Raw genomic sequence first — 455,431 nt, 5'->3', positions numbered from 1 at the left:
GTCAAGCTGTCGACCCCGCGGCGGGGCTGCTCTGGCCTCGCCTATTCCGTCGACTACGTCACGGAAGAAGCCAGGTTTGATGAGAAGATCGAAACGCCCGGCGGCGTTTTCTACATCGATGGCGCAAGCGTGCTCTATCTGGTCGGCTCAATCATGGATTGGGTCGAGGACGATTTCACCGCTGGCTTCGTATTCGAAAACCCCAATGCCAAGGGCGCATGCGGCTGCGGCGAAAGTTTTATGGTCTGAGTTGCGCCAGATGGCGTCCCTCAACCCTCTTCGATGATCCGGGATAGCAGCGCACGTTCCAGATCATCGACTTCGCCATCGGCATCGACCATCTTTTCCAGCCAAACCTGCTCGAAATCGTCCACTAGATTGCCCGCAGCGGCCGCTTCGGTGTAATCTACGCCTGCGGGTTTTTTGCCGAACGCCAATACGAGGTTCCGGCGAAAGTTCGGCGCTTCGCGGGCCATTTCTGCCATGAAACGACCGACCCGCACTTCATTGTCTGCGCAGCGCACGTACACAGGCTGCACGATCGACATTGCGCCCATCACTCGCGCGGCGCGCCTCCACGTGGGCCGCAGTGGGCGTGGCGCCAGGCCTGTCAGGGTAGAGAAACACGTCGAGCACACAGGCTTCGCCAGCAAACTGCAGCTTGCGCGAATCGCCTTCGCGCACGTCGAGCTGCGGGTTGCCGAATTGACGCTGCAACTGCGCTGCGCCTGCGCCAATCACACCTTCCAGCCCCGCTCTACTCAAGGCCTGTGGTGCACTCGGAATTGTGGCCTCGGTAGCGGGCGTGCCTGGCGGGTTGCGCTGGCTTTGCGATGCAGGTTCGGGCCGCGATGATGTGCGATCGTGCACGATGATCGGGCCACCTCCTGTAGAGACGCATGCTGAAAGCGGCGCCACAGCAGCTAGGAAGGTCAAAAAAGTGCGAATTGGCGACATGAAAAGCCTTTATGGTAATCTTTTGATAAAACTTTGCACCAAATGGGTTCCTGACGCGGCGTCGATTACGGGGGCAAGTAAATTTGCAAACGAAACAGTCATCAGCCCGGCAATTGCCCCCGAAGCAGAAGGTGCTCGAAGCTGCCAACAGGCGTGGCTGCATCCCGTGTTGGCTTGTGCCCGAGCCACCACCTCATATCGTTAAGCTCGCGGCCGAACAGGACAGCGTTGATAAACAAGAACACCACCGCAGGCCCAATAGCCGTGAAAAACAGGATCAATGCGATAGGAAGCCCGTGCGCGTTGAACAGCAGGGCGCGGCCGGCTCCGCGGAGGCTGTTTGACAAATCCTCACGAAACGGCAGCTCGAGCGCTGTGGCAGCGCATTCGGGATAATGGCATTGCTCGAACGCCAGAACGACTTCGCCAGTAAAGAACTGTATCACCGCCAGTGCGACTATGCGAAAAAGAAACCAGACGGCAGCTACTGATATGACCCACGACAGCACGACATAAGTGTCACCCTCTGCCTCGAGATAATAACTCAATAACCGCGGCAGGCTTTCGGCCAAGGAAAATCCGAAAACGACGAGCACTATAATCGTGATTGTGAGACTTTTCGCGAGCACCTTCAGGATCGCCCCATCCGAAAATTCTCCAACCGCAACGACCATCGATTTTGCAACAGCGCTCATTGCTGCCATTTCCATTGCTCGCGCCGCCAAGTCAACGCTGACTGAAGAATGACAAGCCATTCTGTCCTTGGCCTGCGCTGACTTGCACGCTAGGCGGCGCGTCGTAAGTTGCTCATTGTAGTTTTAGGAATTTCCGTGACTGAACCCCGCTATGACGTGATCGCCATCGGCAATGCTATCGTAGATATTATCGCATCGTGCTCTGAAGAACTGATCGATGAGCTCCAGCTCAATCGTGGTGGGATGACGCTGCTTGATGAGGCGCGCGCAGAAGAATTGTATGCGGCTATGCCGCCCGCACGCGAAATCTCTGGCGGATCGGCGGCCAATACGCTCGCCGGTCTCTCGACGCTTGGCTTGCAATGCGCCTTTATCGGCCAGGTAGCCAATGACCGGCTGGGCAAGGTGTTTGCGCATGACATGCGCGCCACTGGCATCGATTTCGACACGCCGATGCGCGAAGGTGAACCCGCAACCGGGCGTTGTCTGATCTTCGTGACGCCTGATGGCGAGCGCACGATGAACACCTTCCTTGGCGCCGGGCAATTCCTGCCAGCTGAATCGCTTAGTGAAGACTTGATCGCGTCGAGCGCAATCCTCTATCTCGAAGGCTATCTGTGGGACCCGGAAGAACCGCGCAAGGCTATGCGACGCGCGATCGAAGTTGCGCGACGCGGAGGCCGCAAGGTCGCCTTTACTGCCAGCGAAAGCTTTGTGATTGAACGCCACGGCGATGATTTCCGCCAGATGCTCGATGATGGCGTGATCGACATTCTGTTCGTAAACGAGCATGAGCTCGCGACGCTGACTGGTCTGAATGACTTTGAAGCCGGAGTGGCAGCGGTTGCTGCTAAAGTTCCGGTTCTGGTCGCAACCCGCAGCGAGAAGGGCGCCATAGCCATCGCGCACGGCGAACGCGCTGAAGTCAAGGCAGAACCGGTCGACAAAGTGATAGATACAACCGGGGCAGGTGACCAGTTTGCGGCAGGATTCCTCTCAGGATTTGCCAAAGGCGAGCCACTTGATAAATGTCTCAAGCGCGGCGCAATCACGGCTGCCGAGGTTATCAGCCACTATGGACCGCGGCCCGAAGCGGACCTGAAGGCCCTGATCGCTGAGCAACTTGGCTAAGCCTTACCAGTCCATGGCCCCCGCATAATCGTCACTACGCAGTGTGAGGATATAGTCTGCGATATCCTCGACTTGTAGTGGATCGAGATCGAAGTCCATTATCTCAGGATAATTGTGCGCATCGGTAAGCCAATCGAGAAACAGGATCTCTTCATAGCGCTTTCCTTCAAACAAGACGTATTAAATAAAGCGTGGCTAGCGCCCGCGCACAATGATCTAGATCAATTTTGCGCCTCGCGCTCCACTTCGCGCCAGCCAATGTCGCGGCGGCAGAACCCGCTGGGAAAATCGATTGCATCGACCGCTGCATAGGCGGCTGCCTGCGCTTCGGTTGCATTCGCGCCAGTTGCTGTCACATTGAGCACACGCCCGCCATTTGCGACCAGCTGACCATCGCGCATTGCGGTGCCCGCGTGGAACACCTTCGCACCGCTGGCCTCCGCATCACCTAGGCTGATTGCGCCACCCTTAGCCGGCGTGTCGGGATAGCCCCTCGCTGCCATCACAACGGTCATCGCGGTTTGCGACGAGAACTCGCCCGACGTGCCCTGCAGCGAGCCATTCGCACAGGCAAGCATGATCGCCGCCAGATCGCTTTCGAGCCGCGTCATCAAAACCTGACATTCCGGATCGCCGAAACGGCAATTGTATTCGATCAGTTTGGGGCCAGCCTCTGTCAACATTAGCCCGGCATAGAGCACCCCTGAATAGGGCATGCCTTCCTCACGCATCGTGCGCACGGTTGGCTCGATGATTTCAGCCATCACGCGCGCTTGCAGTTGCTCTGTAAGAACTGGCGCTGGCGAATACGCGCCCATACCGCCGGTATTGGGGCCGACATCGCCATCGCCCACTCGCTTGTGGTCTTGCGCTGTGCCGAAAGGGATGATCGCGGTGCCATCAGTGAGTGCGAAGAAACTTGCCTCCTCGCCGGTCATGAACTCTTCGATCACCACCCCTGCGCCTGCTTCACCGAACTGCCCGCCGAACATGTCAGCCAGCGCAGCTTCAGCGTCCGAGCGGTTCTCCGCGATGACCACGCCTTTGCCTGCGGCCAACCCGTCCGCCTTCAAGACATAGGGCGGTTCAAAACGATCGAGCGCTGCCTTGGCGTCATCCAATGAAGTTGTTCGCACGTATCCCGCGGTAGGGATGCGGGCACGTTCGCACAGATCCTTGGTAAAGCCCTTGCTTCCTTCGAGCTGCGCGGCAGCTTTGCTGGGGCCGAATACAGGAATGTCGAAATCGCGCAGACTGTCTGCCAAACCGTCAACCAGTGGTGCCTCCGGCCCGATCACAACCAGGCCGACGTTGTGCGCTTCGCAAAAATCGACGACCGCGGCGTGACTGCTTGCGTTGAGGCCAACCAGCTCGGCCTCTTCGGCGATCCCGGGATTGCCAGGTGCTGCGAACAATTTGGTGCATGTGGGGGATTGCGCCAGCTTCCACGCCAGCGCATGTTCGCGCCCACCTGAACCGAGCAAAAGGATATTCATGGCCGCTTCGTCCCCTGATGATGGCAATAAAGGGCTGGTAGCGCGCGAGCGGCAAGGCGACAACGCCGAGCCTCTCTCGATCACCGAGATTTCTGCTGCGCTCAAGCGAACGGTTGAGGATCTTTTCGGTTTTGTGCGTTTGCGCGGGGAATTGTCAGGCGTGAAACGCGCCGCGTCTGGCCACCTTTACCTTGCGCTGAAAGACGAGAATGCTGTGTTGGATGGCGTGATGTGGCGCGGCAATGCCCAGCGTCTCGCTTTCGTCCCGGAAGACGGGATTGAAGTGACCGCCAGCGGAAAACTTACCACTTATCCCGGGCGCTCCAAATACCAGATCGTGATCGACAGTCTGGAGATCGCAGGCGAGGGAGCACTGCTCGCGCTGCTGGAGAAGACCAGGCAGAAGCTAGAAGCCGAAGGGCTGTTCGCGCGCGAACGCAAGCAGGCTTTGCCCTTCCTGCCTAAAGTGATTGGCGTTGTGACGTCGCCCACGGGTTCGGTCATCCGCGATATCCTGCACCGATTGGCGGACCGCTTCCCCAGCCAGGTGCTGGTATGGCCGGTATTGGTGCAAGGGCAGGGCGCAGCCGAGCAAGTTGCCGGCGCTATACGTGGATTCGCCGCGCTTGATGCGGATGGCCCGGTTCCTCGCCCCGATGTTGTGATCGTTGCGCGCGGGGGTGGCTCGATCGAAGACCTGTGGAGCTTCAACGAAGAAGTGGTGGTGCGCGCCATCGCCGATTGTCCGATCCCGGTCATCTCTGCGGTCGGCCATGAAACCGACACAACACTGGCTGACTATGCTGCGGACCGCCGCGCACCCACGCCCACTGCCGCAGCCGAGATGGTGGTTCCTGTGCGCGCGGACTTGATCGCGACCGTCGCCGATCTGGCCAATCGTCAGCGCCGCGCAGTGCTTCGCCCGGTCGAACTTGGGCGTGAACGGCTGGAGGCGCGGGTGCGCCGTATGCCTAAGCTGGAGGCGCTGTTTCAGCCGCATGCCCAGCGTCTGGACGAGCTGTCTGAACGTTTGCGGCGCGGATTGCGTGACCGGGCAGGGCAGGGGCGAGAGAGACTGGCGGGCACCTCAGCCCGGCTGTCGCCGACGCTGCTCAAACGCAGCATGGAAGATGCAAGTCGCCAGCTGGCACGGGTTCGTTTGACACCCGATCTTGTCCGGCGTCCGATGATGCAAAAGCAGGACGCGCTCATCGCGCTGGCGCGGCTGGCGCAGCAATTCCACCCGGAAGAGCCGTTGAAGCGCGGTTATGCGATTGTGCGCGATGGCAAGGACAAAGCGCTGACTTCGCGCGAGATGGCCGCCAAGGAGGCAGCGTTGGTGCTGCAGTTCGCAGATGGCCGTTTGGAAGTCTCTCAAGGCGATGATTCGTCGCTCAAGAGACCGGCAAAGCCGGCACGCAAGAAACCATCAGTGCCGCCGAAACAAGACGACCTGTTCGGTTAATTGTCGGTTCGGCATTGGCTTGCTAAAGGAGCTGTCATGTTGATGAATTCCGGAAATGGCGAAGCCAAACTTCACTACGGTGCCAGCGCCTTTAGAGTGGTGCGCGGAGGCAATTTTGTGCGTTGCGCGGTCAGCGGCGAAGCAATCCAGCTCGAAGAGCTGCGGTATTGGAGCGCTGAGTATCAGGAAGCCTATGCGACCTGCGAAATCGCGACCAAGCGGTTGACCGCCGAACCATGAGGTCTGCCCTCGCCGGTGTTGGACTGCTGGCGCTTGCAGCCTGCGAGAATGCGCCGCGCGACAATGCACCGAATCCGCTGCTGCCGACCTTGGCTGTCGCATCGGCTGTTCCCAACGATAATGCCGAGATTTCGACCGGCCGCGACGCGATTGAACTCGCCGGGGAACTGACTCAAGGCGGCTGGGTCAAAGGTCTGGTGCCGCGTGGGACAGAATTGGCCACGCTTGGCGATACGCGGCTAAGCGTTGAAACGGATGGCCGTTTCTTTGCAGCATTTGATCGCGATGCGACCGGCCCGGCAATCCTTCGGGCCACGCTTGAAGACGGCCGCGTGATCGAACGCCAGATCGATGTGGCTCCGCGGGCGTGGAATATCGAGCATGTCAACGTTGCCAAGCGCAGCGGTGGCAGCAGCGAGGCGTGGTGGAAGAAGCGCGAGCCCGAATGGCTGGCAATCAAAGTTGCGCGCGAGAAAGTCACCGGCGCAACCGGCTGGCAGCAGGATTTTATCTGGCCGGTCAAGGGCCGTATCTCCGGGCGTTTCGGTTCGCAGCGCATCTATCGCGGCGAACCGGGCAGCTATCATTCCGGCCTCGATATTGCCCCGGGCGCGGGCACGCCCTTCGTTGCACCTGCTGATGGGGTTGTGGTTCTGGCGGCGGACAATTTCTCGCTGGAAGGCAATCTGTTGATCATCGATCACGGGCACGGATTGAACAGCGCGTTTCTGCATGCCTCGCGCCTGATGGTGCGCGAAGGTGACCAAGTGACACAAGGCCAGCATATCGGAAATGTCGGCGCGTCAGGTCGCGCAACCGGCCCGCATCTGCATTGGAGCCTGAAATGGCACGATGCGCGGCTAGACCCACTGCTGTTTGTAGCCCCCGAGGCATAGCCCAAAGCCGGCAACAAAAAAGCGCGCAGATTTCTCTGCGCGCCCTTTGACCAACTTGCGCCCCTTGCGGGACCAGTGGATTATGCAGCTTCTTTAGCTGCCTTCTTGAGCTCGCGCTTCACCTTGACGGCGCGCGCAGAAAGCTTCTCGTCCTTGGTCTTCAAGAGCCAGTTGTCCAAACCGCCATTGTGCTCAACCGAACGCAGACCGTTGGTTGATACGCGGAACTTGAAGCTGCGGCCCAGCTTCTCGCTCAGCAGCGTAACGTTCTGCAGGTTTGGCAGGAACACCCGCTTGGTCTTGTTGTTAGCGTGGCTAACGTTGTTACCTACCTGGCGACCTTTGCCGGTCAGTTCGCAAATGCGCGACATGATATCTCTCGTTCGTTTTCTATGGTTGGCCTTGGATGCGAATCGGCAGGCCATCAAAAATTCGGTCTGAAACCACTGGTTTCCCGCGAAGGCGGGCGCATAGCGGGGGCTTCCCGAATCGTCAAGCAAAGTTGCGGCCTGACGCGCATACGGCTAGCGCGCTTGATATGACCAAGTGGCCCATTCCTCACCCAATGCAGCTCGCGCTGGATGCCGCGCGTGCGGCCGGGGCGCAAGGCGAAGTGCCTATTGGCGCGGTAGTTATGAAGGGCGATGAAGTGCTCAGCGTGGCTGCCAATCGCACGCGCACCCCGCCTGACCCGACTGGCCATGCAGAGATTGTTGCCTTGCGCGAAGCCGCGGTGAAGCTGGGCAGCGAACGGCTGACAGACTGCGATCTTTATGTCACGCTGGAGCCTTGCGCGATGTGTGCGGGTGCGATCAGCCATGCTCGCATTGGCAAGCTCTACTACGCTGCGAGCGATCCCAAAGGTGGAGCCGTGGAACACGGCGCGCGCGTGTTCGAACATCCGCAAGCGCTACATAGACCAGAGGTCTATTCGGGTATGGGCGAAACAGAAGCTGCTGAAATATTACGCGATTTCTTCAAGGCGCGGCGGTGATCGTCAGCCCTCTTGCCGCGCGATCAGCTGGGCCGAGGGCGTCATGCACATATTCTTGCGTGCCTCAGCCTGACTGATGACCCGCTGCGTGGGGCACCACTGCGGTCAGGTGCTGCATCCATCGGGCCACAAGCCGCGCACGATAAGGCCAAAGCGGCCATTGCGACCCGAACACTGCGTGCGCTGGCGCGCATCCGTCTTGCGCCCCTTGCAGAACTCGGGGCTCCAGCTCAGCGCGAGTGTGTAGCCAGTGACGGAGACCGTGCGTGTTGGCCCATCCGCGCGCATCTGAGGCACGCTGACCCATTGCGGCATGCGGCATTGATAGGCCTGAGTGATTGTTTGTGTGGGCAGGCCGAGCAATGCAACGGCAGGCCAAAGTCACTTCTTCATAACGGCGTGAAATCGAGCCCGATATCGGCGGCAGGCGCACTTTGGGTTAGGCGGCCGACAGAAACATAGTTCACGCCCGTTGCCGCCTTGGCCTTGATTGTATCAAGATTAATCCCGCCGCTTGCCTCGGTTGGAACGCGGCCAGCAACCAGCGCTACTGCTTCGCGTAGTGTAGATGGCTCCATATTGTCGAGCAGAAGGCGGGTGGCGCCAGCTTCCAAAGCGGGCTCGATCTGGTCGATCCGATCAACTTCGCAGATGATCTCTTTCACGCCAGCTGCGACTGCGCGGCGCACCGCTTCGCCGACCTTGCCAGCGACCAGCACATGGTTGTCCTTGATCATGGCTGCATCCCACAGCCCCATGCGGTGGTTGCTGCCACCACCCATGCGCACCGCGTATTTCTCAAGGTAACGCAGGCCGGGGATTGTCTTGCGAGTATCCAGCAAAGTGCAATCGGGGTTGTCCATTGTGACCACATATTCGTGCACCATAGTGGCGATGCCGGACAAATGCTGCACAGTGTTGAGTGCGCTGCGCTCTGCAGTCAGCATGGCACGCGCATTACCGGAAAGGCGCATCAGATCGGTGCCGGGTTCAACCGCATCACCATCCTGCACCAACAGCTCGATCTCCATCCCGGGATCCAGTGCCAGGAAAAATGCCTCGGCAATCGGCAGGCCTGCAACGATGATTGCATCGCGGCTATCCATCGCGCCGGAAAAGCGCGCGTCTGCCGGGATCACGCTTTCCGAAGTGACGTCGCGCCCGCCGTCAGGAAGGCCCTCGCCAAGGTCTTCGGCCAAAGTCTCGCGCACGAATGCGTCGAGATCAAAACCCTCGAGTTCAAACGCCATCAGTGAACGAAACGCGCCACGACGTCGCGATAGGAACGCGAGACTTTCACCTCGGCGCCGGATTCCAGCACCAGGAAGCATTCACCGTTCGTGTGCGGCTTCACCTGGCGCACTTGATCGAGATTGACGATCCAGCTGCGGTGCACGCGCTGGAAGGTGCGGGGATCCAGCCGGCGCTCAAGATCCTTCATCGTCTCGCGCAGGATCCGAGAATTCTCTGCGGTATAGATCACCATATAGTCGCCAGCCGCCTCGATCCGCTCGATTGTATCGACTTCAACGCGGAAAATGCGGCCCTGATCTTTCACATTGATCAGCTTCTCGAAGCGGTCGCTTGTTTCAGTCTCGCCTTCGTCCATGGCTTGCGCCTGATCCGGAGCCACCTGTGCGAGGACATTCTTGAGCTTGTCAGCTTCCTCGGCAGATTTTTTCTCGGCTAAACGCTGGCGCACGCGCTCAACCGTGTCCGCAAGCTTGTCGGGATCGACCGGCTTCATCAGATAGTTGACGGCATTGGCTTCGAATGCACGAATAGCATGCTCTTCATAGGCTGTGACAAACACGAACAATGGCGGCTCGATCTCCATCACACCCTTGACCACGCCGAAGCCGTCAAAGCCGGGCATTTGTATGTCCAGAAACACAAGATCGGGCTTCTCGGTCTTGATCCTGCGAATCGCTTCACGCCCGTTGGCGCAAGTTGCGATCACTTCGATGTCCGCGAATGGTTCCAGCCTCAGCCGGAGGCCTTGAATGGCAAGCTTCTCATCATCGACAAGCATTGTGCGAATAGTCATGCGTTGGATTCCAATGGGCGCCCGGGGGCAAAGGGCGCGGTGGTTGATTGCTGTGCCGGACTTGCCAGCTGTGCGGGGGCTGATTCTTGAGCGGTTTCGGCCGCCTCCTCTTCAGCGGTTTCAAACGGGATATCGATCGTGACAATAAATCCGCCACCTGAACCGGAGCTGGTCCGGAACTGGTGATTGTCGCCATAGGCCTGCATCAAGCGATTGCGGATGTTCGCCAGCCCAACCCCGGTGGACGTGGTTTGCTGGGCGTTTTGTTTTGCAAGCTCGAGCAGACTGCCTTGGCGCGGCCCATTCACGCCGGGCCCGGTGTCTGAGACTTCGATCTTGAGCCGCCCGTTACTTACCTTGGCAGTCAGATCGATCCGCGCGCCTTCTTCTTGCGGAGAGACGGCATATTTGACGGCGTTTTCTACCAATGGCTGCAGCAACATCGAAGGCAAAAGGGCGCCATTTGCTTCGTCATCGATTGTGAATTCCGTACGCAGCCTGTCTTCGAAGCGCATGCGTTCGATGTCGAGGTAGAGCTGTAAGGTTTCCATCTCTTGCGCCAGAGTCACAATGCTGCCCGGTTCCATGATCAACGTGTGCCGCAGAAATGCGGATAGGCGGGATAGCATCGCATTGGCAGGCTCGGTTTGTTTAAGAAGAACCAGCGTGCTGATCGAATTCAGTGTGTTGAACAGAAAGTGCGGATTAAGCTGGTAGCGCAGCATGGCTAGCTGCGCACTGGTGGCCTGCGCTTCCAGGCGCTCCAAACGGTCGGCTTGTTCTTCGACCGTCAAAAAATAGTTCATTGCGAAATAAAGCGCAGTCCAACCGCCCAGCAACGTTGCGGGAATGTAGACGAAGCCGATAAACCGCTGCGCGAATGTGCTTTCGACAATGCCTGCACTGTAAATGCCGTGCACCCATGTTTCCATCGAAGCGTAAAGCGCAACCCCCAAAAGCAGCGCGATCATCGTCAAACCCCATGTGACGAAGGGCTGCTTGCTGATCAATTGCCGGTAGACCACGGACAGGATCAGACTGATCGAAAATCCGGTGATCGTGGTCACAATTATCACGGCTAAAAGATCGAGTGGTTGGCCGTTGGCAATTGCCGCGGCTGCGCGCAGCAAAAATGCGCCGCCCCAGCCTGCAAGCTGAAGGTTCCAGAACGCCTTGTTCTTATTGGCAAAGAACGGCGTGGGTTGGAAGGGTAGCACCGACATACCTCTCCCTCTTAGCCGATTTGATAGGCAAGGTGCCATTTGTTTTGCCGCTTGCCGTCGCGCGCGCTACACTGCTGGACGGCAAGGAGAGGAATCATGGCAACTGTTGAGCATCCGGACGCAGCCAGTCACGAGCGCGCCAAATTCAGCGAGATGAAGCAAGGTACAACTGAAGACTGGGCGATTATCGGCGGTGAGTATCGCAAATTCGCGAAGGGCGTGGCCGATCGTGTGCTCGATCATCTGAAACTGCTCAAAGGTGATTTTGGCGGATTTCCGATCTGCCGGCTGGAGCATTCCTTGCAGACCGCGACGCGCGCGCATCGTGACGGGCGGGATGAGCGCTACGTTGTAATGGCATTGCTGCATGACATTGGCGATACACTCGGCACCTATAACCATCCTGATGTTGCCGCAGCGATTCTGAAACCGTTCGTTTCCGAGCGGGACCACTGGATTTGCGAAAAGCACGGTGCCTTCCAGGGCTATTTCTATTTCCACCACGTCGGCATGGATCAGAATATCCGTGAGCAATATCGCGGGAATCCGCATTTTGAAGCATGCGCAGAGTTTTGCGAGAAGTACGATCAGGCAGCGTTTGACGCGAATTATGAAAGCGCGCCGCTGGACTTCTTTGAACCAATGGTCCGCCGGGTCATGGAGAGGCCGATCAACTCTATGTACGCCAAGGTGATCGACGATTGAGTGCAGTTTGGCCGGGATTGCGCGCTGAGCGAGGAGCTTGTCCTGCTCGTTAAAGCGTCGTGATCTCGCGTGTGAAATGCCTGCGCCAGTCGACACCCTCTTCTTGCTGCAACCCCTCAATTAGCGCGCGTTCTGCTTCGATGAACTCGACCCGCTCATCCCAGCCATCATGCGTGCGTTTGCGGAAGATGCCGCCGTCGTGGATCGGTCCCCAACGCTTCATGAAACGCGTTGCAGCAGCGGGATCATAGCCTGCATTGGCTAGCAACCACGGCATCAAACGGTCAGCTTCGCGTTCTGTCAGCCGGACATTGCTGCGGCTTCTGCCGTTTGCGTCCAGCCAATCGCGATGGTGCAAAACGTTGTGCGCCAATTCATGCGCTATGGCCGCTGCCAACTCTTCTTCGGGATAGGCGAAGCCGGGGAAATGATACCCCAGGATCACGCGGCTTCCCTCGGCCATTGCGCCCTTGTTTTCGCCGCTCAACTCGAACCGGGACGCACAGGCGAGCACAGGTTCAAGCGTAACATCTTTGCCCTCAGCAAGCGTCAGAGTGACTGATCCATCTTCCTTAACGCGCTGATCAATCCAATCGTGCATCCGCTTGGTCCGCTGCCAATCGCTTCTAGCCTCGCTTAGCCATGTATGCGGATCAACCCCGGCGATAGCTGTGACATGCTGATTGGCCGTGAGACCTGCTTGCGCAGACGGCGAGCCTGCAGCTGCCGTCAGAACCGCGATATCGCCGCTGATGCCGAGCAGCTCCCGCACTGCGTCAGGCCGTCCATAACTGGCCATATCGTGCAACTGCAGGCCGATTGATGGTATTGAATTGGCGCAAAATTTCGCATTACCCGAAACCAGCTTCCAGCCAATATCTTGCAGCTTTTGATCCTGCTCGAGCCTTTGCTGGAAAACGGATTGGGCGGCGCGCCTTTGCGGGCCATCGTCGGCATCATCGGCAATGGCGGGCTGCGGAAGAAATACGCAGGCGAAGACTGTTAATCCAAGGCAAGTGCGCGAAACCAATGCTTATGTACCTGCGTTATCGACCGCATCTTTGAGCGCGGCATAGCCAACTGCGCCTTCGAAAGCCGAGTTGCTGGTGACCCAGCTGGGCGTACCGCCAAAGCCAAGCTGCGCAGCGAGCGCATTGTTCTTGGCAATCTCGGTTGAAATATCTTCGCCGGCCATGTCCACGCGCGCCCGCTCGATATCCATTCCGGCTTGGGTGGCAGCTTGTTCGACGCTTTCCGGTGTCGCCGGCGCTAGCTCGAACATGGCGTCGTGGAATTCTGCAAATTTGCCTTGCTTGGCTGCCGCCAGACCCATTCGCGAAGCGACCTCGCTGCCGCGGAAAATTGGCCATTCGCGGATGACAACTTTTAGCTCGGGATCTTCGGCAATCAGTCGGTCAATGTCAGGCCGGCTGGCGCCGCAGAACCCGCAATTGTAGTCTGTGAATTTGACCAGAACCTTTGACCCCTCCGGGTTTCCAAGCACCGCTCCGGGGAAGTTGCCCATCACCTGTTCAGCGATGCCGGCCAAGCGTCGCTCTGCCTCCTGCCGCTGATATGCCTCCGCCATCTGCGGGAGAATCTCCGGGTTCGAAAGCAGGTATTCCTTGGTTCGCTCATCACCCAGGCCAGTGGCATTGAAGGCCGCCGATCCGGCAAAGCCGAATATCAATGCGATCGCCGCGGTGATCAAAAAAGAGGAAGTTCGCGATTCCATTTTCATTTCCCGAAATTGAGCCCTTGGCCTGGCGACTTATCGATCCCGAAGTCGCTCAAGCTCGGCCCTGGCTTGCAGCGAAATGTCTTGCGCTCGAATCCAGTCTGGCGTTCCGGGCTCAAGCCCGGCTTCTGCTGCTTGCGCGCTTCGCAGCGCTTCCGGATAGTTGCGGCGCATGACTTGTTGCTCTGCACTTGCAAGGCGCGCGCGCGGCATATCTCCTCGCGCCGCATAAACTACGCCCAATTGATACCAAGCGAATGGATTAAACCGATCACGCGCTACGGCTGCGCGCAGCACGCGTTCGGCTTCGTTGAAGTTCTCCTGATTCTCGGTCGCGATCAACGCGTGCCCGAATATCGAGGCAATGAGCGGCTCGTTGCGGCTGAGACTGGTCGCGCTACGCAGATAGGTCAGCGCTTCATCTGGCTTGCCGGATTCAAGCAGGACCTGCCCTTTCAGTTCATAGAAATATGGGTTCTGGGGATCACTCTCCAGCAGAGCATTGGTTTCCGCGAGCGCTTTGTCGACGAACGCGCTCTTGTGATAGGCATAGGCGCGAGCATAGCGCGCAGGCACGCTGGTATCGTATTCGGGGAACGATCGCAGTGTTCGCTCTGGCGTCGAAAGATAGCCATATAGCTTTGCCTTGACCCGCATGAAACGCTGCTGAATTTCCTCGTCGTCGGGCGCGTCCCACGCCGGATCACGCTGATAAACCTCGCGCAGGCGAGCGATACGATCGCCGGACAAAGGGTGAGTGCGGGTGAAAGCGGCCTCATCGTCCTGACGTCGATAGTAACGAAATTCCTGATTAAGCAGCTTGCCAAAGAATGCGAGCGACCCGCGCCCTGAAAGGCCTGCGTCTGACAGATATTGCGCACCAGCAGCGTCTGCGGATGCTTCTTGCACACGGTTGAAGGCCAGAAACTTGCCCAGTGCCGCGCGTTGACCCGCTTGCATGATGCCGATGCCGGCTTCTCCGGCGCCCGCTAATGCCGCACCAACGCCCAGCAACAGGCTCAGGATCGAGATATTCCCGGCCGCCGACATGCCTTCTTCAAAACGGTTGATGTGGCCGCCGGTAATATGGCCCAGCTCGTGCGCAATCACGCCTTGCACTTCATTGGCGGTATCAGCCGCATTGATTAGCCCGGTATGTATGTAGACGGCTTGGCCGCCTGCTACGAAAGCGTTGATCGACGGGTCATTGATCAGGACAATATCGACATTGCCCGGTGCAAGCCCGGCCGCGTCAACCAGCGGCGCAGCCATGTCATTAAGCAACGCCTCTGTTTCGGCATCGCGCAGGACGGATTGCGCCGAAACCGGCTGGATTGCCCAGGTAAGCGCGGCGATGAGGGCCGCAAAATGGCAGAATAAACGCATCGTGCCGTGCTAACGCATTTCGTCCTGAACTGGAACTGAAGCGTGTGCATCGCGGGCAAATTCTACAAACGCGCGAAAAACCTCGGAATTGCCCCTCCATGGGCTCGCCAGCGCCAATAGCGGCTGGTTGTGATCGGCATCTTTGAGGTAGAGCGTTTCGACCTTGGCCCCTGCGTTCTCCAAACGCTTTGCCAGTTCGCGCGAATTGCGCGGTTTGACGAGCGTGTCTGCCTCGCCGTGGACCAACAGCTTTGGTGGCGCGTCATCGCGCACATGCGTGACCGGCTGCGTGACTTCGCCTTGCGCGACATGGCCGAATGATGCCCGGGTGGAATCGCTATCGAACGGATAGAAGTCATAGGGGCCGGCAAGGCCTACAACCCCTGCGATCTGGTCTGCGCTCCCGCCTGCCTCGGCCAGCCAGCGCGCCTCCAGTGCTGTCATGGCGACGTTATACGCGCCCGCCGAATGACCAGAGATGATAATGCGTGAAGGGTCACCGCCGTGTTTGGCGATATTGGCCTGTGTCCAGGCAATCGCGGCCGCTGTGTCCTCGATCATAGCCGGATAGACCGCTTCGGGATGCAGGCGATAGGCGGCCAGCACAACCACAAAACCTTCGGGTGCGAATGCACGCCCGATAAAGCCGTAGTTTTCAGGGTCGCCTTTGTTCCAGCTGCCTCCATGCACGAAAACGATGACGGGCAAAGGCTCGGCCACTGGATCCTTGGGCGTGTAAACCGATAGATACTGTTTGTCGCTTGGTCCATAGCTCACGCGCTCGGCCAGAACCGCCCCGCGGGCGCCGCCGGTAATCCGGTCAACCGCATCGAGTACGGCCGGGCCATTGCGCCATATCGCAATCTGCAGCGCCAAGCCTGCCGCAATCAGCAACGCTATCGAAACACCAAGAAATGTCAGCAATTTGGGCCGCCTTCGCACGCGCACATCATTGTTCATGCGCGCGCTCTAACGCGCTCTACCTAGTTAGGCCAGCGAGATTTGATCTGATCGGGCGCGATCCAGGCTTGTGATTAGCCCAGCAGTTTGCGCGCTGCGCGTTCGATCAGCGGGATATCCTGCTCGATCTCGCCCAGCACAACGACGTCGCCATCTTCCGTGCGGCGGATCATCACCAAACCGAACTCGCCGACATTGCTATCGATGTCGCTCAGATCTTGCGGATCCAGGCTTCGCAGCTTCTTGGCCAGCGAACTGCGAAATTCAATGTAAGGCTCGACATCTTTGCCGGCCTTGCTAGCCCGCGGCCATCATGGCGGAGTGACGCCACATCGGGTCAGAGCATGTAGCGCATGCGAATTGTTAGCGCAGCGTCGGTGCCGTCAAAATCGAACACTGCATCGTCAAAGCTGGGTGGGCCCATGCGCACCCTTGCATCGCGAGAGAAGCCGAACCCTTCTTTCGGCATCATGCCCAGTGTACGATCAGCTTTGCCGTTGTCGTTCTCGTCATGCAGCAGAGCGATCGCATATGCGCCGGCTTCTACACCGGTAAAGGTCAGGGGCACACTTTCACCGGCATCGACAACCTTGCGCATCGCAGCCGGATCCTTGCGGCAGTTGGGAAAGGTGTTGCGGTCCTTTGTGATGCATGCACGCACTACGCCTTCGGATGAGCGCATATTGGTGATGCTGACGGTTATGTCGCCTTTGGGCGGTGCACTCATCCCGCTTAGCGCAATCGCGCTAGCGGCCAGAAGCAATGCCTGGGCAGCGTCTCGGCTCATGCGAACTTTTGAGTCAGTCCGCGGTCTGTGCCGCACAACTTGTCCCAAAACCGGAAATAAAGGCCGTAATTGCATCGATACTCTTCATGATGACGTTCGTGATGACTGGCAGTTATCACCCAATTGCCAAACCTAGAGTGAACAAACCAGCGCGGAAACATTTCCCACCCCATGTGATTGGTGACACCCATCACTGTCATGATCGCCAGAACAAGTCCAAGCATGCCCATGTGGATAGGCACCAGAAAGATCAGCGTTGGAATAACGACGGCACCAGTGACCGCTTCGATCGGGTGGAAGCTCATGGCAGTCCATGCGGTTGGCGGCCGGCTGTCATGATGTACAGAATGCGCCAGTCGGAACAGCGGCGGCCAATGCATTGCGCGATGCGTCCAGTAGAACCACGTGTCGTGCACAAACAGACAAATCATTGCCGAGAGGGGCAGATACCACAAGGGGTACTCGAGCGGATCGAGATACATTTGCGTCCAGCCCAAGTGGCGCCAACTCCAGAAGGCCAGCCCGGCTGGTATTCCATAAATTGCAGCTGATGCCAGCGACCATCTGATCTCGCGGAGGATCTGAGGCTCTAGTCCGTCATACTGGCCGGGGCGAAGCCTGCGCGTCAGCCATGCAAATAAACCGCTGCTTGCCAGATTGCGTAGCGCAACGATCAATGTCATCGACGTGGCGGCAAACAGCAAACCCCAAAGCATGCGGGCATCGTAGCCGCGCAGAGAGCCCTTGGCGACAGGTAACTGGTGTTTAGCGGTCGGGGAACAGCTCTGCGCAGCGCGGATCGATCAGCCCGGTGTGCCGGCGAAGTGCGGTTCTTGCGAGACGCTCGATCTCTTTCTTGCGCCGCGGGGCGGCCAGCGGATGTAGTGGGGCGGGGCGCACGATCTCTGCATCGTAGCCGTCCGCCACAATAACGCCGCAGCATTCGGGTTGGTAGTCCGCGCTGTCGAGCGGGCTGCGATCCAGCCCCGGCGCCAAAGCCCAATAGAACCGGTCGCAGAAATCCAGATAGTCAGGCCATTTGCCATCACCAAGCAGATCGCTGCGCGCCACTTTGATCTCGACGATGATGATCTGACCCTTTGCATCAACCCCCATCAGATCGGCACGGCGGCTATTACGCAGCGGCATTTCGGACAGACACCAGATATCATTGCGGGCAAACAGGCGCATGACACCGCGCGCGACATCAGATGCACTTACCTTTGCTGCCTCTAAGCTCGCGTCATTTGCCGAATCAGTGGATTGGGTTGCGTCTGTTGCCATGACCCTTGGCTGGAACATAATGCGAACAAGGTCAAGCGGGCATTCGCGTGTTGGTGTTACGCTGGAACAGCAACCTATGCTGTTTGTGTGTTGCCCACCAGCGCAAGCAACGCATTGCGAGAAGCATGGAACTCGCGCCACAAGGCGATGGCGGGCGCAGTTGTGTCCTGCCCGCGAGCTGCAATTGCGCGCAATGCGGCAAGGCCGGGTTGCAGCATCGCATCAATGTCGCCGATCGTTTCGCGCGCCAGCAAGAGACGTGTGCCCCCGGCTGTCTCGATCGCGTTCGGAAACTCCATTAAACTGCCATCAAGCTTTTCCGGGGCAAGCGTTGCAAACCGGCCGATCTCTTGACCTGCCTCATTGATAGCAGTCCAACGGGCTTCAATGCCCGGACTGCCAAGTGCTTCTGGGTTTGTGGTTGTCATCAGCCCCATGATTCGCGAGGCTAAGAGCGGGTCCTTGCCAAATCACTAACGTTAACCTCCTGAGCCCAGACTTGTGGGGTTGAAGATTAGCGGCGATTTTCGCTGGCGACGCCTTTGTGGCTTTGCTAAGCGCGCGCTAGCCTGTCGCGAACAGCGCCACGCACCCGTAGCTCAGCTGGATAGAGCGCTGCCCTCCGAAGGCAGAGGTCACAGGTTCGAATCCTGTCGGGTGCGCCATGTTTTCAATGACTTAGCTAAACAGTTCTCTCAATCCATGAACTTTCCATGAATTATTGGGGGTGTAAACTCACCCCTTTTACCCCCGGGGCACCCTGTGGCTTTTTATAGCCCCACCCCCCTTAAAGATCTGACAGGGTATTAATTGCAAGGGGGTACCCCCCGAATCTCAGAAATGGGACCCACGCTTCCTCTTACTTACTATTTTGCGTGTTCGATGAGCTGGATTTGAGTTGCAGGTTGAACTCGTATGCGATGTGGACGACCAGTACTGGGCCGTTTGCGGACTGTCCGGTTTGGTTTCCTCAGCTTCCGAAACCGACATCCCACCGACCCCCTTGCGGTTCTGTGAACTGAGGAGGCTGATGTCTGATAGGAAGGAGTGAGGCAAAGTGTTTCCGCGGGATTGGGGCAGATGTCCCGCATATCATTTAATAGCGCTAGCCAGGTGGGCATCGAGCGATCGAGTCAATCGCATGAGAAGGTCATGATCCGCAACAGCGCCCTGCGCCCAACGCATCACGATCGAATACTGGGCTAATACGATGTCTTCTGCGAGCAGCTCTATGTCGGTCTCAGGTGCTAACTGCTCACCCTTTTTGAGCTCAATCAGCGCCTTCGCAAACTGCCGTTGGGGTTCATCGAGTAGTATCTGTCCGATTCCGTCGACCCGCTGAGGAGTTGGACGGAAAATCACCGCGACCATGCTCTTCGCGAAGGCTGGTAGCCGGAGAATCTCTTCTACCACTGAAGAAAGCCTATGATGGAGGCGATCCTGCACGGATTTACCCTTCGTCTCTTCCCACGCAACCAACCGCTCCCGAAACACAACGGCAACAGCCTCCGCTGCTAAGGCATCCTGCCCTCCGAACCGATTATAGAGCGTCCCCAGGGCAACACCGCTTCGCTCAGCCAGCTCGCGCATCCGGATAGTTCCGCCGCCCTCACTAAGCATCTGCCTAGCTGTCGCCAGGATCGTCTCATGGCGTTCCGACATGCGCTCACTCGCATACTCGATCCGTTTGGGTTGGGCTGTCATGTCTCTAGCCTATCAAAAATAGAACTTGTTGTAAAATTGATTCTCTGTCAGCTTGCTCATTGGATGAGAGGAGAACCGACGTGACGGTCGATTTCGATTTTTACGAGGACGATTTCCAGAATGCTCCGCACGAGAAGTATCGTGAGATGCAGGACAAATGTCCTTTCCATAAAGAGCCAGATCTGGGTTGGTATGCCGTCTTTAAGCACGCGGATATCATGGATATCGTGCGTGATAACAAGCAGTTCTCCGTCCGCACCGGACCTGGAACAAACTACGCGGACGAGAATACCGCGCCGGTTCTCGTGGCCGCCGACCCACCGCTTCATACCAAGCAGAAGAAGGCCATCGCACCTGCGTTCAACCCGAAGATTATCGCAGCGATGGATGGTCCGATTCGTGACTTTGTGGCCGGACGCCTCGATGAAATGGCAACGCTCGACAATCTCGATATGATGGAAGAACTGGCGGATCAGGTGCCGATGTTTGTCATCTGTGAACTGCTGGACTTACCATTCGAAGACTATCCGATGCTGCGAGGATGGGTCGACGTCCTCGCTGGCTCGACACTCCAAAAAGCCCAAACGATGGAAGCTGAGCGGATGGAGAAAATCCAGCTCATCATGGGCTATTTCCTTCCGCGGATCGAAGCCAAGATTGCGCAGGACGAAGCGGGCGAAGAATTGGGCGATGACATGGTCTCGCTACTGGTGAAGGGCCGGATCGATGGCGAACGTATCCCCACGATGCATATTCTCAGCTTCGCGCAGTTTCTGCTGGTCGCGGGCGCAGCAACGACCACGGTTTTTATCGGGAGCTTCTTCGACCTGATGATGGATCACCCTGACCAGTGGGCAAAGTTGAAGGCCAATCCCGCTCTACTGGATCAAGCACTCGAAGAAACGCTGAGGATTGAGTCGCCGGTCCACGGTCTTTTCCGGACCAACAATGATCAGATGGAGCTTGGAGGTTTTGACCTTGAGCGCGACACCAAGATCGGACTGATGTGGTTTTCTGGTAACCTTGACCCCGATGTTTTCGAGGACCCGCTTACGTTCAATATCGAACGCGAGCCCAAGGTACTCAGGAAACACCTGTCTTTCGGACATGGATTGCACACTTGCATTGGTGGCCCGCTTGCGAGGCTTGAAGCAAAGGTCGTGGTCGAGGAATTTCTCAAGCGGTTCGATGGTTTGGAACGAGCGGGTGAGAAAACACCCTACCCCTATCCAACACTCAATGGGCCTTACAAACTGCCAGTGAAGTTAATCCCGAAAGCGACATAGATCGAAGGGACAAGGAGAGGACAATGGATATTCGAGGTAAGGTTGCGATCGTTTCTGGATCGGCAGCAGGTATTGGGCGCGCAACGGCTGTGGCTTTGGCTGCTGCAGGTGCCAAAGGGGTCGCTCTGATCGATATCGATGAGGTCGGAAACGGCGAAACGGCTGACCTGGTCAAAATGGAAGGGGCTGGGGCCTTCTCTCTTTCGATCGATGTTACCGAGGCGAGCGAGCTTGAGCGTCTCTACGACGAGGTTGATGCGAAGTGGGGTCAGATTGACATCGTCTTCAACAACGCTGGGATTGTATCAGGACCACCCCCCTTTCCCGACAGTGATCTCGCGCGGATCAAGCTGGTCATCGATATTGATCTGACCGCCGTAATCCAGTCTTCGGCGCTTGCCATTCGATACATGCGTGAACGAGGCGGTGGCGTGATCATTAACACTGCCTCAACAGGTGCTCTCAATCCATTGCCAAGCGATGCACAATATGCGGCCGCCAAAGCCGGCGTGGTGCACTTTGGCTCGAGCTGTGAGGCTTTCTCTGAACAGTACGGCGTACGCGTCAATTCGATTTGCCCTGGCGTAACCGAAACCGCGATCTTGGAGAAGACCGGAGGAGGTGTCAGGCCTGATTGGCTGGGCCCAATCCTCGAGAACATCGAAGTTCTGACGCCAGAGGAGATCGCGGAAACCGTTCTTACCATCGTCCGCGATGACAACATGGCAGGGCAACACATTGTCATCGCCAATCGCGAGAAGGCTGGCGTCGCATGAGCGTGCTTGCTCGCCAAGTGGTCATGGATCGTCGGCCTGAAGGAGCGCCGGTTGCTGCGGATTGTCGCATTGAAGAGGTTGCGCTCGGCGAGCCTTCCGAAGGCGAGCTGCTTGTTCGCAACCTCTGGTTGTCGCTCGACCCCTATATGCGGTTATTCATGACCACTCAGGATGGCCTGCACGAATCTGTCCCAGTAGGTGCCCCTATGCCGGGCGGCGCTGTCGGTGAGGTAATTGCCAGCAATGCAGAGAGCCTTCCTGTCGGGACACTGGTTGTCTCAATGGGACATGGCTGGCGTGATCACTACATTGCGCCGGCCGAGGCTGTTCAGCCCATTAGCCCTGATGCTGGGCCCATACAGCGGTTCTTGGGACTCTATGGCCTGACAGGCGTGACCGCTTGGGGTGGAATAAATGGGGTGCTCAAGCCCAAGCCGGGCGAAACTCTGTACGTCAATGGAGCAGCAGGAGCCGTGGGTTCGCTGGTTGTGCAGCTGGCCAAGCATGCGGGCGCTACGGTCATCGCCTCCGCAGGATCAGAAACGAAGGGGCATTGGTTGACCGAAACTCTCGGTGCAGACCATTTCATCAACTACAAGAGCCAAGATGTCCGTGAGCGTCTCGCTGAAGTCGCGCCTGATGGGATCGAGTTGTTCTTCGACAATGTCGGCGGAGATCAGTTCGAGATCGCGATTGATGCGATGAAGCCTAAAGGCCGAGCTGCACTATGTGGGGCTATCGCACTTTATGACGGGGACAATTATCGCGCTGGCCCGCGCAATCTGTTCGCCATTATCGAGAAGCACGTGAGCGTCACGGGCTTCAACGCCGGGTTCTATTACGAGATGGCGCCGCAGATTATCGCCGAATATGCAGAGCTCGAGGCGACTGGGAAGCTGATCTACGAAGAAACCGTGATCGATGGTCTCGAAGCGATGCCGCAAGGCTTCGTCGACATGCTTTCAGGCGCCAACACGGGCAAAATGCTGGTTCGGCTTTGACAATGGAGCTCGACGACTTGATTGCCGAGTCATCGATACGTCGGTCGATCTATCGTTATTGTCGTGGGGTCGATCGCGGCGATATCGATATGATCGCCAGCGCCTATCACGATGATGCCGACGAAAACCACGGCGCGTTCAAAGGCACCGGGCGGGAGTTCGCGGAGTATCTGGTCCCGCTGATGGACATTGCGCCGGAATCGAGTGGCCACCACGTCACCAATATCCTGATCGATCGCGATGGCGATGTGGCCCATGTCGAAAGCTACTTCATAGCATTTCATGCTCAGGATGAAGGTGGCCGAGCGTTTGTCACGGGCCGCTATCTTGATCGTTTCGCGCTTCGGAATGGTGATTGGAAGATCGATCAACGCCAAGTGATCATCGATTCCGACAGTCCTGCAACCATGAGTATGGATTTGTCAGCCTACCCGAGGGGCGCGCGCCGCTCGGACGACCTTTCGCACGGATGGATACGATAAATGGCCCTAAAAGAAGTCTTCGAGCCGATCAAAATTGCGGGATGCACTGTTCCCAATCGTGTCGTTCGAACTGCGCATGCAACCAGCATTGGCGGCGGAGTTATGAATGATGAGCTGATCGCTTATCACGAGCGCCGTGCCCGAGGCGGCTGCGGTCTGACGATCCTGGAAATCCTCGGCGTGCATGCAACAAGCCTTGCGCCGCTCAACATGATCGATCCGACGCTCGACGAAGGATACGCCAAGCTAATGGAGGCGGTTGAGCCGCACGGAATGGCGGTCTTCCAACAGGTCTGGCATGCGGGACACAACGGCCGGACGCTCGATGGCAGTCCGCCCTGGGGGCCCTCCACCGTGCCCAATCCGCTCGGCGCTGACGTACCAGTGCCGATGAGCAAGGGTATGATTGATGAGATCATTGAGGCCTATGCCGCAGCCTGTGCGCGGTGCGAAAAAGCTGGGCTGCATGGCGCCGAGATCCACGGCGCACACGGCTATTTGATCCAACAGTTCCTCTCGCCCAACACCAACAAGCGCGAAGACGAATACGGCGGCAGCTTTGAAAACCGCATGAGATTCCTGATCGAAGTCATGCAGGCTTCGCAAGACGCAACGAGCAAGGACTTCGCAGTGGGTGTTCGCTTGGCCCCCGATCTCACGGTGGGTGGGGTTGGAGTCGAGGACAACATCAAAGTCGTGGAGGCACTCGAAGCGCAGGGTCTGGTCGATTTCGTCAATGTTAGCCTCGGGAACTACAATTCCTTCCCCAAGATGATCGGTGGGATGCACGAACCCGTCGGCTACGAAGTACCAACTGCGGTTCCGATTACCGAAAGGGTGAAGGTCCCAACCATCATCACGGGTCGGTTCCGCACTCTGGAGGAGGTCGACCAATCGATCCGAAATGGAGAAGCGGATCTGATCGGGATGACCCGAGCGCATATTGCTGACCCAGACATCGTCAGGAAGACCAAAGCAGGCAAGATCGAGCAAATCCGTCCCTGCATCGCTTGCAATCAGGGCTGTGTCGGTGGCCTATTCGACAATCAGCGGCTTGGGTGCGCAGTCAACGTCGAAACCGGAAACGAGCTGCATCTCGATCAGGACCAGATTGGTACCGCCCATACCGCTCGGAAGGTGGTTGTGGTCGGCGGCGGTCTCGCTGGAATGGAAGCCGCTCGGGTCGCAGCTTTGCGCGGACATTCCGTTGTTTTGTTTGAGGCAGCTCCAGACCTCGGTGGTGCGCTCAATCTCGCGGCGAAATTGCCCAAGCGCTATGGGATTGCCGATATCGCGACTTGGTTAGAGCAAGAGATCTACCGGCTCGGTGTAGACGTGCGGCTTTCAACCTATGTTGATGCGGAGGACGTGATGGCAGAGCAGCCGGACGCGGTGATCGTCGCAACGGGCTCAATGCCGCGAATGGACGGAATTCAGAATTCCAATCCGGGCGAGCCGATCTCGGGCATCGACGCGCCTCATGTCCTTTCCAGCCAGGATTTCCTTGCCGAGAACCGAAATTGGCGGGGTACAAGCGCAGTGGTGCTTGATGACAATGGCCATTACGAAGCAATTGGTATTGCCGAGCAACTTGTCGAGGACGGGGCCGATGTGACGTTCGTCACCCCCTTCAAGCAGCCCGCCTTCAAGGTCGAGAACGCTCTGATGGTGGAACCCGCTCTTGAAAGGATTGTTGCGGCCGAGGGCAAGTTCTCTGACCTGACACGCTATCGCATCCGGTCGATCGATCAGGACACTGTCACGGTCAGCCCAACTTATGCTGGGCCGGACCAGACCATTGCTGGTGAGACGGTCGTACTTGTTACTCCAAACGAGCCGCTGCGTGAGCTCTACAACGAGCTCAACGGTAAGGTTGGTCATCTTGCGATCGTGGGGGATGCGAACTCTCCGCGTAATCTGCAAAAGGCGATCTTCGAAGGGCATACCGCGGCGAGATCTCTGTAGTCTTCCCTCAACGGAACTCCCATCAAACGAGATGCGAAAATTGAGCTGTCAGTCTGTTGTCCGTCCTTCAGCATCCAACATCATTGATGAAGGTCTGCCGCGCGAAAAAAGACATCGCCGACTTCTGTATTCATTCCCACTAGCGGACGCCGGCCATCTCGTGGCTGGCGCCCCACAGCAGTCAGATCTCCGTCTTCTCGGCAAGAGTGAGAGCATCTTCTATGTCCACACCGAGGTACCGCACCGTGTTCTCGATCTTGGTATGACCAAGTAGGATCTGGATTGCCCGGATGTTGCCTGTGGCTTTGTAGATGATCGAGGCCTTCGTCCGTCGAAGCGAATGTGTCCCATATTCTTCCGGTCGCAGACCGATTGCCGCGACCCACTCATCAACAAGCCGAGCGTATTGTCGTGTGCTCAAGTGACGATGGCGATCAACACGGCTTGGGAAAACGAAGTCCTCGACGTCACCACCTCTGAGTTCCAGCCAGGCGAGAAGACTTGCACGCGCGTCTGCTGCAATCTCAAACTGAACGGGGCGACCTGTTTTGCGTTGCGTGATTGTCGCTCGCGTGACTATCCAAGGACTGCTCGTAGAGCCGGTGCAGAAGGTACGGTGGGCTTCCAACTCGATATAGACCGCCAAGGACGGGTATTTAGGTGCCGCGTAACATCGAGTAGTGGAAGTGATGTTTTAGATGAAGCTACTTGTGAGGCGCTTAAGAGACGAGCTGAACTCTACCCGGCTGAGGATTCTGTAGGTCAACCAGTAGCTGGCACTTATTCCAGTCAGATAAGCTTTAATTTAGATTAAACTCTGGGTTTTCTTCCCCTCGTCCGTGGGGATCCCGGCGCTACCATATTCAGTGCGAACATCAGGTCCTCCACCTCATGGAAGAATACAGACATCGCGTGCCGCTCAGCCTTGGCCTCGAGCGTTTCTTGTCCATGTCTATACTGCGGATGGCTTGCACACTTCCTGATCGTCTCTGGCTTTCTAGCCCCGTGGTACCTGCACACGGTCATGCCGTAGGCTGCTGGGTTGCGGCATCGGCCACCCCTCGCTTTGCATTTGGCCTTGCAGCGCTCCGCTGATCGAGGATGGATCGGTCACGTCGAATGCAACAACTTTGGTGAACCTCGGCGGATACTGGGACATCGGCCCCCTGACCTTGGGCGCGGAGTTGTTCAATGTGTTTGACACCAAAGACGCCGACATCACTTATTTCTACGAATCCCGTCTTGCAGGTGAGGCAGCAGGAATGGAGGACTTGCACATCCACCCCGTGGAGCCTCGCCAGCTGCGAGTAAGCGTCCGCTATAACTTCTAGGGTCGAATGTCAGCTTTCGGGACCTAAGATCTCGGAAGGTTATGTCTTGGATTGGGGCGCAAGACGGACATTTGCGCGCTCAATCGCCGCGCGGCTCCCTCACCATTGAGGTTTTCCAGATTGGCGCAACCGAAGGATCTGCAGACAATTGGCAAACTACGCGCAATTCGAAATCTGGCGAGCACACCCTACCCCGCGATTTCGGGAAGTAAGTTTATGTTTTTCAGATGAAATAGTGTTTTGGGCGGAATTCTATGCGCGCAGCGCCGGCATGACGCTGGGTCGGATGGTTTCCATCAGCGACGCTTGCAAGTGTGGCGGGAGCGGGCGGCCTAAAGCAAGGAGAGCTGGGCGCTCGACAACGCGCATATCACCATGCACCTTTCGGGCCGCGCACAATACAAGATGTTCATCCGCAGTGCGACGCGGTTCCTTGAAAATCTCGCCAGATATCGCGCCGGAGAGCCGGTTGCTCCGATCTTCGACCCGAAACTGGGCTATTGATTTCGATCTATTGCGCTCCGCGCTTGGATTCTGACGGATTCCTGCAATACTCGCATCCGCAAGGCTGGCATCGCTGCTCAAGCAATGGGGCTGTAACGTCTGTCGGCGAAGTTGCGAATAGCGGTTCATCTACAGACCCGCGCCAACCGCCCTTGGGGGCGGGCTTGCATGGTGGGTGCAAACAAGGGGGGAAATTCACGTGAGCGATACCAAAAAAGCGTCGGACGTTTTTATCGAGTGCCTTGAGGCTGAAGGCTGCGAGTACATCTTTGGCGTACCGGGAGAGGAAAACCTGGATTTCCTCGATTCGCTTGGCAAGTCGGACAAGATCAAGCTGATCCTCACCCGCCATGAACAAGGTGCGGGATTCATGGCGGCAACCTATGGCCGCCATACCGGCAAGACTGGCGTGTGCGTCGCAACGCTTGGGCCGGGCGCGACCAATTTCGTTACATCCGCAGCCTATGCACAGCTTGGCGGAATGCCGATGCTGATGATCACGGGCCAGAAACCGATCAAGAAATCGAAGCAGGGCCGCTTTCAGATCGTCGATATCGTGTCGTTGATGGAGCCGGTGACGAAGTATTCGATCCAGATTGCAGCGGGTGACAACATCCCCAGCCGCGTACGCGAAGCCTATCGGCTGGCCGAGGAAGAGAAGCCCGGCGCAACGTTGATCGAATTGCCCGAAGATATCGCCGAAGAGCCGACCACCGATTGGAAGCCTCTACCCAAAAGCGTCGCACGCCGTCCGTCGGCAGAGCCGAAAGCTGTGCGCGCTGCGGTCGAAGCAATCGAAAAAGCCAAGAGCCCGATCATCGTCATCGGCGCGGGCGCAAACCGCAAGATGGCTGGTCGCATGCTTGAACAACTGGTCGAAAAGACCGGTATCCCGTTCCTCACCACGCAGATGGGCAAGGGCGTTATCGATGAACGTCACCCCAAGTTCGTAGGCTGTGCGGCGCTGTCCGCTGGTGACTTTGTCCACCGCGCGGTTGAGGCGTCCGACTGCATTATCAATGTGGGTCATGACGTGATCGAAAAGCCGCCCTTCTTCATGCAGGATAACGGCGTCACGGTTATCCATGTCTCTACCAAGACTGCTGAGGTTGATCCGGTCTATTTCCCGCAGATTGAAGTGATCGGCGATATCGGCAATGCGATCTGGCAGATCAAGGAAGACCTCTCGCCCAACCGCGACTGGAACTTTGACCATATCCTTGCCTATCACCAGGCCGAACTGGAACACACGGGCAAGCTGGCAGACGATGCACGTTTCCCGATCTTCCCGCCGCATCTGGTGAAGCAAGTGCGCGAATGCATGCCACGCGATGGCATCATCTGTCTGGATAACGGGGTTTACAAGATCTGGTTCGCGCGGGGCTACACCGCTTATCTGCCCAACACCGTGCTGCTCGACAATGCGCTCGCCACGATGGGTGCAGGGCTGCCATCGGCGATGATGAGCGCGATGCTATATCCTGACCGCAAGGTGATGGCGATCTGCGGCGATGGCGGGTTCATGATGAACAGCCAGGAGATGGAAACCGCGGTGCGCCTCGGCCTCAATCTCACCGTGCTGATCTTGCGCGATGATGCGTACGGCATGATCCGCTGGAAGCAGGCCAATATGGGCTTTGCGGACTTTGGCCTGACCTATGGCAACCCGGACTATGTGAAATACGCCGAAAGCTATGGCGCGCACGGGCACCGGGTTGAATCCTCTGAACACCTGACTGAGCTGCTCGCGCACTGCCGTGACACGCCGGGCGTTCACCTGATCGATTGCCCGGTTGATTACAGCGAGAACGACCAGATCCTGAACATCGACATCAAAAAGCTCAGCGCTGAACTCTGATCGTAGCTGAGCTGGTAAGGACAATGACGATGAAGACAGTGGTCAATCCGTTCGACCTTTCGGAAATCGGCAGCGTGCCCACCGCGGAATGGGACGAGATCGATGCGTTCCTGACGCGTGCGCATGAGCTTTCCGAGGACCGTTCGGCCTGGATGAAGGCGCATGAACGCGCTGCAATCCTTCACCGGGCAATGGAGATCATGAAGGAACGGCGCGATCACCTCGCCTTCCAGATTGCCAATGAAGGCGGTAAACCGTTGATCGATGCGCGGGTCGAAGCCGATCGTGCGATCAACGGGATGGAACTGTGCATCCACGAGATCGGCGGGCTCAAAGGCACTGAGATCCCCATGGGGCTGACATCGGCAGGGGACGGACGGCTGGCCTGGACCACGCGTGAGCCGATTGGACCGGTTGTGGCGGTCTCAGCCTTCAACCACCCGCTTAACCTGATCGTGCATCAGGTTGCGCCAGCAGTCGCCGTAGGATGCCCGGTGATTGTCAAACCGGCGAGCGATACGCCGCTGTCATGCTTTGAATTCATCGACATTCTGCATGAGGCCGGCTTGCCGAAAGAATGGGCCAAGGCGGTTGCTCCGTCGCGCGACGCGTCTGAGAAGATGGTGACTGATCCGCGGGTCGCTTTCTTCACCTTTATTGGTTCCGCCGGGGTGGGGTGGTCGCTGCGGTCCAAGCTTTCGCCCGGCACGCGCTGCGCCTTGGAGCATGGCGGAGTGGCTCCGGTAATCGTCGATCAAACCGCCGATCTCGAAGCGGCTGTACCCAGTCTGGCCAAAGGCGGATTTTATCATTCCGGCCAGGTGTGTGTGTCGGTTCAGAGAGTTTTCGCGCACTCCTCGATAGTTGATGAACTGGCGGGCAAGCTTGCCGATGCGGCCAAGGCCCTTAAAGTCGGCAATGCGATTGAAGAAGACGTCGAATGCGGCCCGCTGATCCGGCCGGCTGAAGTCGACCGGGTGGCTCAATGGGTAGAAGAAGCGCGCGATGGCGGCGCAACCGTGCTGTGCGGTGGGGAAAGGCTCTCTGAGACGACTTACGCGCCCACAGTGCTGCTGAACCCGCCAGCTGACGCCACCATTTCGCGCAAAGAGGTGTTCGGACCGGTGGTGTGCGTCTATTCCTATGATGATGTTGATGATGCGATAGCTCGTGCCAATTCGCTTGACGTATCGTTTCAGGCGGCGGTCTTCACCAATGATCTGAACGCCGCGATGCATACCTATCGCAACATCAACGCCTCAGCTGTCATGGTAAACGACCACACCGCCTTCCGCACCGACTGGATGCCATTTACCGGGCTTAAGACTTCGGGGCACGGAACCGGCGGCATTCCCTACACTTGCCATGAAATGACGATTGAGAAGATGATCGTCATCAAGGGGTAATGGCGCGGCGATCGTTAGCTCTCCTCCAGCAACAGCAGCACTGCCGTTACCACCATCCGTGCATTAGGCACCTTCTGCGACGGTGCTGTCAGTCTAGCAGGAACTCGTCTCCGATTGACGGAACTCGCCCCTCCCCCTCCAGCTTAGTTTTCAATCAGGTGCGTTTGCTTTGACAGCACCGCCTAGTGTACTAAGGTGTGAACCCTAGTATCCCCTTACCGCTTGTTCACAGAGCTGTTGAGTTCGACCAGATCTTAATTGTTCTAGGGCGCTTTTGGGGTCCCGATACGCGCTGCGGATGGCGCTGACTAAAAAGCGATATAGGCTCCGGTTCGTATCGAATGCTGAGTCAGCCATGTCTGTTGCATTTTCAAGCGGGATCCCAGAGTTTCTGAATGAAATAGCCTGTTCAATCACTGGCATATACGCTTGACACATTGATTTCGAAATATCTGCTCGGGCGGGTGACGATACACCCAATACTAGGAAGAATAGAATGGCCGTAATAGTTGTTTTCTGCATCTTATGAAATCCCCACACTCTCAGAAATTTTTAGTAATCATCAAATCATCATCTCGCAGCGGCGAGCAAGTCTTTGGCTTCGATCCACAAGCACAGTCTAGCAGCTATCTTGACCAGAACGGATTATTTTGTACGCAGGAACTATTCTGTCAAGTATAGTAGGGTGGGAATGTGACCAAATTTGGACAAAATTCTAGGATCAAATTTATTGTCACTTTTTGTCTAGTGCTATCATTCGTAATGGCAATGACAGTAACGACTTCCGCCACGCAGGCCCAAGCTCCGGCAGGGGTGTACACACCCCAGAGAGGTAATCCTGAGCGGAGAGCAATTTTAGATGCTGTGAGGCCAATTGCCGAGAGAGATCTCGGCGTGCCAGTCGAATTTGTGGTTGCCGAATTTAACGTGTCTGGAGACTGGGCTTTCGTAGCTTTAAATTCACAACGTCCAGGTGGACGTCCTATTGATCCCAACTCGACCCCCTTTGTTCAAAGAGAAGGTGAAGAGGCCATTGAAATGTTTGATTGCTGCCATGTTGAGGCGATCTTGCGAAGGTCGCAGGGCTCCTGGCAAGTTATCCAAGCGGGAGTTGGTGCCACCGATCTTTGGTTTATGGATTGGTGCCAGAAGACGCCCCCAGGCCTTATCGAAATCTGTTAATTCATTTTTAGAGGATTCCAAAAGTGGTTCGTAATTTTACTATCATTATGGCCGCGCTGGCTAGTTCATTATTCCCTGCTGTGGCCCAAGCGAAGCCTGCTCAATGCAGCATTTCATGGTTCGGCGCCTCATATCAAGGTCCCTGCGAATTCGAGTCCTGGGAAGGTGGATCTTTCGAGTTGTCGCTGCCGAGCGATTCTTATGACAACTATGAGATCCCGCCTTACATCGTGGTAGACGTTTTTGCGGTTGGTAGAGCGCGTGTCGGCTGGTTGACGCCGACTGGACGGACACAGGAACCGGTAGAGCCGGTTGAGCGCGATGCTGATGAACGGGCGTGCTGGGTAGGAGAAGAAATTCGTATCTGCGCTTACTGAAATCACTTAGACTTTGTTTCAAAGTGATTTTTCGGCGACCTTCCCCGCCAGCGCGAAGTTCCTTTTGGCATTAGCCCGTATGCAAATGATAGTGCCTCAATCGCGCGCAGTTTTACAAGGGCCTTGCCCTTAATAGTTGGAACGCTACTTTAGAAACATTTCTAGTGACAGCTTGATGAAATAAATGGCGGCCCAAGTACCGACCATATCGCCAGCAAAAACAACCAGATGCATGAAGATGTCCGAATGCCCACCCACTCCGGCATAATTAAGCCCCAGATGATAGAAGACGGCATTGCCCGCTGAACAGAACGCAGAAAGCAAAAGAAGGCGCATAGGCGTCAAATTGGAGAGAGACGGCTGCAGACCAGACAGTTTTGCGGCGATAAAGGCCCCCAGCGGACCGCCAACAGCAATGAAGGCAGAAACTACAACTTTGCCGCCTAGACCCAACCCAAGATCAACGCAAAAAAGGCCCGCCACAAACAAAGCGGGGATCACCCAATATCCAAGTAGCAAGAATCCCAGTAATCGGATAAACGCCGGCAAGAAAATTATGCCCGCCGTGCCTCTGAATGCTTCGGTGCCGACGATCCAGTCCGACAGATCGTAAAGAGCAACGTAGAGAAATACGAGGGCTGCGCCGGTTAAAGCAGTGTGCGGCAGAGACTTTTCCATAAATCAACGCATCGCTGCGAAAAGAGATTCCGACACCTTCGTGAAGCTCACGTCACGTCGGCGCTTGTCCCCTTCAGCAACAGACACATCGAGAAGACCCTTATCTCCCAAAGCAATAAGCTGGCGATATGAGGTCGATGCAGATTGATTGCTGCCCAAATCATAGACGTCGGCTACAGACAAGCTGCCTTTCTCCTCCCACAATGCCCGCAGTTCAAAAAGCATGCGCTCTTCATCCCCGGATATCTCGGACAAGGGCGGCAAACGTCTAAGGCTTGTTATGAAATTGATTAAGCGAAGCATCACTCTGTGGATACCTCCATGCCGTTTATCTAGCAACAAAATACTAAGCGCCAAGAGGCGCTGGGCAGTGCGCTAAGAGATTGGCGTGAAACAAAACCCCTCGGGTCGCTCCAGATACCAAGCCTTTGGAGCACGACCGTAAATACAATTTGAAACATGAAATAATCAAACCAACTCAACAACTCGCTTTCTCGCTTAGCTGCCGCCTTCGATGTACCGCTGGGCGGCCTGAAGCGATGAGCAACCGATTAGGCCTAGATCTCGATACCGGCGTTGAAACAGACTCACAACAGCCTGAGCGGGATCATCGACAGGCCCTCCCTTCCCATTTTGATATAATTTCTGATGTGTCGGGATTTGTGCTGTTTCACTTTTCGGGTTAGCTTAAGTTTGGCATTTATAAGGATGAAAATGTGGCCTCCGATCTAGACCTCGCAATCAGAAATACCGATTTGGTGGAGCCTTTGTGTCAGCCAGTCGATGATCCAGAGGCGTTGCTTCAACCCGCTATAGAAGAGACTAAATTCACCAACTTTGCGGGGGTGAGCGCTCTCGCCTTGGCCACGGCTGCCTGCGGGGGCGGAGATAGTTCTACTAGTGCGGTCGCTGGTCCTGGTGCCGGTCCGGTCGTTGAGGTTAGGGCCCCTACTTCCGATGCAGAAGCGGCACGTTTCCTTTTGCAAGCCTCCTTTGCAGCATCTCAGCGTGCGATTGAGCAATTGAAACGGGATGGTTATGAGCCCTGGCTTGACGGTCAGATGGATCAGGCCAACAGCCAGACAGCAAAGTCTTTTTTTGCGGATCGTGGCTTCGATCGGGTCGATGAAAACGACTACTTTAACAGCGATCGCATTGCCGATCAGATGATTTGGTCTCAACTCCTATCTGGTGGGAGTAGCGTTCGCAAAAGGGTGGCGTTGGCCCTTTCAGAATTTTTCGTTGTCTCAATCAACAATTTAGCGGTTGAGTGGCCCGGACCCGCGATTGGTGAATATTGGGACATCCTCAATCGCAACGCCTTTGGCAGTTTCCGCGAGCTGATTGAGGAGATTACCCTTAACCCCGCCATGGGCGTTTTCCTAAACACTAGGGGGAACCAAAAGGCAGATCCCAATAGCGGCCGGGTTCCCGATGAAAACTATGGCCGTGAGATTATGCAGCTCATGTCTATAGGTCTATTTGAGCTCAATATAGATGGTTCTTTGAAACTTTCTGGCGGTGAGCCTATCGAAACCTACACCAATGATGATGTCACCGGCATCGCTAAGGTATTTACTGGCTATGAGTTCGATTTCACTAATATCGGCACCACTACAGTCCAAGGAAACTTTGAACTTGCTGATCCGGACTGGGTCCGCAATCCCATGACTTCGGATGTGACCCGTTGGCGTTGGAAGCCTTGGCCTTGGAATCCGACTGGGGATGCTTTCCATTCTGAGACAGAAAAGAGTTTCTTGGGTCTAACAATTCCGGCGGGCACTAATGCAGCAGATAGCCTGGCAATGGCCCTCGATCATCTGGTTGCACACCCTAATGTTGGGCCATTCTTTGGTAAGCAAATGATCCAGCGTTTAGTCACCAGTAATCCCTCTCCTTCTTATGTTCAGCGGGTTGCTGAAGTCTTTGAAAATAATGGTGAAGGAGTGAGGGGTGATTTACGGGCTGTTTTCAAAGCAATTTTGCTAGATGAAGAGGCCCTATCATCTCAGAGCTTAGAGGACCCTACTTTTGGCAAGTTGAGGGAACCGATGCTTCGTTTTGTTCAGCTTGGCCGTACATTTAATATGCGGTCGGTTAGCGGAGATTGGGACTTGGGTGATGCATCAAACCCATCTTGGGCGTTAGCCCAGTCGCCGCTGCGAGCGCCCTCAGTTTTTAATTTTTTCCGCCCTGGATATTTTAGGGCTGGCTCGCAGTCGGCCGACCAAGATTTACTCGCCCCTGAATTCCAGCTGGTTAATGAAACCTCGGTGGCTGGCTATGTTAACTTCATGCATGCGGCAGTTCAGGCAGAATTTTGGCCCTTCGAGGACGTGGAGTTGGATTACTCAACTGAGATGGCTCTCGCAGAAGATAGTGCCAGTTTACTGGCACACTTAGAATTGTTGCTAACGGCCAACCAGCTGACCGATGACGTTCGGGCCACCATACTTAGCGCCTTGGATGATCAGCCCATTTCAGCAACAAGTAGCCAGAACCAGCGGATTACTAAGGTCAGAACGGCGGTATTGCTGATCATGACTTCCAGTGATTACTTGGTTCAGAGATAGGAGCGCCTAATGTTCATCGGTAAGAGCATAGATTTGTCACGGCGTGCCTTTATTCGTCGCTCGAGCCAATTAGCCGTTATGGGCGCCGCCTCATCGTATGCGTTGGGTTTGGCGAGTATCGGAGAGGCTGCTGCCTTTTCAACGAGCGGAGATTACAAGGCTTTAGTCTGCCTGTTTCTTTATGGCGGCAACGACCATAGCAATACATTAATCCCTTTTGATGCCACAAATTACGCTCGGTACTCTGCCATCCGAGGTGGTGATGGCGAAGGCGGTGGAGGTATAGCATTACCCCGTGCCTCTCTCGCGCAGACTGTGCTTAATCCCCGCGATGACCAGGTTCTAACTGACGACCAAGCCTTGGCCTTGGCGCCAACCATGCCCCGCCTCAAACAGAGATTTGATGAGGGCAGACTGGCACCGTTGCTCAATGTGGGGCCATTAATTGCTCCAACGACCCTATCCCAGTTCGAAAATGAGACAGTGCCATTGCCCCCTAAGCTCTTCTCGCACAATGATCAGCAGTCTGTCTGGCAAAGCTCTCAAACTGAGGGCGCTCCGACCGGCTGGGGGGGGCGAATAAGCGATCTGGCACTTTCTTCGAACACCAATTCGATGTTCACTGCGATCAATGCTTTTGGCAATTCAGTTTTCTTAAGTGGCCAAGATGCCGTTCCCTACCAAGTCGCACCTCACGGAGCGACTCTCTTTCAGCCGATTAGCGGCAATCCGGGGTTTTTACCTCAAAGCTCTGTTCAAGCACTCGAAACGATATTGCGGTCAGGAGCAGGACATTTTTTCAAGGCTGACTACGCCCATGTAAATGCTCGCTCTATTGAATACGGCAACTTCGTAAACAACGCACTGAACAACTCAAATTTAAGAACTGAATTTCCCGAAGGCAATTTCCTGGCCGCACAACTGCAAGTCGTAGCAAGGCTTATAGCTGCACGAAATCGGCTGGGTGTTACGCGGCAGGTCTTCATGGTTGGTATGGGTGGTTATGACACTCATGACGGATTGATAGGGCAGCACGAAGGACTTCTCGAACAAGTTGATGAGGCATTGGACGCCTTCTATCGCTCAACGGTGGAAATTGGGATCTCAGATAAAGTAACGACTTTCACAGCTTCCGATTTCGGTCGAACTCTTGCCTCTAACGGCGATGGCTCAGACCACGGTTGGGGTAGCCATCATTTCATCTTGGGCGGCGATGTTGATGGAGGACGATTTTATGGGCGCGCGCCGCATATTTCGGTCGACACCGATGACCAGGTGGGTCAGGGAAGGTTACTACCAGACATATCAGTAGACCAGTACTCCGCCACTCTTGCCCGTTGGTTTGGAGTTTCGTCATCCGAAATGACATCAGTAGCTCCCAACATCGGTCGTTTTGCTTCTTCAGATCTCGGCTTTATGAAAGAGGGCGCCATTTAATTTTTTCTGGGCGACGGCCATTCGTGGAGGGTGGAACGCTGGCCGACTATCCACTGTCAACCACGGTCGATTCCGCGTCGGTTGTGGCTCGCTCAGCACCACCGCTCCATAGAGGCTAAACGCCAACAGTACCAAGAAAACGATCTATAGACCAAGTCATCGGAGGCATTCGTTTCTGAGCGAAACCGGAGATTGCTGAATTGCACTCCAGAGCTTTGCTATACCAAGAGAAATCAGAAATGGTGGTAGCGCCTCGCCCAAGACTTTGGCCGAAAAATAAAAGGCTATCGCCTGCCCGGCTGGTCGCCCCCTCTGCCTTGAGAACAGGGCCTCCCAATTTGACTGGCCCCTTTGGCATTTGGTTGCTGCTTGAATGCCAGAGCGTCTAGCCACCCCAGTCCGGCGGCCAGCATTTTCTCACCTCTAGCCGTCGAGCGGCGGGCCTGGCATAAGGTTTGTGATTACTTTTGCCATCCGGGAGCAAACTGGGGTTGCTAAATGTGAGGTTTGCCAACGCAATGTTTTGAAGATGCTTGTAGGTGGAACTACTGTTGCATGCGCCAGCGGCTAGATCGCGGGAGCCGGGCAGTAGCGCTTCAGATAGTCTTCATGTCCCGGCATGTGCTGAACCACGAAACGGATTGATTTCTCCATCTCATCCATCTCGCTTTTGGTTGCAGGCAGATCGAAAGTGTCTGCAACCGGATTGTGGCCGCCCATCACAATTCGCTGCCCCATCATAACAGCGGCCCAGCTTGTTTCGGTGAACAGTTCGTCTTCCTCGCGGAATATTTGTCCGTTCGTTTTGAACAGCTCGACTTTCTCGGTGAGAGTGTCTGGAACGCTCATTGTTCGGCAATAATTCCAAAAGTCTGAGTCGGTTCGCTCCGTTGCGTTGTAATGCAGAATTAGAAAATCGCGGATCCGAGCGTATTCCTTAGCGGTCAGACGATTGAAGGCCTCAACTTGGGCAGGATTTATCCCCTCTAATGTAAGCAGTGCGACAAGTTTATTGACGCCTGTATTCACCAAGTGGATTGAGGTTGATTCGAGCGGCTCCATAAAACCTGCCGACAAACCTAGTGCCACCACATTCTTGTTCCAAAATTTCTTTCTGCGACCGGTCACGAAGCGCAAATGGTTCGGTTCCGCGGTTGGCTTTCCTGCAATATTGTCGACCAAGATTTCGTGTGCTTCGTCGGCTGACATATATGCGTCGCAATAAACGTGCCCGTTACCGTTGCGGTGCTGCAGGGGTACTTGCCATTGCCATCCTGCTGAATGCGCGGTGGCCTTCGTGAAGGGCGGTGGCGGACTGCCGTCATCACGATCGCATGGCAAGGCGACTGCGCGATTGCAGGGCAACCAGTGCGTCCAGTCTTCGTACCCTGTGCCAAGTGCCTGCTCTATCAGCAGGCCTCGAAAACCAGAGCAGTCGACAAAGAGGTCTCCCGAGATTGCCTTGCCGCTTTCTAGTTTTAATGAAGCGACGAAGCCGGTTTCATCCGCAAGTGTTGTATGACTGATCCGGCCCTCCTGTCGGATCACCCCGCGAGCTTCGGCATATTTACGCAAAAATGCAGCATAGCGGCCTGCATCTAAATGGTAGGCATAATTGACCGGAGGTAAATCTTCTTGCGCATAATCTTCTGTGCGGGCAAACTTTCCAAAGTATGCCGCCATGGTCTCAAGGTTGAAGGCTTGGATTGGTCGTTTATCGCCAGCCTGCTGCATTCGCCGCCAGATCTGATGAAAAGAAATTCCACCCATGTGATATCCATATGCGCCAAACGGGTGTATATAACTATCACCTAATTGGCCCCAGTTCTGGAACTGAATGCCAAGCTTGAAGCTGCCTTGGACTTCGGAAAGCAGCTCGCGCTCATCTATTTCCAAGAGCTGATTGAATTCAACAAATGGAGGGATCGTCGCTTCGCCCACACCGACCGTGCCTATCTCTTCCGATTCGATTAGCGTAATGTCCAGCGTGCGCCCCTTTTTTAGTCGGGAAAGGACTGCCGCTGCCATCCAGCCAGCGGTTCCGCCGCCAACAATTACGATGTGCTTTATGGGATTGCCATAGTTCATTCTGCTTTAAATTCCCTTATTTAGCGCCATCCGCCTTATAGCAGCTGTTGCAAGAATGCCATGGTTTGGCAATGAGTGGAAGAGTAAAATGTGAACGTTCATTTAATCCTTGTGAACGCTCACATACTCGTTTAAAAAGCTCGATGTTAAATGGGGTATATTTTATAAATTTCGGGGGAGATTAATCTTGTCTCAACAAAAAAAGGTCCGCGCTGTCTCTTCGAGGCGCTTTTTCGCTCTAAGCACCGCTTCGAGCATCGCCCTATCAGCGATGATAGCGGCTCCCGCCATGGCGCAAGATGTGGAATCGGATGATGAAGAGGCTGTGGTCGAAGCCGATAACGCCATTGTCGTTACTGGCTTTCGCGCAGCACTAGAAAGTGCGCAGAATATTAAGCGGGATGCGGACACATTTGTCGATGCAATTACTGCCGAGGATATCGGTGCCCTGCCGGATCGATCCGTTTCAGAGGCTCTTCAGCGTGTCCCTGGCGTCAATATCGGGCGTTTTGAGAAGCCTTCTGATCCCGACCGGTTTTCGGTAGAGGGGACTGGGGTTATCGTACGCGGCCTGCCTTTCGTGCGTTCTGAGCTGAATGGTAGAGATATTTTTTCAGCAACTGGCGGGCGCGTACTCAGTTTCAACGATGTATCGCCAGAGCTTCTCGGTCGCGTTGAGGTTTTCAAGAACGTAACCGCGGACATGGTTGACGGCGGCGTCGCTGGTACAGTTAACCTAGTGACGCGGAAACCTCTCGATTCTGTTGGCCTGAAAGTAGCGGGCACTGTCGGCACTACCTATGGCGATCTTCGCGAGGAGTGGACGCCCGAGTTTTCAGGCCTCATTTCCAACTCTTGGGTTACTGGTGCGGGTACATTCGGTCTGCAGCTTGGCTATGCGTACTCCGAATTGAAAAGCCGAACCGATGCGTCTCAGGTGACGGATCCGTGCTATCGGTTGGGGACAACAGGAAACGATGCGTGCCTACGCGCACTGACGGTTATCGATGGCGGCTTTGATGGAGAGCCGAACTTCAGCGCCGATAATTTTCCTCCCGAGGGCGCACTCCTAATTCCAAAGGGCGCCGGAGTCCGATCCACTACACTCGATAGAGAGCGTCAGGCGTTTTCTGCTGTCGCACAGTTCGAAAGTAGTGATGAGCGGCTATTGATTACAGCCGAGTATCTGCGAGCAGATACAGAGTTTTTCACTGATGAATATGCTCTACTCGCCCAGGTGAACAATGATGGGGAAACCCCAGAGCCGGCGGCTGGGTCTACTTGGACATTCGATGAGAATGGCGTCTTTGAAAGTGGCGTTCTAACTCTCAGTAATTTTGGTGGCTATGCGAGCTTATATGGCGGTCTCCGTCAAGAGACGCTCAATTTTCAGCGCAATACCGAAGCAGATACGGAAGATTTTTCGATCGATATCGATTTCGCGGCGACCGACCGTCTTCGCTTTAATTTTGAATACCAGCACATTAAATCTGACAAGCGCCTCGATGCTGTAATTGGGGCAATGAACACATGGTCAGATTTGGCACTCGACCTTACGGGCAAGGTACCGAGCGTACAATTCTTAGCTCCAGGCGGTGCTGCGACTGGCACCCGCGCTGGTGAAATCGCTCCTTCAAATTATTATGATTTGAACACCTACTATTGGTTCTTGCTCGATAGTGCTGAGCAGAACGATGGCGAGCTTGATAGCGCCCGTTTTGATGTCGAATACGACATCAGCGACGATGGCTTCTTCAAGTCGGCCCGTTTCGGTGCTCGTTGGTCGGATCGTGATCGCACAACGCGCGACACTGCTTTTAGCACTTGGGGCAACTTGTCGGCGCCTTGGGCGGGCCGTGCGGGCTGCGCACCATGGGGCGGGCAGCCAGGTTGCTACACGGGCGACGGCCCATTTGTTCCAGATTGGGCTGGGTTCACACCTGGGCGTCTTTACACAGGCCTGCCGGGTCAAGACCAAGCGACTGGCGGTGGCGCATTTACGGACGAATTCCCGCAATATTCACGCCAACGTGATATATTTGGAAATGGCTTCATGCGTGGGAATGTTGGCCAGCCAATCCCTGATGGCGCGGCCTACTTCTTCGGTGGTAGCGATGATTTGCTTGGTGAATATCTATCGGGTATATCTGAGCAAGCAGCTGCTGAAATCAACGCTTTCTCACAAACTCCAAACCCTTTCTTCGGGGTTAACGGACGTACAGCTCAAGTCTTGGGTCAAACAGACCCGGTTGCGTGCGCTCCCTTCTGTCCCGCAGAAATCAATGCAGTGGGCGAAGAAACAAAGGCTCTCTACGGCCGCGTAGATTTTGGCACCGAGTTTCCCGGCGGCACAATCATGGAGGGCAACTTTGGCCTTCGCTACATTCACACGACTGTAAAGACAGAGGGACTTCTCGCATTTCCGAGCCCTGATTTTATTGATCAGGGGCCGCAGGGCAACCAAGATGGCGTCCTGACCCTCGCAGAACTACAGGCCGCATGTGTCGGGCCCGGTCAGCCTGGTGTTGTACGGGGCTACTGTGACTTGTCCACGGCTCGTCAGCAGGAATTCGTCGCCGCTCACACCGGTGAAATTCTAGTCGACAACCGGGACATTAAGTACGATCACTTACTGCCAAGTTTCAACGTGAAGTTTGATTTCGGTGACGGCTTACTTCTTCGTGCGGCTGTATCGAAGGGAATCTCTAGGCCAGACCTCACACTTTATCGCGCTGGAGGCACGATCGGTGATAATACAGCCGATCTGCTGGCGGGCGGCACTCTCGGATCAGGGCCATTATTCCAGCTCTTTACGGGAAATAGAAACCTCCGCCCGATCGACTCTTGGAACTACGATCTCTCCTTGGAATGGTACTTTGCTGACGTTGGGTCGCTCACGGGCAACGTTTTTGTCAAAGATATCTCTGGAATTGTAAATTCAGGCGTCGAACTCGTTGAATATACAAGCCCAACTGGCATCACAGCGCCGGTTGAGGTTAATGGTCCTGACGATAACACGAGTGGAACGCTGAAAGGTTTCGAACTCACCTATCAGCAAACTTATGACTTTCTGCCTGGCCTTCTAAGCGGCCTTGGTACGCAGTTTACCTATACCTATGTGGATGGCGGAGCATTTGGTAACTCTGATATCAACGGCAGCAACGGTATTTTCTCCGCTCTCCAGCCTTTGGCGGGCATTTCAGAGCACACCATCAACGCAACCGTCTTTTATGAAAAAGGCCCACTTGCAATGCGAGCAGCCTATAACTGGAGAGACGATTTCCTAATCACCGCTCGTGATGACATATGGCCCTATTCGCCAATCTGGCAGGAATCGACAGGGCAGCTTGATGCGTCAATTTTCTATGCAGTTACCGATGAAATCAAAATCGGTATTCAAGGAGTGAACCTACTCGACGAGGTAACTCAAACATCGCAGGTGGTGAACTTTGAGGGTGATCGCATCACTCGATCTGCGTTCAGAAATGATCGTCGCTTCAGCTTCATGGCGCGATTCGACTTTTAGTCAGAGTCTTGGGGATCTGCTGCAATTGGGCCTCTGCGCTTTCCGTGCGCAGGGGCCCTTTGTGCCAGTAGGCCAGGGCCTCCATTTGATCAGGCGCCACGAATTGAAGCTAACTTACGCTTTCTGCTGGATTAGCTCTCGGCATCAGCTACTCCTAAAAAATAAAAACCAAATGGACGTGGCGAGATCAAAATGTCAGTGACCGAGCTCTTGATACTGATTGAAATTTTATCAAAATACGGAACCTGAATTAAGATGGGACGTCGGCGGCAAGCGGTAACAATTCGTCACGTAGCGGACGACGCAGGAGTTTCTCTGCAAACCGTAAGCCGTGTTATTAACAAACAGCCGAACGTACGCCCAGAAATGAAAGAAAAGGTCCAAGCGTCAATAGACAAACTTGGATATGTTCCCTCAATCGCAGCTCAGCAAATGAGCGGCTCGCGCTCATATCTAATCCTGGCACTTAATGACCGTGAGCGTACGATTGAAGACTGGCGATCGCGACAGGGGACAGACTGGGTTGATCAGATGCTCCTTGGCGGCATGTTAACATGTGGGGAGCACGGCTATCGAATGATGGTTGAGCTAGTGGACACGCGCAGTGATCACGTTGAGCGCGAACTGAGCGGTGCGATCGCTGCTCTCCAACCGGATGGCGTGATCTTGACACCACCCCATTCCGAAAATTCGCTTATCACAGGTTTGTTGGCTCAGCATAACATTCCCTTCGCACGCATCGGATCACGCGATCCAGGGCCGGGCATTTGCCTCACAATGGATGACGAACGTTCTGCCAGGCTGGCGACCGACAAACTGATAGAGCTGGGCCATCGCCGGATCGGATTTATTGCAGGCTCGAGCGAATATAGCCTCAGCGGGTGGCGTGTGGCCGGATGGCAAGCGGCTATGGCAAATGCCGGATTGCAGACCGAAGGCCTCTGTGAGCAAGGCGATTTCGGTTATGAATCAGGAGAAGCAGCTGCGCACAAGCTGCTGTCGCTGCCTAACCAGCCAAGTGCAATCATCGCTTCTAGCGATCAGATGGCGCTGGCTACACTGGAGGTGGCTCGGGAGATGAATCTCTCCGTGCCGGAAGATCTTTCTGTGATCAGTTTCGACAACACGCCCATTGTTCGCTTCACTAACCCGCCGCTCACCGCGGTTGACCAACCAATTGCACAAACAATCTCGCGTGCGGTTGAGCTGCTGATTAATGCGGCCAAAGTGCCGTTGCCGAACAAGCCGATCAACATCGAAGGCAAATTGGAAATGCGTGGTTCGATCGGCCCGGCGCGCGGCGCCAATGATCTCTGAAGAATCAGGCGAGGAACGACAGCCGCTCTGGTTTCTGGTCGCGCTCGCCTTCGCCGCTGCTGGGGGCGCGGTCGCATACGTCCCGTTTCTAACCGTACTGCTGCCGCTCAAGGTCAATGAGCTGGCAGCATCTGAAAATATCGAAGCGCTATCTTACATCACTTTTGCCGGAGCGATTTTCGCTAGCCTGGCGAACATCGGCTTCGGCTGGGTGAGCGACAGATGGGGCGGGCGGCGAAGTTGGATCGCACTGGGGCTGGTGCTCTCGTGCCTCCTTCTCATCGTGATGGGTGAGGCGCGCAGCGTCAGCGGATTGATTGTGCTGGTAATCGCGTGGCAGCTGGCTCTCAATATGATGCTGGCACCGCTTATAGCATGGGCGGGCGATTGTGTGCCCGATAGGCAAAAAGGGCTGCTTGGCGGCTTGTTTGCCTTGGCACCCGCATTGGGCGCTCTGGCGGGCACTTTGGTGACATTCCCCGGTTTGGCGGTCGGCGCAGAGCGACTATGGTTGGTGTCCGGCCTGGTCGCCTTGCTGGTTGCGCCGGCGCTGGTTCTGGGCGGCGGTCGACAAATGGAAGAATTGATGCGGCCTGTAGAAGGGCCGGTCCCGAGCGAACTTGGCAGCTTCAAGTCACGCCCCGCAATCGTGCGAATGTGGAGTGCCCGCTTGTTGGTTCAAATTGCCGAAGCCGCATTGTTCGCATTTCTGTTATTCTGGCTCCGCACACTTTCACCCGATATTGGCGAGAACAGCGTCGCAAACCTTTTCAGCTTAGTTCTATGTGTGGCTGTGCCTATCGCGTTATTTGCTGGAAGATGGTCTGACAAAGCACGGCGGCCGATGTTACCGTTGGCGCTCTGCGCCAGCCTTTCGGCACTCGGCCTGATAACTATGTCGCTTGCGCAAAATGTTCAGACCGCGATTGCTGGCTATACCTTCTTTGGATTGGCTTCGATGACATTTCTGTCGCTCCATAATGGGCAGGCCTTGCGTGTGCTGCCTAGGCCACAAAATCGCGGCCGGGATATGGGCTTTTTCAACCTCACCAACACCGTCCCATCACTGATCATTCCTTGGATGACCCTTGCGATGGTCCCCAAATTTGGTTTTAGCGGACTGTTCCTGGTTCTGGCCGGTTTGGTTGCGCTCGCCGCTATCTTGCTTGCGCAGATGAGTTACCGCCGATAGGCGCTTGATTTTTGATGTCGGACATGTCACTCCTCTGAGATTGGGAACGTTCACAATGCGCGTAATTCCGCATTGGACGGGGGAGAAGAATTCCGATGCGTTATATTGCGCTTGCGCTAGCTACCGGCTTGGGCCTTTCGGCGTGTGCAACTGTACCGTCAGCAGTGCCTGCTCAGACATCACCTGTTGCCTCAGCTGAAGATCTCGCCGAAGCCGAGATCGCGGATATTGTTTCGCGCATGTCGTTGGAGCGCAAGATCGGACAGCTGATTCAGCCGCAGATCAATTCCTTCACACCGGAAGACATGGAGCGTTATCGTTTTGGCAGCTACCTGAATGGCGGCAATGGCGGACCTTATGGCGATGAATTTGCCCCGGCTTCCGAATGGCTGCGCTATGCGGACGAAATGTATGATGCCTCGGTCAAACCGCTTCCCGATGGCGAACCGGTAATACCGACTATGTGGGGCACCGACGCGGTACACGGGCATTCCAACATAGTTGGTGCGACCATATTCCCGCACAATATCGCGCTTGGCGCGACAGGAGACGCCGAACTTGTGCAAAGGATCGGGCACGCAACGGCGATCGAAATCGAAGTAACGGGCATTGACTGGAACTTCTCGCCCACGGTTGCGGTTGCGCGCGATGATCGTTGGGGGCGTACGTATGAGAGTTATTCAGAAGACCCTGATCTGGTCGCGAAACTGGGTGCTGCATTGATTGTCGGGCAGCAAGGCTCGCCCGGCAGCGAAGACTTCCTGGGAGATGGCCGTGTTTTTGTGACGGCCAAGCACTTCTTCGGCGACGGCGGGACCGAGCGAGGCGTCGATCAAGGCGATGTCAATGGCGACATCAACGCGCTGCTTGATCTGCACGGCCGCCCTTATCCGGCGGCGATCGACGCTGGCGTACAGGCCGTGATGGCAAGCTTCAACTCGATCAATGGCCGCAAGATGCACGGCAACAAAGAACTACTGACCGATGTCCTACGCGGCCAAATGGGCTTTGATGGGCTCGTAGTCGGAGACTGGAATGGCCACGGCCAGATCAAGGGCTGCACAGTAACAGATTGCCCGCAATCATTGATGGCGGGACTCGATATCTACATGGTGCCTGACGACTGGAAGGTTTTGATGGAAACGCTCATCGCGCAGGTCAAAGATGGAACTATTCCCATGGCGCGGGTGGACGAAGCGGTCACACGGGTCCTTCGGGTAAAGCAACGCGCTGGGCTGCTAGGCGAAAACGCCAAGCGTCCATCTGAACGCGGTGTCGCGGGGCAGTATGACCTTCTCGCATCGCCGGAGCATCGCGCTTTGGCGCGCGAAGCTGTGGCGAAGTCACAAGTCTTGCTCAAGAATGACGGCGTGCTCCCCCTGAAGGCAGGCGCAAATGTCTTGGTTGCTGGCTCTGCGGCCGATGATGTGGGCCAACAGTCGGGCGGTTGGACCCTTGAATGGCAGGGTGGCCGCAAGGACACCTTGCCCAGAGATTACTTTCCCAAGGCAACCTCAATCTGGGATGGCATCAAAGAGAACGTTACCGCCGAAGGTGGCAGCGCGACGTTGTCAGAGGATGGATCCTTCGAGGCACGCCCCGACATTGCGATTGTCGTATTCGGCGAGCATCCCTATGCCGAATTCGCGGGCGATCAGCGCAATCTGGTTTTCCGTGACGAAGAAGGGTTGACGCTGCTTCGCCAGTTTGATGAGCAGGATATTCCGACCGTCGCCGTGTTCCTTTCAGGCCGCGCGATGTGGATGAACCGTGAAATTAACGCGGCTGACGCTTTTGTGGCATCATGGCTGCCAGGTAGTGAAGGCGCTGGCGTCGCTGATGTTCTAACTGGTAAGCGCGAGGCTACCGGACGCTTGTCATTCTCTTGGCCTGCAAGTTGCGAAGGGCAGCCGGTCAACTCGCCCGAAGGCGCCCTTTTTGCATTTGGCTATGGCCGTACACTTAGTGACAACTCACCGCTTGCTACGCTTAACGAAGACTGCGGCGCCCTGTCAGTGGTCGAGGGGTCAGAACTCTTCGGTTCGGGCCGGTTAGGGTCAGGGGTCAGCGCATTCGTCGGTCGTTTGGACGGCGCTGGATTTGAAGAGCTGATGCCGCAAATGCGCGGAGACATGAATGGCTCTGGCGTGCTGGTGCGCGGTTTTGACCGCGATGCACAAGAGGATTCTCGCGAAATCACAATGCGTGCCGGGTCCTATTTCGGCCTGGAACAATCAAACAATACGGGCGGCGTGTACCGCATCGCCTATGAAGTGGTTACACGCCCGGCGGGTACGATCCGCTTGCGTTCAGGCAATGCGGTGCTCGATGTCACCGCGCAATTTGAGCTCGCGACGGCCAAGGGTTTTCGCGAAATGGTGGTAACTGAAAGTTGCCTTGCGGGCCTTGGCAAACGCATCGCTTTTGAATCCGATGGCGATGTCACTTTCCGCATTTCCAGTGTCAAACGCGAGGAAGTGGCGGAAGGAACCGAATGCTCGTTCTGATTGGAATGCGCGAATGACAACGTATGCGGCTGGACAGGCGATAAAGCGCCGCTAGTCTGCAAAAACAAGGGTTCTGCGGCTGGAAAATCCGGTCGCGAGGGGGAGGAAAATCCGGTGACGTTAGAGACGATCGATATCGTTATTATCGCTGGCTATGCGATTGCACTGCTGGGGATCGCGCTGTTTGTCAGTCGTGAACCCAAGGGGCATGATAAAAACACAGAGGATTACTTCCTCGCCGGGCGTGCATTGCCCTGGTGGGCCATCGGTGCCTCGCTGATCGCGTCGAACATTTCAGCTGAACAGATCATTGGCCAATCGGGCCAGGGCTATGCCGTGGGCATCGCGATTGCGGCTTATGAATGGCAGGCTGCGATTGTCCTGATCATCGTGGCGAAATACTTCCTGCCGATCTTCCTCAAGCGCAAGATCTACACCATGCCGCAGTTTCTGGATCAGCGGTACGGACATGGCGTGAAGACGCTGATGAGCTTCTTCTGGGTTGCGCTCTACACGGCTGTAAACCTCACCACAGTGCTGTGGCTGGGCGGTCTGGCGGTCACGTCGCTCACCGGTTGGAGCGTGATGACAGCAATGGCGGCGCTGGCCGGTTTTGCTGCGCTCTATTCGCTCTATGGCGGGCTGAAAGCGGTTGCGCTGACGGACATTATTCAGGTCGTGATCCTGATCCTGGGCGGATTTGCGATCACCTGGATCGCATTGGACGCGTTGCCAGCCAAAGGCGCGCTGGGCGGGCTTGGCCTGCTTTGGCAAGAAATGCCGGGTCATTTCGAGATGATCCTTGATGAGAGCAATCCGGCCTATTCCGACCTACCGGGCATCTGGACACTGCTGGGCGGCTTGTGGGTACTCCACTTCAGCTATTGGGGTTTCAACCAGTATATCATCCAGCGTGCGCTCGGTGCGGAGAATCTGGGCGAAGCGCAAAGGGGCTTGGCCTTTGCAGCTTTCCTCAAGATCCTCGTACCGTTCATTGTGGTTATTCCCGGCATCGCCGCTGTCATTCTGGCGCAGCAAGGCATGCTGGATGGCACGGCATTGGCGGAAAAATCTGATCGTACCTATGGCGAACTGATGAGCTTTGCCCCGGCTGGTCTGCGTGGTCTGGTGTTTGCTGCGCTTATCGCCGCTGTGGTGAGTTCGCTTGCATCCATGATGAACTCGATCTCGACCATCTTTACGATGGACCTTTATCGAAGCTGGAAGCCAGATATGGGCGAACATCACTATGTGACAGTTGGTCGTGTTTCAGCATTCAGCGCCATGATCGTCGCGCTCTTCCTCGCGCGCCCTTTTATCGGCGGCTTTGAAAGCGGCTTCCAGACGGTTCAGGAATACACTGGTTTCATCGCGCCGGGCATCGTGGTGGTTTTCCTGCTCGGCTTCTTCGACAAGAAGATGAACGCGGTGGGCGCATTCACAGCGCTGCTCGGCTCGTTGGCGGTCAATGTGATGTTGAAGTTCGGCATGCCTGACGTACCCTTCATCATCCGCATCTGGGGCGTGTTCATGCTTTCGATTGTCGCTGCCGCGGTTGTTTCACGCATGACAACGCCGCCGGAAGAAGAGCAGACCGTCAAGCTGGGCGATATCGCCTTTGCCACGACCATGCTGTTCAATACGCTGGCAATGTTGACGGTTGCAATTCTTATCGGACTCTATGTAATTCTCTGGTAAGGATTTTCCAGCTGGCGCTCTGGGGGGAGCGCTAGCCATCTAACACCGGAGCCGCTGGGGGGTGGCTCCGGTGTTTTTTATTGGTCCGCGAAACCCTCAGCCAGAAACTTCAGCGCGCATCCAGCCAGCATCGCCGTGCCTTTGGGCAAGGCGTTCTCGTCAACATGCATGCGCGGTGAGTGGATCGCGCAGCAGCTGCGCCAGTCCTCGCCTTCATTGGCCACGCCCAGGAAAAACATCGCACCGGGCACTTTTTCCAGCAGGTAAGAAAAATCCTCGGCGCCCATGATCGGGTCTGCGAGATCGCGCCACCCCTCCGCACCACCAATCTCTGTGGCAACTGCCCGGCCCAGATCAACCGCCCGCGGATCGCAAATCGTGACGGGAAAGCCCTCTACGATCTCAACATTGGCGGACAGGCCATGTGCTGCGGCGACATGACTGGCCATATCGGTCAGCAATTCGCGCGCTTTCAGCCGATGCTCTTTGCTGAGCGTCCGGATAGTGCCGTTGATTGTGGCTTCATCGGGTATGACGTTAAATGCAGTTCCCGCGTGGATCTGCGTGACTGTCACGACCACCGCGCTGGCGGCATTGAAGCGGCGCGTCACCATCGCCTGGATCGCGCTGACCAGAGCAGCAGTACCGGGCAATGGATCGACGCAATCATGCGGCATTGAGGCATGCCCGCCCTGCCCGGTTAAGGTGATTGTAAATGCGTCCGCAGCTGCCATCAGCGGTCCGGGTCTGCCCGCCAGCACGCCAAACGGCGCATTGGGCATGATATGCAGCGCGAAGGCGGCGTCAGGCAGTGGGTCGATCAGGCGGTCTTCCAGCATGAAACGCGCGCCGTGATAGCCTTCCTCGCCCGGCTGGAACATGAAGTCGATCGTGCCGGCAATCTGTTCGCGCTTGGCACATAGCAGCCGCGCCGCGCCCGCCAGCATGGCAGTATGCGTGTCATGTCCGCATGCGTGCATCCGGCCTGGAACTGTCGAGGCGAATTCCAGATCGGTCTTCTCATCCATCGGCAAGGCGTCCATATCGCCGCGCAGCAGCACGCGCCGACTTTGCCCTTTAGCCGGTATGCCGCCTTCCAATGTGGCCACCTGGCCGGTGGTCGAGGTGCCTTCGCGCCATGTTAGCGGTAGATCGGCGAGCGCTGCGCGCACCTTGGCCATGGTTTTGGGCGTGTGCAGCCCCAATTCTGGCTCGGCATGGATGGCGCGGCGTAAAGAGACGATATCCCCGCTCAGCTCGCGGGCGGATTCGATAAGGTTTTCTGTCAGCATGGATGCAATCTAGCGCAAATGTTGCGCATAGGAAGCGGCATTGTAACCAAGCCACGTTTGGCCACGAATTTGAGTTGCACTGCAAAATCACCTAGTGAACGCACATGGTTTCCGACTAAGGAACGATGATTATGGCTGGCCCGATCCATGAATTTTCGCATTTGCCGCGACCCAAAGCTAATGTGAAATCGGCTTGGCGTGTGAGACGCGACGCGCGTGCAGAGGGTGACCCTCCAATTGTCGGACTGATCTATAATCCGCGCAGCCACCACAATCGGGGGCAGGACCTCACCAGCAAAATTTCGCCGGATGTCTTTGTGGCGCAACCGGGAAACCGCGATCAATTGCCAGAGGCGCTCGCGCGCCTTGCCGAACGCGGGATCGATTTGTTGGTCATCAATGGCGGTGACGGTACAGTGCGCGATGTGCTGACTTGTGGGGAGCCCATTTTTGGCGATGACTGGCCTGTTGTGGCGGTGTTGCCCAAGGGCAAGACCAATGCGCTGGCGGTTGATCTTGGCGGCCCGAGTGACTGGACATTGCAATGCGCGGTTGACGCGTATGAAAATGGGAAGCGGGTCAAGCGCAGCCCGATGGCGATTACGCCGCTTGATCAGCCTGATGCGCGGGTGCTGGGGTTCATTCTGGGTGCTGGCGCGTTTACGCTAGGCACCAAGGCAGGCCAAAGCGCGCACAAACTCGGTGCGTTCAACTCATTGGCAGTAGGCGTTACGACCTTCTGGGGCATTTTGCAGGCGGTTTTCGGAACGCGCGCCAATCCGTGGCGTCGCGGAGCAAAGATGGATTTGCGTTTGGCGCCTAGTGGAGTGCCGTTGGAGCATAGCGGGCTGGGCGAACCAGAGCGCAGGCTTATCCTGCTGGCATCAACGCTTGAGCGCTTTCCTGGGGGGATCAAGCCCTTCGGATCATTGGGTAAGGGTTTGAAGCTGGCTGCACTTGATCAGATCAGCCGCTGGATGACATTGATGCTGCCCGCGATCCTGTTTGAATTTGGCCCCAAGAATTTGCGTAAGCGCGGCTTTCACCAACTGGTCGCGCAGTCTTTCGAGATGGAGCTGGATGACCAATTCATTCTCGACGGCGAAGCTTTTCCTGCTGGCCGATACAGGGTCGAAACCGGACCCGAGATCGATTTCGTTGCGCCCTGAATGACGCCGCCATGAGCGCTTTGGCAGAACGAATCTCAGCAAAATCTGCGGTCGCAATGCATCCCGCCATTGCTGAATTTGCCGCGCGGCTTGCAATTGAAGCGGGGGCGCTGGCGGTTCTATTCTACGGCTCCAATCTGCGGACCGGATTGCTTGAAGGCGTGCTCGACTATTACGTGTTGCTTCCGGGCGAGGAGCAGGAGAAGATATGGCCGCGTGTCAGCTATCGCGAATGGGACAATCAAGGCGAGACGCTGCGCGCCAAGATCGCCACTATGTCGCTCGCGCAGTTTGCCAAGGCCGCATCGGGCCAATCGCGCGACACCACTATCTGGGCGCGGTTCGTGCAGCCGTCTGCTTTGGTTTGGGCCCGCGATGGCGATGCGACGGCGCAGACACTTGATGCGCTTGGTGATGCTGCAAAAACTGCGGCGCGGCTGGCTGCGGCGCTCGGCCCGCCAAGCGGCACCGCCGATGACTATTGGCGCGCATTGTTCCGCGCCACCTACAAGGCGGAGTTTCGGGTAGAGAAAGCAGGCAGGGAAGATAGTATCTTGTCAGTCAACGTGGCGCATTTTGACGGGCTATTGCCTCTGGCGCTCGACGCACAAGGCATTGCGTTTGATGAAGCAGGCGGTCGCCTGACACTCAAGCTGACGGACAATGCTCGACGCGAAACACTATCGTGGTGGAGCCGCCGCCAACGGCTAGGCAGGCCGCTCAACATTCTCCGCCTGCTGAAAGCCAGCACTACGTTTGACGGTGCGGCGCGCTATGCCGCGTGGAAGGTGCAGCGCCACACGGGTGTGCCGATTGAAGTGACGCCATGGCGCGAAAAACACCCTGTGCTCGCGGCACCGGGTGTCTTGTTCAAAGTCTGGCGAGAGCAGAAAAAGCAGCGGAGCTGAGCCTGCTTGTCTCTTACATGTAGCGCATATTGATGCGGATCGACGTTACACCTTCGCCCACTTCAAATGCTGTCTTGCGGTAGCTCGGCTTGCCGAGGTTGAAAATATTGATCGAGGGATTGTTGGACATCGCGCCGCCATCCTCGCTGACTTCGGTTTGTCCATTGCCGTTAACATCATGGCGAACAGCGATGCCATAAGTGCCCGCGCGCGGAACCGGCATGCAAAACACCATCGTCCCTTCGCGGGCAGAGGTTTCGATCCGGTTGATCCATTTGCCCCGTTCTAGCCAATCCGATTTGACCCCGCGATAGCTTTGCACGCGGATCCGACCCCCGGATGATTTGATACCGGCAACGGTCACGCGCACCGCAGGCCCGCCGCCGGGCGCGCATTGGCGCATATTGTTGGAAATTTCCTGACGATAGGTCACGGAGGGAGCGCCTTGCGCCCAAGCGGCTGCAGCCACCGGAGCAAGCGTCGCTGCGGTCAGTGCAAATCCGGCTGTGATCAGTCTTGATCGCATCTTCTCGCGTGTCCTTCAGTCGTTAAAACGCTGCTGCGCCAAAGGGGCAAGCGTAGCAGCGCGATAGGGCATTTCGCCCTAATTCGAAAACCTTATGCTGCAAAGTGGCTGAATTGCGGCTGAATTTGACGAACGGATATCCTTAATCTTCGCGCTACTGTGTGTGGAAAAGGCCACGCGCCTGCTTGTCGGCGAGTCTTCCCCGGCGTTACTGCGAGGAAACGCGGACTTTTGCGAAAGCACACCATGGCCACACCGCTCATTTCACCTTCCATTTTGTCAGCTGACTTTGCGCGGCTGGGCGAAGAAGTGCGCGCGGTGGATCAAGCAGGTGCGGACTGGATCCATATCGATGTGATGGATGGGCATTTTGTGCCTAACCTCACGATCGGGCCTGACGTGGTCAAAGCGCTGAGACCCCATTCGGACAAGACCTTTGACGTGCATCTGATGATTTCACCGGTCGATCCGTATCTGGAAGCTTTTGCAGAGGCCGGCGCGGATATCATCACCGTCCATCCAGAGGCGGGCCCCCATGTACACCGCACGCTGCAAGCGATCCGTGCCTTGGGCAAGAAGGCCGGGGTGGTACTGAATCCAGGCACGCCCGTCGAAGTGCTCGACAATCTGATGGACCTGGTTGACCTGATCCTGGTGATGAGCGTCAATCCGGGCTTTGGGGGGCAGAGCTTCATCCATTCGCAGCTCGACAAAGTGCGCGCGATCCGCGGGATGATTGAAAGGGCAGGGCGAGATATCCACCTGGAGGTCGATGGCGGCGTCAATCCTGAAACCGCGAAGCTTTGCGTTGATGCCGGCGCGGACGTGCTGGTTGCAGGTTCTGCAACCTTCAAGGGCGGCCCGTCCCAATATGCCGCCAATATTGCCGCGCTGAAGGGCGAAGTCTGATGGAAGCGTTGCTGTCCGGCTCGAGCGACACCAAACAGAGTGAAGATCTGTTTGGCGAGATCGAGGAAGATCGCTCTGCGCTGCCTCTGGCGGCGGCGGGCGATGTGCAGCCTGTCATTGACGGCGAAAGCGAAATTCCGCTGACTGAAGCGCGCACGCTTGTGTTGAGCGACTTTGTACCGCCCAAAGCCGATTTGACCGAAAAGCTGGTGCGGGTTGCCTATCGTCTTGGGATCAGTGGCGCAACGCTGACCGCGCCCTTCCGCAAGCCCGCGCGCCCGCGCTTGCTGGCAACGGTCAAACCGGCGCTGGCAGGCGACCGGGTGGCAGGGATGGCGCTGCGAGCGGGCCACTTCATGATCAACGGCATGAAGGCGCCGATTTCCGAAGTTGAATATCAAAGTTCGTCGCGCGCAACGCCGCCGTTCGAGCGGATGATCCATGGTTTTGCTTGGCTACGCGATCTCAGCGCAGCTGGCCAGCGCGAACAATGCGTCGAAACGGCTGAGCGGATTGCAGGGCTTTGGCTTAAAGCCAATCCAAAGCCGGGCAAATGTGCGGCTTGGTACGTCGACTATGTTTCAATGCGACTGATGGCGTGGCTCGTCCATGCGCCGCTTTTGCTGTCAGGCAAGGATGAAGCCTTGCGTCCGCAAATGCTGGCTACGATTGATGAAACGGCGCGCTGGCTCGATCGTGAAGTGCGCCGTACGCCAGATCCGCTCGGTGCAGTCCTGGGTTGGGGTGCCTTGATCGCTGCGGGCTTGTTGCTTCCACAAGGTAAGCCGCGGCGGCTCTATGCCGAAGCCGGGCTGGTCGCGGCATTGGGCGATTTTGTCGGCGAAGATGGTGGCGCTTTGTCACGCAGCGCGATCGCACAGATGGATGTGATCGCCATGCTGGTGGATCTGGAGGCTTGCTATAGAGCGGTTGACCGCGATCTGCCGCAAGCGTTGTGCCTGATGCGCGAGCTGCTTGTGCCGCCCATTCTGGCGTTGCGACATGGCGATGGTGCCTTGGGCAATTGGCAAGGCATAGGGGCCATGCGGGCGGATCGGCTTGCTGCGCTGATCGATGCTAGTACCGTGCGCACACGCCCGCTGAAGGATGTGAAGCACTGGGGCTTCCATCGTCTGACCGGTGGGAAGACCATTATCCAGATGGATGCAGCCCCGCCGCCCCGCTCGAAGCATTCGCGTTCGGGCTGTGCATCGACGCTGGCCTTCGAAATGTCCGACGGACTCAGTCGCCTGATCGTCAATTGCGGCGGCGCGGCGCTGGCCGGTGGGCTTGTTCCGGCGCGGATCGAGCAGGGGCTGCGAGCCACCGCGGCACATTCCACGCTGATACTTGACGATGTAAACTCGACCTCGGTGCTGCTTGGCGGAAAGCTGGGCAAGGGGGTCGAGAAGGTCGAGATTGAGCGTAGTGAGATTGCACGCGGAACGGCCAGTGCGCAGCGCATCGAAGCGAGCCACGATGGTTATGCCGCACGGTTCGGCCTGATCCACCGCCGTATCCTGTTGCTGCGCAGCGATGGTTGCGAGTTGCGCGGCGAGGATGTGCTGGCGCCATCCACCCGCAAGGGGCAGCGCGGCAAGATCAAATTCGCAATCCGGTTCCACCTGGGTCGGGGAGTAGAGGCGCGCCTCTCCGAAGACAGGCTAGGCGCCAGTCTGTTGTTGCCCGACGGCGGCTTGTGGCAATTCCGTCTTGGGGGGAATGATGCGGGTGCGGACTTGGCGCTCGAAGAAAGCATGTGGGTCGATGGCGACGGGCATCCGCATGGCGTTGACCAATTGGTGGTGCAGGGAATGATATCGCGCGGCGGGGGGCAATTCTCCTGGCTGCTAAAGAAAATGGGGTGATTTCCTAAGTGACGGATGTGACAATCAAGCGGGCACTGCTGTCAGTGTCCGACAAAACCGGATTGGCTGAACTGGGCCAGGCCTTGGCTGCGCGCGGTGTGGAGCTGGTTTCGACTGGGGGAACGGCAAAGGCGCTGCGCGATGCGGGGCTTGAAGTTCGCGACATCTCTGAACTCACCGGCTTTCCTGAAATGATGGATGGGCGGGTCAAGACGCTGCACCCCAAGGTGCACGGCGGCTTGCTGGCAGTGCGCGACAATCCGGAGCATGCCGACGCAATGGAAGAGCATGCAATTGATGCGATCGATCTTGTCGTGGTCAATCTCTACCCCTTCGAAGCGACTGTCCTGCGCGGCGCCGAACGTGACGAGATCATCGAGAATATCGACATTGGCGGTCCGTCAATGGTTCGTAGCTCGGCGAAAAATCATGCCTTTGTGACGATCGTGACAGACTCAGCGGACTATGAAGAATTGCTGGGCGAACTGGATGAAAGTAACGGGGCAACCTCGCTTGCATTTCGAAAGAGGTGTGCCGCCAAGGCCTTTGCCGCCACCGCTGCCTATGACAGCATGATTAGCCAATGGTTCGCCTTTGCTGACCAGCAGCAGCAGTTCCCCGATTTCCTGGCGGTCAATGGCAAGGCGCCGACCGTCCTGCGCTACGGCGAAAACCCGCATCAGCAGGCGGCACTTTATACCCCTTCGGGTCCGCATGGCTCAGGCATTGCGCAGGCCGAACAGCTGCAGGGCAAGGAGCTGTCCTACAACAACTACAATGATGCCGATGCGGCGCTGGAATTATGCGCTGAATTCGGTGGCCAGGATCCTGCAGTTGTCATCGTCAAGCACGCCAATCCTTGCGGTGTGGCGCAGGCGGGCAGCCTGGTCGATGCATGGGAAGCGGCGCTGCAATGCGATAGCGTTTCGGCGTTTGGCGGGATCGTTGCAGTCAACCAGGAGCTGGACGGTGCCACAGCCGAGCAGATCGCGAAGATATTTACCGAAGTTGTGATCGCGCCCAGCGTTAGCGATGAAGCGCGCGAAATCTTCGCGACGAAGAAGAACCTGCGTTTGCTCACGGTTGGCGATTTGCCTGATCCGCGCCGTGGCGGTCTGATGGTCAAGCTGATCACTGGCGGCTTGCTGGTGCAGAGCCGAGACGGTGGCGCGATCTCAGAAAATGATCTGAAAGTTGTCACCAAGCGCGAGCCGACAAGCCAAGAGCTGAAGGATTGCATGTTCGCATGGACCGTCGCCCGGCATGTGAAATCGAACGCGATTGTTTATGCCAAGGATGGCGCGACAGCCGGGATTGGCGCTGGCCAGATGAACCGCCGTGATAGCTCGCGCATTGCTGCGATGAAGGCGGCAGAAGCAGCAGAAACCTATGGCTGGGATACGCCGCGAACCACAGGCAGCGCCGTTGCCTCTGATGCATTCTTCCCGTTCGCGGATGGATTGCTGGCCGCAGCTGAAGCTGGGGCGACTGCGGTGATCCAGCCGGGCGGTTCAATCCGCGATGATGAGGTGATTTCAGCCGCGGATGAGGCAGGCCTCGCGATGGTATTCACCGGAATGCGGCATTTCCGGCATTAAATCCGCCACCACCGCCTGTGCCTCAAAATCTCGTGCGCACAGTTGTGGCCCGGTGCGCCGGTCACTCCGCCGCCAGGATGCGCGCCTGAGCCGCATAGCCAGAGCCCCTTGATTGGCATCTTGTGGCTTCCTGCACCCAGCACAGGCCGGGCGGCCCATAACTGGTCCAGGCTCATACGGCCGTGGAAGATATCCCCGCGCCACAGGCCGAATTTTGCTTCGAGAGCACGGGGTGTGTGCACTTGGCGGTGCAGTACCAGTTCCCGGAAGCCCGGTGCATGATGCTCGATTACATCGAATACAGCATTGACCGCTTCGTCTTCGCGATCCTCGGGAAGATCAGGGTCAACATGCTGGCAAAACAGGCTGGCGACATGCTGCCCTTTCGGGGCGAGGCTATCATCCACCATGCTCGGGATCAGCATCTCTACGATTGGCTGGGCGCTGAATCCGTTCGCGCGCGCGCTGTGATAGGCTTGGTCCATATAATCGAGCGATGGTGCCATAATGATCCCGCTGCGCAAATGCGCATCACTTTCCGGCGCATGGCGGAATTTCGGCAGATCCGATAGCGCGACATTCATGCGCAAGCTGCCAGAGCCGCCGCGATAGCCATCCATGGCGCGGGCAAAATCATCCGGGATAGCCTCGCGCGGGACGAGGCGATCGAACAGTGGCTTTGGCCCCAGATTGGAGATGACCCGCTTTGCGCGCAGGACCTCTCCGTCCGCCAGTTCCACGCCTACTGCCACCTCGTCATCAACTATGACGCGCGTGATGCGGGCATTGGTACGGATCTCGACGTCTTGCTCGCTGCACGCCTCGGCCATCATTTGCGTGATTGCACCCATCCCGCCAATGACATGACCCCATGCGCCCTTGTTGCCGTTCACTTCTCCAAAGACATGGTGTAGCAACACATAGGCGCTGCCCGGTTCATCGGGCGACGCATAGTGGCCGACGCAGGCGTCGAAACCGAACGCAGCCTTGACTGGATCGCTTTCGAACCAGTCGTCGAGCACTTCGCGCGCGGAACGCGTGAAGATTTGCAGCACCTGCCGCTGCCGCTCGGTTGAAAGCTTGCACAAGCCGCGACCCTGCATTGCGACATCAACAAGCGAGCGCAATCCGCCTTTGGGATCCGGCGGAACTTTCAACGCCAATCCGCGCAACACCTCGGCGGCATCTTCCAGCATGTCGAAATACTCAGGCAAGCGTTCTGCATCGGTTTTGGAAAACCGTGCCGACTGTGCCTGGCTCGCTTCGAGCCCACCGCCCATCATTATGAAGTCACTTTCGAGTGGCAGGTAGTTCGACACCGGCCGCTCAATCACGCGATAGCCGCGCGCGACCAGCCCCATGTCTGCGATTACTTTGGGTTGCAGCAGGCTCACGGTGTAGCTTGCGGTCGAATTACGAAAGCTGGGGGCAAACTCTTCGGTCACCGCGGCGCCTCCCACCACGTGCCGCGCTTCGCATACAGTCACATTCATACCTGCGCGCGCCAGATAGAAGGCGCAAGTTAGCCCGTTATGACCACCGCCTATGATGATTGCATCCAGCATTGAACTCCGTCCGTAACTTTTTTATGCCGCTGTGCGGATAGATAATCGATGACAGCATCGTTCACCGTCTGGAAACCAAACAAGGTTAATGAGGCCATGAACACAAACATTGAGCCTAACAACGAGAACACTGCGCATGGGCATTCTGAAGTCGGACATCTCCCGCAATTTTGGCATTGGCTTCATTGTCGGCGCGTTCATGGTGGGTGCGATGTCGGTTCAGACATGGGATACGCAAATTGCCAGCCCGGCAATGGCCACGACAGCGGACGCCGAAGCCTCTATCACTCGATAATGCAAGCGCGCAACGCTTTGCTGGCGGCGGTAGGTGCTTTTGCGCTTAGCGGTTGCGGTGTTGCGGCGAGTGCAGCCGAAAGGTTTGTAGAAGCACCGGTGGCTGCTTTGCAGGCCGAAGAGCCTGAAGGCTTGCAAGTTGCGATATTTGCTGGCGGCTGCTTCTGGGGCGTTGAAGGCGTCTTCAGTCACGTTAGAGGCGTGAAATCATCCGTTTCCGGCTTTCACGGCGGAAGCGAAAGTACTGCAACCTATGGCCAGATAGTGACCGGTCTGACCGACCACGCCGAGGCGGTGCGCGTGGTCTATGACCCTAAGGTCGTGCGCTATGACGAGTTGTTGCAGATCCTGTTTTCTGTTGTGACGGACCCTACCTTGCTCAACCGTCAAGGCCCGGACGTTGGTTCGCATTACCGTAGCGCGATTGTGCCGATGAACAATGAGCAAGCTCGCGTTGCTCGCGCCTATCTTGCCCAGCTTGATGATTCAGGGGTTTGGGGCGCGCCGGTGGTGACCAGGATCGAACGCTACAAGAAGTTCTACGAGGCCGAGCAATACCATCAGGACTTCATAGCGAAAAACCCGCGTCACGGGTACATTGTCCGCTGGGACGCGCCAAAGGTCCGTGCGCTGGCAGACATGTATCCCGAGCACTACACCAGCACATTTCTGCGCGATGGAAGCTGATCTGGCGTAACGGCGCTGAGCGCACTATATGTGCGCGCATGGCTAGCCATTCACACGCACACAAAGAACACTCAGGCACAGGTCTGATAGAGGCCGCACGCGACTCTCTGATCGCATCCGGCGAACAATGGACCGGAATGCGCGAAGCTGTTTTTGCCGAGCTCGCAAAGCATGAACGGCCGGTTTCCGCCTATGATATCGCGGACAACCTGTCGCGCGCGCGCGGCAAGCGTGTCGCACCGAATAGCATCTACCGAATCCTAGATCTGTTCGTGGCGAACAACCTTGCATTGCGAGTTGAAAGCGCCAACGCGTTTCTCGCTAACACCCACCCTGGCTGCCAGCATGATTGCATCTTCATGGTTTGCGATGAGTGTGGCGAGGCGACTCACATCGATGACGATCAGACATCCCGCCGTATTCGCGATCTTGCCGCTGGATGCGGCTTCAGCGCGCGCCGGCCGGTGATCGAGCTTCGCGGCCTTTGCAAAGCCTGCAAAGGCTGAATCAATGCAGAATAGAGGCAATCCGTGCATTTTCAGCGATAAAGCGTTCATCGACAGTTCTGATTTTCGAGTGTAAGTGTTTGGCTTATGAGTCACGCACCGCAAACACCGTTGCTGGATAGGGTTCAATCTCCGGCTGATCTGCGCAAGCTCGACAAGTCGGAGCTGCGCCAGTTTTCCGACGAGCTTCGCGCCGAAATGATTGATGCTGTCAGCACGTCTGGCGGGCACCTCGGATCGGGCTTGGGTGTGGTAGAGCTTACCACCGCGATACACTATGTCTTCAACACGCCCGAAGACAGGCTGGTGTGGGACGTTGGCCACCAATGCTATCCGCACAAGATCATCACCGGCCGTCGTGACCGGATCCGCACCCTGCGGCAGGGCGGCGGGCTTTCCGGCTTCACCAAGCGTGCTGAAAGTGAATATGACCCGTTCGGCGCCGCGCACAGCTCGACTTCTATCTCGGCGGCATTGGGCTTTGCTATGGCGAACAAGCTTAATGACAAGACCGGGCGCGGCATCGCAGTGATTGGTGACGGCTCAATGAGCGCGGGCATGGCTTATGAAGCGATGAACAATGCCGAGCAGGCGGGCAATCGCCTGGTTGTGATCCTGAATGACAATGACATGTCGATCGCACCGCCCGTGGGCGGTCTGTCCGCTTACCTTGCGCGGATGGTGTCTTCCTCCGAATATCTCGGCTTACGTTCGCTTGCATCCAAAGTGACACGCAAGTTTTCTCGCCGTGTGCACAAAGCACTCGACAAGGCTGAGGAATTCACCCGTGGCATGGTAACTGGCGGGACGCTGTTCGAAGAGCTGGGCTTCTATTACGTCGGACCGATTGATGGCCATAATCTGGATCACCTGATCCCTGTGCTCGAGAATGTTCGCGATAGCGACCAAGGGCCAGTGTTGATCCATGTCGTGACGCAAAAGGGCAAGGGTTATGCGCCGGCTGAAAACAGCGCTGACAAGTATCATGGGGTGCCCAAGTTCGATGTGGTAACGGGTGAGAAAGCCAAGTCTGCTGCCGGTCCGCCAGCCTATCAGAACGTCTTCGGTGATACACTCGCCAAGCTGGCTGAGACTGACAAGCGCATTTGCGCGATCACTGCCGCAATGCCTTCCGGTACGGGCGTTGACCGTTTTGCTGAGGCGCATCCCGAACGCGCCTTTGATGTTGGCATCGCGGAACAGCATGGCGTGACCTTTGCAGCCGGGCTTGCCGCGCAAGGCATGCGACCGTTCGCGGCGATTTATTCAACATTCCTGCAGCGCGCCTATGATCAGGTGGTCCACGATGTGGCGATCCAGAACCTGCCGGTCCGTTTCGCGATTGACCGCGCAGGGCTTGTGGGGGCGGATGGCTGTACTCATGCAGGATCATTCGACATCACTTATCTTGCGACGCTGCCGAACTTCGTCGTGATGGCGGCTGCTGACGAGGCCGAACTGGTCCATATGACCTATACCGCGGCGGAATATGATGAAGGCCCGATTGCCTTCCGCTATCCGCGTGGCAACGGCGTGGGGGTTGAGTTGCCCGAGGTCCCGCAGAAGCTGGAAATTGGCAAAGGCCGGATCGTTCGCGAAGGTAGTAAGGTCGCGATCTTGTCCCTGGGCGCACGCCTCGCTGAGGCAAAGAAAGCGGCGGAAACTTTGGAGGCTAAAGGTCTCTCGACCACTGTCGCGGACCTACGCTTTGCAAAACCGCTCGACAAGGACATGATCGAGAAACTGATGCGCGCTCATGAAGTGGTCGTGACAATTGAGGAAGGCGCGATTGGTGGGCTCGGCGCGCATGTGTTGACCTTTGCCAGCGATGAAGGCCTGACAGATAATGGTCTGAAAGTGCGCACCATGCGCTTGCCCGATGTTTTTCAGGACCACGACGATCCGCACAAGCAGTATGATGAAGCTGGCCTCAATGCGCCTGACATTGTCGCGACTGTGCTGCGCGCTTTTCGGCACAATTCAGCAGGCGTTGAAGAAGCGCGGGTGTAAGCGCGAAGACAGCAGGTGCGCATAGCTGTTCAATTTCTGGAGGCGCTTGATGCTGATAATTGACAATACCGATCACATCGCGACGCTCACCATTGATCGCGCAGAGACAATGAACCCGTTGGGGGCGCCGGGTGATGGAGACATCTTTGCCAAGGCTTGCGATGACATCAACCGCGATATGAACGTGCGCTGCGTCATCCTGACGGGCGCGGGCCGGGCGTTTAGCGCTGGCGGCAATATCAAGGCGATGAAGTCACGCAGTGGCACCTTCGGCGGTAGCGCGCCGGCTATTTCTGACGGGTACCGTGACAATATCCACCGCATGCTGCGCGCACTCTATGGCTTGCGCGTGCCGGTGATCTCTGCCGTCAACGGCCCTGCGATTGGCTTGGGTTGTGACGTCGCGTGCCTCGGCGATATCCGTATCGCGTCGGAGAAAGCGAAGTTCGGTGTGACTTTCCTGAAGCTCGGGATCATTCCGGGCGACGGTGGCACTTGGATCCTGCCGCGCATCATCGGCGAAGCGCGTGCGGCCGAGTTGTTCTACACCGGAGACGTGATCGACGCGGTAACCGCGCGGGAATGGGGCTTGGTCAGCCGCGTAGTGACTCACGAGGCTCTGCTCGATGAAGCAAATGCGCTTGCCGACAAAATCGCCGCCATGCCGCCACATGCCTTGCGCCATGCCAAGAACCTGATGCGGCAAGGTCGCGATGTGTCATACGACACCGCGCTGGAATTGGCAGCGAATACGCAGGCTATGGTCCATTTGACGCAAGATCACATAGAAGGTGTTAATGCCTTGATCGAAAAGCGGGCGCCGAATTTCAAAGGCGAATAGCGCTAGCGGTAGTCGGCAGGCAGCGGCTGGACCACTTCCTCGCTGACATAAATGATCGCAGGACGTTCGAGCTCCGGTTCGACCGCCATCGCCTCGCCAGTCGATGCATCCTCAAGCGTGTCCTGCGGTATCAGAGATTGCGCATGTTCCGGGCCGCGCATGATCGCTTCGATGCTGCAATTGCGAGGTGGGGGCTGATTCTTAAGTGTGGCAATATCCGCCTCCCGGTTGCACAGATAGCTTTCGCGCAGCGCATAGTAAGGGTCATCACTATCTTTGATCTGGCCGATCCGCTCGTCAAACTCGATCCGGAATTCCAGCGAATTCACTGTATACGCGGGGATTGCGTAATAGGGTGTATTGAGCGGCTTGCCGACCGCGAACGGCAGGATTGACTGGTCGATCCCGCTGCCAAGCAGATCGCGCAGCGTTGTTGAGCCCACCAGCGGCAGCACCAGAAACGGCCCCGGGCCAACCCCGTAATAACCCAGAGTGTTGGCAAAACCATTGCGACGGTAGGGCAGGTTGATTGGTTCCTTCTTGGCAACGTCGAACAGCCCAGCCACGCCCACGGTCGTGTTGATCGCGAAGCGTCCGACCGTTTCCAGCGCCTTGTCTGGTTTCAGTTGCAGCAAGTAGTTGAGCGCGTTCACCGGCTCCATCAGATTGCGCAGAAAATTTCTCAGGCCCTTGCGGATCGGGCTCGGCAAATCCTCTCCATAAACATCCGCAATCGGTTCGACGAAAGCCCTGTCGATATCGCGTGTCAGCTTATAAGCCTGAATATTGACGTTCTCGAGCGGGTCCTTCAACGGATCGGCACCCTCTCCGGTCACGACAATAACGTTGCGATTGTCCGTCGGTGGTGCTTCCTCGGCCTGTTCCAACACCTGCGTCTCTTGCGGTGCCGAGCTTTGTACCAAAACAACTGCTTGCGGCTGCATCATTACGGCAATTGGGGAGCTTGAAACGAGGAATACAGAAGATGCCAGCGATATCGCCATGCTTTACCTTTCTTACCCCGCGGCCGTGTTGTGGCACAAAGTGAAGCTTCAAGACAAACAAAAGCTTACCGGCAATGGACCAATTGCGACTTTGTGTCGACGATCCGATCTAGAACCAGCGCCAGATGCCTGCAGGTATCCCGCCTAAGGGCATATGTGCCCAACTGAGCGCAAGCCAGGCCGCCAGCCCGATCGCCCAATAGATCAGACCTACGGAAAAGATATTGCCCCAGCACGGCCAATAGCTTGTTCGGCTGGACCATTCGGCCCAGACATCACCCATCAGCGCTGCTTTCTTGCGGTCCTGTAGTTTAGCGCCGACCAGCGCGAGAATGCCAATTGCGAATGCAATGATGACGCTTCGGAGGTTCGCCCAAAGGATAATGTGCGAGAGCGCCCAGAGGGCAAAGCCCCACATCATTGGATGGCGGGTAACGCGGAACATGCCCTTCGGCTTAGCGCGCGCCTGTTCGGCGGCCTTGGGAGTCGGCATGGCTGGGTTTCCAGCGAATGAGCCCGCCCAAAAGACCAATGCAATTAGGGCGAGGGCCGATGCGACAATCCATCCGATTTCGCCCGATCCGGGAAGGTCGTCCGACGGCGCGGCTTTGTAGGCTAGGTAGACCCAGAACAAGGTGGCGACGCTTACTAGCGAATAGACTGCGCTGAAGCCGCCTTCCTTGAGCACCCCGACAAGCGGTCCGCGCAACGGATGCGACATCGCGAAATGCGTGCCAACAAATGCGATATTCGCCGCGACCAATTGAACCAGTGCGTCACTCATGCCCTATCTCCCCACCGTCTGTGACGGAATTGGCCACAACAAGACAGAATTGGCAAGCGGGCGCGGGGAAAAACTACCAGTCGTAGGCCTTGGGTAAATCGCTTTCATCCAGATTGCGATAGCGTTCGCGCAAGCGGGTCTGATGGCTTTCAAGCGGAGCTTCGACGCCATCGATGAATACGCGAATGGCTGCGCTGGAAACTTCCAGCGGATCACCATCCCACACCACGACATCGCCCACAGCACCCGGCTTCAGCACACCCATCTGGCCGCCCATGCCCATCGCTTCCGCAGGAGCTGAGCTGATCGAAGCGAACGCCTCGCCCCAGGTCAACCCGCTTGCTCCTGGCATGCGCGATAGCGCGACCAAATTGCCGGCATACTGCGTGTACATGTGGGTGAAGCGTGCAGAAGACGCATTGAACGCCACCGCAACGCCAGCGGCATGCATGCGGCCGATGTTGCTTTGGGTGGAAGCCAATTGTTCGAAGCGTTCTGGCAAATCCTGCAAGCTTTCAGCAATCACTGGAATGCCCGCTGCTGCGATCTCGGATGCCACGGTCCAACCCTCGGTTGCGCTGACAAGCACAAGGTCAAGTCGCGGAAATTCTTTCGAAAGCGCGATCACAGCTCGAATGTCCGAAGCCCGATCAGCAGCGACAAGCAGCGGTTGGCGACCCGAAATAACCGAACCCAGAGCCTCTGCATCGGCGCGTGTCAGCAGATTGTCGTCACCGCTCCATCGCCCTGCCGCGAAATCGCGGGCTTCCCGCAAAGCGTTGCGCAATTCGACATGGCTAGCGGTGCGGCTGCCCCCGGCACGGCGTGCACCGTCCTCGCCCAGAGTCACCATCTGGAATGCACGCGGCTTCATCACAACATCGCTGTTGCCAGACGTATCGATCACCGCGCCCTGCCCGGCAAAGATCGAATTGGATGGATCAGGGGCAACAAACGCGCGGGTAATACCATTGGTGCGCGCGACCAGAATGTGCTGAGAGGTCGGATTGATCGCAGGGGTTACATCGAGCGCAGCGTTGAAACGCGAACTGCCGGCGCTCACATCATTGCTCGACTGCACGCCGCTGACGTCAACCAGGCCAAGGTCAGTCACGGCTGCGACCAGGCCAGGTGTCACCCAAGCCTCGTTCACATCTATGATCTGACCGGTTGCGTAAGATTGTCCGGCTGCAGGCCCGGCATAGGTGACGCGGCCGCGTTCGACCACGACGACACCGTCTTCGAAGGGTTCGCTGCTATCGCCTAATACCAGCGTGGCATTGACGATGATGAAATCCTGCGCTGCGGCTGGAGCGGCAAAGACCAGCGCGGCAACCGCGCCAAGAAGTGATGCTCGGATCATCATTTCACATCTCCTTCGCCGGGTTGACCAAGCTCGAAATCGCTAACCGGCCGACGCTTGCGGTCGTTTGCATCGAACAGCAAGGCGCCATCGATCCAGACCTTTTCTGGCCGTGAATAGACGCTCAGCGGGTCACCATTCCATAGCACGACATCAGCCATCTTGCCCGGTTCCAGGCTGCCGGTCATTTCCTCAATGCCCATCGCGGTGGCGGCATTCAGAGTGATCCAGCGGATCACTTCACCATCGGGAATTTCAATCCCAATGCGCGCGCCAGCCGCCTGCGCCTTGGCGGCTTCCTGGTTCAAACGCTGGATATCCTGATCGCTGTCAGAATGGATCACCACGCATGCGCCCGCTTGATACAGCAATGCGCCGTTTTCAGGGATCGCGTCATAACTTTCCATCTTGAAGCCGTACCAATCGGCCCAGATTGCACTACACACACCGTTCTCGCGCAGCAGATCGCCGATCTTGTAGCTTTCGACCGCGTGGTGAAAAGCGGAAACGCGGTATCCCATTTCCTTCGCCATGCTCATCACCAGCGCCATTTCATCGGCGCGGTAGCAGTGATTGTGAACCAGAATTTCCCCATCAAGCACGCCGGCCATGGTTTCCTTGCCCAGATCACGCTTGCGATCATCCTTGTCCGCCCAGGCAATCACATCAAGCCAGGTCTGGCGATTGACCGCGAAATTGCCCATGCGGGTGGAAGGCTGGCGGTTGCGACCGCCATAGACCCGCTTGGGGTTCTCTCCACAAGCCATCTTCATGCCGTAAGGCGCGCCGGGAAACTTCATGCCCTGAACGGTGCGCGAATACACATTCTTCAATGTGACACTGCGCCCGCCGACCAGATTGGCTGATCCCGGCAGGATTTGCAGCGATGTAACACCACCATTGGCAAGTGCGCGACTGAAACCCGGGTCCTGTGGCCAGACCGAATGCTCGGCCCAGACATCAGGCGTAGTAGGCGAAGTTGCTTCGTTGCCGTCCGAATGCGCGGGGACCGACGGAGATGGGTAGTCCCCCAAATGGCTGTGAATATCGATGATGCCCGGCGTCACATATTTGCCTGAGCCATCAATCACGGTGTAGCCGGTCGTGTCGAGTCCGCTTCCGACCGCTTCAACTTTGCCATCGCGGAACAATACGGTGGTGTCAGCGAATTCGCGGCCTGTGCCGTCAAAAACTTTCGCACCAACCAAGGCGGTGGGTATTCCCGGGTAGGGTTGATAGGTGCTGGGGTAAGGGTCTTTGTTGAATGCGGGAGAAGTCTCAACCGCTGTGCTGCTGCTGTCACCATTATCGGCCAAAGCCTCCCGGCTGTCAGTGGTTGCGCAGGCGGCCAGCGCCATGGCGCTTCCCATTCCCACGATTACGCGCATTACGCTAGCCATGCGTATCCCCTTATTTTCGGGGTCCCAGCGTGTGCCGAGGCCCTGATTTGCTAAATTTGTTTAGTTCGAAGCCGGATAGACGCCACCAACCTGTGGTTTGCCCAGTTCGGCACCGCCGAGCAGTTAGTCGTCATCCTTCAGGGTGTCGAGATGCATCAGCTTCTTGATCAGCGGGCTGATCACAATAACCGCGACACCAACGCCAACTGTGATCCCGCCGATCTGGCTATAGACCGCAAGCACGGTTTCCTTGGCCGCACCTTCCCCGGATGCAGCTTCCGAGCCGGTCGCGGCCGAGATGAGCCCGGCAACAAAGTTACCGGTGGCCGAGGCAAAGAACCAAGTACCCATGATGAGCGACGCCATATGCGCAGGCGCAAGCCGGTTCATGGCCGACAGGCCAACCGGGCTAAGGCAGAGCTCACCCGTGGTGTGCAGCAGATAGATGAGGAAGATAAAGATGACCGGTGTCATATTCTCCATCCCTACCACGCTCGCACCGAACACCAGCACAAGGAAACCAGCACCCAACTGGATCAGCGCGAGGCCGAATTTGGCCGGTGTTGAAGGTTCAACCCCTTTCTTTGCGAGCCAAGTCCATAGCCCTGCAAAAAGCGGTGCGAGCATGATGATGTAGATCGGATTGATCGATTGGAAGATCGATGCTGAAACACCCTGCCTGTCGACATAGCGATCGGTAAACAGGTTCAGCGATGAACCAGCCTGTTCGAACAACGCCCAGAACAAGACCGAACCGATAATCAGGAACATTGCTGCAAAGATGCGGTCTCGGTCTTCACCGCCGATCTTGATGGCTTCCCACACGACAAAGGCCACAAGCGCCAAGCCAAATACGCCCAGGATGGATCCTACGACTGCCTGATTTTGCACCAGCCACCATGTTACAGCGACAGCCGCAAAGCCGACGATGTAAAGTAACCACTCGAACTTGATGCCCATGATTGGCGCTTCGAGTTTCTCTGGAACTGTGCTTTCGCCTTTGCCTAGCAGCAGCGGCTTAAACACGATGAAGACGATAAGGCCAAGCAGCATACCAATGCCGGCGGCGCCGAAGCCGTAGGCCCAGCCATAGGTCTGACCGAGATAACCGGCGATAATCGTGCCGACAGCCGCGCCTACGTTAATGCCCATATAGAAGATGGTGTAAGCACCATCGCGGCGGATGTCCGTACGCGGATAGAGCTGCCCCACAATCACGGATATGTTGGCCTTCAGGAAGCCGGAGCCGACAATAATGAAGGCTAATGCCGCCCAGAAGACATCAATCATCGGGTTGGCTTCGTGTCCGACTGCTTCCTGGCCTTCGAATGCCATTAGGAAGTGACCGATGGTCAACAGGACAGCGCCGAACAACACCGCCTTGCGCTGACCGAGATACTTATCGGCCAGATAGCCGCCCAGGACCGGTGCGATATACACAAGCGCGGTATAAGCGCCGTAGATAACCGAGGCCTTCTCGTCATTATAAAGCCAGTGTTGGGTAAGATAGAAAATGAGCAGTGCGCGCATGCCGTAGTAGGAGAAGCGCTCCCACATCTCGGCGAAGAACAGAACAAACAGCCCTTTGGGGTGTCCCGCAAATTCGTCATTCTTCGAAGTTACGATGGTTGCACCGCCTATCAGCAGCAGAACCAGAAACGTTGCAGCGATGGCAACGATGATTTCTTCAAGTGTCACGAACGACCCTCCCCGTGTATTCCATTATCTGATCCGCGATGCCTACGGACGAAAAGCAGCGCACACTAACGCGTTAATCAGGCAAGTGAAGCATTTGTTTCAAACGATACTGCTTTTATTGCTCCGCGGGCCGGGAACTTGACGCGCATGACTGTGTTATGGCAGCGACGCACTATTCGCGAGGGAAAACATGAGCCAAAACCGACCAGTCTATCTAAAGCTGCGTGACCAGATCGCAGCAGCCATCATCGAAGGCCGCTATGCCGAAGGTGATATGCTCCCGTCTGTACGTGCATTGGCGGCAGAAGAAGGCGCGAACCCGCTGACAGTGGCTAAGGCCTATCAGCAATTCCAGAATGATGGTCTGGTGGAGGTACAGCGCGGCGTGGGCATGTATGTGGTTGAAGGCGCTGCCGATCAATTGCGGAGCCGGGAACGACAAAATTTCTTGCAAGATGAATGGCCAGAAATTCGTCAGCGTATGAATCGACTAGGTATTGACCTGTCGGAACTCGTTGAAGAAGCGTGATTTTTTAAAAACTGGGCTAGCGTGGTGCAAGTGGTGGCAAAACACAGTATGCTAGCTTGCGAATTCCGCGTTTTTCTGTAACTTCTATGTCACGGGAAATGGATTGCCTCCCGGGTCGACGTGGTCACTTTGATGGGCGTGGTCCCCTTGGCCTTCGATTGCGCCAAAAAAAGCGGTCGGGAGAAAAAAATGATCAGATCCGAATTGCTGCAAGCACTTCATCAAGACAACCCTGAATTGCGTTCGGTCGAAATCGAACAAGTGGTCGATATTTTCTTCGATGAAATATCGGAGCAGCTGGCTGAAGGCGGCCGGGTTGAACTGCGCGGCTTTGGCGCTTTTTCAACGCGGGAGCGCGAAGCGCGAACCGGGCGCAATCCGCGTACCGGTGAAGCAGTGGACGTTCCAGCCAAGCGCGTACCCTATTTCAAGCCAGGCAAGAAAATGCGCCGTCGCCTAAACGACGAATAGGCCCTAACAAAACCCGCCTTTACAAATTCGGTTCAAATCCATTGCCGCGCGTTGGCGCGCTCGCTATGCGCTGCTCGCATTGTTCGCGTTGGCGAGCAGGAATGCGGGTGTGGCGGAATGGTAGACGCCGGGGACTTAAAATCCCCTGACCTTTGGTCGTGCTGGTTCGAGTCCAGTCACCCGCACCACCTACTCTCAAAATCGCCAGACATTGAGCGGGTTCGCGCGCTGGCGCCTGCGTAGCCAGCATTTCCGCGCGCTTTTGCGAGTGCATCGTTTTGAGTGAGGTCGGGAGACTGGCGGACCAGGTCGTTCATGCGGGATTTCTGGCCACAGTCTCAGGAGGCCGTTTTATAGACCTCACTTACCGTGAGTGCCAGACGCCCAAGACCGCCTTCTGATCCGACCAGTCCAACGGCAGATCGGCTCTGAGCAGCGACCTGCTCGAGCTGCGCAACTTCAGCCCGCTGCGGAGGCGACGATCCGCCGCAATGGCTTGAGCGGGTTAATCTGGGTGGTCCAGACGAGTTTAGTGTTTGGCGCGTAATCCGCGATTAGAACGAGGCCAGCTCAGGCCGGCTTAAAGTCCATCGCGACACCATTGATGCAATGTCGCTTGCCGGTCGGTCGGGGCCCGTCATCGAAGATATGCCCAAGGTGACCGCCGCAATCGGCGCAATGCACTTCGGTGCGCGGAATGCCAATTTTGTAATCAACCGATGTACCGACAGCGCTTGCTTCGGCACGCCAGAATGCGGGCCAGCCGGTGCCGCTTTCATACTTTGTTTCGGAAGAATAGATCAGATTGCCGCATCCGGCACAGTGATATGTCCCTTCGCGCTTCTCGTCATTGAGCGGTGAGGTAAAGCTGCGCTCCGTGCCTGCTTCGCGCAGGATGTAGAATTCCTGACTAGATAGCTTCCGCCGCCACTCGGCTTCGCTGAGTTTGATTGGAAAATCTTTCGCCTGGGCGGGCGATGACCCGCAACCCGTCAGAATCGGCATGGTCACACTGGCACCCAAGCCTGCGAGAACTTTGCGGCGGTTTGTCATAAATCCGGCCATAAATTCTGTCCCATCTTTTGCTTCTACACCCATGTATACCGGAGAAACGGCCGATTGGTTTCAGCTCATGGCCGAAGAATTGTCAAAACTCGGTGATTTCGACTTCGAGCTTGCGGAAGCCATGCACGAAATTCGCGCGGACTCGCTCGATATCACCCGCAACACGCACGCGCATCCGGCGCTTGTGCAGTTCCTCCAACAACACACGCAATTGCAGTTCTGCCAACCTCGCGCCGACGCAACGATGGATGCCATAGCCGAAGGAGATATGGCGCCGCGCATTCTCCCGCTCGATGTCGAGCTTGTCAGAATTCTCGAAAACTTCCTCGTCGCGATTGGCAGAAAGATACCAAAGCACGACCTTGTCGCCTTTCTTGATCTGCTGTCCGAACACTTCTGTGTCTTCGGTGCAGGTGCGGCGCATGTGTGCGAGTGGGGTCTGCATCCGCAGGATTTCCTGCACTGCGTTGGGGATCAATTCCGGCTTCTGCTCGAAAAGTTTACGCTGGTCAGGATTCTTGTCGAGCTGATAAATGATCCCGCTCATTGAATTGCGGGTCGTGTCATTGCCGCCAACGATCAGCAACACCAGATTGCCCATGAATTCCTCCGGGCTCATCTGGTTCATCGCTTCGGAATGGATCATCATTGAGATCAGATCGTTGCCGGGTTCCTTATCATGCGTGCGCTCGATCCATAGCGACTGAAAATAGGCGCCCATCTCTTGAAGGATGCTCCAGCGCAGTTCGTCAAGCTCACGAACCGTGGCCAGTTCCGTATCACCAGACCAATCGGACCAGTAGGTCAACAGTCGGCGATCTTTCCAAGGGAAACCAAACAGAATTGCAAGCATGCCTGTCGTGAGCTCAATCGAGACCTTGTCGACCCAATCGAACACCTCGCCGCGCGGGAGGGTGTCAAGCAACTCCCCAGTGCGCTGACGGATTTCGCCCTCCATCTCGGCCATACCGCTGGGAGTGAACTTGGGCGCTACTGTGCGGCGTTGGCCGGTGTGCTGAGGCCTGTCCATCGCTATAAACATCGGCAGCTCGCGGCGTTCTTCGATGCCACGCGCGGCCATTTCTTCATCACTCAACCGTTCGAGGATCGTGATCCCGCCATGCTCCCAGCTTGAAGAGAATGTTTCCGGCAGTGCTTCGATGTGCTGGATCGCCTTGTGGCCGACCACCGCCCAATAGGGGCCGAACCGGCTTTCAGGAATGTAATGCAGCGGGCCTGCATCACGCATTTCCTTGAAAATCGGCTGCCACCTATTCTCGACGTAGATATCGCTGCGGCTCACATCCCATTTGTGGGTATGCTCCAGCGCGTCTTCCGGATGCTCGGCAAGGTGCTTTTTCAGCGCCTCATAGGCTGTTGGCGAACTGCGCACCTCTGGGCGCTTCGGGGCGATCGTGGCCATAATTCTCTCCATCGCAAGCGACTCGTTTGGCCGCCTGTCATTGCATGTTTCATCCTGGCCTTATTGACAGCAATGTCAATAGTCAGTTGCGAATTGCGACCTATCGTGCATCTTTAAATGATCAGCCGGCCTTTGCGAAACGGGCTTTGAACCGTTGGTTCAAGCTGATCTTATTCGCACCACCAAAGCCCGACATCATACCGTCTGTCATGCCCGAATACGCGGCGCAAGCCTTCATCGGGATCAATAATGCCAAGCAGCATGCGCAAAGTGGTAGTCTAGTCCGCACCATTGGGCCCTAGAATGCCGTAGATCGCTCCTTGCGGTGCGGAGATATAGACCCCGTCCACCGCCAGTGTGCCGTCAAATCGCTTGACGAGACCTCGAGCTTCTATGGCCAGCGGTACGCCGCTGACTTCTGCTATCGCTGCATTGCCCGCAGGGGCGTGATCGCTTACCGACATTTCCATGGAAGCCCTGTTAACTGTCAGGGCCAAACGGGAGCAACCCCAAGCGTGGTTAACACCGCTGCAAATTTAAGGCTGAAAGCGCGCATCGCGGAGCAAGCGAAGAGTTTGGGCTTTGCTGCGTTCGGTGTAACGACTGCTCAAGATGACCCGATCCGGGCGGACCGGCTGGAGCAATGGCTGGGGGAAGGCCATCACGGCTCGATGGAATGGATGGAAGCACGCAGCGATGTGCGGCGCGGCCCGCAATCGCTGTGGCCAGAGGCGAAGAGCGTGATCGCGCTAGGCATGAGCTACGTACCTGCTGATGATCCGTTAGCGTTAGAGGCGCATCCCGAGAAAGCGCGGATTTCTGTATATGCGCGGGGCAAGGATTATCACGACACGGTCAAGAAGCGGCTTAAAGCGCTGGCGCGCTGGATGGTGGAGCAAGAGCCGGAAAGCGAGCTTAAGGTCTTTGTCGACACCGCGCCGGTGATGGAAAAGCCGTTAGGCGAAGCTGCGGGGATTGGCTGGCAGGGCAAGCACACCAATCTGGTGAGCCGTGACCATGGCAATTGGCTGTTCCTCGGCGCGATCTACACGACTTTGGAGCTGGAGCCCGACGCGCCGCATGAAAATCGCTGCGGCTCTTGCAATGCGTGTCAGACTGCTTGTCCGACCGATGCGTTTCCTGCGCCTTACACACTCGATGCGCGTCGCTGCATTTCCTATCTCACAATCGAGCACAAAGGGCCGATTGCAGAGGAGTTTCGCGAAGCTTTGGGCAATCGCATCTATGGCTGCGACGATTGCCTGGCAGTGTGCCCATGGAACAAGTTTGCTGAAACCGCCGCTACGCACCGGGATTTTCTGCCGCGCGCGGAGCTGGTTGCCCCCCGTCTCGCCGAATTGCTCGCGCTTGATGACGCGGGATTTTGCCGGTTGTTTGCAGGATCACCGATCAAACGTATCGGGCGGGACCGGTTTGTCAGAAACTGCCTTTATGCTGCGGGGAATAGCGGTGATGCGTCATTGATAGCCCGCATTGGTTCGCTGCGAAACGATCCCGATCCAGCGGTGGCAGAGGCTGCCGATTGGGCTACAGAGAAGCTTACAACAGCTCTTTGAGCGGGGTTTCAGGATCAGCCAGCAGCTCCAGGTCGACATCATCGATGTCACTCTCGATCAGCTTGCGTCCCTGGACGTAGTCCTTGGTGTTATTGACGCAATCAATTGCGATCGGTTTGCCCTCTTTCAGATAGACCACGCTGAATTTGCGGCTTTCCGGATCACCGCGCACCAATGTCTGATCGTAGTCGATTGACAGGCCAGCGGTCTGGAGCTTCAAGTCATACTGGTTGGACCAGAACCATGGCAGCGCGTGATAGGGCTGTTTATCGCCCATTATTGCGCGGGCAGCCGTGTTCGCCATATCATTGGCATTCTGCACGGATTCGAGCCGGATGATGGCCTGATCAGCGAAGGGATTCGCATGCGCGGCGCAATCACCGATTGCGTAGATGTCATCCAATGTGGTGCGGCAAAACTCGTCAACATCAACCCCGTTTGACACAGCCGCCCCGGCTGTGATCAGCGGGCCGACCGCCGGTACAATGCCGATGCCCACAATCACCGCGTCGCACGGGATCACTTCGCCATCTGCCAATCTGACACCCGTCACATGCCCGTCTTCACCTTCAATGGCTTCGACTGCGGTTTCCAGTCGTACATCCACGCCGTGCGCACGGTGTTCGGCTTCGATAAAGCGTGACAATTCCTCGCCAGCCACTCGCGCAAGCACGCGCGGCAAAGCTTCCAGCAGCGTCACTTCGCAATCGAGCTTGCGCAGCACAGCGGCGGCTTCCAACCCGATGTAGCCCCCACCGATGACGACAAAGCGTTTCGCGCCGTTTTGTAGCTGCGCCATTATCGCGTCGACATCGCGCCGGTCGCGCACGGCATGCACAGCTTTCAGCCTCGCACCTGGACAGGACAACCTGCGCGGATCGCCTCCGCCTGCCCAGATCAGCTTGCGATAGGCGATACGTGTGCCGTCACCCAGAACGACCTGGTGGTCCATCCAGTCGACCTCACTGACCATCGCGCCAAGCTTGATGTCGATATTCTTGTCAGACCAGAATTTTTCCGGACGGATCATGATCCGTTCAAACGGTTTGTCGCCTGCGAGATACTCTTTCGATAGCGGCGGGCGTTCATAGGGTGGGTACGCATCGCGCCCCAGCATCAGGATCGAATCTTCGTGCCCCTGCTGGCGCAAGGCGATTGCCGCCTGTGCCCCACCGTGACCCGTCCCCACAATGACAATGTCTGCACTATCCATGGGGTGCAGGGCTTGCCGCAAATTGCCGCTAGGTCAAGACCCGCAATTCGGTGTGCCGCCTACCGTTCGAGCAGATTACGCGCCTGAATGGCGATTTGGGCGAGCACGGCCGGGGCAACCGGCGTGTGCAATTGCGCCCGCCCGATCATCGAACGAAATTGCGAGACTGAAGCTTCGCGTGAGCTGAGCCAATGCTCCACCGCCGCTACCGGGTCTGCCTTGCGATTGGCGCGGCGACGCAGGAAATCGAGCCGCATATGCTGGAAATCGCGCGCCAGCCCATTGACCAGCAAGCGTTCCCACGGGTCGGATGGCGCCATGTCCTCTGCGGTTTGCTGCGCCCAGTCCAAGCCCAGCTTGGAACCAAGCTGATTAAATGCTTCGGTCAGGACTTCCGGTGAAATCCCGCTGTCGCGGGCCAGCCCTGCAAGCCCGATTGAGCCATCAACTTCAAACAGATGCACGACTTTACCGGCGGCGGCCTTCGGCGCACCCAGTTCGACAAATTGCTGGCAAAGTTCGGCCGAGCGTTCGCGCGCCGTTTCCGTAAGCAGATCGCCCGAATGCTTTTCAAGCTGACCGATTACTCTCGTCAGGGACTTGATAACCTCACTCGGAGCGAAACCGGTGCCGCCGTGGCGCAAGAGGTCTGCCATGTGCGAACTCATTGCTGCCGCAGTACGCTCTAGCAGCTTGAGGCGCGCGGTCTCCGGCATATCGCCGCTCTCGATCGCCTGCCAAACCTGGTCCATCTCCAGCAATTCTTCGATGACAACGAAGCTTGCGGCGATTTGGGCCAGGTTCACGCCTTCCTCCTCGGCCAGTTCGAACGGATGGATCAAGCCGAGGCGATTGATCATGCGGTTGGCAAGTTTGGTCGCGATGAGTTCATTGCGTAATTGGTGGGTCAGGATCTGCTTGTGGAAATCCTTTTGTAGAGCCACCGGGAAGGCTTCTATTAACATTGGTTCCAGCGCCTTGTCGCTGATCCAGTCGGCTGCCTCAATCGCGTCTTGCAGAACCAGCTTGGCCGAAGACAGCAGCACCGCCAGCTCTGGCCGGGTCAGGCCTTTGCCCTCGCTGGCGCGGCGCGAATAGGTCTCTTGGTCGGCCAATCTTTCGGTCTTGCGATCCAGTGCGTCCATTTCTTCAAGCTTTTCGATCAGCCGCACATGCGAAGCCGTGGCTTTGACTCCGCCCATCTCTGCAATCGATAGTGCCAGCGCCTGCAAGCGGTTGTCTTCGAGAACAATCCCAGACACTTCGTCGGTCATTCGCTCGAGCAGATTGTTGCGTTTCTTCGGAGTCAATCTGCCGCTCTGCTGAGCGGCCGCAAGCGCGATCTTGATATTCACTTCATTGTCGGAGCAATCGACCCCGGCCGAATTGTCGATGAAGTCTGTGTTGATGCGCCCGCCGTTCAAAGCAAATGCGATACGGCCAGCTTGTGTCGTGCCAAGGTTTGCGCCTTCTCCGATCACTTTGGCGCGCACCTCGGCGGCATTCACACGCAGCGCATCATTGGCCGGATCACCGACCTGCACGTTATTCTCAGATTCGGCCTTGATGTAAGTCCCTATACCGCCGAACCAGATTAGATCAGCCGGGCTCTTCAAGATCGCACTTATCAATGCCTCTGGATCGAGTTCGTTTTCTTCAATGCCCAGTACTTCGCGCGCCTGCTTCGACAGCTTGATGGTTTTGGCGCTTCGCGGGAAAACGCCGCCACCCTTGGAAATCAGGTCCGCACTATAGTCTTCCCAGCTAGAGCTTGGCAGATCGTAGATCCGCTTGCGCTCTTTCCAGCTCGCACCTGAGTCTGGGTCAGGATCGATGAAGATATGGCGGTGATCGAATGCCGCAATCAGCTTGATTGCTTTCGACAGCAGCATGCCATTACCGAACACATCGCCGGACATATCGCCGCATCCGACCACGCGAACCGGATCCTTCTGAACATCCACGCCCATTTCAAGGAAGTGACGCTGAACGGAAACCCATGCGCCCTTGGCGGTAATGCCCATCGCCTTGTGATCATAGCCATTCGATCCGCCGCTGGCGAATGCATCGCCGAGCCAGAAATCGCGCGCTTCCGCTATGCCGTTTGCAATGTCGGAGAAGCGCGCGGTGCCCTTGTCAGCTGCGACTACGAAATACGGGTCTTCGCCGTCGAGAATGCGCACGCTTTCGGGATGGACGACTTTGTTATTCTTGAGGTTGTCCGAGATCGACAGGAGCGTGCGGATGAATACCTCATAGCTCGCCTGCCCCTCGCCTGCCCAGCCTTCGTGATCCTTTTGCGGAGACGGCAGTTGCTTGGGATAGAATCCGCCCTTCGCGCCAGAAGGTACGATTACCGCATTCTTCACCTTCTGTGCTTTCATCAGGCCAAGGATCTCAGTGCGGAAGTCATCGCGCCGATCGGACCAGCGCAGACCGCCGCGTGCAATCGGGCCAGCGCGCAAGTGAATGCCTTCGACCCGACGCGAATATACGAAAATCTCGCGCCATGGCACCGGCTTGGGCAAATTCGGGATCAGAGAAGAATCGATCTTGAACGCAAGCGCTTCTTCGCTTGCGGGCGCAAACGCATTGGTGCGCAGGATTGCTTCGACCAAGGCGTGATACAGGCGCAGCAAGCGGTCATCGTTGATCGCTGCGACTTTAGAGAGACCTTTGCGGATCGCATCACGCGCCTGCCTCGCTGAATAGTCCCTTTGATTTCCGAAGTTGGGATCATGTTGTGCGCGGAACAGAGTAATCAGTTGGCGGGTCACTTGTGCGGCGCGATCCAGAGCATCGACCACCGTATAGATCGTAAAGCTCATACCCGCCTGTCGCAGATAACGGTAAAATGCGCGCAGCCAGTCGACTTCATTGGCGAACAGTCCGGTCCTGATAACCAGCCGGTTGAACGGATCGTCTTCATTCTGCCCACTCAGAACCGTTGCGATCGCATCCTCGATGATATCGGCGCGATCGAGCAAAAACCCGGTTTCGCCACCATCTTTCAGCGCCAGCGTGAAATCGTGGATCGTGCCAAGCTCTCCGTCTTCCAACGGAGTCGGCATTTCGGTCAGTACGCGAAAGCCGAAGTTCTCCAGTGCAGGCACGGCATCGGACAGCGGCAAGGCGCCCACTTCCTGATAGACTTTCAGCCTCAACCTGTCGCTTTCGTCGCCTGGCAATCGGCAGAGCCGCGCATCACGCGCGCGCGCATCATTGGCGCCGAGCTTGCGCAGCCGTTGAATATCGATTGATGCTTCAAGAGCCCCGTAGTGGTTGCGGTAACCCACCGGGAATGCGGGGGCATAGCGGCTCGCAATAGCTGCGGCACGCGATGGGTCTTCGCTCTCAGCCAGATTGCGCTCAACTGCTTCGCCCCAGCCGCGCAGCATGTCCTCCAAACGCGATTCGAGCGCAGCCTGATCCATTGGCTGTTTCGCACTGCGGATATCCAGCACGAAGCGCAGCATGGCGAGGTTGCCGCCTTCGACCTCTAGGCTCCAGTCAAGCATTTCGGTGCCGTCGATCTCGGTCAGCATGGCCTGAATTTGTTCGCGTACCTTCGTCGAGTGCAGGTCGCGCGGAAACCATACGAAGGCGAATACGTGGCGTTCAAGCGGAGCCTGCACCAATGCGAGGCGTGGTCGCGGTCGGTCCACCAAGCTCATCATGGTAGTGACAACCCGTTCTGAATCCGCAAGTTCGAAGCCGACCAGCAGATCGTGGGGCAGGGCGGTGAAGGCGTGGATCAGGGCCTTGTCCGCATGACCGCCCGGGTGGAAGCCCAGTCGCTTGGACATTTCGCTCATTGCCTGGCGCAGGCGTGGCACTTTTTGCGGCGGGCTGGCTAGCGCAGCGCTGGTCCATACGCCTGCATGGATGGATATTGCGGTCAGTTTACCGTTCTCGCGCACGGGCACCATGAACAGATCAAGTGGCACGCGGCGATGCACGTTGGCGACGCGGTTGGCCTTTACGATCAGGATGTCGCATGACCGGCCAGCATGGCCTTCGTTCTCGAACCATTTGAAGGCGCGCTCATATGAACCCTCTGCAAGCAGCTGGCGCGCACTTTTGCGACAAATGCCAAGTATGTTGGAGTGGCTTCCATCGCGTTTGCGCGTGATATGCCCCAACTGTGTCAGCATGCCCGAGTTGAACCACTCAAGCAGCGCGACATTTTCATTGTCGCCCAAGCGCTTCGCATCTTCTGCCATGGCCGCTTGAAGCTTTGGCCAATCTTCCACCGCGGCACGGACATCGCCCAGCGTGGTGCGCAATCTGCGTTCCAGCTCGCGGCGTTGCCGCGCATCGACGCGCTCTGTCTCGATGTAGATCATCGATTCGCGCGTCGAGTTGTCATCTTCCTTTCCGCGCGGCAATCCAGTTAGAATACCAGATTTGTTGCGCTTCACCGGAATAATCGGGTGGACCAGCCGATCAATAGACAAGCCTTGGTCGGAGATCGTGGCTGCGATCGAATCGACTAGGAACGGCATGTCATCATTGATGATTGCTATACGCAAGAAGCGGCGCTCGCCCGAGATGGACACCATTCCGAGCGCGCTGTGCTTCTCTTCACGCTCACGCGCCGTGTCGAACACGAATTGAGCGGCCTTCTTCAGCGAGGAGGGCTTGAACGGCGTATCGCCGGGAAGGATCGAATCGCGCATGCGGCGCGCGATTTCTTTTACCATGTCGTCAGCTGCAGATTCACTGCCCGAGCCGTAACTCGTCTTGGCCGCCATAGTCCTGCTTTCCCTGCACGCGCTATTTTCTATTGTTCGCGTTTATCAATGATGCGCCGTTAGGCTTGTCACTGCGCCCCCGCAAGCGAAGAAACGTTCACATTTCAAAGCCGCAAGTGCAGACACGGCTTTACATTAGAATTTTGCGCCACGCACAGTTTTTCCGCTACGGAATTATGCGCGAGGCTTATCCGTTCACGGCCTGCATGGTGAGATCAAGCGACCGCACGCGAGCCTCGGGATCATATGTCGCACCGCATACGATGATTTCATCGGCTTGCGTCCGGTCGACAAAGGCCGAGATACTATCTTTGATTTGGGCCGGAGTCCCTACGGCGGCTGCCTGGCTCAGATGCGCCAGCATCGCCTGTGCAGGCGCGGGCAGAGTGCTGCTGTAATCCGCAATTGGTGGCGGCAACTTGCCTGGGTTGCCACTGCGCAGACGGACGAAACTTTGTTGCTGGCTAGAGGCGAGCAGCTGTGCTTCGTCTTCGGTGTCGGCCGCAAACACATTCATCGCGACCATGACATGCGGCTGGGCGAACTGCTCGGATGGCTGAAAGTCGCGGCGATAAAGCGCCAACGCTGCATCCAGATGGTCTGGCGCGAAATGCGCTGCAAAGGCATAGGGCATGCCCAATTGCGCGGCGAGCTGCGCCCCGAACAGGCTTGATCCGAGCATCCAGAATTCGATCTGTGCTCCGCGTCCGGGCGTTGCATGGATCGGCAACTCGACATCGCCCGTGATCAGCGCCCGCAACTCCATCACGTCTTGCGGAAACATTTCGGCTGCCTGATGCAGGTTTTTGCGCAGTGCGCGTTGCAATTCTGGTCCGGCACCGGGCGCGCGCCCTAGCCCCAAATCAATGCGTCCGGGAAACAGCGCGTCCAGCGTGCCGAATTGCTCAGCGATCTGAAATGGCGTGTGATTTGGCAGCATGATTCCGCCCGAACCGATACGGATATGACTGGTGGCATTGCCGATATGCGCCAGCACCACTGATGTGGCCCCGCCAGCAATCCCTTCCATCGCGTGATGTTCAGCGACCCAGAAACGGTCATAGCCATATTGTTCGGCAGACCTGGCCAGCTCGGTCGCATCGTTCAGCGCTTCGCTTACGTTTCCGCCTTCGCGCACCGGCACAAGGTCCAGAACAGAAAGTCTAGTCATTGTTCGGTCGGCCCCAGTTGATCGAGATAGCTCTGCGCGCTTGTTGCGAACTCGGTTCCCGGCGACAAATCAATGACCGATTGCCAACTGCTTCGCGCGGCCTCTTCGCGGCCATCCAGAATTGCAATAACTCCAGCCTCCAGCCCGATCGCAGGCGCTGTCGGATCGAGCCGCGCTGCCTCTTCGACTTGCTCTTGTGCATCGGCGAGCTTCCCCATTCGCCGAAGCAGTGTGGCTGAAAGCAGACGCGTCTCGGCATCATCTGGTTGAAACATGCGCGCTTCAGCCAAGGCTGCTTCGGCTGCGTCCAATTGTTCGAGCCCTACCAGCACACGGGCGCTGTCGAGCGCGATCAAGCCCGGCATCCCGCCAGCCTGCGCCGCCAGGGCATCCGCCCGGGCCGCATCGAGCAGCGCCAATGCGCCGGGCAGATCACCGGTCACAAGCGCGGCATTTCCAGCCATAGCACCAAAACGCGCGCGCAAGCGGGTTTCCTCCGCAGGTGTTTCTTGCCGCGCGGCGGTAAAGGCTGCACGGGCTTCTTCCCAACGGCCCAGTTCGGTGGAAGCCAGACCAAGACAGTGGTTAGCTAATACGCGGTCTTCCCCATTGGTTGTATCGCGGCGGATCTGCGCCTGTACGTGCGCACGCGTGGGCTCATCTTCCAGTTGATCGAGACACTGGGCCAGCCAGCTCGTGGGTTGCGGCGCGTCGATGATCGAAAGTTCGCGCGGAGGGCGGTCCTGTATGTCGGCCGAGTAGTCAGGCACACCGCCTCGGGTTGGATCGAGCCCGGCCTGAAGCATCAAAGGTAGCAAAGTGGCAGTCAAAAACATTTGGCGTCCCTAATCCAGAAGGCTCCACACCTGGCGGTGCAGCAAGGCAATATCCTGCTCTCGCGACAGGCGGTGATCGCCGTCTTTGACCAAGGCAATCTGTATATCGTCCGAACGAAGTCTTTCAGCCAGCTGCATACTTACTTGCCACGGCACGTCTGCATCGCATTGGCCATGAAGCAGGCGCACGGGCGCGGCGATGTCGATCGGTCCGGTCAAGCGGATATGCGTCATTGCATCCTGCCAGAACTTCGCATGGGTTGGCGTTGGTTCCGGGCCGTAAAGATTGTCTTCATAGATCGTCACGCCAGACGCGAGCTGCGACTTCTGGTCGTCTGAATAGCCCCAATCGGCAAAGTCCGGTGCAGCGGCAATGCCGACCACTCCGGCCAGTCGATTCCCCAGCGCTTCTGCCACCAGCAACATCAGCCAACCGCCCATCGACGAGCCAATGATGACAACTTGACCGTCAATGCAGGCATCGATCAATGCGAGAACATCATCGCGCCATATGCTGAGCGATCCGTCAGCGAATTCCCCCGATGATTGCCCGCAGCCCGAATAATCGAGCAGCAGGCAGGCGCGCCGCTCTTCTTGTGCGGCGGCAAAGATCGAGGTCGCCTTGCCGCCATCCATGTCGGACATATAGCCGGGCAGAAAGACCAGCGCCGGCCCTTTGCCTTCAGCGTAACGATAGGCGATTCGCTGTCCGTCCGCCATTTCATGAAATTGCACATCGCTCATGGCGCTGCTTCATGCCCGCGCAAGCATCACCAGTGCAAGTGTCTGCCCACATCAATCATCTTGTCATTTTGCTGAGACAAGCGCAGCTTAGGCCATGACCATGTTCAAGAACGACCCACTCGCTGGCACCGCGCCCGCGCCCGCTGGGCCCGTCGCACTGTCCCGCCGCAACCTGTTCAAGCTTGGCGGACTTGCCGCCGCCAGTGTTAGCACGCCTGCGATTGCGCGTGGCTTTGGCACTGGGTTCACCCATGGCGTGGCAAGCGGAGAACCGGGCCAGACCCGTGTCATGCTGTGGAGCCGATTTGTGGCTAAACAAGACACCACACTTGAATGGGAAGTCAGCCAGAGTCTGGATTTCGCGCAGATTGTATCTGCCGGCAGCGTGATCGCCACTCCATCGCGAGACTGGTGTGTGAAGACATGGGCCAATGGCCTGACGCCGGGCCAATGGTACTATTATCGCTTTACCGCACCAGATGGATCGCAATCTGAAGTGGGCCGCACGCGCAGTTTGCCTGAGGGCGCCGTGCCGCGCTTTCGCATGGCGGTATTCAGCTGCTCCAACTACGGTTTCGGCTATTTCAACGCCTATGCCCATGCCGCCGAAGCCAATGATGTCGACATCGCGCTTCATCTGGGTGACTATATTTACGAATATAATGCCGGATCCTATCCGTCAGAGCGCGAAGCGGTTGTCGAGCGCGTGTTGTTCCCAAGCGAAGAGATCGTTGCTCTGGCATACTATCGCCTGCGTTATGCGACCTATCGCAGCGATCCCGATTTGCGCCGTATCCACCAGCTGCTGCCAATGATTGCGGTATGGGACGATCACGAGTCGGCGAATGACAGCTGGAAAAATGGGGCGCAGAACCATCAGCCTGAAACAGAAGGCAGCTGGGATGTGCGCAAGGCCGCCGCCAAGCGCGCCTATCGTGAATGGTTGCCGGTCTCGGATGATCCCTATGCTGAATATCAGGTGGGCGATCTGGCGACTTTGCTAAGACTCGATACGCGGCTGGAAGGGCGCGAGGAACAATTCAATATCGGCGATGTTATCCAGGGCAAACGCACACCTGAGGAGATCGGCGCGGCGCTGACAGCGTTCCGCGAAGGGGCTTATCGTGAGGAGTCACGCGAACTTCTTGGCGCGGCGCAGCAGGCCTGGCTGGCAGATCGATTGAAGTCGTCCCGCACGGGCGGCACGCAATGGCAAGTGCTGGTACAGCAGGTGTTGATGGGTGAGCTCTTCACCGCTCCGCGATTGGCCGAAGCGGTTCCGCCCAATGCGCCCGAATTCATCCGCCGGCGCGTGCAAGCCAGCACTTTGGCCGGGAATGCGGGCCTGCCCGCCAATATGGATGCGTGGGATGGCTATCCCGCGGCGCGGGCACGGGTGTTTGAAGCCTCGCTTGCAGCAGATGCAAATCTGATCTCGCTTGCCGGTGATACACATAATGCGTGGGGCTTTGATCTGGCGCATTCAGGCCAGAAAGTCGGGGTGGAATTTGCCACGCCCGGCGTTACGTCCCCGGGGCTCGAAAGCTATCTGGGAGCGATCCCGCCACAGGATCTGTCCCGCGCAATCGTCAACCACAATCCTGCGCTTAAATACGCTGATACATCGCAGCGCGGCTATATGGTGGTCGAGTTGACGCCGGAAAGCGCAAGCGCAGAATTTCGTTTCATGGCGGGCATTCGCCAGCGTTCCAGGCGTATCGCGGGAACCAAGCGGATTGTCGCTTCCGCCGGCTCCCGCGAACTCACGATCTAGCTTCGTCTGCCTTGTGGGTAGGAGCTAGTCGCGGTTGAAGATTTCCTCGATCGCGAGATCGAAGACATCGGCGATCTTGAAGGCGAGTGGCAATGACGGATCATAGCGCCCCTTTTCGATCGCATTGACTGACTGGCGGCTGACTTCCAGCCGGTCGGCCAGATCCTGCTGGCTCCAGTCACGTTCTGCTCGGAGGACCTTGAGGCGATTGTTCACCGGATCTCTCCGTAGGTGCCGTATTTGATCTTGTTGAAGATCGCGCCAACACCGAGTCCAAGGCACCAGATCGTGGGCCACCAGAATGCGGCCACGGGTTCAACGATACGGTAGGTTTCCAGGAAACCCCAGATCGCCGCGAGCGTGAAGGAAATACCCGTCGCGATCAGACCCTGCCGCACATAAAGCATGCGGAAGAACTCGTCTTTCTCCTCCATGATGAGCCCGCCAAAGACCCAGACAACGCCGGCAAAGGAGAGGCCCGGAAGGAACGCGAGGAGCGCTGCCACCGGTCCGGTCAGGCCGCGCCCGTCAATAAAGTGTTCCGCCAGCATTAGCGTGATCAGATAGAACGCCATGGTCAGCGCCATACGCAGCAGATAACGATGCGTGGCAAGGCTGTTATCTTTCGAAAGCGACAGACCTTTGACAAAGGCAAACACCATCAGGCTGACCGGGATTGTGGCGAGCACATATGCTGTCGTCGTGTTGATCGCGTCAGACTTCCACACAAACATCAGCGCGAGCGCGCCAATTACAGACGATGCGGCAGCGCCAAGACACAGTTTGGTAGTAGAGGAAGGCGAATCTGAAGTCATTGCGCGCACCGATTGCCTCTTCCCTTCGCGCCGTGAGAGATCCACAGCGCGGCAAAGCCTGAAATGGCGGTGACGATGCTGAACGATATGTTCGAGCTAACGCCCATGCTTTTTGTGACTGCCGCAACGATGAGGATCAGAGCAGCGCCTGCCAGCCCTTTGTAGATATTTTTCATCAGTCAAGCATCCTTTCTTTTATGGAAAGGTTGGTTTACATCGATTCGGAAATTTGGCAAGCTCACTTTCCAAAATGGAGCGGATGCTTTCCGAAGCTGCGTGGTGCAAGCGATGGTAGTGACATCGCAACCACCCGTGCCTATATGCCTTGTCATGGCCAAGCTGATGACTACCACCACCACAACTACCACCTCGGATATCCGGGGGCGGTTGGTCGCGGTTTAGTCGCGAGGCCCGCCACCCGAATTCGGGTGGCTTGGGTGTCAGCCTCCCGAAAATTTGCTTAATCACGTGACACCGCCCTTTCGGTGTGCCTTTGCTTGTGGCAGTGGCGCTTGCAAACACCGCCTAGACGAGACGGACGAATTTGATGACCGAACTTCTGAAGATCAGCCTGCCCGATGGATCAGTGCGCGAAGTCGAGCCGGGCTCGACCCCGGCAGACCTTGCCGCGGCGATTGGCCCCGGCCTTGCCAAAGCTGCATTGGCGGCCCGCGTTGACGGCGAGGTGCGTGATCTCAATCGCCCGTTTGACGGTGATGCAGAGCTCGCGCTAATTACATCAAAAGATGAAGCTGATGCTCTTGAGCTGGCGCGGCATGATTACGCGCACGTGCTCGCCGAAGCGGTGCAGGCATTGTGGCCGGGCACGCAGATTACCTTTGGCCCTGCGACGGACGACGGGTTCTATTACGATGTAATGGCGCCTGCCTCTCGCGAGCCGTTCAGCAGCGAAGACCTCCCTGCGATTGAAGAAAGAATGCGCGATATCATCAAGGCGGACAAGCCGCTGGTGCGCGAAGTCTGGTCGCGTGCAGATTTGATCGCCAAATGGGTATCCGAAGGCGAGACATTCAAGGCGGAGTGGGCAAAGGAACTGCCCGAAAATGAAGAGCTGACTGTCTATTGGTCAGGCGAACCGGGCAGCGACGGGGCCTGGCTGGACATGTGCCGCGGCCCGCACTTGGCCAGCACTGGCAAGCTCGATCCCGATGCTTTCAAGCTGATGCGTGTTGCCGGCGCCTATTGGCGCGGCGATCAAAGCAATGCGCAGCTGACGCGCATCTATGGCACTGGCTGGCTCAACAAAAAGCAATTGAACGCGCACCTTCATCGGCTGGAAGAAGCCGCCTTGCGCGATCATCGCAAGCTGGGCCGCGAGATGGACTTGTTCCACTTGCAGGAAGAGGCCCACGGGAGCGTCTTCTGGCATCCCAATGGCTACAAGATCTGGCGCGAGCTTGAGGCCTATATGCGCCGCAAGATGGACGGAGCCGGCTATCAGGAGATCAAGACGCCGCAGGTTATGGACGCACGCCAGTGGGAGCAGTCGGGCCACTGGGGCAAGTATCGCGAGAACATGTTCGTCATCCCTGACGAGGTTCCGAACACTGAGGATGAAGGCGAAATCATCAGCGGCGATGCTGACTGGATGGCGCTGAAGCCGATGAACTGCCCCGCGCATGTGCTGGTCTTCAAGCAAGGTATCACGAGCTATAAAGAACTACCGATCCGCTTGGGTGAAATGGGTTGCTGTCACCGCAACGAACCCCATGGCGCGCTGCACGGCTTGATGCGCGTGCGCCAGTTCACGCAGGATGACGCGCATATCTTCTGCACGGAAAGCCAGATTGTCGATGAAGTCCGCGCCTTCTGCGAGCTAGCTGACGGTGTCTACAAGGATTTCGGCTTCACCTATCACATCAAGCTCGCGCTGCGGCCTGAACAACGTTTTGGTTCGGATGAGGATTGGGACAAGGCGGAGCAAGAGCTGCGCGATGCCGTGGTCGAAGCGGGCATGGCAACCGAAGAATATGGCTGGGAGGAATTGCCGGGCGAAGGCGCTTTCTACGCGCCCAAGCTCGAATGGCATCTGACCGATGCAATCGGTCGCACATGGCAGGTGGGCACGATCCAGTCTGACCGCGTTCTGCCAGAGCGCCTTGATGCAACCTATATCGGCGAGGATGGTGCCAAACATCGCCCGGTCATGCTGCACCGCGCGATTTTCGGGTCATATGAGCGCTTCATCGGCATTCTGATCGAACATTATGCCGGGCGCATGCCAGTGTGGCTTGCACCGGTGCAAGCTGTGGTCGCGACGATCACGTCCGACGCTGACGATTATGGCAAGCAGGCCGTCGCCAAGCTTGAAGCCGCTGGCATTCGCGTGGGAAGCGATTTCCGCAATGAGAAGATCAACTACAAGGTGCGCGAACATTCGCTCGCGAAGGTTCCGCATCTGCTTGTCGTCGGCATGCGTGAAGCTGAGGAGGGCACAGTTGCCATCCGTACGCTGGGCGAGAAACATCAACGCGTGATGAGCCTTGATGAGGCGATTGTGATGTTGAAGGAAGAAGCAACCGCGCCAGATTTGCGTGGCTAAGCCTGAGGTTCAAAAAGGAAGCGCGCGGTCGGCTGCGATGAGTGCGACGGCGCAAGTCGTGACCAGCGTAACGCGGATCACTTCGAGCCGTGCCTCTGCGACTTTATCCGACAGACGGACCGCGCGCGTAAGAGAAATGACCTTGGACATAGGCGGAATTATCCGCCTCAATTCCTAACGACCCGTTAATGCGCGTTTAAAGGCTAGGCATTTGCTGGCTGGCGCAGTGAAACCCGCCCCCGCCTGCAAGGACTGCGTCACCCGGTAACCCCACTGTTTCGCGATCCGGGAACAGCGCGGCAATGGCCGCCACTCCTTCTTCGTCATGCGGAGAGCCAAAGGTCGGCACAACCACCAGATGCGTGGTGATCGCGAAGTTCACGTAGCTGGCCGGTTCGATCTGGCCGTCTCGCTCGATCAGGCTGGGCGATGGGATTTGATGCAGTGTCAGTCCTGCATCAAGAATCCGTGCCTTGGCATCGGCATAGATTGACTCGTTGGGGTCATCGCCGTCGGTCGCGCGTGGAAGCACCACCTCGCCCGGCGCTACAAAGCGTGCAAGATTATCAACATGACCATCGGTGTGATCATTGATCAGACCGTCGCCGAGCCACACAATTCGCGTGAAACCCAGATCGCGCGCAAGTCTTGCCTCAATATCTCCGCGTGAGAGATGCGGATTGCGGTTGGGGTTGAGCAGGCATTGTTCGGTGGTCAGCACAATGCCGGTGCCGTCACCATCAATTGCGCCGCCCTCCAGAATCCAGTCGCCGTCGATGACAGGAAGCCCGGCGTCAAAAGCGAGTTCGGCGCCGATCTGCTGATCGCCGTCCATCAGATATTTGCCGCCCCATCCGTTGAAGCCGCAGCGCAGCGCAGACCCGTCACCGCGCACCAGCGGGCCGGTGTCACGCAGCCAGATATCGCCATAGGCACGACGCTCGAGCGTTACTTTACCTGAAACCAGCGTGCGTGCGCGCGCTTCATTCGCTTCATCCCGAACAAGCAGGCGAACTTCTTGCCCGCTTTCAGCAACGGCATTTGCGAAGGCTGCAATCTGAGCCTGTGCTGGATCGAGAAAGCCGGGCCACTCCTCAGCGAGATGCGGAAAACCGATCCACAGCCAATCCTGCGGTGCCCATTCAGGCGGCATCAGGATGTTGGCCATAGACCGGTTCTCTTATCCAGCATGCGTCGGAAGTCAGCAGCCAGTATCGCTGCTCGCGCAATCTTCGTCACGCGTAGCTTTGAACTCGTCACCTTCATTCCAGTTTGGCCAGCTTGTGCTTATCGCCATCATCCGGCCAAGGCGGTAAAACAGCTGCAGGTCAGCCATCACGCCTGACCAGTCCCACTCCTCGTTGAACTCGTCTTTGGGGCCGTGATAGCGATTGTCGCGATAATCCTGTTGCAACGCTGCGCCCGCTTCGCGTCCTCCCTCAACCAGGTCTTCGCCGCCATCGACATAGAGCATCGGCACACCGCGCTTGGCGAAGGCAAAGTGATCGCTGCGATAATAGTATCCCGCTTCCGGATTGGGGTTGGGCGTTGAAACGCGGCCATCAGCGACCAGCGCTGCTTCAAGGAACTGGTCGAGCTGCGATTTGCCCGGGCCAACAACGGTTACGTCCTTGGACGGGCCAGCAATCAGGAAAGCGTCCATATTGATGCCGCCAACCGTCTGCGCGAGCGGGAAGACAGGGTTTTCGGCATAGTAATGCGCACCCAGCAGACCCGATTCCTCAGCGGTCACGGCCAGGAAGACCAGGCTGCGATCGGGCGCACCGGCCTTGCCATGTGCTTCTGCCAAAGCCACCAAAGCAGCTGTGCCTGTGGCGTTGTCGACCGCTCCATTGCAGATATCATCGCCATCGGGCGCCGGTGTACAGCGACCCAGATGGTCCCAATGCGCGGTGTGGATGACATATTCGTCTGGGCGGGTTGCACCTGGAAGCACGCCAATCACATTCTTCGATGCAAAGGTGCGAATGTCATTGGCGAAGCTGGTCGATGCCAAGAAGCCCAGTTCGACAGGTGTGAAATCCTCCGACTTCGCGGCTTCCGAAAGTGCGTCCAGATCCTGTCCGGCAGCGCTCAGGATTTCACGGGCGACTTCCTTCTGCACCCAGCCATTCATGGTTGTGAGCGGCGGCGCGTTCTCGCCCCGCTGGGCATAGGCCTGCGGGCCGGACCAGCTGCTCTCGACAACGTTCCAGCCATAGCTGGCAGGTTCCGTGTCATGAATGATCAAAGCACCTGCTGCGCCTTGCCTTGCGGCCTCTTCATATTTGTAAGTCCAGCGCCCGTAATAGGTCATGGCGCGGCCATTGAAGGTTCCTTCAAGGCCGGGCGTTTGCCAGTCTGGATCATTGACAAGGATAACCACGGTTTTGCCGGTTACATCGACACCATCATAGTCATTCCAGCCACGTTCCGGCGCGTTGATGCCATAGCCGACAAACACCAGCTCGCTGTTGGCAAGCTGGGTCTGCGCGTCTTCGCGGTAAGTTACACCCACCCATTCGCTGCCGAAATCGAACACCATGTCTGTTTCGCCATTAGTGATCGTAAGCGGCGCGAAATTCTTGCCGGTGATTTCAACCAGCGGCACATCCTGAACCCAAGAACCATTGTTGCCAGGCTCAAGCCCAGCTGCTTCAAAACGCTCGGTCAAAAGCGCAACAGTCAGTTCTTCGCCTTCAGTTCCCGGCATACGGCCGTCGAATTTGTCACTCGACAGCTCACGCGTGATGTCGACCATGGTCGCCTGGGAAATGTCGCCATCCGCAACTTCCAGGATATCGAGTTCGGGTTCGCTTTTGGTCATCATGTCGCATGCGGTGAGCGACAATGCACAAAGCATGGCGAGGCCAGCTGTAATGCGGGGCTTCATCATTGGGGATGTATCCTCTCTACTCTAATCTACTCTAAATCTATGGTGCACCCTTTGCATAAGCGAGCAGCGCGGGGCAAGCGCTTGCGGTGCTTGCACTGTCTCACGCGCGCGGGCAGGGAGAGCGGATGAATGGCGATTGGCAGCAGGCATTGGCTCGGGCAAAGGCGGAGGCGCCGTTTCTGGCGCGCGCATTGGACCGGCAGCCTGATCTTACTGCATTGCTGGAATCTGGCGATCATGAAGCTGCTTTGGAATGGGCGCGCAAAGCTGGCCAAGGTGCGTCATCAACGGGCGTTGCTTTGCGGCGCGAACGGCTGGCCTATTCAACCGCGCTGGCGATCGGAGACCTTGCCGGAGTTTTCAATGTCGACTTTGTGATGGTCGAACTGTCCGATCTGGCTGATCGGGCGCTAGATCTAGCTATCAATGACGCTATCCTTCGCCGGGTAGAGGGGGCTGACTTGCGCGGCATGATTGCGCTGGCGCTTGGGAAACATGGCGCACATGAGCTCAACTACAGCTCGGACATTGATCCAATCCTGCTTTATGATCCCGAGACGCTTCCCAGACGCGAGCGAGATGAACCGGGCGAGGCGGCACAGCGATATGCGCGCGAGATTGTGCGGACCTTGTCAGAGAATACGGCTGAAGGATATGTTTTCCGGGTCGATTTGCGATTGCGCCCGGCGAGCGAAGTCAGCCCGTTGGCCATTTCGACCAATGCCGCGCTATCTCACTATGAAAGCTCGGCACTTGCTTGGGAGAGAGCGGCCTTTATTCGGGCGCGTGCCTGCTCCGGCGATGTTGCAGCGGGCGAAGCCTTCCTGGATGCAATCAAGCCGTTTGTATGGCGTTCAAGCCTTGATTTTGGCGCAATCGACGAGATCCGCCGGCTGACTGAACGCATCCGATCAAACTACAAGGGCCCGAACGAAGTCGGCCCCGGGTTCAACTTGAAACACGGGCGCGGCGGAATTCGCGAGGTCGAGTTTTTCGCGCAAACGCATCAGTTGATCCATGGAGGGCGCGATCCATCTTTGCGGCTGCGCGGAACGCGCGCTGCGCTTGATGCACTTGCGGCAGCGGGCAGGATCGACACGGATCAAGCGACCGCACTGGGTGAAGCTTATGATCGGCTGCGCGTGGTCGAACACCGGCTGCAAATGGTCAATGACCAGCAGACACATGCGCTACCTGCTGGCGATGCATTGGAATCCGTTGCCCGGCTGGATGGGTTGCGTGATGCTGCGCAGCTGATCGAGAACTTGCGTGAGGTTACTGATCGCGTCGCTGTTGAGTATGATCGATTGCTTGACGTGGGCAGCGATGCCGAGCCGGTAACGCCCGCAACTACGAGCCTGTCTGACCGTTTGCATGCGCTTGGCATGGCCGAACCTGATCGGCTGGCTGAGCGCATCACGAACTGGCGCGATGGCCGCTATCAGGCGCTCAAATCCAGCGCAGCACTGAGTGCCTTCGATGCGATGTTGCCTGACCTGCTTGAAGCGCTTGCCAATGCAGATGATCCGGAACGCGCAATCCTGCGCTGGGAAAGCGTACTCTCCAACGCATCTTCTGCAGTCAATCTGTTTCGCTTGCTTGAAGCGCGCCCCGGGCTGTTCGAGCAATTGATGGCCGTGTTGACGCTGGCGCCGACATTGGCAGAGGATTTGGGGCGCCGCCCGGGGCTGCTGGATACGCTGATCGACGCAAGCGCGCTGGATCTTCCCGGAGATGTCGATGCGATTGCCGCACGGATGGAAGCGGGCGATGCCGCGCGCGATTACGAACGTCAGCTCGATCGAATCCGCATTGTTACCGGCGAACTTCGCTTTGCTTTGGGCTTGCAGCTTGTACAAGGCGTGCATGACCCGCTGGACATAGCGGCGGCGCTTTCGCGTACAGCAGAAGCGGGATTGCAGGTCGCGCACCGGGCGGCCTGTAAAGAGTTTGCACGCAAACATGGCACCATAGAGGGCAGCGAGTTGATGGTTCTGGGCTTGGGCCGCTTGGGCGGTGGCGCGCTGACCCATGCCTCCGATCTCGACATAATCTATCTGTTCACCGGCGATACCAGCGCAGAGTCTGATGGCGAGCGCCCGCTTGGCGGAACGCAATACTATAACCGGCTGGCACAGCGGGTTAGCGCTGCACTTTCTGTGCCCACCGCGCAGGGCGCGCTATATGAAATCGACACACGCTTGCGGCCACAAGGGGCGCAGGGCCCCTTGGCGGTGACGCTGGATGCCTTCGCTAAATACCAGTATGAGGCTGCATGGACGTGGGAGCACATGGCGCTCACGAGAGCCCGGGTACTCGTCGGATCGGACAGCGCTCGAACCCGGCTCGACACAATCATCGCAGATGTGCTCACTCAAACGCGTGACCCCGCTAACCTTCGTGAGGCCATACTGGAGATGCGCAGCGAGATGGCGAAGCATAAGCCCGCGAAAGGCTTGCTGGACGTCAAGCTGATGCGTGGCGGGCTAGTCGATCTGGAGTTTGCAGTGCACTTCCTTCAACTGCGCGAAGGGATCGCGCTGCAACCTGATCTGAGCAAAGCTGTCGATGAGCTTGTCGCGGCAGGCCATCTGCCCAGCGAGACGCGCGAAGCACACGATCTGATGACACGGGCTTTGGTTGCGGGGCGATTGTTTGCTCCCTACCTCAGTGAAGAACCACCAAAATCTGCAGCATCAGCGCTCGCCAAAGCTTGCCAATGCGAAACCTATAGCGCGCTCTTGCGCAGACTTGGCGAGGCGCGGCAAATTGTGGCTGCGATCTGGCGACAGACATTTGAATTGAAATTGGAGATTGAAACATGAGCACTTCCCCTGGCGTCGGCGATGCAATGCCTGATATCGCGATGGAAACACCCGAAGGTGGCAGCGTGAAGGCGAGTGATTTTGTTGGGCAGAAGCTGGTTGTGTTCTTCTACCCGAAAGACAACACACCGGGTTGCACGACCGAAGCGAAGGATTTCACTGCGCTCAAAAGTGACTTTGACAAGGCTGGCGTAGCATTATTGGGTGTGAGCAAGGACTCGGCCAAGAAGCATCAAAACTTCATCGCCAAGCACGGTCTGAAGACCCCGCTGGCGACTGATGCGGAGGAGCGCGGCCTGTCTGACGCGCTCGGCATCTGGACTGAAAAGCAGATGTACGGAAAGACCTATATGGGCATGGTCCGCACGACCTATCTGATCGGCACAGATGGCAAGATCGCGCAGGTCTGGAACAAGGTGAAAGTCAAAGGCCACGCGGAAGAAGTCCTTGCCGCTGCAAAGGCGTTATGACTGTAATTCGATGACTACGCTTGCATCAGCTATCCGAGCGGCGCTGCTGACGGCGGATCCGCGTGCCAAGGTGATGGTGACGCGCGATGTGGCGCGAAATTGGCGGCAGGGCCGACTTGAGTTTGTATTCGACGCACAAATGCCAGACGAGCCAGCACGCCCGGCACACCCCGAATTGCTGCCCCCGCAACAGATGCCGAGACGCAGCAAGGGCGGATCGGAGCGCGGGCGTATTGCAATGTGGCACAGCCTTGCTCACATCGAATTTGTCGCGATCGATCTGGCGCTCGATATAGTAGGGCGCTTTGGCGAAATCATGGGGGCAGAGTTTGTCGATGACTTCCTGTCAGTTGCAGCAGACGAAGCGATGCATTTCGCATTGCTTGCCAGGAAACTGGAAAATCTGGGTAGTCACTATGGCGCGCTGCCTGCGCATGGTGGCTTGTGGCAAGCAGCGTTTGAAACACGCCATGATGTGCGAGCCCGGCTGGCGATAGTACCGATGGTGCTTGAAGCGCGCGGGTTGGACGTCACACCCGCCACGTTGCAGCGCGTCCGTTCTGCCGGGGATGAAAATGGCGCCCGGATTCTCGAACGAATCCTTGACGACGAAATCCGGCATGTCGGTTTTGGCACCAAGCATTTTGTCGCCCTTGCGGAAAAAGCGGGCGAATCACCGCAGCAAAGCTGGCAAGGGCTTGTATCGAAGTACTTTCGCGGGAGCGTTAAACCGCCGTTTAACGACTCGGCGCGTCTTGCAGCCGGTTTATCGCGGGACTTCTACAACGCTATTGCTTCGTAAACCGTTTTGGCCGTTAACCCAGAATTGTACAAAGGCTTCAATAAAGAGACGCCAGCTTCGAAGGGGCGCGATTGGTTGGCCCCCCTTTGGGTCGCACAGAAACGAAGCGGGTCCGAACCAGGGTTCGTGTTGAGGAACAAGTTTTGATCGGACCGCAAATCCTGAAGGCTATCAATGGCGCAATCGCCATGGCCGTGGCTGGCTTGATGAGTACAGCGACTCCTGCGTTAGCTAATTCCAATGCGGCTTCGGTTGATATCCGTGACACTGTTCGTGATGCACAAGACGAATCGATGCTGCAGGGCGACGCCCGCTATCAGCAATTGTTTGCAAGCTGGGAAGCACTGGAAGAGCGCGGCCAGGATGCGACCACAGTCAGCGCCAGCATATCGGTTCCGTCGATCATGCCTCTGCAGGATGCCAGGCTGACAAGCGGTTTCGGAATGCGCACACACCCCGTTCTTGGTGGTCGCCGTAGCCATAAGGGAATCGATCTGGCCGCCCCCACCGGCACGCCGATCTATGCGACTGCTGACGGTATCGTGGATCGCGCGGAGAGGTTTTCGAGCTACGGCCTGTTCATTGAGATTGAACACGGCGCGGAATTGGAAACGCGCTATGCACACATGTCGCGTCTCGCGGTTTCCGCGGGCCAGCGTGTCAAGAAGGGCGACTTGATCGGCTATGTCGGATCAACGGGTCGCTCAACCGGTCCCCATCTTCATTACGAAGTTCGCGTATCGGGTGTTTCAGTCAATCCAATTCCGTATATGGTAGAAGCTCCAGTTATTCAGCAGCTGGCGGAGTTGGAAGAGGCTTCGGAAGTTGAAGGCGGCCAAGGAGGCGAGTAGCCGGTCGCGACAAAGGTTTTCCGCCTGGAAGCGGATTTCGGACAGAGGAGAGGATGTCCGATCAATGGCGGCGGGTTTTCCCGCCGCCTTTTTTCTTGTCCAAATGGTTCGGCTAGGTAATCTCCTTGTTAAGGAGAAAGAACCACATGCACCCGATTCAGCACGCACAGGCGCGCCCCGATCATCCGGCTGTCATTATGGCCGGCAGCGGCAAGACGATGAGCTTTGGCGAGATGGATGAGCAAGCCAATCGGTTTGCGCATTTGCTGTGCGCAAACGGATTTGCTCCGGATGATGCCTTTGCCGTGCTGCTGGAGAACCGGATAGAGTTCTACACGCTGATTTGGGGATCGCAGCGCGCAGGCACAATGCTGGTCCCGATCTCCACCCGTCTGACAGCGCCGGAAATAGCGTACATTCTGAAGGACAGCGAAGCCAAGCTGCTGATCACTTCTGAGGCGTTCAATGGTGTCCTGCCCGGCATTCGCGCCGCACATCCTGATTTGCCCGTATTGATCATGGACGGCAGCGGTGAAGAGGACTTCGCAACCGCATTGGCAAGCCAGCCAAGCGAACCGTTCCCCGATCAACAGGCCGGACTTGTCATGCTCTATTCGTCGGGAACCACAGGCAGGCCGAAGGGTATTCGCCCGGCGCCCCCGGCTGATCCGGATCCACAAGCGGTGAATCCCTTTATCGGGCTCGCTGTAATGGGCGCCGGAATGCCGGCAGATGGAACTATGGTCTATCTCTCGCCCGCTCCGCTTTATCATGCTGCGCCGATCGGCTGGAGCTCGACCGTCCATCGGCTTGGCGGAACGGTCGTGATGATGGAGAAATTCGATCCGGAGACCGCACTTGCGGCGATCGAGAAATACAAGGTTACAGACAGCCAATGGGTGCCCACCCATTTCGTTCGCATGCTTAAATTGCCGAAAGACATTCGTACCAAGTATGATTTGTCTTCGCACAAACGCGCGCTGCACGCCGCTGCACCTTGCCCGGTCGAGATCAAGCGGGAGATGATCGATTGGTGGGGCCCAATTGTGAACGAGTACTATGCCGGCTCGGAAAGCATCGGCATGACCATGGTGCACTCAGCCGACTGGCTCAAGTATCCTGGTACTGTAGGCAAGGCGATCCACGGAACTGTGCATGTTTGCGGCCCTGACAATGAAGAGCTTGGCCCGGGCGAAGATGGCCTCATCTTCTACGAAAACGACATTCTGCCGACTTATCACAATGATCCCGAGAAAACGAAGGAAGCGATGCATCCCAAGGGGTGGATGACCTTGGGCGATATCGGGCACGTCAATGAAGAGGGCTTTCTGTTTCTGACCGACCGCAAAAGCCACATGATCATATCGGGCGGGGTCAACATCTACCCGCAGGAAATCGAGAACCTGCTTGTCACGCATGACAAGATCATGGATGCCGCAGTGATCGGAGCGCCTGACCCTGATCTCGGCGAGAGGGTCGTCGCCGTGGTACAGCCGATCGATATGAGCGATGCGGGCGAAGCGCTTGAGCAAGAGCTGCGCGATTTCCTCGAGCCACAACTGGCACGTATCAAGATGCCCAAGTTGTTCGACTTTCGCCCGGATCTGCCGCGCGAGGCCAATGGCAAGCTCTACAAGCGCGAACTGCGTGATGAGTATCTGGCCAAGGCAGCCGTTTCTTGAGCGCGCTGCCTAGCGATGTCGCCCGAATGGTCATCAACCCGCATGCCTATGCTGAATGGGACGGGCTTCTCGATACGTTTGATCGCCTGCGTAAAGAGGCACCGGTTTCGCGGGTAGAGCCGGAAGACGGCGAGCTGTTCGATCCCTTTTGGCTGATCACGCGATATGAAGACGTGATGAGGATCTCGAAAGATAATGCGACATTCCTCAACAATCCGCGCCCTGTCGTTTTCAGTTTTCGTGAAGCGATTGAATTCAGTCGCGCTGCGACCGGTTCGAACATGCTGGTCGATTCACTGGTGGTGTTCGACGCCCCGACCCATCCGAAATATCGCCGGCTGACGCAAGACTGGTTCATGCCGCGCAATCTGGCGAGGATGGAAGGTGAAATCCGCGCGATTGCGAACCGCACTGTGGACGGTTTGATCGCAGCAGGCCCTCAAGCTGATTTTGTGAAGCTGGTTTCCGGCCCTTACCCGCTGCATGTCGTAATGCAGATTCTTGGCGTGCCTGAAGAAGACGAGCCGCGGATGCAGATGCTGACGCAGCAGCTGTTCGGTGGGCAGGATGCGGACCTCTCGGGCACGGGCATGGAGAACATGACGGCAGAGCAAGTCGTCCAGCTGGTTGCAGGTGCGGTGAAAACGTTTGAAGAATACTTCGCCGGGATTGCAGCTGAACGCCGCGCCAATCCTACTGAGGATGTTGCGAGTGTCATTGCGAATGCCACGGTCGATGGAGAGCCGCTACCCGAGCGTGACATGGCGGGATACTACATCATCGTCGCGACCGCTGGCCATGATACCACCTCGGCTTCGACCGCAGGCGCGATGCAAGCGTTGGCGCAAGACCCGGAGCAATGGGCGCGGGTCAAGGCGGACCGTTCATTGCTGCCGGGCATTGTCGAAGAGGCGATCCGATGGACCACGCCGGTACAGCATTTCATGCGTACTGCGGCGGAAGATGTCGAGATAGGCGGCCAGCAGATCAAGGCAGGTGACTGGCTGATGATCAATTATGTTGCCGCCAACCATGATCCGGCGCAGTTTGAGAACCCGCGTAAATTTGACGCCTCTCGTTCGCCCAATCGCCATGCTGCCTTTGGTGCTGGCGCGCACCAATGCCTTGGCCTTCACTTGGCGCGAATGGAGATGAAAATACTCTTCGAGACAATACTTGACCGGGTGGAAAGTATTGAACTGGCTGGCGAGCCCAAACGGGCGACTTCTACATTTGTTGGCGGGCTGAAGACATTGCCGCTGCGCTTTAGAGCTGGCTAGCGAGCAATCGCTCCGCCATTGCGCGCACGTCTGCGCCCATGTCCTCGCGTTCCAGCGCTAGCGCCAATGTCGCTTCGACAAAGCCGAGCTTATTGCCGCAATCATAGCGTTTTCCGTCAAAGGTGACCGCATGGAACGGCTGCTGGCCGATCATCTTGGCCATTGCATCAGTCAGCTGGATCTCTCCGCCTGCGCCCTTTTCTTGGGCTTCAAGCACGCGCATGACTTCTGGCTGCAAGATATAGCGGCCGGAAATGATCTTGTTCGATGGAGCCTCAGCCACGGGTGGTTTCTCAACCAGCCCTTTGACTTCAGTCAGCGCACCATTTTCCGCACCGGGATCGATCACACCATAGCTGGAGACCTCTTCATGCGGCACTTCCAGCACGCTGATGATATTCCCGCCTGTGCGATGATAGGCGTCTACCATTTGCTTCATGCAACCGGTTCCACCCTTGTTGCCAATCATCAGCTCGTCGGGGAGAAAAATTGCAAAAGGTTCATCGCCTACTATCGCACGCGCGCACCAGATCGCGTGGCCCAAGCCAAGCGGGACTTGCTGACGCACGGTGATGATATCGCCCGGTGTTGCGCGGGTCGGCTCAAGCACGCTCATATTCTTGCCGCGCTCGTTCATGGTCTTTTCCAGCTCGAACGCCATGTCGAAATGTTCGACAATCGCGGTCTTTCCGCGCCCCGTCACAAAGATCATCTGCTCGATCCCCGCCTCGCGCGCTTCGTCCACCGCATATTGGATTAGCGGACAGTCCACGATCGGCAGCAACTCCTTCGGAATCGCTTTGGTGGCAGGCAGAAAACGCGTACCCAGGCCCGCGACGGGAAAGACGGCCTTCTTGATCGGCTTATGTGTTGTCATGGGCCAGCGAATAGGCCGCAATCCTGTCTCTCGCAAGCAGACACTCACGCTGTATCATCTTGTTCATTTGCGTGAACGCAAGGATTGGCTAAGGGCATTCTATGGACAAACTGGTTATCAAAGGCGGCAACCGCCTAGAGGGAACAATTCCCATCTCAGGCGCGAAGAATGCGGTGCTCACGCTGATTCCCTGTGCACTTCTGACTGAAGAGCCTCTTACGCTGCGCAATTTGCCGCGGCTGGCGGACATTGACGGGTTCCAGCACCTGATGAATCAGTTCGGGATCACCACAGTGGTCCAAGGCACGCGGCCCGAAGATTTCGGCCGGGTGATGAGCCTAGAAGCCCCACGTATTACCTCCACCGTTGCGCCCTATGATTTGGTGCGCAAGATGCGCGCATCGATCCTCGTGCTAGGCCCGATGCTTGCCCGGATGGGCGAAGCGACAGTGTCCATGCCGGGTGGCTGTGCAATCGGTAACCGCCCGATCGATCTGCACTTGAAGGCACTGGAAGCTTTCGGCGCCGAGATCGAACTTGCACAGGGTTACGTCAAAGCGATGGCGCCCGATGGCGGATTGCCCGGCGGTGAGTTTGATTTTCCGGTGGTTTCGGTCGGCGCTACGGAAAACGCACTGATGGCGGCGGTGCTGGCGAATGGTACGAGCCGTTTGTTCAATGCTGCGCGCGAGCCGGAAATCGTTGATTTATGCAATCTTCTGGTGGCGATGGGGGCTGAGATCGAAGGGATCGGTTCGTCCGACCTGACAATCCACGGTGTAAAGCGGCTGCATGGCGCCACCTACCGCGTGATGCCCGACCGAATCGAGGCTGGTTCTTACGCATGCGCGGCTGCAATAACGGGCGGTGACGTTCGACTTGAAGGCGCAAAACCCGATGAAATGGCGGCCACAATTCATGCACTGCGTAATATCGGCGTTGAGGTTGAGGAAGAAGCGAAGGCAATCCGCGTCAAGGCCAATGGCCCGCTCAAGGCGACCAATCTCACGACCGCTCCATACCCCGGCCTCGCGACTGACATGCAGGCGCAACTCATGGCGCTGCTATGCAAGGCAGAAGGCACGAGTGTGCTGAAAGAGACCATATTCGAGAACCGTTACATGCACGTACCGGAACTTGCGCGCATGGGCGCAGATATTGAGACAGAGGGCCGCACGGCAATCGTCAAAGGTGTGGAGACATTGACGGGCGCAGAGGTGATGGCCACCGACTTGCGCGCCTCGTTCAGCCTGGTGCTGGCAGGGCTAGTTGCTGAAGGTGAAACAACCGTCCGGCGGCTCTATCATCTGGACCGAGGATATGAACGTCTGGAAGAGAAGCTTAAGTTGGTGGGTGCGGATATCGAGCGGGTCGGCGACGACTAGACCCGGCTAACCAACCAGACCCGGATGGCGCTGGCGAGCCCCGGCGGGGTTTTCGACTTGATACGTTCTTCGTCGATCCGCGCGACGAGTGCATTGATCGCGACGCCTTCCCGCGCAGCGGCCGTGCGCAGCATATCCCAGAATATCGGCTCCAGGCTGATGGAGGTCTTGTGCCCTTCAATCTGCACCGATCGCTTAACCGGAGGATGATAGGGCGGAGTCGCGCTCATGCGCTTGCGCGCGCGAGCTGCTTTGCTTCGCGGAAGCTCACCAATCGTCGCTGGCCCTCGTCCCACAAGGCCAGCCGCATCATCGAGAACGTATCCCGCATGGTGAAACGATTGAGATCGTGCAGCTCGGGGAATGTCCGAAGCACTTCTGGCAGTCGATAAAACGGCACCCGACTGGCCAAATGGTGCACGTGGTGAATTCCGATATTTCCGGTGAACCAGCGCAAGACCGCTGGAAGCTCAAGGTGTGAGCTACCCATCAGTGCCGCGTCGTGGAATGACCACTCAGCATCCTTGTCCCAATGTCCGTGCTCGAACTGGTGCTGTACATAGAACAGCCAGACCCCGGTCGAGGCAGCGATCAGTAGAATGGGCAGAAAAATCACCGCGACTGTCGCGAAAGAGAAGGCATAGACCAGTGAGCCGAGGATAATGGCGGTAACCAGATTGGTCCCCATTGCCGCGATCCAATAAATCCAGCCCGCTTTCATCAGCCCGATTGGCAAGCGGTGCCGCAACAGAAACAGATAGGCAGGGCCAAGGCCGAGCAGGACCGCGGGGCTACGATAGAAGCGATAGAACCAGCGTTTCAAACGCGGGCTGTCCGCATATTCCTGAACCGTCAGAGTGTCGACGTCGCCATAACCCCGCGCATCGAGATTGCCTGTCGAAGCGTGATGGATCGCGTGCGAGCGGGCCCAGCAATCATATGGGGTCAGGGTCAGCACGCCCATCGCGCGCCCCACCCAGTCATTGCCTTTGCGCCCCGGCAGAAAGGCGCCATGGCCGCAGTCATGTTGAATGATGAACAGGCGCAGCAGTAGCAGACCGGTCACCGGGGCCAACGCCAGCGCCCAGTAATAGCCCGCTTCAACTGCGAACAGCATCACCGCAAACAAGGTCACGAATGGCAAAAGCGTGGAGGCCAATTCCCAGCTGCTCCGGCTGATCCGGGGCGTCTTGAAAGCGGATAGTTCACGCATCAATTGACGGGCTTCAAGACCGGCGGAGCTCGGCTCTTCACGGCGGGTCTGGTTCGGGCTGGTATCAATGAGAGTTGTCACGAGACAAACGCCTAGCCAGCTTCCCATGGATTGTCACGCGCGCTCGTCGGTTGCGAAGCAATGTTCGCAGAGAGTGCACAGAGCTTGCTTGGTGCTCTGCCAGGCGGCAGTATGACACAGAGAGGGGATCACTGGATGCATAGATGGTTGCTGGGGGCGCTTTCAGGTTTGTCGATATTGTTTGTGGGCGGATGTGTGAACGCGACCGCCACGAAAGGCGCATCTGCATGGAATAGCGCAACGCTCGGCGACGGGGGTGTATCAGAATTCTATGCATTCGAAGGCGAGCTTCCCGAAACGCCGGGCACCATTCTACGCAGCGAGCCGCTGGATGAACGACAGGCTTTGAGAGGCGCTGCAGATAATGTCCGGTTGCTATATACTTCTACGGAGGGATTAGGCGGCTCGGCCATAACCGCTGTGTCCGGTGTATTGTATTTGCCCAGGGGTGATGCACCCGAAGGTGGGTGGCCGTTGATGGCCTGGACCCATGGGACAGTCGGTATCGCAGATATCTGCGCGCCATCATGGGATGGGCGGCAGCAGCAGGATATGGACTATCTCAACTTCTGGCTTGGTCAGGGGGTTGCGGTTGTAGCTTCGGATTATCAGGGGCTCGGAACACCCGGCACGCACCCCTATCTCGCAACGCGTCCCGCAGCATATAGCAATCTCGACATTATTCGAGCAGTTCAGGGTGCGGGCTATCCCGTTTCATCAGGCGTCGTGGTGATCGGGCAATCGCAAGGCGCGGGCGCGGCGGTCGCAACGGCAAGCTACGCACCGGACTACGCGCCTGATGTCGATATCAGAGGAGTGGTCGCAACCGGTGTGCCATACTTCTCGCCTGCCGCACTTGTTGCCTTGAATGAAAGCAGGCCACCTGATCAACCAGATCCGATGCTAGCCTATAATTTTCTCGCAATGACATTGGCAGAGCAGATCGAGCCCGGATTCTTGATGCGAGAGTATGTATCTGATGAGGCTTGGCCGATCGTCAGCATGGTCACCAATGCTTGTCACAAAGAGATGCGAGCACGCACTGAGACAGCAGGGCTAAGTTACAATCGGGCGTTCAAGCAAACACCATCGGATGTGCTGGGCCGGGTCTTTGCGCAGATGGGCTTTCCTGATATGAGCATCGCTGCGCCAATCTTTCTGGGAACGGGCGCGCGTGATCGCGATACGCCTCAGCACATGCAGGCGGCTTTCATGCGCGACGCGTGTGCGGCGGGAACGGTGGTCGAGGCGCACCTCTACACCGAACTCGATCACAAGCAGGTTGTGCCGGGATCGACCGGAGAATCACTCACGTTCGTGCAAGCTGTCTTTGCAGGTGATGCGATCAAAGGGAATTGTGACGCATCGCCATTGGGCTAGCCATCCGGCAGGCTGTCCACGCGGACGGCCTGCCGCTTCAATACATATGCTGGCCGCCGTTGATGCTCATGGTGGAGCCCGTTAAGAAGCCGGCATTCTCGCTGCACAGGAATGCCACGCCACGCGCGATTTCATTTGCCTGTCCCAGGCGGCCCACTGGAATCTTGGCGACGATCTTCTCCAGTACGGGCTCGGGCACAGCTGCGACCATGTCGGTGTCGATATAACCCGGTGCAATCGCGTTGACAGTCACACCGAATTTCGCCCCTTCCTGAGCCAGAGCTTTGGTGAAGCCGTGAATGCCTGACTTCGCAGCAGCATAGTTGACTTGGCCATATTGGCCTGCCTGACCATTGATCGAGCCGATATTGACGATCCGGCCCCAGCCCCGCTCGCGCATTCCCGGGAAGCAGGCTTTCGCCATGTTGAAGCAGCCACCCAGATTGATACGCATGACCTCGTGCCAATCATCATAGCTCATCTTGTGAAGTGTGCCGTCGCGGGTGATGCCGGCATTGTTCACGACCACATCGATCGGTCCTACCTCGGCGGCCACCCGGGCGCAGCCGTCCAGGCACGCCTCATGGTCGCCCACGTCCCATTTGTACGATTGGATCCCGGTGTCGGCCTTGAGCTGTTCGGCGGCGGCATCGTTGCCCGCGTAATTGGCGATGACGGTGAAGCCCGCGTCTTGCAGCTTCTCACAGATAGCGCGGCCAATGCCTCTTGTTCCGCCAGTAACGATTGCAACGCGTGCCATTCTCGGATCTCCAAATACAATTCAAGTATCCGAGGTAGCGATGCCGTAGCGTCATGGGAATCAAAAACCCCGCCGAAGCAGGGTCTCTCATACGAATTCATACAGATTGTCAGGGTTAGAAGCGGAATTGCGTTCCGACATAAACCGATTGGCTGTCCTGCTTGGAATCTGTGATTGGCGTCAGGCGATCTCGTTCTTGCGACAAACGTACACCGGCTGTCACATCCAGATTGCGCGTAATGCTGTAAGCGCCGCCTACATCAACCGTTTGCGCGCTCAGTGCATCAAGCGTGTTCGGCGAACGCCCTGCAGCCTGCTCGCCTTCCAGCGCGATCCGTGTCGAGAAGCGGCTTGGCTTGTCTTGCGCGGTCGGGCCAGCAGGCTCAAAGGTCGAAAGGTCCGGCATGGTGATATTGCGCACAGAGCCTGACAGTGACACCGCTGGTTGCTGACGTTTGAAACTCTGGTAGCCCCGCGCAGTGCCCAGATCGTATCTGGTCACAACCTGCGAATTCAGCGCGTTGGTCGCACCAGGCGCAACATCCAGCGCCTGACGGACAGAAATCGCGCGAGCCGTTTCCTGATCTACGCGAACCGCCACTGTGATGGTGCGGTCACGCTTGATCGTACTGCCAGCAGGCGTGAAGCGCATGCCATTGCGACGGGCCTGTTCAGCTACGCGCTTGGCCAACGCGGGATCTGCAGACGCCGGTGTAAACATTGCGAAAGAGGGAAGCTCGCTGGTCATCGTGTCATCGCCGAAGGCAACAACCGCTAAGCCAGCCGAAGGTACGCCAAACGCCAAACCGGCAGCGGCCAGCAGCAAGGGCAGCTTGCGCGCCGCAGATGCTGTTTGCTTTCGTGCCATCTCTAGACGTTCTACCCACATGTTTCAGGCGGACTGCTGCTCAATTCTGGCCTTAACTTAAAGCCAAACCCGGCTGAACCCAACCTGACCACGACTCGATTCGTTCCCGAGTCGTTTCTCATTTCGCAAGTCAATAAAGCGCTTTCCGTCGCTGAAGCAATGCTCGCAATGATTAGTCTGCCCTAGCGTCACCAACCTGTTGCAGAGTCTCCACAGACGGCGAATCGCAAGGTTCGATTCGCGCAGGCTGCCTTGTGTTCATGGCGGGTAAAGCGCGAACCGTCACAGAAATGCGGGCATCTTGGTGCGCGTTCAGGCATTGCTGCCTTGTCCCGCGCGCCGTGGAAGTTATAGAGCAAAGGCAGATACCGGTCCGGCGACACATCAAAGGGCCCTTTCGCGTGAGGAATTTTGCGACAATGAGTTTGATCCAGTCAGCCACCCGCCGTCCCGTTCGCATGGCACTTGCTTGCGCAGCACTAGCTTCGCTTGCGGCATGTGGTAGCCGTGAACGTCCACAGGCTGACCTTGCGGCATCACAGGTAAACACGATCGGTGTGAACTCGTACCTATGGCGCTCGGCTTTGGAGACAGTCAGCTTTGCGCCTCTGCTTCAGGCAGATGCAATGGGCGGCGTGATCATCACAGACTGGTATGCAAATCCGCAGAATCCGGCTGAGCGGGTCAAGGTAACGGTGACCATCCTCGATCAGGACCTTCGTGCGGACGCGTTGCGTGTTGCTGCAAGCCGCCAGGTCACGCAAAGCGGAAACTGGGTCGATGCGCCGGTTCAGGCCGCAACTGTCCAGAAGCTTGAAGACATCATCCTTACGCGGGCGCGTGAATTGCGCCGACAGACATTGTCTTCCTGATCTTTTTCCCCTTAACGGTTTTGTCATGACCGATACGCGTTTTGATCCGTCCCAGGCCGACGGCCGCTGGCAGCGTGCCTGGGAAGAGGCGGGCACTTTCCACGCTGATTCCAATAGCGCGAAGCCGAAGAGCTATGTGCTGGAGATGTTCCCCTACCCCTCGGGGCGCATCCACATGGGGCACGTCCGCAACTACACGATGGGCGACGTGCTGGCACGTTATAAGAAAATGCGCGGGCACGAAGTGCTCCACCCGATGGGATGGGACGCGTTCGGTATGCCGGCAGAAAATGCCGCGATGGAGAAAGGCGTTCATCCGGGCGGTTGGACCCGCGAGAATATCGAAAACATGAAAGGCCAGTTGAAGCGCATCGGTTTTGCGCTCGACTGGTCACGCGAATTCGCGACCTGCGATCCGGAATATTACGGCCACGAACAGGCGCTGTTCATCGACATGTACGAAGCGGGCATGGTCTATCGCCGCCAGAGCGAAGTGAACTGGGATCCGGTTGACATGACTGTGCTCGCGAATGAGCAGGTAATCGACGGCAAAGGTTGGCGCTCGGGTGCGGAAGTCGAAAAGCGCAAGCTTGACCAATGGTTTCTCAAGATCACCGATTTCGCCGAGGATCTACTTGACGGATTGGGCACGCTCGACAATTGGCCCGACAAGGTCAAGCTGATGCAGGAAAACTGGATCGGCAAATCATCGGGTCTGGAGTTCAGCTTCGATCTTTCAAACGGTGAAAAGCTGCCGGTTTATTCGACGCGGCCCGACACGATCTTTGGCGCGAGCTTTGTTGCAGTCGCTGCCGATCATCCGATTGCGCAACGAGTGGCAGCGGACAATCCCGATGCGGCGAGTTTCATCGAAGAATGCAAGAAGGGCGGCACGACTGCTGCCGAACTGGAAACCATGGAGAAGCGCGGCTTTGTAACCAGCATCACCGCGCGCCATCCCTTCACCGGCGAAGCCCTGCCAGTCTTCATCGCCAACTTCGTGTTGATGGATTACGGCACCGGCGCGGTCATGGGCGTGCCGGGGCATGATCAGCGCGACTTTGAATTTGCGACCAAATACGAATTGCCGATCACCCGAGTGATTGCCGCGTCATCAGACAATGCTGGCGATCCTTTGGCCGAAGCTGACACCAGCGATGGTGTTTGCGTGAACTCCGATTTCCTGGACGGGATGAGCGTTGAAGAGGCCAAGGCCGCGGTAAACGCGCGCGCCGAAAGCGAAGGCTGGGGCAAAGGCACAACTGTGTGGCGCCTGCGCGATTGGGGCGTCAGCCGCCAGCGCTATTGGGGCACGCCAATCCCGTTCATTCATTGCGAGACGTGCGGCGTGGTGCCTGTGCCGAAGGATCAGCTGCCGGTTGAATTGCCCGAGGATGTCGATTTCTCGACACCGGGCAATCCATTGCTGCGCCATCCCACATGGAAGCACACAAACTGCCCCAAATGCGGCGGCAAGGCGGAGCGCGAGACCGACACGCTCGACACTTTCACCAACTCCAGCTGGTACTTCCTGCGTTTTGCCAGTCAGCCAGCGGACAAGCCGTTTGACGCGGAAGAAGTCGCCAAATGGCTGCCGGTTGAGCAATATATTGGCGGGATCGAGCACGCGATCCTGCACCTGCTCTATGCACGGTTCTGGACCCGGGCCTTGCAGCGCTTGGGTAAGCTGAATTTCGCCGAGCCTTTCGCCAGCCTGTTTACGCAGGGAATGGTTACGCATGAGACATACTCGCGCCAAGTCGGAGGGCGTGCGGTCTATTATACACCGGCCGAGGTTACTCGGACGGGTGAAGCGGCGTTGCTGAAGGATGATGGGGAACCGGTTGATATCGGCCGCGTCATAAAGATGTCGAAGTCGAAGAAGAACACGGTCGACCCGGACAATATCATCGATACTTACGGCGCAGATGCGGCGCGCTGGTTCATGCTGTCAGACAGCCCGCCAGAGCGTGACCTGCCATGGTCCGAAGCCGGGATCGAGGGCTGTGGCCGTTTCGTGCAGCGTCTGTGGAGGTTGTTCGGCCAATATGACGCGGCGGCAAGCGGTGACGACAAGTCTCTGGCGCGCAAGGCGCACCAATCCATTGCAGCGGTCGCGGACGATATCGAGGCATTGAGCTTCAACAAGGCGGTGGCGCGCATTTACGAACTGACCGGTGCGGCGGAGAAAGCTGCGCCAAGCGCAGATCGAAATTTTGCTATCCGCACCATATTGCTGCTCGTCTCGCCGATGATGCCGCATCTGGCAGAAGAAGCTTGGGCGAAGCTTGGTGGCGAGGGTCTTATCGCTGAGGCGGACTGGCCCCAAGTCGATCCGGCCATGTTGGTTGAGGACGAGGTTACAATTGCTGTCCAGCATATGGGCAAATTGCGCGATACGCTGACGGCGCCCAAAGGCGCGCCGAAAGAGGATTTGGAAGCGCTCGCGCTAGCCAGTGAGAAGGTGCAGCGTTCGATAGACGGGGCAGAAATCCGCAAGGTGATTGTAGTCCCGGACCGCTTGGTCAATATTGTCACCTGATGACACGCGCTGCCTTCGCCTCTTTCGCCTTGTTCCTGCTGTCCGCTTGCGGGCTGCAGCCGCTCTATTCGGGCGGTTCCGGCGATGCCGTGGCGCAAGGACTGGCCGCGGTGGATGTTGCTCCGATTCAAGGGCGCGACGGGTGGCTGGTGCGCAATGCGCTGAATGACCGGCTACAGCTTAGCGGAACTGAGATTGCACCGCGCTATCGTCTTGATGTGCAGTTAGACGATTCGCTCGAAGCTTTGGGCGTGTTGAACGATGATACGATCAGCCGCGAACGGCGCATATTGCGTGCCCGCTATCAGCTGATCGATCTGACCAGCGGCACAATCTTGCTCGATGCGACATCGGGATCGGACGCGGGTGTCGATGTCGTTTCCTCCGAATATGCAACCATCGCAGCTGAACAAACCGCGCTGGAGAATCTGGCCCGTGAAGTTGCCGAGCGAATGGTGAGGCAGGTTGCGCTGACCTTGCGTGAGGTCGAGCGAGCCGAATGAAGGCAACGCAGCGCGATTTTGCTTCCACCGCACGCCGCGCCGTTGATCAATGCGGTATCTTTTTCTTCTGCGGACCTGATGAGGCGGGCGCCTCTGCTGCTGCGCAATCGGTCACTGAATTGCTTGCCGATGCGGGAGAGCGGATCGAAATAAGCGGCGGAGATCTGAAGAAAGACCCGGCGTTGTTGGGAGATGAAGCCCGCTCAGGCTCGCTCTTCGGTGGCAAGCGGCACATCTATGTTCGCGCCAACGGTGACGAAGCGCATGAAGCGCTCAAAACACTGATCGAAACAAGCGATGCGGGCGCCGGAGAGGCCGCACCGGTTCTGGTGGTTGCAACGGCTGCGACTGACAAATCGCGCACAGCCAAGTTGCTGGAAAAGCGTAAAGATGCACTTGTCGCAATGTTCTGGCCGCCCGACCTTGGCTCTGTGGCCGGATCTGTGCGGCAGATGGCTGATGCGGCTGGCCTGAGGCTGAGCGGCGATCTGGCTGAGCGCATTGCACGCGCAGCTGGCCTAGATGTGCGGCTCGCCCAATCAGAGATCATCAAGCTTGCGACCTATTGCGATGCGTCTCCACAATCACCGTTTGCACTAACGGCAGAGGACTTGGAAGCGGTTGGCGCTGCGACTGAAGAGGACAGCTTCATGCCGCTGGTCAATACTGTGCTCAAAGGCGAGACGGGCAAGCTTGATGGAGAGCTAAAGCGGATGCGCGAGCACGGCATGAACCCGGTTGGCGTCTTGCTGGCGGTAGAGCGGCGCTCGGCTCAGCTTGCGCAGATCACTTCGCAACTTGGTCCGCGCGGATCGCTTGATGGGCTCGATCGCGGTGCAAAGGCCAGGCTTGGCATCTTCTGGAAGGAAGAGCGCGAGATTCAGGAACAATTGAGAAGCTGGCACCGGCGAAAGCTTGACCGGCTCGGCCCCAAGCTGATGCAATTGCACAAGGATTTGCTTGGCAACAGTCAGTCCGCCGAACTGCTTCTGGCGCAAGGCCTGACAGAAATCGCTCGGTTTGCTGCCCGGCGCTAACCTTTAGTTTTCGTCACTTCCCGCGACGGTAAATGTCCCGGTTACCCGCCCGCTTGAGCTTTCCCCATTTGTTGCCGCTTGTCCGTCAACGCTTGCCCGGCCTGAATTGAGATCGATCGTCAGGCGCCCGCCACGCAGATTGTCGCCCCCGCGGCTAAGCGTCACATTGCCTGCCATTGTGATGATACGGCGCTGCAGATCATAGACCGCGATATCGCCGCTCGCGCGCTCATCGCCACGTTGCACATTCACACCGCCGGTTGCGGTGATACGGGAAATCGACAGGCTGTCCTCATCTTCATAGTTTAGCAGCATGCGTTGTGAGCGGACCGTTAACCCGGTTTGTCTTGCAACGACACCGCCCACAATAACCACGCGATTCACGCGGTCGTCCACGTCGATATCGCCCGCATCAATCTGCACCGGTGCGTTCGAGTCGTGGCCAGAGAATGCTTGCGCATTGAGCTGGATCCCGCTGAACAGGGCCAGCGTGGCGACAAAGCCGATTGCAGCTGAACGTGCAGATGTAGTGACCAGATTCTTCGCCATTACGGTACCCTCAATTCACCCGGACGCATGGTCAAACGGGCATTCCCGCGCAAGGAAATCTTGCGCTCGTCAATGTCAACTTCGATACGGTCGGCCTCAAAGGTGCCGGCAGGGACTGCGCCTTCAACCCGGCCATCGCCCACCATCACACGCGATTGTAAATCAACCGACACCCCGCGCGCGGTCATCGTGTATCCATCAGCAGCTGAAAGCCGCAGCGGCCCGTCGACCGTCATCACTTCCGCATCAATGTCATAGGCGCCGCCTTCTGCGCTGATCCGTGCAGGGCCGTCGCGCAGCAGGATCTGCGCCATCATATCTTCCATCCGGACGATGCCCTCGCGGCTTGAACGTTGAACGGCTTCGCCCGCCGTCAAAGAGAATGGCCGCCCACCATCATCCTGCCCGCGATACATAGCGTTGGAAACCGACAGCCGCTCATCGATCATCGCCACCTTGTCGCGATCGAGCAGGAAGCTGACTTCGGTACCCGGTGATAGCGGTGTGATGATCATTAGCGCGGCGACAATGCCCACTCCCATGGGCAGAGCCTTGCCAAGAAATGTCACCAAGCGATCATGCGAACCGCCGGGCGCAGCAAAATGCTGTCGCTGGTTGCGCAGCTGCTTGGCTTCATTGGTTTCTAGACGGCGGTGAGTGACCATGTTGGCGGGATATACTTCTTACAGATCAACTGTGGCTGAATATGTCGTGATCTGGCCAGCCAGCGATATCGAGCCGCGCACGCGTTGGCAGGAAGTCAAAGCATGCCTGCGCAATGTCCAAACGACCTTCGCGCTCGAGACGCCTGACCAGCTCTTCACGCAAACGGTGCAGATAGCGCACATCAGACGCCGCATATTCACGCTGGGCATCGTTCAAGTCCGGCCCGCCCCAATCAGACGATTGCTGCTGCTTGGACAGGTTTTCATGCAAAACTTCGTCGACCAGATTCTTCAGGCCGTGCCGGTCCGTGTATGTCCGCACGAGCTTGCTGGCGATCTTGGTGCAGAACACCGGTGCTGCCACAACGCCCAGATAGTGCTCGATCGCGGCCAGATCAAAACGCGCAAAGTGATACAGTTTCAGGCGGCTTTCATCGGCGAGCAGGGCCTTGAGATTGGGCGCATCATACGAACTGTCCGGGCCAAAGCGCACAAGGTGTTCATCGCCGCTGCCATCACTGATCTGCACCACGCACAACCGATCGCGGTGCGTGATCAGGCCCATGGTCTCTGTGTCGACGGCCAAAGGCGCGTCTCCGGCGAGCACGCCAGCGGGCAGGTCTTCTTTGTGAAAATGTACTGTCATAGGCCATTCGCCTTACGCCGATTGGGGAAAGAGGGAAAGGGGTGGTGACGTAACGCATCACAGAGGCCTATTCTTGCGTCATGACCGATACGATCCCGGACAGTTGGCGTGGCGCATTGGAGCCAGCCCTGCAAACCCCTGAAGCGCGCAAACTGGGCGGCTGGCTGCGCGCGCAGGAAGGTGCGGGCAAGGCGATCTTCCCGCCGCGCGGTGAACGTCTGGCGGCGCTCGCGATGACGCCGCTTGACCGGGTGCGGGTCGTGATCCTGGGGCAAGACCCTTACCACGGGCCGGGCCAGGCGCATGGTCTGTCTTTCTCTGTCCGCGAAGGCGTGAAACTGCCGCCAAGCCTGCGCAATATCTATCAGGAGATTGAGGCTGATCTGGGTGTAGCACCGCCTGCGAGTGGTGACCTGACACGCTGGGCCAAACAGGGTGTGCTGCTCCTCAACAACACGCTGACTGTCGAATCGGGACAGGCGGGCAGCCATGCCGGGCGCGGCTGGGATGCTATAACCGATGCCTGCGTCGCGGCGGTGGTGGGGCAGGGTCTGCCAACGGTGTTCATTTTGTGGGGCAGCCATGCACAAAAGAAGGCGAGCCGTGTTCGCGGCCTGGGCAGCGCAGATCATCATTTGGTCATCAAGAGCCCACACCCAAGCCCGCTCTCGGCACATCGCGGGTTCTTTGGCTCAAAGCCATTCAGCCAGGCAAACGCGTTTCTTGAGCGGCATGGACGCGGGGCCATCGAATGGTAAGCATGGCTTAGATGAATGAACAAGAAGCCCGCAAAGCCTTGATCGCCCGCCGCGAAGAGCTGGACCGTGAAGATGCATCCAACGCGGACTCGCGCGATACAGTGGAATTGCAGCAAGACAGCGTCGGACGATTGAGCCGGATGGACGCGATGCAGCAACAGGCCATGGCGCAAGCGACCGAACGCCGTCGCGCGGCCGAACGGTTGCGGATATCGGCTGCGCTGGAACGGATTGAAGATGGCGAATGGGGGTATTGCCTAAAGTGCGGGGAGGAAATCGCCGACAAACGCCTTAGGCATGATCCCAGCGTGGCCAATTGTGTAGGGTGTGCGAGTGGCACGGAGTAGGAGCGAGCAATGAGCGAAGATACAGTCCTGCTGGAGATCAGCGACAATGTGGCCACGGTCACTCTCAACCGCCCTGAAGCGATGAATGCGCTGTCCAAAGCGCTACGCTCGCGGCTCTACCATGTCATGAAGCAGGTTGATGAGGATGACAGCGTGCGCGTGGTGATCCTGACCGGCGCGGGGGAGCGGGCGTTCACTGCCGGGCTCGATCTGAAGGAATTGGGATCGCAAGAGGGGGCGCTGGGCGCAGCCAATGCCAAGGGCGCGGATGAAAATCCGGTCAAAGCGATCGAGCTGTGCCGCAAACCTGTGATCGGGGCGATTAATGGCGTGGCGATCACGGGCGGGTTCGAAGTCGCCATTGCCTGCGATGTCCTGATCGCGGCCAGCAATGCCCGCTTTGCAGATACGCATGCCCGCGTCGGGATCGTTCCTGGCTGGGGCCTGTCGCAAAAACTCTCGCGGATGATCGGGATCAGCCGCGCGAAAGAGCTAAGCTTTACGGGCAATTTCCTGGATGCACATACAGCGAAGGAATGGGGATTGGTGAACCACGTAGTCGAGCCGGAAGAATTGCTGCCGCTCGCCAGAAAACTGGCCGCCGATATGGCGAGCATCGATCCGACCTTTCTGGCGCAATACAAGCGGCTGATCGACGATGGCTATGCGCAAAGCTTTGCAAACGGTATGGCGCTGGAGGCGCAACTGTCATCCGCTGCAAATTCAGCTGTTACGCCTGAGGCAGTAGAGGCTCGCCGCGCCGCCGTGCAAGAGCGGGCGAGGAAGCAGGGCTAAACCGAGCGGGGTTAGAAACTCGCCGTCAGCCTAAGCCCCGCCATGATGCCGGTGTCGCGCGCGCTCACCGCGCTGTCGATCACCTGCACATTGGCAGTGATTTCAAAATTGTCGCTAAGGCCAAGTGTGTAGAAAGACTCGACGCCCTCTTCGTCTTGCAGCGCGAGGCGTTGGTCGAGCGCGCGGACGAGGCCATTGGTGATCGAATAGCGGAACCAGGCCGCGCCAAAGTGGTCTTGCGGGCGGAAACGCGGATTGCCTGAAATGCCCAGCATCGCGCTGCGATCAAGGAAAGTCGGATCGCCATTGGAGATATAGACTTGCCCGAAAATGCCCCAGCCTTTGCCGGGCGCCTCCGGATAGACGCCGAGATACTGATATCCCGCAAGCACGGCTGCAAACTCGCCGCTCTTGTTGCCGAAGCCCGATCCCGGCGAAGGGATCAGCGCCGCGGGCAGCGAATCGGCATTGATGTCGTCGCGGGTCGAACCGGATAGCTTGAGCGCGTAATATCCCGGCTTTCCGCCGACCTTGACCGGAAAGGTGACCGAACCGAGGAAACCGACGCCGCTTTCGAATGCGGTCTCGAACCCGCTGCGCTGATATTGCGAATCCGGGTCGAAGACCCAGAGGCGGTACAGCACTTTCTCTGTCGGCACTTCCAGGAAAGCACCGGTCAGCGTGTTCGCAATGATCGCCGAAGGCGGAAGCGCCATCGACAGGTTCTGAAATCCGTAGTGCCCGTCGCTGCCAACCACTGGCAGCTTTGCACCCAGATCCAGCACATTGACTTTCCCCACGGTCAGTTTTGCGCCGGAGTTCCAGCGCTTGGACACGCTCACGGATAGATCGAAATGACCCTTTCCTTCGCCGCGAAACAGCGCGGTGTTGTTCGGGATCAGGCCAATCTCACCGTTAGAATCCTTGCCCCATGTGTATTCGGGCCGGACCGTCAATGTCAGGCTATCATCGCCGCTGAACACGCCGCCGCTTATATCGATATAGCCGTCGACGCGGCCGGAATAGCGCACGGTCTTCGGCGCATCGCCTTGCACCGGCGTATCAACAAATTGGGAGGCCACGATCTTGAACATGACCGGGTCGGTTTGCGGTGGCGCTGGAGGAGTGGATGCAGCCGGCGCGACGGCCGCGGTTGAAGGGTCTCGCGCCGCCACCCCAGAAGTATCCAGTTCGGGGCCGGTCACTTCAGGGCTATTCGTCTCTTCGCCGGCATGGGCTGGAGCTGCCATAAGAACCGCCAGCAGCGTTGCGCCAAGCGTTGGCTTCGATGCCAATAAAGTGCGCGAAATCCGCGCACGCAGTGCGACCCGCATTGCATTCCCCTAAGTCCGTTTTCTCTCAACCACTTACAGGGCTGAAGTATTTTTCACCATTTGCATTGTATGAGGCCGACATCTGGTTTGAGAAATACGGACAAGTTCTTAGCGTGGCAGTTCAGATACACCCATCAGTGCCTGGTCTACTGCGCGAGCAGCCTGGCGCCCTTCACGGATGGCCCAGACGACCAGCGACTGCCCCCGCCGCATATCGCCGCATGCGAAGACATTCTCGACGCTGGTCTTGTAGCTTTCTGTGTCCGCGGCAACGTTTCCGCGATCTGTCAGCTCGACACCCGTTTGATCAAGTAGGCCCGCTTTCTTCGGCCCCACAAAGCCCATGGCGAGCAGGATCAGATCGGCTTCGATAGTGAAGTCGCTGCCTTCGATCTCCTGCATACGGCCGTCTTTCCATTCGACACGCACGCATTCCAGTCCGGTCACGGTTTCGCCATCACCCACAACACGCTTGGCCAGCACGGCCCAGTCTCGCTCAACACCTTCCTCATGACTGGACGAGGTGCGCAGCTTGAGCGGCCAATCAGGCCACGTCATTGCCTTGTCTTCCTTTTCAGGAGGCTTTGGCATGATCTCCAGTTGCACGACGCTTTCCGCGCCCTGACGGTTGGATGTGCCAACACAGTCGCTGCCCGTATCGCCGCCGCCGATTACGACCACCTTCTTGCCGGTGGCTAGCAAGCTACCTCGCGGTGCCGCGCGTAGCTCATCGTCGCCCGCATTGCGCTTATTCTGCTGGGTCAGAAATTCCATCGCCAGGCGCACGCCTGTCATTTCTGCGCCGGGAATCTGCAGTGGCCGGGCATCTTCTGCTCCGCCTGCAAGCACTACGGCGTCGTAGTTTTCCTGCAGGCTCTTGAATGACACATCGACGCCTACCTCTTTGCTGGTTTTGAACTCGACGCCTTCGGCTTCCATTTGCACCGCGCGGCGGTTGATCAGATGCTTTTCCATCTTGAAGTCAGGAATGCCGTAGCGCAGCAATCCGCCGATCCGGTCATTCTTTTCAAACAGCGTGACGGTGTGACCCGCACGTGCCAATTGTTGCGCGCACGCCATACCCGCCGGGCCGGAGCCGATGACCGCAACCGATTTGCCGGTTTTCCTCTCCGGCACTTGCGGCGTGATCCAGCCTTCTTCCCAGCCGCGATCGACAATCGTACATTCAATCGATTTGATCGTCACCGGCTGATCGGTGATATTGAGTGTGCAGCTTGCCTCGCATGGCGCGGGGCAAATGCGGCCGGTGAACTCGGGGAAATTGTTGGTCGAATGGAGCAAGGCCAAGGCGTTCTTCCAATCGCCTTCATATACCAGATGGTTCCAGTCCGGGATGATGTTGTTAACCGGGCAACCGTTGTGACAATAGGGAATGCCGCAATCCATGCAGCGGCTCGCCTGCGCTTGCAGGGTTGCATCATCTGGCTGCAAGACAAATTCGCGGTAATTGTTCAAGCGCTCCTTCGGATCGAGATAATCGCGCTCGCGCCGGTCGAGTTCGAGGAAGCCTGTATCCTTGCCCATGTTCTAGCGTCCCGTATTCTTATTCTGCTGCAACCGAAGCGGCTTCTTCACGCTCGGCTTCGAGTTGGCGCAGCGCGCGTTCGTAGTCGCGTGGCATCACCTTGACGAATTTGGAGACCTCTTGATCCCAATTGTCGAGGATCGCGGCGGCCTTCTTGCTGCCGGTATGAAGCTTGTGCCGCTCGACCAGAATCTTCAGTCGTTCTGCATCGTGGCGCAGCATGTCGCCCATCCCGAAATCATTGACTGATTGCGGACGCTGAGAAGGCCGACCTGTGCCGTCTTCTTCGTCCTGCGCGGCGGTCATCGGTATCAGATCGACTTGCGCCGGATTGACGAGCGATGCGAACCTGCCTTCAGGGTCGTAGACATAGGCAACGCCGCCGCTCATCCCTGCGGCAAAATTGCGACCTGTCTTGCCCAGCACGACTACAACGCCGCCAGTCATATATTCGCACGCGTGATCGCCTGCCCCTTCGACGACAGCGATTGCGCCGGAATTGCGCACCGCGAAACGTTCGCCCGCAACGCCTTCGAAATAGGCTTCACCCGCTATCGCGCCGTAAAGCACGGTATTGCCAACAATGATGTTGTCCGCCGGATCGCGCTCAATCCCTTCCGGCTGCTTCACGATAACACGCCCGCCTGATAACCCCTTGCCAACATAGTCATTGGCATCACCCGACAGATCGAGCGTTACACCATGCGCGAGCCATGCGGCGAAGCTTTGGCCCGCTACACCGGTCAGATTGATGCGGATCGTGTCAGCGGGCAGGCCTGAGTGGCCATAGGCCTTTGCAATTTCGCCTGACAACATTGTGCCGACAGTGCGGTTCACATTGCGAATTTCGCGGGTCAACTGCACCGGCTTGCCTTCGCTGATCGCGTCCTTGCATGCTTCAATCAGCTCGTTGTCCATCGCGCCTGAAAGGCCGTGATCCTGCGTTTCCGTGTTGTACAGCGGCGCGCCTTCAGGAAGATCGACCTTGGTCAGCAAGCGCGTGAGATTGACCCCTGCCGCTTTCCAGTGGCGATCCACCCGCCGCATATCGAGCTTGTCGACCCGGCCGATCATTTCCTCGACAGTGCGGAAGCCCAACTCCGCCATGATCTGGCGCAATTCCTCCGCAACGAAGAACATGTAATTGACCACATGTTCCGGCTGGCCGGTAAAGCGCGCGCGCAGCACGGGGTCTTGCGTCGCCACGCCCACGGGGCAGGTATTCAGATGGCACTTGCGCATCATAATACAGCCCGCCGCGATTAACGGGGCTGTGGCAAAGCCGAATTCGTCAGCACCCAGCAGCGCGCCGATGGCAACATCACGCCCGGTGCGCAGGCCGCCATCGACTTGTACGGCAATGCGGCTGCGCAAATCATTGAGCAGCAAAGTCTGCTGCGTCTCGGCCAGGCCGATTTCCCATGGCGATCCGGCATGAGTCAGACTGGTCAAAGGTGACGCACCTGTACCGCCATCATAGCCCGCAATTGTCACATGGTCTGCACGCGCCTTCGAAACGCCGGCAGCAACAGTGCCCACGCCCACTTCGGAAACGAGCTTTACCGAAATGCGCGCGACCGGGTTGGTGTTCTTGAGATCGTGGATCAGCTGCGCCAGATCTTCGATCGAATAGATGTCGTGGTGCGGTGGCGGACTGATCAGGCCCACGCCCGGGGTTGAATGGCGCACTGCGCCAATCCGCTTATCGACCTTGTGGCCGGGTAATTGGCCGCCTTCACCGGGCTTCGCGCCTTGCGCCATCTTGATCTGGATATCGTCGGAATTGACGAGATATTCGGTAGTCACGCCAAATCGGCCACTGGCCACCTGCTTGATCCGGCTGCGCATCGAATCGCCATTTTCGATCGGCTTGAACCGCTCTGGCTCTTCGCCGCCTTCACCGGTGTTCGAACGACCGCCAATGCGGTTCATCGCGATGGCAAGGGTCGAGTGCGCTTCATGGCTGATCGAGCCGAAACTCATCGCGCCGGTGCTGAAACGCTTCACGATTTCGCTAGCAGGCTCGACCTCGTCAAGCGGGATTGCCTCGTCTGCCTTCTTGAATTCCATCAACCCGCGGATTGTCAGCAGCCGCTCCGACTGCTCGTTGATCGACTTGGCAAAAGCCTCGTAATCCTTCGGCCTGTCGCCGCGCACCGCGTGCTGCAGAAACGCGACGTTCTCCGGCGTCCATGCGTGTTCTTCACCGCGCAAGCGATACTGGTAGATACCGCCCACATCGAGCATGTTCTTGTACAAAGGATTGTTGCCATAGGCCTGCGCATGGCGACGCACGGTTTCCTCGGCCACTTCCTTCAAGCCTACGCCCTCGATTGTGGTTGCCGTACCTGTGAAATAGCTATCGATGAATTCGCTGGACAGGCCGACCGCATCGAAGATCTGCGCACCGCAGTATGACTGGTAGGTCGAAATGCCCATCTTGGACATGACCTTCAGAATGCCTTTGCCGACAGCCTTGATATAGTTCTTCTGCACGTCGGCGGGGGAAAGATCGCTGTGCTTTCTGGCGCGCAAATCTTCCAGTGTCTCAAACGCGATATAGGGATTGATCGCCTCCGCGCCGTAGCCGGCCAGCACGCAATAATGATGCACCTCGCGGGCTTCGCCTGTTTCGACCACAAGCCCGGTTTGCATACGCAGACCCTGACGCACCAGATGGTGGTGCACAGCGGCGGTTGCGAGAAGTGCAGGCATCGGAATCCGGTCGGGCCCTTGCTTGCGGTCTGACAGCACAAGAATGTTCTTGTCCTGCAGCACAGCCTCGGTCGCGGCCCAGCACATTTCCTTCAGCGCCATTTTGAGGCCCTTGGGCCCCTTGCTGGCGCGCCAGGTCATATCGATGGTTTCGGTTCGGAACGCGCCATCCAATGCGACCTCAACAGAGCGGATCTTGGCGAGATCTTCGTTGGTGAGGATCGGTTGGCTGATTTCCAAACGTTTGTGCGTGCCGGCGTCCATACCGAGCAGGTTCGGTCGCGGACCGATCATCGACAGCAGGCTCATCACCAGCTCTTCGCGGATCGGGTCAATCGGCGGGTTTGTGACCTGCGCGAAGTTCTGTTTGAAATAATCATATAGCAGGCGGCTGCGGTTAGAGAGCACCGCAATCGGCGTGTCCGTGCCCATCGAACCAATCGGGTCTTCCCCGCGCACCGCCATCGGCTCCAGGAATTTGGCGATGTCTTCCTGCGTGTAGCCGAACGCCTGCTGCGCTTGCAGCAGTGTCGGCGTATCCTGATTCTCGTCTTGCGGAAGCTGGGCGAACTCGGGGTCGACCACATCCAGATCGTCGAGCTTGTATTGCGCTTGGCTCAGCCACTTTTCGTAAGGCTGTGCGCTGGCAAGATCGGCCTTTAGCTCGGCATCTTCGATGATGCGACCCTGCTCGAAATCGATCAACAGCATCTTGCCCGGCTGCAAGCGCCATTTGCGGATGATGTCATCCTCGGCAAACGGCAGCACGCCGCTTTCCGACGCGAGACAGACGATATCGTCCTTTGTTACGCAGAAGCGCGCGGGGCGCAGACCATTGCGATCCAGTGTCGCGCCGATCTGCCGGCCATCGGTGAATGCCACTGCGGCCGGGCCATCCCATGGCTCCATCAACGCGGCGTGATATTCGTAGAACGCCCGGCGTTTGGCATCCATCAAATCATTCTTGGCCCAGGCTTCGGGCATAAGCATCATCATTGCATGCGCCAGGCTGTACCCGCCTGCGAGCAGCAGTTCGAGCGCATTGTCGAGGCATGCGGTGTCAGACTGACCGTGTGGGATCAGCGGCCACATCTTGTCGAGATCCGCGCCGAGCAGATGCGATTCCATCGTACGGCGGCGCGCATTCATCCAGTTCACATTGCCGCGAACCGTGTTGATCTCGCCATTGTGCGCAATCATGCGATAGGGGTGCGCCAGGCGCCAGCTGGGGAAGGTATTGGTACTGAACCGCTGATGCACCAGGCCCAGCGCGCTCACGCAATCGGGATCGCGCAGATCATCGAAGAAACTGCCCACCTGATTGGCGAGCAACAGGCCCTTGTAAACAATCGTCCGGCTTGAGAAGCTCGGGATATAGGTATCAGTCAGGCTCGGCAGATCGTGTTTTTCCGCCTGCGCGTTCAGCGGATTGAGTGTCTGCTTGCGGATCACGATTACTTTGCGCTCGAACGCGTCTTGATCCGCGCAATTGTCTCCGCGGGCGATGATCGCTTGCTGGATCACCGGCATCGAATCGACCACAGCTTTGCCCAAGCCATCCAGATTTACCGGCACATCGCGCCAGCCGATCAGTGTCTGGCCCTCTTTTGCAGTAAACCGCTCGAACTGTTCGGTTACAAAAGCGCGCGCCGCTTCGTCCTGTGGCATGAAGCACATCGCCACTGCGTAATCGCCGGGAGCAGGCAGATCATGGCCTTGCGAATCCGCCCATTTGCGGATCAGCGGATCGGGGATTTGCAGCAGGATTCCCGCACCATCACCCAGCAGCGGATCGGCGCCGACAGCACCGCGGTGATCGATATTCTTGAGAATTTCCAACGCTTGCGTGACGATATCGTGCGAAGCCACGCCTTTGATATGCGCGACAAATCCGACACCACAGGCGTCGTGTTCGTTGCGCGAGTCATACAAGCCCTGGGGCGCTGGGTATCCCATTCAAACTCCATCATGTCAGATGCCGGGGTGCGACCGCGCACGTAGACGCTGTCCGGCAATTAAGCGAAATCCCGGATGCTGCTTGGCGCAGCTTTTCCATCGCTCAATGCCCTCATGGCGACATGAAATGATTTTTGCAACTGCGAAGAGGCTAGCAATATTTCAGCCGACTATGGTTGAGCTTTAGCTAGCAGGGAACGGGTCCCGGGCTCGATCCGCCGGCAAAGGGCTACTCGGCGGGCTGTGCATCCCCGACCAACGCCCGCAAACGCTGTGTAAGGCTTGCCGGCGGCAGTGGCGGAGAATAGCTATGCGCGGCGTTCTCTGCGAGCCGGCGTTGGTCATCCAGAGCAACCGCGAAGCGCTCAATCAGTTGCGGCATGGCCAGTTTCCGGGTGTCGTGTGCACGCAACAGGTTCACTGCCTTGCCGTGCTGCGGAAGTTTTGCCTGCGGCTGAGTGGAAACAGGCGGCGGCGTGGTTTCTGGCTTGGTCTCTTGCTCAGGCTCCATGACCGCGATCTGTCCCGTTGCCATGCCTGATAAAATTGCTGTCTCATTCTGTTCGGCATCTTCGACCCGCGGCGCACCCAGCAATTCGCTCAGGCCGACGTCGGCATAGAAAGGCGCGTCGTCATAGGGTTGAGGCACTGGCGCTATGTCATCAGCTACCTGTTCTTGAACGGTAACATGGTCTTCAAAAACCTCCGCTTCGATCACCTCGGCTTCGACGACCTCCTGCTCAACCACAGGCTGTGCGCATTCTTCCAACTGGAAGATGCGCAGGGGTTCGATCTGCTTTGCTTCAACGACCTCAGATTCCTCGGTGTCGCTAACGGCATGCTCGATGGCAGAGGCGGACTTTTCAGGGCGGTGCTGCACGGCATAGACCGCACGCGCTGCGGCCCAACCCAGGCCGGCACCTAGAATCGCTGCAAGTCCTGCTATCGCGATCTGGCTTGCTGCGAAGGCCGGCAGGGCGAACGGTGCTTGCGCCAATCCAGCATTGATCATGCCAGCCGGCAGCACTGCCATACTTCCGCCCAGCAGAGCCGCGAGCCATGCAGCGATCAACGGCATGAAAGCCGGATGGCGGCTGAGAGGCGCTTTGCGTGTCGAGATATCTGAATAGCCCATAGGTCGGGAGCCTAGCGGATCAGGGTAAATAGCCCGCTAACGCCGCCAATGGCGTCTCGATTGGCGCTTGCAGGGCTGGAAACCGGTGTTTTGAGGCGCGATTCCGTAACGGCAGGTTGACGTTTACGGAAAGCTCATTGCGCTCTTGGCGCTGATGCGCCATGTAGATTGCAACATGCGGGCGAGTCTTGCCCGCTACATACGAATTGAGGAGGAGAGTCCCATGACCCCACAGGATTTGGCAGCAAAGGTCGGCGAAAACATTGGCACCAGTGAATGGGTCGAGATGACTCAGGACAAGGTGAACATGTTCGCTGACGCAACAGGCGACCACCAATTCATCCATATTGATGAAGAGAAGGCCAAGCTGACACCGTTCGGCGGCACGATCGTGCACGGCTTCATGACCCTCTCCATGATTCCCTATCTGTCTGCAAACAGCGACATTCCCAAGATCGATAACGTGAAAATGGGTGTGAACTATGGCGGCAACAAAACCCGCTTCATCGCACCTGTGCGCGTCGGCAAGCGCATCCGCGGCCATTGGAAGCTGGTCGAAATGATCGAAAAGCGCCCCGGGCAATGGCAGCAGACAGCCGAAATCACAATCGAGATCGAAGGTGAGGATAAGCCCGCGCTGATGTGCGAGTGGATCACGCAATTCTTCGTCTGATCTGACCGGATCTTAGTCGAAATCAAGCTCCGCAGACAGCGGGGCTGGATCGTATTACCTTTCGAAAGGACCCCCCATTATGTCACGTGATGCAGTCATCGTATCTACCGCCCGCACGCCAATTGGGCGCGCTTACAAAGGCGGTTTCAATGCAACTCCGGGCGCAACGCTCGGCTCGTTCTCATTCGCAGCCGCTGTCGAGCGTTCAGGCATTGATGCCGGTGAAATCGACGATGTGGTCTGGGGCGTGGTCCTGACGCAAGGCACACAAGCGGGCAATATCGGCCGCCAGGTCGCGCTGCGCGGCGGTGCGCCAGTATCCGTGGCTGCGCAAACGATTGACCGTCAGTGCTCTTCGGGCCTGATGGCGATCAGCACTGCCGCCAAGCAAATCATCGTCGACAATATGGATATCGTTGTTGGCGGCGGTCAGGATTCGATTTCCTTGGTCCAGACCCCGGAAATGCGCGTTGCCCCTGACAAGTCGCTGATCGCGATGCACAAGGACGTCTATATGCCGATGCTCGGCACGGCAGAAACCGTCGCCAAGCGTTACAATATCAGCCGCGAAGCGCAGGACGAATACGCGCTGCAATCGCAGATGCGTACGGCCGCTGGTCAGGAAGCTGGCAAATTCGATGACGAGATCGTGCCTGTCACCACCACGATGGGGGTCAAGGACAAGGAGACCGGCGAAGTCTCGATGGTCGAAACCACGATCACCAAGGATGAGGGCAACCGCCCTTCAACCACGCTGGAAGGCCTTCAATCGCTTCAGCCGGTCATGGGCCCGGGCATGTGCATCACTGCAGGCAACGCATCGCAGCTGTCCGATGGTTCGTCGGCCAGCGTTCTGATGGAAGCCAAGGTCGCTGAGCAGAAGGGCTTGCAGCCGCTTGGCCGCTATGTCGGCATGGCGGTTGCCGGCACGGAGCCTGACGAAATGGGCATTGGCCCGGTCTTCGCGATCCCGAAGCTGCTCAAGCAAACCGGTATCAAGATGGACGAGGTTGGCCTGTGGGAACTCAACGAAGCTTTCGCTGTGCAAGTGCTCTATTGCCGTGACAAGCTGGGCATCGACAACGACATTCTCAACGTCAATGGCGGCTCGATCTCGATCGGGCACCCCTATGGCATGACCGGCGCGCGCTGCGTTGGTCACGCGCTGATCGAAGGCAAGCGTCGCGGCGCGAAATATGTCGTCGTGACTATGTGTGTCGGCGGCGGCATGGGCGCAGCCGGGATGTTCGAGGTTTATTAATGCGTCTGCGCTCTCCTCGTGTCTTGCCGCTCGATCTCGAGCAGCTCGACGAGGAGCAGGCGAAGGCACTCGCTCCCTTCGCCAACCCTGACAACAAGGTTGGCGGCGGGCGCGTGCTCAATATCTTTCGTACACTGGCGCATGCGCCGGACGCGCTCTCAGCGTTTCTCGCCTGGGGCAATTACATCCTTTCTAGAAGGAACAGCCTGCAACCACGCGAGCGCGAGATTGTGATCTTGCGGGTCGGCTGGCTGTGCAAGTCAGGTTATGAGTTCGCGCAACATACTCGCATCGGCAAGATGTGTGGTCTGACTGACGAGGACATTGCTCGGATCAAGCAAGGACCCGACGCCGAAGGCTGGACACCCATCGAGGCGGCGATGCTGAGAGCGGCTGATGAGCTGGTCTCGGACCATCACGTGTCTGACGCGACATGGGTATCGCTCGAAGAGTTGGGGACCAAAGGCCGAATGGATTTGGCCTTCACGGTTGGCCAATACACGCAGGTTTCAATGTTCCTGAACACTCTTGGCATACAGCTGGAGGACGAAGACGAGGCCGATCCTGACCTGCGTTCCTGATGGAACAATCGTCACCCGTGGGTGGCGACGAAATCCTCGACAACCGGCGCGACTTTATCGCGCCATTTGCTGCCGTTGAAAATCCCGTAATGCCCCGCGCCTTCGGCCATGTAGTATTGCTTTTTCTTGGCCGACAGGCCCGTCGCAAGATCCAGCGCGGCCTTTGTCTGGCCCAGCCCAGAGATATCGTCACGCTCGCCTTCGATTGCGAGCAGCGCAGTGTCAGTGATCTTGCCGAGATCGACAATCTCGCCCTTGTGGCGGAATTCGCCATTAGGGATCGAGTGCTTCTGGAACACTTCCTCGACAGTCTGGAGATAGAATTCCGCAGTCATGTCGCACACGCTGCGATACTCGTCGTAAAAATCCTTGGTCGCCTGCGCGCTGTCATCGTCGCCCGCTGTCAGATGCTTGAACATCTCATAGTGGCTCATCATGTGGCTACCCAGATTCATGCTCATGAAGCTCGCGAGCTGCATAAAGCCCGGATAAACCTTGCGACCTGACCCGCGATAATTCATCGGAACAGTGGCAATCACTGAATTCCGGAACCATTCAATCGGGCGCTCCATGGCCAGATTGTTCACCGTTGTCGGGCTTTCGCGCGTGTCAATCGGTCCGCCCATCATGGTAAGGGTCTTGGGCGTCGCCGGGTCCTTATGCAGGTTCATCAGCGCGGTAGTGGCGAAAGCGGGGACCGATGGCTGGCAAACTGCCATCATATGCGGGCGGTCGCCCTGGCCCTCGACGCGGATCTGCTCGAGAAATGCGATAAGATAATCGATGTAGTCGTCCAGATCGAAAGTGCCTTCATGCATCGGCACCAGTTTCGCATCGGCCCAGTCGGTTATGTAGACAATACAGCTTTCTAGCATGCGCTGGACTGTACCACGCAATAGCGTGGCGTAGTGCCCGCTCATGGGTGCGACAATCAGCAGGCGCGGCGAACTTTCGGGCAGACCGGTGTGGCGAAACCGCTTGAGATCACCGAAAGGGCGATTGATGACGGTCGCCTCTTCCACGGGATGGCGTTCGCCATCGACCTCGACATACTCGATGCCAAAGGCAGGCTTGCTGTATGACGCGGTTGCATGAGCGAAAACATCCAGTGCCGAAGCTGCCATTGGTCCCACGCTCATATAGGAAAGCGGGTTCGCCGGGTTAGTCAGAAATTCCGCGCCGATCGAAGCAACTGCGCTCGCGCTGTTGAGCCATGATCTTTGCAACTCGTAGGCGTGGTAAAGCAAGGCGTTCCCCTGTGTGTTGTTAGGCATCCCGCCTCTTGCCGAGCGGTTGGGAGAGGGTTCTTGAACCCTTCAAGGACATTGTGCAATGCACAATTTTCCGCAGTTCTCGGAATAGCATGGCAAGCATGCAGAATTATCACGTGAAATTTGCGGCTTGTATGACTACCTGTGACAAGCAATGGACGGGCAAAACGAAACAATCGAGAACCAGCCGCCGCGCAAGGGACTATTTCGCCGGAACAAGGCCGAGGCTGAGGGTGCGGCGAGCGAGCCGCCCAAGGCCAAATCGCTTGGGCCGCTGAAAATGGTCTATGCGGCAGCGGCGAAATATCCTCGCCAGATTCTGCTGGCGTTTGTTGCTTTGCTCGTCACGGCGGCGGCTACGCTGGCAATTCCCTGGCGATTCAAAGTCATTATTGATGAAGCCTTTGGCGGCACCGCAGGATCAGCGCAAATTACCGAAGCTTTCCAATATCTGCTGATGATTGTGTTCGTATTGGGAATCGGCACGGCGCTGAGGTTTTACTTCGTCAGCTGGATCGGTGAACGGGTTGTTGCCGATATCCGGTTGCAGGTGCAACGCAATCTGCTGCGCTTGTCGCCCAGCTTTTACGAAGAGAACAGTCCCAAGGAAATCTCCAGCCGGATGACCAGCGACACCGCGGTTATCGAACAGGTTGTCGGAACGACGGTCTCTATCGCCTTGCGCAATACGCTGACCGCGATTGGCGGCACGATATTGCTCCTGTTCCTGGTGCCTAACCTCACGCTGGGGCTACTAATGGGCATACCGCTCGTCATCATACCGATCATGCTGTTCGGGCGCAGAATCCGTTCTGTCGCGCGTTCGAGCCAGGATCGTGTCGCGGATGTGGGTGCAATGGTGACTGAAGTGCTTTCTTCGATGAAGATTGTGCAAGCGTTTGGACAGGAAACGCGCGAAGCGGAGCGGTTCGGCGGTGCTGTCGAACGTACATTCCAGACGGCAAAACGGCGCATCGCTTTGCGCGCCGCGATGACATCTATCGTGATCGTGCTGATTTTCGGCGGCGTGACCTTGATGATGTGGCGCGGAGCCATCGCGGTCTCTGAAGGGACCATTTCCGGCGGGACAATCTTTGCATTCGTGCTGACCGGCGGGATTGTTGCCGGCTCATTCGGTTCATTGACCGAAGTCTATGGCGATCTTTTGCGCGGGGCCGGTGCGGCCAGCCGGCTGAACGAGCTATTGAATGCCAAACCGACCATCGCCGCGCCGGACAAGCCGCAAGCCTTGCCAATGCCGGCGCGCGGCGGATTGTCATTCCGTAATGTCACATTCCGCTATCCCACGCGTCCAGAAACCGCCGCGCTACGGGATTTCACATTGGAAATCGAACCGGGCGAAACGGTTGCCATTGTCGGGCCATCAGGTGCGGGCAAGTCGACCATTTTCCAGCTGGCAGAGCGGTTTTACGATCCGCAAGCCGGCACCATTCGCTTGGATGGCATTCCGCTGACCAGAGCCGACCCAGCCGATGTGCGCGAACGCATCGCCTTTGTTCCGCAAGACGGCGTGCTGTTCAGCGCAACCGCACGCGACAACCTGCGCTACGGCAAATGGGGCGCGAGCGAGGAAGAGATCTGGGAAGCGGCGCGCGCGGCCAATGCGGAGGCTTTCCTGCGCGACTTGCCAGATGGGCTTGATACCTATCTGGGTGAAAGCGGCACGCGCCTTTCAGGCGGGCAGCAGCAACGCATCGCCATTGCGCGAGCATTGCTGCGCGATGCGCCGATTCTGTTGCTTGATGAAGCGACCAGCGCGCTGGACGCCGAAAGCGAACAATTGGTTCAGCAAGCGCTCGATGAACTGATGAAAGATCGCACGACGCTGGTCATAGCGCACCGCTTGGCGACCGTTCGTGCAGCGAACCGCATCATCGTGCTCGATGAAGGCCGGATTGCCGAGCAAGGGACGCATGAGCAACTGTCCAGTGCAGGCGGGCTTTACGCGCGTTTGGCAAAGCTGCAATTTGCTTCGCACGAGGCCGCTTGAAGCCCGCAATTCTCGACCAACTGCACACATTTCCGACAAACGACGGCGCGGGAGCGAAATTCCGTTTAAGGCGTTGCAATGGAATTCGGCGAGATCACGCCGAGAAACGTCAATCTTGGGGACGCATTTATGATTAGGCAATTGCTTGCCACAGGCACCAGCGCAATCGCGCTTGTCATCGCCGCACCGGCGCTGGCTGACGAGACTACAACCGAAACAGAAACTACTGCAGAAGTGCCGTCTTCGCCGACCATGGATTTCGGCACCTGGGGTGTTGGACTGGACACGATTGATCAGACGCGCGCACCGGGCGATGACTTCGACGCTTATGTGAACGGACTGTGGGTTGCGAATAACGAGATCCCGGGCGACCGCCAGCGCTATGGCGCGTTTGACATGCTGCGTGAGAAGTCGGTTGCCGATGTCGAGACGCTGATTGCGGATCTTGTCGCATCGAAACCTGAGCCTGGTACGACTGCGCGCCGGATCGTCGATGCCTACAATGCCTATCTCGAAATGGACGCAATTGATGCAAGCGGCCTTGCCCCGGCACAACCTTATCTCAACGAGATTTTCACAGCACCTGACCTAGCCCGCCTAGCGGAGCTGTTTGAGACACCCGGCTATCCGGCGCTGGTGAGTGCAGGCGTAACCGTCGACTCGCGCAACCCGACCGATCACGCGGTCTCAATCGGTTTTGACGGCATGGGACTGCCCGACCGCGACTATTATCTGGTCGATTCAGAGAGCAATCTCGAAATCCGCGGCGCCTATAAGGGGTATCTGACCAAGCTGCTTGATGCTGCTGGCTATCAGGACCCGGCCGCTGCGGCCGAAGCGGTCTATGCTTTTGAGCACAAGGTCGCAAAGCTGGAGTGGGCGCGGCAAATTTTCCGCATGCCCAACCTTACCTATAACGAGCTGACCCTTGATGAGTTGAAGGCGCTCTCTGGTGGATTTCCGATCGAGACCGTGATTTCTGCTGGCAAGTTTGACGGAAAGGCGCGTTATCTAGTGCCGCAAATCCCGCCGACCGAAGATGAAATCGCGGAATACAGCCTGACCAGCGAGCAGCTGGGGATGATTGGCGGCGGTTTGCCCGCGATGATGCAACTGCTGACAGAGACGCCGCTGGCCACAATCAAAGCCTATATGGCGGCGCAGTTCCTGTCAGGAAATGCGTCGGTTCTCTCGAGCGAACTCGACAATGCCAATTTCGAATTCTTCGGCAAGACAATTGGTGGACGCACTGAGCAGCGCCCACGTTGGAAACGCGCGATTGATGCAGTTGAGGGGCAGCTGGGTGAGCAGCTAGGCACGCTGTATGTGGCGCGCTTCTTCCCGCCTGAAAGCAAGGCGCGGATGGAAACACTGGTTGGCAATCTCAAGCTGGCGATGGGCAAGGCGCTCGAAGAAAACGAGTGGATGACCGAAGCAACGATCGAGCAGGCCACCGAGAAGCTCAAAGGCTTCGTGCCGATGGTTGGCTATCCTGATGAATTCGAAACCTACGAAGGTTTGGACATCACAGCGGACGACCCGCTCGCCAACCGGATAAACACCATCGCATGGGCGCGCGCAGACTCGCTGAAGGATTTGGACAAGCCGGTTGACCCGACCGAATGGGGCATGCTGCCGCAAACGGTGAATGCGTATTATTCGCCGCTCACCAACCGTATCGTGTTCCCTGCCGCGATCCTGCAGCCGCCATTCTTTGGTGGCAATGCCGATCCGGCGGTCAATTACGGCGGCATCGGCGCTGTTATCGGCCACGAGATTGGTCATGGTTATGACGACCAGGGCTCTCAATATGATGCAAAAGGCAAGCTGCGGAACTGGTGGCAGGACGTAGATCGCGAAGGTTTCGAGCAATTCACGGCCCGCATGGCAGAATTCATCGAAGCCTATTGCCCGGTTGATAGCCCCGAAGGTCCAGTCTGCCTGCGCGGCCCACAATCCATGGGAGAGACGCTAGGCGATGTGGTTGGATTGCAAATGGCCTATCGCGCCTACCGCATTTCGCTGGGCGGCGAGGAAGCTCCTGTGATTGACGGATTGACCGGCGATCAGCGGTTCTTCCTGGGCTTTGCCCAAATCTGGCGCGGGATGGAGCGCGAGGAAAGCCTGCGCAACCGCGTGATGACAGCGAACCACCCTCCCGGTACGTTCCGCTTGAACAACGCTGTGCGTCACCTGGATGCCTGGTACGAAGCGTTCAACGTGACGGAAGAGCATGATCTCTACCTGCCGCCGGAAGAACGCATCCGCATCTGGTAAGCAGGCACCGCAAACGCAAAATCGCAAATGGGCAGGGCAGGTCGCTTGACTTGTTCTGCCCTTTGGCTCTTAGGCGCAAGGCATGACACTGTTTCAGCAGCTTCTAATTGCGATCGTTCAGGGGGTTACTGAGTTCCTGCCGATTTCATCGTCAGGGCATTTGATCCTGATCCCATATCTTACGGATTTGCCCGACCAAGGCCCGCTGATCGATGTCGCGGTGCATGTTGGCTCTTTGCTGGCGATCATCGTCTATTTTTTCAAAGACGTAGTGGTTTTGGCGCGCGGCGGTTTCGCCAGTGTCGGTTTTGGCTCCTCCGCGGCCAATGCGCCGGCAGAGCGGCGCCTGTTCTGGTGGATCGTGGTTGGCACGATCCCCGCGGTTCTATTCGGGCTTTCGATCAAGATGGGCGCGTTCAACGGGATTGCGGAAAACGTGTTCGGTATCGAGATTGTCGATGGCGATCTGATGAATTCGATCCGCTTTGTCGATCTGATCGCGGTGAACCTTATCCTTTACGGGGTGCTGCTTGGCATTGCGGACAAGGTCGGCAAGGAAGTCAAAGTTTTCGAAGATATGAGCTGGCGCGATGGCTTGATCGTCGGCCTCGCACAGGCACTGGCGATCATTCCCGGCACAAGCCGCTCAGGCGTAACCATGACCGCGGCCCGGTTCCTTGGATATCAGCGTGTCGAGGCTGCGCGGTTCTCGTTCTTGCTGTCGATCCCGGCAGTCGCAGGCGCCGGGGTTTTGATCGTGCCGGAGATTTTCGAAGCAGGGGCGAATCTTGCCTGGGACGCGCTCTGGGCCGGAATTTTCACCTTTATTGCGGCTTTCGCAACAATGGCTTTTCTGATGAATTTCCTCAAGAAAGCCTCGATGATGGTCTTTGTGGTGTACCGCGTCTTGCTTGGTGCGGCGTTGCTGGCGATTTTCTGATCTTGGAACCTTTATCCCTCCGCGATGTTACAGGAGTAGAGGAACTCAGATTTTAGACACGCTTGGAACCTATGTCCCTATTGTGCTTCATCTTTATCGGATCGCTTATCGGCTGGCTTGCCGCGATCCTGACGCGCACCGAAAACGTGCCGGGTATCCGGCGCGACATCGGCTTCGGACTGGTTGGCGCGCTGATTTCCGGCCTGTTCGCGAACAATTGGGCGTTTCTCGGCGGCCTCAGCTGGACAGCGTTGGGCGCATCGATAGTTGGGGCAGTTGTGCTGGTCGCGATCAGCAAGCTCATGCTCGACCGAACCTCCGCCTGAGAGGCTGATTCTTCACATCAAACTGGTTTGGCGCCTGAACCGCGCCCACCGCGCAGCAAATATTCCTGACTGCCGCGATGCACCACATTGTCGACATCGATCACCGCAGTATTGGCATAAGTGAAGCTGGGCCCGAGGCTGCGATAGAGCCGGTCAAAATCACGCTCGACAGTCTGGCGATAGAGATCTTCAAAGCTTTCGATCACGAAGTACGTCGGCTGAAGATCGCTGATCACATAGTCAGTCCGCATGACGCGATCGACATTCAGCATGATCCGGTTGGGGCTTTCCGCTTCGACAGAGAAAACGGCTTCCGTCGGGCCTGACAGGATGCCGGCTCCATAGGCGCGGATGTCATCGGGCGCTTCTTCGATCAGGCCGAACTCGACCGAGTACCAATAGAGCGCGCCCAGCGCCTTGAGGTGATTGTAGCGCATCGCCTTCCACCCGGCGCGGCCATATTCCTGCATATAATCCGCGAAAACCGGGTCGGTCAGCATGGGCACATGCCCGAAGACATCGTGGAATACGTCAGGTTCCTGAATGTAGTCGAATGTCTCGCGTGTGCGGATGAAATTGCCAGCCGGGAAACGGCGATTGGCCAGATGCCAGAAGAACACGTGATCAGGGATCAGCATCGGTACAGGCACAACGCTCCAGCCTGTGAGCGCGTTCAACTCTTCTGACATTTTGCCGAATTCCGGCACGCCGCCGCGGCCGAGGTCCAGCTTCTCAAGGCCCGCCATGAACGCCGTTGCCGCTCTGCCGGGCAATACATCCATTTGGCGCGCAAAGAGGTCATCCCAAACCTGGTGATCTTCTGAGGTATATTCCGTCTGCGCTGGCTCCAACCAGTCATCGCCCACATGCGAGGGCTTTTTCAGCGGCGCGGTAAAGACATCCGCCGGCAAATCGGGCAGGGTCGAATAATCCTGCTGTGGTTCTGCGAGTGTAGGCATAGTTTCAGTTGTAACTATACCACGCCCAAGCGGGCTGTGCAAACAGGAGGTGCGCTTGGAGAGGCTTAAACGCAAGCAATATGAAGAGCTGCTTGAGCCATTAGAGGATGATGGTATCTTACTGTTCAAATACTGGCTGACGACTGATCAAGTGAATCAGGAAGAGCGGCTGCGCGAACGGCTGGAGGATCCGCTCAAGCGCTGGAAACTCTCGCCCATCGATCTCGCGGCGCGCGACAAATACGACGCATACACGCAAGCGCGCGAAGCGATGCTGCAAGCAACGCACACTGAGTGGGCGCCCTGGACGCTGGTGGATTTCAATGACCAGAAGCTTGGGCGGCTGACATTGGTGCGCGACTTACTGAACCGCTTGCCAGATACGCATATAGACCCGCCGCCATTGGAGTTTCCCGAGCTGGGCCGTGAACCGCAGCGGGAAAGCTATTCAATGCTAGATCCCATCGCCGACTATCCGGTGGATATAGAAGATTAGGCGGTAGCCGACGCTTTTACGCATTGCCTGCCGTCGCTCGCAAAAGTGCCGAGCTCGTAGCCGTCACCTGACTTGCGTATCGCCATATGCAGCGGCTCGTCCGCAATTGCCGGGCTGACGGCGCGGAAATTGAAGGTCTTGAGCTTGTTCTCGCCCAGCACTTTCACGGCCATTTGCAGCAGCAGACTTGCCATCAGCGGCCCGTGCACTACCAAACCGCGGTAGCGCTCAACATCGCGCGCATAAGGCAGATCATAGTGAATCCGATGCGTGTTGAATGTCAGCGCAGAGAAACGGAACAATAACCGCGGATCGGGTGTGATCTGCTGATGCTGATCCCATGAGGCGGCATCGAATGCAGCACTCGACGGCTCGGGCGGGCTAAGCGGAGCATCCCCCGCCACCGCATCGCGGTAGACCAGTGTCTGCTTATCGCGCACCGCAATGACGCCATTGGCCTTGGTAACATGCTCGACGTCTACGAACCCCAATTTGCCGCTTTTACCTTCTTTCTCGGCAATCGAAGCAATTCGACTGGTCCGCTCGATGTCCGCGCCAATGGGAATTGGTTCTAGAAACTCGATTTCGCTCGCAGCCCACATCCGGCGCGGCAGCGGGATCGGCGGGAAAAAGCTCTGGTCGCTTTCGTCGCGCTTTGGATGGCCATCTTTGCCCAGCGCAGTTTGGGGCGCCTCGGGCGTGCAAAGGCACAGATGAATGCCCTGCGGCATCATGCCAATTGGAGATGCATCAAGGTTAAAGGTCGCGAACCACCGATTGGCGAGCGCATTGTCGAGCGTATCACGCTGGACCTGCTCGCGTCCGATCCAATTGTCCCACTCAGTCATGCGTGCATCCTATCACGATCACGCCGCGCGTTCGAATATCGCCGCGATTCCTTGACCGCCGCCGATGCACATTGTTTCCAGCCCGAAGCGAACTTCGCGTCGATGCATCTCCGCTGCCATGTCAGCCAGAATACGCCCGCCGGTTGCGCCAATCGGGTGGCCCAGCGAAATCCCCGAACCATTTACATTCAGGATGTCTCGGCGGCTGTCATCATCCGACCAGCCCCAGCCTTTCAGCACGGCCAGCACTTGCGGTGCGAAGGCCTCGTTAAGCTCGACCAGGCCGATGTCATCCCAGCCCATGCCGGCGCGCGCGAATAACCGCTCGACCGCAGGGACAGGGCCGATACCCATGCGCGAAGGGTCACAGCCTGCCGCCGCCCAGCCATGGAACCACAGCGAAGGGGTGAGCCCCATTTCCTCAAGCTTGTCTTCCGCCACAACAAGACAAGCAGCCGCTGCATCGTTTTGCTGGCTGGCATTGCCTGCTGTGACGATGGCTTCAGGATCTCGCTTCAGATCAATCGCGCGCAATGATCCAAGCGTTTCCATGCTCGCGTCGGCGCGATAGCCTTCATCGTGATCGAAGACGAAAGGATCCTTGCGCTGCTGTGGCACTTCAACCGGCACGAGATGATCGGTAAATTTGCCCTCTTCCCACGCCTTGGTGGCGTTCTGGTGAGAGCGGACAGCAAAGGCGTCCGCTTCTTCGCGGGTGATCTTGTAGTCTTTGGCCAGATTCTCTGCCGTTTCGATCATCCCAGTGATGATCCCGAACCGCTCGATCGGCTGGCTCATCAAACGCCCACGGCTCAGCCGGTCATGCAGTGTCATATCACCCATCCGCACGCCGCCACGAAGGTCAGTCGTGTAATGTTCGACGTTTGACATGCTTTCACAGCCGCCTGCGACGACGACATCGGCCATGCCTGTTTCCACCATCATCGCTGCGGTCGCGACCGCTTGCACGCCAGAGCCGCAGCGGCGGTCCAGCTGGAAACCGGGAACTTCGATCGGCAGTCCCGCGGCCAGCCAGCTCCAGTGGCCAATCGCGGGCGCTTCGGCATTGCCATAGCCCTGACTGAAGACAACATCGTCGACCCGCGCCGGATCAATGCCGCTGCGTTCGATCAACGCCTTCAGGATAACCGCACCCAGCTTGCCGGCGTCCAATGGGGCGAGCTTGCCGAGGAATTTGCCTACCGGCGTGCGCAAAGGTGAAACAATAGCGGCGCGTCTCTTGGTCATCGTGTTTCCTTGTCTGAAAGAGCTACCGTGCCTGCATCGATCAGCTTGCCAATCGCTCCAGAGGATAGGCCAAGTCGCTCGGCCAAAACCTCTTCACTGTGTTGGCCGAGATATGGTGCAGGTGCAGGGTCGCCGACCTGTTTCTCAGGCATGTTCGCAAAGCTGCGCGTGGCGGGATATTTGAAGCCTGACGGGTTTGCGGGCGACGGTCCGAACAGCGGGTTTTTGGCCACCAACTGCGGGTCGTTCGCGGCTTCGTGCATGGTACGGTAACGCTCGAATGTGCAGCCATGTTCGCTCATCCGTGCGGCAAGATCATTGTAATCGTGCTGCCCTGCCGCCTGCTGGAACAGGTCGAACAGCCGGTGGCGGTGTTCGAAGCGGGGGCGGTCTCCGTCGGCGAAGCGGACGCCCAATTCTGCTTCTAGTGCAGCGATCTCTTCGGTGAGGCCAAAGGCGGCTACCAGCCCGTGCCACTGCTTGGGCGTGAGCGCCGCGACCATGAAGCGTTGGTTGTCCAGGCTCCTGAAATCGCGCCCGAACGCACCCCAGATCGCATTGCCGAGTCTCTCGCGATCCGCCCCGCGATAAAGCATTTCTGCCATCGATCCGCTGTTTGCCATGGTGCCGATAGCGACATCTCCCAGCGGGATACGCACTTCGCTGCCTTCGCCGCTCGCGTCGCGGTGGCGCAATGCGGCGAGCAGGGCAAAGGCGCCATAGGCCCCGGTGATGAAATCCCACGCGGGCAGAACCTGGTTGACCGGGGGCGCTGTGGCCATGTCCCAATCTTCCGGTCCGCACATCAGCGGGTATCCGCTTGCAGCGTTGACTGTGAAGTCCATCGCCTGCCGCCCGTCGTGCCAGCCCATGATGCGCACGCTGACCATATCGCCCCCCCCTTCGGACAAAGCCGCATGGCTAAGGAAGCTCTTCTCGGGCAGATTGGTAACGCATTGCCCGGTTTTGCGTGCCAGCTCGACGCAAAGCTCGCGTCCTTCGCCACTGCGCAAATCCAGCGCGACCGATTTCTTGGCGCGGTTGAGATTCTCCCAGCTTAAGCTGCGGCCTTCCTTTGTTAGCATGTATCGATCGTAGTCGAGCCCGCCTGCCTTGTGGTCAACCCGGATCACCTCGGCGCCCATTTGCGCGCAATAGAGCCCGATGGTGGGTGACGCGACGAAGCTTGAGACTTCGATGAGGGAGAGGTCGTCTAAAAGGTTGTACATCAGCCGTGTACCGCCGCCCAATCCCTGAGCATGTGCTTGGCGATCTGGAGCTGCAGGATTTGTGTGGTACCTTCGTAAATGCGGTAGATGCGCGCGTCGCGGAAGAAACGCTCTGCATCGTATTCGGCCAAATAACCTGCGCCGCCGTAGATCTGCACAACGCGGTCAACCACGCGGCCGCACGTCTCGGATGCGAATACCTTGAACGCGGCAGCCTTGACGAGAATGTTCTCTCCACGGTCAGCGCGCGCGGTGACATCTTCCATCATGGCCTCCGCGGCGTAGATTTCAGTCTCGCTTTCGGCGAGCATCTGCTGGATCAGCTGGAAGTTTGCGATCGGCTCACCAAAGGCCTTGCGCTCATTGGCATAGCGCAGCGCACTGTCGAGCGCACGACGGGCATAGCCGGTGCTGGCCGCGCCTACCGAAATACGGCCATTGTCGAGGCTCATCATGGCAAAGCGAAAACCCTTGCCGGTCTCTCCGCCAAGCAGCGCTTCGCCCGGCACATGCACATCATCCAGGATGACATCGGAGATATGCGCGCCTGACTGGCCCATCTTCTTGTCAGGGCTGCCGGTGGATATGCCCGGCGTATCCATCGGCACGATGAAAGCGCTGACATGCGCGTTCTTGGGCAATGCCTCTTTCTCGGTGCGCGCCATGATCAGCGCGACATTCGCATGCGGGGCGTTGGTGATGTATCGCTTGGTGCCATTGAGCACCCAGCCATTGCCGCTTGGGTCGGGTTTGGCGAAAGTCTGCATTGCCGCACTGTCGCTGCCGGAGCCTGGTTCCGTTAGGCCGAAACAGGCGATTTCACCCGCGGCGACGCGCGGCCACCATTCGGCTTTCTGCTCTTCGGTCGCGCCATTCTTGATCGCGGAATTGAACATGCCGACGTTGATCGAGAAGATTGAGCGGAACGCAGGCGCGGCATAGCTCATCGATCGCACCGTACGCGCATATTGCGTGGTATTCAGGCCTGCGCCGCCATATTCTTCCGGCACTGTCAGCCCGAACAGACCCATCTCCTTCATCTCTTCAACGATATCATTGGGCAGGCGATCGTTCTCGATCACGTCCCTTTCCGCCGGGATCAGCCGCTCCCGCACATAGCGGTCCAGCTGCTCGATGAACTGTTCGAAGGTTTCTGGGTCCATTCCGGATTGCGACATCGGTTCTAGCGTCCTCTCTTTGCAGCTCGTTCAATCGGTTTCAGCGAGCCCCATGTCGCCTGCTCAATGTGGCAGGCTTTCTCTCGCCTAAAAGCAAAAGCGGACGAATCGCCCGATGGCAACCCGTCCGCTTTGCAATCTGGCAAAAAGCCGCGCTTGGCCTGTTACTCTTCGACGCCTAGCTCAGCTGCGGCCGCTTCGGCTGCTGCTGCGACATCCGCGGCTGCATCAGCCGCTTCGGTTGCAGTTTCCTCGGTGACCGCAGCGGGTTCGTCTGCCGCACCTGTATCTTCAACAGCCTGTTCTTCCACGCCTTCAAGCGCGGCGTCTGCCGGCATTTCGACCGTGTCGGCTTCTGCTTCGATCGACGCATCGTCTGCGCCCCCGCAAGCTGCCAATGTCAACGCTCCAGCGCCGGCCAGTAGGGTGTATGCAAACTTCTTCATTGGTACTTTCTCCTGAATTTAACCGCTTCTTAGCGCGGTCTAGATACAAGCGCCAAGGGCGCAATGTGTAAAATCTTTCAAGAACTGCGACGAGTGGAGCGATTGATCATTCAAATCCGGGGGCGAATTTGACTGTACCCGTTGGTCGTACACCGACGAGGGTAAGATATTGAAAATACTCCGCCGGTGGACCGGGATAGGCAAGCGACGGGTCTGATTTGAAGCCAAAGCGTGAATAGTATTCAGGGCTTCCCAATAGCACGATCCCTTTCGCGCACATTGCGCGCATCTGCGTAATCCCGTGATTAATCAGTGCGCTGCCGACACCCTTGCCCTGCAACTCGGGCCAAACAGAGACTGGCCCCAAGCCGTACCAGTTTTTAGTGCCATCGCTGATCGTAACAGGGGAAAACGCGATATGGCCGATAATGCCTTCAGGCGTTTCTGCGACTAAAGATAACGCCAGGTCGCCGTCTTTGCGCAGCCGGTCCACCAGCTCTTGCTCGTCACCATCACTGAAGGGCATGTCTTTGAATGCGGCTTTGGTGAGCTTGAAGATCGGGCGCCGGTCGTCCAGCTCTTCCGGGCGGCAGGCGATGCTCATTCGAGGAGATGCCCTGACTTGTCGCGCTTTGTGGCGAGATAGCGCGCATTGTACGGATTATCAGGCAGTTGATGCGGTACCCGTTCGTTCACTGTGATGCCTGCCGCCTCAAGCGCGGCGACTTTCTTGGGATTGTTCGTCATCAGCCGGATCCTCCGCGCGCCGAGTAGATCGAGCATGCGCGCAGCGGTAGCGAAATCGCGCGATTCATCGGGCAAGCCAAGCCGCTCGTTGGCTTCGACAGTGTCGAACCCTTGATCCTGCAAGCGGTAAGCGCGCAGTTTGTTGATCAGGCCGATACCGCGCCCCTCCTGACGCATATATAGCAAAGCGCCCCAACCGCCTTCGATGGCGACATCAGCCATGGCCGCTAGCGCTGCGTCCAATTGCGGGCCGCAATCGCACTTCAGGCTGCCCAATATATCGCCGGTCAGGCACTCCGAATGTAGGCGGATGAGCGGAGCCTTGTCTCCGCGCTGATCCCCGATGATCAGTGCGACATGCTCGCGGGTATCGTCTGCACTTCGAAAGGCCACAATCTCAGCTGTGTCGCAAGCCGCGACCGGCAATCTGGCGCGGGTCGCGATGTTCAATTGCCTGCCCTCGCTCCATTCCGACAAATCACTCGCTGCAACCGGCACTGTTTCGCCCGGATCGGTCGGATCGACCAGAAAGGCAGGCAGGATTCCTGCAATCCGGGCAAGCTCCAGCGCCACCTCGGCAACCTCGCGCCACTCCAACGCCTCGGCTTTGTAGGGCCCTTTGAACGGGTGCTTCAGGTCAAGCGCCGGGTCTGCCACTGCGCGTGCTTCGCTCAAGGCAAACGGCTCACCGCTGCGGATCAGAACGGGTGCGTTAGGAACTGCCGCCTCGCGCTGGTTCGCAAGTTTTAAGGTGAGCGCGCGGGCCGCAGAAATCAGCATCTTCTCCGACGTCGCGCCGGTCGTAATCGCAGTCTCGGCTGGCAAGAAAACAGGCCCCCTATCAAACGCAATCGGCCAGCCATGGCGCAGCGCGTCCACCGCTTGCGCCACGCGGCGAGAGGGCGAGGGAGAACCTACACTCAGAGCGCAAACTCCGTGATCAGCGGGATATGATCGCTTGGCTTCTCCCAGTCGCGCGCGTCTTCGCGTAGACGGTGGCCAATGGCTTGCGCGGCAAGTTCGGGGCTCGCCCACATGTGATCGAGCCGCCGCCCGCGATCATTCACTTTCCAATCCTTGGAACGATAGCTCCACCAGCTGAAATAGCGTTCAGGATCGCGGATAAACTCACGTCCCAGATCGACCCAGCCATGGGCTTGTTTGAACTGCTCGAGCGTGTCGACTTCAACAGGAGTATGGCTGACAACCTTGAGCAACTGCTTGTGATTCCAAACATCGCTTTCGAGTGGCGCAATGTTGAAATCGCCCACGATCATGGTTGGGCGATCGATCTTGTCCGCCCAGCCGATCATGCGGCCCAGAAAGTCGAGCTTCTGCCCAAATTTGGCGTTCTTTTCGCGGTCCGGCTCGTCTCCGCCGGCCGGGACATAGACGTTTTCAAGCACCATGCCCTTGCCCGGGCCGAGCAATTCGACCCCGACATGCCGAGCTTCGCCATTGGCCTGCCAGTCATGGCGGCTGAATTCCTTTAATGGAATGCGGCTGATCGTTGCGACACCATGATATCCCTTCTGGCCATGGATCGCCTGATATTTGTAGCCCGCATCAGCCAGCGCTTGCGCAGGAAACTGGTGCTCCTGACATTTGATTTCCTGCAAGCACAGCACATCGGGTGCTTCCTCTTTCAGAAACCGTTCGACAATCGGCAGCCGCAGCCGCACCGAATTGATATTCCAAGTCGCGATAGAAACCATGGGGACAGCACTTAGGGTGCGTATTCTTTTGGGTCCAGCACACCTTTAGCTTTCCCGTCACAAAGAATAGCGATAGCGGTGGTCCCGAGAGAAGGAGATACCCTATGACGACTTCGCGCAGCGCGCTTTCACTTGCAGCTGCAATGGCCTTTCCGTTGGCTGCATGCTCACCTGCTGGATATGGGCAGAGCGAGATTGCCAGCGCATCGGCAATGCCAGCCGCGGCGACCGAGCCCAAGGCCAAGAACGTCATCCTGTTCATCGGTGACGGTATGGGAGTTTCGACGGTCACAGCCGCGCGGATCTATGCCGGCCAGAAGAACGGGCAGAGCGGCGAGGAATATGTCCTGCCGTTCGAGATTTTCGAGAATGTTGCGCTCGTAAAAACCTATAACAGCAACGCGCAGGTGCCCGATAGTGCCGGCACGGCAAGCGCGATGCACACTGGCGTCAAGACCAAGATCGGTGTTCTGGGGGTTGGCCCCGATGTCACCGCTGGCGATTGCGAAAGCGGGCTGGCCAACTCGCTCCCAATTCTAGGAGAGCAAGCAACAGCGCGCGGGCTGGCCCTGGGGATCGTTTCCACCGCGCGCATTACCCATGCGACCCCAGCCAGCGTTTATTCGCGCACCCCGGATCGCGGCTGGGAGGCAGATGCGTGGATACCCGAGGATCAACGCGGCAAGGGCTGCGATGATATCGCGTTGCAGCTTGTGAACAGCACATTCGACGTCGCCCTGGGCGGCGGGACGGCGGCATTCTTTGGCGCAGACTCCGGCGGGAGGCGGCTAAATGCGGATGCGAACCTGCCTGCAGATTGGACGGCACGTACAGGCGGCACCTTTGTTTCTACAGCAGCTGAACTGGCTGCTGCACCAGCAGACAAGCCTGTGTTAGGGCTCTTTTCGCCCAGTCACATGACTTACACGGTCGACCGCACCGACGATTCGACTGAACCGACACTAACCAAGATGACGCAGCAGGCGATCACGCGGCTTCAAGATGATCCCGAAGGCTTTTATCTGATGGTCGAATCGGGCCGGATCGATCACGGTCACCATGCCGGGCAAGCTGGCTATGCATTGGAAGAAGCAGTCGAGTTCGCTAACGCAATCCAATACGCAATCGAAAACACCGATCCTGCTGAAACATTGATTCTGGTAACCGCAGATCACAGCCACGTCTTCACAATGTCGGGCTATCCGCGCCGTGGAAATGACATTCTGGGGTTGGTTGTCGCTCCTGAAGGGAGTGCCGAACTGGCAGAGGCGACCACCGCGACCGATGGTAAGCCATACACCACGCTGGGTTACCAGAATGGTCCCGGTGCAATTGCCAATATGGCAGAGCGTCCGATGCCTGAAACCGGCGTTCATGCGCACCAACAGGCCGCGATCCCGACCAGCAGTGAAACCCATGGCGGCGAAGATGTGGCGCTCTATGGCAATGGTCCTGGCGCTGATCGTGTTCGCGGCGTGATCGAGCAGAATGCGATCTATAACATCATCGTCAAGGCGCTTGGCTGGGATGACTAAGAGATCAAGGTGATCTTGCACGAGCTGGATTGGGCTACCCGCAGGTAGCCCGCAAGGCCGGGAGGAAATTGCGTACGCCGAGGCGAGTGCGGAAAAAACAGGATGCCAAACAAAAACCCTCGCGCCGGGGGCATTGGCACGAGGGTTCCTAGTTAGCGTTCGTCACGCTTGGATGAACCGCACTTCGATGAAGGTTGAGGCAACAGGGGGGGAAACCCGCCTTCGACCGGTTCACAAGAAGAAACTACCCTTTCTCAGCTTTCGGCTAAATGAATGACGCACAGCGCTCTGTCGTGTTCTTACAACCTTGCAACGGCGAAGCGTTTATCGTGGGCGACGAGACGAGCTACGCGGATCGCGGAACTGGAACGTACTGTCGGGAACAGACACGCCATAGCGGTGATTCCTTAGCCGAACCGTCGTGCGATTGTTCTGCGCATCGAGCGCAACCCAGGTGTTGAGCTCCAGCCCGCCCGGCGCGGTCACATCGCGCACAAAGATCATATTGATCATGCCGAATTCGGGGCGTTTGGGGTCGCGCACCTCAATGCTGATCACGTCAGGATTCCCGGTCTGAACCAGCTTGCCATAACGGGAGATATCCCGCTCCGGATCAAGCATGGCACCCAGCGGCGAATTGCGGATCGGCCAGCGCTGAACCTGATTCACTTCATAATCGACGAGGTAGAGCGACCGACCGTTGGATATGACCAGCAAATCCTGATCTTCGCCATAGTCGAACCGGATCTTTCCGCCACGCTTTAGTGTCAGAACACCGTCGGCAGTCTGCCCCATTCGGTCAGTTTGTGAGAAGTCTGCCTTTAGTGTGGCGATTTGGCGAAGCGCGCTGACAGCGCGGTTCAGATCGCCCGCTTCGGATTGCGCGATGGCGGGCGCGGTCGTCGCGATAGATGCGGGGATTGCGCATAAGGCAGCACTCGCCAGCGCAACGTGCAGCGGGCGTTTGGAAAGAAATGCAAAGATGCTCATGCTGCGCTTTCTAATCACGCGGCGTTTAACTGTCACTGAACTTGATTGCGTTCAGCCGTTCAGCAAGATCACTTGATCTTGGCTTCCTTGAACTCGACATGCTTGCGCACAACCGGGTCATATTTACGGAAAGTCATCTTTTCAGTGATGTTACGCGGGTTCTTTTTCGTCACGTAATAGAAGCCCGTGTCTGCAGTCGAGACGAGCTTGATCTTGACGGTTGCTGGCTTCGCCATGACGGTATCCTAAAACTTGCAAAAGGGCTGATGTTCAGCCGAAAAAATACAGGCGGCGCGAGCAGCACCGCCATCCAGAGGCGCGCCATTGGGTGATTCTGGGGCAAAAGTCAAGCACGACTCACCAATCAGAGCGACTGACTTTACCTCTTTTCGCCTTCACATCGCCACGGGCTTTCTTGGCTTTCAGCCGCTGGACCTTGCCCACGCGATTGACGCGGCTTTTGGCGCGCGGCTTGGGGCGCTCATGCGCTTTGGTGAGCAATTGCTCGAGCTTCTCGCGCGCCGCGGTGCGATTTGCTTCCTGGGTACGATGTTCGCGTGCTGTAATCAAAAGGTCGCCTGACGCGATGAGCTTGCTTTTGGCGATTTCTTTCAACCGCGCAAAAACAGCCGGCGGCAGACCCAATTTGTAGATATTCACCCGCAGCTGGACCTCGGTCGCTACCTTATTGGCGTTCTGCCCTCCCGGCCCGCTGCCAGCGAGGAAACTTTCCTCTGCCAGAGCATGCGCGCGGGCGAGAAGATCATCATCCATCATCTGACACGTGCGTGCGTTCTGGCGGAGGCGGAGGCTCAGGGGCGGTGAGACCCGCCCGAACGAAGTCTTCCGGAAATGGAGCGTAGGCGGTAATCGGATCCTTGCCTGGGCGTGTCATATGGATCGCCTCTGCGTGCAGCATGGTGCGGGGCGCGCCTTCGTTTTGCCCGCGCACGGGCCCGTAAACGGGATCGCCCAGCAGTGGAACGCCCAGCCCTTGCAAGGCGTGAACCCGCAATTGGTGCGTGCGCCCGGTCTCGGGGCGGAAGCGGATCAACGACCGCTTTCGGTCTTCTTCACCGATAGTCTGGAGCAATTCCCAATGCGAGATCGCCGGTTTGCCTTTCTTCGCGGCAATCATCCGCCAGCCCTTCTCAGCCGAGCTGATCTTGGAGAGGTTAAGTTCGATCGTGCCGGATTGTTCGGACGGTTCAAAATCCATCACTGCCAGATATGTTTTGCCAACAAGACGGTCCTCGAACGCCCTGTTAAAGCGCTTCAGCGCCTTCGGATTGCGCGCAAGAATCAGGCAGCCGCTGGTATCGGTATCGAGCCGGTGAACGGCAACTGGCGGGCGCTGAAATCCCAGCTTCAACTGCTCGATATGGTCCCACAAAGCGGGGCCGCCGCGCTTGGGGCGGTCCACTGGCAAACCCGCAGGTTTGTTGATCACCAGCGCTTCGCCGTCTTCGAAGAGTATTTCGATATTCATATCAATTCAGCTTTCATCAGCCCGCGCACGGCGTTGCCGAGCAAAAAGCCATTTTCGAGATCTTCCAAGATCAGATGTTCTTCGCGCGCCTTGCCGCTGTCAATCAGCGAGCGGCGCAATACGCCGGGCAGCAGGCCAAGCGAATCCGGGGGAGTGAGCCATACTCCGTCGCGCTCAACAAAGATATTGGTGAAGCTGCCTTCGGTAACGAAGCCTTCGGGATGAACGAGCAGCGCTTCCTTCGCGCCTGCGGCCTTTGCGGCGGCCAGCGCCTCCTCGTAGAACCCGCGATCGGTTGTCTTGTGCCGCAAGCGCCAATCGCTGGGATCCACCGGCAGAGGCAGCGCGATACATCGCAGCGGTGTATCACTGGCGCTTGGTACAGGCCCCGCCTCCAGCGCCAACTCTCCGCGCCGCGATGCCAGCAGCCGCACCTTGCTGCGCGTTTCCAGATCAAAGCACAGCGCCTGAATCTGGTTGCGCGCGGCATGCCGGTCGAAAGAAAAGCCCAAAGCCTGCGCTGAAGCCTTGATCCGTTCCAGATGCAGTTCGAGCAAGCCGATACCGCTTTCCGGATCGAACAGCATTGTCTCGATCAAATCGCAATCGCTCAGGCGGCGCGCAAAGCCTGCCTTCACTTCGCATTCGCGCCGTTCAGCCATGGCTTCGCTGTCTGCAACAATCGCAGAGCCTACGCCCATGACCGCGCGCCCTCGATTGTTCTCTTCCGGCGTCAAGCGGAGCGTGCGAATCGCGACATTGAATGCGGTATCGCCATCAGGCCCGATCCGTCCGATCGCCCCGCAATAGGGTCCGCGCGCATCGCGCTCTCTCTCATTGATCAGCTCCATCGCGCGAATCTTGGGCGCGCCGGTGATGGAACCGCAGGGAAAGATGGCGCGGACCAGATCGACTGCAGTTTTGCCTTCTTGCAGTTTGGCATGCACGCTGGAAACCATTTGATGCACCGTTGGATAGCTCTCGACGGTGAACGGCGCCTCAACGCGCACGCTGCCAGCTTCGGCCACACGGCTAAGATCATTGCGCATCAAGTCAACGATCATGAGGTTCTCGGCCTTGTCCTTGACTGACTTAGCCAATTCGTCCGCCAATGCTTGATCGGCTTCGGCCGTGTCGTCACGAGGGCGCGTGCCCTTCATCGGCTTGACTTTTGCCGCATTGCCCTTGAGCGAAGCGAACAATTCGGGTGAGAGGCTGAGCAGCCAGTGCGAGCCATCGAACAGCAATCCGCCATAGCCGGCCTCGGCAGCCGGGCGCAGCTGTGAATAGAGCGCAACCGGATCGCCGCGATAGGATCCGGCGAGCTGATAGGTCAGGTTGACCTGGTAAATGTCACCTGCGTGGATCGCGTCCTGAAGCCGGGCGAATGCTGCCGCATAGCCGCCGGTCGAAAGCTGCGGTTCCATCGGCCCCAGCGTCCCTGTGCCTTCAGACTGCGAAGCGAGCCATTGTGGAACGTCTTGCGCGGCAATTTCTTGCTCGCTGTCAAACAGGCCGAGCCAGACTAGCGGGCCTGCCGCACCGCTGCGTGCATCCACCAAGGGCGAAAGTTTGGGCTCCATCGCCAGGCCCGCTTCGTAAGCGATATAGCCCGCCAATGTTCCGCCGCTGGCTAGTCGTGCGGTATCGGCTGCGGTCAACACATCCGCCACCTCTTCGCCGCGCATCGCAATGAAAATCTGGCGTGGATCGGTAAACAGATGCGCAGATGCTGCGCCGTCCCGGCGCGCGTCATCAAGCAGGATAAAGGGTGTGCGCTGTCCCATTGCCAGTGCAGCCTTAGCCAATCGCGTGCACAAGTCGAGTACTTGACCGCCTAGGGTCCGCTGCGCTGCTCGCGCATCGCTTCGCGCGCTGCCTTGCGCTCTGCAGATGAAATCGTGCCAGAGCCATCTTTATCTGCACTGTTAAAACGCGTCTCTATAGCCGCATCGAATTCCTCGCGCGTCACAGCTTCGTCGCCATTGGTATCTGCGCGGCGTAGCATAGCCATCATCCGCGAAGGACCACCGCGGCCTTGTCGCGCTTCGCGACCACCGCGTTCTCCTGCCCGAGCGCGCATCGCTTCGCGGGCTGCAGACATCTCTTCCTGGCTAAGACCGCCGCTGCCATCGGTGTCTGCGCGGGCGAACATGCGTTCTGCGCGATCACCACGGCGTTCCTGGCGTCGGCTCTGTCGTGCTTCGCGCGCGACCTGCATTTCAGCCTGCGTGACTTCGCCGTCGCCGTTTGCATCCATTTTGGCAAAGCGCTCTGCCTGCTTTGCAGCGCGGTCTGCCCGATCAATCACGCCATTGCCATCGGCATCGGCGCGTTCGAACATCTTCGCGCTGTGAGTGCGCGCTTCTTCAAGTGTCACATTGCCATCGCCATTGGCATCGGGTCCGCGCTTGCCGCCATGATGGTCAGCGAAGGCCGCGCCAGAAGCGCCAATGGCAAGAGCGGCGGCTGAAAGGGTGAGTGTGAGTTTACGCATTGTGTTTGCTCCTATGAATGTGTCGTGCGAGCTGCAGAAAACGAACCTAACCACATTTTGAGAGGGAGGGGGCCTTGCTTGCACAGGGGAATGCAAACGGTCCGCTTTCTGCAACTCTTGAACACTTATCTCGCGGCGCTGTGTCGCAGGAGTATGCCAGTTTAGAGGCAAATTGTCGCAGATTGTATCACCTTCAGACCTCTGTTCATTTGCGCGAAATATGCCTCAGGCGTCTGCCATAAGGAAAGCGTTGAGCTTGTTGCCGTCTGGGTCACGGAAATATCCGGCATAGAACACCTTGCCGTTCTCATCCGGTTCACCGCGTGGGCCCGGCGCGCCTTCATCGGTTCCACCGTGTACCATTGCAATGTCATACAGTCGATGGACCTGATCCTTGTCCTTGGCTTCGATGGCCACCATCGTGCCGTTGCCGACGGTCGCTTCCTTGCCATCGAACGGTTTGGTCGCGGCTATGCCTGCACCGCCATCCCATGCGCCCCAGGCAATAAAAGTATCGAAGTCCATCATCCGTCCGACGCCCATTTCAGCGGCGATAGCGTCATAGAATTTGGCGGCGCGCGGCAGATCGTTCGTGCCCAGCGTTACATAACCGATCATCACATACTCTCCCGTCATGAGTCACAAATTTCGCGACCCGCAATGTAAGAACATTACAAGAACATTTGCAGTTCCACAAGCCGACCTAAGGATTTCCGCCTATCAAAGCGGAGCGCAATGCTTTTCCAGCCAGGCCAAGTCCTCGCCATCCATCTGCGGGCTCAAGATATCCCAGACCTTGGCATGATAATCATTGCACCAATTGATCTCGTCAGCGGTCAGGAGGGTCTCTTCAACCAGTGTACGGTCGATCGGCACAAAGGTCAGGCATTCGAACCCCAGATACTCGCCCTCTGCGCCTTCGATATCCTGTTGTACGGTCAGGATCAGATTCTCGATCCGGATGCCAAATTCGCCCACTTTGTAATAGCCAGGTTCGTTCGACAGGATCATGCCTGCGAACAGTTCCTCGTCCGCTCCGGGTTGACCGCCGCCAAGCTTGGCGATGCGCTGTGGCCCTTCATGGACTGACAGGAAACTACCTACGCCATGGCCAGTACCATGCGCGTAATCGACGCCTGCCTCCCAGAGATATTGCCGGGCAAAGGCATCCAGCTGACCCCCGCAGGTGCCTTGCGGGAAAATGGCGCGATCAATCTGGATGTGGCCCTTGAGAACGCGCGTGAAGCGGTCTTTCATCTCTGTTGTTGGTTCACCCGGGCCAACCCAAACAGTGCGCGTGATATCGGTTGTGCCCGCCGGATATTGCCCACCTGAATCGCACAGGAAGATTGAGCTGGGCGGGATCGGAATATTGCTGTCTTCATCGACCTTGTAATGCGGCAGCGCGGCGTGACCGGCAGCGGCAGAGATGGTGTCGAAGCTGATGTCTTTGAGGTTGCCCAGCTCGCGGCGGAATTCGAGCAGTTTTGCCGCGGCGGCCAGCTCGTCGACTTCGCCCGACGGCGCAGTTTCCTCGATCCAGCGCAGGAAACGGCTTACAGCGACGCCGTCGCGGGCCTGCGCGTCGCGGTGACCTTGTTGTTCGACCGGATTTTTGATCGCGCGCGGCAGAATGGTGGGGTCGCGCTCAAAGCTCACGGTTGCGCCACCTGCCTCCAGCGCCTGAGCAATCCCGGCCACGGCATAATTGGGATCAACCGCGACCTTCTTCCCTGCCATTGTTCCAAGCGCGTCTGCAAAGGTGCCGCGTTCACGGATCGTCACCGCATTGCCCAAGTGCTGTGACAGCTCCGGCGTGACTTTCTCGGAACCGATGAACAATTCTGCAGTCCCATCGGCATGTGCAACGACATAGCTTAGCGCGACTGGCGTATGCGCGATGTCTGAGCCGCGGATATTCAACAGCCACGCCACCGAATCGAGCGCGGAGATGACCGCTGCATCGTGACCTTCGGCCTTGAGCCAATCTGCGATCTCCGCGCGCTTTTCAGCCGAGGAGCGCCCAGTGTGCTCGTCTGTCTGGATCATTGCCACCGCATCGGATGGCTCGGGCTGGTCCTGCCACACGGCGTCAAGCGGGTTGCCGTCGACAGGTACCAGTTCTGCGCCCACTTTGGCCGCTTGCGCTGAAACCGTATTTACCCACGCCCTGCTATGCAGCCATGCATCGTAACCGATCTTCGCGCCTTGGCCGGCATGGTCGGCGATCCATCCGCCAATCGTATCCTTGGGCACAGAGCGGTATTCAAACAGTTTTTCGTCCACTTGATCGCGCACTTGCACGGTATAGCGGCCGTCAACAAAGATCGCGGCTGTGTTTAGCAGCACCGCAGCGCTGCCTGCGCTGCCGCCAAATCCGGTCAGCCATTCAAGCCGCTGTGCATAGGCACCGACATATTCGCTCATATGCTCATCCGAAATGGGTATGATGAACCCGTCCAGTTCGCGACGTTTCAATTCCTGCTTCAACGCGTCGAGACGCGCTTCGTGGGTTTGCATCAACATATGATCGATCCTGCGTGTTGAGCGCTTCAGGCTTGCGGCATGAGCGCTAATCTCTAAACGACTCACCACATAGTCTTTCAGCGCGCGGTATTCCACCCGCGCTGGGTTCGCACAGAAGGATGCCCAATGAGTTTAACGCGCATTGCACATGGCGCGCTCGCAGCTTGTCTGGCGATTTCGCCGCTCGCCGCTGCCCATGCTGCCAATCAAGAGGAATCAACTAACGTGACAAGTGAGGCACCAACCTCCCCCCCGATCGCCGAAAAGCGCGAGCATAGCTTTACCCACCACGGAATTACCGTCAGCGATCCGTATCACTGGCTGAAAGACCAATCATACCCCACGATCGATGACGAAGACGTGCTCGATTATGTGAAGGCTGAAAACGCCTGGTTCGAAACGCGTATGGCGCCGCAGAAGGCGCTGACCGACACGCTGTTCGAAGAGATGAAGGCGCGGATCAAGGAAGACGACAGCACTGTCCCGCAAAAGGATGGGGACTGGATCTATTGGTCCGAGTTTGAAGAAGGCGCGCAATATCGCAAGCACTATCGCAAACCCGCTGCTGGCGGTGATCCGGTGCTTATCATTGATGAAAATGAGCTTGCAGAGGGGCATGAGTATTTCCGCCTTGGCGCTGCATCGGTCAGCAAGAACGGGCGTTTCCTTGCCTATTCGACCGACACCAATGGATCGGAACGCTACACTGCACGGATCAAGGATTTGCAGACGGGTGAGCTGCTGGATGACGAGCTCACCAATCTGCGTGGCGGGCTGACCTGGGTCGCGAATGACACGGCGCTGGTTTACGGACCATCGACCGAGGAATGGCGCACGCTGGAGGCCAAGCTGCATGTGATCGGCACGCCGGTGGAAAGCGATGTGACGCTTTACAAAGAGGACGACCAGAGCTTCGGTGTGGGGGCTGGTCTTACCGCGCAGGATGACTGGCTGATCATTGCCACGGGCGACAATGAGACGAGCGAAGTACGGCTGGTGCGTGCTGACGACCCTACCGGCGAGCAGATTCTGATCAAGCCACGCCAGAAAGGCGTCGAATATTCTATCGATGTGCGGGATGGAGAGATCTTCATCTGGACGAATGATAATCACATCAACTTCCGCCTGGCCAAGGCCTCGCTGAAGACCCCCGGTGAATGGGAAACGGTGATTGCAGGCTCGGACGAGTTTTACCTGACCGGTTTCGAGCTGTTCAAGGATTTCTACGTTACCGAAGGGCGCCTGAACGGGCTCGATCAGGTGCAGATCCGCAGTTATGCCGACGCGTCCGACATGAAATCGATCGATTTTCCTGAAGCCAGCTACGACACCGGCCTTTCGAATAATCCCGAATACGATGTCAGCAAGTTGCGCCTTTCTTACGAAAGCATGATCACCCCGGGTTCGGTCTATGACTATCATCTAGCATCGGGCGAGCTGGAGCTGTTGAAGCAGCAGGAAATCCCGTCGGGCTACGATGCCTCGCTCTATACGACCGAGCGGGTCGAAATCACTGCACGTGACGGTACAAAGGTTCCGGTCAGCATCGTGATGCGTAAGGATCGCGAAGAGATTTTGGAAGAAAAAGCCGGACCGCTGCACCTCTATGCCTATGGCGCCTATGGCTACGCGGTACCGCCGGGTTTCTCTACCACGCGCCTGAGCCTGGTCGACCGCGGTTTTGCCTATGCCATCGCGCATATTCGCGGCGGCGATGATCTGGGCCGCCGCTGGTATCTGCAAGGCAAGATGTTCGAGCGGCGCAACACCTTCAACGACTTTGTCGATGCGGGGCGCGGGCTGATTGAGCTGGGCTATACGAGCGAAGGTAAAGTCACCGCATCAGGCGGTTCAGCCGGCGGCGAGCTGATGGGGGCGGTCATCAACCAAGACCCGTCGCAATATGGCGCAGTGGTCAGCCATGTGCCGTTTGTCGACGTGCTCAACACCATGCTTGATGAAAGCCTGCCGCTGACACCGGGCGAATGGCAGGAATGGGGCAATCCTCTGACCAGCAAAGAGGCCTTCGCTTACATCCTCAGCTACTCGCCCTATGATCAGGTGAGCGCGCAAGACTATCCGCCGCTGCTCGTTACCGCCGGTCTTAACGATCCACGTGTGACCTATTGGGAGCCAGCCAAATGGGTCGCCAAATTGCGCGATGTAAAGACTGACAACAAAGAGCTGCTCATGAAGACTAATATGGGCGCTGGGCATGGCGGTAAGTCGGGCCGTTGGAATTCGGTCTATGAGGTCGCGGAAGAATACGCCTTTATCCTGTGGCAGATGGGCATGACCGAAGCCGAGGGGGCAGATTGACCACTAGCTTCACCAGAAAGTTCACGGCGTTGCCCGAGCACATTGACGAGCTCGGGCATGTCAACAATACCGTCTGGGTCGGCTGGGTTCAGGATATCGCCACCGCGCATTGGGATGCAGCCGCGCGGCCGGAAGACAATGCGCAATTCTTCTGGGTCGTGATCCGGCACGAGATCGATTACCGCGGCAATATCGCAGCGGGCGAAAGTGTGACCGGAGATACGTGGATCGACGGGCCTGCCAAAGGCGCGAAATCTGATCGCCGGGTCGACTTCCGCAACGCGGCGGGCAAGGTGATCGTCTCTGCGCGCACCACCTGGGCCATGCTCGACCGCAAAACACAGCGGCTTGTGCGCGTTCGCCCTGAAGTGATAGCGCCCTTTCAGCTATCGGGGGAATAAGCCGCATGACCAAGAGCCCATTGTTTGCACCATTGACGTTGCCCAATGGCAGCACGCTACCCAACCGCATCTGCAAGGCTGCGATGGAAGAAAATATGGCCGTGCAGCCGGGGCAATACCCGGGGGAGAAGCTGTTCGCGCTTTACCGCCAATGGGCGAAGGGCGGCACAGGCTTGCTCCTGTCCGGCAATGTTATGGTTGACCCTAGCGCGCTGACCGGTCCAGGCGGTGTGGTGCTGCAGAAAGGCACTGAGTTGGCGCCGTTCAAGAAATGGGCAGAGATCGGCCAATCCTTTGGTGGGCAATTCTGGCTCCAGATCAGTCATCCGGGACGCCAGCTTTACAAGAGCTTGGGAGAGACTGCCGTTTCGCCCTCTGGTGTGGAGCTCAACCTTGGCAAGTTCTCATCACTCTTCGCACCCGTCCGCAGGCTCGAAGTGGGCGAGATCGAAGCGATCATCACGCGTTTTGCAGACACTGCGGAGTTGGCCGAACAAGCAGGCTTTGATGGTGTCCAGATCCACGGTGCGCATGGCTATCTTATCAGCCAGTTCCTCTCGCCGCTCACCAATAAGCGCGATGATGAATGGGGTGGCAGCCTTGAAAATCGCGCGCGCTTCCTGTTGCGGATTGTTGAAGCGGTGCGTCAGCGTGTGAAGCTCAGCTTCGGTGTGGGCCTCAAGCTTAACTCGGCTGACTTTCAGCGCGGTGGCTTCGAATTCGAAGACGCAAGGCAAGTGTTGGAATGGCTTAATGGTCACGGGCTCGATTTTGTCGAGCTTTCAGGCGGCAGCTATGAGAGCCCCGCGATGCAAGGCAATCCGCAGGAAGGCTCAACCCCAAGTTCTTCAACGGCCGCGCGCGAGACCTACTTTATCGATTTCGCCCGTCAGATCGCGAAAGTTGCCGATATGCCGATCATGGTGACAGGCGGCATCACGAAGATGGAAGTTGCTGAAGCCGCGCTGGCGAAGGATGAAACGGGCTTTGGCGTACAATTGCTGGGCATTGCGCGTGCGCTGGCCAGCGATCCGGATCTGCCAAAGCATTGGCGTGAAGGAACGAATGCCAACGTTTCGCTTCCGCAAGCCGGCTTCAAGGATGCCACCCTCAATGGCCTCGCGACTATGGCGCTGACCAAGCAACAGCTTGAGAAAATGGCCAAAAACAAGCCGCCGGGTGATGGCGGTTCAGCTGTTATCGCGCTAGTGGCCGATCAATATCGCGCGGCAAAGCGCGCCAAGGGCTACCGCAAGTGGCGGGCGAACTGACCAATCTTCTGTGCATAAGTAATCCTGTTTGATTTCAGTTGGTTGCTCCGACTGTGTGCGCGCCAGCGCGGCATGTCTCAAAAATGTAATTTTCCCGTCATAGTGCCGCAGCAAAACGGTCATAGGGAACACACACAATGAAACGTGCATTGCTTTTGTCAGCAGCGGCTGGCGCCCTTTGTTTTACTTCACCCGCCATCGCGCAGGACAATTCCGAGCTTTCTGCAGAGCTCGCTGAAATGCGTGCGGCAATGGCTGCGATGGCAGCCAGGATTGACACGCTTGAAGCGGAACTTGCTGAAGCGGAATCCAAGGCAGACGTCGCAGCGACGCAGGCCGCAGCAGCGTCGCAAGCTGCATCTGCCGCAAGCGAGACGGCAAGTGCGGCGGTCGCAGCAGCTGAAGCGGCGAACGCGGGCGCAAGCATTGCCTTCAAAGGCGCGCCTGAAATCAAGGCCGATGGCGGCTGGAGTTTCAAGCCACGCGGTCGCTTGCAATATGACGCAGGCATTACATCAGTACCTTCATCGACTGGCCGCAGCGACGGTTTCGGTAGCGAAGCGCGTCGCGCACGCCTGGGCGTCTCTGGCGATATGCCCGGCGGTTTTGCCTACAAGTTCGAAGTCGACTTCGCGGGCAACGATGTGGCCGTCACCGATGCGATCATCTCATACGAAGCTGGTGATGCAGAAATCAGCGTTGGCCAGATGAATACCTTCCAGTCACTGGAAGAACTGACCAGTTCGCTCCATACCAGCTTTATCGAGCGCGCGGCCTTCACCGACGCTTTCGGTTTCGAACGCCGGGTCGGTGCGGCCGCCACCTTCAGCAGCGGCGATCTTCTGATCCAGACAGGTCTCTTCACTGACAATTTGGAAGATCTTTCCAATAAGAACTGGAGCGCGGATGGCCGCGTGGTCTTCAATCCGAAGGCCGGCGACACTCAACTGCATTTCGGCGGCTCGGTTCACTATTCCGACCTCGAAACCGGCGAGACCGTTCGCTATCGCCAGCGTCCATTGGTCCACTTCACGTCAGAGCGTTTCATCAACACTGGCAATCTGGGCGCAACCAGCGAATTTGGATTTGGTCTTGAAGGCGCGTTCATCGCTGGCCCGTTCCACAGCGCGGCTGAAGGCTATTGGCAGAGCGTCAACCTGCCAATGGGCGCTGATGATCCGACCTTCTTCGGCGGCTATGCCGAAATCGGTTACTTCCTGACAAGCGGCGACACGCGCGGCTACAAGGGCGGCAAGTTTGACCGCACCAAACCAGCCAATCCTGTCGGCGAAGGCGGCATCGGTTCGATCCAGCTCAACGCACGCTATGATCGCCTCGACCTCAGCGATGCCGGTATCGTAGGCGGGACACAGGACGGCTATTTCCTGTCGCTGGTGTGGAAGCCAACCGACTACACCATGCTGCTCGCGAATTATGGTAAGCTCGACTATTCGAATGCTGTTCACCCGACCGCAACCGGCGATACGGATTACAGCGCAGATGTAATCGGCGTTCGCGCTCAGATCGATTTCTGATCCTCTAGGTCGGCCTGGAAGACACGCTCCGGGCTGACTAACAATTGTCACATTACTGTCACGCATCTCCCCTAAGCGCATCTCATATCTAGGGGTCAATTGAAGGATTTTTCCATGCGTTTTGTAAAAACAACCTGCCTTCTGGCAATTTCGAGCCTCGCCCTTGCCGCTTGCGGTGAAGGTGCCGGCGGCGGCACCCGCGACTCAATTCGCGCGGTTGGCTCTTCAACGGTTTTCCCGTTTGCCAAGCAAGTGGCGGAAAACTTCTCTCGCGCTAACCCCGAATTCAATTCTCCGCTGATCGAATCGACCGGCACTGGCGGCGGTATGAACCTGTTCTGCGCTGGCGTTGGCGCAAGCACCCCTGACATGGTCAATGCATCGCGCCGCATGAAGATGTCTGAGTTTGAAACCTGCCAGGAAAACGGTGTGACGGAAATCGTCGAGTTGCAGGTCGGTCTTGACGGAATCGCATTTGCATCCGCGCAAGGCGGGTTGATGATGAACCTTTCCCCCAAGATCGTTTATGAAGCGCTGGCAGCCAATCCGTATGGCGGCGAGCAGACCAATGAAACATGGTCCGATGTTGATCCTTCGCTCCCGAATGAGCCGATCTTTGTCTATGGCCCGCCGTCCACCTCGGGCACTCGCGATGCTCTGAAAGAGCTCGTCCTTGAAGTTGGCTGCAAGACCAATGAAGACATGAAAGCTCTGAAAGAAAGCGATGAAGATCGCTATGATCAGGTTTGCACTGAAGTGCGCGCTGACGGCAAATATGTCGACCAGGGTGAGCAGGACAATCTGATCGTGCAGAAGATCGAGAGCAACCCGCGCTCGATCGGTGTGTTCGGCTTCAGCTATCTCGAAGAGAATGCCGACAAGGTGCAGGGCTTGCCGATGAACGGCGTGGACCCAACCTATGCGAACATCTCCAACTTCTCTTATCCCGGTGCTCGCCCGCTTTTCGTTTATGTGAAGGCTGCGCACCGCAGCGCGATCCGCGGCCTTGACGAGTATTTGCAAGAGTGGGTCAGTAGCTGGGGGCCGGATGGTGCTCTGACCAAGATCGGCTTGGTGCCTTCACCAGAAGCCGAGCGCGCGAAGAACGAGCTCGCTGCAAAGAACTATGTCACAATCACAGCTGACGACCTCAGCAAGTAATCCTCTCCCTTCCGGTTACTTCTGATCGAAGCGCCGCTCTGCCAATCTGGCAGTGCGGCGTTTTTCGTATTAAGGCGCTTTGTGCTATATGGCTGGGCGATGCACAGCGGAGGCACTCGGCGCGATGATCGGGTTGATTGTCATCGTGCTATTCTTGATATGGCTGACGTCGCCAGATCCAAAATTCAACCCGGCCAGTTTTGAAGATGCACCGCTTGAGCCAGGGCTCGCCCCGCTCTCCGAAGCCGTCACGCTAGCGCAGGTCATGCAAGCCAACGGGCAAACACACAAGCAATGGCAAGACTCCCAGCTAACCCAAGATGACGATCCTTCTTGATCTCAGATCGGATTGCCATCCTGATCGCGGAAGATTTCGCGGCGGCCGACATGGTTCGCCGGGCCGACCAGCCCTTCGCTTTCCATCCGCTCGATCCATTTGGCGGCGGTGTTGTAGCCCACGCCCATCTGGCGTTGGAGCCATGAGCCAGAGGCTTTCTGGTTTTCGATCACGATCTGGCAGGCCTGGCGGTACTTGCGCTCTTCGGGATTGTCGCTGGCGGTGAATTCGTCTTCAAAGCTCAGCCCGCCGCCATCTTCCGGCTCCTCGGTAACCGCGTCGACATATTCAGGCTTGCCCTGGCTGCGCCAATAGTTCGCCACTCTTTCGACTTCATCATCGCTCACGAACGGCCCGTGGACGCGGGTCAGCGCGCCGGTGTTGGGCTTGTACAGCATATCACCGCGGCCAAGCAGCTGCTCGGCGCCTTGCTCGCCCAGAATGGTGCGGCTGTCGATCCGGCTGGTTACCTTGAAGCTGATCCGTGTCGGCAGGTTCGCTTTGATCACGCCGGTGATGACATCGACTGATGGGCGCTGCGTTGCCATGATCAGGTGAATGCCCGCCGCGCGTGATTTCTGGCTGAGGCGCTGGATCAGGACTTCGATTTCCTTGCCGACCGTCACCATCAGATCAGCCAGCTCGTCCACGATCAGGACGATCATCGACAATGGTTCGTAATCGAGCTGTTCTTCCTCGAACAGCTCCTCACCCGTTTCGGGATCGAAGCCGGTCTGCACGCGCCGGCCCAGCGGCTTGCCCTTGGCGGCGGCGGCGCGAACCTTCTCGTTGAAACCGCTGATATTGCGCGAGTTCACGCTGCTCATCATGCGATAGCGGCGCTCCATCTCCTCGACCGCCCATTTAAGCGCGCGCACGGACTTGTGCGGTTCCGTCACAACCTGGCTGAGCAGATGCGGGATATCATCATAACTCTTGAGCTCGAGCACCTTGGGGTCAATCAGGATCAAGCGGCACTCAGCCGGTGTGAAACGATATAGCAGTGACAACAGGATCGCGTTGAGGCCCACCGACTTACCCGAACCGGTCGTGCCAGCGACCAATAAGTGCGGCATGGCAGCAAGGTCCGCCACTATAGGCTCGCCTGCGATATCCTTGCCCAGGATAATCGGCAGCGTGCCCTTGTTTTCCGCAAAGGCTGCGCAAGCGGCAAGCTCTTTGAAGCTCACCATTTGCCGTTCGGCATTGGGAAGCTCGATGCCCATCACCGTCTTTCCCGGGATCGGTGCAACGCGGGCGGAGATCGCGCTCATATTACGGGCAATATCTTCGGCCAGGCCGATAACGCGGCTGGCCTTGATGCCCGGTGCTGGTTCCAGCTCGTACATCGTCACAACCGGGCCAGTACGCACTGCGGTGATCTCACCTTTGACGTTGAAATCGTCGAGCACATTCTCAAGCAGACGCGCGTTTCGCTCGAGCGCCATCTTGTCCAGCTTGACGCCTTTGTCCTCGGGCATGTCCTCGAGCAGATCGAGGCTCGGCAAGTCGAAGCTTGCGAACATATCGCGTTGCTTGGCATTCGCGAGTGCGGCTTTCTTGGGCGGTTTGGTAGGATCAGTGATCGTCGGTGTACGGCGCGGTGCAGGATCTGCCAGAACCTCCGCATCGCCTCGGTCCCGATTCGGTTTTGCGCGCTTCAATCTGGGCGTGCTTGTCTCATCGGTGATCTCGCGAGTGCTGCGCACTGGCAGAAGATTGCGTACGAAGTCCGGCAAGGTCAGCAGGCTGCGCCAGTCGATCGCGAATACGCGCGTGGTAAGTGCAATGCCGCCGGCCAGGCTGGCGAACACCAGCCCGCCTGTAACCCAGCCAGACGTGCCTTCACCGAAACGGTCCGCCACGGCGTTGACCGCGCTAGCGCCCAATAGGCCAGAAATGCCGCCCATCTGCGCAGGCAGCGTGCTGTCCGGCCCTTCGAACATCAAGGACAGGAAGGTTGAGAGCAACACCATTGCGACGAGCAGCATGCCGAGCGGCAGCCACCACCGGGTGCCTTTATCTTCATCTTCGTGCTCGACCTCGCGCCAAAGCCCGCGCGCGCCGATGTAGATGAGCGGCAGCAGCAGCACCGAAGTTATGCCAAATGTGCCCAGCACCTTGTCTGCGGCCCAAGCCCCGCTTGCACCCATCCAGTTGCGAATGTCATTGCCCGATGCGGCCGTGGAACCGGACGGGTCAGTCTGGGTATAGCTTGCCAGCGCCAGGGTCAGAAAAACCAACAGGATCAGGAGCCCGCCCGCCCCCGCCATCTGACCGGCGCGGCGCATCGAGCGACGGAATGCCGCGCGCCAGTCTGCCTGTCCCTTTTTGCGCATTGACCGTGTAGCCATCGGGGCAATCTCTCCTACAAGAACACACCATGAATCTTCGAGGACTCGCGGTCAACGTTTTTAGAGCCTCAAGCGTCGGTGTCTTTGTAGCGTGCCATTGCCAGCCGCGCCTTCCACCCTTCCACCCGGAGCCTACCGGGATACAATCCGGGTGGAAGGGTGGAAGGGTGGAAGGCGCGGGTGGCTGGGACTTCAGCGCAACAAGCTAGCTCAACCCATCTATCGCCGCCCAGCGCGGCCACTTCAGCCGATCCGCCGTACGCTGGTTCATACCGCCCAGCGCGATGACAGGCATATCGGCATGCTGCGCGAGCATTCTGAACCGATTTGGTCCAAGAAATGGGGTCTCAGGGTGTGAATTGGTTGCAAACGCGGGTGAAACCATCACCGCGTCGGCCCTTGCGCGGTTCGCTTGCCCAATCTCTTCGAGATCATGCGCCGTTGCGATTGTCAGCATATCGGTACGCGTTGGATAGAGGGATCGCGGTGCACCATAGATACCGTCAGCGCCCCATTCGCGCGCGGTTAGTGTGCTGTCAGCCAGAATGACCACATGTTCAAGCGCGCGGCACACACGCTTCAATAGCTGAAACCTGGCCCAACGCTGCGGGTCATCCAAATGATAATGGCGATAAACAAAGCCTGATGCGCGCGGCAACCGAGCCAGGGATTCCTCCAGCGTGCCGTCATTGCGTTCGTCTGAAAGCAACCAAAGGTCAGGAAGATGCTGGAACTGCGCCATTGCCACGCTATAGCGCGCTGTCATGGCAAATGAAGCAGCATATCGCCTCGATGAAGTCCGCGCCAATATCGCGAAGGCGTGCAAGCCTTCGCGCCGCGAGACCGATGACGTTACATTGATTGCGGTCAGCAAGACCCATCCTGCGGAGAAGATCACGCCACTTCTGGAGGCCGGGCATCGCGTCTTCGGAGAGAACCGCGTTCAGGAAGCGCAGGAGAAATGGCCTGCGCTGCGCGAAGCCTATCCCGATGTTGAGCTGCATCTGATCGGGCAATTGCAATCCAACAAGGCGGACGAAGCAGTCGCGCTTTTTGATTGTATTCACGGTCTGGACCGCCCCAGCCTGCTGAAAGCACTTGCCAAAGCGATGGACAAAGCGGGCAAACGTGTGCCGTGTTTCATTCAGGTCAATATTGGTGAGGAAGAGCAGAAGGGGGGCTGCGCAATCGCTGATTTGCCTGCGTTGATAGAGCAAGCGAAGGCGGCGGAGATCCCGATCCTTGGCCTGATGTGTATTCCGCCATTCGACATCGAACCTGCGCCATTCTTTGCATATTTGTTCAAGCTGGCGGCCGACAATGGCCTGGATCAGCTTAGCATGGGCATGAGCGGCGATTATGAAACCGCTGTGATGCTGGGCTCGACCCATGTGCGTGTAGGGACCGCACTGTTTGGTGAGCGCCGGAAGCAGGGGCAGTGAGCGAGGCGCTGGAGCGGTTTGAAGCCGAATGGCTGCCCCGGCTGAATACGGGCGCTCGCACTTCGTTTCACCATGGCCTGACGCCGCCTGATACCGGGCTGCATTCCGCGGTTGCCGACACTTTCGTCAGTGAACTCGGTTTCACACCAATTGGCTTCAATTGGGAACTGCTTGATGCGCATGGCGATGCGGATAGTCCGCGTTCAGCGGTTGGCGAACTGACAAAGGCGATCGCCAACGATATCTCCAACCCGTCAAAGGAATGGCTTGGTTCCACCGCCGCGTCTCGCTGCGCGCAAGACCTGTTGGCCGCATTCGACAGAACTTCGCTGACGGTTGTATCCAACCGTTATGACGGCTTGTGGAATCCGATTTCGCGCACGAGCGTGGAATGGGGATTTGTCTGCTTCGACGACAGGCAGATCGCGCTGATCCTGATTGCCGAACAAGGCACCGAACAAGGTTAGGTCGCAAAAAGAAAAGGGCGCCTCGCAAGAGACGCCCTTTCCGATATTCTGTGATCTTGTGCGAATTAGAACTCGAAAGTCATTTCCGCACCAATCTGGCGACCCTTCGACAGCGGCGACAGTGTACCGCCAGCCGGATAGGCATCGAACGGACGGTTCACGCCATTGCTAAGCGGACCACCGAACGGCAGCTGGGTGTCACCACCAGCCTGAACCTGATCGAGCAGGTTCTTGCCGTAGATCGATACAGACAGGCCATCCATCGGGGTTTCCCATGTGATGTTGGCATCAAGGTTGTCGGCAGCCTGGATCCAGCCTAAGTTGTTGTCCGTATAGGCAAACTCGTCACGGAACTGATAGTTCACCCGGCTGACGATCGCGCCATTCGGCAAGATCAACTCATGGAGCATGCCAACGCCCCAGGTTACTTCCGGCACACGTGGCAGACGCAGAGCGGTGTCTGCATCGTCGATTGCGCCGTCGCTCGAGATATCGAAAGCTACGCTCTTGTAGTCATCGTCGATGATGCCGAGGTTCGCCGTGAAGATCAGGTTGTCGGTAACCCGCGCCCGCCCTTCAACTTCGAAGCCAAGAATTTCGGCATCCGCCGTGTTCAGGATGAACTGTGACACGCCGGCAGTTGGCGAGCTCTGATTCACTTCGCGCTGCATGTCGTCGATCTCGGTCAGATAGACTGCAGCGTTGACGGTCAATGCACCATCGCTGGTCTGGAACTTGCCGCCAATCTCGTAATTGTCGACGCGCTCTTCATCGAAGCCGAAATTGCCGCCGGTTGCCGGTACAACGACAGTCTCGAACACGGTCGCGTTGGTGATACGGAAGTTGTAGCCGCCGCTGCGATATCCGCGGGTCCAGTGAGCATAGATCTGGCTGTCGTCGAATTCATACTGGAAGCCGAACTTTGGCGACCAGTTGGTCCAGCTGCGGCCATCTTCGAAACCGTTATTCTCGGTTGGGATGAACGGGTTTGTGCCGCTGGTTGGGCATGTGCCGCCAACTACCGAACATTCTGGACGCGGACGTACATATGTCACGCCAGCGTACTTTTCTTCGCGGCTCCAGCGGATGCCGGCGATGACAGAAAAGTCCGACGTCAGATAATACTGACTTGCCGCAAACGCGCCCAATACTTCGTGGTCCTGCGAACCACCGCCATAGAATGTCAGCGGGCTGAGCGGCGGCAGATCACGAGTTTCTGTGTAGGCAATCGACTGGTCGAAATAGAAACCGCCGATCGTCAGGTCGAAGTTGTCAGTCGAAATCGCGTAGCGGATCTCGTTCGAAATCTGATCGTGCTCGGTTTCTGTGCTTGAATGGAAACCGAAGATCGGAAGACTGTCGATATCTCCCAGTGTTGTTGCCGAATAATCCCGATAACCGAAGATATTGGTCAGTGTACCCGGGCCGATATCAACCTCTGCGGTGAGCGATCCGGTCCAGATCTCGTTATCGTAGTTACCGCGCTCGTCGATCGACAGATCGAAAGTGTCACGCTCGAACACACCGCGGTTCTGTCCTGAAGGGCCGTCGCCATCGCTGGTGAAATAGTCCAGCTTGCCGGTCAGTGTCAGGTCGCCAAAGCGGCCTTCCAGCGCGCCGCGCAGGATTTTGGTTTCAGCCTTGCCGTGGTTTGAGCCATCGAACAGGTTGGTGAAGTAACCTTCATTCTTGTTGTAATATGCGCCCAGCTTGAACAGCAGCGTGTCTTCAACGATCGGGCCTGAAATTACGCCGCTGACGGTATAGTTTGCACCGCCGCGACCGCCATCTACAAGCGGTCCATCAACCGCCGCGCGGAATTTTCCGGTCAAATAGTCGGTCGGGTTGCCGGTGTTGATCAACACCGCGCCGCCGGTGGTGTTGCGTCCGAACAGGATACCCTGAGGGCCGCGCAGAATTTCTACACTTTCAAGGTCGAACAGGTCGAACACGACGCCGCCGCTGAAGCCGAGGTAAACGCCATCGACGAATACGCCGACAGTTGGGTCGATCGAGGGAATCGAGCTGTTGATGCCCAGACCGCGGATCGAGAAGTTTGCGGTTCCACGGCTGGTGCCGATCTGGTCAAGCGACACGTTGGGTGCCGAATATGTCAGTCCTTGAACGTCACGCACCTTGAGCGCATCGAGGCTTTCTGCATTGAACGCTGTCACCGCCAACGGCACGTCCTGAACATTTTCTGCATTCTGCGTCTTTGTGCCGGTCACAACAATGACGTTGGTCGCATCAGCGATGCTCGTACGGCCCGTCTGTTGCTCTTCTTCCTCCACAGCATCTTGCGCGAAAGCTGTAGCGGGAATCATCGCCATGCCTGCTCCAAGCAAGGCAAGCGTCTTCAATGAAGCAAATCTGGTATTCATGGGGGGCTCTCCTTTTAGTCCTCTGGGCGCCCATTGGCGCGATAGTCTTGAAAAGCAACTAATTGCGGACGAATGTGTATCAGGCTTCTTCGAGCTGTTTCTGACGTGCATCACTTGCTGCGTGCAGCAGTCGGTCCGATATTTCCTTAAGGCGATCATCAGCGGTGATTTTCGCGCCGAGCAGGTCGGTCACATAGAAAGTGTCAGCCGCACGCTCGCCATAGGCTGTCACATGCGCGGACTGGATCACCAGTTTGCTTTCGAACAGCGCCCGGGCGAGGCGATTGAGCAGCGCGGGCCTGTCGCGCGCATTGACTTCGATCACAGTGAAGCGCCCCGATGCATTGTTGTCAAAGGTAACGCGTGGAGCAATTCGGAATGCGCTCGAGCGGGTAATTGGCAATGGGCGTGCCGCGAGCTTGGGCACCAGGTCGACCCGGTTCGCGAGTGCATCGCGGATCGAACGCTTGAGCCGCTCCAACTGTTGGCCCTCTGCAAAGGGCTGCCCATGCGGATCCTGTACCAGGAAATTATCGACGGCGTAGCCGGTGCGCGTGGTGTGAATGCGCGCATCGATGATGTTCGCTCCTGCAAGTGCGATACCGCCTGCAATCCGGAAAAACAGACCGGGATGGTCTGCCGCGATGACACTGACCAAGGTCGCACCGCGCGTTGCGTCAAACTCGCAATGGATTGAGAGTTGCTCTTCGTTTTTACGTGCGATCTCATACTGTATCAGATTGCTGGTAATCATGTCTTCATGCTCGGCAATCCAATAGGAATCGTCGAGCAACGATCCGACGTCTTCTTTCAGATGGGCCTTGTCGCCCAACAGAGCGACAACCGCTTCCTGCTTGGCGGCGATACGCTGTTGGCGACCATGTTTCATGTGGCCAAGACGCAAGCGCTCTTGCGCGGCATCGTATAGATCGCCGAGCAGCTGACCCTTCCAGCTGTTCCACGTGCCCGGCCCGACCGCGCGAATGTCGACAGCGGTAAGGATCATTAGATTCCGAAGTCGCTCAAGGCTTTGCACTTCGCCTACGAAATTCTCGATGGTCTTGGGGTCGGTGAGATCGCGTTTGAACGCGGTCGCACTCATCAGAAGGTGATAGCGTACCAGCCAGGCAACCAGTTCGGTCTCGTTTTCGGACAGGCCAAAGCGAGGGCACAGCTCCTCGGCAACCTCGGCGCCAAGCACTGAATGGTCTCCGCCGCGCCCCTTGGCAATATCGTGAAGCAACACAGCGACATAAATCGCACGCCTTGAGTTAACGCGGTGGATCAGCCGGGTCGAGCGCGGGTGATCCGCTGAAAGTTCACCTTTCTCGATTCTGGAGAGCAATCCGATCGCGCGGATAGTGTGCTCATCAACAGTATAGTGGTGATACATGTCGAACTGCATCTGTGCATTGACCTTGCCAAAGTCAGGTACGAAGCGGCCAAACACGCCCGCCTCATTCATCCAGCGCAGCACCGTTTCCGGATCGTTGCGTCCAGCCAGCAACTCAACGAACAGAGCATTGGCACACTTATCCTCGCGGATATTCGCCTTGATCAGCGTGCTGTCACGATCAGCCTGACGCATCGTGTCAGGGTGTATCTCCAGACTGTTGGCTTCGGCCAGCTGGAAAACCTCGATCAGACGCACCGGGTACTTTTTGAACCAATCGTCTGACGGGGCAGCAATCCGGCCACCAAAAACACGATAGCCTTTCAGCGTCCGCGCCTTTTGGTTCCATCCTGCGAAGAAACCCTTGCGGGCGCGCTTCTTGGCGAACTCATCGTCCAGATGGGCCAGGAACACGCCGGTCAAGCTTCCTACGCGCCTCGCCTGAATGAAATAGAATTGCATGAAGCGCTCAACCGCGCTTTTTCCGGGGCGATCAGCGAAGTTCATGCGCGCTGCGACCTCGCGCTGAAGATCGAAGGTCAATCGGTCTTCAGCCCGACCAGTGATCATGTGCATATGGCTGCGCACCGCCAGCAGGAAGCCCTCGGCTCTGCGAAAACTGCTGTACTCGGCCTTGGTCAGCAAGCCGACATCAACCAGTTCCGCTGCGCTGCGGACGCGGTGGACATACTTGCCGATCCAATAAAGCGTTTGCAGATCGCGCAAGCCGCCTTTGCCCTCCTTGATATTGGGCTCGACCACATAACGGCTGTCACCCATCCGCTTGTGGCGCGCATCGCGCTCTTCCAGTTTCTGCGTCAGGAATTGGCGCTCACTGCCTTTGGCAACTTCGGCCCAGAAGCGCCGACCGGTTTCTGCGTAAAGGGCGCGGTCGCCCCAGATGAAGCGGCTTTCCAGAAGCGCGGTGCGGATCGTCAGATCCTCTTTCGCCATGCGGATGGTTTCATCGACGGTGCGGCTCGATTGACCCACTTTCAGCCCGAGATCCCACAGGAAATAGAGCATGGCTTCTATCACCTGCTCGCACCACGCAGCGCGTTTCATCGGCGTGATAAAGGCGATGTCGACGTCGGAATGTGGCGCCATCTCGGCCCGGCCGTACCCGCCGACTGCCAGAATCGCGATCCGCTCAGCGCTGCTGCGATTGCCCACCGGATAAACATGCTCGATCACATGGTCGTGCACCAGCCGCAGCATCTGATCGATCAGCAGGGCCTGTGCAGCCACGCATTCGTGCCCGGCAGAAGGATTCTCCGCCAGCCGCTTGGCGATCTCTGCCCGGCCATTACGGAGCACATCCTTCAGCAGCGACACAATTTCATTGCGTGCCGCATCCCCCTTTTCGGCTACCAATGCATTGATCGCCTCAGCGGTCTTGCGCCGATCGATAATCGCGCGCTGGCGAGGTATCTTGACGGAATTCAAGCGCTGTCCTTAGCTGTCCACGAGCTCGCCGGCGAACATGGTGCGAACCGTGCGTTTGTCGATCTTTTGTGTGCCCAGGCGTGGCAGCGCCTTGTCAGACACCCAAATATGCTCGGGCAATGGAACCTTGAACGGTGCGATGCGCGAAAGCAGATATTCGCGCAGCTCTTCCTTGCTTACAGGCGTGCTGCCGCCCTTCTGGTAGAATACGGCCGCTGGCACTTCGCCCATCCGATCGTCGGGAACGCCGAATACAGAGCATTCCGCGATCGCATCGTGGCCGTAGATCGCCTCTTCCACTTCGATGCAGGAGATATTCTCGCCGCCGCGAATGATGATGTCCTTCTTGCGATCGACGATGAAGAGATATCCGTCTTCGTCGAGATAGCCCAAATCGCCCGTGCGGAAGTACTGGTCATCAGTGAAAGCGGCCTTGGTCGCTTCCTCATTGTTCCAATAGCCCAGGAAGTTTGCCACCGAACGGATGCAAACCTCGTCCACTTCGCCTTGCGGGCGTGGATTGCCATCATTGTCGAGAATGGCGAGGTCAACCAATGGCACGCTGGCTTTGCCGGTAGAGCCGGGTTTCGCCATGTAGTTTTCGTTGAAATTGCCGCAGCCAACTGCATTGGTTTCTGTAAGGCCATAACCGAGCAGCGGGAACCCGCCGGGGAAAGCCTCCTTGATCTTGTTGACGTGATCGACCGGGCGCGGTGCGCCGCCAGCGGCAAAGCTCTTGCAGCTTGATACATCAAATTGTTCACGCTCTGGGTGCGTTGCAATTTCATAGCTCATCAGCGGAACGCCGACGAAGTAAGTGACTTTCTCTGCTTCCATCAGCCGTAGCGCCTCGCGTGCATCCCATTTGGGCATCAGCACCAGCTTGCGCGCAATGCCAAAGCTTTGCAGGAACAGCGGCACTTCGCCTGTTACGTGGAACAGCGGGACCGCGATCAAAGCGCATGGCTGCGTGCTCACATCTTCGCCGCGCGATTCGAGCAGTACCTTGGCCATCGCACTTTGCGCGACATAGCTGAACACGCCGCTGACAACGCCGCGATGGTCTGAATAGGCGCCCTTGGACTGGCCGGTCGAACCAGAGGTGTAGAGGATGGTGGCGTGATCATCGGGGCCGATCTGCGCCAGCATAGCCATCGCTGTGTCACCTTCAGCCCAGATATTGGCGAGACCTTCAGCCGGCGCACTGTCATGATCGATCAAGACCAGCTTTGCGGAATGGTCTGTGCCTTCGAGTCGCTTGGCGCGGCCCGCATCTGCCAGCACTACATCGCATTCGGCCAGGCGGATGCCATAGGCCAACTCGTCTCCAGACCAGAAACCGTTGAGCAATGTGGCGCAGCCACCCGCCATAACGATGCCCATATAGGCAATAATCCAGTTGGCCGAGTTGCGAGCGGCGATGCCTACGCGATCACCCTTCTTCACGCCGTGCTGCGTTGCCAGCCCATGCGCGACACAGCTTGCAGCGGCCCATGCCTGACCAAAGGTCAGCCGAACGTCGCCATCGACCAAGAATGTCAAATCTTTGTGCTCATTGCAGAAATGCGCGAAATAATGGGCCAGACTTGGCGGCGCGTTCTTGAACGCAGGCATGGTCACACCATTGCGTTCAAAGGGTACAGTTTCGAACGGCTGACCTTCCTGGATCAGTTCGCCGATGATGTTTTCAAGCGCAATATCCAACTCTGAAGGCATCTCTGTACTCTCTCCACTTTTCAATCCGGGCCGCGGCCGCGAAGCCCCGTTCTTCAAGCTAACGCTCAAAGCCTTCGGGGTTTCCCCAATTCTCTGGCTGTGCCAATAGCAGCATCCAAACAGGCATGTCCGGATGACGTGTCACCTATATAGAGGTTCACTTCGTGCTGTCACTACTCGCTGCCGCTGGCGCTGCTACCGACCCAATTTACTGGGCCAATCTGGGCTTAACGGAGGGTATCGATCTGGGGTTTTTTACTCTGCGATACTACTCGCTCGCTTACCTTCTGGGCGTGCTGTTTGCTTACTGGCATGTGACCAAGATGATCAAACAACCCGGCGCACCAATGGCGCAGCGGCATGTCGATGATCTCTTCTTCTACTGCACATTGGGTGTGATTCTGGGCGGACGGTTGGGCTATGCCGCGTTTTATCGCCCGGAATTGTTCACCAGCTTCAATGGCGAAGGCTTTGTCAGCTGGGATCTGCTTCGCCTTTGGGATGGCGGTATGAGCTTTCACGGCGGGCTGTTGGGCGTGATGGCGGCGATGATGTGGGTCAGCTGGCGTGGCAAGCTCTCTTTCCTGCGCGTAACCGACTACGTGTCTGTGGGCGTACCGATGGGCATGCTGTTGGGTCGTTTGGCCAATTTCACCAATGGCGAATTGTGGGGCCGCGCAACAGACGTTTCGTGGGGCATGATTTTTCCCGGCGGCGGAGACGTGGTGCGCCACCCAAGCCAGCTCTATCAGGCGGGGCTTGAAGGTTTGCTGCTGTTGATCGTCATGACATTGCTGTTCTGGAAAACCGGTGCGCGTTTCCGCCCGGGCTTGCTGACCGGGATCTTCGTTACCGGGATCAGTGCGGCGCGCTTTGTTAACGAATTCTTCCGAGAACCTGATGAACATTTGGCAGATCGAGTTGTCGAAACGGGGCTTAGTCAGGGCCAATGGCTCACAATACCGCTGATCCTGCTTGGGTTGATTGTCATTCTCTCCGCAATTCGGCGCAGCCCGCTGGGTTCGGGCGGGAGCAGTCCGGCGCAGGCATGAATGACAAGCCGCAAGGCGATCTGGCAGATGCCTTCTGCCGATTGATCCGTGAAAACGGGCCGATCAGCCTTGCTCAATATATGGGTGAGAGCAATGCGCGCTATTACACCAGCCGCGACCCTTTGGGCGAAGACGCGGATTTCATCACTGCGCCGGAAATCAGCCAGGTTTTTGGCGAGCTGATCGGGCTGTGGCTGGCGGATATCTGGGTTCGTGCCGGGCGGCCTGATAACGTACACTATGTCGAGCTGGGGCCCGGTCGCGGAACGCTCGCGTCGGATGCTTTGCGCGCCGCCGGGCGGTATGGGCTCAACCCCAAGGTCCACTTTGTTGAGGGCTCCGAAGCCTTGCAGCTGATTCAACGCGGTACGGTGCCCGGGGTGCAGCATCATAGTGATGTGACCAGCCTGCCAGAGGATGGCCCCCTGTTGATTGTAGCCAATGAGTTCTTCGACGCGCTGCCGATCCGCCAATTGTTGCGCGCGGCAGAGGGTTGGCGCGAACGGATGGTTGGATTGGAAGACGGCAAGCTGTCGTTTGTCTTTGGCGACAAGCCAATGGACGCCGCGGTGCCGGAGCGCTGGAAACATGCCAATCAGGGCACGTTGCTGGAAACCAGTGCCGCGTCTTCTGCGATCATGTCTGAACTGTCAGATCGGTTGGCTGCACAAGGCGGAGCAGCGTTGATCTTTGACTATGGCGCGAAAGAGCTGGGCGCCGGCTCGACATTGCAAGCAATCAAAGCGCATCGAAAAGTCGATGTGTTTGCGCATCCGGGCGACATGGACATTACCGCGCATGTCGATTTTGGCACTTTGCGCGATGTTGCAGAGCGGCAGGGGTGCCGCGCGCTTGGCATCTCGACTCAGGGTGAATGGCTCACTGAACTGGGGGCAGAGATGCGCTTTGAAGGGCTCAAGAAGAAGTCACCGCGAAACATTGAGGTGCTGGATCGCCAGCGGCATCGCTTGATGGCGGATGACCAGATGGGGCTGTTGTTCAAAGTGCTGGGCGTTGCCGGCAAAGGCTGGCCCGGCGATGCACCAGGGTTCCTTGGCTAAAGTCCGACGCGCGCTGCCAGCATCCGCGCGGCTTCGTCTGGCGTAAGCTTGTCCGTGTCGCGGTCGACCGCGTAATTGGCTTCGCGCATCGCATCAACGTCGATCGCATTAATCACGGGTGTGAGCGCTGAGAGTAGCGCGGCATCCGTTGCCCGATCCGGGCTGACCAGCAGGATCGCGTCATAGTTCGGAAATGCCCCGGCCGGGTCGTCCAGCAGCACCAGATTGTCTGCAGCGATGCGCCCGTCCGAAGTATAGGCGCTGATCACATCCGCTTCTCCCGATTTGAGCGCGTTATACATGAATGTCGGCGCAAAGTTTCTGGTCTGGCCAAAGCGCAGGCCATAGGCATCGCGTACCGCGATCCATTCGGGTCGCTCGAAAAACTCGGGATCTCCACCGATTGTGAGTTGGGGGGCGATACTGGCCAGATCAGCGATCGAGGTCAGGTTGCGACTTTCGGCGACATCTTGCCGCACTGCGAGGCCATAGGCATTCTCGAAGCCTATGCGGCCAAGCACCACGGTGCCGCTTGTTTCCCGCTCCCAATCCGAGATCTGATTATACATCTGTTCGTGCGCCGGGTTGTCGGTGCGCTTCATCTGATTGGCCCAGATTGTGCCAGTGTAGTCCACCAGCAGATCGATATCGGCGCTGGAAACCGCGCTATGCGCCACGGCTGAACCCAGCCCGTCACGATATTCGACAGCATATCCCTCGGCTTCCAGCCGCTGTCCGATCAGCCGCGCGAGCACATATTGCTCCGAAAAACCCTTTGCTCCGATCAGGATGCGTTCGCGCTCGCCGCCACCGAATTGCGCAAACGCCGCCGCAGCGATGCCCAGAATGACCATTACCAGGCCGCCAAGTGCCAGCCCCCGCTGGCGTGTGGCCATCCCGCGCTCGATCAGGCCCAGCAGAGCATCTGCAATCAGCGCCAGGCCTGCCGATGCGAAACAGCCCGCCAGCACCAGCACCCAGTTCTGCGTTTGCAATCCGGCGAAGATCGGATCGCCCAGGCTCGGCTGGCCGATCGTGGTGGCGAGCGTTGCCGCCCCGATGGTCCACACGCTTGCGGTGCGAATACCCGCCATGATGAAGGGGGCAGACAGCGGCGCTTCGACCAGCTTGAGCTTTTGCCATTTGGTCATGCCTACGCCGTCTGCCGCTTCCAATACGCCGGGATCGAGATTGGCCTGCGCAGTCACGGCATTGCGCAGGATCGGCAGCAAGGCATACAGTGCCAGCGCAAGCAGCGCGGGCAGAAAGCCCAAGGTTGGCAAGCCTTCACCAAAGATGACGCGCAGACTCAGCAGGATCGGGAAGAACAATGCCAGCAGTGCCAGCGCCGGGATGGTTTGAACAAGACTTGCAAAACCCAAGGCGACACGCGCCACCGGTGGTGAACGGCTGGCCCACACGGCAAGCGGCAGCGCTACGAGAATACCCAATACGATGGCGGACGCGGACAACAGGATATGCGCAGAAAGTTGCGGGCCCAGGCCCAGCAAGGCATCCCGGAACCCGTTCACGATCTGCTGCCTTCGCGTTCCATGGCTGCAAGCTTTTCAGCCTGCGCGCGTGGCACGGCTACTAACCCTTGCGCGATCTCTCCGCCTTTGCCGGCTAGCAATGCGGCGGGTGTTTCGTCCGCGACGATCAGGCCTGCATCCATCACCAGAACGCGGTCAGCCAGCAGCAAAGCTTCGGCCATGTCGTGTGTTACCATGATGCTGGTGAGGCCCAAGGCATCATGCAGCGCGCGCACGCGCTCGCCCAAAGCATCACGCGTGATCGGATCAAGCGCGCCGAACGGCTCGTCCATCAGCAGCAGCTCTGGCTCGTTCGCCAGCGCGCGAGCCACGCCGACACGCTGGCGCTGGCCGCCTGAAAGCTCGTCTGGCATGCGGCTTGTCATATCCGCCTCAAGCTCCACCAGCTCGAGCAATGCGCGAATTCGCCCATCGCCAAGCCTTTGCCCTGACAGGCGTGGGCCGATCCCGATATTCTCGGCCACATTCATATGCGGGAACAGGCCGATTGACTGGAACACATAGCCAATGCGCCGGCGCAGCTTTGCTGGTGGCTGAGTAGACACATCCTCACCGGCAAAGATGACCTGGCCAGTGGTCGGTTGTTCCAACCCGTTGACCATTTTCATCAGCGTTGACTTGCCGGAGCCCGACGCGCCGACCAGCGCAACGAAGCATCCGGCCGCGACGCTCAAATCCACGCCGCCAACCGCGATGACATCGTCGAAATGCCGCGCCACTGCACGGAAATGGATCACGCTATCTGGCAATGTGTCGGAAATGATTTCGCCCCGCTCGATTGACACAACTCTAGGGAAAGCCAGCGGCAAGGCCAAGAGACGACGTGCAATTGCCAGATGATTTCAGCTGCAACCGGTTTGCGCAAACCCCGTGCGCTGTTATGGGAATTGAAGAGGAGAAGTTCAGACAATGCGTGCCACACCCGATTTCGATTTCCAGCTGGGCGAAGCGGCAGAAATGATCCGCGACAGCGTGGGCCGGTTTGCCGACGAGCAAATCGCCCCGTTGGCGGACAAGATTGACCGCGAAGACTATTTCCCGCGCGCAGAGCTGTGGCAGCAAATGGGCGAGCTTGGCCTGCATGGTCTGACCGTTGATGAGGAAGATGGCGGGCTGGGCCTCGGCTATCTCGAGCATGTCATCGCCGTTGAGGAAGTCAGCCGCGCTAGCGCCTCGCTGGGACTTTCTTACGGCGCGCATTCGAACCTCTGCGTCAATCAGATTCGCCGCTGGGGCAATGAAGAGCAGAAGGCCAAATATCTGCCCGGGCTGATCTCTGGCGAGCATGTCGGTTCGCTCGCCATGTCCGAAGCGGGTGCGGGCTCTGACGTTGTCTCGATGAAACTCAAGGCCGAGGCCGTGCAGGGCGGCTATGTGCTCAATGGCACAAAGTTCTGGATCACCAATGCACCGGAGGCAGACACTCTGGTAGTCTATGCCAAGACCGATGGCACTGCGGGTTCGCGCGGGATCACGACCTTCCTGATCGAGAAGGGCGATGCAGGCTTCTCCATCGGCCAGAAAATCGAGAAGGTCGGCATGAAAGGCTCACCCACGGCAGAGCTGGTGTTCGACGATTGCCACATACCCGAAGAACGCATCATGGGGCCGCTGAATGGCGGCGTGGGCGTGTTGATGAGCGGGCTGGATTATGAGCGTGTGGTGCTGTCGGGCATTCAGCTCGGCATTATGCAGGCCTGTCTCGACACGGTCATCCCCTATCTGCGCGAACGCAAGCAATTCGGCAAACCCATCGGCAGCTTCCAGCTGATGCAGGCCAAGGTAGCGGACATGTATGTCGCGCTGCAATCGACGCGTGCCTACACCTATGCGGTGGCAAAGGCGTGTGATGCTGGCCAGACCACCCGCTTCGATGCGGCGGGCGCGATCTTGCTGTCGAGCGAGAACGCCTTCCGCGCAGCCGCCGAAAGTGTTCAGGCGCTGGGAGGCGCAGGTTACACGCTCGATTGGCCGGTGGAGCGCTATATGCGCGATGCCAAGCTGCTCGATATCGGCGCGGGCACGAATGAAATCCGCCGAATGCTGATCGGGCGCGAACTGATCGGGGCTGCGGGATGACCGCACCTGTTCTCACCACGAAGCTCGATCGCGAAGCGCCAGACGCGAAGGCGCGGTTTGATCATAACAAGGCGCTGGCCGATGGTTTGCGCGCAAGCGTCGCCGAGGCCGCATTGGGTGGGCCGGAGAAGCATCGAGAACGGCATGTGTCGCGCGGCAAGATTCTCCCGAGAGAACGCGTCGAACGCCTGCTCGATCCGGGTTCGCCCTTCCTCGAAGTCGGCCAACTCGCTGCGAATGGAATGTATGAAGGCGATGTCTCTGGCGCGAGCATGATCTGCGGCATTGGCCGCGTCAGTGGTAGGCAGGTGATGATCGTCTGCAACGATCCGACCGTGAAGGGCGGCAGCTACTACCCGATGACGGTCAAGAAGCACTTGCGCGCACAGGAGATCGCGCAGGAGAACCGCCTGCCGTGCATCTATCTCGTCGATAGCGGCGGGGCGAACCTGCCCTATCAGTCCGAGGTCTTCCCTGATCGCGAACACTTCGGGCGGATTTTCTTCAATCAGGCGAATATGAGCGCGCTCGGTATTCCGCAGATCGCCTGCGTGATGGGCAGCTGCACCGCAGGTGGGGCTTACGTTCCCGCCATGAGCGACGAGACGGTGATCGTGCGCAATCAGGGCACGATCTTCCTTGCCGGGCCTCCACTGGTAAAGGCCGCGACGGGCGAGGAGATCAGCGCAGAGGATCTGGGCGGTGGCGATCTCCACGCCAAGAAATCGGGCGTGGTCGATCACTTGGCGGAGAACGACGAGCACGCGCTCACCATCGTGCGCGATATCGTGAGCCAGCTAGGCGCGAACACGGCTGCGGCAAAGGATGTCGCGCTGAGAGATCCGCGCCCACCCAAATTCGATGCGGACGATCTGTATGCTCTGGTGCCCAAGGATGTGCGTGCGCCTTATGACGTGAAGGAAGTGATCGCGCGGCTGGTCGACGGCAGCGAGTTCCATGAGTTCAAGGCGCATTACGGTTCGACGCTAGTGTGCGGTTTTGCGCATATCTGGGGGATGCCGGTCGCGATCCTCGCCAATAATGGCGTGCTGTTTTCCGAGAGCGCGCAAAAGGGCGCACACTTTATCGAACTGGCGTGTCAGCGCCGTATCCCGCTGTTGTTCCTACAAAATATCTCCGGCTTCATGGTCGGCGGAAAATACGAAGCCGAGGGCATTGCCAAGCATGGCGCGAAGCTGGTTACTGCCGTTGCGACCGCCACCGTGCCCAAGGTCACCGTGGTGATCGGCGGCAGCTTTGGCGCGGGCAATTACGGCATGTGCGGGCGCGCCTATTCCCCGCGCTTCCTGTTCACCTGGCCAAATGCGCGCATCAGCGTGATGGGCGGCGAACAGGCGGCCAGCGTCCTCGCAACAGTGCATCGCGATGCCGACAGCTGGACCCCCGATGAGGCAGAGGCCTTCAAGGCACCGATCCGCCAGAAATACGAGGATGAAGGCAATCCCTATTACGCCACCGCGCGGATGTGGGACGATGGCGTGATCGATCCGGTCCAGACCCGCGATGTGCTGGGGCTGGCCTTCGCCGCAACGCTTGAAGCGCCGATTGCAGAGCGGCCCGCGTTCGGCGTGTTCAGGATGTGATGGACGAGCCATTCACCCTTTCGCTTGCGTAAGTCACCTGATTGAGGGCAGAGAAACACGCAGGGGAGAGACCAAACATTGCGACATAATGAAACCCGTAACGTCACGCTGCTTTCGCGGCTGGTGAACCGGATCATCCTGTTCCTTTACAAGTGGAAGGGCTGGAAGATCGAAGGGCATCTGCCCAAAGACATCAAAAAATATGTGATCGCTGGCGCGCCGCATACATCCAACTGGGACTTCGTGTTTTTTGCCGGCGCCACCAAGCATGAGCAAGTGCAGCCCAATTTCATGGGAAAGCACACGCTGTTTGAAGGGATCATGCGCAATTTCATGCTCGATATGGGCGGTATACCGGTCGATCGCAGCGCGCCGGGCGGCGTCATCGAACAGATGCAGGCTGAATTCGAAAGACGCAGCGAATTGGCATTGGTGATCGCGGTTGAGGGCACGCGCTCAACCGACGGTAGCTGGAAGTCGGGTTTCTATCGTATCGCACAGGCAGCCGATGTGCCCATTGTCCCGGCAATCGCTGACAATGAACACATGGTCATCGGCTTTGGCGAGCCATTCTATCCAACCGGAAATTATGGGGAAGACTTGCTGCAATTGTGTGCATGGTTCCGGGTCAAACTGCCCAACAATGAACGCTTCAAAGTGCTCGAAGCGCAAGCTCGCGCGATTATCGCGGAAGACCGCAAAGCTTGATGATTGTGCGTTCAATCGAAGTTCTTGTGTGGTTTTTGCGCGCTGTTTTGCAAAGAATTCGAATGAAACGGGTTTAAGCGGCGCTCTGCAGTGTCTAGATAACACGGCAGCAGAGGAGCCTCCCCACCAATGACTGCTGAAGAAATCCCTGTTGCGCGCCGGAACGCCGCCTTGGTTGCGCGTGAGCTGTTCGAAGAGCGTGGCTAAGAAATCCGGCTGACCGATGTAGCGGCCACCGGGCGCATTTCGCGGCGCAAGCTGGACGAACTTTTTGAAAGCGACGATGATTTGTTCGAAGCGACCGTGGAACTGTGGTTTGAGCCGCATGTCGCGATCATGGAAGAAGTGGCCAGCAGCGATCTTCCCTCGAACCGCAAGATGTACGAGTTCTTTGCCCGTCGTTTCGCAGTCAATAGAGAGCGCTATCGGGCTGACCCGATCGCATTTGCTCGCATGTGTGAGGCAGGCGCAGCCCGCTTCGAGCGTGCGCGCGGCTTTGTCGACCTGGCCGATCACTATCTTTCGGAACTGATCGCTCAGGCGCAGCACGATGGTTATTTCGCCGGACTGGAAATCGACCAGTGTCTTTCGCTGATCAACCAGATGGTGAGCAGCTACACCATCCCGGACGGGCTCATTTACATCGAAGAACGGCTGAACGAAGACAAGCTGGCGCGCATTATCGATACGATCTTTATCGGTCTGTCATCCGAAGACGGCGGAGCGCGTGGTGTGAACACACTGCGTATCGCGACCTGAGATTTCGGCTCTGGCCGAGGGTTATCTCCAGCCGATACCGCTGCCGTCTTCGCGCAATGCGTACCTAAGGCTTGTGCCGATCATCAGCGTGGCTGCGGCAATCAGTGCCAGCGCCCAGAACCAGTGCGGCAGCAACAGATTTGCCTCGATCGCACCTGTGTCTGACAGGATTAACTGCCCGCCTATGTTGGCTTGCTCCATGAACAGATAGTCCCAGCTCATAAACATGCTCAGCGCTGCCAGCATGCCGAGGAATTGCAGCGTAAACCGCACCCAGCCAGCGCTTGCTTTCCATGCGAGCAAGGCCAACCCGACCGCGATTGCGGGCAACACGATCCAGCCAGTGCTCGAACGCACCCAAATCACTGTCGAGATTGTGATGATCAATGAGAGCGTGATTAGTGCGGGGCGCCACAATCGGGTTTTCGCGCTGGCCAGGATGAGCGCCGATCCAATGAAACTGGGCCCCAAGGGCCCGCCTGCTGCGATCATTGCGCGCGAGAAGCGCGAGGCGTCTGCAGGCATGCTGCTTTCTGCGACACCCGATCCGGTTGAATAGATGATCAGCCGCTCGAAGTCATAGCCGAATATAATTGCGGTGAGCCCATGACCCATTTCGTGAAACCACGTGCCCAGTATCATGAACGGATAGATCAGATAATTGCCAAAGGGAAGTAGCGGGGCGAACACCACCAGCACTGCGGCAATCAGCAAGCGTCCGACTTGTTCAGCTTGCGACCCCGGCGCTACGCGGTGCATCGCGCTGCGCTCAGCTTTCTACTGGTGGTGAATTGTGGTGCAGCAAATATTCCTGCGCGATGCCCCACCCGGCCAGGAAGAGCCCGGCGAGCAGCGGGCCAAGCACCACGCCGGACAGGCCCATAGTCGCGATGCCACCCAGTGTCGTGACCAGGATGATCCAGTCAGGGATTCCGGTATCCCGGCCTACCAGAATCGGGCGCAGAACATTGTCCGCCATGCCTATCACGGCCACGCCTGAGACAATCACAAACACGCCTTCCCAAATATAGCCTGACGCGAGCAGATAGATCGACATCGGAAGCCAGACGATGCCCGTTCCGACTGCTGGCAGAAGCGAAAATATCGCCATCAGCAAGCCGAGCAGCAAGGCTGCCTCGATCCCGACGATCCAGAATGTTATTGCACCCAATCCGCCTTGAACCAAGCCTACCACCACCGATCCCTTGATCGTTGCGCGCACAATCAGCAGGAACCGCTCAGCCAGCTTTGCGGCAATCGAATTATCCAGTGGGAGCCCGCACTGGATCGCTTCGCCGATCTTCTTGCCATCGCGCAGCAGGAAGTAAGCGACGTAAAGCCCCATCAGGAAGGACAGGACAAAACTGAACACTCCGCCACCAATGGCAATGGCTTGTTGCGCGATCAAACCGGCGCTTTCGGTTAAAAGCTCCTGCGCGCGCGCTTGCACGTCCTGTAAATCAGCCAGTCCGTATGCGTCCATTTGTTCGCGAATGACAGCTGGCAACGCGCCAAGAATCTGGTCGCCCCAAGAGGCAACGTCCAAATCGCCTTGCTGGAACGCGCGCACGACGCCTGCTGCCTGTTCGACAATCATGCTGCCAATGAAGAACCCGGGCAAAAGAACGACAAAAGTGATGAACAACAGCGTTGCAATCGCAGCTTTATTGGGACCATTAGCGAGCCGGACGAGAAACCATTGGAACAGCGGCTGGAACATGATCGCCGCCAACGCTGCCCACAGCAGCGGTGTCGCAAATGGCCAGACCACAAAGACGACGCCAACCGTCAGCAAGCCCAGCAGCAGCAGGAAGCCAAGATGTTCGTAGCTGTCAGCTTCGGGGTCTTGCGGCATGCGGGATGTGTGCTCCTTGATCAAACGTCGAGGTTGGCGACGTTCAGTGCATTATCCTGGATGAATTCGCGCCGCGGCTCAACCACGTCGCCCATCAAGCGGGTAAATATCTCGTCGGTCACATCGGCGTCTTCGACTTTCACTTGCAGCAATATGCGCGCTTCTGGATCGAGCGTGGTTTCCCAAAGCTGTTCGGCATTCATTTCTCCCAAGCCCTTGTAGCGCGCAATCGAAAGGCCCTTACGGCCCACTGCAAGCACGGCATCAAGCAATTGCGTTGGGCGCATGATGCCGTCTTCGCTGCTGACAACGGGTGCCTCGTCCTCCTGCGTGCCGTCGTCAGGCACTGTGTCCGCTTCAACCGACGTCTTCACAAGGAATGCGGGCTGCGCGTAGGTTTCCGCCTCGCTTCCGGCGAGGGCGTGCAGCTTGTGCGCCTCCGCGCTGACAAGGAACTTGGCCTCGATTTCGTGTACGTCGGTTACACCGCGCCACAGTCTTTCGAAACGAACATTGCCGTCTTCGCCAATGTAAGCAGACCATTTGGCCTCCTTGTCGCCCAGACCAATCCGCCGCGCGGTAAACTCCAGCGCTTTGATCCGCGTCTCGCGATCAAGCGACGGGTCAAGCGCGCCCGACAGCGCCATCTGCTCGATAATCGCAATGTCATAGCGGCGCGGCACAAAGGCGAGCAGGTTGCGAAAACGCAGCGCATGCTCAACGAGGCCGCGCAAATCTTCGCCTGATCGCGAACCGCCGGCTGTCTCGAGCACGCGACCGGACAGACCTGCGTCGACCAGATAACGATCGAGCGCGGCATTATCCTTCAGATAGACTTCGCTGCGGCCCTTGCTCACCTTGTAAAGCGGCGGCTGCGCGATGAAGAGGTGCCCTGCCTTTACAATCTCCGGCATCTGGCGATGGAAGAATGTCAGCAGCAAGGTCCGGATGTGCGCGCCGTCGACATCGGCGTCCGTCATGATCACGATCTTGTGATAACGCAGCTTTTCAAGATTGAACTCGTCGCGGATACCGGTGCCCATCGCCTGGATCAGGGTTCCGACTTCTTTAGAACTGATGATCCGGTCAAACCGGGCGCGCTCGACGTTCAGGATCTTGCCTTTGAGCGGCAGAATGGCCTGCGTTTTGCGGTCGCGCCCCTGTTTGGCTGAGCCGCCCGCGGAGTCGCCCTCCACGAGGAACAGCTCAGCCTTGGTCGCGTCACGCTCCTGACAGTCAGCCAGCTTGCCAGGTAGCGATGCGACGCTCATCGCACCTTTGCGGCTCATTTCGCGAGCCCGGCGTGCTGCTTCGCGCGCAGCGGCCGCATCAATGATCTTCTGGATGATCGCCTTGGCATCGTTCGGATTCTCTTCGAGCCATTCGCTCATCTTCTCGCCCATCAGCGATTCCAGCGGCTGGCGAACCTCGGACGAAACCAGTTTGTCCTTGGTCTGGCTGCCGAACTTGGGGTCGGGCAGCTTGACGCTGACAATTGCGGTCAGCCCTTCGCGCATATCTTCGCCCGACAGGCTGACCTTTTCCTTCTTCAACAGGCCGGAACTCGACGCGTAATTGTTAAGCGTGCGGGTCAGCGCGGCGCGGAACGCCGCCAAATGCGTGCCGCCATCGCGCTGCGGGATGTTGTTGGTGAAGGTAAGGACGTTCTCGTAATAGCTGTCATTCCACTGCAGCGCGACATCGATGCCGATGCCATCTTTTTCCGCGCTCACCGAAATCGGCTCGGCCACCAGCGGTTGCTTGTTGCGGTCGAGATATTTCACGAATGCGCCGATACCGCCTTCGTAAAACAGATCATGCTCAAGCGGCTCTTCGTGGCGATTGTCGCGCAACAGAATGCGCACGCCGGAATTCAGGAAAGCGAGTTCGCGATAGCGGTGTTCAAGCTTGTCAAAATCGAACTCCGTCACATTCTTAAAGGTGTCATGGCTCGCCATGAATGTGACCCGCGTGCCCTTCTTGAGGCCGTTGCTATCTCCGTTGGAATCAACCGGAGGCGCGTCACCTCTCACCTCCAGTGAATTCACAGCATCGCCGTGCTCAAAGCGCATCCAATGTTCTTTGCCTTCGCGCCAGATCACCAGCTCCAGCCATTCGCTGAGCGCGTTTACAACAGAGACACCTACGCCGTGCAGGCCGCCTGAGACCTTATAGGCATTGTCGTCCGACGTGTTTTCAAACTTACCGCCCGCGTGCAGCTGGGTCATGATGACTTCGGCTGCGGACACGCCCTCTTCCTTGTGCATGCCCACAGGGATGCCGCGCCCATTGTCTTCGACTGAGACGCTGCCATCAGAGTTGAGTTCGATCAGAACCAGGTCGCAATGGCCCGCCAGCGCCTCGTCAATGGCATTGTCGGAGACCTCGAACACCATATGATGCAAGCCGGAGCCGTCATCTGTATCGCCGATATACATGCCTGGGCGCTTGCGCACGGCATCCAGGCCTTTGAGTACCTTGATAGAATCGGCACCATACTCGCCCATCTGGACGGTTTTTTCTGGGGTATTTTCGGGTGTTTTTGACATAGCCATCATATAGGCGTTGAAGGGGCAAAACCCAAGCTCTGCTGCGCTATGGGCGGGGCTTTTCCACCGCTTGCGCGTTTGCTCGACATGGCCTGATTTAGCCCTTAGGCAAACAAAGAGATGGAGCCATGGGATTTGCATTGAGGAGAGTGATTGCGTGCTGGAAAAACTGAAGGCGGAATTCGCCAGCTATTCGGATATTCTGGCGCAATGGGCCAAGCAGCAGCCGGACAAGATCGCGCTGCGCGACGAACAGTCGGAGCTCAGCTGGGCTGAACTTCATGACAAGGTTGAGCGGCTGGCCGCACGGCTCATCGAAACCGGTTTGCAGCAGGGGCAATCAGTCGCGATTCTCGGCACAAGCTGCATCAACTATGCACTGGTTTTTCTGGCGGCGGTGCGTGCGGGGGGAGTTGCTGCGCCGCTGACCACCAGTGCTTCGAAAGATCAGCTGATCGGCATGGCGCGCGACAGCGGCGCGATGCATCTGTTTATCGACGGCGTGAAATCGGCGGAGCTCACTGAAGATTTCCTGCCGGAACTTGATCACATTGCTCTGGAAGAAATCGACAACTGGATGGCACCGGACGGCACGCGCGCGCCCGATGTGCAGCCGGCTCCAGAAGCCCCGTTCAACATTATCTATTCTTCCGGCACCACCGGCATACCCAAGGGGATTGTGCATTCCCATCTGATGCGTTGGCGGCAGTTTGCGAGCACTGCATCAAGTTATCTGGAGGCTGGCATCCCCGTTGTCTCGCTCGCTTCGACGCCGCTATATTCAAACACCACTATGGTCGCGTTCTTGCCTGTCTTGCTTGCTGGCGGAACGGTCAATGTCATGGGGAAATTCAACACAATCGGCTGGCTCATGACCGCGCAACGGTTCGGTGTGTCGATAACGATGCTGGTGCCGGTGCAATATCAGCGACTGATGGCGGAGCCGCGTTTTGATGAATTCGATCTGTCATCACTTGTGCTAAAATATTGCACCAGCGCCCCGTTCTCAGCCGAACTGAAAGCCGAAGTTCTGAAGCGAATGCCCGGTGGGTTGATTGAGATATATTCCATGACCGAAGGCGGTGTGGTGTGCTTGCTTGCAGCGCATGAATTCCCGGATAAGCTGCACACTGTGGGGCGGCCGGCACCGGGCAGCGAGCTGAAGGTTCTAGACGATGACGATAAGCCTGTAGCGCCGGGCACACCGGGCAATCTGATCGGGCGCAGCCAGACCATGATGAGCGGTTACAAGAACCAGCCGGGCAAGACGCGCGAAGGGTACTGGACCGATCCCGAGACAGGCGAAGTGTGGCAGCGCATGGGCGATATCGGCCGGGTCGATAAGGATGGCTTTGTCGAGCTTGTTGGCCGCGCCAAGGACATGATCATCTCTGGTGGGTTCAACATCTACCCGAGCGATCTTGAAGTCGAGCTGGAGAAGGACCCGCGCGTGGCCGAAGCTGCAGTGATCGGAGTACCATCCGAACGCTGGGGCGAAACGCCCTACGGCTTCGTGCGGCTGATGCCTGGAGTTGCAGCACAAGAAGTCGAGGACATTCTGGGCACGGTCAACGCGCGGCTTGGAAAGACGCAAAGGCTTTCGAAACTTGAAGCCATCACCGAGATGCCACGCAGCCATATTGGCAAGCTGTTGAAGACCGAACTGCGAGACCGGGCCGCTGCGAGCGGCAAGACTTTCTGACTCACACATTCTGCAGCAGACTGGAGGCGCGACCACCGTCCGTTCAGGGGGGGGAGGGGTCAATATCGCACGCTAGCCGCGCCTCGCATGCCTGAGGGGGCGCTCAGGCAGTTGCAGTGTCAAATGGAAGTTCGCTGGCCAATGCTGTTTGGTTACGCAGTCAGCGAAAAATTCATACGAGCTGACAAGTGTGCGATGGAGACGCGGTCACTTTAAGGTATTGGGAACTGGTGACCGCGTCTCGCTCGCTGCCCTAAGGCTGGGCGGCTCCGGGAGCCTGTCATCCAGCCGGGGCGCTTGCGGAATTCCGGGGGAGAGGATCCGGAAGACCTTGGGCTGGCATGCGACCGGATTGGGGGGAGGGAGAGAGTTCCGGACCGCCGCGATGCCAGTGAGATAATGTTGCTCAAAATTAAACACAAATGAGAAAACACGGAGATGTGTTGCGTGAAATGCAACCCATAGGGCGAGCCCATTCCCGCCTATTCGCAAATGCAAAACCGGCCCCCGCTCATGCGAGCAGGGGCCGGCCTGAAAGTCTTCATTTGAAAGCGAGTCGGCTTACTCAGCCGCCATCGCTACGTCTGTGTTCTGATCACGATCTACCTTGGCTAAAGCGGCGATCTTGGCGGCTTCTACGCAGTCCCAGTCGGTTTTCTCAGGTGCGCGGTCGACTGCAGCTTCGATTTTGCAGGCCTTGCGGGCTTCGCGCGCTACACGCTCTTCAAGCGCGGTACGACCAGCCGCTGTGTTGAGGTCGAGGTCGGCAACTGACACACGAATTTCAACGGTTTCGGTGTTGGCAACAGCGGGACTTGCTACGATTGCCAGAACAGCGGCGGCAGAAGCGAGGATAGTACGCATGATTATTCTCCTTGAAACAGTAATCCGTTTGCAAACAAAAACGGGTTGCAATCTACTACCCATGGTGCAGTGCAACGTTCCCAATGCTGCAGTTGCGAAGAATCGCACGATGGTTGCGTGCAATGCATCATTGCTTGCCTTGGCTGCGGCTAGCCACTTCTGCCCGCGTCCGTGAATAGTCGGCCCTTGCCCGCTTGCCAGCGCGGGCATGCATCCTTAATCGGCGCACATGGACCCACAGCACATTCCCGATTCCATCCTCCCAGACTCAGTTCTGATCGTCGATTTCGGCAGCCAGGTGACGCAGCTGATTGCGCGCCGCGTGCGCGAAGCCGGCGTCTATTCCGAAATCGCGCCGTTTAGTGAAGCGGAAAAGGCATTCCACCGGATGAAGCCCAAGGGCATCATCCTGTCCGGTTCGCCAGCCAGTGTTTGCGATGACGACAGCCCGCGCGCACCACAGGTGTTATTCGACAGCGGTCTGCCGATCCTTGGCATCTGTTATGGCCAACAGGTTATGAGCCAGCAATTGGGCGGTGAAGTTCGACCCGGTCACGAGACTGGAGATGGTGGTGAGTTTGGCCGCGCTTACCTGACTGTCACGAAGTCCTGCGCCTTGTTCGATGGCCTATGGAACGAAGGCGAACGTCATCAGGTCTGGATGAGCCATGGCGACAAGGTCACCAAGTTTGCGCCGGGCTTCGAAATTGTCGCCACCAGCGACGGGGCACCTTTTGCGGTTATCGCTGACGAAGAACGTCAATATTACGGCACGCAGTTCCACCCTGAAGTGGTCCACACACTAGACGGCGCCAAACTGCTCGCCAATTTCGTCCACAAGGTGTGCGGGCTGACGGGCGACTGGACCATGGCCGCCTATCGCGACACCAAGGTTGCCGAGATCCGTGAACAGGTTGGTGATGGCCGTGTGATCTGCGGATTGTCCGGCGGGGTCGACAGCTCGGTTGCAGCGATCCTGATCCACGAAGCGATTGGCGATCAACTGACTTGCGTGTTCGTCGATCATGGCCTGCTGCGGCTTAATGAGCGCGAGCAGGTCGAAAGCCTGTTCCGCGATCACTACAATATTCCGCTGGTAGTGGTGGATGCAGAGGAACGCTTCATGGCGGGGCTCGCGGGCGTCACCGATCCAGAGAAGAAGCGCAAATTCATCGGCGCAGAGTTCATCGCGGTGTTCGAGGAAGAGGCGAACAAGCTGGGTGGCGCAGACTTCCTCGCGCAAGGCACGCTGTACCCCGACGTGATCGAGAGCGTCAGCTTCACTGGCGGGCCATCGGTCACAATCAAGAGCCACCACAATGTTGGCGGCCTGCCTGAACGCATGAACATGGAACTGGTCGAGCCGCTGCGCGAATTGTTCAAGGATGAAGTGCGCGAACTAGGGCGGGAGCTTGGCCTCAATGAGCAATTCGTCGGTCGGCATCCCTTCCCCGGGCCGGGCCTCGCGATCCGAATCCCCGGTGAAGTGAGTAAGGAGCGTTGTGACATCCTGCGCAAGGCGGACGCGATCTATCTCGATGAAATCCGCAATGCGGGTCTCTATGATGCGATCTGGCAGGCGTTTGCGGTGCTGCTGCCGGTCAAGACCGTCGGCGTGATGGGCGACGGGCGCACCTATGACAGCGTGTGCGGCCTGCGCGCGGTAACCAGCACCGACGGCATGACGGCGGATGTCTATCCCTTCGACGCGAGCTTCCTGACCCAGTGCGCAACGCGCATCGTCAACGAAGTGCAGGGCATCAACCGCGTGGTCTACGACTACACGTCAAAGCCACCGGGCACGATCGAATGGGAGTGATGGTAGGGCTGGTGTCCTGAATGCCCACCGTCTTCACACACGCAATCGTTCCACTTGCATTCGCTGCGGCAGCGGGGCGCGGAGTCATTTCGCCGAAGCTTGCCATTGCGGGGGCTGTCTTGACCGTCATTCCTGACGCTGATGTGATCGGGTTCCGGTTCGGTATTGAATATGCCGACGGGTGGGGGCATCGCGGCGCAACGCATTCATTGGTTTTCGCAGCTCTATTTGCAGGGTTCATTTCGTTGACCTGGAGGGAAGCGCGAAGTCTCGCCGGATTTGCATTCCTGACCCTTGCAATGGCGAGCCACGGGTTGCTCGATACGTTGACCGATGGCGGATTGGGCGCGGCAATATGGTGGCCGTTCGATAATGCACGCATATTTGCGCCCGAGACTCCAATCAGGGTTTCACCAATCGGAGCCGGATTCTTCTCAATGCGCGGCCTCGAGACGTTCATTTCAGAGCTCAAGGGGATTTGGCTACCTTGCCTTGGAATTGCGCTTGTCGGATGGATGGCCCGTCGTGCAACTACCCTTCGGGACTGATCCCCGCACCGAAATTCTGTGCCGCTTACAGGCCAGCATGATCGCTGCGTTCGGGCGGATCATTCGCCCACCGGAAAAGCGCCGCAGCCCTGAGTGGGTGTTGGTGCATGGCGTGATCGGCGCGCAGACAAAGACGGCAGCTAGCAATGACTCCACCGACCGCTTGCTAGCTGAATATGGCAGCTGGGAAGCAGTTGCGGGTGTCCCGGTCGAGGAATTGGAAGCACGGCTGAAGCGCCAGACCTTTCCATCCGTTGCGGCAAAGCGGCTCAAGGCTTGTCTGGACGCGATTATCGCTGAGCGCGGCGCGGTGGACTTGCGCCACCTGGGCAATTTGCCGTTGGAAGATGCGCTTGTCTGGCTGGAGCGATTGCCCGGCGTTGCGCGCAAGAACTCTGCCGGGGTGATGAATGCCTCCACCTTCAATCGCAAAGCCATGGTGATAGACGGGCATCACCGCCGCATCATGCAGCGCATGGGAATTGTACCGGCCAAGGCGGATACAGCGAAAACCTATGATGCGCTGATGCCGATCCTGCCCGAAGAGTGGTCAGCTGAGGATATGGACGAGCATCATCTGTTGCTGAAGAAGTTGGGGCAGACCTATTGCCGCCCGCGCGCTCCCGATTGTGCGAGCTGCTTTGCCTGTACATACTGCAAGACTGGTCAGGCTTTCCGCTGACGCTGCGGCATGCCTGCTCGCAAAAGCGACGCTTGCACAGCGGGTATTTCTCCGCAAGGTAAGTTCAAAACCAGATGCGATCAGCAGGGAGATTCGCCATGAAAACCGCCATCACAGAAATGTTCGGCATTGAGCATCCGATTATCCAGGGCGGCATGCACTATGTCGGTTTTGCCGAAATGGCGGCGGCAGTTTCCAATGCTGGTGGGCTTGGCATCATCACCGCGCTGACGCAAAAGACCCCGGCTGATCTCACGAATGAGATCGCGCGGTGCAAGGATATGACCGACAAGCCTATTGGCGTGAATGTGACGTTCCTGCCGACCGTGAATGCGCCCGATTACCCGGCGATTATCAAGGCGATTATTGAAGGCGGCGTTACCGTGGTGGAGACCGCAGGTAACAATCCAGTGCAAGTGCTGCCCTATCTAAAAGATGCCGGGATCAAAGTGATCCACAAATGCACTGCGGTGCGGCACGCCTTGAAAGCGCAAAGCATCGGCTGCGACGCAGTCTCTGTCGACGGGTTCGAATGCGGCGGCCACCCGGGTGAAGACGATATCCCGAACTTCATCCTGTTGCCACGCGCAGCGGACGAGCTGGAAATTCCGTTCGTTTCCTCGGGCGGTATGGCAGACGGGCGCAGCCTTGTTGCATCGCTCGCATTGGGTGCGCAGGGCATGAATATGGGCACGCGCTTTATCGCGACCAAGGAAGCGCCGGTGCATGAGAATGTGAAAGCGGCGATCGTCGCAGCGTCTGAGCTAGACACGCGGTTGGTCATGCGCCCGCTTCGCAATACCGAACGCGTAATGACTAATGATGCGGTGGAAGAACTGCTGCGGATCGAGAAGGAAAAGGGCGCCGATCTCAAGTTCGAAGACATCATCGAACAAGTCGCTGGCGTATATCCGCGCATCATGATGGAAGGCGATATGGACGCAGGCGCATGGTCTTGCGGCATGGTCGCGGGCCTCATCAATGATATCCCTACCTGCAAGGAATTGATCGACGGGATCATGCAGCAGGCGGAGGATATCCTAGCGCGGATGAATGGCTACGCGGCTGCAGGCTGACGGGCTTCCACGCATATTCGCTGGACCCGGCAGAGAGCAGGACGAAGCGCGATCAGTCAGCTGCCTTCCGCAGCAGCGTTTGTTTCCACCCTGGTGTAGGGCACAAATTCGCTGAGGAAAATCACACCGGAGAACATCTGGCTGCCGCGATCAATCGTTGTGACAGTGTCGGTCTTGCACAGTTGCGAACCGCTGAAGCGGCGTATGACCATAGTGTCGCGATCATCGATGTCTGAGGGACGAGAGGTGCGATTGACGTAGATCGTCTTTCCTCCACCATACACAATCGCGGTGTCATCAATGACCCGCACTCGGTCATTCGGGGGCGTTCGGATGCATGATGCCGGTTCGCCCGCTACACGGCCTTCGAGAAGTTTTGCCAGCTCCTTCTCGCCTTTGGTTTGCTCGGTTTGCTCTTCATCAGCCCGTTCCCCGTCTTGCGCCAATGTCGGCGCAGCGAGCAAGGCAAGCGAAGCAGCGTAAAGCAATGCAGGTCGGAACAGTTTAGTCATGGCTTCTCTCCTAAGGCGCGAGTCTCCCATCAGGACTTTGTAAGCTATCAGCCCCTGATGAACCCGCGATGAGTCGCGCGAAGCGCAAGACTATTGGGGACTTGCCCCCTCCGAGATGTCGGGTAGCTGCGAATGGTCAGCACCATCGGCCGGTCCGCCCTTCAAAACAAACTGCCTGTCACAATAGCCGCAATCGACATATCCATGCTCGTCAATCTCGAGATAAATCTTCGGATGGCCGAGTGCAGCAGGGCGATAGTTGGCGCCTCCGCGAATGGCGCTTGCTCCGTCACAGCTGACGCGCTTGGTCTCGACAGTGATCACTTCTGGTGTGTCTATGTTCATGGTCCTTGCCGATAATGTGGAACTGTCAGATTCGCAACGGTGCACCTCACCCCTTTGCAGACTCGGCATAAGGTCTTAGGGCGCTTATCCGATGACTATACCACCAGCCATTTCGATCCGCGATATCAAGAAAACCTATGCCGGGGCCAAAGGCCAACCTGGCAAGGAAGCATTGAAAGGCGTGAGCTTTGATGTACCCGAAGGCGAGATTTTCGGCCTGCTGGGCCCCAATGGTGCGGGCAAGTCGACCCTGATCAACATTCTGGCGGGCCTGGTCAACAAGACCAGTGGCAGCGCGGAGATCTGGGGCTTTGATATTGACGAACAGCGCCGCAATGCCAGCCGTTCGATCGGGATCGTCCCGCAGGAAATCGTGTTCGATCCTTTCTTTACGCCGTTTGAAGTGCTGGAAAACCAGGGCGGTTTCTATGGTATCACGAAGGCACTGCGCCGCAGCGAGGAATTGCTCGAAGCGGTACGCCTTTCGGACAAGCGCGACGCCTATGCGCGCACGCTCTCTGGCGGGATGAAGCGGCGGTTGATGGTGGCTAAAGCGATGGTGCATTCGCCGCCGATCTTGGTACTCGATGAGCCGACCGCGGGCGTCGATGTCGAGTTGCGCAAGCAGCTGTGGGATCTTGTCACGCAGTTGAACAATGACGGCGTGACGATCGTCCTGACGACACACTACCTCGAAGAGGCTGAAGAGCTGTGTGACCAGATCGCGATCATTAATCATGGCGAGCTGATCGCGAAGAAGCCGACGCGCGAATTGATCGAGATGGCGCGCGAGAAGATTGTAAAGGTCACTGTTGACCGTGATCTGGCCGGCCCGATCATGGAGCCGGGCTTCACAAAGGCAGAGCTGATCGATCCGCGTGTGCTTGAGATCACATATGACCGTGATCAGGCCAGCGCCGGGCAAGTTCTCCTGAAGATACAGGAGCACGGCTACACAATCGAAGACGTGACAACGCGCGAGCCGGACCTTGAGGATGTGTTTGTCCAATTGACGAGTTCTGACACATGAATGCGGTCAAGCACGATGTCCTGATTATCGGTTCCGGCGCCGCCGGGCTCACTGCCGCATTGGCGCTGGCTGAAACAAAAAAAGTGCTGGTGCTAGCCAAGGGTTCGCTCACCGGGGGCAGCACGGCCTGGGCGCAGGGTGGCATCGCGGCCGTTCTCGATGCAGGAGACACGTTCGAAAACCACATCCGTGACACTATGGTGGCGGGCGCCGGCCTCAACCGCCGCGAAACGGTCGAGTTCGTGATCGAGAATGCGCCGCAATCGATTCAAAGGCTGGTCGAGCTGGGCGTGCCTTTTAACAGCGAAGGCGAAGATCTGCACCTGACGCGCGAAGGCGGGCACAGTCATCGCCGGATTGTACATGTCAATGATGCTACAGGCTGGGCCGTTCAATCCGCTTTGCTCAAGGCAGCAGAGGCCAACCCCAATATCACCATGCTGCCCGGGCGCAGCTGTATCGACCTGATTACAGGGCGCAATGCAGAGCGATTCTCTGGCGGCGGCCGGGTGTGGGGCGCCTATGCGCTGAATGAAGCGACCGGCGAGGTCGAGAAACATGTCGCCAAGGCAACCGTGCTAGCGGCGGGTGGCGCTGGGCGCTGTTACCTGTTCTCTACCGCTCCGCGCGGTGCCACGGGGGACGGGATCGCAATGGCTTGGCGTGCTGGATGCCGTGTTTCCAATATGGAGATGATGCAGTTTCACCCGACGTGCCTGTACAACCTCGAGGTCAAGAATTTCCTCATCACAGAGGCGGTGCGCGGAGAGGGTGGGCATTTGTTGCACCCGGAAACAGGACATCGCTTCATGGCGGATTACGATCCGGAGCGGATGGAGTTGGCCCCGCGCGATGTGGTGGCGCGTGCGATCGATGACCAGATCAAGCGCGATGGCCTCGACTATGTCCATCTGGATATCAGCCACCAGCCGCCCGAATTCGTGCGTGAGCATTTCCCGACAATCTATGACAAGCTGATGGGCCTTGGCATCGATATGACCAAGCAGCCTATCCCGGTTGTGCCGGCGCAGCACTATACTTGTGGCGGTGTGCTGGTTGGGCTGGATGCGCGTACCGATTTGCCGGGCCTGTGGGCGGCTGGCGAATGCACGGAAAGCGGCTTGCACGGCGCGAACCGTCTTGCATCCAACTCTTTGCTCGAGTGCTTCGTTTTCGGCGAAGCCGCAGCGAAGGATATACTGGGAAACTGGGATGCTCTCGATACTCCGCCTGCGATCAAGGAATGGGACGCGACCCGTGTTTCGGATTCGGACGAGCAGGTTGTTATCAAGCAGAACTGGACTGAGATCCGCCGCTTCATGTGGAACTATGTCGGTATTGTCCGCACCACAAAGCGGCTGGAGCGTGCGGCCAACCGGATCCGGATGCTGCAGGACGAGGTTGAGGATTATTACGGCAGCTTTGTCGTGACGACCGATCTGATCGAACTGCGTAACCTGTTGAAAGCGGCTGAACTTATTGTCACCAGCGCGTTGCGGCGGCATGAGAGCCGCGGCCTCCACTACACGCTCGACTATCCCGCGACGCTCGACGAAGCGCGCGATACAGTGCTGGTGCCCTGAGCATTTTCCCGCTGATCGAAGCCGATATGCCGTTCATCGGATGGTCTTGCTATCGATCTGAAATGCGCAGTCGCTCGCCGAACATCGATTGAGAATTCGGCTGCAGACGTCATTTTCATAAACAGGAAGCGAGGTTCGCAAACCCCCGCAATATCCCGAGCGGCCTTGCTTCCTGATCGACCAATTCAACCGCGGCACGAGTGTTGGGACTGTGCTCGCTGGCCTTGGTCAAACGGCCGATCATCCATGCGAATTTTATTGAGGATGATCTAATGAAAACTCTTACGACAACCACACTCGCTGCCGCGTTGAGTATCGCGGCATTCTCCCCCGCAATTGCTAGCGAGCAAGGCACCATTGTCGTCGAATCCGAAAGCGCGATGCAGGAATGGCAACAAGATGTCGGCAGATCGCTCGATCGCCGCCTGGCCACCGCGACCAAGCAAACACGCACCGATCCGGTGAGCAGCATTGTGCAGCTTCGTTTCACTTTGGATGCATCGGGCAAGGCTCATGACATTGAAGTACTAAACGGTTCCGGTGACATTTGCACGGATCTGGTTGCCAAGCGCGCCGTAAGCGGCCTGTCGCAACTGACCGAAGCGCCGGTCGCCGATGCCTCGTCGCAAACGTTCCAGGCGAACATCATCTTTGCTGACGATGAGGTGACTTACAGCAAGCTCGCCAAGGCCCTGGCGAAATCGGAAAAAGTCCGCATGGCTTAGGCTGACAGCGAACGCGGGGTCATCAGCTTCGGGCTTTAATCGGGTTCTGCTTCGGACCCGAAATTTAGGGGCCCACGGGTTCCTTGACGCGAGCGGCAGGCCTTCACGGGTCTGCCGCTTTGGTTTGCGTGGATGATTGTTTGAACACTTGCGCAGGTCGCCGCGCTGCGACACAAGCACGATCAAACAATCAGGGAGCCCCACTAATGCCTCAAGTCACCGCCAACGGCATCACCCTCGAATACGATACGCATGGCGATCCCGACAATCCGCCGATGCTGTTGGTGATGGGTTTGGGCGCGCAGATGACATTGTGGCCTATCGAGTTGGTTCAGGCGCTGGCGGACCGCGGATTTTACGTGATCCGCTATGACAATCGCGACATTGGCCTAAGCCAGAAATTCGAAGGCGAGAAAGTGCCCGGTGTGATGTGGCATGTGATCCGCACCCGTTTCGGTTTTCCGCCCAGAGTCCCTTACACACTTTCAGATATGGCGGCGGATGGAGTGGGCGTACTGGACGCGCTCGGCATCGATAAAGCCCATGTGGTCGGCGCGTCTATGGGCGGAATGATCGGCCAGCTGATGGCGGTCGAACACGGCCACCGTTTGCTTAGCTTTACGTCGATCTTCTCAACCACAGGCAATCCGAAACTACCTCAGGCAGACAAGGCCGCGATCGAGCCGCTCGCCAATCCGCCAGAATCGATGGATGAGCATGTGCTGGTCGAACACGGCATCAAAATCTCTAACGCCATCGGCAGCCCGGGCTATCGCCCTGACCCGGAATCTCAGCGCCAGCGCGTGATCGAAAGCGTTCGCCGGTCGGTCTATCCGGCTGGCCTGCACCGCCAGATGGCCGCCATCATCAATGATGGTGACCGGACCCAGCGCCTGAAATCAGTGACCACGCCAACGCTGGTTTTGCATGGCGAAGATGATCCGCTTGTCAAGGTCGAGGGTGGCCGAGCGACAGCCGATGCGATCCCGGGCGCCAGGATTAAGACCTACCCCGGGTGGGGCCATGATCTGCCGCAAGAGCTGGTCGAAACGATAGCGGATGATGTCGCAGAACATACCAAAAGAGCGTGATGGCGGCCGCCTGAAACCTTACCAAAAGCTTGCCAAATTGCTCCGGGAATCCGTTAGGATTTGAGTAGGTTATTTCGGGCCTTCGCCCAATCTGCATGATTCATGTGGCTTTTATCCATAAATTGGATAAATTGGCCGTCATATGGACGTCATCGCCGCTTATCGCATTTTTGTCCGGCTGGCCGAGCGGGGCAGCTTCAGCGCGGTCGCGCGCGAGCTTCAGCAGAGCCAGCCAACTGTCAGCCGGCGCTTGGCAGAGCTGGAGGATTACCTCGGCTCCAAGCTGATCAGCCGAACCACGCGCTCGCTTTCGCTGACGGATGAGGGGCAGGAATTTCTGGCCAAGGCGCGTGAGATTTTACGGCTGGTCGATGATGCCGAACAATCGGTGGGCGCGCGCGCCCAAGCGCTCTCGGGCCGATTGCGAATCTTCGCGCCTGTATCATTGGGCCGGGTCGTGCTGGCACCGCTGTTGTGCCGCTTTCTTGAAAAGCATCCCGATATCGAGGCCGATCTTCTTTTGTCTGACCAGCCGGTTGATCTGGTTGAAAGCGGGATCGATGTCGCGCTATCCGTCGGGTTCCCGCGCCGCCGCAGCGATCGTGCGCGCAAGCTTGGCGATGTCCCGTTGGTGTTATGCGGCTCGCCCGAGCTGATCCGAGACCACGGCACACCGCGCCGCATTGACCAGATCTCAAACTTGCCAGCGGTGGTCTTTATCGGGCCGGACATGGTGCATGATAATTGGCGGCTGGAACGGGGGGCAGAGATCCGCGAGATCGTGCCGGACGCCCGGCTGCGCAGCGATAGCTCGGAGGCGGTGCTTGCCGCTTTGGTGGAAAGTGCCGGGATTGGCCTGGTGCCACTATGGCTGGTGCAGGACGCGATCAAGCAGGGAAAGTTGTGGCGGCTGCTGCCACAATGGACTGGCGGCGTTCTGCCGATCCATCTCGCCTATCCTGAAAGCCGCACGCCCAATGCGCGCGCGCGTGCATTTATCGATGCGCTGACCAAATCGCTCAAGGGCGACAAGCTGTTTGTGTGAAGCCAGATCGGGGCAGTGCATTTATCGCGTTCCAATGGCTTCGCTTGATTCAAAAATTGCGCATCCCGATTCGAATGATTCACAAGTCCCCTATACCCGTTTTGCCCGCAAAAATTTTTTCCCAGATTCATTTTAGGGGTTGCGCGTTCAAAGACCCTAGGATTTCCCGCGCGTCGCGGTGTCACGCGCGGGTAACACACTGGATAAATCCAGTCAGTTTGCATGTTAAATCCGCATTTACCCTCTTGCGTGAAACCGCGCTCTGATTCAGTATCTAGTGGTTCCAAACCTGGGGACACCTACAAGAGCTAGTTATTCGCTCCGGAAACACTATTTCCGAAGGCGGGGGGGGATTCGGGTCTTTCGGGTCGTGCAATCGAGAGGAACTGTGGGGAAAAAGGGGAAAACTAAATCCCCCAAAGCCCTGCGAAATTGGTAGGTGGGATGCTTCCCGCCGAATCGAACACAAGCGGAACATCGCTCAACGTAGTGAGCGGGAACCGCATGAGGGTAAAACAACGCGATTAGGGGCGGGGCAGAGAATGGATTTTCGGACTGGCGACGAGGCAGCAATGGGACTGGATCAGGACGCGGACAACGCCGTGGATACAGAAACCAAGAGCAAGGCAAAGGCCTCGACCTCCGGCAAGGCAGATAAGGCCAAAAAGGCAGTGGCAATTGAAAGCGAAGACAAGGGTACAGACGCGCTGGTCGCGGAGAAGGCGGGCGAAGTGCTGGCTGGCGCCATGGCAGCTGTGGCGAGCAATGCGGCAGGCGATATTGACAGCAAGAAGGTCAATGATCGCCGCTTCACAATCGTCACAGACGATGCACGCGACGCGAACCTGACCGAATTCGGCAAGGAGACTTTGACCGATCGCTACCTCCTGCCCGGAGAAAGCTATCAGGATCTGTTTGCGCGCGTTGCAGATGCTTACGCCGATGATCAGGAGCACGCTCAGCGTCTCTATGACTATATTTCGAATTTGTGGTTCATGCCGGCGACGCCAGTGCTGTCGAATGGCGGCACCACACGCGGTCTGCCGATCAGCTGTTATCTGAACTCTGTCAGCGACAGTCTGGATGGCATCGTTGGCACCTGGAACGAGAATGTATGGCTCGCGTCCAAGGGCGGCGGCATCGGCACCTATTGGGGCCACGTGCGCGGCATTGGTGAGCCGGTTGGCCTCAACGGCAAGACCAGCGGCATCATTCCTTTCGTGCGTGTGATGGATTCGCTGACCCTTGCGATTTCGCAAGGCTCGCTACGGCGCGGCTCGGCCGCTTGCTATCTGGATGTATCGCATCCGGAGATCGAAGAATTTCTCGAGATCCGTAAACCCTCCGGTGACTTCAACCGCAAAGCGCTGAACCTGCACCACGGCGTGCTGCTGACCGATGAATTCATGGTAGCTGTGCGCGATGGCGCAGAGTTCGATCTGAAGTCACCGCGCGATGGCAGCGTTCGCGCCACAGTCGATGCGCGCTCGTTGTTCCAGAAGCTGGTCGAGACACGTCTTGCAACTGGCGAGCCTTACATCGTGTTCTCTGACACAGTGAACCGCATGATGCCCAAGCATCATCGCGAATTGGGCCTCAAGGTTTCAACGTCGAACCTGTGTTCGGAAATCACGCTGCCAACCGGTATCGATCACTTGGGCAATGACCGCACGGCGGTATGCTGCCTTTCGTCACTCAACCTTGAAAAGTGGGAAGAGTGGGAAGGCAACAAGACCTTCATCGAGGACGTAATGCGTTTTCTCGACAATGTCCTGCAGGACTATATCGACCGCGCCCCTGACGAGATGGCGCGCGCGAAATATTCGGCCGAGCGGGAACGTTCGGTTGGCCTTGGCGTGATGGGCTTCCACTCTTTCCTCCAGTCCAAGAACATCGGTTTCGAAAGCCCGATGGCGAAAGTGTGGAACCTGAAGATGTTCAAGCATATTCAGGGCAAGGCATCAGAAGCCAGCATGCTGCTGGCGCAGGAACGCGGCGCGTGTCCGGATGCGGAAGAAATGGGCGCGATGGAGCGTTTCAGCTGCAAGATGGCGATCGCACCGACCGCGTCTATCAGCATCATCTGCGGCGGCACCAGCGCATGTATCGAGCCGATCCCGGCGAATATCTATACGCACAAAACCCTGTCGGGCAGCTTCATCGTGAAGAACCCCTATCTCGAGAAAGTCCTGCGCGAGAAGAGCAAGGATTCGGTCGCCGTATGGAACTCGATTCTTGAGAAGGGCGGCAGCGTTCAGCATCTCGATTTCCTCAGCGTGGAAGAAAAGGCGACCTTCAGGACCAGCTTCGAAATCGATCAGCGCTGGCTGCTGGAATTCGCCGCCGATCGCGCGCCTTATGTTGATCAGGCGCAGTCGCTGAACCTGTTCATTCCGGCCGATGTCGAGAAATGGGATCTGATGCAGCTGCACTTCCAGGCGTGGGAGAAGGGCATCAAGTCGCTGTACTATCTCCGTTCGAAGTCGGTTCAGCGCGCTGGCTTTGCTGGCGGCGTGGAAGCGGACAACACCTCGCACGCGCAGAAGATCGAACTGAAAGCTGAACTTGGCGAGCAGCAGACCGATTACGAGGAATGCCTAGCCTGTCAGTAGTTCTTTCTTGACCGTTCAGAATTCAAGCCCCCACAAGCAATGCTTGCGGGGGCTTCTTCCTACCCCTCATCCTCGCGGCAGTCGCGATCATCGATCTGATGGCATTCCGCATGAGGCTGGCGCGCGGCGAGATCAGCGAAAGCCTGTTCAATCTGCTCGCGCTGGTGTCAGTTTCGCATCCCCCGCTTGCCTATATTATTCTGACCGTTATCGTACCGGGTGCCGGCGCGGTTCAGATGTTCTGACTGCGCCCCGGTATTGAGGGGAGAAGCAGTTGGACCCGTTCTGGATCGGCGTTGTCGGCACAATCATCGCATTAGTGATCATGGGAAAAGCCGTGCAAACCATACGCGGGCAGCAAAAGGGCCGCGGCATGATGATGATGTACGCCATTATGGCCGTCATGATGATTAGCGTGATCTGGTTCATCATCCTGCGGCTCATGCCCGCCGCATAAGAGCAATCGATATGACCAAAACCTCGAGAATTGTCACAGCCTGCATGATCGCTCTTCTGGTGTCTGCATGTGCTAGCCAGATCGACGAAGGTGTCATGCGCGAAGGCGGTTCGCCAGGCTTCTTGTGGGGACTATGGCACGGCTTTGTTTTCCCGTTTGCCTGGATCGGTTCGTTGTTCGATCCCGATATCGCGGTTTATGCCGTGCCCAATAATGGCGGCTGGTACGACTTTGGCTTTTTCATTGGCGTAACGGTACTGGGTGGCGGCAGCTGGTTTAGCTCGAAGAAGAGATCCAAATAATATCGGCCAATAGCCGCTGAGGGGAATGCGATGATCGGATTGTTGGGACTCATCGCGGGCCTTGGCCTGCTGATCTGGCTGGCGCTGCGCGATGTGAACATCATCTTTGCTTCGATACTCTGTGCACTGGTGGTGATAGTGACTAATGCGCTCCCGGTCGCGGACAGCATAACCGATGGCTACCTCTCCGGAAATCTGGGCGCGTTCACCTTTGCCGGGCGGTTCTTCCTGCTGTTTGCTGCGGGCGCTGTATTCGGTAAGATCATGGGCGAAAGTCACGCGGCGACATCGATCGCCATGGCGATGGTGCGTGCGCTGGGTGCGCATCGTGCGCTGTGGATCGCAGTGCTGGCTTGCGCCCTCCTGACCTATGGCGGCGTGGTCGTATTCGTGGTGATCTTTGCAATGTATCCGCTTGGCCTCCGGTTGATGAAAGAAGCGGACATTCCCAAGCGATTGCTTTGCGGTGCGCTCGCACTGGGTGCGGGCACGTTCACCTTGACCGCGTTTCCCGGCACGCCATCAATCCACAATGTGATCCCCACATTGAAGCTGGGCACCGATCTATTTGCAGCTCCGCTGCTGGGCATTTTCGGAGGCGCGCTCATGTTCTTGCTGGGCATGGCCTATCTCGAGCGGGAGCGGGTCAAGGCTCGCGCGAATGGCGAAGGGTTTGAAGCCGGTCCGCGAGATGTCATTCCGGATCTGAACGATATCGCCCATGACATGCCTCCTTGGCCGCTGGCCATCTTCCCGCTGTCGCTGGTGATTGCGACAATTCTTGCGCCGCGCCTGCTGGGCGGGGCTGAAAGCGACAACGCCGTCATCGCCTTTGCTAATGCCCAGCCTGTGATCTGGCCCAGCTTTGCACTGGTTCTGGCCAGCCTTGTTGCGCTGGTGCTGTTTCCAGCGGCGCGGCGTGCACCCATGCGCCTGCTGGGTGATGGCACGCAAGATTCGATCATGCCGCTAATGGCGACCAGCGCAGTTATCGGTTTCGGCGGCGTCGTGGCACAAACTGGCGGATTTGCGCTTTTTACAGAAACTGTGCTCGGCCTCGATCTGCCGCCGATGATGTCGATGTTCGCCGCTGCCAGCACCGTGTCTGGGATCACCGGCTCATCTTCGGGTGGATTGCAGATTTTCATGGCGACACTGGCTGATGATTTTCTAGCGCTCGGAATCGCGCCTGAAGAATTGCACCGGCTGGCGGCAATGGCAAGCGGCGGGCTCGACTCGCTGCCCCATTGCGGTGCGGTGATCGCGATGCTGACCATCACGCAATTGACCCACAAGCAGGCTTACAAGGATGTGGGCGTGGTGACAGTGGTGGTGCCGATCGTCGCCACTCTTGCAACCATTTTACTGGCCTTGGCCGTCTGAGTAACACGGTCAGGCGCGGCGACGTTCCCCCTGCAGTAAGTCTGAAAATCATCGTCGAACTGGCCGGGCACTGCAAACCAGCCCCACATCAGTGTGAGTGCACTGATTACCAGACCTACGATCAACTGGAACCGCAGTAGGGTAAATTCGTCTTTGCGAGTGCGATACGCTTGCGCTTCTTTCAGCTGCGCCGACCACGAATCGAAATCGACCTTGCTTCTAAGAGCCGTGTCAATTTCTTCGCGCAATGCAAAGGTGTGTGGTGATGCTTTGCGTGCGATGCCAATTTCTTACCGTCAGACCCATTAAACATCTCCTAAAGCCCCGAAAATGCAGGATTTCTGGAGTTTTCTATGGTTAGCATGAGGCTCCAAACCGCGAGTAGTGGTTAACACGAATATAAGGATTGCGAATCAGTGTCTCATTTCGGTTTCCGTTCGCCCGATACCTCGGCTCGCACCGCACCTTGCTTCAGATGCAACGCACGCCATTGCACAGCCTGCAACTCGCCGCATTTCGACTCAAAAAAAGCACGTTCTATCCCCAGCAGATACGTGCCTCTTGCTATCGACTTGCGCAGATGATTCCCTATACGGGTCATTCGCACTATTTCATCGGAGAACACCACATGTCGTTGCTCGAAGCTCGTAAGACCTACAAGCCCTTTGAATATCCATGGGCTTACGAGTTCTGGAAACGCCAGCAACAGATCCACTGGATGCCGGAAGAAGTACCGCTGGGCGAAGACTGTCGTGACTGGGCGCAGAAGATCACCGAGCATGAGCGCAATCTGCTCACGCAGATCTTCCGCTTCTTCACACAGGCCGATGTCGAGGTGCAGGATTGCTACCACGACAAATACGGCCGCGTGTTCAAGCCGACCGAAATCAAGATGATGCTGACGGCGTTCTCCAATATGGAAACAGTGCATATCGCGGCCTATTCGCATCTGCTCGACACGATCGGCATGCCTGAAAGCGAATACAGCGCCTTCCTCGAGTATGAGGAAATGGCTGACAAGCACAATTACATGCAGCAATTCGGCGTTGACACGGACGAGGATATTGCCCGCACGCTTGCGATGTTTGGCGGCTTTACTGAAGGCATGCAGCTATTCGCGAGCTTCGCCATGCTGATGAACTTCCCGCGCTTCAACAAGATGAAGGGCATGGGGCAGATCGTCAGCTGGTCGATCCGCGATGAAAGCCTGCATTGCGAAGGCATCATCCGCATGTTCCACGAATTCGTGAAGGAACGCGATTGCTACACCAAGGCGGTGAAAGAAGACATTATCGACATCTGCCAGAAGTCGGTGCGTCTAGAAGACAACTTCATCGATCTCGCCTTTGAAATGGGCCCGGTTAGCGGGATGACCGCGAAGGAAATCAAGAAGTACATCCGCTATATTGCGGACTGGCGCCTGGGCCAGCTGGGCCTGCAGCCGATCTATATGGTGGAGGATCACCCGCTGCCGTGGCTCGCCCCGCTGATCAACGGCGTGGAGCATGCAAACTTCTTCGAAACCCGCGCAACCGAATATTCGAAGGGTGCAACGAAAGGCAATTGGCAGGACGTGTGGTCAAACTTCGACAAGCGCCAGAAGGCAAAAGCCACGAACGACGAAGAGTCAGTCGATAACGGCCCCGATATGTTCGAAGGTGCCGAAGGGATGCAAGCGGCGGAGTGAAGGAAAGGCCGGGCGCGGCACGAAAGTCCGAACAGAAATGTGTTGAACATTCGAATGCCAGTGCAGTTGGAAATTGTGTCGCGGTCTTGTCAGGGGCGGGGCTATTTCGGTTCATCTAACACCCACCTAGCGACAACTGTGAATACCTACCGTGCGCGCATCGAAAATACGGTTCGTGAACGCTCTAGCACTACTTATGGCGCATGGGCGATCCGCATAAGCTGAACACATCGAATCCGAGAGAGCTAAGCGAAACCGAATGGTTTGAAGGCGGTTTGCTCTTTTCGCCTGCCCGAAAGGTGATCGACAGTGCTGGTGCCAGCGTAGCATGTGCCGGGGTTGGCGTCGCAATCAATCTGGCGGGCTAGCGAGATGCCTTAGCATTTGTCGGGCTTACCATCGCTTTTAAAGCTGACGTCAGAAACAGCGACTTGGGTTGCTTCTCCAGCCACGATGGTCGCGTATGCGCTAGTGTCAGCATTTTTAGCTGCTGGTGAACGTGCCGCAGCAAGACCAGCGGCCATAGCGACTGCAAAGCCACCTTTGATCTGTTGGGTTTTCGTGGTATCATTCCTTTGGATCTTCAAGTCACGATATCCCGAAACGGGACAGACATCTGGCAATTCGCCAGCCCCTTATGAAAAGTTACTGGCTATGATCATGCTTTGCACTTTTTCTGCAAACAGCTAAGCGCAAAGCTAGGTCACCCAAGCGAATTTCAGGGTAGGAGAAGCGCGATGAGCGCGAGTAGCGATTCCAACATGCTGGCAAAGGCGGAAGTGCTGATCGAAGCGCTGCCCTATTTTCAGCGTTATGCCGGCCGTACCTTCGTGGTGAAGTATGGCGGGCACGCGATGGGCGATCCGGAGGCTGCGCGTGATTTCGCAGAGGATATCGTCTTGCTCAGGGCAGTCGGCATCAATCCTGTGGTGGTGCACGGCGGCGGACCCCAAATCGGCGCGATGCTCGCGAAGCTAGGCGTTGAATCCACATTCGTCGACGGCTTGAGGGTCACTGACAAGGCGACTGCCGAGGTAGCTGAAATGGTCTTGTCCGGCGCGATCAACAAAAAATTGGTTGGCTGGCTGGCCAGCGCTGGCGGCAAAGCAATTGGAATTTCCGGCAAGGACGGCAATCTTGTTCGCGCGAAAAAGGTGGAACGGACCACCCGCGATCCCGATAGCAATATCGAGCGGGCGGTGGATTTGGGTTTTGTCGGAGAGCCCGAGCATGTCGATACCTCAATTATCGACACCGCTGTTGCATCGGGCATGATCCCGGTGATCGCGCCTATCGCGGCCGATGCTGAAGGCAATACCTATAACATCAATGCGGACACCATGGCCGGCGCGATTGCATCGGCGCTGGGCGCAGCGCGGTTGTTGCTGCTGACCGATGTAGCGGGCGTGCTCGACAAAGGCGGCGCCTTGCTGACCGATTTGTCGCCGGCTGACATCGCCAGCCTCAAGGAGGACGGCACAATCTTCGGCGGGATGATTCCGAAGCTGGAAACCTGCGTGTCAGCGGTAAAAGCTGGTTGTGAAGCGGCGGTCGTTCTCGACGGACGCGTTCCGCATGCAATGTTGCTCGAATTCTTCACAGCGCGCGGTGCGGGCACACTGGTGCGCGCCTGAGCAATCGGCTAGCTGGGCAAGATACCGGGATAATGGGCTGGAAACACTGGCCGTAGGCGTATTACTTGTGTAACACGCATTGCGGGACGCAAACAACGGAAAGACGATAGATGCTTGTCATTTACGAGATACTTTCGATCCTCACTTCAGCACTGATCATGCTGATCATCATACAGTTTATCATCGGGTTGCTGTTTGCCTTCAATGTAGTGAATGCGTCGAACGATTTTCTGATGGCATTCTACAATTCGATCCAACGCTTGCTGGATCCGGTGCTGCGCCCGATCCGCAATGTCTTGCCGCAAACAGGTGCGATTGATTTCTCTCCGCTGGTTCTGATCATAGGGATGCAGATCCTGATGGTGGTCGTGCGCAGCGCGGTTTAGGTGCCAACTCTATGAGCGCGACAAGGATTGACGGAAAAGCCTTCGCTGCGAACTTGCGGGAGCGTGTGGGGGTGATGGCAGCCGAATTTGAAGCCGCGGCTGGCTACAAGGCCGGACTTGCAGTTGTGCTGGTCGGTGATGACCCCGCAAGCCAGGTTTATGTTGGCAGCAAGGGCAAGGCTACGCTCGCCTCCAATATGGCGAGTTTCGAGCATCGTCTGCCTGATGACACGAGTGAGGCAGACTTGCTCGTGCTGGTCGAACAGCTCAACAATGATCCGGCCGTCGATGGCATTCTGGTGCAATTGCCGCTGCCCGATCATCTGGACGAGCAAGCCATCATCTCCGCAATCAGCCCTGACAAAGATGTCGATGGCTTCCATGTGATCAACGCAGGCCGATTGTCGGTCGGGCAGAAAGGGTTTGTCCCTTGCACGCCGCTTGGCTGTATCATGCTGCTGACAGACAGATTGGGTGATCTGTCAGGCCTTGAGGCGGTTGTCATTGGCCGCTCCAACATTGTCGGAAAGCCGATGGCGCAGCTGTTGCTCGATGCTAATGCGACAGTGACGATAGCGCACAGTCGGACCAAGGATCTGCCCGCTGTCGTACGCCGCGCAGATATCGTTGTGGCTGCGGTAGGCAGAGCAGAAATGGTCAAGGCCCAATGGCTCAAACCCGGTGCGACGGTGATCGATGTCGGGATCAATCGACTGCCACCAGAACCGGGTAAGGAAAAGGGCAGGCTTGTCGGGGACGTCGATTTTGGCGGTGCGAGCGAAGTTGCGAGTGCGATCACCCCGGTACCCGGCGGCGTCGGTCCAATGACAATTGCTGTGTTGCTGAGGAACACGCTCGTTGCGGCTTACCGCAACGCGGGCCTCGATGTGCCGGAATCGCTATGAAAATTGCCGCAGCCCTGATGCTCGCACTCACATTGAGTGCTTGTGCTGGAAACCAACCGCGCGGACCGCGCCCGGACGTGATTGACCGCGCCTTGCGGGGTGCGCCAGGCGAAGCGCAACCGAGCAAGGTCGTTGCAAGAGAGCTCGAATATGCACGCGCGGCCAAGGAACTCGGCCAATACACAGCTGCGGGCCAGTTTGCGGCGCCCGGCGCTGTCTATCACGGGCGCAATGGCCCGGTTTCGGCCGCAGCAATGCTTGGTACCCTGGGCGGTGATCCGGAAACCAGCGTAGCCTGGGGACCGAAGGCGGTTGTAATCAGCTGCGATGCGACACTGGCGGTCAGCCAAGGCCGCTATCAAGAACCGCAGGGTATCGTTGGCAACTATGTGACCGTATGGGAGCGTGGCCCAGAACGCGAATACCTCTGGATCTACGGTGTGGATGGCCCGGATGTTCCCCAGCCTGCCAATCGCGAAATCGAGGATCTGGAAAAAGGCGCGATCATCGTGACTGCTATCGATTCAGTGCAAGGCATGATCGCTGATTGCCCGAAACGCGGTGAGGCTGTTCCGGCCCCGCTAGCGGTGTTGCTGGCTGAAGACAACCCTGGAGGCGGCGGCATGTCACCCGATGGCACCTTGCGTTGGCGCTGGGAGCACAAAGCTGATGGCACCAAGCATATTATGGCCGAGTATCTCTATCAGGGAGAGTGGCAAACCGCGATTGAAGAAGAGCTGACATCGCCAGCTGAGTAATGATGACAGAGCTATTTATATCCGCCTTTATCACGCTGTTTGTTGTGATTGACCCGCCCGGGTGCGCGCCAATCTATGCGGGTCTTACGAAGAACGCGCCGCCCATAATGGCGCGCAATATGGCGTTGCGGGCCACTGCAATTGCATCGATAATCCTGCTGTTCTTCGCGCTATTTGGTGAAGAACTGCTCGGCGCTTTGCACATCCAGCTTGATAGCTTTCGCATAGCGGGCGGTTTGATGCTGTTCTGGATTGCATTCGAAATGGTGTTCGAGAAACGCCAGCAGCGCCGCGAGGAACGGGCTGAGAAGGTGAGAGCTACGCCCGAATTTGAAGATGTGTCGGTTTTCCCGATGGCCATGCCGATGCTGGCGGGGCCGGGCGCGATTGCCGCGATCATGCTGCTCCAAAATGAGGCGAACAGCACGGAAGAGACTTTGGCGGTGATGGCCGCGCTTGGCGCCGTTCTGCTGATTGCCGCGCTGGCATTGGTCGCTGCGGGGCCACTGATCCGCTTGTTGGGAGATCGGGTAGAGGCGGTAATCACACGGCTATTGGGCGTGCTTCTCGCCGCACTTGCCGCGCAATATGTCATCGATGGCCTCAAGGGCAGCTTCGGCATTTAAACTTCAATTGTCGGGACAAAAAGTCCCCGAAATCCGCACCTGTCAAAAGTTTTTGACCCGACAGGCTGCCCGGACTGACTCGACGATTAGGGTGGTAGTTAACCGTAATCCAATGCTTGGACGCGGGTTTCGGGGTATCCGATGATGGCCAGCGAGGTGTGGCCGGCATCGAGAATCTGCTCAGGCTCAGAAGCTATCCGAGATGACGAAAATGCGCCTTGGAGGAGCTGCATCAGAGAGCGTATGATAACCTTTGCAGAGCCGATCACCCGTCCTGCAGTGATCGCGTCGCGTGCAATCTCTTCAATATAACCTTCGATTTGCAGGAAGATGCTCGCGGCCTCATCGCGGATCTGAGGCATTTCAAAATTCAGCTCCAAGACTAAACCGATAATCGGGTAGCCAAGAACGTCGTCCTTGGCCTTATTCATCTCTACATTTGCGAAATAGGCGTAATTGTAAATCGCTGCGAGGCGTTGGTCAGGCGTTCAATGCTGCCTGAAGCTGTGTTCGAACATTTCCTCAAGCGTGCGGATGTCATGGTCGCGCGCGGATGCCAAAGCAAGTTCGCCCTTGTCAGCAAAGTATCGATACACTGTTGCTTTGTTAATCCCGGCTGCGCTGCCGATTTCGTCAACTGATACACCGTTAAAGCTACGTTCCCAGAGCAGCTCAGCCGCGTTAGCGACAATGCGCGGCCTTTTGCGTTCGCCTTTGGTAGGAAAAGCTACGAAGTTCATAACTCACCGAATAGTTAGTTTTGCTGCAGGTGCAAAGCCTGGAAACGCAACTCGAGGTTGCAGTTCAGTTGTTTATTGCAATGTAACCCGGTCATCGTCACCATCGCGGCGGCCGAAGAAGTACATGAGCTGGATCAGCAGTTCGCACCTTGCGGGTATATCCGGCGCTTCGAGCAGCGCCTGCTTTGACGCTGGATCAAATGGCGCGATCTGCGACACGCCATTGATCAACGATTCATTGTCGAGCCGCTCGATAGAGCTCCAGTCTACACTGTACCCCTGATTATCGGCAAAGCGTCGTGCCTCGCGTTCAAAACCGGCTCGCTCGACGGCAGAAAGTATAGCGTCTTCGTCTTCTTCGATCAGTTCGGCTTCGACCTGTCGGAAAGCGGTTGTAACATCAAGCTCGCGAATGACGCGGAAGCGCGCTTGCCCTTCTAGCACGAGATTATATCGCCCGTCGTCTATGGCCTCGATGTCGCCGATGCGGCCTACGCAGCCGATCTCGTACAGCGGTGCGCCATCCACCGGCTTCTTCGGCTGGATAATGGCAATCTGACGGTTGCGAACGAGCGCGTCACCCACCAGCGCGCGATATCGCGGCTCGAATATATGCAGCGGCAATTGCAATCCCGGAAAAAGGATCACGCCCGGTAAGGGAAATACAGAAAGCCGCACGCTCACTCAGGTTCAGCCGAACAGGATGTGTGACAGCTTGCGGCGATTGGCGACAACCCACGGATCTTCCAGGCCAACCACCTCGAATATCTGCAGCAGCTTCGCCTTGGCGGCGCCTTCATTCCATTCGATGTCCTTGGCGATCAAGGAAAGCAACGTGTCTGCGGCTTCGTCACGCTGGCCGGCAGCAAAAGCAGCTTCGGCGAATGCAAATCCAGCATCCATGTCATCGGGGTTAGAGCTGGCAGCATCGCGCAGTGCAGCCAGCTCGCTGTCATCGACCTGGCTTGCGGACAGTTCCAGCGCATTTTTAGCCGGCGTGAGGCCGGGATCATTCTGAATCTCTGGCATCAGTGCATCAAAGATCTGCTGCGCCTGTTGCGCTTCACCTGCAGAAATCAATGCACGAATCAAACCGGCGTGGGCGTTGACGCTGTCGGGTGCCATTTCGACCACTTGCGCAAAGATGGTCACAGCCCGCGTAGCATCGCCGTCGGCAAGCACTTGCTCTGCCATATCTATGAATTGGCTGACATCCTGTTGTGGCTGTTCACCATCAGCGCCGGCTTGCACCGCAACCTGTGCCAGAATCTGGTCGAGCATCTGCTTGATCTGGCCTTCGGTGCGTGCCGGCGTCATATCGGCCACCGGTTGTCCCTGAAACATGGCGTAAACCGTGGGGATCGATTTGACCTGGAACTGTGATGCGATGAATTTCTCTTCATCGACGTTAACCTTGACTAGCACAACGCCCTTGTCCGCGTATTCTGCTGCAACTTTCTCCAGCACCGGGGTCAGCTGCTTACATGGCCCGCACCATTCGGCCCAGAAATCGACGATCACCAGCTTGGTCATCGACGGTTCGACGACATTGGTCTTGAAGCGGTCGACAGCTTTCTGTTCTTCAAGATTGAGGCTCATGCTTGCCAAGGTAACTGCTCCTGATACGGTTTGTACGGAGCATTTACCGCTCCGCCTACGCCGCCTTTATGTGGGGAATGCTGCGCAAATGTGAAGGGGGACATTGGCGGCGATGGGCCGCGTGTGCAAGCTTAGCATTTTCCGCTTGCCGGGCCGCACTAGCGCTGCTAATCGCGCCGCCTCCCCAGCAGAGAGATGCCAATCGGCCGAATCTGCGGAGCGTCAGTGAGCGGGCGTAGCTCAGGGGTAGAGCACAACCTTGCCAAGGTTGGGGTCGGGCGTTCGAATCGCCTCGCCCGCTCCATTTTTCATAAATATTCCAGTGTTTTATAAAAACCTGGTTTATTTATTTTCCCAAAAAACCCCATAAACGGATCATAAACGGATTTAGCCGTTTTTGAGGTTGCGTTTATGGCTGAAAAACCTGCGCGGAAACGTGCCGAGCCCAAGGTCCTAGAAAGCAAGACTTTCAAGGATGGTGCGATCTATCTTTATCGCCGAGCCGATTACAAAAAGCCGATCTGGTTCATTCGGATTAAAGTGCCAGGAGCCAAAGGCTACGTCTGGCGATCGAGCAGAAGCACGGATCAGTTTGAAGCTTATCGGATAGCCGAAGAACTATACCACCAGTCGCTGGTGAAGGTGCTGAGCGGAGGTAAGCTGACCTCCAAGCGGATCAGCGATGGGCTTATTGCCTATGTGAAAGATCTGGAAAGCGAGCGCGATAGGCTGTCAGTCCACTACAAGATCCTGCTGGCAGAGAGGCTAAAGCCCCTTGTGAAAGGCAAGCTCTACGAAGAGGTCGATACTGCCTTTATCGTTCAACTCACCAAGAAGCTCGTCGAGGCATCAGCCAAACAGCAGCTCTCACCCAACACGATCAAACGCCTTCACGCTGACATCCGGCAGTTCCTGAATTGGTCTGTCGAGATGGGCTACCTTGATAAGGTTCCTGCCTTTCCGAAGGTATCGAACGAACAAGCCAGACGCCCACACTTTGATATTGGCGATTGGCGAAAGCTGGTTCGATATCTGCGCGAACATATCAAGAAGGCTCATCCATCGGTTCGACGCGATAGAAGCCTTCTGGCGAACTATGTGCTGGTCTTGGCGAATACCGGCATTCGAGTGGGTGAGGCTAAAACGCTTAAGTGGCGTGATGTGCGCTACGTGCCGATCAACGACTCAGGTCAGAGCTATAACGTGGTTCTGACGGTGAAGGGTAAGACCGGCATTAGGGAAGTCGTGGCACGAACCCCTGCCGTGCGGATCTATCTTGAAGCTGTGCGCGAGCTAAGGCGAGAGGATCTGACCAACCCCAAGTCCGACATCTATGGGAAGAAGGACGTACCAGCGGACGGCTATGTGTTTTGTGGGAATGATGGCTTGCCCATCAACTCGTTTAAGAAGTCCTTTGCCACTCTGCTGCGCGATGCTGGGGTTGAGTATGACAGCTTTGGGCAGAGGCGATCACTTTATAGCCTGAGACATACCTACGCCACGTTCCGCCTTGAGAATGGGGTGAACCAATATATTCTCGCACGGAATATGGGGACGTCAGTGGCGATGCTCGAGAGCTTTTACGGGCATACCACCAATCTGGCTTCTGCCAGTGAGCTGACAAAGATGAGGTGAGGCAGATCCGATGGTCGAGAGCATCAATTTGGATAACTGGTTTCCAGATTATCAGACCATGCAGGCGATAGACCAATACCTCGTTTCTGAGTGGGGTATTGAGTATTTTTTCTCTTACGACCAATTCAGTGATAAATATCAGAGAGTTGGGAGAAGGGGGTGGGGCGACTTCGAAAGGCTTTGCAAGAAGAAAAATGAGAAGCTTGTCACTGATGCCATGGCGAATTTCGACATCCACGCTTTGCACGTTTCTCAGTGGCGCAGGAGTTATGTTCTAGACCTCGTAGCACTCACTTACGAGTGGATGCAGCGAAAGCCAATTTCAGGGAAGGTAATCGATATTGGTTGCCAGAACGGCATTCTCCTGAAGTTTGTTGCTAAGAAATTTCCCAACCAGTTCTTCGGGATCGATCCCTCCTCCAAAGCTATCACTGCGGCGAAGGAGCAGCTTGCAGGTATCGAAAATGTGTCGTTTGCGACCAATTCGCTGCCACTAACGCTGAATGAAAAATTCGATTTGGCTATCTGCCTCGATGTCCTGCATCACCTTGATGACAAGGACCAATACGCAGCAGTGAAGAGTATCCTGCAACTGCTGGATTCGGGGGGCTCTGCTATCATCGCGACTCAGACTTTTGAGGACGCCGACTGGTGGGATGCTATTCAGCCAGCCTTGAATGAAACCGGGTGCGAGCTTGTAGCGGCGGGCAGAGTTGGGGGTGCCTATAGGGGTGGCTCGGATGAGATCCCAGCTGACTGGTCTTCATCTGGCGTGGGAATATTTCAGATGACTGGGAGGTCGGCGGCAACGACGGATGTAGAGGGACTGGCGCAGAAGTTTAAACTCTACTGGGATAATTTTTTTGCACCTTATGCAAATCTGCCCACCACTCTCTGGGGCGAAAAGACACTGGGTTTCGAGGCGGCAACGCGCCGTAAGGCTTCTAGCTAAATGACTTGCTCGACCTGACTTACTTTACGCGGTAAAGTTCCGCCATTGAGAATAAGTTTTCTTCTCCCAAAATGCGAGTTTGCGGATAAGGTCGGCGTGGAGGGATCGTGTCGCGACTGATTCCCGCGAATACAGATTGAACCGGAGGGGCAATGAGCAGCACTGATTTCAAACAAACTCTCTGGAAGGCAGCGGACAAACTCCGTGCCCAGATGGATGCGGCAGAATACAAGCATATTGTCCTTGGTCTGATCTTCCTGAAATACATCTCTGACACCTTTGCCAAGCAGCAGGACAAGGTGCGGGAGATGGTTTCAGACCCTTCGTCGGACTACTTCATCAGCCAAGACCCATTGGAGTTCGCTGGAGAACTCGAGGAGCGCGACTACTACACCCAAGACAACGTGTTCTGGGTTCCTCAGGAAGCGCGCTGGGAGTCGCTCCGGGCGAAGGCGAAGCAACCCGACATCGGATCACTGGTCGACGGCGCGATGACCGCCATCGAGAACGAGAACCCTTCCTTGCGCGGCAAGTTGGACAAGCGGTTTGGTCGCGCGCAGTTAGGTCAGGGAGTGCTTGGCGAACTGATCGATCTCATCTCGACCATCGGGTTTGCAGATAAATCCGGTGCCAGCGACGTGCTGGGCGAGGTCTACGAGTATTTTCTGGGGCAGTTTGCCTCGGCAGAAGGCAAGAAGGGTGGGCAGTTCTATACCCCTTCACACGTTGTAAAGACGCTGGTTGCCGTTCTCTCTCCCCATAATGGGCGCGTGTATGATCCGTGCTGCGGGTCGGGGGGAATGTTCGTTCAGAGCGAAGAGTTCGTGAAGTCGCACGGTGGGCGGGTCGATGACATCTCGATCTACGGACAAGAGAGCAATCCGACCACTTGGCGTCTCGCGGCAATGAACCTCGCCATTCGCGGGTTCGCTGCTGATTTGGGCAAGGAACCAGCAGATACCTTCGCGCGCGATCAGTTCCCTGATCTCAAGTTCGACTACATCATGGCGAACCCGCCGTTCAACATCTCGGACTGGGGTGGGGAGAAATACGAGAGCGATCCGCGTTGGAAGTTCGGTCGTCCACCAGTCGGCAACGCTAACTACGCATGGTTGCAGCATATGCTCTGGAAACTGCGTCCGGGCGGTCAGGCGGGCGTTGTTCTCGCCAACGGTTCGATGAGTTCCAACCAGAGCGGCGAAGGGCAAATTCGCGAGGCGATGGTCCGTGGCGATGTGGTCGAGGTGATGATCTCGCTGCCCGGTCAGTTGTTCCTCAACACGCCGATCCCGGTCTGCCTTTGGTTCTTAACCAACGATAAGACGGCAAACGGACGCGATCGGCGCGGTGAAACCCTGTTTATCGATGCGCGTCAGTTGGGTTCGATGGAAACCCGAGTTCTCAAGGTCTTCTCTGACGACGATATCGCGAAGATTGCTGACACCGTGGAGGCATGGAAGTCCGGTAAGGGTTACGAAGATATCGCTGGATTCTGTAAGTCAGCGTCGCTGGATGAGATCAAGAAGAACGGGTTTGTGCTGACACCTGGGCGGTATGTCGGGGCGACTGACGCCGATGATGACGACGAAACTTTCGATGATAAAATGCTTAGACTGAGCGGTTTACTAAAACAGCATCTCGCTGAAGGAGAGGCGTTGAGTTTGGCGGTCACTGATAACCTGAAAAGGTTGGGTTATGAGTGAGTTGGTGCAGATCGAGCAAATCGCTAGGGTAAAGCAAGGGCGATACACTGCACCCTCTGAGTTGTCTGAAAAACCAACCGGTGATGCTAATGTTCCAGTTTGGGGGGCGAATGGCATCTTAGGGTATACGCAGAACGCCACCTACGAAGAGGCGCAACCTCTGGTTACCTGTCGCGGTAATGGGTGCGGTCTAGTTCAATGGTCAGGCGGCAGGTCTCACGTTTCAAATAATGCGATGGCGATAGTTCTGAAGGATGCGTGTCCGGCATCTTCAAAATATCTCTACTATTCACTGTTCGCTTCGAAATTTGACGATGTGACTACAGGTTCGGCGCAACCACAGATAACTATGGGGCATCTGAATAAGAAAGAAATTTTCTGGCATTCAGACGCAAGTGAGCGGAATTCAATCGCTCACATCCTCGGCGCGCTCGACGACAAGATCGAACTCAACCAGAAGATGAACGAAACCCTTGAGGATATTGCCAAGGCAATCTTCAAGTCGTGGTTCGTCGATTTTGATCCTGTGCGCGCCAAGGCAGAAGGTCGCCCTACAGGTCTGCCTGCCGAGATTAGCGACTTGTTCCCGGATGCGTTTGAGGACTCGGAGATTGGGGAGATTCCGGCAGGGTGGGAAATCAGATCTGGAAGCGATATATACTCACACCAAAAAGGTCTCTCCTACAAAGGAGAATTCTTATCAGATAGTCCCGTCGACATACCAATGCTAAACTTAGGTTCGTTCGCCGGAAACGGTGGGTATCGGGAAGAAAAACTTAAATTTTATCGTGGCGATTTTAAAGATCGACATTGCATAAATGAAGGGGATCTTCTGTTAGCAAACACCGATCTTACGCAGGATCGCTTAATTATCGGGTCTCCGATTTTGGTTCCTAATGCTCCCAGTGGGCACAGATTTTACCTGCACACTCATCACACCACGAAAATTACTCCGAGAGATAAAAGTGGTGTCTCGAGCATCTTCCTCTATTTCACCTTTCTTCAAAGCAGTTTCAGAGAGAGGGTCTCGGGTTTCGCTACGGGTACGACCGTTTTGGCGCTGCCCAAAGACACGTTTGATGCTCTTCAATTGATAATCCCGTCGCTGTCTGCGCGAGTAAAATTTGAAGAAATAGTCACGCCTATCCTCGCTAGAAGGACTCTTATTGCGACCGAAAATGGGGTTCTGAGGGAACTTCGCGACACGCTTCTCCCCAAACTCATCTCCGGCGAACTGCGCATTCCCGATGCCGAAAAGTTCCTTGAAGAGGCGGGCATCTAATGGCGCTGGTCACCGAGGATCATGTCGAACTTCAAACCATCGAGTGGTTCAGGGAACTCGGTTATCAGTACCTGGTCGGGTATGACATCGCACCTGATGGCGAGGCGCCGGAGCGAGCAGACTACCGCTCCGTCACACTCAAGGATCGCCTGCTTTCCTCACTGAAGCGCTTGAACCCTGAAATCCCGCAGTCGGCGATTGACGCTGCGTTCGCGCAACTGATCAATCCCAACATTCCCGCGCTGATGTCATGCAATAGACAGGTGCATTCGTGGATCACAAAGGGGGTGAAAGTCACCTACCATGAGGGCAATCAGGAAGTCGGCAAGCAACTCAAGGTCATCGACTTTGAGAACCCGGAGAACAATGATTGGTTGGTGGTCAACCAGTTCACGATCCACGGGGTGAAGCAGAACCGCCGCCCCGATGTGCTAGTTTTCCTCAACGGATTACCGCTGGCGGTGATCGAACTGAAGAATGTGGCGGACGCGAAGGCGGACATATGGGCGGCATATAACCAGTTGCAGACCTACAAAACCGACATTCCTGACCTGTTTAACTACAACACATGCTTGGTTATCTCCGACGGTATCTATGCCCGCTTGGGATCACTGTCTGCCAATGAAGAGCGGTTTATGCGCTGGCGGACGATTGACGGGGTAAATGTTGACCCGCTGGGGCAGCACCGCGAACTGGAAACCCTGATCAAAGGTCTGTTCAGTAAGCAGGTGTTCCTCAACTATCTGCGCTATTTCTGCATTTTCGAGGATGACAAAACCCTCATCAAGAAGATCGCGGGGTATCACCAGTTCCACGCGGTTCAGGCAGCGGTCGAAAGCGTCGTCATCGCATCTGGAAAAGGCGGCACCAAGAAGGGCGGCGTTGTCTGGCATACGCAAGGTGCCGGCAAGAGCATCGAGATGGCGTGTTTGGCAGGTCGCTTGATCTCAGAACCCCGCCTTGAAAACCCAACCCTCGTGATGGTCACGGATCGACAAGACCTTGATGGTCAGTTGTTCGGCGTGTTCGCCAACGCGGGCGAACTGCTGGGTGAAACGCCTAAGCAGGCAAACTCGAGATCCGAACTTCGCGAGCATCTGATGAACCGACCGTCGGGCGGGATCATCTTCACTACCATTCAGAAGTTCGGGTTGGAGGCGGACGAAGACAAATTCCCCGTCCTGACCGACCGTCACAACATCGTTGTCATCGCGGACGAAGCGCATCGCACCCAATATGGGTTCAAGGCGAAGATTGACGGCGAGAGTGGCGCAATCAAATATGGTCTGGCGAAATCGCTAAGGGATGCTCTGCCTAACGCAACATTCCTCGCCTTCACCGGAACCCCAATCTCGCAGGATGATAGAGACACGCAGGCAGTCTTCGGCGAATATGTTTCGATCTACGACATCCAGCAGGCGGTCGATGATGGCGCGACGGTGCCGATCTACTACGAGTCACGCCTTGCGAAGATCAATCTCGACCACACTGCCCTGCCTACCATCGATGACGAAGTAGAAGACATTCTCGAAAGCGAGACTGCGGACGAGCGCGAGAAAGAACGGGCGAAAAGTCAGTGGTCGGCACTTGAGGCAATCGTCGGGACGGATGCACGGTTGCAAGTGGTCGCAGAGGACCTGATCAAGCACTACGAAACGCGCAGTCAGACCCAACCCGGCAAGGCGATGGTTGTCGCCATGTCACGGGACATTTGTGTCCGACTGTATGACAAGATCGTCGAGTTGCGCCCTGAATGGCATTCAGACGATCATATGCAGGGCGTAATCAAGGTCGTGATGACTGCCTCCGCATCGGACAAGGCGTATCTGCAACCGCATCACACGAACAAGGCGCAGAAGAAGGATCTCGAAAAGCGGTTCAAGAACCCTGAAGACCCTCTGAAAATCGTGATCGTGCGTGACATGTGGTTGACGGGTTTCGACGCACCATGCCTTGCGACCATGTATATCGATAAACCGATGCAGGGTGCGAATCTTGCTCAGGCGATCGCTCGGGTGAACCGCGTCTTCAAGGACAAACCCGGCGGTCTGGTGGTCGACTACATCGGCATTGCCCCTCAACTCAAAGAGGCGCTGGCAACCTACAGTGCTGCACGAGGCAAAGGTCGACCGACTATCGATTCTAGTGAAGCGCTGCGCATCCTGAAAGAGAAGATTCAGGTCGCACGGGACTTGCTGCATCCGGTCGATTGGAGCGGTTTCAGAAAGAATGCCCTCCTTCTCATTCCCGAATGCCTCGATCATGTTCTAGAGCAGGAAGACGGCAAGCGTCGCTATGCAGACACGGTTCTGCAAATGACAAAGGCGTTCGCTTTGTGCGGCACCCTTGATGAAGCGTTGGAACTGTCCCCTGAGGTTGCATTCCATCAGGCAGTCCGAGCACCGCTGATCAAGGATGGTGCGGGCAATACGCATCCTAGGAAGGATATTGACTACGAACTACGCCAGTTGGTGTCTCAAGCAGTTGTCGGCGAGGGCGTCTCTGACATCTTCAAACTTGCCGGATTGGACACGCCTGACATCTCGATCTTGTCGGATGACTTCCTCAAGGAAGTGCTGAAGATGCCGCATAAGAACCTTGCGGTCGAACTGCTTCAGCGCCTGATCAAGGACGAGGTAAAATCCAAGTTCAAGACCAATGTCGTGAAGCAGCGAAAGTTCAGTGACCTTCTCGAAAAATCGCTCGGCAAATACGCCAATCGGGCGGTTGAGGCAGCACAGGTCATCGAGGAACTGATTGCCATGGCGAAACAGTTCCAAGCGGACCTTGCTCGACGTGAAAGTCATAAACTTACCGACGAGGAAGAGGCATTCTACGATGCCCTTGCCCAGAATAATTCCGCTCAGGAGTTGATGGGCGAAGAGGTGCTGGTCGAGATGGCGCGGGAGGTGGCAAAGAAACTTCGCGAAAACCTAACTGTCGACTGGGCGGTGCGGGATAGCGTTCGCGCGAAACTGCGTATTCTGATCCGCACACTGCTTCGGAAATATCGTTACCCGCCTGACCAACAGAACGACGCCGTTGATATGGTGCTGCGACAGGCAGAGGCGATCTCAGAGGATCAGGTTTACGCTTAGCACGAAAGAGGCGAGGGTATATGAAAAGTGAGGCGACGCTGAGTTCAGCACCAGAACCATTCAAGGTGTTTCTGGAAGAATTGTCGAAAAATATGTCCTCGAAGGGACCGGTAATATTTTTCAATCAACACGCGATCCCGATCCGCGATGTTGCCCCTCCCTCCAACGCGGTGGTTTTTTCTGTTTGTGGAGGATCCAACGAGACAGTCTCCCATTTCTTTGAACGTCATAAGGGCGCCTCACTAATCATCTGGGACACCGGTGTGAACCTTCATACGGGCGGGGAGTCTTACTTCGGTATAAAAAACAATGCGGAATTCGCATATGCGATTGAATATGCAGATTATTTGGCGGCAGAGGGAGTGGCGCTATTGCCTACCTTCACGTTGGGTCTGTCAACACGAAATGGTCAAAAATGTATCGACGTTCTGAACAAAAAGGGCTTCGATGTCCGCGGGTACCTAGAGTTACCACGCAGCGTATATGGCGTTTCGTCTAATCTCTTGTTTGCGGTGATCTCGAGGGGAAGTTTTGAGCATACTTTCTTATACTCGCTAAGCGATCTCTCTAGCACATTTGAAGCGCGAAGTGCTGCAAATTTCCTGACTCGACATCTTGGCGGAGACCCTGACGCGCCCCTTGATTCATGCAAAAAGGCGGAGTTCTCTGGTTTCGCAAACTTTTACCTCCGCCAGGAAATATCCTCGATACTTTCGAATGATCGAAATTTTGAGCGGAAAAAGATGTCGGACCTCGTGGAAGGCATCCGCAAATACGACCCGTCTGAAACCTCAATTGGCGACAACACTTTGCTGCTCAACACAGTGGCGACGGTATCGAAAAAGAATGTCGCTTTCCGGTCGCTAGAAGACATAAATCCAAGACATCGATACTTTCGCGTTGACCTAAAATCAGAGATCGACCGAGATTATGCCGTGTCCTTTTTCAACACGGAGCTAGGTAAGAAAATCCTGCTTTCCGCCTCTACAGGCAGCACGTTACCGAACCTTAGCACAAAAAGCATTCTGTCGCTCGAGATCCCCTGTCCGCCTCAAGATATGCAAATTCAGATTTCCGATACAAACCGCAGTCTAAAAATGCTGTTTGAGCAGATGGACAAACTCTACCAAGAATTGGTTTATAATCCTAGAAACGTCGACAGCATCCAGAATGATGTAACCAAACTACTCGAATCAATCGACCGTCTTAGCATAGTCGACAAGATCAAATCAGAAATTCGCAGTGGAGAAGGGAAACACCTTGAATTCAAGCAAACCATCTCTCTCTGCGTAAGGGATGGGATAAAGAAACCCGTAATAGAACACGAAATAATGAAAACTCTGTGCGGTTTTATGAATACTGATGGCGGTGTTTTGCTTGTAGGGGTAAATGATGATGGGCTTATCACCGGAATTAATCAGGAGATGAAGTCTTTATATAAAAAAAGTAAAGATGAGTATCTAAAAAAGATTCGCAATCTCGTTGTCAATCACATCGGTAAGGAGGTTTTGAATCTCGTTGATTGGAAGATGCACGACATTGACGGAAAAAGCATAGTTCGTTTTTTGGTAAAATCATCCTCACAAGCAATTTGGTTGAAGTGGAATAATGCTTCTGAGTTTTATATTCGCACAAACCCAGCAACAGATCGTTTAGATGGCAAGGAGATGGTCGCCTACATCAATCAACGCTTCGACACCGCATAATTTTCTGTGTTGCTAATGCCTGTGCTCGCTGAACAGTGGAGGTCAAAGCGCCCAGTCGATCAGCCGTCTTTCGCATCGATAGACCGCCGTTCAGCAGTTTGAGGATCGGGGTGAACGCAGAAGCAAGCGTTAGGGAAGTAGCATCACTCGACAAAGTTGATCATTGTGCCGCCAGCGAGTCTTCCGTGCCCACGCAGGCAGTCCAGCCTTCTCGTTCCTGATCGGCAAAGAGATGTAACTGCGAGCGATCGCCAGCACTGACCATGTCATGCACCAAATCGTGCGCACCCTTTGCACTTGCTGATTTGCTGGGTTGCTCAACCTTGGCTGATGGGATCAGAACTTCCATCGCCGAGAGCTCAAATACGCGAGCAGAGCTATCCCGCTTGGCAATGCCATAGATATGTGGCGAGCTCACATGGTCATCGCTAAAGCATAAGGCTAGAAGATCAGTGGGGAAAACATGAATCCGCAAATCCGATTGGCGCTTGAAGGTATACGGGCAGGGAAGCGGACGCGCACCGAGCTCCTAAAAATTCGTGATAACGCAAAGGCTCTGCTTGATCGCGGTAATCAGGAGATGCGTCTAATTATCGACGAGATAAATCTGACGACGGTGCCTCCACTGCAAGCGCATTATGTGTTCATGGGGTTCTGTCCCGACGCTAACTTCGAGAATCGGCAGGATGAGATATGGGTCAGAGATGGTGTCTGCCTGTTCGATTTCGTTGAGAGCGAGCATCAGCTTAAGCGGTTTGGAGAGATCCTACCCGGCGACACCGTGGTGCTCAAAAAGATCGAAAAATTTGGCGAAACTATGTGCGTTTATCACCATGGTACCGTGACCCAGATTGTAGATTCCAAGCTGACAAATAAGCCATATTTGCGCGTCGATTGGTGCACTCCAGAAGAGTTTATCGAGGTGCCGCTAATGGCTTGCAACGGAACCGTAGATGTCCGGTCTTTGGAGACCGTTGAACGCGAAATGCCTGCTGAGTTTTGGACTTGGTTGAATAGAGAGAAGCTGCTCAATCAGAGCTAGTTTCCCATAGGAAACTTTCCTCTTCCCACGTTCTCAATCAGCCGCTGAGCCTGCTTAAGCTTACGGCTGACACCAGCGGTCATGGAGAGCTTCTTGTCCTTGGCTGCGGCATCGTTGGTTCTGAGCTCTTCCGCTGTCAGTCGCGTTGATACCCCAACCTCCTGTGCGATTTGCCATAGCGGCATTGAAGGGTTGGCTTGTTTACGATCGTAGCACTCGAGCGTCGTCTTCAGCGCCATCACATCAAAAGCCTGAGCCAGAGGGTAGCGTGCCTTGCTGGTCTTGATGCGTTTTTCGCCTCGCTGGCGTGTCTGGCTCTCTTTCAGGATTTTGTTGATCCCTGCCGTGATTGATCGGCGTTTGAAGTCGAGCGGTATGGCAACGATCAGAGTGTTCTCATCACGACCTGCCTGAACCAGATCCAGCACCTCATCATCAGATAAAGCCCAAACCCCAACAGGGGCAGGAGGCTCTGCAAACAGGTGGACGCCATTAGCTCGCCACCATGTCTTGAAGTCCTGGGAGTGGACGTTTCCAAAGTCCGCATAGAGCCGAGCGTAGGGTCCTGAGCCTCCGCGATCACAGCAGGCTTTATAGCCCTCATGGCGCCTCAGGTACTCCCACCACAGGTAATAGATATTGTCCTGCCAGCGCACGCCGTTCTCGGAGTGGCTCTTGCGGAATAGCGGATGCTTTCCGACGAAATTGCGTGCGAACTCGCGCCTCATGCTAACGACCTAAACATCCATTAAGCAGCCCATGCCGTTAATATCAGAACTCCTTCATAAGGGAAACATCAAGAGGCAATTCCGCTTTCTTGATTTTGAGGAGTACATTATGAAATACGATAAATATCTCACGTTTACAGAAATTTGCGGCAGCTGTTACGACCAGGAAGGACCAGAGCATCGTCTCTACCTCGATATAGGTTCGTTCTCAGTCGAAGCTCCTGATGGGGTTTATCCTGTCACGAACTTAGCTGACACTCAGCCTAGGGTTGAGGTCCGCAATCGCAGTATTGTCTTGGATGATCTGCTTGCCGTCTGTGGCGAGCTTCTGCGGCAAGACCCGCACTCCTGTTACCTCGAAAACATCACCTACTCACCCCGAGACGGCATCACGCTCGTGCTTGGTTCGTAATCCTAAGAAAGGTCATAGACATGAAGATTGAAACTTACAGCTTGCTTCTTACGGAGCGGCTTCGTCCCACCCAGCTTGATCAGGTAATCCTGCCTGCCTCAACGCTCAGCACTGTTGATGCGTGGCTTAATGCCGGCTTGGTTCCTAACCTGCTACTTTTTGGATCGCCTGGGACGGGTAAGTCGTCCTTGGCACGGATCATCGTGAAGCGGCTTGGCGCTTTCGCAATCAGAGTGAACGGGTCGAACAAGCAAGACGTCAAGGATGTCCTGAAAAAGCTCGATGCGTTCTGTAGCTCTATCGCTGTGACGGGAGAGCCTAAGATCTGCGTGATTGAAGAGGCTGATTATCTGTCCAAGGACGTTCAGGCTGCGTTGCGTACGGTGACGGAAGACTATTCCGCCCTTGTCCGGTTTATCTTTACCGCGAATGAGGTTGAACGTCTTATCCCTGCTATCCAGTCTCGGTTTGTCAAAATCGATTTTGATGACCTTGGCGATGAGGTTGAAGCTTTGAAATCTCGCCTCAAGGAAAGCCTTGGCGTCCGATTGCAGGAGCTGGGCTTGAGCTTCCAGCAGTCCAAGCTCGAAGCTATCGTTGATAGAGACTTCCCCGATTATCGGTCTATCGCGAATGCCCTTGAGCTTGAGGTAAACTAGCGCTCGACAACCCTACGACAGGCATCCTCGCTCACCTCGATATACCTTTGGGTCATGGCGAGTGAGGAATGTCTGGCTAGGGCTTGAACGTCTCTAAGCGATCCGCCTACGGAACTGATCTTACGTGCCCAACGGGTAATGGCAGTGCGCCTGCCACTGTGCGAGGAGCAACCCTCAAAGCCCAGGGCACGATAAGTATCAAAAAACCAGTTCACCACCACCTGAGCTGACATGGGCTTGCCGGTCTGTGAACGGATCACGATGCCGCTGGTGTGACGGGTGTCTGCTTGAAACCGAGCGAACGCCTTTGCCAATCGAGCAGACATATAGACCACACCGCCAGAGCTGCCCTTTGAGGCTTTGTCCTGAAGGCGGATGGTATCGGTCAGTTCACCAGAGGCATCGGTCACCATCGACCATTCGAGCGATGCAATCTCCTTGGCACGTAGACCTGCATCAACGGAAAGCATGAACATCAGCTCATTGCGGGAGGGGTGCCGAGTATCTTTCACATAGGAAAGAACGGTGCGCTGCTGGGCTTCTGTGAGGGTCTTGGCTTGCTTGGTCAGAGACATGAAAGGGCTCCTGCTTCATTAGAAAGGAGCCCTTTCGATAAATAAGATAATGAAAAAAAATAAAGCCAAATCGGCTGGTTGGTCGAAAGCCTAACGATCCCAAGGGGTTCGGCTTGGGTGATTATGAAAGCCTAATTTTATAATGATAGCAGCGAAGCAGGTTGCCGATTGCCGCTCTTGGCTTAGGGTGTGTAGCCGAAACCGAATGACGAGATTTTGAATGCCAGACATCGTTTATCTGCTGACGAACCCGACAATGCCGGACTTGGTGAAAATCGGCAGGACCACTGATTTGGAATCTCGGCTTCGCAGTCTGTCTACCCATTCTGGGGTGCCTGTGCCGTTCGAATGTTTCTACGCCTGTGAGGTTGGGGACTCGATCAAAGTTGAAAAAGCACTGCACGATGCCTTTGGCGACCATCGGATCAATCCGAAGAGAGAGTTCTTCCGCCTGAACCCTGATCGAGCGGTTGCCATCCTTGAGCTTGTCGCAATCAAGGACGTCACGCCGACTGATGAGGTGGCTGAGGATCAAGCGGAGCTAGACGCACTTCACAGGGAGCAAACGAGGCGCGAGCAATTCCGCTTCTCGATGGTGGATATTGCTCCGGGTGCGATCCTCTCCTTTTCAAAAGATGAGACGATCACCGCTAGAGTGGTCGATGACAAACGCATCGAATTCGAAGGCGAGATAACATCGACCAGTGCGGCTGCAACAAAGCTATTGCACCGGATTGGCTGGACCCTCCGAGCAGCGCAGGGTCCACTATATTGGATTTATGAAGGGGAGACGCTGGCAGAGCGTCGTATTCGGCTTGAGGCTGATGGAGACGACTGAACCAACGCTCAAAGTTCAACCAATAGCGCGCTGTGATCGCTGATGCCTTCTAGTCGGGTCGAGTGTTCATAGCGGCAAAATAATTTTGGGAATGCGGTAGTGAGTGCTGAGTTTCCGAAGGCATGATCGATGCGGAAGCCGTTCTTGGAAGAGCGCCAGCTCCATTCTTTTGCAGACTTACCGTGACAGAGGCGCCAAAGGTCCTGAGTTCCAGCATTTACCTCTAGATCATTGAATTCGTTTGCGCAGAAAAATGGAGTTGCTCCTTCTTCAAGGTCCACGTCGTTTTTGCCCGTATTGAGGTCCCCGATCAAAAGGCTTGGACTTTCGCCCAACGATAGCTCTGTGATGGCAACCTCAAAAAAAGGCTTCTTGTCGTTTTTCTGGGGGAAGTAGCCGCAGATCAGAACCACTGAATCGCAGGTCACTTTAATAAGTTCGCCCTTGGCAGCGTGGGAAGGCGTTAGCCGAGATGTGTGATGGGTCTTCTTCGATGCAATAAGAATTCCATTTTCAGCCTCGCTTCTCGCATAGCCCGATGTCTGGTAGCCTCTGATTTTCAAGGCTTGCTCAAGCGCCAAACCGGCAGGATTGAGGCGCCATTCGCAAAGCAGGATAAAGTCCGCTTCTTCCTGAGCCAGCCATTCAAGAATCCTGGGAATTCTTTTCCCGCCTCCATGTCTGATGTTTAGGCTGACGATCTTCATCTGCGTGCGGTCGTGGTGCAAGTCAGACCGGGTTTGCGAGCAGCGCATCAATCAAGTCCCAGCGGTTTTTGAAGGCATCAATGCTCCAGCCATTATATGAGGTAGATGGCGGTATATGGATGACCCGAACGGTGCTATCTTTTCTGGACTTTTGGAGCCTTTCGGCATCAGCCAACCAGAGGCGATGTGACTCAGCCACATTCTCGGCGACTAGCGCCGATGGCACGATGTAATATTCGAACGGCTGATTGCTATCGGCTGCCGGTATGCCAGCGAGCACCCAGATAAAGTTTTTGCCGAAATCCTTCTCAGCTTTTATCCCCACGGTAACTGTCCTGTTGCCAGGGACATAAGTTTTGACCTGAACGTGGACGAAGCGAGTGCCTTCTTCGTTGCTGCAAAGGATATCGGTGTTGGGGGTGTTTCCGAGAGTGACGACCGCAGAATGTCCTCGGCGGCACAACTCGCCAGCCACGAAGAATTGCGCGGAATTTCCCCTGGCTGTTTTGTTTCGGCTAATCGCTTTGGGCATAATTTACCGCCCCCTGCAAATGTGCACGTCGCAATAATCTACATCCCGATACTCGCCTGACGAGGGTCTATTTCGATCGTTAGTATGCTTGTTGATTATGAAGAGCGTCACCGCTCCGCTTGCGACAAATATGATTAACGCAGTGCGTAAGACCCTCCAGTCTAAGAGCTCTTTCACGCTTTCGCCTCGGAGCACAGCTTGCAGGAATAATCCTGTGCATAGCGAGCCAACCACAAGACTGATAAATAGTCCGTTCAAATTATTCCCCCGCAAACACTGTCGAAACCAGCCGTCAGTCTAGAGGTTAGATTTCGAGTGACCCAAGACCCAATCGAAGCGCATGTATCAGACATGCTGGCTGAAGCTACAAGGCTTCATCAAGCAGCCATGGGTGAGCTTCACTCGCCGCACGACAATCCGCTGCCAAGGCTGAAGAAGGCTCTGAAGCTGCTGGAAGACGCTGAGGTGCTAGCCGATGATAGTGCCTCTTACGTCGATAACGAGACGATGAAGGAAGCGATCAAGCAGCTCCACCAGCAGCAAGGTCAGATCCAAGCCATGATTATCCAGCTGGAAGCTCGAGCTAACAGCTTCAATCCACTACCTTGGCTGCTGATTGGAGCCTTGATCATAGCCATCCTGATCGTGCTGGTTTGAGGGAAATTTGATCTATCTTCCAACAATCCATTCACGCTTGGGTTGATTGTCCAAAACCAGCTTCAAGCCCTTCCGGATGACTTGGCTGATGGATAGGTCCTCTGCTTCTGCATAAGCCTGGACTCGGGCTCTGAAGGGTTCTGGAACTCGACAAGCCACAAAGGCATTAGCGATTGGATGATGTGTTTCTAACGCCATTTTCTGACTCCTGTTTCGTTTTAACGGACTTGAACGGTTTCTGATCGAGCTTCAGCCACTCCTTAAAGCTCAATATTCTCGGTTTATCGGTCATAGGATTCCTCCTTGGATTGGGGTTTGGATTGGGTTTGATGACTGCATTCGCTTCGCTCCTGCAGTCTCACTCGCTTCGCTCGTTCGAAGCTTCATATTTTCTAAGGTTCCGAAGGTTCAGCAGGCGTCTAGCCTGATGAATGTTAGGGGCTCTTTTAAAGTCTAATCTCAAAGGGTCGTTTTCGAGCGCACTTCACCTTCCGCAAGGCAAAGGCGCTCGTCGACGATATCAAAGTGATCGTCCCGTCACGCATTCCATAAGGACAACCTCAAGAGGCAAGGGCGGCTAGCCGGTCTCCTTTTACGTCCCGCTTCAATCCAGCGGATCCACTCTGGTGCTATGGAACGACAATTCCAGAGTGGCGGTAGTTGCTTCTTCTCAGAGCTACCATCGTGCCTTCCGAGCATGACAATGCTCTTCCGGCTTGGGATGGCTGATGCGTTGGTTTTTGAATTACGTCCCTAACTGAAATCCGACCGCCATCTCGCAACGTGCAGCCTCGACAGGTTTGGACCGCAACCACCGCTATGAAGGTTTCAGCCAAATCTATTTATAAAAGTTCAACGCTCAGGATCGGCTGAGAGGGGAATTTTTTCCTATCGGAAAGCAAATAGCCCAAGCTAAGCTGGGACAATGAAGGATGTAGCCGCAGCCATCGCCGTGCGTGACAAAAGGGTGCTGATTACCCGAAGGGCACCAGGTCAAAATCTGGAAGGGCTATGGGAATTCCCAGGAGGGAAAGTCGAGCTAGGGGAAACCGTCCAGGACTGCATTGAGCGCGAGCTAGCTGAAGAACTTGGGATCGAGGTTCGAGCTGGCGAGGTCCTGATAGAAAGCGCGTATCACTACACAGGCGGAGCGATAAATCTCATCGGCATCGAGGTTGAGATTATTGGTGGTGAGTTTGAGCTGACCGTCCATGATGCCTACCAGTGGGTTGAGCCTTTGGCGCTTCGAGAAATTGAATTGGCGCCTGCGGACCTTCCGCTAGCTGAGGAGGTAATTCGCCGTCATGGATAGCATCGAAGATCTCAAGCCTGGAACTGAGCTTTCTAACGATGAGCTTTGTCAGGTATTCGGCTGCGGCAACAGTGGCGGTATGCGTCGATCGAAGAAGACGAATTCCCTGGTTATCGTCTCCGACCATACCAAGGCGCTATATGAAGACCGCTGGTTAGAAGGCGTCATGCATTACACAGGCATGGGTCAGATCGGCGATCAATCCCTCGACTTCATGCAGAATAAGACGCTGGCTCAAAGCGGCACGAACGGTGTCGCAGTGCACCTTTTCGAAGTCCACAAGCCACACGTCTACACCTATGTGGGTGAAGTCGCGCTTGCACAGCAGCCCTACCAAGAAACCCAGGCAGACGCTGAGGGGGCAAGCCGAAAGGTTTGGGTTTTCCCGGTAACGCCGAAGACGGGCGCTGTGCCTGCCATCCCTGTTGAAGTTTATCGAGACCTTGAAGAGCGCAAGGCAAAACAGGCTCGCAAGCTATCCGATGAGGAGGTGGCTCGTCGTGCGCGTCAAACCCAGCGTGACGAAGTGGGGGTGCAGTCGGCTACGGTTACTCAGCATAAGAGGAATCCCTATGTCGCTGAGGAGGCGAAGCGTAGGGCTAAGGGTGTCTGCGAATTATGTGAGAAGCCTGCTCCATTTGAGGATAAAAACGGGAAACCTTATCTCGAAACCCACCACATCGAATGGCTAGCAAGAGGCGGGAAAGACCGCATCGAAAACACGGTAGCGCTATGTCCGAACTGCCATCGACGGGTACACCTCTTGGATCGGGATGCTGACGTTAGAAAGCTGAAAGCCAAGGCAGAGCGAGGGGCTAAATAGGCGACTATGCCGCCCGTAATTGAACCTGGGGGCTACGTGATCGATCGAAAACTTTGGCGAATTGGGCTTAATTGAAATTTCGATGAGGGAGAGTTGACCGTGAATCAGAAGTCGGCACCGTTGTTCGCCATACTGATTGGCGCTTTCGCATCAACTGCCCTATCCGCCCAAGAAGTCTCGCACTCGGATTGGTTTCCCGGATCTTCAAGTGTGACCGAAGAGGAAGTCATGCCGTCGGGATTCAGGGGCAAATGGGCGCCTAATTCTGCGAACTGCAGTGACCCCGACGGGGTTGAGAACATGTTCATTTATGCCCAGGGAATCGATTTTTACGAGAGTGGTGGGCGATTGGACCGGGTGACCCAAGCGGGTCAAACGAGATCGATAAGAATGAAATTGGCATTTGAAGGAGAGGGTGGTTTTTGGGATGTGATCTGGACGGCGACGTTGGCGGAGGATGGAAGATCAGTCCGAATTAGCGAGGATGGACGAGAGGGAAGTGCGACCTATGTAAAGTGCCCGCCATTCGCGATCAAAGAGTATTGATTGCCTGGCTAACTTGCTTCTTAACGCTTTGTGCTTGCGAATTAAAAGGTGTTCAATTTCCGAAATTTTAATTAGTTTCTGAGTCCGGGGGAAGTATGAGAGCAATAGCGCGAATCTTTGGCATGATTTGGATGGCGCTCTGCGGCATACTTTGGGTCTGGTTGGGGTTCGCAGAACCTTTCGGTCGTGTTGATGGCGAAGGGTCGTCAAGCTGGGGCATTCTAACGCTGCTTTCAGACTCACAGTTCGGTCTAACCATGGTGCCAATTCTGCTAGGGGGCATCGGGTACGTCATATGGTCTTGGGGTAAAAAAACCTAGCAATCTGCCCCCTCAATCGGCTGCACTTTACCCGGTAAAGCTTCGCCTTCAGCCTCTCCTGGCATCGGCGCAATCGCCCTCAAAGTGATGCAGGTTTCTGGCTAGCTCAATGCACTGGCTTAAACGGATTTGCGATAAACGGATCATAAACGGAATTTCTAAGCGCCTTTTAAGTTATGAAATCCTTTGTTTTTCGGTAGCCCCGTCACTTGCCAAGGTTGGGGTCGGGCGTTCGAATCGCCTCGCCCGCTCCATAATTTCAAGGGTTTAGACGAACCCTATCTCCAAAAATCCCAAAATAAACAATATACGGATCATATACGGATATCCGGATAACATCGCTTCAAGATGGAAACCGCTGCCCTGGGGGATTATCGAAAGTTTAAATTTCAAGTTAGCTTTGTGCGATCAGGAGGTTAGGTGATGTTAAAGAATCGGGGGTGTCGAAATCTCTTTTTTTCAGCGCTTGCATTCCTGTCTCTGTCTGCTTGTGGTGGAGAAGATAACTCCGAAAGCCCACAGCCAGCGCCAATCGCATCAACGTCTCCAGACCCACTGGCGTGGCAAGAGGTGACCCCGGAAGAGGTTGGTCTTTCCTCAGAAAAATTAGAGGAGGCAGCAAGTCTCGCGCTTCGAGACGGAACCTATGGACAAGCCTTTATCGTAGTAAAAAACAGCAAAATTGCGTTCGAAAAATATCGCGGCATCTCACAGCAGGAAGCAGACTTTGCAGCTTCTAGGATCGTGGAACTCTCTGCTGCTGATTTGGTGAGTAGGTATGGGGATCGCGACAAAGATAGCCCTGCAACATCTTGGTCGGTAGCAAAATCCTTCACCTCGATACTTTTGGGAATTGGCATTGATAAGGGGATTGTCCGATCTACCCAAGACACCGCTGGGCTATATCTGAATGAACTAGCAACGGATGCAAGATCAAGCATAACTCTGAGAGATGTTCTTGATATGCGCTCTGGACTGGTTCCGATTTGCTCTGATCCTACGAGCAGGCAGGCGAACGAGTGCGGTTCAGAGTATGCAAATGGCGGCAACCTAATATGGGTTGATGATCAAATGACACCATGCCTTACCAGAGGTTTGGCACAGCCTGGAAACCAGTACCCATGGTGGCAAAACGGCACAGCTCCCTATCCAGATCGAGCATGGGTTTATTCTAATTGTGACACCATGATATTAGGAGAGGTTCTCTCTCGCGGGCAAAGCGATCACCTTTCTGAATGGGCTGAGCGTAACCTATTCTCACTAATTGGAATGGACGCGGAATGGTGGACAGATAATTCCCAAGAGAGAGCAGGGAACATCCTCAGCTACTGCTGCCTTGATGCGAAGCCGAGGGACTTTGCGCGCTTGGGGCAGTTAATTCTCAATCGGGGCTCATACGGCGGTAAACAAGTGATTTCGCGAAGCTATATCGACTCTATCGTCGAGGCCGCTAAACAACCGCAGGCATTCTATTTTTCCCAATTTTGGTTCACTGACACCCAAAGTGGTCGACGTTTTATCGTAGCACTTGGCTTTGACGGTCAGATGATAGCAGTTGATGTCGAGCGTCAAATTGTCGTCGTTCGATCAAGCTTATATGAGCCGATCCTAAATGCTACGGGCGAGCGTTCGATGCTCTTGGATCTCGACGCAACGCAACAAAGTAACTGGCTTGCTAGTTTGCCGCGGGGTTCGGGAGCTGAATATTATGCAGAGTACGACTTTCGCAAATTCCTCGATTTAGTCAGCGAAGCAGTTGTGAACTAAGTCGGCCGCTCGACCCATTTCCCAGATCTGTTCTTGTAAATCGCTCGGTCGCAATACTCGTATTTGGAGACCCACTCGCTACCGTTGTGTTTCACACGGCGCAGTTACCGGCGATGGGCTCGCCTCCGGCAGCGCAAAAGGCCCCTGCTAGAGCAGGCCTTTTCGATTTACTTTAAGATGTACGCCTGAACGATTAAATCTCTTGAGAGCGGATTAAATCTGATTACGTCTAAATTCATCGTATCATCGGTAATTTTCACGACATTCCGCATTACAACCACACCGTCAACTAGTTGCCAGAACCCCTGAAATCTTCCGGATGCAAATCCATCAGCGGTGAACCCTCGTCCTTGACCGTCCACAGTACCACTGGTCCTCTGAGGATCGTATGTAAGGTGGTAAGTGGCATAAACTTTCCCATACCCCTCCATGTCACCTTCGGCACTGATCGATGTCACCTCTTGACCCAAAACAACTGACGTTACGTTCATAGCTGTGTCTGGTTGCCGCTTTTCCAAACCAAGTTCGCTATGACCGCTAGCTGCCGCAGGCGCTGCCAAAATGAATAAACTGGCCAAAAAGAATTTTTTCATAGTTAAATCCTTGTAAAATATCATTTTTTCTCTATATTGCATCAATATATACAGATAAGGAATCACTATCAAGAATTTTTTGATTGCCTTGATAATCAAAAATTGAACATGAAAATTTTCATTGACATGAAATATTTAGATCTTAGCCTCTCGAATCGATTAGAAATAAAACTGGATACATTCACAAATTTCAAGATCTTGAATAAAGGAGCGTCAAATGCGTTTTCTATCATTTATATTTGGAACTTTGCTTTTAACTGTAATGCCGGGCTCCGCGGCCCTGGCGCAATCTTTTGATGTTAATGAGCAATTCGTGGCTGAATTCGAAATTGATGCTGTGGATGTCGATGCGGAAACATTCAAAGCCTCGCTGTCTGGAGAGGCAGGTCCTTATGGCCGCGTTTATTTGTCATATGATTTTACGAACAAACAGAATTTAGACACCATGGGCGAATTCACAGGGTTCGCTTGGACGCAAAATGGAGAAGAGATCGTAACGGGTACCCTTCAAGGTGTTTGGGTGAAAGCTGGAAAGGTATTTAAGCTTTATACTTTCGATGCGGTATCAAATGGTAAACTTAATTTTGCTATTGGTGAAATTGATTTCGTCAACAAGACAGCGAGATTCGATGTCTCCGAACTAAAGCTCTAAGTAGATCAGCTCATTTTCACCCGACCCGTTTTCCAAATAATTTTCATTCCGTAGCAAATATTGGGATAGAGAAAGTCAGAGAGATCTCACATGAAAAAGATGATCCTTGCGTTTGTTGCGACCCTGCTTGCCGCGTGCTCTGCTAACAATGCAGAAGCTCCGGGGGGTACGGGGGAGCCTGCTGTGGCGCACAATGAAAGTGAATGGATTTTGTGGGCGCTTACTACAGCGGCTCCTTCATTCATCGGAGACAACGCAACTGTTATCGCACCTGATGGAACGGTTTTGCAAGAAGGTACCAACGGATGGACATGCCAGTCAGCTAGTCCAATGCCAATGCCTGACACTGGGTATGCAACTGTTCGGGAGGCCGTCCCGGCTTGCTCGGATGAAGCGGCTCAAGCTTGGATGAAGGCCTATATGGCAGGCGAACAACCTGCTTTAGAGACAGATGGCTGGATGTGGATGCTCCATGGCGACATGGGTGCAGACAACTTCGACCACACTGCTATGTCTATCGAAGAAGCTAATCCGGAGCATTGGATCGTTAGCGGTCCCCATCTTATGATGATGCCTGCAGACGTTTCTACTATCGCGAATACCACTACTGATTTTACCAGCGGCGCGCCCTATTTGATGTTTAAGGGCACCGGCTTTGATCATTTGATGATCCCTTTGGAAGGGTACTACGATTTTCAAAATTAATTTGAATTTTGCGAAGTGTTGGGAGGCATACTTACATGAAACTTAAAATAAATCTTTTGGCGGCTTCGGCTATGGCTGCAACAATGTTAGCAGCACCAGTGTCTGCAGACGACCACATGTCCGCACCTAGTTGGGGCAAAGTCGAGACTATTGCCTGCCAGTATAATGACGGCAAATCTCTTGTGGACCTGATGGATGTGGTTTCCAAATGGAACAGCTGGTCAAATGAACAAGACCTCAACAATTATTTTGCTTGGGTCCTAACGCCTCATTATCACTCCGAGTTAAATGGCGGGAGGACCGCGTTTTGGTTTGGTGCATCCCCCAGTGCTGAAGCAATGGGTCAAGCCAAGGACGACTGGGTCGCCAATGGCGGAGAAGTTCTATCTGAATTCAATGAGGTTTGGACCTGCGGCTCCCAATCACTCAGCACCAGCATGATTGTGCGGCCACAGCCTCCTACGCCAAGCAGCACGGCGGTCGTGGACTTTACTGATTGCACCTTCAAGGATGGAAAATCTGTGCTTGATTTATTCGCCGTACAGAAATCGTGGTTTGAATATCTCGACGAGAACGAGGTAAAGGCGACCGTTGCTTACCATCTGCCAGGGGCCGGGGAAGACCCTGATAATGAATACGGTGTTAAAATCTCCACATGGTTTCCTGACATGCAAGAGAAGGGCCGCTTCGAGGACATAATAGCTAACGAAGGTGGATGGATGCGTGCGTTCCAAACGTTTAATCCTATCATGGAATGTAACAGCGAGCGTGTATACAACGCTACCTTGGCAAGAGGTCCAAACCGCTAAGCTCTCAAAGCCAAAGTCGCATACAAAGGCGCCGTCCAAGTGGGCGGCGTCATTTTATTCACAAATGACGTGCCCCATTAAGGTAGGATACGGCTCAAATTGGGGTTCTAATGGCTATAGTTGACCGGCTTCGGGTTTAGCGTGAGGCGGTACATTAGGGCTAGGCAAAATCTTTTGTCATGGTGGCGGCTAGTACGCATCGAGGTAGTGTCGTAGTTGTTGAGGGTTTAGACAGGATCTCGGCTTCTTCGGCAGTGTAGAGGACCGCACATGCAACTCATCTTGATAAATTGGGATATCTCTTGCTTTGATTTGTGGCCACCCCATGCTAATCGATTACGGAAATACTGGAAGGGAATTAAGATGGTTCGAGCACCGAAGATGGCAATCACGGCGGTAGCTGCCATAGCGGCAAGTATGAGCATGTCAGTCGTCGCGAATGCTGAAGATCACGCACATTCCGGTCATAATGAAACGGCTAATCGGGTGGCGCCAGCAGCTTTATCCGGCCAAATCGTAATCGTATACCACTGGCCCTGCGCCAATACGGAAATTGGACTTTCTCTTCTTAAAACAATGATATCTTATGAGCGAGATGCATCTCCTCATCCATACTCAGCTGCACCGGCGATACACCAGGATGGGGCATTGGTTTCTATTGATGTTCATACCTCAAAAAATTCAATGGAACAGGCCATTACTTGGCAAAATTCTGACGAGCGTTGGCAATCTCTTTTTAAGGAAATGGCAGAGGTTTGCGGTTCTGTTGAAGATCTCACCACGAACATGTTTATAGTTCAATAAGCAGTGATGCTGGAATGAATATGAAAACGAGCCCGAGCGACCGGGCAAACAAGTCGTGTGATAATCTTTGGTTTTAATATACCTAGGGCTAGCCGTTAAAGCTTTCGCTTCCTTGCTATTCAACCTCAGAGAACTTCAAGATCGCAGGTTCAACGCTGCTGTTGTTGTACGTCCCAACCCAAATATCATACTGTCCGCTTTGAGGTTTTGATAGCTTGACCTCAGGGTCAAGGTCGCCACCGCCGTCATCATCGCAAAGCCAATTTCCATTCGGAGTATTGATGATAAGTGTGGTGTCTACATCGGATTCCACGGTAATGATCAACGGCAAAGCACCAGCTTTATAAATGAGGCGATAATCTGGGGCATCTGCAATCCAGCCGGCGCAATCTCCGCCCAAGTCTTTTGCATCGATGTTGCCGCCCGATCTTAAGTTTACTGTGTAGGGGTCAGGTCTGAACCCAGCATCTAAACTAGTCGATCCAAAACTGGGATTCTGAGTGACCTCTTGTGCTGAGGTCGCACCCGATAGAATTAAGGCTATAATACCCGCAGAAAAGGTAATTTGGCGAAGTTTCATTTTTCACTCTACAGTCAGGTGCGTTCAAAAAGAACACACAGTTAACTCGAATAGCCTGCCTAACGCAAATTCTTTGCTTGCGCCACGACAACAATTTGCTAAACGCAATGTTACATCATTACATACAAGGTGGGGATCACCTTGGGCAATTAGAGCTAACGAGGGAAAAACCCATGAAAATCAATGAAGCGAACCTTGTTTCGCAAAGCGCAATTGCAACTGCACTGGCTTTGACGGCTGTGTCTGCCCCGGCATATGCGCAGGACAATGCATCTGGTGAAGGCACAGAGACCGATCCGCATGACCGCGGAACCATTATCGTTTCTGCCGACGCGTTAAGCGAACTGGACTTCATTGCTGGTCAGGACGTGATCGAAGTTGAGGAGATCCAGCGCGACTTGACGGGTCAATTGGGTGATCTTCTCGTCAAAGTGCCTGGTGTTTCGGCAACCAGTTTTTCCCCTGGTTCATCGCGCCCGATCCTGCGCGGTCTGGATGGTGAACGCGTCCGCGTTCTCATCGACGGATTGGGCACAGCTGACGTTGGCAACACCTCTGCCGACCACGCGACGTCGATTGATCCGCTGACCGTTGAGCGCGTCGAAGTGCTGCGCGGCCCGGCTGCGCTGCTTTACGGCAGCCAGGCCATCGGTGGTGTGGTGAACGTGATCGATCGCCGCATGCCAGTCGCTATGCCAGAGCATGGCTTGCACATTGAAGGCCTGACAGCGTTTGACACAGCTAGTGAGCTGCGCAGCGGCGGGCTTTCTGTTGATGCCGGAATTGGCGAAAACCTCGTCGTGCACTTTGACGGCTCATACCGTGAGACTGACGATCTTGAGATTCCAGGTTTCCAGCTTTCCGAAGACCTGCGTTTGGACCTTTTGGCAGATGCGGATGAAGAGGAAGACGAAGGGGAGCTCGAAGAAGCTGAAGAGCTTCGCGAAGCTGCTGAACAGCGCGGCTTTGTACCTAACAGCGCGACAGAAACGTGGACCGTAAACGGCGGGATTGGCCTCATTGTGGGCGAATCAACTTTCGGCGCGTCGGTAGGTTACTACGACACCAGCTATGGTCTGGTCGGTAATCCCGAAGGCGGCCACCACCACGGCGAAGAAGGCGAAGTGGAAGAGGAAGAGGGTGAAGAGGAAGAAACTGTCTCCATCGGCCTTGAACAGCTTCGCGTCGATTTGCGCGGCGATATCACGCTCGGCGATGGCCTCTTCTCTCGCCTGAAGCTGCGCGGTGGCTATTCTGACTACACCCATATAGAGTTCGAAGGCACAGAAGTCGGAACAGTCTTCGATACAGAAACGATCGAAGCGCGTGCAGAGCTGGTTCAAACCACTGGCGGTGTCATCGGAGCGCAATTCACATCGCGTGACTTCTCTGCCGTCGGAGAAGAAGCATTTGTACCGCCCAACGAGACAACGCAGTTTGCACTCTTCACTGTACAGGAATTCGATTTGGACGGATTCCAGATCGAAGCTGCTGGCCGCTTCGAGCAAGTCGATGTCGAGTCAGGGCCGCTCGGACTTGAGCGTGATTTCAGCCTGTTCTCGGGTGCGTTGTCGCTGGTCCGTGAGACTGAAGGCGGAGCACGCTTCGGGATCACAGGGTCTCGGGCAGAGCGCGCACCGGCTGGCGAAGAACTCTTCGCGGACGGTCCGCATATCGCGACGCAAGCCTTTGAAATTGGCGATCCGAACCTGGACAAGGAAAGTGCACTTGGTGTCGAACTGTTCGCGCGTGCCGGAATCGGCGCAGCGCAGTTCGGTGCTTCGGTTTACTACCAATCATTCGATGACTTCATCTATCTCTCTCCGACAGGAGAAGAAGAAGATGAGTTGCCGGTGTTTGAGTTCCTGCAGGATGACGCGGACTTCTTTGGCTTCGAAGCCGATCTTGTTGTCCCGCTGATTGACAACGACTCCTACAATCTGACTGCAGATTTGCGAGCATCCTATGTCTCTGCAGACCTTGACAATGGAGGTAATGTACCCCGCATCCCCCCGGTAAGTGTGCTTGCTGCACTTGAATCGGATTTTTCTGCTTTCACTGTTCGCAGCGAGGTGCAGTGGTTTGGTGAGCAAAACAATGTTGCCGAATTTGAAACTCCGACAGACGACTTTGCCTTTGTAAATCTGTTCCTCTCCTGGCGCCCGCTTTCTGACAATCAGAATGTCGTGGTACAGCTTGCCGGTGAAAACCTTTTCGATACGACGGGCCGCCGCCATTCCAGCTTTACGAAGGAATTCTTACCGCTGGCTGGCCGCAACATCAAAGCTAGCGTCCGCTTCAGTTTCTAACGCTTTAACGGAACGATCCGAACAGGGGGAATGGCGCCGTGCCGTTCCCCCCTTTTGCGGCTTAGCTCTCGACTGCGAACGTCAGATCGGCGTGTTCCTGTAAACGGTCAACCAGGGCCTCGCCCAGGAATGAGCCCGGCGTGCCAACGCCACCTGACTTGTCGCAGGATAACAGCGCAATGCCGGTTTCGGTCAGCATACGGCTGGTCGAGCCATAGCCCGGATCATACTTGCCTTTGACGCCGAAATGCAGGGTCTCGCCATCGGGCAGATCGGCCACGAACAGCACATCATAGAAGCCGTTCTCGCGTTCTTCCTTGCTGGGCCCCTCGCCCGGCTTCGGCGGCTTTGCGCCGAAGGGGTTCTTCATCATTTCCGCCACCGCATTTGCTGCGGCCTTGCCTGCCTCGCCCGGACTGGTCAGCATCATTTCGTCATAAACGAAGTCCTCACCATAGGGGAAACCGGCCAGAAAATTGGTGCGGTGGACATTCTTGGTATTGATCGGTGCCATCACGAATGGCGCGGCCCATTTGTCCAAATCCTTTTCATAGTGCGGAATCATGCCCGATGGCTGCTCGGGCCCTTCAAAGCCCGGAGTAAGGCCGAATGAAGAACGCAACACGGCAAGCAGTGTGGGCTTGCGCGCAACCGCCTTCATTGTCTCAGTCAGGCTGGCCGCTGTCCCGCCTGAGAAAGTGCCCTGCATCGCGCGGACACGCCCGCGAATACGCGGCGACGGTTTCCCGGTACGCTTCTCGACTTCTTTCTGAGTCATCATCACGCCGAGGTCGAACGGGATAGAATCGAACCCGCTTGAGAAACAGATCCGCGCGCCAGATGCCTTGGCGGCTTCGTGATGCTCGTCGATCATCTCGCGCATCCAACCTGGTTCTCCGCACAGATCCGCATAGTCAGTGCCGGTCTTCACACAGGCTTCGACCAGCGCATCGCCATAGAGCTGATACGGGCCGACTGTTGTCAGCACCACGCGGGTGCGATTGCACATGGTCTCAAGGCTAGCCGGATCGTTCGCATCGGCAACCACCAGCGGGGTTGTGTCCGGTGCGCCAATCTCGTCGCGCACAGCCTCCAGCTTGTCCAGACTGCGACCGGCCATCGCCCAGCTGGGGCAATCTTCGCGGTTGCCGTAGTGCTGATCGAGATATTCGGCGACCAGACGGCCAGTATAACCGGTTGCTCCATAGACGATGATATCGAATTCGCGATTGTCCTTGGACATATTTGCTCTCCTTTAAGCTGGCTTGATGCGCGCCATGCTTCAGAGAGTCAAAGCCGTTACGGAACAGCGGTTCCGCGGAATCGCGATTTTAAAGGCGGGGTAAGGTCACGCCGCGCTGCCCCATGTATTTGCCCGCGCGATCGGCATAGGTGACTTCGGGCCGTTCATTGCCTTTGAGGAATAGAAACTGGCATGCGCCTTCGTTGGCGTAGATCTTGGCCGGCAGCGGCGTGGTGTTGGAAAATTCCAGCGTCACATGACCTTCCCAGCCGGGCTCCAGCGGCGTGACATTCACGATGATGCCGCAGCGGGCATAGGTGCTCTTTCCAAGGCAGATTACCAGCACATCTTCAGGAATGCGGAAGTATTCGACCGTGCGCGCGAGCGCGAAACTATTGGGCGGGATGATGCAAACGTCGGTTTCGCGATCCACCAGGCTTTCCGCATCGAACTTCTTCGGATCAACAGTCGCCGAATTGACGTTAGTGAAGATCTTGAACTCGGGTGCAACCCGCGCGTCATAGCCGAAAGAGCTAAGGCCATAGGAAATGCAGCCTTCGCGGCGTTGCGCCTCTACAAATGGCTCAATCATGCCATTTGTCTGGGCCTGTTCCCGAATCCATTTATCTGAAAGAATCGCCATAACCGAGTGATTCCCGAAGGCCGCGCGCGGGGCAAGCAGGGCCGCGAATTTATCTGGGGGAGTCTTTCGTATCGCGCTGAAAACGGACCGTTGGCTTCGGCGAAGGTTATGTGAGAGAAGATCATCCAATCTGCGATATTTGTGACAGCAACTGACAATCTTAAGTGTCAGCTTCCGATCCGGAATACGGCCGTCGGTGCTTCGCTGGCGTCTTCCCATTACCTGCTGGTTGACTCAATTGATTACCTCCGCGCCCAATTGCGGATTGAGGCTGGTAACGTGATTGAGCCATTTCTTCGGGCGACGCAGCATATTTTCAGGATACTCAACCCTCAGGCCGATTATCTTGGCGATCTCACCAACGAAATGGATGCAATTGCGCTTGTCGAGATCGTAATATTTGCCAGGCGCATCGCGCCAGGCGCGCATGAGAGCGATGACTTCGCGATATTGCGCGTCCGTTATGGTGATTGTGAAGTGCCGGTTGGTCTTCCTGATGTACTTTGGCTCTTCGATAGAGATATCGTGCTCCACCGGCCCGTTCAGAATCCGGGTGCTGACCGTTTTGGCGGTAAACCCGTAATTCTCGTTGATGACTTCGCCTGAACTCTCAAGCTCGCCCTCCAGCACAATGAATGCATGCGGGTACCGCCCGAACAGCACCGAGCCGTTGAAACTGTGAAAGCTGAGCTGGACATCAGCCAGCGCTGGTGATGCCCAGCCGAATGTGAGCAATGCGAGCAAGATCGAGAGGTAGCGCCCCATAGCGCGCTGTTTTAGCGTGGCTTTGCGGAGGAGCAAGGCGGTTTAGCCTGCCAGCAGGCTCGCATTGCCGCCCGCCGCGGTCGTGTCGACGCAAGTGACCCGTTCTGTGGCAAAGCGCGCCACATAATGCGGCCCACCTGCCTTGGGGCCCGTGCCCGACAGGCCTTCGCCGCCGAATGGCTGGCTCTCCACCACCGCGCCAATCTGGTTGCGATTAACGTAGAAATTCCCCACACGCGCGCGCTGTTCAATAAAACGCTTGGTTGCCGCAATGCGGCTGTGCAGGCCAAGTGTCAGGCCAAACCCGGTCGCATTGATATCGCCGATAACCTTGCCAAGATCTTCGGACGCAAACCTTGCAACATGCAGGATTGGGCCGAAGTTCTCGCGCTTGAGATCGAGGATTGAATTGACCTCGATGATCGCTGGCGCGACGAAACAACCCTTGCTGGTGCCGCGCGGCAGTTTGTGCCGCCACACATTCGCACCGCTTTTCTTGCGGCGCGCAACGTGGCGTTCCAGCGCGGCTTTGGCATCGGGATCGATCACCGGGCCGACATCGGTGTGCATCAAGACCGGATCACCGACATTCAGCGCATCAAATGCTCCGCGGATCATTTCCAGCATTTCGTCGTACACGTCATCCTGAATGTACAGCATGCGCTGCGCCGAACAGCGTTGGCCCGCACTCTGGAAAGCGCTGGCCAGAACGTCACGCACCACTTGCTCGGGCAAGGCCGAGCTGTCGACAATCATCGCATTCTGGCCGCCGGTCTCCGCGATAAAGGTCGCGATCGGGCCTTCTCGTGCGGCCAGCGAGCGGTTGATGGCCTGGGCGGTCTCGGTTGAGCCGGTGAAGGCAACGCCGGCTATGCGCGGGTCGCTAGTGATCATTTGCCCAACATCGCCTGCGCCGGGTAGCAATTGGAATGCTTCTTCGGGCATGCCCGCCTCGTGGCAGAGCCTGACTGCAAGTGCAGCGATCAACGGGGTTTGTTCAGCCGGCTTGGCAACAACCGTATTTCCTGCTGCAAGCGCGGCGGCTGCCGGACCGATAAAGATGGCGAGTGGGAAGTTCCATGGGCTGATCGTGGCAAAGACGCCGCGTCCATGCATCTGCAATAGGTTTTCCTCTCCGGTCGGCCCCGGTAAAGTGATCGGGCCGGAAAACTGGCGCCGCGCTTCAACCGCGTAATAGCGCAGGAAATCAACGGCCTCGCGCAATTCCAGCACAGCATCGACCAGCGTCTTGCCAGCTTCACGCTGGCACAGCGACAAAAACTCTACTGTATGGTCTTCGAACAGCTCAGCCGCGGCTTCCAGTATTACCGCGCGTTTCTGTCCGCCCAATGCATCCCAACCGGGTTGAATATCGAGCGCACGGGTGATCGCATCGGCAACCTCTTGCTCGGTGGAATCGCGGCGTGTGCCGACCTCATGCGTTAAATCTTGCGGTGCATTGATCGGAGCCTCTTTGCCCGCTTCTTCGCCTGCAAATGTTGGCGCGGCATACCAGTGCTTTGTCCCAATCGCGGCAAGCTGATCCTGCAAAGGCGCAAGTACAAGCGGATCGGCAAGATCCACGCCCGCGCTATTAATGCGGCTGCTGAAAATGTTAGCCGGCAGCGGGATCGCCGGATTGCGCTTGGGATCCAGCGCCACAAGTTCGGTCACGGGATCGCCGGTCATCTCTTCGACCGGAATGTCCGCATCGGCCATGCGGTTGACGAAGCTGGTGTTCGCGCCGTTCTCCAGAAGCCGGCGGACCAGATATGCGAGCAGTTCCTTGTGCCCGCCTACGGGCGCGTAAATCCGAACATTGGTGCGATCATTGCCTTCCGCCTTTGCGAGCGCGTCATAGACTTCCTCACCCATGCCATGCAGGCGCTGAAATTCGAAAGCACGCCCAGCCGCCAGCGCTTTGATCGACCCGATGGTCAGCGCGTTATGCGTGGCAAAGGCGGGCAAGATGACATCGCTGTGTTCAAACAGGCGGGCGGCACAGGCAAGATAGGACACATCGGTGGCCACCTTGCGGGTGAACACCGGGAAATCATCATATCCGCCAACCTGGCTCAGCTTGATTTCCGTGTCCCAATATGCGCCTTTGACCAACCGCACAAAGAAGCGGCGGTTGTTGCGCCGGGCAAGCTTTGCGGCCCAATCGCACAATGGCACGCCGCGTTTCTGATAGGCTTGGATGGCCAGGCCGAACCCTTGCCATTGCGATCCATCGGGCCGGAGGAAAAGGGCGTCGTCCGATGCCAGCTCTTCGATGATATCCATCGACAGCTCAAGCCGTTCGGCTTCTTCGGCATCAATCGTGAAATGAATGTCGGCATCGCGCGCTTTGATCGCAAGATCGCGGACGATCGGCACCAGTTCAGTCCGCGCCTGGTCTGCATGCAGGAAATTGTACTTCGGGTGCAGCGCAGAGAGCTTCACTGAAATTCCTGGCGAATTGGCAACGCCGCCCGCAGCCTCGCTAGAGAGGCGATCAAGCGCTCGATGATAGGCCTGCGCATAGCGGCCTGCATCGGCATAGGTCATGGCGGCTTCGCCCAGCATATCGAAGCTGTGCGTAAGCCCCATCTTGCGTTCAGGCTTCGCACGGTCGAGCGCTTCGTCGATGGTGCGACCAAACACGAATTGCCCGCCCAGGATCTTCATCGCCTGAAGCGTTGCCTTGCGCACAACTGGCTCGCCCAGACGGTTCATCGTGCGCTTCAACGTCGCGCCCATGCCGCGTTGCTTCGCTTCAGGGGGATCGAGCACTTCGCCGGTTAGCATAAGCGAGAATGTCGCGGCGTTGACGAAGGTGGATGAGCTTTCGCCTAGATGTTCACCCCAGTCTATCTCGCTCAGCTTGTCGCGGATCAGGAGGTCTGCAGTCTCTGCATCGGGCACGCGTAGCAATGCCTCTGCAAGGCACATCAGAGCGATGCCTTCTTCAGTGTCCAGCCCATATTGATGCAGGAACGCATCGATGCCGCTCGCCTTGGTCTTGCGCGCATCCGTAATCAGCTTGGCGGCCAGCTCTCCTGCCTCAGCATGCAACGCAGAGGCAGGTTGAGCTTGTTTGAGTCGTTCGTTGACACAGACCTCTTCCGTTTCACGATAGGCGCGACGAATAGCAGAACGGTCAATCAGATCGTGCGAGGACACGGCAGCGCGACTCCTGCGAAATTGGCGTTAGGGAGATCGCCCTTGGACCCGGTTTCATATGTAATCAAGTTTTGTGAACACGCCCGAGTGCGCTGCAAGCTTGCAGTTCTGGGCGCATAACCGCTAGTCGCAAACCATGAGTTCAAAGACACCCGATCCAGGACTTTTCGCAGGCGATCTGTTCGGCGAAGTCTATCAGGCCGAATTGGTTACGAAGCCACCGCGCGTAACGCTGGGCGTGCTATTGCCTGGATTGGTGACATGCCTGATCGCGTCGCTTGCGGCGATGTGGCTGGCAGAGCATTATGGTTTTCCCGCGATCTTGCTGGGCCTGTTGATCGGGCTGGCGCTGCATTTTCTGTCAGAGCATCCTGCATTGGGCGCTGGACTGGATTTCGCCGCGCGGCATTTCCTGCGTATCGGGATCGTGCTGTTGGGATTGCAAGTCACGCTGATGCAGATTGGTGCGATAGGCTGGCTGCCATTTGCGGGCCTTTTGGCAATCATGGCGGCCGCATTCGGTGCGGGAATGCTCGGCGCGAAACTGTCGGGGCAAGGCCGCTATGCTGGGATTCTGGCGGGTGGAGCCACCGCTATCTGCGGTGCGTCGGCGGCCTTGGCGCTATACAGTGTGATCGGGCGCGATAGGCTCGATCAGGCTCGCTTCACGATCACATTGGTGGGGGTGGCTCTTGCCAGTGCCCTGGCGCTTTCGGCCTACCCACTGATCGCGGAGACGCTTGGGCTGGATGAGGTCGCGGCGGGCTATCTGGTGGGCGCTTCGATCCATGATGTCGCGCAGGCCATCGGCGGTGGCTATGCGATTTCCGACGCGGCAGGTGCGCAAGCGACGATCATCAAGCTCGCACGGGTAGCGTTGCTGGCGCCGGTAGTTGCACTGGTGGCGTTGTGGCTCGGCGAAGCGGGCGCGTCTGGCGAGTCTCGCAAGCCGATGTGGCGACGCGTCTCCATGCCGTGGTTTATTATCGCCTTCCTCTCACTGGTGCTCGTCAACAGTTTCGTCAGCATGCCGGGCGGCGTTGCGGAGAACGGGCTGGCCGTTTCCAAATTCCTGTTACTGCTGGCTGTGACCGCAACCGCAATGCGTTCGCGCCTCTCGCTCTTGCTGGAAGCAGGCTGGAGGCCGATGGCGCCTGTTATCACAGCAACGCTGGCATCCTTCGCAATGGCGCTATTCGTCGCTACTATGCTGATCTAGCAAGGGCCTGCCTAGGCTGGCCGGGGCAGTGCGGTCGTGCTTTTCATTTCTTCCATGGAAAAGCTCGCGGTGACATCGGCCAGATCCGGAATGCGTTTGATCAAACGCTGATAGATCCGGTCATAATCCGCGATATCGCGCACCCTCAGTTTCAGGATATAATCAATGTCGCCTGCCATCCGGTGACACTCGGCTATCTCATCGATCCCGGCAATTGCTATGTCGAACGCGGACAACCATTCGGGATCATGCCGACGGGTGCGGATGGCAACGAATACGCTTGTGGTGAACCCTAGTTTCGCCGCATTGAGCAGCGCCACCCGCTGAGTGATCACCCCGGCCTCTTCCAGCAATTTGATGCGCCGCCAGCAGGGATTCGTCGAGAGGCCGACCTTGTCAGCAATTGCTTGCACCGAAAGTGATGCGTCTTGCTGAAGCAATGCAAGGATCGCCCAGTCTTTAGTGTCAATTTCTACAGTTTTGTCCATAGCCAGTAAATTATCCCAATTCACTGTATAAATCCACATGACTTTGGGATGTCAATCGCGCGATTGCGTGATAGTTTGCGCTCGAATTCCAAGGAAAAGACCACATCCATGCGCAAATCGTTGCACAAAGCTTTCACAGATCACCCGCAAAGTGTCGGTGAGACCTATTTCGAACATCTCGTTCACGCTTCCGGCTTCGGGGTCAGGATGGTGCTGGGCGGGCTTGCCTGCGTGCTACACGGTTTACTGCCGTTCCTGTTCGTGAAAACCGGTAGCAAGCAGATCGAAACGCTGCATGGCAAAATGGTCGTCAATCGCAGCAAGCTACCCGCGCCAATCGATTTCGTGATCTGATCCAAGGTCGGAAGATCAAAGAAACTCTCCCACTGCGCTGCAAACCCGCTACAATGGCTGAATGAAGCTATTTGCATTTTACTGCCGGGATGGTGAACACAGTGCAATGTTCCGCGAGCATGGCTATGAGGCTTTGCTCGACCATTTCGACAAGCATGGCGATGATTTTGCGGTTGCGGGGCCGATGGTATCAGGCGAGAAAATCGTTGGTTCGCTGCTCGTCATCAAAGCCGGGGACGAAGCCGCGGCGCGAGAGAAACTGGAAGCGATCCCCTATTTCGAGATTGGCGTTTGGCAATCGATCCGCGCCGACGAGTTCCAACCACGCTTCGGTGACTGGTCAAAACATCTGAGCGATTAAGGCTTGAGAATGGTCGAGCCTGTGGTTCGGCGCGCTTCCAGATCGATATGCGCTTGGGCCGCATCCCTCAGCGCGTAAGTCTGGCCTATTGTGACTTTGACCTTCCCGCTGCCCAACATGTCCCAAACGCGCGCGATTCCCGCGCTTCGATCTTCCGGCGTCATGTAGTAATGCATCAAAGTCGGGCGCGTGACGAACAATGACCCCTTCTGCGCCAATATGCCAAGGTTCACTCCGTCTACCGGGCCAGAAGCGTTGCCAAAGCTGACAAGCAAGCCGCGCGGGCTCATGCTATCGAGCGAGGCTTCAAAGGTATCTTTGCCCACTCCGTCAAATACCACAGGCACGCCTGCACCATGGGTGAATTCGCGCACCAGCGGAGCGATTTCCACCTGGTCATAGCGGATCACAAGGTCACAGCCGGCATTGCGGGCAAGCTTCTCTTTGGTGTCCGAAGACACTGTGCCGATTACGCGCACCCCCTTGGCCTTGAGCCATTGCACCATGATCAGGCCCACACCGCCCGCCGCTGCATGCACAAGTATTGTGTCACCCGGCTTTACATCGGCACATCGCTCGACAAGCCCCTCTGTGGTCGCGGCTTTCAGGATGACTGCTGCGGCGATGTCGTCAGATACGTCATCAGGAAGTTTGAACATCGCATCGGCGGGCATCACGCGGTGCGTGGCATAAGCACCAAGCCCCGGCCCCATATAGGCAACGCGATCTCCCTCGTGATAGCCGCTCACGCCTTCGCCGATCGCGATGATGCGTCCGGCCGCTTCAAGCCCCAGACCGCTGGGCAGTTCAATCGGATACAGCCCGCCGCGATGATAGGTATCAATGAAATTGAGACCTATCGCTGTATGTTCGATCAGGACTTCACCGGGGCCAGGAGAAGGCACGTCGCCCTCGACCCATTCGATCGCTTCGGGACCGCCCAGCTGTGTGATCCGTGCGCTGATAAAATTCATTTGGTGTCTCTCAATCCAGGTCAGGTGCCCAGCACCTATGCGCTACCCGCTTGGTGATGACCACTGGCTATTGCAATGAGGTGTTACGCTGTCGAAGTTCAGCTCTGGCTAAGCAAACGACCGGCTACCGCATCCAGCTTTGCGATCAGGTTCGCATCATGTTGGTCGGGGGCAGTAATCACGGCATCTTCCAATGCATAATCGATCGGAGATGACTGACGGCCCTCTGGCAATGCATTGATGAAACGCACAACTGCATCACGCGCGATCTGGCTGTTGATCTGCATTTGCGCGACAACCTGACCAACATCCACTGCTTCGCCGTCGCGCCAGCAATCATAGTCTGTCACCATGCCGATCAACGCGTAAGGCAGTTCGGCTTCACGCGCGAGCTTGGCCTCAGGCATGGCGGTCATGCCGATCACATCAGCACCCCATTCGCGGTACATCCGGCTTTCCGCTCGGGTGGAGAATTGCGGTCCTTCCATTGCCAGATAGGTCGCACCGGTCGCAAGTTTGCCCTTGGCCCCATTTACGGCTGCTGCTGCCATTTCGGACAAGCGCGGACAGACCGGATCGGCCATCGAGACATGCGCCACCAGACCGCTACCGAAAAAGCTGTTCGGCTTGCGGTTGGAGCGGTCAATGAATTGTTCGACAATCGCAAAGCGGCCGGGTTCGATTTCCTCGCGCAGTGACCCTACCGCTGAAATCGCGAGAATATCGGTGCAGCCAGCACGCTTCAACACGTCAATATTGGCGCGCGAATTGAGCTCGTCCGGGCCGATCGGATGGCCACGGCCGTGGCGCGGAAGGAACCGCACGCGCACATCCCCGATGCGCCCGCATAGCACTTCGTCAGACGGCTTGCCCCACGGGCTTTCGATCGCGATCCACTGCGCGTCTTCAAGCCCTTCGATGGCATAAAGCCCCGATCCGCCGATGATCCCGATTGTCCACGGGCTGGTCATTTAGTCTCCCCCTGCACGCCTTGGCATATGGTTTAAGGCGCTATGCCGCGCGAAGGCAAAGATAAAGTTAGCAAACGCCTCTCAGGCGATATCAAAGGGTTTAGGCACCGCTTTCCGGATGAAAGCTTCAGCCTTTGCGAAAGGACGGGCAATCGACTCGCGCGCGCGCATGCGCTTCTGATGCGCTGCCAGCGCGGGATAGCTATCGAGCGGGGCATTGGCAGCAAGGTCGATCTGCATCAAACAGGTCGTAACTGTGATGTCCGCGATCGATAGTGCGTCTCCGGCATGGAACTCACCATCGCCCAATGCGCCGTCAAGATAGGCCAGGATGGGCGGCATCTTTTCCGCCCAGGTTGCGCGCGCTGTGTCGAGGTCAGGCTCTTTCCCGTTCATTGCGGCAAAGGCAATCGCGCGAAAAATGCCCAATCCACCGGTTGCAGCCAAATGGCTGTCGGCATACTCTTCTATCCATAGTGCGCGGCCATAGGCATAAGGCTCAGCCGGGTACATCGGAACGTCCGGATGCTTTTTCTCGATATAGCCGCAGATTGCGGAGCTATCGGCGATCGTGCCAGGGATGCCCTCTTCAGCGATAGAGCGGTCGCGCAGCACCGGGATGCGCTTCATAGGCGAAATCTCGTGGAACCAGTCCGGCGGATCGAACACATTCACCGATTCGAGTTCGAAATCGACGCCCTTCTCTATGCAAAACGCTGCGGCCTTGCGGACAAAGGGTGAAACGGGGCTGCCGTAAAGGACGAGATCGGCCATCGAAAAATTCCTCTCTTGCTCCACTGTGTGATAGCTTCTCTGCGACATTCAGTTGCATAGCGCAATCGATAGGCGCGCGACGCCAACTCTCGTTCTATATTCTCGCAGAATTCGATTGCCCTTGGGACCGTTGCGCCCCATCTTGGCGGCTCGAGAGTTTTCAAATCAGACTGGAGAGAGGCCTATCATGGCGACCCAATATAAAAACCTGATCAACGGACAGACGATCGACACTGGCGAATGGTGCGACGTCGTCAATCCCGCGACGGAAGAAGTGATCGGTCAGGTGCCATCTTGCGGTGCGGCCGAGCTGGACCAAGCAGTCGCGGCAGCGCGCGCAGCATTCAAGACCTGGTCCAAGACCCCGATAGAAGAGCGCCGCGCGACGATTCAGGCCGTGGCGAAAGTCATCCAGGAAAATCACGAAGAGCTCTACCGTTTGCTTACCGCTGAGCAGGGCAAGCCGCATGAGCAAGCCAAGGGCGAGATCATGGGCGCGGCCTATATGGCTGGCAGCCAGGCTACGCTTCAGCTGGACGATGTGATCAACGAAGATTCCGATCAGCGCCTCAGCCGCACGCGCCGCGTCCCCGTGGGCGTGGTCGGCGGCATTGTGCCGTGGAATTTCCCGGTCATGATGGCGATGCAGAAAATCGCGCCGGCAATGCTGTCTGGTTGCACCATTGTGCTCAAGCCTTCGCCGTTCACGCCGCTCACCACGCTGCGTCTGGCAGAGCTGATCAAGGACGTGGTTCCTGCTGGCGTGGTCAACATTATCACTGGCGAAGATTCGCTTGGCCCGTTGATTACATCGCATCCTGATATTGACAAGATCACCTTCACCGGCTCGACCGCGACCGGCAAGAAGATCATGGAGGGCGCGTCGAAAGATCTGAAGCGCATCACGCTGGAACTGGGCGGTAATGACGCGTCAATCGTCCTGCCTGATGCCGATCCGAAGAAGGTGGCGGAGCAATTGTTCTGGTCCAGCTTCTCCAACGCAGGCCAGATCTGCGTTGCCGCAAAGCGCATCTATATCCACGAGGATATCTATGATGAACTGGCCGCCGCGCTGGTCGAATATGCCAAGACCGTGGTTGTGGGCGATGGCGCGCAGCAAGGTACCGGTGTCGGCCCGATCCAGAACAAGAAGCAGTATGAGCGTGTGCTCGAGCTGATCCAGGACGCCAAGGATAATGGCTATAACTTCCTGATTGGCGGTGATGCCGATCCATCGGGCACAGGCTACTACGTGCCGATCACGATCATGGACAATCCGCCGGAAGATGCGCGGATCGTTGCAGAGGAACAGTTCGGGCCGGTTATGCCGCTGATGAAATTCTCTTCCGAGGAAGAGGTGATCGCGCGTGCCAACAATTCCGAATATGGCCTTGCCGGCGCTGTGTGGACCGGCAACCCTGAAAAGGGTGTCGAGATCGCAGAGCAGCTCGAGACCGGCATAGTTTGGATCAACGAATATCTGCACCTCTCGCCCTTCGCGCCGTTCGGCGGACACAAGCAATCGGGCTTTGGCGCGGAATACGGGCAGGAGGGCTTGAAAGAGTTCACCTATCCGCAGGTTATCACGGTCAAGAAAGACGCCGTCGTGGCTTGATCTTTGGGCCTGATCTGTGGGTGACGTTACTGCAGAAGAACTGAATGAAGGGCTGGCCCGTGCATGTGCGCGGGTTGGCCTTTCTGTACCTGAAGGCCTGACGCGGCTCACCGGCGGCGCGACGATGGAAAGCTGGCGGTTTTCCAGTGGCGGAGACGGCTTCGTGCTGCGCCGCGCACCTAGCCTCGCCTTTATGGAAGGTCGCCCGTTCGGTCATGCGACCGAGGCCGCAATCATCGAATCCGCGCGCAAGGCTGGGGTTACCGCGCCGGAAGTGCTGACCGTGCTTGAGCCCGATGACGGTATCGGAAGCGGCTTCATCATGCGCGCGCTGCCCGGAACGCCGAACCCGAGGGAAATCCTCGCGATGGAGGGCGCGGACACGATCCTGCGCGAGGCCGCGCGCGATCTTGCCCGCATCCATTTGCTCAAGCGCGAAGACTTGCCCAGAGATGTGCCGGTGATGGACTATCGCGCGGCAATTGCGGACTTGCGCGCGCAGTTTGAGGAAGCAGGCGGCGATCGCCCGATCATCGCGCTCGGCCTCAAATGGATGGAGGACAATTGCCCCGATCCTTGCGCGCCAGTGCTCAATCATGGCGATTATCGCATGGGTAATGTGCTCGCCGCAGACGGGCATCTAACGGGCGTGCTCGACTGGGAGTTGGCGCATTTCGGCGACCCGCACGAAGACCTGGCGTTCGGTTGCATGGCGGTGTGGCGCTTTGCGCGATATGACCGGCCCGCGCTGGGGCTGGGCTCGCTGGAGGATTATTTCGCCGCGTATGAGGCGGAATCAGGCCGCACAGTTGATCGCGAGCGTTTCCGTTACTGGCTGATCCACCGCACGGTGTGGTGGGCGATGGGTTGCCTCAAATGCGCGAAGGTGTGGCGCGATGGATCGGACCGGATGCTCGAGCGCGTGGTGATCTCGCGCCGTACCAGCGAGCAGGAATTGGACCTGCTGATGCTGCTGGAGAAGGATGCGCCCGAAGAAGAGCGGGCACTGCCAGCGGAACCACTGATCGAGCCTGATGAAAACCACGGTGAAGCAACAAACGGAGAGATTGCCGCTGCGGTTTCCGAATGGCTCGAAACCCTCAAGCCGCTCATGCAAGGACACAACCGCTTCCAGCTGGCGGTTGCGCGCAATGCGCTAGGCATGATCACGCGGGAAGACGATATTGCGCCGCGTGTAACAGAGCCTGACCTGGCGCAAGCGATACTGGATGGTGCGGAGACACTCGCCAGTCCCGGCCTGCTGCGCGAAATGAAGGAAGCCGCGCTAGAGAAGGTTTCGGCAGACGTTCCCAAATACGCCGCACTCGCTGTCGCTCGAAAAAAATGGACCGGAGAGGAATAGGAAATGGATTTCACCATCCCGCAGGGGCTCGAAGACTACTACGCCCAGTTAGAGAAATTCATCGCGGATGAGATCACTCCGCTTGAACAGCAGGATGACAATATCCGCTTCTTCGACCACCGGCGCGAATATGCGCGCACCGATTTCGAGGCGGGCGGCTTGCCGCGTGAAGAATGGGAAGAGTTACTGTGGGAAGCGAAAAAACGCGCGGACAAGGCGGGGCATTGGCGCTTCACCGCGCCGAAGAAATATGGCGGCAAGGATGGCAGCAACCTCTGGATGGCAGTGATCCGTGATCGGTTTGCGCAGCGCGGACTGGGGCTGCACAACGATCTGCAGAACGAGCACAGCATTGTCGGAAATTTCCCCTTCGTCGAAATGTTCGAACAGTGGGGGACAGAGGAACAGAAACAGGAATTCATCCTGGGCGGGTTCGAAGGTACGCGCCGCGTTGCCTTTGGCCTCACCGAACCTGACCACGGCTCTGACGCGACGCATATGGAAACTCGCGCGGTGCGCGAAACGCGCGACGGGGTCGACGGCTGGCTCATCAATGGCGATAAGATGTGGATCACCGGCATGCATGTGGCCACCCATTGCGCGATGTTCTGCCGCACCAGTGGCGAAGATGGCGATGCCAGCGGGATCACCTGTCTGCTCGTGCCCAACCCGACCGAAGGGCTGGAGATCGAAGAGTGGATGTGGACCTTCAACATGCCCACCGATCACCCGCGCCTTTCAGTGAACAACGTGTGGGTGCCTGAAGGTGCGATGCTGGGCGTCGAAGGGCGCGGGCTGTCGCTGGCGCAGAGCTTCGTCCACCAGAACCGCATCCGGCAGGCGGCAAGCTCGCTTGGTGCGGCGCAATTCTGCGTCAATGAAAGCGTCAAGTATGCGCGCCAGCGCAAGCCGTTCGGGGAGGAGCTGGCGAAGAATCAGGCGATCCAGTTCCCGCTTGTAGAGCTTGCGACGCAATGCGAAATGTTGCGCCTGCTGATCTACAAGACCGCGTGGGAAATGGACAATATGCCGCATGAGGAGATCGAGAAGACGATCTCTGACAAGGTTTCGATGTGCAATTACTGGGCGAACCGGCTGGTGTGCCAGGCGGCGGACCGCGCGATGCAGGTGCATGGCGGGATCGGTTATTCGCGGCATAAGCCGTTCGAGCATATTTATCGCCACCACCGTCGCTATCGCATCACCGAAGGCGCAGAGGAAATCCAGATGCGCAAGGTCGCGGCGTATTTGTTCGGCTATCTGGGCCCGAAACGCGGCCAGTTCGGTTAGGAGCTAACCCACAAAACGCGTTGCCTCGCCTTCGCGTGTATTGGCCCCTGCGAGGAAATAGAGCAGCGTTCCCACGCCCGCCAGAAGCCCGGTCGACAGTGCGGCGTTGATCGGCACTTGCGAGGTCAGCCAGATCGTCAGCACAATTGCCATACCGATGATCGCGAGCCAGCGCGGCCCCATCGTCTGCGCTACGCGCCCTTCGCCGCGCCGCCACAATATGATGAGCGCGAGAATGCATGCGGCGATAAAAATCTGCTCTGCCGCAACCAGCATCGTCGCAAGTCTGGCGAATGTGCCCGACGCGGCAAGCAGCGCCACCACTGCGCCGAAGAAAGTGATTGCCACGGACGGCGTTTGGAAGCGCGACGAAACATGCGCGAAAACCGGCGGCAATAGCCCGCGCCGTCCCATGCCGAACAGGATGCGCGGGATCACCACGAAGCCCGCCAGTTGGTTGGTCGCGATTGAGAATATCGCCGCCAGGCTGATCATGGTCACGCCCGTCTGGCCCAACAAGGCCTCGCCCATCGCCGCCAGCGGCACATCGGGATTGTCCTGCTCGATCACGGTCACGCTGTAGGCCAATTGGATCAGCACGTAGAGTGCCGTAACAAAGCCGAGGCTGAGGAAGATCGAGCGGTAGATCGTGGTGGTCGGCGCCTTGGTTTCACCGGCAGAGATCATCGCCACACCTACGCCGGAGAAGGCGTAAGCGATCAGCAAGATCACCGACTCCCCCTCGCTGAAGTCAGGCAGGGCAACTGCTCCCGGCAAACCGTTGGCAATGAGGCCATAACCTGCCAGCAGCAAGATGGGCGCAAGCTTGAGTGCTGTCCCCACCCACATCGCGCCAATCGCTCGGCACGTTCCGATGACAGAGATAAATGTGGCTAGCGCGATCAGGGCAATGACAGTTACCAGCCGGGCTACATCGCCACCAAAGACCGGGAAAAGCGCTGCGAGGTAGGCAACCAGCACGTGGAAATTGGCTGCCCGGCCAGCGAAATTCGCACAGACCACAAACCATCCGACCTGAAAGCCGGCAAAGCGCCCGAACACATGCTCTGCATAGAGCTGCGGCCCGCCAGACTGTTCGAACATGGTCGAAAGCTTGGCAAAGACCCCGGCAAGACAGGCGTAAGCGAATGCAAAGCCCATAATCGCGAGCGGGGCAAAATTGCCCGCACCGGCATATAACAGCGCGGGAAGGGCGAATATCCCTGCACCAATCGCGGCGTTTACATTGATCAGCACTGCTCCGCCAAGGCTAATGGCGCGCGGCGGTGTCACCCCCAAAGTCATTGTCATGCTGTCAACTTCCCCTTGGCGCGCAAAGTGACAGGAACATTCGCCGAGTCAATCAAGTGCTTGGTATACCAGCGCTAGCATAATTGACCCGCCTTGCTAATGTCGCGTGCAATTCAACAGGGGACCCTTCAATGCGCCATCACACCACCACGACCCGCACTCTTGCCGCCGCGCTGCTCGCCGGAGCCGCGATGATTGCCAGCCCGCTGACCGCGCAGGACGATGCCGAAGCTGGTGGTGATGACGGGAAATGGGATATCGAAGCGCCCAAGGGAGCGACGATCCAGCGGGTAGCGATCCAGACGGACGAAGGCACATGGATGGATGTCGATCTCTCGCCCGATGGCAGCACCATCGCTTTCACGCTGCTGGGTGACATTTACACCATGCCGATATCAGGCGGCACCCCGACGCGGATTTCCGAAGGTATGGCGTGGGAAGTGCACCCGCGCTTCTCACCCGATGGCAGCCGCATCGCCTTCACGTCTGACCGTGGGGGCGCAGACAATATCTGGGTGATGAATGCCGATGGCTCGGACAAGCGCCAGGTGACGAAAGAAGACTTCCGCCTGCTCAACCAGCCGACATGGTCGCCGGACGGAAAGTTCATCGTCGCGAAGAAGCACTTCACAACCGGACGCTCGCTCGGCACGGGCGAGATCTGGATGTACCACGTCTCTGGTGGCGGCGGTGTGCAATTGGTCAAGCGTGCCAGCGAAGCGTTGCAGAAGGAATTGGGCGAGCCGATCTACGCGCCTGATGGCAGCGCGATCTACTACACGCGCAACACCACGCCAGGGAACACCTTCATCTACGCGCAGGATTCGAACAGCGGCATCTTTGCCATTGAGCGCTATGATATTGCGACAGGCGAAGTGACCACAGCGGTCGATGGTTATGGCGGCGCGGTGCGCCCGGCACCTTCGCCCGACGGCAAGGAAATCGCCTTTGTCCGGCGCGACAAGGATAAGAGCCAGCTATGGGTCAAGAACATCGCCAGCGGCGAAGAACGCATGATCTATGGCGAGCTGGACATGGACATGCAGGAAACCTGGGCGGTGACGGGAGTCTATCCGAACATGGACTGGACACCGGACGGCAATTCCATTGTATTCTGGGCTGGCGGCAAGATCCGCCGGGTCAATGCAGACGGCAGCGGCGCTGCGGTGATCCCTTTCGCGATCAATGATACGCGCGGCATAGCCGATGCGCCGCATCCCGCGATCGAAGTTTCTCCAGACCGGTTCGCCACCACTATGCCGCGTTTTGCCACGATCAGCCCTGACGGCGGCCGTGTGGTCTTCGAAAGCCTGGGCAAACTCTACACCAAGAGCTTCCGCGGGCGCGATTACCCCACCCGATTAACCGGCGAGAGCGGTGACAAGCTTGAGTTATGGCCTGCTTATAGCCGCGATGGCAGCAAGCTTGCCTATGTCCGCTGGAGCGATGAAGGGCTGGGCGAGATTGTGGTCGCGGAGGCCAATGGCCGTAACCCGCGCGTGATCACAAGCCAGCCAGGCCACTATGCCGTGCCGCGCTTCAGCCGCGATGGACGCACCATTGCGTTTGAGAAGCGCAGCGGCGGCTATTTGACGGCACCCGAATATTCGGAAAACCCCGGCATTTATGTGGTCAGCGCCAGCGGCGGCACGCCAACACTGGTCACCCGCAGCGGGTCTGATCCGCAATTCGGCGATTCCAGTGACCGGTTGTTCGTCACCCGCTTTGGCGGTGACAAGCTGTCGCTCGTCTCGATGGATCTTGATGGTGAGGACGAGCGCACCCATGCCGAGGGCGATCTGGCCAGTGAATTTCGCGTATCGCCCGACGGGCAGACTGTAGCATTTCGCCAGAACTACGAAGTCTTCGCCATGCCGCTGATGCCGGGTGGTAAGCCCGTCAGCGTCAGCGAAAAGGGCGGCTTTGTCCCGGTTACCAAGGTCAGCGAAGGCGGTGCAGACTACATCGGCTGGTCACGCGATGGCGCGATGATCAACTGGTCCATCGGTCCAATGCTCAAGACCGCGCAAGTGGCAGACCTGTTCCCCAACGCGCCCAAGGGGGAAGAGGACGATAGCGAAGGCTTCACGCCGCCAGAGATCGGTGTCTCGCTCGCCCTGACAGTTGATGCCGCCAAGCCGAGCGGTACCGTGGCGCTTACCGGTGCTCGTGTTCTCACTATGGCCGGCGATGGCGTAGGTGCGATCGATAACGCCACGATTGTCATCAGCGGTGACCGGATCCGCGCGGTTGGCCCGGCTGGAGAAACCGCGATTCCGGATGGCGCGACAGTGGTCGATGTGACGGGCAAGGTGATCATGCCCGGCCTCGTCGATGCGCATGCGCACGGTCCCTATGGCACGGGCGATCTGATCCCGCAGCAGAACTGGACCTTGCTTCAGGATCTGGCGATGGGGGTCACTACGATCCACAACCCATCCTCCAGCGCCAGCATGGTCTTCGCCGCGGCAGAGCGCCAGCAGGCGGGCCTGATTACGGCTCCGCGCATCTTCTCGACCGGCGAAGTGATCTATGGCGCAAAGGCCCCTGGCTTCTTCGCCCGGATTGATACCTATGATGACGCGCTGGCCCATGTTCGCCGGATCAAGGCGCAAGGCGGCATTTCAGTGAAGAACTACAACCAGCCACGCCGCGAGCAGCGCCAGATGGTGGCGCGCGCCGCGGCAGAAGAAGGCATGCTGGTGGTGGCCGAAGGCGGTTCGCTGTTCGGCATGGATATGAACCTTGTGGCGGACGGCAACTCGACCGTCGAACACAATGTGCCGGGCGAGTTTTTCTACGAAGATGTGCTGCAGTTCTTTGGCCAGTCACAGTCAAACTACACTCCTACGCTAGGCGTGACCTATGGCGGTCTGGCAGGCGATCCCTATTGGCGACAGGCGACAGATGTGTTTGCCAATCCGCTGATGGTGCACACTCCGCCCAAGCAATTGCTGGCAGCAACTGCGCGCCGGACCAAGGCGCCCGACTGGGCCTTTGTTGATGATGATGCCGCGCGTGAAGCAGCCAAGCTGGCAAAGCGCGGTGTGCGGGTAAGCATCGGTGCGCATGGTCAGCAGGCCGGGATCGCGGCTCATTGGGAACTATGGAGCTTTGCCCGCGGCGGAATGACCGCGGTTGAGGCCTTGCGGGCCGGCACGATCGAGCCGGCGCATTCGCTGGGCATGGCCGATGACATCGGCTCAATCGAAGCAGGCAAGCTGGCGGATCTGGTGGTGCTGAGTGCCGATCCCAGCGAGGACATCGCCAATTCGGACAAGATCGACCAGGTGATGCTCGGCGGGCGGCTGTATGATGCAGCGACGATGAAAGAGGTCGAGACGGGGAATATCGAGCGACGGAAATACTGGTGGGAGTGAAGACGCTCCCGCCACAAAACAAAATTAGTTTCCTTTGTAACTTTCTTGCCTGTGCTATATGACGTTCCTCCAACGTCATCCGAGTCTGTTTGAGAGGTTCCCCCATGCTCGTCGGTGTCCCTAAGGAAATCAAGAACCACGAATACCGCGTCGGTCTGACGCCGGAAGCTGCGCGAGAGTACATCGTGTGCGGTCACTCGGTCATCGTCGAAAGCGGTGCGGGGCTGGGCATCACCAAGACCGACGATGACTATCGCGCCATCGGGGCCGAAATTGTCGATACGGCGGAAGAAATATTCGCGCGCGCAGAGATGGTGGTGAAGGTCAAGGAACCGCAACCGAACGAGTGGGTGCAACTGCGCGAAGGCCAGATCCTGTTCACCTATCTGCATCTTGCGCCCGATCCGGAGCAAGCCAAAGGGCTGATGGAAAGTGGCGTTTCAGCGGTCGCATATGAAACCGTGACCGATCGTGACGGCGGCTTGCCGCTGCTCGCGCCGATGAGCGAAGTCGCCGGGCGACTCTCGATCGAAGCGAGTGCGCAGGCGAGCCACAAGGTCAATGGCGGGCGCGGTATCCTGATGGGCGGCGTGCCGGGCGTGCTTCCAGCAAAGGTTGTTGTGATCGGCGGCGGTGTTGTTGGAACGCAAGCCGCGCGCATGGCGGCGGGGCTCGGTGCGAATGTCGAGATTCTCGACCGCTCGCTACCGCGCATTCGCGAGCTTGACGATATGTTCCAGGGCCGCGTCACAACACGCTATTCCAACGCCGGCACAATCGAGAACGCGATCACCGACGCAGACGTAGTTGTGGGCGCTGTGCTGATCCCCGGTGCAAGCGCACCGAAGCTGGTGACTCGCGACATGCTTGGCCTGATGCAGCATCGCGCCGTGTTGATCGATGTAGCAATCGATCAGGGTGGCTGCTTCGAAACTTCGAAGCCGACCACGCACGAAGACCCGACCTATCTGGTTGATGACATCATCCACTATTGCGTGGCAAATATGCCAGGCGCGGTGCCGCATACGTCCAGCTATGCGCTCAACAACGCGACTTTGCCTTTTGGCCTTGCGCTCGCAAACAAGGGTATTGCGGCGTGTGACGCAGATCCGCATCTCAAGCCGGGCCTGAATGTGCACGGCGGACGGATCGTGAACGAGGCAGTGGCAGAAAGCCTCGGTTTCAGTTGACTATGTGGGCAGGGCGGCAAGCGCTGCTTGGGCAGCTGCTAGCTGGACTCTATTTACAGATATAAAAGAATCTTTATATCCATGGTTTCGATGCAGACCGAAACCATCATAAAGGCGCTGGCGGACCCTACGCGGCTGCGCATCATGCGCTTGCTCGCCGCGATGGAGCTGGCGGTTGGTGAGCTGGCGCAAGTGCTCCAGCAGAGCCAGCCGCGCGTCTCGCGCCACGTCGGCATTTTGTACGATGCAGGTTTGGCTGAGCGTCGGCGTGAAGGCAGCTGGGTATTCCTGCATGCGCTAAGCACCTCGGGTGAGCATGCGCCGCTGACGCGCGCTATCATCGGGCTGCTTGAAACAGCCGAGCGGGAAGATCCGGTATTTGCGCGTCAATGCCTCGATGATCGTCGCAAGCTCTCCGCGATCCGCTCTGCCCGCGAAGACGCAGCGCAGGCTTACTTCAAACGGCACGCCGGTGAATGGGACGAGCTTCGCCAATTGCATAGCCCGGACAAGCAAGTGGAGCAAGCGCTTGCGACAGCGTTAGGCGATGCGCCGGTGGGTGACCTGCTCGATATCGGGACGGGGACCGGCCGGGTTGCCGAACTGCTTGCCGATCACGCATCGCGTGTGGTGGCCCTCGACAAGAGTCTGGAGATGCTCAAGCTGGCACGCGCAAAGCTGCAGCATTTGCCGACAGACAAGATCGAGCTGGTTCAAGGGGACTTCACTGACTTGCCGTTCGGCGAAGCGCAGTTTGACACGGTATTGCTGCATCAAGTGCTGCATTTCGCGCAAGAGCCGGAGCTTGTGTTGCAGGAGGCCGCGCGGGTCACGCGTCCCGGCGGACGGATCGCGATTGTCGACTTTGCTGCGCACAGCCGCGAAGAACTGCGCACCCGACATGCCCACGCGCGGCTTGGCTTTGCAGATGGCCAGCTCAGGCAGATGCTTCGCGATGCGGGCTACACAGCAAAGCCGCCGGTGGCGCTTGAAGGCGGGGAACTGGTTGTCAAAATCTGGATTGGTGAGCGCAAAGGCGCGCCGGCAGGCCAATCGAAAACGAAGGAATCTCTGGCATGAGCCCGACGCTCGATCAAATGCACGAAGCGCGCACCGCGCTCGACAGCCCGCTGTTCAAAGGGTTGCCAGGCGATATCGAAGTGTCGTTCGAATTCTTTCCGCCCAAGACGGAGAAGATGGGCGAAACGCTATGGCAGAGTGTTGAAACGCTGAAGCCGCTTGGTCCGCGGTTCGCGTCGGTCACTTATGGCGCAGGCGGGTCGACCCGCACCCGCACGCATGAGCAAGTCGTACGAATTCAGAACGAAGCAGGCATTCCGGCTGCTGCGCACCTCACTTGCGTCGCCGCGACCAAGGAAGAGGTCAACGAAGTCGCACGCCATTATTGGGAGAGCGGTATCCGCCATATCGTCGCGCTACGCGGCGATTCGCCCGAGGGTGGCGGACATTATACCCCGCATCCTGGCGGCTATGCCAATGCAGTGGAACTGATCGCAGGTCTGAAGGAAGTGGCCGATTTCGAGATTTCGGTAGCGGCTTACCCCGAAGTTCACCCGGACAGCCCCGATGCGCAAAGCGACCTTGACAACCTGAAGGCCAAGTTTGATGCAGGTGCGACCCGCGCGATCACGCAGTTCTTCTTCAACACGCGCTGTTTCTTCGAATTTCGTGACAAGGCAGCTGCTGCTGGCATCAATGGCGAAATCGTGCCCGGCATCATGCCCGTAATCAGCTTTGCCGCTGTCCAGCGGATGAGTGGCCTTTGCGGCACCGAGATCCCGCATTGGATGGAGGGACTTTTCGAAGGGCTGGATGACCGGCCCGAAGCGCGCCAGCTGGTGAGCGCAACCATCGCCGCTGAACTGTGCCGCCGGCTTTATGCGGGTGGCGTGCGCCAGTTCCATTTCTACACATTGAACCGGGCAGAGCTAAGCTATGCGATCTGCCACATGCTGGGCATGCGCCCTAAAGGCGGTTCATGATGGCCAGCGCGCGCGAGAAGTTGCAGACAGCTGCGGCGGAAAGCATCCTGATCAAGGATGGCCCCTATGGCACGGCGATCCAGAACGCGAAGCTCACGGCAGAAAAATACGCAGGCAACACCGGACTGACGCAGGACCAGAAGGGCAATAATGACCTTGTGAACCTGACACAGCCGCAAGTGATTCGTTCGATCTGTGATCAGTATACCGCTTCTGGTGCAACCGTGCTCGCGACGAATACATTCAACGCCAATCGCATCAGCCAGGCGGACTATGGCGCGGAAGGCCTAGTTCGCGAGATCAATATCTCTGCCGCAAGGATCATCCGCGAAACCTGTGATGAGGCGACGGCAAAGGACGGCAAGCCACGCTTTGTGTGCGGCGCAATGGGGCCGACCAACAAGACCCTGTCGCTCTCGCCCAATGTCGAAGACCCGGGCTTTCGCGAAGTCACCTTTGACGAAGTGAAGGACGTCTACCGTGAACAGGCCGCTGCACTGATCGAAGGTGGCGCGGACTTTATCCTGATTGAGACGGTTTTCGACACGCTCAACTGCAAAGCCGCGATCATGGCGGTGAAAGAGCTGGAGGCAGAGCGCGGCGAAGACATACCGCTGATGATTTCGCTCACGCTGACAGACCTGTCCGGACGCAACCTGTCGGGGCACACGGTAGAGGCATTCTGGTATGCGGTGCGGCACGCAAAGCCTGTGACAATTGGCCTCAATTGCAGCTTCGGCGCTGAACAGTTGCGCCCGCATGTGAAGCTATTGTCCGGCATCGCAGATACGCTTCTGATGGCTTATCCCAATGCGGGCTTGCCTAATGAGCTGGGCGAATATGACGAGCTTCCTGACACAACCGCCAGCCTCGTTCGCCAATGGGCCGACAGCGGCCAGGTCAACATTCTTGGCGGTTGTTGCGGGAATACGCCTCAACATATCGGCGCCATGGCGAAGGCGGTTGAAGGGCTGGCCCCGCGCGAAGTGCCTAAGCTTAAGTCCGAAATGCGCCTTGCCGGCCTTGAACCTTTTACGATTGCTGCCTGATGACTGAAATCACAACCGCCCGTTTCGTCAATATCGGCGAACGCACCAATGTGACCGGCTCTGCCCGGTTCAAGAAGCTGATCATGGCGGGCGATTACACCTCCGCCGTGGAGGTGGCGCGCCAGCAGGTGGAGAACGGCGCGCAGGTGATCGACGTTAACATGGACGAAGGCCTGCTCGACGCGACCCTCGCCATGACAACTTTCCTCAAGTTGATCTCTGCCGAACCGGATATCGCGCGGGTGCCGGTCATGGTCGACAGTTCCAAATGGGAAGTGATCGAGGCGGGCCTCAAATGCGTGTCAGGCAAGCCGATCGTCAACTCGATTTCGATGAAGGAAGGCGAGGAGGAATTTCTCAAACATGCACGGTTGTGCATGGCATATGGTGCCGCGGCGGTTGTGATGGCCTTCGACGAAACGGGGCAGGCCGATACCAAGGATCGCAAGGTCGAGATTTGCTCGCGTGCCTATAAACTGTTGACCGGGATAGGTTTTCCGCCGGAAGATATCATCTTTGACCCGAATATCTTCGCGGTCGCAACGGGCATTGAGGAGCATGACCGCTACGGCCTCGATTTCATTGAAGCTGTGCAGGAAATCAAGGCCAATTGCCCACATGCGAAGACGTCTGGCGGGCTATCGAACCTGTCGTTCAGCTTCCGTGGCAATGAGACTGTGCGCCGCGCGATGCATTCGGTCTTCCTTTATCACGCGATCCCCGCCGGGCTCGACATGGCGATCGTCAATGCGGGCCAGCTCGATATCTATGATGATATCGACGCGGAACTGCGCGAGGCATGCGAAGACGTGACCCTGATGCGCAGGCCGGACGCAACCGAGCGGTTGATCGACCTTGCGGAGAGCTACAAGGGCAAGTCTGTCGCCGATGAAAAGGCGGCAGAAGAATGGCGCGGTTGGGCGGTCGAGAGGCGGCTTGAGCATGCGCTGGTCAAGGGCATTGATGCTCATGTCGTCGACGACACCGAGGAAGCGCGCGCCGCGCTAGCGGCCAATGGTGGCCGCCCGATCGAAGTGATCGAAGGCCCGCTGATGGACGGAATGAATGTCGTCGGTGACCTGTTCGGCAGCGGCAAGATGTTCCTGCCGCAGGTGGTCAAATCAGCCCGCGTGATGAAGAAAGCGGTCGCGCATCTCATCCCCTTTATCGAGGCGGAGAAGGATTTGCTGCCCGAGGAGGAACGCAAGGCCAAGGGCAAGATCGTGATGGCGACGGTAAAGGGCGACGTTCACGATATCGGCAAGAACATCGTCGGCGTGGTATTGCAGTGCAATGGCTATGACGTGATTGATCTTGGCGTGATGGTGCCATGGCAAGACATTCTGAAATCGGCCAATGACAACAAGGCTGATATGATCGGTCTGTCGGGCCTGATCACGCCTTCGCTTGATGAAATGGTGACAGTTGCGGAAGAGATGAGCCGTAGCGAGTTCACCATGCCGCTTCTGATCGGCGGTGCGACCACCAGCAAGGTGCATACCGCGCTGCGGATTGATCCAGCCTATCCGGGCCCGGTCATCCACGTGCTCGACGCGAGCCGCGCGGTGGGCGTGGCATCAAAGCTGCTGTCCGACACGCAGCGCGATGAATTCGTTGATGAAACCGCGAAAGAATACACCAGGGTGCGCGATGCGCGCGCCGGCAAAACGCCCAGTGTTCTGCTGAGTCTGGAGGAGGCGCGCGCGAATTATTACGATGCCTATTTGAGCGATAAGCCAGCGCCCCCACTGCAGCCGGGCGTACATGTTTTCGACGATTGGGACCTGGCGGATCTGCGCGAGTATATCGACTGGACGCCGTTCTTTCGCGCATGGGAATTGCATGGCAATTATCCTGCCATCCTCGACGATGATGTGGTGGGCGAGACCGCGCGACAACTAAAGGCCGATGCGGATGCCATGCTCGACAAGATCGTGGCTGAGAAATGGCTGATCGCGCGCGGCGTTGCAGGATTCTGGCCCTGCGCAAGGGATGGTGACGACGTTACGATCCACCTGGTCAACCGTGAAGAGCATGTCGTGCTGCCTTTCCTGCGCCAGCAAGTGAAGAAGAGCCGTGACCGGGCGAACATGTGCCTGGCAGACTTTATCGATCCGGCGGGCGACTGGATTGGCGGCTTTGCGGTTGGCATTCACGGGATCGAGCCGCATTCGCAGCGCTTCCTTGCCGACAAGGACGATTATTCGGATATACTGCTGAAGGCTTTGGCAGACCGTTTTGCAGAAGCCTTTGCCGAGCGGCTGCATAAGCACACTCGCACCGATTTGTGGGGCTATGCACCGGATGAGCAGCTTGGCAATGAGGCATTGATCAAGGAACAATATCGCGGCATTCGCCCGGCGCCGGGGTATCCGGCGTGTCCGGATCACTCTTTGAAGCCGATTCTGTTCGAACTGCTTGATGCAGAGAAAAATGTCGGCCTGACGCTGACGGAAAACTTCGCCATGTATCCGACTGCGGCGGTAAGCGGCTTCTACTTTGGCCACCCCGAAGCCGAGTATTTCGGGGTCGCGCGGATCGGTCGCGATCAGTTGGAGGACTATGCGAAGCGGAGCGGGGTCGATATGGCGACAGCCGAACGATGGCTACGCCCGAACCTCGATTAAATACTGTCCAGCCAACGCTGGCGCACAGTTCGCGGCTGGCGATTGTCGGCGGCACATTGCTGGCAGCGTTATATGTGCTGGTCTGGTTGCTGGTTGAGACCAACCCAGCGCTCCTAACACAGCTGTGGTTCCTGCCGGGTGTCGGGGTGGTGGGCGCAATCATCGCCAATGCCAGCGGGACAGGCGGCGGGGTAGTGTTCGTCCCTGTATTCAACGCGATGCGCGATCTGGGCGCAATGGATCTCGATCCTTTGCGAGTCACAGCGGTCTCGATGGGCATTCAGGCATTCGGGATGAGCGTGGGCGCGCTTCGCTGGACCGACCGCCTCTATCACCAGAAGCCTCCCTCCGATCTAGAAGCTCAAACCCGCATGCGCGATTACTGGCTCGTATGTGGACTTGTTCTGCTCCTGTCTGTCCCCGCTCTGCTCGCTACGCAGCGCCTGTTTTCATTCGACGGGCAAGCGGTTTTGCTGGGCTACAAGAGCTTCTCGATCGTGCTGGGGGTCGCGCTCCTGATCGCGACGTGGACATTTAATCGCGACATCCCAGAGCGCACCCGGTTAGAGCCCGTCGATATCGCGATGCTTGCGCTGATCTCGATCCCTGGCGGCGCGATAACTGCGCTGTTCTCGGTCGGCATAGGCGAGCTGGTGGCGTTCTACCTTTTCCTGCGCCACTACCCCATTCTGCTAAGCGTCGGCACGGCCTGTGTGATCTCTGCAATCAGCGTCGCGGCAGGTCTTATTTGGCATGTCGATGCGGGCACTGTCCAATGGGAAGTCGTACTGCTCGCCGCACCGGGCGCGATGTTTGGCGCCTTCCTCGCGCGGCCAATTGCGCTGTGGCTGGGCCCCCGCAAGCTGAAGACCTTAGGCGCAATCTGGATCGTCGGGTCAGCACTATATCTGCTCTGGCCGAATTGGTAAGGGACTGACCATGTTCAGGAAAATCCTCGCAACTCCGCTTGTCGCACTGGCAACTTGTGCCAGCGCTCAAGAAGCTCTTCCGCCAGCACCAGCCACTGTGGTTGTCGCCTTTGACCGCGACAGCATCCGTCCGCTCATCGTCGAAGGCGAGGTGGATCGCGAGACAGGTCGCGCGGTCGAAGCGAATGATCCGGTGCGGATCGCCAGCATTTCCAAACTGATCATGGCGTTGGCGACATTGCGGCTGGTCGACGAGGGCAAGGTCGATCTGAACGCGGACGTCTCGGACTATTTGGGATGGCACCTACGCTCTCCAAATTTCCCCGATGCCAAGGTCACGCTTGCCCAATTGCTGAGCCACCGCTCCGGCCTGCGTGACAATGCAGGCTATGTGATTCCGCTGGGAGAGAGCCTGCAGGCAAAGCTGAGCGATCCCAAGGCTTGGTACGCCGACGCGCCACCCGGCGAAGCGCCGTTCGAATATGCCAATCTCGGCTCGCCAGTGGTGGCAACAGTGCTCGAAGCGGCGACAGGCGAACGCTTTGATCATATCATGGAGCGCACGATCTTCGCCCCGTTGGAGGTCGAGGCTTGCCTTAACTGGATCGGATGCAGCGAAGAGCAAATCGCGCGAGCCGTCGTGCTTTATCGCGACACCGGCGAAGTCGCGCGCGATGATGCGGCCGACCTGCCGCCCAATTGTACGATCCCGGTGGCGGAGGGCGTGAAATGCAGTCTCGACAATTACGTGCCAGGTACCAATGGCTCGATCTTCTCGCCGCAAGGCGGAGTTCGGATCGGGATGATGGACCTGGCGAAGATTGGGCAGGCCTTTCTGCCACTCAACTCGGAATTTCTCTCGGAATCGGCGCAGCATGAGATCGCCATGCACATTGTTTTCAATGCTCCAGTGAGACAGGAATTTTTTTGCGAATACGGCCTTGCAATGCACCAGATTGAGTTGTCGGACGTAGAGTGTCAGGACAGGCTATTCAGCGATGGACTTGCACGCATTGGTCATGCCGGCGAAGCTTATGGGTTGCGATCCGGACTGTGGTATTCGCGGGCTACCAACAAAGGCTTTGCCTATTTCACCACTGCCGTTCCCCCGCGCCAGTCGGCCGAGGATGAAGGCGGGTTCGACCCCCGCGAAATCGAGCTGATGGCCAAAGCGCAAGAGCTGATTGAAGCTGGCCGGTGAAAAACGCTGCACCGCACAATTGTGCGATTGACGCTCCCAAAGGAATCGCGCAGACCAATCGTGCTGCTGCAGAAGCGATTCTGTAGACACACCAGCGGGAGAGTTCGTGAAGCCCCTCAGGGCCAATCGGCGCCGAAGGAGCAACCACCCCGGAAACTCTCAGGCCCACGGACCGCAGTGTGATCGGCACTCTGGAAAGCGTTTCTGCGAGTTGCGGAAACCACCGAAGGGGAAGGCTCGGCAACAGCCGAGCTAAGCTCTCAGGTCACCCGACAGAGGGGGTGTGGAACATCGCTTCGTCTCGGAGCGTTGCACCTTCTGTGCGGGGACTGATTTTGAGCGAAGACGAAACATTCGAAGAATTGCCTTTGGAAAAGCTGCCGCTCGACGCCTGGCATCGTGCGCAGGGCGTGCGCATGGTGCCGTTCGCTGGCTATGAAATGCCGATCCAGTACACCGGCCCGTTCGGGGGCATCGTTGCGGAACATAATTGGACGCGGGAAAGCGCCAGTCTGTTCGATGTCTTCCATATGGGCCAGCTGACCGTCAGTGGCGAAAATGCCGGTGAAGAGCTGGAAAAGCTGCTGCCCGGCGCGATCACCAGCCTGAAAGCCGGGCGTATGCGGTATTCTCTGCTGTTGAATGAGGATGGCGGGATCATTGACGATCTGATGGTCACGAATACCGGCCCGCATTTTGCGCTGGTGGTGAATGGCGCGTGCAAATGGGATGATATCGCGCATCTGCGCGAGTATCTGCCTGATGAGATCACGCTGACCCATCACGATGATTATGGTTTGCTGGCTTTACAGGGACCCAAGGCTGGCGAAGTTCTTGAAGCGCTGCTGCCCGGCACAGGTGCGCTCACCTTCATGACGGCCGGACTGTTCGAATGGGAAGGTACCTACCTCTGGGTTAGCCGCGCGGGCTATACTGGCGAGGATGGCTTCGAAATTTCCGTGCCTGCGACACATGTCGAGCAGCTTGCAGATGCCCTTGTTGCGGATGAACGCGTTAAGCCGGCAGGGCTGGGCGCGCGGGATTCTTTACGGCTGGAGGCGGGCCTGCCGCTTTACGGGCATGATCTGACCACTCAAACTGATCCGGTCAGTGCCGATCTGATCTTTGCGTTGACCAAGAAGCGTCGCGAGGCCGGCGGCTGGATGGGGCACGAAGCGCTTGTGCCGGTACTCGACGATGGCCCGGCAACCAAGCGCGTCGGGCTGAAGCTTGATGGCCGCATGCCCGCGCGCGAAGGCGCGGAAGTTTATTCCGGCGAAACCAAAGTCGGCACAGTCACCAGCGGCGGTTTTTCGCCCACGCTGGGGCAACCGATTGCGATGGCTTATGTCGATATCGCGCAGGCTGCTGAAGGCACCGTGCTCGAAATCGAAGTGCGGGGCAAGCGTTTGCCCGCGACCGTTTCACCCATGCCTTTTGTGCCGCATAATTACTACCGAGGGAGCTGATAGATGCCGCGTTATTTCACTGATGAACACGAATGGATCGACATCGAAGGCGACACCGCCACCGTCGGCATTACTGATTATGCTCAGGAACAGTTGGGTGACATTGTTTTCGTCGAACTGCCCGATGTGGGCGCGATGCTGGACAAGGCGGGCGATGCAGCCGTGGTCGAAAGTGTGAAAGCGGCAAGCGATGTCTACGCTCCGATCACCGGCGAAGTGACAGAAACCAATGGCGCGCTGGAAGATGATCCTGCGCTGGTCAATACCTCGCCAGAGGAAGACGGCTGGTTCTTCCGCATGACCATTGGCGACAAGTCCGAGCTTGAAGGGCTGATGGATGACAAGGGCTATAAGGCGTTTGTCGACGGCCTCTAAACCCCAAACGGGAATTGAATAGATGCGTTACCTACCCCTGACCGACGCCGATCGCGGCGAAATGCTTGCCAAAATCGGCGCTGGCACCATCGATGATCTGTTTGTCGATGTGCCAGAAGAAGCGCGGCTCGATGGCCCTATTCGCGGCTTGCCGATGCATGCCAGCGAAATGGCGGTCGAAAAGCATATGCGCAAATTGTCGAAGAAGAACCTGGCGGCAGCGGACGCGCCATTCTTCCTCGGGGCAGGGGCCTATCGCCACCACGTGCCATCCAGCGTCGATCAAATCATCCAGCGCGGCGAATTCCTGACGGCCTATACACCTTACCAGCCGGAAATCGCGCAAGGCACGCTGCAGATGCTGTTTGAATTTCAAACGCAGGTAGCGCGGCTGTATGGCTGTGCAGTGGCCAATGCGTCACTTTATGATGGATCGACGGCATGCTGGGAAGCGGTTGCGATGGCGAGCCGCATCACTCGCCGCGACCATGTGGTCCTGTCAGGCGCGCTGCACCCGCATTACGCCGAAGTCGTCAAGACGATGGCGAAGTTCACAAGTGACGAGATCGCCGGAGCAGAGCCTGCGATCCAGTCCACTCCGGACAACGCGGGGCTGATATCGCGCATTGATGATCAGACCAGCTGCGTGGTGGTGCAATATCCCGATATTCTGGGCCGCATCACGGATTTGTCTGAAGTAGCCGAAGCCGCGCACGCGAAGGGCGCTTTGCTGGTGGTTGTGAATACAGAACCGGTTGCTCTGGGTGCGATCAAGTCACCTGGAGAGATGGGCGCAGACATCGTTGTCGGTGAAGGTCAGGCGCTGGGCGTAGGGTTACAGTTCGGCGGGCCCTATCTGGGCCTCTTCGCCGTGCGCGATCCCAAACATGTTCGCCAGATGCCGGGGCGCCTGTGCGGTGAAACCGTTGATGCAGAGGGCAAGCGCGGGTTCGTGCTGACGCTCTCGACGCGTGAGCAGCACATCCGGCGCGAGAAAGCGACGTCCAACATTTGCACTAACTCTGGCCTGTGCGCGCTGGCATTCAATGTTCATATGACGTTGCTGGGTGAGAAGGGCCTGCGCCAACTGGCTGCGGAAAATCACCGGCTTGCCTGCCAGGCGGCTGACCGCTTGGCCAAGGTTCCCGGCGTGTCCGTGCTCAACGACAATTACTTCAACGAATTCACGCTGATGGTGGGGCAGGATGCGCGTGAAGTGGTGCACAAGCTGGCAGCCAAGGGTGTGCTGGGCGGCGTGTCGCTTGGGCGGCTTTATCCGGGCGTAGATCGCTTGTCCGAAGGCCTGCTGGTGGCAGTGACGGAGACCACGAGCGAGGAGGATATCGAGGCCCTGACCAATGCTCTTGAGGAGGTGTTGTCATGAACGCGACCACCAAAACCCCCAATGCATCGGGCTGGAAGCCTGAAATGACGCCAGCGAGCGAAGACGGGCTGCACGCCAAAGGTTATTGGGGCCCAGCAACGGCTACCGGAAATCGCGCCTTGATGCTGGAAGAACCGCTGCTGTTTGAAATCGGCCGCACCAATGTGACCGGCGTTGATCTGCCGGAAGTGAACACGGATGCGCCAAACCGTTTGGGCGGTCTGGAGCGTGCAGAACCGATTGGTCTGCCCGGTCTGACAGAACCGGAAACCGTGCGACATTACACGCGCCTCAGCCGCCAGAATTACGGCATCGATCTGGGCTTCTTCCCGCTTGGCAGCTGCACGATGAAGCACAACCCGCGGCTGAATGAGAAAGTGGCGCGGATGCCCGGCTTTGCGGATGTCCATCCGTTGCAACCGCGCGAAACGGTGCAAGGTGCGTTCGAAGTCATCAACGAGTTGGCACATTGGCTGATCACGCTCACGGGTATGCATGGCGTGGCGATGAGCCCAAAGGCAGGCGCGCATGGCGAATTGTGTGGCATCCTGTGTATCCGTGCCGCGCTGGAAGCGCGTGGCGATGCGCGTGAAGTGGTGCTGGTGCCGGAAAGCGCGCATGGCACCAATCCGGCGACAGCTGCCTTTGCCGGGTACCGGGTAGAGAATATCCCCGCGACGGATGAAGGCCGGGTGGATCTGGAGGCGCTCAAGGCGCGGCTTGGCCCTGATGTGGCCGCGGTGATGATCACCAATCCGAATACTTGCGGCTTGTTCGAACGCGACATGAAGAAGATTTCTGACGCAGTCCATGAAGCGGGCGGCTTCGTTTATTGCGACGGTGCAAACTTCAATGCGATCGTTGGGAAGGTGCGCCCGGGCGATCTTGGCGTCGATGCGATGCACATCAATCTGCACAAGACATTCTCCACCCCGCATGGCGGCGGCGGACCAGGCTCAGGCCCGGTGGTCTTGTCAGAGGCGCTCAGCCCCTTCGGCCCGCTCCCTTACACAGCGCGCACCGCAGACGGCGTGGTGCATCTGGTCGAGGAAGAAAGCGCAGACGCGTTTTCCAAAGAACATTTCGGCGGGGTGATGCAAAGCTTTGGCCGGATGACTGCGTTTCACGGCCAGATGGGCATGTTCACGCGCGCGCTGACCTATATGCTCAGCCACGGTGCAGACGGTTTGCGGCAGGTGGCAGAAGACGCCGTGCTCAACGCCAACTACATTCTGCGCAGCATGGAAGACATCCTCCATGCGCCTTACGCGGCAAGTGGGCCCTGCATGCATGAAGCATTGTTCGGAGACAGAGATTTTGGCGGCGATCTATCAACGCTTGATCTCGCGAAATCCATGATCGATGAAGGGTATCACCCGATGACGGTGTATTTCCCGCTTGTATTGCACGGCGCCATGCTGGTCGAACCAACCGAGACTGAAAGCAAGGCAACGCTGGATCAGTTCATCGCGGCCTTCCGTTCGCTGGTCGAACGCGCGAACGCGGGCGACGAGGCAATGAAGCAAGCGCCTTACTATGCGCCGCGCCGCAGGCTTGATGAAACGCAGGCTGCGCGCAAACCCAATTTGGCGTGGGCAGAACCTGAAGACGATTGATCAGTCGCGTAGCACAGCGGGAGTGCTTGTCGCGGCCTCTGGCGGCGGCACAGTTTCCTCCGGGTGCGGATCAATCCGGATGCGGATCTGCTGAAGGTTGAGGATCGTAACGTAGAAGCCGATCACAGCAAGCGAGCTAGACCCCAGCACTGCCATGGCGGCACCCTTCGCGCCATTCCAGTCGATCGCTGCATCAAGCAGAACCAGCGCCAACACCGTCGGCACTGCCCGCACGAGAAAGGCGGTATGCGCCTTGCCAGCGCTGACCAGCAGCGATTCCAGGCTCGCGCCGACCAGTTCAACCGCACCTGCGATCGCGAGGATTACCATCGCCCAATAAAAGCCCGCGAACTCAGCCCCCGCTATTGCCGTAAGGCCCCAACGACCAGCGAACAGCGCCACCATCACGGCAAGAAACCCGCCGATCAGTGCGATGTTCGCCATTCGGCGGGCCATCTGCAGGGCTTCGTCCTTTGCATGTACCAGCTCGGGATAGATCGCTTTGGATACAGTTTGCGCAAGCACAACCAAAGCCTGGCCCAACTGGCTTGCGACGCGGAAGCCACCAGCAAGTGCCTCGCCGCCTATGGAGCCAACCATCAGGATCATGACTTGCTTTCCGGCGATGGACAGAGAGCCGGACATATTGGTCGACCAGACAAAGCGCCATGCATCGGGATGCGCGGAAGGAATGCGTCTAAGGCTAACGCGCGACAGGTCGATCCTCTCGTCGCGTGCAGCAATTATCCAGAGTGCCAGCGCAACTGCCACTTCGGATGCAGCCCAGGCGAGCACAAACCCTGTTACATTCGGCATGAAGAACAAAGCCAGGATCGCGCCGGCCGCCCGGATTGCTGGCTGCACTGCTTCGGCTGCGGTCGCTTTGGCAAATTTGAACCTTAGGCGCAGCAACCCGGTGGGCGTCGTGCGGATAGAAAGGAGCGAGATGACACAATAGCCGAAAGTTAGCCACAGCAGTTCATCGGGCAGGGGCAGCCACAACTGCGCCGTCCAGACCAGTATCGCGGCCGCCACAGTACCCATCACGACGGACATCAGATCAAGCGCGATGGCAAACCCGGTTGCATCTGCAGGCCCGCTGCCATTCGCTCCCCACCTGACAACAAATTGCCAGGTCTGGAAATTGGCGAGACCTGTGACTGTCTGTCCCAATGCGATGATAATCGCGAAGTAGCCAAAGCCCTCTAGTCCAAGTGTGCGTGTGGCTATCGCGAGATAGACAAGGCTCATCACGGCGTTGAAGCCGCGCCCGCCCAGTAACCAGCCAATATTCTGCCAGAGACGTTTCATAATGCGCGCCGGGCCTAACCCGCGGCGCCTTCGCGTTTTTTCAGCAGCCGTTCGGTCACTTCGAATGTACGCTCATTGTCGACATCGATCGCGAATTCGCCGTTGGACATGACAATCGGCACCAGCTTGAAGCCAAAACGGTTGGAGACCTGCTCGAAAATCTTCTCTTTGCTGCCCCAACCGAAGTAAAACCGGATCAGGTTCATCAGGCCGAACGCCTTGGCGATGCGTTTAGGGAACTTTACGAACTGTCCGCCTTCGCGCATGATCTCTGCTGCGCTAAGCGCCTCCTCGCTGCCCATCCAATAGGTGTTGCAGTTGGAATAGCCGCCGTCAGTGAATTCGTAGAATTTCTTCTGGCCTTCGGGATCGGCCGCTTGCACATCCTGCTTGCGCGCAAGCGCAGCTGCTGCACCCGCATCCGCCGCCAACGCCTTGTCGATGAACTCTGCATAGCCGTCTGACGTAACCAGGCAATTGTCCGCGGTTGTAATCATCAGCGGGAAGCTGGCGCCTTCCGCCCCTGAGAACACGCTGTCGACGATGTTGAACTTGCCTTCTTTGAAGTGCAGCCTGCCTTCCGCGGTCAGCATTTGCGCGGTGGGCAAAGCTTTGATCTCGTCTGCTTCGTGCGCAACGATATGGATCGCGCCGATCCGGTCACATCCGGCAACCTCTTTCAGCACGCGCTCGACCATGGGTACGCCCAGCACAGGCGCGACACACTTTTGCAATACGCCGGCCCGGGTCGCCAAGGGGTCCATAATGCCGGAACGCTTGCCGGCCATGATAAGTGCTGTGATTTTTCCGTCCATGGGCAGGCAAATAGTCCCGAATTGCCAGAACGCAAACTCTTGTCATGCGAAGATGAGCCGTGCAGCAGGTGCAGCGATGCGCATTATCTTGTCTCGCAAGGGTTTTGATAGCGGCTCGGGAGGTGGCCCGTCGCCGATTGTGGCCGGTCGGCCTGTGACATTGCCGATTCCCGCGGGGGCTGCTTCGCGTACTACTTACGGGGATCTAGGCTTGGGCGAACATGCCGCTCGCTCAAGTCGGGGGAAGCTTGGTGCGGATGACCCATGTCATCACGATCCGATGTTCACTGACGCAGGAGAGTGCCTGTTCGGGCAATGCGGTGCGGCGCAAACGCATCTGGAACGCCAAGGCGTGGGTTTAGGCGATGTGTTCCTGTTTTTCGGGCTATTCCGAGACTGGGATCATGGCGGCAAGCCGCATCACCGCATCTTTGCCTGTCTTGAAGTCGAAGAGGTAATCCCGCTTGCCGACGGCCCACCGCAAAAGCTCGCTGATCTGGCGCATCCCCACGCGCTGGCGATGCATCACAAGAATGATGTGATCTATCGCGGGCCGGGTGTGCAGGCATCGCGCGCATGCGATGCCTTGCAGCTAACCGTTCCCGGCGGTCCGGTGACGCTGTGGGACAGGCCCGAATGGCTCAAGCGCGGCGGGCTAAGTTACCACGACAGGCCCGATCGCTGGCTGCGCGGCGGCAAGTTGCGCAGTGTCGCGCGCGGTCAGGAATTCGTTGCCGATATCGGGCGCAGATCTGCACCGCGCGAATGGCTCGCGCGAATTCTGGACGAAATCCGAAGGAACTGACTAGAGCGTCTTGATGACGCCGGAGAAATCAACCGAACCGTTCTGCTCAGCAAAGGCTTCGTAGATTTCCTGGGCATGGCGGCCCAGCGCGGTGGTTGCACCTGCGCTTTCCGCCGCTTCCATCGCCAGCTTCAGGTCTTTCAGCATCAGCGCGGTAGCAAACCCGCCCTGATAGTCATTGTCGCTCGGGCTCTGCGGGCCGACGCCGGGTACCGGGCAATAGCTGGTCATTGACCAGTTCTGGCCCGAAGATACGCTGGAAATGTCATAGAAAGTCTGTGCGTCAAGGCCCAGTTTCTCCGCCATGGCGAAGGCTTCACACGTGCCGATCATATGGATCGCGAGCAGCATGTTGTTGCAGATTTTCGCAGCCTGACCATTGCCGATACCGCCAGCATGGATCACGGCCTTACCCATTGCTTCGAGCACCGGCTTGGCTGCCTCAAAGGCGTGGATTTCTCCGCCGACCATGAAGGTCAGCGTGCCGGCATTCGCCGCCGCGATGCCGCCAGAAACGGGTGCATCGACAATCTTATAGCCTTCTGCGTGTGCCGCATCGGCAACTTCGCGCGCGGTGGCGACATCGATGGTCGAACAATCGATCAGCGTTGCGGCATGCGGCGTGTGGCCGATAACGTCGCTGGTGTAGACCGATTTTACGATGGCCCCGTTGGGCAGCATGGAGACAACCGCTTCGGCGTCTTTCACAGCATCGCGGACATTGGTGAAGGTTTCGCAGCCAGCTTCCTTGGCGCGGGCCAGCGCATCCTCGGACAGATCGAACGCGCGGACGTGGTGCCCGGCTTTCACAAGATTTGCGGCCATCCCGCCGCCCATATTGCCGAGGCCAATAAATGCGATTTTCATGTGTCTCTCCTTTGGGGGCTTGGTTCAATCCAAGACTAGCGCCCCTTCCACTGGCCTTCGCGCTTCTCGATAAAGGCGGCCATGCCTTCGGCCTTGTCTTCGCTCGCGGTCAGGATCTGGAAGATACGGCGCTCAACAATCAGCCCCTGATCCAGCGTCATTTCGAAGGCCGAATTGACCATTTCCTTGTTCGCGATGGTTGCCATTGGCGGCATGCTGGCAATGGTCGCGGCGGTCTTGAGCACGTCTGCGATCAAATCCGCCTGAGGCACAACACGCACGATCAGGTTCGACCGCTCGGCTTCCTCGGCGCTCATCATCCGGCCGGTCAGACACATTTCCATGCTCTTTGACTTGCCGATGGCGCGGGTCAGGCGCTGCGAACCGCCCATGCCCGGGGCTACGCCCAGTTTGATTTCAGGCTGGCCGAATTTGGCATTGTCCGATGCGATGATGAAGTCTGCCATCATCGCCAGCTCGCACCCGCCGCCCAGTGCAAAGCCATTGACCGCAGCAATCCACGGCTTGCGGGTCTTCTTCACGATCTCGCTGGTCCAGAGCGAAAAGAAATCGTCGAGATAGAAATCGGCCGCCGCTTTCTCGCTCATTTCCTTGATGTCCGCGCCTGCCGCGAAGGCTTTCTCGCCGGAGCCTGTCAGGATGGCGCAAAGCTGGCTGTCGTCTGCCTGATAATCGGCGAATGCTTCGATCAGCTCTTCCAGTACCTTGGAATTGAGCGCGTTCAGTGCCTGCGGACGGTTGATCGTCAACAGCGTGACACCTTTGGTGCCGTGGGCATCTTTTTCGGCGGTGATAGTTTCGTAGGTCATAGGGGTTTCCATTCCTTATCGGCAGGCAAGGGCGCGAAAATCTGATCGATCAGCTCGTCACTCACGCCTTCAGGAGTAGCGGGATCCCATTTGGGATCGTGCGTTTTCTCAACAATTACCGCGCGCACGCCTTCAGCAAAATCGGGGCGGGTCAGCACGCGCGAAGCGATACGATATTCCATCGCCATATTGTCCGCGAAATCATCCAGCTTTTCGCTTTCAGCCAATTGGCGCAGTGCGACCTTGCAGGTTTGCGGGCTTTTAGTGCCCAGCGTGCCGCGTTCCTTCGCCGCCCAATCGCTTTCATCGGCGTCTAGCGAAGCAAGTATGTCTTCATAGCGGTCCGACGCGAAATGTTTGGCGATCTTGTCCGCATTGCCAGCGATACGTGCGTCCGGTGTTGGTGCGGATAACTCGCCGAGTATCCTGGCGATGCGTTCGGGATGTTCTGCGATCCGGGCCTTGGCTTCTTCCAGCTTTTCGCTTGGCAGGTAATGGGTCGCGAGGCCGGTCCAAAGGCATTCTGCCCCATCCAGCCGTGCACCGGTGATCGCCAGGAACTGTCCCAAACGCCCCCCCAGTCGCGAGAGATACCAGCCGCCGCCAACGTCGGGGAACAGGCCGATGCCCGTTTCCGGCATGGCGAAACGCGTGTTCTCCGTCGCGACACGGAATTTGCAGGGCTGTGAAATGCCAACACCGCCGCCCATGGTGATGCCGTCCATGAACGCCACGATCGGCTTTTCATAGGTGAACATCTGATGGTTCAATTGATACTCGTCATGGAAGAACTTGCGGCCCGAAACTCCACCATCATTCAAAGCGCTTTCGCGCAGCAGGTTGATATCGCCACCCGCGCAAAACCCGCGCCCCTCGGCATGGTCGAGGATCACAGCTTTCACCGCGTCGTCGCTCGCCCACGCGGTTAGCGCCGAGTTCATCGCATGGCACATATCCAGAGTGAGCGAATGCAGCGCCTTGGGGCGATTGAGGGACAGTTTTCCTGCCGCCCCTTCAATAGATGTCAGCAATTCTTGAGTCATTGGTGTGTCAGATCCCGTCCTACGATCATCCGCATGACCTGATTGGTGCCCTCCAGAATCGAATGCACGCGCAAATCGCGCCAGAAGCGTTCGATCGGATATTCCTTCAGATAGCCATAACCGCCGAACAGTTGCAGCGCGTTGTTGGCCACGTTGCTGCCGCTATCAGTCGCGAGCCGCTTGGCCATGGCGGAAAAGCGCGTCTTGTCCGGCGCATTCTCGGTCACTTTCGCCGCCGCGAGATAGAGCAGCGCGCGCGCCGCCTCCAGCTCGGTCGCCATGTCGGCCAGCATGAATTGTGTGTTCTGGAAATCGGCCACAGGCGTATCGAACTGCTTGCGTTCCTTGGTGTATTTCACCGCTTCGTCCAGGCAGCGTTGCGCGCCGCCCAGCGAACATGCGCCGATATTGATGCGCCCGCCATCCAATCCGGCCATGGCAAAGCGGAAGCCTTCGCCCTCTGCGCCAACGCGGTTGGCAACCGGAACGCGGCAATCCTCGAATATCAGCTGCGCTGTGGGCGAAGCATTCCAGCCAAGCTTCTTTTCAGGCTTGCCGAAGCTGAGGCCCGGCGTGTCTTTCTCGATCACAAGGCAGGTGATGCCCTTTGACTTGTGCTCTCCGGTGCGGACCATGACGACATAGATGTCGTTGAAGCCGCTACCCGAGATAAATTGCTTGGTGCCATTTAGGACATAGTGGTCGCCGTCCAGCACGGCGCTGGTCTTAAGACCCGCTGCGTCCGAGCCTGAGCCGGGTTCCGTCAGCGCATAGCTGGCGATGTGTTCCATCGTCACCAGCTTGGGCAGGTAGCGTGCTTTCAGTTCGTCTCCGCCGAAGCGGTCGATCATCCATGCGGCCATATTGTGGATCGAGATATAGGCGCTGGTCGTGGGGCAGCCATAGGCCATGGCTTCCATGATCAGTGCGGCTTCAAGCCGGCCAAGGTTAATCCCGCCCGATTCCTCGGAAACGTAGATCGCGCCAAAGCCCAGTTCGCCCGTCTGCTGGATTACATCGCGCGGAAAGTGGCTCTTCTCGTCCCATTCGCCCGCGAAGGGTGTGATATTGTCTGCAGTGAAACGCTGCGCCATTTCCTGAATGGCGAGTTGGTCGTCAGTTAATGCAAATTGTCCTGTCATGGCGTGCGCAATAGCCCCTCTCGATCGCTTGGCTTCATAACGCTGCTTACCCGCAGCTGACTTGGGTTATCTTCATGTTGTCGTCATAGCGCACATTCACGCGATCCTGGCGATAATCCATCGTCCATGTGGTACGCGGGAGACCCCATCGCAGTGTGCGTGACCCGCTTTCGCGCAGAATGGCCGCGCCCATTTCCGCAGTCGCATCGTGGCCAACGTGATACTCCGCAGGCGCTACATCGCAGACATATTCTGCTGGCGCTGTGGTAACCGCTGGCGCGGGAGGCGCTGGTTCCGGGTCAGCATATCCAGCACAGGCAACCAACGGCAGAGCGAATAGTGGAGTCGCAATCAGTCTCATAGTTTCATCCCTTACTTCACCCCATCGTTGGAATGACAAAGGCATTCGATCCATCGCCCCCGCCATCGGGCCAGCGCTGAGTAATCTTCTTGTTCTTGGTCCAGAACTTCAGGCCTTCCATGCCGTACTGATCGATGTCGCCAAAGCCGGAGCGTTTCCACCCGCCGAAGCTGTGATAGCTGACCGGTACAGGGATCGGCACGTTCACGCCGACCATGCCCACGTTCACCCGGCTGGCGAATTCGCGCGCGGCGTGTCCGTTGCGCGTAAAGATCGCAACGCCATTGCCGTACTGATGCTCGCTTGGCAGTCGAACCGCGTCTTCGAAGTCGTTGGCGCGCACGATCTGCAGCACAGGGCCGAAAATCTCTTCCTTGTAGCTTTCCATCCGCGGCGTAACGCGGTCGATCAGGGTCGGACCGACGAAGAAGCCGTTCTCATGCCCTTGCAGTGTGAACCCGCGGCCATCGATCACGATTTCTGCACCTTCGGCTTCAGCCGTATCGATCCAGCCTTCGACCCGCGCTTTGTGCTCGGGCGTTACAACCGGGCCGTAATGCGCGTCCGGATCGTTCGACACACCAATGCGCAATGCGTTGATTGCCGGGATCAGCTTTTCGCGCAAACGATTGGCGGTGTCTTCGCCAACCGGTACGACGACAGGCAATGCCATGCACCGCTCGCCTGCGCTGCCAAATGCCGCGCCTGCCAGATCATTGACCACTTGATCCAGATCCGCGTCAGGCATCACAATGCCGTGGTTTTTCGCGCCGCCGAATGCCTGTATGCGCTTTGCATTCGCACTGCCGCGTGAGTAGATATATTGCGCGATGTCAGAGCTGCCGACAAAGCTGATCGCGGGGATATCCGGATGGTCAAGGATCGCGTCGACCATTTCCTTGTCGCCGTGAACCACTTGCAGCAAACCGTCTGGCGCACCTGCTTCCAGAAACAGCTCAGCGAGGCGGACGGGGACTGAGGGATCGCGCTCTGACGGCTTCAGAATAAAGGCATTTCCGGCCGCACATGCCATACCGAACATCCACATCGGGATCATCGCTGGGAAGTTGAACGGTGTGATGCCTGCACCGATGCCGAGCGGCTGACGCATGGAATAGACATCGATACCCGGCCCGGCGCCTTGGGTGTACTCGCCCTTGAGAGCCTGCGGGATACCGCAAGCATATTCGATCACTTCCAGCCCGCGTTGAACGTCGCCTTTCGCATCGTCGATCACCTTGCCGTGCTCGGAGCTAAGCAGTTCGGCAAGCTCCTGCATGTTATGTTCGATCAATTCCTTGAACTTGAACATCACACGTGCGCGCTTTTGCGGATTGGTCGCCGCCCAGCCGGGCTGGACCGCCTTTGCTGTCGCCACCGCTTTATCGAGCAGAGCCGCATCGCCCAGGGCAACTTCAGCTTGCACTTCGCCGGTCGAGGGGTTCCACACCTGGTGCTTGCGTGTAGAGGGAACGCTCTCCCCTCCGGCTAGAAAATGATCAACTTGCCGCATCATTATTCCTCTCGAACCTTCGAATCTTTCGCGCGCTCTACCTCTTCGCAGTTGCGAATCCAAGCCAAGCCGCGTTCATGTGTGTGATACTAGCCGCGCATGTCCGCTTCACCTATCTGATTGACCATCTTTGGCCTTTGCGGCAATGCGCGAGCCCGGATCGGGGTGCGGGTGTAGCTCAATGGTAGAGCAGCAGCTTCCCAAGCTGACGACGAGGGTTCGATTCCCTTCACCCGCTCCAGATTAGGGATAGAACGCCGGGCGCTTCGCCATCATTGCCGCAACGCTTTCACCGAATTCGGGCGATTGCAGCTGGTTTGCGAAATGCACGCTTTCGGCCATCATGCGATCTGTGATCTCGGCATTGCGGTTTCGGACCAGCGCCTTTGCATGGCGCATCGCATTGGGCGCGGCATTCGCGACAACCATGGCAAGTTCGCGCGCGCGGGCGTCAAATTCAGCGTCATCAAACATGCGGGAGATCAGCCCCATGCGCAGCGCCTCTTCCGAAGTCAGCGTGCGCCCGGTCATGAACACGTCCATCGCCGCGGCCATGCCGATAGCTTCTGGCAGCAGCAGAGAAGAGGCTGCTTCTGGCACCAATCCCAACTTCACAAAAGGCGCGCTGAACGTCGCCGATTGTGCGGCATAAACCAGATCGCAATGCAGTGTCAGCGTAAGGCCCACACCAATAGCTGGCCCATTCACCGCAGCGATCAAAGGTTTGGGGCAATCCTTGATCGCGTGGAGAAACTGGATGACCGGCGGATTGTTCTCACCGCGCGGACCCATGGCAAAATCCTGCAAATCATTGCCAGCGGTGAAATATGCCCCGTCACCGGCACCGTCCGCTGTAATCATAAGCGCGCGGTTTTCATCATCCACGGCATAAGCATTCACCGCATCGGTCATCGCTTGATACATGTCTTGAGTGATTGCGTTGCGCTTGTCTGGGCGGTTGAACGCAACCGTGATCAGGCGGTCGCTTTGCTCGATGCGGATATGGTCAGTCATAAAGGGGGGTCCTCAAGTTTCTTTGAGGCTGCCCATATCGATGACGAAGCGATATTTCACGTCACTTTTTTCCATCCGGTCATAGGCATCGTTCACTTCCTGCATGCGGATGATCTCGATCTCTGGCAGCACATCATGCTCTGCGCAGAAATCGAGCATTTCCTGCGTCTCTGCCAATCCGCCAATCCCGCTGCCGGTCAACACCTTGCGGCCCAGTAGAATACCGGAATGCATTTCCGGCAACATATCGATCACGCCTACCAGAACTTGCACGCCATCGATCTTCAGCAGGTGCAGGTATGGGGTAATGTCATGGCGCACCGGGATAGTGTTCAGGACCATGTCAAAGTAGCCGGCCTTGGCTTTCATCGCGTCCTTGTCTGACGTGTTGAGAAATGCGTGCGCGCCTAGCTTTTCGGCATCCTCACGCTTGCTTTCACTGCGGCTCAGCACGGTAACTTCCGCGCCCATCGCGGCAGCCAGCTTCACACCCATATGGCCGAGCCCGCCCAACCCCGCGACGGCGACCTTGCTGCCCGGGCCGATCTTCCAGGTGCGCAATGGCGAGTATGTGGTGATGCCCGCGCACAAAAGCGGCGCAGCCTCAGCCATCGACATCGCGTCCGGAACTTTGAGCACAAACTCTTCGCGGCAAACGATCCGCTCGGAATAGCCGCCAAAGGTGGGCGTGCCGTCTCGCAAATCCTTGCCGTTATAGGTGCCGACCATCCCGTTGACGCAGTATTGTTCCAGATCCTGATCACAGTGCCGGCATTCCATGCAGCTATCGACCATGCAGCCGATGGCAACGCGATCACCTACCTCGTGCCGGGTCACGTTCTCGCCAATGGCCGCAATCGTGCCGACAATCTCGTGCCCAGGCACGACAGGATAAGTCGTGCGGCCCCAATCGTTACGCGCCGTGTGCAGGTCCGAATGGCAGATGCCGCAATGAGTGATGTCGATCAGAACATCATCTTCGCGAAGGCCGCGGCGCGTGATGTCCATCGGCCCGACAGGAGAATCCGGAGCGGAAGTGCCATAGGCCTTGGTCGGATATTCATTGGTGGCTGTTGCCATGTTGTCTCTCCTATTTGGGCGGCATTCTGATCGCGCCATCGAGGCGGAACTGGTGCCCGTTTATGTAGCTGTTACGGGCGATCTCGCAGATCAGCGATGCGAATTCCTCTGGATGGCCGAGCCGCTTGGGGAAAGGTACGCTGGCGTTTAGTTGCGCCCACATGGCCGGATTGCGATCTTTCATCCCCAGCATCAACGGGGTCGCAAAAATGCCCGGCATTACAGAATTCACACGGATGCCGATGTCCATCAAGTCGCGCGCCATCGGTAGCACCAGACCGTTCACGCCTGACTTGCAACTGCCGTAGATGACTTGTCCGATCTGCCCGTCTTGTGCCGCGACACTGGCGGTCAGTGTGATGCAACCGCGCTCACCATCTTCATTTAGCGGTTCGCTGTTGGCCATGCCCAGGGCGGAGATACTGGCGATGCGATAGCTTGCGATCAGGATACCTTCTGCGCCAAAGGCGTAATCCTCTGTCGGCAAGCGCTTGTACCGGCCGTTTTCCTTGTCCCAGCCCAGCGTCTTGCCGCGCCTGCTGGCCATGGCGCAATGCACGGTCACGCGTTCCTGGCCGTTTGCTTCGCGCGCTGCGGCGAAGCCGTCTTCAACCGACTGCTCATCCATGATGTCGACACGGTGGAAAGTGCCGCCAATCGCCTTGGCATGCGCTTTGCCGTCTTCGTCATTGATATCGAAGATCGCGACTTTCAGCCCTTGATCGGCCAGCGCCTGCGCGCTTGCACGCCCCAGTCCCGATGCGCCGCCGGTTACCACTGCCGCCATTCCGCTTTCGAGTTTCATGTCCTGCTCCCGCTGAATTGTTCATTGAGATCTCTTCTGGCTTAAATGATGGCTTAATTCCCCTCCCCAAATGGTGCATGGCTGCGCAATGGACTTGCCGCTGATCATCATGCTCGCTTGCTTCTTGGCAACAATGGGCGGCGGTGCGCAGCAGATTGTTAGTGGCTTGGCTGGCACATTGCCCAATTCCCCGATCCTCCCAAGCCTGGTGGTTTTGACGAGCGTTTTGACAGCGTTTACCATGGCCTATCTCGGTTTCTGGCTGTCTGCACATTTCATCGGGTTACCATGCGCACTGCTTGTGGCGGGTGGGTTGCTGCTTGCTGCGATCACTCTGTTTCGGAGTGAGCCATTCGTGCCCATCCGCGAACCAACCCGTTCTATAGGGGCAATCTTCATGGCGCTTTCAGGCAAGCAGGCTTTGGACGCGCCGCGCTGGCTGGCTTTCGCGGCAGGGGCTGCCATCACTGAGCCGCTTGGCATTGCTCTCGGCGTAACTTTCGGCTCTGCTGCGGCGTTGTTGAGTGCATGGATCGCTCCAGAAATGGGCCGACACACCTCCAAATTGTGCATACTCAGGATCGTGCTGGCAATGTTGGCATTGGCTGTTGCCGCGTTCGTTTTGTGGGTTGGCATAGCGGCTGGTCGTTAGCCATTGGGCTATGCATACTAAGTTTTACATTTTAGCACGCGCTTTTCGCTATTTAGTGGCCGGTGCTATGGCTATGGTTGGATCATGAAAGCGGTTGATGTGATAGAAAGTGTGGGCGCCGGCGTGATTGCCGATTGGCTTGATGCGTGCATCTCTAGCGCGCTGGAAGCCAACGAAGGTCTGGTCGCCATTACAGTGCCCGGTGGATCGACGCCTTTTCCGATCATGCAGCAATTGGTGATGAGTGATCTGGATTGGTCGCGCCTGGAAGTCTGGCCGGGCGATGACCGTATTGTGCCCGAAGATCACGAATCTTCGAATACAGGCAAAGTTCGCGCACTGTTCGAGCCTGTGGGTGCAAAGGTTCAGGCATTGGACCAGCATGTTCCGCCGCCACATTTCGCGATGGCATGGCTGGGCATGGGAGACGATGGCCACATTGCGTCGCTGTTTCCTAACACCGATCCGCAAGTTGACGATCCTCAGCTGGTTCGCAGGTTGACGCCGGATCCGCTTCCGCCGCATGCGCCCTTTGACAGGATTACACTGACCATCCCGGCATTGCTCAAGTCAGATGCGCTCCTCTTTACGCTAGGCGGAAACCCGGACAAACGGCAGGTATTCGATGCCGCCATCCGCGCCGATCATGACCTCCCAATCGCTCGGCTTCTCAGCGCTGCTACCCAACCGGTCACATGCTTCGCTTGATCGAGCGGATGCTGCCTGCACCTTTGCATCGGCTCGCGCTGAGGATCATTTTTCCGCTGCGAAATCAATGGCGAAGATGGCGCAAAGTGCCGATTGTCGGTTGCAACATCATTTTGACCGATTTCCAGGGTGACCTCTTGCTGCTCAAGCACAGTTACGGGCCGCAGGACTGGCTCTTGCCCGGTGGAGGTGTTGATCGTGGCGAACACCCAGCAGATGCCGCAAGCCGAGAACTGAAGTAAGAATTGGGCCTCGAGACTAAGAAGCTGACGCCGATCGGGGAGCTTGAAGGTGAAATTTCGGGCTCACCACATACCATGTATCTCTTTGCTGCCGTGATCGACAAACAGCCTCGACCAGATAATCGCGAGGTCACAGAAGCGCGATTTTTCCCGACGCATTCGCTGCCTCAACCTCTTGGTGTTTCGACAAGGCGTGCACTTTCGCATTGGAAGGAAGGGCGCGGGCCTACTTAGAGCAGTGATAACTGCGCATCGTCGCGCGGCGCGGCTTGCTTGGCACCGCTTTCGCCTTCCAGTTTCGAAAGCGTCAACCCCATAAGCCTGATCGGTAAAGGCAACGGCAGCAATTCATCGAGCAGTGCGCGCGAAATCCGCGCGAATTCCTGCTTGTCCGCGACCGGATGATCGACTGTTTGGGCGCGGGTGACATTTTGAAAATCGCTGTATTTCATCTTGAGCGTTACCGTGCGCCCCTTGGCCTCTGATCGCTCGATACTGTCCCACACAATGTCGATGATATTGTCGAGTGTTTCGCGTAGCGCTGGCCCAGAGGAGATATCCTCGCTGAAGGTACGCTCGCCCCCGACAGACTTGCGAACCCTGTGTGCACTGACCCTGCGCAGATCAATGCCGCGGGCGGCTCGATAGAGATAGTCGCCCATGCTCCCGAAATTGGCCTGCAGGAACTCAATGTCTTTCGCCGCAAGATCGGCTCCGGTTGCTATCCCAAGCTTCGCCATCTTCTCCGCTCCCTTTGGCCCAACGCCATGAAAACGGCGCACCGGAAGGCCTGCGACAAAATCCGCGCCTTCGCCAGGTCGGATCACGCATATGCCGTCGGGCTTGTTCTGGTCGCTGGCGATCTTGGCGAGGAACTTGTTGTAGGAAACCCCGGCGCTGGCCGTCAGCCGCGTCTTCGCTTTGATTTCCTGCCTGATCAGTTCGGCAATGCGCGTGGCAGAGCCGATGCCCAGCAAATCATTGGTCACATCCAGATAGGCTTCGTCCAGGCTCAGCGGTTCGACATGCGGCGTATAATGCTCAAATATCTTTCGGATCGTCTGGCTGGCTTCTTTATACGCATCGAAGCGATGGCGCACGAAAATCAGGTCGGGGCAGAGCCGCTTGGCGGTGACGGATGGCATCGCGCTGCGCACGCCGAATTTGCGGGCTTCATAACTTGCAGCGGCCACCACGCCTCGCCCGCCCGCACCGCCCACTGCAACCGGCTTGCCGCGCAGATCGGGGTTGTCGCGCTGTTCAACGCTGGCAAAAAAGGCATCCATATCGACATGGATGATCTTGCGCAGGCCAAGCGAATCCCCGCCGCTCTCGCTCTCATCACTGTCAGGTGATTCCGCCATATCGCTAGCCTTACGCCCAGCGGCGGTGCAGCGAAAGCACGCACAGGCGAAAATGCATCACTGGCCAAATTGCTGCTTTCTTTCACGCATCTATCCGGCCAAGAACATGGCCATGAAGATGACAGCCGCCTCTGCATCATCCAAATTGGGTGAACGTGAACTTGTCACACTGATGGCACTATTGATGAGCTTGCAGGCGTTCGGGATCGATTCCATGCTGCCCGCGCTTGGCGTGATGGCAGAGGAACTGGGCGCAGCCGGGAATGACCGGCAATATGTTATCAGCAGCTACTTCCTTGGTGCAGGCCTGGGTGCATTCTTCCCTGGTGCGTTTGCAGACAAGTTTGGAAGGCGTCCTGTGCTGTTTGTGGGACTTGCCTCTTACATATTCTTGTCGCTCGCCTGCGCGATTGTGACCGATTTTTGGTGGCTGATCGGCTTGCGGCTTATCCAGGGAATCTCATGCGCGGGCCTTAGCGTTGTGCCCGCTGCGATCGTGCGCGATCATGTAGGCGGAGACCGGATGGCACGGTTGATGAGCCTGATCATGATGGTATTCTTGGTCGTGCCTATCGTCGCACCTGCGATCGGGCAGTTGATCCTCATGGTGGCAGATTGGCGTGTGATATTCGTTGCGATGGCCGTAATGGGGTTGGGTGTCGCGCTGTGGGTGTGGCTGCGCCTGCCCGAAACGCTGACCGAAGCGAACGAGCAAGACATCCAACCGATCACGATCCTGCGCAATATGAAAGAGGCGCTCGCGAAGCGAGAATCGGTTGGCTATGTCATCGGCAGCGCGCTGGTGTTCGGATCGTTGTTCGGATTCCTCAATTCCTCGCAACAATTGATCGCAGAGAGCTTTGGCGCGGGCGACTATTTCGCGCTGATCTTTGGTGCTTCGATCATCGGCATGGTGCTGGCAAACTTCCTCAATTCACGGATTGTCGAGAAATATGGCGCGCGGCGCGTGGGGCATGCGGCGCTGATCGGCTTTCTGCTGGTCAGTGTGGTTCAATTGTGGTCGGCGAGAAGCGACGAACAGACGCTTTGGGAATTTGTCCCGCTACTCAGCATGTCGATGGCGTGCCTTGGCTTTGTCGGCGCGAACTTTGGCGCAATCGCGATGCAACCTTTCCAGCATATCGCAGGCGCTGCATCATCGATCCAGACCAGCATTCGCATGACCACCGGCGCGGTGATGGGGGCTCTGATCGGCCAGGCTTATGATGGCACTGCGGGGCCATTGGCGACAGCGATGGTGATCTGTTCCTGCCTTGGCTTGGCCTGCATCCTCTATAGTGAGCGCGGAAAGCTGTTCCGCGCACCCGGAGAGGCGCGGCGTTATATGCAGATGCATAAGAATTATTGAGGCGTTTTGTTGCGTGCCGTCAGAACATCCGTCCTGACCTTTACCGAGCCACCCGCTCCCTACACCCTTCCACTCGGATCCTACTCAGGAGTGGCAATCCGGGTGGCCAGGCTTAATCAGAATTCAGTTTCCGCCAAGCCAGATCTGCAAATTCGCACAGCAATGGCCGCGTATCGCGCGGGTCGATGATATCCTCGACATTGAAGCGTTCAGCGCTTCGGAACGGTGACGTTACCTTGTTTAGCCGTTCCTTGATCTCTTCAAGCAGCGCCTCTGGATCATCGGCTGCTACCAGCTCTGACTTGTAAGCCACTTCCAGCCCGCCAGCGATTGGCAGACTTCCCCAATCGCCTGACGGCCAGCAGAATCGGTATTGGTAGAGGTCTGCATTGCTCATCGCGCTGCCGGCAATGCCATAGGCGCGCCGCAATACGATGCTCGCTAGTGGCACAGTCGCTTTGTAGATCGCGTTCATGGCCTGCACGCCATAGCGGATTGTGCCTGCCATTTCGGCTTCGCGGCCGATCATGAAGCCGGGATTGTCGACCAGATGGACGATTGGCAGGCGGAACTGGTCCGCGAGTTTGACAAAGCGCTCTACCTTCTCGCTGGTCTTCGCATCCCACGACCCGCCAAGGAAGCTGGGATCGCTGGCCACCACGGCGACCGGCCATCCGTCTAGCCTTGCCAGCGCCGTGATCGCGGCGCGGCCCCACATCTTGCCGATTTCGAACACAGTGCCTTGGTCGAACACCATGTCCATGCAGCGGCGCATCGAATAGACTTGCTTGTCTTCGCGGGGGACGAGGGAGAGCAAGGCTTCTTCGCGGCGGTAAACCGGATCGGTGCAGTTGGAACGGCGCGCCAGTTGTCCGACATGTTCGGGCATGAAGGCGAGGAAGTGTCGCGCGCGGGCAAAGGCTTCAGCTTCGGATGCGACTTCATCATCGACCACGCCATTGCGCGTGTGGATGTCGCTGCCGCCCAGTTCTTCCTTGGCGCGGGCGTGATCGTCAGAACCCTTGTAGCTTTCGCCCAATCCATCGACCACGGCGGGGCCAGCGGCGAAAATCTGGCTTAGGCCGCGTACCATGATTGAATAGTGGCTGGCGGCGACCCGCGCGGCGCCGAGACCCGCTGTCGGCCCCAGCGCCAACGCGACAACCGGCACAGTGTCTAAGTTTTTGACTGTATCGCCCCACCCGGGAACCGCGGGAATATAGGTCGCGCCGATCATTTCCAGCGTTTTGACCGATCCGCCGCCGCCCGTGCCATCGATCATCTTGATGATCGGCAGCTTCAGCTCATGCGCCATCTGCTCGGCCTGTACCATCTTGCGCTTGATGCCTGCGTCTGCCGCGCCGCCGCGAATGGTGAAATCGTCGGCGGTTGCCACCACCGGGCGACCATGCACGGTTGCCTTGCCGAAAAGGAAGGGTGCGGGAAGCACGCTGACCAGATCGCCGTTCTCGTCATAGGTCGCATTCCCGGCGACCTTGCCAATTTCGCGGAAGGAGCCTTCGTCGCAGATCGCGTTCAGCCGCGCGCGGGCATCCATCTTGCCGCGACCATGCTGCCGCGCGACCTTTTCCGGCCCGCCCATTTGCTCGGCGAGCTCTTCGCGCTTGCGCAGTTCCTCGAGTTCGCGCTCCCAACTCACTCTTCGGACGGCTCCACCACGCACAGCACCGCCTCGACCTGCACCTGCCCGCCCTCGCTGGCGGAAAGTTCGGTCACGGTCCCGTCGAACGGGGCGGTGAGCGCGTGCTCCATCTTCATCGCTTCGAGCACCATCAGGCGCTGCCCAGCGGTCACCGCATCGCCCTCGGCTACATTGACGGCAATGACCTTGCCCGGCATCGGCGCGAGGATCGCGCCGTCGGCAGCTGAGGCATGGCCGTCACCATCCGAGCGCAAAGAGAGCATGAAGGTGCGACCGCGTTCGACCACAACAGCATGATCAGCATCGATAGCTTCAACCTCGCGGATCACGGAAGGAGAGTTCGAGCCATGCGGGTTATCAATCGACATAGGATGGACGACGACGCTTTTGGTCGATCCGCCAACCATCACCGCGGCTTTTGCATTTGAGGGCTGGTTAAGCCGAAAGCCCAAGGGCCAGAACTCTATTTCCGCTTTGGTTTCGCCGTATGACCCTGAATGAAAATCGGAGACGAGGTGCGCGATCGCGTCTTCTAGCGCATCCGTCGAAGGCTCGTCTAAAATTGTGAGATCGTCGGCGTGCTCTTCGATGAAGCCTGTCGAGACATTCGCCGCGCGAAATTCTGGGTGCGACAAACATTCGAAGAGGAATGCAGCATTGGATACGACCGGCCAAACTGAGCTGCGTCCGACGATGTGAAGGAGTGAGTCAATAGCCCCTTCGCGATCTTCACTGCGGCTTATAAGTTTGGCGATCATAGGGTCGTAATTCGGGCTGATTTCATCGCCTTCTTCCACGCCTGTTTCGATGCGGTCTGATGCACCGTAGTCGCGAAGGTAGAAGTGATTGAGCCGCCCCATGCTCGGCAAAAACCCTTTCGCCGGGTCCTCCGCATAAAGCCGCGCTTCGATGGCGTGGCCGTTGATGCTCAGCTCTTCTTGGCTTAGCGGGATTGGCTCCCCGCTCGCCACGCGCAGCTGCCACTCCACCAGATCGACACCGGTGATCTCCTCGGTCACCGGATGCTCTACCTGAAGTCGCGTGTTCATTTCCATGAAGAAGATGCGGTCGGCGCGCAGGCCTTCGCTGGCATCGGCAATAAACTCGATCGTGCCCGCGCCTTCGTAATCGACCGCCTTGGCAGCGCGCACAGCGGCGGCGCAGATGTCCTCGCGGGTCGCCTCGTCCATGCCGGGGGCGGGGGCTTCCTCGATCACCTTTTGGTGGCGGCGCTGGAGCGAGCAGTCGCGTTCGAACAGGTGGACGACATTGCCGTGGCTATCTCCGAACACCTGCACCTCTATATGGCGCGGCGAGGTGATCCATTTTTCCAGTAATACTTCGTCATTGCCGAAGCTCGCCTTGGCCTCGCGCTTGCAACTCTCCAGCGCGGCTTCGAAGTCGGCCGGGGCATCGACCTTGCGCATCCCCTTGCCGCCGCCGCCTGCGACCGCCTTTATCAACATCGGATAGCCAATGGCATCGGCCTCTCTCTTTAGGCGCTCGACCGACTGGTCTTCGCCCAGATAACCCGGCGTCACAGGGACACCGGCGGCGATCATGCGCTCTTTCGCCGCATCTTTCAGACCCATCGCCTCGATGCTGGCAGGCTTCGGCCCAACCCAGATCAGCCCGGCGTCGATCACAGCCTGAGCAAAGCCCGCATTCTCAGACAGGAATCCATAGCCCGGGTGGATCGCCTCAGCGCCGGTCTCTTTCGCCGCCGCGATGATCTTCTCGCCCACGAGATAGCTTTCCGCTGTTGGCGAGGGGCCAATGTGCACCGCCTCGTCCGCTTGCCGCACATGCAGCGCTTTGGCATCGGCGTCGGAATAAACTGCAACCGTCGCGATCCCCATCGCGCGTGCGGTGCGGATGATGCGGCATGCGATCTCGCCACGATTGGCAATAAGAAGCTTTGAAAACATGTGCTCAACGCTACGCGCTGGCGGCATTCTCAGCAAGATCGGAACGCCGCCACCGTGGCTCGTCGTCAAGCTGCGGCGGACGGTTGACCAATGCTTCGGCGAACGCGGCGAGCGCGTGCCCGATCTTTTGTACTTTGGATGTGTAGACCCTGTGGTCCCATGCAGCGGGGCCTTTGGCCAGCACTTCGCGGCCAATCGCAGTGTAGATGCGCGCCGCGGAAAGTATTGCCCAACGGCAGCGGAACGGCAATCTTGCCGCACCGATCCGTGAAGAGGTCGCATGTACCTGCATCCGCCGGACAAGCCGCGCCGCCATATCGGCAAGCTCCTGCCGATAGTGCGGCTTGGTGTGCTGACCGGGCTCGATATCTTCCTCGACCAGCCAGATTGCCGGTAGATAGCAACGCCCCGCGGCGTCATCTTCCACGACATCACGTGCAATATTCGCCAGCTGAAACGCGAGGCCCAGATCACAAGCGCGATCCAGCGTGTCCGCATCTTCGCGCTTCACGCCCATTACTAGCGCCATCATCACGCCAACCGCGCCCGCGACATGCCAGCAATAGCGCATTAGATCGGCTTCGGTGCGTGGGCGCCAGTCTTCCGCATCAAGCTGGAAACCTGCGATTACGGCTTCGGCATCGTCAATTGTCAGCCCGACCTCGTTGGCAACCTGTCCGAAAGCGTCGAACGCAATGTCGCCGGTTTCCTCACCTGCAAGGGCTTTGGCGGTCAATGAGCATATAAGCTCGACCTTGCCCGCGATATCGGATTGGTCACCCAGTTCACCGCCCATATCCTGCGCATCGGTCAAGTCATCGCAGCGGCGGCACCATGCGTAGAGCATCCAAACTCGCTCTCGCGTGGTACGGTCGAACAAGCGGCTGGCAGCGGAGAAGCTCTTCGAACCTCGCTTGATTGCAAGGCGGCTTGCTTCGACTAGTTCGGGACGGGTCATGGTTGACCCGCTGCCTGGCCAGCCCGCACCCTCCACCCTTCCACCCGGATGGTATCCCGGTCGGCTCCGGGTGGAAGGGTGGAGGGTGCAGGCGGCGCGGACATCAAAAAAGAACGCCTTTTCACAGATCCTCGGCTTTCATGCCAAAGATAGGCGTGTGGGGTTCATACGCGGTCATCTTGTTAATCAGGCCGCCTATAGTCGTATCGTGGATCAGGATGTTCTGATGCGCCGGGCGAACAAAGCCGACTTCCGCCATCTTTTCATTGAAGGCGATCAGATGATCGAAAAACGCCATCGTGTTGAGCAGGCCTACAGGCTTGGAGTGATATCCAAGCTGCGCCCAGCTCATCGCTTCCCAAAGCTCGTCCATGGTGCCGACCCCGCCGGGTATCGTGACGAAACCGTCCGACAGATCGGCGAAGCGCTGTTTGCGCTCATGCATGCCGGAAACAGTGTAGAGCTCTGTGCAATCGTGATTGGCGACCTCTGAATTAAACAGCGCTTCGGGGATCACGCCTATCACTGTGCCTCCTGCATCGAGCGCACCGCGAGCAACCGCGCCCATCAGGCCCAGCCGCCCGCCGCCATAAACGACGCCAATCTCGCGCAAGGCCAGCGAGCGGCCAACCTCAGTGGCTAGTTCGATATAGCGTGCATCATCCGGCGTGGCGGAGCCGCAATAAACAGCTAGGCGGTTCAGTTTTTGAGTCACGCAGGCGGCTTTACGCCCAAGTCTTCCAGCATCAAGCCCGCAGTTGCTTTTGCGCTGCCGACAACGCCGGGAATGCCTGCACCCGGATGCGTGCCTGCGCCCACAAGATAGAAATTGTCGATCAAATCGTCGCGGTTGTGACCACGCAGATAAGCGCTCTGCCACAGCACCGGCTCAAGGCTGAAAGCGCTGCCCAGATGGGCGTTCAGGTCATGCGCAAAATCCTTTGGTGCATAGCTGAACTTGGTCACGATCCGGTCATGGATGTCAGGGATCAGACGACGCCCGATTTCATCCAGAATGCGCTTTTCAAGCATGGGGCCGACTTCGTCCCAATCCACCGCCAGTTTGCCCATATGAGCGACCGGGACCAGCGCGTAGAAGGTGCTCTTGCCCTTGGGCGCCATGCTGGGATCAGTCACCGTGGGATGGTGCAGATAGATGCTAAAATCCTGCGGCAGCACACCTTGCTTGTAAATATCATCCAGCAGGCCTTTGTAGCGCGGTCCGAACAGGATCATGTGATGGGGGATGCCAGGCCATGTGCCTTCAAGCCCGAAATGCACCACAAACAGTCCGGGGCTGAAGCTTTTGCGCGATAAAGACTTCGCATAATCCTTGCCGCGCTTGGTGCCTTTCAGCAGGTCACGATAGGAATGCATAATGTCCGCATTCGAAGCGACCGCGTCAAAACGTTGTTTCCACCCGCTGGCGGTTTCGACTTCGCTCGCCTTGTTGCCGATGGTGTGAACCTGCGTCACGGCATCGCCCACGCGCATCGTACCGCCTAGTCGCTCGAAGTGGCGCACCATTCCGGCGATCAAGCGGTTGGTGCCGCCGCGTGTCCACCACACGCCGCCATCTTTTTCCAGCTTGTGAATCAGCGCGTAAATCGCACTGGTGTTCATCGGATTGCCGCCAACCAGCAGCGTGTGGAACGACAGCGCTTCGCGTAGCTTCTCACTTTTTACATAGCTTGAAACCATGGAATAAACGCTGCGCCAGGCCTGTTTCTTGATCAGCGCGGGCGCGGCTTTCAGCATGCTTTTGAAATCGAGGAAGGGCACGGTGCCGAGTTTCAGATAACCTTCCTCGTATACGCCGGCGGCATATTCCAAGAATTCCGCATAGCCTGCGATATCGGCAGGGTCGAGCTTTGCGATTTCTGCATTCAGGCTCTCTTCGTCATTCGAATAATCGAAGTTCGTGCCGTCGGGCCAGTTGAGCCGGTAGAACGGCATTACCTTCATCAGCTCAACATCTTCGGCCATGTCGTGGCCGGTGATTTCCCAAAGCTCTTTCAGGCAAGGGGGGTCAGTGACAACTGTTGGCCCACCATCGAAAATAAAGCCGTCCTTTTCCCAGAAATAGGCCCGCCCGCCGGGTTTATCGCGGGATTCAATAACGGTCGTTGCGATGCCAGCTGATTGCAGCCGGATCGCAAGTGCCATCCCGCCAAATCCGGATCCGATCACGCAGGCCGTCTTCCCTTCATATTTGGCAGGATCGGCTATTTGCGGTGCGCGGACCAGCGGTGTAACTGGCGTGGAGGCGGCGTTCATTCGGTTTTCTCCATGATCAAGGGATTCCCCTTGCTCGCAAGCGCGCGGATTGCACGCGAAATAGGTACAGGCGGCTTGCCAGTGAAGATGCGGAACTTGTCAGGCAAGGTCGTGTGGCACGCATAGAATCGCTCAATCAGATCTTGTGGGAGCCGATAGAACTTTTGAAAAATGTCCACACGGCGTTCTGGTTCCGCAGCTTTGAAAAGCATTCGGCCCAGCGCGCGGTAAATCGACGTCTTACGCCAATGTTTATTGGCACGTTCACGGACGAAATGCGCCAGCAGCGGGCCGGACAAGTGGGCATGAGAGGCGATCGCCAATGCGTTCTCGACAGCGATCGGCATAGTGTAGCTGGTTAGCGGGTGGCTGAACCCGCCACGCGCACCCGCCATGGCAACCCCCGGGATGTCGATGCTGGCCCGATAGGCGTCGAAATTGCCGCCAGTGATGACGGGCAAAATGCCTTTCTCACGGCCTATCTCGACCCCATTGCGGAAACCCTTTTCTGCTGCATATTCATCGATCCGACGACTTAGCAAATCCTCGTCAAGTACCCGGGTCTCGTCATAGTAGGTGTCTTCCAAGAACAGCTCATCCTTGGCCAGCGGCAGCACATACATAAAACGATAGGCGCTATGATTGCCTGCTGGCGTATGCTGATCGACACTCGCATCCATTATCACCGGCTGCGACAGCCCATGGGGCTGATCATATTTGAAATGACGTCCGGTGAAGATCTGCCAGCCGCCCAGCAAATGTTTTGAAGGCGGAACACTGCGAGAATCAATAACTGCGCGGGCAGCAACGCGTTCGCCGTTTTCTAGCGTAACACCGGTCGCTTCGAGCTGATTAACTTTGCAGTCAATGCGCAGGGACTGATTAGGCAAGAGATCGCGCAAAGCAGCGTCGAAGTCAACCGAGGAAAGCGAGCGGTATCCTGCCTCCATTGACCGATGATAATCAGGGAAAGCGACTTCATAGCCATTATTCCATTCGGTTTTGGTAAAGCCATCCAGCAGCGAGTTCCCTTCGTCAGAAAGATCGCTGCCAAACCAGCTCCAGCGGTGATGCCCGCCAAGCGCCTTGCCCGCCTCTATCAGCTGGAATCGAATTTCGGGATGTGCGCGATGCAGCGCCAGCGCGATCAGCCCGCCAGCGAGTCCGCCGCCCACAATTGCTACATCGGTTTCGCGCCCATTCATTGTGGCAGAACCCCTACCCTAGCATCGATGCGGCGGCAATGGCTTGGCGCGCAATCCCTAGAGACTGTCTGCGGTTTCCTTGCATGCGCTGCAGCCATGCCTCTTACTTGGAACATAGAAAACTGATCCACAGCCGCAAGGCGATTCTTGCCTCCGCCGCGATCTCAATCTTAGCGGTGTTCATCTTGCTAGATATGGACCGTCCGTCGACCTACGGACGCGCCTTTCACTTCGCGGCGCGGCGAAGCTGATCAGTTTACTGCCATATTCGGCGTGGCCTGTGTTTTCTGGATAGCTTAGTGGTTCTCCAAAAAGAAAGGGCCGCCCGATAGCGCCCCTTCCTCGATTTTAGTCGTGCAGAGACGCTCTATTCGCCACCGTCTGCTGCGGCGCCTTTGGCACCATCCGCTAACTGCGGGCGCGGGCCGGGCATTTCGGCCTTGCGGTCGCCGGTTTTGAGATAGGTTTCGAACCATTCCATCATACGCAGATTGTAGTCATAGCGGCTGCCAGCCATGCGATTGCCGTGACCTTCGCCCGGATAGAAAACCAAGCGCACCGGTACGTCAGGCTTGCGAACCTTCAGCGCGCGATAAAGCTCCAGGCTTTGGCCCGGATCGACGCGCGTATCTTCCTCGCCATGCATGATCAGTGTTGGCGTGTTGGCCTTGTCGACGTGATAGACAGGTGACACTTCGAGCATCTTCATCCAGTCATCCCACGGCCAAGCGCGGCTATGAACATTGTACATCTCGTAAGGGATGTCGCCGGTGCCGAACTTGCTGACCTGATTGGAAATGCCAACGAACATCACAGACGCCGCGTATTCAGCAGAATGATAAGTCGCGCCCCATGCCGATGCATAACCACCATAGGATCCGCCGGTAATGCCGGTGCGGTCAGAATCGGTAATGCCTTCGGCGACTAGCGCCCGCTTCGCATCTACGATGTCGGCAAATTCAGGATCGGTGTAATTGCCCTGATGCTGTTTAGAGAATGCGGTGCCGTAACCGGTTGAGCCGCGATAGTTGGGCAGGAACACGGCATAGCCTTGGCCAGCGGCAACCTGCCCCGGCTTCGAATAGGCTGTAATCCAGCCGTTCGATTCGTGCGCCTCAGGACCGCCATGGACATTCATGATGGTGGGTGCACCGCCCTCGGGAATACCGCCGACTGGCAGCACCAGTACGCCTTGAACCTGTTGTCCGTCGCGCGCGGTATAGGTGTAGATACGCTGCTCCCCGAAGGTGATCTCGCTCAGCCACGGGTTGTGTGACGTCCACCGCTCGAATGCGTTTGCGCGCAAGCGCGGGTTCCATACGAACAACTCGGTAGGGTGCTTGGGGGAGTTGGCGGAAACCGCAACCTTGCCGCCGGCGGATTCGACGCTGGTCAGTATCAGCGAACCCGGATCGACTTCTCGGTGCACGCTGCCATCGGCGTTGTAGATGCGCAGAACGCTTTGCGCGCCGACATGCACGATGGTTGCGAGGCGGCCATTGGCCATCCATTCTGCATCAACTGTTGCTTCAGCAGCGCCTTCGTTGAGCGCGCGGTAATTGCCGGTTGCGACATCGACCAGATGCAGCGTGGTTTCCGCCGGATCGTGTTTGTCGACGCCAGCAATCATGGAGAGTTGCGTGCCGTCAGGTGAGACTTCCACGTCGCCCAGCTTGCCCGGCGTCGGTACGATAGCCTTCACATTGCCATCGGCCAGGTCGATGATGTGGACGCGCAATGATGTGTAAGTGTCGTCGATCTGCGGGGTCGGCTTGCTCTGCACGATGCCTGTCTTGCCATCGGGTGTGATGTCGAAACCGGTCACGTAGGCAGGGACAGGAATCTGGCGTGGTTCCGCGTCCACTTCTTCGCCAACCTTGGCTTCGAACAGGCGGCGCAGGCGTGCCTCTTCTTCATAGACGACAGAATTGAAACCAGCTTTACGTTGCTCGGTGCGCTGTTTGTCTTCTTCCGCGGTGGCCAGCATGAAGATGCTGTTGCCATTCGGGCCCCACACATAAGACAGGACATCGCTATCAGCGATTTCCGCAAGTTTGCGATAGGTACCGCCGGCTACTGGCACGCCCCATACGGCGTTATCTTCACCTTCAGCGCTCCAGGTGAAGCTGACCATGCTGCCATCGGGGCTGAATTGAACGCCACTCGGGCTGACATCTTCCCGCAGATATACTGTTGACGTGTTCGGGTCGGTTGCAACTTTCAGGACTTGCTCGAAGCCGCCATTGTCTTCGCCTTCGCTTACATCAGGTAGGCTGGCGGTAGTGTAAGCGATGCGTGTTCCATCAGGCGACACAGCGATAGCGCCGATGCTTTCGATCTTGGCGACATCTTCCGGCGTCATCGGGCGGGCTGAAGCGGTCGCCGCAATAGAGACAGATGCGAGCAGAGTCGCAGCACTCAAAGCTATGCGATTCATAAGAAAATTGTCCTCTCGTGATTGACTGTTGCGCGCCTGATAGCGGCAATGCGGGGAAATTCAAATGACGGAACGGGCAAATCCACCCCTTGTATCCTTAATGCAGAACGCGCAACACAGGTCCCGAAAGGGAGATAAATATGCGTGTTTTCTCGGGACTGATGGCGGCAGCAGTGGCTTTAATGAGCAGCCCGGCGCTGGCCGACACTACAATTATCCATGCAGGGGCGGTGCTAACCGATGCGGATAGCCGGCCAAGCGGGCCGGCCACGATCACGGTGACTGACGGAAAAATCGTCAGCATTGTGGATGGCTTTTCGCCAACGCCAGAAGGCGCCACTATGGTGCATCTTGATGAACACACTGTCATGCCCGGTCTGATCGACCTGCATACGCATCTATCCGGCGATCCGGGTGGTGATTTTCGCGACGCCGCTGTCAATCCGGCGGAATGGTATTCATTTGTTGCGGCCAAGAATGCGCGCATCACAGCGCTTGCCGGATTTACCACCATTCGCGATCTGGGTGCACGCAGCGATCAGGTGATGCAGTCTTTGCGCCGTGCAACCGCTGAAGGTTTTGTGCCTGGTCCGCGCATTATTGCCTCTACGCGTACGATCGCAATTGTTGGCGGCCACGGAGACACCAACGGCTTCAATGAGCATGTGAATGATGCGCTGGACAATGACTTTTCCTGCACTGGCCCGATTGAGTGTTCAGAGAAAGTGAGGCTGGCATCGAAATATGGCGCTGACCTGATCAAGATCACCGCGACCGGCGGTGTATTGTCGCAGCAAGGCCGCGGGCTGGAAGCGCATTTTACCGACGCAGAGATGCGCGCGATTGTAAAGGCGGCCAATTCATTGGGACTGGAGGTTGCGGCCCACGCACACGGCGCACGCGGGATCGAAGCGGCGGCAAAGGCCGGCGTGCAGACTATCGAGCATGGCACCTATATTGATGAAGCGGCAGGCAAGGCGATGCGCGAGAACGGGACTGTACTGATCCCTACGTTAATGGCGTTCCAGGGCATCAAGCAAAGGCTTGGCAAGGGCATTTATACGCCAGTGGTAGAAGACAAGGTACAGCAGGTTGCCGCCTTTGCTGAAAGCATCATCGAGCGCGCAATCATGTATGATGTGAAAGTGGCGTTTGGCACGGACGCTGGTGTATTCTCGCACGGCTTGAATGCAGGCGAACTGGCCTTGATGCGCAATGGTGGCATGTCGGATAGGGAAGTGCTTGCCAGCGCGACCACAGGTGCCGCTGAAGTGCTCGGCATGGAAGACGAGATCGGTCGCATCGCGCCGGGTTTCTCAGCCGATATCATCGCAGTGAAAGGCAATCCGCTTGAAGATGTGAGCGTGCTGGAGAATGTCGATTGGGTGATGGTGCGAGGGCGCGTGGTCGAATGATCACCTGATCCCGGGCCAAGCCAAAGGCTGGACAATCTTTCTTGCGAAGTGCACTCTCTCTCCGGGGAGAAGAAGGGAGAGGGTCAATGGCGCACCGGATGCGTTTCGCGGGAGCATTGTTTGCAGGGGCTGCGATGGTCACGCCGCTCGTTCCAGCGCAAGCTGATATACCTGAACGAAGGCAGGCACTGTTTGGCGATGTGCATGTTCATTCGCGCAATTCGTTTGACGCCTACATCTTCGGCATTCGTGCCACGCCCGATGATGCCTATCGCTATGCGCGCGGGGAAACGATCCGGCACATGGCTGGTTACGACATTGCGCTGAAAGGCGGCGCGCTCGATTTCTACGCTGTGACCGACCACGCCGAGTATCTTGGCGTTCTCCCTGCGATGGATGATGAAAACCACCCGCTTTCGCTGCTGGAATACGCCGCAGACATGTTCTCTAGCGTTCGCGAGAAGATTTCGGAGGCTTTCGGAAAGATTGCGGGTACGCTGCGTTCGGGCGAAAAGCTTGAGGAAGCTTACGATGTTGACGTGATGCGTTCGACATGGGCGGAGATCAACGCCGCGACAGAGCGATATTATAAGCCAGGCGAGTTCACGACCTTTCACGGCTACGAGTTCACCAGTGCTCCCAGCAGCCAGAATTTGCACCGGATCGTGCTGTTTCGTGGTGTGAATCGGCCCAATCTCCCGTTCAACAGTTTCGATTCGCAAAATCCGGAAGGTCTGTGGAGCTGGCTCGATGCCTTACGTGGCAAAGGGATCGAAGGGCTCGCCATCCCGCACAATTCCAATGTCTCGAACGGCAAGATGTTCGAGATGACGACCTATGATGGTGGCCCGATCACGGCCGAATATGCGCGGCAGCGGATGCGCAACGAACCGATTGTCGAGATGAGCCAGGTTAAAGGCACATCTGACACGCACCCCTTGCTTTCGCCCAATGACGAATGGGCCAATTTCGAAGTCTACGAGACGCTGATCGGAACCGATATCAAGGGCCGGACGTCTGGCAGCTATATTCGCCAAGCATTACAACGGGGCCTCACGCTAGAGCGGCAATTGGGGGTAAACCCATACGAGTTCGGACTGATCGGTTCCTCCGACACGCACAATGGCGGTGGTCCTGTCGATGAAGATCGATTCTTTGGCAAAACCGGCGCGCTTGACGGGACGCCCGCGGGCCGCCGCGTGGTGGCATCGGATGCGGACCTTGGGCTCGAAGGTGCAGCCGCCACGCCGTTTTATAAATGGAGCGCAGCGGGGCTTGCGGGCGTTTGGGCGGAGCAGAACAACCGCGAAGACATCTACGACGCGTTCCGCCGCAAAGAGACGTTCGCGACATCCGGCCCGCGGATCAAAGCGCGGTTGTTTGCAGGCCATGGCTATCCTGCTGATATTTTTGATCGCGATGATTTTGCCCGTCTCGCCTATGCGGGCGGTGTCCCCATGGGAGGTGATCTGGGCAGTCATGGGGAGGGTGCGCCAACCTTCCTTGCTGAAGCGATGAAAGACCCTGACGGTGCAGGCCTGGAGCGTTTGCAGCTTATTCGCGGATGGGTCGATGACGATGGCGACCTGCAAGAACAAGTCTATGACATTGCTTGCGCTGTTGGCACGCCGGACAGGCGCACGCATCGCTGCCCTGCAATGCGCTCTGGCGTTGATACCAATACTTGCACGACCCCATCGAGCTATGGCGCGGCGCAATTGACCGCGCGATGGCAAGAGCCGGATTACAATCCTGATCGCCGCGCATTCTACTATCTGCGTGCGATCGAACGGCCGACTTGTCGCTGGTCAACTTGGGAAGCAAACCGGCTAGGGCTGCCTGTGCGTGATGGCCTGGAGCTGACGATCCAAGAACGCGCGTGGAGCTCTCCGATTTGGGTGGGCGGCTAAGCCGGTTAGGCAGATTCCAGCGATCGGTGTTTGCCTGCGCCTTCAGCGCGCTTCTTGCCGCGCTCGATTTCTTTGAGCAAGTCGCGCACGTAGTGGTCAAAGTCGAGCTGGATCGTGTGCCGCCGCGCGGCGTAATATTGCCCTGTGTGATAGGCTTCGTCCGCTGCGATAATGTCATACATTTCCGCTGAGGAAGGGGGCGCATATTCGCCCGCCAGATAGGCTGCGACCAGCTTTGACTGTTGCTCGGCAAAGTTGACCAATGTCGGAAGTGGCTGAGCGAGACCCATATAAAAAAGGTCTGGCGCATCGGGTTTCATGATCCGCTTGAACAGCGGCGGCGGGCGATTGTCGCTGTCAGCAGTGAATTGGGGATCGTCGAAGAACGGGAATTTGATGTCATAACCCGTCGCCCAGATGATCACATCCACCTGTTCGCGCGAGCCATCAGTGAAAACTACGCTATCGCCGTCCAGCCGCTCGATCCCCGGTTTCATCGCGATGTCACCTGAGCCCGCGCGCAGCAGGAATTCGCCCGATACCGTCGCGTGGCTCTCAAACGGGCCGATTTCGGGGTCTGGCAAGCCATAATCGCTCATCTTGCCTACCAGCTTCTTGATGAACCGCGTGCCGAGCCATTGGCGCAGCGATTTCGGCATCCAGGCAGGCGCCGGATTCTTGTCGAGCGGCTGGCCGTTGTAATATTTGGGCAGCACCCACACACCGCGCCGCGCGGATACAAACAGCCGCTCAGCAATCGGGCGCTGCGACAGCTCGCTAGCGATGTCCATCGCGGAATTGCCCATGCCCACCACCAGCACGCGTTTGCCAACACAATCAGCGGGTTCGAACGGGCTGCGATAGCTGTGTGAATGGAATTGCTCGCCAGTAAACTCGCCCGGATAGTCTGAAATCCGCGCAGCCCAGTGGTGGCCGTTTGCAACCGCCAAGGCGTCATACTGCCGCGTCTCACCGTTCGAGAGCGTGATATCCCAGCCGCCACCCTCGCGCCGCTGCGCCTTCTCGACTCGCGTGTTGAATGCGATGTGTTCGCGCAAGCCAAAATGATCGACGTAGTCGTGAAAGTACTTCAGCAGCTGCGCGTGATGCGGATAGTCCGGCCAATCATCGGGCACAGGAAAATCTTCAAATGCCAGCCGCCATTTCGACGTGTCGATGTGCAAGCTTTTGTAGCAGGCCGACATGCCGTTGGGGTTGTCGTAATACCAGGTTCCGCCGATATCGTCAGAGGCTTCGAATACATCGAAGGGTATGCCGAAATCTTTCAGCCGTTTGGCAGTCGTGAAACCGCTGCAACCCGCACCGATTATGCAGACCTTGGGCGAACCGTTCATTCCAGCGCTCCCGCCAGGTTCTCGTAACCCGCAACGAAATCCTGTTTGAAATCCTGCACAACCTGTCCGGCGGAGGTGACTTCGCGAACCAGCCCCACGCCTTGCCCGACAAAGTAAGAGCACAGCTCTTGCGCCTTCGGATTGCCACTCACCGCGGCCTTGTCGATGGTGCGAAGTGCGGGTTCTGACAGCAACATCATCAACGGCATCGGCAGTGCGGGTAAGCCTGCCTCTTCCCACATGGCGTGCCAGCCGCTGCGCAATTGCCGCGAATATTTGCCGGTGCGATGCTTTGAACGGATCGTGTCGCGACTGGTCGCCTGAACCATCTTCTCGCGGAAGATCTCGTGCGTTTCGGCTTCGGTGGTGGCGAGCCACACACTGCCGCACCATGCACCCGCCGCGCCCATCGCCATCATGCCCGCCATTTGCCGCCCGTTCATGATGCCGCCTGCCGCAAGCACCGGAATATCCGCACCTGCATCCTCGATCGCCTGCAAAACTTCAGGGATCAGCACTATTGTGCTGACTTCGCCGCAATGTCCGCCGCCTTCGCCGCCCTGCGCGACGATGATATCTACGCCCGCGTCGATCTGCTTCATGGCGTGTTCTTTGGCTCCCACCAGCGCTGCGACAGGAATGCCGTGCTTCTTTCCTGCCTCGATCATCTGCGGCGGTGCCGTGCCCAGCGCATTGGCGATAAGCTGCACAGGGTGGTTGAAGCTGACCTCAAGCAGTTCCTGCCCTAGAGAGGTATTCGGCTGTTGCGCGCCGCCTAGCGGCGCTGCGCCGCCCTCATCGAGCCCCGCCTCGCGCAGGATTTGGCGCGTGAAGTCGCGATATTGCTGCGGGATTGCGGCGACAACTTCGTCAGCCGTGACTGAGTGATCGACCGCTTGCACTTCCGGGATCAGCACATCCACGCCGTATGGCATGCCGTCGATATTGTCGTCGATCCACTTAAGCTCTGTCTCCAGCTGTTCGGGTGTGAAGCTGACCGCGCCCAGCACGCCGAAGCCGCCGGCCCGGCTGACCGCTGCGACAACGTCGCGGCAATGCGAGAATGCAAACAGCGGGAATTCACATCCCACCATATCTGACATGCGAAACGGCATTTATCTCTCCCTTGGATCATAGCACTAGCGCGCGAATTCAAGGTTGCCGAGTCGCGCATTTGAGAGGGTTGTGTGCGCGCAAAAAAAAGCGGGCGGACCAGCGTGATCACCCGCCAGTCAGCCCGTCGACACACAGCTGCATCGATTAGTAGTCAACGTCGCCCGGTGACTGAAATTCCCCCGGCCGGGTCGTTTAGCCGGGAGCGATTACCTTGCGCTGCGCAGTATCGATCGGCGGATGCTGCGCGATGAAATTGGGGAAATCGATATCGCCTACACCATCTGCGATCGTGATATTGCCCTTCTGCCAGGATGAAGACCAAGCCTCATGATCCAGTTCGATTTGCTGGATAAGGTCATGCGTGGCGGCAGACCAATAAGCGCCAAAGGGGCTTTCCGGCATGTAGCTGAGCGGCGCGATACGGCGTAGCTCGGCAAAGGGGGCGTGCCAGCGGTTATTAATATAGAGAGCATTCTAGCTTAGATCGATCGGAGCGATTGGGCGGTTATCCGCCTTTGCCGTTGTCGCTATTTTTCAGAGTCTCTCCCAGGCCACGCTTTACTGCGAGCTTGCAGAGGTATAAACTCAATTCATCCCCGGGGAGCCAGCACAAATGGCTGAGAGGTGTGGGTATGCTCCACACGACTCGTTGAACCTGAACCGATTAGCATCGGCGGAGGGAGCGGAGGGCAACCCGCCTGAAGTCCCCACTCCGTCAGTAGGAGAGACTTCGCATGGCCGATATCAACAGTAAGCTGGAAATAGGCGTAACGACAGGGCCAATTCGGGGCAGCCGTAAAATCCACGTGGGCGCGCGCACCGGCTCCGGCATCCGCGTTGCGATGCGCCAGATTGACCTTGAGGGCGGCGAACCTAGCTTGCGGGTGTACGATACCTCCGGCCCATACACAGACCAGGAAGCCAATATTGACATTCAGGCTGGCCTGCCTGGGCTGAGACGTGACTGGATCATGGCACGCGGTGATGTGGAGGAATATGACGGCCGCGAAGTAAGGCCGGAAGATAATGGGCAGCTCGGCCCTGATCGCAGCGGCGGTGTGCCAGCCTTCCCAAATGTGGTTAAGCGCCCGCTGCGCGCTAAGGCCGGTATGAACGTCAGCCAGATGCACTATGCCCGCCGCGGCATTATCACGCCCGAAATGGAATATGTCGCCGAGCGGGAGAGTCTGGGCCGCGAAATGGCCGCAGAGCTGATTGCCGCCAACCGCGCTGGCGCGCAGAGCTGGGGTGCGAGCATTCCGGAACTGATCACGCCGGAATTCGTGCGCGATGAAGTGGCGCGCGGCCGCGCGATCATCCCCAACAACATCAACCACCCCGAAACCGAACCGATGGCGATCGGGCGCAATTTTTTGGTAAAGATCAACGCCAATATCGGCAACTCCGCCGTCGCGTCAGACGTCGCGAACGAAGTCGACAAGATGGTCTGGTCAATCCGTTGGGGCGCGGACACGGTGATGGACCTGTCAACGGGCCGCAACATTCACGACACGCGCGAATGGATCATCCGCAACAGCCCCGTGCCCATCGGCACTGTCCCGATTTATCAGGCGCTGGAGAAAGTCGGCGGCATTGCCGAGGAACTGACCTGGGAAATCTTCCGAGACACGCTGATCGAACAGGCAGAGCAAGGTGTCGACTATTTCACCATCCATGCGGGTGTGCGCCTGCCCTATGTCCCGCTCGCCGCAAACCGCGTGACCGGCATCGTCAGCCGCGGCGGATCAATCATGGCGAAATGGTGCCTTGCGCACCACAAGGAGAGCTTCCTTTACGAGCATTTCGACGAAATCACAGAGATCATGAAGGCCTATGACATCGCCTATTCACTGGGCGACGGCCTGCGCCCCGGCTCCATCGCGGACGCCAATGACGAAGCGCAATTCGCAGAACTCTACACTCTGGGCGAGCTGACCCACCGCGCGTGGAAGGAAGACGTGCAGGTCATGATCGAAGGGCCGGGCCATGTGCCCATGAACAAGATCAAGGAGAATATGGACAAGCAGCTGGAGGTGTGCGGCGAAGCACCCTTCTACACGCTCGGGCCGCTCGTCACCGATATTGCGCCGGGGTATGACCACATCACCAGCGGCATCGGCGCAGCGCAAATCGGCTGGTACGGCACAGCGATGCTTTGCTACGTCACGCCGAAGGAACACCTTGGCCTGCCCGATCGGGACGATGTGAAGGTCGGCGTGATCACTTACAAGCTCGCCGCGCACGCGGCAGATTTGGCGAAGGGGCATCCGGCGGCAAAGGTGCGCGATGATGCATTGAGCAAGGCGCGGTTCGAGTTCCGCTGGCGTGACCAGTTCAACCTGTCGCTCGATCCCGAAACGGCCGAGCAATATCACGATCAGACCCTACCGGCAGAGGGCGCGAAGACCGCCCATTTTTGCTCCATGTGCGGGCCGAAATTCTGCTCGATGAAGATCAGCCAGGAAGTGCGCGAGTTCGCAGGGCGGCAGAATCAGGGCGCGGACAGCTTCCTTGAAAGCGGGCAATCCGGCGCGGAAGCGGCAGAGGCGAGCAAGCAGGCTGCGCTCAAAGGCATGGCGGAGATGAGCGCCAAGTATAAAGACATGGGCCAGAAGCTGTATTTGCCGGAGGGCGAAGCCTGATGCGCAGGCTGGCACTGGCCTTTGGCCATGTCATTTCCAATAAGGGCGGAATGCCCCGCACCCGTCCTACGCCTGTTTTCCAGATAACTCGCATGAATTCGGCAAACTGTTCTGCCTGCGCGCGGAAGATCAGCACGCCGGTTGCTGTGTCAGGCGCACGAGACTCCAGTCATACCCCAATTCCTTGACCCGCGCTTCCAGCAGCGCGCGCAGCTCTGCATCGGGTTGTGGCTCTCGTGTCAGCATCCACAAATACCGCCCGCTAGGCTCGCCCACGATGGACCAGTCATACAGCCCGTCTGCGCCTGGCTCCCCGCGATCCAGCACCCAGTAATCGCCGTAGAATGGGCCGAAGAAGCTCACTTTGAGCTTCGCGCCGTCCGAGCCTTCGACCACCTTGGCCTTGCCGGTCGACTGATCAAACTCGCCATCAAGCGCGCCTTTGCGGCACGAATTGACCACTTTGATCTTCTCATCATCGCGCAGCGAATATTCCGCCGTCACGGCTTCGCAGCCCTCTTGAAACGGTGCTTCATAGCGCCCGTATTCGTACCATTTGCCGAGATATTCGCTCAGGCTGACGGGCTTGGCCGGTTCGGGCACGCTGGCATTGCCAACCGGACCGGGCGAGCCGACGCAGGCTGACAGCAACAAGGATGCAGCGGCGAATGCGCCGCCGAATAGGGCTTGACGTGATGTCCGGTGATCCATGCCTTTATAATCCGTGAGGGCGGCGCTAGTTCCGCGCGAGTTTCACCAGCACATTGTCCAATTCTTGCAGGAAACGGCTGCGGTCTGCCTTGTTGAAGGGTGGCGGGCCGCCTCCGATGCTTCCATCCATTCCGGCCATCCCGGCGCGCAAATCCTCCATGATCGCGCGGGTCGCAATTGCGCTGCCGATGGAGCTGGCGTCAAACCGCTGGCCATTGTGCTTGAGCACGCTCGCGCCTGCCTTCAGGCAGCGCTCGGCCAGCAATATGTCGGCGGTGACAACCACGCTCCGCGCGTTCGCATTTTCCGCAATCCAGTCATCCGCTGCGTCGAAGCCATCGCTCACGACCACCCGCTTCACCCGATCGCTCACCGGCACGCGGAAGGGGGAGTTGCTGACCACGCGCACCTCGGCTTTGAACCGGTCGGCCACGCGGTAAACCTCCTCTTTCACCGGGCAGGCATCGGCATCGACGAGGATGGTGATCGGCCCGGGGATTGGAAGGTTCATGGCGCGCGCTAGCATCAAATCCGGCTTATTCAGCGGCCGGGCTGTCCCGCCAGATCAACAGAAGCAGGGCCATGATGATGAAAATCGCGCAGCCAGACAGCAGCCATGGGTTGATGTACCACTGCTCACCCCAATCGAATTCGCCTGCAGAAATTCGTGCCCAGCCGCGAAAGTGCTGCGTCGATCCCACCACAAGGCCGAACACCGCGAAGATCGCGGCGAGGTAGCGGCTCAGCCAATGGCGATACCATGGCAACAGGATGATTAGCCCTAACAGGCCGATGACGGTGCGCTGCGCGCGGCAAAACGGGCATTCATAGACCAATTCAGTGAGGTCAAGTGCCCATGTGGCAGCGCAAACGATCAAGGCAAGTATACCCAGAACTATGCGGTAACGCAGCAAGGTATCAGGTAAATTGGTGATCACTGTTTAAGCTCCCCTATCAGCTTGCGACCAGCGTTAGCCATTGGCCCGCAATCACGCAATGGAGCGGCGTCTCCGGGGATGCGCCGGCTTTCCTACTCGCGCGAAATTTGCCCATATGCGGGCGTGACTCTTGCTACGTCATTTCTTTGCGAACCGCTTGCAATAGGCTTGCTGTGGCGGACCGTTCCCTCTCGTGCGGGCGGAGAGCTTTCTGCGCTCTGGACAGTGTTCCAAGTGTTCCATGTTGTTGGATTGGGGATTGGGTCCGCGCCGCCGAAATCGCTGGAAACCGGCGCGCTTCATACCCATATCTATAGGATAGGGGCAGTTAGAGAGAGGAACGCAAGATAATGCAATTTTAGTTCAATTCGGACAGTTCCGTAATGGGTACAGACAACGTCGCAGAGCGGATCGAAAATCAGGTACGTGCCAAACTCGCGCGGTTTGAAGAACGGTTAACCCGGGTCGAGGTGCATGTGTCGGATGAAAACGGCCGAAAAGGCGGCGCAGATGACAAGACATGCACGATCAAAGTGCGTCCGCGCGGTGACCGGCCAATTGGTGTCACCGAGCATGCGGCCGATGTGGATACGGCTGCGCGCAAGGCGGCCAATACGATGGCACAGCGGCTGGAACGTGTGCTGGGCCGGGAAGAACGCCACAAGCATGATCAGCGCCCAGACAAGGTGATATAACGATCAGTCGAAGGTAAAACCGGCCTCTTTCGCTTCAGCAATCAGCTCTGGCCCGGTCCTGCGGGTCGTCTCTTGCGCGAAGGAATAATAGTCGGGCTGTTCGTCGACAAAGATCTCTGCACCCAGCGTCATGTCGCCAAGATCGTCAAATAAACCGGCCAGGAAGGAATAGCTGCCCGTTGGGGTAAAGCAGTAGAACAGGTTGCTGCCGCACTTGCTGCAGAAACCGCGCTCTGCCCAGTTTGACGATTTGAAGCGGGTAATATGCTCCTCGCCTGAGAAGCGCGGCGCGGTGTCGCTTTGTACGGCCAGATAGGCGCTGCCGCACCAGCGACGGCACATTTCGCAATGGCATGCCTCCAGATGCGGCTTGGCGGGCGTGGCGGTGACTGTAACTGCGCCGCAAAGACAGTGGCCTGTGATTTGTTCGTGAGTGCCTGACATTGCCTTTGTTCCTTTCTGTTCAACGAAAGGATAGTCCATTGATCAAGCTTCGAAAAGTTCCAATTGCCGCGCAGCCACACCCGCCTCGCGCATCGCTTTGTACATGATCTTCTTCACGCCAAAAAACCCGGCTTTGGCGTGTGGCCAGGTCGCCCGTTCAAGCGCGGAGGTAAGCTGGATGAGACTCCCTTTGTCGGCGAGTGGAGCGAGTTCTGGCCAGAGTGCGTCGCGTGTCCATCCCATCGGGAGATAGGATGTGACGATGTGGTTGAGCTTTGTATCGGCCAGTATGTTTGCGAGTGAATTGCCGGACTGCCAGCCGACATGTGGGCAGCCAAATGTTTCTGCCGCGGCTTCACCACCATGCTGAACGGATTGCATCGCAAAGTCTCGAACCAGCCCGCCGATCTGTCTTGGAGAACGGTCATCAGGCCTAGCCGCGGAGATGACTAGTGCGGGTGGATGCGGAAGATCGAAGGGCACATGGCTAGCGGCTTCATCGTGCAGCAACAGCGCATAGGTTTGCGGAATCGTATTCGCGCCCGGAGGAAGCGCGAGAGGCCTGCGCGCGTGCTTTTCAGGTTCGGTGAGTGGCGGCGCGTCTTGAGCAAGGCCGCGGGCCAATAGCGGCCCGTCGGGATGGCTCTGCGTGTACTGCGCGATATTATCCGGCCTAGCGAGATACGTCTTTCCTTTGGTGTGCAATCCCGCGATCCAGCGCCAGCTCAGCGTATTTGAAGCCGCATCACCATCGATCAAATGGCGCAGGAAGAAGTCCGCACCCAAAGTCCAGTCGAGCTTCAGTGTGAATATCCAGATGCTGGCGAACCACATACGCGCATGGTTATGCAGATACCCTGTCTCGCCGAGCTCGCGTGCCCAATTGTCAAAGGCTTGTATGCCGGTCTGGCCGCTTGTTGCTTGCTCAAACAAACCATGCGTGACCGGATCCGATTCAAAGCAACTGAGGGCCGCATCGCGCTGATCACAAAAGGCGCGCCAAATGCTTGGCCGCTGCTCAAGATATCCTTTGAAATAGATCCGCCAGAACACTTCCGCTATGAACTTCTCAGCGGCCTCTGGGCTATGCTGGCCAAGTGCGGACTGCAGCACCTCAGCTTCGCTCACAACGCCAGCATGCAACCAGGGGGAAAGCCGCGACACATTGCCACCAGCTTTGCCTTCATCATGGTTGCGCCGATTGGCATAGCGCCGCCCCATGTTCGGTGTGAACCTTGCCAATTGCGACAATGCGGCGTCTCTCTGAGGGTTCCATTCCATATCAAAAGCAACGGGCCGGTGCGAGTGTGGTTCCGTTAAGGTGCCCAAGCCATGTGGGAAAGCGAAAGGCAGGCGTGACATGGCTGTTCCCTCTGACTATCATTGCGCGTCGGAAGGGGGAGATAACCGATGATACGCAATGAATTTGGCAAGCGCTTGTTGGTTGCTGTGGTCGGTTCGCTCGGGCTCTATGCATGCTTTGGAGGTTCGGAAGAGGCTCCGGGAGAAGTGCCCACCTTCGATGAAGTTTCGGAAAGTGAAGTTATCACTGCGCTCGGCAATGAGCCATTCTGGAATGCAGAAATCGAAGCGGATACGCTTACCTATTCAACTCCTGAAAACATCGCCGGGCAGGTGATTGCAGTGACCCGATTTGCAGGAAACGGAGGGTTGGGTTTCTCGGGAGAGCTGAACGGTGAGCCGTTCAACCTGGCGGTCACTCCAGGCGAATGCTTGGACACGATGAGTGATCGCAGCTATCCCTTTACCGCCACATTGACCATTGGCGACGAGCTGCGCAATGGCTGTGCCTATACCGATATCCAGATGTTCACTGGCGAAGGAGCGAATTGAATATGTCGAACGAAACGGGCGCTAGACGGGGTTGGACGTGGTTCTTCTGGATCGCAGCAATCTTCAACTTTCTCGTCGGCATTGCTGTGATTCTCGGGCCATCCGCGCCGATTGATACGCGCCTGGTTGGCATATTGGTTTTCGCATTCGGGCTTGTATATGCCGTCGTCGCTCGGGACCCTGATCGCTACGCTGATGTGATTTGGGCCGGTGTGTTCGGCAAAGTCGCCGTTGTTGCCTTGTTGGTTACAGCAGAAATGAACCAATCGGGTGGCGACGCTCCTACCGCAGTCTTGGCGATCGACGTGCTGTTTGCCACAGGGTTCCTAATCTTCCTTCTGACAAGGGGTGAAACGAGCGTCAGCTACGGTAAAAGTGGCGGTACAGATTAGGAGAAGACGATGGGACTGACCGGCGGATGCCTGTGCGGTAAAGTGCGCTATGAATTGACGACCGATCCGCTGATGTGCGTGACCTGTCATTGCAAGAACTGCCAACGTCAGGCGGGCAGCGCGCTTTCGATCATCGTTGGCGTGCCGGAAGGGTCGGTAAACGTCGTCGGCGAAGTCAAAACCTACAATGACAAGGGTGACAGCGGCGCAACTGTGCGGCGACAGTTTTGCGGCGATTGCGGTTCGCCTGTCTTCACGCTGGTCGAACACCCGCCAGGCGTGATGTTCATTAAAGCGGGAACGCTGGATGATACCAGCGGTCTGAAGCCAGCTTTCCATTGCTACACGAAAAGCGCGCAAGACTGGGTCGAGCTCGGTGATATCCAAGGGTTTGAGACAGTTCCAGACGCGCTTTAATCTGCGACGCCCGCACGCTCCAGCTCTGCCTTGAGGCCGCCGCTCAGCCACAGCCACCACATGCGGAAGTCGGCGAAAAGAGACCAAAGCGGATAGGTGAAGGTTGCGGGTCTATTCTTCTCGATTGTGAAATGCGCCAGCCAAGCGAAGAAGTAACCCGCCAACGGCAGCGCGATTAGCCACAGCCACTCACCCATCAACAGCGCATAGCCAGCCAAAGCGACGACCAGCGACGTGCCGACATAGTGCAAGGCTCGTGTAGCTGGTTTGCTGTGCTCACGCAGATAGAACGGCCAGAATTCAGCGAAAGTAGTATAGGTTTTGGTCATTTTCTAAAACAATCCAGGGATTTGATACTGAGCTGCATTTGGCCGCACAGGTTGCAACAGTTCGCGCCCACCAGTGCTTTGCGCTGAACGAAGGTCACCACCCGAAATCGCGGTGCAGCTGCCCCCAGCCAGAAAATCAAGCGCAGTCGCGATTGATGCCTCTGCCGGATCACCCAGCTGCCTGAATATGTCGTCATTCGCCTGGCAGGTGTTGGGCACGACGCCGGCAAGACCGCTGAAGTATTCACCTTCATCATTAGCGTTGGTGGTCTTGAAGGCGACAGCTCGCAAGCGATCGTCACACTCAGTGCGGTCGAAGCCGAACTGGCCAACCGGTTTGCCAAATGTATTGGTCCCGATCAGTGCGACATTGTTGCCCAGATAGGGGAGCATGGAATTGATCACGAGCTCGCTGGCAGATGCTGTTCCGCCGCGGCCGATAAAGGCAACCTTGGTTGGTGCAATCGCTTGCGAAGCGGTTCGGATGTTGGTTGTAGAGTTCTCGCTCGATTTGGAGTCGCGCAGCACGGTTTTTGACCAGACTTGGCCGACATTGCCCGCTCCCATCAGGTCCCCCATTAAATCAGCAATGCGGATAAGACCGCCGCCGTTGTAGCGGAAATCGATGATCAGCTCTGTCACGCCTTGATCTTTGAACGTCTGGAATGCGTCACGCAGATCTGCATCCGCGCTGCCAACAATGAAAGTTCGCAAGTTGAGATAGCCGACCTTTTTACCGAGATCATCTATGATACGAACACCATAGCGGTCAGAGACGGGATCTAGCGCATAGTCAGCCTTTACGATGTTTTCAGCGCCGCTCGCGCCGGTCGCAGTGCGATAACCAATATAGCGAGTGACGCCGGGATCCGACGGGCCAAGCGCATCAATAACAGCGCCGGGGCCGCCAGATGCCATCAATGAAGACACGCTTTGTGTATTTGTGCTGCTGGTGCCGATTTCTAGCAACTCGGTCCCGCGATCGAGCCCTGCGGCCAGGCCCGGTGCTCCCTCGAAGGCTTCGATCACAAACACGCGGTTGTTGACTGTGTCATAGCCCAAGCGGATGCCGAAACCCGCGCTGGAACCGGAATTGATCAGTGCATTTTCTTCTTCAATCGAAGTAATGTACGTGAAACTCCGGTCCTTGTCCTCGGCACGAGCAGGGGCCACTAGTGCATCGAGATAGTCCTGAACGGTGGCGAAGCTGCCTGGCCTGACTGACGTGTCGATCAGGTCGGGGAAAAGGTACCATTCATTGAGTACGGCAAGCGACCAATCCTGCCGATCGCGAACAGAACATTGTGTCGGGGTCGGGGATACGCCGCCGCCGGCGATTGGTCCGGTCCCAGATTGGCTATCGCCGCCGCCGCATGCAGCCAATGCCAGAGCCAATGTTGATGCCAGGGCTACGCGGCCAAGTCCCATGTTCATTCCTTTTGAATTCTCGTTTTGCAAACAGCGAAGCTATATGAAACCAACTCTGTGTAGGAGGTGAACAAACAGAATGACGCCCTTGTTCACCACGGGCAAACTCTAAGTTTGGCAAAGTTTAACGCAATGAAATTCTCTTCAAGAGACGCAAAATCCTTTGTCAAACACGAATTACCCACAGATTACGGGGCAAAATGGGCTTATTTTCGTGCCTGCCGCCTCGTCATGCCCTCGGGAAAGCCCTAGTTTTGTGCCTGGCAAATGAGAGAGGGGTCCCGAGTTCGTGTCTGAAGTTCCTGCCTGGTTAAACACCGTTTTGCCTCCCGCAGCCCGTCATGCGGGACTGGCGATTGCGAAGCATGGCAGTGAGCGCAATTTCGGGCGTGGCGGATTCAAGCTGATTAGCCCGGCGTTTCAATCGGGCGGTGAACTGGACCCATGCTTTACAGCCGACGAGGAAGACGCAGTCGCCCCGCCGCTCGAATGGACAGCACCCCCGCCGGGTGCGATGGAAATGGTCGTCATCGTAGAAGATGCGAACGACGCTAGCGCTGCGCCTCGCTGCCACTGGCTGATATGGGGCATCCCGGGCCAAAAAGGCATGATCCTTGAGGGCGAAGTTCCGCCGCGTACCGGCAAGAATTCGCTTGGCAACTCAGAATGGCTTTTGCCTGACCTTCCGGTTGGTGAAACCCATCATTTCGTATTCCAGTTGTTTGCGCTCGAACTACCGCTGACCCTGATGCCAGGGGCTACGCGGGAGGACCTGCTCGCTGCAATGGATGGGCAAGTCGTCGCCAGCACTGCGCTGGTTGCCCAATATACCCGGTCGCAGGAGGACGAGGAGGACTGGGGCGATGACGAAATTGATTTGTAACGGCCACCCATTGGAAAGGAATTAATTATGGCTGGAAACGCGCTTCAAAAACCCGTCACACTTTCGGGCGATCTTGAGAATGTTATCGGCAAAGGTCCGATGTCCCGTGCTCAAGTGACATCGAAGGTTTGGGAATACATCAAGGCAAACGGTCTGCAGGACAGCAAAGACAAGCGCCAGATCAATCCAGACGCCAAGCTTGGTGCTGTGATCGGCAATGCGCAGATCTCTATGTTCAAAATGACTGCTGCTGTGTCCAAGCACCTCAGCTAAATTATTGAAAACGGATCAGGCGGCGTGGCCCGGATTTGGGCTGCGTCGCCTTTTTTGTGCCTAGCTGACATCTGGAACATAATTGCTAGTCATCATGGGCATCTCTGTCTTAAGACTGCGAGCAGATAATCCAGCCAATACCGGAGATAATTCGATGAGATCTGTATGCATGATCGCTGCTGTGACTTTGTTGAGCCTGCCGGGCGTAGCAATGGCGCAATCAGCTGAAGAGATTGCGGCGGCGGCGCTCGAAGCTGCACCGGTCATGGATGGCCACAATGATGTGCCGATCCAGCTGCGCTCGCGTTTCGGCAATCAAATCAACGATTTCGACTTTTCGGATACGACCGGCACCGCGCAGGAACAGCCGGCCCGCAACGCCATGCACACTGATATCGTGCGACTTCGGCAGGGCAAGGTCGGCACACAATACTGGTCAGTCTATGTTCCAGCATCGCTCGATGAGCCTGAAGCGGTGCAAATGACGATTGAACAGATTGATGTGACCAAACGCTTGATCGCCGCCAATCCGGACGATCTGCAGCTAGCCCTGACCGCAGACGAAATCGAGGCTGCACTGGCAGATGGCAAGATCGCTTCTCTTATGGGGATGGAGGGTGGCCACTCGATCGGTTCGAGCCTGGCTGTCCTGCGCCAGATGTACGATCTTGGCGCCCGCTACATGACGCTTACACACTCGCGCAATGTGCCATGGGCGGATAGCGCGACTGATACACCAGAGCACGATGGTCTGACCGATTTCGGCCGCGACGTGATCCGCGAAATGAACCGGATCGGCATGCAGGTTGATCTGAGCCACGTCAGCGAGAAAGTGATGCACAACGTGCTGGATATCGCGCAAGCCCCGGTGATTTTCAGCCATTCCAGCGCGCGCTCGATGAATGGTCATGCGCGAAATGTGCCGGACAGTGTGCTGCAGCGCCTCCCGGCTAATGGAGGCGTAGTGATGATCACTTTCGTACCCGGTTTTCTCAGCGAGCCTGCGCGTCAATGGAACGCCAATCGCGAAGCCGAAGAGGCCCGGCTGAAAGCGTTATGGCAAGGCCAACCTGAAAAGGTCACGCAGGCATTGCGGTTGTGGGATGATACAAATCCCCTGCCTCAATCCTCGATCCGCGAAGTGGCGGACCACATCGATCACGTCCGTGCTGTATCTGGCATCGATTCGATCGGAATTGGCGGCGACTATGATGGCATCCCGTTTGCGCCACCGGGACTGGAAGATGTGACGGGCTATCCCGCGCTGTTCACAGAACTCGCGAAGCGCGGATACAGTCAGGAAGATCTTGAAAAGATCTCTATGCGCAACGCCATGCGGGCGCTGCGAGCTGCCGAGGCGTTTGCGGTCAGCCAGGTGGGCGAACCGCCGATCGAAACGCTGATCGAGCGTGCCGAGTAGCGCTTAGGGAGTCAGCGCCGGGACAATCCAGACGAGGCTCATCACCACAATCGCAAGCAGCAATCCGGTGGCCAGAACCCATCGCATCGCGCCGGTCCTTACGGCTCCTGTCGCATCATCGTCCTCGATGTGAATGGCTTGGTCGTTTTGATCTTCCATGTGCTTGCCTTTCCGCACTGATGCCATACATATCATCAATCGATGAGGCGTCGCATTGCTCCTGAGTGCGCGGCTCGGCTGGGAAGATCAATCGCGCAAAAGATCATTGATGCCCGTCTTGGAGCGGGTTTTCGCATCGACTGTCTTAACGATCACCGCGCAATAGAGCGAAGGCCCCGGGCTCCCATCGGGTAGCGGCTTGCCGGGCATCGAACCCGGCACAACAACGGCATATGGCGGAACTTCGCCCATGTGAATTTCGCCGGTGGCGCGGTCAACAATCTTGGTCGATGCACCGAGATAGACGCCCATCGACAAGACAGCGCCTTCGCCGACGCGAACGCCCTCTGCCACTTCGGCCCTTGCGCCGATGAATGCCCCGTCACCGATGATGACCGGCTCTGCCTGCAAAGGCTCAAGCACGCCGCCAATTCCGGCTCCGCCAGAAATATGCACGTTCTTGCCTATTTGTGCGCATGAGCCGACGGTGGCCCATGTATCGATCATTGCACCTTCATCCACGAAAGCGCCGATATTCACGAAGCTGGGCATCAGAACCACGCCCTTGCCGATGTGGCTGCCGCGGCGGACAATTGCGCCCGGCACAACGCGAAAGCCGGCTTCGCTGAAGCGGTTGTCACCCCAGCCGGCAAATTTGCTGGGCACCTTGTCATACGCTGAGGCACCGGCTGAACCATGCTCGATAACGCTGTTGTTGTGCACGCGAAATGACAGCAACACCGCCTTCTTCAGCCATTGATTGACGGTCCATTTGCCGGCCCCATCTGGCTCTGCCACGCGCGCTTCGCCGCTATCGAGCAACGAGATCGCTTGGTCGACGATCCCGCGTACATCCTGATCGGCGGGCGTTATGTCGCTGCGCCGTTCCCAAGCATCTTCGATTGCGGTAGAAAGTTCATGGCTCATAAAGAGGCTCCAGTGAATAGTCCTGCAGCGCTGCTAGCCGCGCCGTCTTGTTGCTGCAAGGGGGGGATTGCGGACCGAACTAGCAGGCCGGATAATACAAAGTTTCTTAGTTTGGGCTTAGTGGGACGCAGATTAAGTAGGGAAAGTAATGGCAAGAGCTTCCATCAATCCATCTGCTCGCTGTCGGATAGGTGTTGCAGCCTCGTTGCTGGCTTTATTGACAGCCTGTGGTGGCGGAAATGGAGCAAGCCCGGTTAGCACACCACGCCCGACACCCACTCCAACACCCACGCCCACCCCGCCGCCAACCAATTTCGATACTGAAGAGTTTCGTTTTTCGACTGGGCCGGAACAACACGGTGCAATTGCCGCATGGGAGGACGGTTTCACAGGCGATGATTCGATCATCGCGATTGTCGACACAGGCATCGACAGTGACAGCCCTGAATTTGCCGGGCGAATTCATCCAGATTCTGCCGATGTTGCGGGCAATCGCGGGATTGATGGAGAGGATGATCACGGCACCAATGTGGCAATGGTCGCGGCTGCAGCCCGTGATGACACTGGCGTGTTGGGGATTGCCTTTGATGCCCAAGTGCTAGCTATTCGCGCCGATGAACCTGGTTCTTGCGGCACTGACACCCCGCAAGATGCATCGCTCAGTTGCTTGTTTGCAGACACAGCAATTGCAGCAGGCGTTGATCTGGCGGTCAATTCAGGTGCCGAGGTTGTCAATCTAAGCCTTGGTGGAGGCGGTGCATCGCAAGTGCTGCTGGATGCAGTTGCGCGGGCATCAGCAGCTGGAGTAGTTGTCGTGGTAGCCGCGGGCAACTCGGGCGACGGAAGCGATCCTAATATCCCGGCCGATCAACCTGATCCGTTCGCCATCAGCATCAGGCAGGCAGGCGGAGACAATGTGATCATTGTCGGATCTGTCGATGCAGATGGCAATTTCTCTGGGTTCAGCAATCAGGCAGGCAATGAAAGCCAGTTCTACCTGACCGCAAGGGGAGAGCAGGTCTGCTGCGTCTATGATGAGGGTGAACTGTTCGTCGAGACGATCAACGGGCAGGAATTCGTCACGGTCTTTTCCGGCACCAGCTTCTCGGCCCCTCAGGTGGCCGGCGCTGTCGCGCTGTTGGCCCAAGCTTTTCCCAATCTGACTGGGCAAGAGATTGTCGAAATCTTGCTCGAGAGCGCCGCAGATGCAGGCGCCACCGGGACTGACTTAATCTTTGGACGCGGCATCCTTGATATTGCAGCCGCATTTGAGCCGGCGGGTACGACGACTCTGGCGGGAGATACAGCTCGACTGCCGCTGTCGGACCGGATTGCAGTGACGTCACCTGCGATGGGTGACGCCTTGGGATCACAAGGCCTGCAAACAATTGTCACGGACAAATACAACAGAGCTTATAGATACGAGCTCAGCTCTGGCTTTGACGGGTCAAGTGTGATGCCGCGTTTGCGCGGTGCGGTTGAGCAGAACGGGCGGCAACTCTCCCTCAGCCTGACCAACGCAAGTCTGGCATTCCATGTCAGCGACGGCGCGCGTGCAGGAAGTCTTGGCTGGAGCGGCTCGCTGCGATTGAGCTCGGATGATGCCGAACGCGCGCGCGTTCTGGCTGCGCGCGTCGCGACAAGGATTTCGCCCGACCTGCAACTGGGCCTCGCTTTTGCACAGAACGCTGAGGGTTTGGTTGCACAACTGCAGGGGCATTCGAAGCCAGCGTTTCGGATTGCGCCGGGCACGAGCGGCGACTCCGGATTTTTTGCTGTTGTCGGTGGCTCGCTTGCATTGCGCCAGGATCTGGGCAGCTGGGGCGTGACATTCCATGCCGAAGAGAGCGATGCACGGCTTAGCTATACACAACGCTTCGATGAGCTTTTTTATGGCGATAAGGACCGTTTTCGGGTGCGGACGTTGGGCATCTCTGCAGATCGCCGCTTCGGCGCTCTTGCCGGCACACTCGGGATGAGCTGGATGCATGAGGAGCACAGTATTCTTGGCGCGCAGCTCCACCCTGCGATTGGCCGCAATGGAGCGGATACGTTGTTTGCCGATGGCAGTTTGCGGTGGGACCTTGGTAGCGGTTGGGAAATTGGTGGTGAAGCCCGTGTCGGTGTGACTCGTGCTGCACGCGGCGATGTGATTACGGATGGATCACAGTTTATCAGCAATGCCTGGGCTCTGGATGTGTCGCTTGCGTCGGCTCTGATGCATGGCGATTCTTTGGGGCTGCGCATCAGCCAGCCATTGCGTGTGGAAGTTGGCGGATTACGGCTAAATCTGCCATCAAGTTTTAACTATTCGACCGAGACGGCAGGATATTCGATCCAGCCTTTGTCGCTGGCTCCCAATGGGCGCGAACTAGTTGGCGAGATGTCCTGGCAATTGCCCCTGCTGTTGGGCGTGGGCGGAGCCAGCGTTTTCTATCGCCACGAGCCGGGTCACTATGCCAACAGCCAAAGCGATATTGGCGCGATGATCAGCTTCTCTGCCGACTTCTAAGCCGCCCTATTCAGGCATTCCGGCGGCGCGCGCGAAGTCATACGCACGCTCGATCAGCGGAGCAACCCGTTCGCTCATGGACTTGGCATGAGCTGACGAGGCCGTCCCATCGATCACGCGCTTCTTGATGCCCTGCATGATGCCGGCAAGGCGAAACAGATTGTATCCGAAATACCAGTCCATCGGCGGTACCGGATAGCCGGTGCGTTCGACATAGCGGTCAACCGCTTCCTGTACCGAAGGTATGCCAAGCTCTTCCAGATCGAGCCCTTCCAGCCCGGCACGGCCATCAGCCGGATTGTACCAGTTGAGCATCAGATAGCTGAAATCCGCGATTGGATCGCCCAGCGTCGACAGCTCCCAATCCAGAACCGCGATGATGCGGTTCTCGGTCTTGTGGAAAATCACATTGTCGAGCCGGTAGTCGCCATGAACCACGCTGGAATTGTGCTGCGGCGGGATGGTTTCAGGCAGCCATTCGATCAGCCGCTCCATCTTGGGCTGATGCTCGGTTTCGGACAGCTTGTACTGCTTGGTCCAACGGCTGATCTGGCGTGCGCAATAGTCGGTCGGCTTGCCATAGTCACCCAGGCCGATTTCGTCCGGAACCTTGGTGTGCAAATCCGCCATCGTATCGATCAGTGAGTGATAGATTTCGCGGCGATCATCTTTCGAACAGCCGGGTAGGGCACCATTCCACAGCGAACGCCCATCCGCCATGCTCATGACGAAGAATTTGGAGCCGATAACGTCTGTGTCTTCGCACAAGCCGTAAGTGCGCGGCACAGGAAATCCTGTTGGATAAAGCCCTGTCATCGCCTTGTATTCGCGGTCAACCGCATGCGCGCTGGGAAGTAGCTTTCCGAAGGGTTGGCGACGCAGCACATAGGACGCACCCGGCGTATCGATCCGATAAGTCGGGTTCGACTGCCCGCCTTTGAACTTGGTGTAGCTGATCGGGCCGGCATAGCCTTCCACATTGGCTTCGAACCATTGAGTCAGTTTCTCAAGATCAAGCTGATCAGCTTCGGGCACTTCAATCGTGCCGACCATTTCCTTGTCGAAATCTATATCCGGCATTCCGCCCTTATTGTCAGCCATCAGTCAAACACCACCACGCTGCGTGCTGAATGCCCCTCGCGCATCTTGTCGAAGCCCTTGTTGATATCCTCCAGCGGAATGCGTTCGGCAATGATGGTGTCGAGATCGAGCAGCCCGCGCATGTAGAAATCCACCAGACGCGGCAGGTCCACGGGGAAGTGGTTTTCGCCCATGATCGCGCCTTGCAGCTTCTTGCCGCTGAGCAAATCCATCGCGCCCAAACCGACTTTGCAGTCCAACGGCATCATGCCGAGGATGATCGCTGTGCCGCCGCGCCGCAGCGAAGCGACCGCCAGATCAGCTGAAGCCTGCCGCCCGACGGCTTCGATACCGTAGTGCACGCCGCCACCAGAGATATCCATGATCTGCTTCACAACATCGTCAGCCAATGCGTCGACCGTGTGTGTTGCGCCCAGCACCTTCGCCAGCTCCCGCTTTTTGGGCAAAGGATCAGCCGCGATCACTTTACCTGCGCCAGCTATCTTGGCGGCGTTGATGGCGGCAAGGCCAACCCCGCCGCAACCGACCACCAGCACAGTCTCGCCCGGGGTCACATTGGCCGCGTTGAAGATTGTGCCTGCGCCGGTCGTGACAGCGCAACCGATCACAGCGGCACGATCCAGCGGCATATCCTTGTCGATGGAAACACAGGCATTTTCATGGATCAGCATTTGCTCGCTGAACGCAGAGAGATTGAGCATCTGGTTCACGGGTGAACCGTCTGCCCGGCTAATACGCGGCGCGCTATCAGGCCCGCGTCGGGTATTGGCACCAAGGCACAACGCCATGCGTCCGGTCACACAGAACTCGCATTGGCCGCAAAACGCGCTGAGACATGAGACCACATGATCGCCCGGCTTCACGCTGCGTACTTCGCTGCCCACAGCGCGAACAACACCGGCCGCCTCATGGCCGGGAATGGCAGGCAGCGGGTGCGGATATGCCCCGTCGATGAAGTGCAGATCCGAATGACAAAGCCCGCAGGCTTTGGTGTCGATCAGCACTTCGTGTGGCGCAGGATCGGCGAGCTTGATGCCCCCGATCACGAGGCCTTGACCGGGCGTTTCCAGTATTGCTGCCTTAGCCATGTTTCTCTCCTATGCCCCCGTTTAGCGCGCCACGCCCATATCACCAGAGCTGAAGCTGTCATCGCCCATCGTCGGCGCATTGCCATCGCGCAGCGCGTTTGCGGTTGGGCCAGCCTGCGGCATATGCTTGGCGAATTCCATGCGAGCGATCGAACGCGCATGGACTTCATCCGGCCCATCGGCCAGTCGCAGCGTGCGTTGATGCGCATAGGCATTGGCCAAGCCATAGTCATCTGACACGCCGCCGCCGCCATGCGCCTGGATTGCATCGTCAATGATCCGCAGCGCCATATTCGGTGCCTGTACCTTGATCATCGCGATCTCCTGTTTCGCCGTCTTGTTGCCGACCTTGTCCATCATGTCAGCAGCCTTGAGGCAAAGCAGACGGGTCATGTCGATATCGATCCGGGCACGTGCCACGCGCTCCTCCCAAACCGAATGCTTGTAGATCGGTTTGCCGAAAGCTTCGCGTTCCTGCAGACGCTTGCACATCTTGTGCAGCGCTTCCTCGGCAACACCGATGGTGCGCATGCAGTGGTGGATGCGGCCCGGGCCCAAGCGACCTTGCGCAATCTCGAAACCGCGTCCTTCACCCAGAAGAACATTCTCGACTGGTACGCGCACGTCCGTCAGTTCGACTTCCATATGGCCATGCGGTGCATCGTCATAGCCGAACACCGGCAAATGGCGCAGGATGTTAACGCCCGGCGTATCCATCGGGACAATAACCTGCGATTGCTGCGCGTGACGCTTGGCCTCGAAATTGGTCTTGCCCATCACGATCGCGACTTTACAGCGCGGATCACCCAGCCCGGATGACCACCATTTGCGGCCATTGATGACATATTCATCGCCATCACGCTCGATCCGGGTTTCGATATTGGTCGCGTCAGAGCTGGCTGTGTAAGGCTCCGTCATCAAAAAGGCAGAACGGATCTCGCCATTCATCAGCGGGGTCAGCCAGCGATCCTTTTGCTCGCGCGTGCCATAGCGGAAAAAGACTTCCATATTGCCGGTATCCGGCGCGGAGCAGTTGAAAACTTCCGAAGCGAAACCGATGCGGCCCATCTCTTCCGCGCATAGCGCGTACTCAAGGTTGGTCAGGCCGGGACCTTCAAATTCGAAGGTCTCGTCAACATGGTGGTGGCTGTCATTGCGCGGCGGCATGAACAGGTTCCAGATGCCTTCGCCCTTGGCCTTGGCCTTTAGATCTTCAACCACCTGGATCACTTTCCAGCGGTCACCTTCGGCGTCTTGCGCCTTATAAGTCGCTACAGCCGGGCGTACATTGGCTTCGATGAAGTCGCGCACGCGGCCGACCCAGTATTGCTGGCGTTCTGTCGGTTCGAAATCCATGGGGTTCTCCTGTCAATTTTGTCCGTCGATTTGGCGCGACCGTGGCAGAGCCGATGGTATGCGCCAAGCATTGATTTGATAGTTTAACTCGCAGCGCCTCCGCCACGATGTGCTTCACGAACCGCGTGTTCATTCTCGCCCAGCGGGAACAAGGTGTAAGCCCATGCCCCGATCAGGCTGATTACGGTGGCAATCGCCAGATACGAAAGCGCGAGATTGTCTACTATCGCGCCATCCACCGTCCCTGCACCCGCTCCGGACGGCAATCCCACCAGAGCGATTATGAGGCCAGACAGCAGGATGCCGATCCCATTCACGATCTTTTGCATGAAGAACATGCCAGACGAAAACAGCCCTTCGGTCTTCTTGCCGGTTTCGAACTCATAGTGATCGGACACGTCGGCAATCATCGACAGTGTCAGTATCATCGCGGAAATTCCCGCGGCGGTTGAGGCGACAAGGAATGTCAGCAAGACCGGGAACATGATCGGAGTACCTGCAACGGGGAACAGGTCGGCAAACCGTAGCCAATAAGGCAGCGTGCCCAGAGTAAGCGAGATGACCGTCAACAGCGCGGCCGCTCTCGCTTTGCCAAGCCTTATTGAGACCGGCGTCACCGCGACAAAGGCCACAAATGCGGCAATGAAAAGCATCGCCGAATAGACTGTGAACTGGCCTTGTGTGAATTCCCACACATGCGTGAAGAGATAGATCGAAAGCGCGAAGATCAGCCATTGGTTGGTGAAGGCAAACACGCCCGCAAACATCAACAGCAGGAATGGTTTGTATCGGAATGCGCCAAGAAACTCGGACATTCCATGCGCAGTATCGGCCAATTTGGTGTTGCCTTGATACTGCTTCACGATCTGCTTTTGGGTTGCGATTGCGGCGGTCAGTGCTGCAATGACCATCACGCAAGCGCCCAGGATCGCATATTGCGAATAGCCCGCCGGATTGAGCTGGCCGTTGGCAAATTCCTCCGTCGGTGCCAGGAATACGGCGTAGGCCAGGAACATGATGGCGAGGCCGCCGCCCCATCCGAACAGGAATCGGTAACGCATGATGGCGGTGCGATCGTGGTAGTCCCGGCTTAGCTCCGGCAGCAGTGCCAGCGAGGGCACTTCGTAAGCGGAGAACGCGATTCGCACGAACATGGCTGTCAGGAAGAGATATCCGAAGGTCTCCCATTCGCTCATCGCGGGCGGATGCCACAATAGGATCCAAGTGATCGCGATCGGGATAACCGATGCATAGAGCCAGGGGTGACGGCGGCCGATCCTCGTGCGTGTCTTGTCGCTCCAATGGCCGACCATGGGGTCAATGAAAGCGTCAGCAATCAGCGCCAGAGCAATAGCGAGGCTGACAAGATCGGCCCGCATGCCAACGACCTGATTGTAATAGAACAGCAGGAATGTGGCGAAGCCATTGTCCTTGATGCCGTAGGCAACAGATCCGAAACCGTAGGTCAGCTTGGTTCGAAGCGGCAGGCGCTGAACAATATCCGTCATGCGCGCACCCGTTTGATGCGGCGAATCAGCGCGAATCTGGACATGCAGCTCTCCCCATGCATTGCCGTTAGCGTAAGCGAACCTCCGCTTACGTCAACGCAATCTGTCCTGACGCTACGGCATACGGGCCTGTCACGACTGTGCTTGCGGGAAGGGTGCAAATCACCCTAACGTAAGCGTCAAGTGAGAGACCAATAGAGGAGAGTCGGACATGTCCGATCTGGAGAGCTTCCGCGAAGAAACCCGCGCTTGGCTTCAATCAAATTGCCCCCCCGAAATGCGCCAGCCAGTGCGCGATGAAGACGATGTCTATTGGGGTGGCCGCAGCGCTACTTTCAAGAATGACGCGCAGAAGGCCTGGTTTGAGGCTTGTGTGGCCAAGGGCTATACCGTGCCTGCATGGCCCAAGGAATATGGCGGGGCTGGCCTGAGCCCGGCAGAAGCCAAAGTGTTGCGTCAGGAAATGGCGGCCATCGGCGCGCGCTCGCCGCTTAGCTCGTTCGGCATCTGGATGCTTGGCCCGGCATTGCTGCACTTTGGTACCGAAGGTCAGAAGCAGCGGTTCCTCAATGAAATCGCCCGCGGTGAAATCCGTTGGTGTCAGGGATATTCAGAGCCGGGCAGCGGCTCTGACCTCGTCTCGATGCAAACCTTTGGCGAAGACAAAGGTGACCATTGGGTGGTCAATGGCCAGAAGATCTGGACCTCATACGCAGATCACGCCGACTGGATTTTCTGCCTTGTCCGAACCGACAAGGAAAACAAATATCAGGGCATCACCTTCATGCTGTTCGACATGGCGGGCGAAGGCGTGTCCACCAAGCCGATCAAGCTGATCAGCGGCAGCAGCCCGTTCTGCGAAACCTTCTTTGACGATGTCAAAGTGCCCAAGAGCTATGGCGAGGACTGCCCGGGCTATGTGGGTGAGATCAATCGCGGCTGGGATGTGGCGAAATATCTGCTCGGCCATGAGCGCGAGATGATCTCTGGCGCGGACGGCGGCAATACAGGCACTCTTGGTGCTGCGATGTCACGCCATGCCAACAAGGATGGCGGTGAGCTTGATCCGATACTGCGTGCAGACCTTGCTGACTTTGACGTCGATGCGCTCGCCTATGGCTGCATGGGTGAGAAGTTCCTCGACGAGATCAAGGTGGGCAAAGCGCATCCGGCGCAGCCCAATATGATGAAATATGCCGGCACCGAACTGAACAAGCGCCGCCATGAGCTGATGATGAGCGCGGGCGGATCGCGCAGCCTGGAATGGGACAGCGAAGAGACAGGCGGCGGCAAGCCATCGCGTAACTGGCTGCGCACCAAGGCGAACTCGATCGAAGGCGGCACATCCGAAGTGATGCTGAACGTCATTTCCAAACGTATTCTTGATCTGCCGGGAGCTTGATCGATGCCCCTTTATCATAATGAAGATCAGGCCATGCTCGCGGAAACCGCGAGCCAGTTTATGGCCGAAGAAGGTGCCATTGCGAAACAGCTGCGCCATTGGCGCGACCGCAATTGCAAGGACGGATTCGGCCACGCGCTGTGGAAGGAAATGGCAGAGTTGGGCTTTACCGGCATCCTCGTTTCCGAAGAAGACGGCGGGCTTGGCATGGGCCATGTCGAAGCGGGCATCGTGCTGGAAGAGATTGGCCGCAACTTGACGCCGTCACCTTTCCTGACCAGCTCTGTGCTGGCAGTAACCGCGCTCGGCGAAGCCAGCGAAGAGCTGCGCGGCCGCTATCTGCCAGGCTTGGTTGCAGGCGACAGCGTATTCGCGGTTGCGATCGACGAAGGCGCGAAGCACCGGCCAGAACGGATTGCTTGCAAGGCGGAAAAGTCAGGCAATGGCTTCAAGCTCTCGGGCAAGAAGGACTTTGTTGTTCAGGGCGCAAGCTCTGACATGATCATTGTCGCTGCGCGCACGTCAGGCAGCGATGCCGATGAAGATGGCATCACGCTGTTTGCTGTGCCCAAGGATGCGGCTGGCATGAGCCACGACGCGGTTCGCCTGGTCGACAGCTCGATGGCGACGCACACCACATTCGACAATGTCGAACTGGATGGCGGCGCGGTGATCGGTGAAGTTGATGGCGGGCGCGAGGTGCTAAACAAGATCCTGAATGCGGGCCGCGTTGGCTCTGCGGCTGAAGGTGTCGGTGTTGCACGCGGAGCGATGGATATGACCGTCGATTACCTCAAGCAGCGCAAACAGTTCGGCAAGCTGATCGGCGAATTCCAGGCGCTGCAGCACCGAGCTGCGCATCTTTACTCCGAAGTCGAGATTGCACGAGCGGCGGTTATCAAGGCGCAGCAGCTGCTGGACGGCGGCAGCGAAAAGGCGGACCTGATGGTGTCGGTCGCAAAGGCCAAGGTCGCAAAGACTGCCGGCCTTGCTGTGCGCGAAGGCGTGCAGATGCATGGCGGTATCGGCATGACCGACGAATATGACATCGGGCTCTATATGAAGCGTGATCGCGCTCTGCAGGAATTCCTGGGTGACGCCTATTACCATACCAATCGTGTGGCCGAGCTGAGCGGATATTAAGGGGACCAGTTCATGGATATTCAATCACTTTTCGGCCTTGACGGACGTGTTGCGCTGGTAACAGGCGGATCACGCGGGATCGGCAAGATGTTCGTTGAAGGTCTGCTCGCCGCGGGCTGCGCACGGGTGTATATCTCAGCGCGCAAGATCGAGCAGATGCAGGAAGCCGTCGAGGAATTCGGCGCTGACAAGGTCATTCCCGTGCAAGCCGATCTGTCGCAAATGGATGGTATGCAGCAATTGGCCGATGCGATTGCTGCCAAGGAAGACAAGCTTGATATCCTGATCAACAACGCCGGTGCGGCATGGGGACAGGATTATCTCGAATTCAGCGAAGCGGGCTGGCATCGCACCATGGATCTGAACGTCAAGACGCCGTTCTTCCTGACGCAAAAGCTGCATAACCTGCTGGTAGCTGCTGCAAGTGAAGGCCGCCCTGCCAAGGTGATCAACGTCTCATCGATTGACGGTTTCCGCATTAACCCGTGGGAAACCTATGCCTACCAAGCATCGAAAGCAGGCGTGGTTCAGCTGACCCGCCGAGTGGCGGCGCGCCTGATCAAGGACAACATCGTGGTCAGCTCCATCGCGCCGGGTGCATTCCCTAGCGAGATGAACAAAGCGGCCAAGAACGCGCCCGATGCATCGGCTGCAGGCATTCCGGCCAGGCGGATCGGCACGGCTGAAGATATGGCCGCCGCTGCGATTTACCTGTGCAGCCGTGCGGGCGACTATGTCGTCGGCGAAACCGTGATCGTAGACGGCGGCGTCGTGAATGCTTGGTTGCCCAGCACCTTCAACGATCCAGCGGGCTGAAGCATCTTAAGTGAGAGATTCTTTTGGGGCCGGAGGAGCGATCTTCCGGCCTTTTTCCTTCGAGAGCCCTATGCGGTCAATTCGCGTACGAACGGGATCAGCCCGGTCTGGCGCGTGCGGCGCATGCGCTCTGCATGCAGGATCTCGCGCACTTTGACGAAGCATTCATCGACATCGTCATTGATCACCACATAGTCATACTCGGCCCAGTGGCTGATTTCGCTGCGCGCCCGCTCCATCCGGCCATCAATGACTTGAGCACTGTCTTGCGCACGGCTTTCCAACCGGCGGCGCAATTCGGTTAGACTAGGCGGGAGGATAAATACGCTGACCACGTCCTGCTGGTCTTGCTGGTAGAGCTGCTGCGTACCCTGCCAATCGATGTCGAACAGAAAATCTTCGCCCTCTTTCAAGCCTTTGCGAATATAGGCTTTGGGCGTGCCATAGCGATAATCAAAGACATTGGCCCATTCGTAGAACTCGTCTTTCTCGACCATCCGGTCGAACTCGGCATCGCTCACGAAGTGGTAATCTATGCCGTCCACCTCACCCGGGCGCTTGGGGCGGGTGGTCGCTGAAACCGACAGCTTGATCTCTTCATCAGCCATCAGCAGCTTATGCGACATGGTCGTTTTGCCTGCCCCCGATGGCGAGGACAGGATGAACATCAACCCGCGGCGATGGAGTTTGTCGTTTTGTTGCTTTTCTGCGTCCATGTGCGCTGTTGGCGCAAGGCAGCCTTCAAAATCAAGAGTTGGTGGGGCGAAACCCGCCTATTTTTTGCGGCCGAAGTCCACGGTCACGACGTTCGAGCCATCATCAGGCGCGCCGTGTGCTTCGCTAGAGCCATCGCTTCCCGATCCATCATTCTGCGCACTCTCATGCTCTTCGGGCGGCATGTCGTCGCCAGTCGCCTGAAATTGCAGGCCAAAATCGACCGCTGGATCAACGAATGCGGTGATCGCGCTGAAGGGAATTTCCAGCTTCGCCGGAATTTGATTGAAGCTCAGGCCGACGGAAAAGCCATGATCAGTCACGTTCAGTTCCCAGAACTTGTTCTGCAGAACGATCGTCATCTCGTCCGGGAAGCGCTCGCACAGATGCTTTGGAATGGAAACGCCCGGCGCGCCGGTTTTGAAGGTAATGTAGAAATGATGCTCCCCGGGAAGTTCGCTACCGCCAGCCACAATCTCGCCGAGCACGCGGCCAACCACGGCGCGCAGCGCTTCTTGAACGATCTCGTCATACGGGATCAGGCTATCGGGCGTGTCATCACTCATTGCAGATAAATCGTGCCGCTGTGCGCGGCTGTGGTCAAGCCGCAATCGACATCAATCGCGCGGTTATACCGCGCCGCAGCAATACTTGTGCATTTGCGCCAAGCCCTTATAGCCGCCTGCACAGATCACAGGTTGAGTTATGCGCACCGGGCGAATTGAGCGAAAGACGGCTGAAACCGGCATTCTGATCGAGGTCAATCTCGATGGGACCGGTAGCTATGATGTGTCGACAGGAATCGGATTTCTCGACCACATGGTTGAGCAGTTCTCGAAGCATTCGCTGATCGATGTGACCATGAAGGTCGACGGCGATCTGCATGTCGATCAACACCACACTACCGAAGACAGCGCGATTGCATTGGGTCAGGCGATCTCGGCGGCGCTGGGCGACAAGGCTGGTATTGGCCGCTACGGCAGCGCCTATTCCCCGATGGATGAGACTTTGGCGCGCGTCGCGCTGGATATCTCGGGCCGCCCCTACTTTGTATGGAAGGCCGGTTTCACGCAGGAAAAGCTGGGTGAGTGGGATACCGAACTGATTGAGCACTGGTTCCATTCTGTGTCGCAGACGGCGGGCATCACGCTCCACATGGAACTGCTCTACGGCACCAATAACCACCATATTTGCGAGGCGCTGTACAAGGGTTTTGCCCGTGCGATGCGAATCGCGGTCGAGCAAGACCCGCGTAAAGGAGGGGCCATTCCTTCAACCAAGGGGCAGCTCGGTGGCTGAAGCGCTCGCGCTGATCGACTATGGCGCTGGCAATCTGCATTCGGTTCACAACGCGCTGAAGGCGGCAGGGGCGGAGCATATTGCGGTCACCGCCGACCCTGATTTGGTGCGTGGAGCGCGGCGGATTGTGCTGCCCGGTGTTGGCAGCTTCAAGGCCTGCGCAAAGGGGCTTCGTTCCATCCCCGGTATGGTCGAAGCGCTGGAAGAACGTGTGCTTGAAAAAGGCATGCCGTTCCTTGGCATTTGCGTGGGCATGCAATTGCTTGCGACACGTGGGCTGGAGCATGGCACAACGCGCGGTCTTGGTTGGATCGAAGGGGATGTGCGGCTGATCGAACCAACCGACCCGTCCATCAAAGTGCCACATATGGGCTGGAACGATGTAGCTTTGATGCCGCATGCGAAGAACCATCCTGTGCTGGAAGATGGCGAGGCCTATTTCCTTCATTCCTACCACTTTGCCGCAGCCAATGGATCGGATGTTGCCGCGATGACGGACCACGGCGAAGGTCTGGTCGCGGCGGTTGCGCGTGACAATATTCTGGGTGTGCAGTTTCACCCTGAAAAGAGCCAAGCATATGGGCTGGCGATGCTCGAGAGATTTTTGGAGTGGAGACCGTGATGTTCTCGCAACCCATGCCGTCCGCACCCTCCACCCTTCCGCCCGGAGCCTACCGGGATACCATCCGGGTGGAAGGGTGGAGGGCGCGGGTGGCCAGGCTATCGGAGACAACTCCATGATCGTATTTCCCGCCATCGATCTGAAGGCTGGCGAGGTCGTGAGGCTGGCCGAAGGCGATATGGATCGCGCAACCGTGTACGGAGATAATCCGGCGGCGCAGGCCATGATCTTTGCTGAAGCTGGCGCGCAGCACCTGCATGTGGTCGATCTTGACGGCAGCTTTGCGGGCGAGGGGCGCAATGTTGAAGCGGTTAAAGCCATCGTCGAGGCATTCCCCGGCTATGTGCAGCTGGGCGGCGGTATCCGCAGCCCCGAAGCGGTCGAAGCCTGGTTCTATCTTGGCGTTGCGCGCGTAGTTATGGGCTCAGCCGCGCTGAAAGATCCCGAATTCGTCAAGGAAATGGCGAAGGAATGGGAAGGCGGCATCGTTGTTGCGGTGGATGCCAAGGATGGTATGGTCGCAACCGAGGGCTGGGCCGAGGTTTCGGACGTGCCCGTTGTCGATCTCGCCCGCAGGTTTGAGGACGCAGGCGTTGCGAGTCTGTTGTTCACGGACATTGGCCGCGATGGAATGCTGAAAGGCTGCAATATCGACGCGACGCTCGATCTGGCGCGGCGCGTGGACATTCCCGTAATTGCGAGCGGCGGGGTAAAGGGGCTGGATGACATTCACGTGCTCTCGCTCAACGCGCATGAAGGGATCGAAGGCGTAATCACGGGCAGGGCATTGTATGAAGGCTGGCTTGATTTGGCTGCAGCGATTGCAATGGCGGGGCGTGAATGACCGTCCGTATCCGCGTCATCCCATGTTTGGACGTTGCCGATGGGCGCGTGGTCAAAGGCGTCAACTTTGTCGATCTGAAGGATGCTGGCGATCCGGTCGAGCAGGCCAAAGCCTATGACGAAGCGGGCGCAGACGAGCTATGTTTCCTGGATATTTCAGCCAGCCACGAAGGGCGCGGGACGCTGCTCGACATTGTCCGGCGCACAGCCGAAGTGTGCTTCATGCCGCTGACCGTGGGCGGCGGGGTGCGCACGGTTGAGGATGCGCGCGCGCTGCTGCTTGCGGGTGCAGACAAGGTGGCTGTGAATAGCGCGGCGGTTTCGCGGCCTGAACTGGTCGCCGATATTGCAGAGAAATTCGGCAGCCAGTGCATGGTCGCCAGCGTGGATGCACGGCGCACAGGTGCCGGATGGCAGATTTACACGCATGGTGGGCGCAAGCCGACCGGCATTGATGCGGTTGAGCATGCTCAGAAACTCGCCGAATTGGGCGCGGGAGAGCTGCTGGTAACATCGATGGATGGTGACGGCACTCAAGCGGGCTACGATCTGGCGCTGATCCGCGAGATTGCCGATTGCGTCAATGTTCCTGTGGTCGCCAGCGGCGGTGTGGGCACGCTGGATCACCTGGTTGAGGGTGTAACATTGGGGCACGCCAGCGCAGTGCTGGCCGCCAGCATTTTCCACTTCGGAACCTATTCGATATCAGAAGCACATGCTGCCTTACGCGCAGCAGGCTTGCCCGCGCGCGGCGTTTAAGCGAGAACAATGGCATGGAAACTTTGACACGTCTTGAGCAAGTGATTGCAGAGCGCAAAGCCGCTTCACCAGACGCCAGCTATGTCGCGAAACTCAACGCTGCCGGGATTGAGAAGATCGCGCAAAAGCTGGGTGAAGAAGCCGTTGAAACTGTGATCGCCGCCCTTTCGGGCAGTCGCGAAGAAGTGGTGGGAGAGGCAGCGGACCTGATCTTCCACTTGCTGGTGCTGTTGCAAGCCCGACGTATTACGCTGGGGGAAGTGATGGCCGAGCTTGACCGGCGCGAAGGCACCTCCGGAATCGAAGAGAAAGCGAGCAGGAGCGAGTAGCAATGCCCATCGATGCAACGCAGCCTTATGATGACACAAACATCTTCGCGAAGATCCTGCGCGGTGAGATTCCGTCCAAAAAAGTCTATGAAGACGAATGGGCCTATGCATTTGAAGACATCAACCCGCAGGCGGACATTCACACACTGGTCATTCCCAAGGGGCGGTATGTCAGTTGGGATGATTTCTCCGCCAATGCGCCTGCGGAAGAGATCGCAGGCTTCGTGCGTGCGGTGGGCGAAGTTGCCCGCGCAAAAGGGCTGGTGGAGCCGGGGTATCGCCTGCTCGCTAATATTGGCGGGCATGGCCATCAGGAAGTCCCGCATCTGCATGTTCACATCTTTGGTGGGCACCCGTTAGGGCCCATGCTGGCGCGCTGATCACTATTGATCGTATGTCAGACTCGGTTTGCCGTCGTTCAGGCGTGCAGAGCAAATGGGCACTTTGCAGTGAATCCCCTTTGCTTTAGGTGGCTTCCTTGATGGTTAAACCTGTTTTCCCTGGCGGCGTTTTTGACGGTGCGCAGCATCTTTATGCGGTGCGTGTCTATTACGAAGACACAGACCTGTCGGGGATCACCTATCACGCGAACTATTTGCGTTGGTTCGAACGTGCCCGCAGCGACCTTTTGCGCATGCTAAAGATTGATCAGCGCGAAGTAATCGAAGCAGGGGCAAGAGGGGAAGATGGCGGCGCTTATGCGGTCTCTGAAATCAACCTCAAATATCTGCGCCCGGCCAAACTTGGTGACGACGTGGTGATCGAAACGACGTGCACAGAATTGGGCGCAGCGAGTTGCCGCATGCATCAGCGCGCGATGCGCGGCGATGAATTGCTTTGCGAAGCCAGCTTGCGCGTTGGCTTCATCTCTCTTGACGGAAGGCCGCGCCGCCAACCGGCTGAATGGCGTACCGCCTTTGTCAATTTCATGGAAGATAATCTCGCATGACACTTTCGCTCAACCTGTTGGCTGCAGCGCCTGCCCGGCTCAACCCGCTCGAACTGTTCTTGCAAGCCGACATTGTGGTGCAAGCCGTGATGATTGGACTGATCTTGGCCAGCATCTGGGTTTGGACGATTATCGTTTCCTTCAGCCTGCGCATGGGTAAGCTGGAGCGTCGCAGCAGCGACTTCGAAGCCGATTTTTGGCAGGCCGAGGAATTCGACAGCCTGACTTCTGGCCGGGCGCGCAAGGATTTGCCGCCAGCGCGTGTCGCCGCTGCCGGGATCAATGAATGGAAGCGTTCGACACAACATCCGCCGGTGGACCGGGAAGGTACCCGCAGCAGGCTAGCCGGAATGATGGAAAGCCAGGTTGCGCAAGAGGCGGATGATCTCTCCACCCGCTTGGGTTTTCTGGCCACCACTGGTTCCGTTGCGCCCTTTGTCGGCTTGTTCGGTACCGTTTGGGGCATCATGAACAGCTTCTTCCAGATCGGCATGCAGGAAAGTTCTTCGTTGGCCGTGGTGGCGCCGGGCATTGCCGAGGCGCTGTTTGCGACCGCTATCGGCCTGTTCGCTGCGATCCCCGCTGTGATCGCATACAACCGCTTGAGCGACCGCGTGAACCGCTACGAGGCCAAGCTGCACCGCTTTGCTGACAAGTTCCATGCCAGCCTTAGTCACGAGCTGGACAAAGCATAGTGGGTATGTCGGTTTCCTCTTCCGGCAGGTCAGGGCGGCGTTCTCGCCGCGCGCTTATGGCAGAGATCAACGTCACACCTTTCGTGGATGTGATGCTGGTGTTGCTGATCATCTTTATGGTCACAGCGCCGCTACTTGCCTCGGGTGTTCCCGTGGATCTGCCCGATAGCCGGGCGAACCCGATCGACCAGCAACCCGATCAGGTGACGATCAGCATCGATCCGACGGGCACGATCTTTATCGGGAACGAGCGGGTGGAGACCGGCGGGTTGCCCGATGCGCTGGCAGCGATTGATCGCGGTCAGGCAGGGAATGAGCCAGTGATCGTGCTCCGCGGTGACAGGACATTGCAATACGCCCGGGTGATGGCGGTGATGGGTGAGTTGAACCGGGCCGGGTTCAACTCGATCTCGCTGGTCACTAACAGTTCACAATCAGCGCCATAGTTTACCCGATTGTCATGGAAACCAGAGCACTTCGACAAGACGAGAAATGGGGCCTTGGCGTCGCTGTCGGCTTGCACCTTGCGCTTGCTGCCGTGCTGTTGTTCCAGCCCGGCCCCAGCGATCCCTTCGAAATTCCGGAGCGGATGACTGTCAGTCTGGCCACCGATGTTTCCTTGAGCTCAACCGCACCAGAAATCGCGCCCGATAGCCGCGCCACGATGGCGCCGACTGTGTCAGATGAAGTGCAAGCGCCAGTTGAGCAATCGGATGGCGAGGCATCCACGAAGCCAACCCGTGAGCCGCCACCGACCAACAATTCACGAGCAGCCGTCACACAGCAACCGAGGCAAGCCGCAGAAACACCCCCGCGCCAGGCAACCGGCACCCAAGTTGGCGAGAATTTTCTTGAAGGTGCAGGCTCTGACAGCTCGTCGGATGATAATCGCATTCCTGCTGACCAAATCGGCCGAATCGCGCAAGCGAGCCTGATTCAGGCATTGTCACGCCAGATCAAGCCGCATTGGAATGCGCCGTCCGGCGTCGATACAGAGCTGCTGGTGACGGAATTGGCTTTCAACCTCAATGAAGACGGCACTTTGGCGGGGCGTCCGCGTGTACTGCGCCAGTCCGGCATCAATGCCTCCAATCGCCCGCAAGCCGGACTACATGCAGAACGGGCAATCCGCGCGGTGCAGCTCGCCGCGCCGTTTGACCTGCCCGCCGAGTATTACAACGCCTGGAAGTCGATCCGGGGCGCGCGTTTCGATAGGAACCTATCCCGATGAAGAAATGGATTTTCGTTCTCGCATTCCTGGCAGCGCCGCTGGCGGCGCAGGATCAGGACCTTGGCCAACCAGCGCCAGAGGGTGGTCAGGTGGAAACCACCGGTACAGAAGCCTCGGGCGAGGATGCCGAGGGCGGCCTGGTCTTTACTGTCACCGACGAAAGCGATTGGGCGGATCTGTCGATTGCCATCCCGGGGTTTGCGGCAGATCGCGATGTGGCGACGCCTGCCAATTCGCGCGGCACCGCTGCACTTGGCGTAGAGATCGCAAATGTGATCACTGCGAACCTGCAGAACAACGGCCTGTTCCAACCCATCGGCCCGGCGCGCTTGCCTCAGCCCGCCTTCGCGCAGATCACAGACCCCGCGTGGGGCAATTGGCGCGGGCGCGGCGCGGAAATGCTGGTACATGGCTATGTCCGCGCCCGTGCTGACGGGCGATTGGTGGTCGGGTGCTACCTCTATGATGTTGCTCTGCAGGATGAACTGGTTCGCGAAGGTTGGGTTGTCCCACCCTCCGACTGGCGGCGTGCCGCACACAAATGCTCCGACATTATCTATGCGCGCCTGACAGGAGAGAGCCCCTTCTTCGACAGCCGTATTGCATATATCGCCGAAACCGGACCAAAGGATCGCCGCGTCAAACGTCTTGCAATCATGGACAGCGACGGAGCGAACCATCGCTTTCTGACATTGGGCAGCGCGACCGCGCTCACACCTCGTTATTCGCCCGACTACTCGCAGCTGCTCTATCTGTCCTATGTCGACGGCAATCCGCGGCTTTATGTCTATGACATCGGCACAGGGCGGCAGACGCTGGTCACGCAAAGCAGCAACCCGACCTTCGCGCCGCGCTGGAGCCCGGACGGGCGCACTATCCTTTATTCGATGGCGGTTGCTGGCAATACCGACATTTACAGCGTGCCGGCCAGCGGTGGCCGCAGTACGCGGCTGACCGATACGCCGGGGATTGATATTGGCGGTTCCTATTCGCCCGATGGCCGCCAGATCGTGTTCGAGAGCGATCGATCGGGCAGCCAGCAATGCTATGTGATGAATGCGGATGGCACCAACCAGCGCCGCATCACATTCTCTGGCGGACGTTGCGCTAACCCCGAATGGAGCCCGCGCGGTGACCAGATCGCGTTTACGCGGATCGCGGGCGACTTCAATATCGCGATCATGAGCCCAAATGGCCGCAATCTGCGCGTTTTGACCAGTGGTTGGCAGGACGAAGGGCCGACCTGGGCACCCAATGGTCGCATCATTCAGTTCTTCAGAACGGAGCGGAATTCTGGCCGGTCAGGCCTGTGGCAAGTCGACCTGACAGGTCGCAATGAAAGGAGGCTTCCGACACCGGTGGATGCGTCAGATCCAGCCTGGGGACCAATTCTCCCCTGATACTCTTCTTTTGTGTTATTATAGGTAGGCAAGACTCCCCAATTTCCTGAGAGGAAACAACAATGAACAAACGTTTTGCAACTGTGATTCTGCTGGCATCAGCTACCACTTTGGCTGCTTGCGCGAAAAAGGCGCCGGAGGAGCTTCCGCCGCCGCCGCTAAGCACAACTGCGCCGGCAACAGGTCCGGCTACGGCACCAGCTCCAACCGGGCCTACGGTGGGCAGCCAAGCGCATTTCGAAGACGCGGTGAACGGCCAGAATGTCATTTTCTTCGATACTGATCGCTTCAATATTGACAGCGTGGATGCTGCAGCTTTGCAAGCACAAGCTCAGTATCTTAGCCGCTATCCCCAGATCCGCATCACCGTAGAAGGTCATGCTGACGAGCGCGGCACGCGCGAATATAACCTGGCTTTGGGTGAACGCCGCGCCAATTCAGCGAAGAATTACCTCGTTAGCATTGGTGTAAACGCAGACCGTATCTCAACGGTCAGCTACGGCAAGGAACGCCCCGTTGCCCTGGCTTCAACGCCAGAAGCATGGGCGCAAAACCGCCGCGCGGTCAGCGTAGTGATCAATTAGATTAGTCGCGGAATAGCGACGGCACCGGCAGGTCGAGCGTTAACGTCTCGGCCTGCACGGGCACTTGCGTTTCAGCCCAATGGGGCCCAACCTGGTCCGGTGACCAAAGCAAAGCCATCGCGGCAAGCGCGAACGTTGAAAACGTGCTGGAAATGGCGAGTTGTTTGCTCATGGTTCTCATATCTTCGCGCAGCCGGATAGCTGCAAATTGTGAACGATCTATTGCAATGCAACATTTCAATTTGAAATTGGTTCCCACACCTTTCCATTGGCAGCAACCATCCCTAGACTAGAGTCCATGCCAGCCCGACAAACTGCAAACTGCGCGTACGCGGATGCCTAAGCCGCGCCGATCCAACGACTGGGGTTTTCCGCGCTGGCGCGGATATAATGACTCGCGCGAGGCGACAACGGTACGCCTGTGCGATCGCCATGGGTGTGAGGAGCGTGGCGATTGCCCGGCGCCGAAGTCTCCGAATAGCCCCGACCGGTGGTATTTCTGTCAGGCGCATGCTGCGGAATACAACAAGGGCTGGGATTATTTCGAAGGCCTCGACAAAGAGCAGAAGGCCGAACGTGCCAAGGCCGAGCGGCAGCAGAGCGAAGGCTATGCCGAAGCCTCCCACTATGGCTGGGGCGGGGCTGGCGATGGCTCGCGCAGCGCGGATGAAATGCGCGCATTGGAACTGCTGGAACTGGAAGCGGATGCCGATTTCGCCGCGATCAAGAAGGCTTACCGCGAGAAGGCGAAACTCGTGCATCCCGATGTGAAGCCGGGTGACAAGGAGGCTGCCACCGAGTTCCAGAAACTTCAGATCGCGTACGAAGTTCTGAAAGTCGGCGAAGAACGGCGCGAATGGCGGGGCTGAATGTTCAAATGTCCGCTAACGACCCAAAGGTCGCCATTCCGGCGAAGGCCGGAAGCCAGTCGATTTCGGGGTATTTCTTCGACCATAGCTGGACCCCGGCCTTCGCCGGGGTGACGACTTAATCCAAGGTCCACTTCCCACCCCAAAACCAGACATTAGCTAAGTCTACTCCCCCGGCCCAGCAAATCCCGGCTTTCCGGCCCGCGAATTGATCGTCGGATCGGGATTGTCATTCCACCACGGCACATCGTTGAACGGTCGCACATCCAGCTCATGCGACCAGCAATTGCGTGGTTGCTGCGCCAGGTGCCAGTACGTTTCCGCCAGTACGGCGGGGTCGATGATCCCTTCTTCGCCTTTGGCCGCTTCGAATGCATCCCATTTGTCGCCGAGCAGTTTGACCAGCGTGTCAGGCGAACGAACCGGGCCATCGACCACGACATGCGCAACGTGGACGCCTTGCGGGCCGAATTCGGCGTTCAGCGTCTGGCACAGCATGCGCCGCCCGCCCATTGCTGCCGCATGGCTGTGTTGCCCGGCGTTACCGCGAACCGCTGCGGTGGCTGATGTGACAAGCAAGGAGCCTTTCCCCCGCTCGACCATGGCCGGAAACATTGCGTGCGCAAGCCGGAACACACCATAGCAGCCGAGCCGCCATCCCAGTTCAAAAGTCTTGTGCGGCGTATCATGCAGCGTGCGGTTCCCGATTTGCGCGCCTAGATTATAGAGCGCGCTGTCAATCGGGCCAATATCGCTTTCGATCCGCGCGACCAGGTCCTCTATCGCACCATCCTCCGATGCGTTGAGCAACACACCTGACGCGCTGCCGCCAGCGTTCTCTATTTCGCCGACGAGCCGCGCAAGCCCATCTTCATCGCTGCGCCGCGCGAGGACCGCGTGATAGCCGCCCGCCGCAAAGCGCTTAGCAGCGTGTCCGCCGATACCGGCGCCCGCGCCGATGACAAGGAATACCGGTTTCGTTTCAGCCATAGCTCTCTCCCTAATGCCTGGGGAGAGAGTAGGACAGCAATCAGACCTTCGCCAGTGCTTGTTCGAAGTCAGCGATCAGATCATCCGGGTCTTCGATCCCGATACTGATGCGAACAAGGTTCTCTGTGATGCCAAGCGCGGCCTTGCGTTCGTCCGGCACGGATAGGTGCGTCATTGATGCAGGGTGGCTGGCGAGCGTCTCCGTGCCACCAAGGCTAACCGCAAGCTTGGCCACTTTCAGTGCGTCAAGGAAGCGGAAGCATTCCGCTTCGCCTCCTTTGATGAAGACGCTGAAAGTGGAACCCGCGCCGAGGCAATGGCGATCGTAAATGTCCTGTTGGCGCGCGTCTTCGATCATGCCGAGATAGCCCAACCCTTCCACCTTGGGATGGCTTTTCAGGAATTCGCACACCTTCTCGGCGTTCTTGCCGGCGCGTTCCATGCGCAGTTCGACCGTTTCGAGCGAGCGGAGCAGCATCCATGCAGTGTTCGGATCCGCGATACCGCCCATGGTGTTGCGCAGCGCACGGATCGCATCGATGAAGTGCTTCTTGCCGGAAACGCTGCCTGCGACGAGGTCTGAATGGCCGCCGACATATTTGGTCAGAGAGTACACCACCAGATCCGCACCATGCTCCAGCGGACGCGACCAAAGGGGGCCAAGGAATGTGTTGTCGATGGCAATCGGGCAGCGGTCAGCATCGAAGTGCATGTCGCGCGCGGCTTTGACTGCTTCGACATCGACCAGAGCGTTGGTGGGGTTGGCCGGGCTTTCGAGATAGATCAGCGGCACTTCGCCGCCTTGCGCTTCGGCCTGAGCCTTTGCTTTGGCCATCACAGCGTCCAGCTCTTCAGCGGTCGCGCCAGCCGGGAAGTCGACATAGGTCACGCCGTACTTGGCCATGATTTTGGCGACAAAGCCCTCGCTTGCTGCATAGAGCGGGCCGGAATGCACGATCACATCGCCGGCCTTGCACGCGGCCAGCATCAGGATCGCGATGGCGGTCATTCCGCTGGAGAAGCTCAGCGCATCTTCTGCGCCGTCGCAGATCGCCAGACGATCCTCGAGGATTTCCTGATTGGGTGCGTTGAAGCGTGAATAGACCAGACCTTCTGCGCCGCCTTCACGCTTTCCAGTGATGCCTTCAAAATGCCGCTTACCCGCGGCTGCGTTCTCAAACGCGAATGTGCTGGTGAGGAAGATCGGTGCTTTCAGCGAACCTTCGGACAGCACCGGGTCATAGCCATAGCCCATCATCAGCGTAGATGGTTTCATCGGACGACCGTTAATTGTGGTCACAGGGTCTCTGGGCTTGCGGCGCGGGGTGGGTTGGTCAACCGGATCAATCGCGTCAGACATATGCGGGTTCCTCCCTAAACAACGCTCCCAGGAAGGCAGGAGCCAATTGTTCGCCGCGCGTGGCCCCCGCTCCTAACCTCCGCAGGAACGCTTCACCGCCGCCAGCCTCTATGCAGTGTCAACTATCGCGAGATGGTATCACTTGCAACCATTTGAGGCGCGATTTCAACCGTGCAATTCCTACAGCATGGAACACTTGGAACACTGTCCAGAGGCAAGAAAACCGATGGACTAAACGCGCACAGACTACCGCGTGAATCGATCCTGTGCATCGAACGAACATGCAGCGATTCTAAAAGTTCGCACAGCCTGTAGGACAGCCAGTTCACGGCTGGAGACTAGATCAGCGCGGCAACACCCCACACCACTCCGACAATCAGGAATACGCCGAGGACATCCAGAACCAGGCCTGCGCCGACCATCCGTTCAATCTTGATCCGCCCGGTCGACCAGGCAATTGCGTTCGGCCCGGTCCCGGCTGGCAGCATAAAGCCCCAGCTGGCGGCGAGCGCGGCTGGCATGGCGAGCAGCAACGGGTCTGCTCCCAAGGCGACAACAAGAGAAGCTACAACCGGGATGATCCCGGTTGCGGTCGCAACATTGCTCGCGAACTCGGTGATCACCACGATCATGGCGACCACTGCGAGTGCGACGACAATTAGCGACAAGGTTTCGAGGGGCAACAAGGCTTCAGCGAGCCAGGTAGCGAGGCCGGATACCTGCATGCCCGCAGCAAGCGCTAATCCACCACCAAACATCATGATGACCGCCCAGGGCGCGCGGTCGGCTTCTTTCCAGATCAACAGCGGCCGCCCTGTCCCATCGGGCACCAGGAAGAGCGCAAAACTGGCGATGATCGCAATGGTGCCGTTGGTCCAAGAGCCATCTGGCAACAGCGGTCCAACCCAGGGAACCGTCATCCACGCCAAGAAGGCAAGCGCTACGATAGGGATCAGGCGTTTTTCCGCGCTGGTCCAGGCTGCATGTGTGTCTATCGCTTGGCTCGCTGCCGCCACGTCGAAAGGGTGCTCGGCCACGCGCTGAAATCTGGCGATGATAAAAGTGGCCAGCGGCACGCCTACTAGTACGATTGGCAGGCCGAACAGCGTCCATTCGATAAAGGTGATCTGGACCCCGATCATGCTGTCCAGCAGGCCGACGGCGATAGCGTTGGTGGGGGAGCCGACCAATGTACCAAGCCCGCCAATGCTGGCAGCAAAGGCAATGCCCATCGGCAGCGCTCCGGATAGACCCTCTTTGTCGACCACTGCCGCGGCATCTCGTGAGGTGGGCTGCGTGGGCGCGCGGGCGACCATGCCTCCTGACAAAACCGCCAGCGCCATCGGCATCATGATCAGCGTGGTGGACGTGTTCGATATCAGCATGGACAATAGCGCCGCGGAAATCATGAAAGCGAGCAGCAATTGGGTTTGCCCGCCGCCACTGCCGACTGCGCGCAGGATTGCGAGGCTGAGACGTTTGTGAAGGCCGGTGCGTTCAATCGCGAGTGCAAGAAAGGCACCGCCCAGCAGCAGAAATAGGATCGGCGAATAGTATGTGCTGGCGACATCGCGCGCGCTCGAAACAGAGCCGAAGGGCAAGATGACAAATGGCAGCAGGGCCGTGACTGTAAGCGGTACAGCTTCGGTCATCCACCAGGCGGCCATCCAGACAACCAGCCCGGCCACGAGCCACGCCTCTGCAGGCATGCCTGCAGGCGGTGTAATGAAAACAGTGATTGCAAAGGCAAACGGACCCAAAATCCGGCCAATCGCTGATGCTGTCATGCGGCGCAGCCTCCCCTTGCGCCTGCTCTAGCGAATTGGGCCTGCCAATGCGAGTGCACTGACAGGCCCTGCGTCAAGAAACGTGAGCAAGAAGAAAACTGCCTACGCCCACCAATGTCTAGTGAGGCAGCATTGCCATGTCCTGTATTGCAGCGACATGTTTGAGCTTTGCCCACAAATGAAATGGGCGCGGCCATCGCTGACCACGCCCAATGAAAGCCTATTTCGGTTCAGGCGGGGGTCTTAGTCGACCTCGCCATTGTTTTCTTGCCCGGGAAGGCTGATCGGATTGAAGATCACAGTACCCGTACGCGGGCCTCTCTGCTCGCGGGCATTTTCCGCGCGTTGCGCCTGTTCGCGCAACAAGCGTGCTGTGCCACGGGGAATGCGAAAGCTGTTTGCGACGCCGTCAGAGCTTACTTCAACATAGGAAGGCTCGCGAACGCCGCCGGCCAGATCGGCGATATCAGCTTCATAGACGACAGCTTCTGTTTCAGTAGTCTTGGCAATGAGCGCACTGACCTCTTCATTGGCGTAACCAATGAGATGCGATCGGATGTCGTTGGGCCAATTGACGAAGAAGTAAGGTCGCGCTTCGTCATAGATCGTGCTGATCTGCAGTCGCTCGCCGCGGTTCTGCGTTCCGCGCAAAGAGTTCACAAATTCGCGGGCGTTGCGTTCGAGCACTTGCGAGACGTTTAGCCCCGTGAAGGCATCACTGGGGAGCGAAGGTCCACCTATCTCACCGCGCCAGAAACCATAGATTACCTTGGGATTTTCCCAATTGCGAAAAACAATCTGGTGGCGAATGTCGTGCGGGCTCATTGTCACACCGCGCACGGTGATGAATTTGGCCTGGTCGAACGGAATACCATCGATTTCGATTTCGCGCGGCTGGCGGATGGGCCATTCTTGCGCGATTTTTTCCATTACCGCTACATTGTGCAGGTTCAGCCAGTAGGCCAGCTGCTCGTTACGCGGTAGAGTTGTGATGTCGATCTGGTTGCCTAGCTGCTCCAACTCCAGGCGGTAGTCTGCCACCATATTGCGTAGTTCATCGTTGAAGAATGAGAACATGACACGGTTGCCTTCCAGTCGGTAGCGGGACTGATGGCCATAGATTCGTCTCGAACCCAGGGTTGCCTCTGCGCGTGAAGGTGCTTCGCGGATCGAAGGGCCCATCGTATAGACGAGATAATTCATCGCCTCGCTCCAGGCGGTGTAGTCGATCCGGTCAGCGCTTTGGCGTTCTTGCGGAGCGAAAATGTCAAACTGGGGGTTCACCGGAGCAACCGAAACCGATGTCGAAACGGCTGAGAATTCTGTCGAATCTGCTAGCGCTGAGGCGGCCGAAAACCCAAGTGCTACCACACTCGCGCTGGTAATCAGGGATTTGAACATCAGGGGCTCCGATCGAATATTTCTTGGCATGCAACGCACGAAGTGACCCATGGTGCCCGCCGGGGGATAAGAAATCTGCTGTTTAGACAATATCCTAACTGTCTGAACGATCAATGACGCTCGTCGAGAAGGACACGTGCTTTGTCGAAGTAATACAGCGGGGGCAAAAGTAGGTCTCGGCAAATGAAAAGGGCGCACTGGATCAGCACGCCCTTCGCAATCATGTGTACGGTTTATGGTCTACTTCGGCGCGAGCACCATAAGCATCTGCCGGCCTTCAAGGCGCGGAAAGGCTTCGATCTTGGCAATTTCTGCCACGTCGTCCTGCACGCGCTTGAGCAGGTCCATGCCCAATTCCTGGTGCGCCATTTCGCGGCCACGGAAACGCAAGGTAACTTTCACCTTGTCACCCTGTTCGATGAACTTGTTCACACTGCGCATCTTCACGTCATAATCATGCGTGTCGATGTTGGGACGCATCTTGATCTCTTTGATGTCCTGCGTCTTTTGCGTTTTGCGGGCTGCGTTAGCTTTCTTCTGCGCTTCGTAGCGGTATTTGCCAACGTCGAGGAACTTTGCCACCGGCGGGTCCGCATTCGGAGAAACCTCTACCAGGTTGAGCCCAAGCCCGTTGGCTTGCTCCATGGCTTCGCGCGTGTACATGACGCCGAGGTTCTCCCCCTCATGGTCGATCACGCGCACTTTTTCGGACTGGATGAAAGTATCGAAGCGAGGGCCGCTTTTAACGGGCGGGGCCATCGAACGCCGAGGTGGACGGGCTATGTGTGTTCTCCTGTTACAGCCTGATTCTGTTGTTGGCTGGCTATGTAGGGGTAATGTGCGGCGAAGGCTAGGGGTTACGCAGCTTCGCGCCACAGCGGCAGTTGCACCAGTCTGCCCTTGGCTGCGAGCACGGCGTCGATGCTGCTCGCGGGGCTCAGCGCGGCGCGAATTTCGGGAGCGCCGGCATCCATTCCGCCGGTCAGCGCGCCAAACGCGGGCAAGATCATCCGGTCGCCGCTATTCGCATTGCGGCTCAACACGCCGCAAACCCGGCTGATATGGCGATCGCGCACTTTGACGCGCACCTTGGGGTGGAAGTGCCCAGACAGCTCAGGCCGGATCTCTCCTGCCTTGGCGATGTGGCGCAGCACTATCCCGCTGATTTCAACCTCGTCTGCAAGCTCGCCGCCGAAAGAACGATGCATGTGCTCGTCATGATTACCGGTGATCCAGACCCAGTCGAGCGCGCGGGTCAGCCCCTCCAGCATGCCTGCCGCAAAAGGATCCAGTCGCGAAGTGCCTTCGCCATCGTGGAAATTGTCACCCAGCGTGATCACGCGCCGCGCACCGGTTTGCTTGACCGCGTCGGCCAACCGCTCCAGCGTTTCGCGGCTGTCATAGGGCGGCAGCATCTGACCATGGCCCGCATACCAGCTCGCCTTTTCCAGATGCAGGTCGGCCACCAGCAAAGCTTGTTCGCGCGGCCAGTAGAGCGCGCGGCCATCGACCAGCAGCATTTCCTGATGTGCGAACGAAACGGGAACCATTACTTTGACTTGCCGTGCCTTCCATGGTTTGGCAAGTGCGCAGTTGGTTGATGTTGATCAAAGACCAAGCCGTACCGTGCAGGATAGGGGCGGCGAACCAAACCGAGGGAATTTCATGACCGATTGGACTGCACAAACCGCGCAAGCGAAACAATGGTTCGAAAGCTTGCGAGATCAAATCTGCGCAGAATTTGAGGCCATTGAGCGCGAAGCAGGCTCAGATGCCAGCTTTGAATACACGCCATGGCAGCGCGAAGAGGAAGGCAATCCGGATCCTGGCGGCGGTGTTCAGGGCTTGATGAAGGGCAAAGTGTTCGAGAAGGTCGGGGTTAATGTCTCGACCGTCAAAGGCAGTTTCGCACCTGAATTCGCCGCAACGATGAACGGGGCATCGGCGGAAAACCCCGGCTTTACCGCAACAGGGATCAGCCTGGTTGCGCATATGGCGAACCCGCATGTGCCAGCGGTACATATGAACACGCGCTTCCTGACGACCCAGTCGGCCTGGTTCGGTGGTGGAGCGGATTTGAACCCGCCGATCCCTTATGAGGAAGATACGTCAGACTTTCACGCGCGTTTCCGCGCGGCCTGCATGGCGCATAACCCGACCTATTACGAGCGGTTCAAGAAATGGGCGGACGAGTATTTCTATATCCCGCATCGCGGCGTGCATCGCGGGGTAGGAGGCATCTTTTACGATCATCTTGAGTGCGAGGACGATGCGGGTTTTGCACGCCATTTGGCATTTACGCAGGACGTCGGCAAAACGTTTCTCGATATCTTTCCGCAGCTGGTTCGCCGCCGGATGGGCAGCGGTTTTACTTCGGATGACAAGCAGACGCAGCTTGCATGGCGCGGTCGCTATGCCGAGTTTAACCTGGTCTATGACCGGGGCACACTGTTTGGTCTGAAAACCGGCGGCAATATCGATGCGATCCTGATGAGCTTGCCACCCGAAGCGGTGTGGAGTTGACTACTTCTCCGCTTCAGCGGTTCCTTCGGGCGCATAGACGCGGACCCAGTCGACCAGCATAGCGATCTCGCCCGTCTTGATCTTATCGACCGTTTCTGCTGGCACGCCCACATATGGCTCGGTCAATCCGTTGGTTTTGAACGGGTAAATACCGCCAACCGCAAAGTTCAGAATCAAGTGCTGCGGCGTGTCGAAGCGCCATTTGCCATAGTGAGCGACCATAGAACGCGTGGCCCGATAGATCAGCTTTCCATCAACTTCGAAAGTAATCACGTCGTCTGTCCATTCGACGGCATAAGTGTGCCAGTCGGTCGCATCGGTTCCCTCAGGAAAATAGGACTTGTTCACAAACGGCGTATCACCAGAGTAATTAGTCCCGTGCATGGCTACGCCAATCCAGTCCTTCTCCCCGACATATTCCATGATGTCGATCTCACCGGTCGTGGGCCATTGGCCATTACCCAGCAGCCACCATGCCGGCCAAACACCTTCGGCGTCCGGTAGTTTGATGCGCGCTTCTGCGCGACCATGGGTGAAGTCGAACTTGCCCTTGCTGTGGATCCGCGCGGAAACGAAGTCCGCTTTGCGTTCTGTGTTGGGATCGATGCCTGGTTGAAACAGCGGGCGTAGCATCAAGGCGCCGTCGTCTGCCCCTGCAACGCCAGTAACAATACTCAATACTGCAGGGTCATCGATGTAAACTTGCTGCTCGTTGTTGAACCAGATTTCAGGGCCGACCACAGTCCACAATTCTCGGTCGAGCACTTCGCCGTTGAATTCATCAGACATTAGAAGAGTTCGCTGAGATTGCGCGGTACCCGCGGCTTCGTCCTGAGCGGACAGCGAGCTGGTAATAGTTCCCATAGCCAGTGCGCCACCCAAGGTTGCAGCGATCAATCCTGATTTTAGCGGCATATGTGGCCCTTTCCACAAGTTGTTAACGCTCACATTATCTTCATGACTGTAAAAGTCCAGATTGAGTTTTCGTTTTAGCGCCAGCGATATTTTGCATTGCAATAAGTCGCGCTGCACCGCAAATCTATGGGCGCAATGCTACGCCAGTACGAACTTGTTGAACGGGTCCTGGATTATGACCCTGACGCCGATGAAGCGGCGCTCAACCGCGCGTATGTCTACACCGTGCAGAAGCATGGCAGCCAAAAGCGCGCCAGCGGTGATCCCTATTTCAGCCATCCGGTCGAAGTCGCTGGCTTGATGACTGACCTGAAACTTGATCAGCAGACCATCATCACCGCGCTGCTGCATGACACAGTTGAAGACACGCTCGCCACAATTGATGACATCGAAGCCAATTTCGGGACTGACGTAGCGCGGCTAGTCGATGGTGTGACCAAGCTGTCCAAGATCGAGCAGATGCCGGAGAATGAGCTTGCGGCAGAAAACCTACGCAAGTTCCTGCTCGCCATGTCAGAGGACATCCGCGTCCTGCTCGTCAAGCTGGCAGACCGATTGCACAACATGCGCACGCTGCATTTCATCAAAAGCTCTGAAAAACGCCAACGGATCGCGCGTGAGACGATGGATATCTACGCCCCGTTGGCAGAGCGTGTGGGCATGTATGAATATATGCGCGAGATGCAGCTGCTTGCCTTCGAGCAGCTCGAGCCTGAAGCTTACAAGACCATCACAGACAAGCTTGCAGAATTGCGCAGCAAGGATGGCGGACAGGTCGATGCGATTGCGCTCAAGATCAAGCAAAGGCTGGCCGAAGCCGGGCTTGCTGTCGAAATATCGGGCCGGGAAAAGCATCCCTATTCGATCTGGAAAAAGATGGCCGAGCGGCATGTGTCGTTCGAACAGGTCACAGACATCATGGCCTTCCGTGTCATCTGCAACAATGAAGCCGATTGCTACGCCGCTTTGGGTGCGCTGCACACCACGTGGCAATTTCTGCCCGGCAAGTTCAAGGATTACATCTCGACGCCCAAATCAAACAGCTACATGTCGCTGCACAGCTCGTTGATGTATGAAAACTCGATGCGCGTAGAGGTGCAGATCCGCACGCGCGAGATGCACAGCCGCAACGAGTTCGGGCTGGCCGCGCATTGGGCATACAAGCAACACGACAAGGCCGACGGACAGGTTAGCTGGCTGCGCGACCTGATCGAAATCGTCGATGCGAGCCACGATGCGGACGAGCTGCTCGAGCATACGCGCATGGCGATCTATCAGGACCGCATCTTTGCCTTCACACCCAAGGGCGGGCTGTTCCAGCTACCCAAGGGTGCCTCGCCAATCGATTTCGCCTTTGCCGTGCATACCGATCTGGGTGCGCAAGCGGTTGGCGCAAAGATCAACGGCCGCCATATGCCGCTGCGCACACAGCTGCAAAACGGCGACGTGGTTGAGATCATCAAAGGCAAGGAAGCCGAGCCGCAATTGTCCTGGCTGGGCTTTGTCGTCACCGGCAAGGCACGCGCCGCCATTCGCCGCGCCTTGCGACTGAAAGAGCGCGCCGAGATCGCAGAGATTGGCGCGAAACTGTTCGACGAGATCGCAACGAAAGTGCCCGCGCGTATCGGCAAGAAGGCGCGAAAACTGGCGGTCGAACGGCTCGAACTGATGGATGAGGAGGACATGATGTTCGCCATCGGCGCGGCCAAGCTGTCCGATCGCGAAGTGATGGAAGCGCTGGTTCCCGGATGCACGGCGGATATCGACGAAGATGACGACTGGACCCGCCGCGAGCACGCGATCTCCATTCGCGGCCTTACGCCTGGTGTGGGGTTCCAATTGGCCGATTGCTGCCACCCTGTGCCGGGGGACAGGATCGTGGGCTTGCGCAAGAAAGGCGAAGCGGTGGAAGTGCACGCCATTGGCTGCTTTGAATTGGCGAACGGCGAGGATTCCAACTGGCTCGACCTATCCTGGGGGTCGCGTTCGCAAGGCGCCGTGGGCCGCTTGCGCGTAACGCTGTATGACAGGCCGGGCACGCTGGCGGAGATGGCGGGCATATTTGCGCAGAACCACGTGAATGTGAAAATGCTGGAGCAGGTTGAGACCGACCACCCGTTCACCACGTATGAGATCGACAGCGAGGTGCAGGATCTGGCGCATTTGACGCGTATTCTCAGTGCTTTGCGCGCGAGCGATTCGGTCGCGCAGGCGGAGCGGATCTAGAGCAGCTCCAATTTCAGCTCGATCGCATCGCCCTCGGCCAGGTCTTCAGCGCGCATCACTTTCTTGCTGACCAGCAAAATCCACTCGGTGGACTTCTCTTGCGGAAAAACCGAGCTCTTCCAAACCGTATCACCGATCCGCGCCATGACTTTAACAGAGCCGAACCCGCGCCGCGTGCCGTACTCCAGCCGTTGCATCAAAGCGTGCCCAGCAATGTGCTCCGCCTGATCGCCCGTGATCGAGACGAGATGATAGACTGCCTTTTCGCCGCGCCAGCATTTCAGGGACGCGTTCACTTTCATCGTTTCAGCCATTGGGCGCTGGGCGAACAGGAACCGGGATGTTGCAGATATCCGCGCCGCCTGCCGGTAAAATGAAGAACGGATCGCGGCGGTTGGCACGTGCTTCGGCATATTTGGCGAAGGTCTCGCTCTCGGTGGAGAGGTATTCGTAGTCGTACGTCAGTCCTGCGGGTGCGGTTTCAGATTCGAGAAGATCCGCCGCCACATCGATCGACAGGATCGGGGTGCGCTTGTCGAACTCGTCCTCAGCATAGAAGCCCAGCTCACCCTTGCCGCGGGGCAGGCTGGACAGATACTCTATCCCTTCGATCACCCGGCCGACCAGTGCGATATTGCGATCAAGGTGCCGCGGAGCATGGCCGATCACGGTGTAGAGTTCTGCGCCGCTGCCGGTGTCCGGCGATAGGTTACGCCCCACGCCGACCATGCCGTAGCAATGGACGGGCCACCATTGCGTGTCCGAATACCCGAGCTGCCAACCTCTGAAGTGTCCGGAAGATTTGCCGTATGAGTCTTTATGCCACCACTCTTGGTCGATCGTTAAAGTTGTAGTTAACAGGTTTTTGAGTGGCTCATCGTTGGTATACTCATCCTCCCCCATCACCTTCAGCCCATCGGGCAGTGTTTTTTTCTCTCCGTCGCTTTCTGGATTGTCGTAATTGGGATCGCCCCATTGCACGACGTAATTGTCCTGCACACGGTTGACGCTGATCCCGTCGTACCACCCCTCCCGCGCAAGCAGCTTGATATTGTGCACCCAGCCCTGGCTGAATGGTGCGGGCATCAGCTGGATAATGACTTCGCGCGGATTGCCCTCGGCATCGGGCGCTAGTCGCATGACCAGCAGATCTTCTGTCGGGATGGCCACCCACTCCTCCACCGAAGCTTCTTCGACGATCTGATTGGGCGACAGAGCCTCCTTCGGCTCCTCCTCTGCAAGAACAATCGCGGAAAGGGTGAACGTGGCGATAAATGCGGCCACCGGGCAATTCATGATTTTCTTCATGTTTTCAGACCTGCCATCTCGCGCCTTGCGAAGCAATCGTTTCAAAGCTAGAGCGCGCGCTTCTTGTTGGGCCTGCCGCGCTTTGCGGTACTTGAGCCCGAGGTCACCGCAAGGCGACCCTCGCACTCAAGTAACCAAGTGGTAGCGCAAATGGGAACGCGGAGACGTGGCCGAGTGGTCGAAGGCGCACGCCTGGAAAGTGTGTATACGGTAACCCCGTATCGTGGGTTCGAATCCCACCGTCTCCGCCATTTTATCTGTAAATAAACGATAAAAGGTGCTGGCGAGGGATTGTTACCAAAACCGTTCCCTAAAAGAAGCGTGGGTAGCGAGCCGAACAACTACCATCTACTTCGCACATCAAGACCCCACCCATTTAGGGCCTGTCCTCTGGTGGCTATGGGTCCTCTCCAACTCTCCCCTCGTCTCGGTCTTGAAACTCTTTCTATCGAACGAAGCCAGCTAGGTAATCCGAATACTCAACCTCGAATCCATTATCCGTTGCCCATTGACGCAGTTCTGGTGAAGCATCTCCGTATAAACATAGGCGAGCTCCCTTTGTTCGGCTCACCACCTCAGAGATGAATTCTCCAGTCGCAAAGCGATCGGCATGAAAAAGCATCGCTTTGCTATCGGCGTGGGTTTCCCAGTAGGTCAGCAGCTTTTCATCTTCGCTAAGGTAAATGTTGTATACGAGAGTCTGCGGCTCTTCCTTCTGGTTACGGTCCACCATCTGCTTTGCAATGTCCCGCAATTCTTCTGATTTTCCGTCTGCCACTTGAAGCTCGTAGAAAACGTTAATTTGAGTTGAAGACATAGCGACCTCTCTAGCCTATGGTTGATCCGATCTCTCTTAAATGAGATCACTCCAGACGGCTAGTTCTCTATCTTGGGAGGGAGGAGGCTGGTAGCAGCCGTTGCTAGGGTTCCGTGATCGTGAAAAAGACAATGTTGAGGTTAAAAAAACTCAAAATAATCATAACTATCCAATCAATAGCTTGCTACATCTACTGATGGGTAAATTGCGATTACGATGGTAAGTCCTTCAAAAAATTCAGTTAGTCAGGGGATAATAATGCTTAAGAAACTGAAAGTCGTCGCGCTTGGCTTAGTCACATTAAGTATCACTGCATGTCAGCAGACTACTGATGATGCCGAGATCATAGAAGCTGCGCGCGCTGGATATGCCGCATTCCAGCAGGGAGACATGGAGGCATGGGCTGAAACGCAATCAAGCGATGTGGAGTGGATTGCTCCGAAAAGCCTTCCCTATGCGGGGACTTATTACGGCCCGCAGGAAGTGATGGATAATGTCTTCGCTCCAATCCTGCAGTTATGGCCTGATTTTCGAGTCACGGACGTAGACTACAAATCGAGTGGGAATACTGTTTTTATCACTACCAAGATTTTTGCCGGAGGGGCGGAGAGTGATTCGATTCATGTTGCCACAATCGAAGACGGGAAATACGTGAAGTTTCAGATCTATGACGATGGTGGCTTTATGATGCAGTCGGCCACGACAGACGAACCGCAATAGACCAGTAGCTTTTTTTGAAAGCGATTTAGACAACCATCTTTATCCGACGGTGCCTTTCTATCGGTACTTCGGGATCTGGAATGCGCGGAAAACCTATCACGCGTCGAAAAACCCGGCGAGCCTCGGGTCATTCTTGCTGGTCACAAGAAAATGATCGAAGAGCAATGCGTCCAGTCAGGCAAAGTTCAACTCCCAGTTCATATTGCTGGGCATGCTCTGGCGTATAAAATGTTAGCGCGCCAAGGAGCAATCGAATTTTAGGCAGCGTACGAAGACGAGTTGGCGCTCGAATGGCTCCACCGCCATTTATATATGTAAATAAAATATAAGGTTTCCCGAACAGGGCTTGTTACTAAAACCTTTCCCTAAAAGGAGCGTAGTTAGAGTCTACGTAGGAGGCGTCTGAGGCGAATATCTCGGTTTCGTTCCCGTCGATTCCGCTTGCTCTGAAGAATGCTTTGCCTTGATCTGTTCCGAAGACATGCGCGATCCGTCATGGCTCCAGCCTGGAGGGGCAAAAAGATAACACAGTCGCTGCCATAGGCTGAGACCGCGCTGCATCTGATCTTTCACGATCGCCCAGTATTCATGGAAAATGATCACGAACGGATTGAGTGTTTCAAGGTTCTTCACGAGACCAAAATCGACCTTTTCCTTTTCGGGCGTGAAAGTGCCAAACATACGATCCCAGATGATTAGCGTACCGGCGTAATTGGCATCAAGATATTGCGGATTGCGGCCATGGTGCACCCGGTGATGGGAGGGCGTATTGAAGACGAATTCAATCCAGCGTGGCAGCTTGTCCACTAACTCTGTGTGCAGGAAGAACTGGTAGGTCGCATTAAGCACGCCGCAGAACAGCACGACCACCGGATCAAAACCGAGCAGTACCAGCGGCACCTTGAACATCATCGTGCCTGTGAAATGCTTGGTCCAGCCTTGCCGCAACGCCACTGAGAAATTGAACTGCTTGCTCGAATGGTGGGTGACGTGCATCGCCCAGCCCCAGCGCACGCGGTGTACAACTCGGTGATGCAGGTAAAACCGCAGGTCGTCGAGGATGAAGCAGGCGATCAGCGAGGCGATCGAAAGCGGTATCGAAAACAGCTGGTAATTCACCGCCCAGAACAGCACCAGCACGGTAAGGAAGGCGGTCGCGCCATTGGTCACCGCGCTGACCAAGCCCATCCCGATCGAGACCAAATTGTCCTTCCAGTCACCGCTTCGGTTCTCATGGTGGAAGTGGTTGAACAGCGATTCAAAAACGATGCTGCCGAGGTAGAGAGGCACTACGATCAGCCCGATGTTCGACTGGACGATGGCTTCGAGTGTCATGGCAGTTACCTCCCGGACTTTATCGCGTCAAAAGCTATCCAAACCTTTACCTGAAAAAAATTGAATAGTTTTACAATATTTGATACAATTAAGAACATATGTACGATCTTCGCTTCATGCGCCACTTCGAGGCTGTCTACCGCCACCTCAGTTTCTCAGCGGCAGCCGAAGAGCTGGGACTGACCCATTCGGCCATAACAAAAAGTATTAAGACGCTTGAGGCGGACTGGGCCACGCAGTTGTTCCATCGTACGACGCGCACTGTCGTCGCAACCGAAGCAGGTAAGAAGCTGTATCCCCAAGCGTTGGAGTTGCTGGCTTTTGCTGCCAATGTTCGCGAAACGACCACATCGGGAGGGCATGAACTCAATATCGTGAGCGGGCCAGGCGTGATTGAGGGCATGATCCACCCAGCGATCATCAAGTTCGCGCGCACCTTTCCTAAGACCCGTATCAATGTGTCGACCATGCCGCCGCATCTCGCAGCCGAAGAGCTAATTCAGCGCCGCATCCACCTGCTGATCTACCATCAGGCAAGCCTTTCCGGCCTACCGCACAAGCAGCGCATGCGTGTGACTGAAGTCATCGATGAGCCCTATTGGATGATCTACCGCAAGGGCCACCCGGTAGGCCAGTACCGCGCCGACCTAGGGGACGTCCTGCGATACCAGTGGGCAATCGCCGGCTTCGACCAGCTCTTCGAACGCTCATTGCCCGAAGATCTCCGTCAACTACTGCTTGATCACGGCGCCCCGCACTACCGATTGCTGAGCCAGGCTGCGTGCATCGAACTTGCCAAGCAATCCGACATTCTCACTACCCTTCCCGAAACCGCAGCGCGCAATGCGATCGCTGAGGGCACGATTGAAGGCCAGCCCCATCCTGGCGGCTTCCGTTTCACCATCGGTGCAGCGGTCCTTTACGACGCCAGTCGCGAGCAGACGGTTGAGCATTTCGTGGAGTGCTTGTAGCGCTGCGTTGATCCGGCATTGTCAAAGCAAACTGGCTGAGCGGGCGGGACGATGTTAGCCGTTCTGGATGAGCAAGTTCGACAACCCCTTCCGCTACTTCAACTCATCACCTGAGGTCATCCGCCTGGTCGTGACGATGTACGTCCGCTTCCCGTTGAGCTTGCGGAACGTGGAAGACCTGCTGTTCGAACGCGGTATCGACATCTGTCACGAAACCGTGCGGCTTTGGTGGAACCGCTTTGGGCCGTTGTTCGCAGCTGACATCCGAAGGCAACGAGTGAGCCGGATGCGTGGTTTCCGTCACTGGCGCTGGCACTTTGATGAGGTGTTCGTGAAGATCAACGGCGAGCGCCATTACCTGTGGCGCGCTTTCGATCACGAGGGCGAGGTCCTGGAGAGCTACGTCACCAAAAAGCGGGACAAATCTGCAGCTTTGCAGTTCTTCAAGAAGGCGCTGAAACGGCACGGTAGCCCAGCGACTATCGTCACAGATGGGCTGAAATCCTACCCTGCGGCGATGAAGGACCTGGGCGTTGAAGAGCGTCGTGAAATAGGGCGTTGGATGAACAACTGAAGTGAGAATTCACATCTGCCGTTCCGACGAAGGGAGCGCGTGATGCTCAGATTTCGACAAATGAAGTCATTACAGAAGTTCGCCTCAGTCCACGCCAATGTCCACAACCACTTCAACTCCGAACGCCATCTCGTAGATCGCCAGACTTACAAAGCCGCCCGCTCAGCCGCCTTGGCTGAGTGGCAAAACCTCATGGCCTGAAGCGCCAACGGGGTAGGGGCCTCTTTGCCAGGTGGAGAACGGTTAGCGTCCGACCGACAGCACCCTTTGGTTCAATGGTTCGATCAGAAGCCCACTGCATATACGATTTGAATAGGGACGAAATAATCAATGTATATGTGGAGTAAGGCAGCACCATTGATCTAGAATTTATAATACCCAAACCGCTACACAAAGCGGATGGTACCGCAAAATTGAGGCCGGTGTCTTTACACCACGCACCCCCCTAGTCGCAGCGGTGATCTTTCCAGAACCGCTCCCAACGCAACGCCCATCCGCCTGCAACCATGGAGCAGGAGAGGTCTCCACCCCGCGGAGAAATGCACCACGCTGCCGTGCGACTTCCAACGCCATCACCATCTGATCTGCAGCGCATGGCGGGACCTTTCACGAGAACGTGACCCTCAGGGCTGCGACCGATAGATTGGCCGACGAGGGCCACAAGGGCGTCACGGGCTTCTATTGCGCCTGCATCAGGGCAAGGTTGGTTCGTACGGCATGTACCATCCATCTCGCGCGCTGCGATGCCGGCAAGCCGTATACGAGGGCCTTCCTCGCACCATATCGGGCCGTCACCATCCCAAACCCGGATGGGCGTACAAATGAACTCCTCACCTGCTGGTACGATCGCCACTTGCGCTGCTAGAATAAAAGGAAGGATCAAAGGTCAATTTGCCTGACTGCTGGTTGCTTTGATTGACAACCATGAGAGCCATATCGCAGCGTTCTAAGTGATGTCATGGCTTTGAAAAGGCGACATTATAGACATTGACGAAATATGCCTTTTCCGATGCCGAACCTCCGTATTGATAATAGGCGAGCTCGTAACCACCGTCCTTATCAAAATCATCCACCGCAAGGAGGCGACCGTTCTCGTTGTTTGGTAGCGACGCGGTCAGCTTACCAAACTTCATCGAACCTTGGTTGAAGAATACAGCAAGTTGCCCATCGTACAGCCCGTGAATGATATCGACCTTACCGTCTCGATCGATATCGCGAAGGAAGAGGTCAGATGTCCATTCGAGGCGGTTAGCGCGGACATATCTATCCTCTTGGACCATAGCGCTAGGCGTCACATCGGCGAATTGCCCCGCATCATTCCTCAATACCTGTAGGTAGGTCCCCGCGTAGTAGGGTGAGATCCTTGAGTGGAGGAGCACCAAATCAAGGTCGCCATCGTTGTCCAGATCAACGCTTCTCGTTTCCAAATGCATGTTCGCATCCACCCCGTAGACGGTGGGTGGCAAGCGAACCTGCTGGGCAAAATCGAATGTGCCATTGTTGTTCATGAACAGCAGGCTGTAGGCTGATCCATGCCCAAAACCAGCGATAAGGTCAGAAAAGCCGTCTGCGTTAACGTCCGCCAAGTGGAGATCGAGCAGGAGGTTAAATCCCTCATTGCCGGTCGACCCAGAATTCACCATCGGGAGTTGAAGTAGGCGTTCCAGAAATGTGTCGCTCGAGACCCTGAAATTCCCACCCTCCTGCTGGATAAGGAACAGCGGAGCAAAACCACCAAAAGGGTTCCAGTTTCCGATCGCGATATCGTCTAGGCCATCCCCATTGATGTCGCCTGTCGCCATTGAGTGGGCATCTGTGGCGTCATCAGGGCGGTCTGGATTAGTCGTGATACGCGGGATGGCAGTTGAGATGCGGCCAATCACGTTATCTCTCTGCCCCAACAGCACGGCTGTTCCGTGAGCTTCCGGCTCGTTGTAAACGCCTGAAACATTGTGGGCGACGAAGAAAGCTGAAGGTTGTCCGGCGACCGATAGGATTGCCGATCTGCGTGCTCCGAAAACAGAAGGCAATTGAGCGTTGAGCGGCGCGCTATAGCTCAGGCGTCCGTTGGAGTTTGACAGGAGAACATAAGGCAGCGCTGCGTAAGCCGGAGTTCCATATGCTTTGTTGAGGGGAATGACTAACTCTGGGTAGCCATCCTTTTGAAAGTCGGCTGACAGACTTCCTTGCGGGAAGATGTCTGCGACAGCTGCGGGGTAGGTGACGCCTGCGTAAGTGTACTCTGGGACCCTATCGCTTGTGGCAAAGCGGTGGGCCTCATAATCGAACCTTAGTTCAACGAAAGGCGAAGGAGTGGGCGAGGGGGTTGGTGATGACGTTGGGTTGCCAGAATTGCTCGACGTCCCAGAGCCTCCGCCGCAACCGGCGAGGATGGCGGACATTAGTAGGATCGCTGGATATGCCGTCTGGAGAGCTGTCATCTAATGTCCTTTGCCATGGCCTCCATTCTAATGGCCCTCGGATCTGATACGAAGGGCCGGCTTTCAGCTTATACCCGACCTCCATCTATCGCAATTGATAGTGCTGCCTCCGCCAATGGGTATGAGGAACTGGTTCTCAGCTGATCCTTGGCGACAAAGCTGGTCATATTATGGCAATCGATCTCCGGATTGTGCCGATGTTAACGCTAATTTCGATAATCACTTCGACGCCGAACGTCATCTCTTCGAGAGAGGAGCCCACAAGACCCGACGCTCAGCTGCTTTGGTCGAGCAGCTGAACCGCCTTGCATGAACCAATAAGCGCGAAGGACAAGCTCTGCCTAGTGGAGACGGATTAAAGTTAGACTGACAGCACCAAGGTAAGCAAGCATCGGATAGATTGAGGCTTTTATTAATTGCCCTGCCTGCTCGGAGCGGTATGCTATAGATATTATATGGAACGTCATCCGATCGCATCCTTGCGATCAAAGCGGAGCAAAGGGTTGCGATGAAGATTTCCCTGAACTGCCGTCGCAGCCTGCTTACTGGGTCGGCCATTATGGCGCTGGCACTTGCCGCAGCAGCTACCCCGGCCCATGCCGTCGTCCCCGGCGAAAGGACCGATTCCGAAGAGATCGTCGATGACGAAGGTGTGTTTGACGGTGTCGGCATGATCGTCACTAACCGCGTCGGGACCGGAAGCGTCGGCATCTGCACCGGCACGCTGATCAACCCGCGCACCGTGCTGTTTGCCGCGCACTGTGTTAATGGTATTCCTGATACCGATTACGACGGCGAGAACGTCCGTGCCGCGGTCGGTTTCAACGTCGATGCCTTCCCAGGTCTCCTTAACTGGTTCGGCGCCAGCCAGAGTAATCCGTTGCTCAAGGTCTTCAACATCAACCGCATCTTCTACGATGAGCGCTCGCTGCAGAACCTAGGGGCACGGGGCTTCATTGAGGCCGATATCGCGTTGGCCAGCCTCGACACTCCGACAGCGGGCATTCCGATATGGGCGATCCTGTTCAGCACCCTGCCCGCTCCGGAAGCCATCGATGCGGTCACCGGCACCGGCTATCACGTTAACATCGCCGGCTATGGCGGCACCGGCAATGCCATTGAGGGCGCGGTCGAGGGGATCGATTTCCGCCGCCGTGCAGCCGAAAACATGCTCGGTGGTTTCATGTCGCTCGACGATCGTGACGCGGTGCTGTTTGGCCCGGCGGCACCGTTTTTCCCCCAGAACCTTTATCAGCTCGACTTCGATTCCCAGGAACGCGATGTCGTCCAAGACATCAACATTTTACGCGACGATGCGCTGCCCAATGAGGGCACTACTGCCGGCGGGGATTCGGGTGGCCCGCTGATACTTGACGCGGCAAATAACGCGATCACCAATGAAGATCTGATCATCGGCGTCCTATCGGGCGGATCGCGCGTTTTCAACGTGCCGTTCAGCTCGATCGGCACCACTAGCTTCTACCAGCCGTTATCGCTCTACTGGCAGTATATCGTCGAAACCAACCCCTACCGCTATGTCGGCGCGAGAGCCGGTGACGGCAACTGGGAAGACCCGGACCACTGGGAAACGCTCCTCGACCCGATGTACCGTGTGATCAACGCCGATGGCCAGATAGTGAATGGGCTGCCAACCACGCCGGAACTGGGCTTGAATGGCACCGAATTCGATTTCGGCGCGGTTTGCGTCGAGTTCGAAAGCCCGGGCGACTTTTGCACCGACGTCGCCACCGGAATTGCCGAAAGCACCTTTGCCCCTCCGACTGTCAGCACCGGAGGAGAAGGCGCTCTTAAGGCGGATTTGCATAACAACCCGGCCGAGCTTGACCTGAAAATGCTCGATGGGGGCGAGAATATTGCTACGCCGGCTAGCTTCGATCTTTCGATCCTAAGCGCTGCGGGCAGTTCCTCATCGGCGTTGCTCGAAACCTCGCAGGAGCAGGCGCAGAACGGCGTCGCCACCCTGCCCGCGCCGACGCTTTCCAACGGCCTGCCAGGTGCGACCGGCTTCGTGCCGAACAATATCGATCCGGTCGTAAGCGCGGATCCGGACGTTAATGTCCTGCCACGCTATTTCGACGTGACCCTCGATCAGAACGGGACTACCACGCTTTCCAGCTCGGTGACGATCGACAAACTGACGATCCGCGGCAATGCGGGCCTGACGATTGGCGCCGATGGCGATCTTACTTCGCTGATCGACATCAACCAGTTCGGCGGGATTACCACGGTCAATGGCGCGCTGACCTCGGTCGGCGACTACACGTTGTTAGCGGGCATGCTCGGCGGCACGGGAACGGTGACCGCGCCGTTCCTGACCAGCATAACCGGCATTTTCTCGCCTGGCACGATGGGAACCACCGGGACGTTGACGATCGACGGTAATGTAGTGATGTCATCGGGCAGCACTTTCCTTGCCGATATCACCGGCAGCGGCGCGTCGGACCTCATCGCGGTGACCGGCATCGCCAATACCGGTGGGGTCGTCGGCCTAGGTACTACCGGGCTAACCCAGCAGGTCAACGGCAATGGCCTGCAGTACACCATCCTCACCGCCGATGGCGGAGTGACGGGTGCTTTCACCGAAACCAGCCTGTCGGCAATACTCAGCCAGTCGTTCATCTATCAGGAAAACGCCGTACTGATGGAAATTGAAGCCGCAAGCTACGCTTCGGTCATCGATCTGAATGATCCGGTGCAGGAGGCCTATGCCCAGTTGTTCGACCAGAACCGGCCTAACAGCGTCCTGGCGGGCCTCTACGGGCTCGACTTTGCCAGCGTGGAGACCATCCGCAGCACCTTTACCTCGCTTGCACCGGTGAACGAACAGGCGGTTCGCTCGATCGCGGGGCAGACCCTCAACCTGCTGCAGAACTTCAATGATGCGCGCATGCGCGAGGCAGATCGCAGCAGGGCCGGCGGCAAGATTGCGGTCACCGGCACGCCGCTCAACGTGGTGCAGGCCGGGCTTTCTTCCTTCGGTCAGCCGATCGGCATGGACGCGATGGCGTTTCAAAGCGGTGCCGAAGAGACGGAGATGAGCGATGCTACGCTGCCCGAAGATGTCGCGATCTTCCTGTCCGGCGGTTTCGTGCGCGGCGATGTCGATTCGCTCCCCGGCTTCGCGCAGGAAACCCAAATCGAAGGCCTGTTCGTGTCGGGTGGAGTCGAATTCTACCCGCGTGAAGAAACCATGCTTGGTCTCGCCGGCTACTTCAATTCGCTAGATGCCGACACCCCCCTTGGCCAGCAGGTCGACAGCGAAACCTACGCCTTCTCGCTCTATGTGCGCCACAAGTTCACCGATGGTCCGGTGGTCGACGGGCAGTTCAGCATGGGCAGCATGGGCTTCGACACCACTCGCACGGTGCAGTTACTCGGCACCTCGCAGACCCTGACCTCGTCCACCGACGATCTGCTGGTCTCTGGAATGTTAGGCTTGTCCCATGATCTCGAAACCGGGATCGGCACGATCTCTCCGGGCATCGAAGGGCGCTATGCCAGCGTCGATCTGGGCGAAGTGCGAGAGGACGGCGGCATCACCGCTCTGGCAATCGAGCGTGACAGCTTCACCAGCGCTCAGGCGCGCTTCGGCTTCGACTATTCAAAGCATTCGAAAATGGTGCAGATCAACGCCAAAACCCAACTGGTGTGGGAATTTCAGGACGGCCCGCAACTGCTGGCGGCAAACTTCGCGTCGGGCATTGGTCCCAACGCCAATTTCGTGCTCGACACTGCGGATCACACTTGGGTAGAAATGGGCATGTCGGCCAATGTCGGTAACGGCCCCTTCCAGATGGGCCTTGGCTTCGAAACCAGCATAGGCCGCGACAGTGCCGAGGCCCGCGTTTTCCGCGCTTCAGCCACCTACCGGTTCTGATCTTCCGGATGCTTTACGAAAATAAAGGAGTAAAACGTGTCTAGCGCAGATGTGACCCTTCAGGCAGCAGCTGCTCAGATTAACCACGCGCGATCTGAGAAGACGCTTCGCCCTTCGATCGCGGGCTTCTTCGATGAGGGAACATTTACTGTAAGTTATGTAGTCCACGACCCGGATACGCTGGAGGCCGCCATCATCGATTCGGTCCTCGACTATGAAGCCGCAGCTGGTCGGACGTCTTGTGCCTCGGCAGATCGCATAATCGAATACGTGAATTCGAATAGTCTTAAAGTGACGTGGCTGATCGAGACGCATGTGCATGCCGATCATATCTCGGCCGCGCCCTATTTGCAGGAGAAGCTGGGGGGTAAGCTAGCGATCGGTGCAGAAATCGTCCGCGTCCAGGAAGTGTTCGGCAAGCTGTTCAATGCTGGTACGGACTTCGAGCGCGACGGCTCACAGTTTGACCAACTGTTCAGCGGTGGCGATACGTTCTGCATAGGGAAGATAGAGGGAATTGCGCTTCATGTTCCCGGTCACACGCCCGCCGACATGGCTTTTATAATTGGCGATGCCGCTTTTGTTGGCGACACCATTTTTATGCCAGACTTCGGCACGGCGAGGGCGGATTTTCCGGGTGGGGATGCCCGTCAACTATTCCAGTCTATTCGACGGTTGCTGTCATTGCCTGACGAAACCCGGCTGTTTCTTTGTCACGACTATAAGGCTCCGGGGCGTGACGAATTTGCATGGGAAACGACCGTTGGTCAGCAGCGCCGGGAAAACGTCCATGTAAAAGACGGTGTCAGCGAAGACGAGTTTGTCGCAATGCGGACGATCCGAGACGCGACCCTCGCGATGCCTAACCTCATTATCCCCTCTGTCCAGGTGAATATGCGGGGTGGGCGCCTCCCTGAGCCCGAGGACAACGGTGTCAGTTACATCAAGATCCCAGTCAACGCTGTCTAACGCGCAGTAAGCGAAGACTGAAAGTATGCTAGCCCGTTATCTCCCGATCCTAGAATGGGCGCGGACCGATAATCGTTCAGTTTTGACTAACGATCTGATGGCGGCCGTGATCGTCACCATCATGCTGATCCCTCAGACTCTTGCCTATGCCCTAACCTGCGATTGGCAGGTGGGTTTCGCTAACAGTAAGTCGACAAACCTTGTGCTTGTTTTTGGCCCAGAACTTGGCAGCATTAGGACGAGTCCCTGTCTGGAACTTGTAGATTCGCAGGCGTATTGCGATACTTTTCTGTAAAGAATCCGGCTAATAGCCGTATGACGAGAATTGGCTGTGCTCTAACGGCTGGCAAAGAAAACAAGGACATGCCGCTATGGGTAAGCTTTCCGGCATTACAGTTATCGATCTGACGCAGTTCCTGCCAGGACCGATGATGACGGTCATGATGGCGGATCAAGGTGCGGACGTTATCAAGGTCGAGCCGCCGTGCGGGGATCCTGCGCGTTTGCAGGAGCCATTCGATACTTATGACGATACGGAGCAATCGGTCTGGTTCGCAAACCTCAACCGAGGAAAGAGAAGCGTGGCTCTCGATTTGAAGGGTCAGGCTGGTCAATCCGCTCTGCGCGAGCTTATCAGAAGCGCTGACGTATTTGTTGAAGGTTTTCGACCAGGGGTAATGCATCGGCTGGGCTTTGATTATGAGAGCGTCAAAGCGCTAAAGCCTGACATCGTCTATTGTTCGATTTCGGCGTTTGGGCAGCAGGGTCCGTTGGCGCATCACCCCGCTCATGACATGGCAGTTCAGGCGCGTGCAGGTTTTCTGGCTGTCAATGACGGTCCTGATGGCACACCGGTGGTTCCTGGCGCAGCCAGCGCTGATCTCGCGGCTGGTCTCACCGCATTGTCGGCTGTGCTGATGGCGCTGCTAGGACGTGATCGGACCGGCGAGGGCGCCTATATTGATTGCGCTATGTTCGATAGCTTGCTGCCGTGGTGCGTTCACACAGCTGGGAGCGCTATTGCAGGCGGTACGAGCCCTGTCAGCCGGCGACAGCGTTCGCTTGGTGGTGCGGGTTTCTATCAGGTCTACAAGACTAGTGATGGCATGCATGTCGTGCTGGGAGGTAGAGAGATCAAATTTGCGCGCAATCTTTTGACTGCGCTTGATCGGGAAGATTTGTTGCCGGTGGCAGAAGCACCGGCCGGCGAACAAGATGAACTGATCGCCTTTTTGCGCGAAACATTCGCTACTAAGACCCGGGACGAATGGGTTGCCTGGTTCGCAGACAAGGATGTAGCGTTCGCACCGGTACTGGATTTCCGCGAAGCTCTGGACGAGCCGCATATCGCTGAACGGGCGCTCTGGATCCAAGCAGCAGGCGGTGGACATCACGTTGCGCCTTCCGTCCGATTCGCAGGCGAGGACTGGATACCGGGAAAGGTCCCGGGATTGGGCGAGAGCTGAAGCGAGCTATTTCGCGCTACGCTTCCGATCGAGCCTTCCGGGTTGAACCCATGCGGGCATTTACTGTGATGGGTCAGCCGTTATTGCGCCGCATCCCTTGCATGCTGAATCCTTAGCGATAGTCAGAGTGCGCATGCCGGGCTTCATCCCGTCCAGAATGTGCAGTTTGCCGAATTGCGGATCGCCAAAGGCGCTGACCCCTTGGAGCAGCGCGCGCACACCCTGCATCGCGCCGAAAGTTCCGGCCCAACCGGCCATTGCGCCCAGCATACCGTCTTCAGCGCAGGTGTCGCAGTCTTCAGCGTCGAATGCGTCACCTACGAAACAGCGATAGCAGGGCTGGCCAGGCAAGTGGCCCGCAAAGGCACCGACTTGACCCTGAAAGCGACCCACTGCTGCGCTGAGGAGCAGAACCGTCGTTGAAACGCACGCGTCGGACACAGCAAGCCGCGTGGCGAAATTGTCAGTCCCGTCCAACACCAGATCGGCGCTGCCAATCAGAGCTCCAGCGTTGTCCGAACCAATCCGGGTGTCGCTGATCTCTACCTGCAAGGTCTCGTCAAAGTTGGCGAGCCAGCGGCGCGCGCTGGTGGCTTTGCCATGGCCGACATCGCGGCTGGTGAAGATCGTCTGGCGCTGCAGATTGCTGGTATCGACCACGTCATCGTCGATCAGGGTGAAGTGCCCGATACCAGCTGCAGCCAGATATTGCAGGGCAGGGGAGCCAATGCCGCCAAGGCCAACAATCACAACATGTTTCTGCGTCAGTGCGACCTGCCCAGCGCCGCCGATTTCCGGCAACACGATATGCCGCGCGAAGCGGTCCAAACGCTGAGGAGAAAGCGGTGCAGAAGTCATGGGACAAGCTGTTTACAGCCTGTGCACAGCCTGTCGACTGCCCTGTGCATAGAGCTGTCGATCAGTCTGGGCATTTTATGTTGAAATTGTGTGCGAATTAACTCTCTAGCTGGCGCAAAAGGCTGCGTACGTCGCCGTCCATATCCGCATCGCGCTTGCGCAGATCTTCGATCAGGCGCACCGCGTGGATAACCGTCGAGTGATCGCGACCGCCAAACTTGCGGCCGATTTCAGGATAGCTGCGCGGCGTGAGAACTTTCGAAAGATACATCGCCACCTGACGCGGGCGAACCACGGCACGCGCGCGTCGCTTGGATGACATCTCGCTGCGGTCGATCCGATAGAACTGACAAACCGTGCGCTGGATTTCATCGATCGTGATCCGGCGGCGATTGGCCGACAGGATATCGGTCAGCTGTTCTTCCGCCAGATTGAGCGAGACTTCCTGTCCCGTCAGCTGCGCATAAGCGATCAACTTGTTGAGGCCGCCCACCAGCTCGCGCACATTGCGCGTAATCGTGCGAGCGAGAAAATCGACCACATCATCCGGCACGTTCAGCGGCGCGAAACGCGACAGTTTGGAGACGAGGATCTTGCGACGCAGTTCGATATCGGCGGGCTGGATATCTGCTACCAAACCCATCGACAGGCGGCTCAAGAGACGCGGCTCAACCCCGTCTAGCGCCTGCGGAGCGCGGTCAGCGGCGAACACCAAACGCTTGCCCTCGGCAAGTAGTGCATCGATCGTGTAGAGCAGCTCTTCCTGAGCGCTGGCCTTACCGATGATGAACTGAATGTCGTCCACCAACAGAAGATCAAAACTGCGCAGGCGCGCCTTGAATTCGATCATCTGGTTGGCTTTGAGTGCTTGCACGAATTCGACCATGAATCGTTCTGCGCTGCAGTAAAAAATGCGCGCACGCGGATGCGCCTGAAGATAGGCGTGGCCGATTGCGTGCAGCAGGTGTGTTTTGCCCTGGCCGGTCGCACCCTTGAGATAAAGCGGCGAAAATTGTGGCTGTTCGGTTGCGGCCATGCGCTCTGCGGCATTCTTGCCCAGAATGTTGGTTTCGCCGGTCACAAAGGCGGCAAAGGTCAGTGATGGGTCAAGGCCTACGGAACTGGTAAAGCCAGCCTCGCCAATGGTGCCGGCTGCAACTGCGATGGCACTGGTGTCTGCATCATTTGCGAGACGACGGCCATTGTTGAGCATAAGCCCGGGCAGTTGGCGACGGCCCGGGTGGACAGAGATGCGTACCTTGCGAACTTCGCTGCGCACAATCTTCCAGGCCAGCTGCAAACGTTCATGAAAACGATCGTTGACCCAGTTGGCGCTGAATTCGGTCGGGAGGAAAAGATCGAGTGTGCCCGACTCCTTGCATACACTGCCCAGCTGGATCGGTTTGATCCATTGACTGTGCAGTTGGTGGCCCAAATCCTTGCGCAGACCTTGGCTGATGTCAGCCCAGTCTGCAGCCAAATTCACCGCTTCCGCATCTTCCATCAAGTCTTCATCGATCTTGCGCTTTGTTGAACTGCCATTGTTATTATTTTGCGCCATTCCCCAACCTAATACCCTTTTAACCCCCGGAAGCGATCCGAGGTTGCATTCATGCCCCAAACTTGGACAAGCTTCGCAATTGGGCAGAGTCACTTCCTCTGCGCCTTGCCCATGTGCCCAAAAATGTAAATGTCCGAGATGTCCCGCCTCAGACAGCTATGTTTTATGAAGCCCTAGCGCTTAAGCGCAAGGACGTTTTCGTAAAAAAAACGAAATATTTCGGTTGACTCAGCTCTAACCCGCAGGCTTGCGTTGATGTTATTGATATAATGAGATTTTCGAGATTTGAGCGATGCGAATCGTGGAAACTCCTAGGGTTAGCGGTCTCGGAATTGTCAAATGCCGCGCAAAACAAAAGGGCCGAACCCGTTTCGGGCCGGCCCTTGTGAATGTCTCAAGCAAATTCGAAGCGCCGATTGACGCCTCGACGCCGGATCAGAGTGCAGCGACTCGCTTCGAGAGGCGCGACATCTTGCGAGCAACCGTGTTCTTGTGCATCACGCCGCGAGCAACGCCGCGCGCCATTTCCGGCTGAGCAGCTTTCAAAGCTTCGGCTGCCGCTGCCTTGTCGCCTGCTTCACATGCTGTTTCGACCTTCTTGACGAAACCACGGATACGGCTGACGCGCGCAGTGTTTACGTCGGCGCGGCGGTTATTGCGACGAATGCGCTTCTTTGCTTGTGGCGAATTGGCCATGTTTGTCCTTGCTTCTCGATCACCCAACGTGATCGGATCTGAATTATCTATAGTGTTCGAAAACGGCGATTCACTGCCGGAAAGGCGCGCACATAGTCCTGCCCTTGCGAATCGTCAACCTATTCTGGGGGAGTGATAGCTTACTTTTGGCACTTGGCGCAGAACCATGTGCTGCGTCCGCCTTGAGCAAAGCGGCGGATGATGCCGCCATCCTGGCGGCGGCAAGGGTCGCCATCGCGTCCATAAACATCAAAGCGGGTCGCAAAATAGCCCAGCTCTCCGTCAGGCGCGGCATAATCGCGAAGGGTTGAGCCGCCATCCCGGATCGATTGCGTGAGCACTTCCTTGATATGCGGTACAAGCCGGTCAAGCTGGGGCCTGGTCACTTTGCCACCAGCTTTGCGCGGATGGATGCCAGCGCGCCACAGCGCTTCGCACACATATATATTGCCGAGCCCCGCAACGATCCGTTGATCTAGCAGGCAAAGCTTGATGGCTTGCTTGCGGTCCTTGAGTGCGTTCTTGAGGTATGCAGGATCAAGATCCTCGCCCAGCGGTTCTGGCCCCAGGGCGGCAAACGGCGCCCATTCGCTCAGCGCATTGGTCGCGATCAGATCAACCGAACCAAAACGGCGCGGATCGCACAGTGCGAAATGATGGCCGCCTGATTCCATGATCAGGTGGTCATGCTTGTCGGGCTCTGCCGGATCAATCCGCCACCGGCCACTCATGCCAAGATGGAATACCATCGTCTGGTCACGGTCTGTATGGATCAGGCCATATTTCGCTCGGCGTGACAGGCCGGTTACGGTTGCGCCCGTCATGACCTGAACCAGCGAGTCCGGAAATGGTCGACGCAAGTTTGGCCGATTGAGTACCAGGCGATCAATCCTTGCACCATCTAGGAACCGGGCAAGCCCGCGAACCGTTGTCTCTACTTCTGGAAGTTCAGGCATGTTTGTTTGTGTAACCTATGTGCCTAAAGAGATCAGGCTCTCAAATCAGAAATGCCCCATAACACCCTTTGCCATGCTCGCAATTCATCCTAAGGCGCCCCGCTATGACTGATAAGGTTTCTTTCGGCTACGAAGATGTCGATCCGCAAGAGAAGACGCAGCGTGTTGGCGCGGTCTTTTCCAATGTCGCGCGTAAATATGACATAATGAATGATGCCATGTCGGGCGGCATGCACCGGGTCTGGAAAGACAGGTTCGTTCGCCGGGTAAAACCGCAGCCGGGCGAAGCCATTTTGGACATGGCCGGCGGCACTGGCGACATCGCCTTTCGCATGGCGGCACGCGGTGCCGAGGTTGTGGTGGCTGATATCAATCAGGACATGCTCGACGTTGGTATCGAACGCGCGATGGAACGCGGAATCGATGGCCTGTCATGGTCGTGCCAGAATGCAGAGACGCTCAGCTATCCATCGGGCCAGTTCGATGCTTACACAATCGTTTTCGGTATCCGGAATGTGACTCACATAGATAAGGCTCTGGCTGAGGCGCACCGCGTGCTGCGGCCCGGCGGCCGTTTTTACTGCATGGAATTCGGCACGACTGATTGGCCGGGCTTCAAAGAGATCTATGATTTGTATTCGCACCAGATTATGCCCAAGCTGGGCAAAGCGATTGCGAATGATGAAGACAGCTATCGCTATCTGGCCGAGTCAATTCGCCGTTTCCCGCTCGCGCATGAGTTCGAAGCGATGATCAAGGATGCAGGTTTCCGCAACACGCGGGTCGAAAAAATACTCGGGGGCGCTGTGAACAACCATTCGGGCTGGAAAGTGTAAGGGTGACAAGACCCTCAACCCACATCTGGCGCATACTCAAGTGGGGGCGCAAGCTGGCAAAGCATGGCGCTTTGCGCGGGATCGAATCCGATCCGAACGCGCCCGTGCAGGTCAAGCGATTGGTTCGGCTTGCGCGTCTTGGCACATTCCAGCCTGCGACGCCTGACTATGCAACCGCGTTCAAGGCTATCGGGCCTGCGGCGATCAAGCTGGGGCAAACACTGGCGACACGGCCCGATCTGGTGGGCGAAGAAGCCGCACACAATCTACTCGGATTGCAGGACGATTTGCCGCCGGTAGTTTTCAGCGAGATTGAAGCGTCGATCGCGGCAACTTTTGAAAAGCCGCTGAGCGAGCTGTTTCAGGAAATCGACCCCAAGCCCGTCGGTGCCGCGTCCATCGCGCAGGTTCACCGCGCAGTGACAAGCGACGGCCGCAAGGTTGCATTGAAGGTGTTGCGCCCCGGCATTCGCGAACAGTTCGCGCGGGATATAGAGACCTATGAATGGGCCGCAGCGCATTTGGAAGCGTTGGGCAGCGACGAAGCCCGCCGGCTGCGTCCGCAGCTTACCATCGCCAATTTCAAACGCTGGACCAATCGCGAGCTTGATCTGCGGCGTGAAGCTGCGTCCGCTTCCGAGCTTGCGGAGAATATGAAAGGCTTTGCGGGCTACCGTGTCCCGGAAATCGACTGGGATCGCACCAATGGCCGGGTGATGACAGTCGAATGGATCGACGGCACAAAGATCAGCAAAGTCGAGGAACTGAAGGCCAAGGGCCATGACATGGACGAGCTGGCGAACCGGCTGGTTCTGGCGTTCCTTACCCAGGCGATCAGCGGCGGCTATTTCCATGCAGACATGCATCAGGGCAATCTGTTCGTCGAAGATGACGGCACGATTGCCGCGATTGACTTTGGCATCATGGGAAGGATCGATCGGCGTGCGCGGATGTGGCTGGCGGAGATCCTGTACGGGCTGACCACGGGCAATTATCGCCGCGTGGCGGAAATCCATTTCGAAGCGCAATATGTGCCGAGCTATCACTCGGTTGACGAATTCGCGACCGCGCTGCGCGCGGTGGGTGAGCCGATGCGCGGCAAGCCAGTGAAGGAACTGAGCGTCGGGCAAATGCTCGATGGCTTGTTTGCGATCACCCGCGACTTTGACATGCAGACCCAGCCGCATCTGCTGCTGCTGCAAAAGACCATGGTGATGGTTGAGGGGATTGCGACTCAGCTCAATCCCGAAATCAACATGTGGGACACTTCAGCGCCTTATGTACGCAATTGGGTGCGCGATGAGCTAGGGCCGGAAGCGGCCCTGGCCGACGCCGTGAAAGAGAATTTCTCGACCTTGCTCAAGCTGCCTGATTTGCTGCGCCGGGTGGATGAGAAATTCCCCGCCAAGGGCGGTGCGCCAGAAGCGCCCCCGCTCCCGGAAATCGAGCTGATCGTCGGGCCGACTGCGCCCAAGCGGCGCGGCTGGCTGGGCTATGTCGCCGCAGCTGCCGCCGGAGCAGGCGTTTTTTACGGCGCGACGATGCTTGGCTGGATTGCTTAAGCGTCCTCGTCAGGTACCAGAGCGGTGTGCGGCAGCATCCGGCTACCCAACAGGGCCAGGATCACAGTTACCGATTCAACGATGATGGGCAGAAACCAGCCATCATGCGGGCCATCGACTGTCAAAGTGTAGAGCCGCCCGAAGATGGCGATGCCCATAAGAGCAGCCGATACCAGCAATGGATCGCCTTTGCGGGCCCATGCGCCCCAGATCAGGCACCCGCCAGCCACAACGAAGAACGCGGTCATATCCGCACGAACGGAAGCGAATCCCAGCACGCCTTTTGGCGCAATTCCGAAATCCGCGCCTGAGCCAACCGGGTCGAGCAGAAATCCGATCCCCATCAGCACGAAGAACAATCCACCAACAAACAGCAAAGCCCGTAAAACCAACGCCATGTCGTCTCTCCCCAGAAACTGTTTGGCTTTAGTTAGCTGGTTGTTAGGAAAGCGCTAGGCAAAACTTAATCACTCTGCTGCAAGGGTTGGCTGGGCTTTGCTGCGCGGCTAGGCTCGAAACGGCTTATGCGAAACAGGGAGCTTTTGGTCACTATGCGTCTTTCGCTGCTGACTGCAATCAGGGGGAACTCTTGAGCGGCACTGGACCGAAGATTTTGCTCGTGGTGGGCGGCGGTATCGCTGCCTACAAGTCATGCGAGCTTGTTCGTCTGATCCGCAAGGGCGGGGGCGATGTCACTTGCGTTTTGACGCAAGGCGGACAGCAATTCGTGACGCCTATGGCGCTGGCTGCATTGAGCGAGAACGAAGTCCACACCACGCTTTGGGACCTCAAGAACGAAGCCGAGATGGGGCATATCCAGCTCAGCCGCGAAGCTGATCTGGTTGTGGTTTGCCCCGCGACGGCCGATCTGATGGCGAAAATGGCCGCAGGGATCGCGGATGATCTGGCGACAACGCTGATCCTTGCGACTGACAAGCCGGTGATGATCGCACCTGCGATGAATGTCCGCATGTGGGAACACGAAGCGACCCAGCGCAATCTGCAATGGTTGCAGCAGGCGGGCGTCAAAGTGCTGCACCCGGATGAAGGTGCAATGGCTTGCGGCGAATTTGGCTATGGCCGTTTGCCCGAGCCGGAAGTTATCTGGAGCGAGATCGCCGGCCACTTCGGTATTGAAGTCGAAGTGCCAGAGAAAGCCGAACCAGTGGCTCTCGAAGCTGCGGTTGAAGAAGAGATTCTCGAGGAAGAGGCGGAAGCCGAGGTCGAAGCAATCGAGCCTGAAGTTGCCCCGAGAGGCGGCGGATTGGGCGGACTGCTGGCGTCGATTATCCCGCGCTCCACCGCAAAACGCACCGCCGACCAGATCGAAGTTGAATATCTGGAAGAGCAGGAAGCTGCTGCTGCCGCTTCTGCCGAAGAGGAAGCCGTCGGCGAATGTGAAGCTGAGCAAGAGGTTCCGGCTGATCCCGTCGCTGACGCTGGACCATTGCTAGCGTCAAAGGGTGCGGCCAGCTCCGCCCCGCCAACCGATCCGGCTGCAATCAATCATACCGTCAAGACCGGTGCCGGCGATGCCGAACCCGAATCCATCGATGGCGACGAGTTTGACGGCGTACCGGCCATGCCGGCAGATATCGAAGTGGCTGAAGAAGATGCGCTCGGCGGCGGTGCCTTCAAGGTCAAGAAGGGGCATCAGCCGCTCAAGGGCAAGCATATGCTGATCACGGCCGGCCCGACTTGGGAGGCGATCGATCCGGTGCGCTACATCGCGAACCGTTCTTCGGGCAAACAAGGCTTTGCCATCGCGGCTGCCGCAGCGGCGCTGGGCGCGAAGGTAACGTTGGTTGCCGGCCCGGTCTCTCTACGAACGCCTGACGGTGTTGATCGTGTGGATGTCGAAAGCGCAGTCCAGATGTCAGATGCCGTAAAGAATGCGCTGCCCGCGGACATCGCTGTTATGGTGGCCGCTGTCGCAGACTGGCGTCCCAAAGAATATCGCGGTGAGAAGATGAAGAAGCGCGGCTCTGCACCGCCAGCTCTCGTCCTCGAAGAGAACCCAGATATTCTGACCAATGTCGCGGCAGGCGAAAACCGGCCGAAACTGGTGGTTGGCTTTGCTGCCGAGACCGAAGATGTTCTCGACAATGCGAAGCGCAAGCGCAAGCGCAAGGCTGCTGACTGGATTGTCGCTAACGACGTTTCAGGCGATGTGATGGGTGGTGACATGAACCGCGTCCAGATCATCAGCGAAGACGGCGTCGATACGCTGGAAGAAATGCCCAAGATGGACATTGCGATGGCTCTGGTCGAGAAAATGGCCGAAACGCTACAGGGTGAAAAAGAAGATGCCTGATCCCGTCAACGTCCAGGTGAAACGTTTGCCGCATGGCAATGGCTTGGACTTGCCGCGCTACGCCACCGAAGGCGCGGCGGGTATGGATGTAGTTTCGGCAGAGACTGTAACATTGCAGCCCGGTGCACGGCATGCTGTCGCGACAGGCCTTGCGCTGGCCATCCCGCAAGGGTTTGAAATTCAGGTCCGTCCACGGTCAGGGTTGGCGCTCAAACACGGGATAACCGTTCCCAATACTCCGGGCACGATCGACAGCGATTATCGCGGCGAGCTGAAAGTTATCATGATCAATCACGGCACTGAGCCGTTTCCGATCGAGCGTGGTGACCGGATTGCGCAGCTGGTTCTTGCACCGGTGACTCAAGCCGGGTGGGATGAAGTTGCCGAGCTTGACGATACGGCGCGGGGTGCGGGCGGCTTTGGCTCAACCGGCGGCGCTGCCAAACTCTAGTGAAATTAAAAGGGCGGCGCCTTTCGGCACCGCCCCAATCAAACTCCGTGCAAGGGTAATCTAGTTATTGACCTGACGAACCTTGGTTTCTTCCGGCTTGATCGTGATGCGCAAGGTTTCGCCTGAATTTCCGGGGAAGTTAGTGAACATTGCCTCAATCAGATTGGGCACCAGATGCTGCAAGCGGTTCGATGTAGAAACGGCCTGCGCCTTGCCTTCGAACAGACGCTCGTCAGTTTCAGCCCGGTCAATCTTCATGTCGATACCGCTGGTGTAAACGGTGTAGCTGCGTACTTCCGGTCCACCGAACCATGGATCGTAAAAGCCATAACCCCACGCGCCGCGGAATCGACTGCGATAGTAGCGCGAACCATAATAACCCCGATACCACGGGTCCCAAAACGGATCGGGGAACCCAGTGTCGGTAGTCCGCACTTTTTCGCGGCCATTATCGACGCCGTAGTCGAACCGCACCAGCAAGCTGGCGTTGTCTGGTTCGGCTTGCGCATAGCCAAGACGCTCCATCTGTGCCTCGACGAGGTCGGCATAGAGCGCGAATTCAAGTCCGCCCGCCAGCGCCGGATCGTCGGCCACAACGGCGAAGGTTTCACCCTGGGGTGCTGGCAATTTGGACTGGAAGCGCGACACATCGGCCTTGAAGCCCGGCGATGCACACGCCGCGAGGCCTGCCAGCAGCAAGGGTATAGCAGCGAGTTTGAAAGTCCGCGAGCGAACTGATTTGAATGCGGTCATGGTTGCAACTCCAAATTATTCATGCGCCCAAAACACGCGGGAGCCGGCACGGTCGCTAAAAAAGCAGGCTGTCATCGATAGCGTGTTTTGTAAAGGAGACGGGCTGAACGAGGATTTAACGATCGCCAGCTTTAACTAAGCCTGAGAATCAGCCCCTTACTAGGCCCAGAGCTTTGTAGGTTGCATCCAATGTTGGCGCTCCCAGTGCGCGAGCGCGGGCCGCACCCCGTGCGAGAATCGCATCCAAGGCTTCACGATCGTCCTTCAGTTCAACAAATCGCGCCGAAATTGGACGGAGCGTTTCGACCAACAATTCGCCCAGAGCTGGCTTGAATACGCCAAAACCCTGCCCGCCGAATTCTGCCAACACGCCATCCGTGCTCTTGCCCGCCAGTGCCCCGTAGATACCGACGAGATTCGATGCCTCGGCGCGTTCTTCCAGCCCTTTGGCCTCACTTGGCAAGGGCTCGGGATCGGTCTTCGCTTTCTTGATCTTCTTCATGATCTCGTCAGCATCGTCGGCCAGATTGATCCGGCTCATCTCAGACGGGTCAGACTTGCTCATTTTTGCCCCGCCATCGCGCAGGCTCATGATCCGCGCGGCTTCGGGCGGAATGATCGGATCTGGCAGAGTAAACACGGGCGCGTCTTCCGAAGCGAAATCATTGTTGAACTTTTGTGCGATGTCGCGCGCCAACTCCAGATGCTGCTTTTGGTCTTCGCCCACCGGTACATGCGTCGCTTGGTATAGTAGTACGTCAGCCGCCTGCAGAACGGGGTAAGTAAACAGCGCAATCGATGCGCCTTCGCGGTTCTTGCCCGATTTATCCTTGAATTGCGTCATGCGGTTTAGCCAGCCCATGCGAGCAGTGCCGTTGAGCAGCCATTGCAGCTCTGCGTGTGCGGGTACCTGTGCTTGATTGAACAGGATCGCCTTGTCAGGATCTACGCCGCAAGCGACCAGTGTTGCCACTAGTTCCAGAGTCGATGCATGCAGCTCTGCAGGGTTATGCGGCATCGACAGAGCATGAAGATCAGCAATAAAGATCAGGCATTCGCCGCCAGCTGCAAGCGCGTCATCCTGAAACTTCACATAATTGCGGATGGCGCCAAGGTAATTGCCTAGGTGAGGCTTGCCTGTGGGTTGAATGCCGGAAACGACGCGCATTTGAGATTCTCTATCGTGTAATTAGGTTTGGCGGCGCATTAGGCGCTGGAGGGTTGCCTTGTCGAGTACGCCGAGCATGATCGCTGCAATCGCATAGGTGAACATGCCTGTGCCAATAATTGCGACAAGTCCAGTTGCTTGCTGGCTGAAAGTGCCGACAAACCATGGCTCGATCTGCGTCATCAGCCACCGCAGCGCCGCGCCCATTGCTCCGGCCGCGATGGCAATGCGCAGAATGCGGCCAAAGATCCGGCGCGGCATACGGTAGAAACCGCGAACGTGCAAAATTCCGGCCAGTAGCGCAATGTTGGTCCATGCGCCCACAGCTCCAGCTATCGCCAGTCCGACCACGCCGAGGCCGATCACGAAGATAAAGTAGTAATTCAACGCCGCGGTGACAGCCAGGCTGATCGCAGCGGTGAAAACCGGGGTGCGGGTATCCTTGCGGGCAAAGAAATTTGGCGTGAGCACTTTGACCAGCACATAGGCGGGAAGACCGATCACAAGTCCGGATACAACCATGCCGGTGATACCGGCGTCTTCCTGAGTAAACGCCTGACCAGCCATGAATACGCGTACAAAGGCAGTGCCGTTAAAGAACAGGGCAACTGCGCAAGGAAGCGTCAGTAGCATGGATAGCTCGATCGCATTGGACTGTAACCGCGCAGCATCCTCATCCTGCTCGCGACCCAGAAAGCGGGAAAGCGCGGGCAAGATGGCTGTGCCCAGTGCTATGCCGATAATGCCAAGCGGCAACTGGTTCCAGCGGTCCGCCATTTGCAGATGGGTGTAGCTGCCGACCGGCAGGCTGGAGAGGAAGAACAGATCGATTACGCGGCTGATCTGATATACGCCTGCCCCAAAGATCGCGGGCAGCGCCAGAATGCCTAGCTCCTTCACGCCGGATGTCAGCCTCGGCGCAACCAAAGACAGCCTGAAGCCGGCGCGGCACATGAATGCCCACAGCCAGACAACTTGCAACAGACCGGAAAGCGAGACCGCGATTGCCATCCATTGCGCGGTTTCGCGGCGTGCCTCCAGGCCTTCGCCCAATGTCAGGCCATAGGTCAGGGCGGCTATCAGGCAGATATTGAGCAAGATCGGCGCAGCGGCAGCGGCCGCAAAACGGGACAAGGAATTCAGGATAGCCGCGATCAAAGTCGCAATGCTCATGAGCAACAGATACGGGAATGTGACGCGCGCCATCAGGACAGCGATCTCGAGATTGCCTTCCTGTTCGGTTAGCCCATCAGTGACGAAGTATTCGACAACCCACGGCATCACGATCAGCGCAATTGCGCCGAAAACGATCAGGATCGGCAGAAGCACAGCGAGCACGCTCTCCGCAAAGGCCCGGGCCTCGCTGATGTCCTCGTCATCTTTCATGCGGCGGTTGAACAGCGGCACGAAAGCGCTCGCGAATGCGCCTTCTGCAAACAATCGCCGGAAGATATTGGGCAGCATGAATGCCAGCTGCCAGGCGTCGCCCATCGCTGTCGCACCCAGAACGCGCGCGATCAGGATATCACGCACAAAGCCGAACACGCGGCTAACCGCTGTTAGCCCGCCGATCGTCCCAACATTTTTGAGCAAGCTCATTGCGCTAAAGCATCCTTCCCGTCAGCCGCCCTTTTGTCGAAGCGGCTGACCAGAAGCAATAGTGCGCGCCGCGTGCTTACGCGTTGCCTTCAGGCGCGGCAGGAGTTGCATCGCCCGCTGCCCCTTCCTGAGCACGCTTGGCTTGCAGCTGCTGGACATAGAGGCCGTTGAAATCGATCGGATCCATCATCAACGGTTGGAAGCCGGCTTCGCGAACCGCATCTGCAATCACTGCGCGCGCAAACGGGAACAACAGCCGCGGAGCTTCCGCAAACATGAAAGCGTGTGCCTGTTCCTCGGGCACATTGCGAATGCCAACCAGGCCGCAATAAACCAGCTCGACAAGGTACGAATTGCCCTGTGATGTCTTGGCTGTGACGTTCACTTTGAGCTCAACTTCGGTCACTTCGTCGCTGACCTTGTTGGCACCAATGTTGAACTGCAGATCGATCTGCGGCTTTTCGGTCCATTGGAAAGATGCAGGTGCGTTCGGGTTCTCGACAGACAGATCCTTCACATATTGCGTGATGATCCCGGCGGTCGGCAGGTTGTCTGCGCCATTACCGCCAGCAGCTGGATTGGGGTTGTCGAGGTCTGTCAGGATGTCGCCTTCGTCGGCCATGTTGAATGCTCTTTCGCGTCAAATTTTTCAAGAATTGGGTCGTATTTGCCGCGCTTTCAGCGGCCTTGCGCGCCGCCTAGCACTCCAATTGCTGGCCCGCAACCGGCCTGACTATCGATACATGCATGCAATGCCGCGCCAAAAAGGAACGTTCTGCATGCTTCCAGCGTTGTGAATTTCAATGGAAAGCCCTATCTAACGGGTGAGGGGCGTATAAGGTCGAGTTATTCGCTTGCCAAAAGACTGGATAGATCAAGTGATTGTCGAAATTGTCATTCTTGCCATGATTGCCGCCTTCTTGGGGCTGCGGCTCTATTCTGTGTTGGGCGAGCGCGCCGAACACGAGGAAGAATCAGTGCCGCATCGCTTTGATGCGAATGACGATGATCGCCCGTCACAGGTTGCCCCCAAGTCCGGATCTCAGCCGGTTGCGCCGATTCGCCCTCAACCACGTCTGAATGGCATGATTCCCGCGGTTGAACGTGGCATACGCGATATTTCCGCAGCTGACCCAAGCTTTGACATCACCATGTTTCTGGAAGGTGCCAAAGGCGCTTACCGGATGGTGCTTGACGCATTCTGGAAGGGTGATCTCGCAACACTGAAAGAGCTGTGTGATGATGACGTGTACGCCGGGTTCGCCGCTGCGATTGATGCGCGCGAAGCAGCTGGTCACACGCTCGACAACAAGCTGATCCGGATCGAAGAGGACAAGATCCATTCGGCAACGCTTGATGGAAGCATGGCACGTGTCGCAGTACTATTTGTGGCGGATATCGCGGCTGTCACGCGTGACAAAGACGGCAATGTTATCTCTGGCTCGCTTGATGATGCCGTCGAAAGCCGTGACGTCTGGACATTCTCGCGCAATATTTCCTCGAGCGGACCGGACTGGTTGCTGGATGAGACCGACGAAGGCTGAGCCGCGCCGATGGCAATCCGCGTCAGCGATATTGTGTGTGCTCGCGCTGGCGAGCTGTGCACGGATAATGCCTGCACCGCAGCCACCAATCGAAAATGCTGCCGCACTCGGCGTGGCAATCGGCCCTGCCCTTGCGGAGTTGCGAATTGCGCAGGAAGATGCCTCGGCAGCTCTCGCCAGTTTTATCGAATCGTGCCCTAAACTTCTCGCGCGTGATGACCAGAGCGGGCTGACACAGCGCGCCGACTGGCAAGATGCCTGCGATGCCGCGCCCGCATGGTCCGCAACAGACCCGCTTGGCTTTTTCTACTCATATCTCACGCCAGTCCGTGTCGGTGATAGTGCAGCCTTCGCCACCGGCTATTTCGAACCGGCAATCGCAGGATGCCGGGTGCGCCAATCTGGGTGCGAGACACCGGTTTACGCAATGCCTCCGGATTTGGTTCGTGCCTGGCCGGATGAGGTGCCCGAATCCGAGCGCGAGGGGCAGCCGCCACTTGGCAGAATCGCAGCCGATGGCAGATTTGTACCCTATTACGAACGGGCAGAAATCGAAGCGGGGGCATTGGTAGGGCGAGGGTTGGAAATCGCCTATGCGTCCGACCCTATCGAGCTGTTTTTCCTGCAAATCCAGGGCTCCGGTAAAATTATCGCGCCAGATGGAGAGACTATCCGCATCGGTTATGCGGGGCAGAACGGGCGCGAATATGTCAGCATCGGTGGCGTGATGCGCGAGCGTGAGCTTTTCGGAGATGAACCCGGGAAATATGCGCCTTCGATGCAAGGGATCGTCCAATATCTGCGCGAAAATCTGGAAGATGGCGCCGCGTTGATGCGGCTCAACAAGAGCTGGGTGTTCTCTCGCGAATTGATCGGCGAGGGCCCTTTGGGTGCGTTGGAGGTGCCGGTGCGCCGCGAAAGCTCGGTGGCGGTTGATCCCCGGTTTGTGCCGCTTGGCGCGCCTGTCTGGCTCGATCTGGACCGTAATGAGGCAGACGGGCTGTGGATCGCGCAGGACACAGGCGGCGCGATCAAGGGCGCCAACCGGTTCGACACATTTTGGGGCGCGGGCGAAGACGCCGGCGAAATCGCTGGTGGAATGAGCGGGCGTGGCCAAGCCTTGGTACTGGTGCCGAAAGCTTCGGCCGAACGGCTAAATCTAGCGAACGCAGAATGAGCATTCCGCGCGGTCTAAGTGCCGAGGAAGCGGCCGCATGGGCTAAACTGGCGTCCAGCGTCACACCCCTGGAGGGGCGCAAATTGCCGCAAGTTCAACCAGGCACTTCGCACAAAGCGGCACAAACCGTGGCGCAGCGAAAGCCTATACCGCTTCCTTCGCGGCGCCCCGCAATACCGGCTAGCAATAGTTCCCGTCCTGTGCGAGCGCACGATCAAGGCGGGCTCGATGGGCATTGGGACCGCAAGCTGAAGGCTGGAGAGATTGCGCCAGATTTCACTCTCGATCTACATGGCCACAATCTCGACAGCGCGCATGCGCGGCTGATGGACGGGATGGCGCAAGCAAGAGCAATGGGGGCGAGAGTCGTGCTTCTAATCGCGGGGCGTGCGCGCCCGGTTGATCCGGCTGATCGCCAGCACCGCAGAGGCGCGATCAGGGCGAAGCTGCTCGATTGGCTCGCGGCGAGCGAGCATGGCGATGCCATTGCGGCGGTCCGCAAAGCGCATATCCGCCACGGTGGAGCGGGTGCAATCTATCTCGTACTCAGACGTGGGCGTTAGGGATAATGTTGCGCAGCCCCAGAAGTACTGCGCCCATCAAGACAAAAAATGCGCTTAAGCCAGTCATATTGATCAGCATCTGCCCCCATCCAAGCGATGGGAGGTCGAGGAAGAAATAGGCGTAGAATCCGGTGTTTGCGCCGTAGATCAGAGCGAAAGCGGAATAGAGGATCGGGAACACCATCACCCATGGCAATGATCGCCAGGTCAGGTGCGCGCGATCTGAAAACACCGTCCACCAAAGAATAAATGCAGCGGGAATGATCGTGTGAAAGTTTAGGTTGGTCCACCAATCAAGCTCAACCGGATGATGGTCTGCGGCGAGAAGTACGTGATACACCAGCGCGACGATCGTGAGCGCAGTTGCCAGTGCTAAGGTAACACGCTGACTGATCGGCCTGCCTGCGGCAATCCACAACATCACCACGCCGCCCGCGAAATTGCTCCATATGGTGAAGAAACGGAACAGCAGCGCAAAGTTCTCCAAGGGGGAGGTACCCGGCTCGGTGTTGATGGTGGTTTGCAACGTGATGGTGGCAAGTGCGCCGATGCCGATGATGCCCGCACAAATCCGCGAGATCGAAGAGAGCTTTTGGTCCATTGGTGCGCTTTAGCGGCAAGTCTCGGCCTTGCAAGGCACCCAAAAGAAAACCCCCGGCCGAAACGACCGGGGGTTAACTGCGACCCTGAAAGCTTGGGCTCTCCAGAGTTGGTTCTATCCGCGCTTATGCATGGTACTTTGCATGGCTGATGTCGAAGCGATCGGCATCCATGACCTTCGTCCAGGCTGCTACGAAGTCACGCACCAGGCGTTCTTCACCACCGGCTTCGGCATAGGTCTCGCCCACGGCGCGAAGCTGTGAGTTTGAACCGAAGATCAGGTCTGCGCGGGTGGCGCGGAACTTCTCATTGCCGGTTGCACGGTCACTACCGATGTAAAGTTCCTCGTCAGTATCGGCAGCCGCCCACTTGGTCGACATGTCATACAGATTGACGAAGAAATCATTCGATAGCGTTCCTGCACGGTCTGTCAGGACACCATGTCCGGTGTTGCCGCTAACGGCGCCCAGCGCACGCAAGCCACCAACCAGAGCGGTCATTTCCGGGATCGAAAGCCCCAGAAGGTGAGCCTTGTCGATCAACAGGTCTTCGGTCTTCACGCTGGCCTTGTTGCGCAGATAGTTGCGGAACCCGTCTGCAAACGGCTCCAGCGGGGCGAAGCTTTCAGCGTCGGTTTGTTCGGCCGTAGCATCGCCACGACCGGTCGTGACATCGACCGAAACATCGTGGCCGCCATCCTTGGCTGCTTTCTCGACCGCTGCTGCACCGGCCAGCACGATAGCATCCGCCATCGAAAGATTGCCGCGCAGCTCTTCCAGCTTGGACAGAACCTTGCCGAGTTCATCCGGGTCATTTGCTGCCCAGCCTGCCTGCGGAGCAAGGCGTACACGCGCGCCATTGGCGCCGCCGCGGTGGTCCGAATTGCGATAGGTCGAGGCCGAAGCCCATGCCGCCTTGACCAGCTCGCTGACGGTCAGACCGCTATCCAGAACAGCCGACTTAAACGCCGCAACATCAGCGTCTGAAGGCGTGGTGCCAGCCGGAACCGGATCCTGCCAGATAAGCTCCTCCGACGGCACTTCAGGGCCGAGGTAACGAAACTTTGGACCCATGTCGCGGTGGCACAGCTTGAACCATGCCCGCGCGAATGCATCATCGAGCTGTTCGGGATGCTCAAGGAAACGCTTGGCAATCTTGGCATACTCAGGATCGCGCTTCAGCTGCATGTCAGCTGTTGTCATGATGGTCGGAACCTTCTTCGAAGGATCGCGAGCATCGGGTGCCATGTCTTCCGGATCAGGATTGATCGGCGTCCACTGGTTGGCACCAGCCGGGCTCTGCGTTAGCTCGTAGTCATACTTGAACAGCAGGCGCAGATAATCGTGGCTCCATTTGGTCGGATTGTTGGACCATGCGCCTTCGATGCCCGACGTAGTGATACTGCCCGCATCGATTTCTGCCTGATCGGTCAACCAACCGAATGCCTGTTTCTCAAGCGATTCACCTTCGGGTGCACCGCTGAAAGTGTCAGAGGGCTTGGCACCATGCGCCTTGCCAAAGGCGTGTCCGCCAGCGGTCAGGGCGACCGTTTCCTCGTCGTTCATGGCCATCCGAGCAAAGGTCTCGCGCAGGTCACGCGCGGCACCTGCATCGTCGTGCGGGTTGCCACCGGGCCCTTCGGGATTGACGTAAATCAGGCCCATCTGGATGGCAGCCAGCGGGTTCTCCAACGCGCGGCCATCGTCAGGAGTGATACGGGTTTCAGCACCGGTATCGACCCACAGTTCCTCTGTGCCCCAATAGACTGTTTCCGGCTCGAATACGTCCTTACGTCCGCCGCCGAAGCCGAACACAGGGCCACCCATGCTTTCAATTGCGACATTGCCGGCAAGGATGAACAGGTCAGCCCAGCTGATGTTCTTGCCGTATTTTTGCTTGATCGGCCAAAGCAGGCGGCGTGCCTTGTCGAGGTTACCATTATCTGGCCAGCTGTTGAGCGGTGCAAAGCGCTGCTGCCCGCTGCCACCGCCACCGCGGCCATCACCGGTGCGATAAGTGCCGGCGGCATGCCAGGTCATGCGAATGAAAAACGGGCCATAGTGACCATAATCGGCGGGCCACCAATCCTTGCTGTCTGTCATCAAGGCTGTAAGGTCAGCTTTCAGCGCATCATAATCGATCGCATTGAACGCTTCGCAATAGTCGAAATCCTCGCCCATCGGGTCCGCATTGCGGCCACCCTGCGTCAGAATTTCCGTGTTGGCTGTCTCTGGCCACCAATCCTTGTTGGTACGGCCCAGCAGAGGGCGTGTGCCTTGCTCTGCGTGGAAGGGGCAACCGTTCAATTCACCGGTCTTCGCGTCCATAATGTGCTCTCCTATAGGGGTGTCTGAATTCCTGCGCTGGCGCGACTCGCATCGCAGCCACTGCTTACACAGCGTGTATAGCAAACGGATCGATCCCGGCGAAGCGAGATGATCCGATAAGTTTGAGTGAATAAATCAATCAATAGCGGTTTGATTGACTGAATCGATTACGCGGGAGCCCATGGCAACCCCATCTTAAGAATGACGAGCAACCACCCGTTACAACACTTCGGCTACGTTTCATGCCGTATTGATCAACAAGCCATTGGGGTTTTCGATGTCGAAAGTTAGTTTGGGCACTTTGCTGGCCGCAGTCGCGCTTGTTGTGCTGGCTGTTGTGTTTGACGTGCCGTTTATGCGCGGCGGCAGCGGGGTGATCCTGCTGGTCGGGCTGATCTATGCATATACTGCTCATCTATGCATATACTGTCGCCAAGCGCGAAGTAGAGCTGCTGCAATATGCGGTGAATCATCACGATGATGAAGATGCGGACGAAGATGTGCTCGTTCTGGTTGAGCAGGCGTAAACCTCAATAACCTAACCGCATTGCGCATTATGCAGCAGTTTGTGATCGGCCAGCACCAGCGCCATCATCGCTTCCACTACGGGTGTCCCGCGGATGCCCACGCAGGGGTCATGCCGTCCCTTGGTTCGGATCTGCGTTGCTTCGCCATCCGATGTAATCGTATCGACCGGGGTTAGGATCGAGCTGGTTGGCTTGAATGCGACGCGGCATACAACCGGTTGTCCGGTCGAGATACCGCCTGCCGTACCGCCTGAGTGGTTGGCGGCAAATTCAGGGCCATTCTCGCCAGGCCGCATCGCATCGGCATTTTCCTCGCCGGTTAGTCGAGCAGAATCGAAGCCGTCGCCGATCTCTACTCCTTTGGTGGCGTTGATCGTCATCATCGCCGCTGCCAGATCGCTGTCGAGTTTGGCATAGACAGGCGCACCCCATCCGGCGGGCACACCTTCGGCCACGCATTCGACCACCGCGCCAAGTGACGAACCCGCCTTGCGCGCGGCGTCGATTTTCTCTTCCCAGCGTTTTGCGGCCTCTGCATCGGGGCAGAAAAACGGGTTGTTGCCGATTTCGGCAAAGTCGATGTTGTCGCGGTCGATTTTGTCGCCGCCGAGCTCGCACACAAAGCCTGTGATCTTGACTTCCGGAATGATCAGACGCGCGACTGCGCCTGCCGCTACCCGCGCCGCAGTTTCGCGCGCGCTGGATCGACCGCCGCCGCGATAGTCGCGAATGCCGTACTTCGCGTCATAGCTGTAATCCGCATGACCCGGACGGTAACTCTTGGCGATTTCTGAATAGTCCTTGCTGCGTTGATCGGTGTTTTCGATCATCAGCGAAATTGGTGTGCCGGTGGTCTGGCCTTCGAATACGCCGGACAGGATGCGGACAAGATCCGCTTCCTTGCGTTGCGTGGTAAAGCGGTTTTGCCCCGGCTTCCTCGCATCCATGAACGGCTGGACATCTTCTTCAGACAGCGTGATGCGCGGCGGGCAGCCGTCCAGTACCGCGCCCAATGCAGGCCCATGGCTCTCACCCCAGGTGGTAAAGCGCAAAACGCGTCCGAATGTGTTCCAGCTCATGGGGTTCCTAATGTCGCAAGAGTGGGCAAGTGTCCATAATCTCTGGACCAAGCATTTGTTTGCGGGCAAGAACAAAAGGCGACAAACAGCAAAGCGGTAGCGCAGAAGGAAACGCATGATCGCGAAACTGTCAGGCAGGCTGGACGAAATAGGCGATGATTGGGCGATCGTCGATGTCCAAGGCGTCGGCTATCTGGTCCATTGCAGTACCAAGACGCTTGCCGCGCTGGGTGAAGTGGGTGAAGCATGCACCGTCCACACCGATCTGCAGGTTAGCGAGAATGATATGCGCCTGCTCGGCTTTGCCGAAAGTGCAGAGCGCGATTGGTTTAGGCTGCTTACTCAGGTTCAGGGCGTGGGAAGCAAGGTGGCGCTCGCAATCCTTTCTGCGCTGTCGACCGGTGAAGTGCGTGATGCCTGCGCGGGCGGTGACGCTGCGATGGTGGCGCGCGCGAATGGTGTGGGGCCGAAACTGGCCGGCCGCATCGTCAACGAGCTGAAGGACAAGGCTGGCGCGCTTCCGGGCGGAGGCATGGCTGGTGTGGCTGGTGTTGCCGTGCCCATGGGCGGCGCGAGCGCTGACGCGGTTTCCGCGCTCGAGAACCTTGGCTTCAAACCCGCGATAGCCGCGCAGGCTGTCGCCCGCGCGCAAGCCGAATTAGGCGAAGATGCACCGGAATCCGATCTGATCCGCGTGGCGCTAAAACGGGCGGCGGGATAGGAGAGCGTATGACTTTGAGAACAGGAATTCTGGTTAGTTTGGCGCTGATGACATCGCCACTGTCAGCCCAAGACCTGTCCGCATTCACCACCGGACCGGTGTTTGAGGAATACGGCCCCAATGCGCAGGTCGATGCGGATTTCGATATCCCTGAAGGCGCAGAGTTCAAGGTAGCGTTCGATGTTGCCGCGAGGGCGGAGACGGGCAAACTCAACCGTACGCTGGAGAGCGCCGCGCGCTTCATCAATATGCATGTCCGCGCGGGCGTGCCGCTAGAGAACATCGAGGTTGCGGTTGTCGTGCATGGTAAAGCGTCGGAAAACCTGCTCGGCGCAGAAGAATACGCCAATCGCCGCGAAGGTGCGGAAAATGCCAATGTCGCGCTGATCAAGGCGCTGACTGACACTGGCATGCGCGTAATCCTGTGCGGGCAGTCCGCTGCAGCCTACGGCATTTCGAACGACATGCTCGCGCCAGGCGTGGAAATGGCGCTGTCGGCCATGACTGCGCATGCGTTGCTCCAGCAAGATGGTTACACGATGAACCCGTTCTGAGATGACTGATCCTGTCCCTCTTCACACGCCCGAGCGGCAAGTTGACGATCCCGATGCGGCGCTGCGTCCTAAGAGTTTGCGCGAATTCATCGGGCAGGAAGGAGCACGCGAGAATCTGAAAGTCTTCATAGAGTCCGCGAAATCGCGCGGCGAAGCGATGGACCACACGCTGTTCTTCGGCCCGCCCGGGCTGGGCAAGACCACTTTGGCGCAAATCGTCGCAAATGAACTGGGCGTGGGTTTCCGCGCCACGTCAGGCCCGGTAATCGCCAAGGCGGGCGATCTCGCCGCGCTGCTCACCAATCTTGAGCCGCATGACGTGCTTTTCATCGACGAAATCCATCGGCTTAATCCAGTTGTTGAAGAAGTGCTCTATCCTGCGATGGAGGACCGCGCGCTTGACCTCATCATTGGTGAAGGGCCGGCTGCCAGGAGCGTGCGGATCGATCTGCCGCCGTTCACGCTGATCGGCGCAACTACGCGGCAGGGCCTACTGACCACGCCTTTGCGTGACCGCTTCGGCATTCCGGTGCGGCTGAACTTCTACACGCATGATGAGCTGGACCTTGTAGTAAGCCGTGCCGCGCGCCTGCTTGGGCTTGATATCGATCCGCAAGGCGCGCGCGAGATTGCGCGCCGTTCGCGCGGCACGCCTCGTGTGGCCGGGCGCTTGCTCCGCCGGGTACGGGACTTTGCCCATGTTGCGGGGCAGGGGACTGTTACGAAGCCGATTGCCGACGATGCGCTGACCCGGCTGGAGATTGATCGCCTTGGCCTCGATGCGATGGACCGCAAATATCTCGCCATGATCGCGACCACCTATAAGGGCGGCCCAGTAGGGGTGGGCGCGCTGTCAGCGGGGCTGGGCGAGCCGCGCGATACCGTAGAGGATGTGATCGAGCCCTATCTGATCCAGCTGGGTCTGCTCGCGCGCACGGAGCGTGGCCGCGCACTCAATGATGCCGGGTGGCAGCATCTGGAAATGGAACCGCCAGCCACCGGGGGCGGCGGGCAGCCAGAATTTTTTGAAGAGGGTTAGGCCAGCTTAGTTACCAGCCTGCCGGATACCAGCGCCTTTGGCCTGGAATTCAGCAGTCGAAACCCGACCCTTGCGTGCAAGCTCGTCCCATTCTGCCTGCGTTCCACAGATGCGTTTGGTAAACTTCGAACCAATGAGCTGTGTCCGTCGGCAGATGACCGTGTTCTCCTCTGTAGCGGGTTCAGCTTCGGGCTCCGGTGCAGCCTCTTCAATCTGCGTTACCTCAGTTTCTTGTTCGGGTTCGCTTGCTGCCTGAGCTTGCAAAGAAAACAAGAGGGCTGCGGAAGCTAGAAGAGATGTAAGCACAAGAAATACTCCAGTTGATTTGTTTACAGCGAGGTCGGCTAGCTTATCATGAAATGTTGCGACAGGACCAATCTACGAACTGCATCGCTGGCCGACATGTCGCTTTCGTTAACGATCGGGCGACACGAGTCCCGCCGTGGGACAGCGTATTGCATCCAGCAGCGAATTGACAAGTTTTTCGCCGCAAGTCCTTTCCAAGACTGGTTAATCAGATTGTTTCGAATCACAAAACGGGGCCACAAGGTTCTCAAGCGATGAGGCGCCTGGTCTTATCGTCACGGTGGCTACGGCTCTTGGTTTTGGGGGCTGAGCCGTAGCCACCAGTACCCGATTGGTGCTGCTGCAAGTATTGGGACCCGTGCAAGTGGCAGTTCCGGATGCGATTGGCGACTTAGTCTCCTGCCGTGCATCGAAAGAGTGAACTTCAAATGTAAAGGGGTAGCGCTTGCAACCGGGGCGCTACCCCTCTTTTTGTGGCCGACAGAAGCCTAATCGCCTGTTGGTATTTCCAATTCGAGCCCGGCATCCTGCCAAGCAAGTACGCCGCCTTTCAGGTGACGGACCTTTGTTCCCCATTTAGCGGCGAGCATGTCTGCAGCCCGCTTTGACCGGCCGCTAGAGCGGCAATAGAGGATCGTCTCACGCGTTGCGTCCCGCGGAATGGCAGCGGCATCAAAGGTTTGCACTGGCGCATTAAGTGCGCTCGCAATCCGGCCACCTTCGTATTCATCAGGTGTACGAACATCGATCAGCACCACTTGGCCGCTGGCAATCAAAGCTGCGAGCTCGGACGCTGGCAGAGTTTCGACTTGTGCAACTGATCGCCTTGGCGCGCCGGCCACTATGCGATCACCGCTATTGTCGACGATCATGCAGCCTGAAAGAGGCAGCATGGCGGTGGCCACTAGCCCAAGAGGTGTGAACCGCATCTTAGGACGCCAGCTTGCGCAGAACATAATGGAGGATACCGCCGTTCAGGTAGTATTCCAATTCGTTCGCCGTATCGATGCGGCTGCGGGCGGTGAAGCTGAAGCTGGTGCCATCTGCGCGGGTTACTTCAACTTCGACGTCCTGCTGCGGGGCAAGCCCAGCAAGGCCCTTGATGCTGAATGTGTCATCCGCCGTCAGGCCCAGCGTCTCGCGGGTATCGCCATCCTTGAACTGCAGCGGCAGCACACCCATGCCTACCAGGTTCGAGCGGTGAATACGCTCAAAGCTTTCGACGATCACTGCGCGGACACCCAGCAGGATGGTGCCCTTTGCCGCCCAGTCGCGCGAAGAGCCTGTGCCGTATTCCTTGCCGCCAATCACAACCAGCGGTGTGCCGTCGGCCTTGTGCTTCATTGCGGCGTCATAGATCGCCATCTGTTCGCCGTTGTAAGTAGTGTAGCCACCTTCAACACTCGGAACCATTTCGTTCTTGATGCGGATATTGGCGAAGGTGCCGCGCATCATCACTTCATGGTTGCCGCGGCGCGAGCCGTAGGAGTTGAAGTCCGCCTTCGCGACCTGATTGCTCATCAGATATTCGCCTGCCGGGCTGTCCTGTTTGATCGAGCCAGCGGGCGAAATGTGGTCGGTGGTCACCGAGTCACCCAGGATCGCGAGCGGTTTTGCGTCAGTGATGTCTGTGATCGGGGCAGGCGTCATCTCCATGCTTTCAAAGTAAGGCGGGTTCGCAACATAAGTGCTGCCCGGACGCCACTGGTAAGTGTCGGAAGCTTCCACCTGGATTGCCTGCCAATGCTCATCGCCCTTGTAGACGTCGGCATAGCGGCGCTCGAACATACCACGGTCAATATTTGCCACGCGGTGCTCGTAGACTTCCTTGTTGGACGGCCACAAGTCAGCGAGCATTACGTCATTGCCGTCCTGATCCTGACCGATCGGGGTAGTGGTGATGTCTTCCGTTACAGTGCCCTTCAGCGCGTAGGCCACAACCAGCGGCGGCGATGCGAGGAAGTTGGCGCGCACATCAGGTGACACGCGGCCTTCGAAGTTGCGGTTGCCCGACAGGACTGAAGCCGCAACGATGTCATTGCCGTTGATTGCCTTGCTGATTGGCGGTGCGAGCGGGCCAGAGTTGCCGATGCAGGTGGTGCAGCCATAGCCCACCAGATCGAAACCGATCGCATCGAGATCAGCCTGCAGGCCCGACTTCACGAGATAATCCGTCACGACCTGCGACCCTGGTGCAAGCGAAGTCTTGACCCAAGGCTTTGGCTTCAAACCCTTTTCGACCGCCTTCTTGGCGACCAGACCGGCGGCGATCAGCACGTCCGGGTTGGACGTGTTGGTGCAGCTGGTGATTGCCGCGATCACAACATCGCCGTCGCCGATATCGTGATCTTTCCCCTCTACCGCGACACGCGCAGGCGCAGACTTGCTGTAAACCTTCTGCAAGTCGCCATTGAACAACTCGTCCACTTCGGAAAGGATGACCTTGTCCTGTGGACGCTTCGGCCCTGCCAGCGACGGGACGACCGATGACATGTCGAGCTCTAGCGTGTTCGAGAATACCGGCACATTGTCCGGCTCGAACCACATGCCTTGTTCCTTCGAATAGGCTTCGACTAGCGCAATCTGTTCTTCGCTGCGCCCTGTCAGACGCAGATATTCGAGCGTTTTGTCATCGACGCCAAAAAAGCCGCAGGTCGCGCCATATTCAGGCGCCATGTTTGCGATGGTTGCACGGTCTGCGAGCGAAAGGTTCGAAACGCCCGGGCCGTAGAATTCTACGAAACGCCCTACCACGCCAACTTCGCGCAGCATCTGCACACAGGTCAGCACCAGATCGGTTGCAGTAATGCCTTCAGCCATCGCGCCGGTGAGCTTGAAGCCGACAACTTCCGGGATCAGCATGGAAACCGGCTGACCCAGCATGGCTGCTTCGGCTTCGATGCCGCCCACACCCCAGCCCAGCACGCCAAGGCCGTTGATCATGGTGGTGTGGCTGTCAGTGCCGACACAGGTGTCAGGGTATGCGATAGTTGCGCCGTCCTGATCCTGGCTTGACCACACGCCCTTGCCGATGTGTTCCAGATTCACCTGGTGGCAAATGCCCGTTCCGGGAGGAACCGCACTGAAGTTCTGGAAGCTTTTTGAGCCCCATTTCAGAAAGTCATAGCGCTCTGCATTGCGCTGATACTCAAGCTCGACGTTCTTCTCGAAAGCCTTGGGGTGGCCAAATTCGTCCACCATGACCGAGTGGTCGATTACGAGATTCACGGGAACCTGCGGGTTGATCTTGGCAGTATCACCGCCAAGCTTGGCAATCGCGTCACGCATTGCTGCCAGGTCAACCACGCATGGAACGCCGGTAAAGTCCTGCAACAGCACGCGCGCAGGGCGATACTGGATCTCACTGCCGGTAACCGGGTTCTTCTGCCAGTCAGCGATCGCCTGAATATCGTCCGTGCCAACAGTGAAGCCACCATCTTCAAAGCGCAGCATGTTCTCAAGCAGCACTTTCATCGAAATCGGCAGTTTCGAGACATCGCCAATCGTCTGTGATGCCTTGGTAAACGAGTAATAGGCATATTCCTTACCGCCGACATTGAGTGTTGAGCGGGTTCCGAGGGTGTCCTTGCCGACCTGGGTCATTGGAGAAGTGTGTCCTTTCGTGATTTCGCGTGCCACCAGCAAGGGTATGCGGGGCACCGCATTTGCTGCGGCACCTGCTCCCTCACGCGCGCGAGGTCAAGAGGGTGAGAGTCAGATCGCCGCCTGTTCGGGCGGTAGCAGCTGTTTTTTGCGCCTAGCCACTAACAGGCACCCCGCAACGATCAGAATAGCGCCCGCAACAGTAGTGGCAGTTACCCGTTCAGCAAAGAAGACCCATCCGAACAGTGCTGCCCACAAGAATCCCGAATATTCCATCGGCATCAATACCTGGGCTTCGGCGCGCGCATAGGCCCAGGTCAGCGCAAATGCGCCTGCTACGGTCAACCCAGCCGAGATTGCAATGTCGCGCAGTGCGGCTGGTTCTGGCAGCGTAAAAAACCACGGCGCGAATACCAGCAGGACAAGGCAGGCCACGCCGCTATGAAAGGTGGTGGCCTCTGCCGGGCTTGAGACCAGCGCTTGTTTGCGAATGATGATGAAGTTCACTGCATAGAGCATGGCAGAAAAGAATATCGCCCCAAGACCGAGCAGCGTTTCAGTCTGGTATTCCGCTTCTCCCAATCGCCCGCTGACAATCACAACTGTCCCGGCCAGGCCAAGAATCGACGCAAGGATCGATTCCTTGCGTATCACTTCGCCGAGCCAGACAGCGGCAAGATAAAGCGCTATCAAAGGCGCGACGAATGAAATGGCAATGGCTTCTGCAAGCGGCAATTTGGTTATCGCATAGAAGAAGCTTAGCGCCATAAAGCCGGACACTGTGCCCCGCAGAAAATGCAGTTTTAGAACAGGCTGCGAAGGCCAACGCCCTCCGGAACCGAGCCAGATCGGCGCGATAATCGCCGTACCCATGGCCGAGCGAAGAACTGACGCGCTATAGGCGCCTGCGGCAAGGGCCGCCACTTTCATGAAGGCGTCCATCAAGGCGAGAAGCCCGACCCCTAGCAATGCAGCCGCAATTGGAAGCAAGATGCTGTGCCGTCCGCCCATTCGGCGGGCATAGCGGCGACCCGCTAGCGCGTCATCTCAATTAATCAATTCAGCCATGCGAAAGGCGCAATTGATAGTGAGAGACAAGTGAATTATATTGGATCCAAGGCATTGCGTGGCGCGAAGCTGTTACACGGGACTGAACAAAGAATGCGAGCTAAATCAGGTAAATGGTTGGTCAGCGCGGCTATGGTCGCGCTCGCGGTGCATGCGCCAGCGCTTGCGCAGGACGCCGAACTGGATGACCCACTGACGCAGGCTGAAACGCTTCCTGAAGCCGAAGCGGAACGTGAACCCGCACCGCGCAATATGGAAGAGGCATTCCCGCGGATGTTCTCTGACCCGATCGTGCAGGGCGAATACGGCGGTGAAGTTGTCCCACTCACGCAGGAATGGACGCCTGCGCAGGCATCAGCGCTCGCTCTTGTCATTCGTGATATCGGCAGAGAAGGTCTCGACCCGGCCGATTACCGTCTTATAGAACTTATGACCGAGATCGGCCGCGGCGCGTCAGACCGGCTTAGCGAAATTGCAAGCGAAGCCTTCGTCTGGTTGGTTGAAGACCTACGTGATGGGCGCACACCAATGGAGGCGCGCAAGCAATGGTTCGTGATTGACCCTGATCGCGACGTGTATCGCAGCGGAGAATTGATGCGGACGGCGCTGGAAAGCAGCGATATTGCCGGTGCGTTTGAACAGATCAAACCAACGCACCCGGACTACACACGGTTGCGAGATGCCTTGGCGAACACTCCGGAAGAGGATGCGCAAACCCGCAAATTGATCCGCGCCAATATGGATCGCTGGCGCTGGCTCGGGCGCGACTTGGGCAATCAATATCTGATAACCAATGTGCCTGAGTATCAACTTCGGCTGACAGTGCGTGACAAGACCATAAGCAGTTATCGAACCATTGTCGGCAAACCCGGACGCACCGCCACACCGCAACTTGCGGAGACTGTTGAAGGTGTCGTCTTCAACCCGACCTGGACGGTTCCACAATCGATTGTTGTGGGTGAAGGACTAGGCGACAAAGTTCTCAACAATCCTGCGTGGGCTCGTTCGCAAGGCTACACACGTGCGCAATACGATGGCTGGGTCAGCGTGGTCCAGCAGCCAGGACCGACGAATTCGCTGGGACGGATGAAGCTGCACATGCCCAATGAGCATGCGATTTTTCTGCATGACACACCGTCGCGCCATCTGTTCGCAAACGATATGCGGGCCCTAAGTCATGGGTGTATCCGCACTGAGCGCGCGCTGGAACTGGCCATCACAATGGCGATTTTGGGGCGTGGTGTAACAAAAGAAGAGGCGGTCGAAATTGCTACTTCGGGCAAGTATACGTTAGTGCCGATCGAGCGCCGACTACCTGTCTACATCACCTATTTCACCATGGCCACGGATATTAATGGCGAGCTGGAAACCTTTGAGGACATTTATGATCGTGACGGACCTGTTCTCGCGAGCCTAGAGATGCCGCGCAGAGCTGATCGTGCGCGCCACACCGATGAAGAGGTGATTGTAATCGAGGATGACCTGCAGGACGCGCCCTAAGTTCTAGAACGTTCCCGTCGCATATCGCTGCACCAGGGTTGGTCTGTCCGGCCGCAAGGGCTCGATGTTGACTGGATGGCGTGTGCCATCGTCTTCCAGACCTAGGCTGTCCGCGAAGAGCAATCTGCCGCCTGACAAGTTGGTGAGCGCGATCCGGAATTGTTCTTCACCCAAGGCAAAACAACCATTTGAGCGCCCCAGACGGCCCCACTGCTCGATATGCGACGGCTCGGCATATTTGGCGCGGTGCATCACGATATAGCGGCTGAGCGCGGCATCATTGGTCGGATCGAGGCCGCCCAACCGCACCGATGTGCCGAAGCGTCCCTGATACCATTCCCACGTCACATAAGCGCCGCGGCTGGTCGCGTTGGAACCTTCGACATTGGAATAGTTGTTGAGCCAGCCGTCATGTTCCGGATCGGAGCCGGTACCGTGGCTGACGTGAAAGCTTTGCACTTCTTCGCGTTCCAGATTGACGAAGTGGAAGCGGCGCTTGGCCGAGTGCAGGCCAAAGTCCGCGATGCCCACTATGTCGCGTTTCCAGATCGCCTCGCCGGCACGGTCAAGTTCAGCTCTGGCCAGTTCGATCAGAGCTCTGTTACGCACAGAGCCTTTCTGCACCTGCGCAAAAACGCGCGCGGGCGCGGCCAATGCCGCGCTGCTTGCCAATCCGCCAATCAAAAGATCACGCCGTTTCATCGTTGTGGCAGTATACCGCAAAAGCGTACCAAAGGTGAAGCCATTTAGTCTGCTTCGTGGATAGCCTTTGCTTGCATCCCCAGCCGGATCAAGTCGGGCATATGCTGCTGGGCTGCTTCGCGAAACTCCTCCAGGATGGAAAGACGAGGGCTATTCTCCGCCATCAACTCTGCGATCACAGGCCCGCCATTGTCGAGCCTTGAACGTGCGAGAAACGCCATGATCTCCGGCTTTTGCGACCATGCGCCCCGATTCATCATGCTGATCATCTGCGCATAAGGGAATGTAGCCGGGGTATCGGTAAGTGGCCCCGGGCTCGCGATCAGATTCTTCTCGTTATCATCCTCGAAATGGGCTTCGATAAAGGCGGCCATGGCTGCGCTGAAAGTGACTACAGGCACGTGCAGCGGCTGCAGAACGATCTCGTCTTCGCGGAACAGCGGCCCGGAGCGCTGCCGCGCTTCGAACGGTACGGCAGAGGCGGTGCAATCGATGAACAGCGAACTCGCCGGCATGCTGACTTCACTGTCTGCAAACACCATCTTGCCTGGCTGCAGTGCGGATACGCGCCCCATTCGGATCACGTCCTTTACCTGACGCAGAATATCGATTTCGCCCTGGCTGATTGTGGCGTAGTGGAACATTTCCGGCTCTACGCTCTCGTCGATACGCAGGTAATAGCCTTGCTCACCCAGCTTGCGCAGCCATTCCGCACCGTCCTGTGCCTCGCCCGCGGTGCGAAGCAGAGCCAATTGCATGCTCATGACCTGCTCGAAGAACTGCTTGCCGGGTTGTGTGTAATCTCGGTTCCACAGCCAGCTTTCGCGCGGGCGGACCCAGCTGATGCTGTCCGGATCGACCCCAGCCTGGATCAGCCATACAACGTTATCCATTGCGGTCTTGCCCGCGCCCAGAACAACATATCGTTCAGGAAGCGTGTCTGGCTCCATCCAGAGAGCGGGCAGATCACCCGGGACGGCTAGATCGACGCCCGCGGCCACTTCGAAGTTCGGGGTGTGGGTAGAAGGAACGCTGGTTTGATAGAATGTCGCATCCACCAGCTTGCGGCGGATCGCGATTGTCGTCTCGCCGCCGTTCAGGATCGATCGGATGGTGGCGACGCCATTGTCATCACGGCCAAGATACTCACTCAAACGATGGTAGGCGACGCGCCCCGTCGGCAACAAACGCATGTTCATCAGTCGTTCGAAATAGGCGAGCACTTCCTGTCCGCTGGCAAGTGCGAAGAGCCCTTTGTTCGGGCCGTGAGTGTCAATCTGTTCGCTGGGGAATGCCATCGAGTTGACGCCATATGTTCCGCTGGGCTGATGCAAGGCAACGAAACCATAGGCATCATTCCAGTGCCCGCCGGGCTTGGCGTGCTTGTCAACAAAGGTGATATGGCAATCGGGATCTTCGTCGATCAGCGTATCAGCGAAGGCAAGGCCTACTGCGCCTGCACCAACGATAAGATAGTCTGTTTCGAGATCGGCCATTCGAGGCGCTCCTGTTTCTTCTGCGCTGCGACCGCCCTCTGCCTAGCTTAAACCCCTGTGGATTGCACTTGTGAATTTTCGTCCGCCATGGCCAGCATCGATCGCGCGTGCCGCTCGGCGACTTCGCCTTGGTCGTCGCCATACCCCCCACCCAGGGAGGAGGCGATCGGTAGACTGCGCTGGCGTGACTGACGGATCACGAAACGGTCGCGGGTCTCCAGACCGGCGTCGCTAAGCGCAAGCCGGCCGAGCCTGTCATTCGCGTGCGGATCGACCCCAGCCTGATACAGCACGAGGTCGGGCGCGAAATCTGCCAACAGGTTTGGCAGATGCTTCTCCAGCGTCTCCATATATCCATCGTCGTCCAAACCATCGGGCAAATCCACATCCAAACTTGAGCGGGCTTTCCGCACGGGGAAATTCTTTTCCGCATGCATGGAGAAAGTGAACACAGTCTCGCGGCCTGCGAGCAGGCTCGCGGTGCCATCACCCTGATGCACGTCAAGATCGACGATCAGGATGCGACTAGCATCGCCTTCTGCAATCAAACGGTTTGAAGTGACCGCCAGATCGTTGAAGACGCAGTAACCCGCGCCGGTATCATGCAGCGCATGATGGCTGCCCGCGGCGGAATTGGCGGCATAGCCGTGATCCATTGCTAGTTTAGCCGCTAGCCAGGTCCCACCATTGGTGTGACGCACGCGGCTTGAAATTTGCGGTGTAACTGGAAAACCAATCCGGCGTTCCTTCTCGCGAGGGACGGCGGCGCGAAGCACTTCGTCGACATAGTTGGGGCAATGCACTGCTTCCAGCCATTCGCGCGGCATCGGCTCAGGTGCATGTTCGGTCATGGCCGCTCCGCTTCGACGAAGCGCTTCTATCACGAGGTAGTATTTGTCGAACTTGAAAGTGCCGCGCTCTGGGCGCGGCGCCATATAGTCAGCGTGATGAACAACATGGAGCATATCAAGCGGCTATTGTGTGATCGAATACGATATTGACGCCCAATAAGATCAGCATCACGCCACCGGCAATCTCTGCATGGCGACCGCACCTGTCGCCGGCGCGCTGCCCGAATTCAATTGCGATGGCGGAGAGAACCGCAGTCACTACGGCAATTGTTGCGCAGGTTGCCAGCGGCGGGAGATCCAATGTCGGAAGAGTTATACCGGCCGCAAATGCATCAACACTCGTGGCAATCGGGGCAGCCCATAGGGCAAAGCCGGAAAGTCTGGCGGAGCCTTCACCGTTGCGCTCATCGGACAATATCAGATGCCTTTGCGGGTGTCGCCGTTTCGTCAACAACTGCTGGCAGCGAAGCAGGTTCGTTCACCTCTTCAATCTGCGTCTGATCCGCTGAGGATGTTGAAGCCTTTTTCATCTATTCCGCTGCCACCTTGTGCGGATCGAATGCTTCGGCCTCGCCTGCTTCGATTGCCGTAGCCTTGTCTTCGACCAGCTTCACGATGTGATCCAGCATATCGTCGCTTTCGATATGGTGATCCTTTACGCCTGAGAGATAGACCATATGCTTGCCCGATCCGCCACCGGTCAGGCCGATATCGGTCTCACGCGCTTCGCCCGGTCCATTGACCACACAGCCCAATACGGAAAGGCTCATCGGCGTTTTGATATGCTCTAGCCGCTTTTCGAGCCTCTCTACCGTGCGGATGACGTCAAAGCCCTGACGTGAACAGCTGGGGCATGACACCACGCGGACCCCACGGGTTCGCAGGCCGAGCGCCTTCAGCATTTCAAAGCCGACTTTGATTTCCTGCTCTGGCTCAGCAGAGAGCGACACGCGGATCGTGTCGCCAATGCCGGCCCAAAGCAGCGACCCGATGCCGATGCTCGATTTGACTGTGCCTCCGATCAGCCCGCCTGCCTCTGTGATGCCAAGGTGGAGCGGGCAATCGACCGTTTCGGCTAGGCCGTGATAGGCTGCGACCGCCAGAAATACATCGCTGGCTTTGACCGCGACCTTGTACTCATGAAAATCGTGATCCTGCAGCAGTTTGATATGATCAAGCGCGCTTTCGATCAGCGCTTCCGGGCAAGGTTCGCCGTATTTTTCCAGCAGGTCTTTCTCTAGCGAACCGGCATTCACGCCGATCCGGATCGCGCAGCCATTGGCCTTCGCCGCGCGGACGACTTCGGCAACTCGCTGCGATGATCCGATATTACCAGGATTGATGCGCAAGCAGGATGCGCCCGCGTCTGCCGCTTCCAATGCGCGTTTGTAGTGAAAGTGGATGTCAGCAACGATTGGAACACGCGCAGCTTTTGTGATCTTGCCGAATGCAGCGCTCGCTTCAACCGTTGGCACCGATACGCGGATAATATCTGCGCCAACCTCTTCGCAGCGCCGGATCTGGTCGATCGTTGCAACGGCGTCCTCAGTTGGCGTGTTCGTCATGGTTTGAACCGTGATTGGCGCATCGCCGCCCACCGGAACATTGCCCACCATGATCTGGCGGCTCTTGCGACGTTCAATGTCGCGCCAAGGTCTGACTGATGACATGCAAGGCCATATAGTCAGCCTATGATGAAGGGGCAATGACAAGCGGCGCAATCGGACACCCCTTACGGCAAAATTTGCATGTTGCTGGCGGGTAAAGATTCGTCCGAAGAGCAAATGCATGATGCGGCGATGCGGGCAGGCGCTTTGCTAGGGCGATGGCTCAACGAGGGGCTGATTGCCTTTATAGAGGCTTGACTTATCTCACCTGATCCCCCGACCATGCAGGCAACGAGAACAGGGGGACTAGGTGAAGATGTCCATCGGTGAACTGCGCAGTCCAAAGCCGAGCTTGCTCATGCGGCTGCTAACTTGGCTGGTTTCGAAGCGGCCAAGCGTATTTCCAAAAACCGCTGGCGAAGTCGCTCCGTTCCTTGATGGGCGCAAATTGCCACCTGACGCGCTGATTCCCGACAGCTTCAATTCCAGGTTCACTGTCGAGAATTGGACAGCGGCTGGCCATGATTGCGTTACGCTGCACCCAAAGTCGGGGAAGGGCGCAACTCACATTCTTTACTTTCATGGCGGCGGATTTGTGCTGCCGATGTTTGGTGTGCATTGGCCGCTGGTGGCGGACATGGTCGAGCGCACAGGTGCGAGTGTGACTGTGCCGCTATATCCCGTTGCCCCTGAAAGTTCGAAGCAAGTTCAAGACGAAGTTGCGGATGCAGCCTATTCTAAGCTGCTGGAGCAGTGGGAGGCACCCAACATCATCTTGTCGGGCGATAGCGCAGGCGGTCATATGGCGCTGGCTCTTGCTTTTAGGGCGATCCGCAATGGTGGTGCAAAGCCGGGCAAACTGGTGCTGTTCGCTCCATGGCTGGACGTCACGATGGCTGACGAGGCCATGCGCGAGGTTGAGCCACATGACGTGATGCTGAAGGTCGATGCGCTTAGAGAACTCGGTGCAATCTGGGCTGGCGATGAAGACCCAGCTGGTGCTAGCTGCAGCCCGCTTTATGCCAGCGATGCCGAGCTTTCCAAGCTTCCGCCGACACGGATCTATGTCGGACGGCACGATCTGTTTGTGATCGACAGCCGCACCTTTACGACCAAGCTATCCGCTGCTGGTGGTGACGTGCAGCTTTATGAATACGCCGGTGCGCCGCATGTCTTCATGGCAATCCTGCCGACACGCGAGTCCAAGGATTGCTTGAAGCTTGTTGGCGAATTCGTCTGCGCCTGATTTAGGCGGAAAAGCTTTCGCCGGTCATCTGTTCGCTGATTGACCACAGCTGATCGGCGATGTCTGGATCGATGGCGTAGCTGCGCACGCCGCCGGCAGACGACTCATCGTCATTTTCGGCCACATGGCAATCTTCGCAATATACGCCGCCTTTGCCCTCCAGTTCGGGAGAGATCGCCGCCCAGCAGGTTGTTGCTGCACCTTGTGGAATGGTCTTCCATTCAAACGCGCTGTCACTGGTGGTGACACGTGCCAATAGCGCTTCGATGTCCTGCTCCGTCAAATGCCGCCCAAGATTGGTCTGGATGCCGCCTGGGTGCACAGCATAGACATGAATGCCCTTGTCTGCGAAACGTTGCTCAAGTCCTACGCTGAACAGAATATTGGCGGTCTTGGCTTGACCATAGCTCGCCCATTTCTCGTATTCGCGGTGTTCGAAATTGGGGTCATCCAGATCAACCGGGGCAAAGTGATGCCCGCGGCTGGATAGATTGACGATGCGTTTGTTCTGCCCCTTCTCGATCAGCGGTATCAAATGCTTTGTCAGTGCGAAATGGCCCAGATGGTTGGTGCCAAACTGCATTTCGAACCCGTCGGATGTCTGCGCTTGGGGGCAAGCCATTACGCCCGCGTTATTGATCAGAATATCGATCTTGTCGAAGCGCTCGTTTGCCTCTGCGCCGCAGGCACGAATGCTTTCCAGCGATCCCAGATCGCCTACAATCGTTTCAACCCTTGCGCTTGGAACATCGGCTTCGATCGCGGCCTTGGCTTCGTCCAGCTTTGCCTGATCGCGCCCGGCGATCACCACATTTGCGCCCTTTGCAGCCATGGCGCGCGCAGTTTCCCGGCCCAGGCCTGAATTGCCGCCCGTGACGAGCACAGTCTTGCCGGACAGATCGTGCCCGCCAAGCACCTCATCCGCAGTCGATTGTGCACCAAATGCCATGATCACTCTCCCAAGCTAGATTTTCATCCAGCAACTTACCCCCCAAGCCGGCCATCGCCAAACGCAAAAGTCGGTTGCCATCTTCCATGCACTGACGAATAGTGCGAGCCATGAAAAAACTGCTTGCGCTGCTCGCCTTGGTTTCAGCAATCGTCGGAGGACCCGCTTTGGCACAGGACAGTCCAAAATGGTCGATTGCGATCCATGGTGGGGCAGGCACGATAAAGCCGGATAGCGTTCCCCCAGAAAAGGAAGCCGAATACGAGGCGGCATTGCAGGAAGCGTTGGATGCGGGCGCTGCAATCTTGGCCGAAGAGGGTAGCGCCATGGATGCCATTCAGGCGGCGATTGTGCTGATGGAAGACAATCCGTTGTTCAATGCGGGCAAGGGCGCGGTCTACACGTGGGAGGGCGAGAACGAGTTTGATGCGTCGATTATGGACGGGCGTGATCGCAGCGCGGGCGCGATAACTGGCGTGAAAACGATCAAGAATCCGATCATGTTGGCGGACAAGGTGCGCACGGATAGCCCGCACGTCTTCCTGATGGGTGAAGGCGCGGAGCAGTTTGCTGCGGAACGTGGTGTCGAAAGTGTCCATCCGAGCTGGTTTGAAACCGAGGCTCGCAAGCAATCGCTTGAGCGGATGAAGGCCCGCGAGCTATCGGCACTGGATGTCGATCTGAAATTCGGTACTGTGGGTGCGGTTGCACTGGATCAGGACGGCAATATGGCAGCTGGCACATCGACCGGCGGCATGACTGGCAAGCGCTGGGGCCGGATAGGAGACGCGGCAGTGATCGGGGCAGGGACCTATGCCGACAATCGCAGCTGCGCCGTCTCTGCCACCGGCTGGGGTGAATATTTTATCCGCGTTGGGGTGGCGCAGGAGATTTGCACGCGGCTGCGGATTGCCAATGAGCAGGAAGAGCGAGAGCTTCTGACTACGCTTCGCCGGTTCATTGGTCGCAAGCAGGTTGATACCGGTGCCGCGCGAGAACAACGCGCCAAGGCGACGGCTGATGACGTTATGGCTGAAGTCAAGGAGCTTGGCGGTGATGGCGGTATCATACTCGTCACACCAGAAGGCTATGCTCTTTACAGCTTCAACACGGCGGGCATGTATCGCGGCCGCGCCAACAGTGAGGGCGTGAACGAAGTGGCGATATTCGGCGGTGAGGTAAGCGACGTACCCCCCGCCACGCCCGATCACTAAGCGCTAGTTTTCGTCCAAGTCGCAGCCGCGCGCTTCCACTTTGGGCCGGATTTCGCGGTAAGCGGCCTGCGTTCGCACCAGAGGGATATAAGGGTGCAGGTGGTAGAAGATGTGATACTGCATGCACATCGACCCGATATTGCCTACCAAACTCTTCCAGCTGCGCGTGTTGCGGTATCTTTCTCACTCAGCGTCCGGATGATGCGGCGCCCACGACAAGAAAAAGCAGGTGGGTCATGGAATTTGGTGACACGCTGCGCAACGCTAGGCAACCGCCACTAGCTGCCTTTCCTAGTGCTTTTTTCGGTAGGGGCGTTCTATCCGCGGGCGCGGGCTTGGCGGTAGCTGCCAAGGATTGCCAATTCCTTGCAATGGAAAGCCAATTCTTCCAGCGCACGGTCGACCGCCGGATCACCCGGCGCACCTATAATGTCAGCGTAGAACATTGTTGCGGAAAAGCTCGTGCCCTTTTGATAGCTTTCCAGCTTGGTCATGTTGACGCCATTGGTCGCGAAGCCTCCAAGCGCTTTGTAAAGCGCGGCAGGGATGTTCTTCACTTCGAAAACGAAGGTTGTGATTGCATCCTGGTCGGCAAGCGTGACCGGGTCGACGGCTTCGCGCGCGCAAATGACGAAGCGTGTCATGTTATCGGCGGCATCTTCCACATTGTGCTCGGCAATCTCCAGACCATACAGTTCCGCTGCGATCGCTGGCGCGATGGCGCAAAGGTCGGGGTCTTGTTTCTCCGCGACGAATGCTGCGGCACCTGCCGTATCGGCATGGCTCAATGGTACGATCCCGCGCTCGCGCAGGAAATGGCGCGATTGGCCCAGTGCTTGTGGGTGGCTGTAAGCGGCGGTGTAGGGGCCCTTGGTGATTCCCATCAGCGCATGGTGGATCGGCATAAAATATTCGCCGACGATCTTCAGGCCGGACTCGGGCAGAAGAAAGTGAATGTCAGCCACGCGTCCATGCTGAGAATTCTCGATCGGAATGATTGCGCATGCGGCTTTGCCTGCCTTTACTGTTTCCAGCGCATCAGCAAAGCTGAAGCACGGCAGCGGCAAGTGATCCGGGCATGCCTCCATCGCGGCACGGTGAGAATTGGCGCCTGGAGAGCCCTGAAACGCGATGGCGCGTTCTGGCTCTGCTTGCGCGGCGGCTTGCATGGTCTCGACCATCGCCATGGCAGGGGCAGGAAAGCTTTGCATCGCGCTTGCGCCTATCGCGCTGGCTCGCGCGCCGCAAGCCTATTGCACACGCTGCAACAGATAGTGTTTTGATCGGTCTTGCTAAGCGGCGCGCGCGAGACTAATGCGGCCACCGTTTATTGCAGAGCAAATTTCAGGTTACATCGCATCATGGATGATCGTTTCAATACAATCGCTGGCTGGGTTCTCTTCGCAGGCATTATCGCGCTGGGCGCTTCAACTCTGAGCTACAAGTATTTCAAGGGCGAGCGCCCTGAGACACTGGGTTATGTGATTGAAGGCGTAGAGGTCGAAGGTGCAGGTGCAGCGGCTGAGATGACAATGGCTCAGGCGCTTAGTATGATGTCAACCGACGATCAGATTGCGGCTGGCGAACGCGTTTTTGCGAAATGTGCGGCTTGCCACACTGTTGAGCAGGGCGGCGCAAACGGCATCGGCCCAAATCTTTATGCGGTCATGGGCGCAGGGATCGGTAATCATGTACCAGGCTATGCGTATAGTGACGCGCTGGCCGGCGTTGGCGGTACGTGGAACTGGGAAACCATGGATGCGTGGCTGAAGAATCCGCGCGGTTTTGCCGATGGCACGAAGATGAGTTTTGCAGGGCTTCCCAAGATCGAAGATCGCGCGGCTGTTGCCATGTATATGAACTCGATGGGCTCGAATCTGCCAGTTCCTGAGTATGTGGAAGTGCTCGCTGAAGATGGTGGCGAAGGCGAAGATCCAGCCGGCGAAGTTGCTGCTGAGGAAACCGCTGAAGGCGAAGCCGTCGCAGCCGAGTAAAACTCTCTTTAAACTCAAAGAGATTTCTAGGGGCCGTGGCGAGTTAGTCGCTGCGGCCCTTGAACTTTTGCGCCACCACATACCATTCGGATGATCCTTTGCGGCTTGCTGGCGGTTTCGCATGCTTGACCGATTTGAAGTGCTTCTTCAACAGTTTGAGGAGGTCATCATCTGTACCGCCTGCCAGAACCTTTGCTACAAACGCCCCGCCTTCGGTCAGGTTCTCGACCGCGAACCATGCCGCCGCTTCAACCAAGCCCATCGTGCGTAGGTGATCGGTCTGTTTGTGACCGACTGTGTTCGCAGCCATATCTGACATCACCAGATCAGCTGGCCCTCCCAGCGCCTCTTCCAGCGCGGTGGGCGCGGCATCATCCATGAAATCCATCTGGAATATGGTCACGCCTTCGATCGGCTCAGTCTCAAGCAGATCGATGCCGACAACTGTTGCTTTGGGGGCAAGCTTGCGCACCACCTGGCTCCATCCACCGGGCGTGATGCCTAGGTCTACCACACGGGTTGAGCCTCGGATCAATCCGAACCTGTCATCCAGCTCGATCAGCTTGTATGCCGCGCGGCTGCGATAGCCGTCCGCCTTGGCTTGCCTGACGTAAGGGTCATTGAGTTGTCGCTCGAGCCAACGGGTCGAAGACGCGGTGCGTTTCTTCGCTTTGCGAACGCGTTTGATAGGATCTTTCCCGGAGCGGCTCATGCGTCATATCCCATGTTTGGATCGCGTGCGGGCCAACTGGGCTGATCTTCATGTATTGGGTGAGGGTGAGCCAGCTCGTTCGCCATCAGACTGCGCAAAATGCCCTCGCGAATTCCGCGGTCTGCCACGCCCAGCCGTGTTGCCGGCCAAATATCCAAGATCGTTTCGAGGATAGCGCAGCCAGCCACCACAAGCTCTGAGCGGTCCTTGCCGATGCAAGGCACTTGCGCACGATCTTCGGGTGATTTGCTGGCCAGCATCTGTGTGATGCCGCGCATGGATTGCGCTGGCACAATCAGGCCATCGACGGCGTTGCGGTCATACTGCGGTAGCTTGAGGTGCAGGCTGGCAAGCGTTGTCACAGTGCCACTTGTGCCGAGAAGTCGCAGGTCGCCTTGCTCTGCCGCAGGGCCGATCCGCTTGGCGAAATGAGAGAAACTTTCACGCACAACCCTGCGCATCTTTGCGTAGACAGCCGCACGTTGCTCCGCGTCGCCTTCAACTTTGCCGACTGTGTCAGTCAGCGAAACGACACCCCAGGGCACGCTGAGCCAATCGACCATTTGTAGCACACCGCTGCCGGGTTCGAGCAAAACCAATTCGGTCGAGCCGCCACCAATATCGAATATGATCGCCGGGCCTTGTCCTTGCTCGAGCAGAATCTGACAGCCTAGAACTGCCAAGCGAGCCTCTTCCTCTGCGCTTATGATATCCAGCGCGATGCCGGTTTCTTCGCGCACTCGCTCAATAAACGCTTCGCCGTTGGAGGCACGTCTGCAAGCTTCCGTTGCGACCGAGCGCGCCAGATAGACATTGCGGCGGCGCAGCTTGTCCGCGCATACGTATAACGCTGCGACGGTGCGATCCATCGCATCGTCACTCAGCTTGCCAGACATTGCCAGATTTTCGCCAAGGCGAACCACACGGCTGAAAGCGTCGATGACAGTGAACCCCTCACCAGAGGGTCTTGCGATCAGAAGCCGGCAATTATTCGTGCCCAGATCGATAGCAGCATAGGCTTGCCCGGGGCGCGGGCCGGACGAGACGAAGGGCCTTGGCGGACCTTTGTGCTGCTTGGGCGGGTTCTTGCCGCGCGGTTGCGTCTGGCTGCGCGATGCAGCGCCGGCACGCGCATTACCTTTGCGCAAAGCGCGGTCTTTTTTGGGCTTACCTGGGCGTTTGTAGCGAAAATCGGCTACTTTGCCGGACTTGCCGCCCTTGCGATGGCTTGCCCCATTTTGTTCGTCCGGCGGAGAGAAATCCGCCATAATCAATACTTTCTTTCCTCCCGCCGCGTTTCGCGCACGGGGACCTGCCCCTTAGCTAGCGATTGAGGTGGCGTCGGGCAAGCATTGAGCATGCAAACCGCGCTCTATTGGCCTTGACCTAAGGCAGGTGCGAAACTAGATGCGCGGGCGCTTCGCGGTGCATAACGTTTTTCTGCTGCCGCTGATGATGCCCCGTCGTCTAATGGTAAGACTACGGACTCTGACTCCGTCAATTGAGGTTCGAATCCTCACGGGGCATCCAATTTTCTTCATGTCAGCCTGATGCCGGATCCAGCAGGCCGGTCAGCCCAAGCGGGCTGAACGGGCCAATGATCAGCTGTTCGAAGATGCCGATGCCATTCTTCTCGGGCGTAATTGCTTGCACGATCACTTGTACATGCAGGTTCTCGGGCTGAAGCGGATCGATATTGGCCAGGTCGATATCTTCTCGCGCAACCTTGAGCATCCCGTGGTGCAGACCGTGGTTCCATTCCGGGTGAGTGTAGCCCAGCCCTTTCATCTGGAACCTGCCGATCGGCTCAAAGGTCAATTGTTCGGGTGCGCCTGGCACAGCCAATGAAAGCGTGCCTCCATTCGGCCAGCGCGTGCCAGCTTCCAAACGGGTGCGCATCGATCCGTCACCTTCGGCGATATCAGCGGCATCGGCCCGGTCAGGCGCCCATGCCGCGCGTGTGTTCCACGCTTCGCCATGTTCATCATTGTTGACGTGGAAAAACAGACTGCCGTCCGCAAAATTGATTGGTGTCCATTGCCAGAAGAATGCTGGCGTGGGTGCGCCCGGCATAGGCTGCATGTCGCGCGCGCCAACGGGCCTTACACCCCAGCTCCGGTCACGCGTGCCGCAAGTCCCTTCGGCCATTTCTTCGCGAACACCATCCAGCGATATCCACCCTTCGTAGTGTCCGTTTTGCGTCATTCGGGTGTAGTCCATGAAAGCGCGCGGTCCGATCCGGTGCGTAAAGCGCGGCTCCTCGATCGGGAAGGAGAGCCCGGTGAAGGTGAATTCTCCCGCAATGCCGTCGGTTTCCTCAATCGTGACTTTGAGCTGATGCAAGGGTTCGACCACTTCGATTGAAATCGGGCCGACTTTCATCGCCATCCGTTCCATGCCCAGCTCACAGCTCGCATGGAGGCAGTATTGTGTGCTACCCCGGATAAAGCTGAAATGCGCGTCCGCTACGTCGAGATGAGGGTAGACACCGAAAGCGAGCGCAAAGAATCCGCTCCCGTCAGAGGCATAACCGTTAAAGAAGTAACGATCGTAGAAATTACGGTCGGTGCCGGCATATGCGACAGGTTCCGGCGTTTGGTGGATGGGAAATTCATCGCCCTTGCTAAGTGCCATCGATCAATTCTCCTTCAACATTTTGAGACTACCATGCTCAAGCGCGAGCGCGCAGGCTCCGCGTACCATGGACAGGAAATTGGCGTCTCCGCGTTCCGTGCGCTCAACAAAGGCGGCGCTGAACACTGCTGTCGACACGCCGTGCAATGCGCCGATCACATAGTCGCGCCAAATGTCATCGTGCCTGAGCGGAACGCCGCGCGCGGTCATTTCAGAGCAGTACAGGTCGAGCAGTTCAGCTTCATATCTTTGTCGCAGTTTGTTCCCGATCCCGCAGCCCATGAAGTAGCCGATATCGGTCATGGGATGGCCAAGCGACAAAGTTTGCCAGTCGAGAATCGCAATCGGCTCCGCGCCGCTGCCAATACCGAACAGCATGTTATCGAGTCTGAAATCGCCATGCACCAGGCTGACTTTCGGGTGATTGCGCAACAGCCATGTATCGCTTGCCGCAAGATCTGAGCAGACCGCCATGAATTCCGGTTCAAGCGCATCGGCATAACGTTCGGCGAATACCGCCTGCGCTTGCGGATAGAGAGCGCGGATTTGCGAAGTTACGGCCTCTTGCGGTTGGAGCCAATCGAGAGACAGGATGGCGGCATTCTTCCACGAAGGGGCGTGCAAAGCGGCGGCTTGACGGATTGCATGACACGCTTGGTCGAAAGAGCAGCTATCGAGCTGATTGCCTCCTTTTTCAGGCTCTAGGTCTTCGAAAAGAAGCACAAAGCTGCTTCCATCATCATTGACTTCAGCAGCGTAGGTGGCGGGAACCCGCACATCGAGTTGCTGAGCCAGGTCGCGGTAAAACCGGACTTCCTTGGTGTAGAGGCCCATCATCGCGGCCGTGCCGCGGCTGGTTGGATTTGCGGCCGGAAACTTGCCGGCGACCGTCGCTGGGCCTGCGCCGGCCTGATCATAGTTCAAGCTAATCCTGGCGCTATCGCCGACCTGCCCTGTTCCGATCGGCTCCCAGCGAAAGCCGATGACATTGCCGCGTTGCAGCAACCCAGCTTTGTGCAAGCGATCAGTCAGCCATTCCGGCGTTATGTCGTCGGGATGTGACGGGAATGCCGCCATGTATCCTTCTCCCCTCTCAGCCAGCATATGCGGCATATTGCCCGGCTGCAATTGTGCATGGAACACAAAGTTCCTTGCTCCGTATTCCCGCCAAGCCTATTCGCATGGCAATGACAGATGGACAGAATGACCATGAGCTGGCGGGACGCAAATTCTATCCTGCCAATGAAGAAGCGCTGTTCACTGAGAACTGCCCTGACCAAACCCCGCAAACCGAGCATCCCGCTTACAAGCTGGCCTTTCGCGACACAGACTTCCTGCTGCGCGATGAATTGCGCCCTGTGCGATTTCAGCTGGAATTGCAAAAGCCGGAAATGCTGCTTGATGAAGCGCGTGTTGGCTCCACACTGGTGATGTATGGTTCAGCGCGTATTCCTTCGCCTGAAACTGCGCAGGCAAAGGTTGATGCCGCCGCCAACGGCACTGAGTATGAGCAATTGGTCGCGAAGCGCCTTGCCGAGAAGGCAATGTATTACGATCAGGCCTATAAGCTTGCACGATTGGCTTCGGAAAAAGCCATCATTGAAGACGGGTTGCGGCAATTCGTCGTATGTTCGGGTGGTGGCCCATCGATCATGGAGGCGGCCAATCGCGGCGCGAGCGATGCTGGCGCTGAATCGATCGGGCTCAATATCGTGCTACCGCATGAGCAAGCGCCGAACTCTTACGTGACGCCATACCTGTCGCTGAACTTCCATTATTTTGCTTTGCGCAAGATGCACTTCCTGCTTCGGGCGCGTGCCGTGGCGGTCTTCCCGGGCGGCTTTGGCACATTCGACGAATTCTTCGAACTGCTTACACTCATCCAGACCGGCAAGATGAAACCGATCCCGATCCTGCTGTTTGGCAAGGATTTCTGGCAGCGGGTTGTCAATTTCGAAGCGATTGCGGAAGAAGGTACGATCGCCAAAAAGGACCTCGAGCTCTTCAAATGGTGCGAGGACTATGAGGATGCGTGGAACCACATCGCAGAGTTTTACGAGCTTACCCGGTAGGGGTGCTCGCTAGCTTAAGCTTCTGACTGCTTGGTGGCCAATTGGTGGCCAAGCGGACCACTGCCGGATCCAAACCCGGGTGCAGCTTCTATCGCCCGGTAGACGAAATTGCGCGCAAGCGTGATCGCATGATCAAGCGGTTGGCCATGCCCCAGCAATGTCGCGATTGCTGCCGACAGTGTGCACCCTGTGCCATGAGTATGAGGCGTGTCGATACGTGTGTGGCTGTATTGCAGTGCTCTGCCATCAGGAGCCACAAGCAGATCGATGACCTGGTTTGCGCTCGAATGTCCGCCCTTTGCAAGAACATAGGTGTCATAGCTGCGCGCAAGCTCAGCCGCAGCGCTTTCCATCAGGCCGGTATCGCGCAATTCGCGTTCAGCCATATGCTCTAGCTCGGGCAGGTTCGGAGTGAGCAGAGTGGCGCGGGAGAAGAGCAGATCTTCAATCGCTGCCATAGCATCCGGCGCGATCAATGGTGAACCCGATGTCGCGATCATCACCGGGTCGAGCACGATCGGTGTGCCTTGGGGAAGCCTATCGAGCTCTTTGGCAACATGCTCGATGATATCGCGGTCATGAAGCATGCCGATCTTGACTGCGTCGACGCCGATATCCTCTACGCAGCTCGCGATCTGCTGGCCGACAAAGGCACCGCCCATAGGGGCAATAGCCTGAACACCAATGGTGTTTTGCGCAGTCGCGGCTGTAACAGCCGTCATCGCATAGCCGCCGAGCATGGTGATTGTCTTGATATCCGCCTGGATCCCTGCGCCGCCGGAGGAATCCGATCCAGCTATGCTGAGGATGCGAGGAGGGCTGGCCGTGCTCATCCGGCGAATTTCCGCTCGCTTGAAGGGGGGAATTTCTCTTGCAGTTTCTTGGTGCGGGTTGGCCGATCCATCAGCTCTCCGCCGCAATTTGGACAGACATCATCCAGGTGTTCCGCGCATTCTGCACAAAAGGTGCATTCAAAGCTGCAAATGAACGCGCCAGGCGCCTCTGCAAGCAAATCCGTACCGCAGTGTTCGCAATCAGGCCGCATTTCCAGCATCAGATTGCATTCCTCACAGCGTCACAGATACGGTCGACCACCGCTTCTACCTGCGCTGCGTCATCGCCCTCGGCCATCACCCGGATAACCGGCTCTGTTCCGGAAGGACGGATCACTACGCGTCCTTTGCCGGCGAGTTCCGCTTCGGCGTCTGCGATAACCGATTGGACGTTGGCATTGGCCAGTGGAGACGTGCCTTCGTACAGGACATTCTGGAGCAATTGCGGCACAGGATCGAAGAGATGAAACAGCTCGCTGGCAGGTTTGCCTGTCCGCACGAGACCGGCGAGAACCCGCAACGCAGCGATAGTTCCATCTCCGGTTGTTGCATGGTCGAGCAATATCATATGTCCCGACTGCTCGCCGCCTAGATTGAAGCCGCCTTCCTTCATACGCTCCAGAACATAGCGGTCACCGACTTTGGTGCGTTCCAGCGATAGACCTATGCCTTGCAAATAGCGCTCTAACCCGAGGTTCGACATCACAGTGGATACCACCCCACCACCACGCAGGTTGCCCTTCTCTTGCATCCGCGTCGCGATCAACGCCATCAACTGGTCGCCATCGACCGTTTGACCTTTTTCGTCGACAACGATCAATCTGTCTGCATCGCCGTCGAGCGCAATCCCGATATCAGCGCCTTCCGCGACGACCTTTGCCTTGAGCACGCCGACCGCTGTCGATCCTACTCCGTCATTGATGTTGAGCCCGTCGGGCTTCACACCTAGCGTGATGACATCAGCACCCAATTCCCAGATCGCGGTCGGTGCGACCTTGTAGGCCGCGCCATGCGCGCAATCGATTACGACTTTAAGGCCATCGAACCGGATATCCGCGGCAATCGACTGTTTAACCGCATGAATGTAGCGGCCGGCAGCATCATCGATACGGCGGGCACGACCGATTTCGGCTGGCGGAACCAGCTGCGGTTCACCCTCGAGCAGCGCTTCAATGGCGATTTCATCTTCATCCGACAATTTGAAGCCGTCGGGGCCGAACAGCTTAATGCCATTGTCTTCATAGCGGTTGTGGCTGGCAGAGATCATGACGCCCATATCCGCCCGCATTTCGCGAGTAAGAAGCGCGATCGCCGGCGTGGGCAAGGGGCCGGTCATAATGACATCGACGCCAACACTCGTGAATCCGGCGACCAGCGCGTTTTCCATCATATATCCGGACAGGCGAGTGTCTTTTCCGATGACGACGCGATGTCGGTGTTCTCCGCGGGCGAAGTGGGCGCCTGCGGCCTGTGCGACGCGCATGACCATCGCCGCGGTCATCGCCCCCTGGTTCGTTCGTCCCCTAATGCCGTCTGTGCCGAAGAACTTTCGTCCCATCTGTTGTGCATCTCCGCCTTGTTTGCCTGTTATCCGTGTAGCAATATTTGCCACTCGCCTTTGGCGTGGTTATCGCGCGAAGGGAAGAGCAGGGATGACATAATTTGACGGACGGCACGCAAACTCGCTTCGAATTGTCGACAATCAAACTGCCTGTGGCATGGACATTTGCTGGGCTGGTCGGCGGTCTACTTGCCGGCATGTTTCTTTCAGGGACCACGTTTATTGACAATGTTGTCGAATGGACGCGGCCGGTAGGCACGCTGTGGCTGCGCGCACTTCAAATGACGATTATTCCCTTGGTGGCTGCCTTGCTGGTGCTGGGGATTGTGCAGCTGGCTTCGGCTGCGAAGGCGAGTGCGGCGGCTCGACGAATGTTGCTGTTAGTATTTGGGGTGTTGGTTGCAGGCGGCGTAATAACGGCGGCCCTATTGCCGTGGCTTCTCACAATGGTCCCTGTTCCCGAATCCGCATCGGCATTCCTTGCCGAGACGCCCCAGGAAGCGCAGCAGGTACCTGAGCTATCGGATTTTCTAGCATCACTCGTTGCACCGAATATCGTTGCCGCCGCTGCGGAAACAGCGATGCTTCCTCTGACGATATTCTTTGCGCTGTTCGCGGTTGCGATCACCCAGTTGCCTGAGAAGCAGAGCGAGACGCTGCTTAATTTCTTTCATGCGCTTGCCAATGCGATGCTCCAGATAATTGGTTGGGTCTTGTGGCTGGCCCCTATTGGCGTGTTTGCCTTGGCTTTAGGCGTAGCGGCACGCGCTGGCGGAGGGGCATTCGCTGCACTGGGTCACTACATCCTTGTTGTAAGCGCAATGGGCGGCTTCGTGCTGATCGGCGCATACATTCTTGCGTGTGTGCTGGGCGGAGTTTCGCCATGGCGATTTGCGAACGCCGTACTTCCGGCACAGGCGGTAGCTGTTTCGACGCAAAGCTCGCTCGCCAGCCTGCCGGCCATGCTCGACAGCTCTGGCAGACTGGGTCTGCGCCAAAGCACTTCAGAGTTTGTATTGCCGCTGGCTGTTGCGATCTTCCGTGCCACGAGCCCTGCGATGAATCTGGCGGTTGCGATTTACGTCGCGCATCTTTCTGGGGTCGAGATTTCTCCAACGCTCTTGGCGGCGGGAATTGGAGTGGCGATCATTATCAGCATTGGCTCGGTCAGCCTGCCCGGATCGATCAGCTTTGTTGTTTCCATCGGACCAATCGCCATTGCGATGGGTGTGCCGGTGGAGCCACTGGCGTTGCTGGTTGCAGTTGAAATGCTGCCGGATATCATGCGTACACTAGGCAATGTGACGATGAATGTGGCGGTCACCAGCGCGGTCGATCGCATTCAGGAAGACTAGCCCGAAGCTCACTGCGACCGTTTGCATTCCTTGCAAGCCGAGTTGTGCAACCCATATCGGTTTCGTGCGTTATTCACTTGTAACCAAACAGAATTTTGAATGAAACGGAGCTATTATGGCATTCGCCCTTACCCCCCCTTCCATACGCTGATACCGCGCTTGAACCAGCTATCTCGGCGCATACGTTGAGCTTTCATCATGCCAAGCACCATCAAGCCTATGTCGACAAAATGAACGCCGCAATTGACGGCACCGAGCTTGATGGCAAGCCGATGTCCGATGTAATTGCCGCAGCACGTGGCAGCAATCAGGGCCTGTTCAACAATGCCGCGCAAAGTTGGACTCACGCTTTCTATTGGCATTCACTTAGCCCGGATGGCGGCGCACCATCAGGCGAACTGGCTGCGAAGATTGATGAAGCGTTCGGTTCGCTTGATGCTTTGAAGGAGCAACTCAAGTCACGCGGCGCAGGCCATTTCGCAAGCGGCTGGGTGTGGCTGGCTGAGAAAAATGGTGTTCTTTCGATCGAAGAAACGCACGATAGCGACACTTTGGCGGATAGCGCTTTCAACCCGCTGCTGACTATCGATGTATGGGAACACGCATATTATCTTGACCATCAGAACAAGCGTCCGGTCTATCTTGATGCGGTTGTTGAAGGAAAGCTTAACTGGGGCTTCGCTTCTGATAATTTCGCGCGGGGAACTGCGTGGGTCTATCCCAACTGATTAATTGAGCAGCTTCGCCGAGAGCTGGCTATGGCTAGCTTTCGGCGATCTCTTCACTTTTATTCGCGACGGACTTGAGTTCCTGCAGTATCGCGGGATGCGCACCTGCGTCGTCAAGCGAACGTTGCGGGATGGAGCCTTCTTCCATCATAGAAGTAAGCGCGACGCGTGCCCGCCCGACGCGGCTCTTGATCGTGCCAATCGCGCAGCCGCAGATGTTGGCTGCTTCCTCGTAGGAAAAGCCGCCTGCGCCTACCAGCAAAAGCGCTTCGCGCCGCTCAGGAGGCAGCGTTAACAACGCGCGGTGCAGGTCTGAAAGATGGATGGGTTCTTCCTGACTGGCAGGCGCTGTCAGGATTCTCTCTGCTACGCTCTCGTCATATTCGCCGCGGAAGCGGTTGCGGCGCATATCCGTAAGATACGCATTGCGCAGGATAACAAATGTCCATGCCCGCATGGATGTGCCAGGTTCAAAACGTTCTTGCGCGGCCCAGGCCTTCAGCAGAGCTTCTTGCACGAGGTCATCGGCCATGTCAGGCCGTCCGCATAGGCCACGTGCGAAGGCGCGAAGATGCGGTATCACCGCTTCCAACTCGCGCTTGAATTCCAGCTTCTGAGCAGCAGTGCGCTTAGTCTCAGCCATTAGCTGTTTCCATCTGAAGATGGGTTATCCAGTTTTGCGAGCAAATCTTTAAAGCTGTCCGGAAGCGGCTCTTCGACAACGGTGTCATAGAGATCCTTCAGGCCGTCCGCCCAATCAGGCTTAGGCACTGTTTTGTCGCCAGATTGTGGTTTGTCCGATCCCATGCCGAATTGGCGTCCTTCCGCAGATCCCCAAAGGTGTAGCGCGGCTAGCGTATCACCACCACTCAAGCTTGGGAACGATGCCTTAGCTCTTTTGTTCCCCGAGGAATAGGTTAGGACCATTGCCAGTGATGCACGATACGGCGGAGAATTTGCGAAACAAGCCGCGGGTGAACCGCGTTAGCCAATGGCTTGTGCGCTATCCTCGAGCCGTACCGCTTCTGATTTTCTTGATCGTTGCCGTGATTACAAGCGTGGCAGTAGTTGCGATCGAATCAAGCGAAGATCAGCGTGAGCGTGTGATCATGCGTGAGGTTGCGCAGACACTCGTTGCGGAGCTGGACCGCAGAAGCAGCACGACTGAAGCGTATCTTCGGGCGGGATCCGCTCTGTTTGCTGCGGCAGACGACGTGCGCTTGCCAATGTTCCGGACGTTTTCGAGCCAATTGCGGCTCGATTCCAACGCAAGAGGTTCTGAAGGGATTGGCTGGGCCGAAGTCATCACTGTAGGTCAGGTAGAGGCATTCGAAAATGCGATCAGTGCGGAAAAAGGGTTCGATTACAAAGTTATCCGCGAATCTGGCGCGAATGAAACAAGATTGGTACCGGTCACGTTTTTGAAACCCGATAGTGAGGAGACTCGGGCGCAGCTGGGTTATGATCTCTATTCTGATCCCGTCAGGCGTGCGGCGATGGACGAAGCGGCCCGAATGGTTCGGCCAACTGCGACCGCAAGAGTGGTGTTGAACCAATACGAAGAGACAACAAGAATTGGCTTTCTGTTGTTCATGCCCGTCTTTGATGGCCCGATCGAAGCGCGACGGTTGAAGGGTTTCATCTTTAGTCCGTTTGACGCGCAGTATTTCTTGGGCACGGCGATGGAACATTCGGTGCACCGCCAAATGGGTGCGCGCTTGTTCGACGGCCCACCGGAGAGCGCCAATCTGTTGGCGCAGAATGCTCCCGCTTTTTCGTCTGGAGTGACGATCGCCGAACAGGTTGAAGTTGGAAGCAGGCCCTTTGTGGTTGAGATTCAATCTGCGCGAGCAGGCAGCTTGTCTCCACTTTCCATGGCAACATTGCTGTTTGGTTTGGCATTGGCGAGCTTACTGCTTTTGCTCGCGCGTCTGGTTACGCGGCAAGTGATCGAAGACGAGGTGGCGCTGACATTCTTCGAGGAACAGAATTCAATCCGCAATTCTTTGACCCGTGAGCTTAATCATCGTGTCAAAAATACATTGGCCAGTATCATTTCAATCATTTCGCTCACTCGTCGGAGGACCACCAGCCTTAATGATTTCGCCGACAGCCTTGAGGGCCGCGTTCGCGCGCTTTCCGCAACGCATGATCTCTTGACGCAATCGGAATGGGGCACCACTCCGCTTCGTTCAGTCGTCAAGGCTGAGCTTGCCCCATATAGCGGCGGCGGCAATGAGGTTGTGATGGACGGCCCTGATATTGAGCTTGCTCCGAACGATGCGCTTTCCCTGGGACTGGCAATTCATGAGCTGGCCACTAATGCCGCAAAATACGGTGCGCTAAGTCAGCAAGGCGGCAGGGTTTCCATCAATTGGAGGAGCGAGGGAGAAGAACTGGTCGTTGTTGACTGGGTAGAACGAGGTGGACCGGAGGTGGCCGCTGAGCGTACGCCGGGGTTCGGTACGGATCTGATCCAGAAAATCGTAGCGCATGAGCTGCGCCAACCTGTCGCAATTCGCTTCGATCCTGAAGGCGTGAGCTGCACCCTGCGCGTACCGTTGCGGGTTCGCCGCGAATTTCAGATCAGAGAGAGGTTAGCGCGCCTTTCGGACTGACTAGCTGATTGGCTTGCTCGAGTTGAAGAATAACGCCTGACTCATTGTCGAGCGCACGGTCTGCTCGCGGAATGGCTTTGTCACCAGGTAGGTCGGCTCAGGCCTGTCTCCTGTAAGCAGCCTTTCTGGATAGGCGGTGATAAACACCACTGGCACATCGCCCAGTTCAAGAATGTCATCGACAGCATCGAGACCTGAAGATCCGTCGGCCAGCTGTATGTCGGCCAGAACCAGTCCCGGCTTGCCATTGGATACGGCTTCCTGTGCTTGGGTGCGTGTCGCCGCGGTGGCGAATACCTCGTGTCCCAAGGACTTCACCAAGTCCTCTAGCTGCATGGAAATCAAAGGTTCGTCTTCGATGATCAGCACACTGGTCGATGCTTCGCGGTCAATCTCTGTTATGGCTTCTTCGACCAGAGTGCTCACCTCTTCTCCCGAAACACCGAGAATTTCGCCGACTTGATGCGGCTGAAACTCTTCCAGTGTTGTCAGCAGCAGTGCCTGTCGGTTGAGCGGCGTAATCGAACTGAGCCGCGCCTGCGCGTTGCCCTCATGCAGTCCAGAAGCTCTGTTCGTGTCGCTTGTTCCGGAGGTCGCGCTCCGCCAAAGGGTGGTGAAAGCCCGGTACAAGGGTACACGGCCTTCAGCCATGCTGGCCTTTAACGCTTCGTCAGCTAGGGCAGCCTCCAAGGTTGCGCGAACGAACTTGTCGCCGCTTTCCTGGGATCCGGTCAGCGCGCGAGCATAGCGTCTCAGGTAGGGCAAATTGGTGGCGATTTGAGCGCTAATCGACATGTTGAAACTTCCCTTTGGAAATCAATTTCTAAGCGGTCAACTCCGCGCAGAATGCAGCGCGATAGCAGAGCAGTGATTTTTGTCCATTATGGCGCTCAATGGCGTTTCTTCGGACGCGATTTGAGCTCATGGAAAAAATTTTGAAATTTTTCGTGTCTGGGGGGAACCGCATCCGAGATTGGTCATTTCTACGTTGTCACCGCCGAGACCCCCCTCCCGTCCAAACGGCTGGTGATACGTTCCAAGGGCCTCCGTCATCCCAGACGGAGGCCTTTTTTCATATCAGGTCTTTGCCGAAGACGATGTACTCACGGTTGATCTTGCTATTGATCGCATCTGCAATGGCTACCATCCCTTTGTTGTCATCCAGAATCCAGCCAACTTCTCCGCGCTTCGATTCATACAATTCATCCGCTGTTCTGCGGATCTGATCGATCATCATAAAGGCCAGCTGGCTTGCCATGCGTGAATTGTGGAGCTCCTTCTTCACGCCCATCAAGGGAACGCGCATTCCGGAGCCTTTGGGGAAATGCAACCAGCGAAGCATATGGAACCAGCCAAACGGGAATAGCTTGCCGTTGATCTTGGCGAGCACCTGATTGATGTCTGGAAATGTCAGCAAGAATGCAACCGGTTCGCCATCCAGCTCTGCGATCATGTTGAGCGGTTCAAAGATGATCGGGCGCAGCTTCTTGCCTGCGTAAGCAATCTCATCGGCTGTGAACGGGACAAATCCCCAATTGCCGGACCATGCGTCGTTCAGGATCGACAGGATGATTGCCGCTTCTGAATCCCAGCGCTTCTTCACCACCTGACGGACAGTGATGCGGCTATTGCGCTCGCCCGATTTCACTATGCGCTGGATCAATGGCGGAAACTCGCGGTCAACCGGAAGGTCATAGGTCAGCAAGGTCTTTGCTGTCGTGAAACCGTAGCTTTCAATCCAGCCACGATAATGGGCCGGATGATGCCCCATCATGATCATGGGTGGATGATCCTGCCCGCGAACCAGCAAGCCTGGTTCTTCCCATATCGACATGGAGATTGGACCAAGAACCCTCGTCATTTCTTCGCTAAGAAGCCATTTTTCAGCTTCAGCGAGAAGCGCATGAGCCACCGCCTCGCTGTCTGCGTCAAAGTAGCCGAACATGCCCGTGCCCGGACCAAAGCCTTGTTCCTTGGGAACTTGAAGCGCCAGTTCATCGATATGAGCGGAGATACGCCCAACAGGTTTTCCATTCACTTTGGCGATGAAGAGCTGTGCCCGAGCGTGGCCGAAAAAGGGGTTCTTGCCTCGGGTAATCAGTTCGATTTGCTCGCCACGCAATTGCGGAACAGAATTGGGAACACGTGCGGAGAAGGCATTGCCTACATCAACAAAGGCAGCGCGGCCTTTCTTGTCCCGCACATGCTCGATCACTATATCGCTGTGTGTCACGCCCTTGCCCCGTATTGATTGGCTTTCGGCAATGTGTGGTCAGAGAACGCCGCTTAAGCAAGTCATTCGATCACTCTTGCCAACACATCCAGTTTGTCCTCAGGCCCAGTTATAGGGTAAAGGCCAATCGAAATGAGATTTTGATGGAAAAAGCCCTCAACCCTTCCACCGCCCCGCGAGCTGAAAGAGCTAGGGCGACGCGCGCGCAATTCATCGAAAGCGATGACAAGGATATGCTGCGCGCTGCACGCAACCTCACAAAGGATTTAGGCGAAGCGAAACCGGGCATCTATTGGCCCGACATGACCCTGTCGGCCGGCATCGGATACGGAACCTTGGCGGCTGCGATCCTCGCCGATTCAGTTGCCACCGCGATTGCATTCGGTATTATCTCGGCGCTCGCGCTTTATCGCGCGCTGATGTTTATCCATGAGTTGACGCACATTCACCGCGATGCATTGCCGGGTTTCCGTGTTGCATGGAACCTGATGGTTGGCATCCCCATGCTGGTGCCAAGCTTCATGTACGAAGGTGTGCACACACTTCATCACAAGCGTACGCAATATGGCACGGTCGAGGATCCGGAGTATCTCCCACTAGCCTTGATGAAGCCTTGGAGCTTGCCTGCTTTCGTTCTGGTTGCATTGTTGGCGCCTATTGGCTTGCTATTGCGCTTTGCGGCCTTACTTCCGCTCGGCGTTGTCATCCGGCCGTTGCGAAAGATGGTGTGGGAGCAGGCTTCGGCGCTGATGATCAACCCTGAGTTTCGCCGCAAGCCAGCCGAAGGCAATTTGGCGAAGCGCGTGCGCTGGCAAGAGATAGGCGGATTTGTGTGGGCATGGACGTTGATCGGCAGCATTTCTGTGCTCGGCTGGCAACCATTGCTGATTGCACTTTGTGTTGCGTCGCTGACCGCGGTCATAAACCAGCTGAGAACTCTGGTGGCGCATCTTTGGGAAAATGATGGCGAACCGATGACAGTCACTGCGCAGTTTCTTGACAGCGTAAACGTTCCGCCACCTGGCCTGGCAGCAGAGATTTGGGCACCTGTCGGCCTTCGCTACCACGCTTTGCATCATCTTATGCCCTCTATGCCGTATCACGACCTGCCCGAGGCGCACCGCCGTTTGCGCAAGGAACTGGGCGATAATTCGACCTATGACGGGGCGAACCATAGCGGGATGATCGAGCTAGTCGGCCGTATCGCGCGAAGCACAATGGGCGTCGGCCGCGCTCCCTAATCGCCGGTTAGCCAAGGAAATGGATCATGGCGCAGCGGCGATCAGCGGGCAGACCGTTGTCGACCTCCAGCGCAAGCTCGCTTGCTAGCCTCGGGTGCGCATCAAGCGCAGTGACTTCTTCGAACCCTAGCCGCGCATAGAATGGCCCGTTCCAGGGTACATCGCGAAACGTGGTCAGGGTAACCGCTTTGAACCCTGCATTGTGTGCATCGATCTGGCACGCACGGATCAGGCCTGCGCCAATCCCGCCCCCCTGATAATCCGGATGCACATCCATTTCCCAGATGTGCAGCTCTCGGCTGAAGGGTTGATTAACGAGGAAACCCGCCATTTCTTCGCCGACATGCGCGACCAGGCAGTGTCCCTTGCGGATCAGTGGTCGCAGTTCGTCTGGTTCCCAAACATCGTCAAAATCAACATTGATTAAGTCGCGAACTCCACGAAACTTTTCTGCCGCAGCACGCTCAATCGCTGGCATAGACTCCGCATCGTCTGGCCGTGCCAAACGCAACGTCCAATCGCGGCCGGTCATTCTTCGGTTCTGATGAGGACAGTCTCACCTACCAGCAAGAATAGGAAGAATGGCGCCCAGGCGGCAAGGAATGGCGGATATCCGCCAAAGCTGCCCATCGCGAGTGCCGCATTGTCGATCACGAAATAGGCGAAGCCGAGCGCCATTCCGATAATGGCGCGCACAAACAGTTGGCCTGAACGAGCCAAGCCAAAGGCTGCGACCGCTCCCAGTAAAGGCATCAGGAATGCAGACAATGGGCCGGACAGCTTGTGCCACCATTTTGCGCGCAGCTCGGCAGTGCGACGTCCGACCGCTTCATATGCTTCGATTGACCCAGAAAGCTCCCAGAATGGCTTTGTGTCGGGATCAACAATGTCGAGCTCGATATCATCCGGGGTAAGGCTTTGGCCCACTGTCATGTCAGAGGGCTCGCTTGATTGGGCTGTGCCGACATCGAACTGTACCGCTTGTTCGAGTTTCCAACCGGGTGCCGCGTAGGTTGCGATGGGCGCTCGAACCTGTGTCAGGATCATGCCCGTTTCGCTGCGCTCGTACCAAGTTACATCACGCATGCGAATGGTGTCGCGAGAGCCCGTGAGGCTGGCTGCGGATAGCACGCTGTCGCCATCGGTAAGGTAGACGTTCGCACGAACACCGGAATCTTCGGGGATCGCACCATATTCGGCGGCATCCCAAGTTTTGAGCGTAGCTGTCGAGCGGGTCACAACGCGCTCGTTGAATACGAAGCTGACTACAGAGACGAGTGCAGCGGTGAGCAGAAGCGGTGCAAGCACTTGATGCGCGGAAAGCCCTGCTGCTTTCATCGAAATCACTTCGCTGTTTTGGTTCAAAGTCACCAGAGTGATCAGCGTCGCCAGCAAGACTGAATAAGGCAGGAATCGCGAAACAAGCTGCGGTATCCGCAAACTGGCATAGGTGAGCAGTTGAGCCTGGCCGTTGCCTTCGACCGCAAGGATGTCTCCGCTGGTCGAGAGGAGATCAAGCATCATCAAAACAAGCACAAGCATCACCAGCACAGCGATGATGCGTACGATGAACATCTTTGCGAGGTAGATCGTTAGTGTCCGGGAAGGGAAAAAATCGAGTTGCATCGTGGCTGTGTTCTATTCCGCCGGGGCTGCTTCGGCAGCAATGATTTGCCGGGAGTGTCGCCGTTTGAAAAGTTTCTTGATCGCTTTGCCTGCTTTTGTTGTCGCTGTTTCAAGGGCACCGATGGCTTGACCACCGGGGACATAGGCCACCCGCCAGTACATCCAAAGGATAAGCGCGGCAAAGGCCACAAATGGTCCCCATAGCGCCAAGATTGGATCGACCCGCCCAAGCGAAGCGATGTCCTCTCCGTACTGGTTCACCTTGTGATAGGAGACGACCATGATGATCGACAAAAATACTCCAAGCGCGCTTGTCGAACGTTTAGGGGGTATGGCGAGTGCAACCGCCAGAAGTGGCATAAGCAGCATCATTACGATCTCGACCAGGCGGAAGTTGAAACTTGCCTGACTTGCTGCCCGGGCCTCGATCGGTTCGGTGTCGCTCCAGCCGATGCTCAACAATTCGGGTAGAATATACTCGCGCTCGGCATCTCCGCGTTCGCGGAATTCCTCGATCCGAGGCAAGTCGATTGGCAGGTCATGTCTGGTAAAGCTGAGAACTCGTGGTGTGCGGCTGCCCGTGTCTTGTACAATTGTCCCATCGGTCAACCGCAGGATGATTGTGTCCGGGCTGTCGCTAGTTGCCATGAACGCACCTTCACGTGCGGAGATGGACAGCACCTGGCCCTTCTCGTTTGCGACGCGGGCAAATATGCCTTTCAAGCGCCTGCCTTCGTCTTCGCTTTCCTCGATCCGCAATGCCATGCGGTCTTGCAAAGTTGTAAATTCGCCAACCTTGATTGACGCGCCGAGTGCGCCAGAGCGCAGCTCATACTCCATCTGCTCGTAGTAATATCGGCTGATCGGTTGAATATAGAATACCAAAGCGACGTTTACGGCCACCAATACGAGGGTGATAAAATAGGGTACCCGCAATAGACGCCCGTAACCCATGCCGACGGCGCGCAGAACGTCGAGTTCGCTTGAAACCGCAAGCTTCCGGAAGGCGAGGAGGATTCCCAGAAGGCATCCAAGAGGAATTGCGAGGCTGGCGTATTCCGGGATCAGTGCGCCCAGCATTTTGAAAACGACATAGATTGGCCCGCCTTCGACCGCGACAAAATCGAACAATCGCAACATTTTGTCGAGTAGTAGCAGCGATGCTGCTAGCGCAAAAACACCCAGCATCGGGAAAACCACTAGCCGAAGAATATATCGATCAATGCTGGGCAGAAATTTGAGCACGTTTGCTTCTGTGTCGCTTGTCCGATTGCCTGATACTTAACCTCTAGCGACAAATTCGAGCGCGGTCATGCCTCAAAGCTCAGGGGCGGGCAAAAGAGATTCAGTCTTTCTCCAGCGTACATTGAAGCGGGTGCTGGTTCTGCCGCGCGAAGTCCATGACCTGGTTCACTTTGGTTTCCGCAACCTCGTAGGGAAAAACGCCGCAGACACCCACGCCCTTTTGATGGACGTGCAGCATCACGCGAGTGGCCTGTTCCAGGTCCATGCCAAAGAAACGCTTCAGCACCATGACCACAAACTCCATCGGTGTGTAGTCATCATTGAGCAGCAGAACTTTGTATTGGCTGGGCTTCTTGGGCTTTGCCTTGGTCTTGGTCGCGATGCCGACGTCAATGTCAGAATCGGCATCGTCATCGCCGGCCCCGGCCATGTCGCTCGCTATCAAGAACGGGCGCATGTTTCCGCTCATGGAGGAGCCACTCAACGGCAGGGATCGGGATATTGCATGGTTCATCGAGCGGCCAATATCGTAAGCGAATGGGAATTCGCAAGTTATGAATATGGGTGGCATCGCATTGCTACGGACGCTTGTGGGATATCTCCAGCCTATGAAGCTGTTGCCCGAAACGAAAAGAACCGGCCAGACGCAGATGGTCTGACCGGCTCTTCATTGTTTCCGCCGGGATTTGGGAGAGGAGAGAGACCCCGGCTAGAAAACCTGGAAGCGTAAAAGACTTAAGCGGCCTTCTTGAGCTTCTCGGCAGCAACGCTCATGCGGCTCGAAAGCGGCGCGAAAGCGTCATTGTACAGCTTGACGAGTGCTTCGGTGTTCTTTGAACCGAAAGACACAGCAGCGTCGAAGTTACGACGTGCGAGTTCGCCTTGAAGTTGGACCAGCTCGGTCGGTGACTTGACAGCAGCAACCTTCTTGAAGTCGCCTTGAACGGTTTTGACCACAGACTTTGTTGCAGCAACCTGCTGGCGGCCCATGTCCTGCATGCCAGCGAAGAAGATCTTGCCTGACTCAACAACAGCTTCAACGTTGCCCTTGTTGAATTCGGTCACTTCTGAAGCTAGCTCGCCAGTCTTCGCGAAAACAGTCTTTGCGCGTGTCTGTACGTCAGCCAATGCTTCTTTGGCAGTCTTGGTGAAATCGGTGTTCTGTGCTTTTTTAGCAGTCGCCATGATGGTGTCCTTTGCTTGTGCGATTGCGTTGGTTGGCTTTGCGGCCTTTTTGGCAGCAGCTTTAACTTTCTTTGGCGCAGCCTTTTTGGCGGCAGCCTTCTTTACCGGCTTCTTCTTAGCCGGAGCCTTTACTACTTTCTTGATCGCAGTAGGCTTTGCTTTTGCTTTTGGTGCGTCAGCTTCAACGGCTTTCTCGACCGCTTTCGTGCTTACACCTTCTTTGGCAGCTGCTTCGGCATAGGCCTTTTCAGCGGCTGCATCGATTTTTGCTTTGGCTTCGTTGGCCATGGTAACCTCGTTTTATGTTGCGCCGCACAAAATAGGTATCGCAACTGCGAAGTCAAGCGTTTTTGGTGCACTGCACAATAAATCGAAACGGTGTTTCAAAACAGCTAGTTAGCGCGTCTTTACATAGCGGCCAGGCGCGTCCTCGATAACTTTATCACCTTTGGCGCCAGGTATTCGCTTGCCCTTTGCGGGCACTTTTCTGTTGTCTTGCTCTTGCAGCCACTCGAACCAATGTGGCCACCAACTGCCAGGGTGCTCGGTTGCGCCATCTATAAAGTCTTCAAGCGAACCGGCCCGGCTGTCGCCGGTCCAGTATTGGTATTTGCTAGCGGTCGGGGGATTGACGACACCGGCAATATGGCCGGACCCTGCTAGCAGAAAGGTAACTGGTCCTTTGAAATGCTCAGTCGCCTTCCAAACGCTCTTTGCTGGAGCAATGTGATCTTCCCGACCAGCCTGGATGTAGCTTGGCGTTTTAACCTCGGTCAGGTCAATCGGTGTTCCATCAGCGCTCAATGCCTCTGGCACGACCAGCTTGTTGTCGCGATAGAGGTCACGCAGATAATCCGCATGCCATTTGCTTGGTAGGTTAGTTACATCCCCGTTCCAGTGCAGCAGGTCGAAGGCCGGGTAATCCTCACCCAACAGGTAGTTGTTGACAACATAATTCCAGATCAGGTCCTTGCCGCGCAGCGAATTGAAGGTTGCCGCCAGATAGCGTCCATCAAGATACCCATCGCTGGACAGGCTCGAGATCATGTCCAGCTGGTTGTCATTGATGAAATGCTTAAGTTCGCCAGCCTTTTCGAAATCCACCTGAGCGGTGAAGAAGGTTGCGCTCTTGACCTTGTCAGCCTCGCCGCGTTTCGCCAGCACAGCCAAAGTCGCTGCGAGGGTCGTCCCTGCAACGCAGTAGCCAATGGTGTGAACGCTTGGTGCCTTCAACCGCTCTCGCGCGGTATCAATCGCATCGATCTGCGCGCGGATGTAGTCATCCCACACGACATCTTTCATTGACGCATCGGCTGACTTCCAGCTCACTACGAACACTGTGATGCCTTGATCCACAGCCCATTTGATGAAGCTCTTCTTGGCTGTCAGATCGAGGATGTAGAAACGATTGATCCACGGAGGGAAGATGATCAAAGGGGTGGCGAAAACCTCATCCGTAGACGGACTATACTGGACAAGCTGGTAGAGCGGCGTTTCGTGCACTACCTTTCCCGGCGTCGCTGCCAGATTGACGCCCAACTCGAAGGCTTCGGCATCGGTGTGAGTTAGCTGCCCCTTTTTAAGATCATTGATAAGGTGGCGCATGCCCTTCAGCAGATTTTGACCCTTGGTCTCGATGGTGCGCTTGAGCACGACCGGATTGGTCAGGATAAAGTTGTCCGGGCTCATCGCGTCCACCAGTGCCGTGGTTGCGAACTCGAGCTGCTTGCGCTTTTCCGGAGCAATACCTTCGACCTGCTTGGCAGCGCCGACGAAGTATTCGGCCATCATCAGATAGGTCTGGTGAAGCAAGGCAAACGCTGGATGCGTGCGCCATTCTTCTGCGGCAAAGCGCCTGTCCTTGCGCGGCAGAGGGTCAACTTCAGGCTTGTTCTCTCCAGTGACCCCGCCAATGAAACTGCCCAGCACACCCTGCCAGATCTCCATGGAATCCTTCGCCATCTTCTGAGCGGTCTCAATCGGGTCCGTCGGCATCTGTTTTGCCATGCCTTGCGCCAGCGTTAGCCATTGTACTGGATCGAACGGATTGGACCCAGAGCCCGCGCCTTGCGTGCGATCCGCCATGAATTCAAACCACATCGATTGAATCTCGCGAGCAACTTGAGCGAATTCTCCCGCATCACCTGTTAGCTTAGCGCTATTCTCCATGCCTGGCATGCCGAACTCGCCCATCATCTCGCGCATCGCTTCGCCCTGCATATCAAAAAAGGCGCGAAAGGGTTCGCCGCTGTCCTTAAGAAAGTCTTTCGGGTCGTTTGCCATCAATGATATCTTTCAAAAGTCTTGTTGCGGTACGGTATAGCTGGATTGCTTTTTCAGTTCGACTACTATTACCGTAGTTTCGTATGCATCGATCCGCCCAAGGTTGGTCCGGGTCTAAAGAAAGGCACCAGATGGACACTGACTTCTACCGCATGAAGCGCTTGCCACCTTACGTCATCGCAGAAGTGAATGCGATGCGGCATGCGGCGCGTCAGGGTGGTGAGGACATCATTGATCTGGGCATGGGTAATCCTGACCAGCCGCCGCCTGCACATGTGATCGAGAAGCTGTGCGAAGTGGCTAAGAAACCGGACGCCCACGGATACTCACAGTCAAAGGGTATTCCTGGGCTGCGCAAGGCACAGGCCAATTACTACGGGCGTCGGTTCGGGGTGGAGCTCGATCCCGAGCGTGAAGTTGTCGTCACAATGGGATCAAAGGAAGGTCTTGCTAGTTTGGCCAATGCGATCACGGCGCCTGGTGACGTGGTCCTCGCGCCAAACCCATCATATCCGATCCACACCTTCGGCTTTATCATTGCCGGAGCGACAATTAGAAGCGTGCCGACCACGCCCGATGAGCAATACTGGGCCGCGCTGGAAAGCGCGATGAATTATACAGTACCGCGTCCCAGTGTGTTGGTGGTGAACTATCCATCCAACCCGACTGCCGAAGTTGTGGATCTCGCTTTTTATGAGAGACTGGTTGATTGGGCGCGCGACAATGAAGTCTGGATATTGTCCGATTTGGCCTATTCCGAGTTGTATTATGACGGCAAACCGACGCCGTCGATCATGCAGGTGAAGGGCGCGAAGGATGTCGCGATCGAATTCACCAGCATGTCAAAGACGTATTCTATGGCTGGTTGGCGGATGGGCTTTGCAGTCGGAAATCAGCAGCTGATTGCGGCGATGACACGGGTGAAGAGCTATCTTGACTATGGCGCTTTCACGCCGATCCAGGCAGCAGCCTGTGCCGCACTTAACGGACCGCAAGATATCGTCGAAACCAATCGTCAGCTCTATCACAAGCGCCGCGATGTCATGGTAGACGCGTTTGCGCGCGCTGGGTGGGAAATCCCTTCTCCTGCTGCATCGATGTTCGCTTGGGCTCCGTTGCCGCCCGCGCTCGCTCATATGGGGAGTCTCGATTTTTCGAAGCGATTACTGACCGAAGCAAAGGTCGCAGTTGCTGCAGGTGTTGGGTATGGCGAAAAAGGCGAGGGTTTTGTCAGAATTGCTATGGTTGAAAACGAACAAAGACTTCGACAGGCAGCTCGAAATATAAAAAAATATTTCAACTCCTTGGACATCAAGAGCTCGGCGGCGTAGCTAATTTTCAACCACGCACAGTTGCCAATTGGTCGAAAATCTGGAGCAGCAATTCACGCTATAGCGCCTGATTATGAATGGGTGGCATAGAAAGGTGCCGCCAGGCAGAAATATCTTGGCAGTGCATGCCGCGCGGACTTCCAGCAAGCTCCATCGTTTCGGCCTGCTGCAATTGTTTACGACTCAACCGGATGGTGGATACTCGTTGAAGGCACCGCCCGAGCCCTCGTGTATTTGTTTTGAAGCTGTAAATTAGATAGGTAGAATTTTGGGCGCTGGACACTTTGCAACGCATCCGCCAGTCTCGATGGCCTGTTTGTGAGTGAGGAATTTGATGCAGTTCAGAGACCGGGTTTCGATCGATCTAGGTGATAATGGGGTGGCACAGGTCCACCTAACTCGCGCTGACAAGATGAATGCCCTCGACCACGATATGTTCGAAGCAATTATCGAAGCGGGTAGCGCCTTGCACAAGATGAAAGGCCTTCGCGTGGTGGTCCTATCGGGTCAAGGACGCGCCTTCTGCGCTGGTCTGGATCTTACAAATTTCACCAGAACGCCATCGCCAGACGATCCGGAATTGACAGCTCGAACCCATGGTAATGCAAACCGACCGCAGCAGGTTGCCATGCAATGGCGTAAGTTGCCGGTTCCGGTGATCACAGCTGTTCACGGGGTATGCTTCGGTGGCGGGCTTCAAATCGCCAGTGGAGCAGATATCCGTGTCGTTCATCCCGATACGAGAATGGCCATTATGGAGCTGAAATGGGGCCTCATACCGGATATGGGTGGGTATGCCCTTTGGCGAAGCCTGGTGCGAGACGATGTGCTTAGGGAATTGGTCTACACCAATCGTGAATTTACCGGCGCAGATGCGCTAGGTTTCGGCCTGGCGACACATGTCGATACCGACCCTCACGCAAAGGCCACGGCAATCGCGACTGAAATCGCGAATCGTAATCCGCATGCAATCCGTGCGGCCAAGCGGCTTCATGCGGCGATGATTGAGTGCAACACAGACGCTATCCTGCTTGAGGAAAGTATTGAGCAACACGCGATCATGCGGTCCAAAAATCAGGTCGAAGCTGTCATGGCAGGCATGGAGAAGCGCCTAGCGAATTTTGAGGATGTTTGAGCTTTCGGATGGAGGAACACAGCCGAAAAGAGAGTCAGCCAAACACAGCAACCGATTGCAATCCGTCGATTACCTGCTCACCCGAGCTGTTCCAAAGGCGCAGGCGTTCGGATGAATAGCCAGCATCCGCGTGCTGGCTGGCGTTTTCCGAAACCCACCAACCGCATTCGGTTTGCGGATTGGTGTTAAGCAGATTGAACGACCAATTGATCGAACTGATCGGCCCCTGCCGCTGCATAGCTCGCATCGCACCTGGTGGCAAAACATCGCCGAGCAGCACCAATTCACTGATCGGATCGAGATTGCCGCGATCTTTTAATCGAGCCCAACGCCGCACCACTGGTGCACCAGGCCCACGGGCGTCTTGAGCGCGCCGGATTTCAAAGTTGTTGCGCAAGAATATTGGCCCCTTGTCGGAGATCGCATCATCATTTTCCGAAGGACGCGTCGGGAAATCCGCTGGCTTCTCGGCCGTGAACACGGCATTCGGCTCGCGCTGCTCGGCGAATAGAAAGAACGCTGTCAGAGCGAGTTTTCCGTCCTGGTGGATCTCGCTGCGTATCTGCGTGACGCTGCGCCCTTGCCGAGCAACCTCTGCACGCAGTTCGATATCGCCTCCAATTGGCGCAACGAAGCCGATCTGGGCCGCGCGTAATGGCGGCAAATCTGGGAATGCGCGGGTTGCCTGAGTGTAAGCCAATAGGGCTGAGGCACCGCCATACAGTGTGCGGCCCTGCATCCATTTCTCGGCGTCAGGAAGAGATACTGCTGCTGACTTGCCGGTGATCGGGGCTAGCAAACGTTGAATGGTCATAGAGGGCTTCCTGCCGGCTTTGGCTGCATTCGTCCAGACTGACCTAACGGCACCTATCTATATGATTGCCATTATTGCCACGAATCGCTAACTGGCCGCTTCCGTACCCGCAAGGGTAAGGCGTGAGGCCCGATGGCGGAGTGGTTACGCAGAGGACTGCAAATCCTTGCACGCCGGTTCGATTCCGGCTCGGGCCTCCATGTCGCGAAGGCGAAGCTCGCGCTCGCGAATGCCGCTTTAGCTCAGTTGGTAGAGCACATCATTCGTAATGATGGGGTCACGTGTTCGAGTCACGTAAGCGGCACCACCTTTTCAATACGTTAGCTGAATTTTCCCGCTGGCCCGTTTGGCTGAATTAGAATTTGGCAGCGTTTTGACTGCAGATAAGGAAAGAGCATGAAGCCATGTTGGAGGGCGATTAACCCCTGCTCACCGGTTGGCGCGCACTTCTTGCTCAATCAGAAACCCCGTGCCAGATGCCGAACCTGCCTCATCTTGATTCAGGGCGATCTCGTTCTGGACTTGGATCCCGCTTAAATGCTGAGGTCAATTAGGTTATAATCCTTGATGCTTGCCTTCGCCGCTGGCGTCCACGAGAAGTCATCCTTGGCCGCGGCAAAAGGTGCATAGGCGTATGGCTTTTCACTCGGGTATTTCTGGCGTCTCGCATCAATCGCATAGCCGATCACTTTGGAGCGTTCGCGGATCACGTCGGCGCTATAGGTTTCGACCGGGCAATGGATGCCTGCACCCTCGACATCAAGCACCGAGGAGCGTTTATGGAACCCAAAATTGATCGTCAGGCGCGGTTCAAACCCGCTGTTGGCAAACGAACCATGAACCAGTTGGCGATTGCAAATCACCACATCGCCAGCTTCGCACACAATCGGAACGGCGTCTTTTAGACGCTCGCTGCCGCTCTCTTCGACCATCGTGGGAATGTCCATTTTCCCAAGCTTGTGCGTGCCGGGAACAACCCACACACCGTTGACGGGCGAACTGCCATAGGCTTGCGCCATGAAGTTGAAGCCATGGATGTCTTCGTCGAAATCGGGATTGTCCCAATGGGTGTCGCCATCCTGGTGCCAAGAGACCGCTGCCCCATAGCCGGGGTCTTTGATGAACAGCACTTCCGTGAAAGGAGCGAAGTCCTCGCCATTGATACAGGCGGCGACTTTGAGCAATTCTGGGTGGCCATAGGTTCGCATCGCCGCATCTGAGAATTGGAGCGAGCCTAGCAGAATGAACGGCGTTGCCTCAGGCGCATCTTCGCCCGCGTCGAGCTCCTTCAGCTTCACCTGATGGCGCCCATTGGCGATTTCAGTTCCGCCGAGCGGATCACTGAGCGGCTTTCCCCAAGTAAGGCCCGGCCCCTGGCAATCGTGTCCCAGCGCAGGGCGACCATGCATATCGACTTCGGAACCGGGATGGGTCGGAAAACGGCCTCGCAGATCCTCAAGATCTTCCTCAATATCGGCAAGCTCGGCAGAGCCGATAACGCCTTCAAAGATGTAGAAGCCATATTTCGAGTAGGCGTCGAGAATCGATTGATCGAGCGTGCCGTCCTCATTGAACTTGATTGGCCCGCGATTGGGCAGGGCAAGCGCTGCCTCCAGACCTTCATTCATATAGGTACGAACCGCATCCGCTTCTTCACCATAGCGTGCAGCGCAGGCCTCAATTGACTTTGAGAAATCGAACTTTGCCATGTCACTCTCCGTCGGCAATCTCACAATTTAAACTCTGTTAAAACTTTTAACTTTGTTTAATTCTTGAGTCAAGCGGCCGCGCGATCTATGGTGCGCGCATGGCTCAAACCGTTTCAATTGCTCCCAAACTCACTCGCGAAGACAAGAAGTCTCAGCGGGCAGAGCGTATCCTCGATCACGCCCGAGCGATGATTGCCGAAGAAGGCTTTGATGCACTCAAGATTCGGGAGCTCGCTGCACGCGCCGAACTAACCGTGCCCACCATATACAATCTCATCGGAGGCAAAAGCGAGATTCTGGCCCGCATCATCGAAGCCTTGGTCGAGCGGCTGCATGAGGTCCAGAGCCAGACTGGCGATGACGACATAGAGGCCGGCTTTGAACAGCAGATCACGCGGCTCGCTGATCTTTTCGCGCAAGACGAGGACTTTTACCGCGCAGCATTCGTCGCTGGCGACCGGAGCGGACTGTTTGAGCAGCGGTCCGACCACGGCATTTTTGCCAGGTCGCTGCAACAACCGGTTGAGGCATGCAGATCTGCGCAGGCTGCAGGACTGCTACAAGGTGCAATCTCAGCAGAGCAGCTCGGTCGGCAGGTCTATGATAGCTACCGGCTTGCTCGGCAGGATTGGGCAAATGGCTATTTCGATCTAGAGGGATTTCGAACTCAGGCGTTGACTGGGGTGTTCTTGAGTCTAGCTGCTGATGCGGCTCCGGCATTTCGGGAGCGTTTGTTGAAACGCATTTCGAGCTTGGTCGGCCGATAGCCGTCGATACACTGGGTGACTGCGCAAATCTCCGAGTGGTTCTCTAACCCCCGAAAATCGAGCCACCAGTTGCAGATGCACTGCTCAAGGGGACTTATTACGCCGCTAAAAATGCCGTTTAGCCTCAGAATTAGACTAATAATTGAAGCTCAACAGTTGTCTTGTCGTACAATTCTTGTGAGAGGGTATGTATGAAAAAAATAAGAAATCTGGGCCCGTTTTTTTTGGCCACTACAGCTTTTACCTCGCCTGTGGCCGCACAGGACATTGAGTTATCTGATCGTCTGTTGGCGTTGGAGGAGAGGATTGAAGCTCTGGCCAATGAAAACGCGGACTTGAGGGCAGAATTAGAGCTTATCAAAGCTGAGGCTCTCGTGGGTGTGGAGCAGACCGCTGCCGCTGAGGAGCCTGGTGGACTGGTGCAAAAAAGGGAAAACTTCAACGATAGCATAGGGACTAATTCGGCTTACGCATTCCGGGTTCTCGATCAGTCGGTAGACGTAAACACCAAACCAATTGTGCAGTTGAAGGCGCTGCGTGACGAGCAGTTAAACGACAGGATTACGCTATCTGGACAGATTACAGCAATCGCGAATTACCAATGGTCAAATCGCGACGATAAGTTTGGTTATCTTATGAGAAACCCAACTAGCGCCAACCAGATTGGCGATAAGGTTTCTGAGGCTGTTCTACACAGTGCTAATCTAGCCATGACGGCAAGACTGTCGGATGATCTTTTAGGGTATGCTGAACTCTTGTATAATCCAGAGCAAAATTTTGGCCCTGGGACAATTACATCAAGGGATCGCAACCAGATTCAATTGCGCCGCGGTTGGATCATGTGGGGCAACCTCGATAAGAGCCCAATATATGGTTTGATTGGTAAGATGGATGTCCCATTTGGTCTGAACGATTCGGTTAGCCCTTTCACAAATTCGACCAACTGGCACGCATTTGCGCCTTTGGCTTACGGCGCACAATTGGGATTTTATGCGAGTGGTCTTAGTGTTCGCGCGATGGCCGTGCAGGGCGGCGCACAATTCAGGTCTGCTAACGCTCCAGTGCGAGGCACTGCCGTGCCTTCTCGTCTGAACAATTTTGTTTTTGACGGCAATTATCAAATACCGCTGGGTATGGGTGCTGATAACGTTCGTATTGGTGCAAGTTATCAGCACGCTACTAGTTATTGCCAAGGTTACCCCGTTTTCCATTTCAATCCATGTGAAGAGAGGAATCCAGGAATTGCCGCCTATGGTGTCGTAAATTTTGGGCAGCTTAAGCTATTGGGTGAATACGCACAGACGACAAAAGCGTGGCCTGGATCAAACGTCCCCATCCCGAATAATCCACTGAGTGTCTTTCCTGCAGTCAAGACCAAGGCGTTCACCATTGGAGGGCGATATTCTTTTGGCGAGACGGTGGATGTAGAGCAGCATAGAAAATTTGCATTTTCCGGCGAATTTTCAAAGTTTATTGCTGGTGCCGAAGATTCTCCTTGGGAAAGGCAAAATCAAGCCGTTCTGGGTTTTTCATATTTTCCATTTGCGCATGTTAATATCTTCAGTGAATTTATCCACGTCGACGGATTTGCTCCTTTGAATTTCGTGTCTGGAGGCAACTTTCCAGATGGTAGTACATGGTCAGATCGGGAAGCTGCAACGAACGTGATACTCGTTGGGGCGACGGCGGCGTTCTAAAGCAACTAAGCTGAGCCTAAGCTGCCGTGGCGCGGTTCGACACACTGGGCAGCCCTTTCGAACATAGTATGGAAGGATCCAGACTGTGCGATTGGGTCCGCTAGACTCGCCCGATTATGTCAGGCTGCCAATGCCACACATGTCGGTCGAGGCACTGCCTCTCATCGGAAGGCACGACCTTCCTGTGTTCGTCGGAGCGGTACCCGATGGAGGCACTACCTCGATCCAGACCAGGCACTGCCTGAAAGGGACCATCCGCCCTTTGGCGGACGCCTAATTTATAACAGATTCGATAAGGGATTGCAAATTTAGTGAAGAGTGTAAAAAGGTCTATACACTTGATTTAATATGATTATTTTAGGATTTATTCCCTGCTAACCCTGAGAAAATTCCCTGTTGCCCGCTTGGGGAAGTCCGGGGCTGGAATGGCAATTTTTCTGCGGTGTTAGGCTTCCTCCAGAGCCAACCTGAAAGCTAATTTATGCCAATGTGTCTTTGAACTTCCCCCCGAGAAGTGGTCCGTTTTGAGAGTTAGGATTTCGGCTATTTACGGCTTGGAAGGAGCTGATGAATGGCACGGAAGAGATACACGCACGAGAGGGAGAAAACCAAGAGTTTGACTTTTCGGAAAAATCTTCTGACTAAAACATCTTTTTTAATACAAGGAGAGGACAAAAATGATCAAAATGAAAAGCTATTTTTTAATAGTCCCTGCGGCTTCATTGATACTAGCTTCATGTGGCGGGGCCCCAAGCGACACACCTGAAGGCCTCCAAGGCTCCTATACTCTAGATGAAGAAGATTCGCCTGCATTACAGAACGTGGCTGCTATGCTTGAGATGCTTAAGGTGTCGGATCCGGATAAGGCAGCGATGATGTCTACAGTAGCCACAGTAGAGATAAATAGCCGTAGGCTTTTACAGATCGACGCTTCTGGCATTTTTCAGTATCGCAACGATGTTTGTAAAATAACAGATGTAAACAGCATAGAGGGTGTTAAATGCGGATCTTCTCTAGCTGACTTGACAGATGAAAAACTGGCAGACCCAGAACGACGTGCTTGGAATGATCTGACAATTAACTCAACCAGCGATGGCTTCCGTCTGACGGACAGAGAAGGCATTTGGGTCTATGAAAAGGAATAATAATCCCGAATGAAAAAACTTTTTTTAATAGTCCCTGCGGCTTCATTGATACTAGCTTCATGTGGCGGTGCCCCGAGCGGCTCACCTGGAAGCCTCCAAGGCTCATATATTTTAGATGAAGAAAATTCGCCTGTTTTTATTGGACAGGCCAAAGTGATTGAAGAGATAGTTGACCCCGATGACAGACTGAGAGCCATGCGCCGTGTCGAAAAGAAAAGAGCTACTTGGGGTATAATCAATATTGATGGGTCAGATATTCTGCAGATTGCCGATCGTTTTTGTAAAATAACAGATGTAAACAGCATACAGGGCGTTAAATGCGGATCTTCTCTAGCTGACTTGACAGATGAAAAGCTAGCAGATCCAGAACGGCGTACTCGGGAAGATCTGACAATTACCTTGACCAGCGATGGCTTCCGTCTGACGGACAGAGAGGGAATCGATTTGACTTATAAGAAAGAATAATAATCCCGCTTGCCCGCTCTCAAGGAACGCTTTCACCCGAAATCGAACGCGCAGAATTGTATGTAAGAGGAAGCGTGGGTCCCATTTCTGAGATTCGGGGGGTACCCCCTTTCAATTGTCACCCTGCCAGATCTTTAAGGGGGGGGCTATAAAGAGCCACAGGGTGCCCCCCGGGAAAATTTTTTTTAAGCCTTGTTTTAAAGGTGGGTAGAAAGGTGGGTAGGATCAATTTATCCCAATAAGTAATTGTTTTTATTGATGTAGTGGCGGAGACGGAGGGATTCGAACCCTCGATACCCGTAGTAGGTATGGTTCCTTAGCAGGGAACTGGTTTCAGCCACTCACCCACGTCTCCGCAGCCACATGCCAGGCTGTCTACGGCATGAGAAGGGCGCGCTATAAAGGTGCAAATTGGCCGCTTCAACCCGTAGTTTCAAAAAAGCGCATTCAAACGTGTGATCGCGTTGCAGACTCGATTCACCGCATTTTCGATTCGGTTCACCGCCGCGCAATTGAGAAGTCTCCAGCATGGGATTCTGATGCAACTACCAAGGGGCCGCGCCTGCAATCGGTTTTCCGAGCATTTGACGGCTGGAGATGGACAATGACACGCACAATCATTCAACGATCCAAAGTTGCTGGAGCTGCGATACTGGCCAGCTTCGCGCTCGCGGCGAACCCGATTGCGGCGCAAGAATTGGAAGCAATCGATCCGGACAGCGAGTATACTTCTCCTGCCGCCACCGCAGGCGCGATCGACGGTGATCTGGCCGAAGCCGCCGCACCACGAGTTGCGGCTGCGCCTGTAGACAGTACGACCGGCAACGACCTGGTCGCATTCGGGTCTGATCCTGGCGCGCAAGAGGAAGTGAGCACCGACGCCGCGCAAACAACCGATGCTGCCAGCGCGAGTGCGGCCGAAGAGGCAGCGCCGACATTTGAAGGCAGCGAGACGACATACGGCGAGGACGATCTGATCGGAGCGGCCGAAGGCGTATTCGGCAAAGGCGCAGAAGGCCTGGCAGGAATGATCGAAGACCTGCTGCGCAAACAGGGCGAACCCAATGGTTATATCGTCGGGCGCGAAGGCGGCGGCGCATTGGTGGTCGGTGTTCGCTATGGCTCTGGCACACTTCATCACAAGATCGAGGGCAACAGGCCCGTCTATTGGACCGGACCGTCGATTGGATTCGATGCGGGCGCGAACGCGGGCAATACATTTGTGTTGGTCTACAATCTCTATGACACTGAAGATCTGTACGAGCGCTTCCCCGCAGGCGAAGGCCAAGCCTATTTCGTAGGCGGGATGCACGCGAGCTATATGCGCAAAGGCGATGTCGTGCTGATTCCGATCCGCGTGGGTGCGGGCCTGCGCCTAGGGGTGAACGCGGGCTACATGAAATTTTCTAAGAAGCAGCGCTGGCTGCCATTCTAAGTCTCAGCTCAAAAGAGCAGATCGCAAATATGTATGCATGAGGGCCGCAATAGGGATTTCGCTGTTGCGGCCTTTCGTAACTCGTTGCATGACGCATTCCATGCTTGAGAACCTTTCCCCGCAAGCGTCCGATGCGCTGCTCGCCCTGATAAAAATGTACGCTGCTGATGAGCGGCATGACAAGATCGACCTTGGCGTTGGTGTTTACCGCACGGGGCAGGGCGACACGCCCGTTTTCGCTGCAATCAAACAGGCCGAGCGCAAACTGGTCGAAACGCAGGACAGCAAGTCTTACCTTGGACCAGAAGGCGACATGGGCTTCGTCAATGGTTTGATGCCCTACATCTTCGGTGGCGATGCGACGATGGGCGGCCGTATCACCGGTATGCAAACGCCGGGCGGCACAGGCGCTGTCAGGCTTGCGGTCGCGCTCGCGCAGAAGGCTGGCGTGGATCGGTTGCACATCGGCAAGCCCAGCTGGCCCAACCACGTGCAGATCTTCAACGACATCTCGCTTGAGGCGCAATGGTTCGAGCATGCCCGCGCAGATGGCAGCGCCAACCTCGAGGCGGTTCTCGATACGATCAACAACACAGGCCCGAATGACGCCGTGCTGCTCCACGGCGCGTGCCATAACCCGACTGGCATCGACTATTCGAACGAGGAATGGGACGCTATTGCCGAGGCATTTGCGACTAGCGGCACTTTCCCGATCATTGATCTGGCCTATCAGGGGCTGGGCCATGGTATGGAAGAGGATGCTTACGGCTTGCGCAAGGTTCTGAACGCTGTGCCAGAGGCTTTCATCGCCTATAGCTGTGACAAGAACTTCGGCGTGTATCGCGATCGCGTGGGCGCGTTCTATGCGATGACGCGCGATGCGGTTTCGCTGGAGACTGTATTTTCCAACGCCAATGCGCTGGCGCGCGCGGCCTGGTCTATGCCGCCTGACCATGGCGGTGCGACAATTCGCCTGATCCTGCGCGATCCCGATATGACTGCTGTCTGGCTCGACGAGCTGACACAAATGCGGGACCGTATGCGGCAAGTGCGCGCCTCGCTGGGCGATGCGGGGATGGCGGGCCATGTAGATTTCGTACCGATTTCCAAGCAGAACGGGCTGTTTTCTGTGTTGCCAGTAACGCCGGATCAGGTGAAGCAGCTGCGCGAAGAGCATGGCATTTACATGGCGGGTTCGGGCCGGGTGAACATTGCCGGGCTGCACATGGGCAATATCGAGAAGTTCGTGAACGCCGTAGCGGCGGTGACTTGCTGAGCGCTGCCTGATTTCGGCCTGCTGCGCCCGAGCCCAGAAGGCACTTTTGAAAACTGTGACTTTTCGCGGTTTGCCGAGGAAATCCGGCGTTCCAAACTACTGCGATGTGTGACTTTCAAAACGGGGGATGACCGCTTGTGGGTCGTTAGCGGACTTTAACCCGCCAGCGCCTGCATCCGCTTCAGATAGCGCGCCAGTACGTCAATCTCGAGATTGACCTGATCGCCCGCCTTCAATGCCCCAAGCGTCGTCACTTCGCCAGTATGTGGGATGATGTTGAGCATGAATGTGCAGCTGCCATCATCCTCGTCGCGGATTTCGTTGACCGTCAGCGACACGCCCTGAACGGTGATCGAGCCCTTGGGTGCGATAAATGGCGCGAGTTCCTTGGGGGCAAGCACATCGACCCGCCAGCTGTCGCCTTCTTCCTCGGCGCGGGTCACTTCACCCACCGCATCGACATGGCCGGTGACAATATGTCCGCCCAACTCATCGCCCATGCGTAAGGAGGGCTCGATATTGAGCTTCGCGCCTTCATTCCACATGGCGGCGACTGTGCAACTGGTGGTCTCGCCAGAGACATCGACATCAAACCATGCGTCGCCTTTAGCTCCGCCGCGATCGACCACAGTCAGGCACACGCCCGAACATGCAATCGACGCGCCGATATCTATCCGCGCGGGGTCAAGCGGAGCAGCAATGCGCAAGCGCAGATCGCCGCGCTGTTCTGCCTGCGTGATCGTGCCAATGGCGGTTACGATACCGGTGAACATGGTTTGATTTCCCTTCTTACGCGCGGCTGTAAGCGGTGAAGGTGTCGCTGCCAAGCTGGCGTTTTTCGGTGGCGTACCATTCGCTTGATTGACACAGCGCCTGAGGGAGCAATTGCGCGGGTGCTTTCGTGCCAGAGCCAATCGTGATCGGCGCGGTATAGATATGGAGCTTATCGACCAGTCCCGCGTCCATAAATGCCTGCGCGACGCCTGCTCCGCCCTCGATATAGAGATACTGGATTTCGCTGAGTTCGCTGATCGCGTCTGGTGAGGCGAGGGCGCCTACGCCATCTGGCGCTGCGCCGCGGGTCAGCACGTAACGCTGCGGGCTGCGGTCCTCGATCCCCGGAAGCCGTACATCGAGTCTGGGCCCGTCTGCTTCCCATGTGCCTCGGCCCACCAGAATCGCATCCTGACGGGCACGCTGACCATGCACATGCGCGCGGGCAACTTCGCCGGTGATCCATTGGTCTTGCCCCGGCTCGCGCGCGATGAAACCGTCTTCGGACATGGCCAGCTTGAGCGTTAAGAAGGGGCGACCTTGTGTTTCGCGGGTCAAGAAACCCGCAAGGCTCGCCTTTGCATCAGGATGGTCGAGCACATCGACTGCGATCCCGGCCTCGCGTAATCGCGCAATTCCATTGCCCGATGTGCGCGGATCGGGATCGGTTACGCCGATCACCACATTTTCTGGCTGGGCTGCAACAATCAGATCGGAGCAGGATGGCCCGCGTTCGGACTGATGCGCGCAGGGCTCCAGCGTTACATAGATCGTCGCGCCTGCTGCACCGCCTTCGGGCATTTGTGCAAGCGCTGCAGCTTCGGCATGCGGCCTGCCGCCAGCCTGTGTCCAACCGCGCGCCTGCACGGTTCCGTCTTTAACAATGATGCATGCGACTGCGGGGTTGGGACGGCTGAGCGGACGGGCACGCGCGGCCAATCGCGCAGCGCCAGCCATCCATTCGCCATGTGAGCGCAATTCTTATTGGTCTCCGCCGCGCACGGCGGCATCGGCTGCGCCCGGCACAACACGGTTTTCCAGGACTTCGCGGCGCAGCGCTTCACGGGCCGCTTCTTCGCGGGCACGCTCGGCCGCGGCTTGTTCTTCCATCGCTTCGACGTTCATGCCGCTTGCGGCGCCCAACGCGCGATACATCTCGCGTTTGCGCTCTTCGATGGCCTCGATTTGCGCGCGGCGTTCATCCTGAACACGCTGGTTCTCGATATTGGAGGCGAGAATTTCCTCATCCGAACGGTTTTCATCCAGCGTGGTGATGTAAGTCACGTTCGGGCGATCGAGCGGCGCGATTCTGCTTTCGCTGCTTGCCCACAACAGGATCACGATAACCGGCAAACAAGACACAGCCACGATCAGCCAGCGATACTCCTGCGGTTGTTTGATATACTCCCACAGGTCAGCCGTGCCAGGGGCAGGATTGAAGCGTTTGAGAATGCTCATGCCGCTTTACATAGTGCCAGACGTGCGGCGATGCCAGTGGCAGGTTTCAGCCGAATTGAGCGTAGAGCGTGCGTCCGTGTTGTTTTAGCCAGGCATCTGCTGCTGAGATATCGCCTTCATAGAGATCGCCCAGCATCGCATGAAAGGCAAGGCTATGATCGAAATGCACCAGATGTGTCACCTCATGCGCGACCACGGATCGGCGGACAAAGTCCGGCGCTTGAATCAGCCGCCAATTTAGCCGGATGCGCTTTCTATCAGAGCAGCTGCCCCAGCGTCGCTGCGCGCGAGACAATGCGACTGGCACCGGCTCTAGCTGAGCCGCTTCGCAATAGGTCTGTGTATCCTGTTCGAATATTACCAATGCTTCGCGCTCAAGCCAACGCGCCAATCTGCGTTCCAGAGCATGGCGCGGACCGCCCAGAACAATCGCGTCATCCGCGCGGCTCGGCCGCCTTGGGGCGTCTTCGCTCCAGTCGATAGTGAGTTCCTTGCCGCGATACTGAATAATACCGCCCGGCTTGGGTGCAGACCGCTGCGGTACTTTGGCCAGCTGGGAAGCGAGCCAGGCTTGCCGCGCATGGGCAAAGGCGATTGCCTCCTTGCCCCGCGCCCATTGCGGCAAAGTGATGTTGACCGCGCTGCCATCAGCGGCAAGGCGCAAGGTCAGCCGCCGCGCGCGGGGATGGCGTTTCAGCACAATGGGTATGGTTCGGCCATCAAGTTCGATCTCCGGCTCGGTCATCTCCTTGCGTAGCCAATCGATCATCGCGCATTCCATTCAACGATATGATGCTCCAGTGGACCGGCATCATATTCGCTCACTACGCGGCCTGCGACAGAAACCCCTGCGTGCTTCACGGCATCACGGTCGCCCGAGATCAGATAGTGCCAGTCCGGCAGCTGCTGATCATCGGCTCGCAAGCGATAAGCGCATGTGCTGGGTAGCCAGGCGACATCATTCACGATCTTGAGCGTTAGCCGCAGACAATCAGGGACAAAGGCTTTGCGATTGCGGTAATCGGTGCATTGCGCGGTTCCGGTATCGAGAAGTTTGCACGCGACATTAGTGTCCGAAATCTCGCCAGTGTCTGAATCTTCGATCTTGTGCAGGCAGCACCGCCCGCAGCCATCGCACAGGGCTTCCCATTCTGCCCGAGAGAGCTCTGACAGCGGCCGCTCCCAGAATTGATCTCTCAGCTCACCCATTGCGCTAATTCTGCTGCGACAGCGTCAGCCCCTTGATCTGTGGGCAGTATCGCGATCGGTTCCCCATCGGGCCCGAACAGATAGACCACAGCTGAATGATCAACCAGATAACCGCCTCCGGGCGTATCATCGCCGCGCGAGTAAAACACAGCGAATTTGCGTGCTGCGTCCTCGATCTGCTCCGGCGTTCCGGTCAGCCCGACCAATCGCGGATGGAAGTTTGCGATAAATTGGCCAACGATTTCAGGGGTATCACGCTCTGGATCAACAGAGATGAATATTGGGGTGATCTTTGTTCCCAGCTCGGGCGCTGCCTGTTCAAACTTTGCCAGACCTTGAGAGAAACGCTGGACGTCCGTCGGGCAAATGTCTGGGCAATAGGTGAAGCCGAAATAGACGATCCGATATTGGCCGGCAAAGTCGGCCCAGTTGACGGTTGCACCATCTGATCCGGTCAATGCAAAGTCGCCGCCGATTGTTGCGCCCGCCAAGGGCGGGTCAATTGTGTCGACAGGCGCGGGATCGCAAGCGGTTAGCGCTAGGGAAGCTGCAGCCAGTGACAGCCATTTGCGGGAGAATTTATTGTGAAGCATGGTGAGTTGGTTCATCGTCTGCTAACCGGCCATTGTGAAGAGCCATGGATGTAGGTTCTGACAGGAAAATTGAAAGGATGACAGCGTGACGCGTGTCGTTATGCGCAAGATTGTAACTTTGGCGGCTTTGCTTGGCGTATTCGCCGCTGCCCCGGTTGCCGCGCAGATGTTCTCTGATGGGTATGAATTCTTGAAAGCGGTCGACGACCGTGACGGCGATGCTGTTACGGCGATGCTCGACGAGCCGGGCACAACCATCATCAATACCCGTGATCTCACCAGTGGCGAGACTGGTCTCCATATCGTTACCAAGCGGCGCGATGAATTGTGGATCCGTTTCCTGACTCAGCGCGGTGCAAACCCCAATGTGCGCGACAAGAAAGGTGTCACACCGATCCAGATTGCGGTGACAATGGGTTTCATCGAAGGTGTGGAGCGCTTGATCAAAGCGGGCGCTGATATCGAAGTGGCTGATAGCGCCGGCGAAACGCCGCTGATTGTTGCCGTACATCGCCGTGACATTCCGATGATCCGCCTGCTGCTTGCCAACAAGGCAAACCCGGATCGGGCGGACAATTCGGGCCGGACTGCGCGCGATTATGCGGAACTAATGACGGCCAACACCGCTGTACTAACGGAATTCGAACGGGCTGATGCAGCGAGAGAGAGTTCTGGCTCGCAAGAGAATTACGGACCCAGCTTTTAAATATGTGCTTCTGATCATGACTGACTACGCCGATATGACGCTGGATGAGCTGCGGCTCGCGCTCGCGCCCAGTATTGCCGAATCCGCCATCTTCGATGGCTGGACGCAGGCGGCGCTGGAAAATGTGGCGGAGATGGCCGGCGCTGATCTGGATGTTGCCCAACTGGCCTATCCCGGCGGAGTGATGGACATGATCGAGGCGTGGATAGACACGGTCGATCTGGCGATGGCTGAGGAGCTGACGCCTGAAAAACTTGGCGCGATGAAGATCCGCGAACGGATTCGTGTATTGGTGCAGTTCCGTCTGGACGCAGCGCAAGGCCTGGAAGAGGCTGTGCGCCGCGCGATGGCAGTGATGGCACAGCCGCAAAATGCGCCGCACGGGCTCAAGATAGGGTGGCGCAGTGCGGACATCATGTGGCGGCTCGCAGGCGATACTGCGACTGATTACAATCACTACACCAAGCGGGCGATCTTGGCCGGGATTTACAGCGCGACGCTGGCGGTATTCATCGATGATGAAAGCGAAGACAAACAAGCGACCAAGGCATTCCTCGAGCGCCGGATTGAAGGTGTGATGAAATTCGAGAAAGTGAAGGCGAAATTCCTGAACAGCGATCGCGAGACTTTCAGCGTCACGCGTTTTCTGGGGCGACTGCGCTACCCGTCGCGGTAATTTCGCTTCGTTCACAAAAAACCTGTAGTTGGCGCTAGCCGCCATTCCGCGCATATCCTACCGATAGATCGAATCGAATCTTACGAAGGAAATGCACAATGGCGGGCTCGCTCAACAAGGTAATGCTGATCGGAAATCTCGGGGCTGATCCGGAAATTCGCAGCTTCCAGAATGGCGGAAAGGTCGCCAATCTGCGCATCGCCACTAGCGAGACGTGGAAAGATCGCAGCACTGGCGAACGGCAGGAACGTACCGAGTGGCACACTGTCGCGATTTTCTCCGAAGGCCTCATCAATGTGGTGGAGAATTACCTCAAGAAGGGCAGCAAGGTCTATGTCGAAGGCCAGCTTCAGACCCGGAAGTGGCAGGATCAGCAGGGCAATGACCGCTACAGCACTGAAGTGGTGCTGCGCGGATACAATGGTACCCTGACCATGCTCGACGGTGCTGGCGGCGGCGGTGGCGGCAATCGCTCAAGCGGTGGTGGCTATGGCGGAGGCCAGAGCGGCGGAGGCCAGAGCGGCGGCGGCTTCGGCGGCGGCAACCAGGGCGGCGGCTCAGGCGTTCAGGGCGCTGGCGGTGGTTCCAACTATGACGATTTGGACGACGATATCCCGTTTTGATTGATTACGGGCCTTCGGCCTAGCCATAGATCGCCTCGGCAAATCGTGCCCAACCTTCTGACCGACCGACGATGAAACTCAGCGGTGCGCCGCCAGCGGCGACCACGAGGCCGAGCATGCTGGCCCAATGAGGTTTCCCGCGTGCGCGCCAATCGTATATCAGGAACGTCCCTGCAATTGCTAGCGCGGCAACTCCCGGCAGCGGCTCAAATCCTATCGCCAGGCCCCGTCTCGCAGTGGCTGGCGGCAGCATCATCAAACCGGCAAGCACCATCAACCGTTTGTGTGCTGCACCGTTCTTGCGGTTCAATAAAGCCAGCACATAGAAGACTAAAAATCCGAGAAGATCCATGCTCGGGAAGATCGTAGATCCAGCTGGCGTCATGCCGCCGATCGAACTTGTCGGGTTAGCAAATGCGCCTCGAACTACAAGGTAACCGGTCACGACCATCAGCAGGACCAGTGCCACACTCATCTGCCCCATTCTCTTGTGCAGATCATTTTTTCGAAGTGTAGATCAATCGGGCTTGCGAGGCGGTCAGCAAGTGCCAGCCGAGCATTGTGATGCCATGGAATGCTACCAAAGGCGAAGGTGGAAATGGAAATTCAGGCAGGTACATGGCGGAAGCGCCGAAACCCACAAATATGAAAACGATCATCACCACGGTGATGTTGAAAAAGAATCGCTCTGCGCGCGGATTTGCCGTCATTGATACCCCCAACAATGTCGACCCATGGCGGGTGTAATGGGGAGCAGTATCAGATGCAAATGCGGTAGCGAATTCAGTCCTTCTTCAACGCCTTCAATGCTTCAGCCAACGGGCCGGAAGGTTCATCATCGCTGCTGATACCTGCTGCCTTGCGTGCAGCATCGGCATTCGGTCCCTCGGCATAGGGATCAATCGCAAGGCCAAGTGATTGGGCAACAGCCTCGCCCAGATCAAAGGTTACGCCTGAATATTCGATTTCGTCGAGATCATCGGCAGCCAATTCGATCTCGATTTCATCTGCGTCATTGGGCTCTGGCTCGAATTCCTCGACAAAGCTGAATGCAAGTGGCTCCTCAATCTTGGTCACAAAGTCCTCGTGCGAGATCGCGCATACTTGCGTGATCCGCGCCTTGAGCGTGCCGGTCGCGCGGATCGTCTTCGCGCGCTGTTCCAGCTCTATCGTTGCATGAAGATCATCGACGCTGGTGAGCGAGAAGCGCTCAGCCAGCGCGGCTCGCTCCGCCTCGCTCGCTTCGATGACAACCGGATCGGCGGGTAGTGCGCGGACTTTGATCGGACGGGAAAGTTCGCTTTCGCTCATGCCGATTCGCCTAGTCCGAAATCCGCGACAATCAGCGCGTCTGCATCCATCCTGGCAAGATGATCGTGCAGGTTTTGCAGCTTGCCTGCGACGCAGGCCGGCGAGCCATCTTCAGTGAAAGTCACATTGCGGGTGACAGCTGCCTCCAGCCTTGCGGCATCCCCTTCGGTCAGGGCAGGGCGATATGCGCCCAGCCGCCCGCCAAGCGAACTCATCAGCTTGCCGACATGCTTGCCGACGACAACATCATTGATTCCGAATTCGCGCAATTGCCCGTCCATATCTTCGACAAACAGTTCGCACAGAAGCGCGCTTTGCTGGTGACTGTCTGCGGCCTCCATACGCACAACCACTACGCTTAGCACAGCGGTGATCATGTCAAACCGCCCGGCGACAGTGTCAGCCACTTTGCAATCCGCATACCAGCTTGGGTCACGCGTCAGCTCGACAACCTTGTGCCAAAGCGGGCGAACCACGTCCCGCGGATCTTTCTGCGTGCCGAGCAGCTTGGAAAGGAATGACATGGGTTTTGGGCGCTCCGTAAGTTTGGCGTTCAGCCAGAATTCAATTCGCTATGCCCAGAGGCGTTGAAACGCGGCGTTGCAAGCCGCGCGCCATCGCCGTAAGGCTCTTGGCCGAGATATAGTGATGCTCGCCGCGCGGACAATGCGTAGCAAGCGAATGCAGATAAGGTTTGCGGTTCGAATGATCCACGCGAAAGCTTTCAAAATTGGTCTGATTGCAACTCTGGCGCTTGCGATGGCGGGGTGTACTTCCATCCGTCAATCGCGCGGCTATGTGGTTGACGCTTTGCTGGTCGATGCAATTCAGCCTGGCATCGACAACCAGCGTTCGGTGGAAATGACAATGGGCCGCCCAAGCTTCTCCAGCCAGTATGGCGCGCCGACCTGGTATTATATTTCCAGTGTCACCGGGCAACGCGCCATGAGCAGTCCCAAAATCCGCTCGCATAGCGTGCTTGCGATACAGTTCGATGACGCTGGCAAGGTTGTCAGCACCGATCGAAGCGGAATTGACAGCGTGGCGTTCCTTTTGCCTGACGGTGATGAAACGCCAACATTGGGCCGCGAGCGCGGCTTCCTGGAAGACCTGTTCGGCAATATCGGCACAGTCGGCGCACCTGGCGCTGGTGGCGCCCCGCAATAAAGCGTTTGCGGGCCCGGCCCGCTTGACCGGCGGCACTTCACCCCCATATCTCGCTGCATGAACGATAAAGCGGCGAGCCACGGCCTGATCCAGTGGCACGGCACCACCATTGTCGGCGTGAAACGCGGCGATCAAACTGTGATCGCGGGCGATGGTCAGGTTTCCATGGGCAACACGGTGATGAAGCCCAATGCGCGCAAGGTTCGCCGCATTGGTGAAGGCGGCAAGGTGATTGCCGGCTTTGCAGGTGCAACGGCGGATGCCTTCACTCTGTTCGAGCGGCTTGAAAAGAAGCTGGAAGCACATTCTGGCCAATTGCTGCGCGCAGCGGTCGAGCTGGCAAAGGATTGGCGCACCGATAAATATTTGCGCAATCTGGAAGCGCTGATGATCGTTGCTGACAAGGATGTGCTGCTGGTGCTGACTGGCAATGGCGACGTGTTGGAGCCGGAAGGCGGGATCACAGCCATCGGTTCAGGGGGCAATTATGCGCTGGCGGCGGCGCGCGCGCTCGCTGACTATGAAGAAGATGCCGAAGTGATTGCACGCAAGGCGATGCAAGTCGCGGCAGATATCTGTGTGTTCACGAATGGCAATGTGACTGTCGAGAAGATCTGACTGAAATGATTGAATCACTCACTCCGAAGGCGATTGTCGCCGCGCTCGACGAGCATATTATCGGCCAGAAAGACGCCAAGCGCGCGGTCGCTGTGGCGCTGCGCAATCGTTGGCGCCGGCAAAAACTCAATCGCGAACTCCGCGATGAAGTGACGCCAAAGAACATCCTGATGATCGGCCCGACCGGCTGCGGCAAGACAGAAATAAGCCGCCGTCTAGCCAAGCTTGCGCAAGCGCCCTTTATCAAGATCGAAGCGACCAAGTTCACCGAAGTCGGGTATGTCGGTCGCGACGTTGAACAGATCGCTCGCGACCTGGTCGAAGAAGCGATCCGGCTTGAGAAAGAACGCCGCCGCGATGCAGTGCGCGAAGCCGCCAGTGAAGCGGCGATGGAACGCTTGCTCAACGCGCTTTGCGGAGAAAACGCATCTGAAGCGACCCGCGAAGCATTCCGTGAGCGCGTCGTGCAAGACGCTATGAACGATGTCGAAGTCGAGATCGACATCTCCGAAGCGCCACAAATGCCGTTCGACATGGGCAATATGGGCGGCAATGTCGGAATGATTGATCTGTCTGACATGTTCGGCAAGGCGATGGGCAAGAAGCCGACAAAGCGCCGCAAATTGAAGGTGCCTGATGCCTGGGACCGGCTGGTGGACGAGGAAGCGGACAAGCGACTTGACCAAGATGACGTGAACCAGGCCGCAATTGCCAATGCCGAAACCAACGGGATCGTATTCCTCGACGAGATTGACAAGATTGCGGTGAGTGATGTGCGCGGCGGCTCGGTCAGCCGCGAAGGCGTTCAACGCGATCTGCTTCCGCTGATCGAAGGTACAACGGTCAGCACGAAATACGGCCCGATGAAGACGGACCATGTGCTGTTTATCGCATCGGGCGCGTTTCACGTGGCCAAACCGTCTGACATGCTGCCCGAATTGCAAGGCCGCTTACCGATTCGGGTTGAGCTGCGCGCGCTGACTGAAGAGGATTTCGTGCGGATCCTCTCAGAGACCCGCGCCAATCTGGTCGAGCAATATCGGGCTCTGTTGGGCACAGAGAAAGTCACGCTCGATTTCACCGAGGATGCAATCAGCGAAGTCGCCAAGATTGCTGCACAAGTGAACGAAAGCGTCGAGAATATTGGCGCGCGGCGCTTGCAGACGGTGATGGAACGGTTGCTCGAAGAAATCAGCTTCGAAGCCGAAGATCACGCTGACGAGACCATAAAGATCGACGCTGCCTATGTGCGAGATCGACTTGCGGATCTCGCTGGCGATAGCGATCTCAGCAAATACATCCTGTGATGAGAGAACCGGTATCTGACCGGGATGAGATGGTTGCGCAAATGGCGCCGCTGCTCGACGATCAAGCCTACTGCTTTCTGTTCATCTCGCCGGAAATGGCGCCAACTGCGCTCGGTTCAGCGATCGGGACATTTCGCGAGGACGAAGGCGTGACGGCTATCGTACCCGAAGGCGTGGCGCGCGAACTGGGCGACGAAAGTTCAGCCTTCGCGCGGATTACGCTGCGGGTGCATTCCGCGCTCGAGGGGGTAGGGCTGACAGCAGCCGTTTCCGGCGCGCTCGCTGACGCGGGGATCGCGTGCAACATGGTCGCAGCATTCCATCATGATCATGTTTTTGTTCCGGCTGAGCGGGCTGAGGAAGCGCTCTATACTCTCAAGAATCTGCAAGCTGAAAGACGTCCGGATTGATTCGTTCGCTGGCGCATTAGACCGGTTAAGTTGCCCACCAGCCATACCAATGCTAACCGAGGGCCCTTGAAAGAGGGGGAATATACATGAAAGCATATCTCGCACTAAGCGCGGCACTCGCTTTCGCAGCCTGCTCGCCTGCCGCCGACACCGAAGCCGAAGTGCCGGTTGATGAAGTTGCCGCTTACGACGGCAGCGTGGCTCCCGGAGACTATTCCGTCGACGATGGTGAAGGTACATCACCATTTTCGATCGATGCGGATGGAAATTGGAACGGTGTCGATGATGAGGGCAATCCCAATGAAGGCACCTCTGAAATTGTCGACGAGAAGATTTGTTTCACCACGGCTGGCGACGATGTAGCGCGCTGTTGGCTTAATGAGGCACCCGGCGAAGATGGAAGCTTCACTTCGACTAGTGACGAAGGCGAAACGGTAACGGTTACGCCGATCGCAGCTGAGGCTGAATCTGAAGGGTAACTGTTCGCTTTACGGAATGAAAAGGGCGGCTCGAGAGCCGCCCTTTTTGTTTCGATCAAGTGCTTCTTCAAGGATGCGGAGCGAGTCCAATTTCCACGCCGGTCTTATCTGTCAGCGCGAACTTGTCGAACAGGTCAGTGCTTGCCCGGTTAAGCCCACGCACTTGCACGCTTCGACCGTTTCGCCGCATACGCTCTACAACCTTGTCCAGCGCACCGATGGCCGAGATGTCCCAGAAATGTGCCTTCCGGACATCGATGATGACATGGTCAGCCGGATCAGACTGGGTGCTTTCCGGGCCGAGCGCCGCTTCGAACCGATCGACGCTGGCGAAGAAGATCTGGCCCTTGGCGCGGTAGATCGCGGTGTCTCCATCGCGTTCGCGAACCACCTCGAACATGGTCATCACTTTGTGAGTGAAGAAGACGCCTGAAAGGATGACACCTCCGAGCACGCCGAGCGCTAGGTTATGCGTGGTCACAACTGTCACAACCGTTGCCAGCATCACGACAGAGGACTGCCATGGGTGCTTGCCCAGGTTGGGAATTGAGTTCCATGAGAACGTGCCGATCGAGACCATGATCATGATCGCCACCAGTGCAGGCATCGGAACTTGTCCCACCCACGACCCAAGCGCTGCCAGTAGCACCAGCAGTGTAACACCAGCCGTCAGTGACGAAAGCCTGCCGCGCCCGCCGCTGGTGACGTTGATGACAGATTGGCCGATCATCGCACAACCGCCCATGCCGCCGAAGAATCCGGTGACGACGTTGGCAATACCTTGTCCTGCGCTTTCGCGGCGCTTGTCGCTGCCGGTGTGCGTCATGTCATCCACGATCTGAGCGGTGAGCAGGCTTTCAAGCAAGCCAACCGCTGCCATGGTTGCGGCATAAGGGGCGATGATGCGCAGTGTATCCCATGTCAGCGGAACATCGGGAAGCGCAAAGAACGGTAGCCCTTCGGGCAATTCGCCCATGTCGCTGACCGTGTTGACCGGCGCATCGAGCCAGATCGACAACGCGCTCAAAACGATGATCGCGATCAGCGGGCTCGGAATGGCTGTTGTGACCTTGGGGATGAGGTAGATCATGGCAAGGCCTACGATGACCATTGCATAGGTCTCCCAGCTCACGCCGATCAGCTGCGGCAATTGCGCCATGAATATCAGGATTGCGAGCGCGTTTACGAAGCCCGTGATCACAGAACGGCTGACGAATTGCATCAGCAGATTGAGCCGCAACAGCGCGGCGACGCCCTGAAAGACACCCATCAAAATGGTCGCGGCGAAGAGGTATTCCACGCCGTGGTCGCGCACCAGTGGAACGACAACTACAGCGACGGCTGCGGTCGCTGCGGAAATCATGCCCGGACGCCCGCCGGTGAATGCAATGACGATTGCAATCGTGACAGAGGCGTAAAGGCCGACACGCGGGTCAACGCCGGCGATAATTGAAAAGCCGATCGCTTCCGGGATAAGGGCCAAAGCGACAACAATCCCGGCGAGGATATCGGCGCGCACATTGGAGAACGAGTCGCGGCGGATCGCGGCGGCATCAAACATAGAAAATTCCCGAATTCGGATTTTTTGGAAGGCGCCGGCAATTCGCGGCGCTTATCTTGAATGCCCGCCTTTGGCCTATTGTGCAGTGCAGCACAACCCCGTGGGAGCCAAAATTGGTATGCACGCCGTGGCACAAATTAAAGCCGCACATCGATATTGATGGGCTGTTCGCAGGACAAACACGGTTCTACGGTTGATCTGGAACCTGCTGGCTGTTCAAAGGATTATGGGTACTAATATCGAAACTCAGGGGCCGACATATGATCAGAAAAGCATTGCTTCTTGGCGCGGCAGCAGCTGCAATCGCTGCTACGACTCCGGCATTGGCTGACGGGCACGCGCATAGCGAAACAATGCAGGCGCAGCTGTCTGCTCCCGAAATCGAATACACCATGTGGACGCTCGATAATGGACTGGACGTTATCGCCCTGCCGGATTCGGGGACGAGCACGGTCACGACATCGCTGTGGTACGACATTGGCTCGAAGCTTGATCCCGAAGGGCGCAGCGGTTTTGCGCATCTGTTCGAGCATATCCTCAGCCGCAAGACCGAGAACATGCCTTACAACATGATCTACGGGCTGACTGCGGATATCGGCGGCACACGTAACGCGTCGAATTGGGTCGATCGCACCAATTATTACGAGATTGTCCCTGCCCAGTATTTGGAAACCATGCTGTGGACCCACCGTGAACGCATGGCGAAGGTTGTGGTTGATGACGAAGTGTTTGAAACCGAACGCGGGGTTGTGAAGGAAGAACTGCGCCAGCGAGTGCTCGCGCCGCCCTATGGCCGCCTGCAGCGTTTTGTCCTGGCAGAAAACGCGTTCGATATCATGCCGCATCGCCGCCCCGGCATTGGCAGTATCGAGGATCTGGACGGCGCCACGCTGGATGACGCACGCGCATTCTACGAGGCTTACTACGGGCCCGACACGGCAACGCTGATTGTAGCGGGCAATTTCGAACTCGCTCGGCTTCGCAGCCTGGTAGACCAATACTTCGCTGACATTCCCCCGCGCGCGAACCCGGTTGATCTTGCCATTACCCAGCGCGAACCTGAACGCACGCAACCGCGTGTGGTCAATGCAACCGCGCCCAATGTGCCGCTTCCGGTCGTAGGTGCGGTTTGGAAAGGCCCGCCAACAACGGATCCAGACGCTGCGGCGCTGGAAATGCTCGAAGCGATTCTGGTGCGCGGCGACAATAACCGTTTGGATAGCGCGCTCGTCCGCAGCGGGCAGGCGGTCCAGGCCGCGGCCAATGTCCAACTGTTCCGTGAGGCGGGACAAATTTCGGCCTATGCGGTGGTTTCCAATCCGGAAGCTATGGATCAGGCGAGCGCCACTTTGGACGCTGGGTTGGAGCGCATCCGCACTCAGCCGGTGAGCGAGGCCGAACTGGCCGAAGCGCGCAATGAAATCATTGCCAGCACTCTGCGCCGCCGGGAAACTGCGCGCGGACGGGCGTTCGAGCTAGGCGAAGCATTGGTTTCAAGTGGTGATCCCGACTTTGCCGATACGCGCCTCAATCAACTGCTGGAAGTGACCGCGGATGATGTCATGCGGGTGGCGGCGAAATACCTCGATCCACAAAAACGCGTGGCGTTCACCTATACCGCGGGAGATGATGATCCATCGACCTATGCCAACCCGGTACCAATGCCCGAATATCGGACATTGCCCGCAGCGGCAGGTGAGATTCGCCAAGTCCTGCCAGAGGATCAACGCATGGCGCCTCCCGGACCGGGCGATGTGCCAGTTGTTGCTGCGCCTGAGATCGTCGAGGGCACGCTATCGAATGGCATTAAGGTGGTCGCTGTACAAACCGGAGACGTACCTATCGCTACCGTTACCATGTTGGTGCCCGGCGGCAGTAAGACTGATCCGCGCGCCAAGGCAGGTGTCGCGCAGATGGCAGCCGGGCTGGCGGACAAAGGCATCGAAGGGATGGACGAAGTTGCCATCGCTGCCCGGTTTGAAAGTCTGGGTGCGAGTTTCAGCGGCGGCGCAGGCAGCGACGGTACCAGCTTCAGCCTGACAGCGCCGGTTGCAACGCTTGCCGACGCCGGAGCACTAGCTGCGCAGATCATTCGCGGGGCAACCTATCCCGAAGACGCCTTCCAGCGCGAACGCAAACGCGCGGCGGATGGTTTGCAGGTTTCGCTGAAAGACCCGGGCAGCCTGTCGCGCTACGTCGTGCGGATCGCGATGTATGGCGATGCGCCCTACGGCTCACAGCCGGGCGGTACTACTGAGAGCCTGGCAGCGATTACCCGTTATGATCTGATCGCGCACCGCGCCTCCTATTTCCATCCCGATGCCATGCAAATCGTGGTCAGCGGTGGGATCAATCCCGAGCAGGCTATTTCTGTGACTGAGCAAATGTTCGGCGACTGGGTTGTCGCAACCCCGCCGGGTTCAGTTCCGCACGAGGCAGCGGGTGAAGACCAGCCGGTCCGAACGATTGTGATTGATATGCCTGACGCAGGCCAAGCTGCGGTGGTTGCAGCAGTGCGGGCTCCCGCACGCCAGAGCGAGGATTTTTTCCCGCTAGAATTGGCGAACAGCGTGCTTGGGGGCGGGTCGAGCGCGCGCTTATTTGAAGAGATTCGCACCAAGCGCTCACTTAGCTACGGCGCATATTCGGGCTTTGCCGATCGCGCGGACGAATCAATTCTAACCGCGAGTGCGCAGACCAAAAATGAAACCGCCGATGAAGTGGCGCAGATATTCTTTGATGAATTTGAACGGCTGGGCAGTGAACCATTGAGCGATGACTTGCTGAACAAACGTCGGCTTTACATGTCAGGCAACTTCGCCCGGGCGCTCGAATCGAGCGGCGGGTTCAACTCTATCGTTTCAACGCTGCAGCAGCAGGGGCTTGAACCTGCCGAAGCGCTCAAATTTGCAGAGCGGCTGGATGCGGTCGATAGCGAAGCGGCGACCCTTGCGGCCCGCACCTATGTCGATCCGGCCAAGGCGACCTTGGTTATCGTAGGTGATGCATCGCAATTCCTGGACGATCTGAAAGAGATCCTCCCCGATGTGGAAGTGATTGCGGCAGATGACGTGGATCTGTCTCTGGCTTCCTTGCGGAAGGTAGCAGACGAAGCGAGTACTGAGGCAGAGTAGGCTTTACTCTGCCGCCTGGCTCTCTTGTTCGCGCTCGGCCAACTGGCGCGTCCACATATCGGCATATAAGCCGTCCGCGGCGAGCAAATCGCGATGGCGGCCAGCCTCTGCGAGTTTGCCCTGATCCAGCACCAGGATACGGTCAGCATCGGCAATGGTCGAAAGGCGGTGTGCGATAGCGATCGTGGTGCGGCCTTTGGCAACGCGCTTGAGCGTTGACAGGATGTCTTGCTCGGTCCGGCTGTCGAGCGCGCTGGTCGCTTCGTCCAGCAGCAGGATCGGAGGGTTCTTTACCAGCGTACGCGCAATCGTAACGCGCTGTTTTTCACCGCCGGAAAGCTTGAGGCCGCGCTCGCCCACTTCGGTGCCAAAGCCATCGGGCAATTGCTCGACAAACGGCAGGATAGAGGCATCGCGCGCAGCGGCAACCACATCTTCGTCGCGCGCGCCGCCGCTGCCATATGCTATGTTGTAGCCGATCGTGTCGTTGAACAGCACGCTGTCTTGCGGAACGATGCCGATTGCGGCGCGCAAGCTTTCCTGCGTGACCCCGGCGATATCCTGACCATCAATAAGGATGCGTCCGGCCTGGGTATCATAAAAGCGGAACAGAAGGCGTGCGATCGTGCTTTTGCCTGCACCTGAAGGGCCGACAATCGCGACGGTCGAACCCGCCGGAACTTCAAAACTCAGATTGTTGAGGATCTGCCGCTCAGGCTCATAGCCAAAGCTGACGTGATCGAATGTTATGTGCGGGCGATTGATGAGAAGGGCGGGCGCACCTGGCTTGTCCTGCACTTCCACATTGGTGTCCATCAGTTTGAACATCTCACCCATGTCAACCAAGCCCTGGCGGATAGAGCGATACACGAACCCGAGCAGGTCGAGCGGGCGGAAGAGCTGAAGCAGATAAGTGTTCACCAGCACCAGATCGCCAACTGTGAGGCGGCCTTGGCTCCAGCCCCAAACAGTCAGCGCCATTGCGCCCGCCATCAGGGTATTGGTTATGAGCGACTGGCTGATGTTCAGGATGGCTAGCGAATTCTCGCTCTTGATCGCCGCTTCGGCATAGGCGCCGGCTGCCGCGCTGTAGCGTTCCTCTTCACGGGTTTCCGCGCCGAAGTACTTGACCGTTTCGTAATTGAGCAGCGAATCCACCGCGCGATCAAGCGCTTTGCCATCAAGGTCATTCATCTCGCGGCGCAGTTTTGTGCGCCACTCGGTGATCCAACGTGTCACTGAGATATAAGCGACAACCGTAATGCTGGTTGCCGCGACCAACTCCCACCCGAAATTGATATAGAAGACAATGCCAACCGCGATCAGTTCGATGGCAGTAGGGGCGATATTGAAGAGCAGGAAGTAAAGCATCGTGTCTATGCTCTTCGTGCCGCGTTCGATCGTCTTGGTGACTTCGCCCGTGCGCCGACCCAGATGGAATCGTAGGCTCAGGCGGTGCAAACGCCGGAATACATCCTGCGCTAGATTGAAGGTGGCGACCTGGCCGACCCGCTCGAACGCTATATTGCGCAGGTTATCGAATGCGACGCTTGTGAAGCGACCCAGCCCGTAGGCAAGGACCAGCGCGAGAGCGACCATCGCCGCCTCATTGCTCGGCACAGTCATCGCATCGACTGCATATTTATATGCAAACGGCAGGGATAGTACGACCGCTTTCGCCGTAAGCACAAATCCCATCGCAGCGATAATGCGTCCCCGAAGCGATGGATTATCGCGCGGCCAAAGGTAAGGAAGGAAGCGTCTTAGCGTGAGCCAGCCATCAGCTTCGAGCGGGCGATTGTCTGCGGTATCTGGCGGCATTGCCTGACCCATGTGGGGGAGTGCGCGCGGTAGCGCAAGCTTGCAGCGGGTCTCTACTGGTCTAGGCGGGTGGCGTGATTGCCTTCGTAACGTGTGCGGGCTCTGCGCGGCAGGTCGAACAGGATCTGCCGCTTGGCAAAATCAATCGCGACACGGTCAAACAGACGCAAATGCTGCATGCCCAATGACAAGACCGGCTTGTCTTGCAAGCCAAGCGCCTCGAACGCGGGCGTATCGGCGAATGTGATTGGCACGTTCGATACTTCTAGACCCTGAAACTCGATGCTGCGGGCATACGAAAGGTCGCTTAAGATAGAGGCGCCATTGACGTCGGTCGTCTTGACTTCCTGCGCGCGCTTGGCGCTGATCCGGCGTTGCAGAGCAAGGTTGCCCATGCTGGCCTGAGCCCCAGTGTCGACGATCACTGTTGCACGCACCCCTTCTATCAATGCGTCTGTAATCAGAAGCTGCCCCAGCTTGCTACGCGCACGGACGACGATCTCGAAACCTCGACGACCGAGATCCTCGTCAGCGTCAGCCATTGCGATCGTTTCTTCGCGAAAATCGATCAGGACGCGAAAGTCCTGCAAGGCATCCAGCCCAATAATACCATCTGCGCCGACATGGCGATGTTGGAGCACTGGTGCGGCAATATTGTGCAAAGTACGATCGGCCACTTCGAACCGGTCGAGTTCGACAAGATCAACTATCCGTCGGCTTGCCATGCCAACCACCATTGCTTCGCCGGCAGGGGGAAGAATGACGCCGCGCATAACGCGGTCTGTCACTGCGGTGGCCTGCGCCCCGGTGTCGATTATGAAGTTGTATGGGCCAGCCCCGTCAATCTTCACAGGTATCGTATAGCGCAAGTTGCTGTCTTCATCGAGCGGGAGGATCGCGGTGCGCGGATCAGTCAGATCTGGCAGAAGGGGAGTCGTCGCAATGGGCGTTCGCTTTTGCGCATCGTCTGCGACTTGCGTCAGCGGTAATGCGGCTGCGGCAAGTCCCGCGGTTGCAAATGCGGTCCAGATAATATGCGACATGTCTTTATCCCAGAAAGCACATCTACCAGACAAAGGTCCCGGGCCCAAGTTCTGAACGAGTGAGGGGGGGAATCGAGTCGATCAACTGCGCATCAACTTGGATTCGCAAAGCGATTCCCAGCCAGAGTCACTGGATTCAGTGTAACAGGCGGCGATGAATCGTCGGGAATCCGGACTGCAACCGGATCTAACCTTGCAATTGTGCGTCACGACCCCACTTAGGTGTAGGAAAAATGGCCGTAAAAATGGCGGAAATCTGCGGTTATTTCGCTAGTGTGAAATAAAATTGCAAAAAGGCGTTGACCCGACTCAATGCCCCCCATATATGGCCTCTCACCGACGCGGCGCTGACGGTTTCACCGCCCACCAAGTTGGTCGCCAGACACAGACGGATAGCCGGTCCCCCGGTGGAAGAATCGGGGCCCCATTGCTGTCCGCCTTTTGTTGTCTGGTTGGCTCTTTGACATCGTTAGTTTTTGATGAAGGGACATGTGGGCGACGGCGCCCGGTCCGGGGACCTCAAGGCTCCGGATACCGGTTAATTTAAGCCGATTGCCACATCCTTCCAGGCTCCACAGTCTGGTTGCGATGATGCATGTTCATTCGTATCCATTACGTTTGACAGTGCAGGTATCGGCTCCTTGATACTCTGGCTTGTTGGGCTGACAGGGCTTGCCCTGTGCTTGATAAGTTAGTTTCACAAACTTGAGAGTTTGATCCTGGCTCAGAACGAACGCTGGCGGCATGCCTAACACATGCAAGTCGAACGAACCCTTCGGGGTTAGTGGCGCACGGGTGCGTAACGCGTGGGAACCTGCCTTTAGGTTCGGAATAACTCAGAGAAATTTGAGCTAATACCGGATGATGTCTTCGGACCAAAGATTTATCGCCTTTAGATGGGCCCGCGTTAGATTAGATAGTTGGTGGGGTAATGGCCTACCAAGTCGACGATCTATAGCTGGTCTGAGAGGATGATCAGCCACACTGGGACTGAGACACGGCCCAGACTCCTACGGGAGGCAGCAGTGGGGAATATTGGACAATGGGCGAAAGCCTGATCCAGCAATGCCGCGTGAGTGAT

Annotated in this window: 426 protein-coding genes, 9 tRNA genes, 1 rRNA gene, 4 pseudogenes and 2 riboswitches (1 of these 442 cut by a window edge); of the genes and pseudogenes, 224 read left to right on the top strand and 216 right to left on the bottom strand. The window is 57.2% G+C overall.

What is annotated here, in order from left to right:
* On the top strand, positions 1-249 hold the 3' portion of the coding sequence (locus tag QZ487_RS02195; protein WP_285976135.1) for an iron-sulfur cluster assembly accessory protein. It extends 108 nt beyond the left edge of the window; the window shows 249 of its 357 coding nt (coding positions 109-357); its start codon lies beyond the left edge, outside the window; the stop codon is at positions 247-249.
* A 20-nt stretch (positions 250-269) separates the two neighbouring features.
* Here QZ487_RS02195 and QZ487_RS02190 read toward each other — a convergent pair whose 3' ends face one another.
* The 3 genes from QZ487_RS02190 to QZ487_RS02180 form a co-directional block, all read right to left on the bottom strand.
* Positions 270-485, bottom strand: a complete 216-nt coding sequence (locus QZ487_RS02190; protein ID WP_285976134.1) for a hypothetical protein — start codon at positions 483-485, stop codon at positions 270-272.
* Between the two features lie 19 nt (positions 486-504).
* On the bottom strand, positions 505-918 hold the full coding sequence (locus tag QZ487_RS02185; protein WP_285976133.1) for a hypothetical protein: 414 nt from the start codon (positions 916-918) through the stop codon (positions 505-507).
* A gap of 140 nt (positions 919-1,058) precedes the next feature.
* A complete protein-coding gene (locus QZ487_RS02180; protein WP_296023125.1) occupies positions 1,059-1,652 on the bottom strand; it encodes an EI24 domain-containing protein in 594 nt (197 codons plus the stop codon).
* Positions 1,653-1,787: 135 nt separating this feature from the next.
* Here QZ487_RS02180 and QZ487_RS02175 point away from each other — a divergent pair, with 135 nt between their 5' ends.
* Positions 1,788-2,783 carry an adenosine kinase gene (locus tag QZ487_RS02175; RefSeq protein WP_285976131.1) on the top strand — a complete coding sequence of 332 codons (996 nt, stop codon included), beginning with the start codon at positions 1,788-1,790 and terminating at the stop codon, positions 2,781-2,783.
* A 3-nt stretch (positions 2,784-2,786) separates the two neighbouring features.
* On the opposite strand, the gene QZ487_RS02170 is transcribed toward QZ487_RS02175, so the two are convergent.
* A complete protein-coding gene (locus QZ487_RS02170; RefSeq protein ID WP_296023122.1) occupies positions 2,787-2,957 on the bottom strand; it encodes a hypothetical protein in 171 nt (56 codons plus the stop codon).
* Positions 2,958-3,004: 47 nt separating this feature from the next.
* A complete protein-coding gene (gene purD, locus QZ487_RS02165; RefSeq protein WP_296023121.1) occupies positions 3,005-4,279 on the bottom strand; it encodes a phosphoribosylamine--glycine ligase in 1,275 nt (424 codons plus the stop codon).
* On the opposite strand from purD, the gene xseA reads away from it, so the two are divergent.
* From xseA to QZ487_RS02150, 3 genes are read left to right on the top strand one after another with little or no spacing between them, the layout of a single operon-like run.
* Entirely contained in the window at positions 4,278-5,744 is a 1,467-nt protein-coding gene (gene xseA / locus QZ487_RS02160; RefSeq protein WP_296023118.1) for an exodeoxyribonuclease VII large subunit, read from the top strand. The genes purD and xseA overlap by 2 nt on opposite strands.
* Positions 5,745-5,780: 36 nt before the next feature.
* A complete protein-coding gene (locus QZ487_RS02155; RefSeq protein WP_296023117.1) occupies positions 5,781-5,984 on the top strand; it encodes a DUF2093 domain-containing protein in 204 nt (67 codons plus the stop codon).
* Complete coding sequence (locus QZ487_RS02150) at positions 5,981-6,880, top strand: M23 family metallopeptidase (protein WP_296023115.1); 900 nt, start codon at positions 5,981-5,983, stop codon at positions 6,878-6,880. Before QZ487_RS02155 ends, QZ487_RS02150 begins: the two co-directional genes overlap by 4 nt.
* An 80-nt stretch (positions 6,881-6,960) precedes the next feature.
* On the opposite strand, the gene rpmB is transcribed toward QZ487_RS02150, so the two are convergent.
* Complete coding sequence (gene rpmB, locus QZ487_RS02145; protein WP_118055345.1) at positions 6,961-7,251, bottom strand: 50S ribosomal protein L28; 291 nt, start codon at positions 7,249-7,251, stop codon at positions 6,961-6,963.
* A 167-nt stretch (positions 7,252-7,418) separates the two neighbouring features.
* On the opposite strand from rpmB, the gene QZ487_RS02140 reads away from it, so the two are divergent.
* Positions 7,419-7,874: a nucleoside deaminase gene (locus QZ487_RS02140; protein WP_296023110.1), complete on the top strand. Its 456-nt coding sequence runs from the start codon at positions 7,419-7,421 to the stop codon at positions 7,872-7,874.
* 105 nt (positions 7,875-7,979) lie between these two features.
* Here the strand turns inward: QZ487_RS02140 and QZ487_RS02135 are convergent, their stop codons facing one another.
* The 4 genes from QZ487_RS02135 to QZ487_RS02120 all read right to left on the bottom strand — a co-directional run bounded on the left by QZ487_RS02135 (position 7,980) and on the right by QZ487_RS02120 (position 11,144).
* The gene (locus QZ487_RS02135; protein WP_296023109.1) at positions 7,980-8,189 is read right to left on the bottom strand and encodes a hypothetical protein; all 210 of its coding nucleotides are present in this window, start codon (positions 8,187-8,189) and stop codon (positions 7,980-7,982) included.
* Between the two features lie 74 nt (positions 8,190-8,263).
* On the bottom strand, positions 8,264-9,124 hold the full coding sequence (gene nadC / locus QZ487_RS02130) for a carboxylating nicotinate-nucleotide diphosphorylase (RefSeq protein ID WP_296023108.1): 861 nt from the start codon (positions 9,122-9,124) through the stop codon (positions 8,264-8,266).
* A complete protein-coding gene (locus QZ487_RS02125) occupies positions 9,124-9,921 on the bottom strand; it encodes a LytTR family DNA-binding domain-containing protein (RefSeq protein ID WP_285976122.1) in 798 nt (265 codons plus the stop codon). The genes nadC and QZ487_RS02125 overlap by 1 nt, the downstream gene beginning before the upstream one ends.
* Positions 9,918-11,144 (bottom strand): sensor histidine kinase, encoded by a 1,227-nt coding sequence (locus QZ487_RS02120; protein ID WP_296023105.1) that lies wholly within the window; start codon positions 11,142-11,144, stop codon positions 9,918-9,920. The genes QZ487_RS02125 and QZ487_RS02120 overlap by 4 nt, the downstream gene beginning before the upstream one ends.
* Positions 11,145-11,240: 96 nt before the next feature.
* On the opposite strand from QZ487_RS02120, the gene QZ487_RS02115 reads away from it, so the two are divergent.
* A complete protein-coding gene (locus QZ487_RS02115; RefSeq protein ID WP_285976120.1) occupies positions 11,241-11,849 on the top strand; it encodes an HD domain-containing protein in 609 nt (202 codons plus the stop codon).
* Positions 11,850-11,898: 49 nt separating this feature from the next.
* Here QZ487_RS02115 and QZ487_RS02110 read toward each other — a convergent pair whose 3' ends face one another.
* Positions 11,899-12,648: a hypothetical protein gene (locus QZ487_RS02110; protein ID WP_285976119.1), complete on the bottom strand. Its 750-nt coding sequence runs from the start codon at positions 12,646-12,648 to the stop codon at positions 11,899-11,901.
* An 81-nt stretch (positions 12,649-12,729) separates the two neighbouring features.
* On the opposite strand from QZ487_RS02110, the gene QZ487_RS02105 reads away from it, so the two are divergent.
* Positions 12,730-12,855 (top strand): hypothetical protein, encoded by a 126-nt coding sequence (locus tag QZ487_RS02105; protein WP_285976118.1) that lies wholly within the window; start codon positions 12,730-12,732, stop codon positions 12,853-12,855.
* 27 nt (positions 12,856-12,882) lie between these two features.
* Here the strand turns inward: QZ487_RS02105 and QZ487_RS02100 are convergent, their stop codons facing one another.
* The 7 genes from QZ487_RS02100 to QZ487_RS02070 form a co-directional block, all read right to left on the bottom strand.
* Entirely contained in the window at positions 12,883-13,584 is a 702-nt protein-coding gene (locus QZ487_RS02100; protein WP_296023103.1) for a DsbA family protein, read from the bottom strand.
* 36 nt (positions 13,585-13,620) lie between these two features.
* A complete protein-coding gene (locus QZ487_RS02095; RefSeq protein WP_296023101.1) occupies positions 13,621-14,973 on the bottom strand; it encodes a M48 family metalloprotease in 1,353 nt (450 codons plus the stop codon).
* Positions 14,974-14,982: 9 nt separating this feature from the next.
* On the bottom strand, positions 14,983-15,933 hold the full coding sequence (locus tag QZ487_RS02090; RefSeq protein WP_296023100.1) for an alpha/beta hydrolase: 951 nt from the start codon (positions 15,931-15,933) through the stop codon (positions 14,983-14,985).
* Between the two features lie 337 nt (positions 15,934-16,270).
* Positions 16,271-16,720, bottom strand: a complete 450-nt coding sequence (locus QZ487_RS02085) for a DUF2141 domain-containing protein (RefSeq protein ID WP_285976114.1) — start codon at positions 16,718-16,720, stop codon at positions 16,271-16,273.
* Positions 16,717-17,436 carry a sterol desaturase family protein gene (locus tag QZ487_RS02080; protein WP_296023099.1) on the bottom strand — a complete coding sequence of 240 codons (720 nt, stop codon included), beginning with the start codon at positions 17,434-17,436 and terminating at the stop codon, positions 16,717-16,719. Before QZ487_RS02080 ends, QZ487_RS02085 begins: the two co-directional genes overlap by 4 nt.
* 49 nt (positions 17,437-17,485) lie before the next feature.
* The gene (locus tag QZ487_RS02075; protein WP_285976112.1) at positions 17,486-18,004 is read right to left on the bottom strand and encodes an MmcB family DNA repair protein; all 519 of its coding nucleotides are present in this window, start codon (positions 18,002-18,004) and stop codon (positions 17,486-17,488) included.
* A 74-nt stretch (positions 18,005-18,078) separates the two neighbouring features.
* Entirely contained in the window at positions 18,079-18,432 is a 354-nt protein-coding gene (locus QZ487_RS02070) for a hypothetical protein (RefSeq protein ID WP_296023097.1), read from the bottom strand.
* A gap of 160 nt (positions 18,433-18,592) precedes the next feature.
* Between QZ487_RS02070 and QZ487_RS02065 the strand changes: the two genes are divergently transcribed.
* Positions 18,593-18,669 (top strand) — tRNA-Arg (locus tag QZ487_RS02065).
* Between the two features lie 427 nt (positions 18,670-19,096).
* Here the strand turns inward: QZ487_RS02065 and QZ487_RS02060 are convergent.
* Entirely contained in the window at positions 19,097-19,708 is a 612-nt protein-coding gene (locus tag QZ487_RS02060; RefSeq protein WP_296023096.1) for a TetR/AcrR family transcriptional regulator, read from the bottom strand.
* A gap of 80 nt (positions 19,709-19,788) precedes the next feature.
* Here QZ487_RS02060 and QZ487_RS02055 point away from each other — a divergent pair, with 80 nt between their 5' ends.
* From QZ487_RS02055 to QZ487_RS02035, 5 genes are read left to right on the top strand one after another with little or no spacing between them, the layout of a single operon-like run.
* Complete coding sequence (locus QZ487_RS02055) at positions 19,789-20,994, top strand: cytochrome P450 (RefSeq protein WP_296023095.1); 1,206 nt, start codon at positions 19,789-19,791, stop codon at positions 20,992-20,994.
* A gap of 23 nt (positions 20,995-21,017) precedes the next feature.
* Positions 21,018-21,770, top strand: a complete 753-nt coding sequence (locus tag QZ487_RS02050; RefSeq protein ID WP_296023094.1) for an SDR family NAD(P)-dependent oxidoreductase — start codon at positions 21,018-21,020, stop codon at positions 21,768-21,770.
* The gene (locus QZ487_RS02045) at positions 21,767-22,771 is read left to right on the top strand and encodes an NADP-dependent oxidoreductase (RefSeq protein ID WP_296023093.1); all 1,005 of its coding nucleotides are present in this window, start codon (positions 21,767-21,769) and stop codon (positions 22,769-22,771) included. The genes QZ487_RS02050 and QZ487_RS02045 overlap by 4 nt, the downstream gene beginning before the upstream one ends.
* 2 nt (positions 22,772-22,773) lie before the next feature.
* Positions 22,774-23,253, top strand: a complete 480-nt coding sequence (locus tag QZ487_RS02040) for a nuclear transport factor 2 family protein (protein ID WP_296023091.1) — start codon at positions 22,774-22,776, stop codon at positions 23,251-23,253.
* Positions 23,254-25,218, top strand: a complete 1,965-nt coding sequence (locus QZ487_RS02035; RefSeq protein WP_296023090.1) for an FAD-dependent oxidoreductase — start codon at positions 23,254-23,256, stop codon at positions 25,216-25,218.
* 181 nt (positions 25,219-25,399) lie between these two features.
* On the opposite strand, the pseudogene QZ487_RS02030 reads toward QZ487_RS02035, so the two are convergent.
* Positions 25,400-25,798: pseudogene (locus tag QZ487_RS02030) on the bottom strand (tyrosine-type recombinase/integrase); the annotation flags it as partial.
* Between the two features lie 36 nt (positions 25,799-25,834).
* Between QZ487_RS02030 and QZ487_RS11450 the strand changes: the two are divergent.
* The 6 genes and pseudogenes from QZ487_RS11450 to QZ487_RS02005 all read left to right on the top strand — a co-directional run bounded on the left by QZ487_RS11450 (position 25,835) and on the right by QZ487_RS02005 (position 31,876).
* Positions 25,835-26,032, top strand: a complete 198-nt coding sequence (locus QZ487_RS11450) for a TonB family protein (protein WP_367114426.1) — start codon at positions 25,835-25,837, stop codon at positions 26,030-26,032.
* Between the two features lie 865 nt (positions 26,033-26,897).
* Positions 26,898-27,053 (top strand): annotated as a pseudogene (locus QZ487_RS02025) (D-2-hydroxyacid dehydrogenase); the annotation flags it as partial.
* A gap of 199 nt (positions 27,054-27,252) precedes the next feature.
* Complete coding sequence (locus QZ487_RS02020) at positions 27,253-28,911, top strand: acetolactate synthase large subunit (protein ID WP_296023089.1); 1,659 nt, start codon at positions 27,253-27,255, stop codon at positions 28,909-28,911.
* Between the two features lie 29 nt (positions 28,912-28,940).
* Positions 28,941-30,317: an aldehyde dehydrogenase family protein gene (locus tag QZ487_RS02015; protein ID WP_296023088.1), complete on the top strand. Its 1,377-nt coding sequence runs from the start codon at positions 28,941-28,943 to the stop codon at positions 30,315-30,317.
* 762 nt (positions 30,318-31,079) lie between these two features.
* On the top strand, positions 31,080-31,499 hold the full coding sequence (locus tag QZ487_RS02010) for a hypothetical protein (protein ID WP_296023086.1): 420 nt from the start codon (positions 31,080-31,082) through the stop codon (positions 31,497-31,499).
* A 179-nt stretch (positions 31,500-31,678) separates the two neighbouring features.
* Positions 31,679-31,876 (top strand): hypothetical protein, encoded by a 198-nt coding sequence (locus tag QZ487_RS02005; protein WP_296023085.1) that lies wholly within the window; start codon positions 31,679-31,681, stop codon positions 31,874-31,876.
* Positions 31,877-32,020: 144 nt separating this feature from the next.
* Here QZ487_RS02005 and QZ487_RS02000 read toward each other — a convergent pair whose 3' ends face one another.
* Positions 32,021-32,554, bottom strand: coding sequence for a hypothetical protein (locus tag QZ487_RS02000; RefSeq protein ID WP_296023084.1), 534 nt, complete (start codon positions 32,552-32,554; stop codon positions 32,021-32,023).
* Between the two features lie 3 nt (positions 32,555-32,557).
* Entirely contained in the window at positions 32,558-32,779 is a 222-nt protein-coding gene (locus tag QZ487_RS01995) for a hypothetical protein (RefSeq protein WP_296023082.1), read from the bottom strand.
* Between the two features lie 491 nt (positions 32,780-33,270).
* On the opposite strand from QZ487_RS01995, the gene QZ487_RS01990 reads away from it, so the two are divergent.
* Together QZ487_RS01990 and QZ487_RS01985 are read left to right on the top strand one after the other, a co-directional pair.
* Positions 33,271-35,127 (top strand): DUF1800 family protein, encoded by a 1,857-nt coding sequence (locus QZ487_RS01990; RefSeq protein ID WP_285976104.1) that lies wholly within the window; start codon positions 33,271-33,273, stop codon positions 35,125-35,127.
* Between the two features lie 9 nt (positions 35,128-35,136).
* On the top strand, positions 35,137-36,564 hold the full coding sequence (locus tag QZ487_RS01985; RefSeq protein WP_296023081.1) for a DUF1501 domain-containing protein: 1,428 nt from the start codon (positions 35,137-35,139) through the stop codon (positions 36,562-36,564).
* Between the two features lie 567 nt (positions 36,565-37,131).
* Here the strand turns inward: QZ487_RS01985 and QZ487_RS01980 are convergent.
* A complete protein-coding gene (locus QZ487_RS01980) occupies positions 37,132-38,652 on the bottom strand; it encodes a tryptophan halogenase family protein (protein WP_285976102.1) in 1,521 nt (506 codons plus the stop codon).
* Positions 38,653-38,941: 289 nt separating this feature from the next.
* Between QZ487_RS01980 and QZ487_RS01975 the strand changes: the two genes are divergently transcribed.
* The 5 genes from QZ487_RS01975 to QZ487_RS01955 all read left to right on the top strand — a co-directional run bounded on the left by QZ487_RS01975 (position 38,942) and on the right by QZ487_RS01955 (position 48,892).
* Positions 38,942-42,178, top strand: coding sequence for a TonB-dependent receptor (locus tag QZ487_RS01975; RefSeq protein WP_296023079.1), 3,237 nt, complete (start codon positions 38,942-38,944; stop codon positions 42,176-42,178).
* 255 nt (positions 42,179-42,433) lie between these two features.
* On the top strand, positions 42,434-43,495 hold the full coding sequence (locus QZ487_RS01970; protein WP_296023077.1) for a LacI family DNA-binding transcriptional regulator: 1,062 nt from the start codon (positions 42,434-42,436) through the stop codon (positions 43,493-43,495).
* Positions 43,485-44,687 carry an MFS transporter gene (locus QZ487_RS01965; protein WP_285976099.1) on the top strand — a complete coding sequence of 401 codons (1,203 nt, stop codon included), beginning with the start codon at positions 43,485-43,487 and terminating at the stop codon, positions 44,685-44,687. Before QZ487_RS01970 ends, QZ487_RS01965 begins: the two co-directional genes overlap by 11 nt.
* A gap of 95 nt (positions 44,688-44,782) precedes the next feature.
* Complete coding sequence (locus QZ487_RS01960) at positions 44,783-47,194, top strand: glycoside hydrolase family 3 protein (RefSeq protein ID WP_296023076.1); 2,412 nt, start codon at positions 44,783-44,785, stop codon at positions 47,192-47,194.
* Positions 47,195-47,308: 114 nt separating this feature from the next.
* Complete coding sequence (locus QZ487_RS01955) at positions 47,309-48,892, top strand: sodium/solute symporter (protein WP_285976097.1); 1,584 nt, start codon at positions 47,309-47,311, stop codon at positions 48,890-48,892.
* Between the two features lie 77 nt (positions 48,893-48,969).
* On the opposite strand, the gene QZ487_RS01950 is transcribed toward QZ487_RS01955, so the two are convergent.
* A complete protein-coding gene (locus QZ487_RS01950; protein ID WP_296023075.1) occupies positions 48,970-50,184 on the bottom strand; it encodes a M20 family metallopeptidase in 1,215 nt (404 codons plus the stop codon).
* A gap of 200 nt (positions 50,185-50,384) precedes the next feature.
* Between QZ487_RS01950 and QZ487_RS01945 the strand changes: the two genes are divergently transcribed.
* Both QZ487_RS01945 and QZ487_RS01940 read left to right on the top strand, forming a co-directional pair.
* Positions 50,385-51,353: a diacylglycerol kinase family protein gene (locus QZ487_RS01945; protein ID WP_285976095.1), complete on the top strand. Its 969-nt coding sequence runs from the start codon at positions 50,385-50,387 to the stop codon at positions 51,351-51,353.
* An 11-nt stretch (positions 51,354-51,364) separates the two neighbouring features.
* Positions 51,365-52,261, top strand: a complete 897-nt coding sequence (locus QZ487_RS01940) for a hypothetical protein (RefSeq protein ID WP_296023073.1) — start codon at positions 51,365-51,367, stop codon at positions 52,259-52,261.
* Positions 52,262-52,274: 13 nt separating this feature from the next.
* On the opposite strand, the gene QZ487_RS01935 is transcribed toward QZ487_RS01940, so the two are convergent.
* Positions 52,275-52,787, bottom strand: coding sequence for a DUF2141 domain-containing protein (locus QZ487_RS01935; RefSeq protein ID WP_285976093.1), 513 nt, complete (start codon positions 52,785-52,787; stop codon positions 52,275-52,277).
* 246 nt (positions 52,788-53,033) lie between these two features.
* Between QZ487_RS01935 and rpe the strand changes: the two genes are divergently transcribed.
* Genes rpe through purH form a run of 3 tightly spaced genes read left to right on the top strand, consistent with a single transcriptional unit; the run spans position 53,034 to position 57,162 of the window.
* A complete protein-coding gene (rpe, locus tag QZ487_RS01930; RefSeq protein ID WP_285976092.1) occupies positions 53,034-53,696 on the top strand; it encodes a ribulose-phosphate 3-epimerase in 663 nt (220 codons plus the stop codon).
* Complete coding sequence (locus tag QZ487_RS01925) at positions 53,696-55,564, top strand: heparinase II/III family protein (protein ID WP_285976091.1); 1,869 nt, start codon at positions 53,696-53,698, stop codon at positions 55,562-55,564. The genes rpe and QZ487_RS01925 overlap by 1 nt, the downstream gene beginning before the upstream one ends.
* A gap of 8 nt (positions 55,565-55,572) precedes the next feature.
* Positions 55,573-57,162, top strand: a complete 1,590-nt coding sequence (gene purH / locus QZ487_RS01920) for a bifunctional phosphoribosylaminoimidazolecarboxamide formyltransferase/IMP cyclohydrolase (protein ID WP_285976090.1) — start codon at positions 55,573-55,575, stop codon at positions 57,160-57,162.
* Here purH and QZ487_RS01915 read toward each other — a convergent pair.
* Entirely contained in the window at positions 57,159-58,727 is a 1,569-nt protein-coding gene (locus QZ487_RS01915; RefSeq protein WP_285976089.1) for an NAD(P)/FAD-dependent oxidoreductase, read from the bottom strand. The two genes, purH and QZ487_RS01915, sit on opposite strands and share 4 nt — an antisense overlap.
* 136 nt (positions 58,728-58,863) lie before the next feature.
* Between QZ487_RS01915 and QZ487_RS01910 the strand changes: the two genes are divergently transcribed.
* From QZ487_RS01910 to QZ487_RS01890, 5 genes are all read left to right on the top strand, one after another.
* Positions 58,864-59,022 carry a hypothetical protein gene (locus tag QZ487_RS01910; RefSeq protein WP_285976088.1) on the top strand — a complete coding sequence of 53 codons (159 nt, stop codon included), beginning with the start codon at positions 58,864-58,866 and terminating at the stop codon, positions 59,020-59,022.
* Positions 59,022-59,708, top strand: coding sequence for a peptide-methionine (S)-S-oxide reductase MsrA (gene msrA, locus QZ487_RS01905; RefSeq protein WP_285976087.1), 687 nt, complete (start codon positions 59,022-59,024; stop codon positions 59,706-59,708). The genes QZ487_RS01910 and msrA overlap by 1 nt, the downstream gene beginning before the upstream one ends.
* Before the next feature lie 38 nt (positions 59,709-59,746).
* Entirely contained in the window at positions 59,747-60,214 is a 468-nt protein-coding gene (locus QZ487_RS01900; RefSeq protein WP_285976086.1) for a Fur family transcriptional regulator, read from the top strand.
* Positions 60,215-60,301: 87 nt separating this feature from the next.
* Positions 60,302-62,224: a 1-deoxy-D-xylulose-5-phosphate synthase gene (gene dxs / locus QZ487_RS01895; protein ID WP_285976085.1), complete on the top strand. Its 1,923-nt coding sequence runs from the start codon at positions 60,302-60,304 to the stop codon at positions 62,222-62,224.
* 49 nt (positions 62,225-62,273) lie between these two features.
* On the top strand, positions 62,274-63,065 hold the full coding sequence (locus QZ487_RS01890) for a crotonase/enoyl-CoA hydratase family protein (protein WP_285976084.1): 792 nt from the start codon (positions 62,274-62,276) through the stop codon (positions 63,063-63,065).
* Positions 63,066-63,067: 2 nt separating this feature from the next.
* On the opposite strand, the gene QZ487_RS01885 is transcribed toward QZ487_RS01890, so the two are convergent.
* The 5 genes from QZ487_RS01885 to QZ487_RS01865 form a co-directional block, all read right to left on the bottom strand.
* Positions 63,068-64,069: a VacJ family lipoprotein gene (locus QZ487_RS01885; protein ID WP_296023071.1), complete on the bottom strand. Its 1,002-nt coding sequence runs from the start codon at positions 64,067-64,069 to the stop codon at positions 63,068-63,070.
* Between the two features lie 109 nt (positions 64,070-64,178).
* Positions 64,179-64,853 (bottom strand): NnrU family protein, encoded by a 675-nt coding sequence (locus QZ487_RS01880; protein ID WP_285976082.1) that lies wholly within the window; start codon positions 64,851-64,853, stop codon positions 64,179-64,181.
* Positions 64,854-64,926: 73 nt separating this feature from the next.
* A complete protein-coding gene (locus tag QZ487_RS01875; RefSeq protein ID WP_296024099.1) occupies positions 64,927-66,216 on the bottom strand; it encodes an amidohydrolase family protein in 1,290 nt (429 codons plus the stop codon).
* Positions 66,216-67,616, bottom strand: coding sequence for an amidohydrolase (locus tag QZ487_RS01870; RefSeq protein WP_296023069.1), 1,401 nt, complete (start codon positions 67,614-67,616; stop codon positions 66,216-66,218). The genes QZ487_RS01875 and QZ487_RS01870 overlap by 1 nt, the downstream gene beginning before the upstream one ends.
* 123 nt (positions 67,617-67,739) lie before the next feature.
* The gene (locus QZ487_RS01865) at positions 67,740-69,260 is read right to left on the bottom strand and encodes a peptide MFS transporter (RefSeq protein WP_296024098.1); all 1,521 of its coding nucleotides are present in this window, start codon (positions 69,258-69,260) and stop codon (positions 67,740-67,742) included.
* A gap of 244 nt (positions 69,261-69,504) precedes the next feature.
* On the opposite strand from QZ487_RS01865, the gene QZ487_RS01860 reads away from it, so the two are divergent.
* From QZ487_RS01860 to QZ487_RS01850, 3 genes are all read left to right on the top strand, one after another.
* Positions 69,505-69,843 carry a GntR family transcriptional regulator gene (locus QZ487_RS01860; protein ID WP_296023068.1) on the top strand — a complete coding sequence of 113 codons (339 nt, stop codon included), beginning with the start codon at positions 69,505-69,507 and terminating at the stop codon, positions 69,841-69,843.
* A gap of 189 nt (positions 69,844-70,032) precedes the next feature.
* A complete protein-coding gene (locus QZ487_RS01855) occupies positions 70,033-70,314 on the top strand; it encodes an integration host factor subunit beta (protein ID WP_285976078.1) in 282 nt (93 codons plus the stop codon).
* Positions 70,315-70,417: 103 nt separating this feature from the next.
* Positions 70,418-70,502, top strand: a tRNA-Leu gene (locus QZ487_RS01850).
* Between the two features lie 382 nt (positions 70,503-70,884).
* Here QZ487_RS01850 and msrB read toward each other — a convergent pair.
* From msrB to QZ487_RS01835, 3 genes and pseudogenes are all read right to left on the bottom strand, one after another.
* Positions 70,885-71,379: a peptide-methionine (R)-S-oxide reductase MsrB gene (msrB, locus tag QZ487_RS01845; RefSeq protein ID WP_285976077.1), complete on the bottom strand. Its 495-nt coding sequence runs from the start codon at positions 71,377-71,379 to the stop codon at positions 70,885-70,887.
* A gap of 82 nt (positions 71,380-71,461) precedes the next feature.
* Positions 71,462-72,802 (bottom strand): cytochrome P450, encoded by a 1,341-nt coding sequence (locus QZ487_RS01840; RefSeq protein ID WP_296023066.1) that lies wholly within the window; start codon positions 72,800-72,802, stop codon positions 71,462-71,464.
* A gap of 191 nt (positions 72,803-72,993) precedes the next feature.
* Positions 72,994-73,266: pseudogene (locus QZ487_RS01835) on the bottom strand (ATP-binding cassette domain-containing protein); the annotation flags it as partial.
* A 51-nt stretch (positions 73,267-73,317) separates the two neighbouring features.
* On the opposite strand from QZ487_RS01835, the gene queG reads away from it, so the two are divergent.
* Positions 73,318-74,379 (top strand): tRNA epoxyqueuosine(34) reductase QueG, encoded by a 1,062-nt coding sequence (queG, locus tag QZ487_RS01830; RefSeq protein ID WP_296023065.1) that lies wholly within the window; start codon positions 73,318-73,320, stop codon positions 74,377-74,379.
* Here the strand turns inward: queG and QZ487_RS01825 are convergent.
* The 5 genes from QZ487_RS01825 to QZ487_RS01805 form a co-directional block, all read right to left on the bottom strand.
* The gene (locus tag QZ487_RS01825; RefSeq protein WP_285976074.1) at positions 74,363-75,592 is read right to left on the bottom strand and encodes an FAD-dependent oxidoreductase; all 1,230 of its coding nucleotides are present in this window, start codon (positions 75,590-75,592) and stop codon (positions 74,363-74,365) included. The two genes, queG and QZ487_RS01825, sit on opposite strands and share 17 nt — an antisense overlap.
* Before the next feature lie 59 nt (positions 75,593-75,651).
* The gene (locus QZ487_RS01820) at positions 75,652-80,346 is read right to left on the bottom strand and encodes an NAD-glutamate dehydrogenase domain-containing protein (RefSeq protein WP_296023063.1); all 4,695 of its coding nucleotides are present in this window, start codon (positions 80,344-80,346) and stop codon (positions 75,652-75,654) included.
* Positions 80,347-80,533: 187 nt separating this feature from the next.
* Positions 80,534-81,517 (bottom strand): LLM class flavin-dependent oxidoreductase, encoded by a 984-nt coding sequence (locus QZ487_RS01815; RefSeq protein WP_285976072.1) that lies wholly within the window; start codon positions 81,515-81,517, stop codon positions 80,534-80,536.
* The gene (locus QZ487_RS01810; RefSeq protein ID WP_296023061.1) at positions 81,514-82,353 is read right to left on the bottom strand and encodes a tetratricopeptide repeat protein; all 840 of its coding nucleotides are present in this window, start codon (positions 82,351-82,353) and stop codon (positions 81,514-81,516) included. Before QZ487_RS01810 ends, QZ487_RS01815 begins: the two co-directional genes overlap by 4 nt.
* Before the next feature lie 9 nt (positions 82,354-82,362).
* Positions 82,363-83,097 carry an alpha/beta hydrolase gene (locus QZ487_RS01805; protein WP_285976070.1) on the bottom strand — a complete coding sequence of 245 codons (735 nt, stop codon included), beginning with the start codon at positions 83,095-83,097 and terminating at the stop codon, positions 82,363-82,365.
* Positions 83,098-83,191: 94 nt separating this feature from the next.
* Between QZ487_RS01805 and QZ487_RS01800 the strand changes: the two genes are divergently transcribed.
* Positions 83,192-84,871: an alkaline phosphatase D family protein gene (locus tag QZ487_RS01800; RefSeq protein WP_296023060.1), complete on the top strand. Its 1,680-nt coding sequence runs from the start codon at positions 83,192-83,194 to the stop codon at positions 84,869-84,871.
* A 24-nt stretch (positions 84,872-84,895) separates the two neighbouring features.
* On the opposite strand, the gene QZ487_RS01795 is transcribed toward QZ487_RS01800, so the two are convergent.
* Genes QZ487_RS01795 through QZ487_RS01785 form a run of 3 tightly spaced genes read right to left on the bottom strand, consistent with a single transcriptional unit; the run spans position 84,896 to position 85,862 of the window.
* Positions 84,896-85,087, bottom strand: coding sequence for a helix-turn-helix transcriptional regulator (locus QZ487_RS01795; RefSeq protein WP_285976068.1), 192 nt, complete (start codon positions 85,085-85,087; stop codon positions 84,896-84,898).
* Entirely contained in the window at positions 85,084-85,686 is a 603-nt protein-coding gene (locus tag QZ487_RS01790; protein WP_296023059.1) for a hypothetical protein, read from the bottom strand. Before QZ487_RS01790 ends, QZ487_RS01795 begins: the two co-directional genes overlap by 4 nt.
* Complete coding sequence (locus QZ487_RS01785) at positions 85,683-85,862, bottom strand: hypothetical protein (RefSeq protein ID WP_296023057.1); 180 nt, start codon at positions 85,860-85,862, stop codon at positions 85,683-85,685. Before QZ487_RS01785 ends, QZ487_RS01790 begins: the two co-directional genes overlap by 4 nt.
* 371 nt (positions 85,863-86,233) lie before the next feature.
* Here QZ487_RS01785 and thrS point away from each other — a divergent pair, with 371 nt between their 5' ends.
* A complete protein-coding gene (gene thrS / locus QZ487_RS01780; RefSeq protein ID WP_296023056.1) occupies positions 86,234-88,249 on the top strand; it encodes a threonine--tRNA ligase in 2,016 nt (671 codons plus the stop codon).
* Positions 88,250-88,258: 9 nt separating this feature from the next.
* On the opposite strand, the gene QZ487_RS01775 is transcribed toward thrS, so the two are convergent.
* Genes QZ487_RS01775 through QZ487_RS01765 form a run of 3 tightly spaced genes read right to left on the bottom strand, consistent with a single transcriptional unit; the run spans position 88,259 to position 91,142 of the window.
* The gene (locus QZ487_RS01775; protein WP_157092814.1) at positions 88,259-88,399 is read right to left on the bottom strand and encodes a hypothetical protein; all 141 of its coding nucleotides are present in this window, start codon (positions 88,397-88,399) and stop codon (positions 88,259-88,261) included.
* Positions 88,400-88,445: 46 nt separating this feature from the next.
* Positions 88,446-89,417, bottom strand: coding sequence for an agmatine deiminase family protein (locus tag QZ487_RS01770; protein WP_296023053.1), 972 nt, complete (start codon positions 89,415-89,417; stop codon positions 88,446-88,448).
* Between the two features lie 33 nt (positions 89,418-89,450).
* Entirely contained in the window at positions 89,451-91,142 is a 1,692-nt protein-coding gene (locus tag QZ487_RS01765) for a M28 family metallopeptidase (protein ID WP_296024097.1), read from the bottom strand.
* 128 nt (positions 91,143-91,270) lie between these two features.
* Between QZ487_RS01765 and QZ487_RS01760 the strand changes: the two genes are divergently transcribed.
* From QZ487_RS01760 to QZ487_RS01735, 6 genes are all read left to right on the top strand, one after another.
* Complete coding sequence (locus QZ487_RS01760; RefSeq protein WP_296024096.1) at positions 91,271-93,970, top strand: bifunctional [glutamine synthetase] adenylyltransferase/[glutamine synthetase]-adenylyl-L-tyrosine phosphorylase; 2,700 nt, start codon at positions 91,271-91,273, stop codon at positions 93,968-93,970.
* Positions 93,967-94,440, top strand: coding sequence for a peroxiredoxin (locus QZ487_RS01755; protein ID WP_285976063.1), 474 nt, complete (start codon positions 93,967-93,969; stop codon positions 94,438-94,440). The genes QZ487_RS01760 and QZ487_RS01755 overlap by 4 nt, the downstream gene beginning before the upstream one ends.
* Before the next feature lie 10 nt (positions 94,441-94,450).
* The gene (locus tag QZ487_RS01750; protein WP_296023052.1) at positions 94,451-95,242 is read left to right on the top strand and encodes a ferritin-like domain-containing protein; all 792 of its coding nucleotides are present in this window, start codon (positions 94,451-94,453) and stop codon (positions 95,240-95,242) included.
* 188 nt (positions 95,243-95,430) lie between these two features.
* Entirely contained in the window at positions 95,431-96,093 is a 663-nt protein-coding gene (locus QZ487_RS01745) for a M23 family metallopeptidase (protein ID WP_296024095.1), read from the top strand.
* Positions 96,094-96,239: 146 nt separating this feature from the next.
* Positions 96,240-97,775, top strand: a complete 1,536-nt coding sequence (locus QZ487_RS01740) for an acyl-CoA synthetase (RefSeq protein ID WP_285976061.1) — start codon at positions 96,240-96,242, stop codon at positions 97,773-97,775.
* Between the two features lie 26 nt (positions 97,776-97,801).
* The gene (locus QZ487_RS01735) at positions 97,802-99,055 is read left to right on the top strand and encodes a cytochrome P450 (RefSeq protein ID WP_296024094.1); all 1,254 of its coding nucleotides are present in this window, start codon (positions 97,802-97,804) and stop codon (positions 99,053-99,055) included.
* Here QZ487_RS01735 and galU read toward each other — a convergent pair.
* Positions 99,042-99,932, bottom strand: a complete 891-nt coding sequence (galU, locus tag QZ487_RS01730) for a UTP--glucose-1-phosphate uridylyltransferase GalU (protein ID WP_296023050.1) — start codon at positions 99,930-99,932, stop codon at positions 99,042-99,044. The two genes, QZ487_RS01735 and galU, sit on opposite strands and share 14 nt — an antisense overlap.
* Before the next feature lie 101 nt (positions 99,933-100,033).
* On the opposite strand from galU, the gene murA reads away from it, so the two are divergent.
* The gene (gene murA / locus QZ487_RS01725) at positions 100,034-101,317 is read left to right on the top strand and encodes a UDP-N-acetylglucosamine 1-carboxyvinyltransferase (protein WP_285976059.1); all 1,284 of its coding nucleotides are present in this window, start codon (positions 100,034-100,036) and stop codon (positions 101,315-101,317) included.
* On the opposite strand, the gene QZ487_RS01720 is transcribed toward murA, so the two are convergent.
* Together QZ487_RS01720 and QZ487_RS01715 are read right to left on the bottom strand one after the other, a co-directional pair.
* Positions 101,314-101,547 (bottom strand): ribbon-helix-helix domain-containing protein, encoded by a 234-nt coding sequence (locus tag QZ487_RS01720; RefSeq protein WP_296023049.1) that lies wholly within the window; start codon positions 101,545-101,547, stop codon positions 101,314-101,316. The genes murA and QZ487_RS01720 overlap by 4 nt on opposite strands.
* A complete protein-coding gene (locus tag QZ487_RS01715; RefSeq protein ID WP_296023048.1) occupies positions 101,544-102,611 on the bottom strand; it encodes a fatty acid desaturase in 1,068 nt (355 codons plus the stop codon). The genes QZ487_RS01720 and QZ487_RS01715 overlap by 4 nt, the downstream gene beginning before the upstream one ends.
* Positions 102,612-102,746: 135 nt before the next feature.
* Here QZ487_RS01715 and QZ487_RS01710 point away from each other — a divergent pair, with 135 nt between their 5' ends.
* Positions 102,747-103,991, top strand: coding sequence for a lipase family protein (locus QZ487_RS01710; protein WP_296023047.1), 1,245 nt, complete (start codon positions 102,747-102,749; stop codon positions 103,989-103,991).
* A gap of 37 nt (positions 103,992-104,028) precedes the next feature.
* Here the strand turns inward: QZ487_RS01710 and phbB are convergent, their stop codons facing one another.
* The gene (gene phbB / locus QZ487_RS01705; protein ID WP_285976055.1) at positions 104,029-104,751 is read right to left on the bottom strand and encodes an acetoacetyl-CoA reductase; all 723 of its coding nucleotides are present in this window, start codon (positions 104,749-104,751) and stop codon (positions 104,029-104,031) included.
* 115 nt (positions 104,752-104,866) lie between these two features.
* The gene (locus QZ487_RS01700; RefSeq protein WP_296023046.1) at positions 104,867-105,619 is read right to left on the bottom strand and encodes a hypothetical protein; all 753 of its coding nucleotides are present in this window, start codon (positions 105,617-105,619) and stop codon (positions 104,867-104,869) included.
* Between the two features lie 419 nt (positions 105,620-106,038).
* Between QZ487_RS01700 and QZ487_RS01695 the strand changes: the two genes are divergently transcribed.
* From QZ487_RS01695 to holA, 4 genes are read left to right on the top strand one after another with little or no spacing between them, the layout of a single operon-like run.
* Positions 106,039-106,491, top strand: coding sequence for a DUF3576 domain-containing protein (locus QZ487_RS01695; RefSeq protein WP_285976053.1), 453 nt, complete (start codon positions 106,039-106,041; stop codon positions 106,489-106,491).
* A gap of 25 nt (positions 106,492-106,516) precedes the next feature.
* Positions 106,517-109,033 (top strand): leucine--tRNA ligase, encoded by a 2,517-nt coding sequence (gene leuS, locus QZ487_RS01690; RefSeq protein WP_285976052.1) that lies wholly within the window; start codon positions 106,517-106,519, stop codon positions 109,031-109,033.
* The gene (gene lptE / locus QZ487_RS01685) at positions 109,033-109,536 is read left to right on the top strand and encodes an LPS assembly lipoprotein LptE (protein WP_285976051.1); all 504 of its coding nucleotides are present in this window, start codon (positions 109,033-109,035) and stop codon (positions 109,534-109,536) included. The genes leuS and lptE overlap by 1 nt, the downstream gene beginning before the upstream one ends.
* A complete protein-coding gene (gene holA / locus QZ487_RS01680) occupies positions 109,533-110,573 on the top strand; it encodes a DNA polymerase III subunit delta (protein WP_296023044.1) in 1,041 nt (346 codons plus the stop codon). The genes lptE and holA overlap by 4 nt, the downstream gene beginning before the upstream one ends.
* Positions 110,574-110,576: 3 nt before the next feature.
* Here the strand turns inward: holA and QZ487_RS01675 are convergent, their stop codons facing one another.
* From QZ487_RS01675 to QZ487_RS01665, 3 genes are read right to left on the bottom strand one after another with little or no spacing between them, the layout of a single operon-like run.
* Complete coding sequence (locus QZ487_RS01675; RefSeq protein ID WP_296023043.1) at positions 110,577-111,122, bottom strand: LptA/OstA family protein; 546 nt, start codon at positions 111,120-111,122, stop codon at positions 110,577-110,579.
* A complete protein-coding gene (locus tag QZ487_RS01670) occupies positions 111,122-111,787 on the bottom strand; it encodes an LPS export ABC transporter periplasmic protein LptC (protein WP_285976048.1) in 666 nt (221 codons plus the stop codon). Before QZ487_RS01670 ends, QZ487_RS01675 begins: the two co-directional genes overlap by 1 nt.
* A 25-nt stretch (positions 111,788-111,812) precedes the next feature.
* Complete coding sequence (locus QZ487_RS01665; RefSeq protein WP_285976047.1) at positions 111,813-112,433, bottom strand: ribonuclease D; 621 nt, start codon at positions 112,431-112,433, stop codon at positions 111,813-111,815.
* Positions 112,434-112,513: 80 nt separating this feature from the next.
* On the opposite strand from QZ487_RS01665, the gene ung reads away from it, so the two are divergent.
* The 3 genes from ung to QZ487_RS01650 are packed head-to-tail and all read left to right on the top strand — an operon-like array spanning position 112,514 to position 114,333.
* Positions 112,514-113,191 carry a uracil-DNA glycosylase gene (gene ung, locus QZ487_RS01660; protein WP_285976046.1) on the top strand — a complete coding sequence of 226 codons (678 nt, stop codon included), beginning with the start codon at positions 112,514-112,516 and terminating at the stop codon, positions 113,189-113,191.
* Positions 113,192-113,202: 11 nt separating this feature from the next.
* Positions 113,203-113,538 (top strand): TraR/DksA C4-type zinc finger protein, encoded by a 336-nt coding sequence (locus QZ487_RS01655; protein WP_285976045.1) that lies wholly within the window; start codon positions 113,203-113,205, stop codon positions 113,536-113,538.
* Between the two features lie 9 nt (positions 113,539-113,547).
* Positions 113,548-114,333 carry an enoyl-CoA hydratase gene (locus QZ487_RS01650; RefSeq protein WP_285976044.1) on the top strand — a complete coding sequence of 262 codons (786 nt, stop codon included), beginning with the start codon at positions 113,548-113,550 and terminating at the stop codon, positions 114,331-114,333.
* Positions 114,334-114,344: 11 nt separating this feature from the next.
* Here QZ487_RS01650 and QZ487_RS01645 read toward each other — a convergent pair whose 3' ends face one another.
* From QZ487_RS01645 to QZ487_RS01630, 4 genes are all read right to left on the bottom strand, one after another.
* A complete protein-coding gene (locus tag QZ487_RS01645) occupies positions 114,345-115,667 on the bottom strand; it encodes a carbohydrate porin (protein WP_296023041.1) in 1,323 nt (440 codons plus the stop codon).
* A 108-nt stretch (positions 115,668-115,775) separates the two neighbouring features.
* Entirely contained in the window at positions 115,776-117,212 is a 1,437-nt protein-coding gene (locus tag QZ487_RS01640; protein WP_285976042.1) for a glutamate synthase subunit beta, read from the bottom strand.
* A 19-nt stretch (positions 117,213-117,231) separates the two neighbouring features.
* A complete protein-coding gene (gene gltB / locus QZ487_RS01635) occupies positions 117,232-121,884 on the bottom strand; it encodes a glutamate synthase large subunit (RefSeq protein ID WP_296023039.1) in 4,653 nt (1,550 codons plus the stop codon).
* A 229-nt stretch (positions 121,885-122,113) separates the two neighbouring features.
* A complete protein-coding gene (locus tag QZ487_RS01630) occupies positions 122,114-123,019 on the bottom strand; it encodes a hypothetical protein (RefSeq protein ID WP_285976040.1) in 906 nt (301 codons plus the stop codon).
* Between the two features lie 223 nt (positions 123,020-123,242).
* On the opposite strand from QZ487_RS01630, the gene QZ487_RS01625 reads away from it, so the two are divergent.
* From QZ487_RS01625 to QZ487_RS01615, 3 genes are all read left to right on the top strand, one after another.
* Positions 123,243-123,692 (top strand): MaoC family dehydratase, encoded by a 450-nt coding sequence (locus QZ487_RS01625; protein ID WP_285976039.1) that lies wholly within the window; start codon positions 123,243-123,245, stop codon positions 123,690-123,692.
* A gap of 79 nt (positions 123,693-123,771) precedes the next feature.
* Positions 123,772-124,953, top strand: a complete 1,182-nt coding sequence (locus tag QZ487_RS01620) for an acetyl-CoA C-acyltransferase (protein WP_285976038.1) — start codon at positions 123,772-123,774, stop codon at positions 124,951-124,953.
* Entirely contained in the window at positions 124,953-125,534 is a 582-nt protein-coding gene (locus QZ487_RS01615) for a carboxymuconolactone decarboxylase family protein (RefSeq protein WP_285976037.1), read from the top strand. The genes QZ487_RS01620 and QZ487_RS01615 overlap by 1 nt, the downstream gene beginning before the upstream one ends.
* Before the next feature lie 11 nt (positions 125,535-125,545).
* Here the strand turns inward: QZ487_RS01615 and QZ487_RS01610 are convergent, their stop codons facing one another.
* Positions 125,546-126,781, bottom strand: a complete 1,236-nt coding sequence (locus QZ487_RS01610) for a polyhydroxyalkanoate depolymerase (protein WP_285976927.1) — start codon at positions 126,779-126,781, stop codon at positions 125,546-125,548.
* A 304-nt stretch (positions 126,782-127,085) separates the two neighbouring features.
* Between QZ487_RS01610 and QZ487_RS01605 the strand changes: the two genes are divergently transcribed.
* From QZ487_RS01605 to QZ487_RS01590, 4 genes are all read left to right on the top strand, one after another.
* Complete coding sequence (locus QZ487_RS01605; RefSeq protein ID WP_296024093.1) at positions 127,086-128,816, top strand: ABC transporter transmembrane domain-containing protein; 1,731 nt, start codon at positions 127,086-127,088, stop codon at positions 128,814-128,816.
* Positions 128,817-128,894: 78 nt separating this feature from the next.
* Entirely contained in the window at positions 128,895-131,093 is a 2,199-nt protein-coding gene (locus QZ487_RS01600) for a M13 family metallopeptidase (RefSeq protein ID WP_296023038.1), read from the top strand.
* Positions 131,094-131,175: 82 nt separating this feature from the next.
* A complete protein-coding gene (locus QZ487_RS01595) occupies positions 131,176-132,033 on the top strand; it encodes an undecaprenyl-diphosphate phosphatase (protein ID WP_285976035.1) in 858 nt (285 codons plus the stop codon).
* A 71-nt stretch (positions 132,034-132,104) separates the two neighbouring features.
* Complete coding sequence (locus QZ487_RS01590; protein WP_285976034.1) at positions 132,105-132,359, top strand: GlsB/YeaQ/YmgE family stress response membrane protein; 255 nt, start codon at positions 132,105-132,107, stop codon at positions 132,357-132,359.
* Positions 132,360-132,376: 17 nt separating this feature from the next.
* Here the strand turns inward: QZ487_RS01590 and phhA are convergent, their stop codons facing one another.
* Complete coding sequence (gene phhA / locus QZ487_RS01585) at positions 132,377-133,318, bottom strand: phenylalanine 4-monooxygenase (RefSeq protein ID WP_285976033.1); 942 nt, start codon at positions 133,316-133,318, stop codon at positions 132,377-132,379.
* Here phhA and QZ487_RS01580 point away from each other — a divergent pair.
* A complete protein-coding gene (locus tag QZ487_RS01580) occupies positions 133,317-133,814 on the top strand; it encodes a hypothetical protein (protein ID WP_349665856.1) in 498 nt (165 codons plus the stop codon). The two genes, phhA and QZ487_RS01580, sit on opposite strands and share 2 nt — an antisense overlap.
* On the opposite strand, the gene QZ487_RS01575 is transcribed toward QZ487_RS01580, so the two are convergent.
* The 8 genes from QZ487_RS01575 to QZ487_RS01540 all read right to left on the bottom strand — a co-directional run bounded on the left by QZ487_RS01575 (position 133,811) and on the right by QZ487_RS01540 (position 141,225).
* On the bottom strand, positions 133,811-134,662 hold the full coding sequence (locus tag QZ487_RS01575; protein WP_285976032.1) for a MaoC family dehydratase N-terminal domain-containing protein: 852 nt from the start codon (positions 134,660-134,662) through the stop codon (positions 133,811-133,813). The two genes, QZ487_RS01580 and QZ487_RS01575, sit on opposite strands and share 4 nt — an antisense overlap.
* Before the next feature lie 18 nt (positions 134,663-134,680).
* On the bottom strand, positions 134,681-135,910 hold the full coding sequence (locus QZ487_RS01570; protein ID WP_285976031.1) for an acetyl-CoA C-acetyltransferase: 1,230 nt from the start codon (positions 135,908-135,910) through the stop codon (positions 134,681-134,683).
* Positions 135,907-137,139: a CoA transferase gene (locus QZ487_RS01565; protein ID WP_285976030.1), complete on the bottom strand. Its 1,233-nt coding sequence runs from the start codon at positions 137,137-137,139 to the stop codon at positions 135,907-135,909. The genes QZ487_RS01570 and QZ487_RS01565 overlap by 4 nt, the downstream gene beginning before the upstream one ends.
* A complete protein-coding gene (locus QZ487_RS01560; protein WP_296023036.1) occupies positions 137,139-138,317 on the bottom strand; it encodes an acyl-CoA dehydrogenase family protein in 1,179 nt (392 codons plus the stop codon). Before QZ487_RS01560 ends, QZ487_RS01565 begins: the two co-directional genes overlap by 1 nt.
* A 164-nt stretch (positions 138,318-138,481) precedes the next feature.
* Positions 138,482-138,763 (bottom strand): hypothetical protein, encoded by a 282-nt coding sequence (locus tag QZ487_RS01555; RefSeq protein ID WP_285976028.1) that lies wholly within the window; start codon positions 138,761-138,763, stop codon positions 138,482-138,484.
* 106 nt (positions 138,764-138,869) lie between these two features.
* Complete coding sequence (locus QZ487_RS01550) at positions 138,870-139,367, bottom strand: GNAT family N-acetyltransferase (protein WP_285976027.1); 498 nt, start codon at positions 139,365-139,367, stop codon at positions 138,870-138,872.
* Complete coding sequence (ribA, locus tag QZ487_RS01545) at positions 139,364-140,401, bottom strand: GTP cyclohydrolase II (protein ID WP_285976026.1); 1,038 nt, start codon at positions 140,399-140,401, stop codon at positions 139,364-139,366. Before ribA ends, QZ487_RS01550 begins: the two co-directional genes overlap by 4 nt.
* A gap of 29 nt (positions 140,402-140,430) precedes the next feature.
* Entirely contained in the window at positions 140,431-141,225 is a 795-nt protein-coding gene (locus tag QZ487_RS01540; RefSeq protein WP_285976025.1) for an exodeoxyribonuclease III, read from the bottom strand.
* Positions 141,226-141,329: 104 nt separating this feature from the next.
* Here QZ487_RS01540 and QZ487_RS01535 point away from each other — a divergent pair, with 104 nt between their 5' ends.
* Positions 141,330-142,760: an alkaline phosphatase gene (locus QZ487_RS01535; protein WP_296023034.1), complete on the top strand. Its 1,431-nt coding sequence runs from the start codon at positions 141,330-141,332 to the stop codon at positions 142,758-142,760.
* A 324-nt stretch (positions 142,761-143,084) separates the two neighbouring features.
* Here the strand turns inward: QZ487_RS01535 and QZ487_RS01530 are convergent, their stop codons facing one another.
* The 8 genes from QZ487_RS01530 to QZ487_RS01495 form a co-directional block, all read right to left on the bottom strand.
* Positions 143,085-143,750, bottom strand: coding sequence for an outer membrane lipoprotein carrier protein LolA (locus QZ487_RS01530; protein ID WP_296023033.1), 666 nt, complete (start codon positions 143,748-143,750; stop codon positions 143,085-143,087).
* A 68-nt stretch (positions 143,751-143,818) separates the two neighbouring features.
* Positions 143,819-143,986, bottom strand: a complete 168-nt coding sequence (gene rpmG / locus QZ487_RS01525) for a 50S ribosomal protein L33 (protein WP_010233410.1) — start codon at positions 143,984-143,986, stop codon at positions 143,819-143,821.
* A 121-nt stretch (positions 143,987-144,107) separates the two neighbouring features.
* Entirely contained in the window at positions 144,108-144,524 is a 417-nt protein-coding gene (gene arfB, locus QZ487_RS01520; protein WP_285976924.1) for an alternative ribosome rescue aminoacyl-tRNA hydrolase ArfB, read from the bottom strand.
* Positions 144,517-145,239 carry an RluA family pseudouridine synthase gene (locus tag QZ487_RS01515; RefSeq protein WP_296023029.1) on the bottom strand — a complete coding sequence of 241 codons (723 nt, stop codon included), beginning with the start codon at positions 145,237-145,239 and terminating at the stop codon, positions 144,517-144,519. The genes arfB and QZ487_RS01515 overlap by 8 nt, the downstream gene beginning before the upstream one ends.
* Positions 145,236-147,026: an aminodeoxychorismate synthase component I gene (gene pabB, locus QZ487_RS01510; RefSeq protein WP_285976021.1), complete on the bottom strand. Its 1,791-nt coding sequence runs from the start codon at positions 147,024-147,026 to the stop codon at positions 145,236-145,238. Before pabB ends, QZ487_RS01515 begins: the two co-directional genes overlap by 4 nt.
* A 50-nt stretch (positions 147,027-147,076) precedes the next feature.
* Positions 147,077-147,736, bottom strand: coding sequence for an EF-hand domain-containing protein (locus QZ487_RS01505; protein WP_285976020.1), 660 nt, complete (start codon positions 147,734-147,736; stop codon positions 147,077-147,079).
* Positions 147,737-147,961: 225 nt separating this feature from the next.
* Entirely contained in the window at positions 147,962-148,354 is a 393-nt protein-coding gene (locus QZ487_RS01500; RefSeq protein ID WP_285976019.1) for a VOC family protein, read from the bottom strand.
* Between the two features lie 102 nt (positions 148,355-148,456).
* A complete protein-coding gene (locus QZ487_RS01495; RefSeq protein WP_296023027.1) occupies positions 148,457-150,262 on the bottom strand; it encodes an aminopeptidase P family protein in 1,806 nt (601 codons plus the stop codon).
* A gap of 126 nt (positions 150,263-150,388) precedes the next feature.
* Here QZ487_RS01495 and QZ487_RS01490 point away from each other — a divergent pair, with 126 nt between their 5' ends.
* The 6 genes from QZ487_RS01490 to QZ487_RS01465 all read left to right on the top strand — a co-directional run bounded on the left by QZ487_RS01490 (position 150,389) and on the right by QZ487_RS01465 (position 157,286).
* Complete coding sequence (locus QZ487_RS01490) at positions 150,389-152,581, top strand: S9 family peptidase (RefSeq protein ID WP_285976017.1); 2,193 nt, start codon at positions 150,389-150,391, stop codon at positions 152,579-152,581.
* On the top strand, positions 152,578-152,982 hold the full coding sequence (locus QZ487_RS01485; RefSeq protein WP_285976016.1) for a thioesterase family protein: 405 nt from the start codon (positions 152,578-152,580) through the stop codon (positions 152,980-152,982). Before QZ487_RS01490 ends, QZ487_RS01485 begins: the two co-directional genes overlap by 4 nt.
* 5 nt (positions 152,983-152,987) lie before the next feature.
* Positions 152,988-154,253: an NADH:flavin oxidoreductase/NADH oxidase family protein gene (locus tag QZ487_RS01480; protein ID WP_285976015.1), complete on the top strand. Its 1,266-nt coding sequence runs from the start codon at positions 152,988-152,990 to the stop codon at positions 154,251-154,253.
* A 137-nt stretch (positions 154,254-154,390) separates the two neighbouring features.
* The gene (locus QZ487_RS01475) at positions 154,391-155,788 is read left to right on the top strand and encodes a porin (protein WP_296023026.1); all 1,398 of its coding nucleotides are present in this window, start codon (positions 154,391-154,393) and stop codon (positions 155,786-155,788) included.
* Between the two features lie 114 nt (positions 155,789-155,902).
* Positions 155,903-156,949 carry a substrate-binding domain-containing protein gene (locus QZ487_RS01470; protein WP_296023024.1) on the top strand — a complete coding sequence of 349 codons (1,047 nt, stop codon included), beginning with the start codon at positions 155,903-155,905 and terminating at the stop codon, positions 156,947-156,949.
* An 88-nt stretch (positions 156,950-157,037) separates the two neighbouring features.
* Entirely contained in the window at positions 157,038-157,286 is a 249-nt protein-coding gene (locus tag QZ487_RS01465; protein WP_285976012.1) for a hypothetical protein, read from the top strand.
* A 2-nt stretch (positions 157,287-157,288) separates the two neighbouring features.
* Here the strand turns inward: QZ487_RS01465 and QZ487_RS01460 are convergent, their stop codons facing one another.
* Positions 157,289-159,640 (bottom strand): DNA translocase FtsK 4TM domain-containing protein, encoded by a 2,352-nt coding sequence (locus QZ487_RS01460; RefSeq protein WP_296023023.1) that lies wholly within the window; start codon positions 159,638-159,640, stop codon positions 157,289-157,291.
* Positions 159,641-159,845: 205 nt separating this feature from the next.
* Positions 159,846-160,406 carry a thiamine phosphate synthase gene (locus QZ487_RS01455; protein WP_296023021.1) on the bottom strand — a complete coding sequence of 187 codons (561 nt, stop codon included), beginning with the start codon at positions 160,404-160,406 and terminating at the stop codon, positions 159,846-159,848.
* On the opposite strand from QZ487_RS01455, the gene QZ487_RS01450 reads away from it, so the two are divergent.
* Positions 160,405-161,082 (top strand): YggS family pyridoxal phosphate-dependent enzyme, encoded by a 678-nt coding sequence (locus QZ487_RS01450; protein WP_285976009.1) that lies wholly within the window; start codon positions 160,405-160,407, stop codon positions 161,080-161,082. The genes QZ487_RS01455 and QZ487_RS01450 overlap by 2 nt on opposite strands.
* Entirely contained in the window at positions 161,079-161,549 is a 471-nt protein-coding gene (locus QZ487_RS01445) for a hypothetical protein (protein WP_296023020.1), read from the top strand. The genes QZ487_RS01450 and QZ487_RS01445 overlap by 4 nt, the downstream gene beginning before the upstream one ends.
* A gap of 65 nt (positions 161,550-161,614) precedes the next feature.
* Here the strand turns inward: QZ487_RS01445 and QZ487_RS01440 are convergent, their stop codons facing one another.
* The 3 genes from QZ487_RS01440 to QZ487_RS01430 form a co-directional block, all read right to left on the bottom strand.
* Positions 161,615-163,930: a TonB-dependent receptor gene (locus tag QZ487_RS01440; protein WP_285976007.1), complete on the bottom strand. Its 2,316-nt coding sequence runs from the start codon at positions 163,928-163,930 to the stop codon at positions 161,615-161,617.
* A 79-nt stretch (positions 163,931-164,009) separates the two neighbouring features.
* Positions 164,010-166,769, bottom strand: a complete 2,760-nt coding sequence (locus tag QZ487_RS01435; RefSeq protein WP_296023019.1) for a [protein-PII] uridylyltransferase — start codon at positions 166,767-166,769, stop codon at positions 164,010-164,012.
* A 9-nt stretch (positions 166,770-166,778) separates the two neighbouring features.
* Positions 166,779-168,485, bottom strand: a complete 1,707-nt coding sequence (locus QZ487_RS01430; protein ID WP_285976005.1) for a class I adenylate-forming enzyme family protein — start codon at positions 168,483-168,485, stop codon at positions 166,779-166,781.
* A gap of 164 nt (positions 168,486-168,649) precedes the next feature.
* On the opposite strand from QZ487_RS01430, the gene lgt reads away from it, so the two are divergent.
* Together lgt and QZ487_RS01420 are read left to right on the top strand one after the other, a co-directional pair.
* Positions 168,650-169,537: a prolipoprotein diacylglyceryl transferase gene (gene lgt / locus QZ487_RS01425; RefSeq protein WP_296023017.1), complete on the top strand. Its 888-nt coding sequence runs from the start codon at positions 168,650-168,652 to the stop codon at positions 169,535-169,537.
* The gene (locus QZ487_RS01420) at positions 169,534-170,598 is read left to right on the top strand and encodes an SAM-dependent methyltransferase (RefSeq protein ID WP_296023016.1); all 1,065 of its coding nucleotides are present in this window, start codon (positions 169,534-169,536) and stop codon (positions 170,596-170,598) included. Before lgt ends, QZ487_RS01420 begins: the two co-directional genes overlap by 4 nt.
* Here the strand turns inward: QZ487_RS01420 and QZ487_RS01415 are convergent.
* Complete coding sequence (locus QZ487_RS01415; RefSeq protein WP_296023015.1) at positions 170,595-172,130, bottom strand: ABC transporter permease/substrate-binding protein; 1,536 nt, start codon at positions 172,128-172,130, stop codon at positions 170,595-170,597. The genes QZ487_RS01420 and QZ487_RS01415 overlap by 4 nt on opposite strands.
* The gene (locus QZ487_RS01410; protein ID WP_285976923.1) at positions 172,127-172,900 is read right to left on the bottom strand and encodes an ATP-binding cassette domain-containing protein; all 774 of its coding nucleotides are present in this window, start codon (positions 172,898-172,900) and stop codon (positions 172,127-172,129) included. Before QZ487_RS01410 ends, QZ487_RS01415 begins: the two co-directional genes overlap by 4 nt.
* A 160-nt stretch (positions 172,901-173,060) precedes the next feature.
* On the opposite strand from QZ487_RS01410, the gene QZ487_RS01405 reads away from it, so the two are divergent.
* The 4 genes from QZ487_RS01405 to QZ487_RS01390 all read left to right on the top strand — a co-directional run bounded on the left by QZ487_RS01405 (position 173,061) and on the right by QZ487_RS01390 (position 177,301).
* Positions 173,061-174,230 carry an isovaleryl-CoA dehydrogenase gene (locus QZ487_RS01405; protein WP_296023013.1) on the top strand — a complete coding sequence of 390 codons (1,170 nt, stop codon included), beginning with the start codon at positions 173,061-173,063 and terminating at the stop codon, positions 174,228-174,230.
* Entirely contained in the window at positions 174,227-175,834 is a 1,608-nt protein-coding gene (locus tag QZ487_RS01400) for a carboxyl transferase domain-containing protein (RefSeq protein ID WP_296023012.1), read from the top strand. Before QZ487_RS01405 ends, QZ487_RS01400 begins: the two co-directional genes overlap by 4 nt.
* Positions 175,835-175,912: 78 nt before the next feature.
* Positions 175,913-176,542 carry a lysophospholipid acyltransferase family protein gene (locus tag QZ487_RS01395; RefSeq protein ID WP_285975999.1) on the top strand — a complete coding sequence of 210 codons (630 nt, stop codon included), beginning with the start codon at positions 175,913-175,915 and terminating at the stop codon, positions 176,540-176,542.
* 303 nt (positions 176,543-176,845) lie between these two features.
* Complete coding sequence (locus QZ487_RS01390; protein WP_296023011.1) at positions 176,846-177,301, top strand: hypothetical protein; 456 nt, start codon at positions 176,846-176,848, stop codon at positions 177,299-177,301.
* A gap of 21 nt (positions 177,302-177,322) precedes the next feature.
* Here QZ487_RS01390 and QZ487_RS01385 read toward each other — a convergent pair whose 3' ends face one another.
* The 3 genes from QZ487_RS01385 to gyrB are packed head-to-tail and all read right to left on the bottom strand — an operon-like array spanning position 177,323 to position 181,705.
* Positions 177,323-178,060 (bottom strand): M50 family metallopeptidase, encoded by a 738-nt coding sequence (locus QZ487_RS01385; RefSeq protein ID WP_285975997.1) that lies wholly within the window; start codon positions 178,058-178,060, stop codon positions 177,323-177,325.
* A gap of 10 nt (positions 178,061-178,070) precedes the next feature.
* The gene (locus QZ487_RS01380) at positions 178,071-179,156 is read right to left on the bottom strand and encodes an AI-2E family transporter (protein ID WP_296023009.1); all 1,086 of its coding nucleotides are present in this window, start codon (positions 179,154-179,156) and stop codon (positions 178,071-178,073) included.
* Positions 179,157-179,176: 20 nt separating this feature from the next.
* A complete protein-coding gene (gyrB, locus tag QZ487_RS01375; protein WP_296023008.1) occupies positions 179,177-181,705 on the bottom strand; it encodes a DNA topoisomerase (ATP-hydrolyzing) subunit B in 2,529 nt (842 codons plus the stop codon).
* A 157-nt stretch (positions 181,706-181,862) separates the two neighbouring features.
* Here gyrB and QZ487_RS01370 point away from each other — a divergent pair, with 157 nt between their 5' ends.
* Positions 181,863-183,407 carry a class I adenylate-forming enzyme family protein gene (locus tag QZ487_RS01370; RefSeq protein WP_296023006.1) on the top strand — a complete coding sequence of 515 codons (1,545 nt, stop codon included), beginning with the start codon at positions 181,863-181,865 and terminating at the stop codon, positions 183,405-183,407.
* Between the two features lie 561 nt (positions 183,408-183,968).
* On the opposite strand, the gene QZ487_RS01365 is transcribed toward QZ487_RS01370, so the two are convergent.
* The gene (locus QZ487_RS01365; RefSeq protein WP_296023005.1) at positions 183,969-184,271 is read right to left on the bottom strand and encodes a UrcA family protein; all 303 of its coding nucleotides are present in this window, start codon (positions 184,269-184,271) and stop codon (positions 183,969-183,971) included.
* A 229-nt stretch (positions 184,272-184,500) separates the two neighbouring features.
* On the opposite strand from QZ487_RS01365, the gene guaA reads away from it, so the two are divergent.
* From guaA to QZ487_RS01345, 4 genes are all read left to right on the top strand, one after another.
* Positions 184,501-186,090: a glutamine-hydrolyzing GMP synthase gene (gene guaA / locus QZ487_RS01360; RefSeq protein WP_285975992.1), complete on the top strand. Its 1,590-nt coding sequence runs from the start codon at positions 184,501-184,503 to the stop codon at positions 186,088-186,090.
* A gap of 20 nt (positions 186,091-186,110) precedes the next feature.
* Positions 186,111-186,638, top strand: coding sequence for a metal-dependent hydrolase (locus QZ487_RS01355; protein WP_285975991.1), 528 nt, complete (start codon positions 186,111-186,113; stop codon positions 186,636-186,638).
* Positions 186,616-187,320, top strand: coding sequence for an endonuclease III (nth, locus tag QZ487_RS01350; protein ID WP_296023003.1), 705 nt, complete (start codon positions 186,616-186,618; stop codon positions 187,318-187,320). The genes QZ487_RS01355 and nth overlap by 23 nt, the downstream gene beginning before the upstream one ends.
* Positions 187,321-187,418: 98 nt before the next feature.
* Positions 187,419-188,396 carry a nitronate monooxygenase family protein gene (locus tag QZ487_RS01345; RefSeq protein ID WP_285975989.1) on the top strand — a complete coding sequence of 326 codons (978 nt, stop codon included), beginning with the start codon at positions 187,419-187,421 and terminating at the stop codon, positions 188,394-188,396.
* 56 nt (positions 188,397-188,452) lie between these two features.
* On the opposite strand, the gene QZ487_RS01340 is transcribed toward QZ487_RS01345, so the two are convergent.
* Positions 188,453-188,908: a hypothetical protein gene (locus QZ487_RS01340; protein WP_296023002.1), complete on the bottom strand. Its 456-nt coding sequence runs from the start codon at positions 188,906-188,908 to the stop codon at positions 188,453-188,455.
* Positions 188,909-188,998: 90 nt separating this feature from the next.
* Positions 188,999-189,253 (bottom strand): zinc-finger domain-containing protein, encoded by a 255-nt coding sequence (locus tag QZ487_RS01335; protein ID WP_285975987.1) that lies wholly within the window; start codon positions 189,251-189,253, stop codon positions 188,999-189,001.
* A 91-nt stretch (positions 189,254-189,344) separates the two neighbouring features.
* Between QZ487_RS01335 and QZ487_RS01330 the strand changes: the two genes are divergently transcribed.
* From QZ487_RS01330 to QZ487_RS01275, 12 genes are all read left to right on the top strand, one after another.
* Positions 189,345-190,283, top strand: a complete 939-nt coding sequence (locus tag QZ487_RS01330) for an ABC transporter ATP-binding protein (protein ID WP_285975986.1) — start codon at positions 189,345-189,347, stop codon at positions 190,281-190,283.
* Positions 190,280-191,866 carry an L-aspartate oxidase gene (gene nadB, locus QZ487_RS01325; RefSeq protein ID WP_285975985.1) on the top strand — a complete coding sequence of 529 codons (1,587 nt, stop codon included), beginning with the start codon at positions 190,280-190,282 and terminating at the stop codon, positions 191,864-191,866. The genes QZ487_RS01330 and nadB overlap by 4 nt, the downstream gene beginning before the upstream one ends.
* Before the next feature lie 272 nt (positions 191,867-192,138).
* Positions 192,139-192,591: a hypothetical protein gene (locus QZ487_RS01320; RefSeq protein ID WP_296023000.1), complete on the top strand. Its 453-nt coding sequence runs from the start codon at positions 192,139-192,141 to the stop codon at positions 192,589-192,591.
* Between the two features lie 206 nt (positions 192,592-192,797).
* Entirely contained in the window at positions 192,798-193,682 is an 885-nt protein-coding gene (locus QZ487_RS01315) for an alpha/beta fold hydrolase (protein WP_285975983.1), read from the top strand.
* Positions 193,683-193,824: 142 nt separating this feature from the next.
* Positions 193,825-194,727, top strand: coding sequence for a LysR family transcriptional regulator (locus QZ487_RS01310; RefSeq protein ID WP_285975982.1), 903 nt, complete (start codon positions 193,825-193,827; stop codon positions 194,725-194,727).
* Between the two features lie 542 nt (positions 194,728-195,269).
* Positions 195,270-197,339, top strand: coding sequence for a ribonucleoside-diphosphate reductase subunit alpha (locus tag QZ487_RS01305; RefSeq protein ID WP_296022999.1), 2,070 nt, complete (start codon positions 195,270-195,272; stop codon positions 197,337-197,339).
* Positions 197,340-197,437: 98 nt separating this feature from the next.
* Complete coding sequence (locus QZ487_RS01300; RefSeq protein ID WP_285975980.1) at positions 197,438-197,584, top strand: hypothetical protein; 147 nt, start codon at positions 197,438-197,440, stop codon at positions 197,582-197,584.
* A gap of 29 nt (positions 197,585-197,613) precedes the next feature.
* On the top strand, positions 197,614-197,796 hold the full coding sequence (locus QZ487_RS01295; protein ID WP_285975979.1) for a hypothetical protein: 183 nt from the start codon (positions 197,614-197,616) through the stop codon (positions 197,794-197,796).
* Between the two features lie 11 nt (positions 197,797-197,807).
* Entirely contained in the window at positions 197,808-198,098 is a 291-nt protein-coding gene (locus QZ487_RS01290; protein WP_285975978.1) for a hypothetical protein, read from the top strand.
* A 30-nt stretch (positions 198,099-198,128) separates the two neighbouring features.
* Entirely contained in the window at positions 198,129-199,481 is a 1,353-nt protein-coding gene (locus QZ487_RS01285; protein WP_285975977.1) for a GntP family permease, read from the top strand.
* Positions 199,482-200,109: 628 nt separating this feature from the next.
* Positions 200,110-201,168 (top strand): ribonucleotide-diphosphate reductase subunit beta, encoded by a 1,059-nt coding sequence (locus QZ487_RS01280; protein WP_285975976.1) that lies wholly within the window; start codon positions 200,110-200,112, stop codon positions 201,166-201,168.
* A 203-nt stretch (positions 201,169-201,371) separates the two neighbouring features.
* Entirely contained in the window at positions 201,372-201,536 is a 165-nt protein-coding gene (locus tag QZ487_RS01275) for a hypothetical protein (RefSeq protein WP_296022997.1), read from the top strand.
* A 9-nt stretch (positions 201,537-201,545) separates the two neighbouring features.
* On the opposite strand, the gene QZ487_RS01270 is transcribed toward QZ487_RS01275, so the two are convergent.
* Complete coding sequence (locus QZ487_RS01270) at positions 201,546-201,755, bottom strand: hypothetical protein (RefSeq protein ID WP_285975974.1); 210 nt, start codon at positions 201,753-201,755, stop codon at positions 201,546-201,548.
* 150 nt (positions 201,756-201,905) lie between these two features.
* Here QZ487_RS01270 and argB point away from each other — a divergent pair, with 150 nt between their 5' ends.
* The 5 genes from argB (at position 201,906) to QZ487_RS01245 (ending at position 205,477) form a co-directional block, all read left to right on the top strand.
* Positions 201,906-202,802, top strand: a complete 897-nt coding sequence (argB, locus tag QZ487_RS01265) for an acetylglutamate kinase (protein ID WP_285975973.1) — start codon at positions 201,906-201,908, stop codon at positions 202,800-202,802.
* 110 nt (positions 202,803-202,912) lie between these two features.
* Complete coding sequence (locus tag QZ487_RS01260; RefSeq protein ID WP_285975972.1) at positions 202,913-203,188, top strand: YggT family protein; 276 nt, start codon at positions 202,913-202,915, stop codon at positions 203,186-203,188.
* Positions 203,189-203,199: 11 nt separating this feature from the next.
* Positions 203,200-204,093 (top strand): bifunctional methylenetetrahydrofolate dehydrogenase/methenyltetrahydrofolate cyclohydrolase FolD, encoded by an 894-nt coding sequence (gene folD, locus QZ487_RS01255; RefSeq protein WP_296022996.1) that lies wholly within the window; start codon positions 203,200-203,202, stop codon positions 204,091-204,093.
* Positions 204,090-204,851, top strand: a complete 762-nt coding sequence (locus QZ487_RS01250; protein WP_296022995.1) for a hypothetical protein — start codon at positions 204,090-204,092, stop codon at positions 204,849-204,851. The genes folD and QZ487_RS01250 overlap by 4 nt, the downstream gene beginning before the upstream one ends.
* Before the next feature lie 2 nt (positions 204,852-204,853).
* Positions 204,854-205,477 carry a MarC family protein gene (locus tag QZ487_RS01245; RefSeq protein WP_296024092.1) on the top strand — a complete coding sequence of 208 codons (624 nt, stop codon included), beginning with the start codon at positions 204,854-204,856 and terminating at the stop codon, positions 205,475-205,477.
* A gap of 98 nt (positions 205,478-205,575) precedes the next feature.
* Here QZ487_RS01245 and QZ487_RS01240 read toward each other — a convergent pair whose 3' ends face one another.
* From QZ487_RS01240 to QZ487_RS01225, 4 genes are all read right to left on the bottom strand, one after another.
* Positions 205,576-205,908 (bottom strand): hypothetical protein, encoded by a 333-nt coding sequence (locus QZ487_RS01240; protein ID WP_285975969.1) that lies wholly within the window; start codon positions 205,906-205,908, stop codon positions 205,576-205,578.
* Positions 205,909-205,965: 57 nt separating this feature from the next.
* On the bottom strand, positions 205,966-206,217 hold the full coding sequence (locus QZ487_RS01235; RefSeq protein ID WP_296022994.1) for a TetR/AcrR family transcriptional regulator: 252 nt from the start codon (positions 206,215-206,217) through the stop codon (positions 205,966-205,968).
* Positions 206,218-206,289: 72 nt separating this feature from the next.
* Positions 206,290-206,895, bottom strand: a complete 606-nt coding sequence (locus tag QZ487_RS01230) for an LON peptidase substrate-binding domain-containing protein (protein ID WP_285975967.1) — start codon at positions 206,893-206,895, stop codon at positions 206,290-206,292.
* Positions 206,896-206,907: 12 nt separating this feature from the next.
* On the bottom strand, positions 206,908-207,816 hold the full coding sequence (locus tag QZ487_RS01225; RefSeq protein WP_285976921.1) for a tetratricopeptide repeat protein: 909 nt from the start codon (positions 207,814-207,816) through the stop codon (positions 206,908-206,910).
* A gap of 229 nt (positions 207,817-208,045) precedes the next feature.
* Between QZ487_RS01225 and QZ487_RS01220 the strand changes: the two genes are divergently transcribed.
* The 7 genes from QZ487_RS01220 to QZ487_RS01190 all read left to right on the top strand — a co-directional run bounded on the left by QZ487_RS01220 (position 208,046) and on the right by QZ487_RS01190 (position 218,192).
* A tRNA-Gly gene (locus QZ487_RS01220) sits at positions 208,046-208,120 on the top strand.
* 107 nt (positions 208,121-208,227) lie between these two features.
* Entirely contained in the window at positions 208,228-209,451 is a 1,224-nt protein-coding gene (locus QZ487_RS01215; RefSeq protein WP_296022993.1) for a tyrosine-type recombinase/integrase, read from the top strand.
* 10 nt (positions 209,452-209,461) lie between these two features.
* Complete coding sequence (locus tag QZ487_RS01210) at positions 209,462-210,403, top strand: class I SAM-dependent methyltransferase (RefSeq protein ID WP_296022992.1); 942 nt, start codon at positions 209,462-209,464, stop codon at positions 210,401-210,403.
* Positions 210,404-210,555: 152 nt separating this feature from the next.
* Positions 210,556-212,106 (top strand): class I SAM-dependent DNA methyltransferase, encoded by a 1,551-nt coding sequence (locus tag QZ487_RS01205; protein ID WP_296022991.1) that lies wholly within the window; start codon positions 210,556-210,558, stop codon positions 212,104-212,106.
* Complete coding sequence (locus QZ487_RS01200; RefSeq protein ID WP_296022989.1) at positions 212,099-213,388, top strand: restriction endonuclease subunit S; 1,290 nt, start codon at positions 212,099-212,101, stop codon at positions 213,386-213,388. Before QZ487_RS01205 ends, QZ487_RS01200 begins: the two co-directional genes overlap by 8 nt.
* Positions 213,388-216,486 (top strand): type I restriction endonuclease subunit R, encoded by a 3,099-nt coding sequence (locus QZ487_RS01195; RefSeq protein WP_296022988.1) that lies wholly within the window; start codon positions 213,388-213,390, stop codon positions 216,484-216,486. The genes QZ487_RS01200 and QZ487_RS01195 overlap by 1 nt, the downstream gene beginning before the upstream one ends.
* 20 nt (positions 216,487-216,506) lie before the next feature.
* Complete coding sequence (locus QZ487_RS01190) at positions 216,507-218,192, top strand: RNA-binding domain-containing protein (RefSeq protein WP_296022987.1); 1,686 nt, start codon at positions 216,507-216,509, stop codon at positions 218,190-218,192.
* A 160-nt stretch (positions 218,193-218,352) separates the two neighbouring features.
* Here QZ487_RS01190 and QZ487_RS01185 read toward each other — a convergent pair whose 3' ends face one another.
* Entirely contained in the window at positions 218,353-218,610 is a 258-nt protein-coding gene (locus tag QZ487_RS01185) for a hypothetical protein (RefSeq protein WP_296022985.1), read from the bottom strand.
* 45 nt (positions 218,611-218,655) lie between these two features.
* Here QZ487_RS01185 and QZ487_RS01180 point away from each other — a divergent pair, with 45 nt between their 5' ends.
* Positions 218,656-219,234 carry a hypothetical protein gene (locus QZ487_RS01180; RefSeq protein ID WP_296022984.1) on the top strand — a complete coding sequence of 193 codons (579 nt, stop codon included), beginning with the start codon at positions 218,656-218,658 and terminating at the stop codon, positions 219,232-219,234.
* Here QZ487_RS01180 and QZ487_RS01175 read toward each other — a convergent pair.
* Positions 219,231-219,962 carry a hypothetical protein gene (locus QZ487_RS01175; RefSeq protein ID WP_296022983.1) on the bottom strand — a complete coding sequence of 244 codons (732 nt, stop codon included), beginning with the start codon at positions 219,960-219,962 and terminating at the stop codon, positions 219,231-219,233. The genes QZ487_RS01180 and QZ487_RS01175 overlap by 4 nt on opposite strands.
* Before the next feature lie 109 nt (positions 219,963-220,071).
* Between QZ487_RS01175 and QZ487_RS01170 the strand changes: the two genes are divergently transcribed.
* Both QZ487_RS01170 and QZ487_RS01165 read left to right on the top strand, forming a co-directional pair.
* Complete coding sequence (locus QZ487_RS01170; protein WP_296022981.1) at positions 220,072-220,374, top strand: hypothetical protein; 303 nt, start codon at positions 220,072-220,074, stop codon at positions 220,372-220,374.
* Between the two features lie 20 nt (positions 220,375-220,394).
* Positions 220,395-221,033 carry an AAA family ATPase gene (locus tag QZ487_RS01165; protein ID WP_296022980.1) on the top strand — a complete coding sequence of 213 codons (639 nt, stop codon included), beginning with the start codon at positions 220,395-220,397 and terminating at the stop codon, positions 221,031-221,033.
* Here the strand turns inward: QZ487_RS01165 and QZ487_RS01160 are convergent.
* Positions 221,030-221,608, bottom strand: a complete 579-nt coding sequence (locus QZ487_RS01160) for a site-specific integrase (RefSeq protein ID WP_296022979.1) — start codon at positions 221,606-221,608, stop codon at positions 221,030-221,032. The genes QZ487_RS01165 and QZ487_RS01160 overlap by 4 nt on opposite strands.
* A gap of 220 nt (positions 221,609-221,828) precedes the next feature.
* On the opposite strand from QZ487_RS01160, the gene QZ487_RS01155 reads away from it, so the two are divergent.
* Entirely contained in the window at positions 221,829-222,446 is a 618-nt protein-coding gene (locus tag QZ487_RS01155; protein ID WP_296022978.1) for a GIY-YIG nuclease family protein, read from the top strand.
* Positions 222,447-222,454: 8 nt separating this feature from the next.
* Here QZ487_RS01155 and QZ487_RS01150 read toward each other — a convergent pair whose 3' ends face one another.
* Positions 222,455-223,153 carry an endonuclease/exonuclease/phosphatase family protein gene (locus QZ487_RS01150; RefSeq protein ID WP_296022976.1) on the bottom strand — a complete coding sequence of 233 codons (699 nt, stop codon included), beginning with the start codon at positions 223,151-223,153 and terminating at the stop codon, positions 222,455-222,457.
* A 22-nt stretch (positions 223,154-223,175) separates the two neighbouring features.
* On the bottom strand, positions 223,176-223,685 hold the full coding sequence (locus QZ487_RS01145; protein ID WP_296022975.1) for a hypothetical protein: 510 nt from the start codon (positions 223,683-223,685) through the stop codon (positions 223,176-223,178).
* Positions 223,686-224,000: 315 nt separating this feature from the next.
* On the opposite strand from QZ487_RS01145, the gene QZ487_RS01140 reads away from it, so the two are divergent.
* The 4 genes from QZ487_RS01140 (at position 224,001) to QZ487_RS01125 (ending at position 229,110) form a co-directional block, all read left to right on the top strand.
* A complete protein-coding gene (locus QZ487_RS01140; protein ID WP_296022974.1) occupies positions 224,001-224,342 on the top strand; it encodes a hypothetical protein in 342 nt (113 codons plus the stop codon).
* A 925-nt stretch (positions 224,343-225,267) separates the two neighbouring features.
* Complete coding sequence (locus QZ487_RS01135; RefSeq protein WP_296022973.1) at positions 225,268-225,654, top strand: (deoxy)nucleoside triphosphate pyrophosphohydrolase; 387 nt, start codon at positions 225,268-225,270, stop codon at positions 225,652-225,654.
* Positions 225,647-226,477 carry an HNH endonuclease signature motif containing protein gene (locus QZ487_RS01130; RefSeq protein ID WP_296022971.1) on the top strand — a complete coding sequence of 277 codons (831 nt, stop codon included), beginning with the start codon at positions 225,647-225,649 and terminating at the stop codon, positions 226,475-226,477. The genes QZ487_RS01135 and QZ487_RS01130 overlap by 8 nt, the downstream gene beginning before the upstream one ends.
* A gap of 1,289 nt (positions 226,478-227,766) precedes the next feature.
* Complete coding sequence (locus QZ487_RS01125) at positions 227,767-229,110, top strand: serine hydrolase (protein WP_296022970.1); 1,344 nt, start codon at positions 227,767-227,769, stop codon at positions 229,108-229,110.
* A gap of 167 nt (positions 229,111-229,277) precedes the next feature.
* Here QZ487_RS01125 and QZ487_RS01120 read toward each other — a convergent pair whose 3' ends face one another.
* A complete protein-coding gene (locus QZ487_RS01120; protein ID WP_296022969.1) occupies positions 229,278-229,802 on the bottom strand; it encodes a hypothetical protein in 525 nt (174 codons plus the stop codon).
* Between the two features lie 118 nt (positions 229,803-229,920).
* On the opposite strand from QZ487_RS01120, the gene QZ487_RS01115 reads away from it, so the two are divergent.
* The 4 genes from QZ487_RS01115 to QZ487_RS01100 all read left to right on the top strand — a co-directional run bounded on the left by QZ487_RS01115 (position 229,921) and on the right by QZ487_RS01100 (position 232,673).
* Entirely contained in the window at positions 229,921-230,355 is a 435-nt protein-coding gene (locus tag QZ487_RS01115) for a hypothetical protein (protein WP_296022967.1), read from the top strand.
* Positions 230,356-230,445: 90 nt separating this feature from the next.
* A complete protein-coding gene (locus tag QZ487_RS01110; protein ID WP_296022966.1) occupies positions 230,446-231,060 on the top strand; it encodes a hypothetical protein in 615 nt (204 codons plus the stop codon).
* Positions 231,061-231,095: 35 nt separating this feature from the next.
* Positions 231,096-231,869, top strand: coding sequence for a hypothetical protein (locus QZ487_RS01105; RefSeq protein WP_285975962.1), 774 nt, complete (start codon positions 231,096-231,098; stop codon positions 231,867-231,869).
* Positions 231,870-232,232: 363 nt separating this feature from the next.
* Complete coding sequence (locus QZ487_RS01100; protein WP_296022965.1) at positions 232,233-232,673, top strand: hypothetical protein; 441 nt, start codon at positions 232,233-232,235, stop codon at positions 232,671-232,673.
* 115 nt (positions 232,674-232,788) lie between these two features.
* Here the strand turns inward: QZ487_RS01100 and QZ487_RS01095 are convergent, their stop codons facing one another.
* Positions 232,789-233,253, bottom strand: coding sequence for a hypothetical protein (locus tag QZ487_RS01095; protein ID WP_296022964.1), 465 nt, complete (start codon positions 233,251-233,253; stop codon positions 232,789-232,791).
* Between the two features lie 173 nt (positions 233,254-233,426).
* Between QZ487_RS01095 and QZ487_RS01090 the strand changes: the two genes are divergently transcribed.
* Complete coding sequence (locus QZ487_RS01090; protein WP_296022962.1) at positions 233,427-235,562, top strand: TonB-dependent receptor; 2,136 nt, start codon at positions 233,427-233,429, stop codon at positions 235,560-235,562.
* Between the two features lie 61 nt (positions 235,563-235,623).
* Here the strand turns inward: QZ487_RS01090 and QZ487_RS01085 are convergent, their stop codons facing one another.
* The 4 genes from QZ487_RS01085 to putA all read right to left on the bottom strand — a co-directional run bounded on the left by QZ487_RS01085 (position 235,624) and on the right by putA (position 241,378).
* Entirely contained in the window at positions 235,624-236,805 is a 1,182-nt protein-coding gene (locus QZ487_RS01085; protein WP_285975958.1) for a saccharopine dehydrogenase NADP-binding domain-containing protein, read from the bottom strand.
* An 88-nt stretch (positions 236,806-236,893) separates the two neighbouring features.
* Complete coding sequence (dcd, locus tag QZ487_RS01080) at positions 236,894-237,448, bottom strand: dCTP deaminase (protein ID WP_285975957.1); 555 nt, start codon at positions 237,446-237,448, stop codon at positions 236,894-236,896.
* Positions 237,449-237,682: 234 nt separating this feature from the next.
* Positions 237,683-238,213, bottom strand: coding sequence for a hypothetical protein (locus tag QZ487_RS01075; protein ID WP_285975956.1), 531 nt, complete (start codon positions 238,211-238,213; stop codon positions 237,683-237,685).
* A gap of 42 nt (positions 238,214-238,255) precedes the next feature.
* The gene (gene putA / locus QZ487_RS01070; protein WP_296022961.1) at positions 238,256-241,378 is read right to left on the bottom strand and encodes a bifunctional proline dehydrogenase/L-glutamate gamma-semialdehyde dehydrogenase PutA; all 3,123 of its coding nucleotides are present in this window, start codon (positions 241,376-241,378) and stop codon (positions 238,256-238,258) included.
* A gap of 136 nt (positions 241,379-241,514) precedes the next feature.
* Between putA and QZ487_RS01065 the strand changes: the two genes are divergently transcribed.
* The gene (locus QZ487_RS01065; RefSeq protein WP_296022960.1) at positions 241,515-242,597 is read left to right on the top strand and encodes a putative sulfate exporter family transporter; all 1,083 of its coding nucleotides are present in this window, start codon (positions 241,515-241,517) and stop codon (positions 242,595-242,597) included.
* A gap of 11 nt (positions 242,598-242,608) precedes the next feature.
* Here the strand turns inward: QZ487_RS01065 and QZ487_RS01060 are convergent, their stop codons facing one another.
* Entirely contained in the window at positions 242,609-243,085 is a 477-nt protein-coding gene (locus QZ487_RS01060) for an Lrp/AsnC family transcriptional regulator (RefSeq protein ID WP_296022958.1), read from the bottom strand.
* A gap of 108 nt (positions 243,086-243,193) precedes the next feature.
* Between QZ487_RS01060 and QZ487_RS01055 the strand changes: the two genes are divergently transcribed.
* Positions 243,194-243,439, top strand: a complete 246-nt coding sequence (locus QZ487_RS01055; RefSeq protein WP_296022957.1) for a DUF6356 family protein — start codon at positions 243,194-243,196, stop codon at positions 243,437-243,439.
* A gap of 61 nt (positions 243,440-243,500) precedes the next feature.
* Entirely contained in the window at positions 243,501-243,800 is a 300-nt protein-coding gene (locus QZ487_RS01050) for a YciI family protein (protein WP_285975953.1), read from the top strand.
* Here the strand turns inward: QZ487_RS01050 and QZ487_RS01045 are convergent.
* The 3 genes from QZ487_RS01045 to QZ487_RS01035 form a co-directional block, all read right to left on the bottom strand.
* On the bottom strand, positions 243,797-244,774 hold the full coding sequence (locus QZ487_RS01045; RefSeq protein ID WP_296022952.1) for a quinone oxidoreductase: 978 nt from the start codon (positions 244,772-244,774) through the stop codon (positions 243,797-243,799). The two genes, QZ487_RS01050 and QZ487_RS01045, sit on opposite strands and share 4 nt — an antisense overlap.
* 98 nt (positions 244,775-244,872) lie before the next feature.
* The gene (locus tag QZ487_RS01040) at positions 244,873-245,745 is read right to left on the bottom strand and encodes an S-methyl-5'-thioadenosine phosphorylase (protein WP_296022951.1); all 873 of its coding nucleotides are present in this window, start codon (positions 245,743-245,745) and stop codon (positions 244,873-244,875) included.
* Between the two features lie 81 nt (positions 245,746-245,826).
* Entirely contained in the window at positions 245,827-246,519 is a 693-nt protein-coding gene (locus tag QZ487_RS01035) for a glutathione S-transferase family protein (RefSeq protein ID WP_285975950.1), read from the bottom strand.
* A 187-nt stretch (positions 246,520-246,706) separates the two neighbouring features.
* On the opposite strand from QZ487_RS01035, the gene QZ487_RS01030 reads away from it, so the two are divergent.
* Genes QZ487_RS01030 through QZ487_RS01020 form a run of 3 tightly spaced genes read left to right on the top strand, consistent with a single transcriptional unit; the run spans position 246,707 to position 250,787 of the window.
* Complete coding sequence (locus QZ487_RS01030; protein ID WP_296022949.1) at positions 246,707-248,134, top strand: aldehyde dehydrogenase family protein; 1,428 nt, start codon at positions 246,707-246,709, stop codon at positions 248,132-248,134.
* 16 nt (positions 248,135-248,150) lie between these two features.
* Positions 248,151-249,497, top strand: a complete 1,347-nt coding sequence (locus QZ487_RS01025; protein WP_285975948.1) for a phosphotransferase — start codon at positions 248,151-248,153, stop codon at positions 249,495-249,497.
* 3 nt (positions 249,498-249,500) lie between these two features.
* Complete coding sequence (locus QZ487_RS01020) at positions 249,501-250,787, top strand: acyl-CoA dehydrogenase (RefSeq protein WP_285975947.1); 1,287 nt, start codon at positions 249,501-249,503, stop codon at positions 250,785-250,787.
* Positions 250,788-250,790: 3 nt separating this feature from the next.
* On the opposite strand, the gene QZ487_RS01015 is transcribed toward QZ487_RS01020, so the two are convergent.
* The gene (locus tag QZ487_RS01015; protein WP_296022948.1) at positions 250,791-252,098 is read right to left on the bottom strand and encodes an APC family permease; all 1,308 of its coding nucleotides are present in this window, start codon (positions 252,096-252,098) and stop codon (positions 250,791-250,793) included.
* A gap of 191 nt (positions 252,099-252,289) precedes the next feature.
* On the opposite strand from QZ487_RS01015, the gene QZ487_RS01010 reads away from it, so the two are divergent.
* The 12 genes from QZ487_RS01010 to gcvPB all read left to right on the top strand — a co-directional run bounded on the left by QZ487_RS01010 (position 252,290) and on the right by gcvPB (position 269,321).
* Positions 252,290-255,478, top strand: coding sequence for an amidohydrolase family protein (locus tag QZ487_RS01010; RefSeq protein ID WP_296024091.1), 3,189 nt, complete (start codon positions 252,290-252,292; stop codon positions 255,476-255,478).
* 104 nt (positions 255,479-255,582) lie between these two features.
* Entirely contained in the window at positions 255,583-256,668 is a 1,086-nt protein-coding gene (ald, locus tag QZ487_RS01005) for an alanine dehydrogenase (protein WP_296022947.1), read from the top strand.
* Positions 256,669-256,758: 90 nt separating this feature from the next.
* Positions 256,759-257,748: a metalloregulator ArsR/SmtB family transcription factor gene (locus tag QZ487_RS01000; protein WP_296024090.1), complete on the top strand. Its 990-nt coding sequence runs from the start codon at positions 256,759-256,761 to the stop codon at positions 257,746-257,748.
* On the top strand, positions 257,745-258,671 hold the full coding sequence (gene metF, locus QZ487_RS00995) for a methylenetetrahydrofolate reductase [NAD(P)H] (RefSeq protein ID WP_285975943.1): 927 nt from the start codon (positions 257,745-257,747) through the stop codon (positions 258,669-258,671). The genes QZ487_RS01000 and metF overlap by 4 nt, the downstream gene beginning before the upstream one ends.
* Entirely contained in the window at positions 258,671-259,720 is a 1,050-nt protein-coding gene (locus tag QZ487_RS00990) for a homocysteine S-methyltransferase family protein (RefSeq protein ID WP_296024089.1), read from the top strand. The genes metF and QZ487_RS00990 overlap by 1 nt, the downstream gene beginning before the upstream one ends.
* A complete protein-coding gene (gene metH / locus QZ487_RS00985; RefSeq protein WP_296022945.1) occupies positions 259,720-262,347 on the top strand; it encodes a methionine synthase in 2,628 nt (875 codons plus the stop codon). Before QZ487_RS00990 ends, metH begins: the two co-directional genes overlap by 1 nt.
* Positions 262,323-263,276, top strand: a complete 954-nt coding sequence (locus QZ487_RS00980) for a sulfite exporter TauE/SafE family protein (protein WP_285975941.1) — start codon at positions 262,323-262,325, stop codon at positions 263,274-263,276. The genes metH and QZ487_RS00980 overlap by 25 nt, the downstream gene beginning before the upstream one ends.
* Before the next feature lie 10 nt (positions 263,277-263,286).
* The gene (locus tag QZ487_RS00975; protein WP_296022944.1) at positions 263,287-264,477 is read left to right on the top strand and encodes a serine hydrolase; all 1,191 of its coding nucleotides are present in this window, start codon (positions 263,287-263,289) and stop codon (positions 264,475-264,477) included.
* Between the two features lie 84 nt (positions 264,478-264,561).
* Positions 264,562-264,662: riboswitch (glycine riboswitch) on the top strand.
* Between the two features lie 150 nt (positions 264,663-264,812).
* Complete coding sequence (gene gcvT, locus QZ487_RS00970; protein WP_296022943.1) at positions 264,813-265,946, top strand: glycine cleavage system aminomethyltransferase GcvT; 1,134 nt, start codon at positions 264,813-264,815, stop codon at positions 265,944-265,946.
* A gap of 3 nt (positions 265,947-265,949) precedes the next feature.
* Complete coding sequence (gcvH, locus tag QZ487_RS00965) at positions 265,950-266,321, top strand: glycine cleavage system protein GcvH (protein WP_285975938.1); 372 nt, start codon at positions 265,950-265,952, stop codon at positions 266,319-266,321.
* A 22-nt stretch (positions 266,322-266,343) separates the two neighbouring features.
* On the top strand, positions 266,344-267,705 hold the full coding sequence (gcvPA, locus tag QZ487_RS00960; RefSeq protein WP_285975937.1) for an aminomethyl-transferring glycine dehydrogenase subunit GcvPA: 1,362 nt from the start codon (positions 266,344-266,346) through the stop codon (positions 267,703-267,705).
* Positions 267,702-269,321 (top strand): aminomethyl-transferring glycine dehydrogenase subunit GcvPB, encoded by a 1,620-nt coding sequence (gene gcvPB, locus QZ487_RS00955; protein ID WP_285975936.1) that lies wholly within the window; start codon positions 267,702-267,704, stop codon positions 269,319-269,321. The genes gcvPA and gcvPB overlap by 4 nt, the downstream gene beginning before the upstream one ends.
* Here gcvPB and QZ487_RS00950 read toward each other — a convergent pair whose 3' ends face one another.
* Complete coding sequence (locus QZ487_RS00950) at positions 269,322-270,632, bottom strand: lipopolysaccharide biosynthesis protein (RefSeq protein ID WP_285975935.1); 1,311 nt, start codon at positions 270,630-270,632, stop codon at positions 269,322-269,324. It abuts the gene before it with no gap.
* Between the two features lie 14 nt (positions 270,633-270,646).
* A complete protein-coding gene (locus QZ487_RS00945) occupies positions 270,647-271,447 on the bottom strand; it encodes an NTP transferase domain-containing protein (RefSeq protein ID WP_296022939.1) in 801 nt (266 codons plus the stop codon).
* Between the two features lie 52 nt (positions 271,448-271,499).
* Between QZ487_RS00945 and QZ487_RS00940 the strand changes: the two genes are divergently transcribed.
* On the top strand, positions 271,500-272,252 hold the full coding sequence (locus tag QZ487_RS00940) for a hypothetical protein (protein WP_296022938.1): 753 nt from the start codon (positions 271,500-271,502) through the stop codon (positions 272,250-272,252).
* Here the strand turns inward: QZ487_RS00940 and mmsB are convergent, their stop codons facing one another.
* Genes mmsB through QZ487_RS00910 form a run of 6 tightly spaced genes read right to left on the bottom strand, consistent with a single transcriptional unit; the run spans position 272,253 to position 278,008 of the window.
* On the bottom strand, positions 272,253-273,119 hold the full coding sequence (gene mmsB, locus QZ487_RS00935; RefSeq protein WP_296022937.1) for a 3-hydroxyisobutyrate dehydrogenase: 867 nt from the start codon (positions 273,117-273,119) through the stop codon (positions 272,253-272,255).
* A gap of 35 nt (positions 273,120-273,154) precedes the next feature.
* Positions 273,155-273,949, bottom strand: a complete 795-nt coding sequence (locus QZ487_RS00930; RefSeq protein ID WP_296022935.1) for an enoyl-CoA hydratase-related protein — start codon at positions 273,947-273,949, stop codon at positions 273,155-273,157.
* Positions 273,946-274,992, bottom strand: coding sequence for an enoyl-CoA hydratase/isomerase family protein (locus tag QZ487_RS00925; protein WP_296022934.1), 1,047 nt, complete (start codon positions 274,990-274,992; stop codon positions 273,946-273,948). The genes QZ487_RS00930 and QZ487_RS00925 overlap by 4 nt, the downstream gene beginning before the upstream one ends.
* Complete coding sequence (locus QZ487_RS00920) at positions 274,989-276,134, bottom strand: acyl-CoA dehydrogenase family protein (RefSeq protein WP_296022933.1); 1,146 nt, start codon at positions 276,132-276,134, stop codon at positions 274,989-274,991. The genes QZ487_RS00925 and QZ487_RS00920 overlap by 4 nt, the downstream gene beginning before the upstream one ends.
* 46 nt (positions 276,135-276,180) lie before the next feature.
* The gene (locus tag QZ487_RS00915; RefSeq protein WP_296022931.1) at positions 276,181-276,495 is read right to left on the bottom strand and encodes an I78 family peptidase inhibitor; all 315 of its coding nucleotides are present in this window, start codon (positions 276,493-276,495) and stop codon (positions 276,181-276,183) included.
* A 16-nt stretch (positions 276,496-276,511) separates the two neighbouring features.
* A complete protein-coding gene (locus QZ487_RS00910) occupies positions 276,512-278,008 on the bottom strand; it encodes a CoA-acylating methylmalonate-semialdehyde dehydrogenase (protein ID WP_296024088.1) in 1,497 nt (498 codons plus the stop codon).
* A 167-nt stretch (positions 278,009-278,175) separates the two neighbouring features.
* On the opposite strand from QZ487_RS00910, the gene QZ487_RS00905 reads away from it, so the two are divergent.
* Positions 278,176-278,249, top strand: a tRNA-Gly gene (locus QZ487_RS00905).
* 2 nt (positions 278,250-278,251) lie between these two features.
* Here the strand turns inward: QZ487_RS00905 and QZ487_RS00900 are convergent.
* Genes QZ487_RS00900 through QZ487_RS00890 form a run of 3 tightly spaced genes read right to left on the bottom strand, consistent with a single transcriptional unit; the run spans position 278,252 to position 280,907 of the window.
* Positions 278,252-279,022, bottom strand: a complete 771-nt coding sequence (locus QZ487_RS00900) for an enoyl-CoA hydratase-related protein (RefSeq protein WP_285975927.1) — start codon at positions 279,020-279,022, stop codon at positions 278,252-278,254.
* 12 nt (positions 279,023-279,034) lie between these two features.
* Positions 279,035-280,102 carry an NAD(P)-dependent alcohol dehydrogenase gene (locus QZ487_RS00895; protein ID WP_296022929.1) on the bottom strand — a complete coding sequence of 356 codons (1,068 nt, stop codon included), beginning with the start codon at positions 280,100-280,102 and terminating at the stop codon, positions 279,035-279,037.
* A gap of 10 nt (positions 280,103-280,112) precedes the next feature.
* Positions 280,113-280,907 (bottom strand): SDR family oxidoreductase, encoded by a 795-nt coding sequence (locus QZ487_RS00890; protein WP_285975925.1) that lies wholly within the window; start codon positions 280,905-280,907, stop codon positions 280,113-280,115.
* 88 nt (positions 280,908-280,995) lie between these two features.
* On the opposite strand from QZ487_RS00890, the gene QZ487_RS00885 reads away from it, so the two are divergent.
* The 3 genes from QZ487_RS00885 to QZ487_RS00875 all read left to right on the top strand — a co-directional run bounded on the left by QZ487_RS00885 (position 280,996) and on the right by QZ487_RS00875 (position 282,509).
* A complete protein-coding gene (locus tag QZ487_RS00885; protein WP_285975924.1) occupies positions 280,996-281,559 on the top strand; it encodes a hypothetical protein in 564 nt (187 codons plus the stop codon).
* A gap of 84 nt (positions 281,560-281,643) precedes the next feature.
* The gene (locus QZ487_RS00880) at positions 281,644-282,267 is read left to right on the top strand and encodes a 6-phosphogluconolactonase (RefSeq protein WP_296022928.1); all 624 of its coding nucleotides are present in this window, start codon (positions 281,644-281,646) and stop codon (positions 282,265-282,267) included.
* The gene (locus tag QZ487_RS00875) at positions 282,255-282,509 is read left to right on the top strand and encodes an NUDIX domain-containing protein (protein ID WP_296022927.1); all 255 of its coding nucleotides are present in this window, start codon (positions 282,255-282,257) and stop codon (positions 282,507-282,509) included. The genes QZ487_RS00880 and QZ487_RS00875 overlap by 13 nt, the downstream gene beginning before the upstream one ends.
* Positions 282,510-282,739: 230 nt before the next feature.
* Here the strand turns inward: QZ487_RS00875 and dinB are convergent, their stop codons facing one another.
* The gene (gene dinB, locus QZ487_RS00870) at positions 282,740-283,873 is read right to left on the bottom strand and encodes a DNA polymerase IV (RefSeq protein ID WP_285975921.1); all 1,134 of its coding nucleotides are present in this window, start codon (positions 283,871-283,873) and stop codon (positions 282,740-282,742) included.
* A gap of 112 nt (positions 283,874-283,985) precedes the next feature.
* Here dinB and QZ487_RS00865 point away from each other — a divergent pair, with 112 nt between their 5' ends.
* A complete protein-coding gene (locus tag QZ487_RS00865) occupies positions 283,986-285,242 on the top strand; it encodes a multidrug effflux MFS transporter (protein WP_296022926.1) in 1,257 nt (418 codons plus the stop codon).
* A 112-nt stretch (positions 285,243-285,354) separates the two neighbouring features.
* Here QZ487_RS00865 and QZ487_RS00860 read toward each other — a convergent pair whose 3' ends face one another.
* The 7 genes from QZ487_RS00860 to QZ487_RS00830 all read right to left on the bottom strand — a co-directional run bounded on the left by QZ487_RS00860 (position 285,355) and on the right by QZ487_RS00830 (position 295,710).
* Entirely contained in the window at positions 285,355-286,902 is a 1,548-nt protein-coding gene (locus QZ487_RS00860) for an acyl-CoA carboxylase subunit beta (protein ID WP_285975919.1), read from the bottom strand.
* On the bottom strand, positions 286,899-288,833 hold the full coding sequence (locus QZ487_RS00855) for an acetyl/propionyl/methylcrotonyl-CoA carboxylase subunit alpha (protein WP_296022924.1): 1,935 nt from the start codon (positions 288,831-288,833) through the stop codon (positions 286,899-286,901). Before QZ487_RS00855 ends, QZ487_RS00860 begins: the two co-directional genes overlap by 4 nt.
* A 10-nt stretch (positions 288,834-288,843) precedes the next feature.
* Positions 288,844-289,791, bottom strand: a complete 948-nt coding sequence (locus QZ487_RS00850; protein ID WP_296022922.1) for a phytoene/squalene synthase family protein — start codon at positions 289,789-289,791, stop codon at positions 288,844-288,846.
* Between the two features lie 121 nt (positions 289,792-289,912).
* Positions 289,913-290,494, bottom strand: coding sequence for a TIGR00730 family Rossman fold protein (locus tag QZ487_RS00845; RefSeq protein WP_296024087.1), 582 nt, complete (start codon positions 290,492-290,494; stop codon positions 289,913-289,915).
* Positions 290,495-290,502: 8 nt separating this feature from the next.
* A complete protein-coding gene (locus QZ487_RS00840) occupies positions 290,503-292,068 on the bottom strand; it encodes a phytoene desaturase (RefSeq protein ID WP_296022920.1) in 1,566 nt (521 codons plus the stop codon).
* Entirely contained in the window at positions 292,065-293,273 is a 1,209-nt protein-coding gene (crtY, locus tag QZ487_RS00835) for a lycopene beta-cyclase CrtY (protein WP_296022919.1), read from the bottom strand. The genes QZ487_RS00840 and crtY overlap by 4 nt, the downstream gene beginning before the upstream one ends.
* Before the next feature lie 367 nt (positions 293,274-293,640).
* A complete protein-coding gene (locus QZ487_RS00830) occupies positions 293,641-295,710 on the bottom strand; it encodes a S9 family peptidase (RefSeq protein ID WP_296022918.1) in 2,070 nt (689 codons plus the stop codon).
* Between the two features lie 140 nt (positions 295,711-295,850).
* On the opposite strand from QZ487_RS00830, the gene QZ487_RS00825 reads away from it, so the two are divergent.
* Both QZ487_RS00825 and QZ487_RS00820 read left to right on the top strand, forming a co-directional pair.
* Complete coding sequence (locus QZ487_RS00825; RefSeq protein ID WP_285975913.1) at positions 295,851-297,125, top strand: amidohydrolase family protein; 1,275 nt, start codon at positions 295,851-295,853, stop codon at positions 297,123-297,125.
* A gap of 86 nt (positions 297,126-297,211) precedes the next feature.
* The gene (locus tag QZ487_RS00820) at positions 297,212-299,035 is read left to right on the top strand and encodes a DUF3604 domain-containing protein (RefSeq protein WP_296022916.1); all 1,824 of its coding nucleotides are present in this window, start codon (positions 297,212-297,214) and stop codon (positions 299,033-299,035) included.
* 5 nt (positions 299,036-299,040) lie between these two features.
* On the opposite strand, the gene QZ487_RS00815 is transcribed toward QZ487_RS00820, so the two are convergent.
* From QZ487_RS00815 to QZ487_RS00805, 3 genes are all read right to left on the bottom strand, one after another.
* Positions 299,041-300,390: an NAD(P)-binding domain-containing protein gene (locus QZ487_RS00815; RefSeq protein ID WP_296022915.1), complete on the bottom strand. Its 1,350-nt coding sequence runs from the start codon at positions 300,388-300,390 to the stop codon at positions 299,041-299,043.
* Entirely contained in the window at positions 300,387-301,505 is a 1,119-nt protein-coding gene (locus QZ487_RS00810; RefSeq protein ID WP_285975910.1) for a nitronate monooxygenase, read from the bottom strand. Before QZ487_RS00810 ends, QZ487_RS00815 begins: the two co-directional genes overlap by 4 nt.
* A gap of 193 nt (positions 301,506-301,698) precedes the next feature.
* Positions 301,699-301,908, bottom strand: a complete 210-nt coding sequence (locus QZ487_RS00805) for a hypothetical protein (protein ID WP_296022913.1) — start codon at positions 301,906-301,908, stop codon at positions 301,699-301,701.
* Between the two features lie 185 nt (positions 301,909-302,093).
* A riboswitch (TPP riboswitch) is annotated at positions 302,094-302,206 on the top strand.
* Positions 302,207-302,240: 34 nt separating this feature from the next.
* Here QZ487_RS00805 and thiC point away from each other — a divergent pair.
* Positions 302,241-304,148 carry a phosphomethylpyrimidine synthase ThiC gene (gene thiC / locus QZ487_RS00800; protein ID WP_296022912.1) on the top strand — a complete coding sequence of 636 codons (1,908 nt, stop codon included), beginning with the start codon at positions 302,241-302,243 and terminating at the stop codon, positions 304,146-304,148.
* 129 nt (positions 304,149-304,277) lie between these two features.
* Here thiC and QZ487_RS00795 read toward each other — a convergent pair whose 3' ends face one another.
* Genes QZ487_RS00795 through QZ487_RS00785 form a run of 3 tightly spaced genes read right to left on the bottom strand, consistent with a single transcriptional unit; the run spans position 304,278 to position 305,797 of the window.
* A complete protein-coding gene (locus tag QZ487_RS00795; protein ID WP_296022911.1) occupies positions 304,278-304,859 on the bottom strand; it encodes a lipocalin family protein in 582 nt (193 codons plus the stop codon).
* A 25-nt stretch (positions 304,860-304,884) separates the two neighbouring features.
* Positions 304,885-305,370 carry a YaiI/YqxD family protein gene (locus tag QZ487_RS00790; protein WP_296022909.1) on the bottom strand — a complete coding sequence of 162 codons (486 nt, stop codon included), beginning with the start codon at positions 305,368-305,370 and terminating at the stop codon, positions 304,885-304,887.
* A 25-nt stretch (positions 305,371-305,395) separates the two neighbouring features.
* Positions 305,396-305,797, bottom strand: a complete 402-nt coding sequence (locus QZ487_RS00785) for a hypothetical protein (RefSeq protein ID WP_296022908.1) — start codon at positions 305,795-305,797, stop codon at positions 305,396-305,398.
* A gap of 383 nt (positions 305,798-306,180) precedes the next feature.
* On the opposite strand from QZ487_RS00785, the gene QZ487_RS00780 reads away from it, so the two are divergent.
* Complete coding sequence (locus tag QZ487_RS00780; RefSeq protein WP_296022907.1) at positions 306,181-306,492, top strand: HPF/RaiA family ribosome-associated protein; 312 nt, start codon at positions 306,181-306,183, stop codon at positions 306,490-306,492.
* 3 nt (positions 306,493-306,495) lie between these two features.
* Here QZ487_RS00780 and QZ487_RS00775 read toward each other — a convergent pair whose 3' ends face one another.
* Complete coding sequence (locus QZ487_RS00775; protein WP_285975903.1) at positions 306,496-306,936, bottom strand: GFA family protein; 441 nt, start codon at positions 306,934-306,936, stop codon at positions 306,496-306,498.
* A 42-nt stretch (positions 306,937-306,978) separates the two neighbouring features.
* Complete coding sequence (locus QZ487_RS00770) at positions 306,979-308,187, bottom strand: FAD-binding domain-containing protein (protein WP_285975902.1); 1,209 nt, start codon at positions 308,185-308,187, stop codon at positions 306,979-306,981.
* A gap of 159 nt (positions 308,188-308,346) precedes the next feature.
* Between QZ487_RS00770 and QZ487_RS00765 the strand changes: the two genes are divergently transcribed.
* The 3 genes from QZ487_RS00765 to QZ487_RS00755 are packed head-to-tail and all read left to right on the top strand — an operon-like array spanning position 308,347 to position 309,599.
* Positions 308,347-308,790: a hypothetical protein gene (locus QZ487_RS00765; RefSeq protein WP_296022905.1), complete on the top strand. Its 444-nt coding sequence runs from the start codon at positions 308,347-308,349 to the stop codon at positions 308,788-308,790.
* A 2-nt stretch (positions 308,791-308,792) separates the two neighbouring features.
* The gene (locus QZ487_RS00760; RefSeq protein ID WP_296022904.1) at positions 308,793-309,182 is read left to right on the top strand and encodes a hypothetical protein; all 390 of its coding nucleotides are present in this window, start codon (positions 308,793-308,795) and stop codon (positions 309,180-309,182) included.
* A 9-nt stretch (positions 309,183-309,191) separates the two neighbouring features.
* On the top strand, positions 309,192-309,599 hold the full coding sequence (locus QZ487_RS00755) for a GFA family protein (RefSeq protein ID WP_285975899.1): 408 nt from the start codon (positions 309,192-309,194) through the stop codon (positions 309,597-309,599).
* Here QZ487_RS00755 and QZ487_RS00750 read toward each other — a convergent pair.
* Positions 309,596-309,928 (bottom strand): DUF962 domain-containing protein, encoded by a 333-nt coding sequence (locus QZ487_RS00750; protein WP_285975898.1) that lies wholly within the window; start codon positions 309,926-309,928, stop codon positions 309,596-309,598. The genes QZ487_RS00755 and QZ487_RS00750 overlap by 4 nt on opposite strands.
* Before the next feature lie 3 nt (positions 309,929-309,931).
* A complete protein-coding gene (locus QZ487_RS00745) occupies positions 309,932-311,362 on the bottom strand; it encodes a S41 family peptidase (protein WP_367114425.1) in 1,431 nt (476 codons plus the stop codon).
* Between the two features lie 283 nt (positions 311,363-311,645).
* On the opposite strand from QZ487_RS00745, the gene QZ487_RS00740 reads away from it, so the two are divergent.
* From QZ487_RS00740 to QZ487_RS00730, 3 genes are all read left to right on the top strand, one after another.
* On the top strand, positions 311,646-312,239 hold the full coding sequence (locus QZ487_RS00740; RefSeq protein WP_296022903.1) for a YbhB/YbcL family Raf kinase inhibitor-like protein: 594 nt from the start codon (positions 311,646-311,648) through the stop codon (positions 312,237-312,239).
* A 27-nt stretch (positions 312,240-312,266) separates the two neighbouring features.
* A complete protein-coding gene (locus QZ487_RS00735; RefSeq protein ID WP_296022902.1) occupies positions 312,267-312,512 on the top strand; it encodes an SWIB/MDM2 domain-containing protein in 246 nt (81 codons plus the stop codon).
* Between the two features lie 154 nt (positions 312,513-312,666).
* On the top strand, positions 312,667-313,932 hold the full coding sequence (locus QZ487_RS00730) for a dipeptidase (protein WP_296022900.1): 1,266 nt from the start codon (positions 312,667-312,669) through the stop codon (positions 313,930-313,932).
* Between the two features lie 3 nt (positions 313,933-313,935).
* Here the strand turns inward: QZ487_RS00730 and QZ487_RS00725 are convergent, their stop codons facing one another.
* Entirely contained in the window at positions 313,936-314,091 is a 156-nt protein-coding gene (locus QZ487_RS00725) for a hypothetical protein (protein ID WP_296022899.1), read from the bottom strand.
* Between the two features lie 87 nt (positions 314,092-314,178).
* On the bottom strand, positions 314,179-315,018 hold the full coding sequence (gene dapD / locus QZ487_RS00720) for a 2,3,4,5-tetrahydropyridine-2,6-dicarboxylate N-succinyltransferase (RefSeq protein WP_296022898.1): 840 nt from the start codon (positions 315,016-315,018) through the stop codon (positions 314,179-314,181).
* A gap of 148 nt (positions 315,019-315,166) precedes the next feature.
* Between dapD and QZ487_RS00715 the strand changes: the two genes are divergently transcribed.
* Positions 315,167-317,530: a S8 family peptidase gene (locus QZ487_RS00715; protein ID WP_296022897.1), complete on the top strand. Its 2,364-nt coding sequence runs from the start codon at positions 315,167-315,169 to the stop codon at positions 317,528-317,530.
* A gap of 6 nt (positions 317,531-317,536) precedes the next feature.
* Here the strand turns inward: QZ487_RS00715 and QZ487_RS00710 are convergent, their stop codons facing one another.
* From QZ487_RS00710 to QZ487_RS00695, 4 genes are all read right to left on the bottom strand, one after another.
* Positions 317,537-318,631 (bottom strand): phosphotransferase family protein, encoded by a 1,095-nt coding sequence (locus tag QZ487_RS00710; protein ID WP_296022896.1) that lies wholly within the window; start codon positions 318,629-318,631, stop codon positions 317,537-317,539.
* Positions 318,631-319,719: a Zn-dependent alcohol dehydrogenase gene (locus QZ487_RS00705; protein ID WP_285975890.1), complete on the bottom strand. Its 1,089-nt coding sequence runs from the start codon at positions 319,717-319,719 to the stop codon at positions 318,631-318,633. The genes QZ487_RS00710 and QZ487_RS00705 overlap by 1 nt, the downstream gene beginning before the upstream one ends.
* Positions 319,720-319,740: 21 nt before the next feature.
* Positions 319,741-321,075, bottom strand: a complete 1,335-nt coding sequence (locus QZ487_RS00700; protein WP_285975889.1) for an acyl-CoA dehydrogenase family protein — start codon at positions 321,073-321,075, stop codon at positions 319,741-319,743.
* 83 nt (positions 321,076-321,158) lie between these two features.
* A complete protein-coding gene (locus tag QZ487_RS00695; protein ID WP_296022894.1) occupies positions 321,159-322,583 on the bottom strand; it encodes an MFS transporter in 1,425 nt (474 codons plus the stop codon).
* A gap of 211 nt (positions 322,584-322,794) precedes the next feature.
* Here QZ487_RS00695 and QZ487_RS00690 point away from each other — a divergent pair, with 211 nt between their 5' ends.
* From QZ487_RS00690 to QZ487_RS00680, 3 genes are read left to right on the top strand one after another with little or no spacing between them, the layout of a single operon-like run.
* On the top strand, positions 322,795-323,985 hold the full coding sequence (locus QZ487_RS00690) for an acyl-CoA dehydrogenase family protein (protein ID WP_296022893.1): 1,191 nt from the start codon (positions 322,795-322,797) through the stop codon (positions 323,983-323,985).
* A gap of 3 nt (positions 323,986-323,988) precedes the next feature.
* A complete protein-coding gene (locus tag QZ487_RS00685) occupies positions 323,989-325,128 on the top strand; it encodes an acyl-CoA dehydrogenase family protein (protein WP_285975886.1) in 1,140 nt (379 codons plus the stop codon).
* A 12-nt stretch (positions 325,129-325,140) separates the two neighbouring features.
* Positions 325,141-325,944 carry an SDR family oxidoreductase gene (locus QZ487_RS00680; RefSeq protein ID WP_296022892.1) on the top strand — a complete coding sequence of 268 codons (804 nt, stop codon included), beginning with the start codon at positions 325,141-325,143 and terminating at the stop codon, positions 325,942-325,944.
* Between the two features lie 68 nt (positions 325,945-326,012).
* Here the strand turns inward: QZ487_RS00680 and gmk are convergent, their stop codons facing one another.
* Together gmk and QZ487_RS00670 are read right to left on the bottom strand one after the other, a co-directional pair.
* Positions 326,013-326,660 carry a guanylate kinase gene (gmk, locus tag QZ487_RS00675; protein ID WP_285975884.1) on the bottom strand — a complete coding sequence of 216 codons (648 nt, stop codon included), beginning with the start codon at positions 326,658-326,660 and terminating at the stop codon, positions 326,013-326,015.
* Positions 326,661-326,717: 57 nt separating this feature from the next.
* Positions 326,718-327,224 carry an SspB family protein gene (locus QZ487_RS00670; protein WP_296022890.1) on the bottom strand — a complete coding sequence of 169 codons (507 nt, stop codon included), beginning with the start codon at positions 327,222-327,224 and terminating at the stop codon, positions 326,718-326,720.
* A 139-nt stretch (positions 327,225-327,363) separates the two neighbouring features.
* On the opposite strand from QZ487_RS00670, the gene hisB reads away from it, so the two are divergent.
* The 12 genes from hisB (at position 327,364) to pal (ending at position 335,369) form a co-directional block, all read left to right on the top strand.
* The gene (gene hisB, locus QZ487_RS00665) at positions 327,364-327,957 is read left to right on the top strand and encodes an imidazoleglycerol-phosphate dehydratase HisB (protein ID WP_285975882.1); all 594 of its coding nucleotides are present in this window, start codon (positions 327,364-327,366) and stop codon (positions 327,955-327,957) included.
* A complete protein-coding gene (gene hisH, locus QZ487_RS00660) occupies positions 327,950-328,579 on the top strand; it encodes an imidazole glycerol phosphate synthase subunit HisH (RefSeq protein ID WP_296022889.1) in 630 nt (209 codons plus the stop codon). Before hisB ends, hisH begins: the two co-directional genes overlap by 8 nt.
* Before the next feature lie 115 nt (positions 328,580-328,694).
* Positions 328,695-329,423 carry a 1-(5-phosphoribosyl)-5-[(5-phosphoribosylamino)methylideneamino]imidazole-4-carboxamide isomerase gene (gene hisA / locus QZ487_RS00655; protein ID WP_296022888.1) on the top strand — a complete coding sequence of 243 codons (729 nt, stop codon included), beginning with the start codon at positions 328,695-328,697 and terminating at the stop codon, positions 329,421-329,423.
* Positions 329,420-330,181, top strand: coding sequence for an imidazole glycerol phosphate synthase subunit HisF (hisF, locus tag QZ487_RS00650; protein WP_285975879.1), 762 nt, complete (start codon positions 329,420-329,422; stop codon positions 330,179-330,181). The genes hisA and hisF overlap by 4 nt, the downstream gene beginning before the upstream one ends.
* A gap of 14 nt (positions 330,182-330,195) precedes the next feature.
* Positions 330,196-330,510, top strand: a complete 315-nt coding sequence (locus tag QZ487_RS00645) for a phosphoribosyl-ATP diphosphatase (protein WP_285975878.1) — start codon at positions 330,196-330,198, stop codon at positions 330,508-330,510.
* Positions 330,511-330,512: 2 nt separating this feature from the next.
* A complete protein-coding gene (locus QZ487_RS00640) occupies positions 330,513-330,890 on the top strand; it encodes a histidine triad nucleotide-binding protein (protein WP_285975877.1) in 378 nt (125 codons plus the stop codon).
* Positions 330,891-330,991: 101 nt separating this feature from the next.
* Positions 330,992-331,459 (top strand): YbgC/FadM family acyl-CoA thioesterase, encoded by a 468-nt coding sequence (locus QZ487_RS00635; protein WP_285975876.1) that lies wholly within the window; start codon positions 330,992-330,994, stop codon positions 331,457-331,459.
* A complete protein-coding gene (gene tolQ / locus QZ487_RS00630) occupies positions 331,456-332,154 on the top strand; it encodes a protein TolQ (RefSeq protein WP_285975875.1) in 699 nt (232 codons plus the stop codon). Before QZ487_RS00635 ends, tolQ begins: the two co-directional genes overlap by 4 nt.
* A 56-nt stretch (positions 332,155-332,210) precedes the next feature.
* Entirely contained in the window at positions 332,211-332,600 is a 390-nt protein-coding gene (locus QZ487_RS00625) for an ExbD/TolR family protein (protein ID WP_296022885.1), read from the top strand.
* Positions 332,601-332,614: 14 nt separating this feature from the next.
* The gene (locus QZ487_RS00620) at positions 332,615-333,385 is read left to right on the top strand and encodes an energy transducer TonB (protein WP_296022884.1); all 771 of its coding nucleotides are present in this window, start codon (positions 332,615-332,617) and stop codon (positions 333,383-333,385) included.
* On the top strand, positions 333,382-334,785 hold the full coding sequence (gene tolB, locus QZ487_RS00615; protein ID WP_285975872.1) for a Tol-Pal system beta propeller repeat protein TolB: 1,404 nt from the start codon (positions 333,382-333,384) through the stop codon (positions 334,783-334,785). The genes QZ487_RS00620 and tolB overlap by 4 nt, the downstream gene beginning before the upstream one ends.
* Before the next feature lie 62 nt (positions 334,786-334,847).
* Positions 334,848-335,369, top strand: a complete 522-nt coding sequence (pal, locus tag QZ487_RS00610; protein ID WP_285975871.1) for a peptidoglycan-associated lipoprotein Pal — start codon at positions 334,848-334,850, stop codon at positions 335,367-335,369.
* A gap of 1 nt (position 335,370) precedes the next feature.
* Here pal and QZ487_RS00605 read toward each other — a convergent pair whose 3' ends face one another.
* Entirely contained in the window at positions 335,371-335,541 is a 171-nt protein-coding gene (locus QZ487_RS00605) for a hypothetical protein (protein WP_285975870.1), read from the bottom strand.
* Positions 335,542-335,704: 163 nt separating this feature from the next.
* Here QZ487_RS00605 and QZ487_RS00600 point away from each other — a divergent pair, with 163 nt between their 5' ends.
* Positions 335,705-336,238: a J domain-containing protein gene (locus QZ487_RS00600; protein ID WP_285975869.1), complete on the top strand. Its 534-nt coding sequence runs from the start codon at positions 335,705-335,707 to the stop codon at positions 336,236-336,238.
* 165 nt (positions 336,239-336,403) lie between these two features.
* Here QZ487_RS00600 and QZ487_RS00595 read toward each other — a convergent pair whose 3' ends face one another.
* The 6 genes from QZ487_RS00595 to pdeM all read right to left on the bottom strand — a co-directional run bounded on the left by QZ487_RS00595 (position 336,404) and on the right by pdeM (position 343,326).
* A complete protein-coding gene (locus QZ487_RS00595; protein ID WP_285975868.1) occupies positions 336,404-337,228 on the bottom strand; it encodes an SDR family NAD(P)-dependent oxidoreductase in 825 nt (274 codons plus the stop codon).
* Positions 337,229-337,268: 40 nt separating this feature from the next.
* Positions 337,269-338,588, bottom strand: coding sequence for a cystathionine gamma-synthase family protein (locus QZ487_RS00590; protein ID WP_296022882.1), 1,320 nt, complete (start codon positions 338,586-338,588; stop codon positions 337,269-337,271).
* A gap of 338 nt (positions 338,589-338,926) precedes the next feature.
* Positions 338,927-340,375, bottom strand: coding sequence for a DASS family sodium-coupled anion symporter (locus tag QZ487_RS00585; protein WP_296022881.1), 1,449 nt, complete (start codon positions 340,373-340,375; stop codon positions 338,927-338,929).
* A 243-nt stretch (positions 340,376-340,618) separates the two neighbouring features.
* Positions 340,619-341,776 carry a DUF547 domain-containing protein gene (locus QZ487_RS00580; RefSeq protein ID WP_296022880.1) on the bottom strand — a complete coding sequence of 386 codons (1,158 nt, stop codon included), beginning with the start codon at positions 341,774-341,776 and terminating at the stop codon, positions 340,619-340,621.
* 240 nt (positions 341,777-342,016) lie between these two features.
* Positions 342,017-342,535 (bottom strand): translation initiation factor IF-3, encoded by a 519-nt coding sequence (gene infC / locus QZ487_RS00575; RefSeq protein WP_285975864.1) that lies wholly within the window; start codon positions 342,533-342,535, stop codon positions 342,017-342,019.
* 98 nt (positions 342,536-342,633) lie between these two features.
* Entirely contained in the window at positions 342,634-343,326 is a 693-nt protein-coding gene (gene pdeM, locus QZ487_RS00570; protein ID WP_296022878.1) for a ligase-associated DNA damage response endonuclease PdeM, read from the bottom strand.
* A gap of 115 nt (positions 343,327-343,441) precedes the next feature.
* Here pdeM and hemF point away from each other — a divergent pair, with 115 nt between their 5' ends.
* The gene (gene hemF, locus QZ487_RS00565; RefSeq protein WP_296022877.1) at positions 343,442-344,299 is read left to right on the top strand and encodes an oxygen-dependent coproporphyrinogen oxidase; all 858 of its coding nucleotides are present in this window, start codon (positions 343,442-343,444) and stop codon (positions 344,297-344,299) included.
* Here hemF and QZ487_RS00560 read toward each other — a convergent pair whose 3' ends face one another.
* Positions 344,300-345,214: a glycoside hydrolase family 16 protein gene (locus QZ487_RS00560; RefSeq protein ID WP_296022875.1), complete on the bottom strand. Its 915-nt coding sequence runs from the start codon at positions 345,212-345,214 to the stop codon at positions 344,300-344,302.
* A gap of 135 nt (positions 345,215-345,349) precedes the next feature.
* Between QZ487_RS00560 and QZ487_RS00555 the strand changes: the two genes are divergently transcribed.
* Positions 345,350-347,440, top strand: a complete 2,091-nt coding sequence (locus QZ487_RS00555) for a bifunctional (p)ppGpp synthetase/guanosine-3',5'-bis(diphosphate) 3'-pyrophosphohydrolase (protein WP_285977023.1) — start codon at positions 345,350-345,352, stop codon at positions 347,438-347,440.
* On the opposite strand, the gene QZ487_RS00550 is transcribed toward QZ487_RS00555, so the two are convergent.
* Positions 347,437-347,754: a DUF1905 domain-containing protein gene (locus tag QZ487_RS00550; protein ID WP_285975860.1), complete on the bottom strand. Its 318-nt coding sequence runs from the start codon at positions 347,752-347,754 to the stop codon at positions 347,437-347,439. The genes QZ487_RS00555 and QZ487_RS00550 overlap by 4 nt on opposite strands.
* Complete coding sequence (locus QZ487_RS00545; RefSeq protein WP_296022874.1) at positions 347,747-348,748, bottom strand: peptidylprolyl isomerase; 1,002 nt, start codon at positions 348,746-348,748, stop codon at positions 347,747-347,749. Before QZ487_RS00545 ends, QZ487_RS00550 begins: the two co-directional genes overlap by 8 nt.
* Before the next feature lie 160 nt (positions 348,749-348,908).
* Here QZ487_RS00545 and QZ487_RS00540 point away from each other — a divergent pair.
* A tRNA-Ser gene (locus QZ487_RS00540) sits at positions 348,909-348,999 on the top strand.
* Positions 349,000-349,193: 194 nt separating this feature from the next.
* On the opposite strand, the gene QZ487_RS00535 is transcribed toward QZ487_RS00540, so the two are convergent.
* Complete coding sequence (locus QZ487_RS00535) at positions 349,194-349,565, bottom strand: hypothetical protein (protein ID WP_285975858.1); 372 nt, start codon at positions 349,563-349,565, stop codon at positions 349,194-349,196.
* Positions 349,566-349,823: 258 nt separating this feature from the next.
* On the opposite strand from QZ487_RS00535, the gene QZ487_RS00530 reads away from it, so the two are divergent.
* Entirely contained in the window at positions 349,824-350,285 is a 462-nt protein-coding gene (locus QZ487_RS00530) for a nuclear transport factor 2 family protein (RefSeq protein WP_285975857.1), read from the top strand.
* A gap of 387 nt (positions 350,286-350,672) precedes the next feature.
* On the opposite strand, the gene QZ487_RS00525 is transcribed toward QZ487_RS00530, so the two are convergent.
* Complete coding sequence (locus tag QZ487_RS00525) at positions 350,673-351,620, bottom strand: sterol desaturase family protein (RefSeq protein WP_296022873.1); 948 nt, start codon at positions 351,618-351,620, stop codon at positions 350,673-350,675.
* A gap of 98 nt (positions 351,621-351,718) precedes the next feature.
* Here QZ487_RS00525 and QZ487_RS00520 point away from each other — a divergent pair, with 98 nt between their 5' ends.
* Both QZ487_RS00520 and QZ487_RS00515 read left to right on the top strand, forming a co-directional pair.
* Positions 351,719-352,591, top strand: coding sequence for a LysR family transcriptional regulator (locus QZ487_RS00520; RefSeq protein ID WP_296022871.1), 873 nt, complete (start codon positions 351,719-351,721; stop codon positions 352,589-352,591).
* 67 nt (positions 352,592-352,658) lie between these two features.
* Positions 352,659-353,366 (top strand): annotated as a pseudogene (locus QZ487_RS00515) (IS6 family transposase).
* A 244-nt stretch (positions 353,367-353,610) separates the two neighbouring features.
* Here QZ487_RS00515 and QZ487_RS00510 read toward each other — a convergent pair.
* Positions 353,611-354,048 (bottom strand): hypothetical protein, encoded by a 438-nt coding sequence (locus QZ487_RS00510; protein WP_285975853.1) that lies wholly within the window; start codon positions 354,046-354,048, stop codon positions 353,611-353,613.
* A 73-nt stretch (positions 354,049-354,121) separates the two neighbouring features.
* Complete coding sequence (locus tag QZ487_RS00505; protein WP_285975852.1) at positions 354,122-355,606, bottom strand: FG-GAP-like repeat-containing protein; 1,485 nt, start codon at positions 355,604-355,606, stop codon at positions 354,122-354,124.
* 508 nt (positions 355,607-356,114) lie between these two features.
* Between QZ487_RS00505 and QZ487_RS00500 the strand changes: the two genes are divergently transcribed.
* The 3 genes from QZ487_RS00500 (at position 356,115) to QZ487_RS00490 (ending at position 361,939) form a co-directional block, all read left to right on the top strand.
* Positions 356,115-359,504 (top strand): autotransporter domain-containing protein, encoded by a 3,390-nt coding sequence (locus QZ487_RS00500; RefSeq protein ID WP_296022870.1) that lies wholly within the window; start codon positions 356,115-356,117, stop codon positions 359,502-359,504.
* A 51-nt stretch (positions 359,505-359,555) separates the two neighbouring features.
* Positions 359,556-360,473 (top strand): MBL fold metallo-hydrolase, encoded by a 918-nt coding sequence (locus tag QZ487_RS00495; protein ID WP_285977022.1) that lies wholly within the window; start codon positions 359,556-359,558, stop codon positions 360,471-360,473.
* 371 nt (positions 360,474-360,844) lie between these two features.
* Positions 360,845-361,939 (top strand): CoA transferase, encoded by a 1,095-nt coding sequence (locus QZ487_RS00490; RefSeq protein ID WP_285975850.1) that lies wholly within the window; start codon positions 360,845-360,847, stop codon positions 361,937-361,939.
* A 60-nt stretch (positions 361,940-361,999) separates the two neighbouring features.
* On the opposite strand, the gene QZ487_RS00485 is transcribed toward QZ487_RS00490, so the two are convergent.
* From QZ487_RS00485 to mutM, 4 genes are all read right to left on the bottom strand, one after another.
* The gene (locus QZ487_RS00485) at positions 362,000-362,797 is read right to left on the bottom strand and encodes a HesA/MoeB/ThiF family protein (protein ID WP_296022868.1); all 798 of its coding nucleotides are present in this window, start codon (positions 362,795-362,797) and stop codon (positions 362,000-362,002) included.
* Positions 362,798-362,894: 97 nt separating this feature from the next.
* A complete protein-coding gene (dnaA, locus tag QZ487_RS00480; RefSeq protein WP_285975848.1) occupies positions 362,895-364,358 on the bottom strand; it encodes a chromosomal replication initiator protein DnaA in 1,464 nt (487 codons plus the stop codon).
* Between the two features lie 435 nt (positions 364,359-364,793).
* A complete protein-coding gene (gene rpsT / locus QZ487_RS00475; RefSeq protein ID WP_285975847.1) occupies positions 364,794-365,054 on the bottom strand; it encodes a 30S ribosomal protein S20 in 261 nt (86 codons plus the stop codon).
* A 140-nt stretch (positions 365,055-365,194) separates the two neighbouring features.
* Complete coding sequence (gene mutM / locus QZ487_RS00470) at positions 365,195-366,010, bottom strand: bifunctional DNA-formamidopyrimidine glycosylase/DNA-(apurinic or apyrimidinic site) lyase (RefSeq protein ID WP_296022866.1); 816 nt, start codon at positions 366,008-366,010, stop codon at positions 365,195-365,197.
* A 104-nt stretch (positions 366,011-366,114) separates the two neighbouring features.
* Here mutM and QZ487_RS00465 point away from each other — a divergent pair, with 104 nt between their 5' ends.
* The gene (locus QZ487_RS00465; RefSeq protein WP_285975845.1) at positions 366,115-366,846 is read left to right on the top strand and encodes a class I SAM-dependent methyltransferase; all 732 of its coding nucleotides are present in this window, start codon (positions 366,115-366,117) and stop codon (positions 366,844-366,846) included.
* 2 nt (positions 366,847-366,848) lie between these two features.
* A complete protein-coding gene (gene ubiB / locus QZ487_RS00460) occupies positions 366,849-368,408 on the top strand; it encodes a 2-polyprenylphenol 6-hydroxylase (protein ID WP_285975844.1) in 1,560 nt (519 codons plus the stop codon).
* Here ubiB and QZ487_RS00455 read toward each other — a convergent pair.
* The gene (locus tag QZ487_RS00455) at positions 368,405-368,806 is read right to left on the bottom strand and encodes a DUF4345 family protein (RefSeq protein WP_296022865.1); all 402 of its coding nucleotides are present in this window, start codon (positions 368,804-368,806) and stop codon (positions 368,405-368,407) included. The two genes, ubiB and QZ487_RS00455, sit on opposite strands and share 4 nt — an antisense overlap.
* 191 nt (positions 368,807-368,997) lie before the next feature.
* On the opposite strand from QZ487_RS00455, the gene QZ487_RS00450 reads away from it, so the two are divergent.
* Positions 368,998-370,722 (top strand): phosphopantothenate--cysteine ligase family flavoprotein, encoded by a 1,725-nt coding sequence (locus QZ487_RS00450; protein ID WP_296022863.1) that lies wholly within the window; start codon positions 368,998-369,000, stop codon positions 370,720-370,722.
* Positions 370,715-371,173 carry a dUTP diphosphatase gene (gene dut / locus QZ487_RS00445; RefSeq protein WP_285977021.1) on the top strand — a complete coding sequence of 153 codons (459 nt, stop codon included), beginning with the start codon at positions 370,715-370,717 and terminating at the stop codon, positions 371,171-371,173. Before QZ487_RS00450 ends, dut begins: the two co-directional genes overlap by 8 nt.
* Before the next feature lie 60 nt (positions 371,174-371,233).
* Here dut and QZ487_RS00440 read toward each other — a convergent pair whose 3' ends face one another.
* From QZ487_RS00440 to secB, 4 genes are all read right to left on the bottom strand, one after another.
* On the bottom strand, positions 371,234-371,926 hold the full coding sequence (locus QZ487_RS00440; RefSeq protein ID WP_296022860.1) for a DUF4136 domain-containing protein: 693 nt from the start codon (positions 371,924-371,926) through the stop codon (positions 371,234-371,236).
* 148 nt (positions 371,927-372,074) lie between these two features.
* The gene (trpS, locus tag QZ487_RS00435) at positions 372,075-373,094 is read right to left on the bottom strand and encodes a tryptophan--tRNA ligase (protein WP_285975840.1); all 1,020 of its coding nucleotides are present in this window, start codon (positions 373,092-373,094) and stop codon (positions 372,075-372,077) included.
* 21 nt (positions 373,095-373,115) lie between these two features.
* Positions 373,116-374,693 (bottom strand): murein biosynthesis integral membrane protein MurJ, encoded by a 1,578-nt coding sequence (murJ, locus tag QZ487_RS00430; RefSeq protein WP_296022858.1) that lies wholly within the window; start codon positions 374,691-374,693, stop codon positions 373,116-373,118.
* A 76-nt stretch (positions 374,694-374,769) separates the two neighbouring features.
* A complete protein-coding gene (gene secB / locus QZ487_RS00425) occupies positions 374,770-375,315 on the bottom strand; it encodes a protein-export chaperone SecB (protein WP_285975838.1) in 546 nt (181 codons plus the stop codon).
* Positions 375,316-375,571: 256 nt separating this feature from the next.
* Between secB and QZ487_RS00420 the strand changes: the two genes are divergently transcribed.
* From QZ487_RS00420 to QZ487_RS11445, 3 genes are all read left to right on the top strand, one after another.
* Positions 375,572-376,237 (top strand): Tim44/TimA family putative adaptor protein, encoded by a 666-nt coding sequence (locus QZ487_RS00420; protein WP_285975837.1) that lies wholly within the window; start codon positions 375,572-375,574, stop codon positions 376,235-376,237.
* 67 nt (positions 376,238-376,304) lie between these two features.
* Positions 376,305-377,414 carry a murein transglycosylase A gene (locus QZ487_RS00415; protein ID WP_285975836.1) on the top strand — a complete coding sequence of 370 codons (1,110 nt, stop codon included), beginning with the start codon at positions 376,305-376,307 and terminating at the stop codon, positions 377,412-377,414.
* Positions 377,415-377,614: 200 nt separating this feature from the next.
* Positions 377,615-377,977, top strand: coding sequence for a Smr/MutS family protein (locus QZ487_RS11445; RefSeq protein WP_349665845.1), 363 nt, complete (start codon positions 377,615-377,617; stop codon positions 377,975-377,977).
* Here the strand turns inward: QZ487_RS11445 and QZ487_RS00405 are convergent.
* Together QZ487_RS00405 and katG are read right to left on the bottom strand one after the other, a co-directional pair.
* On the bottom strand, positions 377,961-378,578 hold the full coding sequence (locus QZ487_RS00405; protein WP_296022857.1) for a Pr6Pr family membrane protein: 618 nt from the start codon (positions 378,576-378,578) through the stop codon (positions 377,961-377,963). The two genes, QZ487_RS11445 and QZ487_RS00405, sit on opposite strands and share 17 nt — an antisense overlap.
* Positions 378,579-378,702: 124 nt before the next feature.
* Positions 378,703-380,904 (bottom strand): catalase/peroxidase HPI, encoded by a 2,202-nt coding sequence (katG, locus tag QZ487_RS00400; RefSeq protein ID WP_285975833.1) that lies wholly within the window; start codon positions 380,902-380,904, stop codon positions 378,703-378,705.
* A gap of 398 nt (positions 380,905-381,302) precedes the next feature.
* Here katG and QZ487_RS00395 point away from each other — a divergent pair, with 398 nt between their 5' ends.
* Positions 381,303-381,431 carry a hypothetical protein gene (locus QZ487_RS00395; RefSeq protein WP_285975832.1) on the top strand — a complete coding sequence of 43 codons (129 nt, stop codon included), beginning with the start codon at positions 381,303-381,305 and terminating at the stop codon, positions 381,429-381,431.
* 11 nt (positions 381,432-381,442) lie between these two features.
* Here the strand turns inward: QZ487_RS00395 and aroC are convergent, their stop codons facing one another.
* Positions 381,443-382,510 carry a chorismate synthase gene (gene aroC, locus QZ487_RS00390; protein ID WP_296022855.1) on the bottom strand — a complete coding sequence of 356 codons (1,068 nt, stop codon included), beginning with the start codon at positions 382,508-382,510 and terminating at the stop codon, positions 381,443-381,445.
* A 115-nt stretch (positions 382,511-382,625) separates the two neighbouring features.
* On the opposite strand from aroC, the gene ruvA reads away from it, so the two are divergent.
* The 3 genes from ruvA to ruvB are packed head-to-tail and all read left to right on the top strand — an operon-like array spanning position 382,626 to position 384,824.
* On the top strand, positions 382,626-383,231 hold the full coding sequence (ruvA, locus tag QZ487_RS00385) for a Holliday junction branch migration protein RuvA (protein WP_285975830.1): 606 nt from the start codon (positions 382,626-382,628) through the stop codon (positions 383,229-383,231).
* Positions 383,232-383,239: 8 nt separating this feature from the next.
* The gene (locus tag QZ487_RS00380; protein WP_296022854.1) at positions 383,240-383,785 is read left to right on the top strand and encodes a DsrE family protein; all 546 of its coding nucleotides are present in this window, start codon (positions 383,240-383,242) and stop codon (positions 383,783-383,785) included.
* 1 nt (position 383,786) lies between these two features.
* Positions 383,787-384,824 (top strand): Holliday junction branch migration DNA helicase RuvB, encoded by a 1,038-nt coding sequence (ruvB, locus tag QZ487_RS00375; RefSeq protein ID WP_296022852.1) that lies wholly within the window; start codon positions 383,787-383,789, stop codon positions 384,822-384,824.
* A 6-nt stretch (positions 384,825-384,830) separates the two neighbouring features.
* Here the strand turns inward: ruvB and QZ487_RS00370 are convergent, their stop codons facing one another.
* The 4 genes from QZ487_RS00370 to QZ487_RS00355 all read right to left on the bottom strand — a co-directional run bounded on the left by QZ487_RS00370 (position 384,831) and on the right by QZ487_RS00355 (position 389,744).
* Entirely contained in the window at positions 384,831-385,097 is a 267-nt protein-coding gene (locus tag QZ487_RS00370) for a hypothetical protein (protein ID WP_285975827.1), read from the bottom strand.
* Between the two features lie 521 nt (positions 385,098-385,618).
* Complete coding sequence (locus tag QZ487_RS00365; RefSeq protein WP_296022851.1) at positions 385,619-386,059, bottom strand: rhodanese-like domain-containing protein; 441 nt, start codon at positions 386,057-386,059, stop codon at positions 385,619-385,621.
* A gap of 1 nt (position 386,060) precedes the next feature.
* The gene (gene acnA, locus QZ487_RS00360) at positions 386,061-388,733 is read right to left on the bottom strand and encodes an aconitate hydratase AcnA (RefSeq protein ID WP_285975825.1); all 2,673 of its coding nucleotides are present in this window, start codon (positions 388,731-388,733) and stop codon (positions 386,061-386,063) included.
* 111 nt (positions 388,734-388,844) lie between these two features.
* Positions 388,845-389,744 carry a DMT family transporter gene (locus tag QZ487_RS00355; protein ID WP_285975824.1) on the bottom strand — a complete coding sequence of 300 codons (900 nt, stop codon included), beginning with the start codon at positions 389,742-389,744 and terminating at the stop codon, positions 388,845-388,847.
* 150 nt (positions 389,745-389,894) lie between these two features.
* On the opposite strand from QZ487_RS00355, the gene QZ487_RS00350 reads away from it, so the two are divergent.
* Positions 389,895-391,301, top strand: a complete 1,407-nt coding sequence (locus QZ487_RS00350; RefSeq protein ID WP_296022849.1) for a L,D-transpeptidase family protein — start codon at positions 389,895-389,897, stop codon at positions 391,299-391,301.
* Between the two features lie 3 nt (positions 391,302-391,304).
* Here the strand turns inward: QZ487_RS00350 and QZ487_RS00345 are convergent, their stop codons facing one another.
* From QZ487_RS00345 to ispG, 5 genes are all read right to left on the bottom strand, one after another.
* Positions 391,305-392,003 carry a murein L,D-transpeptidase catalytic domain-containing protein gene (locus tag QZ487_RS00345; protein ID WP_285975822.1) on the bottom strand — a complete coding sequence of 233 codons (699 nt, stop codon included), beginning with the start codon at positions 392,001-392,003 and terminating at the stop codon, positions 391,305-391,307.
* Positions 392,004-392,047: 44 nt separating this feature from the next.
* On the bottom strand, positions 392,048-393,499 hold the full coding sequence (locus QZ487_RS00340) for an NAD(P)-binding protein (protein WP_296022848.1): 1,452 nt from the start codon (positions 393,497-393,499) through the stop codon (positions 392,048-392,050).
* Between the two features lie 47 nt (positions 393,500-393,546).
* Positions 393,547-394,434 carry a histone deacetylase gene (locus QZ487_RS00335; protein WP_285975820.1) on the bottom strand — a complete coding sequence of 296 codons (888 nt, stop codon included), beginning with the start codon at positions 394,432-394,434 and terminating at the stop codon, positions 393,547-393,549.
* 31 nt (positions 394,435-394,465) lie between these two features.
* Positions 394,466-394,765 carry a manganese efflux pump gene (locus tag QZ487_RS00330; protein WP_296022846.1) on the bottom strand — a complete coding sequence of 100 codons (300 nt, stop codon included), beginning with the start codon at positions 394,763-394,765 and terminating at the stop codon, positions 394,466-394,468.
* Positions 394,766-394,880: 115 nt separating this feature from the next.
* The gene (gene ispG / locus QZ487_RS00325; protein ID WP_285975818.1) at positions 394,881-396,020 is read right to left on the bottom strand and encodes a flavodoxin-dependent (E)-4-hydroxy-3-methylbut-2-enyl-diphosphate synthase; all 1,140 of its coding nucleotides are present in this window, start codon (positions 396,018-396,020) and stop codon (positions 394,881-394,883) included.
* A gap of 253 nt (positions 396,021-396,273) precedes the next feature.
* On the opposite strand from ispG, the gene QZ487_RS00320 reads away from it, so the two are divergent.
* Positions 396,274-397,203 carry an alpha/beta hydrolase gene (locus tag QZ487_RS00320; protein ID WP_296024083.1) on the top strand — a complete coding sequence of 310 codons (930 nt, stop codon included), beginning with the start codon at positions 396,274-396,276 and terminating at the stop codon, positions 397,201-397,203.
* Between the two features lies 1 nt (position 397,204).
* Here QZ487_RS00320 and QZ487_RS00315 read toward each other — a convergent pair whose 3' ends face one another.
* Positions 397,205-398,152, bottom strand: coding sequence for an SDR family NAD(P)-dependent oxidoreductase (locus QZ487_RS00315; RefSeq protein WP_285975817.1), 948 nt, complete (start codon positions 398,150-398,152; stop codon positions 397,205-397,207).
* 110 nt (positions 398,153-398,262) lie between these two features.
* Here QZ487_RS00315 and QZ487_RS00310 point away from each other — a divergent pair, with 110 nt between their 5' ends.
* Positions 398,263-399,366 (top strand): isoaspartyl peptidase/L-asparaginase family protein, encoded by a 1,104-nt coding sequence (locus tag QZ487_RS00310; RefSeq protein ID WP_296022844.1) that lies wholly within the window; start codon positions 398,263-398,265, stop codon positions 399,364-399,366.
* A gap of 317 nt (positions 399,367-399,683) precedes the next feature.
* On the opposite strand, the gene QZ487_RS00305 is transcribed toward QZ487_RS00310, so the two are convergent.
* Positions 399,684-400,577 carry a prephenate dehydratase gene (locus tag QZ487_RS00305; protein ID WP_285975815.1) on the bottom strand — a complete coding sequence of 298 codons (894 nt, stop codon included), beginning with the start codon at positions 400,575-400,577 and terminating at the stop codon, positions 399,684-399,686.
* A gap of 150 nt (positions 400,578-400,727) precedes the next feature.
* Here QZ487_RS00305 and QZ487_RS00300 point away from each other — a divergent pair, with 150 nt between their 5' ends.
* Complete coding sequence (locus tag QZ487_RS00300) at positions 400,728-401,360, top strand: c-type cytochrome (RefSeq protein ID WP_285975814.1); 633 nt, start codon at positions 400,728-400,730, stop codon at positions 401,358-401,360.
* A 43-nt stretch (positions 401,361-401,403) separates the two neighbouring features.
* Here QZ487_RS00300 and QZ487_RS00295 read toward each other — a convergent pair whose 3' ends face one another.
* Entirely contained in the window at positions 401,404-402,072 is a 669-nt protein-coding gene (locus QZ487_RS00295; RefSeq protein ID WP_285975813.1) for an RlmE family RNA methyltransferase, read from the bottom strand.
* Entirely contained in the window at positions 402,069-403,340 is a 1,272-nt protein-coding gene (locus tag QZ487_RS00290; protein ID WP_296022842.1) for a Ppx/GppA phosphatase family protein, read from the bottom strand. Before QZ487_RS00290 ends, QZ487_RS00295 begins: the two co-directional genes overlap by 4 nt.
* A gap of 188 nt (positions 403,341-403,528) precedes the next feature.
* Here QZ487_RS00290 and QZ487_RS00285 point away from each other — a divergent pair.
* A tRNA-Gln gene (locus QZ487_RS00285) sits at positions 403,529-403,602 on the top strand.
* Between the two features lie 12 nt (positions 403,603-403,614).
* Here QZ487_RS00285 and QZ487_RS00280 read toward each other — a convergent pair.
* Both QZ487_RS00280 and QZ487_RS00275 read right to left on the bottom strand, forming a co-directional pair.
* Positions 403,615-404,706: a hypothetical protein gene (locus QZ487_RS00280; protein ID WP_296022841.1), complete on the bottom strand. Its 1,092-nt coding sequence runs from the start codon at positions 404,704-404,706 to the stop codon at positions 403,615-403,617.
* A gap of 3 nt (positions 404,707-404,709) precedes the next feature.
* Complete coding sequence (locus tag QZ487_RS00275; RefSeq protein WP_296022840.1) at positions 404,710-405,849, bottom strand: phosphotransferase; 1,140 nt, start codon at positions 405,847-405,849, stop codon at positions 404,710-404,712.
* 44 nt (positions 405,850-405,893) lie between these two features.
* Between QZ487_RS00275 and QZ487_RS00270 the strand changes: the two genes are divergently transcribed.
* Complete coding sequence (locus QZ487_RS00270) at positions 405,894-406,778, top strand: LOG family protein (protein WP_296024082.1); 885 nt, start codon at positions 405,894-405,896, stop codon at positions 406,776-406,778.
* A 14-nt stretch (positions 406,779-406,792) separates the two neighbouring features.
* On the opposite strand, the gene thiD is transcribed toward QZ487_RS00270, so the two are convergent.
* Genes thiD through glmM form a run of 3 tightly spaced genes read right to left on the bottom strand, consistent with a single transcriptional unit; the run spans position 406,793 to position 409,169 of the window.
* The gene (gene thiD / locus QZ487_RS00265) at positions 406,793-407,611 is read right to left on the bottom strand and encodes a bifunctional hydroxymethylpyrimidine kinase/phosphomethylpyrimidine kinase (RefSeq protein WP_296022838.1); all 819 of its coding nucleotides are present in this window, start codon (positions 407,609-407,611) and stop codon (positions 406,793-406,795) included.
* On the bottom strand, positions 407,608-407,832 hold the full coding sequence (locus QZ487_RS00260; RefSeq protein WP_285975808.1) for a DUF1272 domain-containing protein: 225 nt from the start codon (positions 407,830-407,832) through the stop codon (positions 407,608-407,610). Before QZ487_RS00260 ends, thiD begins: the two co-directional genes overlap by 4 nt.
* Positions 407,832-409,169, bottom strand: coding sequence for a phosphoglucosamine mutase (gene glmM / locus QZ487_RS00255; RefSeq protein WP_296024081.1), 1,338 nt, complete (start codon positions 409,167-409,169; stop codon positions 407,832-407,834). The genes QZ487_RS00260 and glmM overlap by 1 nt, the downstream gene beginning before the upstream one ends.
* A 134-nt stretch (positions 409,170-409,303) precedes the next feature.
* Here glmM and QZ487_RS00250 point away from each other — a divergent pair, with 134 nt between their 5' ends.
* Together QZ487_RS00250 and QZ487_RS00245 are read left to right on the top strand one after the other, a co-directional pair.
* A complete protein-coding gene (locus QZ487_RS00250) occupies positions 409,304-410,527 on the top strand; it encodes a cation:dicarboxylase symporter family transporter (RefSeq protein WP_296022837.1) in 1,224 nt (407 codons plus the stop codon).
* A 95-nt stretch (positions 410,528-410,622) separates the two neighbouring features.
* On the top strand, positions 410,623-411,255 hold the full coding sequence (locus QZ487_RS00245; RefSeq protein WP_296022835.1) for a superoxide dismutase: 633 nt from the start codon (positions 410,623-410,625) through the stop codon (positions 411,253-411,255).
* Positions 411,256-411,289: 34 nt separating this feature from the next.
* On the opposite strand, the gene QZ487_RS00240 is transcribed toward QZ487_RS00245, so the two are convergent.
* Both QZ487_RS00240 and QZ487_RS00235 read right to left on the bottom strand, forming a co-directional pair.
* Positions 411,290-411,898, bottom strand: coding sequence for a sigma-70 family RNA polymerase sigma factor (locus tag QZ487_RS00240; RefSeq protein WP_296022834.1), 609 nt, complete (start codon positions 411,896-411,898; stop codon positions 411,290-411,292).
* Positions 411,898-412,062: a NepR family anti-sigma factor gene (locus QZ487_RS00235; protein ID WP_296022832.1), complete on the bottom strand. Its 165-nt coding sequence runs from the start codon at positions 412,060-412,062 to the stop codon at positions 411,898-411,900. The genes QZ487_RS00240 and QZ487_RS00235 overlap by 1 nt, the downstream gene beginning before the upstream one ends.
* A 128-nt stretch (positions 412,063-412,190) precedes the next feature.
* Here QZ487_RS00235 and QZ487_RS00230 point away from each other — a divergent pair, with 128 nt between their 5' ends.
* Positions 412,191-413,873, top strand: coding sequence for a CHASE domain-containing protein (locus tag QZ487_RS00230; RefSeq protein WP_296024079.1), 1,683 nt, complete (start codon positions 412,191-412,193; stop codon positions 413,871-413,873).
* On the opposite strand, the gene QZ487_RS00225 is transcribed toward QZ487_RS00230, so the two are convergent.
* Together QZ487_RS00225 and QZ487_RS00220 are read right to left on the bottom strand one after the other, a co-directional pair.
* Positions 413,874-414,668, bottom strand: a complete 795-nt coding sequence (locus tag QZ487_RS00225) for a response regulator (RefSeq protein WP_296022831.1) — start codon at positions 414,666-414,668, stop codon at positions 413,874-413,876.
* A 277-nt stretch (positions 414,669-414,945) separates the two neighbouring features.
* Complete coding sequence (locus tag QZ487_RS00220) at positions 414,946-416,106, bottom strand: N-acetyltransferase (RefSeq protein WP_296022830.1); 1,161 nt, start codon at positions 416,104-416,106, stop codon at positions 414,946-414,948.
* A gap of 143 nt (positions 416,107-416,249) precedes the next feature.
* On the opposite strand from QZ487_RS00220, the gene QZ487_RS00215 reads away from it, so the two are divergent.
* On the top strand, positions 416,250-417,347 hold the full coding sequence (locus QZ487_RS00215) for a fatty acid desaturase (RefSeq protein ID WP_296022828.1): 1,098 nt from the start codon (positions 416,250-416,252) through the stop codon (positions 417,345-417,347).
* Between the two features lie 7 nt (positions 417,348-417,354).
* On the opposite strand, the gene QZ487_RS00210 is transcribed toward QZ487_RS00215, so the two are convergent.
* From QZ487_RS00210 to QZ487_RS00185, 6 genes are all read right to left on the bottom strand, one after another.
* Positions 417,355-417,879 carry a GNAT family N-acetyltransferase gene (locus tag QZ487_RS00210; RefSeq protein WP_296022827.1) on the bottom strand — a complete coding sequence of 175 codons (525 nt, stop codon included), beginning with the start codon at positions 417,877-417,879 and terminating at the stop codon, positions 417,355-417,357.
* Positions 417,876-418,973, bottom strand: coding sequence for an LPS export ABC transporter permease LptG (lptG, locus tag QZ487_RS00205; RefSeq protein ID WP_296022825.1), 1,098 nt, complete (start codon positions 418,971-418,973; stop codon positions 417,876-417,878). Before lptG ends, QZ487_RS00210 begins: the two co-directional genes overlap by 4 nt.
* A gap of 12 nt (positions 418,974-418,985) precedes the next feature.
* The gene (lptF, locus tag QZ487_RS00200; RefSeq protein ID WP_285975796.1) at positions 418,986-420,218 is read right to left on the bottom strand and encodes an LPS export ABC transporter permease LptF; all 1,233 of its coding nucleotides are present in this window, start codon (positions 420,216-420,218) and stop codon (positions 418,986-418,988) included.
* 100 nt (positions 420,219-420,318) lie between these two features.
* Entirely contained in the window at positions 420,319-420,648 is a 330-nt protein-coding gene (gene clpS, locus QZ487_RS00195; protein WP_285977018.1) for an ATP-dependent Clp protease adapter ClpS, read from the bottom strand.
* Positions 420,649-420,953: 305 nt separating this feature from the next.
* Positions 420,954-421,691, bottom strand: coding sequence for a phasin family protein (locus QZ487_RS00190; protein WP_296022824.1), 738 nt, complete (start codon positions 421,689-421,691; stop codon positions 420,954-420,956).
* 108 nt (positions 421,692-421,799) lie between these two features.
* The gene (locus QZ487_RS00185; RefSeq protein WP_296022822.1) at positions 421,800-423,686 is read right to left on the bottom strand and encodes a class I poly(R)-hydroxyalkanoic acid synthase; all 1,887 of its coding nucleotides are present in this window, start codon (positions 423,684-423,686) and stop codon (positions 421,800-421,802) included.
* A 131-nt stretch (positions 423,687-423,817) separates the two neighbouring features.
* Between QZ487_RS00185 and QZ487_RS00180 the strand changes: the two genes are divergently transcribed.
* Both QZ487_RS00180 and QZ487_RS00175 read left to right on the top strand, forming a co-directional pair.
* Positions 423,818-425,017 (top strand): LL-diaminopimelate aminotransferase, encoded by a 1,200-nt coding sequence (locus QZ487_RS00180; protein WP_296022821.1) that lies wholly within the window; start codon positions 423,818-423,820, stop codon positions 425,015-425,017.
* A gap of 334 nt (positions 425,018-425,351) precedes the next feature.
* Entirely contained in the window at positions 425,352-426,152 is an 801-nt protein-coding gene (locus QZ487_RS00175; protein WP_296022819.1) for a crotonase/enoyl-CoA hydratase family protein, read from the top strand.
* Positions 426,153-426,186: 34 nt separating this feature from the next.
* On the opposite strand, the gene QZ487_RS00170 is transcribed toward QZ487_RS00175, so the two are convergent.
* A complete protein-coding gene (locus QZ487_RS00170) occupies positions 426,187-426,966 on the bottom strand; it encodes a thioesterase family protein (protein ID WP_296022818.1) in 780 nt (259 codons plus the stop codon).
* 126 nt (positions 426,967-427,092) lie between these two features.
* Between QZ487_RS00170 and QZ487_RS00165 the strand changes: the two genes are divergently transcribed.
* Together QZ487_RS00165 and QZ487_RS00160 are read left to right on the top strand one after the other, a co-directional pair.
* Positions 427,093-427,166 (top strand) — tRNA-Cys (locus tag QZ487_RS00165).
* A 31-nt stretch (positions 427,167-427,197) separates the two neighbouring features.
* Positions 427,198-427,273 (top strand) — tRNA-Thr (locus QZ487_RS00160).
* 226 nt (positions 427,274-427,499) lie between these two features.
* On the opposite strand, the gene QZ487_RS00155 is transcribed toward QZ487_RS00160, so the two are convergent.
* A complete protein-coding gene (locus QZ487_RS00155) occupies positions 427,500-428,675 on the bottom strand; it encodes a phytanoyl-CoA dioxygenase family protein (protein ID WP_296022817.1) in 1,176 nt (391 codons plus the stop codon).
* Positions 428,676-428,773: 98 nt separating this feature from the next.
* Here QZ487_RS00155 and QZ487_RS00150 point away from each other — a divergent pair, with 98 nt between their 5' ends.
* From QZ487_RS00150 to QZ487_RS00135, 4 genes are all read left to right on the top strand, one after another.
* A complete protein-coding gene (locus QZ487_RS00150) occupies positions 428,774-429,442 on the top strand; it encodes a TetR/AcrR family transcriptional regulator (protein WP_296022816.1) in 669 nt (222 codons plus the stop codon).
* A 191-nt stretch (positions 429,443-429,633) separates the two neighbouring features.
* Complete coding sequence (locus QZ487_RS00145; protein ID WP_296022815.1) at positions 429,634-431,139, top strand: hypothetical protein; 1,506 nt, start codon at positions 429,634-429,636, stop codon at positions 431,137-431,139.
* 677 nt (positions 431,140-431,816) lie between these two features.
* Positions 431,817-432,284, top strand: a complete 468-nt coding sequence (locus tag QZ487_RS00140; RefSeq protein ID WP_296022814.1) for a hypothetical protein — start codon at positions 431,817-431,819, stop codon at positions 432,282-432,284.
* A 9-nt stretch (positions 432,285-432,293) separates the two neighbouring features.
* Positions 432,294-432,749 (top strand): hypothetical protein, encoded by a 456-nt coding sequence (locus QZ487_RS00135; RefSeq protein ID WP_296022813.1) that lies wholly within the window; start codon positions 432,294-432,296, stop codon positions 432,747-432,749.
* A gap of 264 nt (positions 432,750-433,013) precedes the next feature.
* Here QZ487_RS00135 and QZ487_RS00130 read toward each other — a convergent pair.
* Positions 433,014-433,104: transfer RNA gene (locus QZ487_RS00130), tRNA-Ser, on the bottom strand.
* A 249-nt stretch (positions 433,105-433,353) separates the two neighbouring features.
* On the opposite strand from QZ487_RS00130, the gene QZ487_RS00125 reads away from it, so the two are divergent.
* The gene (locus tag QZ487_RS00125) at positions 433,354-434,184 is read left to right on the top strand and encodes a DUF1134 domain-containing protein (RefSeq protein ID WP_296022811.1); all 831 of its coding nucleotides are present in this window, start codon (positions 433,354-433,356) and stop codon (positions 434,182-434,184) included.
* A 100-nt stretch (positions 434,185-434,284) separates the two neighbouring features.
* Positions 434,285-435,460, top strand: coding sequence for an aromatic amino acid transaminase (locus QZ487_RS00120; RefSeq protein ID WP_296022810.1), 1,176 nt, complete (start codon positions 434,285-434,287; stop codon positions 435,458-435,460).
* Positions 435,461-435,615: 155 nt separating this feature from the next.
* Here the strand turns inward: QZ487_RS00120 and QZ487_RS00115 are convergent, their stop codons facing one another.
* The 6 genes from QZ487_RS00115 to QZ487_RS00090 are packed head-to-tail and all read right to left on the bottom strand — an operon-like array spanning position 435,616 to position 439,509.
* The gene (locus tag QZ487_RS00115) at positions 435,616-436,233 is read right to left on the bottom strand and encodes a riboflavin synthase (RefSeq protein WP_296022809.1); all 618 of its coding nucleotides are present in this window, start codon (positions 436,231-436,233) and stop codon (positions 435,616-435,618) included.
* Positions 436,234-436,249: 16 nt separating this feature from the next.
* Positions 436,250-437,191 carry a bifunctional diaminohydroxyphosphoribosylaminopyrimidine deaminase/5-amino-6-(5-phosphoribosylamino)uracil reductase RibD gene (gene ribD / locus QZ487_RS00110; RefSeq protein WP_296022807.1) on the bottom strand — a complete coding sequence of 314 codons (942 nt, stop codon included), beginning with the start codon at positions 437,189-437,191 and terminating at the stop codon, positions 436,250-436,252.
* Between the two features lie 24 nt (positions 437,192-437,215).
* Complete coding sequence (locus QZ487_RS00105; RefSeq protein WP_296022806.1) at positions 437,216-437,692, bottom strand: hypothetical protein; 477 nt, start codon at positions 437,690-437,692, stop codon at positions 437,216-437,218.
* Between the two features lie 46 nt (positions 437,693-437,738).
* A complete protein-coding gene (locus tag QZ487_RS00100) occupies positions 437,739-438,461 on the bottom strand; it encodes a YgjP-like metallopeptidase domain-containing protein (RefSeq protein WP_285975759.1) in 723 nt (240 codons plus the stop codon).
* Positions 438,458-438,901: a YcgN family cysteine cluster protein gene (locus QZ487_RS00095; protein WP_285975758.1), complete on the bottom strand. Its 444-nt coding sequence runs from the start codon at positions 438,899-438,901 to the stop codon at positions 438,458-438,460. Before QZ487_RS00095 ends, QZ487_RS00100 begins: the two co-directional genes overlap by 4 nt.
* Positions 438,889-439,509, bottom strand: coding sequence for an SCO family protein (locus QZ487_RS00090; RefSeq protein ID WP_296022804.1), 621 nt, complete (start codon positions 439,507-439,509; stop codon positions 438,889-438,891). Before QZ487_RS00090 ends, QZ487_RS00095 begins: the two co-directional genes overlap by 13 nt.
* Before the next feature lie 70 nt (positions 439,510-439,579).
* On the opposite strand from QZ487_RS00090, the gene QZ487_RS00085 reads away from it, so the two are divergent.
* From QZ487_RS00085 to ssb, 3 genes are all read left to right on the top strand, one after another.
* Positions 439,580-440,200, top strand: a complete 621-nt coding sequence (locus QZ487_RS00085; RefSeq protein WP_296022802.1) for an ankyrin repeat domain-containing protein — start codon at positions 439,580-439,582, stop codon at positions 440,198-440,200.
* Positions 440,201-440,216: 16 nt separating this feature from the next.
* On the top strand, positions 440,217-440,876 hold the full coding sequence (locus QZ487_RS00080; RefSeq protein ID WP_296022801.1) for a COQ9 family protein: 660 nt from the start codon (positions 440,217-440,219) through the stop codon (positions 440,874-440,876).
* A gap of 98 nt (positions 440,877-440,974) precedes the next feature.
* Positions 440,975-441,499: a single-stranded DNA-binding protein gene (gene ssb, locus QZ487_RS00075; RefSeq protein ID WP_296022800.1), complete on the top strand. Its 525-nt coding sequence runs from the start codon at positions 440,975-440,977 to the stop codon at positions 441,497-441,499.
* Positions 441,500-441,518: 19 nt separating this feature from the next.
* Here ssb and QZ487_RS00070 read toward each other — a convergent pair whose 3' ends face one another.
* The 4 genes from QZ487_RS00070 to QZ487_RS00055 form a co-directional block, all read right to left on the bottom strand.
* The gene (locus tag QZ487_RS00070) at positions 441,519-441,974 is read right to left on the bottom strand and encodes a hypothetical protein (RefSeq protein ID WP_296022799.1); all 456 of its coding nucleotides are present in this window, start codon (positions 441,972-441,974) and stop codon (positions 441,519-441,521) included.
* 22 nt (positions 441,975-441,996) lie between these two features.
* The gene (locus QZ487_RS00065; protein ID WP_296022798.1) at positions 441,997-442,209 is read right to left on the bottom strand and encodes a hypothetical protein; all 213 of its coding nucleotides are present in this window, start codon (positions 442,207-442,209) and stop codon (positions 441,997-441,999) included.
* 73 nt (positions 442,210-442,282) lie between these two features.
* A complete protein-coding gene (locus tag QZ487_RS00060; protein WP_296022796.1) occupies positions 442,283-442,810 on the bottom strand; it encodes a YceD family protein in 528 nt (175 codons plus the stop codon).
* Entirely contained in the window at positions 442,807-443,334 is a 528-nt protein-coding gene (locus QZ487_RS00055) for a ubiquinol-cytochrome C chaperone family protein (protein ID WP_296022795.1), read from the bottom strand. The genes QZ487_RS00060 and QZ487_RS00055 overlap by 4 nt, the downstream gene beginning before the upstream one ends.
* Before the next feature lie 181 nt (positions 443,335-443,515).
* Here QZ487_RS00055 and QZ487_RS00050 point away from each other — a divergent pair, with 181 nt between their 5' ends.
* The 5 genes from QZ487_RS00050 (at position 443,516) to QZ487_RS00030 (ending at position 446,791) form a co-directional block, all read left to right on the top strand.
* Entirely contained in the window at positions 443,516-443,977 is a 462-nt protein-coding gene (locus QZ487_RS00050; protein WP_285977013.1) for an outer membrane protein assembly factor BamE, read from the top strand.
* A 57-nt stretch (positions 443,978-444,034) separates the two neighbouring features.
* Positions 444,035-444,595, top strand: a complete 561-nt coding sequence (gene hslV, locus QZ487_RS00045; protein ID WP_285975751.1) for an ATP-dependent protease subunit HslV — start codon at positions 444,035-444,037, stop codon at positions 444,593-444,595.
* Positions 444,596-444,600: 5 nt separating this feature from the next.
* Complete coding sequence (gene hslU / locus QZ487_RS00040; protein ID WP_296022793.1) at positions 444,601-445,902, top strand: ATP-dependent protease ATPase subunit HslU; 1,302 nt, start codon at positions 444,601-444,603, stop codon at positions 445,900-445,902.
* On the top strand, positions 445,902-446,312 hold the full coding sequence (locus QZ487_RS00035; protein WP_296024077.1) for an ACT domain-containing protein: 411 nt from the start codon (positions 445,902-445,904) through the stop codon (positions 446,310-446,312). Before hslU ends, QZ487_RS00035 begins: the two co-directional genes overlap by 1 nt.
* A gap of 86 nt (positions 446,313-446,398) precedes the next feature.
* Positions 446,399-446,791, top strand: coding sequence for a hypothetical protein (locus tag QZ487_RS00030; protein WP_285975748.1), 393 nt, complete (start codon positions 446,399-446,401; stop codon positions 446,789-446,791).
* 67 nt (positions 446,792-446,858) lie between these two features.
* On the opposite strand, the gene QZ487_RS00025 is transcribed toward QZ487_RS00030, so the two are convergent.
* Positions 446,859-448,352, bottom strand: coding sequence for a SulP family inorganic anion transporter (locus tag QZ487_RS00025; RefSeq protein WP_285975747.1), 1,494 nt, complete (start codon positions 448,350-448,352; stop codon positions 446,859-446,861).
* Positions 448,353-448,612: 260 nt separating this feature from the next.
* Here QZ487_RS00025 and QZ487_RS00020 point away from each other — a divergent pair, with 260 nt between their 5' ends.
* Positions 448,613-451,486 (top strand): pitrilysin family protein, encoded by a 2,874-nt coding sequence (locus QZ487_RS00020; protein WP_296022789.1) that lies wholly within the window; start codon positions 448,613-448,615, stop codon positions 451,484-451,486.
* Between the two features lie 3 nt (positions 451,487-451,489).
* Here QZ487_RS00020 and QZ487_RS00015 read toward each other — a convergent pair whose 3' ends face one another.
* On the bottom strand, positions 451,490-453,307 hold the full coding sequence (locus QZ487_RS00015; RefSeq protein ID WP_296022788.1) for an ABC transporter ATP-binding protein/permease: 1,818 nt from the start codon (positions 453,305-453,307) through the stop codon (positions 451,490-451,492).
* Between the two features lie 53 nt (positions 453,308-453,360).
* Complete coding sequence (locus tag QZ487_RS00010) at positions 453,361-454,350, bottom strand: retroviral-like aspartic protease family protein (protein WP_296022787.1); 990 nt, start codon at positions 454,348-454,350, stop codon at positions 453,361-453,363.
* A gap of 701 nt (positions 454,351-455,051) precedes the next feature.
* Between QZ487_RS00010 and QZ487_RS00005 the strand changes: the two genes are divergently transcribed.
* Positions 455,052-455,431 (top strand): 16S ribosomal RNA (locus QZ487_RS00005); the annotation flags it as partial.

Origin of the sequence: uncultured Altererythrobacter sp. (genome assembly GCF_913057185.1) — a bacterium.
GTDB lineage: Bacteria > Pseudomonadota > Alphaproteobacteria > Sphingomonadales > Sphingomonadaceae > Erythrobacter > Erythrobacter rubellus.
The sequence above is the reverse complement of the archived record's forward strand: the minus strand, read 5'-3'. Positions and strand labels throughout refer to the sequence as shown.

Coding starts and splice junctions, on each gene's coding strand:
- QZ487_RS02190 (WP_285976134.1), bottom strand. CDS start 485: ATGGCAGAAATGGCCCGCGAAGCGCCGAACTTTCGCCGGAACCTCGTA.
- QZ487_RS02180 (WP_296023125.1), bottom strand. CDS start 1,652: ATGAGCGCTGTTGCAAAATCGATGGTCGTTGCGGTTGGAGAATTTTCG.
- xseA (WP_296023118.1), top strand. CDS start 4,278: ATGGCCGCTTCGTCCCCTGATGATGGCAATAAAGGGCTGGTAGCGCGC.
- purD (WP_296023121.1), bottom strand. CDS start 4,279: ATGAATATCCTTTTGCTCGGTTCAGGTGGGCGCGAACATGCGCTGGCG.
- QZ487_RS02155 (WP_296023117.1), top strand. CDS start 5,781: ATGTTGATGAATTCCGGAAATGGCGAAGCCAAACTTCACTACGGTGCC.
- QZ487_RS02150 (WP_296023115.1), top strand. CDS start 5,981: ATGAGGTCTGCCCTCGCCGGTGTTGGACTGCTGGCGCTTGCAGCCTGC.
- rpmB (WP_118055345.1), bottom strand. CDS start 7,251: ATGTCGCGCATTTGCGAACTGACCGGCAAAGGTCGCCAGGTAGGTAAC.
- QZ487_RS02140 (WP_296023110.1), top strand. CDS start 7,419: ATGACCAAGTGGCCCATTCCTCACCCAATGCAGCTCGCGCTGGATGCC.
- QZ487_RS02135 (WP_296023109.1), bottom strand. CDS start 8,189: ATGCCGCAATGGGTCAGCGTGCCTCAGATGCGCGCGGATGGGCCAACA.
- nadC (WP_296023108.1), bottom strand. CDS start 9,124: ATGGCGTTTGAACTCGAGGGTTTTGATCTCGACGCATTCGTGCGCGAG.
- QZ487_RS02125 (WP_285976122.1), bottom strand. CDS start 9,921: ATGACTATTCGCACAATGCTTGTCGATGATGAGAAGCTTGCCATTCAA.
- QZ487_RS02120 (WP_296023105.1), bottom strand. CDS start 11,144: ATGTCGGTGCTACCCTTCCAACCCACGCCGTTCTTTGCCAATAAGAAC.
- QZ487_RS02115 (WP_285976120.1), top strand. CDS start 11,241: ATGGCAACTGTTGAGCATCCGGACGCAGCCAGTCACGAGCGCGCCAAA.
- QZ487_RS02110 (WP_285976119.1), bottom strand. CDS start 12,648: ATGGCCAGTTATGGACGGCCTGACGCAGTGCGGGAGCTGCTCGGCATC.
- QZ487_RS02100 (WP_296023103.1), bottom strand. CDS start 13,584: ATGGAATCGCGAACTTCCTCTTTTTTGATCACCGCGGCGATCGCATTG.
- QZ487_RS02095 (WP_296023101.1), bottom strand. CDS start 14,973: ATGCGTTTATTCTGCCATTTTGCGGCCCTCATCGCCGCGCTTACCTGG.
- QZ487_RS02090 (WP_296023100.1), bottom strand. CDS start 15,933: ATGAACAATGATGTGCGCGTGCGAAGGCGGCCCAAATTGCTGACATTT.
- QZ487_RS02085 (WP_285976114.1), bottom strand. CDS start 16,720: ATGAGCCGAGACGCTGCCCAGGCATTGCTTCTGGCCGCTAGCGCGATT.
- QZ487_RS02080 (WP_296023099.1), bottom strand. CDS start 17,436: ATGCTTTGGGGTTTGCTGTTTGCCGCCACGTCGATGACATTGATCGTT.
- QZ487_RS02075 (WP_285976112.1), bottom strand. CDS start 18,004: ATGGCAACAGACGCAACCCAATCCACTGATTCGGCAAATGACGCGAGC.
- QZ487_RS02070 (WP_296023097.1), bottom strand. CDS start 18,432: ATGACAACCACAAACCCAGAAGCACTTGGCAGTCCGGGCATTGAAGCC.
- QZ487_RS02060 (WP_296023096.1), bottom strand. CDS start 19,708: ATGACAGCCCAACCCAAACGGATCGAGTATGCGAGTGAGCGCATGTCG.
- QZ487_RS02050 (WP_296023094.1), top strand. CDS start 21,018: ATGGATATTCGAGGTAAGGTTGCGATCGTTTCTGGATCGGCAGCAGGT.
- QZ487_RS02045 (WP_296023093.1), top strand. CDS start 21,767: ATGAGCGTGCTTGCTCGCCAAGTGGTCATGGATCGTCGGCCTGAAGGA.
- QZ487_RS02040 (WP_296023091.1), top strand. CDS start 22,774: ATGGAGCTCGACGACTTGATTGCCGAGTCATCGATACGTCGGTCGATC.
- QZ487_RS02035 (WP_296023090.1), top strand. CDS start 23,254: ATGGCCCTAAAAGAAGTCTTCGAGCCGATCAAAATTGCGGGATGCACT.
- QZ487_RS02015 (WP_296023088.1), top strand. CDS start 28,941: ATGAAGACAGTGGTCAATCCGTTCGACCTTTCGGAAATCGGCAGCGTG.
- QZ487_RS02010 (WP_296023086.1), top strand. CDS start 31,080: ATGGCAATGACAGTAACGACTTCCGCCACGCAGGCCCAAGCTCCGGCA.
- QZ487_RS02000 (WP_296023084.1), bottom strand. CDS start 32,554: ATGGAAAAGTCTCTGCCGCACACTGCTTTAACCGGCGCAGCCCTCGTA.
- QZ487_RS01995 (WP_296023082.1), bottom strand. CDS start 32,779: ATGCTTTTTGAACTGCGGGCATTGTGGGAGGAGAAAGGCAGCTTGTCT.
- QZ487_RS01985 (WP_296023081.1), top strand. CDS start 35,137: ATGTTCATCGGTAAGAGCATAGATTTGTCACGGCGTGCCTTTATTCGT.
- QZ487_RS01980 (WP_285976102.1), bottom strand. CDS start 38,652: ATGAACTATGGCAATCCCATAAAGCACATCGTAATTGTTGGCGGCGGA.
- QZ487_RS01975 (WP_296023079.1), top strand. CDS start 38,942: ATGGCGCAAGATGTGGAATCGGATGATGAAGAGGCTGTGGTCGAAGCC.
- QZ487_RS01970 (WP_296023077.1), top strand. CDS start 42,434: ATGGGACGTCGGCGGCAAGCGGTAACAATTCGTCACGTAGCGGACGAC.
- QZ487_RS01965 (WP_285976099.1), top strand. CDS start 43,485: ATGATCTCTGAAGAATCAGGCGAGGAACGACAGCCGCTCTGGTTTCTG.
- QZ487_RS01960 (WP_296023076.1), top strand. CDS start 44,783: ATGCGTTATATTGCGCTTGCGCTAGCTACCGGCTTGGGCCTTTCGGCG.
- QZ487_RS01950 (WP_296023075.1), bottom strand. CDS start 50,184: ATGCTGACAGAAAACCTTATCGAATCCGCCCGCGAGCTGAGCGGGGAT.
- QZ487_RS01940 (WP_296023073.1), top strand. CDS start 51,365: ATGAGCGCTTTGGCAGAACGAATCTCAGCAAAATCTGCGGTCGCAATG.
- QZ487_RS01935 (WP_285976093.1), bottom strand. CDS start 52,787: ATGCGATCAAGACTGATCACAGCCGGATTTGCACTGACCGCAGCGACG.
- rpe (WP_285976092.1), top strand. CDS start 53,034: ATGGCCACACCGCTCATTTCACCTTCCATTTTGTCAGCTGACTTTGCG.
- QZ487_RS01925 (WP_285976091.1), top strand. CDS start 53,696: ATGGAAGCGTTGCTGTCCGGCTCGAGCGACACCAAACAGAGTGAAGAT.
- QZ487_RS01915 (WP_285976089.1), bottom strand. CDS start 58,727: ATGCTGGATGCAATCATCATAGGCGGTGGTCATAACGGGCTAACTTGC.
- QZ487_RS01910 (WP_285976088.1), top strand. CDS start 58,864: ATGGGCATTCTGAAGTCGGACATCTCCCGCAATTTTGGCATTGGCTTC.
- msrA (WP_285976087.1), top strand. CDS start 59,022: ATGCAAGCGCGCAACGCTTTGCTGGCGGCGGTAGGTGCTTTTGCGCTT.
- QZ487_RS01900 (WP_285976086.1), top strand. CDS start 59,747: ATGGCTAGCCATTCACACGCACACAAAGAACACTCAGGCACAGGTCTG.
- dxs (WP_285976085.1), top strand. CDS start 60,302: ATGAGTCACGCACCGCAAACACCGTTGCTGGATAGGGTTCAATCTCCG.
- QZ487_RS01890 (WP_285976084.1), top strand. CDS start 62,274: ATGCTGATAATTGACAATACCGATCACATCGCGACGCTCACCATTGAT.
- QZ487_RS01885 (WP_296023071.1), bottom strand. CDS start 64,069: ATGGCGATATCGCTGGCATCTTCTGTATTCCTCGTTTCAAGCTCCCCA.
- QZ487_RS01880 (WP_285976082.1), bottom strand. CDS start 64,853: ATGAGTGACGCACTGGTTCAATTGGTCGCGGCGAATATCGCATTTGTT.
- QZ487_RS01875 (WP_296024099.1), bottom strand. CDS start 66,216: ATGATCCGAGCATCACTTCTTGGCGCGGTTGCCGCGCTGGTCTTTGCC.
- QZ487_RS01870 (WP_296023069.1), bottom strand. CDS start 67,616: ATGGCTAGCGTAATGCGCGTAATCGTGGGAATGGGAAGCGCCATGGCG.
- QZ487_RS01860 (WP_296023068.1), top strand. CDS start 69,505: ATGAGCCAAAACCGACCAGTCTATCTAAAGCTGCGTGACCAGATCGCA.
- QZ487_RS01855 (WP_285976078.1), top strand. CDS start 70,033: ATGATCAGATCCGAATTGCTGCAAGCACTTCATCAAGACAACCCTGAA.
- msrB (WP_285976077.1), bottom strand. CDS start 71,379: ATGGCCGGATTTATGACAAACCGCCGCAAAGTTCTCGCAGGCTTGGGT.
- QZ487_RS01840 (WP_296023066.1), bottom strand. CDS start 72,802: ATGGCCACGATCGCCCCGAAGCGCCCAGAGGTGCGCAGTTCGCCAACA.
- QZ487_RS01825 (WP_285976074.1), bottom strand. CDS start 75,592: ATGGATAGTGCAGACATTGTCATTGTGGGGACGGGTCACGGTGGGGCA.
- QZ487_RS01820 (WP_296023063.1), bottom strand. CDS start 80,346: ATGGCGGCCAAGACGAGTTACGGCTCGGGCAGTGAATCTGCAGCTGAC.
- QZ487_RS01815 (WP_285976072.1), bottom strand. CDS start 81,517: ATGACTAGACTTTCTGTTCTGGACCTTGTGCCGGTGCGCGAAGGCGGA.
- QZ487_RS01810 (WP_296023061.1), bottom strand. CDS start 82,353: ATGTTTTTGACTGCCACTTTGCTACCTTTGATGCTTCAGGCCGGGCTC.
- QZ487_RS01805 (WP_285976070.1), bottom strand. CDS start 83,097: ATGAGCGATGTGCAATTTCATGAAATGGCGGACGGACAGCGAATCGCC.
- QZ487_RS01800 (WP_296023060.1), top strand. CDS start 83,192: ATGACCATGTTCAAGAACGACCCACTCGCTGGCACCGCGCCCGCGCCC.
- QZ487_RS01790 (WP_296023059.1), bottom strand. CDS start 85,686: ATGACTTCAGATTCGCCTTCCTCTACTACCAAACTGTGTCTTGGCGCT.
- QZ487_RS01785 (WP_296023057.1), bottom strand. CDS start 85,862: ATGAAAAATATCTACAAAGGGCTGGCAGGCGCTGCTCTGATCCTCATC.
- thrS (WP_296023056.1), top strand. CDS start 86,234: ATGACCGAACTTCTGAAGATCAGCCTGCCCGATGGATCAGTGCGCGAA.
- QZ487_RS01775 (WP_157092814.1), bottom strand. CDS start 88,399: ATGTCCAAGGTCATTTCTCTTACGCGCGCGGTCCGTCTGTCGGATAAA.
- QZ487_RS01770 (WP_296023053.1), bottom strand. CDS start 89,417: ATGGCCAACATCCTGATGCCGCCTGAATGGGCACCGCAGGATTGGCTG.
- QZ487_RS01765 (WP_296024097.1), bottom strand. CDS start 91,142: ATGAAGCCCCGCATTACAGCTGGCCTCGCCATGCTTTGTGCATTGTCG.
- QZ487_RS01760 (WP_296024096.1), top strand. CDS start 91,271: ATGAATGGCGATTGGCAGCAGGCATTGGCTCGGGCAAAGGCGGAGGCG.
- QZ487_RS01755 (WP_285976063.1), top strand. CDS start 93,967: ATGAGCACTTCCCCTGGCGTCGGCGATGCAATGCCTGATATCGCGATG.
- QZ487_RS01750 (WP_296023052.1), top strand. CDS start 94,451: ATGACTACGCTTGCATCAGCTATCCGAGCGGCGCTGCTGACGGCGGAT.
- QZ487_RS01745 (WP_296024095.1), top strand. CDS start 95,431: ATGGCCGTGGCTGGCTTGATGAGTACAGCGACTCCTGCGTTAGCTAAT.
- QZ487_RS01740 (WP_285976061.1), top strand. CDS start 96,240: ATGCACCCGATTCAGCACGCACAGGCGCGCCCCGATCATCCGGCTGTC.
- QZ487_RS01735 (WP_296024094.1), top strand. CDS start 97,802: ATGGTCATCAACCCGCATGCCTATGCTGAATGGGACGGGCTTCTCGAT.
- galU (WP_296023050.1), bottom strand. CDS start 99,932: ATGACAACACATAAGCCGATCAAGAAGGCCGTCTTTCCCGTCGCGGGC.
- murA (WP_285976059.1), top strand. CDS start 100,034: ATGGACAAACTGGTTATCAAAGGCGGCAACCGCCTAGAGGGAACAATT.
- QZ487_RS01720 (WP_296023049.1), bottom strand. CDS start 101,547: ATGAGCGCGACTCCGCCCTATCATCCTCCGGTTAAGCGATCGGTGCAG.
- QZ487_RS01710 (WP_296023047.1), top strand. CDS start 102,747: ATGCATAGATGGTTGCTGGGGGCGCTTTCAGGTTTGTCGATATTGTTT.
- phbB (WP_285976055.1), bottom strand. CDS start 104,751: ATGGCACGCGTTGCAATCGTTACTGGCGGAACAAGAGGCATTGGCCGC.
- QZ487_RS01700 (WP_296023046.1), bottom strand. CDS start 105,619: ATGGCACGAAAGCAAACAGCATCTGCGGCGCGCAAGCTGCCCTTGCTG.
- QZ487_RS01695 (WP_285976053.1), top strand. CDS start 106,039: ATGAGTTTGATCCAGTCAGCCACCCGCCGTCCCGTTCGCATGGCACTT.
- leuS (WP_285976052.1), top strand. CDS start 106,517: ATGACCGATACGCGTTTTGATCCGTCCCAGGCCGACGGCCGCTGGCAG.
- lptE (WP_285976051.1), top strand. CDS start 109,033: ATGACACGCGCTGCCTTCGCCTCTTTCGCCTTGTTCCTGCTGTCCGCT.
- holA (WP_296023044.1), top strand. CDS start 109,533: ATGAAGGCAACGCAGCGCGATTTTGCTTCCACCGCACGCCGCGCCGTT.
- QZ487_RS01675 (WP_296023043.1), bottom strand. CDS start 111,122: ATGGCGAAGAATCTGGTCACTACATCTGCACGTTCAGCTGCAATCGGC.
- QZ487_RS01670 (WP_285976048.1), bottom strand. CDS start 111,787: ATGGTCACTCACCGCCGTCTAGAAACCAATGAAGCCAAGCAGCTGCGC.
- QZ487_RS01665 (WP_285976047.1), bottom strand. CDS start 112,433: ATGACAGTACATTTTCACAAAGAAGACCTGCCCGCTGGCGTGCTCGCC.
- ung (WP_285976046.1), top strand. CDS start 112,514: ATGACCGATACGATCCCGGACAGTTGGCGTGGCGCATTGGAGCCAGCC.
- QZ487_RS01655 (WP_285976045.1), top strand. CDS start 113,203: ATGAATGAACAAGAAGCCCGCAAAGCCTTGATCGCCCGCCGCGAAGAG.
- QZ487_RS01650 (WP_285976044.1), top strand. CDS start 113,548: ATGAGCGAAGATACAGTCCTGCTGGAGATCAGCGACAATGTGGCCACG.
- QZ487_RS01645 (WP_296023041.1), bottom strand. CDS start 115,667: ATGCGGGTCGCACTGCGTGCGCGGATTTCGCGCACTTTATTGGCATCG.
- QZ487_RS01640 (WP_285976042.1), bottom strand. CDS start 117,212: ATGGGCAAGGATACAGGCTTCCTCGAACTCGACCGGCGCGAGCGCGAT.
- gltB (WP_296023039.1), bottom strand. CDS start 121,884: ATGGGATACCCAGCGCCCCAGGGCTTGTATGACTCGCGCAACGAACAC.
- QZ487_RS01630 (WP_285976040.1), bottom strand. CDS start 123,019: ATGGGCTATTCAGATATCTCGACACGCAAAGCGCCTCTCAGCCGCCAT.
- QZ487_RS01625 (WP_285976039.1), top strand. CDS start 123,243: ATGACCCCACAGGATTTGGCAGCAAAGGTCGGCGAAAACATTGGCACC.
- QZ487_RS01620 (WP_285976038.1), top strand. CDS start 123,772: ATGTCACGTGATGCAGTCATCGTATCTACCGCCCGCACGCCAATTGGG.
- QZ487_RS01615 (WP_285976037.1), top strand. CDS start 124,953: ATGCGTCTGCGCTCTCCTCGTGTCTTGCCGCTCGATCTCGAGCAGCTC.
- QZ487_RS01605 (WP_296024093.1), top strand. CDS start 127,086: ATGGTCTATGCGGCAGCGGCGAAATATCCTCGCCAGATTCTGCTGGCG.
- QZ487_RS01600 (WP_296023038.1), top strand. CDS start 128,895: ATGGAATTCGGCGAGATCACGCCGAGAAACGTCAATCTTGGGGACGCA.
- QZ487_RS01595 (WP_285976035.1), top strand. CDS start 131,176: ATGACACTGTTTCAGCAGCTTCTAATTGCGATCGTTCAGGGGGTTACT.
- QZ487_RS01590 (WP_285976034.1), top strand. CDS start 132,105: ATGTCCCTATTGTGCTTCATCTTTATCGGATCGCTTATCGGCTGGCTT.
- phhA (WP_285976033.1), bottom strand. CDS start 133,318: ATGCCTACACTCGCAGAACCACAGCAGGATTATTCGACCCTGCCCGAT.
- QZ487_RS01575 (WP_285976032.1), bottom strand. CDS start 134,662: ATGACTGAGTGGGACAATTGGATCGGACGCGAGCAGGTCCAGCGTGAT.
- QZ487_RS01570 (WP_285976031.1), bottom strand. CDS start 135,910: ATGACCAAGAGACGCGCCGCTATTGTTTCACCTTTGCGCACGCCGGTA.
- QZ487_RS01565 (WP_285976030.1), bottom strand. CDS start 137,139: ATGTACAACCTTTTAGACGACCTCTCCCTCATCGAAGTCTCAAGCTTC.
- QZ487_RS01560 (WP_296023036.1), bottom strand. CDS start 138,317: ATGTCGCAATCCGGAATGGACCCAGAAACCTTCGAACAGTTCATCGAG.
- QZ487_RS01555 (WP_285976028.1), bottom strand. CDS start 138,763: ATGAAGAAGTTTGCATACACCCTACTGGCCGGCGCTGGAGCGTTGACA.
- QZ487_RS01550 (WP_285976027.1), bottom strand. CDS start 139,367: ATGAGCATCGCCTGCCGCCCGGAAGAGCTGGACGACCGGCGCCCGATC.
- QZ487_RS01540 (WP_285976025.1), bottom strand. CDS start 141,225: ATGGTTTCTATCGCGACTTGGAATATCAATTCGGTGCGGCTGCGGCTG.
- QZ487_RS01535 (WP_296023034.1), top strand. CDS start 141,330: ATGACGACTTCGCGCAGCGCGCTTTCACTTGCAGCTGCAATGGCCTTT.
- QZ487_RS01530 (WP_296023033.1), bottom strand. CDS start 143,750: ATGAGCATCTTTGCATTTCTTTCCAAACGCCCGCTGCACGTTGCGCTG.
- rpmG (WP_010233410.1), bottom strand. CDS start 143,986: ATGGCGAAGCCAGCAACCGTCAAGATCAAGCTCGTCTCGACTGCAGAC.
- arfB (WP_285976924.1), bottom strand. CDS start 144,524: ATGGATGATGATCTTCTCGCCCGCGCGCATGCTCTGGCAGAGGAAAGT.
- QZ487_RS01515 (WP_296023029.1), bottom strand. CDS start 145,239: ATGAATATCGAAATACTCTTCGAAGACGGCGAAGCGCTGGTGATCAAC.
- pabB (WP_285976021.1), bottom strand. CDS start 147,026: ATGGGACAGCGCACACCCTTTATCCTGCTTGATGACGCGCGCCGGGAC.
- QZ487_RS01505 (WP_285976020.1), bottom strand. CDS start 147,736: ATGCGTAAACTCACACTCACCCTTTCAGCCGCCGCTCTTGCCATTGGC.
- QZ487_RS01500 (WP_285976019.1), bottom strand. CDS start 148,354: ATGATCGGTTATGTAACGCTGGGCACGAACGATCTGCCGCGCGCCGCC.
- QZ487_RS01495 (WP_296023027.1), bottom strand. CDS start 150,262: ATGTTGATGCAAACCCACGAAGCGCGTCTCGACGCGTTGAAGCAGGAA.
- QZ487_RS01490 (WP_285976017.1), top strand. CDS start 150,389: ATGAGTTTAACGCGCATTGCACATGGCGCGCTCGCAGCTTGTCTGGCG.
- QZ487_RS01480 (WP_285976015.1), top strand. CDS start 152,988: ATGACCAAGAGCCCATTGTTTGCACCATTGACGTTGCCCAATGGCAGC.
- QZ487_RS01475 (WP_296023026.1), top strand. CDS start 154,391: ATGAAACGTGCATTGCTTTTGTCAGCAGCGGCTGGCGCCCTTTGTTTT.
- QZ487_RS01470 (WP_296023024.1), top strand. CDS start 155,903: ATGCGTTTTGTAAAAACAACCTGCCTTCTGGCAATTTCGAGCCTCGCC.
- QZ487_RS01465 (WP_285976012.1), top strand. CDS start 157,038: ATGGCTGGGCGATGCACAGCGGAGGCACTCGGCGCGATGATCGGGTTG.
- QZ487_RS01460 (WP_296023023.1), bottom strand. CDS start 159,640: ATGGCTACACGGTCAATGCGCAAAAAGGGACAGGCAGACTGGCGCGCG.
- QZ487_RS01450 (WP_285976009.1), top strand. CDS start 160,405: ATGGCAAATGAAGCAGCATATCGCCTCGATGAAGTCCGCGCCAATATC.
- QZ487_RS01455 (WP_296023021.1), bottom strand. CDS start 160,406: ATGACAGCGCGCTATAGCGTGGCAATGGCGCAGTTCCAGCATCTTCCT.
- QZ487_RS01440 (WP_285976007.1), bottom strand. CDS start 163,930: ATGAATACCAGATTTGCTTCATTGAAGACGCTTGCCTTGCTTGGAGCA.
- QZ487_RS01430 (WP_285976005.1), bottom strand. CDS start 168,485: ATGCCTTCAGAGTTGGATATTGCGCTTGAAAACATCATCGGCGAACTG.
- QZ487_RS01420 (WP_296023016.1), top strand. CDS start 169,534: ATGAATGACAAGCCGCAAGGCGATCTGGCAGATGCCTTCTGCCGATTG.
- QZ487_RS01405 (WP_296023013.1), top strand. CDS start 173,061: ATGCGTGCCACACCCGATTTCGATTTCCAGCTGGGCGAAGCGGCAGAA.
- QZ487_RS01400 (WP_296023012.1), top strand. CDS start 174,227: ATGACCGCACCTGTTCTCACCACGAAGCTCGATCGCGAAGCGCCAGAC.
- QZ487_RS01385 (WP_285975997.1), bottom strand. CDS start 178,060: ATGCACCGCGTAGCGCCGGGGTCGCAAGCTGAACAAGTCGGACGCTTG.
- QZ487_RS01380 (WP_296023009.1), bottom strand. CDS start 179,156: ATGCCGCAAGACCCCGAAGCTGACAGCTACGAACATCTTGGCTTCCTG.
- gyrB (WP_296023008.1), bottom strand. CDS start 181,705: ATGTCAAAAACACCCGAAAATACCCCAGAAAAAACCGTCCAGATGGGC.
- QZ487_RS01365 (WP_296023005.1), bottom strand. CDS start 184,271: ATGCGTACTATCCTCGCTTCTGCCGCCGCTGTTCTGGCAATCGTAGCA.
- guaA (WP_285975992.1), top strand. CDS start 184,501: ATGGACCCACAGCACATTCCCGATTCCATCCTCCCAGACTCAGTTCTG.
- QZ487_RS01355 (WP_285975991.1), top strand. CDS start 186,111: ATGCCCACCGTCTTCACACACGCAATCGTTCCACTTGCATTCGCTGCG.
- QZ487_RS01345 (WP_285975989.1), top strand. CDS start 187,419: ATGAAAACCGCCATCACAGAAATGTTCGGCATTGAGCATCCGATTATC.
- QZ487_RS01340 (WP_296023002.1), bottom strand. CDS start 188,908: ATGACTAAACTGTTCCGACCTGCATTGCTTTACGCTGCTTCGCTTGCC.
- QZ487_RS01335 (WP_285975987.1), bottom strand. CDS start 189,253: ATGAACATAGACACACCAGAAGTGATCACTGTCGAGACCAAGCGCGTC.
- QZ487_RS01330 (WP_285975986.1), top strand. CDS start 189,345: ATGACTATACCACCAGCCATTTCGATCCGCGATATCAAGAAAACCTAT.
- nadB (WP_285975985.1), top strand. CDS start 190,280: ATGAATGCGGTCAAGCACGATGTCCTGATTATCGGTTCCGGCGCCGCC.
- QZ487_RS01320 (WP_296023000.1), top strand. CDS start 192,139: ATGAAAACTCTTACGACAACCACACTCGCTGCCGCGTTGAGTATCGCG.
- QZ487_RS01315 (WP_285975983.1), top strand. CDS start 192,798: ATGCCTCAAGTCACCGCCAACGGCATCACCCTCGAATACGATACGCAT.
- QZ487_RS01310 (WP_285975982.1), top strand. CDS start 193,825: ATGGACGTCATCGCCGCTTATCGCATTTTTGTCCGGCTGGCCGAGCGG.
- QZ487_RS01305 (WP_296022999.1), top strand. CDS start 195,270: ATGGATTTTCGGACTGGCGACGAGGCAGCAATGGGACTGGATCAGGAC.
- QZ487_RS01300 (WP_285975980.1), top strand. CDS start 197,438: ATGGCATTCCGCATGAGGCTGGCGCGCGGCGAGATCAGCGAAAGCCTG.
- QZ487_RS01290 (WP_285975978.1), top strand. CDS start 197,808: ATGACCAAAACCTCGAGAATTGTCACAGCCTGCATGATCGCTCTTCTG.
- QZ487_RS01285 (WP_285975977.1), top strand. CDS start 198,129: ATGATCGGATTGTTGGGACTCATCGCGGGCCTTGGCCTGCTGATCTGG.
- QZ487_RS01280 (WP_285975976.1), top strand. CDS start 200,110: ATGTCGTTGCTCGAAGCTCGTAAGACCTACAAGCCCTTTGAATATCCA.
- QZ487_RS01275 (WP_296022997.1), top strand. CDS start 201,372: ATGGGCGATCCGCATAAGCTGAACACATCGAATCCGAGAGAGCTAAGC.
- argB (WP_285975973.1), top strand. CDS start 201,906: ATGAGCGCGAGTAGCGATTCCAACATGCTGGCAAAGGCGGAAGTGCTG.
- QZ487_RS01260 (WP_285975972.1), top strand. CDS start 202,913: ATGCTTGTCATTTACGAGATACTTTCGATCCTCACTTCAGCACTGATC.
- folD (WP_296022996.1), top strand. CDS start 203,200: ATGAGCGCGACAAGGATTGACGGAAAAGCCTTCGCTGCGAACTTGCGG.
- QZ487_RS01250 (WP_296022995.1), top strand. CDS start 204,090: ATGAAAATTGCCGCAGCCCTGATGCTCGCACTCACATTGAGTGCTTGT.
- QZ487_RS01245 (WP_296024092.1), top strand. CDS start 204,854: ATGACAGAGCTATTTATATCCGCCTTTATCACGCTGTTTGTTGTGATT.
- QZ487_RS01240 (WP_285975969.1), bottom strand. CDS start 205,908: ATGAATAAGGCCAAGGACGACGTTCTTGGCTACCCGATTATCGGTTTA.
- QZ487_RS01235 (WP_296022994.1), bottom strand. CDS start 206,217: ATGAACTTCGTAGCTTTTCCTACCAAAGGCGAACGCAAAAGGCCGCGC.
- QZ487_RS01225 (WP_285976921.1), bottom strand. CDS start 207,816: ATGAGCCTCAATCTTGAAGAACAGAAAGCTGTCGACCGCTTCAAGACC.
- QZ487_RS01215 (WP_296022993.1), top strand. CDS start 208,228: ATGGCTGAAAAACCTGCGCGGAAACGTGCCGAGCCCAAGGTCCTAGAA.
- QZ487_RS01210 (WP_296022992.1), top strand. CDS start 209,462: ATGGTCGAGAGCATCAATTTGGATAACTGGTTTCCAGATTATCAGACC.
- QZ487_RS01205 (WP_296022991.1), top strand. CDS start 210,556: ATGAGCAGCACTGATTTCAAACAAACTCTCTGGAAGGCAGCGGACAAA.
- QZ487_RS01200 (WP_296022989.1), top strand. CDS start 212,099: ATGAGTGAGTTGGTGCAGATCGAGCAAATCGCTAGGGTAAAGCAAGGG.
- QZ487_RS01195 (WP_296022988.1), top strand. CDS start 213,388: ATGGCGCTGGTCACCGAGGATCATGTCGAACTTCAAACCATCGAGTGG.
- QZ487_RS01190 (WP_296022987.1), top strand. CDS start 216,507: ATGAAAAGTGAGGCGACGCTGAGTTCAGCACCAGAACCATTCAAGGTG.
- QZ487_RS01180 (WP_296022984.1), top strand. CDS start 218,656: ATGAATCCGCAAATCCGATTGGCGCTTGAAGGTATACGGGCAGGGAAG.
- QZ487_RS01175 (WP_296022983.1), bottom strand. CDS start 219,962: ATGAGGCGCGAGTTCGCACGCAATTTCGTCGGAAAGCATCCGCTATTC.
- QZ487_RS01170 (WP_296022981.1), top strand. CDS start 220,072: ATGAAATACGATAAATATCTCACGTTTACAGAAATTTGCGGCAGCTGT.
- QZ487_RS01165 (WP_296022980.1), top strand. CDS start 220,395: ATGAAGATTGAAACTTACAGCTTGCTTCTTACGGAGCGGCTTCGTCCC.
- QZ487_RS01160 (WP_296022979.1), bottom strand. CDS start 221,608: ATGTCTCTGACCAAGCAAGCCAAGACCCTCACAGAAGCCCAGCAGCGC.
- QZ487_RS01155 (WP_296022978.1), top strand. CDS start 221,829: ATGCCAGACATCGTTTATCTGCTGACGAACCCGACAATGCCGGACTTG.
- QZ487_RS01150 (WP_296022976.1), bottom strand. CDS start 223,153: ATGAAGATCGTCAGCCTAAACATCAGACATGGAGGCGGGAAAAGAATT.
- QZ487_RS01145 (WP_296022975.1), bottom strand. CDS start 223,685: ATGCCCAAAGCGATTAGCCGAAACAAAACAGCCAGGGGAAATTCCGCG.
- QZ487_RS01135 (WP_296022973.1), top strand. CDS start 225,268: ATGAAGGATGTAGCCGCAGCCATCGCCGTGCGTGACAAAAGGGTGCTG.
- QZ487_RS01130 (WP_296022971.1), top strand. CDS start 225,647: ATGGATAGCATCGAAGATCTCAAGCCTGGAACTGAGCTTTCTAACGAT.
- QZ487_RS01125 (WP_296022970.1), top strand. CDS start 227,767: ATGTTAAAGAATCGGGGGTGTCGAAATCTCTTTTTTTCAGCGCTTGCA.
- QZ487_RS01115 (WP_296022967.1), top strand. CDS start 229,921: ATGCGTTTTCTATCATTTATATTTGGAACTTTGCTTTTAACTGTAATG.
- QZ487_RS01110 (WP_296022966.1), top strand. CDS start 230,446: ATGAAAAAGATGATCCTTGCGTTTGTTGCGACCCTGCTTGCCGCGTGC.
- QZ487_RS01105 (WP_285975962.1), top strand. CDS start 231,096: ATGAAACTTAAAATAAATCTTTTGGCGGCTTCGGCTATGGCTGCAACA.
- QZ487_RS01100 (WP_296022965.1), top strand. CDS start 232,233: ATGGTTCGAGCACCGAAGATGGCAATCACGGCGGTAGCTGCCATAGCG.
- QZ487_RS01095 (WP_296022964.1), bottom strand. CDS start 233,253: ATGAAACTTCGCCAAATTACCTTTTCTGCGGGTATTATAGCCTTAATT.
- QZ487_RS01090 (WP_296022962.1), top strand. CDS start 233,427: ATGAAAATCAATGAAGCGAACCTTGTTTCGCAAAGCGCAATTGCAACT.
- QZ487_RS01085 (WP_285975958.1), bottom strand. CDS start 236,805: ATGTCCAAGGACAATCGCGAATTCGATATCATCGTCTATGGAGCAACC.
- dcd (WP_285975957.1), bottom strand. CDS start 237,448: ATGGCGATTCTTTCAGATAAATGGATTCGGGAACAGGCCCAGACAAAT.
- QZ487_RS01075 (WP_285975956.1), bottom strand. CDS start 238,213: ATGGGGCGCTACCTCTCGATCTTGCTCGCATTGCTCACATTCGGCTGG.
- QZ487_RS01065 (WP_296022960.1), top strand. CDS start 241,515: ATGAGTTCAAAGACACCCGATCCAGGACTTTTCGCAGGCGATCTGTTC.
- QZ487_RS01060 (WP_296022958.1), bottom strand. CDS start 243,085: ATGGACAAAACTGTAGAAATTGACACTAAAGACTGGGCGATCCTTGCA.
- QZ487_RS01055 (WP_296022957.1), top strand. CDS start 243,194: ATGCGCAAATCGTTGCACAAAGCTTTCACAGATCACCCGCAAAGTGTC.
- QZ487_RS01050 (WP_285975953.1), top strand. CDS start 243,501: ATGAAGCTATTTGCATTTTACTGCCGGGATGGTGAACACAGTGCAATG.
- QZ487_RS01045 (WP_296022952.1), bottom strand. CDS start 244,774: ATGAATTTTATCAGCGCACGGATCACACAGCTGGGCGGTCCCGAAGCG.
- QZ487_RS01040 (WP_296022951.1), bottom strand. CDS start 245,745: ATGACCAGCCCGTGGACAATCGGGATCATCGGCGGATCGGGGCTTTAT.
- QZ487_RS01035 (WP_285975950.1), bottom strand. CDS start 246,519: ATGGCCGATCTCGTCCTTTACGGCAGCCCCGTTTCACCCTTTGTCCGC.
- QZ487_RS01030 (WP_296022949.1), top strand. CDS start 246,707: ATGGCGACCCAATATAAAAACCTGATCAACGGACAGACGATCGACACT.
- QZ487_RS01020 (WP_285975947.1), top strand. CDS start 249,501: ATGGATTTCACCATCCCGCAGGGGCTCGAAGACTACTACGCCCAGTTA.
- QZ487_RS01015 (WP_296022948.1), bottom strand. CDS start 252,098: ATGACAATGACTTTGGGGGTGACACCGCCGCGCGCCATTAGCCTTGGC.
- QZ487_RS01010 (WP_296024091.1), top strand. CDS start 252,290: ATGATTGCCAGCCCGCTGACCGCGCAGGACGATGCCGAAGCTGGTGGT.
- ald (WP_296022947.1), top strand. CDS start 255,583: ATGCTCGTCGGTGTCCCTAAGGAAATCAAGAACCACGAATACCGCGTC.
- QZ487_RS01000 (WP_296024090.1), top strand. CDS start 256,759: ATGCAGACCGAAACCATCATAAAGGCGCTGGCGGACCCTACGCGGCTG.
- metF (WP_285975943.1), top strand. CDS start 257,745: ATGAGCCCGACGCTCGATCAAATGCACGAAGCGCGCACCGCGCTCGAC.
- QZ487_RS00990 (WP_296024089.1), top strand. CDS start 258,671: ATGGCCAGCGCGCGCGAGAAGTTGCAGACAGCTGCGGCGGAAAGCATC.
- metH (WP_296022945.1), top strand. CDS start 259,720: ATGACTGAAATCACAACCGCCCGTTTCGTCAATATCGGCGAACGCACC.
- QZ487_RS00980 (WP_285975941.1), top strand. CDS start 262,323: ATGGCTACGCCCGAACCTCGATTAAATACTGTCCAGCCAACGCTGGCG.
- QZ487_RS00975 (WP_296022944.1), top strand. CDS start 263,287: ATGTTCAGGAAAATCCTCGCAACTCCGCTTGTCGCACTGGCAACTTGT.
- gcvH (WP_285975938.1), top strand. CDS start 265,950: ATGCCGCGTTATTTCACTGATGAACACGAATGGATCGACATCGAAGGC.
- gcvPA (WP_285975937.1), top strand. CDS start 266,344: ATGCGTTACCTACCCCTGACCGACGCCGATCGCGGCGAAATGCTTGCC.
- gcvPB (WP_285975936.1), top strand. CDS start 267,702: ATGAACGCGACCACCAAAACCCCCAATGCATCGGGCTGGAAGCCTGAA.
- QZ487_RS00950 (WP_285975935.1), bottom strand. CDS start 270,632: ATGAAACGTCTCTGGCAGAATATTGGCTGGTTACTGGGCGGGCGCGGC.
- QZ487_RS00945 (WP_296022939.1), bottom strand. CDS start 271,447: ATGGACGGAAAAATCACAGCACTTATCATGGCCGGCAAGCGTTCCGGC.
- QZ487_RS00940 (WP_296022938.1), top strand. CDS start 271,500: ATGAGCCGTGCAGCAGGTGCAGCGATGCGCATTATCTTGTCTCGCAAG.
- mmsB (WP_296022937.1), bottom strand. CDS start 273,119: ATGAAAATCGCATTTATTGGCCTCGGCAATATGGGCGGCGGGATGGCC.
- QZ487_RS00930 (WP_296022935.1), bottom strand. CDS start 273,949: ATGACCTACGAAACTATCACCGCCGAAAAAGATGCCCACGGCACCAAA.
- QZ487_RS00925 (WP_296022934.1), bottom strand. CDS start 274,992: ATGACTCAAGAATTGCTGACATCTATTGAAGGGGCGGCAGGAAAACTG.
- QZ487_RS00920 (WP_296022933.1), bottom strand. CDS start 276,134: ATGACAGGACAATTTGCATTAACTGACGACCAACTCGCCATTCAGGAA.
- QZ487_RS00915 (WP_296022931.1), bottom strand. CDS start 276,495: ATGAGACTGATTGCGACTCCACTATTCGCTCTGCCGTTGGTTGCCTGT.
- QZ487_RS00910 (WP_296024088.1), bottom strand. CDS start 278,008: ATGCGGCAAGTTGATCATTTTCTAGCCGGAGGGGAGAGCGTTCCCTCT.
- QZ487_RS00900 (WP_285975927.1), bottom strand. CDS start 279,022: ATGACTGACCATATCCGCATCGAGCAAAGCGACCGCCTGATCACGGTT.
- QZ487_RS00895 (WP_296022929.1), bottom strand. CDS start 280,102: ATGGCAACAGCCACCAATGAATATCCGACCAAGGCCTATGGCACTTCC.
- QZ487_RS00890 (WP_285975925.1), bottom strand. CDS start 280,907: ATGAAACTCGAAAGCGGAATGGCGGCAGTGGTAACCGGCGGCGCATCG.
- QZ487_RS00885 (WP_285975924.1), top strand. CDS start 280,996: ATGGACTTGCCGCTGATCATCATGCTCGCTTGCTTCTTGGCAACAATG.
- QZ487_RS00880 (WP_296022928.1), top strand. CDS start 281,644: ATGAAAGCGGTTGATGTGATAGAAAGTGTGGGCGCCGGCGTGATTGCC.
- QZ487_RS00875 (WP_296022927.1), top strand. CDS start 282,255: ATGCTTCGCTTGATCGAGCGGATGCTGCCTGCACCTTTGCATCGGCTC.
- dinB (WP_285975921.1), bottom strand. CDS start 283,873: ATGGCGGAATCACCTGACAGTGATGAGAGCGAGAGCGGCGGGGATTCG.
- QZ487_RS00865 (WP_296022926.1), top strand. CDS start 283,986: ATGAAGATGACAGCCGCCTCTGCATCATCCAAATTGGGTGAACGTGAA.
- QZ487_RS00855 (WP_296022924.1), bottom strand. CDS start 288,833: ATGTTTTCAAAGCTTCTTATTGCCAATCGTGGCGAGATCGCATGCCGC.
- QZ487_RS00850 (WP_296022922.1), bottom strand. CDS start 289,791: ATGACCCGTCCCGAACTAGTCGAAGCAAGCCGCCTTGCAATCAAGCGA.
- QZ487_RS00840 (WP_296022920.1), bottom strand. CDS start 292,068: ATGAACGCCGCCTCCACGCCAGTTACACCGCTGGTCCGCGCACCGCAA.
- crtY (WP_296022919.1), bottom strand. CDS start 293,273: ATGAATGGGCGCGAAACCGATGTAGCAATTGTGGGCGGCGGACTCGCT.
- QZ487_RS00830 (WP_296022918.1), bottom strand. CDS start 295,710: ATGAATCGCATAGCTTTGAGTGCTGCGACTCTGCTCGCATCTGTCTCT.
- QZ487_RS00825 (WP_285975913.1), top strand. CDS start 295,851: ATGCGTGTTTTCTCGGGACTGATGGCGGCAGCAGTGGCTTTAATGAGC.
- QZ487_RS00820 (WP_296022916.1), top strand. CDS start 297,212: ATGGCGCACCGGATGCGTTTCGCGGGAGCATTGTTTGCAGGGGCTGCG.
- QZ487_RS00815 (WP_296022915.1), bottom strand. CDS start 300,390: ATGAACGGTTCGCCCAAGGTCTGCATAATCGGTGCGGGTTGCAGCGGT.
- QZ487_RS00810 (WP_285975910.1), bottom strand. CDS start 301,505: ATGCCGTTTCGCATGTCAGATATGGTGGGATGTGAATTCCCGCTGTTT.
- QZ487_RS00805 (WP_296022913.1), bottom strand. CDS start 301,908: ATGCCGGAAAGCCCCTTTGGCGCTTATTGGTCTGCCGCCACGCATGAC.
- thiC (WP_296022912.1), top strand. CDS start 302,241: ATGGCCGATATCAACAGTAAGCTGGAAATAGGCGTAACGACAGGGCCA.
- QZ487_RS00795 (WP_296022911.1), bottom strand. CDS start 304,859: ATGGATCACCGGACATCACGTCAAGCCCTATTCGGCGGCGCATTCGCC.
- QZ487_RS00790 (WP_296022909.1), bottom strand. CDS start 305,370: ATGAACCTTCCAATCCCCGGGCCGATCACCATCCTCGTCGATGCCGAT.
- QZ487_RS00780 (WP_296022907.1), top strand. CDS start 306,181: ATGGGTACAGACAACGTCGCAGAGCGGATCGAAAATCAGGTACGTGCC.
- QZ487_RS00775 (WP_285975903.1), bottom strand. CDS start 306,936: ATGTCAGGCACTCACGAACAAATCACAGGCCACTGTCTTTGCGGCGCA.
- QZ487_RS00765 (WP_296022905.1), top strand. CDS start 308,347: ATGATACGCAATGAATTTGGCAAGCGCTTGTTGGTTGCTGTGGTCGGT.
- QZ487_RS00760 (WP_296022904.1), top strand. CDS start 308,793: ATGTCGAACGAAACGGGCGCTAGACGGGGTTGGACGTGGTTCTTCTGG.
- QZ487_RS00755 (WP_285975899.1), top strand. CDS start 309,192: ATGGGACTGACCGGCGGATGCCTGTGCGGTAAAGTGCGCTATGAATTG.
- QZ487_RS00750 (WP_285975898.1), bottom strand. CDS start 309,928: ATGACCAAAACCTATACTACTTTCGCTGAATTCTGGCCGTTCTATCTG.
- QZ487_RS00745 (WP_367114425.1), bottom strand. CDS start 311,362: ATGAACATGGGACTTGGCCGCGTAGCCCTGGCATCAACATTGGCTCTG.
- QZ487_RS00735 (WP_296022902.1), top strand. CDS start 312,267: ATGGCTGGAAACGCGCTTCAAAAACCCGTCACACTTTCGGGCGATCTT.
- QZ487_RS00730 (WP_296022900.1), top strand. CDS start 312,667: ATGAGATCTGTATGCATGATCGCTGCTGTGACTTTGTTGAGCCTGCCG.
- QZ487_RS00725 (WP_296022899.1), bottom strand. CDS start 314,091: ATGGAAGATCAAAACGACCAAGCCATTCACATCGAGGACGATGATGCG.
- dapD (WP_296022898.1), bottom strand. CDS start 315,018: ATGAGCCATGAACTTTCTACCGCAATCGAAGATGCTTGGGAACGGCGC.
- QZ487_RS00715 (WP_296022897.1), top strand. CDS start 315,167: ATGGCAAGAGCTTCCATCAATCCATCTGCTCGCTGTCGGATAGGTGTT.
- QZ487_RS00710 (WP_296022896.1), bottom strand. CDS start 318,631: ATGGCTGACAATAAGGGCGGAATGCCGGATATAGATTTCGACAAGGAA.
- QZ487_RS00705 (WP_285975890.1), bottom strand. CDS start 319,719: ATGGCTAAGGCAGCAATACTGGAAACGCCCGGTCAAGGCCTCGTGATC.
- QZ487_RS00700 (WP_285975889.1), bottom strand. CDS start 321,075: ATGGATTTCGAACCGACAGAACGCCAGCAATACTGGGTCGGCCGCGTG.
- QZ487_RS00695 (WP_296022894.1), bottom strand. CDS start 322,583: ATGACGGATATTGTTCAGCGCCTGCCGCTTCGAACCAAGCTGACCTAC.
- QZ487_RS00690 (WP_296022893.1), top strand. CDS start 322,795: ATGTCCGATCTGGAGAGCTTCCGCGAAGAAACCCGCGCTTGGCTTCAA.
- QZ487_RS00685 (WP_285975886.1), top strand. CDS start 323,989: ATGCCCCTTTATCATAATGAAGATCAGGCCATGCTCGCGGAAACCGCG.
- QZ487_RS00680 (WP_296022892.1), top strand. CDS start 325,141: ATGGATATTCAATCACTTTTCGGCCTTGACGGACGTGTTGCGCTGGTA.
- gmk (WP_285975884.1), bottom strand. CDS start 326,660: ATGGACGCAGAAAAGCAACAAAACGACAAACTCCATCGCCGCGGGTTG.
- QZ487_RS00670 (WP_296022890.1), bottom strand. CDS start 327,224: ATGAGTGATGACACGCCCGATAGCCTGATCCCGTATGACGAGATCGTT.
- hisB (WP_285975882.1), top strand. CDS start 327,364: ATGCGCACCGGGCGAATTGAGCGAAAGACGGCTGAAACCGGCATTCTG.
- hisA (WP_296022888.1), top strand. CDS start 328,695: ATGATCGTATTTCCCGCCATCGATCTGAAGGCTGGCGAGGTCGTGAGG.
- hisF (WP_285975879.1), top strand. CDS start 329,420: ATGACCGTCCGTATCCGCGTCATCCCATGTTTGGACGTTGCCGATGGG.
- QZ487_RS00645 (WP_285975878.1), top strand. CDS start 330,196: ATGGAAACTTTGACACGTCTTGAGCAAGTGATTGCAGAGCGCAAAGCC.
- QZ487_RS00640 (WP_285975877.1), top strand. CDS start 330,513: ATGCCCATCGATGCAACGCAGCCTTATGATGACACAAACATCTTCGCG.
- QZ487_RS00635 (WP_285975876.1), top strand. CDS start 330,992: ATGGTTAAACCTGTTTTCCCTGGCGGCGTTTTTGACGGTGCGCAGCAT.
- tolQ (WP_285975875.1), top strand. CDS start 331,456: ATGACACTTTCGCTCAACCTGTTGGCTGCAGCGCCTGCCCGGCTCAAC.
- QZ487_RS00625 (WP_296022885.1), top strand. CDS start 332,211: ATGGCAGAGATCAACGTCACACCTTTCGTGGATGTGATGCTGGTGTTG.
- QZ487_RS00620 (WP_296022884.1), top strand. CDS start 332,615: ATGGAAACCAGAGCACTTCGACAAGACGAGAAATGGGGCCTTGGCGTC.
- tolB (WP_285975872.1), top strand. CDS start 333,382: ATGAAGAAATGGATTTTCGTTCTCGCATTCCTGGCAGCGCCGCTGGCG.
- pal (WP_285975871.1), top strand. CDS start 334,848: ATGAACAAACGTTTTGCAACTGTGATTCTGCTGGCATCAGCTACCACT.
- QZ487_RS00605 (WP_285975870.1), bottom strand. CDS start 335,541: ATGAGCAAACAACTCGCCATTTCCAGCACGTTTTCAACGTTCGCGCTT.
- QZ487_RS00600 (WP_285975869.1), top strand. CDS start 335,705: ATGCCTAAGCCGCGCCGATCCAACGACTGGGGTTTTCCGCGCTGGCGC.
- QZ487_RS00595 (WP_285975868.1), bottom strand. CDS start 337,228: ATGGCTGAAACGAAACCGGTATTCCTTGTCATCGGCGCGGGCGCCGGT.
- QZ487_RS00590 (WP_296022882.1), bottom strand. CDS start 338,588: ATGTCTGACGCGATTGATCCGGTTGACCAACCCACCCCGCGCCGCAAG.
- QZ487_RS00585 (WP_296022881.1), bottom strand. CDS start 340,375: ATGACAGCATCAGCGATTGGCCGGATTTTGGGTCCGTTTGCCTTTGCA.
- QZ487_RS00580 (WP_296022880.1), bottom strand. CDS start 341,776: ATGTTCAAATCCCTGATTACCAGCGCGAGTGTGGTAGCACTTGGGTTT.
- infC (WP_285975864.1), bottom strand. CDS start 342,535: ATGGCCCCGCCCGTTAAAAGCGGCCCTCGCTTCGATACTTTCATCCAG.
- pdeM (WP_296022878.1), bottom strand. CDS start 343,326: ATGGTTCCCGTTTCGTTCGCACATCAGGAAATGCTGCTGGTCGATGGC.
- hemF (WP_296022877.1), top strand. CDS start 343,442: ATGACCGATTGGACTGCACAAACCGCGCAAGCGAAACAATGGTTCGAA.
- QZ487_RS00560 (WP_296022875.1), bottom strand. CDS start 345,214: ATGCCGCTAAAATCAGGATTGATCGCTGCAACCTTGGGTGGCGCACTG.
- QZ487_RS00555 (WP_285977023.1), top strand. CDS start 345,350: ATGCTACGCCAGTACGAACTTGTTGAACGGGTCCTGGATTATGACCCT.
- QZ487_RS00550 (WP_285975860.1), bottom strand. CDS start 347,754: ATGGCTGAAACGATGAAAGTGAACGCGTCCCTGAAATGCTGGCGCGGC.
- QZ487_RS00545 (WP_296022874.1), bottom strand. CDS start 348,748: ATGAAGAAAATCATGAATTGCCCGGTGGCCGCATTTATCGCCACGTTC.
- QZ487_RS00535 (WP_285975858.1), bottom strand. CDS start 349,565: ATGTCTTCAACTCAAATTAACGTTTTCTACGAGCTTCAAGTGGCAGAC.
- QZ487_RS00530 (WP_285975857.1), top strand. CDS start 349,824: ATGCTTAAGAAACTGAAAGTCGTCGCGCTTGGCTTAGTCACATTAAGT.
- QZ487_RS00525 (WP_296022873.1), bottom strand. CDS start 351,620: ATGACACTCGAAGCCATCGTCCAGTCGAACATCGGGCTGATCGTAGTG.
- QZ487_RS00520 (WP_296022871.1), top strand. CDS start 351,719: ATGTACGATCTTCGCTTCATGCGCCACTTCGAGGCTGTCTACCGCCAC.
- QZ487_RS00505 (WP_285975852.1), bottom strand. CDS start 355,606: ATGACAGCTCTCCAGACGGCATATCCAGCGATCCTACTAATGTCCGCC.
- QZ487_RS00500 (WP_296022870.1), top strand. CDS start 356,115: ATGAAGATTTCCCTGAACTGCCGTCGCAGCCTGCTTACTGGGTCGGCC.
- QZ487_RS00490 (WP_285975850.1), top strand. CDS start 360,845: ATGGGTAAGCTTTCCGGCATTACAGTTATCGATCTGACGCAGTTCCTG.
- QZ487_RS00485 (WP_296022868.1), bottom strand. CDS start 362,797: ATGACTTCTGCACCGCTTTCTCCTCAGCGTTTGGACCGCTTCGCGCGG.
- dnaA (WP_285975848.1), bottom strand. CDS start 364,358: ATGGCGCAAAATAATAACAATGGCAGTTCAACAAAGCGCAAGATCGAT.
- rpsT (WP_285975847.1), bottom strand. CDS start 365,054: ATGGCCAATTCGCCACAAGCAAAGAAGCGCATTCGTCGCAATAACCGC.
- mutM (WP_296022866.1), bottom strand. CDS start 366,010: ATGCCTGAACTTCCAGAAGTAGAGACAACGGTTCGCGGGCTTGCCCGG.
- QZ487_RS00465 (WP_285975845.1), top strand. CDS start 366,115: ATGACTGATAAGGTTTCTTTCGGCTACGAAGATGTCGATCCGCAAGAG.
- QZ487_RS00455 (WP_296022865.1), bottom strand. CDS start 368,806: ATGGCGTTGGTTTTACGGGCTTTGCTGTTTGTTGGTGGATTGTTCTTC.
- dut (WP_285977021.1), top strand. CDS start 370,715: ATGCCTGATCCCGTCAACGTCCAGGTGAAACGTTTGCCGCATGGCAAT.
- QZ487_RS00440 (WP_296022860.1), bottom strand. CDS start 371,926: ATGACCGCATTCAAATCAGTTCGCTCGCGGACTTTCAAACTCGCTGCT.
- trpS (WP_285975840.1), bottom strand. CDS start 373,094: ATGCGCGTCGTTTCCGGCATTCAACCCACAGGCAAGCCTCACCTAGGC.
- murJ (WP_296022858.1), bottom strand. CDS start 374,693: ATGAGCTTGCTCAAAAATGTTGGGACGATCGGCGGGCTAACAGCGGTT.
- secB (WP_285975838.1), bottom strand. CDS start 375,315: ATGGCCGACGAAGGCGACATCCTGACAGACCTCGACAACCCCAATCCA.
- QZ487_RS00415 (WP_285975836.1), top strand. CDS start 376,305: ATGCCTGCACCGCAGCCACCAATCGAAAATGCTGCCGCACTCGGCGTG.
- QZ487_RS00405 (WP_296022857.1), bottom strand. CDS start 378,578: ATGGACCAAAAGCTCTCTTCGATCTCGCGGATTTGTGCGGGCATCATC.
- katG (WP_285975833.1), bottom strand. CDS start 380,904: ATGGACGCGAAGACCGGTGAATTGAACGGTTGCCCCTTCCACGCAGAG.
- QZ487_RS00395 (WP_285975832.1), top strand. CDS start 381,303: ATGCATATACTGCTCATCTATGCATATACTGTCGCCAAGCGCGAAGTA.
- aroC (WP_296022855.1), bottom strand. CDS start 382,510: ATGAGCTGGAACACATTCGGACGCGTTTTGCGCTTTACCACCTGGGGT.
- ruvA (WP_285975830.1), top strand. CDS start 382,626: ATGATCGCGAAACTGTCAGGCAGGCTGGACGAAATAGGCGATGATTGG.
- QZ487_RS00380 (WP_296022854.1), top strand. CDS start 383,240: ATGACTTTGAGAACAGGAATTCTGGTTAGTTTGGCGCTGATGACATCG.
- ruvB (WP_296022852.1), top strand. CDS start 383,787: ATGACTGATCCTGTCCCTCTTCACACGCCCGAGCGGCAAGTTGACGAT.
- QZ487_RS00365 (WP_296022851.1), bottom strand. CDS start 386,059: ATGCGGTTCACACCTCTTGGGCTAGTGGCCACCGCCATGCTGCCTCTT.
- acnA (WP_285975825.1), bottom strand. CDS start 388,733: ATGACCCAGGTCGGCAAGGACACCCTCGGAACCCGCTCAACACTCAAT.
- QZ487_RS00355 (WP_285975824.1), bottom strand. CDS start 389,744: ATGGGCGGACGGCACAGCATCTTGCTTCCAATTGCGGCTGCATTGCTA.
- QZ487_RS00350 (WP_296022849.1), top strand. CDS start 389,895: ATGCGAGCTAAATCAGGTAAATGGTTGGTCAGCGCGGCTATGGTCGCG.
- QZ487_RS00345 (WP_285975822.1), bottom strand. CDS start 392,003: ATGAAACGGCGTGATCTTTTGATTGGCGGATTGGCAAGCAGCGCGGCA.
- QZ487_RS00340 (WP_296022848.1), bottom strand. CDS start 393,499: ATGGCCGATCTCGAAACAGACTATCTTATCGTTGGTGCAGGCGCAGTA.
- QZ487_RS00335 (WP_285975820.1), bottom strand. CDS start 394,434: ATGGCGCCGCGCCCAGAGCGCGGCACTTTCAAGTTCGACAAATACTAC.
- ispG (WP_285975818.1), bottom strand. CDS start 396,020: ATGTCATCAGTCAGACCTTGGCGCGACATTGAACGTCGCAAGAGCCGC.
- QZ487_RS00320 (WP_296024083.1), top strand. CDS start 396,274: ATGTCCATCGGTGAACTGCGCAGTCCAAAGCCGAGCTTGCTCATGCGG.
- QZ487_RS00315 (WP_285975817.1), bottom strand. CDS start 398,152: ATGGCATTTGGTGCACAATCGACTGCGGATGAGGTGCTTGGCGGGCAC.
- QZ487_RS00310 (WP_296022844.1), top strand. CDS start 398,263: ATGAAAAAACTGCTTGCGCTGCTCGCCTTGGTTTCAGCAATCGTCGGA.
- QZ487_RS00305 (WP_285975815.1), bottom strand. CDS start 400,577: ATGCAAAGCTTTCCTGCCCCTGCCATGGCGATGGTCGAGACCATGCAA.
- QZ487_RS00300 (WP_285975814.1), top strand. CDS start 400,728: ATGGATGATCGTTTCAATACAATCGCTGGCTGGGTTCTCTTCGCAGGC.
- QZ487_RS00295 (WP_285975813.1), bottom strand. CDS start 402,072: ATGAGCCGCTCCGGGAAAGATCCTATCAAACGCGTTCGCAAAGCGAAG.
- QZ487_RS00290 (WP_296022842.1), bottom strand. CDS start 403,340: ATGGCGGATTTCTCTCCGCCGGACGAACAAAATGGGGCAAGCCATCGC.
- QZ487_RS00280 (WP_296022841.1), bottom strand. CDS start 404,706: ATGGCACTTAGCAAGGGCGATGAATTTCCCATCCACCAAACGCCGGAA.
- QZ487_RS00270 (WP_296024082.1), top strand. CDS start 405,894: ATGACAGATGGACAGAATGACCATGAGCTGGCGGGACGCAAATTCTAT.
- thiD (WP_296022838.1), bottom strand. CDS start 407,611: ATGAGCACGGCCAGCCCTCCTCGCATCCTCAGCATAGCTGGATCGGAT.
- QZ487_RS00260 (WP_285975808.1), bottom strand. CDS start 407,832: ATGCTGGAAATGCGGCCTGATTGCGAACACTGCGGTACGGATTTGCTT.
- glmM (WP_296024081.1), bottom strand. CDS start 409,169: ATGGGACGAAAGTTCTTCGGCACAGACGGCATTAGGGGACGAACGAAC.
- QZ487_RS00240 (WP_296022834.1), bottom strand. CDS start 411,898: ATGGCTGAGACTAAGCGCACTGCTGCTCAGAAGCTGGAATTCAAGCGC.
- QZ487_RS00235 (WP_296022832.1), bottom strand. CDS start 412,062: ATGGGATCGGACAAACCACAATCTGGCGACAAAACAGTGCCTAAGCCT.
- QZ487_RS00230 (WP_296024079.1), top strand. CDS start 412,191: ATGCACGATACGGCGGAGAATTTGCGAAACAAGCCGCGGGTGAACCGC.
- QZ487_RS00225 (WP_296022831.1), bottom strand. CDS start 414,668: ATGTCGATTAGCGCTCAAATCGCCACCAATTTGCCCTACCTGAGACGC.
- QZ487_RS00215 (WP_296022828.1), top strand. CDS start 416,250: ATGGAAAAAGCCCTCAACCCTTCCACCGCCCCGCGAGCTGAAAGAGCT.
- QZ487_RS00210 (WP_296022827.1), bottom strand. CDS start 417,879: ATGACCGGCCGCGATTGGACGTTGCGTTTGGCACGGCCAGACGATGCG.
- lptG (WP_296022825.1), bottom strand. CDS start 418,973: ATGCAACTCGATTTTTTCCCTTCCCGGACACTAACGATCTACCTCGCA.
- clpS (WP_285977018.1), bottom strand. CDS start 420,648: ATGGCCGGGGCCGGCGATGACGATGCCGATTCTGACATTGACGTCGGC.
- QZ487_RS00190 (WP_296022824.1), bottom strand. CDS start 421,691: ATGGCCAACGAAGCCAAAGCAAAAATCGATGCAGCCGCTGAAAAGGCC.
- QZ487_RS00185 (WP_296022822.1), bottom strand. CDS start 423,686: ATGGCAAACGACCCGAAAGACTTTCTTAAGGACAGCGGCGAACCCTTT.
- QZ487_RS00180 (WP_296022821.1), top strand. CDS start 423,818: ATGGACACTGACTTCTACCGCATGAAGCGCTTGCCACCTTACGTCATC.
- QZ487_RS00175 (WP_296022819.1), top strand. CDS start 425,352: ATGCAGTTCAGAGACCGGGTTTCGATCGATCTAGGTGATAATGGGGTG.
- QZ487_RS00170 (WP_296022818.1), bottom strand. CDS start 426,966: ATGACCATTCAACGTTTGCTAGCCCCGATCACCGGCAAGTCAGCAGCA.
- QZ487_RS00155 (WP_296022817.1), bottom strand. CDS start 428,675: ATGGCAAAGTTCGATTTCTCAAAGTCAATTGAGGCCTGCGCTGCACGC.
- QZ487_RS00150 (WP_296022816.1), top strand. CDS start 428,774: ATGGCTCAAACCGTTTCAATTGCTCCCAAACTCACTCGCGAAGACAAG.
- QZ487_RS00145 (WP_296022815.1), top strand. CDS start 429,634: ATGAAAAAAATAAGAAATCTGGGCCCGTTTTTTTTGGCCACTACAGCT.
- QZ487_RS00140 (WP_296022814.1), top strand. CDS start 431,817: ATGATCAAAATGAAAAGCTATTTTTTAATAGTCCCTGCGGCTTCATTG.
- QZ487_RS00135 (WP_296022813.1), top strand. CDS start 432,294: ATGAAAAAACTTTTTTTAATAGTCCCTGCGGCTTCATTGATACTAGCT.
- QZ487_RS00125 (WP_296022811.1), top strand. CDS start 433,354: ATGACACGCACAATCATTCAACGATCCAAAGTTGCTGGAGCTGCGATA.
- QZ487_RS00120 (WP_296022810.1), top strand. CDS start 434,285: ATGCTTGAGAACCTTTCCCCGCAAGCGTCCGATGCGCTGCTCGCCCTG.
- QZ487_RS00115 (WP_296022809.1), bottom strand. CDS start 436,233: ATGTTCACCGGTATCGTAACCGCCATTGGCACGATCACGCAGGCAGAA.
- ribD (WP_296022807.1), bottom strand. CDS start 437,191: ATGGCTGGCGCTGCGCGATTGGCCGCGCGTGCCCGTCCGCTCAGCCGT.
- QZ487_RS00105 (WP_296022806.1), bottom strand. CDS start 437,692: ATGAGCATTCTCAAACGCTTCAATCCTGCCCCTGGCACGGCTGACCTG.
- QZ487_RS00100 (WP_285975759.1), bottom strand. CDS start 438,461: ATGATCGATTGGCTACGCAAGGAGATGACCGAGCCGGAGATCGAACTT.
- QZ487_RS00095 (WP_285975758.1), bottom strand. CDS start 438,901: ATGGGTGAGCTGAGAGATCAATTCTGGGAGCGGCCGCTGTCAGAGCTC.
- QZ487_RS00090 (WP_296022804.1), bottom strand. CDS start 439,509: ATGAACCAACTCACCATGCTTCACAATAAATTCTCCCGCAAATGGCTG.
- QZ487_RS00080 (WP_296022801.1), top strand. CDS start 440,217: ATGACTGACTACGCCGATATGACGCTGGATGAGCTGCGGCTCGCGCTC.
- ssb (WP_296022800.1), top strand. CDS start 440,975: ATGGCGGGCTCGCTCAACAAGGTAATGCTGATCGGAAATCTCGGGGCT.
- QZ487_RS00070 (WP_296022799.1), bottom strand. CDS start 441,974: ATGAGTGTGGCACTGGTCCTGCTGATGGTCGTGACCGGTTACCTTGTA.
- QZ487_RS00065 (WP_296022798.1), bottom strand. CDS start 442,209: ATGACGGCAAATCCGCGCGCAGAGCGATTCTTTTTCAACATCACCGTG.
- QZ487_RS00060 (WP_296022796.1), bottom strand. CDS start 442,810: ATGAGCGAAAGCGAACTTTCCCGTCCGATCAAAGTCCGCGCACTACCC.
- QZ487_RS00055 (WP_296022795.1), bottom strand. CDS start 443,334: ATGTCATTCCTTTCCAAGCTGCTCGGCACGCAGAAAGATCCGCGGGAC.
- QZ487_RS00050 (WP_285977013.1), top strand. CDS start 443,516: ATGATCCACGCGAAAGCTTTCAAAATTGGTCTGATTGCAACTCTGGCG.
- hslV (WP_285975751.1), top strand. CDS start 444,035: ATGAACGATAAAGCGGCGAGCCACGGCCTGATCCAGTGGCACGGCACC.
- hslU (WP_296022793.1), top strand. CDS start 444,601: ATGATTGAATCACTCACTCCGAAGGCGATTGTCGCCGCGCTCGACGAG.
- QZ487_RS00035 (WP_296024077.1), top strand. CDS start 445,902: ATGAGAGAACCGGTATCTGACCGGGATGAGATGGTTGCGCAAATGGCG.
- QZ487_RS00030 (WP_285975748.1), top strand. CDS start 446,399: ATGAAAGCATATCTCGCACTAAGCGCGGCACTCGCTTTCGCAGCCTGC.
- QZ487_RS00025 (WP_285975747.1), bottom strand. CDS start 448,352: ATGTTTGATGCCGCCGCGATCCGCCGCGACTCGTTCTCCAATGTGCGC.
- QZ487_RS00020 (WP_296022789.1), top strand. CDS start 448,613: ATGATCAGAAAAGCATTGCTTCTTGGCGCGGCAGCAGCTGCAATCGCT.
- QZ487_RS00015 (WP_296022788.1), bottom strand. CDS start 453,307: ATGCCGCCAGATACCGCAGACAATCGCCCGCTCGAAGCTGATGGCTGG.
- QZ487_RS00010 (WP_296022787.1), bottom strand. CDS start 454,350: ATGTCGCATATTATCTGGACCGCATTTGCAACCGCGGGACTTGCCGCA.